This window comes from Candidatus Thorarchaeota archaeon, assembly GCA_021498125.1.
Classification (GTDB): Archaea; Asgardarchaeota; Thorarchaeia; order Thorarchaeales; family Thorarchaeaceae; genus B65-G9.
This window is the reverse complement of the sequence record JAIZWL010000001.1, coordinates 634387-1095759: the sequence shown is the minus strand read 5'-3', so window position 1 is coordinate 1095759 and position 461373 is coordinate 634387. Positions and strand designations below refer to the sequence as shown.

The window sequence follows — 461373 nt, the reverse complement described above, 5'->3', positions numbered from 1 at the left end:
CCGAATCCAAGATAAGAAGGAGAGGATCAAGCATATACTGAATATATTTGACATTGTAATATTATCCATGAGAGATTGCATTCCCGACCATGTTATTGACGAGTGCGCCTTGACCATGAGAACGTCGCTCATGAAGAAGGGGCTTCTGAAAAACCCAGAACGTGAAGAGGAGCGGGCAATCTACCTGACACTTCAATTGGCCCAGCTGTATTCTCTTCATCATGACAGCGATTCGATTGAGACCCTACTCTCTTACGTAGTAAAGACCGCATCCACATATCATACTCTCCCCGATAAGGTGGGAGATGAGGGAATTCCGCAGTTGGAGAGAGGCTCAATGATCAGGAGCGCGATAGAGAGTCTATTACTGATCAGACTGATGCTGGCAAAGGAAGAGAATGAAAATCTAGTAGTATTGGGAGGAATCCCAGAGGATTGGTTCCTCTCGGCAAAGGAATTATCGGCCCTTGGGATTCCCACATCAGTAGGCAAACTGGATATTTCACTTGGCACCTCGGCAAATCAGTATCAGATCGACATTCAGATGGAGGACCTTCCTCAGGAACTACAGATTCATGTCACAAACTATCGTGCGATCAATACATACAAGGTGTATGGAGGAAGCCTCATAGAACGGATCGAGAGCCCTATCTCATCATATTTGCGAATCATTCCTCTCTCAGACAATGTAATTGTCACATATCATAAATGAATCTCGGATGCCACCGATTCATTTTGTTCGGAAGGAGGAACAAATCGTACAGGATAGCCATTATCCTTCCATTTCCACAACTCGATGTGACATTTTATGTCTCGACGGGAACCACGTAGTTTGATCCCCGAGATGACACGGGAACCGTCAATATACGGTCCTTGCTCATCAGTCGGAAAACGATTGATAAAGTCCATAACATCCTCTGCAAAGTCCCTTGCAACGACTACGGCACGCTCAGGAAAGTATGGAAGGAATTTTGCGTCATCATGCTTGATGACACGAATCCCATAATGATCAACACTGTCAAGAAAATCTATGACCTCACCACGACTTGCAATAGCATCAATAGCCTTGATAAAAGTGTAGTCTTGAGCGAGATTCTGAATGGCCAATTCTCCGAAGTCGCGGATATCAGACTCGTCTTTTGAACGAACGTGATTGACCATTATGTCAATGATACCAATCTCACCATTCTGCTTAGTCAGCCGAGCCTTTGTTGAAATCTCTCCACCGTACTCGTTATGGGCAAAACGAGCCACACGCCTCAGGAATGGATCCTTGACACGACGCAACATCTCTTCGATTGTTGGTTGGAAACTTGTGTACTCGTGCGGCTGTGGACGTTCAGGAATATCATAAGTTGACTCAAAGACGGTCCCAATCTCTGAAGCAAATTCGAGTGTTTCCTGAAATTCTTGGCTCTTGGGAGTGATCAGCACAGTGACTGTACGTTTCCCCTGCGACATGAATATGACTTTCTCATCAGTCGCAAAAGAAGAGAGGCCCCCAAGAGAGAGCTCGGTAGAGAAGTGTCTTGCTGCTGTGATAAAACTTGCAAATAGGGAAGGGTCAGTGTTTCCGGGCATCTTGGAGAACAATGGAATCCCTGATTTTGATTCGAATATTACAACGCCTTCGATGTTCAATGCGCTAGTCCCCTTGCGTAATTGATAATCGGCAAAATAACCATTTTAATCTTGCCTAAATCTGCAAAATCATGGTCTTTGCACGATAGTTTCTTGGAATTATTTAGGGAGAGAGTTTCCAGGGGTGGCGTAAAATCGTATTAAATAGTTTTTTGTCGAAAAATTCAGCCTGACGATTCAGACAGACCGCAACCATACATCTCGAACAGATATATTCCAACAGGTCAGCAAGCAACATCTCAGTACCAAACTGCTTGAAAAATTCCTCACGAGAGGGCCGACGAAAGATATTGGGGTTGACCTTGGAGCTGGAGATGATCTGGCTATAGATCTTGGCTGTGGAGACTGGAGCCTCAAGATCTGAGTGATAGAACATGACTGCAATCGTCATCAATCCAGCAAGACTACAGGAGACACGATACCGTTCCTGAGGCCAACGATACTCGATTCCATTCTCGACTACGCCAACCTCCCACATTCGGAACATCTTATAGCCCGGATGCCGTTCACTAAAGGGGACACTCGCCACAATATTGCCATTTGTACGATCCTCTCCTAGTCGGATCGTGACTCCACGAGGTGTATGCAGCAGGTCTCCACAGAAAGGAATCCACCCACCAATGGGCTCACCTCTGAGAAAGCTGCGGGCCTGCTCGGTCTTGGCATCATGCGCCTCAAACTCGTGAGCTGGAACCCAAACTGTATGGCGTTGACAGCGCTCACGTCCACACAACGCACATTTATACATTGTATCTCCTTTTTTAGCAGTACCATAACGCTTACATTCTTCACATGGTGACACGAGAATCCCAACCAATTGAGAGAGAGTACAACAGTATGATTATCTCTTTTGGTATTGATAGCGTCAAGCCAGAACGAATGTTCATGAAGTGCCGAGGGGCAACATATGATCGACGGAATTGAGGAATCAGACTTCCTTGTGTTTGGCAGTGGAATAGCAGGCCTGACCTTTGCTCTCAAAGCGGCCGAGTTTGGAAGTGTCAATATTGTCACTAAACGCAATCTGACAGATTCCGCAACGAGACTTGCACAGGGAGGGATTGCAGCCGTAGTATCAGAAGACGACTCGTTCGATGCACATATTGAGGACACGATGCGAGTTGGCTGTGGCCTCTGCCATAGAAACGTTGTTGAGCAGATCGTCACAGAGGCCCCTGACCGAATAAAGGACCTTGTGGACTTGGGAGTGGAATTTTGTACATCGGACGGCTCCGTATATGATCTGGGTCTAGAGGGAGGACATAGCCACAGGCGTGTGCTCCACGTCAAAGATCATACAGGCAGAAACATCGAGGAGGCACTTGCACAGGCTGTACGCGAGAATGGTAACATTCACATCTTTGAGAATCACCTTGCTGTGAATCTTGTGGCCAAAAACAATGAGGTACTTGGTGCCTATGTACTAGTGAGAGACTCAGGAGAGGTCAAACGCTTTGCAGCCAGAGCAATAGTCCTTGCAACAGGTGGAGTCGGAAAGGTCTTTCTCTATACAAGCAATCCAAAGAATGCTACAGGCGACGGAATTGCAATGGCATATCGCGTCGGAGCGACCATTGCAAATATGGAGTTCATCCAGTTCCATCCGACTCTCCTCTATCATCACAAGCTACACTCGTTTTTGATCTCTGAGGCATTACGAGGCGAAGGAGCCATACTCATAGGGAAAGATGGAGAACGATTCATGCCTCAGTATCATCCAAAGGCAGAGCTCGCCCCGCGTGATATAGTCGCCCGAGCCATTGATGCGGAATTAAAGAGGACCGGAGCAGATAGCGTCTATCTCGATATCTCGTTCAAAGATCCAGAATGGGTAAAGGATCGCTTCCCTGCAATCTACGAGACCTGCAAGAATGTTGGGATAGACATCACAAAAGAGCCCATCCCCGTCGTTCCCGGAGCTCATTATTGCTGCGGCGGAATATACACTGATATTAATGGTCATACAGATGTTAAGGGACTCTTTGCCATCGGCGAGACCGCATGCACAGGATTTCATGGAGCTAACCGATTGGCAAGCAACTCACTTCTGGAAGGTGTAGTTGTCGGACATAATGCTGCAATTGCCGCCATTGAGCGACTCAAGTCACCAATCCGTTCGAACGAGATCAGTCCTTGGGATCCCGGTGCGGCAACCGATCCCGATGAACTTGTGATCATCTCACATACATGGGACGAGATTCGGCGGATTATGACCAACTATGTGGGAATTGTCAGATCACGCAAACGTTTGATTCGCGCACGAAATCGAATTGACTTCATCAGACGAGAGATCGAGCAGTTCTACTGGGACTTCAAGATAACACCAGATTTAGTTGAACTGAGAAACATTGCCACAGTTGCAGAGCTGATCGTACGACATGCTCGAATGAGAAGAGAGAGTAGGGGCGCGCACTACAACCAAGACTATCCAAGTGAGGCAGACCAACTGGTCGATACACTGATCAAGAAGGGATACAACAGCATTTGAGCATACCAAAGCTCAGTGCTTGTCGGGAACATATCGCTGAGGCGGTACGTTCGGAGCACTCCGCCATGGGCCATTGTAGCTGTTCGTAGGACTACGTGGTGCCTTCTTGTCACCCCACCGCCCTGTGTATTCGTAAAAGTTTGTGTCCTTCAAAGGTCTCAGCGAATCCTCGGTACGCCAGACAACACCCCCATCCTCAAAGAGGTCACGCCAGATTTTAAGAAAGGAGAGAGGTTTGCTTCGCGGATTTGGATAGTGCGCGTGAGATCCTAATGCGACCCATGCATGCACATGATAGTTGTCAAGGACTATGTCTTCAGGAATAAACCCTGGCAGGGTATATCCTGCCGGAAAAGACCCCAGCCGCGCGGTCAGATGATTGGACAACAACCAGATGATGACACCATCGAACAGAGTAGGATAGATGCGCACCTCAATGTGTTCCCAATCGCCCAGATGCAGACCCTTGCAGGGGAGAGCATACGGAAACTTGTTATATCTATACCAGAACCAGTACCGGATCTGAATCCAGTCCGAATACTCAAAGGTCTCATAATAGCAAGGCGCGGACGGATCTAGGACATTGGGCCACAAATCTCTCTTGAAGGCACTCCAGTCTTCATGAAACTGCTCGTAGATCTCTTCGGCATCAGAGGGAAAGCAACAGTGGGTACCTTCCCGTGGATGAAAGTGAAGGATTGGAGCAAACTCGCGGACGAGATCACTTGTGTTCTCTGGCAGATTTATCATATTGGTTTCACTCCCGATAATTGATGTATTATTGTTTTTGCCATTTCGGTCTCCGACAAGAGAATAATTAATGAGATAGTGAGGGGATTCATCGCACTTAAATCAGCGTAGGCGTCAATAGCATCAGAACGCTTTGGCCCCCAAACTTGCGGTCAACAGGTATAATAGGAGATTGAATGACTCTGCACGCAATAGTACTTGACGGCACTTTGCCAGCACACGACTTTGCTTCAACAATTCGAAGAGAGGTCCAGACCATATTAGAAACACATGACTGGACCGTTGAGATCGTTCAACTTGCAGACAAAGCGATTGCAGATTGCACGGGATGTTTTCAATGCTGGACCAAGACACCAGGAAGTTGCATCATTAAAAACGATGAGGCCAATGAGATCACATGTAAGCTTGTAAGGTCCGACCTCGCGATATATCTCACTCCCGTAGTCTATGGGGGATATTCGTATCTTTTGAAGAGAGTTCTTGACAGAAGCATTGGCATGGTACTACCGTTCTTTCAAAAAGTCCATGGCGAAATCCATCACAAGCGCCGATACGAAAAATATCCGCGAATGGCCATGATAGGAATCCTCCCAGAGCCAGATCCAGTAGCGGCCGACCTCTTCATACAACTCAGCAGACGAAATGCGATCAATAGTTGGGCGCCAGCTCAAGACGCCGTTGTCATTACGGAAGACATGACAGCGAAGAAGGTAATGGAGAACCTCACGAACATGTTTGCCAATGTGGAGGTGATCTCGTGAGTTCAAAGACTGCCGTACTACTGATCGGGAGCCCTAGAGGAACGCGAAGCACATCGTATTCACTTGGCAAATATCTCATTGACCATCTTGACCAGTTCGAGACCTCAATACTCCATATCCCAAGGACTCTAAGAGATCAGACCAAGACTCAAGAGTTGCTGGAACAAGTGAATTCGGCAGACCTTGTCATTTTGTCAACACCTCTGTATGTGGATCAACTTCCTGCACCTGTCATTCATGCTCTTGAATTGATAGACGAGTATCGAAAGGACTCAACTTCAACTTCTCCAAAGTTCGTTGCGATCATAAACTGTGGTTTCCCTGAGAACCAGCACAATGCGGTTGCACTGCGGATCTGTCAGCACTTCGCTCACAAGACAGGATTCGAGTGGGCGGGCAGCCTGTCGATGGGGATGGGTGAGACCATTTCAGGGCGGCCGTTAGAAGACAGAGGAGGCATGACGAGGAATATTCGATCAGCACTGGAACAGGCTGCAACGGCTCTTTCGGAGAAAGGACGCATTCCTGAAGATGTGAGCGCCAAATTCGCAAGACCTGTGATACCAATTAGACTATACTCGCTGATAGCAAACCGTTACTGGAAACGCCCCGTGAAAAAATATGGCACCAAGGACAGACTGAAAGATCGGCCATGCCTCCAATGATCCAGACTATCTCTCAAATGACTGCATTCATGACGAGTCCAACAGAGTGACGCCACCGGGAACACCAGTGGAGATCCAGCTCGCGGTCATATTGGTCGCAGCCTCGTACTCGCGCACGATCGCCTCAGCTGTTGTAGGGATGGCCTCCTTCTTGACAAGACAGATGATCGAGCCTCCAAATCCCGCTCCTGTGAGCCGCGCACCAAGGACGGCCGGTTGCCTACGGGCAATGTCAACAAGACTGTCAAGAGTGATGTGTGAAACCTCGTAGAGATCCCGTGAACTCTCATGTGACTCGTACATGAGCCGCCCGAATTCGTGAATATCACCAGCCCGAAGAGCATCGATCCCCTGACGCACACGTTCGCTCTCAAGGACTACATGTCGCACACGTTTTGCAAGTGTATCATCCAAAAGCTGTTCGGCTCGCTCGAGCGTGGAGAGTTCTACCTGTCCAAGGGCACTAATGTCCCAGCCGTATTTCTGAAGCTGTATCAATGCCTGATTACACTCGTCAAGACGCTGGTTGAGAGCATCTCCTGCATTTCGTGAGACTCCTGTGTTGATGATGAGAAAGCCAAGATCCTTGCTCAGCGGGATGTCCGCAGTATGCATTGATGCACAATGAATTGCCAGTAACGAGTCAGGTTTGCAGAGCTGCGAAGTGAACTGGTCCATGATCCCACACGACACCCCACAAAAGAGTCGCTCAGCCTCAAAAGCGATCATGGCCAAGGATTGAGGGGGCATTCGCAGTTCGTTTAGCTCTGCGATCAGATTCACCACTGCAACCTCAAGTGCGGCCGAGGAGCTGAGACCTCCACCAATGGGAACATTTCCACTAATTGCAACAGTGAGACCGGTCACCTTCTGCCTTCGACGCTCCAAGGCCCAGAGCACTCCACGAACAAAGTCGTGCCAATTCGCAGACTGTGTGCGAGCCTGATTATGAGGACTGAATGTAACGGTCTCATCGAATTGGACTGAATGTATCGTGCACTGATCAGAGCGAACTCCCGCGGCCCAGACATAACGTTCAATGCTGGCTGCAAGAACGAGACCCCCATTGTAGTCAACATGATTACCTAAGACCTCGACTCTACCGGGGGCTCGTGTAATGACCGCCTCTTCAGGGGAAACCCCAAGATCACTCAATGCATCTAGAACTGTCTGGATATTCTCGTCCACTATATTGCCTCCCTGAGTTCGCGGGCCTTTTCCTCAGGTGTGGAGTCATTTGTATACGTCCACGCACCAGTCTCGATCCCGGCCAGATATTTGAGCCTTGCCGAGTCACGCCAAGGAGGATAAAATTCGATATGGAAGTGCCAATAGGGATGATCGCCATTGGGAGCGGTATGCATGGCCATCACATAAGCGGTCTCTTCGAAGACAGCATTGTATCGGCGTACAACATCCTGAACCATCAGTCCAAGCTCTTGCAGAGATCCTCTCAGTTCGGAGAGCGTACCAACATGCTCCCGGGGATAGATATGAACCTCGTAGGGTAGACGAGCACCGTATGGCACCAGTGAGACAAAATGTTCGGACTCATGGATCACACGGTCTCGGGACTTTAACTCGTTCGCTAATAGTTGACATAGCAGACACTCCTTCTCCGAGACCCATACCTTACGGAACTGGTCCAGCTCGCGTTGGATCCGTGGAGGTATGAAGGGCAATGCATAGACCTGTGCATGTGGATGATCAAGGCTCACACCAATCGAGCGACCCCGATTCTCAAACTCGAACACATATCGTATCCCCTCTTTTGCGCTCAGTTCCTCAAAGACGCGAAGATATTCTTGGAACACGTGTTCTAACTGATTCTCATCCATATGCTCAACTTGCTCAGAATGATCGGGTGACAGAATGATCACTTTGGAATAGCCGTAGGCCGGGGTCTCCATGACAACACCGCCCTGAAGGGGAGAAAGCCCAGAGTCAGGGGTCAGTGATGCGAATTTATTATCAAGGGTGAGGACAGACCAGTCACCGCCCGTCTCGGGTTGCCCCGGGCAAAATGGGCAATGACGATCAGGGTCTTGAAAGGGTCTTGCAGCACGACCCGGTGTCACGATCACCCATTCGCCAAGCAGAAGATTCCATCGTAGAGTGCTCACACGCACGACCTCATCCTAAGGGGAATAGAGAACAATTAGAATCATTCGGCAACGCCACTAGCGATGAGATTAAGATTACGTATGGGTATCGAGAAACTACAATGACCAACTCTGAACTCATTATAGAACTCGAAAAGACCGGATCTCGTGCGTGGCCTGCTCGTGAAGAGGTCGCGCTATATGGGTGGATTCTGAGAGCAGATATGGGAATAACGAGAAGAGCGAATAGCGTTCTCCCAACCCGATTTGAGGGGTCGTCACTTGAGAGAGCAATTGAAGAAGCAGCACGCTTCTATACCAAGCGGGGGTTACCTATCTACTATCAAATGACAGAGGCAAGCCAACCACAGGAACTTGATGATGTGCTAGAGTCGATGGGGTACGAGAGGGAGCTGACTGTTCATGTACAGACCATCGAGACCTCAAAGACCAGATCAGCCAAAACCGAAGCGAAATCATCTGTAACACCCACACCAGATAAAGAATGGATGAGAGGTTATACTCAAGCAACAGGATACTCAGAGCAGTCAATCCATGCACGACTAAAGATCATGGAGCGGGTAAGGGATCATAAGGGGTATGCACTTGCCAAGGTAGATGGTACACCAGCAGCCGTGGGATTTGGAGTTGTGACTGGCGAATGGGTTGGCCTCTTCGGCATAGCGACGCGAAAAGAATTCAGACGAAGGGGTGCTGCCACAGCAGTGAGCAAAGCGTTGATCTCATGGGGTGAGTCTGTCGGGGCAAGACAGGCCTATCTACAGGTTGAGACCGATAACATTCCTGCAATCAAACTGTACGAGCAGATGGGGTTTGCCACAGTCTATACGTATTGGTATAGATTATTAAAAAATAGCGAGGATGGGAGTCTCACCAAGTGAGCCCCCGAATAGTCGTTTACAACTTTGCGGTCCAAGACTCGTAGTCGGTCTTGATCTTCTTGGCATCAGCATTGTCGCCAAACTCAGGAGGGTTAATGCGGAGTTCATCGCCATCAAGAAGTGCCTCAATGACCATTGTGCCCGGCGACTCGATCTTGATTCCCAGTTTACCACCACGGGTGAACCGCTCAGTATAGACAAGGTCAGAGTTCTTCACTACTGCATAGAGAAGATATGCAATCTTGTGTTCAGCCAGACCTCCTGAAGGTGCGGGTGCCGTCCTTGCCTTAGCAGCCGGAGCGGTCTTCGGCGGTGGAGGCGGAGGAGGTGGTCTCGTTGCTGGAGCGGATTTTGTCTTGGCAGGTGGCGGTGATGGTGCGCTACTCACAGCCGTATCGCGGATCTTTACAGGGGCTGCCTCATACTGAGCAGCAAGCGCCTCATCATAAGCAAGAACCTCATCTTCAAACTTCCAAGGTTTGGAGAGGATCTCTTTGAAAGTATTGATGTTAGCAGCCACCTCTGGGTCCCCGGCATCCTTCTCCATCATCTCTACAAACTTGGATGTGGAGCGTCCAATTGTCGTGACACCCACTTGGTGCCCACTCTTCTGAACTGCTCGCGCCATTCGCAATGTATGCATGCGGGTGGGCATATTTACATTCTTACCGACCCAGACCCAACATGTATCGTTATATTCATCGAGCAGAATCACAGCCGTATCACTATTGACCAAGCTGGAATCAAGACGTACCTCAGAGAGTACGCCCGCGTCATCTTGAAGCATAAGTAGAAATGGCTTTCTTGATAATGTCTTGACCGGAATCCCTTACACTCTCCGTATGTGTTGGTCCCAATTCTGATAGAGGCTGTTCGTGCTTTTAACAGAATCGCGGATGAACCAACTACGAGGCAAGACGTGAGGTCATATCAAGTTCTACGTCAACAACCAAGAGTGTCTGTGTGTCTGCAATACCGGGAATCCGTCTGATGCGCTGAGTAATAAACTCGACAAGGGTCTCCATATCGCGCCCACGAATCTCTACGACCAAGTCGAACTCGCCAAAGACCGTATGGGCCTCTTCAGTGACGGGGAGGTCCAGTATCTCGCGTGTGACCTCTTCTTCTTTGCCGCTCTCCATCTTGATCAGAACATATGCTTTGACCATGGGAATATCACCATCACAATCAACAGAGGTTGTTGGTCGTATAACTCTTCCTGAAAATGATACGTCTAATAAAAATAATTCGCGCAGATTATGTGGGAATCTACAAAAGCACTGAATGGGACCGAGCTTGGCGCAGATGCGACAGGCCCAGCCCATTTTATTTTAGTCGATGTAATGTCGCTATTTCATGAAACGAGGGCACTTGTCTTTCGTCATGCCAGGAGTCTCGCAGGGCTTATTCATACCCTCATAAAACTTGAAACCATCGACACCACATTTATTTTCTTCTGCATTAAACTCGGGACAGGTCATTGGTCCAACCTCACATACTGAATTGTCAATCTTGCCTCATTTGATAACGAGGAATTGACAATGATAATTGCTAGATTCGGTGCATATTAAGCTTATTCGGCTAGTATGGAGTAAATAAAAATATTGCGATAAAATTCACCTTTATTTAGAGCAGAGCCTGCGCCTTCATAACTTAACGCAATAAAGATGGAACATAATGACCACCTCAGCGCCAATATGAATCAGATAATTCAGTATCACACAATCATTTATTGTCCATACAAGAATGGCAACAGACCGCTGGTGGAATCTCTGAACGAACCGCTAAGTTACGACTATCAACCGTCCATGAGCAACCGGAACTTAGAATACTCAATAACATACGAAATCAGCCAATCGACCAATTCTGCTCTTTGCCACCAAGATAAATTGCCATTAATGCGACACCTAATACACCACGAAAAACATTGATAGTTGAATATATCATATATATCTATTAAAAAATGCGCGGTGCAGGTGCGGGAATTGGTAAGAACACGATCAGCAGACTATTTATGAACCATATAATAGAGAGTGTGAGTCCGAACAGGACCAATGCGTTAATCAGACGGTTCTGAGTGCTCTTTGCAAGTGCAAGTATTATCGGTGTGTATCCGTCAATAGGATCAACGTTTCGAAAGAGATAACCGTTATACCAGATTTCGAGGACCTGTTGTTCCAGTGTTGGGTCTTTTGGAATAGTTATCCCCTTCATCCTAACCTGACTCCGTATCCATCGTAATGCCCGTGTGCGATCCTTCTCCTGAAATGATGCTGCATCACGACGTAACTCCTCATCGCTCATGGAATCAATCTTTGTCCGGCTATAATTTATCATGTATTCCGATATTACTATTCCATATGTAACGGACCATAGAATATTGATAAATACCATCATACTAAAGAATTCAGAGAAGGTATAGCCATCGTAAAATACAACGATTACTGGTGTCAATATAGAACTAAGGATCGAGAGGACGGATAGAGCCCGCGTCCCATATGCATTTTGAAAAGGACCACTATATGCCCATCTATATATGCGGGGGAATTCTGGGGAATCGATCCCTACTTGATCAATCACAAGTGAAATACCAAGTGAGTGATGTAAACAAATCTGGAGATAAACTACTAAAGTAGCGAATGCGGTAATCATCAGGATAAATAATAATATGACCATAGATGATACAAAGGGTACTGACAATAGACCCGGTATACCTTCAGGCACTCCATCCCCAGGAAAAGGATGGCACTCCAGATGTAATAATAATAGGCTCATTACTATTGACTCGACCAGTGCAAGAGTGACCCATAATGAGAGTGAATACCTTTTCTTTTTCATATTTTTAATACATACTTCTGAAGGACTGGGAATCTGTTTTTGATGGAAGGCATCCTTGACCTCTTGAATGAAGTCCGAAACACTTTGAACACTTGTATCTCCGTCATTTCCGTCCAATGATACCCAGTCCTTACTATTTTATTTTTCCAGTGTTATGTCATAAATGTCCAGTAGGCCGTAAGCAAGACATCCGCAATAGTAACAAGAAAGATCGCCGCGGACGCTGCAAAGGCTGCACGTGACCATGGTGCTGCCCACGACGCGTTTAGTCCAAACAAGGAGGCAATCCACCCCCCAATAAGTAATATGATATATGATGCGCCCGGAAGCGCTCCTTTAAGTATTAATGAGAGTACAACTCCAAAAGCGGCACCAAAAATAAGATACATCACATTACAGAATTCGGGATACGACGTAAAGTATGAATTAAGAACCCAGTATGCAGTATATCCAACGAGTGTCATAATAAAGGCGAGAAATCCACCTAATAGAATAGGATGCGACCGAGTCGCAAGGACTCTCGGGATGTGGGATTCACCTGAAGCGAAATAGACCACTGTGATACTTGCGATCAATAGAGCTTTTAGTACTCCCCACCATGCAGGTATCTCCCCTAACGGTAGTAAATCAAGTGCACCTGAAAATAAACCTACAAGCAAGTCATTAGCAGCTGACAATATTCCGTGAATAGTAGATGATGGCACATTTGGATCTTGAGAGAGAATGAGAAAAGATCCAAGAAAGCCAGCTAATCGCGCGTCTATTACCCCATTAAAACCAACTACTGATGCCGAAGAAACGTATTTATTTACCTCACTCGAGTCACATGCTAATACAATATCTTTCCCTGGAGTCATCTGGATTCGATTGCTGAACGCTTGCCAACTGAGTACCTGCGAACCTGCAAGAATTCCTTGTTTAGATCCATGAGATACCCATACGACTCTTCTGACTGTCCGATGGATGGTCAGTGCATACTCCAGTGACCCATAGTCCACCACCTGCACATGCGGATCATTCGCCACGATTGTCTGAACCGCAGTACTCACCGCACTATCGTGGTGCATGACCACTACAACATCCGAGACCACAGGTGCCGAGAGCGGCATGACCCACAATGGTGATAACACTGCGATCACAAGCAGCGCAGTCCTCAGTTTCAAAAAATCACGTCTATGACGACCGACCGACCGACTGGCATAGCCCACTCGTGTACCAAGTACACGTCCCATTATCCCCATTTCACTCAAGAGAATTCATTCCTCAAACAACCAATAGACCAAATGTAAATAAACCTTACTGATTTGTGGGCGTTGTGTGTAAAAAGACCACAACCATGAATCAGTCAAGGTGAAACAGATTCTGCGGAGTTTCGAGCCCGACAATATCATAGTGCAAGTCACTCGTATACATACGTTTCAATCTCGACTTTTCAGAAACCGTCAGTAAAGAGCCATTAATACAGAATATTTTTTGAGGAAAAAAGAGGGGATAGGAGCAAGAGCTCCAATCCTATGGACTAATCGAGGCCGCACTTCTTACGGAGAAGCTCCCAGTCCTGATAGACCCATTCTTGGATCTCTTTGCGGAAGTCCTCCCATTGTGGAGTGAAGAGATGTTTGAACTGCCCCTGCAACTTGAAGTACTCGTCTACGGGCTTGAGCTCTTTGAGTCGCTTACTCGGGCCAGACATGACGTATTTAGTACCATCAATCACCTCATAGAGAGGATGCAGACCAGTCTCGACAGCAAGCTTGGACAGCTCAATAGACTTGGAAGTATCAGATCTCCAACCACGAGGACACGAAGAGTGTGCGTGTACAAACGCAGGTCCCTCGACCTCTAAGGCCTTCCTGAACTTTGTAATAAAGTCACGATAATAGTATGGAGCCACAGTCGCCACATAGGGGATCCTGTGGGCTGCAACGATCTCTGCCAGAGGCTTCTTTTTCTGTCGCTTACCGGGTTCTACCGTTCCGGCCCATGAGGTCGTGGTCTCCTGCCCGGGCAGTGTTGCACCGGATCTCTGAATGCCAGTGTTCTGGTATGCACCATTGTCATAGACCAAATAGACAAAATCATGACCACGTTCAAGTGCGCCGCTGAGAGAACCAAAACCGATATCGAAGGTACCACCATCTCCACCGATTGCTACAACATCAACATGCTCAAACTTGCTCCGGCCTTTTTCGGCCATCGCCTTGTAAGCCTCGATCACACCCGATGCTACTGCGGAGGCATTCTCAAAGGCCACATGGATCCATGGGACCTTCCATGCAGTATACGGATAGATGGTCGTGGCGACCTCAAGACAACCAGTTGCATTGCAGAATACGGTCGGCCCGCGAAGTGCCATGCCCACAAGCTTGATGATCGTGGGTGCTGCACAACCTGCACACATACGATGCCCCGAAGAGAGGATTTGTGGTTTCTGTAGCATTTCTTTGAGTTTGACTGTCATTATTTTCGCACCCCCAAGGTCTCATACAATGGAGCTTTGCCTTTTGCAAGATACTCCTTTGTCTTGTTGTAACCGTCCACAATCGTAGTAGGCGGTACATCACGGCCACCCAGTCCGATGACAAAGTCAGTGACCATAGGTCGCTCGTCAAGGTCATAGAGTGCGGAACGCAGCTCAAGAGCCAGTGGATTACAGACCGCACCAAAGGAGAGGCACTTCTCAAAGACAGCCACTGCCTTTGCATGCTTGATCTTCTCAACAACCTCTTTGACAGGGAATGGACGGAACATCTTCAGACGAAGAACACCGACCTTCTCACCCTGCTCGCGAAGCGTGTCTGCTACAACCTTAGCAGTCCCAGCAGGGGTACTGTGGGTCAGTAAGATGATATCAGCATCTTCAGTCTTGTAGTCCTCGACCATCCCGTAGGATCGTCCGGTCATCTTCTTGAATGCCTCTTCGACCTCCTTGAAGACGTCTGGGACTGCATGGATAGCACGATCCTGCTGCTCCTTGAACTCGAAGTAATAATCTGTCAGGGCCAGCGGTCCCATCGTGAGCGGATTATCGGGGTCGAGTGGTTGCACGGGTTCTCTGACACCCAAGAATGACTTGACAGCCTCATCAGGGAGCATCTCGACACGCTCTACATTGTGACTCAGAATGAAACCATCAATACATACCATCACGGGCAATAGCACACGATGGTCCTCGGCCAGCTTGAAGGCCATGATCGTCGTGTCATAGGCCTCCTGACTGTTCTGACAATAGAGCTGGATAAAACCAGAATCACGGGCACCATAAGAATCGGACCAATCATTGTGAATATTAATTGGGGCGCTCAGTGCTCTATTAGCGACCGTGAGAACAATTGGCATTCTCATTGAGGCTGCACAGTAAAGGACCTCCCACATCAGAGCCAGACCTGCAGAGGCGGTTGCTGTTGCAACACGTGCTCCAGTCGCAGATGCGCCGATACAGGCAGACATCGCACTGTGCTCGGACTCGACCGTGATCACCTTGGTCTGAACCTCACCGTTTGCAGCGAACTTCTGAAAGTCCTCTACGATGATAGTCTGGGGGGTGATAGGGTATGCGGCCATTACATCGATATCGCACTGCTTGAAAGCATGGGCAATGGCTGCGTCACCTGTCAGTCCTTCAATCTTGATCTTGTCAGCAGGAATCTTTTCAACAGCTGTCATCTGTTTACTCACTCTCCATCTTGATGCTGCTGGTCGGGCACTGATTTGCGCAGATCCCGCAGCCCTTGCAGTAGTCGTAATCATACTCGTAGGTGTACTTACCATCCTTCTCAATGAGCCGAATAGCATCATCAGGACAGAATATCCAGCACAGACCACAAGTACCATTCTTCATCCAAAGGCAGGTCTCGTCATTATGCACTGGGCGCATCGCACGCCAGCCACCTGTCTTGTATTTTGTTGCATTGCCGGGCTCGAGTATATTACCAGCCATCGGGATATCATTGAATTTCTCGCTCATCCGATCTGCGCCTCCTCTGATGCTCGCTCCATTGCGGCCTTGTTCAGCTCACCGACCTTTCCAGGGTAGCGGTTGAGAACTGTCTGGATTACGGTCTCCAACTTCACAATCCCAGTTGCTTTTACCGCAGCTGCCATTGTGGGCATGTTGTAGAATGGGCGACCCAGGATCTCCATCGCAATTGTGCTTGCGTCAACGGTCACTACCGTACCGGTCTTGAACCCGAACTTGTCCCGCACCTCGGCAGGACTCATCGTAGTGTTAAGCACAAGTATACCATCCTCTTTCAGGCCCTCGGTCGGATTTACCACTTCGAGCAGAGTCGGGTCAATACAGACCACGATGTCTGGGTGGTAGACCTGGGCATAGATTTGGATGGGATCTTTGCTGATTCTCAAAAACGCTCTCACTGGAGCGCCTGTCCGCTCAGGGCCGAACTCTGGAAAGGCCTGAATATAACGGCCTTCCTCAAGTGCAGCCTTGCCAAGCATTTGGTTGCTAGTGACCACACCTTGGCCACCGCGCCCATGCCAGCGGAACTCTGTTATTCCCTTTGCGAAATCTAGCGCCATTGTTGATCATCTCGTCAGGTCCAGAGATGCCTCTCGGTGGCTTCGATTGCACGATGCTTATGTATTTTCTGTAATGCCACTTCTTTTGATAGAGAACTCTCGATATGCCAGCATCACGACACGTAAATAGGCATATGCACGCAATTGCCGCTGGACGAGCCTAAATACTGTAGGTACCATCGGAGTCCAAGACTGAGCAGAGGTATGGCTGCAGTCAATCCATTGATGGTGAGATCATGGAATTTACAATAATTATACCAATTGTCTTCTTTCTAATTGCTCTAGTTTTCTCAATGCTGGGAATGGGCGGCTCTCAGCTGTATATCCCAATTCTCTTCTGGTTCGGAATGGACTTCAAGACTCAGGCAATACCACTTGGTATGCTCCTCAATGTGGTCAATAGCTCATCAGCCGCTACAACGTATCACAGAAAGAAACTCATAGAATGGCGAGTCGCACTTCCATTTGCACTCACTATGATCATCTTTGCACCAATCGGCACACTGCTCAATATTGCCGTTCCAACTGGAGCGTTGCTCATTGTCTTTGCGGTCTTTACAGGAGCAGCAGCTCTATTGATGCTGAGTGGTTGGAAGCCATCGCGTGGAGAATTGAACTCCCATGAAAAGACGATCATAGGTATAATCGGAGGTGCAGGACTAGGATTCATTGCAGGGCTCATCGGCCGTGGAGGAGGCAGCTTTGTTGTACCACTTCTATACATCGTCGGTCTCGATCCAAAGATTGCAGCAGCCACATCCGCATTGATAGTCACCTGCTCCGGAACGTCGAGCTTCATCTCGCACTTGGTGTTCGCGGCTCAGCCACAATGGGATATTTGGATTGCCAGTGCGTTAGCTGTGTTTTTGGGAAGCCAAATCGGATCACGAGTCATGGCACATCATGCACGGCCCAAACACGTACGTGCAATATTTGGCACGGTACTTCTTGCAATCTCGATCATTATAATGATCCAAGCACTTGCAGTGTAGCAATAATGACCGCATGATCTTAGTATAACATAAACAGCACCAAAATAGATGACTAATATGTCGACCTGAAGACATATCAACCCGGGAGCGAGTTACAAGTTGAACTTAACGCCAATAATGTTTTTGTTCGCTGATGGCAAAGAGTGAACTATACATTGGATGTGAATACGTGATCAAACTGGTATGTGTGCTCTCGACCGGAGGCGTTCCCGTCTATGTGAAGAGCGTTGGCGGGACAGAGAGTGAGATGCTCCTGGGTGCATTGATTGAGGCATCAAAAAGTCTTAGCGCCTTGATTGGGAGTGGTCAAGTTCGGAACATAGCTTTCAAGGATGACACTCTGCTCATGACAGAATCCGAGAAGGGATATACTATCGTGATGCTCGTGAATAAGGCTGAGAGCTATATGGAACGACTGCTTCAGATCCTTGCAGAGGCGTTAGACTACTCACCCATTCCAAAAGCTGATGGAACCGTCATATCAGACTATCAAGATGATGTAGAAGAGATCATGAACACGTATATCTTGCAAGACATCGAGACCCCCTTCCCGGATGTTATTACCAAAGTGTGGAAACCAATCCTTCGGACAATTCAGGAGGACGAGCATCTTAGCGAAGTATACAATGAGGTTCAGGAACTCTTGAACCGGCCAGAACGTACTGATGAGTGGAACGAGTTCGCTTCAAAGGTGGAAACCTCACTTCCATTGGCATTGGAGTATGCATATCGGGGGGCTTTTGATTATGCATGTGCGGCTTCAATCAAGTTGGAAGGGACAGCAGCCAAACTCTTTGCGATAAAGATGGGGACACTATCACTATCCATGGCAAACACACATGCACCACCTCAGCAATTGTTGCAACGACTTGTTTCTGAACTTCCAAAGGATCACGCACTCTATGATCTTGCAGAAAAATTGGTCTTGAATCTAAACAAGGATGCCATTCCAGCAGACTACACAAGAGCATTTCGTGGAGCCATACAGAAGACAGAACTGAAAGACACGGAAGAGGATATACTCACGGGTTTTCTCTTCTTAGACAACCGTGTTGTGAGATTCCCCAAGTTTACAGAAGAATTGAAAAAACTCTACGCAGACAAGACCGAGATTGTAGATGCATTTGTCAATGGCATACTTGAGAGAGGACGCATTTTTGAAAATCTTTACTCAATTACTAGTTTTGAGGCCTTTCGTGGAAATCTGGCAGTCTACAAGACACGTATGAGAGACGTCTTGAAACGGATTGACGAGATCACTGCGCATTATGGTGAGAGCGACCCGTTGCATAATTTGTACACCAGCGCAGGAATTGCATCATCTTTCCATCTTCAAAACTACATCGCGCTCTTAACAGCCCTCTGCGAATCACCAATACTGGCACTTGGGGACAGAGAGGAGATTCTCAAGGAGGTAATAACACTATACGAGAAACGCTTTCTGAAACTCATAGAAGTGGGAGTTCCACTCTTTGTATTTACAATCGATAGTGTATTTCAGAGTCTGAGTGTTGCACTTGCAGAATATTATCATATTGTCACAGGTCAGAAGAGAAAGAAACATGTTAGGAGAATTATAGATTTCCTTCAACAGATCTTTACAATGATGGATAGCGAATGGCCAAAACCACATCTACAGTTCTCTCTAACAGTCATTGGGAATGCCCTTCTCCCGATATTGACCAAAGCAGAGATGCTACGAGACGAAGAGATCAGACTGATGATCATCGCAATGAAGAGCCTTGATGTTGATACTATTGATGCTATGCAGTACACGAAACCAATTCAGTATGCTACCAATCTCGGAAATGTGATAACATCTCTGACCGCCCTTGCCGATCGTCTTCTAATGGGAGAGGTTCGAGAAAAGGTCCTCGCATATTGCATCCACGTCACTCTTGAAACGCATACGGGATTCTTAGCAAGAGGTGTTGTCTGCCGCGATGATATTAGATCAGCGACCAATCATGCGCTACTGGGAGCCGATACACTGCCAGATGAGAAATTAAAACGGGTCATGGATCAAGTGATTGCCCTCAATTTGATTGCAATTCGAAATATTGATCAGTATGATTATGAAGTTCCAATGCTTGCCAGCCCATTCATTGATATATTGAAGGTCGCAGCAGCTCGATTGGGGGATCATAGATACAAAAAACTGGCTGTGCAGATCTATAGAGCATGTATGGAAGCATGGAACAAGTACGGCTTTGAAACGAAGGCCGAGAACTTCAGAAGAAAGTTCAGCGATGTTGCTGAGTGGTAACCACTATCTGCATTAAGACAATTAGCAACCTGAGAAATCTATGATGTAATACCTCATGATGGATAGATTAGAGCCTACCAGAACATTTTTTGTTTGCCGTTCACAACGTTTCATCAAGTGGAGGTAAATAGATGTCCGAAGAGAAGCTTGTATTTCCTTCAGAAGAGTGGATCGCAAAATACATGGAGGCATTAAATTCCAGTAGTGCATATGAAGAGGCAGCAAAGACATGGGAGGGTGACTTCATCTTCCAGATCGATGCAGACGGGGAGATCATCAAAGAGCCCATCCGGTTCTATCTGGATCTCTGGCACGGGAAGTGTAAAGCGGCAAGAATGGCAGGTCCTGATGATACAGCAGAATTTGTATATGCGGGGGCATATAGCAGCTGGAAAGCACTCTTTGCAGGAAAGGTGCATCCCATCAAGGGCATCATGCAACGTAAATTTGCCCTTACGGGAAATTACGGGAAGGTCATGCGTGCAACCAAAGCGGCAATGGAACTGGTAGCTACTGCGGCATCAATTCCAACAAAGTTTCTTGATGAATAAGCCATGCGCCAAGAATAAGAGCCACCGAGCCCCAATGCTTAGCATATTGTTTCGTGTAAAAAAGGGACAATATAGTTGGGACAGAGAATGGTCTGGTGGTTTGATATTCCAAAGGTCGCCTTTGGTGAGGATGCTCTGGAAGAATTGGCGATGGAATCTGGCAAGAGGGCAGTGATAATTACAGACAAGGTCATCAGTGGATTAGGGCTCATCGATAGTGTAAAGGACATCCTAGAACGTGGAGAGAGAACAGTAACGGTCTGGGACGGCGCAGAACCGGATCCCAGAATCTCAATAGTAAAGGATGCGGCTGCCGCTCTGAAAGAGGCCAATGCCGATATGATAGTTGCAGTAGGTGGGGGGAGCGTGATGGACACTGCAAAGGCTGCATGGATACTCTACGAAAACCCCAACTATGACCTCAAAGCGTTGAACCCATTTGATGCACTCGGCCTGAGAGACAATGCAAGGCTCTATTGCATACCGACAACAGCGGGGACTGGTTCTGAAGCGACAAGAGCTGTGGTCATCCGAGAAGATGAGACCGGTCGCAAGTTCGCATCGATCAATCCGGAATTGATCCCTGACATGGCAATTCTTGACCCAAAGATGGTGGAACGCCTTCCGCGAGACCTCACTGCATACACGGGAATGGATGCGCTCACACATGCTGTTGAGGCGTTTATCTCGATCTGGAAGAACCCCTTCTCGGACGCAGCGTCACTACAGGCGATTCAACTTGTGTTCGAGTGGCTTCCGAAGTCGGTAAACGATCTGGGAAACCTCGAAGCACGTGAGAAGATGCTGGTCGCGGCCAACCTTGCTGGGATGGCATTTAGCAACTCACAAGTCTGTCTTGCACATTCCTTAGGTCATAGCCTTGGTTCAGTCCTCAGAGTTCATCATGGTCTTGCGGTTGGAATGGCACTGCCACTCACAATTGAGTTTGCAATTCATGGTAATCCTGATACTGCCGCACATGTCACAAGTCTTGCATCGCTGGTGGGAATTACAGGCAGTGGAGAGACCGCTGAAAGAGCATTTGCGGAGAGAATACGGGATCTCCAGAGACAGATCGGATTTCCGTTGAGCCTCCGAGAAGCTGGCATCTCGAAAACTGACTTTGAGGAGGGACTTGACAAGCTTGTGGAATTTGCAATGATGGATTCGAGCATCACCATGACACCGCGAGATGTCAACGAGAACGAGATCCGCGAAATCTACAATCGGATGTACGAGGGCACGCGGGTAGACTTTTGAGGTGAGAGAATGAAGGGGTATCATGGTCATATTCTCAAAGTGGATCTCTCGACTGAATCGATCTCCAAGATGCCAATTGATGAGACACTGGCACGTCAGTTCCTTGGGGGCGCCGGACTGGCAAGCAGACTCCTATACACTATGATCGATTCAGACACCGTTCCGCTAAGCCCTGAGAATCCCCTCTTGTTACTGACCGGCCCCTTCGCAGGAACCCCAGTCCCTACAGGAAGTAAGGCCACATTCGCCACACGCTCACCGCTTACTGGTCTGTGGGCGCATAGTACCTTTGGAGGGCATCTTGGGGCGGACCTGAAATTTGCGGGCCATGATGGAATACTCATCATAGGCAATGCGAAAAGACCATCATATCTACTCATCGAGGACGACCATGTGGAAATTCGAGATGCATCTCATCTCTGGGGTCGTGATACAGAGGAGACGTGGGACCTGTTAAAGAAGGAAACAGGCCACGAGAGAGCTGGTATCGCACGAATTGGTATTGCTGGAGAAGGTCTCGTCAAGTATGCAAGTGTAATCATAGACCACCACAGAGCAGCGGGGCGCACAGGAATTGGTGCGGTCATGGGGGCCAAACATCTAAAGGCAATTGTAGTTCATGGTACGAATAGAGAGGTACCTGTGGCAGATCCTGAGGGCCTTGAAGAATACTGTACAAGATTAAATGAGGATAAACAGGGGACCGCAACGTTTCAGATGTATTCTGATGTCGGAACTGCGGGATTCGTTGACATGGCCACAGCGATGTGGGGATCGCTTCCCGCACAGTTCTATACTGAGGGAGAGGTTGATGCATTCAACATCTCAGGCGCAACTGTCAAAGAGACCATTCTCGTAGGAAAGAAGGCCTGCTACAGATGCCCAATAGCCTGTGGGCGCGTCATTGAGATCAATGAGGGAAAATATGCGACTGGACGCTTCGCAGGACCGGAACTGGAAGTCACAGGCACAATGGGAACACTGATCCTCAATAACAACCTTGAGGCACTCGCGTTCATCAACAAGCAGATGAATCTCTATGGCTTTGATACGATCAGTGGGGGAAATACAATTGCCTTTGCATACTATCTCTATAACGAGGGGTATGTAACTGCTGACGACTTGGATGGCATAGAGCCGAAATGGGGGGACCCTGATCCTGCAATTGCATTCATCCACAAGATAGCGCACCGTGAAGGGATAGGTAACGTGATGGCGGATGGAAGCCTTGCTCTAGGTGAGAGATTTGGAGTGCCGCATCTTGCACCACAGGTCAATAGAATGGAGCTACCGCAGCATGATCCGCGAGCCTTCTCGGGAATGACCATTGCTTATGCGACCTCTCCACGTGGTGCCTGTCACATGACCGCAGATATGTACAATGTTCAAATGGGGATAGAGGATGAAGCATGGGACATTGTGAGTATGGATAGGTTCGAGAATGAGGCCGATATCGCTGCGCGACTTCAAGACCTTCGAGCAGTCACCAACTCGATACTAATCTGTAATTTCTATCCGATACAGGCGGACGAATTGGTCAATCTACTCCGTCTTGTCGTGGGATGGGATTACACCTTAGAGGAACTAAAGACCACAGGTGAGAGAATATTCACTATGATGCGCCTGTTCAACCTGAAGATGGGATACGATCCCAAGGACGAGCAACTCCCAGAGATCGTTCTTCATCCATTGGAGGGCCCCACAGAAGGGCATGTTCCAGATGTTGAGGCACATCTCAGCAAATGGTACGACTATCGCGGCTGGGACAGATCAACTGGCCGTCCACCACACGAGCAACTAGAGGCCCTTGGTCTTGTAGATCTCGAATAAAAGAGAGATGACTCCCCCGTCACTTGGTAATCACAGGGGAGCTGACTCAACTATAGAGCAGCACTTGGTAGCTCTCGTAAGAGCACCTTAAGGAAACTATAGAACTGCTGAACTGACTTGATATTCACACGTTCATCAGGGGTGTGGGGATTTTGAATCGTAGGACCTACTGAGACCATCTGCATTCCGATGATCCGCGAACCGATGATCCCACACTCTAGTCCTGCATGGACGGCCTCAACTCGCACCTTCCCTCCAACTACACGCTCGTACTGCTCGCGAACAAATTTCAGAAACGGGCTATTGGGGTTGGGTGTCCAACCGGGATATGCCTGATCAAGTTCGACCTTCCAGCCTCCAAGATAGCCAATGTCAGCAAGCGATCGGCGAAAGGCCTCAAGCTCGGCATCTACATTGCTCCGGGCAGACTCGTGAAGGGTCATCGCCGACTCTGAGGTCTTGATGATGGCAAGATTAGTAGAGGTTTCTACAAGATCAGGAATCTGTGGAGAGAAGTCCTTTGGGCCATGTGGAAGCGCATTGATGGTCCATATGATCGTTCGGGAGATTTCCGGACTCAGATGCTTTTCACGAGCGACCTCACTGAAAGAGATCCTGATCTCTGGTTCCAGTACACCTTCTGTCCCCTCATTGTGATAGTAATCGATGATCGCTTCTCGTTCATGATGGAGAATATCCCGAACCGAGCCGATCTCATTACTCTTCACACCAATGACTGCCGTTGATTCACGGGGAATTGCATTATGCTTGCTCCCACCATTCCAAGAAGAGAGAACAACTTCATGACCATTAGTAACAGCGGATACGAGTCGAGCGATAAGCTTGTGTGCGTTCGCGCGATGTCGATGAATATCACCACCGGAATGGCCACCACGAAGACCGCTCACAGTCACTTTTAGAAAGACGTATTCGTCAGTAGGCTCGATAAAGTCGAGATCACGGGAATACGCTACCTCTCCACCACCCGCCGAACCTATAGTTATCACGCCAAAGTCCTCAGAGTCAAGATTGAGGAGGAGGCGAGATTGAGGATCAAGCCTGTCAACGTCAAGGCCAAAGGCACCAGTGAGTCCGGTCTCCTCATCAATGGTCAAGAGGATCTCAAGGGGCCCGTGTACAGCATCCTCATCAACAAGAAGAGCAAGCGCCATGGCCACACCAATCCCATTGTCAGCACCCAGTGTTGTGCCCTCAGCAGTCACCCACTCCTTGTTCTCTTCAATGTTCACAGGAATGGGGCTATTGTCAAAATCAAATCCTTTCGGGCGATCGGTCTCACAGACCATGTCCAGATGACCCTGTAACATCACTGGCGGACATGACTCAAAACCCGGAGTGGGGGGAATCTTGAGAAGAATATTTCCCACATCATCCTCATGAATTGTAACATTGACATTGTGCGCCTTTGCTTGCTGGGTCACCCAATCCTTAATGACCTCACGAATTCGATCTTCCTTCTTTGACTCACGGGGCGTCGCCGCAAGAACGTGTTCGAAGATGTCCCAGACAATCGTTGGCTCGAGTTTTTCAAGAACCACTGTTCTATCCTCCATGCGGAGGACTACTCCATAGTGTATAAGAGTTGTTAAGTTGACAGAGTTGCACTACCGCAACATCAGACCATACATCAAGAGAAAACGTCGGTCTTAAGATCTGACAATCTGTTTAGAGAGCTCATGACCTCCTGCGTCTTTTCAACCAGATAATACACAGAATGGCCACTACACCGATGCCGATGATGATTGCGCCTCCAAGATAATTAGGAGAACTCTCAGTCTGAGGGAAGTTGGCCTGTACATATATCCCGGGATGCAAAGATCCAGGGATATCCTGTACCTCAATCTCATGTGTTTGATTGAATGAGTCCCATACCGTTATCCCGCGATTGGTAAAAGGGATCACATCGATGTTGGCAGTCGGAGACCATGACCAATTTACTTTGAATAGAAGCGTAGATGGATTGCAGGTATAAAGTGTGGTACCATTCTTGACCGAGATCCCCTCGAGAAGAAGATACATCCCCATGCTCACATAATGACTGAGATTGCCTATATCAACGGTCAGATGATTAGGAAATCCCTCGCCCAAATTTGTGAACCATTGATCATAGGTCAAATCAATATCACTTGCCGAGGAGCCGTCCAAATAACGGTCGTAGATTTTCGTCCCGTCGGTATACAAGAATGGATAGCTGCGTACTCTATCGATCAATACGTGAGAGCCGTCAAGGGCTGGAGCTGAAGAGGTGTTAAGACGATAATCGAAAAACCACGAAGTAATATTGGTCATATTCGAGTCCAATCTCGGAACCTCGAACACGAAACCTAGTGGAGCCACCAACTCGCAAGACCCCCCGATAATATGCAGATCACAAAAATCCTCATACAAATGACCTGACAACACATGAGCATCATTGGTGGTGGTTGACTCATCAGACTCTGGGAGTACATGTATCATGGATGGAGGAATACAATACAGTCCCACTAACATCACGATTCCCAGTAATGCCCAAAGCCGCATCTTTTCTTTAGATGGGATAATACGCATTGACAATCTCTCCTCGATCAATGAACAACTGAAAAGACAAATATTCTTTCGGATGACCACAATGAGCGATTCCCCCCGATTCAGATCCCCATAAGCACAACACTCGTAGTGGTCTTCTCGATTCCATCTATATTGCGGAGCTTGAAGATTACAAACTCATTCAATGCATCAACATCCTTCAGTGCGACTCTCACGAGAAGATCGACCTCGCCTGTGAGGATAGATACCTCTTCCACTTCAGGGAACTGTTTGACAGCCTGAGCAATTTTGTACTGGTCAATCATTTTACCCTTTGTTGATCGATACGAGACCGTACAGAAGATATAAGCAATCAGACCTCTTCCAAGTTTTTTCTTGTCAAGTTCAATTGTGAACCGTTTGATGATCCCACGTCGTCTTAATCGCTTGATACGATTGTGAACGGTCGTCTGAGGAAGATCTAGTAGAGTTGAGAGCTGTGTAGTTGTGAGCCGAGCATTGTCCAGTAGCAACTCTATGATCTTGATGTCTTTTTCATCAAGCTCGTACATAATGGAATAATTTTCCATAATTGCTTAAGAATCATGCTATTATTGCTAACTCTACGACAAAATCACCGCTCTGTTTTTGATTGGTGCAGTTCACACTACTGACGTGATACAAATGGAAGTGACATCTTCTCGAACTACAATTGTAACTGAAGCGGGAATTGAACCGCCGACACATTACGAAGAAATAATTAAAATCCAGACCGAGGCATTATTTGCAACTCATCAGTTCCTGAGAAGAATGGGATTAAAACAATTAATGCCAGTAATCTTGTCCCCAGTGACTGATCCACTAAACCACTCGGTTTATGATGCGTCCATAAACTATCTCGGCCAGAAACTTCAACTCACAAAGAGTATGATTCTGCACAAGCAAGTAGCCATCTCGTCTTTAGACATTAGAGGAATCTACATCATCTCGCCAAACGTGAGATTGGAAAAAGAAGTGGGATCGAACAGACACCTCATCGAATTCTCACAGCTTGATATTGAACTGAAGAGCGCATCTGCCCAGAAGTTTATGAGATTCATGGAAGACTTACTATCCCATATCTTTAAGCGCGTGAGAAGAACATGCCGCAGTGAGCTGGAGATGCTAGGGGCAGAGATCCAAATTCCTAAGCGCCCATTTCAGGTCTATTCAAGCAGAGAACTCCAAGAAAATCTGGGACCTGACTTTGAATCATACATTTCTAAGACCAGCAAAGAACCTGTATGGATAACTGACTATGAGAGAGAGTTTTACGACCGCGAGGACGAGAAGCGCAGAGGTCATTATCTAAACTATGATCTTGTCTATCCTGAAGGATATGGTGAAGCACTCTCTGGAGGAGAACGTGACTACAAATATGATGTCTTGGTCAGAAAACTAAAAGAGAGAGGTCAGAGGCCTCAAGATTTCGCAGCGTATCTTGAACTTGCTAGAAAAGGAGTTCTCGGGCCCAGTGCAGGAGGGGGGATTGGTATTGAGCGACTGGTCCGATTTCTGACCAAACGGTCACACATAAGAGAGGTCACACTATTTCCAAGATCTCCGGGTGAGTCCATAACGTTGTAACAGATTATTGGACAGAAAGTCATATCTTCCATAAATCGATAAATGAGAGGATTGTCAAGCAATCATAAGAGAGAGCCTGTATCAACTGGTGCCTTGCAGAGAGGACACCACAGATTTTTCTATCGCCGAGTCAATAGGGATAAGAGGAGTGATTAAGACATGTTCTTTGATCCCGGAGTCACAGATCTACTGAGAGACCTCATGCCTTGGGCAGGACTATTCTTTCGAGCTATTACAGAACTGGGCTCGGAACTCTTCTTTGTTGGGTTTATATTAACGGGGTTTTGGGTCTACAGAAAACGTGAGTCCATGGTGCTGGCTTATGTGCTACTTGCAGCAGTAGTTTCGAACTACCTCATCAAATTGGCCATCGCCAATCCTCGACCAGATCCGACTAATTGGTATCCCGGTGTAGAGGCCACCAACTATAGTACTCCCAGTGGCCATGCGCAGAACACATCAATGCTCTTTGGGTGGATCTCCCTCAAGTCAAAGAACCTGTGGATCACAATCACCTCGCTTGTCCTGATCGTGTTGATAGGGATCTCAAGGGTGTATCTTGGAGTTCACTATCTGGAAGACATTCTCATTGGATGGGCGATCGGATTTGTACTCTTAGCAGTATTATACAGACTCCAACAACCTCTCACCGAATTCTTTGGGAGATTTCGTTCAGAGTATCTATATCTGACACTCTTCCTCATTGGATTTTTGATCACATTCATAACCACTTATCTGATCCCGCTCCCTCCTGGTGACAACTTTGGTGCTCTGGGAGGCCTGACCATGGGATTGGCGGTGGCATTTCCACTAGAAGAGCGGTATGTTGGGTTTGATACAGAGGCTCCAAATGGTCAGAGGTGGCGACTCGCATTACGTGCAATCATAGGATTTGTACTGGTCCTTGGAATAATGATAGGTCTCAGCCCATTGCTTCCGTCAGCCAAAGTATGGCTAAGAGCTGTCAGATACTTCACAGTCGTGGTCATTGGCGTATTCATCTGGCCTGCAGTATTCAAGAAAATCAATCTCTAAGGGAGGTAAACAATTGAAAGAACAATTTAGTACACCGCTGACAAGTCCCCTGTATCCACCACCACCATATCATTATGATGATGCGAGATTATTCCTTGCCCTCTTCTACGCACCAGAGGAGTCACTCGCAGGTATACTCCCAGCACCACTCAGGCCACCAGATATGCCACTGATGGCTCTGCTCTTTGCGGAACAACCATGTAGAGAAACAGGAACTTTTACTGAAGGATCCGTTCTTGCTCAATGCATCTTTGACAATCCCGAGTCCGGTGAAGAAGAAGTGGGAGTGTACTTCGTGCACGACTGGGTCAATACTGATGTGGCCTTAGCGGCCGGGCGAGAAATCTGGGGATATCCACGTAAAATCGCAGAAACCTCATTAGAACTCGAGGACGACACATTAGTAGCAAAGGTTGTTCGGGATGGTGTGACTCTCCTGAAGGCCACATGCAAACTGGAGGAGGAAGGCGAATGGATCGATAGTGGTCCAAATGTCAATGCTCACCTGATACCAGAGGCAAGCGCGAAAGGCCATTCTGTCGCAGAGATCACAGCAGCATTCCTTGAATACACGATCAAGAACGGTCGCTCAGGAGACGTGGAAATAGAGATCCAGAGCGGACCGCGGGATGATCTGAGTCCGATAATGATCGATGGGACTATGGTAGGTCTCTACTTTGACACGGACATTGTAGTGCCACCAGCAAAGGTCATCTCCAAGATTCAGCTGTGACATGGATGGATTCACAGATACTTTTCAGCATCGATCGTTGCAAGAGCGACCCCTGCACTGTAAGAGTAACTATGCTCGATTCGATAACAGAGGAATGCATAACCAGCCAATACGAAGTAAGCTAGAAGCGGGCTGATGAAAACACCAACTCCAAGCAATACAATCATGCCGCCGAAACCAAAGATGAGCGGTACCAGTTGTGTCTTGATGGCAGACCATCCTTTCATTGGAGGCCGGACCGCTGCCCCTCGCTGCCGAAGAATCATCCGTTGAGCCTTGAAGTCCCCTCCAGTCGCTGCCTGTTTTGCTGCGTAGGCCCCAGATGCAAGGGTCGTAAAGGCCGTGGCAATAATGAGCAAGGGTACATAGATCGCATACATTGGAGCAAGAATGATGACAAACACCGAGGTAATGATCGAGACCCCTAGGATGAAGGGTAGGGCACTATACACCTTACCACGAACATATTCTTCCATATTTGCCGCGGCTAACTGTAGATTCATCAAGTTACTTCCCTCATAGACTGTCTCGTACCCGGCAAAAGCAATCCCATACGATGTGGCAAATTGTATGACAACCAACATCAGGCCAAGATAGGAGAGCGGACCAATCTCTTCGCTGAGAGTGAATATAGGAAAAAGAAAGAATATTGTAAAACGAAGAGGATTGAGCAGATATTGGGCCAGTACCCGTCCCTCACGCCGGATAGACGTGATATTGTACCAGAAAGAAACACTAATGGTCTGCGAGAGATGGATAAACCTGAAAGGCTGTGGATCCCAGCTGGTATGCTTTATTGTAATCTTCCGAGAGGAACTTCGTCGAGTGAAAACATTGAGCCAGCCTTCGTAGTGTGCCTTTTCTGAGACAATCGCATCAATATACAATACCAGACAGGCACCCAACAAGAAGAGACCTCCAAGGAGGATCTCGGTCATGGCAACGGACTGTCCGGTCAGCAGGGAGATAATAATGCGACTTTGGATGTAACCAGGAGTAATACTGGATGAGAGGCCAAAGGAAGCAAGTAATTGGATGAACTGATCGAAAACATGGGAGTCATCACTGCTAAAGTAGATAAAATAGTAATAAAATGCACTGAACAGAATTGCCAAGGATGTCAGCACAAAGTACCCCGCCTCTCTCAGCAATCGACGACCAGCGACGAGCCGTGAGATCCCCAGACCTACTAGACCACCAACTCCTACTCCAAAGACATTCAGTGAAAAAAGAAAGATGACATAGAGAGGAACTGAGATCACGGCCAGCACAAATGGGGAATACCAAGCCAGCATGATGATAATGGGCAATGAGATAGAGAACCAGAACAGAGAGCTCCAGATGACCAGAACAATGCTCTTGGCAAGAAATATCGTGCGAGTACGCAGAGGCATCACAAGAAGGTATTCCATTCGGCCGCTGTTACCAACTGTTGTGGCTGCGAACATAATAGAGCCAATAAACGAGAAGACCAAGAGGACATTTAGAAGCATAGCGAAAAAGTCGGTCCCATTCACGACGAATTGACTGACGGTGGCCCAGTCAAATAAAGAGAGGACTAGGAAGGAGATCACACTGACAACAATCGCGATACTCGGGAAGAGAACGATACTGAAGACCACTCCCCAATTCCGTTTCTTCTTGGACCGTTTTCCGGGCGGAGAGATACGACCATGCTGTGTGAGGTCCAACCGAAGTAGAAACCAGATCTCGGAGAGCGTCACTCGCCACCCACTTCCTCCAAGAACTTTGCGATCTGCTGTACATCAGGGCCGCCAGTCAATGAGAGAAATATCTCCTCAAGGGAACTCAGTCCTTTGGCCTTCTGACGAAGTGAGTCTATTGTCCCCTCAGCAATCAATTTGCCATGATCAATGATTCCAATTCGGTCACACATTCGCTCGGCAATCTCAAGCACATGTGTTGACAAGAGAATAGTGGCCCCGCGGCTACGAAGACCATTGAGTATCTCCTTGATCGTTGCCGCACCTTTTGGGTCAATTCCGGCCTGCACCTCATCGAGAATGAGGACACGAGGCTTGTGAATCAGTGCAGCGACCAGGCTCGTCTTTCGGGACATTCCTTTAGAATACGTTGAGATAAGATCATCACTCGCATCATAAATGTCCAAAAGCTGTAACAGTTCTTCAATCTCCGCATCACGCTCGGGGCCTCGGGGAATACGCCAGATATCTGCAACATAGTTGATGTACTCCCAGCCAGTGAGGCTCTCAGGTAGCACAGGTTCCTCAGGAACATACCCCATGACATGTTTAGCTGCCACACTCTCGGTACGAATATCATGACCAAGGACCCGTGCAGTACCCGATGTGGGCTTGAGAAGGCCAAGGATCATTCTCATAGTTGTAGACTTGCCCGAACCGTTTGGTCCTAGGAGACCATACATCTCACCAGAGTTCACCGTGAAATTAATGGCATCAACAGCTTTCAGTTCACCAAAAATCCTGGTCAGTTCCTGAACCTCAATCATAGAATTTCAAGCCCTGCTGCGTGCGTCATAGATATATGCTTTAGCCCCTCTCCGCAACATTCGTCACGAAGTGCCATTTTGTAAAGAAAATATAGCACAAAAATCCATCCAGAATTTGTTTATATGCCATAATATGCTGGAGAATAGTGACGCAAGTTAGACTCCGAGGGCCAACGGTACTCGAAACATTAGGGACTAATCCATGAAATGGATATTCGACAGATACAATCTGCTATGTAATCACTTACGTAATATGATGCAACAGAAAATAGCACCAGAAATGGTCACGGCCTTCGGATTCTGGAGTAGATTACAATGGTAAAGACAGTAGAAGCACCCCCAGAAATGCATGATCTAATTGAAACGATCGAGCAAAAGTATGAGGAACTCCTCAAGACAGAACTAATCTTCAAACCGGAAACAAGTCGAATTCATCTTCTTGGTAGTGAGGCAATGTTCATAGGTCTCAAGGCAATAGCCATCGACCTGAAAGATGAACTTGATCAAGTACTCGGAGAGGCAGGAAGAAACCTGTTGATCTATAGACTCGGACAGTCTTTCGGTAGATCCGAGGCTGAACGTTTGCTTCCAAAGCTGGGATTAGAAGACCTTCCTGCAAGAATAGCTGCGGGTCCAATCTGGGCGGCCTATTCAGGATTTGTAAGAGTCCGACTATTACCTGGTTCAGTTCTAGAGCCAAACGACAACTACTTTCTCTTCTACGAGCACCCCAATAACTTCGAGGCTGTTCATTGGCTGAAAGAGGGTCGAACATCAACGGAGCCCATTTGCTTCTTTAATGCAGGGTATTCATCAGGCTGGTGTTCGGTAGCATCCGGAGTTGAACTTGAGGCAGAAGAAATCCTCTGTGAGGCGAAAGGCGACAAAGCATGCCGTTTCATTATGTTCCCGCGAAGTAAGAGGATGGAATACATGGAACGAATTGATGAATATATCAACAAGTAGGAGATAATACACAATGAGCGCAAAGATAAAGAAACTCTCAGAAATCCTGAGTCAATTGATAGCAGATAGTGAGGTCGATGGCTGTGCTCTCGTAAGCACTAGAGGCCAACTAATGGCTGCTCAGCTAAGTAAGGAAGTCGATGAGAAGGCTGTTTCGGCCATGGCTGCAGCCCTCCTGTCAATTGGAAATCGTGTTGGAACCGCACTTGCTTCAGGGAATCCAAAGGGAATCCTCATTGAGGGCGAGCAGAAGATGGTCATTGTTCGAAGCATCGAGAAGGCCGTCATCATAGCCACAGCACCTGCGGATGCAAAAGTAGGCCTCATCGATTTTGAGATGGACAAGACAGTACAGGACATCAAGGAAACTCTATGAAACAACTAAGAATAATAGTTGCGACACATACATACATACAATACTTGTTGAGGAGACCCCCCGAAAATGCCCGCAGTTACTCTAAAGCCCTACGACTACAAGGTCTATGTAACAGGACCATTCCAAGCAGGGAAAACTACGCTCATTCATACACTCGATCCGAAAGCAATCTCTATTGAGCGAGAGATGCGGGAGGAATATAGGGGTGAAAAAGGGACTACAACCACGGGGTTCGATCTTGGACGGATCATATGGGTACGAAAGGAGCTATCACATGGTGGCCTCATCGTCCCAAAGGCCGAGTATGAGGCTGAAAAGGCGGAATACGAAGGATGGATAACCAGAGAGATCGAACTCCGAGGAGTTCCAGGACAGTTACACTTCAAGTTTGTGCGAGATACTATGAGAGCAAATACGGATGGCGTATTGATGGTTGTTGATTCCTCAGATTATGGAAAGATCGGAGACGCAAGTGCAATTCTTGCGGAAACTGTGGCAGCATTTGGCGATATCCCAATTGAAGTGATCGCCAATAAACAAGACAGGGATGATGCAGCAACACCAGAGGAAGTAGCATCGTGGTTAGGCGTAGAAAACGCCACAGGAATCAGTGCAAGAGAGCGCGAGGCGACAAAGGATGCATTGATTAAATTACTTCAGAAACTTGAAAAAACTAAATCCGAGACAGGAGAGGGTTCAGAGGGATCTATCGACGCATCTACGATTAGAGAGGCGAATTAAATTGAGTGATGATAGAAATCCAATCCCACCAGTACAAAAGATCCATGATCGACTCATCGATTTTGGTTCACGTGTTTCCGTTTGGGGCGTGATGGTGTTCACTATTGATGGATATGTAATTGCCCATCACAGCTCAGGTCAGATCCCCGAGGGCATTGAGATGGCCATAAGCAGCATGTCTGCGGGTCTGATCACAATATCGGAAGACTTCATCAGAATGATTGATGCTGCAAAGGTCTTCAAGGATGTACTAGTGGATTCTGTTGATGAATCAGGAGGGCCAGGTTTTTCGGTGTTTCTCGGCAATATCGCTGACAATGTTTTGATTGCATGCATATTTCCACGTACTACCCAATTAGGTCTGTTGACATTCGAGGTCGAAAATTTGAGGAAAGAAATCCGAGAGATAATCTCGGAGTGGGATGTAAAACTCCACAGTGAAACATTGACATAGGTGATATAATGTGACAGTATCAAAAGGAACAAGATTGGAAGGTGTCATCCATGAACTAGAGAAACACCTTGGCCATCGCCTGAAAAATTGTCTTATAACAAATGAGAGAGGCCTCATCATGGCAACTCTCAAGAACGAACAGTTTGAGAATGAACGTGCAGCCGCCATGATCTCATTAGCATCAGACTCGGCGCAGCGAATTTCCACACATGTTGAGATTGCGCCGCATGAGGCGATTAAAATTGAGGGACGTGAAGGAACGTTTGTGATCAACGAGTTTTTGGTAAAGAACCGAAGGTACAGGATTGGAGCATTATTGGAACGTGGAATCTTACCAAAAATCGCATCGTTTAGAGGATTGTTCCGAAAGAAAAACAGTGAGGATTACATGAGGGAAGCCGCATTGAAGGCTAAAAAGATTTTAGAAGAATAGAGGGTAACATAAAGAGGTGTTGGGGTATTGGCATTCAAACTAATAGAACTTGAAACAATTCTTAGAGACCTGATTCAAAAGTGTGATCTTGAAGCTCTTGCCATTGTAAGCACGAAAGGGCAAATGGTGTGCTCACTGATTCCTCAGACCATAACCGAAAAGGCTTTTTCAGCTATGGCTGCATCGCTTCAGTCCGTCGCAGATAGGGTGACACGAGAATTAGATGCGGGAACGCCAGAGATCATGATAATTGACGGAGCAGAAAAGACAATTATTATCATGGGTATAGGGAAGGCAGTACTGATCGGAACAGCCCCCATCGACTCGGGAATTGCATTAATCAGATTTGAGTTGTCAAACGCAATTGAGAATATTCGAAAGGTACTTTTTGAATGAGGTTCGTGACCTCATCAAGTTCTTTGGAAAAAAGAACCACTGAATGTGAGTGTGCTCACAACCAAATGACGACATTAAAGCCTTTTACAGTAAGAGCCCCCGGGCGAGTCTGTATTTTTGGGGAACATAGTGATTATCTAGGACTTGATGTGATTCCAGCAGCAATTAATCTCACCATAACTATGCGCGTGGTTCCCACCAAGTCTGAACAGATAACGGTCAGGTATCTTGATCTGAACAAGGAAGATACGTTCCAGACAGATGAGCGGGTGGAGTACAAAGATCATAGAGATTATGTCAGAGCCGCATTCAATGCCATGCGTGCCATTGGAGGCACCCCAACCACTGGCGCGGAGATTGAGGTGACAGGGACAATTCCACTGAGAGCTGGCCTCTCAAGCTCTTCAGCATTAACTGTAGCAGCAGTCCTCACAGCTGCACATCTGGGCAAGAAGAACATTGAGAGAAGGACTGTAGTGAACCTTGCCTATCAAGCAGAGGTGGAGGAGTTTCAAGAGAGAGGCGGAAATCAGGATCATATCGCATCGGTCTATGGAGGTCTCATCCACCTTAATTCGGAACTACAAAAGGTCACTCCACTGCCAGCCAAGATAGAAGGACTGATCATTGGGGATTCCAAGGAACAGAAAAGTGATACAGTAGGAGATTTGAAACGCATCCGGTCGATTGTGGAAGAGGGATACGCTGCTCTAAGAGAGAGCATACCCGGCTTTAATCCACAAACAACATCCATCAGAACCGTGCTCGAACACGCGGAATCGATATCAGACCGATGCAGGAAGATGACCATCGCGACCCTTCAAAATCGAGACCTGACAGCACGTGCTTATGCGCTAATGCGCTCACCGACACCGAGTCCTGAGTCTATAGGTGCGCTGATTGATGAGCATCATACAATTCTTAGAGATGGCCTTGAGAGATCGACTCCGAAGATCGAGAGGCTGATCGAGGCCGCTAAGCAGGCCGGAGCCCTTGGCTGCAAGATAAACGGTAGCGGCGGTGGTGGCTCAATGCTTGCGTATGCGCCCGGAAAAGAAACGGCTGTAATGGATGCCATAAAAGAAGCGGAGGGTGCACCTCTTCCCGTTGCTATTGGGCGAGGCGCAACTCTAATCGAATAGGCTTACTTGCTCTCTGCAAGCTCTTTTAGGCGGGCCTCTACTAGTTCGAGAACCTCTTCCTTGAGCTTGCGCCCGTCAGTGAGAATTTGTTCGATCTCCGCAGAGACCTTCTTCACAAATTGTTCATCCTGAACATTTCCGAGATTGATCCGGACGTTGAGAGCAGCACCCTCAATCGCAGCCATGAGAGCATGTGCTGCCACACCAGCATCGGTCACGGCGTTAATATTGCCCTTTTCAGCAGCGACCTTTGCGTGGGTGAGTGCATCAAGGGACTGACGCATCGTCTTTAACGGGACCTCAGCAGCACCTCTTGCGGCCTTGTCCAGTGCCTCTTCTTTGGCCTTTTTCTCCTCAGAGGTATCATCAGGCATTTTAAAGGCCTTTAGCAGGTGATCGAAGGCAGCAGAGTCCTCTTCGATCAGACCCATGAGAACACCACGATCGTTCTCCGCAGCATGTCTGTGCTTTAGCATCTCCTCTTTGACAGCTGCAAACTTGCGGCCAGAGAGCGAGAGCCCTGTCACCATGCAGACCAGCGCAGCACCATACGAACCGAGGAGTGCGGAAACACTGCCACCTCCAGGAGTGGGACGGGCGCGACGGATCTGATTTCCGAACTCAATAAGTGACATCTCAGTGAACGACTTGTCAGTGGGATCGGCACCTCCACCAAGATAGTACAGGTCGAGGATCATGGACTCGTCCAACTTCTCGGGCTGAACATAATACTTGAACGCATCAAGAATTGCAAAGAGAGGGATCATTCCCACAATCTCGGTCTCCACAACGGTGGCACCAAACCGGCGTGCCTCGTTCCTGACGACTTCAAGTACCTGATGAATCTTTGTTCGGCTTGGGTGTGTGAGATTCATTGAGACCTGCACCATGCCCTTGTCGGGGAGGTCAAGGCCCATTCCCTGAACATAGACAAATCCACCACTTGTCGCGCGAACGGCATCAGCACAGGCCTGAGCAACACGGACATCGGTGGTGTTTAGATTAGCATTGAATGCGATGAGAAAATTACGAGCTCCAGTGGCTGTACACCCAGCAGTCGGATGGATCTTTTTCGGGCCATAGTCAGGATCCTTAGCGGGGTCGGTACCTATCAGCTCACGCAGTCTCTCGAACTCACCAGCACGAATGTTTGGCAGGTCAACGCGGTCAGGGCGTGTGGCTGACTTTGCGTAGAGATAGACAGGAACATTGAATCGTGAAGAGTATTCTTCAGCGAACTCTTTAGAGAGCTCAATGCACTCGCCAATTGTCACACCGTGGAGGGGTATGAAAGGCACAACATCAACAGCACCCATCCGTGGATGGGCACCCTCATGCTTGTTGAGGTCGATCTTCTCGATAGCGACCTCGGCTGCACGCAAGGCAGCCTCTTTTACTTTCTGAGGCTCTCCAATGAATGTGAAGACAGACCGATTATGATCTGGGTCATGTTCAACATCAAGGAGGCGCACTCCCTCAACGCTCTTGACAGCTTCAGTCAGAGCATTGATCACGTCCATTCTTCGGCCTTCGGAAAAGTTCGGCACACATTCGACGATCTTCAACGGGCTCACCATGCGCGCACCGTTCGCCCGCATTGAAAAGGATTTGGGATTGAGAAATAATGAAGTGCCCACTAGTACAGTAGGTGAGCACTTAGCTTACAAACAGTCCATAACCAATTGCATCCGAGGTCAGAATATTAGTTCTGGCCATCTGGAACGAGTATGCTGCAAGGACGTTCTTGAGAAGCATGGCGATCGTCATTGGCCCCACACCTCCCGGGACAGGAGTGATATATGCGGCCTTACATTTGATAGCCTCAAAATCACAATCGCCGAAGGGACTTGCCACATCAATGACTATTGCACCCTCCTTCACCATGTCTGCTGTGATAAAGTAGGGGTCATCAACCGATGTTCTACGGCCCACTGCACTGATGAGAATGTCCGCCTGACGTGTGATCGAGGGGAGATCCTTTGTACGCGAGTGCGCAACTGTCACGGTGATGTTACGATTTAGAAGCAGCATAATGAGCGGTTTGCCCACAATGGTTGACCGATTCACGATCACGGCATGCATCCCTGCAAGGTCGATCCCAAGATGGTCAAGCATCGTGACAATCCCCTGTGGGGTGGCTGCACTGAGAAGCTCACTCCCATAGAACAGACGATAGATGTTTTGTGGCGAGAACCCGTCAACGTCCTTGTCGGGATGAATCGCACTGATGATCGTCTCCTCGTCTATATGCTTGGGGAGAGGAAGCTGGACAAGTATCCCATGAACATTGGGATCGGTATTGAGCCGGCGTATCAGATTGAGAAGCTCGTCTTGAGTAGTATCCTCGGGGAGATTGTGGCCCTCAGAGAGTATGCCCACACGTTTGCACGCTTTGTGCTTCATGCGGACATACATCTGAGATGCGGGATTATCACCCACTATGACCGTGACCAGCTTGGGAGGTATGCTATGAAGCTCTGTGAGGCGCTCTACCTCGATACCTATTTCCTTGCGAATCTTCTTTGACAGAGCCTTACCATTGATAACATGTGCCTCACAATAGTCTTCAGGCCGAAGATCTAGCAATGCCATAGGATTACCCTCTTAGAATACTCCATTGATTGTTCCATCATCATCAAGTGACATTCCAAAGGCTGACGGCTCCTTGGGCAGACCGGGCATGAGGTTCACATCACCCATATAGACAATGACAAACCCTGCACCAGCACTGACATCAACATCTCTCACGAAGACCTTGAAGCCAGAAGGACGACCGATCAGTTTGGGATTGTCTGAGAGGCTGTATTGGGTCTTGGCAATACAGATAGGAAGTGACTTGTACCCGCGTTTCTCTAGAGAGCGAATCTTACGTTTTACACCGTCACCAAAAGTGACACCATCGGCCCCGTAGACCTTGGTTGCAACCTTCTCGATCTTCGTGGCAAGACCATCCTCCAGATCGTATGTGTACTTCATATCTGCCGAGCTGTTCTCGAGAGTCTTGACAACTGCTGAGGCAAGGTCAAGAGCTCCGTCACCGCCTTTGACATAGACCTCGGAAACCTCCATGCTCCAGCCATGCTCAGAACAATATGATCTGAGAATGTCTATCTCCTCGTCGGTATCATCAGGGAATTTGTTTAGAGCCACAACAGCAGGAAGACCAAATGCGGCAATATTCTCCATATGTTTCTCAAGATTGGGAAGACCGGCCTTCAGGTCACCATCCCCATGAAGCTTGAGAGCGCGCATGGTCGTCACGACAACAACACCATCAAGTGAATAGCCTCCGGCACGGGTCACGATATTGATGAACTTCTCAGCACCAAGATCCGCACCAAAACCGGCCTCAATGACCACATAGTCAAAGAGCCTGAGTGCAATGTCTGTAGCGACCACAGAATTAGTACCGTGGGCAATGTTTGCAAATGGTCCTGCATGAATTATTGCAGGAGTGCCCTCGGAGGTCTGTACAAGGTTGGGTTTCATTGCATCTCGGAGTATGACGCTCATGGCACCCTCTGCTCTGAGGTCTCGTGCAAAGACCTCTTTGAGATCATGATTTCGCGCAACAAGGATACGACCCAATCGCTCTTTGAGATCAGGATAGTCCTTGGCGAGTGCTAAAATGGCCATGATCTCAGAGGCGGGCGTGATGACAAACGACTCCTCTCGGGGATACCCGTTCTTCCGACCACCTAGACCGACTATGATGTTACGTAGTGCTCTGTCATTCATGTCCACTGCGCGAGGCCAATAGATACGACGAACATCAATACCGAGTTCGTTTCCGTGATACACGTGATTGTCAATCATCGCCGAGAGAAGACTGTGTGCTGCACTCACTGCCGGAAAGTCCGCAGTGAACAGGAGATTGATTCTCTCAGCAGGAAGCACTTGCGACTTGCCGCCTCCAGCAGCTCCGCCCTTCACGCCAAAGACCGGGCCGAGCGAAGGCTCGCGGAGAGTGACGACTGTATTATGACCCAGTTTATTGAGGGCCATTGAGAGGCCGATCGATGTCGTAGTCTTACCCTCACCTGCCTTGGTAGGGGTGGTTGCAGTCACCAGAATGAGCTTCCCCTTTCGTTCGCCAAGGGTCTTGCGTAGACGGAGATCGATCTTTGCCATGTATTTACCATAAGGCTCGATAAATTCAGCGGGGATTCCAGCCCGCTCTGCTACCTCAGTTATTTGCTTCATGCTAAAGGACACCAGCTGTTCAGACCTCATGGAGGTATTGTGTACAAAAAAAGCACAATTGCTCATAAGCTATGCTCTATCGGCCATCAATTTTTTGAAAAAAGGAAACACTGACGAACCACAAGTCCGTCAGAAGAAGCTGTTAATACGAGCCGGTCTCGACCTTCCACTCTCCATCTTCCTTGATGAGGTGGATAGGAACTGGCTGACCCCTTTGAGAGCCATCACGATTGAAACGTTTAAAGAATAGTTTGCAGTAGTCAGGTTTCTCACGGTCCACGTGATCAAATTTGTAGTATACACCATACTGTTCCCAATAGCGACGACCAGTATCCCACCAGAAGTCCGCGGAGTCACCACGTGTCCTGTTAACAGCGCCTTTTCGTCTACTCTTGCAGATAGTCTCGGCCCACTTCACCTTGTCCTCTTGTTGTAGAAGATCATAGTGACGCTGGGCAACCTTGATTGCGTCTTCAATTGACATAGATATCATCCAAATTAGTTGAACAGATTTAATCATAAATGATACTTTTTAAGACTAATGTGGCTGAATCTCCAATCACGGAGAGGCCATGGTTCAATATAGGTCACCTATTTGATCCGGATAATATCACCAGGTTGTGTTGCCAGTACCTTAACGGCCGACGAGTTCTTCATAGAGATCTCCAAAGTGCCAGCACTGCCTGTGATAAGGAACAGATCATCATCAGGGCCTTCTGCATAGATTGGGTGCCATGAGATATCACGCGTAACATCATTCAGACGAAGAGAGTATGTTGCCTTATTGAGAGGCGGTAGATTAGTGACAATGTTCCCAAATCGGTCGATCCGCACAACTTGACCCTCACGACCATCAAGATGAAACTCCAGTGGGACCTTCAGACCATCAATGTATTCTCCCAGTCTACGACTCGCTCCACCTTTATACAGATAGGCGGCCATCCTTGCAAACACATCTCGCCCGTGAAAGGTCGGTGCATCGGAGTCCAAGACCTTTATTGAGAATACCTGTTCGATACCGTCATCCATCGCAGCAGGGAACAGTAGTCCATTGTCAGGGCCAATAAAGGAGTAATTCTTTGTCTTGACCAAGACCGAACCTCGCCCACTTCCAACACTTGGATCCACCACTGCTACGAAGATCGTTCGTGGCGGGAAAAATTTGTAGCTCCTGAAGAGGACCCATGCACCCTCGATCACAGATTGCGGTGTGATAGAGTGAGTCAGATCAACAATACGGACATCTTCGCAGATGCCATAGATTGCTCCCTTCATCATCCCAACATATTCGGACTCGCCAAAGTCGGACATGAGCACGATCATCCAATCACCTCGAATATGGGATAATTGGAACATCATCCTTATTCTACTTTCACCAGACGAACCTCATTGTAATCAGTGATGACTCGGATGTACCCTCTCAACATCTCATCGACCTCGGGATCGCCTGTATCAACCTTCAGGGTCTTCCCCTCAATCCCCTTCAACTTGCCCGGAGTACTAAGAACGCGAATCCGGTCCTTACCGACCAGCCGGATGATCTTGGGGCTAATCTGCTGGTTACCACGACCAAACAGCATACCCTGATGACCAATTGGCGAGACCACGATCCATGTCGTTTTGGGGTCTTTGACCAACTCAAGCAAGCGCTTCTCGTTCACGTCATTATAGACGGTTCCATCGTGATAGACATCGACTCCAAGGACTGTCTTTTTGATCTCAAGTAGATCAGCAAGTGTCTTGACTGTCGTGCCAGGGCCAAGGATATACATCTCGCCGGATTCCATATTATCAATTATATAACGCGCAATTGATTCCTGCGCCTCATGTTCGTTGACGGTCTCAGGGCTTGCCTGCTTGGCGCCCTGAAAACGAGCAGGGACCGCGGGAGCCTTGAGATAACCATACAATCTGATGACAAATCGATCTTGACGGTAAGCCTCTTCATCAGCGTCCATAATCTCAAAGTCGGCAGGATGGGCGGTTCCCTGAGAGACCAGCCGGACGACCTCAGCTGCATCCTTGGGATTGACGACAAAGATGCCTGAGTACATCTTGACTCCGGAGGGGACACCCAAGACAAGTAGATCATCAAGACCGTTCTCATTTACACTATCAAGAATGTCGCGGGCGGTCCCATCACCGCCAACAAAGATGAGAAGGCGAACTCCTGCTGCATAGAGAGCTGCAACACACGCTCGCGTATCGGCCGAAGAGGTTGGTTGGCCAATGGAGGCATCGACCGTCTCAAAGGGCAGACCGCTCGCTTGTACATGGTCTTCGCCCATTGCGCCGGGACAAGTGATGATATTCAATTGCATATCTTGGATAGAACCTAAGGACTTGAGTGCTTGAAGAAACTCGCTGGCACGAATTGGAGCAACTGGTTCTGCCCCTCGCTTGATCGCCTCATCAAGAACACCATCTGTACCCTTCAGTCCGACTCGGCCGCCCATTCCGGCGATTGGATTTACAAGAAGACCTAGTTTCATTGGTTAGACCTCCACCAAGGAACGTTTGAGTGTCTGCTGAGGCTATATCCATTGTGATGAGCACATACATCACAGTCTACCAAGAATACGAAGGGTCTCCTGTAGCACATGATAACCATGAGCCACGATCTGTCTATAGGCAGTGGTACTCTCAAGACCAGACAAAAATAGATCCCAGCCAGCCTCGTAATATTGACGATAGTGAGAGGCGAGATCATCATACCCTCTCGCCTCAAGCTCTTGCAGAATGCGTGTTCGGTTCCAGCTCCATACCTCAAGCGGATCAGGATGAGATTGTGTGAGCAGACGGAATGGTGCAGGAGACACTCGCCAGCTCAACCGTCGGACAAGGACCCAGTAGTCAGGACCGGACCGATCTACAAGACTGAGAGGAATCCCCTGGACGATTGGCTCGTACTCTTCGATACGCCACCGGTCCACGAATCGGACTTTTTCAGGGGGGACTTGCTTCTCGGGAGGGAGAGTACCAAAGACGGGGCGAATATCCGCGAGCCGAGGTGGTGTGTACCACTCTTCATGCATCATTGTGTTGAGGACTGTGATCTGAGACCGCGGATAATGGAGAGGATGCGGCTCGATTGCCTTGAAACGTCGTTCATGCTCCACAAGGATATCAAGCGACCGTTGAAGTGGATCATCATGGCCTGTGAAAAAATCCGTGTCATCTCGAAAGTAGATGTGGATATCCACGTCGCTCAGCATAGGCACATAGTCAATAGGGGAATCCCACGCCTTGACCGCGGAGCCTTTAGCATACATGTACTCGACCGAGTCACCAAGGATGCCGCGAAATGTCTCAGACCACGCCTGAATACAGACACGAATATCATGACGCGCCTGTTTATGAAGAAGAGAATAGTCAGCCATGGATGAAGTAGCATCGGCATTCCAAAATTACTCTATCGCAAGACCGAGTTCTATTCGTTTAGTGAGCCCATACATCAGCAGCTGCAGCGATCTTGTAAGGGATGTTAGCTTGTTGAAACGAATTGGAGAATTTAGATCATTACAGTGACTGGTGATGACTACTTCAACGCCCCCACTATAGCAGCCGTCTGGAACCAGAACGCAACACGCAAGAGTACCTCTTCCAGAAATTTCTCCTTATCGGCCGGAGTCACATCCTTAGGCCATCGCTTTCTTCGGTAAGCATCAAACTTCTCGAAAGTCTTGCCATATTGGGTCGTCAGGGGAAGCTCCACCCGCTTATCGCAGACCGTATTGAGTGCTCGAATAAACAGGGCAAAGTCAAGATCCATCTTAAGGAGCCATCTGCGGATAGCAGGAAAGAATTTCTGCCCATCTATCTCGTCCCACGGTAAGGACTTGATCCCCTCACGATCTGCACCATTAACACGCTGACTATTGAACTTGCAATCCTTAGTGACCGTACAGCGGGCCCGTGCCCAGATCTGACTGTGCGCGGTCCAGACAGCAATCTCATGAGCCCCCTTCTTTTTCATCATCTCTTTGTGATGCCCCGCTGGAAAGGAGATCTCCAGTATCTTCTGCTCTTTGAAACGCCCCTTATGTTTTAGATAGAGGTCAAGAGCCCAAGCGATAGGGGGGATAGTATTAGCTGCATAGTATTCGTCAGGATTGGCCATGGTAGTCTCTACCTGTAAAATGGCTGGTACGTAATAATCGCTTGCTAATGGGATTTTTGACGGTTATCAACGAGAATCTTCGCAAGCTGCTCAAAGACATCCAAGATGCCCTCACCCGTCTTTGCTGAAGATTCCACATAGGGCATGTTATGGCTCTTTGCGAACTCACGCCCCTCTTCGACCGAGATGACTCTGTCAGGAAGATCGGTCTTGTTAGCAACGAGAACAAGAGGTATGGTCTTTCCCACTGCCTTTTCAAGTTCTGAGAGCCACTCTTCAAGAACAATGAACGTCCTTCGACGAGTCACATCATATACCAGAAGCCCACCACTCGAACCACGATAGTACATGGGTCTAAGGATCTGAAAACGCGACTGCCCCGCTACGTCCCATATCTGTAATTTAACAGTAAGGCGACCCTCTTTTGTGGCAATCTCGAGGTTTTTCACGGCAAATTGGCTTCCAATGGTAGTGCGATAGTCAGTTCTGAAAAAACCGTGTGAGAAACGAGTAACAATTGCCGTCTTTCCAACAGCGCCCTCGCCTAATACAACGACCTTGAAGAGGTAATCATAGGTACTACTCATTCCATATTCACCTATTGGTTGGGACGACTAACTGCTTAGGTCTATTCCCGCGTTAATAATCTTTTGTGGCCAACTACTTTGACAATATTAACAACACTTCGTTGCACATCAATTTATTGCCCGAGAAATTTACGGTCGGCCCATGTTAAAAACTTACCAAGTAATCTATTGAACTCCGTGGGTTGCTGAACCATAGGGCAGTGATCCGAGCCTCGGACAATAGCAATATCCGCACGGGGCAGTTCCTTGACAAGCTGTTCTGCAATCACAGGGGGAATAATGTCGTCATCATCCCCATGAATGACAAAGACTGGAAGGTCAATCTCATGCACCCGGTCGGAGATGTCAAACCGATCACACGCCCGCAGATCCCGCTGAACCATCTCAGGATGCTCCCGTTTACGATCCTCCTCGGCCTTCCAGATCTTGTATGCCATTGACTCTTTGTCGGTCACTCGTTTCTTAATGAGAAACAGGTAGCTCTCTATGGTCTCGATAAAGAGGCCAGGTGCCAGTTTGGAGAGGTCGAGATCAGGAGAAGTATCAACAAGACCTAACGCAACTGGTACACGTTGTGGACGACTCAGAACATAGGCCATAACGGCACCACCGCCCATTGAGTGCCCCACCAACACAAACTTCTCAAGTCCAAGATTGTCAAGAAGGGCGCCAATCTCAAGGCCAAACCCATTAATGATGTCAGCCTCGCCTTGAGCCTTTTCAGACTGGCCATGACCAGAGAGGTCAAGCGCGATGACTCGGCGGTTCTTGCTGAACTCCTCGATTTGAAGAGTCCAGATCGTATGTGATGATCCAGCGCCGTGAACGAGAACTACTGGAAGACCACACTGAGAGTCACAGTTGTTCACATCTATATAATGAAGCTTGAGACCATTGTATTCAAAGAACGGCATAGAAGATCACTGAGTGAGAGACATTTTGGTCTGAATATAGATGTATTCGGGATATTATGAAAAGTCCCTTGAGTTATCTTTTTGACCAGGGGCAACAGTGCATATTACGAGCGACCATGACCGGGAAGCTATTTGGCACCACAGGTATCAGAAAGATCTATGGAAAAGAGTTTGATATCGAGATGGCTCTTGATCTCGGGAAGGCTCTTGGCACATACTTGAAAGATGGAACCGTGCTCTTGGCACATGATGCACGCATGACGGGGAAGATGATCGCGGATGCAATGGCTGCGGGAATCATGTCCACCGGAGTGAATGTTGAGTATGCAGGGCTTCTACCGACGCCCACGCTTGCCTTCGCCACCAGACTCCACGAGTTTGATACAGGTGTGATGATCACAGCATCTCACAATCCTCCTGAATATACCGGGATCAAGTTCTGGAGAGGAGATAGCAGAGGATATGCACCAGAAGAAGAACGAAGACTTGAAGAGATCTACACCAGCAGACAGTTTCAGGTCGCCGAGTGGAACAGCCTTGGGCGAAGGGGCATAATAGAGACCGCTGTAGACGAACATATCGAGCAGTTGCTCGGTCACTGTGATAGTGAGGCAATTGCACAGAGACAATTCAAGGTCGTAGTAGACCCGGGAAATGGTGCGTCCTGCGTTCTGACCCCCTATTTGATCCAGCGACTCGGATGCAAGGTCATCAGTATCAACAGTCAACCGGATGGCCATTTTCCCGGTCGCAAGTCCGAACCCGATGAGTCATCATTGGGCGACCTTGCCAACCTTGTCAAGACAGCAGGTGCCGACTTGGGAATTGCCCACGATGGGGACGCGGATCGTGTTGTCTTTGTGACCGAAGAGGGAGAGGTGATCCGGAGCGACAGGACAATAGCGCTCTTGGCAAAGACCATGCTCAAGGAGTCCAAGAACAAGACCATTGTGACAACCGTAGACAGTTCACTGGCCCTTGATGAGACCGTGACAGAAGCGGGTGGCAAGATCATTCGCACTCCAGTCGGTGATATCCAAGTGGCGATCAAGATGGAGGAGACCAACGCCATCTTTGGAGGCGAGGCCTGTGGAGTGTTCATCTTTCCAGAGTTGCATATGGCTCCAGAACCGTTCCTCGCGGCCTGTAAGATCCTTGAACTGATGGCGCTAACTGGACGCTCTTTTGGAGACCTCATCTCAGAGATACCGGTCTACCCATTGAAAAAGACAAAGATCCCGTGCCCGAATGAGCGCAAGAGCGAGGTCATGAGACAGTTGGCAGAACTATTCCCTCAACAGATGCCCGACCTTGTTGATCTCTTGACAGTTGACGGGCTGGGAATGACTCTGAAAGAGGGATGGGTGCTTGTGAGACCCTCAGGCACAGAACCAGTGATCCGTATCACCTGCGAGGGGCCACGAGCAGAGATAGTCGATGACATTCTAGATCGCGCAAAAAGAGTCGTCGAAGAGGCCGTATCGTGAAAAGAGCATAGCCCTCCCAACAATGTTTATAGCAAGAACGGGAAGATTCAATTTGATAATAGGTTGCAAATAGCAACACACGTGAACATACTTGGACAGAAGGACAGCGGATGCTCAGATACTCCGGTGGGAGATACATTGCAGAGGTCGAACGAAAATGAACACGACCGTTCCTGCCAAGATCTAACACTGTTCTTGGGCGCATCGGGGTCTCGTGTCCAAGGCTGAACACTGCATATGGACGGTCTGCAAAATGGGTGACGACGACTTCATTAAAGAAGAATTTGAATGGGCCTTGCAAGATCCGACCGAAGAGAAACTTCGTAGTCTTGGAGAGGTCGTCAGTACAATTACAAAGAAACTAGTAGAGGCAATTAGCGAACTTCAGGTTCAGGTATACGAGGTCCAGAAACAAATGCAGACCCTCGATTCTCGAATTGATACCTTACAGAACAAGATCGCAAATCTCAGGACCGCACCTGCTACTGCTGCCAGTGGTGGTTCAACACCCAGTGCAGGGGCTGCCGCACCAGTTGCCGCTGCTGCTACACCCAAACCACCTCCGCCAAAGGCACCAAGCGGACCCACGACAATGATGGGCGAATTAAAGATGCTATTGGCTGCCAGAAGACAGAAGGCAACAGAAGAATAGAGTGCCGAACAGTTCTCAGAACAGAGAACGCACATTATTTGATGGATAGAACGGCCCTGCATGAATTGGTACGTGTAATGAAAAGGCCTCGGCCCGTTGACATCCTGCTTGAACTCCACGAAGTCTAGTTCGGGAATCGTAGAGTCGCGGATAGAACCCATCGGCCTTCTGTATCTGTGAGGAATAACATTGCAATGCCTGTAATGCGGTCTCATAATGGAGCGTGATGTCAACCATGACCGTAGGACGATTGAGCAACGAGTTGATCTCCATATGATAGACCTGCTCAACTCGATGAGCGTTCTCGAACATTGTGGTATGTGAGGCCCATTCCACTGCCTCGTTCACGATCTGCGAACACATCACATGCCCACGATTGTAGTCAGAGGGAGAATGCGTGAGTATGATCCGAGGGCGGGATTTGAGAATTGTCTGAGCCACGTCATCAACCAGTGACAGATCGATCTCAAAATCGGCACGAAGACACGCGTACAGGTCGCGCACTCCAAGAACACGGCAAGCCTCTCGTAGCTCCCTGTTTCTCACCTCGGTCCCGGTCAGACAGAGGACATCTACAGAATGACCCTGTGCGGCATGTGCGGCGATAGTGCCTCCGCCCCCTATAGATTCGTCGTCGGGATGTGCGCAGACAACAAGGATCGAGTCATCAGAGGCTGGCATGAGAAGAAGGTAGCGGTCGCGCTTAATCAATGTTGACCATATCATTGTGCTTATTATCGGGAGGGAGTAGAGGGAGTAGACTTCAGTAGGTGAACTATGTGAGAATAGGAGTGAATCTATATCCATCTGTAGGTGGCTCGGGCTATGTGGCCACACGACTTGGACAACACCTTGCTGAGATAGGGTATACGATTCATTTCATCTCGTACCAACGACCATTCTCTCTCATGTGGGAGCAGACCCCACGAGTCTATGTTGATCTTGTGGACAATTTCGACTATCCACTGTTCAAGGATGTGGGATCGCCGTATTCTATGGCACTTGCCTCTAAGATAATCAAGATCGTACGGAGCGCCAATCTGGACCTCATCCACTCCCACTACGCAATTCCACATGCTATGTCTGCATTCATGACTCGTGAGATAACGGGCATTCCCTATGTGGTCACGCTTCATGGGTCGGATGTTCACACACTTGGAGTGGATCCGGCATATAGACCAGTTGTCAAATACGTGATTGAGCAGGCTAATGCAGTTACTGCGGTCTCGGAGTTTCTCAGAGAAAAAGCATACGACGAGCTGGGAATCGAACGAGAGATACATGTCATTCCGAACTTCATTGATGTCTCAAAGTTCACACATCTTGAGGGAATACGACTGACTGTAGAGAGCGGCTGCGTCTCGCTAAGAGATGACACACAGAATATCGACCCGAAAGAAAAGGTCATCCTTCATGCCTCTAACTTTAGACCTGTCAAACGTGTAGTGGACCTGATCGATGTGATGAGAATCGTGGTCGATCATCATCCTCGAACCAGACTAATAATCGCAGGTGATGGCCCAACACGTATCGATGTCGAGAGGAGGATTGAGAAACTCAGCCTCTGTGATAATGTCCACTTGCTTGGCATCAAGAGCAATATGCGAGAGATCATGTGTTCGGCTGATCTGTTCGTTCTCAACTCAACCCTGGAAGGCATGCCACTTGTCCTCCTTGAAGCAATGAGCTGCCGTCTGCCGGTGATCACCACGCCAGCAGGAGGGATCCCTGAGCTGGTCCGCCCGGGAATTGATGGAATAGTCACAAAGACCTTCGAACCAGAAGAGCTTGCAGGAGCAATCATTGAATTACTCGAGAACGATTCCAAACGAGAGGCATTGGGCAAGGCCGGAAGGAGACGTGTCGAAGAGTCGTTTGCAGCCTCCAAGATCGTCCCGATGTATGAACAGGTCTTTCAATCAGTCCTGCAATGAAGAGGAGAGATGCAGATGCAACCCAGCATTGTTTCAGTCTATGATGCATTCATCTGGAAGGGGGAACACGAGCAACTAGCAAGAGAGATCTATGACTTGCCTCCCAAGACGATGCAGGAAACCGTTGAACGAATTCCACCAATTATTGAGCGATATAGACAAATGGACTGGTTCTCTGAAGAGAGAACTCGGCAGATTCAGAGAGGGATCCGAGCGGCCAACAAGAGATTGGGTGTCTTGACTCCCAAGGTCGAGAAGACCATAGTACAATTGACAAATGGAGGGATAGAGGCAGCACATCAGAGTGTGACTCTTGGAGGCCCCGCATTTATTCTCAATAAGGCTGCAACCGCATTCAAAATCGCATCCCTTGCCAACAAGCAGGGGATCTCAGCAGGCGCATACTTTTGTGTAGCAGATTATGATGAAGTGCAACCAGAACTGACACACATGAGGACCCCGCTATATGGACATGAGGGGACTCTTGCCCGCATTCCCGTGCCAGAAGGGTATGAGAACTCACCAGTCTATGCATTGCCATTGCCAGATATAGAATGGTACCGGACTGTAGAGGACAACATTCGTGAGGGATATAGACCACTCTTCAAGCTCTTGGATGGTCATGTGCGAGACCTATTTGAAGAACGACTTGAACAGGCACTCTCCGTGTGTAGATGGGCCTTTGTCAATTCACAGAGCCTTGGTGAGTGGGGTGCAAGAATAATTGGGCATCTCCTCAACATAAATGGAGATCTTGGAATGCCGCTCTTTCCTGCGGCCAATCCGAAGATTCGACCGCTATTGGTCAAGGGCCTAGAATTCATGCTACGAGCAGATGTGAGAGAAAAATTCCTTCGTTCGCAACAGAGGGCCACAGATCTAATTCTCGAGAATGGTTTCAAGACGGGGCTGGGGCGGAGAGAGAAGGATTATGTCCCCTTCTTTTACGAGTGCCCTGAAAAAGAGTGCAATCGTGCAAGAGCCCGGTTACATTACAGAACAGAGGGGGACCGCGCAGTACTGTACGGAAAATGCCCCGTCTGCGACTCTACCATCGAGATTGAGGTCTCAAAGAACGATCCGGATCTGAGCGAATACGCACAGGATCTCTCACTACGAGTTGATTCAAGGCAATTTGTCATTGACACGATCATTCCTGTGGCGGTCCATGTGGGGGGACCCGGTGAGACCGCATACTATGGCCAAGTGATTCCTACTGCAAGAGATATTGGTGTACCGTATCCGGCCTTTGTAAAATACACACGCCTATTCTTCAATACTCCATGGGGCGAGCGGTTGGGAAAGAGCCTCTTAGAGAGGGGGATTCCCACCTTACATGAAGGGGGCCTGTTCAAACTTGTCGGGAAGATCAGTAAATTCAGAAGAAAGAAACGATTCGATGAGATGAACGAGGCAGCCCTCGCACTCCATTCATTCATCTATACGCGGTATGCAGAGATAAATGATTTTGAGAACTCACTGAGAGAGAGGCTTGCTGAGATGAATGGAGAGGAACAAGAAACTCTACTCAAAGACCGAAGGGACGTTCAGCGATACCTCAGCTGGGCCTTTGGACGATGGGCAACAGGGAAGATGTCACAGGAGTCGTCATGGTCATGGATAGAGTGGGCGATCAATTCGGGGTTCCCGGATCTCTTTGGGCCGTATGAGAGAGCATACATTAGTGAACTGAAAAATGGTGGAACCCAATTCATCAATTTCTCGATATAATAAAAGAAAGAAGAAACGGACAGAGAGATGATCTCTATCCGAGTTCCTTTGTCAAGAGTTTACCAAGACGGGGAATACCCATCTCAATGATATCTTCTGTCGCATAGGAGAAACCAATACGCATTGTGTTAGGTTCGGCCTTGCTCTCAACTAAATCGGTACCGTCCTCGGTTATGCTATAGCCTGTAATCGGATAGAAGGGACCTCCTGGCACGAAGAGGACATCATTTGGTATGGCAACGTCCATCATGAACTTCTTGCTGTCAAAGTCCTTCTTTTCACTCTCCCACCAGATAAAGAAGCCACCAGTGGGATCGGTCCTATCACCAGCAGGGAACGATTCGTCCATCGCCTTTGCCATAGCGCGGTACCGACGCTCGTATTCAGGAACGCCTTTCCGCATGGCCTCGTCGATATACTTGGAGTAGTATTCATCCAAGATGCGTTGGACAAGAGTGGATGTACATAGATCGAGATAGCCCTTGTCTTTCAAGACCTGTTCTTTGATGGCTGGAGGTAACACTGAATAGCCAACCCGAAGTACCGCAGCCTCTTTGCTGGTAGTACCCAGATAAGCCACCCGAGAATTCTCCTTGTCAAGGGTCTTGATGGCAGGGGGTGTCTTCTTGAACTGGATCTCCGCATAAGCAGAGTCCTCAACAAGAAGTATGTTATGACTCTCACAGATATCAAAGAGAGCCCGTCGGCGGTCCATAGGCAATGTAGTGCCCTTGGGGTTATCAGAGTCCGAGACAACATAGAGCATGTCTGGAGTCTTGCCGAACTTGATCATTGATAGTTGGATAGCCTTCTCAACAAATTCGGGGATGATACCATCAAGGTCGGTTGGCACCGTGACTAACCTCGCGCCAAGTTTGACTGCTGGAACGAGAAAGCCAAGGTATGAGGGAGAGGGAGTGATGATGACATCGCCGGGATCAATCAACGTGTCCAACAGGGTATAGAGCGCCTGCTGTGACCCATTTGTGATCGACACAGCATCCCATTCGGTCTCGGGATCTATGTGGATGCCACGTACATCATGAAGACGCTTTGCAAGAGTCTTGAGAAACCACGGTTGACCACCAGTCGGCCCATAATTGAGGTCCTCGATGGCAAGAGCGGGATTCTCTTTATACAGCTCGCTGAGATCAGCCAGGATCTGTGAAAAGGCATCAGTGGGAATAACACCGGGCTTCCCACCAGCAAAATAATATTTCACTTTGTACTTTAAGAGAGCACGAATCTGTGATTCTGCAATAAAGCTGGTCCAAGTGGCCAGAGCAAAATTATTTTCACCATTCATTTATCTGTCCGCTCCATAGTGTGAGAAAACACTTGCGCTAAACGGATACATAGTCATGTACAGGTGTGGCGAACGTATGAGTCCTTTATCTGTTTCTGATGGGGATGACAATGGACTGCTACTATCCGAGCGTCGTTGTACAAGAGTGTACATATGAAAAGAGGCACACCAACAAATGAAAGACATCTTACTGGCTCCAAGTCTGAGCTGCGATCTCCTGTGCCTTCGCCCGTGGATCAGGGGCATTGATGATCGAACGTGCAACAATGATGTAACTGGCCCCCGCATTGATGGCATCGGCGGCGCTTCCACCTTGTGCCCCAACACCGGGACTGATGATAGGAACCTCATCACCAAGAATCTGTCGTACCTCACGTATCTTGTCCGGCGCTGTCGCACCAACGATGACCCCATCAGCCTCCCATTGTAGAGCATTCTTGGCAAAGACCCTATAGAAAGCATCATGCTTTTTCTTCTTCTCATCAGTGGCAACCATGAGTCCATATCCTTCACTGGCACCGGGATGCGACATATAGCATAGGAGAATCACACCCTTCTTGCGATCACGGGCGGTCTTGAACACGGGTGCGAGACCCCCATCCCAACCCACAAAAGGGTTCGCTATCACTGCGTCAAAACCCGCATCAAGATAATAGCGAGTGATGACCTCGTTCGTGTTCCCGATATCATTGATCTTACAGTCCATGATTGCGGGAAGACCCTGATCATGAATTGCATCAAGTATTCGTGGAATCCGATCAAACAGCCCCAAGGGGAGAAGAAGATGACGATTGATCTTGAAGGCCACGACAGACTCCGCAGTCTCCGAGATGATCTTCAGTGCATCCTTTTCAATACGCTGCTTCTCTGACTCGACGATTGGCCCGCCCCCAACAGGAAAGGAGACTGTCAGGTCAAGACCCACGATAAGCCGTGTCTTTCGAACATATGCGGCGGCCGAGAGCTTCCTCTTTAGCATTGAGAACCCTCCGTAATGCTATCTAATACAATGTCGAGCATACTTATATGAGATGCGGAGGACTCCTTTAGAACGGTGGTCGGATGAGCCCAGACTGGTTAATGACTCGCGTTATTGTTGTAGCACTGTGGATTGCCACACCGTTCTATTTCTTCCTGCTCATGTTTGTACTCCCCTTTCAGATCACACCATTTGGGGAGCCACTGCTCAATATATTATTCAACAATATTATCGTCCCGACAGTCTTTTCGGTGACATGGGTGGGAATTCTCTATTTCAATCGATACCGTATATCAAATACGATCTATCTGTTGAGAGAGAGCACAACAGCAGTCCCTCTCCGCTGGAGGGTGTTTTACGGACTCAATGCGGCCTTTGTGATGATCTTCTTTGTAATGCCCATCATTAGTGCGCCGATTGCAGTAATAGGTGGGTTGGTCTTTGCAGGAAATATGGGACACGCGATCGCTGTAGGAAAATTCAATCTTGGAAGGTTCGCCGCCATCATCACGGGAATCATCGCAATTGCACTATGCATCCTCCCGGGGTACATCATGCTTGCGTTCATCCCACAGTATCTCCAGATCTGGAATCTCATGTTAACGACGTGGAGCACATCAGGATTTGGAATCGTATACGGGATAGCACAGTGCCTCGTCAACGCCTTAAGTATCGGAGCACCCATCCACTTCATCTATTTCGGGGCTCAGCAGTATGAAAAGGGACTCCTTGGCACCATCTACACTGAACCACCAACAGGGCGTATCAGACTGATGGAGGCACTTCTCTTTATCGTGTTCACCATAGTCTACCTACCACCAATCATTACGCCATTTGGTGTGTTGCCATTCCTTGATATGTCATGGGTCTTTACAACCTACATCAACTGGGTATCCCTCGGAATCGTCGTGATTCTGATAATCGTCAAGCGTGCTCTCGGTGTCGCGGACAGCAGCACCCTAGGCGGGGCCTCGAACCTCACAATAGTCGTGCTGTTCCTGCTCGTCGAGATCTTCTTCAAGACCAATCTACTCATCGTCACATTAGTCGTCTGGCTTGCATTTCTAATCTTTGCAATAATCACACTTGTCAACTTTGCCAGAGCATCACCAAGGGAGATGTATTGATGTATCGTAGTCCCACACCAACAGTCGATGTTGCAATCATAGACGGAGAGAATATCATTCTCGTGAAACGCGGCCACGAACCGCACAAGGGCTCATGGGTATTGCCGGGTGGATTTATCGAATATGGTGAGACCGCCGAGGAGGCCGCAGTCAGGGAGGTCCTTGAGGAGACCGGGGTCTCGGTCAGGCTTGTAGACATCTTGGGAGTCTATAGTGCGCCTGAGAGAGATCCTCGAAAACACATATTGACCGTTGTATTTGTGGCCGAACGGATTGAAGGAGAACCAGTGGGCGGCGACGATGCTGCTGAGGCAAAGTGGTTTAAAATAAAAGAAACGGAGACCATGGATCTTGGTTTCGACCATGGTCTGATTCTTCGAAACCTACGTGAGTGGCTACGGTCAAAAGGGACCTTTTGGTCCACGCGGTCACGCTCTACAGATCAAGGATAGAGAGCTTTTCTGAGAGATTGACCAGCGGAAAATGTAGCACCATAGGCTCTGACTCTATGGTCTCAACAAAACGAATCTCTTCTTTTGGTCGAGACTTGTACGACAGAAAGCTTCCCGCAGGAGCCTCATCGGTCTCAACATAGATCCATAACGGTAGGCCGTACATCTCATAATACCCATGATGAGAGAGAAGGGTGCCATAGATGTGTTTGCCCTCATTCTCGAAATGTATCAGAGATGCAGGGTGGTCGCGCTGGGACCATGTTGCCAGCATTCTCGCAAGATCAACCATCGTTGCAATCTTCAGGTTAACGGGTGGACGAAGGTCACTCATAGTGTACACCAATTTCTCAGGTCAGTATTTTACTTATAAGCAATGACGTGATGACAACTATGTGTGAAAACTCACCTCCCGTTACACTCCAGGAAGTTGAGCCGCTCGATGTTGTGCAGGGGCACCTTCATCAGGTCCATTAAAGTCTGTCTCGACTAGGCTCACAGTGGACTGAACGTTAAGAGTATATCCCTCATAGTGTGACCATATCGCTGGAACAATGGAACACAGGCTTTGACTGAGGGGACTTCGTACTCGGTCGATCGTGGCTTTATCAGAAAGGTGCACAAGACGATCGCTATAGCCTATTCAGGTAAATCGCTCCAGATGCCGCTTTACTTCGTGTACTAATGCGGCCACACAGAGACTCACTACAGTAAGCGACCATAACATACCCTGTGCTTGTGTAAGATAGCCTGTGGTGGTCACTGTAGGATAGACTATGCCGATAAGAGCCGTCCCAGATATACCAGGGAGAGTCGCTACGAACATCAAGATCATTGTAGAGGGCAGGACAAAGACAGACCACATGGTCTCGTAGTGGGTGACTATGAAAATGATGAGAAGCCGCCATGATACGAATACCATCGGTGCTGCAAAATATGCAACGGTTCCCGAGAGCAGTTCAATGAACATGAGGGTCAATGCAACGATCAATACTGTCGGCCCAACAGAACCTGCCCACAGCACGCAGATAGTCAACGGGATCAAGTACATTGTATTACTTGAAGAACAGACTATGACGATTGTCGCATTGAGAATGCCCATCTGGACAAATACACACAGTAGCCCCAAGAGAAAGTCGGTAATGAACTGATCACTTTTTCTGAGTGGTAGTGTTGATAGAAGCGTCAGATCCTCGTTATGCTTGCTCTCGCCACCAAGGATGTCCACAATGAAGATGGAACTGATTGCTGCCTGGAACAATAAACAGGCCATATTCAACTGGAACGATTTTGCGAGAACTCGTAAAAATGGGTCCTCAAGGGCTATCTCGCCCATTTTTGATATCGTCTTGAACACAATCGCAATGATAATGGGCGCAGCCAAATAGCCCGCCAGTATGGAGGGCCTCTTGAGCGATCTCAGCCGTAGTACTAACAGGTATAGTATCCGTGACGCGCTCATTGCACCGTGGTCTGTACGCGCGGATGAGGAGGAGGCCTTCATCGTGTTCCCATCACCACGTTCGGCTCTTATGGTCGAATAGACGCCAGCCAATATAGAGACAAAGACCCACCTGAAGAACCGTCACCACGATCTGGACGAGCAGGAATGCGGGTGTGAACTGAAATCCAAAGTGTCCTTCAACCACCGAGATGGGGATTTGACCGGGATACATCATCTGGACGAACAGGTTCCGCGTCAGGGCGGCCGGGCTTACCGGCGCAAAGATGATCTGTTTATTGTACAGGCCATCAAGCAGACAGATACCAGCAAGACCGTCCCAGGACCATAATAGGAAGAGGTTCAGGACGTAGGCGATACTTGTCTTCTTGAAAAATAGGGGGATGAGCGTCATGACACTGGTAAAGACTATCCCGATTATGACCGATGTGATCATGATCGGGACGAGAAACGAGAAGATGCCAGAGGGCTCAACAGTCCATAATCGCCCACTACCATTCAGGGTCCACCTCTCGATTAGTATTGCAATACCACAGACCGCTTGAAAGACCGCAGTCACAGTGACCACTACGAGTATACGTGACACAAAGAGCATCTTTTTCGAAACTGGATGAGAGGTCAGGGTCGGGACCTGAGCCCTGAAGGCCTTAGACGAGAACAGCATGCCTGTAACTGGGATCACGGTGTATAACACATAGTAGGAGAACTGAGTATATTGCGCCACGAACATGAAAAATACGTCTAAAGTGGTCTGATAATGGGCATAAAACCTTGTAGTGGTAATAGTCATCAACAACAGAATGGTAAACAGGACGACGAGGCGGAGACCATATTTCCTATTGAACACGGACTTGAACGTGAGCCTGAGCGTGAGGAGGAACTGGAGTCGGGTCTCCGAGGAGAGGATCAGCCTCTCGAAGGGCCTGTGTCGTAGTCGGGCCAGTATGGCGCGCATCACTCCGACAACCTCCTTGCAAGTTCTTTAAACGCCCGTTCAAGATCCCCTTCTTCATGTCGGAACTCGATCAAGACCCCGCCACATTCTTGCAAGGCCCGATTGATCGTTCGAGAGACTTCCTGAGTATCGGAATGTAAGATAATGAGTTCATCATCATGCAGCCGGACTGTTCCCTCAGCGTATTGTGACTTGACAAGCTCATAGAGTTGCTCCATTTTGGTGGCCCGGACTATGATGTTCCCGGAGGGCAGGTCTTTGATGATCTCTGAGAGGCGCCCACGGGCCATAATGTGACCCTGAAAGAGAAAGCCCACCTCGGTACTGATCTTCTCAAGTTCATGGAGAATGTGACTGGATATCAAAAATCCTGTATTTTCCTCGTCATGCTGGCGCCTCACAAGATCCAGGACCAGAAATCTTCCGTTCGGGTCGAGATTCGCAGTAGGTTCATCTAAGATGATGAGGTTCGGTGAACCCATGAAACTGGCGGCAATCCCGACAAGTTGGCGCATCCCTTTTGAGAATTTAATGATCCAGCGGTCCTTGTTCTCTGAGAGCCCAAGATATTCAAGCAACTCACAGGCCTGTGATTCGGCCTCTGTTTTAGTCATGCCCCTGATACGACCCACAAAAACAAGATAGTCTTCTGCGGACACTCCTGCGGGGTACTCGGCATTCTCGTGAAGAAATGAGACGTGTCTCTTTATTCTAAATGAATCGCCCCAGCAATCAAGACCGCCAATTGTGAGGCGTCCAGAACTAGGTCTGAGAAGCCCGCATAGCATCCGAATGAGCGTGGTCTTGCCTGCACCATTGGGGCCGATGAGCCCAAAGATCTGGTCCTCGACCTCTAAAGTGACACCGTTCAGTGCTTGAACTCTCTGTTTGCCACGACCGAATACCTTGGAAACATCCTGTATTTCAATGTTCAATCAGATTCCTCCCAATATCCTCAAATGACCTATCAAATAAAAGTGGGGTGGAACAGTCGGTCGTGACCAACCTCCCACCATTTAATTAGCTTACTATCGGGTCTGTAGTCCCTCAATACGACCACGTTATGGAACTCACGATCATCCGTGCAGAACCTGTCAGATCAGATGATGTATGTGCTACGGTGGCACCATAAGCACCGCCTGCAACAAATCGTATACAGATGCATATCTGGCCACTGATTCTATCACCAGTAGTAGCTGAAACAGAGGGTGCAAAACTGGTATATGCCTTGGTATGTGAAGAGCCAATATCCCCACTGGTCCAAGCACAATGATGCCATAGTTCTGTCAGTGACTTGTCGTTATTGATTTGATAGATGTAAATCCAAACATCAACTTGTGCATGACCAAAAATACCTGTAGACAGATATGCAGTAATTTCGACACTTGATGATACTGTCACATAATGCGCAGTTCCAATAGTTGTATTTACTCCAACAGAGCCCCAACCATTTGTTGGTGATCCCCAACAATTCACATGCGCAAGAGTCAGACCTGTTGTTTTGTCCGCATCAGCGGTACAACCCCAACCTGTATCGTGGTTTTCATAATCGTAGGGCTTTGCTACAGTATTCGAATACGCGGCCGCTCCTTGAATATTGGCAATAGTCCATATTAGAGCAACCACTATCAGGAAAAATATTCCCCTTTTTTTCATGTTATTCCCTCGCTAGTATGAATCAAGCGAACCTTGATTCGAGTAGATATGCATCATAATGAGATATATATATATATATACCGATAATTCTCGGATTTTTATTCTTGAAAATAACATATTAGATAACTGCAGATAGTACCACTCTGCATAAAAAAAGTCGGTAAACGAGCGATTAAGGACCGTATAGACGAGAGCGGCCACACACATTCCTGATGAACCGGATGCAAGGAGAGCTGTACTGGAGTGCGAAGCGGATAGAGAGATACGAGAGAAGAAGATAAAAAGGTGTCCCAAAAGTGGTGTTACAAAGGCCTATATCTTCTGTAATTCCCCACTGCTCCGCTTTTCAAGGCTCTGCATGAACAGTCGATAAGCAGATACGTGGTAGGCCAAGGCGAACTACGAGTTTATCGGACTTGAAACTACGTAGTATCTAGTTTACCTACACCAATACAAGGCTGTGAACTTTTCACAGCTTCCGTGATGACGAGTTGTTCAACATTGCTCACTCGTCTAGTTTCTGCATCAGGGAGTTAATCGCCCTTCGTGGGCCGACCATGACTATTGCTACACAGGAGCGCCGTGATGTGTGGGCCACTGTCACTGCAACACGCAGATCGTCATTTGAAGCGAATACAAAGGAAAAGCCATGTTGGTGTATCAGCGAGTCCAACCGCAGCCCAGCACTCACAAACTGTTGAAGGACCTCATTGGCAAGGTTGAATGGATCGGCACCCTCACGGCAGACCGTGAGTTCTTCATGAATCTTCGCACCAAACTCAAATAGAAACTTATGCGAGAATGGTGAGTAGAGTAGTTGCCGTACTATCGCCTTCACCAGCAGGTCCTGTGGCATCGGGCCGAACTCATGAGATTCCAGTGATGAGAGGTCAATAGATGGTGGTTCCGGCAATGAATCAATACTCGCCTCTGGTGGAGTAGAGGATACGATTGGCTCAGGCGGGATCTCTAGAGGCGCAGGGGGTTCTTCAACCACATCATCCGCAACCTCACTCTCTTCTTCCTCATCTTCCTCCTCGAAACCCAAGTCTTCAAGAGTAATGTCCTCATCCAAGACCTCTTCAATACCAGGAGGCGCAGGTTCTGCAAAGAGGAAGGAGAGCCTATCATCGCCACCATGCCGTGATAATCGGGGGCGGACCTGAATCATAAATCCACGTTTATTCTCGGTGGTCTGATCAAAGACGAGAGCAACACCACGTGGAAGGCTACTGATGAAGGACTTGTCACGAAACGCTTCGGGCATGACAGCGGGTGCACGTTTTTGTAAGGCAGTGATATCACTCTCATACGAGAGAGCATGTGCCACAAGCAGATCCGCCTGGGAGATCGCCTCATCCGCAACTGCTGAGGGCTGCTGAGTGGCCAGTACAAGACTACAACCAAAACGACGGCCGAGTTTCGTATAGCTGATGATCGCATCCTTTGCAGGGGTGTTTCCAGAACGAGGTACAAGTGTATGTGCCTCATCAACGACCAACCAAGTCGGTGGCAGAATATCGCGTGCACTAGAACCTTCGGGAGTCCACTCCATACGCGCTCGTAGGATTTGGCGACATAGGAGATTCGTTAGAATGGCCAAGACCCTGTCGGCAGCGTCACCAATTGGAGCAACATCAATAATCGTTATCCGACCGGGAACTGCAAGATCTTCAGCGCTCACCCCACCGGGACTGAAGACACCATAGCGGAGCGCGCTTCTGAGCCGTTGAATTAATGCGATACGAGTGGCCTTCTTGTAAAACTCATCAAGGGCGGGATTCATGCGTATACAGCGCATCATGTCCCCAATACTGTAGTCGGGGTTGGGGGGGACTCGCTCACCATCATCGAGCGTATAACCTTTCGTGAGGCTCTCGATCACCTCACCAAGAAGATTCTCCATTGTTGTCGAGAGACTCCCACTCTTCTCCATGACAAAGGCCCAATCAGATGGGGAGAGATACCGAGGACTAATAGAGAGAGGCGAGAGATGGCCCTGCTTGATGACATCATCCGGAAGACGATCGTACACCTTCTTTGGAATGAAAATATTAGCCGGAAACGGAGTAGGCGAGAGACCCCACTTTTTCAATAGTACACTCTGTTCATTGTTCGGCTCCACCATCTGTCGAAATACGTCAACAGTGTCAACCACTACTACGGCAACTTCGATCTCACTACGATTCATTGCACGTGCAAGCTCTTCCACGACAACGCCCATGGTATAGGACTTTCCAGAACCTCGAATTCCCGCAACGAATAGCACATGAGGATCACTGAGATCGAGGTGCACGGGGGTACGATACAGGGATTCCAAGATATCCTCGTGCGACTCCGTAATAGCACCAATGAAACCAAGACCCCTAGCACCATAGGTCGCATGGTCAGATTTTGCCCTTCCGACAATGACGCCTAATTCGGGATCTACAATGAGCTGTAGAGGGTCAAAGACTGGAGGATGATACGGAAGGACCTCTTCCGAGATGAGAGGAATGAGATCATCAGGTTGATTGCTGGGAACCTTGTCGGGATCACGTTCGCCCATACCACATCGGTTCTCAACTGACCCTTATGGCGATAAGTGTTTTTGCTGTGTTCCCTCATGGCGCGTCAGTCCCAATAAGTAAGACTCAAAACCAATCGGATAACGGTTTGACTATGCCAGATACTATTCAAGATGGCTCGCTTGTCTACATCTTCCTTGACGCAAAACGCAATTGGATACGTAGAGTCAAGGAGGGAGAAGGATTCCATTCGAACAAGGGGATCATTCAATATGACGACCTCATTGGCCGACCGTATGGGATCAGGGTCCGGAGCCATTCGGGTCACGAGTTTCAGATCCACAGACCAAGCCCAACCGATGTCCAGATCGCTATGGGAAGAAACACTCAGATAGTCTATCCCAAGGATGCGGCCACCATTCTTATTCAGACGGGTATTGGTGCAGGCTCACGTGTCGTAGAGTCAGGTACTGGCTCAGGAGCCCTAACAGGAATTCTTGCAAGAGCGGTCGGTCGAGAGGGGCAAGTCTACACATATGAGATCCGTGAAGACATGTATCGCGGCGCAAAGAAGAACCTTGAGAAATACGGACTCACTGATAATGTGACCATGTACAACCAAGATATCCTTGAGGGCATCCACGAGACCGAGGTGGACGCTGTTGTTCTCGATCTTGCAACGCCTTGGCTCCTTGTTGACGAGGCACACAGGGCACTCAAGCCAAGTCATGTGCTTGCCAGCTATAGTCCCACCATCGAACAGGTCATGAAGACCTGCAAGGCAATGGGTGAGAGCGGAAAATGGGGTATGGTCAAGACACTTGAGATCATGGAACGAGAGATCATGGTACGCGAGAATAAGACCCGCCCAACAACGTGGATGGTCGCCCACACAGGATACATGACCTTCGCCCGCAGTCTTGCTGAGGAATGACCTAACAACATTAATCAGGTCACATTTTGAAAGACACGGGAAGAAAATGAACGAAGAAAAGGACCGCTCAAAGATCGATTCAATGGCACGACGCTTGGAGGCGGCCATGCAGTCCGGCTCCGAGAATCTAGCTAATGGCGAACTGAATGAGCTAGAGGCAGATTACCAAGACCAAATAAGACAGGCGCGAACTTCCATTGTGGAATTCTACAGGACCACATGCCCCTACTGCCGACAGATGATGGCCGTACTTGAGGAACTGGCCAAGACATATAGATCGAAGGTGTTCTTTGCCAAAGTGAATATCGACAACGTTGAAGATCCAATCGATCGGTTCAAGATCCTCGGGGTACCCCTCACCATCGCCTTCAAGAAGGGAATGCCGGTTTCGCGCATGGACGGTTTTCAGGACCAAGAGGCCGTCGAACGGTGGGTCAGCGCACTCTATCAGGGAATTAGACCGAGTGATCTGACAAGCGGCCAAGTGACTTCGCTTACGTGAGATCACCACCGACAGTATGTGACAGGTACAAAGGTTTATATCATGAAGTGTGATTGTTGTTGATTGTCGATTGTTGTCGATTGTTGTCGATAATTGTCGGCGGTGGCGCAACACAATGGGATATCATCACAAACACGAGGAGTGTTCGAAAGACACTCGAGAAATATTGCAAAACGTTCTGATGTCAAGACGGACAGAATACGAACTGCTTGCATCAACTGAAACAATACAGGTGACTAGCCCCACAGAGGCAATAGTCAAGTCGCAGATGAGCGGAAATGTTCTAACAAGTGAGGCTGAACAAATTCTGGAGGAGGAGACCGATTCGATTCCAGAAGGAGAACAGATGACTCTTGCCACAGAAGACGGGGCTGGAACAGAATACTACAAGACTTCTCTAGAAGTGACATTCTCGATCGAGGAACTTCCCGAGTCGTACATCAAGAAACGTAAGCACAGTAACAGGGTAATCACAGACATCGATTATTCGGACATGTAGAGGGAGCAGGATGAGTGAGAGTAGCGAGATCAAGCGTCTCAAACAGGAAATCATTGAGCTTCGTAGGACGGTCCAGACCTTAAGAGACACGGTCACTCGACTCACCCAGAAAATTGATGAACCCAAGAGAGGGACACCTCAAGTAAGCACAGGAATCTATGACACATCAGTAGGCTTGAACAAGATCTTGGAAGATGCTAGTTGGGGACGACTGCTCAACCTCTTGACGAGAGCAGACACGGGACTGACTGCGGCCGAGTTGGCCAAGCGATGGGGGAAGTCACGATCTCGAACGAGTGAGGTTCTCAACAAACTCGTCGAGGAAGGGATGCTGGTCAAGTACAGAGACGGTAGAGAGATCAGATTTCGACCGATCAAAGAATAGATACCGGAGGATGATGAGCCGCAGCCATCAATCCACTATTTTTCGTTTTACTCAATCCTAGTTAGTCTTAAGTACAAGAGTAAGTGTTCTAGTTAATCACATCTGAATCCGTTGCCAAGACACGCATGACGATGACATTGATTACGAGCGGGACATACCGTTCTCATACCTTCATGTCTTTAAGTGAATGCCACCAAAGAACCAATAGAATTGGCAAGGATGCCAAATGTGATCAAGCGTCAAGGAGGTTGCGCCATTTGCCAAACACCCTATCCAAAAAAGGTTCCACTCCCAAATCGGACATAACTGTCTACACAAAGAGATTATACACATTAAACAAGGCCGCACAGGAGGCTGTACGAGAATTCTCACAGCATGACATAGACGATGAGGAGGGCCTTGAAAAACGGCGCATCAAGATGCATGATGCTTTCACAAAGCTCTATGACGAACTGGCCAATTTTAGCGAAAATGTCATGGGTGTTGATTTTGACATTGCCTATTTGCGAGAACGTATCAAGCATGCGGAGGGTGAAACAAAAGCACAGCTTGAGAAGGCACTCACAGACTTGGAGACCGAACTTCAGAACAATCTTGCCGATATCTGGATGGCTAGAGTAATGTCGTGGCTTCATCAGGCTGCTGCTGCCTCAGGACCATTTAGCGAGGAAGAACATGAGGACAAGGAAAAGGCGGCATTACAACATCTGGCACAGGTCTACACTATGTTAGAGAAATCGTTCAGCGCGATTCCTGTCAAGACCGATGGCACGCAGCAACTCAGACGAGTGGCCCTTGGAAAGATGATCCATCAACTCATCAAAGAATCAGGGGACAAGGTCGAGACCAAGCTGGACGAAATCTTGGGGAAGAACAACGTCGCTGAGGCAGAGTTCTATGATGAGTTTCTCAACGAGTTAATAGGATATGAGAGCACATTCAGGCAGGCATTCAATCCTTTTGACGAACTCGTATGGCGTGATATTCTCTACGCATTCATCTACGAACAGGCAACCGACCTGTACAATGGAGCAATCCCGACTCTAAAGAAAGCGGGCGCGGAAAAGTCGGAGATTGAGAAGATCAAGTCGTGGAAGGCGAATACATCAGGACTGGCGGAAGTCTATTTTGGCATGACGTACAATGATATTGCAAATGCCCAGATGCGTGCCGGAAATCTTGAGGACGCTGCCAAGTTGTATCAGATGGCATCGGACTCCTTTGGCAGAGCCGAAAAGTGTTTCTCTGAAACTGCAGCACTGGAGATCAATGCTCGTCAGGCACAGGCTGATAAGGACCACAATAAGGCACAGGCATTGTTCTGCAAGGCCGAGGCCACTGTAGGGAATCTAACAGACCTGCTAAAGAGCGAAGATCGTGACAGCGCGATCACCACGCTCAAGGACATCTTCAAGAGCCTCAGAAAGGCCGAGAAACTGTCAAAGAGTAGAGAACTCACGGGAGCGATTCGGGAGAACTTGAGGATTTTTGCGTTTATTGAAGACAAGCTGAAGAAGAACAGCGACTCCATGAGCGGAATCATAGATCAGATCGATTTGGCAAAGAGCATCCGCCGTGAGGGTTTGGTACAGGATATTAACAAGGCAATCGATTCGGCTGTGGCACAGATGGAGAGTGCACCCTCTGATGCACTGGTATCAATCCGTGAAGGACTGACCAGTCTGGGGATCTTACTGAGCCTTCAGGAAGAAGATGATGAGATCAGAGGACTGAGAAACAGAACTATTGCGGTTCTCAAGAACCTCAAGTATGTAATCCAATTCCAGCTCAGCGGACAGCTTCAGCAGGGAATCAAATTCATGGTCTCACGGATTCTCGAAAATCTACACGCCGAAGAGGCTGCGGAGTATTATCAAAAGATCGGGGCAAAAGACAAGGCAACAGAACTGCGTGACTTTGGCAGACTGGCAGTTGCAACATCCTGCGCCTCAGAAGCGCAAGTCTTTGCAAAACAGTCAGAACAATGGGCCTTCAGAACACAGCTAGAGCGAGCAAGCATGTTCAACAGAATGGAAGCGGATATTGCAGACATGGACATTAATGAAGACATGAGCGATGCAATAAAGGCACATGACAACACCATTGAGAGGATCCAACATGCAGTAGCAGCATTTGAGGCATCAATACTGGAACTCCAACATGTAGCAGGTTCGAACATTCGATTAAAGAACAATGTTGATGCGCAGATCAAACAGCTTCAGGGGGTCGTCATGAAATTCAAGGGAGATCTCATGCGCCTTCAGGCGGCAAAGAGCAACTTCCTTGGAGAGTTCGCCTCAAAGAAGGGCGACAAGACAAAGGCCCGAACGTACTTCACTGAAGCAAGTGACAAGCTACGCGAGGCTGTTGGTAATTACACAGTCGCAGCCCAGACGTTCCAAGCAATGGGCAATATGGAGGCCGCCCAATCAGTGGGCATGAAGGCTAAGACCGCTGATCTACTGGCTCGCAGTGTCTGGGATAGCAAACAGAAGATCTCTCGTGACGAGGAACCAACTTACTTTGGCGATACTGAACTAGCGGCACTCTATCTTGGCGCAGCTGGACAATAGTCCGCGTCGGGGGAGCGCCACTAGTTCGTTGTGGCAACTTGAACCGTTGCCACTTCATAGACCGGCCTAGTGAACAGTCGAGTTATCTGATAGGGCCGGAACGGAATCCCACCAGCATGATAGAACTTGCTGAACCACTCAACAAAGTGCAGTCGAAGCGTATGCATGAATGCAGCCAGACCCTCCAGAAAGCCTACTACAAATGTGCCAACAATCGCCCCAAGTAATGGAAGATATGGTTGGACCAAATGCCCGTGCTCCATGATATGCTCAGGAATCAATTCGAAACCAAAGAGAACAACATGAGGCATGGGGATCACAACAAGCGGTGGAAGGAGTTGGAAGAAGAGCCCGCTGAGGATCATGTGAACAGCGTTAAGGGCGAAGATTCGAGCATAGGAAACAGTATGGCTGATCATCCCGATTGCATATTCAAGGAACTCCACAAAGCCGTCCATGCCACCCTTAAGCGAAGATATCCCCAAAATGATGAAGGGAATGACAAAGCAGAGAACACTAAAGATGAGTGGGCTGAGCGGGAGTGTTGGATAGACCCCATTATTTCCGGAACCGTGACCAATCCCTAGTAGTGGAACCCAGAGATTGACATTGCCAGAGGGGTTGAACCATTTTGAGATACTATTACTGCTGACCCCAAAGAGCAGATTGACGAAACCGAGATAGAGCCAGATATAGCTCAAGGCGACTGTGGCCTCTCGATACTCGCGATGTTTCAGACTGTTGTACAGGTTGAGCAGGATGCCCATAGACATCTGAAGGACACCCACCTCAATCGAGAGCTTCAACATGTGAGTTGCACGGAATAGATTAGGTTCTCCGTTTGGCAGAGTATGTGCAAAGATAGGCCAGAGTGGTTCAATCACGGTCTCGGACCCAAAAAAGCTTCCAAACAGGAAACCACCAAACATCGCAAATATCCCTAACATGATCAGGCCGAGTGCACCCTTCTGGACATACCCAAGGGTCGAACCCCAGTCCTGACCCTTCTTGTCAGCACGCCATGCAAAGATACCAATGAGCAGGATAAGAAAGCCTTGGCCCACGTCTGCAAAGATGAGTCCAAAAATCAGAGGGAAGGTCAGCCACATGATCTTTGTCGGGTCAAGGTCATGCTTGGATGGAATACCATAAGAGCCGACAACATCCTCTGTTGCCTTCATGAAAGAGGGATTACGAAGGTAGGTTGGCGAATCGGCCTCCACAAAATCAGGATCCTCAAACGTGACCTCAAGAGGTTTACCAATACGTCGGCGGAGAATCTCCTCCAGCCGTTTTGCATCCTTTGCGGGAACATATCCCCAGAGCTTGAGGGCCTGCTCGGTGAAGAACATGTAGTTCTTTATCTCGATCCTATGCCGTTCGATCTCCATCAGTTCCCAAGCAACAAGAACTCGTGGCCCCCACTCCTTGGCTAGCAGTTTACGGCGCGCCTCTAGCTGAGCAAGTGTGGCCTCGATCTTAGCGATGCTCGTCTCAGCCTCGGCAATAATCGCTTCCGGACGCCCCTCCGATTCTTCAGGTAAGGTGAAGTGTTCAAATCCAAGGGCGGAGAGAATCCTGTCAACTCCCGGCTTGAGATCTATTGGAACTGTCAATGAGATAATAGAACGGCTCTTTCCTCCTGAGACCGAGCGCATGGCAAAAGAGCCCTCAGTGACCTCTTTGATGCTCCATTCGAGCTTGGAGAGGTTCTCCAGAGGTACAACTCCAGCCGTGGTATAAGTAAAGTCAGTAGCCCCAATGAGATCAAGACTGATTCCAAGAGGCTCGAGTGATAATGCGACATCTCGAAGATTCACTTGTTTCTGAAGTTCGAGCTGTGCCACCGCAGTGTCTCGACTAATGTCCAGTACCTCTGCCTCAATCGACTTGAGGACCTCATTGGCCTGCTTGAGTGTAGCGTCCAAGGTCTGATCGTCAACCTCAGCAAATCTGCCTATTCGGCGACTGAGATCCAGACCCAATGACGAGGCAATATGGGTCAGACGATCTAAGAGATTCAATGCCGCCTCCTCGCCTGAAGAGGGAGGAATCTCAAAGACACCAGTCTGCTGACGAATATCAATGAATTCCAGTAGACCAAACTCTTCGAGTGATAGAAGCACCTCACGCTCAAGATCCTTGTGAGTTACGATCTTAGCGATCACCATCTTGGCCGGGGACATGGACAAACCCATTTCTCACATCACCTTAGGTCAAGGGGTCCGACCCCCACGGTCGAAAGTCAGACTCATTGCGGAGTGAGGTGACGCTTCTGGCACCGTTGATAAAGCTTATGACATAGGTCAATCTTTATCAAGAGAGACTCAGGCACACAGCAAGCCCTTCGTGCTCTGAGGTGCTGTAAATGGAAGCTAAAGACGACGCGATGGACAGGATCCACAAAGCAGAGATTGAGGCTCATCAGCAGATTGCAGACGCTGAAAAGAAAGCAAAAGAGATACGTGACGGCGCAGATGCCGAAGTGAAGCGTATCCTGGCCAAGGCGGAACAAGAAGCCAATGAGCGGGCCATCAAGATCCGGGCGGAACTGGAGAACCAACATGACGATGTAGTCACCCAGATCCAGAAGGAAACGGAAAAGACAATCACAAGCCTCAAGGCTCGTACTGATGAGAGGCGGGAACGCGCCACTCAAGAGGCACTCAAGCTATTCTGGGGAGAGGAATGATCGTGAGCGGTATTGACAATATCATCGAGATGATCAACAAGAAGACTCAGGATCGCGTTGATACCATCATCAAGAGGGCCGAGGAGTACAAGGCCAAGAGACTCGAGTCGGCAAAGGAAGAAGCAAAGCAGATCCGGACAAAGATAGAGGCCGAGGCACGTCGTGAGGCTCAGACGGTCATTAAGAGATATGAGGCGAATGCAAAGCTCAAGGCCAAACAACAGATCCTTCGTGCAAAAGATGAATTCATCACTTCGATTATGAACGAGGTTCTTGCACAGGCTACTGATCTCGCAGGGAAGAAGGAGTTTGAGCCAATTCTGAAAAGGCTGATAATCGAAGCGGGAATTGCTCTTGCATCACCGGAACTAGAACTTGTTGTTCCAGAGAGCAGTAAGATGACACTTGATCTCACGGAACTGGTCAAGGAGATCGAGAAGACGACTGGTAAGAAGACCAAACTGAGCATTGCAAAGGAACACACTCAGGCATCTGGTGGAGCCATCATACGCACAACGGATGGGGACATGTGGGTGGACAATACGATTGAGGCACGCTACGAACGCCTTCAGTCAGCCATCAGAGATAAGATCGCCTCGATCTTGTTCACGGAAAGAGAATGAAAATAAAATATGGAGAGAGAGGCAATGCCTCTCCTCTAAGCTCTTTTTGTATGATGTTAACTAGGACATCAGTCCTGGAAGATAACCCATCAACATGTATGCGATCACAAATCCGTAGATGGCAATGACCTCAATGAATACAACATAGAGGATGGATTTACCAAAGGTCTCAGGTTTTTCTGTGATTGCTCCAAGTGCTGCTGCTGATGCAGTGCCCATACCAATGCCTGCGCCAACACCTGCCAGACCAACAGCAAGGCCAGCACCAATGGCGATACCACCGATGGCCCCACCTACATCAGTTCCAGTCTGCAATGGCATGAACCCCTGGCCGGGGACTTCCAAAGCAGAGATTGGCAGTATGAACGTGGCGAATATGAGCGCAAATACGACAACGCCCAAAATGAACATCAACAGGCTGCTTGTCCGTTTGTTCAATTTCATCATTCAATTCCTCCGTTAGAATATGTTGATCATCCGTCTTATTGTTTCGGCTGGTTCGCCTCTCTCAATCCCTACAGCGATGGACCGAATATTTCGAACCTCATAATATTTCAGAGTCAGGAACCCAAAGATCACTCCAAGATGAAATGGATACCCCACCATCTGTTTCCGTATGTCCTGGGCCAGATAGTCCTCGACTGCCAGTTCAACTTCCGAGAGGTCTTCACCCTCTGTGTATATCCTCGATAAGTGTCCAACCAATGTGGCGTACTTCGTACCGTCAAACAGTGCAAAGACATCCTTCCAGTTGGTCTTTGTCTTGATCGAGTCATTCAATCGATTCACGGCCGGTGTGAAGCGAATGAGCGAGACCTCCAGAATATCTTCAGAGAGGCCAAAGTGCAATGCACGAACTGCCGTGAGAAGATTTCTCATAGCGACCCGGGTCTCAAGGGCCAAGATCACCTTGCGGTGTTCAGAGAGCGAGAACTCGCTCAGCACATGATGCATCGTATGCAGATACCATTCCTCCAGAGCCACCTCCAAAGGAGCGGTAGAATTATACTTGTCATATGCCGGGAGACGTGTCAGAAGAGCCAATTTCATGTCGGCAAAGGGGAGCTCGTCAATCATCCGGTCAACAGTACCCATGTCCACAAGACGCTCGAACAGTGCGGCCTCCTCTGGTGTTGTTGGTACTGCAAATCGTAGGATCTCGTCCTTGTCAAGATTGACATGAAGCCCACGAAGTATGGACTTGATACTCTCAGCCAGAAACATATTCATGTAGGTCTCTGAGAACTCACGAATCTTACCAGAGAGAGAACTGGCAATAGCATGACTGACCTCTGCAAAATACTTGGAGAGAATCAGTGATAGCTCATCAGGATAGATCTCACCCGGAATATGTTCTCTACTGATGATTGGCCCGTAGGAAGTCCCCATGAGCAACTTCAGGAACTCCGAATATCCTCCAGCCTGCAGCATCCGTTCATAGTCACCAACAGTCAATAATCGAGACTTCAATCCTCGAATTCGTGCATTTATGAAAGCGTATTCGTTTGCCGATCTGAAGGACATGTCCGCGTAACCTACCATTATCATGGTCCATCGGTGATATCGCACGAGGACTGGTGCCTTGTTATAAGGTTGACGACACGACCTAATGTATGAGTCAGGCAGTGCAGATGCCATCAGGCAGAGCTTTCCAGCAGTCGGGAGCGAGAGAGTATGTGGTCGAAGAATTCAAAAGAGCGCACACCAATCGATTAGTCCGAGTGGATGAATTATGGTTGAAGACGCACGGACTTCTTCGGGAAGACCCGATACTTTTGATCTCGGAAGCATATTTCGCACATCAGCACGAATGACCTTCGTCATTCAGATCATATCAGTCATAGTCATGGTCGGTTCGGTCGCAGCATATCTCATTGGAGGATTCCTTCCAACAATAGACCCCGACATCCAGACCTTACTGATCCTCATCGGCATTGTCGTCACAATTGTTGTATTCTTGGCAGCCTTTGGTCTCTTTGTCAGGTTCTCTAGACGCATCGGTGACGCAGTTGTCGGCCCCGGCCTTCAAGAGGTGCGAATGGACACTCCAAAGGTCAAGACCGTTATCTATACGTACGGAATCCTTGTCACGATGATGGCGATCACTGGCCTCTACTCATGGTACCTCATTGACAAGAACTTCCTTGGCCCTTGGGCGACGTCCCTTAATTCGATCTCGCTACGGATCTTCGGGCTTGCACTAGGTGCATTTGTCATCTGTCTTCTCATTCAGATAATTATTGCAGCAGTTGGCAGAAGCGCCACGAAGGTTGTTGTCGAAGTCCTTGACATGGACGACGAAGAATTCCTCAAGTGAATGAATCGCACTCGTCCGTGTATTCAGTCATGCGGTCGCTCATCAGGATCGTAATCGCGGAGGAACTCCGGTTCCTCCAAGATCTCTTCCAGTGGCGGCATGTATGTCCGGCGAACTGACTCGGCTCGTTCCACCGCCTCAAAGTGCTGAACTGTCAAATATACGCTGTATGTGCCAAAGATCACTCCTGCAATAACACCAATCAGTGCACCAGTAGTCCCTCCCCGAACACCTCCCACTGATGAACCAATCACTTGACCAACCAGCATGAGCGAGATCACTACACAGGGCAATTCCGTAGCAATCGCACACCAACGGCCCGCACCTGAGAGATCTGCACCCGGCCTTGTCACTTCGCCATTGCGACTCATACAGAGTGCGTATGTGGAAATAGCAATATAATTTGTCATTTGTAATTGATAGACGACATCGAAGCTCTAACGACTAATAGAAAAGAGACTCCGAGACCTATCACGAGAGCAGCGATCATACTTACTTGTGCTGCGCATTAGATGCTCATGTGAAATCGTATTCGTGAAGTTCAACACCCATTGAAAATTCGCTAGTGAAATACTAGTTATATGCTGGATCCCACCTAACTTTGATTACCTCCTAGGTATGAGAATTAACCTCTCGGGTAAGAAAGTTTGAAGGTAATAAAACAAGCAAATTAATTTATTTTAACGGGATATTTTTGCATTTCTAACAAACAGCAAGATCAAGTTCATCGTTTTGCTGAAATATCAAGTATAAGGAAGAATAATGTTGACAGTCGCAAGAATCTTCAAAAAGTGCAGAAGGCCGAAGGCTTTTCTAAGGCGGAGAATAATTACATGCGAGGCCTGACAATGCAAGTGAAGATCACGTATGGTGATGGCAAAGTAGAATTGAACATTCCCGACGAGAACTTGGCCGGAGTTGTGACTCCAAAAGCCGTGAAGACCCTTAGCGACACAATGGCAGAACTGGAACGGGTGTTACAGAATCCGCATGGCCCACATCTAGAAGACATGGTCAAGAGCAAGAGCGTCTGTGTGCTAGTAGAGGATCACACCCGTGACGAACCGCATTGGGAACTAATCAGTGCAGTCACACCGTTGCTGCGCCATGCAAACCATGTTCAGTTCATTGTCACTACAGGCTCACATGTTGTGGACCATCCGCTGAACCATGAAATCGTGGATATGATCAAGCGGGCGGCCAAAGACGCAGGCCTACACAATTACCGCGTCAAGATCCACGACTGTTTTGAACCAGACATGGTCGATCTGGGAAAGACGAGCAGGGGTACACCAGTCATCATCAGCAAGGATGCGTATGGGCATGATGTCTATGTGGCACTTGCAGACATGAAGGCGCACTATTTTGCAGGATATTCCAATGTTGTAAAGGACTTTCTCCCGGGAGTCTGTGCCTTTGCGACCATTGAGGCAAATCACTCAATGGCACTGGACCCGAAATCGACATTTGGCGTGCATCCCTATCATCCAGATCCGAAGCGGAGAGATAACCCATTAGCCGATGATATGAGAGAGGCAATGGAGATGATCGCAAAGGATGCTCAGATCTTCACACTCTCTGTCGTGACGGCTGAAAAGAAATTGGTGTGGGCCGATGCAGGAAAACCCGAGCCTGTGACCGCAGGGGGCATCGAGGTACTGGATGAGATTGCAGCCTTCACTGTTGAGACCGTCCCGAGAATCGTAGTATCGCCGGGGGGATATCCACAGGACAAGAGTCTTTATCATGCACAACGCGCACTGGAGCTGACAAAGAATGCTGTCGCCAACGGTGGAGAGGTGCTCTTCCTAGCTAGGTGCAAAGACGGCGTGGCCCCAGAGAATGCAATTGAGAATTTCTATAATAAACTGACTGCACCTATTGAGGAAGTCCTTGAGTCGATCAAAGGCAAGTACCATCTCTATGAACACAAGGCATACAAGTTTGCGGATCTATTAAGACGTGTCCGAGTCAGGATGTTTACAGACCTTGATAGGGAGACCGTTGAACGGGTCCATCTGGAAAAGGTTGAGGACCCACAGAAGGTCATCGATGAGTGGATTCATGAAGACCCAAAGGTCAAGATCATGGTGCTTGACAAGGGGAACAAGATGGCCGTCTACGCCAAGTAGGGACTGCACTCAGTCCCAGTGGATATCAGCAATCCCCGCGTAGACACGTCGGTACCGCTCAAACCCTGTGTCATAAATGGCCCGATTCTTAGGAGTTGGGAGAAGTGGTGGGCGGGTGCGTACCATCTCTTCCGCAGCCTCGTTCATCGACTTGAAGATGCCCACGCCCACGCTGGCGAGGATGGCAGCACCAAGTGCAGTGGCCTCCTCGATCTGTGTCCGGATCACGGGGACACCGAGAACATCGGCCTGAATCTGCATCCAGATTTCGCTCCGTGCAGCTCCGCCAGTCACCCGCATCTCTGAGACCTCAAGACCCAGACTTCGGACAACCTCAAGATTAGTCCGTAACTCATAGGAGACCCCTTCAAGAATTGCACGTATAAGATGCGGACGAGTGTGACCAAGGGCGAGTCCGGCGAACACTCCGCGCGCATGTGGGTTCCAGTAGGGAGCCCCTGCCCCGACAAAGTGTGGAATATGAATGACACCCTCTGAACCGGGAGGAATCGAACCGGCCTCTCTGGCAAGAACCTCATACGGATCTATCCCGTGCTTCTCAGCAGTTGCACGCTCCTCAACGCCGAGATTGTCCCTGAACCAACGCAGGGCTGAACCAGTAGTGAACATACTTGCCTCGACCACGAAGGCACCATCTACGACATGGCGACTGCATAGCAACCGCCTCTTAGGATCCAGCCGCGGACTATTCGAATAGGTCAGCATGAAGGTACCAGTCCCCGTGGTCGCCTTGGTCATTCCCTCACGGACCACACCGACACCAAGGGCTGCACACTGTTGATCGCCCCCACCAGCCACCACAGGTGTTCCAGCAGCCAGTCCTGTGAGTTCCGAGGCCGCTGTCGAGACCTCACCCACCACATTGCCAGACTTGACCAGTTCAGGGAGTTTCTCACGGGGAATCCCAAATTCATCAAGAATTTTGTCAGACCATCGGGCTTGAGTGATATCAAAGAGCATAGTACGACTTGCATTGGAATAGTCTGTGACAGAACGCTCAGTGAGTTTGAAGATTACAAAGTCATGAACGAGTAGAAATTTGTGCGTGGCCTTGAAGAGATCAGGCTCGTGCGTCTTTATCCACAGTATCTTAGGTGCGGTAAAGTACGGGTCGATCGTGAGACCTGTAATGTTATAGATCTCCTCGGGGGGCAGGGCAGTACGAATCCAATCGCACTCGGAGACCGTGCGCCGGTCCTGCCAGACAATGGCTCGACGAAGGGGCTTTCCGGACTCGTCAATGGGAACGACGGTCTCACGTTGATTGGTCACACTAACACCTGCAATGTCCGCAGGATCATACGGCCCGCTCTTGATCACCCTAGTGAGGACCTTACATGTCGTAGTCCACCAGTTCGGAGCCTCCTGTTCCACCCACGACGGGCTCGGAAAGATGCTATCAAATTCCTCGTATGCTTTTGACAGAACTGCGCCTGTCGCATCAAAGAGCATAGCACGCACACCGGAGGTTCCAACATCAATAGCAATGATCAACTGTGTCATCTTGGCCGCACCTGATAGAGAACGTATGGCAATCGATGATATGAGCCTTTGCAGAAGGTCATCCCTCACGAGCCATCATCCGGGGTCTCAATAAACTCCAGAAGATCTCGTCGCGGGCCGATCAGGCTCAACTTTAGACGGCGATTCTTCTGAATCTGACGTTCTCGACGCATTGCCTGCCCACGAGTTTCACACTCTTCGAGATAGACGAGATAACGCGGTTTGTGCATTCTCAGGTATCGTGCGGACTTGGTCGTCCCAGAGAGATGCTCGGTTATACGGCGGGAGAGATCATTTGTCTGACCAGTATAGTAGGTCCCGTCCTCGGTCTCGATTATATAAACGAAGTACATCATTGAGAAATAAGTAGGGCCATTAGAATATAGAAGTTTAGACTACCGTTCACAAAAACAAACAATAGAATCAGAAAACTCAAAGAAGCAGAGGATAATAATTTATGCATTAGAACTTGTACACGCATCGTGATTACCGTCCTCATTAGAGCCACAGGGGGGCCGCGCCAGATACGGTAAACGAATTATACTGACGCTGATTGTAAGTTGGGCTATCTAGGGCAATAGGTCCAGAGTCCGCCCACCTAAGCATCACGAGAAACTGACTGAAGACGATTCCAGCCAGTCTTCCAGAGATAGCCGGAGATAACAAGAGTGACCACTAAAACGAGGACACCAGCTACAACTCCGGACAGGTATAGGGAGTAATCCGCAGATACAGATGTTGCTAACAGGTCAAGCCGCTGGAACAATAATGCAGCCACAGAGATGTAGGCAGCTGTGACCAAAAGGAAAGTGGCTCGCGGACAGCTTCATAAAACTTGGACATTGTGTATAGGCACTTAAATACTCCAGACCACAGTTCACGTATGACCTTCACCTTGACAGTGAGGTAGTTGTTGCCCACTGCCGTTGGTGAGCGGACTCCGGACCTATTGCCCTAGATAGTCCAACTTACAATCAACAATGGCTCCTTGAATCAAAGGTTGTATATGATGAATTGTATTTAGACATCATTGTAGTCACTGATGACTGGCCCGGTACTTTATTATTTCAAGTCCTGTTATCTGTATTCCGCCGGGAAAGTCTTACTTTTGATAATCACACCAATGATTACAACTACTGATATTATAACACAAATACCAACGATCCAATCTGTAGCAGATATGGTTATTGAAGTAGGATTTGATGACCACAGTCGGTTTACACTTTGAAATGTGGTATTAACGCTCCAATGACCTAAACTATCCCGTGCATAAATTTTGACATCCCAAATGACACCACTATTCGTATTGGTTAGTGTATAGTTAAGTGCAACAGCTACATAGACTGGTACGCTGATATCTTCAGCACTCTGTTCTAGGTCTAACTGCATGGTAACGTTGTGCCACACATTCTCGGAGCGATTACAATAGCTTCCGATTACTTCATCAACTCCATCTGGATCGGTTACACTTGCCCTTAGTATTAATGCATAGGTATCGTTCTCGCCTGAACCAATTGCATCAATGAACTCGGGCATCTTGGGGATTATGATTGGCCCCTGAATATCCGATTTCGAGTGCAGCCGAGTGTTGTTAAATGTACTGGCATCTGTGGGAGAGATTCCATAACTTAACACAAAGCAAAATATGACGCATGTTAAGACTAACGTTCTCCGAGAATTTCTCAATTGTAATCATCTCCTATACCGTTCGGTTCTATACAATTACCAATAACTACATACCCATTCAAGTCGATCACGCCAACTGTTTGATGGATAATGTGGAGTGTACCAATCCACATACGTGAACCCATACTGTTTTTCTGTATACACATCAGTCTTGTAGCCTGTAAAGTCTAACATTTTTTCTGTGTGACCAAATTCATGAGTAAGAATCCATACCCGTTTATCCTCCGTAGAAACGGAGCCACTCATAAAATCAATTGATACTTGATCTCCTATGACAAAACGCTGTTCTGAAAATTGTGCCCAGCCCCATGCATCTTTAACAGTATGTCCGTAAAGTCCCCATACCCATCTATCTTGTCCTATGTGATTACAATGTGACCAATATAGACTATTAACCTCATTGTATGTGAGTTCATAATCATAGGGGATATTAGTTTCATCTACATGAAATACTATACGTCTATAGCCATGGGTTCGGTAATATGTTTCGACCCTCTCAAAAACTGTGGACGGTTGTACATGAGTCGCCATTGAATCTACTTCAATTTGCTTGTATTCGTATGTCACACATAGTTGCCTGATTGACTTTGAGTAATACCCCCAAAAGTGATCACCATAGTAAAGCACAAATTTCAAATCGTGTAGTCCCGGTGAAACAAAATTCGCAATTTCAACTTCATATGCACCAGGGGCATACAAGGTCTGCTTGAGAACATCGTCCACATACACGTACAACAATCTCGTGTAAATATCGTGGCAATTCTGTGTTTCTAGGTTCAATATTGTGTGAGGCCCCATTGGAACACAAAATTCGAGCGTGGACGATCGCTCTTTTTGAAACTGCTGATAAGCAGTTCTGGTTGGTTGATAATAACCTTCACTATCACAATAGAATACCTGCCAGTATCGTAGATTCCAGCCACGAAATTTGTAACCGCCATAATTAATCTCCATCATGACAAAATAGATACCCAAAGGAATATTAGTCGTCAGTATTGAGGCCTCATAGTATTGCTCCGATGATGAGATTACATCGTCAAGAAGCAAGTAATTGCCACAATAGAGTCGTATCCTTCTGGCATAAGTATCAGCACCACGTTCGATACGGAACGAGATTTTGGAAATTGGGGATATGACTGCTTGGTACGTAATTCTAGAGTAGGATGACTGGGGGAACCAGTTACCCTCTAGTGGTCGTACTACTTCTGGTGCTTCTACATGGCGGTCATTTGGACCATATTCCCACGACCACGTATGCCCGCTAAAATAGCCAGCAGTCTTACTCTTGGACAATCTTGTGTCCTGAACATTTATGGAAGAGGGGGAATGAGATTCGTTCCAAATGCTTCTAACCTGTCTATAGGAAGGAACCCGGGTCGGAATATTCTGTTGGCTCGCATCGTTCTTTGTTCCGTTTGACATCCATTCTTTAGAATATGTTTCAATTTGTGACTTCCAATCAGTCTGGAGGAAAAGAATTGCGGAATTATCATCCATCATGTTGTAAAATTTTCTTTTGTTCTCGGCATGTGCGTCTACAGAATCAGAAACAGGACATGCCAAGATTTCATTTATTGGAACATAGTTCTCAGAGGGAACAGTTTCCTTACTGCTACGGAAAGCCCGATGTGTAGCACTATTAGTATCCCCTTTTGGCACGTTAAATATCTCTGGTGCTGAGAGCGGCATGACCCACAATGGCGACAACACAGCGATCACAAGCAGTGCAGTCCTCAGTTTCAAGAAATTACGTCTATGACGACCGACCGACCTAGATTTACTCGTGCACTCATTGCACGACCCACTATCCCCATATATCCCATGAGAATTCCTTCCTCAACCAATCAATAGACTAAATGCGTATAAACTTTGCTTACAAGTTAGTCATGATATCTGAAAAACTTTGAAACATACTTTACTAAAATGGGACAATTGTTGTGTCACCATAACAATGTGCTCTTCCGAAGCCGGAGCATGATTATAAATAGAGTGGAAAAAGATGGCTTTATGTGAAAAGTCAATGAGAGAACAAGCATTAGGACGAGTTATCTATTATCTACAGATCTGAAAATCAGAAGCATCTATCCAACTTAAACTGATTCGTGACAGCAGAACATCTCTCACAACAAGTCAAGTAAGAAAAGTAAAATAGAACGAACAAAGAAATGTGTGTATAAAACACAAGAGGGGGAGCAATACCAAATAAATTATAGCAAAACTGATGAACAGAATGGAGCTGGAACATCAAGTTTTAAGTGAATGAAACCATATAATAGAAAAGTCAATGATCATAATCTCACTTGGACTATGTGAATCACACCCTATTTGAATTTAATCGCATCATCATTTAATCGGATTGATTCAAGTCAGAACTGAGAACTGTTTTCATAGACTTATAAAATATAAAACAACGGTTGTAAAACTAGCGTCGGATGAGCGAACAATGAGTGAACATCGATTTTTACCACTTTTTCTTCTGGGCCTTTTATCAATGACTTTTGCAGAGGTCTTCTCAGGTTCATCACCATTGTGGCCATTCGATCTCATAATATGGCTCATCGCATTTCCGCTGTATTGGTCACACATCCTCTTCTTTCTTGGACTGGCCGTGAGATATCACAGGTTCTCGATCCCGCATCTCTACCTGTGGGGAATTCTTTTTGGACTCTATGAGAGTTGGATGACCAAGGTCGTTTGGGGCGGATTCATGGTACAGACTGCACCTCCAGCAATACAAATCCTTGGAATTGCAGTCGTTGAGACCGTCATGATCATCTTCTTCTGGCATCCACTGTTTTCATTCATCATTCCGATTTTGGCATATCAAATGCTGATGCGCACTAATGAGACAGACTCGTCATGCCTGACAGGACATTCGAAATGGCTGACACCCAGTCGCCGGAACAAGACCATTGGGATAGTAATTGCGATCATGGGAGGGGCAGGATTAGCAGGAGGTGCAGGATATGATGTTGTAAGTGTAGTACCAGTAGCGATAGCCTGTACACTCCTTATCTTAATCGTATACAAGCTTGCCAGCAGGGGAGAGAGTTCCCACTCAATCGAGAGCATTATTCTCGGTTCCAAAGGACTCATGCTTGTCGGCCTGTTCATCGCTGCATATTATGCGTTAACGTTTCCAACATGGCTTCCAGAGAGAATTCCGGGGGCTGACGGAATAATTGTCACGCTTCTCTTTTACATTGTCATAGTTCTCATATTACGCGCATCTCCGAAGATCGAGACCGTCTTTGAGACCGCCAATAACAGTACCATAGTCGGGGAGAGTTGGTTCTTCCGCATCATGGGATTGTTCATCATCATGGCGGCGATCATGGCGCTCGTTCCACCATTAGACTTTCTTCTATTTGCCACTGAAGTATATGGGATGCTAATAGTCGGACCAGCACTATTCCTCATCGCACTTGTGAGATTAAGACGACTTGGAAAAGCCTCAATGACAACAGAATAGTCTGTGGCGTATAGGTCGAACGAACATGCTGGGAGAACACTTTAGACTCGCCGAGCACTCATGGCTACGGTGATTCTTGATGAATCTTGCAAAGGAGGTGCTCCCGGTCACGGCCATCTTGGTCGTGCTTGTTTCGATGGCACTTGTAGATATGATCATCATTGCAGATACACTACGTGCTCTCACGATAGTGCCTATGATCGTGGTCTTGTTATTGTGGTCAGTAGCTACCGTCAGAGTGAGGAGGCAAGATGATGTACGCTGAGATCGTGACACTGACGGTCATGCTTGGCTGCCTTCTGTGCATCATTCACAGCTGGCTCTATAGAGACCACTGGGAGACCATCGCGTTCTTTGTAGGCGGCTTTGTGTTTGGCATCGTGCGAGAGAATATTGTTGCATTGATGCCACAGCTCTATGTCTATCCGAACCATCCGCTGTACATTGGTGCGGCCCCATTGATGATGGGCTTTGGTTGGTCGGCGTCATTTTATGCCTGCTGGATCATCTCGGAACGGCTTGTTGCGGCGTTTGCTCCATCACTTGGCGAACGCTGGTGGGGCATTCCCCTCATTGCAGCAATCAATACGGGAATTCTCTCGATTCCTGTAGAGGTTGCTGCCGGAGCACCACAGACTCAGTGGTGGATCTGGCCTGCAAATGCTGTGACCATTCTCTGGGAGATGCCAGTAATCGTCCCCTTTGGTTGGGCAGGGGCAGCGTTCCTGTTCATCATATTCTTCCAGAAGATCATGAGGCGAGAGGACACTCCTGAGAAGAAGACTCTATTCTTCATACTTGCCACACTCCTGATCATCATCATTCATCTGGTCTATGTGCTTGTGGTCAGAACGATCGTGGTACTTCTCACAGGGACCTGACAACATCCCAAGAAAGTTTCCGTTATAGTCGAGCCAGTTAACCAAGCCTGTACAAGACTATGAGGAGTAAAGAACATAGCTTGTGTCTGAAAGAGGAAAAAAAGAGGGAGGGGCGGGACGCCCTCTATTATGGTGTCCCGCTAAGAACGTGTACAAGATCTCCAAAGTGGTACAGAGCATCACCTGCTGCCTGAGCGATGTTAAAGAGTAGTTCGGGATAGATACCGATGACAATCAGAGCAAGAGCAAGAATGCCCATGCCCACCAACATGCTCAGACTTGGACTGTGTGCCGTAGCGGCCTTCTCAGAGGTTTCATGTGACCAGATGGTCGTGAGCATCCTCAGATAGTAGCCGAGAGCCAGCAGCGCATTGAAGATCGCCACGAGGCTGAACAGGAGATAGTACGGACTCGCAGTCAGACCGGCCTGGACACCTGCGGCTAAGACGAGAAACTTGGCCCAGAAGCCTGCAAGGGGCGGCATGCCCATCAGTGAGAGAACACCGATAGCAAAGAAGGCACCAACAACAGGCATCTTCTTACCAATGCCACGAAGGTCGTCCAGATTGCGGGAGCCTATTGCGTGGAGGAATGCCCCTGCGCAGAGGAACAAGAGCCCCTTCGTGAATGCGTGTGTAACTATGTAGAAGGTTCCCGTTTGGTAGCCAAAGAGAGTACCAGTACCAAAGGCGAACAAGATGAACCCAATCTGCGTGATGGAGGAATATGCCAGCATCCGCTTCAGATCCTTCTGTGTGAGCGCCCAGAAGTTGCCAGCCGTCATGGTGACAACTGCAAAGATAGCGATCAACAGAGGCCAGTCAAAGTGGATAGTTGCGATCGGGAACAGAAGTGTGTTCATCCGGATGATACCGTAGATACCCACCTTGATGACTACACCTGAGAGCATTGCACTAATGCCACTTGGCGCAGCAGGATGAGCATCTGCCAACCATGCTGCAAAGGGAACTACTGCGCCCTTCACACCAAACCCGGCAATCATCATCGCTATCAGGATGGGAATCAATGGATTCTCGGGATGCGCCTGCAACAGTGTTGACATGCGTCCGAGGTTCAGTGTCCCAGTCAGACCGTAGAGAAAGCTTGCTGAGTAGAGGATGAGTGTTGAGCCAATAGCCTCCATCATGAGGTACTTGATGGCCGCCTCAATACCCTCCCAATTGCGTCTGAAGGCAACAAGGATGAAGCTACTCAAGCCCATGGTCTCGTAGAAGATGAAGAGAGTGAACAGATCACCAGAGATGACCACACCATTCATCGCTCCAACCATGATGAGCAACAGGGTATAGTAGTGACGGAGGCCCGTGTCCTCTTTCATGTAGCCAATAGAATAGATCGATACCACCAAGCCCATGAATGAGAAGAGGCCCATCAGAAGAACCGATAACTGATCGGCACCCATCACGACACCTTGGGGGGGACCATAGTCGGTACCAGCCCAAGACCAGATGAAGCCCTTGACCCCATTGGTCCACACATCAACACCTAGCAAGTAGGTATAGAAGAGAGAGAGGCTGAAACCGATGATAGCCAGCCCGTCAGGGAGACCCTTTGGCACTCGCTTCTTGATCAGTATTGTGAATTCGGAGAGGACCGCCACCAGCAGTGCGAAGAGGATTGGAAGCACCACTGGCATGACAGCGCCATAAGTGGGTAGATAGAAGATGTCTAGCTGCATCGAGATCAACCTCCTCCAACAATAGCAAGTAGGACCGGCTGCACGTAGCTCCAGAGGAGCGACGGCCAGATACCAAGAACCACCACAAAGAAGGCCATGATACCTACAATTGCGATAATGGCCAGTGGTGGATCATTCACCTGTTCAAGACCCTCAGGGATCGGCCCGTACATCGTTCGACGAATGGCCCAGAGATAATAGGCCGCCGTCAACCCGGTAGCAATGACGCCAACTACAAGCACAGCAACATATGCCCAACCATTACTGGCAAGAGATGCGGCGCCCATGAAGATCATGAACTCACCGACAAAGGCAGACATCGGCGGGGTCCCAGCGAGAGCAATCCCACCAAGAACGAACACTGTAGCAAGAGCGGGCATCTTTGGTGCAAGACCACCAAGCTTGTCGAACTCCATGGTTCCTGCCTTCATCTTGATCGCGCCAGCACAGAAGAACATCAGGCTAGCAAGGATTCCATGATTGATGAGCTGGAAGGCTGCACCATTCACGCCAACGAGGGTCATCGTCGAGTATCCGAACATGAGATACCCCAACTGACTGATGCTCGAATAGGCCAGCATCATCTTCAGGTCCTTTTGAGCGATCGCCAACATCGCACCATAGAACATTGTGACGACCGAGATCACCATGAGCCCAAGAGAGTAGTCTGCAAGGACTGCCCTGAAGATCGGGATAACGATCCGGATCACACCATAGGCTGCGGTCTTGGTCATTGCACCACTGAGAAGTACAAGCACAGGGATAGGTGCCTCACCGTAGACTGGAGGTGCCCAGACATGCAGAGGCACAAGACCAAGCTTGATGCCAAATCCCAGAAGGAACATCACACCAATGAGCTTTGCCACACTTGTTGCAATGGACGCTGAATAGAGCGCTTGGATATCCATAGTTCCGGTGGCTCCAAAGAGGAAGAATGTCGCAAAGAGCGAGATCATACCACCGATCGCAGTCCACACCCAGAACTGGAGGGCGTTCTTTGAGCGCTGCTCGGGATCCTCCGAGACTCCGTAGACGTAGACCAGTACGAAGGCGGGGATGAGCATGAGTTCATAGAAGATAAAGAACTGCATCAGATTGGTAGCATAGACCACACCCACCATTGACGCGACAAACCACACCATCAGCGAGTAGTAGAGGCCCGGATGCTTCAGGTTCTCCATGTAGTAGAACGAGTAGACCACTGAGAAGAGACCCAGTCCCAAGATGAGAAGTGCAACTGGTGCGCTGAGACCATCACCAAGGAACCCAAGGGTCATGATCGGATCGGTCTCGTCGCCGAGCCAGACAATATCGTGGAACACGGTAGTCACGCCCACACGCAGGAGAAGCAGGACATTGAGTACAAGCCCTCCAAGGAGCGAGAGTGCTGCCAGTGCTCGTGCGCCCTTCTCCGACTTGGTGCCTACCAGTAGTGTCAGGAGGCCACCGAAGATGAGGCCGAGGAGTGTCAATATCATGGGATAGTCCGAGAGGAATGGAATGTATAGTGTCTGCATTGTACCATCAGCCTCCTATAGGAAGAGTATCACAAGCAGAAACGCGATGATTCCAATCATCATGCCCAGCACGTTTGTGTTGAGCACACCAGTCATGGTGCGTCTCCAACCCTTCGACACCGAGTCCAGTCCCTTGCTAGTGGTCTCACTGAATGAGAGCAATGCAGACTCAACACGTGTTCGAAGGCCATTACTGAGCCACAGGTAGCCATCAACAAAGATCCGGTTGAAGATCGTGTTGAAGTACCAGCGGTTCTCGAGGAACCTGCCAAGTGGCCCGTTACGCAGATTTGTGAAGTCACCCTTACCCTTGTAATAGATGAAGTAGGCAGGAGTGATACCGACTATCCAGATACCAACGGTGAGAAGAGTGAGCGGACCAAGAGCAAACAGCTGAATATGGGACCACTCGAACGGATGAGCCAGCGCCTCGCCAACAGGTGCAAAGGTGTTGAAGAAGACCAACTCAAAGAGCCCACCACAGAGAGCCAGTGTTGCAAGAATGATCAGTGGTATCCTCATGCTCCATGGCGCCTCGTGGACATGATGACCATGCGATTCGAGCTCGATGACATGGTGCGACTTCTTACCAAAGAACGTCATGAAGACCATTCTGAATGTATAGAATGCCGTCAGGATAGCTGTTACAAAGGCCATCACGAAGAGACCAGTCTGACCACCATGTAGGAGCGCGTCAAAGATCATCTCCTTGGACCAGAAACCGATGGTCGGAAAGACACCAGCCAGTGCTAGTGCACCTACAAGGAACGTGCCCGCGGTCACCTTCATGTCCTTCCAGAGCCCACCCATGTCGCGCATGGACTTGCTCTCAACAGCATGAAGCACAGCTCCTGCTGCAAGGAACAGGAGAGCCTTGAAGAGTGCATGTGCCAATAGATGGAACGTTCCAGCGCTGTAGGCTGTAACACTCTCGGCGATCAGACCAGATGCACCAAGTGCTGTGAACATATAGCCAAGCTGAGAGATGGTCGAGTAGGCAAGCACCTTCTTGATCTCGTCCTGCACGAGGGCCATTGTTGCAGCCATGAAGGCCGTAAAGGCACCGATCCATGCGACGGTCTCAAAGAACACCGTCAGCCCCACGACATTGACCACCATGTCAATGAAGATGGGAGCCATTCGGGCAACCAGAAAGACTCCAGCCTTGACCATTGCAGCCGCATGAATGAGCGCGCTCACAGTGGTCGGACCGGCCATTGCCTCTGGGAGCCAAGTGTGTAGTGGGAATTGAGCACTCTTACCGATCGGTCCGGCAAAGATGAGAAGTGCAACTACCGGAAGAAGGTCGATCATGAGAGTACTGAGGCCAGCAGCCCAAGCTGCATCTCCGGCAATGTGTTGAAGTTGGGTATAGTTGAACGTCCCGGTGATGGTGAACAGAAGGACGATTCCTGCGAGAAGGCCGATGTCACCGACTCGTGTCACCATGAAGGCCTTCATACCACAGGCAGAGTTGTACTCGCCCTCAGTCTTGTATTCGGGAACGGGGCTCGGAGCCTTAGCATTATGCCAGAATCCGATGAGAGCGTATGAACACATCCCTACAACCTCCCAACCGATGAAGGTCATCAAGAGATTGTCCGACATCACCAAGAGGGTCATGCCGCCCACGAACATCTGCATGAAGAAGTAATAGCGTGTGAGACTGGGATCCTTGACAAGATTGCCCTGTTCATCATGGCCAGTCATGTACCCTACACTGAAGAGGATAATGAGTGAACCAATTCCACCAGCTATCACTGCAAGAAGTACGCTGAGCGGATCGACCAAGACTCCAAAGTCAATCGTGTAAGAGCCTGCGATCACCCAAGTGACCAGTGTATAGTCATGTGACTCAGGGGCCAAGACCATACTGAAGACCATATCGATAGCCAGAACGGCTGTCATGAATCCGACAAGGACTGCCATGGCATCACGAAGCTGGCCATTGATCTTTGCGAAGAGAGGTGTCAGAACAGCACCAACAAGCGGTACTGTAAAGACAAGCCAAGCAGCAAGTTCAATCGGAAAGATCATCCCTTCAACCTCCGAAGCTCACGGACATCTAAGGTCCCATAGTGTCGGTATGCATTCACGATCAGGCTCATGGCAATAGCTGCGACCGCCCCACCTATGCATATAGACAAGATCACAAAGTCTTGCACAAGAGGATCAACGGGGCCAAGGATGGATGCACTGCTCGTGAATGCGCCAAGGGCCAAGAAGTTCAAGTTGGCCGCTGCTACGAGAATCTCAATACCAATGACCAGCTTGATCATGTTTCGTGCGCTGGCCAAGGTATAGATGCCAAGCACATAGAGGATCAGCGCAAAGATGAGATAGATATCAAGCATATCAAGCATGCCTATGCCTCCTCCTTCTTCAGCGACCTAAACATGGCCGAGGCCCCAATCACTGCTGCTACAAGCAGTATGGCCTGAATAAGAACATCAATGACCCTGAATGACCAGAGCGTGGACCCCACGGCATTTCCGATCTGTTCCCATAAAGTGGGCGCATACAGTGTACCAGTCGGGGCACCAATGGTGAAGGCCGTGAAATCAACAAGCTTGATGCCAATCAAGGTGATCATTATGAGTGAGAGTAGTCCGGCGACGATCTTGTACTTCATTACGCCATCACCTCTTCACTCGTTTCGCTAGTGGTATTTCCAGACTCTTCCTCTGGTGCCCCCAAATTCATAGCGGCCAGAAAGAGAATAGCTACAGCACCTGAAAAGACGCTGAAGTTAAAGACCGCTGCGTAAGGAGCCCCAAGAGCAAAGAACGCAAGGGAGAGAAAACCATTGCCTGTAGCAAAGGAGATGATCGCAAAAGAGAGTCTGCGATACTCAATTGCCACAATCAGGAATACCACTGTCAGAATGAGAATCATCAATTGGATGAACTCGAATGGTTCTGATATCATCTGTGACTCCTGCCAGTGCTGTGTTCCGCTAAGGGACAGGCCCGAGCCAACGGAGCGACTCTATAAGGTTAACGGCATGGCACTTTACGCACAACCGCTGATAAGAGCACCAAGAGGAACCATTAAGAGGAAGATACATTTCGAAACGTTGAGGAACTCATTATGAGCAAGAGCGCGCTGGTCACTGGGGCGGCAGGTTTTATCGGGAGTCATCTTGTTGATCTGCTCCTCGAGAATGGATACGAGGTCACAGGTATTGACAACCTTGACACCGGAAGAATGGAAAACCTGGAACATGCTGTTGCAAATAATTCGTTCAAGTTCATTAAGGCGGACATCACAGAACCGGGACTCAAAGAAAAGATTACGACTGACATAGACTACATCTTTCATCTCGCTGCAATCTCATCCGTAAAAATCAGTGTCGAGGATCCCGCATATGTCCACAGGGTCAATGCGACGGGGACTGTGAACATTCTCAACCTCGCACGTCAAATAGATGCACAACGTGTGGTCTTTAGTTCCAGTGCTGCCGTCTATGGTGATCCGCACAAACTGCCGGTGACAGAAGACACGCCAGTCCAAGCGCTCAGTCCCTACGGCGCCTCTAAGATCTCAGGCGAACAATACATGCATGCATTCAGAGAGGCATTCGGTCTTGAGACCGTCGTCCTTCGGTACTTTAACGTGTTCGGCCCACGACAGGCGTATTCCGCCTACAGCGGCGTGATCTCCGTCTTTGTCAACAGAGCACTCGCCAACGATAACCTCATTATTGATGGTGATGGTCTCCAGACAAGGTCGCTGATCTATGTGGGTGATGTGGTCGAGTACACAAAGAGAGCCGCAGAGATTGCTAAGGCAAATGGACATACCTTCAATATTGCAGGAAACAAGGACATCCGCGTAGTCGACATTGCTGACAGAGTACTTACCACAGTGAGAGCAGACTGCAAGATCAGACATGGCCCTCCACGAGTCGGCGATGTCAGAAAGAGCCTCGGTTCGATCAAACATGCAAAGTCTATCTTGGGATACTCACCCAAGGTTTCATTTGACAAGGGGCTACAGATGACTATCGACTGGTACAGGAAACATCAGTGATTCATGTGGAGAATATGACGCTCGAGGATCACTTGCCACCTTCCCATTACTTATTATTCAAATTCCTGGCATCGTGGCAAGTTCGAACAATATTGGAGATGCGCCATAGTGAGCAAGACGTACAAGATCGAACTCGGACAGACAGGAGTATCATCAATCCATCAGGCCACAGTTGGACCTTATCACACGGTCACAGTCACGCCTCCCGATATGGTCCCTGAATACCCGGGGACGACAAGCCCTCATCATCTGTTCCTCGCAGCACTGGGGACATGCATCAATCTCGTCTTTGAAGTCGCGCTGGATAGAGGACGTATCGATGTGATCGATCTCACCTCTGAGGTCGAGGGAACGTATGAGACCAATGATACGACACGGAAGAGCTATTTTACAGAAATCCGAGTCAAGACAAGAGTGATCGTGCCTGAAGAGATGAAGGAAGAGCGAATTAGAAAACTGTTCGAGATCGCTCTGAACGGTTGCCCTATAGGAAATACGCTCTTAGGTTCACGGGTCAAGATAGTCCCCGAGCTTGACATTGTGTATGCATAATATGGGAGATGGGAGGAGAGACCGCCCGGACCGTCTACACTAGAGTCCTATAGATCACCTGCTAAGTGACCGTCAGCAGAAGCGTCTGTTGATCCACAATACCGTTCTCAGTTCGAAGCGTCACAACAACCAAGTACGTGGCAAGGACCAGACCGGGATGTAGCAGCGCAGTGACTTGTGGAGAAGTACCATACACATCACCCACACCGACGGTACCTATGTCAAGAACAAAAGTCGTGTTCTGAGCAGTCACGGTCGGGGTAATCGAACTTCCATGCCAGAAGATCGAGAAGTTTCCAGTCGCCACGGTGATATCAACATAGAGATGATGACTGACATTGTCATTGTTTCTCAACATCATATCCAGACTTGAGAACTCGCCAGAGTTGATGGTCACAGGATTGAACTGAAGGCTCTCGATTCCAACCTCACCAGTCTCAACAGTGGTCTGATTGAGCAGCCCGAACATCTTGTAGTAGGCCTCAACCACATTGGCCCCAAGCTGCACGCGCTCGCCAGTCTCAGCATCAACGAGGCCCACACCACCCAGCTTCTCAATGACACGGTTCGCCGAGGTCTCAACCTCAAGAAACACGGGGATGACGTAGAAGAGATCCCCACCAAGATGATAGAGAAGACGGTTACCGTACCGATGAGCACCCCATAACTGAAGCTGAGTACGCACTTCATCATTGGTCTCGAACGCTTGCACCGCTGCGGATGGACCCAGTAGAGTGGACATACCAACATGACCGGATCCATAGAACGCTAACTGTCCGAACTCTTTCGCACCACAGCCCATCACATAGAGACCTGCAAGGTTTCGCCCTGCTGAGTCACGGAACTCTGCATTATGCATCGCAACAAAACGATCCTGTCCCGCTATCCGCATGATGATGTATCGGGTGTCTGAACCAGAGGGGGCCTCATGAAAGTCAACTCCACTCTTGAAGTCAAATCCATCTGTCACGTGATAAGTATATGCAACATCAAGCTGACGCTCATACAGGTCCTCGGGCCATTTCATCTGAGATTTGAGCCACTGTGGGGCCTCCTTCCAAGGATAGTAGCTCATGTAGGTCTGATCTATGAAGAAAGAGGTCTCGTTTTCGCTTGGAGCCTTGTAAAAGCTCAATTCCCCATCCTCGATACCAACGAGGACAACCCCGAGAAAACGAAGATAGCTCTCGTGAGCATAGCCTGTTGCAAGGGGATAATCAATGTATACCGAGACCGCATAGTAGATGCCACCAGTGGTATCAACGACAATATACGGATCCGAGTCGGTCTTAAGCCCCTGAAGGAGTATGGACTGCACACGATCCTGAATATTCCGCGAGACCAACATATCCATGTCGCGCCCCATGAACGACCAAGCCTCCAGCCCCATGGACATGATATAGAAGGTGGACTCGAATCCACGGAGGGTATAATCAGGAACACCAGTGAAAGAGTAATTGCCCACCTCTTCGAACCCGGGGACGTTGACAAAGGCCACATCATCGAATCCGTGACCCTCACCGTAGTAGAAATTGATGGGGGCGCTACGATTGAGAAGCGCCACCAGATCCGTGTGCTCGATAATGTCCCCACTATACGCATCAAGGACTACGAGGCCCTCGGTGTGTGTATAGTAGAGATGCTGGTTGATGAAGTTCGTAGAGATAGTGTCATAGTCGAAAGTCAGAGGGGCCATCCAATATTCATGACCGCCAAGATAGACTATATCCGAGTCGGCCAACTGCATCCAGTTCGTTCCGATCTGATTCTTCATCCGGAGATAACTTGCGGTCTGATCCCATTGTCGCACAGTGGTCAAAAATTCGACTTCGCTCTTTGGTGTTGCATTTGAGGTCAGATCCTCAAGAGTAAGTTCATCCATACCTTGGAGACCAGCAGCCCAGTTTGTGATGGCAATCTCCTTCTTGGTCTCATAGTTGAATTTCCAGTCGATGTATTTATCGCCGGACATCTGAATCCCATAATATGTTGCCTGAATAACTGGTAACAATGTCACCATCACGATAAGAGCAACTACAACAACCGTGTACCGTCGGGGATAACCTCTGAGAGGCATCAACTGTTCCATCTTCAGACGCCGAAGCTCGTCAGCAATGAATCGACGATCCTGCATCAGAAGATTCACTCGATGAGTATAGTCCTCAGCGTCCATCGCGCCGGTTTCATATTCCTGCCGTACCGAGATCAGTTCGCCCTGCAGACGCGCATAGTCCTCCTCCAGACTGGAGATCTTGCTCCGTAGTCGTTGAGCAATCGGTCCCGCACGAACACGCATGGCTGTAAAGAGGATAGAGCCGATGACACAACCAGCCAATGCAATGATCAGAGAGAGATAGGTCATCCACGTTCCAGCGTTAACCGTCCACATGGGCACGGAGAGAATCTCCAAAATGATCAGGAACGCACCTACAATCAGACCCTTTGAAATGACCACGTAAAAGTCACGTCGCGGCTTCATCATCTCAGCCGCAAAGGTGAGAGCAAAGCGACCACCAGTCGTGACGATGAATGTACTAATAAGCCCCAGATAGAGCTGGTAGGCCTCCATAGCAGGAACAAGATCAACAACTGTCTGAGCGGCCACATTTGGAATGAAAGGGAGTGTAAACATCGTAGAGATCTGAGAAGCACTCACCGAGATCGAACCATCACCCATGAGCATCATCAAAAACGCAACGTTCTGACCAGTCAGGGAATATCCCCCAATCGACAGATAAAATCCAAAGAATGCAACAGCCTCGAAGAGCCGCCAGATGACGGCACCGCGAAAATCAAGACGGGTGGTCGAGGACGATGTTGATGAATTGGAGAGGGCGGATATGAATGTGATGAACGTCGATCGCTGAGGAAGTGTGATCATGCTGAGCAATGTCAAAAGAATCGCGGCGGAGAATAGGTTGTTGCGTAGGCTCCAAGTCGCCCAATAATCTACACCCGCCTTATTGGCATATGTGGTCTGATAAATCGTCTGAGAGAGCCACCAGCCATAGACTGTGACCCCAATGGACAGGGCCACCAGACTGACCACGAGTAACACGAATAAAAGTCGGACTGCTTTCACATTGTTCCACCTTAGAGGCAACCAAGCTCCTATCTTGTACTATCTTCTTATGAGAGTTCCGAATCACTCTTATTAATCAATGATGATTTCAGACGCTGAAGTGTCAGCACGTAATTGATTACAACAAGATTGAAAGCTCTGGTTCAAGGAACCAGATCGTTCACAAACGGGGGAAGTCTGTAGGTAGTACTGCTGCTGAGAATACTATTACTCGCCTTCTGCAATCCATCAATAGAGGTCTAGTAGTGGCTGGTGTTACAGCAGGATAATGAATACCGTAATCTCAGTGAACATGGGAAGAGTGATCATGCGAACCACTCTCGTTCTTATAAGCAGCAGCACAATGCACACAACAGAACGCCATCTTCTGACCATCTATCTCCTCATAGTAACCGCCCTCATAGATACGAACACCACAACTGGCGCAGGTCTCAAGACGTGGCTCTATGGCAGAGGCGGTGATCGCTGCGAACCGAGAGAAGAGCCGCTCACAGAATTTTTTCCCCATCTTTGTCAGATTGTAGATAGTCCGGGGCTTTTTGCCGACAGGCTTATCAACCTGCGAAACAAGTCCTTTCTCTTGTAGCTTGTGCAAAAACGGATAGAGCGTACCTGCACTAAGATTCTTACCAGTCCGCTCCTTGAAGGCCTTGATTAGTCCGTAGCCGTGATTTGGTCCCTCACTGAGCATCAATATTATGTAAAACTGAGAGAAATCAGAGAGTATATCAATCATTTCATCGTCTTTACTTTGTTCCTTGTGTTTCGTCATCGGTCGTCCTCCATGAGATTGACACCTCTTCGCATCTCTTACAGAAACGATTAATCAGGCAGTAGCGCGTCAGTACTAAGTAACAGTCAAGACTCTAGAATATTAATATCAAACCCGAATATAGTTCCTTCTAACAATACCGGAGATACGTCACTCGCTACAAGAGCCCCGATCAGATTCTTTTTCGGACATCGCCATCGAATCGTTCAATCATCTATGTCTACCAGAGGTGCCAGGTCATGCTGTGGATTCTTGCAATGATATGTCAGATTGTTACTGTCGTCTGTCACATCAAACTCTATCACACGATCGTCTAAATCTCTGATTTTATGAGATATAGCAAGAACCTCTTTGACAGTCAGGCCCAATTTCGCAGCTACAAGATTCAGATCGGTCGTGGCACGTTTCCACACAATATCCCGCACAAGCTTCTCCCAATGATGCTTGAAAGAGAAACGTAGACTGGAGAGAACAACAAAGTCAAGCAACCATTTGTTGGCAGGTGCGCCCTTTGGAGTGGGCGGTCCCTTTCGATCACCATCAATTGTAGGTGCCACAATACTGCGATGGACCATCAGATCCTTCACAAATGTGGTCGTACCTACTCTCTCCGAATACCAATCAGGATTGCCTGCATGAAGCGTCGTGGCGTCAATATTGGGATAACCAGCATCCTTCCAGCTCGATACAGAAAATTCGTATCTCCGCTCCCATCGATCCCATTTGATGTAATGCGACTCGTCCAGATTCTGCATTATCTCTCGCGCGACTTCTACATCTGAGGCAAAAGTTCCTCCGGCCAGTCGGGCCAGCAGCGACTCAGCCACACCATCTGTCCCGGTCAGAAATTCACGCTCTGCGTCTTCCAAATATTTCTCGGCCAATCTCAAATCATTAAGATAATCCAACGGATTGCCTCCAATCAATTGCTATTATAACTGCACGAAAGCACATAAGAGAGCTGTATGCGTCATCAGCAAGTAATGGAGATGGAAATCACTGCACTAATTTTGCGATTACAATCAAGAGCTGGATGGTTCATCTAAATTAGTTAAAGATTGAATCAAATGGGTGGTAACTGTTTTGAGTGTTTCCACATCGGTCTGGAGGATTTCATAAATCCTATAAAGATCGACTGAAACGTATCCATGGACAATTAAATTTCTGAAACGTGTCATTTGGACAAGCTTGTTTCGCAAAGAGCCGTCAAGCACCCCCAAATCACACAGCCTCTCAAATATCATAGCTCTCGTTGCAGGTATTTCTTGGACGGATCACTTCAATAAATAGTTCGCAATATCAGTTAGTGCCTCAATCGCAATCTGAAAGTTTCGTAAAGCTGCATCACTTGTTCTGAAATCGCTTAAGAATTCCTCTTTAGAATACTGTTGTAATTTCTCAAGACGTGTCAAGGCCTCTGTCAGATGCACTATCCTCGCTTGTAATTCCACATCACTCATTTTGAGCCCCACCTCCAAGAAATTCCTTCGCGCTCTCATACTGTTTATCTAGAAACTCTTGATAGTCATAGAATTCCGAGGCAGCTCTCACGCAGAAGTCCTCGTACTCGCCTTTGTCAACACAGAAAAGAAGAACGCCTCTCTGAATCGCATTGAATTTCACAGGGGGGATCACATCATTTAAAAAAATGACATCCACATCATCGGTCTGAAGTGCCTTGGTCAATAATGAACCAATTGTGAGTTCAACATCAAAATGTCGGGGTCTTTGCGGATCCATATAGACTGCAAGATCCACATCACTAAGTGGGCCACTCTCACCAGCAGCTACGGATCCGAAAAGAAGTATGAACCTTACACCAAATCTCTGATGTAGTTCCTCAGCAACCTGTGCAACCGCTTCCCGGACCGTTTCAACCGTGAACTGTTGTGTAGTCATTGCCCTTCATCTATCAATATGTCTTGTCGGATATAAAAGTGTCATATTTGACCTTAGAGCGCATTTACACGAAACTTCACGTTGTTATTCTCAGCAAGCAACCTCGAGCTGCTGGAAAAAGAGATGCGGAGATCACAGGCACTATGAACACAAATTCATTCGAAAGTGAATGCCACTGGTAATATTGTACATGATCCGTGCCGTTGCTGGGGGACTGCTCGGTCTGGTGACCACGTTTGGCCACCAAACAATCAACGCTACAAGTACTGTTCAAGCCATTTCTGCTTCATAGCCTCATCGCCTCGTACAGTAGCAATGGTCCGAAGGACCTCAGGCAGGTCGGGGCGCAGCCGATATATTATGCGTTCGTTCTGCGCCTCCTTTCGGGTACCATAGACACACAGGAAGGGGAGGAATATTAAGACTACAATTGTTTCAATTGCTTTTAGAAGCGAGGAAAGATCGCCTACACCGTCACTGAACCAAATGATTACAGAGAAGATAATGGCCGTATTTATTATTAAAAATGCGACGAAGACCTTGAGGGCCCATTTTTTCATAAGAGTTCTGGACAGTATGGGGTAAATCGCATAGGTTGCTCGACCCTCTGTATCAAGCGCATCCATTTCAGGCGTGGATAACTCCTCATAAGTAGTGATACTCGGCCCATTGCTCTTGACCAGAGCGTATTCAACCGTGTCGTTAATCCGGCGTGATCTGAACAGTATATCTGAACGACCAGTGTATCGATGAATGATACTATCAATAACGGGATACGACTGGTCATAGACTGTATCTATGTGTCCAAGCGACATCCTCGTACCTCTCACAAATCCTAATCATTATCAGACAAGAATCAAGATTAATCTTTTCTCACAAGATGACGGTCACGATAACCTGAACGCCGAAGTCCAAGACTTTTCGAAGAAGAATCAAGAGTATTAGGATACAAATCATAAGAATTGCCATCCTAAAATTCATTGATTGAGAAAGGAATCGACCAAGGGAGGATACAAGTCTACACATAGTCAATTTAGAACAGATCATAACAGATCTCAAATCGTTCAAGGACTAGTCGGGACAGTTACTACATGTTCATCACAGTGTGTTTAGAAGATCGGTCTAGAGCCGCTTACTACTAACGCTCTCAAACAGATAAGACGAGAGCTGCGGATAGCGCAGGAACACGCTCATGAGTCTGTGACCGATCTTGTACGCTAGCGATTCGTTCTTCGGGAGAATCATATTGGCAAGACTCCCACCTCGGAAGAAGTACTTCTGCCCAGGGATAAATCGTTCTTCCAGAATCGGTCCCGCAAACACTTCGCTCAGTCGAAGTAAGAAAGATCGAACATAACGAGACCGCACTTGCCGGCTCAACTGTCGGGCCTTGATCAGTAATGAGAGAATCTTCTTCGATTTGTAAGTGAGATAACCGGCGTCAACAATACGCTTCAGGAAATCTTGGTCGTCAGGCTCAAGATCAAGTCCAAGTGCCTCCATCTCCTCACGGGTGATATTGACATAGTTGGCCTCATAGTCCTCTGCAAGATCAAGAATATCATCCAGCATTCCAAGTCCCATTCCAAATAGATAGGAGAAGTCATCAATGTATCCACCGAGATCGAACCCTGAGAGGATAAAGTAGAGCTTGAAGAAGCTACGTGCTTTCTTGTAGAGTAGCTCGTTCATCTCTTTTGAGGTCAGGATCACTCCTCTCCGTAAAACATCACCCCATGCGCTCTCGTAGAGATCTTTGACGACCTTTAGCGCCCTACCCTCATAGTACTTCTCTTCATTTGCAAAGAACTGCGCCAGCCACTTGTGACGTGGTGCAGCATCCACTCTGACCGCGTGATCACCCGAAAAGAACCTGTCAACTATGACCTTCTCAGACTCGAGAAGGTTCATCGCTTGAGTCTTATTGATCGCACCAGAATCAAGCATGTCATCAAATCTACGCATATAACCCCAAGCAAGAGACCATGACTCTGAACCTATTGGCTCTGGAACAAGTTGGGTTGCGTATGTCAGAAAATCGCGACGACGAAGATACGATCTGGCTGCATTGACAACAGCCTCATATCTGGGGGTATCACGTTCGAGCGGATAGGGACTCAAAACACTCATACATCTGGTATTACATTGTTTACTGTTTAATCTTCCCCTCTAGGAGATTCATCAAAAAACGTCCAAATGGCACGAACACTGTATATCCAACAGAAGAATGAATATCGTTCATCATGAGAAACTGATGAACAATGAAACATGATAGTACCTATACTTAGTCAGACTCAGCACACTGCACGCATCCATTTTCTATTCAGTCCTAACCTGCTGCTCCAGAAACTGTTTTACCGCTTCATATGATTGAATTTTGCAGTACTTGTGTTATGCACATATTTCTTCCTCAGTGTAGAAAGATAAATGAGTAATAGAAACCTCACCATACATAGAGGTATTTGAGGTTCGGATATGTATAAGGAAATAATTGATCGGATTTCGATATTGTTTGCGTTTAGAACCCCATTTCCATTTAGTTACCAAGCTCTCAAGACAGCTCTGTCCAAAATCGACTTCAGCCCACCAGAAGGAAATGACACCGTTATGGTCATTGATTCAGAGGGCGCCCGTCATATTATTCGGCGATTTGTTAATGCTGAATCAGAAATTTCATTCGATGAGGCCAGAGGCCACATCAAGATTGAATCCCAAGAACTTGCAAAGTTAATTGAAGTCGCAAACAAATTCATGAAGATAATCAAGGACACACCAGACTTCCCAGAAGATCTCAAATGGTTCGAACTGGTTTACAACTCACGCATTTTGACCGACAAACATCCAATGAGCACTTTATGGAAAGAAAAAACGAGTACGAATATCCTTCTTGATGAGATCACAGGTCTCGAAACACGACCATATACAAAGACGATTTGCGCGTATCAAGGCGAACCTCCAACGGTACCATTAAACATCATTCCAGCATGGTTACACATATCAATCGGCCCATTTGTTCCTAATCCACGTTACTCCACCACAAACTTTGTATATCGTCGGGAAAGTCTAGAAAAAGTAATCGAATTCTCCCAACGTATTCCCGAAATAGTTACGACTCTATTAAACGAGATGTGAAGTGAATGGCACTCATCGACACACTCCGCCATGAGGAAAGGTCAGATAATGAAGAAGAAGGTAGTCAAGCAGTCGTAATGATAGAAACCGAGCCATATTTCCAAAACGAAATGAGTTGGTCCTGTGAAGAATCAAGTGGCCAGACAGAAATGCCCCTAGGAATATTACTTGCCCCACTTACGCCCATAACTGAGCAAATTTATGAAAACGACCAAAGGATCAGCTCCCAGCCTGAATCAACAAAAATTACCTCAAGATACAATCTGTGGCAAATAGTGTGGAAACGCTCTATTCAATTTCCAGAGATTTCGCCTCAATTGTTGGAAAAACTTGAGAGAGAGAGAAAAATAGGAGATTGTTTTGAAAGAATCTTGAATGCCATCAAGAGAGAACTCCTCTGGCACCCAGAAACCACAAGTCTTCGAGTCGAAGACTTGAACGATCCAGAGGGAGAGGAACTCAGAATTTATTTTGTTATTACTACAAATATACTATCACGGAAAGGTAGACGAGCCCTAAGAAACCATATAACTAGAACCATCGATGAAGTTGTTCAGGAATTCGTGAAGAGCCGTGATACGAAGTCTCAAGCATTCGTTCAACTCAGGGTCGTCTTCGGAGTAATTATTGAAGGCCCATCAACATGACGGAATTTTCATATCACACACATCTTGACCTGAGTGAGCAACTATTGAAAATGGACTCAGAAGCGGCATTTCGAACGGTAGTTAACCGAAGTTATTTGTCGGCTGCAATGATAGTCTATGAGAGCATTCGCAGTCATGTGGGATCGCTTCCAAAGGATCAATGGGTTTTATAGCGAACTTGAAAAAAAAGTGTTGGTCGTCACAGGTAATAGTGAATTGATGGACGATCTCAAACAGCTGCGATATGAAAGAGTGAAAGCCGATTATACACCAGAAGAGAAATTCACCCGAAAGAGAGCAAGCGATTGTTTAGAAGATGCCAAGTCAATCATTCAAGAAATCCGACGGCGTTAATCAAATGAAATCTGTGATCGGTTAAATTTAAAATTTCGCCTTCATACTGCTACTATAAACAATTGCACCACATCAAAAAAAACTTCGATGCCATGCATAAAGAGTTCATCCACAAATGGACAATGGTTCTTCCAAGTTCATGGAGAATTACCGTTATGGTACGACAATCATTCAACGCTTGATTTCAAATCTGCATATAGTATATTCTGTTCAAGTATACACTTAGTCAGACTCATCACGCCGCACATATCCCTCAGATATTCTCTTTTCGAGCTTCTGCTCCATAAACTGCCTTGCCGCTTCATGTGATCTAAACTCGCGGGATGCGTGATAGCCGCGTGTTCCAATCTTCCCAGAATAGATCGTCAGAAATCTGCCTTTTACTTGCGCGCTCCAGAACTCGCCGTCGTGCTCGTAGCGCCCGGTCTCAATCACATCGTCTTGATCCATCTTTCTTTTGCCTTCCCGATATACAGGATATCAATAACGTCCACATTTATGAAGATGTGGGACACCGTAAAATGAATAGGATAAGAATCGGCTGTGAGTTTCCCTCAAAGGTTCGCTGAGGATCTTGCTAAGTCGGCCCAAGCTCATCTAAAAGAACCGTTATCGTCAACACCATGAATATGAAACTCCGTCCTTCACCAGTTGGTCTTCAAAATACGAATATATCTCGTCATTATGGTGATGGTGGTGTAAGAGGAGTCGGATTCGCACTGATCCCATGAATTACTTCGATATTCATGTCCTTCGCCAATACTACTGCATCATCATTGATATTCAAGGCAACCATGATCACTCGATTGGGATCAATCTTGTACTGCTTTCTTAACAGGCGTGCAACCAAGTTGAGATGGATAATGTCCTCGCGTTTCGCCCGCCCCTTGTACTCAATGATCCAAGTCTGCTTCCCCTCGTAGTAGATGTCAATGTCGGTCGCATAGTCCTTCCCAAAGATCGAGCCATCCACATCTCGGACCTGAATCTGGCTGATTCGTGCAGTCTCGATTCCCTCTGCTTCGAGCACCTTGGTCAGAATCTTTCGAACTGCATCCTCTGCACGTTTACCATATTTTCCAGAGATGTCAGCAATATCCGCTTGCATCGCAACTAATATTGAAGTCACATCCTCAAAACGCCGATCGATCTGTTTTTGCATGGCCTCAAAGCGTTCTCTGCTCTCTTGCATATGCTCATCGATCTGCTTCTGCATGACCTCGAAACGCTCATCGCTCTTCCGCATGTTCGCATCGATCTGTTTTTGCATGGCCTCGAAACGGCGTTCAGATGCCTCGAAACGCTCTCTGCTCTCTTGCATATTCGCATCAATCTGTTTTTGCATGGCCTCAAAGCGGCGATCCATGGCATCGAAGCGTTTATCCATCTGCTTCTGCGCGGCCTCAAAGCGTTCATCCATCTGCTTCTGCACGGCCTCGAAACGTCGATCCATGGCCTCAAAACGCTGGGAATGTTCTACTCGTAACTCCCGAATCTCCTTGATAACCTCAGCCAATTCATCTCGTTTAACAAACTCAAATGGACTAAAGAGCCGAGCCATCTTTGCTCGTAATGAGGGATTTTGCTCTAATGTCTTGATGAGTTGCTCAACAAGACTTTTGTCCACTTGATCGACTGTCATCTAACTTCATCATCAATTGTCAATTATTACTTTTAAGCCTATACATAATCAGACGGCCAGTTTTATTTACATAAATAAAATTGCATGCATCTTGAGCAGGTCCAATACCTGCAAGGTAGTCGATGTGCCAATAGTGATCACCTCAATCAGAGTACGAAATGACACATCACTGGCTCTTAGCAGTTGGAGGGAAAACGATCAATAAATGCATCCGGATCAGCATCTGATTCTGACTCCTCATCAGAAGAGTCGCCGGAGCAGCATACAGTTCTGAAACAATAAAGATATGCGACAACTTCAATGGAGGAAATACCAAGATACATCCAATAATCATCAGAAAAGTATGCCTCCCCAATTCCAGTGACAATGAGTGAGATCAGAAAATAAATGATAATAACTACGATCTTCTTGGCCTTTGATGGTTGCTTATTCATCATACCATCTTGATAGTCATAATTCTGCAATAACCAATCGCCCCAAGGAAAAAAGAAGAGAGTAATATAAAAAACGTATGCCATCTGTAACCTGTTTAAGACCAGTATGTCGTCGATCAGATCAACGGTACTTGCGATTGGACATCAATCGCTTGCATGTTGCATGCTTTCAATGAGTTCAAGCGCAATCGCACCAATCATATCATTTTTCTCCGAAACAAATTCAAGAAAGACCTTGCGCTCCTCTTTTGAGAGTGGTTTTCCCACGGAATCACCAGGTAGAAATTGGTCTAGAAGGTCACGGATAGTTCGCTCTTCTGCCTCTTTACTGTCCGTTTGACTTGAGAGCGTCTTGATTGTCTGATAATAAAACCAGAATTTTTCCGTGCTGTTGCCGTTTATTAAATGAAAAAAGTAGGTCGCCTATATTTTTCCACAATCGGTTCCTAAAAGCAATGAGCAGAAAGATGATCAGAACAATCCCCATCAGGTGATATCCTGAAAAACTCCAGAGAACAAGAGGAATGACCAGCGTGATACATACCACGAGGAGTCGGTAGAATAACTCAAATGCGTGCTTGTCTGATGATATGCCATAGAAATTCCATTTGAAGTATAGGAGCGATCAGTTCTCTGTTTCATTTTCCAGTCAGCCAACAGCGCTCGCTCAATCCAAATGACGACCGCCAAAAAGAACAGCTCTGTTGAGAAGACCACCAGAAATAGTAGAGCATTCATTTTTTGGTCCTCCCAATCATATAGTGCACATCACAGCATTCTTGTCAAACTTTGTCCAAGTTATCAGATCTCTTCTTGCAGAGAGCCTTCACTCTCACTCGGTACGTCGCGGTGTTCTAAAGGGTTCAAGTTCTCATAGAGAGGGCGACCATCAGGCGTAGATCGGTACACGCTCCAAAAGTTCCCCTGCTCATACTCTGCGCGATAAAGAAAACAGATCATCACTATTCCTGAGAGCAATATATGAAGATCTATCGTCAAGCTCACAAGTACGATCTGATTAAGAAGTGCACCAATCATGGTCCCGCAGAGTACCGCATAAATAATGGGACCGCATGCGCTCCCGACTCGTGAGGTAAAGAACCGATATGCTCGAGATTGCAACACCTCATTATATCGAGGGATGTCCGTGAATGAATTATCGACCAGTTCCTCAAGTACTGCTGTCAGGCTCCGTAGTTTCCTGTAGGGGAGTTCAGCAACGCCCACAATAACAACTGCAAGAATAATGTCCATCACGATAAAACTAAACACGTGCAATTCCATGATGCATATCCCCAACCGTCACGATACATTCTCAATCAAAGTATTATAATAATCTATCCTGAAAAGGGGCTCTGAAAAGACAGTAACATTTGTGGTTATGAAAAGTATGGGCACCATATATCTTCGGATTCAAGACTCTTCAAGACCTATGCGGACTTGTTTGACCGATACAAGTGGACTGCCCACACTGATTCATTTCCACGGCAGTTCCCAAATATCACATTATGATTATTAACTGGATTAGAGGGGGCACAAGAAAGAAAAATAATAAGTAAAAAGCCCATCTTTTAGCAAATTCATAACGCGGTCTCGGCAAATCCAAACATCCACAATGAATTCTAATCTCTATTTGCCAATCTTCTCACGTATGGCATCTACAATCTCCAACAGCTGTTGCTTCTCGTCACGGGTTAACTGCTTTGCATCTATAAGATTCTGAATGTATTGCAATGTCTGTTTCAAGCCGGCTTCTCTCAACAAGATGTCAAGCCCCACCTCGTCAATGACAGCCTTTACGCCAACCTCGTCAATGACAGCCTTTACGCCAACCTCGTCAATGACAGCCTTTACGCCAACCTCGTCAATGACAGCCTTTACGCCAACCTCGTCAATGACGGCCTTTACGCCAACCTCGTCAATGACGGCCTTTACGCCAAAATCCTCGATGAGCTCTTTCAGTGTGGCTACTTCGGTCATGGTGATCCCCTTTTTTCTTAACAGGCGTTGAATTGTCTTCCGTCTAATCTTATAGAGTGTATATCCATATAACCTCTTAGTCTCAGGACTTGTAAGGATCATGTCCAGCACCTGTTCGATATCTGCCTCTCGAAAGAGTAGAAACGGCAGGTTTTCAGGGGTCAGCGCGAGACCGTTCACGTCCACGAAATATACTTGAAGACCACCGACCGCTTCCGGAGACAACGGATATCTGCTTATACCCGGAGCCATAGTCTCGGTGTGTGAGGTGATCAGATGCCGGAGAGTATCAGACGCCCCGACATAGACCACCATGGCAGCGATCCCCTGCTCAAAAAAGGAAAGCTGCTTCTCCATGGCGAATAGACCGCAATACCCGATTAATCGCCAGATGTGCGACTCACTTAGTGGATCGGTAGGGCCCTTGAACTCGTAAACGACAAATGGTGGAAGCTGGTTGATGAGCCAGGCAACAACGCCCATGTCCTGATGCAAGGGACAGACACGTTGGGTGATAAAGTCCACTCGAAGTGGAAACTTTGCCACTTCGGATCCGGCAATTGATCGGACACAGTTACGCGATAAAATTAACTCCATAATGCCCTTGAAGGCCGAGTCATGCTGGTCACGTTCGTCAGTCAACTGGGTACCTCTCTTGGTTTAGTCTACAGGACTACTAGGTTCTTATAGCCATATTGCCACCAGTGGAGCTGTGTGAAAAGTCAATAAACAAGATTGTAAGAGATCAGATCACCTCAACATGCTGCCATATTCAAATCACATTTGTCTCCGGTCTTGATTGATTCTGTTCATACCTGTGGACTTTCCACACAGAGCCGCCACCAGTAGTTCCGAAAATAAGATGAGCGTGAATGTATCAGACCAATTTGTAGTTCAGGGTGTGCTCCAATCCAAAACACTGCATACTGTTTTACATAGATTGGTTCATGGCTGTGGGCTTTTCACGCAGAGCCGTGCAGAGCGAAACTGTTTTGTGAGCACTGGCCCCAGTCTTACGAGAGGACTGAATATAATGGATGAGAAACTCCTCAGACTGCGTCATTCATTAGCGCATGTAATGGCACAGGCGGTTCTCGAGATGTTCCCCGATGCCAAACTGGGGATCGGCCCTGCAATAGAAGACGGATTCTATTACGACTTCCTTCTTCCGCGGCCATTGACTCCCGAGGACCTCACGGCAATACAGAAGAGAATGAAGAAGATCATCAAGGGCAACCACGACTTCATCAGAAAAGAGATCACTCGTGAAGAGGCCCTTGAGCTGTTCAAGGACCAGCCGTTCAAGATCGAACTGATCGAGGAACTGCCGGACAATGAACCAATCTCGACATACACACAGAGCACGTTCACTGATCTCTGTCGCGGACCACATGTTGCCAATACAAAGGAGCTTCCCATCAAGGCGTTCAAATTACTTGAGGTGTCGGGAGCCTACTGGCGAGGCGATGAGAAGAACCCCCAGCTTCAGAGGATTTACGGAGCGGCATTCGAGACCCCCAAGCAACTGAAAGAACACCTTGACAGATTAGAGGAAATCCGCCAGCGCGACCATCGCAGGTTGGGTAAGGAACTCGAACTCTATCACATGAGTGATGCAATAGGTACTGGCCTTGTGCTCTGGCTACCAAAGGGTGGTGCGGTCAGAGTGGCCCTCGAGGACTACTGGCGAGAGGCACACTTCAAGGCTGGCTACGATATCGTCTTCAGTCCACACATTGCAAAGATCGACCTGTGGAAGACGAGTGGCCACCTCGATTTCTATTCAGAGAACATGTACTCTCCAATGCTGGTCGATGAACAGGAATACGAACTCAAACCGATGAATTGCCCGTTCCACGTGCAGATGTTCAAGATGCGAAAACGTTCCTATCGAGAGTTCCCACTACGCTGGGCTGAGCTTGGCACTGTCTATCGATACGAGAGATCAGGCGTTCTCCATGGACTCCTCCGTGTGAGAGGATTCACTCAGGACGATGCTCACATCTTCGCACGACCGGACCAATTGAACGAGGAGATCATCAATATCTTGAATCTCAACCTTGAGATACTGCGGACCTGCGGCTTCTCAGAATACGACATCTATCTCAGCACAAAACCGGAGAAGTATGTCGGAACCGATGAGAACTGGGAACGCGCAACGGAGGCTCTGCGGTCAGCCCTTGAACATATGGGTCTCAAGTATGAGATCGACCCCGGCGAGGGAGTCTTCTACGGCCCCAAGATTGACATCAAGATCCGTGATGCACTTGGAAGGTCTTGGCAATGCACAACGGTCCAAGTTGACTTCAATCTGCCTGAGCGGTTCGATATGACCTACATTGCAGAAGATGGAAAGGAACATCGCCCCATCATGATCCATAGGGCCCTGATGGGATCGCTCGAACGGTTCTTTGGTGTACTCATCGAGCATTACAAGGGAGCCTTTCCGGTCTGGTTGAGTCCGGTGCAGGCAGTACTAATCCCAATCACAGACGAGCAGCTTGATTTCTGCTATGAACTGGCAAGGGACTTCAAACAAGCAGGTATCCGTGTTGAGGTCGATGATAGTCCGGACAGAATGCAGAAGAAAATCCGTAATGCACAGATGCAGAAGATTCCGTACCAGCTTGTGGTCGGTCAGAAAGAAACCGAGAACAAGCAGGTCGCTGTCCGATTGCGCACCAATGAGAATCTCGGCCCAATGGATATCGATGCTTTCAAGAGCATGGTACTCCGCATAATTGAGTCGCGATCTCAGGATTTGAAGTAACATAGTCTCATTCAACCGAAACCTCCTGCTGCCCAGTATAGGTAAAGGCCAAAGAATAAATACATACCTAACAAATGGCGCAGGAGGTACCACTATTGGTTAAGTTAGACACTACAATTAGGAGAGTCACACTTCTTCGTAATGGTGCTCGTGTGACGCGAGTCGGTAAGATATCACTCCCTGCTGGTTCTCAGACAATCATTGTCAAAGAGATCACACAATTTGCAGAAACGGACAGTTTTCGGATTAGTGGAAAAGGACCAGCTGTTCTCACGTCCATAGATGTTGAACAAGACAGGGTGATACTTGAACCTGATCCCAAAGTGAATCCATTAAAGAAAAAACTCGAGAGCCTCCAGAAAAAGAAAAAGGAACTTGAGGACGAGATAGATCTCTTGAAGGTCAAGATGGGCGGGATAGAAACAACAGTCGACGAGTTTATTACAACAGTAGGTACCACACTTTCCGCGGGTGATGGATCACACCAACTCGTCGAGTTCTACGACACTTCAGATAATGCATATGCAGTACTCCAAGAGCAGCTGAGAACACATGAAGAGGAACTTGAAGACCTCAACACAGAGATCGAGACTGTCAAACAGAACCTCGAAGAATTGATGGATGAAGATAAATCAATTAGTGTCTATAATGTCAGTATTCAGCTCACGATGAAAGAGCAGGCTGAGGTTGAGATCGCTCTCGAATATCAGGTGTATAATGCTTCATGGGAGCCCACGTACGATATTGACCTCTCAGAAAAACAGGCACACATTAAGCGCCTTGCCATGGTGTCAAACCAGACAATGGAAGACTGGGAAGACATCCAACTCATCATATCTACCGCCTCAACTGCACCGGTGGAAGTCATTCAGCCGAGCCCACTCATTGTAAGTGAGGAGGTCAGCACTCGTGGTGAAGAACGCGATAAAACGTCGGGAGGCCGGATTGGATATTCTGGAGCCTTCGCTCCTGTCGCAATGGAAACTGGAAGAGAAACATACGCAGGAGTCGCAATTTACGAGCTCCCACAAAAGTTTACGATCCCGAGTGATATCCGCGAGCATCCGGTTCTTCTTGTAGAGGAAGACATGGACTCAAAGACATTACACTATTGGTACGCAGATGAGATGCCGGAGGTCGTCGCCCGGAATGAGATAACCAATGGGGACCTTGTTCTCCTAGAGGGGAGAGCAAGAGTCTTTCGAAAGGGCGAGTACATTGGAGAGTCATATATTCCGATGGTTGCCCCACGAGAGACCATGAAGCTCGGTACACGTGCCGCGCATGATGTACGTGCTGAAAAGAAGATGCTCAAGCGCGAGGTCGAAAAAGCAGGAATCACTCGTGGCAAGGCACGCAGAGAGTATCAGTATGAACTGAAGATTGAGAATTTTTCGGACGACGAGATTGAGATAGAGATAGTGGATAGGATTCCTCACAGTACAGCAGGAGAGATCGAGGTCAAGTTAGAGAAGGAAGATGAACTAGGCCTTGAAGAGTTCAGACTGGGAATAATGCGATGGAAGAAGAAGATTGCGCCCAAGCAGAAAAAGATCATCACCTACGAGTTCGAGGTGGTCTGGAAGCGCGACATCACCATAGAGCCGCCGTTGCCATAGGGAGGAGATAAGTATGATAGAAATTCCGACAAAGACCAAAGAAGTGACCGTGTTTACCGATGGCGCAAGAGTCACCCGCGAGGGAGAAGTTGCTCTACAAAAGGGAGAGCAGGAGATTGTCATAAGAGGCCTCAGCAGATTTACCAAGACTGACAGTGTCCGTCTTGCTGGACTCGGAACGGCAGATCTTCTGAATATCACGGTTGAACAGGATGCTCAACTCCGTACAGATCAAAGCGAACTAAAGAAACTACAAGACGAGCTCCGTAAATTAAAACGTAAACGCCAAAGTATCAATGATCGAATTGACCGGACACAAAAGGCCATCGCTCAACTTGTTCGCCTGACTCAAATTATATCAACGGAGAGAGCACACCAGATTGCAATGGGAAAGGTCGAACCCAAATCTATCGAGGGGGATGACGAGCTTTTCGAACTGATTGCCGATAAAAGAAAGTCAATCCGTGAGGATCATAAAAAGATCGAGAAACTGGATCTTGAGATCACCAAAGTGCAAGAGAAGATCTACAGCCTTGACAATTCGAGTTATGACATCCGATTTAAGGTCATTGTGCGGCTCGATGCAAAGCAGGCTGAAAAAATTCCGCTGCAGGTCATATATCAGGTGATGTCAGCCTCGTGGACTCCAAAGTACGATGTGGATCTTCGGACTGATGGCACCAAGATCAAAAGACTTGCAATGATTGCCAACAGAACACTGGAAGACTGGAATGATGTTGAACTCACAGTCTCAACAGCATCCTCTCGCCCCATTGAGGCAACCGAGCCAAACCCGTACTATGTAGGGGTCTGGAGACCACGCCCTCCACCCATGGCAAGATCACCGAAGCGAATGATGAAAAAAGCAGCACCTGCCCCAGAGTCCAGAACAGAGGCATTCGATCTGGTGGCTGAGGCGGCACCACCTGCGCCAGAAGCGGAATTAGAAGAAGAATACGCCGAGGTCGAACAAGCCGTAGGTGGGGTAATCACGTACAAGGTACCGGGCAAGACAACTATCACCTCGGGCGGAGATCCCAAACCAGTGACCCTTACTGAGGAGTCCTTCGAGTCAAGAAGACTCTACTATTGGAATGCCTACGCTATGCCGGGACCGGTCGTCCTCGAAGAAATCACGAACGGAGAGTCTACAATCCTTCCGGGTGAGGCAAAGGTGTATGCCGACGGCGACTATGTTGGCGAGTCGGCTATGGAGAAAGTCGCGCCTAGTGAGAAGTTTAAGATTGGCACACGTGAGGCATTTGATGTTCGGACCGAAAAGAAGCTCCTTCACAAGGACACCGAAAAAGCCGGGATCCGCGGCAAGAACCGCCGGGAGTATTCCTATGCACTCATCATCAAGAACTTTGCAAAGAGCGAGATCGAGATAGAGGTCACGGACCGGATTCCCAGTAGCTCCTCCGAGCGGATCAAGGTCGAGCTGACCGATGTGTCAGTTGAACCCAAGTCGTTCGAGGTAGGTGTGCTGCGATGGGAGATCAAAGTTCCTGCCCAGCAAGAAACACAGATCAAGTATGAGTATACAGTCGAGTGGGAACGTGATGTGAGGATCAGTCCACCTTTGCCCTAGACCTGAAGCGAAGTAGTCTTCGAGACAAAAGCATCAAGGAATAAGGTGAATGTAGATGAGCGGAACCGATTCCATTGTCATGTCGATCTATTCGCACTTGCAGGCAATGAGCAATCCGGTTCGCAAGGAGAAGATCGCCGAGTATATGAAGACATCTTCACTCCGGTTCATCGGTGTCGAATTACCAACAATACACCAGATCGTGAGGGACCACATCAAGCCTCTCAAGATTGAGGAACTGCCCGAGCTAATGTCTGGCCTGTGGTCGGTGAAGACCTTCGAAACTCGCGTTGCAGCCATTGATGTGATGAAAGTATATGCACGAAAAGGCCCTGTGAGTTCCGCATTGGAAATTGCAGACCGATGGATTGACGACTTGGACACATGGGGACTTGCGGATCCGCTCTGTCAACCATGCCTTGGGATTCTTCTCTTGAGAGATCCCAGCGTGGAAACCTCTTTCGAAAGATGGAGAACATCCACAGATTTCTGGAGAAGGAGATGCTCTGTGCTGCCATACCTCTACCTCTGTCTGAAGGCCAACTACAGACCGGACTTTGGCCCGAGAATCATCAGGGCAGTCGAGCCGCATATATCGGATAACGAGTTCTTTGTAGGCAAGGCTGCAGGATGGGTTCTCAGAGAGCTGAGCAAGAGAGACCCCGAACTTGTTAGGTCGTTTATTGAATCCAATACCGACAAGATGACAAGACTTGTCCGCCGAGAGGGATCGCTCAAACTCGGTCACGTGAGATAGCCTCATTTATGAGCCCATAGAGATCAGTAGACCTCGCCTCTTGCGACGGCCTGCAAGAACAGTTCCTTGTCATGTTCAGGCACGCAGTTCAGTACGCATCCGAAATTAGGACAGCGAGAGCAGGCCCAATGCCTAAGCGTCCGGTAGAAGGATGCTGCAATGATGATCTGAATGAGCACGAGATCCCATCTATAGAGCATGTAGAGAATTGGAAAGAAGAGATAGAAACCAACCCAGAGTAGGAACACGGCATGTCCTGCTTTGCTGATCCGCCCGGGTCTGTACTTGAACAGTTTCGGACTTCCCCAATTTCCAAGACAGTAGAACTTCTTCTCATTACCATGTCTCGCTCCTGAGTGTTCGTAGCAAGGACAGTGCCTGCACAGCACCCACCACTCCACTCCGCCAGCAAAGAAGAGCATACTGATCAAAAAGTAAACGGGAATCATCAATATGTTCTCTGTAAGCACCAGCGAACCGAGTCCAAGCAGTGCGCCAATATCGAAGCTCCAATTGAGATAGCTCACTCCTGAGAAGAACATACCAATGGTTCCCACGAACATGGGGGCGAAACCAAAGAACGCAAACCATCGTGCGTCATGCCATGTATAATCTGCAACAATCCCGTAAAAGACCCGCTGTGTTCCTTCCTCTGTAGTACTCATCCATGATCAACCTTCGTTCCCCTGTTGTAGCATCAGGCCTCACAAGACCCTGAGCCTTATATCACACAATTCTACCTGTTGAAGCTTCCGTCGAGAGGAAACGGCGCAACGGTCACTGTAAGTAGTACGATTGCTTCTAGCCACGTCCGTATGTTCGTCGTTTCTCGGGCAGCCTATGATCGAAACGTGGCAACAGTAACCTGTGATCAAAGGGCCCTTACGATAAAAGAGCGGAAGGACACATGTACACAACACCAAGTGACCGCCAAAAGTTAGATTCTATTGAGAATTTGGGGGAGTTTTTTACAATTTGTATAGATAAACTCGTATGAAAATATTTTTGAGGGCACTTGCAAAAAATCGGTTTAGTTCCACCGGGAGGAACGCATTCACAATGGTCAACCCAGCAGCAGAGGACTTTCTCAAAGAACGGTATTTCCAGCCTGGAGAGGACTGGGAGGGACTATGTAGACGAGTCGCCCGTCACCTAGGCACAGATGATACCGAGTCTGAAGAATTCTTTCAGATGATTTACAATTGTGACGCAATTCCGAATAGCCCCACCTTGATGAATAGCGGCACCGATCTTGGCTATCTGTCGGCCTGTAACCTAGTTCCCGTCCCAGATGATCTGGAGGGAATCATGGATGCGGCTAAGTCATCAGCCATGATCCAGAGAAGCGGCGGAGGCGTGGGATTCAACTTCTCACAACTGCGACCGACAAACGATCGGATCCGCGGAACAGGAGGGACATCGAGTGGCGTCATCAGTTTCATGAAACTCTTGGACACAGTGGGTCAGGTGATCAAACAAGGTGGCAAGCGACGCAGTGCGAACTTGGGCCTGCTACGACATGATCACCCCGACATCCTTCGCTGGATCCATGCAAAGGACCAGCAGGGAGAGCTCACTGCGTTCAACATCAGCATTGCAGCAACGGACGAGCTGTTCGAGAAGGCAGCCAAGAATGAGGAGATCACTTTCATCAATCCACGTGATGGCAAGCCATTTCCGGCATATGACCCCCTCATAATGAAGGAGCGCACTTCGATTCCTGCACAGGAGATGCTTGGACGGATAGCCAAGTCCATGTGGAAAGATGGCGAACCTGGTGTCATCTTCTGGTCAACGCTTCAGAAAGGGAACTCCACTCCGTTCCTAGGGGACATTGATGGTCTCAATCCATGCGGCGAGAGCCCCCTCTATAACTGGGAGAGCTGCGTCCTTGGATCCATCAACCTCTATAATCATGTTATACGAGAGAATGGTTCTGGAAGCATGGACTACGACAAGCTTCGCAACACTGCCAAGATCATGGTGCGCCTGCTCAACTCCGTCATCGATAAGAACAGGTATCCACTCCCTCAGATGCGAGAGGCAGCACTGAGGACTCGGAAGATCGGCATAGGTGTTATGGGTCTCGCAGACGTGTTCGGGGCCCTTGGTGTGAGGTACGGAAGCCAAAAGAGCATCGATCTCGCGGAGAAGATCATATCCACTATCGCAGATGCCGCACGTGAAGAGAGCGCACGCTTGGCCGACATCTATGGTCCCTACCCTGCATGGGAGGAGAGCAACGGCACAGCACCGCGACTTCGTAATGGCGCACTCACATCGATCGCTCCAACCGGGTCCATCAGTTTCATTGCCGGAGTCAGCAGCGGTATTGAACCATTCTTCAAGATGGGCTACATGATGAACAGAGAGAATGCCGACCCCATCTTTGTCGTTGCCAAAAGCTTCTTGGAAGACTTGAAAAAATACGACTATGAGGGCGTACTCTCCGAACTGGTCAAGTATGATCTCACACCGCTCCAGCTCATTGAGAAGGGCTTGTTACCGGAACAGTTCTCGCACTATGTGACGGCCGGAGAGGTCTCACCTAAAGAGCATGTCTTGATGCAGGCGGTGTTTCAGAAACATGTCGATCTCGCTATCAGCAAGACCATCAACCTGCCAAACGAGGCAACCGTTGATGATGTCATGGAGATCATAGACCTCGCTCACAAGACAGGATGCAAGGGTCTCACCATCTTTCGTGATGGATGCGATCGAGAGGCGTTCCTCTCAGAGTTCAAGTGCCCGAGCTGCGGCTCTTCGAACGTAGAACATAGTGAGGGCTGTATCAGATGCCTTGACTGTGGAATGTCTCTGTGCGCTGTCGGGTGAACTTGAAGTTAAGTGGATGATCATATTAATTCTGCACTACTTCCGGTTGTGGAAAAAAAAGCAGGCGGCCATAGACGGTCTCGCCAAAGAGCGAGTGCCACCGCCTGCAACTCTACTTATTCGGACTAAGAGCGTGGTCCGTGAATCATGTTTTTGCCAGCTCGTCAATAATGAAAGCGGCCCGCTTCATGGAGTTCAGAAAGTTCTCCAAGATGATACTCTCGTTCGGGGAATGCGCACGCGAATCGAAATCGCCACAGCCAACTGAGACCATCGGCACCAAGTCCTTGAAGAGATAGAGAGGACCGGATCCGGGGTTCGTCGGATGAATAGTCGGTCGATGTCCAAAGGCTCGCTCAGTCGCCCGTGCAACGGCCTCCACAAAGGGATGATCAGGGGGCGTCTTGGCTGCGGGATAACCTTTATACCATGCGATCTTCACATCAGAGAACCCGTGCTTGTCGAGATGTGTACGCAGTTGCTTCACGATCATCTGGTCATTCTGCCCCTCCACTAGACGAAAGTCCACCTTTGCCGAGGCCTTTGCGGGCAACACGGTCATCGATCCCTCCCCTTGATAGCCAGTGGTAATGCCACAGATGTTACACGAGGGCTCACCGTAGAAGGCCTCTTTCAATGCATCCCCTGAGAGTCCATGATAGAACTCGGGAATACCATAGAATTCCCTCATCATTTCCTCGTGAACATCGATCTCCGCGACCAGTCTCCGTTCAGCCTCGCTCAGCGGGCGCGCACCATCATAGAATCCATCAATGAGAATTCGACCCTCAACGTCCTTGAGCGAATCAAGAGCGCGTACCAGTGTGAAAGCAGCAGATGGCAATACACAGGCGAGTGATGAGTGAGCATCGTGACTGAGGGTCTCAACCTCAAGCTGGACATAGAGGATCCCCTTGAGACCTAACCAAGCCTCTTGCACACCTTGCTGATCCGACCCACCAAATTCCCATATCCCTCCATCAGCCTTGAGAAAATCGCGGTTCTTTTTCACAAACTCCGGAAGACTGGGACTGCTGATCTCCTCTTCGCCCTCAACTACAAAACGTACATTGACAGGCGGCGTGTTCCCGGTCTCGTGGTACGCACGAACTGCCCAGATCCGCGTGACGAGATCGCCCTTGTTATCGGAGACCCCACGACCATAGATGCGCCCCTCTCGGATCTCTGGCTCAAAGGGAGGACTGTCCCACAGATCAAACGGCTCCGCGGGCTGCACATCATAGTGATCATAGAAGAGGAGTGTCTTGGCCGCTCCAACATCCCATTCGGCCGTCACCACCGATACCCCCGAAGTGGGATGGATCTCCGCTTTCATCCCCGCGGACTCGAGCATCTTCGCAACAAGCTCCGCCGTTTCTTCCATGTGCTCGCCCTTTGCTGCCACCGAAGGAATTCTCACCAACTGTTTAAGATCCTCAATTGCTTTATCCTTATGACCTTCAAGAAAATCAACTATATTATTTAGGACCATGTTTATCATCAGTTGACTATTTGAACTCCTGAGCCAAATAATCTCTGGTCTGCGTATTTCAAGTGCAATTCTTAGACCACCATGAACCAGTGACACAAAAATATATCAAAATTTCTTTTTTTTTTTGTTTGCGTCTTTCCGTTGTTAGACCAAAGGAATAGCAAATAAACAACAAATATTCTTCCCTGTGTTTCGGACTAGTCAATTATCAACAAGGCTGTGGACTAATACGAGGACATCCCCGGATAAAACACATTGTGTATTTTCAGTTTCGTCGCCAAGATGGGAGTAAAATTTATCAACTTACTTACCACTACGGTAAACAAATGATGGAAAAAAACTACTACTTGACAGGCAGCGAACAGATCGTATACAATTTGATCAGACACGGAGAGATGATAACATCAGCAGAGATCAGGAACCTCTTTCCAGAACTCAGTACAGGAATGCTATACAAGATCTTGTTCTCACTTAATCAAAAGGGATACCTCTACAGGATAAAACGAGATTTGTATCTAGTACAACAGAAACCGGGAGCGAATCCAATAATTGAGAACCCATATAGGATCGCTCTTGCGCTCTACAAGGGGTATATCGGCTTCTCATCCGCGCTTAGACTGTACGAACTCATACAATATGAACCGTTTACTCTTTTTGTGGTCACACCCAAAAAGTCGGATCTCTTGCATATAGGAGATTACATCATCAAGGCAGTTGCCATGGGGAGAAGAGCAACGGGAATGACTGTCTACAAGGAAGTCTATGTCTCGAATATCGAGAAGACATTCTTTGATTGCTTTTTCAAACCCCAATATTGTGGAGGATACGAAACTATCACAAGAGCACTCTACGAAAAGAAGGCGATCAACTGGGACAGGTTTTTAAAATATTTTGTGATGTTCGCATCTCCTTCACTCTGTCAAAGAACAGGGTATGTACTTGACATGATGGTCAGAGAGATCGATTTTGCGATTCCCGAGAATGTGATAGGATTCTTCAAGGATCGAATTAGAAACAAAACAAGACTCAGTCCCACATCACCATCAAGAGGGAAATTCTCTGGGAAATGGAAAGTCCTAGATAATCTTGGTGAGAAAATCTTGAGGTGGCACCATGGATCTTGAGATGCTTAGGTACATTTCTATGAAGACAGGCCTTGGACTGAGTTACATATCAAAGGAAGAAAAAATATCGTATTTACTCATGCAGATAAGGAGTATCTTCGGAGAAGAGATGATACTGAAAGGGGGGACTGCGCTCAACAGAGTATACCTTTCAAAAATCGATGCGAACAGGTTTTCAGAAGATATTGATATAGATTATTTTAGTGAAGAGGCTCTGAAAGATAAAATAGATACTATTAAAGAAAAGATGAGAGGCTTACGGGATTTCGATGTGAGCGGGCCATGGATCCAGCATAGAACGCTACGTTTCGATTGCCATTATGTAAACGAACTCGGAAACAGAGATAGAGTGATGATAGAGATCTATCTAAGTAACCCACCATTCCTCATCCGCGAGGACGTGCTGGTAAAATCGCCTTTTGTAGACGCTTATCCCACGATCTTCTCGGTTTACTCACTAGAGGACATGCTTGCTAGAAAAATAGTAGCGCTTTATGATCGCACAGAAGGCAAGGACATGTATGATATATTTCACATATTACGTTTTGATTTAGATAACACGGCTTTTCAGAAGGCCTTAGCACTGGCGCTGAAGTTCTACAGAGTTCAAGGTGAGTTTCATCAAGACCTGATCAAAAAGCTGACAGAGATTGAGATACGTGCAAAATACATAGGCGACTCGACAAATCATTTTATTCCTGTACGACTCCGACCGAACTGGAAAGAACTGATCAGTACATTAAGAACGGAGATTACTGAACTCTTTGAGATGTAATGGGTAAAATAAATAAAATGGCTCCCAGTATCTTGAACTGCTTCTATTAACAGATATTTTTAATATCGGTGAAACGAATCAAGATATTGCCTTGACTTTATCTTCCATAGTTCTAGGTTTGTCACGACGATCATCAATGCGAAGCAATGTGGAGACCCGCTGAGCACCAGCTTTGAACATGGCCTCATGGGCGGCCTTGGTGACCTCAAGAATTTGGTCTATAGAGTCAGCCTCCACAATAGAGCTCATCGGCGTGTGCTGTACGCGAATCCCCGGAAACTCATCGATCACCCTGACCGACGCACGGACATAGTCGCTAAGGCTCGTTCCCACACCAAAAGGAGCAATGACAAGTTCTGCAACGATCTTGATAGACTTCTCTTCGGACACATTCATCCCTCAGACAGGTTCATCTCGGCACCAAGACAGGCGTAGGAGCTTAGAAACTCATCGATTGGCATCATGGTGAGAAAACAGGCACCACACCAATCGACTAATGAGATGCCACGAGAGCAGAGAGGTCATGGAGATCGCAATACTTGGTGCCGGTTGCTTCTGGTGTGTCGAGGCAGTGTACCGGAGGCTGAGAGGAGTCAAGCGCGTCACACCAGGATATGCCGGAGGCCACATTGACGAGCCGACCTATGAAGAGGTCTCGACTGGCACCACAGGCCACGCAGAGGTCTGCAAGATCGAGTTCGACCCGGAAGAGATCACCTTTGAAGAGATACTCGAAGTGTTCTTTGTCATACACGACCCGACAACACCCAACCGCCAGGGGAACGACATTGGCCCACAGTATAGGTCGGTGATCTTCTATTGCGATGACCGACAGAGGGAGATTGCCAAACGGACCGTGCATAGATTAACAGAGAGCAGGAGATACTCCGAGCCGATCGTGACCGAGATCGAGCCATGCAAAAGATTCTATCCAGCAGAGAAGTATCATCACGACTATTTCACGCGCAATTCCAGACAGCCGTACTGCCGTTTCGTCATCGACCCGAAGGTGACAAAGATCGCGCGAGAGTTTAAACATCTCGTACAAGAATAGAATCGTAAGAGTTCTGTGAGTGAAGAGAAAAAGAGGAGAGATACAGCAAATATTCAGCAGACCGGAAGAGCAACATCAATCTAAAATGGAGGAGTGCGCGTGCGGACACCATAAGCAAAGTGCCATTGGCTTAAAGTTATAACAGATGGGCACATGACCCAGATTTGTATTTAACTAAGGCTAAGGGGACAATATGGAACTAGCAACATTAGGCGCGGGCCGCTTTTGGCTGACTGAGGCGGTCTACCAATTACTCAAGGGAATAAAGAACGTGACTCCGGGATATGCCGGAAGCCATGTCGAGAATCCAACGTTCGAGGAAGTAGAGACCGGAAAGACAGGACATGCAGAGGTTGTCCAGATCGAGTTCGACCCGGAAGAGATCACATACGTGACGATTCTGAAGGTCTTTTTTGCGATCCATGACCCCACGACAGCAAATCGGCAAGGGTCAGTCGTGGGCACGCAATACAGGTCAGTGATCTTTTATCACAACAAGGAACAGAAAATGATGGCCGAGCAGATGAAGTCGCGCATGGATGCAGGAGGAATGTTTCGCCGACTGATCGTGACAGAGATTCTTCCGTACATGGACTTTTATCCTGCTGAAGAAGAGTTCAGAGACTACTATCACAAACATCCTGAAGACCCGTACTGCATGACCGAGATCACGCCCAGCCTCGACAAGGTCAGAGAAACATTTCAAGACCTGCTCAAGGAACAGTAAGGCTGGCGGTGACCACCACTATTATCGTCCAAGAGTTATGCTATTTCACGCGAGGTCCGTTCAAGGCACAGGCCATGCCAGCAGTCACTCATGGAACCGCGACATTCGTGAGAGCGGGGAACCGTAAAAATTCCAAACTCTTTTGAGGGACGAGAGAGATATTATTACTATGCGAAGAAAGATTGTTGTGGCGATCATTGCCATCATAATGATAGTGGCTGGCGGATTCATGTATTACCGCAACAAGAACGACATCGGATTCGATCCCGGGACCAGATACGACTCGACCCGCCTAGACAACATGGACGTGATCTACGCGAACAGGTCGGATATTATCGCATTCAATGAAGGCTATAGTGAGAGCGACAATTGCCCGTGGGGCTTTCCTCATAACGGCATTGACTTCTTTTTCAAGAACGGCTCCGCTGTAATCGCAGCAGCACCGGGACAGGTGGAGAGCATAGAGGTCAGAGATAATGGTGAAAATGTGACAAACAGATTCCACGTTTCCATCGTCATCAGGTTCAATACGTCATTGATCGCGCTCTACAACTTTGAACCATGGACACAGAACAGTACCGAAAAAGACCAGCAGCTGGCGCTCCTGAACGTACAGGTCGGCGACTGGGTCGGCATTGGTGATAGGATTGCAACGTTCCTGAAAGCGGGAAGTGGGGCGCACATCCATTTTGGGGTTGGCAACAATGGTCAGTGGTACTGCCCTAGACCATTCTACTCTGACGAGGCATATACCGAAATCATGACGATGATCCATTCATTCCATGCGGACTGGGATCTTTGTTATCCTTAGCGGAACGCATTCATTATCACAGGTCGTGACGACTGCATCAATCGTAGTCAGCCATATGAGGAGAGTCCACCTTCAGGAAAATAGGGATAGAGCAGTCACAATAACGAAAATGCATTCCATGACTAGTATGAGAGACACCACCGTCATTCGAGATGGTGCCCTCAAGAAGTCAGAGAAGCGATCACGAGCTACTGATTCGTCCCCCGATGTCAGACGCGACAGACTTCGTACAAAGAATTCGTCTCCTGCAATACCTACCTTCCGCATCCAGCGAACCAAGAGCGGCGACAAGACCATCTCCAACACCCCAAGCGCAATGGCGAAGACCTTGCCGAGAGAGATTAACGACAAAACGGCAAGAGGGCCGACCATCAAGAAGAGGATGAGAAGAAGATATGGTATGAAACCATATCGCACAGTGATGCGCGGGTCAGCAAGTGCAGAGGTCCGCCCAAAGTGCGCAATCACCATATCCGTTCCCGAGTCGAGATCCATGTCCACGATTTCCACATCAAGCGTTCCATCGACGACCCCCCACGTACAGTACCGAGCACTCTTGCGACGCACAGGACTGAATGTCACAGTACAAGAACTGGGCGTGTCACCAACGACCGAATCCAAGCCAAGTGCACCGAAAGCGGATAACAATCTTTCACCAGCACCATCTAAATCATAGATCATCCTCACTTTCTAATGACCATGAAACATTTTAACAATTCTCATAAATCCGAAGAATCTTGTTTGCAGTATGAGCCACACATCACTGAAAGCCATCGGTTTCTATGACAAGTTGGGAACCACCAGTATTTCACATGAAGAGATGATTAAGAATCACTCCTCGTAAGCAACAACGAACGGAAATGCATCATCAATCAGATGATCGGCAGCTTGGAACTTGGAGGGCATAGAGAGGCTCGTGGCAAGTGCATCTTCGAACTCTCTCACAAAGGCTTCAGCAAATGAGTCGAGACCCTCACGAAGAATCGGAGTCGATTTAGTCGATAGTAGGGTCAATGCAACATTTTCGAACTGAGTCTTACGAATTAGTAACACGCCTCTCTCGAAGATGATGTCACGCATCGCACCACGACTGAGTGACTCGTTGAGCAGATTTGTGATGCCCGTGAGCGCCCCCGAAAAGAGCGTGCTGTCCACAAGTCCGCGTTGATCCCACGTATAGGTATAGATCGGTATCCCTGACTCCGAATCGAAGACCATCAGCCTAAAGACTTTGAACCTCAACACGTAGCCCAGCTTGGGCTGTCTTGTGAAAGCGTAAGCTGTCAGGAAGGCCCCAATTCCGATCATGAGATAATCGGTCCCCGGAAAGATCCAGACAAAACCTGAGGCAAAGGCGATAATTGAGCCAGGTCCAGCAATGATCGCACCGATCAATGTGGTTCTAGAATACTTCTTGAGCGTCTGAGGCACGGCCCTATCAATCAATGCCATATAGTACAGCCAGAAGGCACCGCTCAAAATGAACACAATAGAACCCGCTGCTGCAAGAGGACCTGTCATTTCTAGACCCACTTCACCAAGAACAGAGGTATGTTGAGTCACATAGACCTCAGAGGCCCCATAGATCACAAGTGCGGTCTGAGCAGCAGTGACTGCAATCAGCTTACGTGAGTCTACGTGATCAAGAGCGACAGAATCTACGAGACCCATGATACCAAACGTGACAAGGCCCTGAATAACAAAACCCATACGATAGATCAATGTGTTAAGGGTCAAATACGCAAGACCGATCAGCAGAGTCCCCATCCACATCACTAACCATGTGAAAGCCATGAATGCATATTGTCGATACCGGGTCCGAAGATAACCGCGTATGCTTATGTATGCGGCCATTATCTGGGGAATTGTTGCTACAAGAAGTATTGCAACGCCTATCGTAATATTAAGGGCCATGCCAAGACCAAGTAAAAGACCGTTAAAAAAATATCATGTACGCATTGTCTCACACAATTGGACAGAGGCAGGTGTGATCAGTGGCTGATAGAGACCTATTTGAACATAAACATGAAAACAGAGGCTATTGGAAGATCCGGATTGTGCCGACTTAATTTAGACAGAGGACAATCTCTGGCCCTTCACGTCGTCGCATCCGTTTCTTGAGAAGAGTCTTGAGAAGAGTAGACCCCAGCGCAATACCCCAAGCCCCGATCAGACCGAGGAACAACAGCGAGATCGGACTGCTTGCCTGATGCTGTATCACCAGAATGGTCTCATGGTATTCAACGCCATTCTCATTCGATGACGACATGATGTAGTCCACAGTCCATCCTGTGGTGGTCTTTGTATAAGACACTTCGAGGCGAATCACACTAGGACCACATAACGAGGCTGGATTATTAGGATAGTAGATAGAGAGATTGACAAACTCGATAGCACACCCAGCATGGGTTATCTGTCTGAAATCGGAATCGGAAAAATGATTCGAGTAGAGTCCAAAGGCCGAATAAGGTGTCCAAACAGGACTGTCGGCTGAGAGCCGGTTCACAGGGGTATGGACAAAACTTTCGACCGTATCGGCAGTATCACCCAGCACCTTTGTATAGTAGTAGTTGCGGATCTCGTCATATCCTAAGCCATGCGCAGAAGAATAGACAGGAGTCTTTGTAATCGTGAGATAGTCTGTTTCGAATCCAAGTGCATACTCACCGGAATCGGGCATCTGGAAAAAGCCCACCTGTACTGTGGCATTTATCAATGAGCCCAGAGGCACATCATGAAGCATCAGAGTGAAAGGGATGGGCGGCGGCACCCCGGAATATTGCGACTCGATCGTCGTATTCGATTCATAATTCGGGAGCAGTACTTCAGTCATTCCGGACGTGACAAAGAACAACATTGTTGTAAGCAAGAGACCAGCGATCAATAACAAGTGTATGTTCTTACGTATACGTCCCCGGTGGCGATATCGGACAATTACAACGGACACGGCAAAACCTTCTGCATCATTATCTATTTGTAATGAAAGGTATATGAATAATTCGATGATGAATGATTAAATGGATCTATGCGGTCTACGGCACGCATACTCGAATAATACAACCAACGAACGCTATAGGAATGCACCAACACCGATAAGACAGATCACACAATGAAGATACCGACCTACAGTAAACCATATAGCCGAGGCGATTACGCCCACACACATCAATACGACAGGCTCGGTGTAAGAAATTGACGGTAAAAGTCGCAATTAATGGATTCGGGCGGATTGGACGCATCTATCTTCGGGCAGCTCTGAAAAAGAGCGAGTTCGAAGTTGTTGCACTCAACGATCTTACGGACGCGCGTACGCTGGCACATCTCTTCAAACATGATACGGTCATGGGAAAATATCCCGGCGAGGTCACTTCGGGTGATGGAGTGATCACGATCGATGGCCACGAGATTAAGGTCCTGTCTGAACGGGATCCTGCAAAGCTTCCATGGAAAGAACTTGGTGTTGACATTGTGGTCGAGTCAACCGGATTCTTCCGCAAACCGGAGGATGCCTCAAAACATCTCACTGCTGGTGCCAAGAAGGTCATCGTCAGCGCACCGGGAAAGGGTGACATGTTCACAGTAGTTCTCGGAGTCAACGATGAGGAATACGATCCTGCAAAGCATCACATCATCTCAAACGCCTCATGCACAACCAACTGCCTCGCACCCATGGTCAAGACCCTTGATGAGGCCTTTGGCATAGTACACGGTCTCATGACAACAGTCCACTCTGTCACTAACGATCAGAGAATCTTGGACATGCAACACAGCGACCTGCGTCGTGCCCGTGCAGCCTGCTGGAACATTGTACCCACGACCACTGGCGCAGCAAAAGCGATCGGTCTGGTCTATCCGAAGATGCAAGGAAAACTCGACGGCATGGCCATTCGTGTTCCCACAATGGACGCATCACTTGTCGATCTTGTCGTCACGCTCCCACGAGAGGTGACGGTCGAGGAGGTCAATGCTGCATTCAAGAAGGCGGCCGAGGGCAAGCTCAAGGGAATTATGGCCTACTCTGAGGAACCATTGGTCTCATCAGATTACATTGGAGACACCCATTCTTGTATCTTTGACTCATTGACCACTGCGGTGACTGGCAATCTTGTGAAGGTTCTTGGCTGGTATGACAACGAGGCCGGGTACTCGAACAGGCTTGCAGATCTGACCGCACTTGTTGCAAAACGGCTCTAAAAAAGATAATTTTACAATATCGAGCCCATGATCCGGGCTCGATAATTTTATTTCTTCTGTCTACACGAACAATGTTGACGAATTCTGCTATGCCTCAAAGCGATCATCGGAAAATTTGCGTGGTGTCTTCTTAAGATACTCTGTTAGCCAGCCGGATGTGGCGTTCTCCCGATTATCAAATTCGGGAACAAAAGGCTTGATGTCGAGAAGCGGAGTCCAGTCCAACATGTCAGCGCCTCGAAAGCGGATGATTGGACCATTGATCTCTACTATTTCAACAGTGGACAGACCAATACAATTTGGTCGTGAAGGAGAACGAGTGGCAAACACCCCATGTGGATTTGAATCCATATACGGAACAACTGTCAACTCCACCGGCTTCACCTTATGGAACCAGTAAACAAGAATAGCATGAGAGAACAAGTCAAGTGTAGCAAGACCATCCACATATTCCGGGTCGAGTTCCACATGGCCCTCAACATCAGTCATAGACGCCTGAATGGGGAGTCCCTTGCTCTTTTCAAATGGAGTACGGATCACACCGATTGGTTTGATGGTAATTGGATTCATCTGCATCAATGTAAGAGCCTCACTGTACAAGGTTTGAGATAAAGGAACTAGTACAAGAGCATTTTCTTAGTTACACTGTGGGACGAATAACATCTTCATCCTCAAAATAGAAATCAAGCGCTTCTTCCAAGTTTGCTAGAGCCTCATCCATCGTTAGACCTTGGCTCGCAATATCCACATCCGGTGCGAGAGCCACAAAGTATTGACGCTCCTTGGTCACTATTACGGGCAGCTGCATTTTCTTCTCATCATAACTCTACTTAATTCGATATTAATATTTGCAATAAATTGCGATAAAAATATTTGCGCGCAAATATTTTCATTTTTTCATTTCGAGAAAAGAGATAGTAAAACAACGTACCTCAAAACACACCGAAGCACTATCACTCTTCACGAACGACCTAGATCCATTACCTGTGAGCGAAGACTCATAATCAAGAAACAACACAATACACTGGGAACAACAATGAAAGCGATCACTGGTGCAACGATTATGTGTCCGGTCCAAGGGACAATTGAAGAAGGAACCATTCTGTTTGATGAGAATGGGATCAAGGCTGTCGGGAAGAATATCGAGATTCCCAAAGACGCGGAGATCATTGATGCGGCTGGTAAGTTCGTCACACCCGGTTACATTGACGCGCACACGCATCAAGGGATATTTGATGGATCGATCGGTTGGGCCGGAGCAGATGGCAACGAATCTGTAAATCCCATTACACCGGAGCTTCGTGGCCTCGACTCATTCAATCCTTTTGAGCCATCCCTAAAAGAGGTCGTTCAGGGAGGTGTCACCTGTTTCAACACTGGTCCGGGTTCTGCAAACGTGATCGGTGGTCAGGCCTTTGTCATAAAACCAACAGGCTCAGGTGTAGTCGATGAAATGGTAGTCCTTGCACCGTCCGGTCTGAAGGTTGCACTGGGTGAGAATCCGAAACGTGTTCATGGGAACGACAAGAGATCACCAGCAACAAGAATGGCAGTGGCTGCACTCCTGCGTAAGACCTTCACTGAAGGCCAGAACTATCTCAACGAGTGGACAGCATACGGAGAGAAGGCCCGCGAGGCCAAGAAAAAGGGAGAGGCCCCACCAACACCCCCGAAAAAGAATATTGCCATGGAGGTCATTGCAAAGGTCCTCAAGCGAGAGATCCCGCTTCATGCACACGCTCATAGAGCAGATGACATCGTGACCATCATTCGAATTGCAAAAGAGTTCAACATCAGAATCGTAATCATTCATTGCACCGAGGGACACAAGATTGCGGACTTTATCGCAGAGGCGGATGTTCCAGCAGTAGTCGGTCCAACCATGTACTGGGTGAGCAAGCCCGAGACCCGGGAGCGATCATTTGAGACCGCAGTCAAACTTGTGAAGGCCGGAGTAAAAGTGGCCTTGCAGACAGACTCGCTGACACCTATGCTACACTTCCAGTTATTGCCAATGTACGTCATCAAACACGGTCTCACACGCGAGGAGGCATTTCGATGTGTGACAATGAATCCGGCTGAGATTCTGGGGATAGAAGATCGAGTCGGCTCGCTTGAAAGAGGAAAAGATGCGGACATCGTTGTCTGGTCAGGCGATCCCTTTGACTTCTATAGTCGCCCCGAACAGGTCTTCATTAATGGGATGCCGGTCAATATTGATGATTAACAAAACGTAACAACACTAACCTTATCTGACTCGCCCATGGAATAATCATTAATGATTAAGATTTTGAGAATCGGACAATCGAGATGCGACCCAACAACTAGGTGTGGTACCACGTGCCAAATGTCAACAGTAACGAAACAGGTCTGCTTGTTTATATGAATACACCAGCAATACTCGTAGACAAGAATCATGTCATTCACGAGGCCAGCCCACCTTTACTCGCATTACTGGGAGTGCCATTGGAGGAGATCAAGGGAAAGAAATGTTGGGATGTGTTCCATGAAGAAAAGACAGCACCAGATTATTGTCCATTCACCTCAGTGCTCTCACACCACAAACGGGCCGCAGTAAAGATAGATGTACCAGTCCTAGACACCGATCAGATTGTCATTCATTTCCCCCTAAAAATCGCAGGCAACCCGCAAGAATTTGTAATTATCGCATTTGATGTTGACACTGATCTCGATTCTTCACTGGTCTCTCCCGCACCGGATAGAATTAGAGAGATGTTATTTGATACGATTAGCGTACCATTGTTGATTCTCGATTCGGACTTGTGCATAATTATTGCAAATAGTTCATTCTATGAAACCTTCAAACTTGTAAAAAACAACACGATTGGAATGCGCTTCGATGAGCTAAAGGAGGGTTGCTTCAAGACAACGGAATTACAGAGTCTTATGGAACAAATATCACGTGGCGACAGCATTCTAGAGAAGGTCGAGTCCACCATTAAGTTTCCAGTCATTGGAATAAGAGATCTTGCCTTCACCAGCAGGCGATTCCATCTAGGTAACGAAAATAATATATTTACTGTTGTTGAAATCCACGACATCACAGAGAAAAAAGAGATTGAGCGTGAACTCCAGAAGAGAGGGCCCAGCTATCAGCTATTGGTTGAAGAAGCATTTGAGGGCATTGCGATTATGCAGAATGGAAGATATGTCTATATCAATGAATCATTTGCTTCACAAATTGGATGTTCACGTCAAGAAGCATTAGAATTAAGTAATGAAGAAATATGGGCCAGAGTTCATCCGGATGATGTGCCCATACTGAGAGCGAGAAATGGCGAACTGAACCAAGGCCTCTTCAAATTACCAAGTCTTCGTTTTCGGTATCTTCACCCAGATGGGACAGTCTGTTGGGTGGATTCATTTGTCAAGAAGATCAAGCTTGCGGGAAAATCCGCGAACTTACTATATCAGAACGATATCACTGATTATGTACATACTATCCGGGAACTAGAACAAAGTGAGAGCCGTCTACGTGCAATATTTGAAACCACCCCAATTGCGATTGTGATCTTTGATTTATCAGGTCATGTAGTAGAAATAACTCAGGCAGGAATAGAACTGGCAGGAATTGACTCACCTGAAGAATTACGGAATTTTAATCTCTTAGAGGCACCCGATCTTCCGGAGGAGATAAAGAGAAAGGTCAAGGAAGGAAAGACCCTAATCTTCGATCTGACTCTAGACTTCAATAGGTTAGCCCAAGCAAATATCTATCCGACTAAACGCAGGGACACTGCATACCTGAAGGTTGGTATTGCTCCGCTGAGAATGGGGGAGGAAGAGCATATTGAAGGATATATCGTACAGATAGTTGACATCACAAGACAGATGCTAGCTGAAAAGAGAGCAGTAACAGCTGCAGAACTTGCCTTTGTCACATCAGACATCATGGCTCACGATCTACGAAACTTTCTCCAGCGGATAGAGTTAGCAGGAGAACTCCTGAAGCGTCAATCCATGACAAAGGAACAAGCAAACTCCATCGAAATGATACTGGATTCTGTCGAGTCTGCGCAACAGATCATATCTGATATGGCCATGACGCAGAATCTTATTTCAACACCTATGGTTGTAGAGTCTCTTCAAAAGGCACTGGACAACGCACTTCAACAACTATCAACAAGATATCAAGATGCCAATATAGAAGTCGAATATCGGACCCTCAATCCGATTGTGATGGCTGACGAACACTTGGAACGCCTCTTTTCAACTATCATTGAGAACGCGATCGTTCATAATGACAAAGACCGTAAGCAAGTGTGGGTCACCATCAAAGAGGAGGACATCTATTATTGTGTGACTATTGAAGATAATGGGCCGGGAATTCCACATGCGATAAAAGAGAGCATCTTGGATCCCAAAAAGCGTTCTGCAGGAGTCGGCCTGATTCAGGCCCAATTAATAGCAAAGAAATACGGTGGAAGCCTGAGCATTCAAGATAGGATACCCAACACTCAAGGGTCGGGTGCCAAGGTCCAAATATTAATTCCAAAATATGTCACACCCCCACTCTAACGGATCTTAGATGTGTATCTCTGACGCTGTGACCTTTGACGATACTCAGACAGACATGATAATTAAAGAAAATGATTAAAACTGCCTCCACAAAGATCCAAGTTCTAGTGACGCGGTAATAGCAAAATCATTTATCCCATTACAGACAGATAGTACGTATGCCATTTGCGCACACTATCACCTCGCGTATGTACTGGATCGCACTGATTGCATTGACCTTACTTGTGCCTACACTTTGCATCATTATTGCATTTCCGGTCCTCTATATGTTAATTCCAAGGTTACGGGAATATCTGCTATCGTTCTCATGGTACGAGCTAGTTGCAATAATTGCATTCATGAGTGTCCTATGGTTCGTATCAGGATATCTTCTTCGAGTGTGGATTTGTATGCTCTCCAAAAATACCATACAAGGTCCGATAGAACTGATCAAAATAAAACGAGTACCGACTGTGTTCTTTGTTGCTAAATGGATCAACATTACAGTAGGTGAAGGCACCTATCGAATGATTGAGCAAGGCAACTTAAGCCAACATCTTCAAGAGGGAATGAAGGTTTCACTAAGAGTTGATGCAAACTCGATGATATCGCGGATTAAATGGTAATAACCATCTGGATGAAAACTCCGCTTAGAGAGTACCATCTCCATCGGGGCCCACCGATTCCGAAGCAACTCGTTTTGCAACGGTCTCAGCCTGAAGCCTCCGGCCCACACCTATTAGACTGATGGAGAGAACAAGTGCAACTATGTTAAACATCAATGTAATCCAAGCAATCGGTTGCGCTCGATGAAAGATCTGGTCTGCAAAGACTCCACCAATAATTGGGCCCAAAGCAGCCCCAGCATTTTGAGCACCACTGACCAAGCCCATCGCGCGGCCACGCTCTTTTTCCCCAGAGATAAGGGATCCAAATGTAAACGAGGCTGTACTCGCCAAGGGATATAATGGAAGTGCATAGAGAATAGTAGCGGAGATAGGATCAGTGACAAGTGCGAATCCAAAGGCGAACATAGCGTATGTTGCATAGCCGATGATGATTACACCAACTGGGCCCTTCCTGTCAATGATTCGACCCACGTAAGCAGTGATCAGTACTGCAAGAGCGGTTGCCGCAGAATTACCCAGACCAACATATGAGATCTGACCACCGAGTTCGTCAGGGATTATAATCGGTACGACTGACGTGATTGCATTAACGCCCAAAGAACTGAGGGCGATTGCTAGAAGTAACTGTGGCATTCCCGGACGACCAAGTAGATGGATGAACCCTAGAGTATCATGCTCAACATGTTCTCTAATGGGAACATCATGAACAATGATTATACACGAGACCGCAGCAAATATGCTCAACAATGCAGCAATACGATAGAGCGTATACATGCCTATGAGATCGTACAGGAACCCACTACTGAGTGCACCCAAGAACCAACCAGCTGATTGTGCGACAAGAAGGAGGCTAAGGCGTTCACCTTTGGTGTGCGTATCAGTGGTCAAAAGTGCCTGACCAGCGGGAATTGCCCCTGCTGAAAAAAAGGTCCCAATGACTGCAATAATGAAATACTCGATCTCATTTGTGACGAACGAGTAAAACAAGTAAGTCGCAAAATAGCCCACAAAACCAAGGATCATGACGGGCTTACGCCGGCCTAGCTTGTCAGAGACAAACCCCCAGAAACCAACTGCACCAATCGTGATTAGTGCGGGGATTGCAAAGAGCGTGGTCATGACCAGATAGGAAGTGACTCCAAGTTCATGTTTGAGAAAGTAGGAGATGAACTGCCAGCCGATAGCCATTGCAATTGCCTGAATCGAGAATGCGACATAGATACCAATCGCACTGGCCTTCTTCGACTCCATGGTTTCCGGCACCAACCAATCCACGGCGACCATAGTAATATTGCTGTCGATGGAGGCTTCGAACGTATGCGTCAGTCGATGACCTTTTGTGATTGAAGATGAATGATAATCCATGCCTTCGTTCATCGACGACCCTGTTCTCAAGGTCGAGCATCTCAGTGCCTACTATACATCCAAGAGAGGTCTCGTGCATGCTGTAGAGGATGTGTCCTTTGACATCAGACGCGGAGAAGTAGTGGGCCTCTTCGGAGAGTCTGGAGCTGGGAAGACTTCGATAGCATTATCGATCATGGGCATCTTTGATCAGGTCTCAAGATTCTACGCTTCATCTTCAGGCAATGAGGAAAACAAACGCCTTTGGCAACTTCGAGATGAGGCTAGGAAGAAGGGACTATCATCAAAGGAGATGGGGATGGCATTACCGGGGCTCGAAGGGCACATCTGGTTCGAAGGAAAGGATCTCCTCACGTTAGACGAAGAGAAATATCGTAAACTCAGAGGCGATCGAATCACATACGTTCCACAAGGAACCAAGCTCTCTCTCAACCCATATATGACAATTGGATATCAGACTGCGGAATCGCTCTGGGCACACGATGAAGACGACATGCTCACTGAACGCCAAGTCCTAAGGCGAGTCCTCAAAGTTCTGGACATCGTTGATCTTGGAGATGCTGACATAAGACGCTACCAGAAACCGGGGCAATTCAGTATGGGTGAGGACCAACGTGTCCTGATTGCCATGGCCATGATCTCCAACCCTGCACTGTTGATTGCCGATGAACCGACCACTGCTGTAGATGCTGGTGTTCGGCGCAAGATCCTTGACGCTCTTGAAGTGGCCCGTCGTGAACTGAATCTCGCAATGCTTCTGATCAGCAACGATCAATCAGTCGCGGCGCAGACATCGGATCGCGTCGCGGTCATGTCAAGTGGAAGAATAATGGAATTTGGAAGCACCAAGAGAGTTCTGACCTCTCCGGGACACCCATTTACTCGCGCGTTCATAATGAGCAATCCTTCCATGGAGATCATACGCCGCATCAGAGAGAAGGGCCTTCGAATTAGGGGGATTCCTGGCAAGCCGCCCGATCTTGTCAATCCACCATCAGGCTGTCCATTCCATCCGCGTTGTGAGTATGCAACGGACATATGCAGAGAGAAAGTACCTGAATACCGTGAGGTCGAAGATGATCATTGGATCTTCTGCCACAGGTATGAAGAACTCCCGGAGTGGTAAAAAAGTTCGCGCTCGATAAATAGAAATAAATTTCCCTCCGTTTTCTCGCCCATGTAGAATTTTTTGGAACACGTGTTCTAATAAAATTGGGGAGAAAGAGATGCGCGGAAAATAAAAAATGGGTAGATGCGATGTCGGCACGACTTATATTGGACTTGATAGTGTGAAAGAGTCGTGATTGCCATGGCAAAGGGAGACCCTCTACTCGAGACTAAGCATCTATCCGCATACTACCCATCAAAGAAAGGCCTTGTTAAGGCCGTTGATGATGTCTCAATAGAGATCCGAAAAGGAGAATGTGTTGGGCTACTCGGAGAGAGTGGATGTGGTAAGAGTTCCTTGGCCCTCGCACTGATGGGACTATTCGATCGCATCGCCAAGTTTCGAGCTGGCGTCCAGAACGAACCGGGTATAATGAAAAAATATTATGGGGACGGCGTAGCTGCCGAAGAGCGCCCGGGAGTACAGGGACAGATCATCTTCAAGGGAATGGACCTCACACAGTTGCCAGAAGAAGAACTGGTAAAGATTCGAGGCGATCAGATATCAATGATCCCTCAGGGACTGCAACGTTCGCTTAACCCACAATATAGCGTTGGCTATCAGACCGGGGAAACAGTGGAAATACACTCGGAGAATGTGCGGCTTATAGAACTGCGTCGTAAGGTGCTTGAGTATTTAGGTCTCGTGAGTCTCGCCGATGCCGATCAACGTTTTGTGCTTGACCCTAACAGCTTCAGTGGTGGAGAAGCACAGCGAATTCTCATTGCAATGTCACTCATTCAGGGGCCAGATCTGGTCATAGCCGACGAGCCCACAACGGCATTAGATGTGACCATCCAGCGGCAGATCCTGAATGTGCTTGCCATGATCAGAGATGAGTTCGAAGTGTCGCTTCTGCTCATCAGCCATGACGCGGGGGTCATCGCAGAGCTTGCCGACAGAGTTGCAGTCATGTATGCAGGCAAGATCATGGAATATGGTGATGCAAAACAGATCTTTCTAGACCCCAGCCATCCATACACAATGGGTCTCATGAGCTCGTTCCCAACCATTGCAATGATGCGAATGCGGGCAGGTGGAAAGCGTCCTGTCCTGAGGGGAATTCCTGGAGATCCTCCAGACCTGACTAATGTACCATCAGGCTGCCCGTTCCATCCGCGTTGCCAATTTGCGACTGACATCTGCAAGCAAGAGATCCCAGAGTATAGAGAGGTCGAGACCGACCACTGGATCAGATGTCATCACTATGGAGAGTTCCCAACAAAATAAGGTGTGAGCGCCCAGTGGCGCCCACGGGGAATTTCTGTCGCCGAACTACGTTTCCAACACCCGCATCAGAAGGACGGATGGAATCAAAGGTTTGCCTCAACTGCAACTTTCCCAATTCCCGCACTTGAAAAGTTCAGTCCTCCCGGCTTGAATAACGTATAATTACGGGGAAAACTAGTATATATTGATTCTAGAAAATGCCTATGCATATTTCATAACGCGCCAAATTTCATTTTTCAGGATATGCCAGATTAAATTCGAGACGATAGAGTGTATGATCCACGATAAACCCGGAAGTTTCAAAGGTCTCACGGATGTCGCGGTCTGCTGGGATCTCAGCAAAAACAGATCGCACACCCTTAGAATAGAGCGCACTGATAATTGTACGCAATTCATCAGCCGTGACTGTAGGAGAGAGAGGCCCAAAGGCCAAAGGGGAGCCTACCAGAATCCACCCAACATTTCGTGAAGTCTTAGAACAGTATCCGATCAGAGAGGCATCCGTGTGTGAAGATAACTTGAGGCCAGCACAGGGATACCAGCGTTGTGAGAGTATGTCGCGTACCTCTGTGACAGAGAGATATCCCTCATGAACTAGAGATCCAAAGGAGGGTAGTTTTGATTTCGAAGAGAGTAGGACCTTGCTCAATCCGGTGACCTTACGGAATCGTCCGTCTCGACGGGAGATGCTCAGTCCAAGATTAATGCGAACCTGTCGCAGCTCGAAGATGAAGCGGCCCAAGACATCGGAAGCACGGGTCTCACCCGAACGTGGCCAGGCAATAACATGATGATACCCTCTCCGACGTGCACATCGTAGAATGGAATATACCAAATTATGACCAGCAGAGTCCCGTCCATGAGAGACAACAAAGTCACCGATACCAAGAGAGTTTCTCACAGGGTCATCGATGATACGCGCGACAGAGGTTGGCACAGGACCATCATATCCTACAAGAAGATGATCACGTCTAATGACTCCCTTCTTTACAAGAGTATGAAGATCATGTTCGGTGAAGGGGAGGGAGTCGTAATCACTTCCCTCATTGAAGACGCGCACCCAGTCTCGGAGGGGGGCTTTTGTAAGATCGTACACACGACCAGATAGAGATGCCACAATTATCCCGATGCCATTGACTTTTTGAAGGTATCTCAATTTTGGCTGTGACCGTAAGACCTATCCGTATTCTGAAAGACCTCAAATTGTGCCAATCGAGCTTGAAATAGATTACGAGTCCATACACAAATGTGAGGAAACATTCAACATCACAATAAATCTCACATCATTTCAGAAACATAATCTAACACGAAACGGAAAGATCACACTTGACCTGAAACAGATTTCCGAGATCACAGATCAGGTCCATACTGATACTCAGGAATGCATTGAATTCGTATTAGAATATGTTGAACGGTTCCAACCACTATTCCTTTCGCTCTATGTTGTCAATCCGTCCACATGGGAAATCATGAAACGGAAGCCTGACCATACAGATAGGATGCTGCCAATGGTCACAATTCCGTGGATCTACGCAAGAAATACCCTGAAGACCAAGAAGAATCCATTGGGTATAACTCACTCTCACAATGATGGAGTCAAAATCAGTTATGATGGCAAACGAGTCTTCTTTGATGGGTCGGGAGGCGATTTCTATGGGCTTCTCGAGGAACGTATAGCCGAGCAAACACAGCGGGCGAGACCGTTGTTCTTCCCCGGGAATCTTATGGGAGCGGAACTGGTACCAGTCTACAAAAAACGGAGAATCAGAGTGATTATCGATCAAGCACAGCCAGAGGTGAAGGTATGTCCACCACCGCGGAAAGAGCTGGATTATCGCTTCTCGGAGAGCCCGAAGTTCATCCACAAGTATGGGCTTGAGGTGAGATCACTTGACCAGACAGTGCAGCTCAAGATCGGATTTGATAAGGAGTCACCTCTGAGGGGAGAGGTACTTTTTCACTTGGGAAAAGTGTTTACAGAGTGGACCCCGAGAGATCTGCAACTGGGATACTATATCTGGCTCAATTCTCTGGCCAAAGTACTTTCGTCCAAGTAGGTGAAAAATCATGGTTCTCGTAGAACTTGCAATTACTTTTTTCGCAATGGGCCTGCTGATCATAGTATATACGGCTCACAACATAATGAAGCTGAGGCAATATTCCGAATTCGAGACCAAATTGGCTGATGCTTTTGACACGACAGACTTGGACCTCACGGGAGAGACCGCATATGTCAGATGCATCTCTCACGAATGGGCAATGGATAACATCTCACGAAGAAAATATGGCAAATTTTCCAAAAAGTTTCACGAACTGATGACGGACAATACGCTCTTCGGCGCAATGCTAGTGGGCATCTTTGCAGGCACCTCTTCAATCTTGATAGGCCTCTCGTTCGTGGAGGGATCAAGTGTACTAGGCGCCTCATTAGGAGTAATCCTCATCGGCATAGTTGTCCTCATAGGACCAGGAGACCCGAAAGTGTCATCGACATTTCTTGATGACCTTATGAAGACCGATATGCAAAATCTCTGCAAAGAAGACTATGTGTATGTCCATTTGGCCGTCAATAGCATCACTGAGTGGTTGAAGATCACCGCTATCATAGGTGCAGTCTTCATCATCATCTCACCGTGGGCGGAGATGGTCCCCACAATTCTGGCAGGATCCCTCACGTTTGTAGTGACAACAATGATCTTCAATCCAGCATTAGCCATCGCAGCCGTGAATTTCCCACTTGCATTTCTGTACATGACCATGATGGCGGTACTCTTGTTCTATTTTATTCCAAGAACTATAATCAGACGCATTCGCCATACTACAAAAGAGAAAACAACATCGGATGCTATGGCTCATTGGTGAACAGTCTCAGATCACTAATGATAGGGCATACGCAACGCCGCCAAACATCAAAATGAAGACACCAGTGAGCAAGGTGTCACGGCCAAGAAGATACATGGCCCATGATTTAGAGGGGGCTCCTGATGAGTCATACCTTTTTGAATCATCAAGTGGCTGACGACTCATTAGACAACTTCCAAGAATGAGAAAGAGAGCGAACTCAAAGACCGTCAGATTTGCTACGGCTGTAAACAAGTTTAGGATAACATCAAACAAGAAAAGAAATGAGGCAACAATGATGTTCACTGTCAATAAAACAGAGGCATAGGCCGCGGGACGAAGAATATACACTTCGAATCGTGTCCGCGTCACAGAAGCACCTCAGAAGAAAATGGAGAGAAAAAGACCCATTGCCAATAAGAAGATCATAAGGATAACAAGAGGGAGAAAGACTGTCTGAACAGCAGCTATGCTGAGAGCAACAACATCTGATCCTGTAAGTGAAACATTGGTATCGTCAATCGGTTCATGGTACATGATATCTTCCCAACTCGGATCGGTACTATCCGAGATAGATTCTGCAGCATCTACTTCAGAAACACCATCAGGATATGCAAAAGAATCATCAGAATCAGGCTCAAAACTCATTTCTATTCCTCATGCTAAAAAGGATGTAAAAGAAAATAAAGGTAATGGAACATGGTGGGGATTACCCAACCATGCTCTCTACTGCATCAGCATATTCTTGCTGAGCACTTCTACCGAAATCGAGATCTCCAGCAAAGTGACAAGCCACAAGGTGTCCATCGCCAGTGTCTTTCAATGGGGGTTCTTCAGTCCTACAAATGTCCTGTGCATAGATACAGCGTGGATGGAACCTGCAACCTTTAGGCGGATTAATTGGACTTGGCACCTCGCCCTTGAGAATCTGAGCTCGCCCGGCATAGCGTGGATCTGGAACTGGTACAGCAGACACTAGTGCAAAGGAATACGGATGGAGCGGCTTTGCAAAAATGTCAATCGGATTAAGCTCGACAAGTTTTCCCAAATACATGACTGCAACTCGATCACTCATGTGCTTTACAACACTGAGATTATGAGAGATGAACATGTACGTGAGCCCGAATTCGTCCTGTAGATCCTTCATCAGATTGAGAGTCTGAGCCTGTACCGACACATCAGTACTGCTCGTAGGCTCGTCCATCACAACAAACTTTGGATTGAGAGCAAGTGCTCGCGCAATACAAATTCTCTGACGCTGCCCGCCACTAAATTCATGGGGGAACCGATTGAGATGATCTTCCGTCAGACCAACTTTTTCCAAGAGGCCGAGGACCATATCTCGCATCTTGGGGCCACGGGCAATACCATTGACCAATAGGGGCTCTCCGACAGAATTCTTGATTGTGATTCGGGGGTCTAGTGAGGCCATCGGGTCCTGAAATACGATCTGCATTTGCCTGCGCAAAAGTCGCAAGTCGCGTCCTTTCAGATGGGTGATATCTTGCCCTTCAAAAAAGATCTTTCCATCAGTCGGCTCAAGGAGCCGAAGAATGGTTCGTCCAAGAGTGGTCTTACCACACCCTGATTCACCAACTACACCAAGTGTTTCACCGCGGTAGATCTCAAATGACACATCGTCAACGGCATGAACCTTTCCCACGACTTTGCGGAATACTCCACCAGTCAGTGGAAAGTACTTTTTCAGATTCTGTACTTCAACAAGTGTTTCGGGCATCATTTATTCCTCCAAAGGATGATGGCAAGCAACCCAGTGGCCAGGGCTGATCTCCCGTAATTCGGGCTTCTTCTGTTTACATTCTTCCGTAGCATAGTCGCATCGTGGATGGAACCTACAGCCAGTAGGTGGGGATATCAGATTTGGCACACTACCTCGAATCTGTGGGAATCTCTCACGACGCTCATGCAGTTTAGGTACCGCGTATAATAATCCTGCCGTGTACGGATGTCTGGGCTTAGCAAACAGCTCAGCAGTTGCACAGCTCTCGACAGAAGTCCCAGCATACATTACAGTGACCCAATCACAGGTTTCTGCGACAACGCCCATATCGTGGGTGATCAGGATAATCGAAGAACCAATCTCGGCCTTGAGATCATTCAAGAGTTTGAGAACTTGAGCCTGCACAGTCACATCCAGTGCAGTCGTCGCCTCATCGGCAATCATAATGACAGGATTACATGCAAGTGCCATTGCTATCAGAGCTCGCTGGCGCATCCCTCCAGACAATTCGTGGGGGTATTGGGTCATAATTTTGTCCGGAGCGGGCATCTTAACAAGACGCAAGGTCCGTTCAGCAATTCGCAAAGCCGCCTTCTTCTTATACTTAGAATCAGGCTCGGGAGGGTTATCAAGAAGTGATTCAAAATGTTTCAGTTGCCTCGTAAGCGATTCTCTGCGGTCATGCGCCTTCTCAGATTGGTCATCTTTTATCTGCTCTAAGGCAGCCTTGATCTCATCAATCTTAGTCTCAACCGCTTCACGGCGAAGATCTTGATGAAGCATGACGACCTCAGCAATCTGATTGCCTATTGTGAAGACAGGGTTTGGAAAGGTCGCAGGATCTTGGAAGACAATGGATATGTACTTCCCTCGAATGTGCAACATTTCCTCATCAGGCAATTGCAGGAGATCTATCGGTTCGACTTCGCCAGTCTCCTCATTCGGCTTGTAGAATATCACTTCTCCGCCCTCAATTCGGCCAGGCGGTTCAACCAATCGAAGGATAGAGCGAGCCGTGACAGATTTCCCACAGCCGGTCTCACCAACAAGACCCATCGTGGATCCCTTACGCAAGAAGAGATTAACACCGTCAAGAGCCTTTACTACTCCCTCGTAGGTATAGAAGTTTGTATAGAGATTCTTAACTTTGAGTACAAGTTCATCATTGGACATCGATCTATCTCCTCCTCAGTTTGGGATCCATAATATCACGGATTCCATCACCAACCAAGTTCAGAGCCAGTGATACAAAGAGAATCGCCATTCCCGGGAAGAACATAGCCCATGGATTGATTCCAAAGACATCTTGACCTTTGGCGATCATGAGGCCCCATTCTGCAACACCAGCAGGCGGTCCAAAGCCAATAAAGGAAAGACCTGCTGCAACCAAGAGGACGGCACCAGTGTCCATGGTTGCCTGAACGATGAGTGGCTGGATAGTGTTGGGAATTATGTGATTCAAGAGAATCCGCCCATCACTAGCACCAACCGATCGTGCGGCCTCAACATAGAGTTTCTCACGCTCGGCCAAGACCTGCCCTCGGACCAATCGGGCATATGCGGGCCACCACGTCACCATCAGGGATAGAGAGATATTATCTAGGCTCCGCGACCCGAGTGCCATGACGATTGCCATTGCAAGAATCAGTCCGGGAAATGCAAAGAACACATCGGTGATGCGCATCATCAGCTCGTCGATTTTACCACCATAGTAGCCAGAAACGGCACCAAGTATAGTTCCCACAGTCACGGCGACGAGTACTACAGTTATAGACACACGGAGATCAATCTGTGCACCGTAGAGGATTCGGCTGTAGGTGTCACCACCGGAATTATCAGTTCCCCAGAAGTGGACAGGGTTACCAGGAACATTGCTTGGAGAACCGGGTGGAAGATTAACATCATCCCAAATTCGCTGCTCAGGCCCATACGGTGCCAAGAAAGGTGCGAAGATGGCCAGCAGTATGAACACGACCATAATGACAATCCCAGTAACAACAAGGGGGCTCTTCCGAATGAGATAGAGACTATAACGAATCTCCTTCAATCGGGGAGTCAGATCCTCACGGAAGGTCGGGTACCAGTAACGTCGAATGTAGGGCATGAATAGCAGAAGAACTGGAACTAGAGTGAACACTGAGAGAATAAGACCCAGTGTGGTAAAGGTCAGTAAGTACAGCAAAGCAATCAAGAGATTGAGATAGAGAAGACCAGAATAGGCCCACATCTCATAGTTCCTCAAGGCGCCCCAGATCTTGAATGCCCCATAGCCCATTCCAAAGATGAGCATTCCCAAGAAGAGCAGATTGGTCAGAGCCATGGCAGCCGGGATATCAGCTGGGATCAGACCAACGAATCGGAGAATGTTGTAGCCAATCCCACCAAGTACGATTACCACACCAGTCCCAATTGCGAGGAATGCAACGATCATCTCGATGTGTTTGAGAATGGCGAACTGTTGCTTTTGGTCCTCATCAAGTTCAATTTCTTCAATTGCAGCACGTGCATCGTCTAATGTCATTTATCGTGGCACCTCCCTATCCAAAGCGAATTCGTGGATCTAACGTCCCGTAGACAAGGTCTACAATGAGATTAGCAGTGACAAATATTATTGCAACAATCAGCGTGAACCCGTTGATCGCAGCCATATCTGCACTGAGAATAGCATGTACCGCCCAGCGACCGAGCCCGGGCCATTGAAAGATCGTCTCTGTGAGCACTGCACCAGTGATGAGTCCTCCAAAGGCCAGACCAATAACCGTCACTGTAGGAATGAGCGCATTACGTAATGCGTGTCTGTAAATGACCACTTTTTCGCTCAGTCCCTTTGACCGGGCCAGTGTGATATAGTCTTCTTTGAGTACTTCCAACATGCTAGAACGCATCATTCGAGTAATAATTGCCATAGTCATATATCCAAGACAAAATCCAGGTAAGGCCAAATGGAATAATGCATCAACGAACAAGGGGAAATTGTGGTCTATTAGTAACGAGTCAATGAGCAAGAACCTGGTAGTATAATTGAATTGCCAGAATACCTTGTCATTATACCTGTAGCCACTTGGAAAATGCCACATCCCCATTATCGCAAGCTGATAGTATAGCACATACTTGAGCATCAATGCAAACCAAAAAATGGGCATCGAAACGCCAGCAAGCGAGAACACTCGTGTGAAATGGTCAATCGGCTGGTTTTTCCTTGTCGCAGAAATTATCCCAAGTGGAATTCCCAAGACGATTGCAAAAATCATCGCAACAATCGAGAGTTCAATTGTTGCTGGGAATTTATCCGCAATCACTTGTGTGACAGGAGTAAAACTCGCGGAAGTGCTAATTCCCCAATCGCCCTTGAAAAGGTTGGAGAGATAAATAAAATATTGAACATAAGCAGGTTGATCAAGCCCGTGTGCTTTGATAATAGCATCAACAGCACTGGCTGGAGTATTTTCATTGATATACATAACCTCAGGATTACCAACCACATGTGAAAGAAACCATGTAATTGTCAGTACACCGAAGATTACAGGAATGGCCAATATAAGGCGTCTTAATATAAAGTCACGTAATCGCATCTGACCACCACAGATTCCGAAATTTGTACTACTACGGCATCGTTGATAAAGCGACAGTAGCGCTCGCTGTGAAATACTTAAGGATTTGGGTCAACGTTACCAAACGTAAAAGAACAATAAAACAACTTCAAAGATCACTAGGTGGAATCATCGAATAACATGTGTCTGCGTGAGCAGAACCTCAAAAATCTAAGTGGAGAAATCAAATAGCCGTCTTTGTTAAACACAAGTTATATTAGAACGTGTTTATCTCTACCCATATCAAGTCGCGATTAGCGGAAATACCGAATTATGTTGAGAAAATGATTCTGAGGAGTCTGAATCTTAACGTATTTCGGTTCCATCCCGACAAAGGAAGGAGAAAAAATGGAAAAGAACCAGCTAATAGCGGTTGTAGTCGTTGTCGTCATAGTAGCGGCAGCAGGCGGATATCTTCTTATGACACCGCCAGCCCCACATGGGCAGACATTGGTCTGGGAAACCATTGGTAACCCCGACTATATGGACCCCCATGTCAACTATGAGTCATTTGGCTCATGGATCGCGTACAACGTCTATGAAACGCTATATACCTATGAGTGGGATAGTCTGAGCACCGAGCCCACGGTACCGTTGCTTGCTTCTGGTCTAACGGTATCAGCAGATGGTCTGAACTATACATTCACACTGAGACAAGGCGTTACATTCCAAGATGGAACCCCATTCAATGCCTCTTGTGTGAAGTACAACTTTGAGCGCATCCTTGCTGTCTTTGATCCTGGTGGTCCGGCATGGATGGTTGCAGAGCCAATCCTTGGCGGTCAGGCCATTGAAGATGCTGTCTTTGGAGACGGTCCCGGCTCCGCATCACATATAGGCAACTACACTGCATGGAAGGCACAGAATGATGCAGGTACTGGCGCAATCATCGTCCTTGATGATTACACTGTCAGAATCCGTTTGGCCTATCCATACACACCATTCCTTGCAGCTATCACATACGAAGTTGCAGCAATGATCAGCCCCACCTTCATTGAGAAGAACGGTGGCATCACTATTGGCGAGCACAATGATGTGCTTGATGTAAAGACCTGTGGTACTGGTCCGTATATGCTCGATTCCTGGAAGAAGGATGAAGCAATCACACTCGTTAGGAATCCACACTACTGGCGTGAAGCCGATGCCAAGAGCAGGTTCGCATACGCTGGCGCTATTGACCGCGTCATCATCAAGACAAACGATGATGTCAACAGCCGTATCATGAACATCAAGGCAGGCGAATCGCAGGCCACATATTGGCCAACAACCCACGCATTCAGTGTCTACAACAACGTATCAGCTCCAGCATTCGATGCGAATGATGGAACTGTTCAGAGCTTGACTCCGGAGACATTGCATGTCTGGGCAAAGTATCCAAGCTACACAATTGCATCAATCCACTTTACCATGAGCCCGACAGTCGATGACAAGGCCAGTGGTAAGACCATAAAGAACATGTTCGCATTGAAGAACGTGCGAAAGGCATTCAGTCACGCCTTCAACTATCAGACGTTCATTGACAAGATCACCAACGGTTTTGGTGTTCAGGGTCAGGGCCCCATTCCAATCGGAATGTTCGGTCACGATGATAGCCTCTATCAGTATAACTACAGCCTGACCAAGGCTCAGGAGTACTGGAACAAGGCAATGGCTGATGATGGCCTTAACACAATTCTTGAGAATGCATCATGGACCATCAACCTCTACTACAACAGTGGTAACACTGTTCGTGAGAACGCAATGCTCCTGCTGAAGGACGGTATCAACAAGATGCTTGCTCTCAGCGGAACGACCCAGCCAGGTCACACTCTCACAATCAACACTCAGCCACTGGAATGGTCTGACTACATCCATGCAGCAATTGCAGGTCAAGTCGGCTGTTGGATGATCGGTTGGGCTCCAGACTACGCAGACCCTGACAACTATGTCGGTCCGTACGTCAAGAGCACTGGCACCTACGGCCACTGGTCACGCCTTGCTGACTCAACTGGTTGGGATGCAGCTTCCATTGATGCAAAGATCACTCAGGCAGCACAGAGCCAAGATGCTACTCAGCGCAAGCAGCTCTACAAGGAGATCCAGGAGGCAATCGTGGATCACGCTGCATACATCTGGGTGTATCAGGCAACCACATTGTTAGTATACAGTGCATCGGTCAACGGTGGGCAATATGCCGCCAACCCAATGCATGGTGCATACTTCTACGACATGTGGTTAACAGAGTAATAGATCAAGTAAAAGGCATTAGCAGAGTCTTCTCTGCTCTTGCCTCCTAATTCTTTTTTTCCCTCCAAATCTGCCATCAAGTTCTTTCTCCTAGCACACTAATTTGCAAGGGGATAGTCGAGGCAATAGAGTGACTCTCACGTGTCCGACAAATGACGGCACAGAAGAGACCTCAGTACAGCGGTCATCCATACGACTGCATAAATCAAGCGGACGTAAAAAATACCGCCTGCACAGAATAGCACGCTCGTCAATCATTAGCCATATTAGGGAATTTCTACTAATATAGCTACACAGATACTTGCGATAAAAATGGTGAGTAGACAAAAGTCAGGAGGATAGAAACCCTAACGCTCGACCATTTTAAATTGAAGACTGATAACAATGTGCGGAGTCTATCAAGAGCCAGAACGAAGTACCGTGCGGACAAGAGACCTATTCACATTATGGTGGAGCGATAGAGGAATCAAAGGGCTGGTATTCATTCTCTCACCGATCGGGATCATTGATGCACTTAGTACCATGATCCTCTTTCAGACACATGGTCATGAATACGAGTTCAACCCGGTGGTCCGCTTAATGCTAAGCATAAATCTATGGCCGATCTGGTTCATCATAGATGCAATATCATTTCCGCTCTTTTTGATGATCGTTGGCACATACTATGTTCACACGAGAAAGGGCATATCTCTCAATGTCATCAGGGTTGCAAGCATATTGGTGGCTATCAGGATCTTTGGTGTCAGTTACAATACGCTTATTTTGCTCAGTCAACCTGATACAGTGATGTGGGCCTCTCTATTGAGCCTGAGCACATATCTAATGCTGAAACGGTTACTTTCAAGAGAGAGTACTATCTCGCTGGATGCGATACGAAGATACGTACAGAATAAGAGAACGAGTCTTCTGATCTTTCTTGCAACAAGAAAGATAGCTGCACCAATCCGAATCATGGAGATGACAATGATGAAGAGCGATTCCGGTGTTGTGTTACAAGAACAATCAACAGAAGCACCTCAAAAACGGAGTAAACAGAGGGTATGGCTGAAACGAATAGCATGGATCATAGGGGCCATATCGATGTTCTTCCTCGCACCGTTCATACTAATCGGAATAGGGATCCTCACCGGGGGTATCTCATGGAATAGCATCTATGGTAACTTCTTCTACTGGAACCAGCTCTCAGGAATAACCTTCGTCATTGGCTTTTTCGTCACGCTGATCATCTTTGGAGTGGTCATGTTATTCCTTATGAATGCCTTTGACGAAACAGAGGGCGCATGGTAAAAGGAGACAGGGTCTCAGGCCCATCCGCAGAACGACCCTCGCGAAGACAACATTGGATATACCGCAGACCAATAAAATAACGAATTAAAACATCTCTATGATCGAAGCAGTAGAATATGGGGAAGCCAATCGCAATCATACAGCGGATTTTTGATAGGGCCTCACTCCATATACCTCTCCAACAACACATAACAATGATAGCATAGAGATATACAAAGTAGCTGTGAGGCCACAAAATGGATCGAAGCGATGTGCAGTCTAATAGAGAACATAGAATCTCGTTCCGTCAATCAGTAGACTTGCCATCAACCACGTACGGTATTTTTGCACTCTACAGATATCCGGCAAAATTCATACCTCACGTTGTCGCTTACATTCTAGACAGATATGCCAATAATGGTGACACAGTCTTTGATCCGTTTGCAGGTTATGGAACAGTAGGCGCTGTCGCACGAATCTATGGATACGATTACGAACTCTGGGACTTGAACCCGATTCTTGACTTCGTTCACAGAATAATGCAATTGAGGCCAAGAGAAATCAATGTATCAGACATCATAACACATCTGAAACGATCGACTAAGACATTTGTTCCGGACTGGTCCAAGTTTGACTATTGGTTTCCAAGTGAATTTCGCCCTCTGCTGATGCGAGCATGGGGGGGTTATTATGCAATTGAATCCGAATACGAACAACTTCTTCTCACAATCCCACTGCTCAAGGTCAGCAGGCAGTATTCATTTGATGATAGGGGACGAATGAAGCTTTCAAGTTCACCACAATCACGTATGAGAATATCCATCCTTCTCGAATCTGATTGGAAAAGAAAGTTCTACATCATGCTTGAAAAAGAGATTAATACAATGATGCGTAGGTTGAGAGAGAATGCAGACCTCTCAACATCTCGTCAGGTGAGAGCAAAGATTCGGGCAGGAGTAGACACACTTCACGAACGCCTTGATAATGAGGTGGATCTACTTATCACGTCGCCACCATACCTCCAATCTCAAGAATATATTCGATACGCAAAAATGGATCTCTTTTGGTTAGGATACTCGGAGAAAGAGATCAGTCGTCTTTCTCGACTGGAAGTGCCCTATAGACGAGTAGATCCCATTACAATATACTCGCCAACCTTCGAGGCATTTCGAGAGGGAATTCATGAGGACCATATGCGTAAGATCTATGACACTTACTTTCATGCTGTACTTGGCACGCTTGAGCGACTGGAATCCCAAGTGAAACGTATGATGTGCATCTTTGTGGGACGCGCAAGCTTGCGAGGGCGACAGGTGCCAATCGATAAAATATTGATAGAACACTTCTCTCAGATCGGCTGGACCCATGAAGCAACACTGATTGATACAATCGTTGCTCGCCGTATGTTCAGATATCAAGTAAATCCGGCTACGGGAAACAAAGATGCGCGTGCTGCATCAGAACGACTAGTGATACTGAAAAAGTAATTTGCAAATAATTGTTATCGGTCGAGAGTTTGATCATGCTTATTGCCAGATGACCTATGAAACTTCACGAAAAAGAGGAGGGGATGTGCAGAACCACTGTTACAGCTCTGGAACGACAAATGTGGTATCTGCACAGTACTGTAACACGAATTATCCGACTTAGATTTTCGCCATGGTCAGTGCCATAATTGCCTTCTGCACATGAAGTCTATTCTCAGCAATGTCATAGACAATTGATCTTGGTCCATCGCAGACCTCATCTGTGACCTCAGAACCACGGTCAACAGGACCACAGTGGATAAAGTAGGCATCATTGGTCTTTGCCATCCATTCCTTTGTTGTGATCCAATCATCATGCTTCATGGCCATCTCAATCTCCTTCTGCTTTGCCTTATCGACTCCATGCTTCTTGGCGTAGGGATAGAATCCGGAGGTCATCCAATTGCGCGAGTAGACAAAGTCTGCACCATCATATGCTTCTTCAAGGTCATGAACGATCTCGAAATTGCCACCTGCAACAGTGGCATTGTCCTCTGCCCACTGAATGACCTCTGGGTCAAGATCATAACCCTCAGGATAGGCAAGTGTGACATCCATCCCGAGCCTCGTGTTAATCAGGATACTCTCCTGAACAGAACTCCAAGAACGGACAAGTCCTCCCTTACCCCAGACCTGCAGCAGCTTCTTTCCCTTGAGATCCTTGCCTGCATGCATCCTCATCCCCATTACATCGGCAAGTCCTTGACAGGGATGGAATCTATCATGTGCCATACTGACAATCGGAACACTGGCATATTTTGCATACTCTCTCAGAAGAGCATCACCCTGACCGTACTCTTCGATAGCGGTCTCAAGAATTCTAATACCAATTCCAACGGCATACCGACTCATGACATTAGCCGCATCTTGAACGGTCTCACCAGCGGTCTTGGCTGATTTGAGCCTCATTGATTTTGGTTCCAAGAACTGAGCATGGCCACCAAGTTCTGTTGCGGCTGCCTCAAAAGATTGCCGTGTACGCACACTGGGATTATAAAAGAACATGAAGAAGGTCCGTCTGTCCAGACAATTCCGTAGTGGATGATCAAATCGATGTTCTTTGAACTCAAAGGCCAGATCAAGTGCCCGTTCGAGTTCTTCAACACTCCACTCTTGCGTTGTGATCAGATCTTTACCGTAGAGAGAATTCATCAGTTCATCACATCAAATAGAGTGGTAGCTGCTAGTTAATAGATGTGACTGATGCCATGCCCAAAGCTATATCTTCAACATCTGTCGGTTACGACAGGCAATTAGAAGGTGTATTAGATGCGTAATGTAAGGATCGGACTTGTTCAGGCAAAATGGGAAGACAATGTCGAAACAGAAGAAGACATAGAGAACGGTATTGAGGCAATGCTTGCAAAACATGAACGCTTCGTGGAAGAGGCTGCTGCCAAAGGGGTACAGATGATCTGTTTTCAGGAGCTATTCTTTGGACCGTATTTTGCAGCCGAGCAGAACAGACGCTGGTTCAAGTTCGCTGAAGAGATCCCCGGACCAATCACTGAACGTTTCTCAGAATTGGCCGCGAAACACAAGATGGTCATCATCCTTCCCATCTTTGAGGAAGAGGCTCCCGGATTCTATTACAATACCACCGTGATCATTGACGCAGATGGCGAGCTTGTGGGGATGTACCGCAAGAGCCACATTCCACATCAGCCCCCTGGCTACTGGGAAAAATTCTACTTTAGACCCGGCAACCTTGGATACCCGGTCTTTGAAACCGCATACGGACTTGTAGGAATCTATACCTGCTATGACAGACACTTTCCAGAGGGCGCAAGAATATTAGGTCTCAACGGTGCAGAGATCGTGTTCAACCCATCAGCAACTACTCGTGGGCATTCAGACCATCTCTGGACCCTTGAGCAGTCAGCACATGCGGTAGCCAATGGATATTTTGTTGCGGCGATCAATCGAGTTGGAGATGAGCCTTGGGGCATTGGATATTTCTATGGTTCCTCCTACATCGTCAATCCAAAGGGAGAGATAGTGGTACAAGGCTCAGACAAGGGCGATGAACTGGTAGTGGCAGATGTTGATCTAGACTTGACGAGAGAGGTCAAGAACTATTGGCCGTTCTTTAGGGATCGTAGACCCGAAACGTACGACGAGATATTAGACCTCTAGACTCGCCCGATTGGTATACTCGATGGCCACAGGACATACAATACGAAACCACAATGAGTCCTGTGGTCACAGAATAGTGCTTATAACACAGGGAGTATAATTAAGACCATAAAAACAGGGAGTATGACAAATGCACAGAGAATTAGCAGATGGCGTATACTATGTTGGGGTCGATGACCACCACACTGAATTTTTTGAGGGCCAATGGGCCTTGCCTTTTGGCGTGAGCTACAACAGCTACCTGATAGTTGATGAAAAGATAGCCCTGATCGAGGGAACAAAAGAACCGTGGACCGATGAACTACTTGACAATATTCGAGAAGTCGTCGAGCCGGAGAAATTAGACTACATCATATTGAATCACATGGAACCCGATCATACAGGGGCGCTCCCACATCTTGCAAAGATAGCAAAGAATGCAACTCTTGTCTATACACAGAAGGCATCAGCCATTCAGAAATCGTTCTATGATGTACCACTAAAAGAGAAGATCGTCGATGACCTCGAAGAGCTGTCACTTGGATCGAAGACGCTAAAATTCGTGCATGCACAGTTCTTGCACTGGCCCGAGACCATGATGACATACCTTGTAGAGGACCAGATCCTCTTCCCGTGTGATGCATTTGGATCCTATGGTGCGCTCAACGGCAAACTCTTCGACGACGAGATCGATATGAGACTCATAGAGTCTGAAAGCCAGCGATACGTGTCAACTATCATTACGAGTTACTTCAAGTTCGTGCAGCGCGGAATCCAGAAGGTCAAGGACTTGGGCATTGGAATCAAGATGATCGCCCCCAGTCACGGCCCAATATACAGAAAAGACCCGATGTGGATCGTTCAGAAATATGCCGAGTGGTCGTCGCCAGAACTTGCAAAATATGCGATCATCATCTATGGGACCATGTACGGCTTCACTAAACGCACGGCCATGCTCCTCAAGAAAGAACTGGAGGCTCTTGGCGTGGAAACGATCGTCCACAATGTTTCGTACTCCGAGACCAGCAGAGTGCTCACAGATGCTGTACGAGCAGGAGTGATTGTTCTTGGCACACCCACCTATGATGCCTATCCCTTCCCCAAGGTCTGGCACTTCATCAATGAGATGCAATGTAAGAGATTCATCAAGCGACCAATTGCCCTCTTTGGAACCTTTGGATGGGGCGGCGGCGGTGTCAAAAAGCTCCAGAAATGGATTGGAGAGATGGGGTTCGAGATCCTCGAGCCTGTCGTTCGTGTTCGTGGCCGTCTAAATGAGGACGAGATCAAAGAAGTGAAGACACTCGCCAAGACAATTGCAGAACACCTAAAATAAAATATACTCAGCCTGAAATGGTATGGCACTTCACAAGAGGCCATACCATCCTTGAGTATCGATTCTTGCAGGCTGCTCGATGAGCCAGCTCAGAAGATGCGCGGTTCTGCTCGTGGTAAATAGTTAGACTGGTCTAGACGAAAGCTTAAGACTGAGGACCATGAATGCTAAACGCATTAAATAAGGAGGTCTAATGATGGAACTCAAAGGAACCAAGACTGAAAAAAACCTGCTAGCATCATTTGCAGGTGAGAGCCAAGCAAGAAACCGCTATACGTACTGGGCAAGTATTGCCAAGAAGGAAGGTTATGTTCAGATATCAAAAGTATTTGAGGAGACCGCAGCCCAAGAAAAAGAACACGCAGAGAGATTCTTCAAACTCTTACGAGAGGGCAACGCCAGTCCAGAAGTCGAGATCACAGCAGCGTTTCCAACTGGTCCTATGGGATCCACTCTCGAAAATCTCCGAGCCGCCGCCGAGGGCGAACGCTACGAGTATGAGGAGATGTATCCCGAATTCGCAAAGATCGCAGAAGAAGAAGGGTTCAAGAAGATAGCGGTCATCTTCCGTTCAATTTCTGTCGCCGAAAAATGGCACAACGAAAGATATACGATTCTCGCAGATAATGTTGAACAAGATCGTGTCTTCAAGCGCAAAAACAAGATCAAGTGGCGCTGTCAAAACTGTGGGTATATCCATGTTGGGGAACAACCACCTGAGAGATGCCCTGCATGTGATCACCCTAAGAGCTACTTTATGGTACATAATGCCAATTTCTAGTCTATAATCAGCATAGGTGTTTATTGCACCTATGCCACTAATAATTTTTAATTCCTGATAAATACTAGACGTACTCCTAATAAAGAACGATTTTTTTTGTATTAGAAACTCATCGGAAATGAAGCTATTTTTTGATATACTCGGGCCAAGTGTGATAGAAAATTTTGGGGACGAAGATGATACTATGTGCCGTATCAATATTCGTGAACTAATATGCACAGTGACAAAGTCATCTCCAGAAACCAAGACCATGATTCCAATTCGGTACAATGGAGAATCTGTCCTACTAATCCACTACAGGAGGTTCGATCTCAGATGCCAGGCCGACCTGAGCCAGACACTCCGTGGTGATCTGAACCGAATCTACCAGTATCTGGTGATAGCCAAACTAATGGTGACCACTGATTTATTCAGAGCCTTCAGTGGTTTGCCAATTTTTTTTTCCACCTTCTCATCATGTTACGAATCAACATTTTGATATAGTATTGACCCCTTCTCTGAAGCGAGAAAGGATGCATTCGGGAATTTCATCAATTTTAACGACAGTGTATATCAAGGGGCTTCCGGTTGTTGATGAAATTCGATGGTCATTAAAAGGACCTATACTACAGAAGACTCGGGAACTATCAGAAGACACGTACTACCTTATGAAAGAAAAGATAGTTCCAGTCCATGGAGGGGAATCACAGAGAATTCCTCTAGATGAACCAGTTCATGTTTACCTGAAACCCGAATTTATAGAATGGAAACCATATGTTAAACAGAGCAATAAACCTGATACGATGTATCCACCGAGTACTGATGGGTGGGCCAGACGCATGGTCGATAGAACCCTGATGGGGGCATATGCAGTTCAGAAAATAAAAGACTCCCATGGGTACTGGCTGACAATTCTTGATAAACAGGCTCGTATTCACGAGTCCCACAAAATCGAGCCTTATGAGATCCCAGTAATAATGCTGAAGGAAGACTGGGAGAGCGCACTACAGTATTGGCAAAGATTACTAGAGACAAACCCGCAACAAGAATATCATAACCTCGCGAAAATCCTTGACAGTTCGCCCCCAAGCTGGAAAGAACTGGGTATGCTATTACGTGGAGCAAATATTGACAATATTGAGATTCGAGAAAATATGCGAGATACACTTGATCAACTCGTACCAAAATCATTCCCCGAGGAAACAAGGGTAGAACTAATGGCATTCCTCGCATGGATCCTGAGAGGAAAAGTACTAGAAAAGGACCCTGTAAAATTCTTTTACGAATTGGCAAGTGCTCAATGGTTTCGAAGTCTAGGGATCATGCATCTAAAATGTCTACTTGAAAACAAACCACCACCGCCATATGTGAAAATATTGCAAGATGCTGAACAGCTCATCTCAACATTTTCGTACCTGACTCGCGACCATTCACTACGTAACAAAATAGAACTGCTGATTCTTGATAAGACCGAACAGTATATTCCGGACTATCGAGAGTACGCATTCAAATACATGCGAAATCAAGGTCGACGCGAGAGAGTCAGAGTAGCACCACCAATTTCCAGTGCTGACGCTAGAACGTCTAGAGCCCTCCGAAGAGATAGACTTGCCCTATTATACAAGGGGTTCAGTCTAAAGACCACAATTAATCCCCAGGCAATAGGACTGACAGCAATAGTATCATTGAGCCCAGCATATCGATGGCCCCACAATCATATGGCGTGGTCCGCTACTGTTGAAGGAAATGTCAGAAATCTTCGGCATATCCAATACATGTTGGTACCTCCGTCAATAGTTGAGACTGTTAATAGGGCAATAGGGAATATTGTAGAAATAGAATGGAATGCAAAGAGAGTCAACAAGAACTTGTTCCGAACTAAAAGTGGCAAGTGGGCTATTAGACATGCACGAATAGAAAAATCACTCCATGAAAGTAGTTCGCTATCACAGCTGCGTCGAGAATTTGGAGGGTGGAATGAACGATCAATCAGTAATTTGACCAGAGAAGAAGCAAAAGTAATCGATATGACTGCATCAAACTTCTTTCAATTTCTGACAGAACTTGACAATTTTCAACATGTAGTAGGGATTACTAAAGAACGGCTTGAAGAAATACTAAATGATCTCCACAAAAGAAACGTAATCGGAATTGTGTATAGATGCATGTTGTGGCAGTTAGCTTCGATAGTGTTTGATATTACAGGGCCCCCTGAAAAGGTATACTCATTGACAAGAGGGATCTTGAAACATACCCCAACTGCTCTAGGAATGACCAAAAAAGATGGCGGACGGGCAATCATCATTGCAAAGATACCAGTAGATGAATTACACTTCTTTCTTCATCAGTTCCCTGATATAACATTAAATGAGGGCTTGACCTTGAGAACGGCACGTGTAATTACATATCGCTCCTATCAGAGCACATTATTGCAGAGACTCTTACTACCAGATGGCTCATGGAATAAAGATGTTTCAATGCTATTGCGGCAAAGCTATCAATATAGACAATCTTAACAAATGTAGAGCCGGATCAAAGGACAGCAACATCAATATTATTTATGGACGCGGTTGGACTGTGATATACTATTAATCGACTCGCTATCTTTAACATAATAGTATTCTAGATAGAGTCACTCACTACTGTATCGCCATTCGGTCGGTAAGAGATCAATTGCACGTGCAATTTTCTTTCGTACAAGCAACCCAATCACAGCAAGTATTGGCAACCCTAGTGCAAGTGAGCTGGCACTGGAGTCGAGCATGATCTGAGAGGGAGCAGCAGATATCCCAACTTGTAGTGTGCTATTTGTTTGGCCAACGACAGGTAGTCCCTTCACCATAAAACGAAGCATATACTGCCCCACATCGGGTGCAATAAATTTCACTACAACAGTATCCGTGGGAGCTATTGTATGACTAGTACGCGACACAATACGGCCAGAGGGGCTGGCAATAGAGATCTCAATTGAACCGATCCATGAGGAATCCACACCAAATACACGAATAGAAACATTCGCAGTAACGTTTGCGCCCTCATATGTATCTGTGGCTCCAAGAAGGTGGAGAGCAAGATTGGGGGTGATTGCTATTACTGAACGGTCCTGCACAGGAACATGAGTACTAGACCCCTGATAAAAAATAATCACAGTATAATTACCGGCCAAGAGATCGACAATACCGAATTTAGCAATACCAGTCCAATCGGTAGTAGAGTTCAACGATAGGACCTGTGTATCACGCAGAAAGAGGTGGCATTCAACGGGGACATTTCGCAAAGGCCCAGAGGAGTCTCGAAGCGTAGCGATCATGAGAATGTCGTCACCATATGGAACGGTATCCGGCAAATCAACATGAAGTGTAGAAGCCTTTCTTGTGAGAACCGTTACTTCGAACGATGCGGACAGCAGATAGCCATTGCCGGTGTAGAACAGATGAAGAGTATAGACGCCAACAATTGCAGGAAGCCAAGAGATAGTAGCGCCCGTGTCAGTAAGGGAGATATCAGAACCACTATGAAAGATCCCCCCAAGAATTTCCTTGCCATTCGGATCATAGACATAGGCCATCACTGAAATACCTGTTAAGTTCGTTTCCAAAGAATCTTGAAGAACAAAAGTCAGTGAATGTTCGATACCGATTATTCCAGACAAGTCTTGAGTAAGATTCACAAAATGTGTCTGTGCTGTGACATTGAACAGGCAATGACCCGTATAACCAATATACTCATTTGTTGCAGGAATGATGATCGTAAGATTATATCGGCCCACGGAGAGACCCTGTAGATCAATACTCAGACGGGTGCCGTTCACGACTGAGCGGTCATCAAGGGAGATATTGCCATTTTCATTATGCAATGTGATGGACATATCAACCGCTGAGAGAGGCAATAATGCATTGACTTCATTGACGACGGACACATTGATAGCGGCCGATTGTGAGATCTCAATAATTGCGGGACAAGAGAACTCTACCTGAGTAGTTCCATAGACAAATGTGGCAAGAGCGATAGAAGCAGGGAAATAATGAGAAGTCCCTTCAAATTCAATGAGAATAGAATAGTGACCGCCTAAGGGTAAGAGAACACTCACATTGACTGGCAATTCGCTCTCTTGAATCACGCTCTCCTGAATTATTAGACCAACGGATTCGTGATAGATCGAATAGAAGATGGTAAACCCTTCGAGGACTGTGTCTCCAGCATCGGCCAATCTAAGAGAGAACGCAACAGGAACTCGCCCGGCAACTGGAGAGTCAGAGGAGATCACCTCAGCAGAGAGCATGACATGAAAACGAACGTCGATTGAAACGGTGGAGCTACTGGCCAGATAGACACCAAGACCCTCAAAAGTCAGAGTTGCCTGCCACACTCCTTCCTGGTCCAGTGTGACATTCCACTCCACATAGCCTGTTGCGTTTGTTGTGAGCGTGATTGGACCTATGACCGTACTTCCTGGCCCATCAAGAACCAGTAGCACATCCCGGCCGCTCATTCCGGCACCGTTGTGATTTTTGAGAAGAGCCATGCCAAGAAAACTCTGACCTACCTCAAGGTCGTTCGTAGCAGACACAACATCGATCACAGTCCGTGAAAAGACAATGTGCTGAGAGGAGTTATCGAAGGCATGAACCCAAGTCGAACCCGAGGACTGGACCTCGATGGTATGAAGACCTGGAACAGTGGTGACCAGTGGTACAATCGCAAGGCCATTAACGGTCTGAACTGTCACCGAGTATGACCACGAACCAAGTTTGATGAGTTCACCGTATGGATCACGAGCAGTAATGACAAGAGACAGACCATCAATAGGCACTCCCAGTTCATCAACGACCATGACCGTGATGTTGATCGCCTCACCAGCACAGGGCGGGTCGGGGGTAAGCGTAGTAGTGGTCTGCGCGTCAGTCATGACAGTCATCTGTGCCTGAACATCGCCACCAAGCATGTATTGGTCCTCAACAGGGCCTACCCGAAGAGTCAGGAGGCCAGTTGCATCCACAGCATTATACTCAACAACCGCAGTGCCGGAACCATTAGTCAGAGCTGTTGTATTCCATATGGGAACCAGATCGACTCCTAAGACTTGGAATAATATTGTGACGCCAGAAGAGTTTGATGAAGAGAGCGTGTAGGTCATGTTCACCCTTCCCTCAAACTCGACCTTTGAACTGGACAGATCCAAGACTCCACTGACAACTTCCATCACTGAAGAAGTAGAAGAGGTCTCATTCGTGTAATAGTGAAGGTCTCCAACATGAAGCATCCGAATAGTCACCAGCCCGCGTTTTTCTGGATGCCATGTCACATTCACTAGAGTTGCCTGTGAGGTCACCTGGGTATCAAAGACCGTACTACCATCCTGTTGAATGGAAATTTGCAGGGTTCTGCCTGATATCAATAGGCCCATTGCATCTCGCACACCAACAAGGATCTCTGCGGTCTCGTTTAGATAGCAGACTGGATCAAATTGCGATATGACATCGGGAATCACATATACTCTCTGCGGGTTGTACTTGGAAGAGGGAGCATTGTGATTCGAACCCAAGTATGATGCGTTGATGAGAAAATCACCGACAAAGTTCATGGGATACGCAAGAAGACAGGTACCATCAGCACCTGTTGTCTTATTCTCAGAATGCAGTATTGTACCATTAGCCCAAGAGATCGTGTAGAGGATTTGAGCGCCGCTCAGAGGAGTACCAGCCCAATCGGTGAGAGAGACAAGTATCCCGATTGCCGTCCCCTGAGACACGGGCTGGCCGGGTGTAGTGAGAGAGAGGGTGGTCACACCTGCAACGGTAGTGGTCAAAGAATCCGATGTGGAGAGAAACCAGCCCTGTTTCGGAAAAGTGGTTGTGATTCTAAGAACACCCGGCTCATTCACGTGGAACTCAAGGACCACCTGACCTGAGGCATCAGTGGTATTTGTGACATCAAGAATGGTAACACCATCTAGGGTGATCGTTGTGTGAACTGCACAGGACGCGACCGCATTAGAGTGACCATCTACAACGTGAATCAGAAGTAATGCAGTTGTAGGAGCAACGGGATCATCGGGGAGACTGATAGAGAGATCAGGGGTTTCATAGACATCGATCATGCGAATAGTAAGCGCGGCCTCATACCAGTTCTGTCGATCACTGCTCACTGTCACATTGTTGAGCCCTCTCTCAGTGGGAGTCCATGAACATGTCCAGACACCATCTGTTCCGGTAGTACCACTTGACTGAAGCGTGACAAGAGAACTTGGAGCGGTCACTATGAGTGATACATCAAGTCCGGATATTGCATCGCCGAGATGATCCTCGGCTGTGATAGAGATCCAACCAGTCACATTGACCTCGGGATCATTATTGACGATAATGGTGAGAGTGACAGGGATCCACATGTCAGTCGTCTGCGAGGCGTCAGAGGCACCGTATGAGACCGTGCCTGCAAATTCCGCATGGATCATGTACGAGCCCGCGGAGGTCGCAGTCCACGAGAAGGTCGCAATTCCACTGGAGTTCGTGGTCAGGTGATAGGTCGCCACAGTTGTTGAGGGGAGATAGGTGATGGTCACGGTGACAGAAACACCAGCAACGGGAGAGTTTGCGGAATCGGTGAGAGATACGAAATAGCTGTTGTCTGTGCCAACATGACCATCGGAGGAGATCCCTCCTAGCGCGAGTGTAGTGGAGGAGAAGGAGAGAAACTGGGAGGAGTTTGTAGCTGATCGGAGATGGTCGGCGGAGTTGAATGTTGCAGTCAGAGTGTACCAACCATTCTCTGAGAGATGGACGGTTATCGAAGCATGACCGGATGAATCAGTGATCACTGTTGTCTGCGTGACCGTGACAGAAGAGGGTGATTTGAGAACAAGGGTCACACTCTGATTTGCCAGTGGACCACCTGCATCGTTATGAAGAGCGATCGAGAGTGTGGCATTGCTATACTGATCGTACTGGGAGGGCGTCAACATGTCTATGATGGTGATCTCATATACGTCAATAGTGCCAGTACGATTTGATGGGACAAGAGCCTTTTCCCCGTCAAAGGTCAAATTGAACGAATAACTCCCTCGCACTGTGGGAGTCCATTCAAACTGGCCGTCATTCTCAGTAGCAGTATATACCACAGCACCATTGCTATCGACGATCTTCAACGTGACCGGCTTCCCAGAGATTGCAGTGTCATTCTCTGAGTACCGTAGCGTCCAATCGATCAAGACAGGGTTGCTAATATTTGTCTCAAGCGCAGTGACCGTGTCAATATAGGTGGAGACTGGTGCATATAGTTGGACCACATCATGCAGGATCAGATTCGGACAATAGGCTCGTGAGAGCGTGATCGTGAGATTGTGTTGGCCAGAATCAAGGCCATCGGTGGGTATAGAGAGATTGAAGGGGGACTCGCTTTGATATTGCCACTCGTGATACGTGGGGGGACCTTCAAGACGAACTGTGACATTTGTCAGGCCTGCTGGCATCCCCGTTGTCAATTGCCAATCGACGACACCAGTAATGGGTTCACCAATTCGAACATCATGATCATCAACGTCCAGAGTGCCATTCATATGACCATCCACTTCAATGATCAGGCGCTGTGCTGCACGAATAGAACCATAGTCAGAGGAGATGAAGTAGAGAGCATTCACCCCAAGAGCATCAGCATCTCGCGGAACAGGAACTGTGAGCGTGTCGTTATCTGACAGACCACTGTAGAGCGTCCATGAACCAAATGAGTAGACCGCAATGGAATGATCAGCAGTACCTGAAGTGACTGACACATCTACTGAGAGGGTACTCCCAAGCTCTGTCGCCACGGCACTCGATACACTGAGTGAACATGAATGCCCCTCGAATATTCTAGGTCGAAGCCCAAGTATTGAGACCATTCGTAGGACACTTGCTGAATAGAGAGGCTGCCAGAGAATGGTCGTGTTCAACCAGCCTGAGGAGAACGGATGAGGACCAAGGGCTGCCAGCACCTGCTCTGCATCAATAAGGTCCGTAGAAGTATTGAACCCATTCGCTTCCAAGAGGGACAGGGTAGCCGCATCAAATGAGAGAGCAAGAAGATCCTGATACTGAATTCGTGCCTGAATTGTTGCAGCGATCTCACTCGCGAGACTATTGTTTAGAATACCCAGTCGAAGTGCTGCACGAGTGCTCAGCCAGTCAATAGCAGAGGGGAGCTTGTTGAACGGACGCAGATCCCAACCAGCAGTTGACCACGTCCCACCGTCATACGCCGAGAGAATTGCGGTCTCAAGTGCTGACCTGTACTTGATTTGATCGAGCTTTCCAAGTTGATAGAGGGTCTCAACTGCCACAGTGCTATGTTGCATTGACGGAGTGCCCATGAACATGGTCGGCCTAAAATGACCACTGGAGTCCTGTGAGTTGACAATAAAAGTCGTGGTCTCGTCAATCTCCGCAGTCGTCAAGACATGGTCGGCAGCTGAGGAGAGCCCAAGCCCAAGATAATGAGTCCAGACGCTCTGAAGTCGATACTGTGTCGGTCCATATTCCAGAGGGATCAGGAACGACATGTTGGAAAAGGAAGGATACTGCTTCCAGCCATCGAGCAGGGACAGAAACGACCCTGCATCCTGATAGACCACATAATTTGAAGAGTGAGAGTAACGTGCCTCTTGCATCAACCAGTTCGTCCACATGAGTGAAGGAACAGGATCCATTCGCTCAAACCCAAGTGGGGTCTCAATGTTATTAATATATTCAATAATTCCTGTTGCGATCTGACCTGAGGACTCGCCAAGTCGGGAGAGGCAATAAGACACGTATGAGGTGTCCAGTGTCTTTCCCACCAGATCATCATCGACATAGCCGAATCCAAACCCGCCACTCGGCACCTGATTATCTGCCAGCCAGGAGAGACCAGTAGTTCGATTCTGCGGACTCAACGTTCCAAGAATTTGCATGGTAGTGAGAGCTGCACCAGTACCGATCGAGACATCCACTCCCGAACTGAGCGTATTGCTATAAGAACCGTCGCCATTTGCTGTATATTGTAGAATCCAATTGGTCAGCTTCTGTGGGTCATTATGTGTTGTTCCCAAGATCTCAAGACTCAGGACATATGCACGAGAGTATGAGTTAGTAGGGCTGGTACTTGATGGATAGCGAGCGATCCCACCCCACAAGGTGGTGTCCGATGTGTCTGAGCCGTCAATCACACACGCACGAAGCCATGATTCGAGAGAGGACTTGTCGATCGTGTTCAATTGCCCCACTGAGGCAAGTGCCTCTGTCACGACATGAGTGACCACGATATCGGAATCAAATCCGCCATCGGTATCTTGACGCGACGAAAGGTAGGCCACGACCTTGCTCGTGTTAAAGAAGGAAGAGAGGTCCATGACGGAGATCAGCCAGAGGCCCTGTGCTGTGTTCACAATAGTATCTGATGAGGAGCTCGCCGCATTCTTGAAGCCGATCGCTGTACCAAGATCCACTACTGTGGAATTGAGCAGGTCACCAATCAATGTCTGATGACCATCACGCCACAAGACCCATGCCGATGTGTTGAGTAGATCGTGGACCGAGTGCACTGCATAATAGGCTGCCTTGAGAGTTGGCTCGTGTGGATAGAAGAAGCCACCATTGGTCGGAGACCCCGTCTGGTCCTGGTGTAAAGCAATTGCATGAGTTGTGGCCGACTCGCGAAGTGAGGTAGAGTATGCAATAATATTGAGCATCAGACCCTTACCATCATCAGTGAGTGCGGTCGGGTCTTCGGGAGCGAAGAGAAACATATCCAAAGGGTACGAGTCATAACGAAGGGGAGAAATCTCAGAAGAGTCGTCCGCAGCAGTGAGATTAATGAGCCGGGAGGTCTCGGTCTGTGTGGCTTCTCGCGGTAAGAAGATCCCGGTCTCGGTGGTGAGAAGACTGGGAATCGTCAGGGGGATGGGAGATGTGAGAAAGACTGCACTCTCAAATCCTGACGCGGTATGAAGATGGGCACTTGCAGGGGCTGTCTGTAGAGGCGACCCGGAACCCCGGAAACGATGACTAATCCATGCAGCCCGCCCAGTAATAATGAGTGGTCTATCCTCTCGGACCAAGAGATCAATCAAATCCTTGGTCACTACGGTCCCATTTCCTGACCCAACACTCGCGTCAAGGATAATAGCAGATGCATTCCTGACGATAGCGGGAGTAGCAAGTACCTGAGAAACAGACACCACACGACTAACGAGTCCCGACTCATTCAAGAGCGTGGACCAATCAAGAGCATGTGAGGAGATATTTGCAGCAGGAAAATCAATTATTAAATAACCCTGAGATGTTGACCGAGTAGGAGAATCAGATGCAAAAGATCCTGGCTGTTTAAGAGGAGAGATATTCTCAACTACTGATGATCGAGCGACATCAGACATGACTTGAGGCTGTGTCGTCAATGTCGATAGTGACAGCATGATAAATACAACAGTAATAATAATAAATCGTGCCTTATGCAAGATCAACACCTCTTTGAATATGGGATGGACCGGGATCCGAGCCGACTCCAAGGGAAAGAGAAAGGACGATAGTTGGGGTGTGGTGTGTGGGGTGGCTCTGTAAGCAACGGATCCCGATCATTTCTAAATCAATTATTTTGGAGTTCAAATTAGCACCCCCACTACTCGAAAGTAAATCACACAGACTATCGTGACAAAGATCACAAGCTCGGCCACTCCGGACCGAGGACTCTGGCGCAGTGATGAACTAAAGAGGACCATATCGCCCCCGCGAATCGCACTATTGCTCAGAATGGCAATCGCCATATACCAACAAAAAATTGCCAGTAGAAGATCTACTGGATAGAGCGCGGGAAGTATGAGAAAGAGCAGACCGATGTATACCGAGAGAAGCATGGTCAAGAAGAGAGAGAGAACAACAACAAACACTCGTGGGGTCCTTCGTGTGACAATATAAGGTGTGAATTCGCCAAATGTCGTATCAACGCCAACTCCATCTAGGTCAACACCAAGTAGCGTCGAGATCATATAGCGAATACCGATCGTGACCATCATTCCAGGGGCGGTCAAGATGGTGAACAGCGAGAGACCTCTATTACGTGTCCATGTTCTCAGGGAGCGTTTCAAGCCAGAGAGCAATAGTATTGAACGGAAGCCAGTGGCCAAAAAGATGACAATAGGGAGCACTCTCAATGTGAGAGAGAAGTTTCCTATTAGTAAAGTCATCATATCGATCTGCATCGTTCCTTGCCTCTGTAGACATCTGTAGCCTGAATATAGTAGGCTGTTAATAGACTGAATACAAAGAAACATAGCATTATTGCCTAATGCGGTTCTCGATTTATAGCGTATAAAAAATGGAATGACCGGATAATAAGAATCTTAATAACGCAAAGGGGTATAATAGGTACAAGTAGTTAATTAGGCGCGATATGACAACGATTTGATGTTGCGATGCGTAGCTTTTTTAGGTTTAGGGGAAGTTAAACGAGAAAATGCCTGCCCCTCTGACGTTCTTCAAATTGACCACGGATCGACTTCGTAAATATGGGATCATAGATGACATCATCGCATTACAAAGCGTTGCCGCAACTCAGATAGATCAATTAGAATTCCGTCTGGACACAGCAGTGTTTGAGAGAGAATATTGCGAGAGAAGCATCGAGAGCAATTCACTGAGTAATGTAGAGATACAAAGAATTCTTCGAGTCAATGAGGTGAGCAAAAGGTTCAGAGGGATCGACCGACCTCTTATGATAACTGGGAATACTGTCAGGGAAAAGCTCGAGTCAATATTACCTCCAACCTTGCAACATTCAATACGCGACTCTCTCGTAGTAGCGCTAGGACATATCTTGCTCAACGACATAAGCCATCGTATCCATCAACATACGGTTCCCAAGGGATTGAATCTTCTTGCAGCAGGGGTTCTGAAAATCAGCCTTACTGCAAAATTGACAGGACAACGGATTCCGTGGCTGGAAAAGATCTGGCAATGGCATACTGAGATGACAAAGAAAAAGATACTACAACACCTTATTGATCAATCGTATAGCGAGATCACAGCAGAGGAATACAAGAGGCATTTTGAAAACGCACGAGAGAGCCTATCGATAGTATCCCCACAGGACCCACTTCTTCAAGAGCGATTTCCGGAATGGCTGGTATCTGTGACGAGCCAAGATACAACTCGATTAATGGAACCGACCATTCTGAATTCTTTACGGAAATCACTACGGAACGAACTTGGAAAATATAGCATCGTATTAGGAGCCCACCCAATCACGTTACACGCAGACAACATCGGGCGGAGAGAACATCTTCCATTGATCCAATCATTCTTGGAACCGATCAATATTCTACAACGCCGAGAGATCTATGACATCTTTGAATATCTGAGCTCAAGACACGGATTTAACGAACCCACTATTGAAAAAGTGAGAGAGATTACGGGGCTTTCAAGTTCCATGGCGGTCCAGTTCCTCAGTCATGGGGTCGCAGATCTCATCATCGAATGCGCATTTCCATCGCTCTCAGTATTGGGTCTGAGATACAGATATCTCAACAGTCCGCTAAAGAGAGGAAGACCCCCGAATAATGGAATAATCACGAGTATGCTTATCGGACAAAAACGCAGCCAAGTAACATTGCATATTGAACCAATTGAATCACGTGGTCCGCCGTCACTCTCTAGCGAGATCGACCAATTCACTGTTGAACTAGAGACGATCTCAGCACGTATTGACCTGTTCGATCGTGGCACTGGCGAGTGGACTGCACCATGGATCGATAGAAGACCACCCCGCATCAGGACACGGGCTATAGCAACAACCCCATCGGCCGAGAGCAGAGAGAGGATCACACCTCGCGGAGTCGACTTGATTAGCGTACTATGGGGCATTATTACAACCAAACGCAATAGACAACGTTTCTTGAAGCAGATCGACCTACAGAGATCGATGCTGAATATTTCGGGAACACTTCTTCAAAAGAGAATACTGAACATGCTTTATCATCCTGCGTTGGAATACATTGGTCTGCCAGAGACACTCTTCCTAGCTGCTGAGGGAATCAAAGCGTCGGCCATTAAGAAATTCATAGACTGGATAACGAAACTCTTTCCAATGGTCCGAGTGCTCTACTCAGATGTAAAACGTAGAGAACTGGGAAATGTGATAGCAGAGATTCGGCTCCCCCGATTCTCAAAGGCGATCGTCAGGGGAATTCTGTCAGAGCATCTTGCAGACATTGCTGAACATCATATAGTCGAACCGATCATCCGGAAAAGATCATTCCATCTCACTGCTCTATTCAATGCCTTTGATTACAAGAAACGGAGATGGATCGATCCGTGGGCCTGATGAGTTCAGAACCACATCTCTAGAGAGGCCTGTTCAATACCAAAATCTTTCCAGCGTCGCCGCGCATCCTCTGAAATCTGCTCAGCCTTCTGGCTACCAAAGATTGGCCGAAGAAACCGTTCAACCCGTGAGGCAATGGGAGGACTCAGACGCGGCATCTGCTCTTCTACTATGATACCTTCTGCCTCATCAAAGGTCTCACGAGCAATAATAAACGGCTCAATTTGAGAACTACTCAGACCTCTCGCCTTGAGGACATGCTCAAGATCATGATGGCGCAATAACAGAGCGATCCCTTTACGCGGACCGATCCCTTTCAGACCCTCCTTATGAAAATCACACCCGCAGATGATGGCAAGGTCACGAAGCTGGCTGAGAGAGAGACCGGTCAACCTAAGGACATCATCCATCGTGACTCTGAGAAGCTCGTTACGTGAGAGGATCAACTGCTTGGTCACATGCTTCGCACCAAACAAGAGAGCGTCAACATCATTCGAGACCACAGTGGTCACTATCGAGTCGCGCGATAAGACCGCAGCATACATCTCGGCCTCGGAGGGCGCGACTACAGTGGGCACGCCAAGAGCTCGGGCAATGTCCGCAACATGGGACTGTGCAAAGTAACTGAGCAGGGCGGGACTTCGAGTAAGACGCTCCGCGATCTCCTCATCATAGGGGTCCTCATCTCGAATAAACCGATCATAGAGGTCTCGTGCCTGATGCAGGAGTTCAGGATTACACGGCCGCTTCAATGCCTCCGGTGAACCATCAAATATGAGGATTGGAAGGAGAGAGGCAGAGAGTGTGGCCTTGATCAGACTCAGTGCCACCGTGACGTGCGCAAAAGGGATGCGCTCCGACTGATGACCACCATGTGTACGCATCACAGCCATTCGACGCGAGAGGTAATTGGGCATGTCAACTGCGATCGCCCCCTCGATCTCTGATGCTGAAGACCAGATCCAAGGTATGAAGTCAAAGTTCCTAACACCCACCCTCAGACCCCTCCACGCTTGACGGACATCACACCTCGATGATTGATACGAATAACAATTCCGCCAAAGTCAGAGGGTGCAGAAGAACGCTCGATAACGAGCCGAAAGATCTCCTTAGTCTCAGGCAGACGAATGACTCGAACAATGGAATCGACTGCGTGCGCCAAGACAAGACCACCAAGTGGTGCCGATTGGGAAGACCATGCAGAAGAGTGATCGGTCATCATCAGATGGGTGTCAGATGAGACGAGCAGCTGGCGTACGGAGTCCATGCTTCGAAAGAGCATCCGCTGGCGCTCGGCTGTTCCGGGAGTACCTGAGAGATTCAGTAACCCTGTGAGACTGTCTACAACAATAAGACGAAGCCCCTCCATAGAGGCTGCTCGCTTGACCAGTCGCTCAAGGTCAGAGAGAGTAAGAGGATGACCAACACCGACCAACTTCAAGACAGCATTGACTTTCTTTTCATCAGCCAACATCGAACGTACCGTCACGGGGGAGAAATTATTGGCTGAGTCAAGATAGGCAACCGGATGCTTTCTAGAAGTGGCATGGATGGAGATCCAATGAGCTAGAAGCGATAGCGGTGCCCTCTCAGGACCATGAAGGAGAGAGATCTCCCCTGGGCGCAACAATCGGCCAAGGAAATTATGAAGCACACGTGGTGGGAGCCTCAGAACAGGGCGGGTCTCAATTGCCAGAGAGTCGAGAGAGAAACGGGTAGTATCAGACATCGTTCATCACCAAGGAGGCAATCATTTGATTTCGGAAAGCGGTTGCAACAATAGACGAGGAAACGGGGACACCAGTCATTCCAATTGCATTCTCACTTGGAACAGCAACAGCAATAGCACCAGAACTACTGGTCACGATCATACCTGGAATTTGTCGTTCTACAAGAGCTGCAATTGTATCGGGATCGGAGGAGAGCATATACTCTGTTGACTCGGACAGGCCTATGAGGGCAGGACCTGCTATGATCGCTCTTGCTAGAAGAGTGGAGGGGGGCGCCAGATCAATACTCCACGAACGCAAGAGCTCATGGGTCTTTGACAGGAGTGTGGGGTCATCGATTCGAAAGACAATTGCAACAAAGTCCCTGTAGACAACAAGAGAGATTGGAAGCAGGGGGCGACTGGCAATCAGACGAAAGAGCAGATCAAAGCTATCAGACGATGTGATCATGATCTCGGTATTAGCGGGGGGATCGGAATTCAGGAGATACGCAAAGAGACCCATGCCGGTGGTCTTCCGTGGGACCATGAATTTCAAGGAGAAGAACGATTGTAGACCTGACCAGTCATTCATCACTGCTGCAAGTATGACAAGCACGAGAGGCGCGGCCACTGCAACTGCATACCCAAATCCCAGACAGATGAAAAATGTCGTCACTGCTGTGAATCCTACAGCGACCAGAGTGATCATACGGACGACTCGATGGATAATCTGATGTAGTCGCACATGCCCCTCAAACCACGATAGAAAGAACATGAGACCTATCACTACAATAGCAGGCAAGGGATTACCCAGCCTAAAGAGAAGCACTATCGACACAATGAGCGACAGCGCGTGTCCTCCAAAGACTAGCAACAAGACACCGATGATGAGGTATCGAATGATCCGTTTGAGCGGCAATAGCAGCAATACTCTTCAGACCTCCTGAAAGTAATCAGTGGACCCATGTACGATCACGTCAGGACCCGTAGACTTGAGCAGGACAAGATCACCAAGAACACTGGGAGTAGGAGTATCATTGCCTATGATGAGTTCAGAGCGGCCACTCAAGATCCCGCGTTGCACAAGAACATCGAAATCGCTCCAACGCCGAATAGTTGAGTGATGCACAGCAATAGTACCTCGATCTATCAACGTCCGGCTCTCACTGATGATGAGTACATCAGTTGAATGATTTAACACAAGACTGGCAAGTACTGGGAGCACGTCCTCGACGAGTTCCCGTCCCCAGAGAATGGGATCTGTGCGTGCCATATCAAGGACCCTTGTGAGAGGGTCAATGACTACCAAAGTGACATCATCATCTAACGATTTAGGAAGATCCAGAATGGTCTGAAGCATATCCTCCCGGTCCGTGAGAAAAGAGACCATGACGTTACTTGGGTCACCCTGCTTTTGTTTTACGACCTGCATCAGTGAATGAACAAAACTTCGTTTGCCATCGCAATTGAACCACTCCACCCGCCCAGTACGAGATGCAGTTGCAGCCGCATTCACCGCAAAAAGGGTCTTCCCCGAGGCAGGTAGCCCCCAGACATGAATGAGGCCGGAGAGGCCTAACTGTGAGAGAATCCCGTTACTATCCGTCATATCACGCATCCTCGGCTTCAATGACAGGCATCTCTTCATCTATGGCGGGCCCGTCCTTCTCTGTGAGACCCGCGCTCACGATCTCACTTGCCACGGCTAACTCCTCATCCCCAGTCGCAGCCTCATCGGTCTCAGAGGGGGATTCTTCAGCGGACCCGGTCTCGGCCTCAAGTTCACGGGTGAGATCCATTGCTGCCATCTTCATGGCCCATGCATTAAGCAGATCATCCACCGACTCCTTGACCTGAGGTCTCAGAATTCCAGCGTCAAAGAGAGAGTTGTTGAGAATCCCAATATGCTCTGCAACCTCTGCCTCAGTAAGAGTGTTCACAGGATACCCAGTAAAAGCCACATAGGCCAATGCGAGCCGTTCTTGTTCTACAGGAGTACCAAGACTCTCAAAGAGCCCCAAGAATTTGGCGAGACCCTCATCTGCACTACTCAGAGCATCATCCGATGAGATGCGAGAGGGAGAACTTCGTACACACTCGTCCAAGATCGAACATGCAGAGGACACAGCTCCATCAAGGTCTGCTGCCCTAAGCTGTTCTGCCGCGGAGGCCATAAGAGGCGAGATCATAAAGTTGAGGTCTCCAACGATGGACAACATCGAACTGTTCTCACGAAGGGCTTGATCTATCCGGTTCTTATCACCAATGACATCCAAGCGCTGACGCTCCACGACGCAGTACCCCTCAAAGCGCTGAATATCTGCCGAGCTCTGCCTGAACAGATACAAAAAGGCTGTGAGGGAGGAGAGAGTCAGGAGGAGAGGAAGAAGTGGTGTACCCACACCGAAACTGATACTGTTCGCCAAGGTCGCCAGTCCGACAAGAACTCCGACCAAGGCTATCACACTATACCAACCCGTCTTCACGGCATGCTCTAGTGCGACCCATTTATCGGGAGTGACCTTCTCTGTCAGGACCGGCAACATAGCACGCGCATCACTGTTCCTCAGAAGAGCAAACTCTGCGGCGGGAACAATTCGCTTTGAGTCCGTCAACCATGAGAGATCAATGGAGGGCCGCACTCCGTCGGTGATCACATAGATATTGCGTGTCTCATGAACATAGGAAGAGCTCCTTCCGTCAGGACTACGAAGAATAGGCATTCGGACCTTACCACGTGGCGTCAAGACAGACTGCTCCTGAAATAGACCGCCAAGTCCCACATCGACCAGTATTTGATCAAGAGTCCGATTCACGGTCTCAAGGACCGCAGCACGCATGGCAAGCCCACTCGCGCCGAAACGAGCGACTCGCAAGTCCAAGCAAATGACAACATCCACATGGACACCGCGAGTTCCATGTAGCCCCTCAAATTTGACACCAAAAGTGAATCCATTTGGAAACGAACACGAATGGTAGCCAGTCTTATTCAGCGCGGTCTCAATATCATTCGGGGTGTCAGGTGCAGTCCCGCGCATCTCAGTAGGTATGATACCCTTTTCGTCAAGTATTGCCATCGATTATTCACTCTCCTTAGATTGAGTAGCTTTTGTCTCCGGGCTCTTTCGCTCAAGAGCCAGTAACAGTGATTGAGCCAGTGTAGCGGTCTCAACAAGACCACCATGATCAGCAACAACAGAAATTGCAGTCGTCAACCAACGAGCAGTATCTACGAGACCGTATGCATCACCCTCGCTCAGCCCCGCATTTGCAGCAAGGACACTGAGAGGCTGATCAGTCGATACCAGACCCGCCAGTAACTCGTCAAACGACTCGTTGACCTCCGAGCCCATCTCAAGTGAGATGAGATGACGCAATAGCCAGAGAAGGTCAGCACTATCATGTACCGAGGGTAACAGTGCACGCATCTCACGAATGGTCGAGATTCGCAGATAGAGGCGATTCACCAATCGGCCTAAAGGAGTAGGTCGTACCTTGCCTTCGAAACCGCCCTCAGCAAGATCGAGGCGTACCAGAACACGGAAAGGACTGGTCTCGCCCAGAGCAAGGGGGATCACATAGTCTGCAAGGGAACCTAGTTCTTTGGAGGCGGCATACCCCAGCGCGACCAAGTGGGAACAGAGAATCCCAGATCCGTCAATGGGAGTCCCGCATGAACACATCGGACCTTCAACCAGTCCGTCTGAAGAGACCCGTGAAGAGAACCTACAGGTATATTGCGCTCCATCCCAATCACGAGCCAACCCCCCAATGGTAGTGTCATTCTTCTCACGAAGGACCACCCGACCGATGACGTTCTCACGCGCTGCACGGATCGTATCGCCTAATGCATGCTTTTCTATCGCAGATGTTGCCGATATCTCACCAAGATTGAGCAGGCGAAGCGGTGATCGTGTGTCACGGATGCCACAAAAGACCAGATAGGACTCACCAAAGACTGTGTCCTCAAGCTCGTCAAGTGAAACCTCATTAAACGCATCAAGCGCGACCAAGAGCTGCTCGGTGAGAGCCTCTGACTCATTAAGCACGCTTCGTACTCGTTCATATTTTGGAATGAGAACCTCTTGATCGGTCTCGGGATCCTGAAAGACATCAAAGTAACGCTGGCGAAGGTGGCTCGCCTCACCATCACTACCTGCAAGAATAATGCCAATACCAAATTTGTCCTTCCCCGGTCTTCCTGCGCGTCCCAACATCTGATGGATCCTATTTGCCGACAAGAGCCGGCGATGGTCCTGAGGTGAACGAGCATTGACCACTATGACCGTTCGTGCAGGAAAATCAATTCCAGCAGAGAGAGTGGCAGTTGCACAGATGACCCGGACAAGCCCTCTCTTGAACAGGCGCTCAACGAGATCACGTGCGGCATATGAGAGGCCAGCATGATGGAAAGCCACCGAGTCGTGCAACAACGCCTTAAGCTCTGGAGGAAGATTGACATCAAAGTTCTCGACTGATCCCAGTTCGGAATCCAGATTGGTCTTTTCAGCATTGGTCATCTGTCGCCCAACATCAATTGCAAGACGTGTCGCATATCTCTCAGCATCTTTGCGGGTACGTCCAAAGACGATCACCTGGCCATCACTTCGGACTGTGGTCATGACAAGATTATGCATGGTCTTGAAACGGTCACTTGTCGGAACAATACTGTAGTGAAGGGGAACCGGACGATCCTCTGAGTGCACCAAGTCACAACCCAGCCACTCAGCCAATTCATCGGGTTCCCCTATTGTTGCAGACAGGGCAACGATCTGCAGGTCAGTAATGAGTCGTCTGAGTCGTATAATGAGCGACTCCAGACGTGCGCCCCTCCCGGGCTCTGAGATCGTCTGAATCTCATCGATGACCACCGTACCCAGCTCGGAAAGCCAAGCAGCATTTCGACGGAGAAGGGAGTCTGCTCGTTCATAGGTGGTCACGACGATATCGCATTGCGCGAGGTGTTCTGCATCAAGATGAAAATCGCCAGTACTGACACCAACTTTGATGTTGTACTTGCTAAAGTGCGTTGTAAGAACATCATGGATCTGACCAGCAAGTGCCCGCAGCGGCACAAGATACATTGCACGCTTCCCTGAGAGAACTGCGCGGAGCGCTCCCATCTCTCCGACAAGGGTCTTCCCCGACCCTGTTGGCGAGCTGATCATGATGCTCTTTCCGTCAAGAAGACCATGTTCTATTGCTCTCTCTTGCACGCCACGTGGTTGCATGTTCAGAGAGCCAACGATGTGTAGCACCTGTGAGGAGATATCTTCAATCATGACGGTCAAGTGTCCTTCGCCTCCTGCTCAGCCTGTTTCAATGCCATTGCGCCCTTCATTGTAAGCCTGAAGTTGATGTACGAGACATTACCATGAACCTCGTGTCCTCGGAGGACCATACTGGCCCGTTCTAGACGAGAGAGCACACCCTCAATGTCTACATCTTCTCCCTGTGTCGAACGCAGGAATCGCTGAATGGCCCCAGTCGTTAAGGGTTCGTACCTCTCAAGCAGGCGCAGTACCTCAAGAGCGAGAGCATGATCCCGACCTGCCACCCTGAAGAGAAGACTATCACGTCGTTCCTCGCTCTCTGGTTCCTTAGGAGAGACAAGAGCAGCAAGACGTGATTCAACAGCATCCATGTCAAGTGGTACTAATTCGGGAGCGGAATCGAGCTTGACCGGAAAACAGGTAGTTGCCGCGATCGGTCTGAAGAGGACGGTTCCCTGTGGCATAGTGCGCAGATATGATGACTCCTGCGGCGATCTACGTGAGGAACTGTAGAGACCATGCTGAATGACACTCAAGCCAAGCAGATCGCTTGCTATTGAGATGTCACTAGTGTTCTGAAGCCTAAACATCATCGCGGCAGAAAACTGTGAGACAATGACCTTGGGAAGACCGTTGAAGTCATCAGTCGCAAAGACAAGACCGCCCCGATGTAGAAGCTGCTTGATCATCACTTCAACCCATGATACACGCCAAGGCTCCTGACTTCGCTCCGGCATCGTGCGTGTCTTGAAATTGGGAGCATTCTCGAAGATGATGACGAGATCGGGATCAGGTCGCAGTCCTGCAAATTTGATGGCAAGTAGATCCAAAGCGAACTTTTCGATCTCGGCGCGGTCAATTCCTGCAAGAATTACTGTGAGACCGTGTTGAGCGATCAGGTCAGTGGGTGCACTCTGAGTCCCATAAAATGCATTGGCACCCTCACCCTTGTAGAGCCTCTGAATTCCAGCAAGGCCATACTCGGACTGGTTCATGGAAGGAGAGGAACGTGAGGGGGCTGTTGCCAGTCCGGAATCGGGATCGTCGTCGATCACATCATCAAGCCGGACATCAGCGAGTGTAGCACTTCCACTTGATATTGCCCTCATTAGAGCAAGTTCTAGTTCCACTGCACCCCTGAGTTTTGTTGATAGTACAACCTCTAGCGCCTTCATCAACTGACTCACATAGGACTTCTGAGGTATCCCCTCAGGGTCCATCGGATTGAGCACAAAATCACGGCCCAAGGTCAGGCATATTCCATCAGGTGCAAGAGCCGCAATATTACGAGCAGTGGGATCAGTAGCGATGTAGACCACACGTTTTCCTTGCGCGAGTAGCCGCTGTACCACCAAGGTCAGAACATGGCGTCGATCATCATTTGTGCCGCCACCAATCAGAAGCCCGTTCAGAAAGTCATTATGATCAAGCCCGGCAGGAGAACCGATCTGAAGGGTCTCGGGATTGATCACTCGCCCGATAGGATAGGTACTGGATGGTGGACGAAGTGGACTAAGAAATTCCCCGGGAACATTCCCTCCGATCTCTGAGGCAAGCTCGCCAGCAAGCTGGACCAACCACTCTGAGAGTTCTTTCCCAGTCGCATAGAAGCCTCGTGACCCACTCACATCAAACTCGTTAATTGATTGGGCCAGAGACCTGCTCTTGATCGGTGTCCAATGGGTCTCTGGAAGTGCACCAACAACAGAACTCTGAAAGATCGGAACGTCGCCGGGAGATGCGACATGCCCGACAATTGCTGTGCGTGTGCTCCAGATAAAGCCTCGACTCAGGAAGAAACTATCAATTTGAGCGTCAGGCATCTCGTCAAAGAAGACCTCCTGAAGATCTTCCACCACCCCGGACTCGCGAACACAATCAGTAGGTTCGGGGTCAAGCTCTACGACAAGCGTGAAACCATGGTCCATAGGAAGTGATCTTAGAAGGGCACTGAGGTCTCCGGCCAACCGACCTGAAGCCTCGGGAAGGACCATTCCTGTGACATAGTGAGTACCATGATGCGACTTGCATAAGAGAACATCATTCTCAACGGCCAGTGTCACCTCAGGAAACTCAACATGGGTCCATGCATTAGATGCAATTGCTGCCTCCTCACGAGCTGGTCTTTGCCCCGGAAGCAACCAGATAATGACCAAGATGATAATGGCCCCCGTGAGCATCACTACAGGTTGATAGAAACCAAGAATAAACACGGTCAGAGAGAGAAGGAATATTCTCCACATCGGGATACGTCGTGCTCGATTCATCCAGAAGACATGGTCCATTGGAACCGATTTGGAGAATTTTGCACCAAGCTCTGCAAGGGGGTCGGTCTCGGGCTTGCCACCCATGATCGTTCGTTTCGTCACTCCAAATCACCCTCAATGACCAGTACTGGTTGCCGTGAGAACAGATCGATCAGACGTTGGAACCGTTCAAGGGAGGAATCAGTAGGATCCTCAAAGATCAGACGGTCCGGACCAACGACTAAGACCTCAGGCATTGGACCGGGTGGAGGTGTGCCATGGGAGAGGAGGAGTGGATGCTTGAAAAGAATCTGCCAAGAATATCCATGGCCCACCTTAAGCATATGCATGATCCGGTCTAGACTTATCCCAGGAGGTATGTGAAGCTCATGCAATTCCGTAGACACCTCCTGAATAGACACCAAGCAATTCCGCAAGACCTGCGCGAACTACTGGAACGTGAGGATAGGCTGCACGAAGAGATCCCTCCAGTACCGCGGCGTACTCCGACACAGCCTTGGCTAAGACATTGGCCTTTGCAACACCATTGTGAAACCGGAAGCCTCGACGGGTGACCATCATTCCAATACGAGTAGTGCCATCACCAAGTGGACGCATCACGAAGAACTTCACGGACGCATTCTGCGCCTCACGAGTGACCCGATGAAGAGCACGTAATGCCTTCACAGCAGAATGCTCCAGATCAATGCCCAAGGGCACACTGGTGATCAAGCGTGCGGCACTGACCTCAACGATCCATGGCCGAAGGATGACCATCACACCCATCGGTTCGTTCCACAGTATCTCCGGTCTACCCGCAAGAGCCCGTGATGAGAGAGCCAAGATGATCACAATACCAACAGCAGCAGTCACAGCCACAGTCGATACGATGTCTTGACTAATAATGATGTAACGAGCAACAAAGGCGATAACAAGCGCTCCCACGATGTACCATTTGTAAAGCATAAGATCACGAAAGTTCACAGTAGACCTGCCTCCCTCAAACTCAGAAATTGTGTTATAGCGTCATGCATCTCGCTACCAGAGGAAAAGGGCCACATGTCCGAGGCAACATCGTCACCCATGATCCGAAGATGTCTCAAGAATCGTCTATCGAGAAGAACTACGACGCCCCAGTCCTTTGGGGACCGACGAAGCCGACCGATAAGCTGGACGACCTTTCGAAGTGTGGGTATGGTGGCGGCGTAGTAGTAGCCCATCCCCTTCCCAAAGTGATTGTCAAGCCAGTCCTGTAGTGCCAGATGATACGTTGTCGGAGGGCTGAAGGGGATTCCTACTCCGATGATAAGATCGATACAGCTTGACCCACCCTCAACAATATCGATCCCTTCACTGAACTTTCCGCCGTACACCGAGAATATCGCATGAGGACCACTCGTGACCGCATCAACAAGCACATCCAGTCGTGAACCCGGAGCCTCAATGAGCGACTCTCTGAATCCAAAATCTATGTCGTAACTCATCACTTCACGCATCATTGCGTAACTGGGAAATGCCACGAGAGCACTCTTATTGGCGGGCATGCTTGTGAGAGCAGTACTTATCCGCTCTGCGATATGTTTCCAGAGAGAAGGACTGCGCTCTGTGTATTTTGTTGAGAGCTGTCGATCGATCAGAATTAGACGTGTGCCACGTGGATACGGGCTCGCAAGTTCTGCGGAGGCGGCACCAGTCACTCCGATCAGGCGTGCATAGTGTTCTGTTGGCCGCAGGGTACCGGACATCAGGATCGCCGAGCGTGCAGACTTGAGAACAGGACCTGCTAATGCGGCAGAGTTGAAAGGTCGCACAGTCAGTGAGGCACGGGCCACATCGGGCTCTTCGAAGCGTGACGGTCTCAGATGAAGTGTCACATGCCAGTCATCACTCTTGACAGCCTGTGTCGCAGCATAGAGGAATTCCAACATACGGTCAAGAGGGGTCTCGCTGGCCGCAAGCATATCAGGGTCATTGGTACTATCACGCGATTTCATCATCATGGTCTTGAGAGAAGCCTCATTGACAAAACGAGGGGCAACATCCCACTTGTTCAGCTGCCGTTCGGACTTTTTCCCAAGACCATCGAGACCTAAGAGGAGGGTCTCCCAGAGAAAATCAATTGCATCTCCAGTCCACTGTGCCCCAGTGGTCTTGACGATATTGTCACGTTTTTCCCGTAGCCAGATCAGATCCGACCCGGTGAGGCGTGCGGTCTCCGAGTCAAGAACATGATCGGTAAGATTGTGCGCCTCATCAACGATAACATCCAGATTGCCAAGTTCAACTCCGATGAAGGCGAGCGTTGCATCACGGACCTTGCTCTGGAATAGATAAGAATAGGGACCTATGATGACTCTGCTATCACGTGCTGCATTCTTGAGAACCTCATACGGACAGAACCCCTCAGAGTGGGAGACATCCTCTGCAACCTTGCGAGTGACAACACCCTGAGAGAGCAGGTCATAGATTATTCCTCTAGCACTATCTCGAAGCTTGACGCGGCCTTCGCTCTTTGAGTACATGCTCCAAAAGTACGAACAGCGACCAGTACGGATCATCATAGAGCAGGCATGCATGAACCCAGAATTGTCCAACGAGTCCATCTGAGACCTTAGAGGACACATTCGTGCACGAGAGACCAGCGAAGTGGCTGTGAGCTGTGGATCAGCTCGACGAAGGACTTCCAGTTCTGACTCAAATACCCGTGTCTGCGAATGGGTACGTGTGACTACAAACAGTCGAGCCGTGGGATCATCTGCGCGTGCTGCAAGGTAACCAGCAAGAACTGCAATCGTCTTTCCAACACCACAATCGGCTGAGAGAAGGCCGACCGAACGATTGTAGAAGACATCAGCAGCAAGCTCCACGGCACTGTCCTGATGCGGCCTAGGAGTATATGGAAAATATCGCATAGGATTCAGTGCCGCTGAAGTCATCATTCTCCCTCCACATGAAGCACGGACTCACTCCGATGGATCCTGAATCGAACGGAGAAGTAGGCCCGCAACAGTTCGTGAAAGTTATGTTCGAGTCCGATGGAATCAAAGTGCCGTTCCTTGCGTGCCATTCGCTCAACAATCTGAGGACTGAACCCTTTCCGTCGTGCCGCTCTCCAGAACCATGACTCGACCTCCTGCATTGTTGAATAGAGATGACTGACCGACTCTTCAACAAGGTCCATCAGCTTCCGTACACTATCCTTCGAGGTCGTGGGAATCTGAGAGAGGTGCGTCCCAGTGGGGAGAAATACTGACACACCATCAAGGCTGTCAAGATAGATCTGACTTGGCACGCCACGAGTTCCTCGCAGGGTCTCCAACAATGAGAGAAGTCGAGGTAATTGAGGCAGCAAGGGGCGGGTCGCATCACGATCACGCCACTGAACAGTAGTAACTACATACACCTCAGGGTCGGGGCCTGCACCCCTCTGTAAGATAGTAATTCGGTGGTCGGTGTCCCTGAGAAGCAGATTCACCAGATTGATCATGGACCGCTGAGAGATCCCGGATGCTTGCCGACCACTCCAGACCTGTTTTATTGCCTCAGTCATTCTCAGTAATCCTCCTTTATCTCAACAACAATACCATCACTCGAAATCCGACCCTCGCTCTCAAGAAGCGTGATGAAGTGGACCGCTCGTGAAACCTCAATACCAGCATCGATGCATTCCTGCAATACACTAGAGAATAAGACAGGACGACCGTGATTCATCTCGACTAACGTAGTGATGATGTCCTGGACCCGCCGTTTGATTCCACGCCCCCGAGAGATGCGTCCCACACGAGATTGCACTTCAATGATCTGAGCAAGCTCTTGGACATTCTCCTCGGCCTCTTGCACTGTGACCGCATAGATCATTCCGGGAGTGTCCACGATGATGTAACCGCACTTGCTACATTTGGAAGGCTCTCCTTCGCCATCTACGCAGACGTAATCGACATTACGACACTTTGGGCAGACGTAGACTCTGAACATACCGCGTTCTCGACTCACTATGCCATTCACTCCTCTTCGCTTTCTGCTGCTGCGCCGGGCACACTCATCACCATGGGCTCGGTCCCAGCAATGACGTAACCCTGACTCGCAAGATACGCCTTCACTTCGGGTTCGACCGCCTTCATGTCCGTCTTTGATGCGTAGAAGCCGCCCCAGCCATTGACCAAGTTAATTGTAAACTCGGGAATTCCGGCATTGTCGTTCAATGTCAAAATACGCTCGCCCGCTCCCTTTCGCCGTGTGTAAAAACGGTAATCGGATCCGTGCGAGAGAATGTGGCCGCCTATGGGTTGGTTGGGATTACCGCCATAGGTGGAGATATGGGCCATGACCTGATTTGTGTACAGAAAGACCGTCTTTGTTGCCGTTGCCGTCCTGCGCATCACATTTAGAAGAGAGTTGATCGCCTGCTGCCTAATTCTAAGAGTGTCAAGTCCAGTATATTCGACACGGAACAGACTGGTCAATGAGTCCACAATGACTAACTTGTAGTCACCCTTTGCACAGAGTTGAGGGATCGTAAGGAATTTCTCTGTGATCTGTGACGACAGAACAATTGGAATGTGCTCAATATTCCCTAATACCACATCAGGGTCCATCTTGTATCTGTATGCTATGCCTCGAATGTGCCATGGTTTGAAACTCGATTCGGTGTCGAGCCAGAGAACCCTACCTTCCAGTCCGCCCTCCTCCCGCGGGAGCTGTGAACGCACGGCAAAGTAGCTACACCACTGGGTCTTCCCACCACGTGCAGCCCCATATATCTCAATTATTGAACCCTCTTCGATCCCGCCCATCAGGTGTTCGTCTAACGACTCGATCCCTGTGGTCAGACGTGTTGCCTCTCGCATAGCACGCTCGACTTCAATACCCGAACGAAAATCGTCCATATTGAGAAGACGACGAGCGTTCTGCACGATCTTCACAGCAGTACCTTCACCAATGCTGGCCTTTGCCTGGAGCTCAACAGGATTCTGAACTGCAAGAAGTTCTGCACTTATGACGAATACGGCTCGTAGCTTCTTTGCTAATGTCGGGCCAACACCCGGAACCTCTTCTAAAGAAATCATGACTCCACCTCCATCAACCGTTTAGCATGTGGCCCCTTCAAGGGAACCAATTTCATAAATCGCTCAATCTCACTTTTGGGAACGATCATCCATTCCTCATCTAAGACCTCAGCCACCCGTACAAGTTCAGTGACCGATTCCTGTAGGGGTGCAGGCACTGGAAACAAGAGGCCTGCTGGATGGATCACTCCGGTGACACTCACATGTCCCCCAAGGACATCATAGGCAGAACTGCATACGCCATCATCGAGATCGTAAGACTCGCCGGGTCTGACAGGCTCGATATTGAGGTCTCGAATATCTCGTTGCAGATATCTTACGTACTCGGCGGGGACGGATACTCTTGCGCCAAGACCATAGGCGGCACCTGCAAGCCAAGGATAGTCATGGTCAGAGATCATTAATGACTGGTGAGCATTCATCGATGTCTGAACATACATTAGGCACGCGCCCCCTCGGACTCATCCATATCATAGGTTATCTGGGATAGTGGCCTGAGATAGGTCATCCATCTGTCAAGATACCGGATCATTGGGTCATCAGCCTGTTCCTCTGAGAGAACTGACGACAGAAGTGCCTTGGATGCTAACACAATGCGCTCAAGCGCAATTGATCGCTCGGTATACGTCAGTGGCGAAAACCAAGGCATTGTCATGAGACCGCTCTCGCCGGCCAAAAACTCCCGCCAGTCAAGCGACCACTCACCAATAACAGGATCATTATTGATGATGGACAGGAGGACCGCTGACCAGTCCATCCAACTCTTGAAGAATCTGTACAGGCTGGTCACTAACGAAGTCATCGGAGAGTCCTTATGACTTGCCTTTCCCTCAAAGACCAAGACAAGTCGAGTCACATCTCCACGTACTACGGCATTTGCAACGATCCCTTTGCCTTGATGATTGATTACCGCTGCAAGTGCTGGGACAATACCCGGGATATCACATGGGAGATATTCTCCGACTGCACGGAAATGCGTCTGAGTGAATGGGATCAGCATCTCGCTTCGAAAGCCGATCACTAACACCAGTACCGGACGTTTACTATCAGCCTGGAGAAGTGCACGAATAATATTACAATCTGCAGAGTTGAATGTGATCTGCAGATGTTTTGTTACATCCGTCATCCCTGCAATGAGTTCTTGAGAACTCACGGCAGCAGTAAATTGTTCCTCAAGTTGCTTTATCATGTGCTCACCAAGAACTATAGGGAAATCAAAAGGAATTCAGTTTACCCCCACATGCCATTTGTCGCTAATGGGGGATATTATCGAAAAATCAAGATTGTAAACAATCGTAATAACGCAAAGGGCAAGAATAGCATTGTATTTCAGACCAATTAGCACCATATCCAATATTGCCTTGTCGTTGAGTAGCTTTTTTTGGATTCTGCGAGGAAGAGATGAACAAACGCACCTTTTTAAAAAAATAACAGCGTCATGCATGTGGCATCCGCACAAGATCCAACTTGCACGACCAAGATCAACAATCAAGCAATTATTTTTTCAAATTATGGGATGTTGCTGCAAAAACCATAAAAAAGCTACTGAATGCATCATCAAATAGTCTTCATAGAAGAATTATGGAGATATACGCCATCATTATTGGCCTTTCCGTTATTAAGATTTTTATACGTTGTGTAAAACAAGAATCAATGCTTTAGACGCTAATTGAACTATTGCCATAACATACAATGGTCTAGATTTCCACTATGGTAAGCATCGGAATGACGCATTCCGGAGGCAAGCAGATGGCAATCATGAGGAAAATAATATCACGGGTTGCTCAGAAGAAAGTCAGAGAGATCGACTATCTTTTGACACACTCATGGGAAGTGACCCAAGATAAATTGATGAAAATCATCAAGAAGAACAAAGAAACACTTTATGGACGCAAGTTCGATTTTGGAAGCATCTCTTCTGCGGAGGAATATATGGATCGGGTGCCCCTTACTGATGCATATAGACTTCGACCGTACCTAGAGATGATCTATCAGGAGCCACGAGGGCAGATCCTCACAAAGGATCCGGTGGTCTGGTATCTTCAGACCTCGGGAACGACGGGGAAACCCAAGAGAATGCCGATCACGAGAAGTGGAGTCAAAGACGTTGCCAAGAGCACAATGATGACATGGATGGCATTCATCGCTGAAGAAGAGGAGAATGCAAGAATCATTGATGGCTCGCTGATCACGTTCGGTGCAGCGGCAGTCCTCGATCATATTAATGGCATTCCAGTAGGTTATGCAACCGGAACATATGGAAGATTCATGAACCCCCTGTTCAAGAAACTCATGAAACCGGGCGAGGATGTCTTCAACATCTCTGATATGGACGAGAAGATGCGAGCATATGCCGAACTCATGGTCAAAGAAGATGTGACAGGGCTTCAGGGAATAACCACATTATCACTGGCACTGGTCAGAAGAATGCAGAACGAATACGGACCATGGCTCCTTGAGAGATTCAGAGGGACACCATACGAAGACAAGCTCAGGCGAGTGATCGATGACGAGGGACGAATAGACGTGTCCCAGCTGTGGCCAAACCTTCGACTCTTCTTAGCAACAGGAATCGATTCAGGCCCCTACAAAAAATGGATCTCTGAGACATTTCCCTTAGTTAAGATAAGAGAGATCTATGGTGCATCGGAGGGGGTATTCGCCGGACAATTACAGGGTGAGGGAAAAGGAATTCAGATATTCCCCAACACCAACTTTATCGAGTTTATCCCTGAGAATGTGATCGACGAAGTAGAACCTGAGACCGTCCCGATCACGGATGTCAAGAAGGGGTATACGTATGAGATCGTTGTCACCAATGCCCAAGGGTACTATCGATATCGAATGGGAGATGTGATCACGGTCATTGACACAGACCCGGTCAGTATCAAAGGGATCTCAAGACGAGGGAATGTGGTCAATCTATCAGGCGAGAAGATAACAGCCGCACATGTAACTACTGCAATAACTGCGGCCTGCCTGAAGACAGACGCAGAAGTCATGGACTATACAGTCTATGGAACTGTTGAGAACGGAATTGGCCATTACGAGATCCTTGCCATGTTCCGCAATAGTGATCAAGTAAAGTCCGATGAATTCGTGGCCGCCTTTGAGGAGACCATGAAGACCATAAACGAGGAGTTTCGCGTCGTACGAGAAACGGGGGCTCTTGCACCTACGACCATCAAGAGCATGGACACCTCAATTTATGATAGGGTCGTGTCTCAACGCCACCACCAGTGCAAGCCCACACCACTCACAAGCAATAGTGACGTGCGCGATCTGCTTGAGCTCTAGGCCAAAAGGAATCGCCCTGATGATCTCAGACCATGACCGCAGATGAGACGGGGGGCGATTCCTCTTGACGATTGGTCGCACGGGAGAGAGAGGGGATGATGAAGGCCAAGGCTGCAATAATAGTACCAATGGCATTCATAATATCAGAGAGAACTGAGATTCCGATTGAATAGAGCGGGACGCGCAACATCTGACTTGCCAAAATAATGAGTAGCGATACAAGCATGAAATCGCTTCTTACTTCTTTCAAGCGTCCCGTTCGCCATGTCACTGCAAAGGTACCAATGAAACCAAGCATGATGCCGATCATCACAGGGATAAGGAGGGCCATCAATATCTGAGCAGTGGGAGCTAAGAGCAAGATCGTGTACCAGTAGACAGCAACCAAGCCAACGACCCGCAGATGATACTGTTTGTATTTGAAGGCCCAAATATTCAGGAGGCCCGGAAGAATTGGAAATACAAGAAAGCCTATGACAACAGCCCGTACTCGTAGAAAGTCAAGAGTGTTTGGAAAGACTCCTGCAAGCACCAAGGTCTGAAGAAGTGTGTTGAGACCCTGAAACGCCAGAGAGACACCAAAGATCAGTGGCAGATCGGTCAAGAGCCGATTAGGGAATGAATACCAGATGTGGATCAGGTAGGCTGCGGAAAGTATACTGATAAGAGCGGCAAGAATTCCAATTGTCAGAGTCAGGTCGGGGGGCATTTGCATAGGGCGATCACCAGAAGTCTATCTGGTCGGGGAGATAAAAGCACCACAATTTTCCGCGGCCAAGAAAATATCACAGACATTCATGGGAAAATAATTCATATATCGCCATCACACTATAAGGATCGTCCAAAGATGAACTGGTGGGTAAATCATCTCGGATTTCGGTCGAGGGCTGGCAATGGTCAAAATAGCACATATCTCTGACTCACATCTTGGTGCAGCAGCATTCCAATTAACAGAGAGAAAAGAGGATATGAGGGCCTGCTTTCAACAAGCGATCGAGAAGGCACTAGAACACAAGCCCGATATTTTGGTGCATACTGGCGATCTCTTTGACAGTCCGGAACCAGCGCCCGAGGACATGCAAATTGCCATAGAGATGTTCAAAAAAGTCAGAGATGCGAGAGTCCACGCATTTATTGTTCAAGGGAATCATGATCTTCCAGGGAAACGCTGGGATGTGAGCCCGGTTGTGGCTCTTGAACGGGCAGGCCTCGCAATAACTACCATTGAGGATCAGCATAGAGAATTCAGACTCCAGATTAATGGAGAACAGATAGAAGTTCATCTTGTCTCGTGGGGATACGAAAGAACGACCAGAGGGATCATTGACAGGATAAGGCCTAAAGGTGACATTAATCTGCTATTCACTCACACGCTCCCCATCAAGTGGGATGAGGCGCCTATTGATTTTGACTATATAGGAGAAGGACATAAACACGATTTCCGACTTGACGAGGATGCAGGCATTGGGAGACCTGGCTCAACGGCAATAGTTGAATGGCGCAGAGAACTGGGCTATGGCAGAACACGAGGGGTCATTGTTGTGGATGTGACAACAAATGGTAACAAGTACGTTACTGAACCACTTGAAGATGTTCGTGAGTTCAATCTCATTTCAGGCGTAGATATAACAGGAAGATCTGGTGAAGATGCGAATCAGTACCTGAGAGATGTAATAAAGAGGATTCGATTTACAAGCAATGGAGGGATTGCAGTTGTGCAGGTCAATGGTATCATTGACTCTGAAACCAGTGCCGCAATAAAACCAGAGGAACTTGTTGAGTATGGAGAGCAAGAACACAATTCACTATTGATTGTCATCGATGCAAAATGGCAAGTACTTGGAACACGGCCAATCAAGATCACAAGACCACTCGATGTGAAGAGGGCAGTAAGAGAATACGTTGAACAATCACAACTTGGAAGCCCTGATGAGTTTCTCGAAATACTTGAGGAGATAATGTAATGGGGGTGCGATTATGCTAGTTAGATTACGACTTCAAAACTTCAGAGTCTTTAAGGATCAGACTATTGATTTTCAAAATGACATCACTGCAATCGTCGGTCCAAACGGTTCAGGGAAGACGACAATTCTTGAGGCTATTGAGTTCGCTCTATTCAAGAAGACAAAGAGAAAAGAGAAGGATCTCAAACTCAGGGAGGTCATTCGCCATGGTACCAATAAGGCAAAGGTCACTCTAACATTTATCGCCCCGGCCAATACAAGAGAATATACCGTAAAACGGACAATCTTTGTGGATAGAACCGAGGCGGAATTGACAGACGAGGGCTCGGGAAAAGTAATCGAATCGACGGTGACTCAAGTCGATAAACAGATCATAAAACTTCTCGGAATGGACCGTGACGCTTTCGCAGCATTGACCTATGTTAGACAGGGGGACATCGATAGACTATCACGACTTCCTCCAAAGAAAAAACGAGAGACAATGCGCGATATGATGGGACTGGGAATCTATGCACACATTGAAGGCAAGACCAGAACAAAGATCCGAAAATATCGAGAACGACTCGAACAGATTCAGAGCGAACAGAATCATTTAGAGGAGATCCGGAAACGACTTCCCTCCAGAGAGGAGATAGCTGCTGCGGACAGAGCGCTCGATGAACTTACAAGATTGACCGGTCGAGAGGATCTGGTCCAGCCAGTAAAAGAGATGGTCACGCAGGTCAGAAGTTCGATTGAGGAAGTTGAACGACAACTCGAATCGCCAGAGATCAGTCGAACCAAAGCAGAACTCGCGCGTCTGCAGGGACTGGCATCAACACTCCAAAACGTGCTGACACAGATACCACTGATTGCTGAGGACAATCTCAAACCTCGAATACGAGAAGAGGCACGCGAGATTTTTCTGAGCATCTTTGGAGACCGCTATAGTAATCTGGAGATTGGCGAGGACTACGATATTAGACTCTGCAACCTTAGAGGACATACAGTGCCTCTACGTGATGCCTCAGGAGGTGAAGATGTCTGCGTCAACTTCGCCCTGCGTGTCGCCGTCAATACTGCATTACAGAAACTTGCAACTGAAGGAAATGAGAGCATAATGAGAGCACCAAGTCTCTTGATCCTTGACGAGCCCGGAGCCGGACTTGATTCTCAGAGACGCCGCTGGCTGCCTGAGGCAATCCGAGGTCTCAGATCAGTAGAGCAGGTCATCCTTGTGACGCACATGGAAGAATTACGCGATGCTGCGGAGATCGTGATCAATCTGGTACCACAAGGAAAGAATAGACCGCCGAGAGTGATCGTAGAGGAGTAGTCTCAGGAGGGTATGAGACCTTCACGGTCTGAAACCGCTTCACCAGAACGCACAAGCCGCTGAATGCGTTGAGAAGCCTTTCTGTCACCAAGAACGATCGCCCCAACGATCACATTGTCCTTCAGGACGATCTTATAGTACCGGTCCTGTTGTGTGTCGGTCTTGTCGCGGATCTCATAGTCATCAGTGGTCGGCGAGGTGATGCCAATTGAAAAGAGGTCGATCCCTGCGACCTTCAACGTGTTGGTGGGAACGGTACCATTGTATCTCCGAGACCCCGGTGTGACCATATTATGCGCAGCCACTTTTGCCGTGTCAATTGCAGAGGGAATGATCCCACTACAGACCCCATTCCACTCGGAACAATCACCTGAAGCATAGATGCCCTTGACCCCGGTCTGCATGTGATCGTCAACGGTCACTCCACGGCCGCAGGGGATGCCGGAGGCCTTCGCCACATCCATATTTGGTCGGACACCAGTGGCTGCAATGACAACATCACCATCAAGGGTCTCACCCTCTGTGGAGATGACACCCGTGACCTTTTCAGAGCCAAGAATCTCAGCACACCTGTAATCGAACACTATTGAGACTCCCATACCGTCAAGACGCTTGACAAGAAGTGCACTGGCGGGCGCATCGAGTTGTGCAGGAAGCAGCACACCACCATTGGAGATCACAGTCGGGGAGGCACCAAGATTGCTGACGGCTGCGGCGATCTCAATCCCCAGAACACCGCCACCAACAATGAGCACGCGACTAGAGGGGCTCACAGCATTCTTTATGGCCGTGGCATCATTCAAAGTACGAAGGGCGAACATACCCATTTTGTCAGTTCCCGGAATGGGTGGGATAAACGGACGAGCACCAGTCGCAAGCAAGATCTTATCAAATTGACCACCGGACCCGTCGGAGGCATGAACTGTGAGGTCGTTGCCTATTTTTTCTACATGAGTGGATGGGTGAAAGGCGACTCCTCGTTGAGCGTACCAGTCATTCCCAAATTGGACAATTGCATCTTTATCGAGACGCCCACCCAGAAACTCTATGAGCTTGGGTCGAAGGTAATATCCATGAGGCTCGTCCGAGAAGATCTCAACCTCTATTGTCGAATCGATCTTGAGCAGTTCTCGGACAGCAGTGACCGCAGAGACTCCATTTCCTATAATTCCAACACGCAACTACATCACCATATTTCTTGACAAGATCGGAGGCGTCCTTTTCCGAACTTGAAGGGATTACTCAGTAAGTGTATTCAAGCCCCTTTATCAATCAGTTCATCCTGGTCTTCTTGAGGGGAGGAAGGGGCATCCTCAGATTCTCCCGTAGATTCCCTATGTGTAAAGCGCGTCACGAGCTTGTCTAATGATTGCAACATTGATTTAATGAACGCAGAAACCAAGCGTACAGGTAGAACCAGTAGGCCCAAGATGATCCTGAGAACCTTACCAGTCATAGTGGCCTTTTCCGGATATCCAATGTAGGCAAGTGTATGTTCCTTGAGTATATCATCAAGAGCAACCACCAATGCCTCACGCGACATTCCGGTGATCCCCAACTTGTCAAAGATCGACTCGGGGGTATAACCCTTCTGCTCTACAACGCTCTTCCACTTCAGGAACTTTGCTTGCTCGATCAAGTCAGTGAGGGACTCTGCCAACTCCGAGAGATATGGACGGACAACATCATCAAGTGAGTAGTGATCACCTTGTTCGAGCCGCTCCTTCAGTTTAGTATACAGAGATACTGCTGGACGGAGCTGGCGGGCCGGGGGCTTAAACCACAGAACATGAAGCAGACCTTCAATCTCCCGAAGGAGTTCAGTATTGTGGCGGATTTCCTGCTGTGAGAGATCACGACTCACCAGTGTCTTGTCTTTCTTTAACCGGGACCAGAGTTTCTCAAGACTGATGACAGCAGAGGCATATCTATAGAAATTGAAGCCAAGACCATTCTCTATGTCTTCTGAGCGGACAACATCAATCGTACGCCATGTGAACTCGGTATTTCCACTTGCCACTAACCAGAGCCGCTGAGTGAGATTCCATTGCGAACTGGTCTCTAAAGGCAGGCATAGACGCAGAGCATGATCGCCGGGCTGAGCAACAAGGTGACAGGTATTGACAATATTCTCAAGAGGGGCATACTCACTAACATCTGTAGGTTGGAGATCCATAGCGCCATGACCTGTTGTTGACCACACGACAACTTTTCCGGTGGACAGGTCGCGCTCAAGAATCACACGCTCCTTGTCCCCTAGATGATCAAACTGGTCTGTGAAACCCTTACTATAAGCCATGACGGCATAGAGGACATACCGTTCCTTATCAGGCTCAAGACCCGGCATCCGTAGAAACAGAGCGATCGCATCAAGGGGAGCACCTTTCGAGAGCCACTCGCCTGTGACTTGATCCCATTCCCACCGATCGCCTAACTCGTAATAGAGCTCTCGTAGTGATCGAAGGTCCTTGGCACGCTTAGCCTTCTCAAGTGTGTGCGCCTCCCAGAGCTTGTATTTGTCCAAGAGCTTCTTCATGCTCTTCTTTTCCAATTCAAGCCAGAGGCGATCGATCTTGAGACGGATCTTCATTGTTTCTCCCTGCTGTAATACTATATGCTTTGCATATTAAGAAGCATGTTTGGTACAATCCGGATCAGACAAGAGAGTTTGTATGACAGTACTAATTTCTGCCGATAGAACATTTACTGTATCAGGAGCTAACAGCGACCTTGAAGGTTCAGACAGATTTAGTGCGAGCCGGGGAATATGAATCTCCAGAACGTTGTCGTGCGAGTGAATAGTCCACTCCTCGGGGATCGCTCGTCGGATACAGTCTAACTGAGCAGACGAAGCAGGCACAAGAACAGAGGCAGGACGATCGGAGCCTATACGAAGCCCAAAGTCCACATAGTCTACAACCATTGCAATATCATAGAGTATGCTCTTTCGAAGTTGTTGAACCCAGCGCGCTACTAGCCGCGGTTCAAATTCGCGGAGATCGTTCAAGAGAGAGGTCATTAGAGTTGAAACTACGAACTCGAGATGTACAAAGGAGTCATCAAGAGACGCACTGACTGTATACTTGTACCCAAGAACCAACAAAAAAAATACGATGACCCCTTGAACAATGACCACACTATAGATCAGTACCACTGACGACCCAAAGAGGAGCATGATCATCATAGACAGTATTGCAAAGACTGTAACAAAAAACCAGCCGAGATCCGTAAAATCATCGACCCTCTGCGGATCATCGCAATCATACCCGATCTGGAACTGCTCGAATATTTTTGGAATGTCACCCTCCGTAATGTCGCATTCCGAGAATAAAGGCTGATGAGGAGTCTCTGTGACCTGAGGAGGCACCTGAAGTTGACGGATTCGCGAACCGAACTGGAATGCTGATCGTGTTGCAAAAAGGCCAAGCAGTATTTGGACTACCAAGAACAAAACACTTCCAACAATGCTCTCACCTACTTGACTTGTGAGCATGAGCAGAAGTACATAGTAAAGAACAAGACCCAAAGCCAGTACAAATATTGCAAAGAGAAACGTGAGCGCTACTCTTTTCTGATCAACAAGTGCCATTCGAACAATATACCAATCAAGGCGATTCTCTTCGGTCACAGAACCATATGCATGAAGAGGAAACCCATAAAGGTTTGCACTAAAAGATGTACTCTGAAAAATCGATGATACACGGGCAGTGAGTGATTTGCACTACTTTCTGGCCGTTCTAAAAATCTTCAAGATATTTAGACCTGAGTCCGTTTCGAGTGCCCTCTCACACTTGCTCCCCCAGTTCCAATCATTGGAGGTCATCTGAGTTCGATCTTGCGATAGCACCCGCGACGGTCGCAAAAGAAGATCCCAGATTGAGAGACAGGAATCCTCTTGGGCGGGCTGTTTGACGTGGAGCCAATAGTACGTATAAGCTCAAATAATACATCAACGATTTATTAAAAAGGCAATTTCTCTCAAAATAATACGTATTATTCAGAGATGAAAGTAATAATACGACAGGGACCAAAGGGGCAATCGTATGTATGAGTCCGCACTATATCTCACAGGAATTGGAGTAATAGTCCTTATCTTAGCACTCGGGCAGTTGCAAAAGGATCGAAACAGAGTATATTTTGCCCTAGCGGGATTCGCCCTTGTGATGATTGCAAGGGGGGTATGTCTCTATGGATATTTCAACACACCCCTCAGCTCTCCAGCCCATCTGGTATTCAGATCGTTAGATTATGCAGCCTTAGGATTCTTTATTCCAACAGGCTTGGAAATGACAAAGGCAAACATCCTTGCACGGCTCAACCGACTTAAGTGGGCAGTAATGACGATTCTCTATGGGGTCTCGTTCCTATTTCCCATGGCCGCCGCGTTGATCGTATACATTATTGGAATTGAGGCCACCAGACTCGCCCTTGTGATCTATGGTTCGGTCATATTTACATTATTATTTGGGGCCTTCTTTAATTTAATTAGAAACAACCCGTACAAGATAGAACGCCCCGAGCTGAGTCAGGGTGCCAAACTAGTCACGTTAGGTTATGGGTTCATGGTATTTGGAGAAGTCATAGGAGCAGGAATCTTTCGATTAATTGATCTGGCTTTCGTAGCCATCGCACTTGGAATCCCCTTTGTGGCAGCGGGCTGTTTTATCATGAGGACTGTGACCTTTGCGGGCATCTATGCACATCTTGATGTTGGTTTTGTCCTCTCGTACGGCGGAACCAAAGTGGAGATGACAAATCTTGGAGGCACGATCGAGGAGGGCTATAAACGCACTCAGGGGGTTGAGATCGCAGAAAAGATACTCCAGACCGTGACCGATCAGATTCAAGAGACCATGAAGACCGGACAGGTCATATCAATACCACAGATCAAGATTCCAGAAATAAAAGAGAACGCCATTTTCAGAATTGATGTGGTGCCACATACCAAGGCAACTGATGGAAAAATATTGTCAGTGATTGTCATAGTAAAGGATGTCACGGCAACGCTACAAAATTACGAGACAGAGCAACTAAAACAGATGATCGCCAAACTTGAGAACGAACGTGATAAAGCGCTGAACCTTGCCGACGTACTCAGACATGACACCGCAAATATTCTGCAAGGAATCCAAGCAGCAGTGGATATTGTGGCCATGTCGATCAAAGAGGACATCAATCTCTTAGAAGACATAGGGATCGCCCAAGAAGGTCTCAAAAGAGCAATAGAGCTTATTGGGGTGGTTCGTGATCTTCGACAGGCAGAAGAAGAGAGAGGGGAAATCCGGCCAATCAATGTATCATATATCATAGATAATGCAGTAGCCAGACTCAAGAGAGAACACGAGAACCAGAACATCAGAGTAGGAGTCATGATAAGACCCAAAAACCTTGAGATTTATGCTGACAAGTATATTGAACAGTCATTGTTTCATTTATTGAGATACTGTGCACCAAAAGAACGAGAACAGGTCAATATCAATGTGCAGGCATATTTGGATGAACAATCAGATAAGGTCTTGATCGAGGTCCTCACTTTTGAGAACGTAGCGGACCCATCACAACGTGAGAGCCTCTTGCATTGGCGATCCGAGGCTGCAAGACCAGGAGAGAGTCTCTCCCTTCCGTTCGTAAAGATGATCGTCGAGAGAAATGGTGGCATCCTGGACATTCGGGATAGAGTCCCATGTAAGCCCCAAGCGGGAACGAAATTCATCATATCCTTTCCCACAAGAAGCGAAGAACTCCATAAGCAGAGCACATTAGACAGAGTCGCTAGCAGTATCTGAAGAATGTGCGCATTCTATGCTGGGACTGTTCATGGACCATATATAGGAAAGTCTTTGGGATATGTCAAGATTCGGACACAAGTTGTCAGACCGTTCACACCTAGACGCAGTGCAATCACTGAAAAGATACCGAACTGCGAATTCAAGACCGCCCACCTTACAGACAACGGTGAGGAGACCACCTAATGAGAGTCACTCTATGAAGAAGATATTTCCATCGCTCTCGTGCGCAGTAATTCTGATCCGCATATCATTCTCTAAGACAAAACAAGCATCAGGCACTTTGACAATACAGAGGATCTCTCGAATGAATGCAATGGAGGCCATACTCCCCACTGATTCACCAGTCTCGGATATGACTGCTGACACATGACTTAGTAGCTCATCAAGATCACCCGGATTGCTTTCAAAATGGGAGACCAGATTGTCATTAATCACGGGAATATCATCAACGGCCCATTCGCGATGAATCTCGTCAGGTGAATTGACAATCACAACACGTCCACTGAACTCACCGCTCACTCCAACAGACTCGCCCTTTAGAATCGGAAATAGTGGGGGTTCGGAGGCATTTGACATTGTCACACTTCCTTAGTCACTACACATTGTAATTCGATATGAAGCAATCACACTTAAGCCTTATTAAGAGAATTCTGAGGAATAGTCGTTCGATGGTAGTCATGACAGTCTACGAGTTCGAAGGACGCGTCCCGAAAATCGGCAAGAATACGTACATCAGTCCAACTGCTTCAGTCATAGGATTGGTCACTCTGGGAGAAGAGTGCTACGTTGCCCCAGGAGCCGTTGTCAAAGGTGATTACGGAGAGATCGTAATTGGAAATGGCACCAGTGTACAGGACAATGTGGTAGTCCATGCCAGACCCGGAGAGAAGACAACTATAGGGAACAATGTCACGTTAGGACATGGCTGTATCGTACACAACGCGATCGTACATGATGAGGCCGTGATCGGGATGGGAGCAATAGTATCGGATTACGCTGTGATTGGCGAATGGGCAGTTGTCGGAGAGGGAGCGGTCGTCCGATCAAAGTTCGAGGTGCCTCCGAGGTCCATCGTCGTGGGAGTTCCTGCAAAGGTCATTGGAGAGATTGGAGAACACCACGTGAAAGAGCTTGGTGATTACAAAGAGATCTACAAGGACCTCGCAAAACGGTATCCGGTTGGTCTCAAAAAGGTCGAATATAAATAAAAAGAGGGGAGCATCCCCTCCACCGATCAGACCATTGAGATCATTCGGTCACGGTTGAACTGTTTCAGAGCAAGCAGCCACGTGACTGCGGCTATAGTGACTGCGATGAGAAACGTGATGATATCGGACATCCAGACATATTCGATATTAATGGTATTATTTTGCATTCCCATCAATGGAAGAAAGAATGGGATAAGCAAGATGAGTGCTGTAATAGAACCAGTCTGATATGCCTCATAGACTCGCGACACGCGACTACTAATCAAGATCATTGTTGCGACAGTTCCCAATACTACAATCGGTCCCACCACAAAGATGAGAAACATCCCGGGAAGATCGGGAAACATGATCAATGGTCGGCCAGCCATTAGCATAATTACGCTGATAGCAATGGATGTCACTAGCGTCCCACCATAGATCAGAATGACACAGGGGATAAAGGCACTCAAGAGCTTCCCGACTATAATCTGCTGGTCTGTCAATGGTGTCAAGAGAAGAGGTTCTAGAGTGCGTTGCTCTTTCTCTCCAACAAACGAATTCGCCGCAATGATGCTGGCAGGAACGACGCTCATCAAAGCAAGCATTGCAGAGGCAAAAGGCATCATGACGCTCATGAGAATCGTATAGTCGGATGAGGCAGGGCTAAGCGTGAGTGCTGGCCCCGCAATCAAAACAACAGTAAACAGTGGGCCCATCATGCCGCAACAGCTACTATGCCATATTTTACATAATTAACCTGAAATGCCCTGTGGATATCTGTCAGTGCAATCACTAGCAATCTATTACGAGCCATTATTTCTCACCCTCCTTTATGATCGAGAGATAGAGGTCTTCAAGAGATGCCTCCTCCTCTGCAAATTCGATGATCTGTATTCCGTTGTCCAATAGCGTTCTCATAAGAACAGAATTGTTTGCATAAGGATTGGTAATCTTGGCAGAGATCGTATCCGCCTCAAGGACCACATCATCTGTGAACGGAGCATTCTCTACAAGTGATACAGCCTTATCCAGATCACTCGCGACACGGATCTTGAAGGTCTGATGGGTCTGGAAGCGTTCTCTTAATTCATTGGTCTTCCCGCTCACCAAGATCTTGCCTTCGTCAATAATGGCAATTCTGTCACAGATACGTTGGACCTCGGCTAAATTATGACTGTTAATGAAAAAGGTCTGACTATATTTCTGAGCAAGACTCAGGATCAGTTCTCGAACCCGTTTGGCCGCAATTGGATCAAGAGATGCGGTGGGTTCATCCAAGAGAATAATCTTTGGTCGATGAAGCATTGCACGGCACAGAGCCAACTTTTGTCGGTTACCAGTACTGAGCTTGCCAGCCAAATCGTCTTTTCGATCCCATAGTCCCATGAACGTGAGCAATTCTTCAATACGTGAGGGGATCTCCTCATCGGGAACACCATAGAGCTTTGCAAAATAGTCAAGATTGTCATAGACGGACAATCGTTGATAGAGGGTATGAGACCCCTCTTCAGGCAAGACCCCAGTCACCTGACGGACTTCTACTGGCGCCTCAAGAATATCATAACCGGCCACTATAGCACTTCCCTCAACAGGCCGTAGTAGCGTACAGAGAAGTCGGATAGTAGTGCTCTTTCCGGCCCCGTTAGGGCCAAGTAGACCAAATATCGAGCCTTCAGGAACTCGAAGATCAATATGGTCAACAGCTGTAATATTTCCAAAAGTCTTTGTTAGTTGTGATGTTATTACTTGGTCATCCAATTTGACCACCTCTGCGCCATCCCAAGATGAACGCACCACAGAGCTGGCAGGGGCGAGATAAAAAGCACGTGTATAGTGCAGTCACCAAATTAGACCGAATACATCTTTTCAACGACTGCTGTGCTGGTCTCTTTAATCCCGGGAATGGTATGGATACGATGGATTGTGATATCATACAACGCCTCAAGATTAGGCACCTGAAGCCGAACGATGATATCAAAGGCCCCAGTAGTCACAGCGATCACCGTGGCCTCGTCTATCTTTTGAAGCTCCTCAAGGACCTCATCAGTCCTACCGATTTCCAGATCCATTAGCACATACGCTTGTACAAGATCGCTCATAGTTTATCACCTGTAATCACGTAACACGACAAGAGTCTCGATCTCTCTGACTCCGGCTATTTGCTGCACCCTTTTTAGAATCAGCTTTCGCGTCTTCGAGAGAGAACGGCTCTTAATAGTGAGAAGATAATCATATTTTCCGGCCAGAGCAGAGGCCGACTCGACACCCTTGATGTCGAAGAGGTCGGGAAGGAGATCGCCTGTCAGCGGACAGACTTTGATGAGAACAATAGACCGCACATCGGAGGCTTCCAGTGCAACAACACCGATCATCACAAGGATGACCCCAAAGATCCGAAGTGTCCACAGAAAGACATCACTTGAGATTGTTCCAAAAGCACCGGGCATAAACAGGTTACCGATGAGCGTGAGAGGGATTCCAAGGACGACCGAGATCGATGAGAGTGAGTTGACAATGGCCATGGTCCCACGTGCAAGAGCGCGAACATAGAGGACCAGTGACAAGAAGGTTGTAATCGATGAGCCGGCCATTGCCCAGAAGAGGGGCGACATAGTAGTCGTCATCACAACAATGGCATCAGCAGGCATCACAAACATGGCATAGATCGAAAAGATGAGATTGAGAAAGAAAAGGGACCAGACTCGCATATTGAGCGTATCAACCCGTAGCCCAGGAGCGACTTCGTAGCGTTTTGCCTGGCGTTGAAAGTAAGTGAATAGAGCAGATGAGATATTGAGTGGCCCAAGAACAAGCAGCAGCATCCAGACATCGAAACCGCCGGGGGTCACACCCACAAGAAGCACGCCCAACAGTATTGAGAGAACACACTGGATCTCCACCATTGTCGGGGTGTCCTTGTCTGCAAAGAGGTCGCCCACAAGAAGATAGATGATCACAAGCTGACCAAATGGGAGAACTGCGGAGGCATCTGCGGCACCAATCATAATGTAATACGAGGTGGTAGAAATCCCTGCAAAGAGACCTGAGAGGATCACATAGATGAGAGGCTTTCGTGGAAGCAGGCCAAGTCGGCCAAAGTCGGGATCCAGAGAGTACCCAAGAGGGCGGGAAATACCATTTATTTTGCGGCGAATGCTGAGAAAGGCAACAATAGCAAAGGTGACAAAAAAGGAGATCCATTGGGACATGAATCCAAAAGTGATAGCATCAATAGAGACCGTATTGATAGCAACAATATCGAAGGCCACAGAAATCGTCTTAAAGACTCCAGCGCCTAGAGCCAGACTATAGAAGATGTACTTGCTCGGACGCTTGCTGACGGGCCTCTGATTTCGACTACTCATTACGCGGCCTCCAATGAAAATAGAAGGAATGTGAGATGATGATTACACATTCCCGGATAGCGTATTTATTCCTCATCGGTCTCTTCAGTTGAGGAATCAGTTTCTTCACTTATAGTACCTGCGTCATCATCCGATTCCGGTACTGATTCAACTTCAGCTTCCGCTTTTTCTTCGGCGTCTTCAGATTCTTCCTCAGAGTCTGTGACCGTAGCTGCTTCTTCTTCAGCGGCCTCTGCGGCTTCCTCTTCAGCCCTTGCTTCAGCAGCAGCCTTTCTCCGTGAGCGACGTGCGTCACTTGAGATCGAGCGTTGAGCGAGAATAAACTCATCGAACGTGAGCCGTTTACCAGCCTGTAGCTTGTCAACAGCCTCAACAATACGTTCGCGCTCCTGCTCCCTCTGAAGCCTGCGATCGGGTCTGCCGGGTCTATCGGCCGACTGCTTGCGGATCTTTCCTTCGATCTCTTCAATCTTGGTCCGAATCTCTTTAAGACGGGACTCGCCGTCTTTGACCTTCTTTAACCACTCTACGAAATTCTTGTGCGCTGTATCTGCGGACTTCTTGTATTCTTCAAGCTGTGGGCGAATACGAACAACCTCTTGATGATGAATCTGGGATTGTTCAGAGAGCTCAAGGACCTGTTTATGTAGTTCCGAGGCATCTTCCTTGAGGCGACGGGCAAGCCTTCGCAGTTCACTAATGCGATCCTGCTTTTCTTTTTCCTGACCGATCTTTACAAGCTTGGCTTCGATCTTTGCAATCTGCTCCACGATAGCACGTTCATCCTCGGAAGTCAGATCAGGATCGGTCTGCTGTCGCCACTCAAGTTCTTCAACACGTCGAATCATACGACGCTGATCATTTGAGGGGCTTCCAACAAGTTTGCTTCGCAGTTCGCGAATCTCATCATACACACTCTTCAATTGTGCATGAATTGCGCTGCGCCGCGCCTTTGCTTCAGATATTTCTTTGTTAATCCGATCACGTTCCTCTCGCTCGGCCTTTACCGATTCAATGAGAGCACGGACCTCTTTATTATGTTCATCCCGAATTGCCTTGTATTCCCGCATCTTGTCGCGGTCACGTCGTAATTGCTCTAGCTCATCACGAGCTTGAGACTTCAGTTCACGTAACTTCGCGCGTAGGAAATCAAGGTCTTCAGTGGGTGTTTCAGCTACTTCTGTCAAGACTTCGAACCTCAGAACTTCGTTTTGCAGCCCGAGTGGTTGGGCGGATTCCGAAACCCCCGATATGAGGGTTACACGATTCTGATACATGACCCCCGCCACGCACGTTACTTTTAAGGTTTCCTCTATGAATGCAAATTTTGACTCTTAGAGAGGATTTCTTCAATGTATGATGCTCAGACTTGTCGCGATTCGAAGAGCGAGATCAAAGTCAGTGACTGCTTGAAGTCCGGCCCAGCCCGGAGTTGCATTGACTTCCAGTACCCATAGATCGCCACTGGCATCAGGAATGATGTCAACACCGACAAGACGACCACGTACGGACTTCGCGGCCTGAATGGCAATATCCGTGACATCAACATCATTTCGTCGTGGAGTACCTCCCGCATGAATATTCGTGACCAGCCCTCCGGGACTCACACGCTGCATCGTTGCAACAACCTCGTTATCAACAACGAGTGCACGGATATCAAAACCATGATTGGAGATATACTCCTGTAACAAAAAGGCCCCTTTCCCGAAGAGCTGACTGTGGAACTTGAGGAAATCAAGCAGATGCTCACGATCAAAATCGCGATGGATCAGTTGGACACCAGTTCCACCGAAACCAGTGATTGGCTTGAGGACGCAGGGAAAATGCTCATGGACAAACTCAGCAGCGTCCTCAATAGACTCGGTGATCAATGTTATAGGGACAGGAAGACCAGCAGTCACTAATTTTCTCATACACTCGGCCTTGTTACGCATCTGCAATATCGAGTTCACAGGATTGATTATCTCTACCCCCAGCTCCTGAAGTGCGCTTAGTACACCGACCCGATTAAAGAAAGTGCCAATATCATTGCCCCCAAGATCTAACACAAGCAGTGCATCAAGTGAGGTGAGGTCGTGGTCATCATGTGTGATCTCGTGCGTTCCAGTGGTGCCAATACGTTTCACCTTCCATGGAAGTATGTGCGTGGCTTTGACACCTACCTTCTGAAAGGCCTGTGCCAATTGATCACAGCGCGGAGACCACGGATCAGATGAATAAAGGCCAATTGTTGAGATTGTACGGCCTGACAAACAAATCGCCTCTCGACAGACGAAAGATACCTATCCGTGCGCTTTTAACCTATCATATCACATATAGAAATGGTCCCGATGACACTATTCTCAGATGACGAAAAGCAGCGAATCCTCAAAGAAGTGAATGGAAAAAAGGGTAGTTTCCTCATCACGTTCAGGAATCGTCATGGCCCCACAAGACTGGAACACCTGTGGGACGATCTACTTCATGAACTTGGTGTGGCATCTCCTCACTGCATTAACTGGTGGTCGAGTTCTGGAACAATTGGCCTGTTGGAATGCGAGACCGATGATGGGCTGACAATATATGGCCAATGGATGCTCCACGATTCGAACGAGCTACTCGGAGTGTTTCACCTTGAAGAGGATGAGGCGATTCACATCAAAGATGGCTTTGACTCAGGTAACGTTTCATCAGCAGCAATGCGAGCCATACGAATTGGCGAGACTGGCGATCAAGACTAATCAACGGTCAGAGTCTTGGAGAGATTACGAGGCAGGTCTGGATTGATCCCCAAGTCAACTGACAGGAAGTAGCTCAACATTTGCAGAGGGATCACATCAAGCAAGGGGTTGAGAAGACTATCTGCCTCTGGAACTTTTAGATAGTCGGTCTTGCGATCCACGTAGTGTGCTACTTTGTCCTCATATTCGCCAACAACGATCGTACGACCTTCGCGTGCACGGACCTCATTTATGTGATTGATGACCATCCACGAGTCTTCCTTCGTTGTCACGAAGATCACGGGATAGTCACGTGTAACAATACTCAATGGCCCATGTTTGAACTCGCTTGAATACATTCCCTCGCAGTGATTGTAGCAGATCTCTTTGATCTTGAGAGACCCCTCACGAGCCACACCATCCGTGAAGCCATAACCCAGACAATAGAGATCTTTCACATCAATGAGTGTCTGAGCAAGGTCTTTTGTGAGGAACCCTGTACGATCAATCGTCTCCTGAGTAAGGCGAGGCAGGTCATCTCTGAGCAGTCCGATAAAGCGTTTGGCCTCAGAGGGATCAATGAACCCGTTTCTCTCACCGAGTCGAGCTGCCAGATACGCAAAGATGACCGTCTGGGAGAAATAGGTCTTCGTGGCGGGAACACTGACCTCGTATCCACAGGCCATTGGAATGTATGAGTTGGCTCGGAACATCAGGGTACTCCCGATCACATTAACAATTCCAAGAGTCTTTCCGCGGCCTGTGTCCTGCACAAGGTTGAGAACATTGATGATGTCTTTTGTCTCACCACTCTGAGAAACAAGAATGGTCAGGCTGTCTTCTTCAAGTGAGTTTCCATACATCGGGATGAATTGACCGCCGATCACAGGAATCAGAGGAATACCAGCTAATCTGTTGAAGTAGTAGGTACCTACAATACCTGCATTATAGGAGGAGCCACAGGCCACCAGAAACTTGCGTGATGACTCTTCGATGAGTGAGAGCCATTCATCAGCCTTGGATCCTTCCAAAATCCCAAGAACGTCCTGTGCCACCTTGGGCTGTTCATTGATCTCTTTGAGCATGAAGTGTGGATAGCCACCCTTTTCGGCCGCGTGTGGATCGACATTGCTGGGTTCGGGTTGACGGTCCATTTTCTTTCCATCTTCGACACGATACACCTCAACCTCTTCGGGTGTAAGAACGACCATCTCTCCGTCACGAAGGTACACGACGTTATTGGTCAATGGGAGGATTGAGGGGAGATCGCTCGATACAATAGTTGCATCACCAGCAACACCGGCCACTAACGAGGAACCCATTTTCACAGCATAGATCTTATCCTCATCAGCACGACCCACAGAGAAAGCAAAGGCACCCTTCAGGTCACGGGTGGAGAGGCGTACTGCCTCAAACATATCACCGGTCTCTTCGTAGTATTTGTCCACGGCATGGACACAGAGTTCGCCGTCATTTTCGGAACGGATGATGTGACCAGTATCTATGAGCTCTTGACGGTATTCGGCGTAATTGTGAATATTGCCATTATGTGCACCATAGAACACGGGAGTGCAACCAAAGTGCGGCTGTGCATTGACCTTTGTGGGAGCTCCATAGGTGGCCCAGCGTAGTTGTGCAATTCCTCGATCGCCCCGCATCATGGAGAGACCGAGCATCTGGTCCACATCGTCAATTGTTCCAACATCCTTACGGAGATCTACAACGCCATCTTTGACCGCAGCAACACCTACAGAATCATATCCGCGATACGTGAGTTTCCTACTACAGCGTACCAAGAGCGATCCTATATCGTCGCGATTCTTTGTGACAATGCCAGTGATTCCACACAAAGTTGCTCCCTCAATAGTACTTTGCAACGCACTGTTAACGTAAATGAACCAAGATAAAGAGTTCGCAATAATCATACATAACTTCGGGGTCGAAGCGCTTTTATCTTGCCAAGTATAGTCATAGCGGGAGGATATGAGAGGATAGTGCCATGGGCCGCCAGAAGAGAATGAGCCTACTTTTACATCCATTTAGACGTGATCTCTATACAGTGCTATGTGAAAACCCAGGCACATATCTTATCGAATTAGTGAATATGCTGGAGTCCCCGCTAGGAACACTGACGTGGCACCTTAGGATCTTAGAACGCGAGGGACTGGTGAAATCAATTAAATTCGCAGGAAAGCGACTCTACTACCCAACAATGTTACGCACTAAACAGGCTGAGATGGCATTTCTGACCTTGCGAAGCGATATCGCCAAAAAGATCTTCCAGTATATTGTCAATCACCCAAGTTGCTATCAAGAGGAGATGGCCGAAAAACTTGATGTCCACCACGACACTGTAAAGTGGCATGTTTCAAGGATGGAAGAGATCGGTCTCGTGCGAGTAGAAAAAGAGGGCCGAACTAAAAAGCACTATTTAGCAAGCCTTGGCGAGGCATTGCTTGCGGGCAGTCTGAATACAATATCTGAGACCTTTGTACTATTTCTCATAGAAAAACTGAAGGACGTATGCCTTAATCCAGAGATTCGCGAGAAGACTCCTGAGCGTGTTACGATCAGAATAGATTGTCCAGATAAGGGCCAAGATTGTTTTATAACAATTAAATTGAACGAGTGGCAGTTTGAGTTTATCAGTGACAACCTAGAGCCTGATGGCGAACATGCTTCCTCAACCAGTGAGATTGAGAAAGAAGAGGTTCACACGCTCTGACGAACAGTATCCACTATGAGTTCGCAAATATCTGGAGAGACACCATCACGATAGACAACTGCCAAGAGCCGGGTCTCATCGACACGGACAATCAGGAGATTTGCATCATCGGACTGCATCAGGATATAGTCGGTGAGAGAAGAGAAGGTCAGACCATTTGCAAACATGGATCCGACTAGCCCAGCCACTTCAATGTCATCCTCGAAACCCACAGAACCCAAGGGAAGTCCATCAAGAGTCAACAGCATTGCACGGGTGACACCGGGAATTGATTGAACGACCCGACCAAGAATATTAGCAGTAGAGAACTCTTGATCGGAAGACATCAACAGCTCGATCTGAGCAGAGAGGGACTTGAACAGTTGAATATGTTCTGAGAGATTGAATGAGGAGGCACCATCGGTCGAGGTCACAATAATGACGTAGTAATTAGCCTGAATGAGAATAATAACATGATTACGTGGAGTGACAAGAGTGACATGTGACGGAGAAGACGTTGTCACCTTTTCTAATGTGGTACGGCCCACCCAAGCAATCGCAGCAGAAACGGTTGCGATTATTCGAGGGTCTATATCTTGACGCTTTGAAGCAGCCGCCACAATGACTCCTTCCTGAGTACATACGACTGCATTAATGACTGCCTCGTGGGATTCTAGAGCCTGACCGAGCAGTTCTGTCACTTTCGTAAGCATAGTGCTTGACAATACAAGTCCACTCTTTTGATTTTGTTTTGTTAGAGCGAGAGGCTTTTTTAACTGCTCGCTCACAAGATACTCCTCTATCCAAAACTCCCATATAAGACTGGTAGTATCACAAAATCATACAGCAATCCAGCAGATCTGACCCGAAATCGTGTAGAGACCGCCTGTTTTTGGTCACTCTTGAGCTGTCCGACATATTTAAATCAACCACAGGACGAAGCTCCATCACTGACTCTGGAGGAAGAAATGTGAGCTCACGATCGAGCATCATCGCATCAGTGATAATTGTTGCCATAGTTTTTGGCTCTGTAGGTGGACTGCTATATCTTACCCGTCCATATGAGCCATCACGAGTCGCCGTAGTGGTCATGTCACCAGGATTCGGCGATTTCAGTTATGCGGACCAGCTGAAGAAGGGGCTTGACAGCCTCGGTAGCTCTATATCCGTACAGTACGAGTATCCTAAGTTTCCAACGACTGCTGCTGAAGCGCAACAGACCTTGGAACAATTGGCTCAATCTGGCAAGTATGTCCTAATTGTCGGAGTAGGCGCGGATATGGTTTCCAGTCTTCAGACCGTTGCTGCAAAATACCCGAATCAGCATTTTGCAATAATCGATGGTCATGTAGATGCCCCTAATGTGGTTTCAGCAACTTTCAAGGTTGAACAAGCTTCGTTCCTTGCCGGAGTTGTTGCCGCGTTTATGGCCAATACAACATACAATGAAAATGGAACTGGCAAGATTGGAATTATTGGATCCTACGAGAACGATCCCGATGTCATAAACATGATAGAGGGATTCACTCAGGGCGTGGAGCATGCAAATCAGACCTATGCTCTTGGCGTCGAGCTTCTAGATCCTCTGTACATTGGAAGCTTTAACAACACAGCTCTGGCCAGCACGTACACAGTACAGCTGTTCGTTCAGCAACACGTGACCATTATCTTCGCACCTGTGCGTGCAAGCATGAAAGGAATACGCGAAGGCATGGAAATAGCGAATCGTACATCGCTCTATCTGACCAAACGCGCACCCCTTGTCATTGCTGCTGGTGGCGACCAAGACTATCTTGGTAACCCCAATCCGAATATCGATGTTGGTCCAAGTTGGATTCCAGTAAGCGTTGTTCCTCACACTGATCTTGCAGCGTACACGATTCTAAATGCCACACTCTGGAATGATTTCCCGGGTGGTAAGCATTTCGAATACAATCTTGCTAATGGTGGAGTCACTCTAACGAACTTTACCTACAGCACTACATACGTACCTGCTACGGTTAGAACCATTGTATGGAACTACTATGATGACATCATCAATGGCGTAATCACTGTTGATGTATAAATAATTTTGAATTTTGTGAGGAGGAGAACACCTCCTCCTCCCTCTTAATGAGGACTGTTTATGTCGCATGATGACATTTACGAAATTTTATCTCTTGGCGAGATCATAAAGAACATCCCAAGAACCGGATGGATTCTGGCAGGAATTGTATCAAGTACGCCCGAGACCGTTGCAGCCCATTCGTGGGGCACAGCATACATCGCGCTCATCATTGCAAACGAGACCATCACTTCACATGAACAGATCAATATTGAACGGGTCTTGGGCATGGCAATCATCCATGACCTACCAGAGGCTGTCACTTCAGACCTTCCTCACAAGGAGAACAATGAGGCGTGGAAAGATCTTCACGATGCCAAAGCCAAATTGGAAGACAAAATAATACATGAAATATTTACTCACCCGTCACGGGAAACGGTAGTCCTTGACTTGTGGGATGAGTTTTGTAAGTGTGAGACCATAGAGGCCAGGATAGTCAGGTCAGCGGATATCCTTGATATGCTCCTTCATGCACGAACCATCGAAGAGCAGGGAGTGGATCCTACGCGACTAGAGGAGTTTTTCAGATCGGGAATTAAACGCCTCCGGGCCCTTAGAATTGAGGCTGCGATCACATTGGCTCAAAGGCTAATGGAATCACATAGCGAACGAGTGAACAAGTACGATTCATAGTAACGGAAGATTCTTCCTGATAGAAGCAGCGATCAGGCGTGCGACTCGTACAGGCTCGCAAATCTTCCCTTCAAGGGTAAACATGTTGAGTAATTGGAGAGCCTCAGAGAGCTGTAAGCCCACATTATTAACAAATATACTGTGGCCAGTATCCAATGTGAGCATGGACCTTGACCCATTCTTTGCAATGATCTGCTCACGCTGCTGCCAATCGTCTGGAAAGTATTCACGCAAGTAGTCGGAGATGCCAGCAGACTCGGAGTACGTCACACTGATCACAGGAATGCCCGTGATCTCATACAATTCGTGCAGGTCAACGATATTAAACCACGAGATGATCGAGCCTCCAAGTATCCATACTCGGATATCTTTTCTGTTGATACGATCGAACATGAATTGTAATTGTTCTGTGGAGTCGAAACCACCAACTAATGGTCTACATAGACCGAAACCGTCTATCTGAAGGTCACCCCGCATCACCACTCCCGTAACAATGCTCTGTGTATCGGTCTTTTGAAAGCTCTCTGCGACCCCGAGCACCCGGACTGCTGCTTTCCATGATCGGCCAGGACGCTCTTCGACACCAAGGGACAAATCCACATATTCGACCATTCTAACACATCCAACATTGTTTTTTACTCAGCCAACTAAAGTTTAATAATGCGCATATACCATCTGCTACTGAGTCAATTGCATGGACGCAGCCACAATGATGAATGCAGATATCGAGGACATCAGAGTAAAGGTTCAAGATATTCTAGAGGAGTCTACAGAGTTAGCAGAAGGCAAAATTAAGGCTTGGATGCTTCTCTCAAAAGAAGGACTACCTATCGCCTCTGCTGTTCCTGAAGTGATGGAGGAGGTTGAAATCGCTGCAATGGCTGCCTCAATTCTGGGGGTTGCGGATCTTGCAGCTGAGAGAATGGACCAAGGACAGTTGGAAGAGGTCTTACTAACTAATGAGAATGGTCAGATAATCCTCAAGAGCGCAGGGGAAAAGGCAATCTTAATTCTCTCAGCCAAAAAGACACTACGTGCTGGGTTGCTTGTCTATGCTGCAAAAAGTGCTGTTGAAAAGATCGCTCCATTGCTGGTCTAGTTGAGAACACCCACGAGCCACATGACTATCTGCCGTGCCAACTTCGCATCGTGAGCGGATTTATAATGGCCTAATATGCCCCAGTTATCAATAAAGAAATTACTTCCACTGACCACCATTCGCCCACCAGCACTGTTCTCTGTAGCAGCGATGAGCGTCCGATTAAACTGTACCTGATTACCAAGACCGTTCATAATAGATACTTGAGTCTGTGCAATCGGTTTGGCAGCACCAAAGATGTTGATAGAACACCCATAATAGTCAAAATCATCAACACCTTGAGTCATCACATGTGGCAAGATATCGGTCACTAGCTCGGTGGAGGGGACACCATTGACAACAATAGAGATCGAGGGAATGTGATCATACTGAAAGGACATATTGAACTGGGTCAAAAGGACATTGATGGCCTCAAGGTGGATGGAACGATTACTCAATCCGGCAATGAATATGTTTCCGCCGGAGTCCCAGAAATCAATTATGGCATTGATCTCGGACCGTGAAAACCTTCGATATAATTCCGAAACATAGGTCCCATTTTGGACCCGCGTAGTACGTGAACAGGCATCAATAATAAAGAGGGCATCGAATTGAGCCAGATACGAAGTGGTAATGTCTGAGGGGTCCCGGATCTCTTCCACAGCAACGCCCAGATCTGTGGTCAGCACATAGAATTCTCGGAATTGCCCATAAATCGAATCAATGGCCCAGTTGGTATGACTGATATCAAAGGCCACTCGCGCAATCGGCGTGTCAACATCAAAATCAATTCGACTATATACATGCCCATAAGGAGAAGCCTCAAGCTCGACCAGCAGACGTAATCCAGTAATAGACTCATTTGACATGATATGAATTCGAACGGTAAATGATGCGGTCTGATTCACATTCACATATTCCGGGATCCCCGCCCAGTGAGAAGCACTCCCGCTAAGTATGCATCTCCACATCCTAGCATCGCTGGAAAAGATGGAGAACGAAACGAGGGAAGTAGTATTGACAAACCAACGCTCAAAATCCCAAGGCCCTGTCTTGGGGGTCATCCATGCAACAAGTGGAAGATTCTCATCACGAGGCACATTTTCTAGCCGCAACTTCGCCTTCTCCAGATCTAATAGACCGGACCCCACTTCGTAGAATTTATGGGACAGATGACTGGCACTTGACAGCAAGAGAGCCTTGACCATGCCCGGGCTCCAACGCCATTTTTTGGTAAGACAATAGGAGATAATTTCCGCAGCTGCTGCACTGACACGAGGAGCTGCAAAACTGGTACCATATACAACACCATTATTGTCAGCATAGAACCCATAGGCGGATATATCCGGTTTAGCAGTCCCATTCCGTAGAGGACCACGCGCAGAGAAATCGTATGGATCGCCTTCCTCATTAACGGCTGCGACAGCTATAGCCTCAAGGAGCATTGCAGGACTCTCAACTGAAGACCCTGCCACACCGCCTGCACCACCATTACCTGCTGCAGCAATGATCACAACACCACGAGCAAAGGCCCATCGTACAGCCTCGGCAACAGGATCATCCAGTGTCGCAATCCCACCAAGACTGAGATTAATCACCGAGCAGTCCTCCTCTTCAACGGTCCAGCGTATTGCGTCGGCAATTGCGGTCTCAGTAGCCTCGTTCTTAGAGGTCACGACTTTTGCATTGACTATGATCGAGCTTGGGGATGAAACTATAATGGTCCGGGCCACATAGGTACCATGTGGTGTACCATGCGGAGAGCTGTCACGTGTGGAATTGTCGGATAACGAGTATCCATAGCCTTCAGAGATGAAACTCTTTTCGGCAATAATGCGTCCGGCAAGCTCACCCTCAGGATTAATACCTGAATCAATGACCGCCACTCGAACCTTGGGACCAAAAATACGACTTGGGCCAACAGCCAATAATGTAATGAAACTGGAGATCACTATGATAGTGAGAACGAGAACTGCCGTACCTCTTTTCGAAGATGGTTCCCATTCAGAATCAACCATAGTGATTCACCAATAATACCAATACGCCATATAAGCATAAAGCATATACGAAAAACGCATACCTGTCGCGTACAGCCAAATGCTTATCATCAATTCATTAAATTTAAACTTGGGTGACATTGATTGGTATTGTGGGATCCGAACTATGATGAACTTGAATATTCTGAAACCATAGACATCTATGTGCCGGGCGAAAATCTAGAATCAATTATCACTACAAGACAGGCGTTCAAGATTGTCGGTTATGTCATGTTAGGGCTCGGCTTAATGGTTGTTGTCACGATTCCTATATTACTGCTAATGATACCATTCGGTCTCGTAGAGATAAATATCTACACAGGTTCGGCCAAAATTGCACCCGTTGCTGCTGCCTTACTGAGTGTGAGTGAACTCTTACTTGTAGTACCACCCATATATTATATTAAGAAACGGAGGTTACCACTCAATTCCATAGGATTCAAGACAAATTTTCCAATGAAAGAGCTTGCAATCGGTCTGATGGCAGGCATATTCATGATCGGCCTGAACTACATCTTGTCTTGGCTACTCTATCAAGTCCCAGGAGTCCCTACTCCTGATGATTCCTCAATGTTCCACCCAGAATCAGTACTGGAAGTTGTTGCCTTAGTCGTGTTGATGATGATCGTTGTGGGCCCCACAGAGGAGATACTCTTTAGAGGGTTCCTCCAACGCCGTCTAGAGATCTATTATCACAACCACAAGAAAGAATATAGAATGTGGGCATTGGTAATGGCCTCGTTCATCTTTGCAGCAATACACCTTGATCTCTCAGGCCTTGCGGTGCGATTTGTCCTCGGATTAATATTAGGCTCTCTTGCACAGAAGCAAAAATACTCGCTATTAGCTCCATCGATTGCTCATGGCATCAATAACTCAATGATTGTTGTCTTGGCATTTTTCGGGTTTTAAAAAAAGATGGGGGAACATCCCCCATTCCAACTATATGATGAAGGGATGTGTCTTAAGCCTCGTATTTGAATGCAAGTTTGATATTCGCCCTGAAGGCCACGATCTTATTGTCAACAACCTTGGCTGTGAAGTGATCCACATCAATTCCGACAATACCGCGGATGCTCTTAGATGCCACTGCGAGGGCGTTCGACACGGCTTCCTCCCAGCTGGTGGGAGACTCTCCAATGAGTTCAACTACTTTTACTACGCTCATGATAGTTCCTCCAAATGGAGTGAATAGTCGTACACATCATTGCTTAAGACCTTTGACCTTGTATAGGGACCTATGCGAGAACACGTCGCCGACTGAAAATAAACCATGAGATGATTAACAATGCTGCAGTAATCTCTAGAATTAATATGATTTGGTTCAGATACAAACCCAGAGCAACACCCTTGAAGGCTGTATCGATAATCATCTTGCGACCAATGTTCAGTGGAAATATATCTTCAATTATTCCAACATCGATAAAACCAGTTCCGAAGATCATCGAGCCAAAGAGCAGGAAGAGAAAAGACTGATTGGCTTGGAGCCTTGTTGTCACCACAGTAGAGATCAGAATACCCAGAGCCGAACCCGAGATGGACATTAACGCCAGTATCACATTCAGGGTCAGATAATCAGTATTAGGTACAATTCCAAAAAGCCCCTCCCAGAGGATCAGAAGAAACTGCGATTGTATGACACCAAGGACCGAATAAGCAAGCCATTTTGAGATGATTGCCTCCATCTTCGTGGCCGGAGTAAGAAGCATCCGGCTCAAAGGAACATCACCTACAATTGCCTGAGCCGCAGTTGCAGCAACCGCGATGAACACTGCGAAGACCAAGAGGAATACACCGAAGGTCGCTGCAGTATAGTCACCAACTGGTTGGAACTCACGCACAATACGATTTTCGACCTCGCCCTTGACCCAGCCATGATCGGCTCGGAACTCTTTTACAACATCCGAGAACGCAGAGAAAATCGTTGATTGTGACTGGAAGTTCGTACTGCTGATATGTATGTCAACAAAGGCGGGAATATCATTTGTGATGTTTCCCTCAAAGCCATACCTGATGACGGCATAGCTGTCTATTTGATCACGGTATAGAGCTTCTAAGGCCTCGTCCTCTGTGGCATATTGGACCACAATTAAGTCGGGACACTGTGAGAGATACCATGTAAAATTAGCAGAGAGATCTTGTCCGGGAAACGTATCAGTAGTATCGAGATCGACAACTCCAAGGACTATTGCGTCCTCACTCTTACCGCTTGCACTGACCGTAGTGGCCTTCCCCTGATTAATAGCGACCCAAGTAGTCCCCATGATCATTCCGGGGAGAACGAAGATCATCAAAAGAGCAAACTTGTCGTTCTGGATCAGACGCAGCTCCTTAAGGAACATGGACCAGATGCGGTAGATTTTCGAGTTTTTTCGGCTCGTTCTGGTCAATGTCTAATCCTCCAAGCAACCTTAGCTCTTATCCTTCCCTTTTATGCGTTTTCTGACTTGCGGTGCCTACTGGCCGGGATTAGGTTCAATACATCAGCACACATAAGAAGGTATAGGACAAGAGGGCCAGCCTCACCCCATTCCTCAGCCTTGCGCTGAACCTCCGCTGTTGCCATTCGCTCACCACTGTTATACAGTCTACCAAGCAGGTTTCTTATTCCAAGATCGGAATAGGGAAAGATCGAAAAGTCACCAAGGCCCGCAATAGCAGTAGCCTGAACGGTCCAATCGCCAATCCCCCTCAACGGCAGCAACACCTCACGGACCTCCGAATATGGTCTTCCCTTGAGACTGTCAATATCGAGAGTCCCAGACTGAATCAGATTACTAATGTCGAGAACATATGAGACCTTGTACCCTAGGCCAAGTGATCGCAGCTGTTCAGGGCCCATAGAGATAATGGTCGCTGCCGGGGGAAAGTGATAGACGGTAACATCATCAAGAGAGGCAGTAATGTTCGCTGCAAGCACAAGTCGTTTCGTAAGATTGTTGGCTGACCGGTAAGAGATCTGCTGTTGCAATATTGACTTGATGAGCGCTTCAAAGGGGGTATCTGAAAGATAAGGACGGACCCCTTGAATGCGCTCCTCGATGGTAGAAAGAGAGGGGTCGTGCTGTATGATATCATGTACGGAAGACATGTCCAATTTCAGGCTTAGTATGGTTTGCACTTTTTCGCGGACTTCTTTTGGCGTGGTGGTTTCAGATGAATAGTCCACCATCAACGCGGCTCCTGACGTGCACTGACTAATGCGCAAAGGGACATACTCGTCCTCAATCGTGACAATCCTAAAAAAGTGAGAGCCATCGGTCATCTCAGGAACAGGCTGGATATCAGGAAAAATCCATGAATGAATTGAGTCGAGGAGGCTATAGTGAGGGGGAGGCTTCAGGCGGATTGTCATTAGAAGTTGAACATCGGTCATTCAATAAAAGCAGTATGGAACTGACTCCAAAAGGCACTGAAATGACTCGACCAATAGGCATCGTATCGTAACATCAGAGTTATATCGTGTACACCTGAGAACCCTATGGTGGTCACACTGAGTGGCATTGAACTCCGAATCCAAAATCCGCATTGGGGTCGATTTATAGGCCTGACCGTCGCGTGTGCATTTCTTAACATTGGCCTCTATTTCATGATGTATTTTCTCACGCCAATACTGGCTGGAACAGTAGTTGGATTTCTACTCGGACATAAAAAACAATCACCGATGAGCGGGGCCTTTGGTGCACTGGGAGCATATATTGCGCTCTTTACGTACGTATCAATGACCACGTCCCTCCAGAGCGGTCTTGTTGAGATCGTTGTGGCCTCGCTTCTTCTCGCAGGAGTAGGATTCATTGGCGGAATCATTGGCATGTTTATTCGCGGCACAAGGCTCCGCTGAGATCTCACGTATCAACATAGATGCGGCCAGGCACATAGTCAGCATGTGGCCCACGTGTAGAGGTCCGTAAAGGATTTCCAAAGAGGTTCCACTCAACAATACTCAATGCCTCATCACTTTGAATCGCAGACTCAATGTCCTCGGCTAGACGCCTGATCTCCGCAACCACCTTGTCTTCCAAGTTGATGAAGAGATTGATATCTACATTCATCTTTACTTCGCCAATCGTATCATACGAGTCAAGAAGATCGAGAAAGCCAAACTTCCAACCGTCTGCCGCTGCACATTCACGCCAGTTACCACAAGGTTTGATGTTATTAACGGTCTCAAATGGGGAACCAATATAGCAAGCCCCTTTGTCAAGAAATGCGCGAAGAAGAGGCCCCGAGTTTGCCGTGCTACATGCCTCCGAGAAGACGACAGGATAGCCTTTGAAGCTGATCTTACGCACGTAGGAATGAGAGAGTACAACAGAATTCTGAGAGAGCCATGCCTCCGGATTACCATGAATTCGACGAGTATAGAGACCATCAGAGAATTGAAGTATGAACTCACTCGATGCAAGAAGGTTAGTATCTTCAGGATGATACTTTTCTAAGACCTCAACATCAAACCCGAGCTTATGCAGAGCCACCACATGACGGCTGCTACGATCCGGTTCAGTATCAAAGATGACTGCAATATTACTGTCAATAATAGGAGGGTCGAGATGATACAACACTACTTCCCGAGAACCGTATACTCGACCTATGGGAACGTCCGGCTGGAGATCGTCATTCATGTCCTGCAGAAACCAATCTGTGTACCCATGCTCTTCTTTGAAGGTCAATTGCCGCGAAGGGAGTTGGTTCCCATCACCAATGAGCAGAACGCCCTTATGCTTGCCAAATTCATAATGCTCGCGAATTACAGAACGGGTCTCCTTCCAAGAACGCGACTTGCAGAAAACAAAATCCGCTTTGATCTCAGAGGCCTTTTTGCGATATGCTGCTACATCATCAGGAGAGACCTGCCCACAGACAATCAGGAGCTTGCTTAGCACATCACGTGGTATACGGCCAGTCTGAAAGTCGAGGTCTCGCTTTTCCCGTTTTGCACGGTCAAACCGTTTTTTTATTTCATTGACCGAACCACTGCGTCTCTGTTTGATGATGACATTCATGATGAATGATAAATAGCAATTGCAGAATATGTTTGTATTGGCTATGAACAGAACAACGACCAACAATAGTAAGGGGGAGCGAAATAGAGCCGTGTCGCTCCCCGTTTGATAGATTATTGGAAAATTGAACGGATCGTCTCAACTACGAACTTAACATCCTCTTCGGATACCTGAGAATGTGATGGGAGCTGGAAGTGACGATCCCCAATATCCTCAGCAATGGGAAAGGACATAGATGAATAATCAGGATATTTGACAAACTTGGCCCATGACCACTCCTGAATATTCGCATATGTTCCCTGCTTGTGACAGGGGACTGCATAGACGCTTCGTGACCCAATATTATGCTGTTTGAGAATCGCAATGATCTCATCTCGACCTACTTTATCCGAATAGAGGCGAGGCGCATAGACGTGATATGCGGATTTTGCGCCAGGATACATGGCTTGAGGTTTGAGAGCATCAATCTCGGCCAGTGCCTCATTGTACAATACACCATTCCGTTGTTGTGCCTTGACGATCCCAGGTAATCTCTTGAGCTGCACTATACCAATCGCAGATACAATATCCAGCATACGAAAGTTGTAACCTATCCGGAAATGACTGTAGCCTCCATGCACGCCCCGCCCATGGTTCTTAATGGACTTGGCACGCTCGATCAGGTCCTCATCATCGGTAACAATCATTCCACCCTCGCCAGTCATCATATTCTTAGTTGCGTAGAAAGAGAATGCAGCAGCATGTCCAAAAGAACCAACCTTCTTACCATCGATCGTAGCGCCATGCGCCTGACAAGCGTCCTCTAACACTGACAAATCGTGGGCCTCTGCAATTTCCATGATACGCTTCATATCAGCGGGATTACCAAAGATATGGACGGGCATAATTGCCTTGGTCTTCTCAGTTATAGCCTGCTCGATGAGATCAGGGTCAATGTTGTAGGTCTCGGGGTCCACATCGACAAAGATCGGAATCGCACCTAGCTGAGTGATCGTATTGGCGGATGCAATAAATGTGAAGGGCGTAGTGATCACTTCATCACCGGGGCGGATACCCATCGCATCTAATGCCGTAAACAGTGCGGTTGTACCGTTGGTAGTCACAGTAGCATACTTTGTACCGATGTATTCTGAAAACTTCGCTTCGAGTTCTCGTGAAACCTTTCCTTCTGCAAGGTATCCGGATTCGAGAACCTTTCGTACTGCCTCGAGCTCTTCATCACCGATGATTGGTTTTGCGACTGGAATCATGGTGGTCACTTGATAGTTCAAATGGTAAGGTGTCTTTAACTGTTTGCCTGCAAAGAAACGAAATGTCAGCTATCATCCTCGACTTCTTCGTCTTCGGCACGGGCGTTACCTTTTCTTGCCTCGAAAAGACTCACTGTACCGATCGAGACCCCCATGATCGCCAAAGTGACGAGCATATAGAACATATTGGAGAGCATAAACACAATGGCCAGACCAATCCCACTCATGAGTCCGCTCACAAATCGCAGATGAAGTGTAGTCTTTCGTGGAGTCATACGTTGTGTCATCCATTCGATCACAGTGGTCAGACCAAGTGCAACAGCCAATAGAAACCAGAGCCATGAAGGCTCTAGAGAGATATGACCAAAGAGAATAGTCAAGATCCCAAGGCCCATTCCGCCATAGATCCCAGTACAACGGCCGCAGAGATAGAGAGAATGCCCATGAAAGGATACACGTAGACAGTGGCCGTACATTGAGGGAGGATGATGCGAGAGCATGACCAATAGTGCCTCTTTGGTCTCATCACTACGGCTCCATGCAAACTGGCTACGATCAAGGGCGTCTGGCGGAAGTTCTTGAGTCTTGACGGTCTCGTCGGGCAAGGCAATCAACGACTCATAAATTTTGTAGCCTTATGTAGCTTGCCTTCCGACTCACTGCTCAAAATCGTGCCAAATTAACATGGTAAAGTAGAAAGCCAATGACAATATTAGTCCCAAAAAGAAATTATATGCCGTAGTAACACATACATTATTGCTATCGGTAACATCCCTTTGTATTTCGGACGGATGCGACATGACAGAATGTGAAAAATTACCAACCTGCGCGTTTCTGAAAAAATACCTTGACAAAGCACCAACAACCATAGGGAAACTAAAGGAACTTTATTGCATGGGACCAAAACTCTCCGAATGCGCAAGACTTGCATATATTGCAAAGACAAACGAGGAGCCCCCTGCTGAGCTCATGCCCAATGGAAAAAATGCGGAGACCGGACAGGATTTCTAAATATTCGCGCAATGTGATGCGCTCTCGGTCAATCCATAAATCAAAACAATATTTTAGGAATATTAGTCAGTTTCATAGTTCCATATCGTGTGAGAGAGAACAGTAGGCATAGTAAGATCACAATAGGTTCAAGGATCCATCAAAAAACACATTCGAATGCACACTGAATGAACACAAAATGCAATTTCAAGAGCCACCGAAAACAAAAAATACCGCATTATCTGTAGGCAATCAATTACGAGATGATAAGATATGCCTGAAGAACTATTGACGTTGATGAAACAGAGAATTGCGGTCGGCCTAGAACGTGAGGACACTAAGAAGGCCCTTGAGGGCTGGAAACGTGTTGCATTGCTCTCATTGAAAGATGGCCGAAAATTCACGATCAGTGTTGATGGGCCAAATATAGAAGTGGTCCCAGGAGAACCTGACCAGTATGATATGAAGATCGAGAGCGACGCAGAAACTGTCAGAAAATTGTTTCTGGAAGAGATGAGCGCTGCTGCTGCGCTACTGAAGCGGAAACTCAAAATTAAGGGGTCAGCATCCGACCTCATGAAGATCCGAAAGATATTCTGAGGTAGAGGGGGAAACACTCTTGGACAAAAAAATCGTAAAAGAGATTGCAGCAATCGTAGGGGAGGAATACGTTTCAACACGACAGGATGTCTTGCTCACCTATTCGCAGTCAGCCTCAACAGGCTTTGATGGGGCCATGCCCGATCTTGTAGTAAAACCGGGTTCGACAGAAGAAGTTGCAGCAATAGTCAAGATTGCAAACAGATACAAGATCCCAGTCACACCCCGCTCTGGGGGTACAAGCCTTCAGGGAGAGGTCATCCCAAAATATGGTGGCATTGTGATCGAGCTTCTCAGACTCAAAGAGATCACCCTCTTTGAGGATCTGCGTTCTGTACGAGTAGGAGCAGGAGTCACGTTCGGCCAACTCGATAAATTCTTGAATCAGCACGGCCTCTGGGTCCCAGTCTATCCCGAGTCATCGTTAGCCTGCACAGTGGCGGGTAATGTCGTTGTAAATGGTGCAGGACCCGGATCATCAAAATACGGAAGCATTGCAGAGATGGTCCTTGGATTGACAGTGGTATTGCCAACTGGTGAGATTATCAAGACAGGCGCAGAGGGTAACCCAAATGCCCCAGGACCATACCTCAGGTACTCGTTTGGCCCCGATATCACAGGACTCTTCATTGGTTCATTGGGAATGTTTGGAATTATCACCACTATCTCCGTCAAGACATACAAACGAATGCAGTTCTTTGATTACAACACGTATGGCTTTGAGACCGCAGAACAGGCCGAACGTTTTATTCACGAACTCAAACAGAATGATGTCAATACGCTCTTCATATCATTATACGAGGGGCAAATCCTTGATTTCTTTATGGAGATGCTTGGAGAAGAGTATGGCATTCCCAAATACGACTGGCCGCCGTATACGGTCTCGCTCATCATTGGTCATGTCCGGAAAGATGTGATGCAGTCCGATGCTGCAATGGCTCGTGAGATTTGCGAGAACCTTGATGGCTTTGTGATTAATATTCCCGAGTTCCCAAGAGGCGAGTGGGAAGATCGACTCAGAACATTTGCTAGAGCGTCGTATGCTCACGGTTGGCATTGGAGAATATTGTATCATCATCATACCCCCATGCATTGGCATTATGTCATAGAAAAAATCTGGGAAGGCCTCGATAAGTTCGGAATACTCGGACAAACAGCGGGCTTTGCAACAGGACATGCGAGCTTTAACTTCTATCCTCACCTCTATTTTGATCCGGCTGATAAAGAGGACGAGGAGAAGGTCCGTGCAATGCATACGTGGTTAGCCGAGCAGGTGTTCAAGGTTGGGGCAGTCCCCTTCAAGATCGCACCGTATTGGTTCAAGGATGTTCCTGAAATGACAGACTATCTCAATCTCGTCAAGCGGATGAAAAAGGAGATGGATCCGAATAATATTCTGAATCCGCATATCCTAGGAGGCGAAGAATAATGGCACAGATTGACATCGATGAACTTCATGAAGAGATGCTCCAGTGTCGCCGCTGTGGTCTCTGCCGAGAGGCGGTCTATGAGGCAAAAGGCTTCAATGGGATTTGCCCCGTCTGGGAGAATACAAGTGGATTTGAGACCGATGCCATGCGTGGCAAGATTATGGTAGCATTGGCGCTCGTAGAAGGACGACTCGAAAAGACAGCCGAGAATGCGGAGGCGTTATTCCAATGCACCCTGTGTGGAAACTGTACACAGATCTGCCCCGCAGAGTTCGAACCTAACAGAGTCATTGAACAAGTTCGAGCGATTCTTGATGTGCCTATCAAAGTGAGGGACTCGTTGGCGGACAATATCTTTGAGAAAGACAATCCGTATGATGAGCCTGCTGACAAAAAACGGGAATGGACCAGAGAACTTGACTTTTCGATCCCGACAACTGGTGAGACCATCTATTTTGCAGGTTGCACAGCAGCCCTTCGGAATCCGCGTGTTGCAAGGAACACTGCACGTATCCTTCACATCGCAGGCATAGACTTCGCCGTGATGGAGAATGAACCATGCTGCGGATCGGTCATGATGAGGACCGGAAAAATGGACAAGGCAGTGGAGAATGCCCAAGAGGCCGCTAAGAGATTCAAAGAGGCCGGAGTACAACGGATCATTGTCTCCTGCGCGGGTTGCTTCAAGACCTTGAAGAAGGACTATGAGGAACTTGGGATAGAGATGCCCGAGGTCGTCCATGTTGTAGATCTCGCCAAAGAACTCATTGAGCAGGGCAGACTTCAACCTACAGACATGGACGAGGAGATGACCATCACCTACCATGACCCCTGCCACCTCGGTCGTGAGATGAACGTTTACGACTCTCCAAGAGATATTCTCACGGCAATTCCAGGTGTCACTTTGGTCGAGATGGAAACACACCACGACAAAGCAAAGTGTTGTGGTGCGGGAGGTGGTCTTCGCTCCTACGACTCTGATCTCTCAAAACGAATTGCTGCAAGCAGAGTCAAAGAGGCTGAAGCAACAGGTGCGGATATTATCGCGACAGCATGCCCATTCTGTGAAACCAACCTTAGTTCGGGAGCCGAACTAGCAGGCATCCAACTTGGAACATTGGATGTGGTCGATATTCTGGTCAAGGCACTTGAGTCCAAGACCAAAAAATAACATGGAATAGAAAAAGGAGGGAGAGTCCCCGGGATCGGAGAAAATATCGATCCCGGCGATTATTTCATAAACTAGTAGCGTCTTCCACGGCCTCTGTCCCTGCCGCCGCGTCGATCTCGACCGCCACGACCGCGATAGTCACCGCCGCGAGAACCGCCACCGTACCCACCGTAGGAATCACGTCTTCCTCCAGAGTAATAGCGGCGTTCAGGACGCTCGTGCTCCTGTTCAGACATATCAAGTTCCGTATTTACGGTCTCAATCGGTTCCTCAGCCTCACTGAGAACACCATATCTGCCAATATTCAATCGGAGGTGTCCTTGGAAGAGGGTAGTATAGCCATTCTCCAACTTGTAGCTCTTTTCGCTCTCAACTTGGTCAATGGTATCATCCCAGAGTGGCATTGTAACAATTGCGGTCCCATCACCGACAACTGCATCAAGCACTCGATGGGTGCTCTGATCCTTACGTGAGACCACCTCGCGGGCTTCACCTTTCTCAATAACTTTGAACGATACTGTGAGATTTTTCATTCTCGGTTTCAGTTCTGAAACAGTAGCCAAAACGGGCTCTCTAACTTCACTCATGGTTGTTCACTGTGGTATGAATCAGCAGAGCTGTTTAGACAAAGAGTCACGCCCAGTAGCCCCCAGAGAGGTAACAGGTAGACAGTTTGAATGGCAGCCTTGCCTACATTTCATACTTATCTCATGTGCTTTAAGGTTATGGATTTTTACGACTCGCGAAAAAAGATTCACGACAGAAATGATGATCGACAAGTATTCATACTCAAGAGTGGAAACTTCGAGCGTTAATAGAAGAAGGTGGACGGGGATAGACTACGAATCGTGCCTTAAGGCTCTTAGACTCGTATTCATACATCTGATGAACGTGACTTTCTCCACACCTCGCGCTTTTAACACCTCTCTCTGAACCACTTGGGTGAGAGCCGAATCTCCTCATTTTACGGACATTCGGATCGGTGCACGAGTCACGGCCAAAGTGGGATATTATTACCACCAAGCGGCATGAAGTCCATCCGCCGTCCAAGAAAGATATGGGCCCCAAAGCAGATAAGCTTTCCGAGACCTACGAATCTGTGTGAAAAGTCTGTAGTCATGAACGGATCAATGCAAACTATGTATGTGGAGTCTTGAATCCGAATGCACCATGTGATACAGGTCGAGAGGATTCATACACATTCATCGACTTTTCACACAGGGCCAAACAGCTCAAAATCTTTTTGAAGGATAACGGTTCAAAGATAGCTAATTACAAAGGAGTTAAGGTTATGACAGAGGGGTATTGGTTTACTACAATTGGATTAAGTCCACATGCGGTTCTTAATACAATATGGGCGGCATACCTTAAATACAACTGGCAACCAAACAAGATTATTTTATTTAGATTGATTCCGGAAAGCGGAAAGCAAAGAATCATCGATCAACTTGACTTGGCGTTCTCCAATTTTGAGAAGTGGCTAGAGAAATTCAATGAAGCATATGATTTGTCAATCCGTCTGAGTGTTGAAGTGTGCAACGAAATAGATTACAGCGGTTTTGCAGAAAAGTTTCAGAAAGAGGTACATGCACATTCAAACAAACCGCGCGTCATTGATATTACTCCCGGACGTAAATTTGCTTCAGCAATAGGTCTCAAAGTCGGAATTTCCGAAAACGTCGAGTCGATATTTTACCTTCACCTTTTAGACGATGCATATACAAATCGAGACTATCCTCTAATCCCCGAAGCATTCGTGAAGCTTGTTGACTTTAAGAGGGGGGTCACAACATGAAGTATGTACAGTTGGCGGCTCCAAAATTAATAGCTATATTGAATTGGATGGCATCTAATGAAGTCATAGAATTCAAGATTGATACTCCGTTTAGTATTGCACCACTTTTTGAAATAAAGATTTCACGCAACAAACCAACTGCGGAAATAATAAAAACAGTATCACCTGAGGACTTTACAAAAAACGCTCAAAAATACGAATTTAAACATGCAAAGGTTACTGAGGCTTTGTTTTCATCAGGAGTAGTCAATCCACAAGGATGGGATAAACTGCTAAAGAAGGTAGAAGAGGCTCTTTCAAGAGATGTCTATAGTGGAGAAAAACCTTGTTGGATTGCCTTTGACACAGTTGCATTGAATCGGCGATACTATAGCATTCTCGAACGATCTATAAAAAGTAAAAAACAATTACTTAGAACTGGTGGAGCCAGATACATTATTACAACAGGGATAATAGATGAGATAAAAAAATACGATAGAAAATATCGAAATAGGGATATTGTAGATTTGCAAAAACTGTTTTCAGTAGATTGGTATAATTTTAGAAATTTCACGAACCAGCTTGCGACAAAGGACAGAATTTTCCGACTCGGGGATGTTGAATCAAAAAAGATGAGAGCAAGTCCAAGGTGTGTAAGGATAACCTCTGCCGTTTCAGATGATAAAATTATCAATGCCCTTGCACGCCATTCACAACAAAATAGAATCGATATTCTTGCAATTAGTGAGGACACAGACTTTGTGAGCAAATGTGTTAACCAAGAGATAATGGCGGTTCGATTGGATCGGCAACAACTTACTAATCAAAGATTCAGTGCACATTGGAACGACCTCTGTGATTTACTATATGTTCTTGCAGTTCAAATGGGAGTCATCAGACTACGGTGGAGTAAATCTCAATGGATTGTTATCGAAGGGATTTGGCAGGGGAAAAAAGGTGAGAGCTGGGATACTGAAAGTCTTCGGCTATCAACTAGAAACAAGGACGATAGTGGATGGTTGAGTCGGATGGCAATTGTGCTCAACCGTTAGTCACCATAGAATTATTGTTATATCCCCCACGGACACATGCTACCCGAATGAACAATTCAACTACCGAGTAATCAATGATTCATCATACCTGTTAAATAAGTACAGATTTTACGTTAGATTAACAAACAACTTAACATATAATATAATTCCGTTCAAATAGTTGGCGGATATTTCTTTTACTCGGTATGAAGTACAATTTTAGCATTTGGAGGACGATCAACACTCAACACCTCTTTGAGTTCCTTCTCTGATTTAATGGCAATGTACAACTTCCCTTTTTTCCGCTCCCATAGTGATAGATGTGGATATTTAGAATCAGTAATTGGCTTGCATATTGAGGGTAGAATTGGTGGAGTAATCTTCCATTGATACGTCACCGCAATGGCATCATTTGTTTCAGGAAAATTAGGTCTGAACGAATAATAATCCGCAAGGTCAGCTAGGGCAATTTCACCAAGATCTACGACACGCTTCTTTTTGATTGTACGTTGTTCAGGTTGGCCATTATGAAAAATCATATACTTTCCTACGCAGTCACGATACCTTCTTGATAGAGCGTAGTCCCAATTCGCATTATCCCACCAATGTTTTATAATCTTCAAGAGTGTAACTGCATGACGTTTCGGCAGGATGAAACCCACCTCATATCCATCCTGCAAACTAATTTTCTCAAGATTAGCGGTCATTATCAGAGCATTCACACCTTTGACCGTATCCGAAACAACTACTTTTGCATGCAACCAGTCTAGGCCTCTGACTTCTGCGCCTTTACGTACGAGCCGTTCTACAATCGGAGTCGTTTTTGCCCTAGGTCGGATAAGAAGATTTACTGATTTACCCGATGCTAGAGCATCTTCAAGCTGTGTATATACTTCATCGTCATCGTCTGAGATTCCGTAGGTTGAAATGTAAATAGTTGTAGCACTCTCTCGAATCAGTCGTATGATTTCTTCACGCAGGGAAGTCTTGCGGTGGGGAAATGTTATCCTAAAGGAACCAATTTGAGAAATCAATCTGTCTACATCATCATCAATAGGGGGCACAATAGGTCGGATGTTATTCAAACGTTTTTTACCAAGTAGTTCATGCTCTGCTAAAGTCCACCAAGCAGAAACAAAAATCTTGTAGAGATGGGATATTTCTGCATTGTTTAGAACCACTCCTAACTCGGGATGTTCAAAGGCCTCAGTTGTAAAATTGGCTGTAGAAAGAACACCCATACGATTGTCGGTCTTTGAATCAGAAATAATGAATTTGGCATGTGTTTCTGCATCTCTAAGCAAGACGGTTCCAGCAAGCAAATCCAACATAGATTCGTGCTCTTTTCTCATTCGTTCCTGTAAGTCATCAGGATCGTTAGACATGGATTGTCGTAGTCTTTGCTCTGATGCAGTCAAAATATATACACGTACATCTCGACCAGCAGCATCCATTAATGCATCAATGATTTCCTTGTCACCCAGAATAAATGAGCAGAGTGCAATGACTTCTTTAGACTTGGTTATAATTTCCAAAACTTTTCGTTTTAGAGATCCACCGCTCTTCCCACCCATAAGTACCCGTGACTGCAAATCAATTTCCCAAGACTTTACTTCACGTCCGAACCATGCTGAGGTTACAGTCTTGTCACTATTGTCAACATGGTATGTAAATTTCTTTTCAAATGGCAGAGTCATTTAATTCACCTCAACAATAGATCAATGGGTGCTTGAAGCAACCATCCTTTAGTGCGGTTAGTTTTCATCAATTTTCTCGCCAGAGTATGACGATCTGGTATTGTAACATCATAACGTGTCGGAAAAGTGTGTTTTACTTTTGTAATGAACTTCGCATAGGTTTGACTACGAAGATATGTTGGTGGCAACTGATCTTCAATATACCAATCAATCCATTCTTGGGCATCCGCTGATGATTGAGGCTCGATATTTAGAGGCGGAGTTAAAACGCTATTAAATGTCCCATAGTCTGGTATAGTAGGCCTTTTGATAGTGAATCTCTTTCTAAACGTTCGTCGTTCTGATGGTTCGAGGCCTTTGAATGGTACTAACACTTTTTCGGTCTTTCTATCCCAGCCATTGATTTGTGAATAAACTATATTACAAATTTCTTTAAATTTTAGCGAGGCCAGTTTCTTGGGTATTGGCATGTTGATACCTTTTGAATCAGATTGAATTAACAATAATTCTGGCGACTTGTCCGGATAATACATCAGCTGAAGGGTTGCATATTCAGTATCGAGTTTAGTTCCTCTTTCTTTAACCTCCATAATTTGGATAGGCTTTGAGGACGCACCCACAATTATTGTCTTCCCGATGGTATCAAACAACAACGTATCTATTTCATCCGTAGTAATTTGTGTTTTATTAATCCGTCGTTTGTCAAAGCGTGGTGGGAATGGTCCTTCGCAGTCCACAATAATTTGAGGGAGAAGGGAATCTCTTGCAAATTTGATAGTATATGTTCCTGTTTGCGGATCCGGGATTCTCTTGGACTCGTACGTTTCGAGTCCTTCTTCCGTTAATTTATATTTGTTGTCCAAGAGCCCTAATTCGACAAGACGTTCAATAAGCAGCTTAGCAGATTTTATGGGAAGCTTTCGTTTCAACAGTTGGGTATGCAAAATAGCCGGAGTAACATGCCGCTTATGTTCATATGCTAATTCGAGAATTGCTAACCAGATCGGATTATCAACATACTCTTTGAGTGTTAAATTGACGCTCCATTTTTCTATAGTGATTTTTCTCTTGAATTGTATTGATTTACTCGCCATCGTTCTAATCAGCCCCATAAGTCAAATCGGATTCCAGTTTAGATAATTCTCTCAGTAGTGCAGATCGCTTTTGTTTCGAAAAGTAAGTCCGATTCCCAATCAGTACGAGTTGATATCTCGCTCTCGTCAATGCAACATTCAATCTGTTGGGATTCTCAATAAATCCAACACCACGTGTTCCGTTACGCACAAAACTAATGAACACAATATCTGCCTCTCTACCTTGAATGCTATCCACAGTCCCCACTAATACATGAACATTTTTTGTTGAAAAAGCAGTGGCACCCTCTTGATTCAGTTTTGAATCATTAATAATACGCTCGAGTATTGCATGTACCTGATTAGAATAAAATGATAGAATCGCCACCTCCCACTTTCGCCCATCATCACGCGGATTGTCTGAGGTCCATCTTACAAACTTGGAAAGTTCAGATAATAATTGCGAGATCTCTTCATTGTTAACGTCGTCACTCCAAATCCCATTGACTTCAACCCATTGTGCCCTTGAACTGTAGCCGGGATAGCTCCACTTTCGCCTCTGAGAAATATCCGGTGAATCACGAAGTTGACTCGAATCATATATTTGTTTACGGGGAAATGCTGATATTTCAGGATGCATACGAAACTGGTACTTTAATTTTATTAATCTCCTTTTTTTAACATCGTTAGGAAATCCCTTATTCAATGTGCTATCATACTCACTTTCAGGACGAAATCCTTCAATCAGTAGTTCCAATACACTAGGATACGCACATATTCTAATTCGATCCAACTTGCGCTCAAACTGTTGACGTGTTTTTTTACTGATGTCGTCATCATCTAAATCTTCATCCGAATTGCCATCAAATTCGGGCAATAGCAATTCTTTCTTTGCTCTATAGTTCTCAAAAGATCCGTCCTTAGTGTTTCTTGTGTAGAATTCAAAACCCATATATCGTGATAATAGAGTGTCCCACGTATCATCAATTTCCCTTGACATTCCGCTTTGCTGCATGTATTCATATCTAGCCATGAATTTCGATCCCAAAAGTTTGGGGTTTCCACGAATGATATCTACAGATCCTGGAAGATATCGACCAAGAATTGGTGCTAAATCTATGCTGCAAATAATAATCTGAGAACCAAGAATCTTTAACCATTCATCATTATTTTTTGGTTCCTCAGTAATGTTAATAATAGATATTATTTGGTTTTCGGCTGAATCATTTTTTGCCTCGACCTGAGTCAGATACCCCGCCTTTACCTCTTCATCATCACTAATTACAACTATTTGCGTTTTCTCATAAGTGATCGCCTTGAAAACGTCATAACAGCATTCACGCTTCCAATCGTCTCTAATCAGAGATTTAATTGACATTTGGATGCTATTATCGTCTACAAACGGAGAAAGCTGACGAGGATCCCCACAAAGAATCCAACGTTTAGCAAAGTGAGCAGGAATGAGGAATTCATGAAATGTGGTCTTGCTAGCTTCATCAATTATCAGTAAATCAAACATTGGTTTGTGTGCAAACCAATCGCCTCTACGAATTTCGGGATGCTGAAGAATCCCAACGGTTGTCCCACAAATGAGATTAGCAGAATCTAGTAGAGTACGTTCCATCCAATAATTTCCATCTTTGGAACCGAGAGCACTTAACCATCTCTCCTGAGAAACTGTTAATGAGGGCTGTTTGCGGAGATCATCCATTATTTCTTGGCGATACTTGGAACTAATTCGTGCAAGTTTATATTCTCTAATGGAATCACTGATTTTTTCAGAATCTCCAATCCGTAGAGGTACAATATATTTCATTGCATCTTTGTTAGCAAGTAAGCGTTCAAGCGCTTGATCAATAGCAACATGAGTAGAGGCGCAGAACAAAACACGCCAACCACGTTTTACAGCCTGAAAAATTAGCTCCATGATGGTGTAGGTCTTACCTGAACCTGGTGGACCCCATAGCAATCCAAAATCTGGCGTACTCAGTGCAAGCCGAACAAATCTCCGTTGATCAGATGTTGACGGATTTCGAGCCTCACTCGTAGAACTCCGTTCATCATGATAGCCATCGTCCAGATAATCCCAATCGTCTTCGTAGTCTTCAAAAGGATTTTCAGATCCAATATCTGGATCTGTGAGAAATAGCCAATCGTTGATTCTGACTAGCTTGAAGTCTGGCCACTGAGCATATGCACGTCGTTCAAATAAGTTAAGAAGTGGACGTAAATTGTTTGTTGGCGAGTGTATTAAATTATTGACCGCATCACGATATCTACGCAATGAATATGCTGAAGGAATATAGCAGACCCAGAATTTTTCATTACGTCTTCGAGTATTAGGTGCAGAAGATAAAAGAAGGGCATTGAATCGGAGATCTAAAACTTCAACAGGGTATCCCAAAAATCCATTTTCATCATTGCCCTGATTTCGGACAATATTAATTACTTCATCAGGTGCAGACGAAGGTAATTTTTCCATATACGGTTCAACGTCAGGCACTTCAGTAGGACTGAGTAAAGTTTTACCTCTACGTAGAACAGATTGAGCCTTCTTTTTTCCTTTTGGAACGGTTTTGATAATTTTACACCAGCGGGCATTGGGATAGTTCTTTAGAATATGATCTCCAACTCTAGTATTCAATTGTTGAACAAGAATGAATAGGCTTGAATACTCATAACTTTTAATCGAGTGTTCAAGGTATCGGGAGATATCCGCGAGACCTACTGATACTCGTTTCATCAAGTGGTAACAGGCTTGATCACTATCGACTTCTGGTAGGTTTCTATAGGCCAAAATAGAGGCTTCAAGTTGGGAAGGGTCTATTTCATAACTGTGATTCCTTTCGGGCTTTGCTGAATCCGAATCACGACGACGTATACGTTTTACTCCTACCATAGTCGATAACTCCTTACCGGGATATAAACTGACCATATCCAACAGATGTCTTTGCACCAATACCGATTGTCTCTAATGCTTCGTGAATTGTAGACTCGACCTTGCCTAAATCGACAGCGCAATTCGGACGAGGCGCTATATGAAACGAAAACCTTGTATTAGGAGCAACAGTCAAGAAGAAAATGGGTACTGGTGAATAATAGTCAGCAGGTGGATTCTTCTCAGGATTTGAGTAATACTTACTATAATGTGGATTCATAATATCCAAATTCAAGATTGACCGTTTCTTTTCGATTCGAGGAATTGCATCAAATATTATGAGACTTCCCGCAGATGATGAATCGTTTCCAGGACTATGTTCAGGTCCAAGCCACTCGAGAATATCTGAATCGTGAGAATAGTCCCTGTACCAAGTCCGTAACACTCCCTTAATCGATGATGAAGGGATAACAGGGATTCCAAGATTATGATCCCACCTAAAACCTGTTTCTGAAGGATGTGTTGCACCCAGACCTGTAACAAATCGGCTTCTTGTCGTCAGTTCAAACGAGTGACCACCTATTGTATGTACCATGGTCGAAATCCGGTTATGGTAAATACGCAACTGGTCATGAATCTCAGCATGTCGTAATGCCCACATAACCTGTTTAAAGAATTTATTAGATAGTGAATCATGTGTCTTTTCTGGTTTATCAGAATCACTAATAGAATCGTTATATGTCCAGAGCAAGGGATATCTTTCAAAGAAAAGACCCGCATTATTTATTATTTTTCCTCCGGGGGATTCTATTAATTCTGAAACTTTTTTTGACTCGTAAATTGCGAAATGTTTCATTCTTATCACTCCTTAGGAAGATACGCATCAGCAAGTCGAGACAACCATGTTGCCAATCTAAGTGCAAGATCTTGTGCTTCAAAATAGGTATACATCTCGGTGCTTACAATGCTCTTGAGAAGATCTTTATCCTCGGGATAGACCTGCCTTGATTTACATAGCCAATGGGTAAAATGGGAATAAATCGCAGCTGCTGCCTTGCTAGAGTCATTCTCTTTTTCTGATGATGCTTTAATGAACGCTAATGTAGGTCCTAGTCCATTATTGAGAATCATAGCTGGAAGACGCTTGGCAAATCGATGATAATCACTGGGGTATGATTTTATTTGTACTCTTTCACTACTTGTAATCTCCAATATATTGTCTTTTACTTTCTCGATACATTCTAACGCAAATTTTGCTTCTTCTTGCTCAAGAGTTAACCGGACTCCGTTCGACAAAATCTATTCCTCCCTAGAAGATTCCCCAAGAAACGTGATCAAATCGTCTTCACTGTTTACAGTAGATAGGCACCATCCCTGACCTAATGTTTCATGACCACCGATCTGGACATATTTACTATCAAACGCTGCCTTAAAGGTGGAAAAGAGGTCCGCTGAACTGTGATTTTCAGCATGCATACTATCTTCAGCACTCACAACAACATAGAACACACTGTCACGCGGAATTAGCTCTACGTACCACAGATTCTTACTGATTTTACTCTCATTCAGCTGATTGCGGGCGACTACCTCTGTCCCATATTGTACAAGATGAACAAAGTCATTCATCGACACAATGACCAGTTTTTCCAAGAGCAGGTCCAGCATTGGTTTGTTGGCCTCCCCTTTCAAACAAAGCGAGCCAACCTTCTTTGCAATATCAGACAGATGATCATCAGTTTTTGTTGTCAACATCATATCCTCAAGAATTATGGAGTCTTTCGAGGCCAATTTCTCGCCGACAATTGCGGTTCCATTTACAACCTCGCTCGTAAAGAACTCAGGTGCATCCAAACCAAGTAGCCGAAGATCACGACTCAGCCGATGCAAGACAAAAGGTGTTGTGACCCAGACGAAACCATACCGAATTGATCTAACTGGAAACAGTAACAGCCTGGCGTCACTCACGGACAATGCTCCAGCAAAGTGCTTAGCGCTGCCAAGTTCAGCACCAAAGAGAATCTCTTTGTAATCCTCCGAATATTCAACATTCCTAAATGCGCCCTTCAGACTCGAGCTTGGTATGAACGGGAACCTCGTATGTTTTTCCCGGCGAACAGGTAGATCGATTGATCCAACATTTTGTCCAGTTCCGGGATGCAGTGATGTTTCCGTATACAACCCAAGAATTCCGTTTGTTCTACTCATTCGTTCCACACTCCTAGTGCAATATGACCATATCCAATGTTTGTATTGCGACCAATCTTCGAGCCGTGCAGTTTGCGTACGATTTGTTCAGCTTGCTCGGGATTGATCTTTAGGTAATAGACACTGCCAGCAGGAACTAGAGCTCTCAAAGCCCTAGGTCGCCCCGCGGCCATGTCCCATCCGCCAGCATAGACAGGTCGGCCTATACTTGCGGTTATTAGATTCATTTCAAAGTCCCCCAATTTCCCCCGCCAAGAAGTTATTCCATCCTCGTCGGTAATTTGCTCAAACTCAGGTAACAGCCACGTACCATCAAAATCTGCGTGTTGAAGCAGCAAAATTTTCAGGTGGCCTGTTTTCGATAGTTCTCCATGGATTTCGGGTTTGAGAAGAGTATGCTCATCTACTGCTTGAGCAAAAGCTCGTTTCCCCTCGCCACCAAACCGCATCAGTATTCCATTATGGGGTGGTTTGTCCAGAGTGACTCCGTCTAATCCAATCCATAGTTCCAGTCCTTCAACAGGACGAGCAAACTTGATAGCATAAAGATGATGTTCCTTTGCTGCTCGACGATCACGTTCGATAGCAATCCCAACTTGAAACTCGTCATAAACTAAAGAAGGCGTGCCCGGCCCCTCTACGGATTCCCAGATAGCCTTTACATCCTCTTTAACGACAGTGTTACCTTCAAGATATCGTTTCAATGCTTCTTCAGAAACGACTGTGTTACTTGAATCAAGAGTATGTTTCACATCAGGATGCATTGACGGAAGTCGTACACTACCCAAGTCACATTCAATTGGTTCACGCGGAACTCTGGTCTCGAAAAGAGGGGCTTTTGCGTCGTGTTGTTCTTTCATTCCAAGATCAACCGGGGCAGGGAAGTACATCTGATTATCCATCCGAATATACGGTCCTATGATATCCATTGCCCCATTCCTTTTACTTGGATGACCGACGATGTCCTTGATTGAACATGTTTCACAATCGGGACAATCGCCACAACCTCGACGAATATAGTCGCTCAGGTGAGTACAATATGCCTCAAGTAGAAATGCCCTTGCTGCACCATAAGCCGTAGAGGGGGTAGGCGGAAAGAGGGATTTGACAGCGCCTCCCTCACCAGCATTGAATGGTGTTCCATCCCTGAAAAATAATACATCTAAAGGTGTAAATTTCAGTGCACGAATCATGATATCAGCCTCCCACTGTTAGCGAAGAATCTAAGCATCAGTATGTGATCAACTACAAGACACGTCTGTTTTCGTGTATCATCTTGTGCTATTTCAAGGAGCGAATGAATCAACTTGGTAGCTTTTTCCAGTCCGTCTGGCGTTTCTTTTAATTTTGAAATACGTTCATCACGGCTTCGAAGATAATCTGCGGTCAGTAGTTTCTCTATGACTTCGGCATCGGTCACATCAACGGCTTGCCGATTGAGTAGATCTGCACACGAATAGAGAAAGCTGTTAGTTAGAGGAACTTCATGATTCTTTGAGAGTCTATCCGCCAGTTCATAGATTTCATCAACCCACGATGAATCTTCATCACGGTCCCACTTTTTCACAAAACGCAGATTAGGACCACCACGATCCCATACCTCGATAGCAAATGCATCTTTTTCTCGCGGATTTTCTGTTGAAGTGGAGTTAGGGACGACGTGGCCTTTGGCAATTTCTTCTAACAGATAATGTGATCTACCGACGACTGTTTGTAGAGGCATCGTTAGAGGTGCTAAGACAATACCTGCACTAATTGTAGGGACACGCTTTAACCCTTGTAGTGACTGCATAATTTCCGTAAACTTATCACGAACACGCTTAGCAATTCTCAATGCATCACTTGGAGGCAACACAGCAAGAACGTCATCACCACCCGCATATACAACACGACCCCATTGTTTTTCAATAATTCCCGGAACACTCTTTGCGAACTCGGCCATGATTGCACTGAGTTCATTTTTCATATCGGGGTTATCTTGCAGAAGCTGACCCATCCCATCACCATCCATTGAAAGAACAGCGAAATAAGAGGGGGGGTCTTCAAATCCTGCGACACGGACAACTTTCATCAAATTAGCAAAACTCGATCGAAGAGCATTTCGTGCAGATTCGGTCAAATCGGGAATCTTATCAGTATCATAGCTCTCTGAGAGAAAGTAGTCCCCTTCATAATTCAGTAATAAAGGAATTTTACCGTTTAATTTTGCACACCACAAATGCGATAGTGGTTGTACACCATTATCTTTCAATGCTTTCAAAAATTCCGCTATGGCTTTCTGCAAGTCTTGGTTATCCGAAGAAAGCAGCATCAATCGCCATATTATCGTGGCAAACGAAGCAGTTGAAGGAAACGGAATATTATCCGCTTTTGATAGTTTACTTAGTATATTCATTACATTCCGCTTTGTAAGACAGACGGCACACAGACGTTCCACGCCGTCCTGTTTCAAAATATGTGGTCCCAGTTTCTTCGAAAGATCTGACCAAAAACTACGGATACCTCGTCTAGAACCATCTTGGAGATGAAGCACTTCACGATTACCACAAAGAGTGCACTTCTCACCAGGCTCTGCAGAATAGTCAAATGAACGAGCCGATTTACGCCGCCGTAATTGCATATATCCTCCTACAGCCCAATATTGCTCCCATAGATTGCTGACCTGTCGATCCCAAATCTCATGAAAAGTTTCGTCAATTTTAACCTTTGATTCTATAAGATCAAGAACATTGGATGTTACGGTTGACCAAAAGTTGTTCCAGCCAGTAAATGCAGCATTGGCCACGGACTGGACTTCAGAATCTTCAACCTCGATCTCGAAATAATTAGGACACAAACCAATCCTCTTTTTGATATCTCCGAACCCTGTTGATGAATTATCCTTTAATGTGGCGACTTGTGGTCGGATAATCGTTGCACCTGTGCTTTCAACTTTACTAAGGGCTTCAAGAGACAGTGTTGATAGCAGAAATGATCCTGCCCACAGATCACGTGTCGTTCGTGCACTCGCTATAAACGGCTGAATAGGTCCAAAATGAATATGCAATGATTTCATGATATCGTCTTCTCCTTGAGACTGTCTGATGTGAACACTTCAAAGAACTCCTCTACTGCTTTACGTTTGATAGCAGAGTCTCTTGTACGTCCATTTTTCTCAATGACGAGCGGTTCACCTTTAGGGAGAACCGGACTGCGAGTCAATGTTACAAGAAGGTAATATTCACCACCAATCCTGATGACATTGACAAGTAGAGGTGAGGCACCACGTACATGTTCCTTTCCTTCAACAGTAAGAGTTTTGCCAGCAATTGGTAGTCCAAAAGACGCCTTTTCTTCAGGACGTAAATCAACACCACGTGTATCTCCACTTCGAAATCGTTTCAGTTCGACCCCAAAAAAGTCTAGTGCGGAATCCCACTGTTTGAAACCACGATTATTTCTACCAACTAATGCAATTTTCGTGCCTGAGCCAATTGTAAGAAAATCATCTGAATGATGTGTGCCTAATGCTTTAAGAATTTTTGATAATGATCGGGTAAATCCTGCCCACCAAGAATTCACTTCTTTCTTCTCCGAGATTGCCGATAGAATCTTTGTTTGCTTCCAAGAACTTTCAGTGTTAGTAATCATAAATGAACCAAAACCACGTCGAGATCGTGCACCGATACCTCCTAATGCTGCGAGCCCCCACCAAGATGTAATTAATGCTAATTTGAGCCCGCCCCACATAGATGACTTTACCGTTCTCTCTGAGAAAATGTGCTCGAAAGTAATTCGCTGCCTCGGAGAGATTGCATTTCGTTTAGAATCTTTCAGTTGATACGGGAAAGTGAGATAATCAATTCCTCGAAACCGGGCCTTGTCTTGGATGCAGGAAGGTGATTGTGTTGCGTCGGGTTGTAATCCAATATAACAAATCCGATACTTGGATGGACTTCGGATCCGCAATCTAAAAGGAGACATACCCTGAATTCCTGCATCGCCAAAGAACATACCTTCCTTCTCACGAAAATCAGGATAGAACGCTCTAAACCAGAAGCGTAGTAGCCCTTTGATTGATGACGGTCTAATCTCAGGCTGCTGATATGCACCACCGAGGTACGTAGGGGCCAGTAGTTCAATTTCGATAATCAACCTTTCAACCACATTGATCCATCTCCTCTTTGTTATTCAAGTTCAAGTTTCATGTCATGAATCCATCTAGGAAGGTAGTATCTCCAAGCAGGATTGCGTGGGGGAAGGGACCCCCCTTGCTACCTTTCCGCCAATGCCCTAGTAGCTCAGTTCAGATCGAATGAAGCTACATTCATAATTTATCATCAGGCAAGAGTTACTATATAATACAACACCATCGATATAACCCGAAAAAACTGCCCCAAAACACGGTTTTGGAGAGGGTCTTTGAGAATATTATTTAATAACCGCCGTTTTTCGGCTTTACGGGAAACAAACAGAAATAACATCAATATTTTTCGACACTAAATGGTTCCCGAGATAAAATCCGACTCCAATTAATTAAATAAACACCCGATATTGGTTAGTAAATAATCCGGATTCGCACGGATTTTCCAATTGTGACCAAACTTTAGAAAATACAAGACTTAAACCAGAAACAAAAAAAAGGGGCCCCGCGGTCTAATAGACCGTGGGCCCGCAGGGGAAACTAGGTGGGCTCAAAGAGCCCTATCGCGTGCCACAGATTATTCCTACCAAGGTGGATCCTGTGGCTCGCCCGGGAACTGATAGTGTGTCTCGAACGCCATTGTTATCAAAAAGTCATTAACATCAAAGACTAACGAAACAATGAGTAGAAAGTTCGAGAATTACGAGGACAGTTTGAGGGTGAATTCGAATTTCGAATTAGAACTGGAAGTGGTCAATTGAGGAAAGTCGTTCATATAGCGAGCATGGGATTTCATCGAACACAGAGAGTGGACTATGTCATTCGGCATTTTGGGGGGAACAAGCTTGTCCTTCTACATAGTGAAGACACAAAAGATAATGCAGAAGCAGTAAAAGAGGAAATTGAGAAGGCGTTCACAGTCGAACTAAGACCAGTTGATCCGTGGGATTACTATGATGTGCTTGCTACTGCATTAGAAATTGTTCTTGAACATCAAGGGTGGGAGATTAGATTTAACCCTTCATTAGGAACAAGAGTGATGACAGCCGCATTGGTCATGGCTGCGGCGTATATCAACGCAAAACTGTATCTGGTTATTGAGATTCAAGGGGAGGAGAAGGGAGTACGAGAGATTGAACCTATCAAAAGAGAAAAACTCCAAACCCCAAAAAGGAAAATTCTTGAAAAATTGATAGAAGCAGGCGGTTGTGTGGAATCTCAGAAAGATCTTGGATCTCGCATGGAGTTGGGAGCTTCATCAATAAGCCGACACGTAAATATGCTTCGTGACTGGGGATATATCACAAAAGATCCAAGAACTGGATCTGAAAAAAAGGGAATATGTATCACCAAGCTTGGCCGAGTTGTCCTTGGGCTGTCCAAACACTGGAAAGAAAATGACTCCTGAAATGGAGATGAGAGTTCAGATTTGAAAATAGGCACAATCGATGAGATCGTTCAACAGTTGTGGACTGAACTATCAGGAGAAATTAAACACAAGTTTGACCTGCACGTATCAACCAACGAATTATCAATCCAAATTATCGACAATGATGATTGCGATATCGACTCACTGATTGCTACCTCAATCGTTGAAGAAAGTATAGCGATTAACAGAAAAGCACATGATCAATATGGAATCCTTAAAGCCGTCATCGCCAGAGAAGTGATGTACAATGCAATCCCCACCGATTTCATCGATACAATTGCAGCCGACGATATTGCTTGGGAATATGGCCGCCAACATATTGATTCGCAGCATGAACAGATCTGGATTGATAAATGGAAAGAAGTCAATCCACCACGCAAGACCTCAAAGGGATATCCCTACAAGCCTCAAGAATCGCTACAAGTCCTTGAAAAATTACGTGGCTCCAAAGGGTTTGCGGATTTACTCGCCTCAGTTAAAAAAATGGCAAAATATAGAATTATTCCGGATTTTGACGATTGGGCATTGTTTCTCTATAGATATATTATGAATACTTCAGCTCACCTCAAGATGATGGAATGTTTTGTGATTGATGCACTGATGAAGTCTTCTAATGAAACTATCGAAGTGATTTCTGATCGATTAAGACACTCTCCTCAATGGACAAGAAAGATTATCAAATCTCTCAAAAAGCGTGATATCCTCACTGAGTTTGAATATGTGGTGCTCTCTAAAATCGGAATTCGGTTGTACAATATTATCATCGAACCACCTAAAGACTCCCAAATCGATGTTTCGTTTTTACTTAGATGGTGTCCTTTTGTATATTCAACGGCACCAATACTGACGGGAAACGGAGGAATTCTAGCCACATTATGTATTCCAAACAACTATGAAAATATCCGATATCTTGGAGTTCTAAAGAATAAAGCGAGAACTTACAATTTAGATGTCCAGATATTTGAGAGATTTAAGGCTGCTACTCTATTGAACTTTGATGATTACAACCATGAAGCAGGCCGATGGGATATCAACTGGGGAGTGCTTCAAATGGAATCTGAAATGATGCAGCGCGATGACCTAGCAATTGTATATCCACAAATACACTACTCATCACCATCAGAAGATTTAGAACTGGATTCACTCGACCTCAAAATTCTTGACCTGTTTCAGAGAGGATACAAAACCATCCGGGAACTTAGAGAACAACTGGAATCGAGAAATGAAACAATCATCCAGCATGTAAGGAAACTAAGAGCGTTAGATGTGATTCGAAAGTTCTGGGATGTCCAACATATAGGTCTCGTTGAAGAGGTCATTATCACGAGCGAAAATCCAGAAATTGTACATTGTGTATCAGCTCTTGGACTCCGACTGCCGAGATGCAACATTGAATACGATCAGAAGGAGAATTTGCTTATGCGTGTGCAGGTTCCTCCCGGGGGCACGTACGGTCTGATTAGGGCCCTTAGTGGACTGCAACCACGTCCAAAACCAATACTTGTGGGTAACCGATTGTGGGGATCATGGAATCTCACAAATTGGTTGGATGACTGGAATCTAGAGACTGGTAAGTGGATGAAGACAAAAAATGATACCTCTAGATGGATCCAGTCAATGGAACAAGGGCCTAAATCCCGAACAGGATAAAAAAATATTCCTTTTGCAATTCATCTAATTCAAACCAAGTTACAGTAAGTGCTAGCAACAGTCAAAATTTCCATTTTGTTAAATAATAGTGCTAAGACGGACAGGGACGAGTTCTAACTATAATATCGTCACGATATTTTTTCTCTAAACTAAATGATATCAGATAGTTCAGCTGTCCACCTCCTGAAATATAAAGAACTGGTTTTTTACTGCTATCTATTACCTTGTCCAGAAGAACATTAGCCATTACAGGCAATAGACCAACATGAAATTGAAATTCTACATTGTTGTGTTTGTTGCATAAAACGTCTATCAAAGTTTCAAGAAGCAGGCGAGTATAGAGGGTCAAGGGAGTATACAGAATCTTGAGAGGAATCCGCTTATCTATGACATGATAGAAATCGAATAGATTCATCTGTTCTGATAGAGCAGCTACTACACTCTGAAAATGGAAACCACCATCATTACGATCAGATTCCATCAAACATGATCTAATTCTTCCGAAGATAACTGAATTCACTTGCTCATATTCAGTCTTCAGACGGAGAAGAAATGAATCAATCGACTTTTCCTTCCAAAGAGAGATTTCATTTGCGATAGCCATAATTTCACTAGGCGATCTATCAGAAATCAGGTCGGTCCATCTTGCAGATGTCAAGTATCGTTGTGTAGGGCTTGTAGTAGCAGATCGTGCCATGTCGATGAGAACACTCGCAACGGCTACAGCCAGATCAACAGCCTCAACCTGACCGGGTTTCATCCTCTCAAGTGCGACTATACTCTGGCAGCATGCAATTCCAAGACTTAGACCAATCCTATTACTCTTCAACAAAGCTGGCAAAATAGCAAGAGGATGTGTCACAGTAACTGCAACATCGGATGGAGGATCAGGAACGATTGATTCACAAATGTATGTGAGTGATGATGGCGCATCACTTCTCGAAATGAGTGATATTGCTGAATCAAAAGGTAGCAACGGATTATCAAATACCTTACGTAATAACGCCAATTCATGTCCTAATTCTTTGTTAATTGCAGGAGAATCCAGTAGCATATTTTTTCTGACTATTAGACCATCGAATGATCCTGTAAAAAATATGCTATTGACTCCACCTATTGTTTTGAACCGATTAGAACCTTGCAACGTTAACGCACTGAGAAGTCGCTGAAACAATTTACGGTGTTTTTTCTGTGGTACAAGTTTGTAGGTAATACTTGTCAATTTCATAATAATCACTCAGCCCCCACATAATCATCTACAGAACCTACCCACTCGAGAAGTGATACTACACGCAATACCTTACTATCAGATGGATGTGAATAAGCTCCAATGGAGTAAATATCAGGTGAAGGTATCCCAACTTTGCAAAAAAATAATAATAATCCCTTGAGCAGATCCTTTGGATACGGGGTAATAACCAATGCCGTTGGAAGTTGAACTTTTTGGATAGATTCAAGCTCTGATTGCAGGAGTGTAGATACTTCCAACTTCCGTTCACGAATAAGCTTCTTTGCCCGAAAAAGGTCACACATCTTCTCTGCGTTCGACTTGCTATATTCTGAATGAATCAAGTAGAGCCTATCCGAAATTTCAAACAGATTCTTTTCTATACTATAAATGATTGTATCGACAGCAGATCCCATTTGAAGAGAATCCATGAAGCCCACAGCAACAAAGACACATTCATACGAAACGGGTGATGGTTGATAAAGCCCAATTAATCTGAAAAACTCGTTAGTATCCTTTGGAAGTTTTACCTTTGGAACAGGAATCGTGGGCTTTTTCGCTAACCACCGAGCTTTATTGCGCATTGTAATAACACTAGCATTCAGGAGGGGACCTAACACAGCCCATGATTTATCATCTACTAGTTCCAGAGAAGAAAATACCTCTTCTGATAATCTCTTAATCTCTTCATAACCAGCACATGCGATCAACTGATTTAGAAACAGTTCAATTTCAGGAAGGACTCCTCGGAGTACAACATCATCACTGGACGATTCTGAAACGCTTTCAAAACGAACACCAAAAGGACGCACCATGTAACGTGAAGCTAATCCAAATAGTTTGAGTCGATCTTTGAACAAATCGGATTTGTCCTTCTTTTTTTCTGTAAAAGTAATATGAAGTTCGGATAAATCAACACCATGAAACAACTCAATATTGTCAATCTCAATTAGATTAGGCAATCGCGTATTGATGTACAAATCGCCAAGCTCGAAGCTCTGTTCATTTAGATTATCGGACATCTCATGAATCCTCCATAACAAGTTGATTCAATGCCTCTGATAGATATTCAATAACAGTAGACAGAGGTAAATTTTCGGGAAATTGAGCACCGCCTATACTCTTGCGACCACCTGCCGTAACACCGGGGATGGAACGCAAATAATCAAACATGGGAGTTAGATCAATATCTTCACGAGTTGTCCCAATACTGATCCGAGAAACAGATCCATCTTCTCCCATCTGTACTGCAACGACAATCGGATGCTCCGTTTCAAGTTGCAACATTGCATCACGCATTGCCGATCGTTCAATTGATCCTTCACCATATGTGAAATATACCGCATTATCTATCACGGGTAAGGCTGCACGCACAAATTCGCTCACATGCTGCTGTACTGTCTGCCATTTGTGCCGTGCGTCATTCGCCCAATCGATTATCTTCGACCACTGATTTCGACGTACCCATTCCGTAACTCGTGCACGCATCTGTGAACTCTCAATCTCTAGCAAGTAAGCATGATGTAGATCAAAATCGAGATCCGATTCATATATTCCCTGATCAATTCGAGAAACAGCTGATAGCACAGATTCTGCTTCTTTTGGTAAAGTCACTCTATCTTTTATCAAAAAAGTAATGACCTCAGTAACTGCCCGTACGTCGAAATCTAACGAGCACGAGGAAACAAGTGTTGCTCCAGAGTACAGCTGAAGATGTGGAGCCTCATTGTGATGATCAATCAACAAATTTGTCCCTCTATAGACAAGTCCCTTCGTGAGAGGCAACTCAATTAGAATCGAATTAGAAACTTCCATCCCACGGATTAGTTTAGGTGCAGGATATTCGTATTGTACGGATTGTCCAATCTGTTCGAAATACTGTAGCAAAAATCCTGTCGCAAATATCCCATCGAGATCCCCATCGCTCACTATCCGATAATTCGTAACCTTCGATAAATATTCATTAAATATATCCGCCACATCTCCCACCAGATACAGCTATTATAATCGTATAGGTTTCCAGTGGTTTATTAATTTTTCCATTATATTAAAATATATACTCGCGGTTTATGTACATTATAAGCGATATTATAAAAAATACGGCCTTCGTAAAGCGGCTATTAAAATAATCTTGAAATTTAGGAGCTGTGTGAAAAGTCCAGACATAGATCATACAAGTCAGAATGAATCCCGAAGAGTTTTGGATCCGAACAGAAAATAGTGTTCATTTGGTTCACACTCACTATGTTACCGACTTTTCACACAGAGCCTGAAATTTATGCAAAACTATTGACAAGCCATTTATTATACATAAATAAGTGGATTAAGAAAGCAGTACTTAATTAATAAAATTCGCCGTTCATGAAATGACATCAACGAAGATAATCCAGAAAGATATATGTAGACAATTCTACAACATCAATATAACTCCGCAAAGGGGAATTAATCGTGGATAGGGCAATTTTCAAACTCACATCAGTTACACCTACATTTATTGCAGGTGCGGATCAACGAATCATCGAGGATAATCCATTAAGACCAACTAGTTTGAAAGGACTAATGAGATGGTGGTTCAGAGCAATAAAAGGAGGGGCAATTTATTCGTCTAGTTCTCAAGAGTTTGAGAACGTAACGAAAGAAGAAAATCGTATATGGGGATCCACCCGAGCAAAAAGTAAGATTATAATTCGAGTCAAATCACCCAAGATTAAAAAAAAGAGGAATATAAAGGAGAAAACAAGGCGTAATAAAGGTATTAAATATCTCACATATGGAATAGAGAATCGACCGTACATTGATATTGATAGCAATTTCGAATTGGAATTGTTATACCCGCATTCATTATCGGCCGAAGAAAAAAATAAAATCGAATCTACAATATGGTTACTTTTTAATTTGGGAAATGTTGGAGCTAAAAGCAGAAAGGGTTTTGGTAGCTTCATGGTTTCAGAAACAGAGAATCTTAACTCAGAACTCGAATTTGAAAATCCGAACGATTGTGAAAGCTTGGTCGAATATTTAGAAACCAATATTCGAGAATGCTTCAAGATCTTTGAAATAAATGAACAAACTACCCACCAAACACTTCCTGCATTTCCAATAATTTCTCCCAACTACTGGAAATTAAAGATTATAGATCAGGTTTTTGAGAGCGCTTTTGATGCAATTGATTTTATTGGTTCTCGTATTCGATCTTTTAGAGAGGATCCGAAAACATTACATACGCGTAGAACTAGAAAAGGTAAAGAATACAGCTATCGGACTACAAAGGATTATACAGCAGTTAGAGCCGTATTTCAGACATCAGGTAAATCAGCATCACATACACATAAAACACCTAAAGGGTCAATTTTCGGTTTACCACACCAGTTTCAATTCCAATCCATTGGTAAAAAGGCCATAGTACAGGGCAAGAATACTCAAAGAAGAGCCTCACCCCTACTTGTGAAGATATGGAAATTAGAACAGAAAAAATATGTGGTAGGTGTGCAGCTGTTCAAGTCCGAATTCATTTCTGAAGGCGAGCTGAAAATTTCTAATCTGTACGATCCTGAACAATCAATTTTTACTGGGGTACCAACCTTTGATTATTTGGAAGACTTCCTTGGAACATTAGATGGAGAAGAGATCAGAGTATAGCTGTTTGATTGTGAGTTGAGTAATTGTGGAATATTGCACCTTCGCAAGACTACTAAAGAACAGATATGTGTATGATAATTGCAGCTTGATGAATTCTATTAATGATGTATTTTATGGAATTAGTCAATGACGTTCAAACTGCAAGTCTATTGCAGGCCTTATCTACGACTTATAGAATCCATTCTAATTAAACGCACATAGTCTAAAAAAACCGGTTCTGTGTGAAAAGTCACCTCCCGTCACACTCTAGGAAGTTGAGCCGCTCGATGTTGTGCAGGAGCACCTTTAGCAGGACCTCGCGACGTTGTTCGCGGAACCCGCGTGAACTCACTGATGTGGTCGGACCCGTCACAATCCTTTGTATTACCTCACCGACTTTTCACACAGAGCCGAGACCTACAACCACCAACTATTCTATGGCCATAGAACTTATAAGGTCACCATAGAGAGAGAGAATAGGCTAATAGAGCCACAGGCAGAGGTGAACCTATTGGATAAGATCAAGGTAGCCCTCATCGGCATTGGAAATTGTGCCAGCGCACTCGTACAGGGTGTGGAATATTACAGGGATGCAAAGATAGATGATGAAGACTTAGTAGGTCTAAGCCATCCTGACTTTGGAGGATATCATGTCAGTGAGATCGAATTTGTTGCAGCATTTGATGTGGCTGCCACGAAGGTTGGCCATGACCTAGCTGAGGCAATATTCGCGCAACCAAATAATGTCATGCATTTTGCAGATGTTCCAAAGACGGGAGTCACAGTACTGAAAGGCCCTCCAATGGATGGTGTAGATGATAATCTCAGAGCGCTCGTCAAAATCTCTGATGCACGTGATGAAGATGTGGTCAAGGCGCTGAAAGAGTCGGGCGCTGAAATTGTGATTAACCTCTTGCCAGGGTCTTCACAGGAGGCAACTGCCTTCTACGCAGATGCTGCTCTCAAAGCAGGATGTGCCTTTGTAAATGCCACCCCGATCCCAGTAGCATCAAATCCCGAGTGGGCGATGAAGTATGAAGAAGCAGGGCTAGCACTTGTGGGAGATGATCTTCAGGACCAGCTCGGCTCAACAATACTGCACAGAAGTATCTTACAGTTACTTGTTGCAAGAGGCGTGAAGGTGGATAAGAGTTACCAGTTGGATGTAGGTGGTGGCGCAGAATCATTAGATTCACATTACAGGGGACGCATGCGTAAACGTGGTGTCAAGACAAATGCCATCAGTCAGGATCTCCCCTATGATGCACCTCTCGTAGCCGGGTCCTCAGACTATGTCCCATTCATGGACAACGCGCGAGAATCATACTTCTATATTCATGGCCGCCAATTCGGTGGTGCGCCGGTCATCATCGACATCCGGATGGAGATTACTGATGGACCTAATGCAGGACCAGTGCTCTTTGATGTGATCCGTGGGACAAAGCTGGCAATCAAAAGAGGAGTGAAAGGCACACTGGAGTCACTATCCGCTTATGGATTCAAGATGCCTCCGGTCACGACAACTATGTACAAGGCTGAACGCTGGGTCGAGGAATTCTTGCTCGGTAAGAGAAGCTCCTGATCACGTGTTGTGCTCTTTGATATATTTGTCAATCAGTTTCTTTAGCTGGGCCTTGTCGCTGAGAATCTTGAACTCAGTGTCTTGGCCCACTTCCTCTAGAATCTCATTATAACTCACAATACCCTGATAGTTACGCATGATGACATCCCGAGCCTCTTGAGTAGTGGCGGCGGGATCATAAATGACTATGAGATTGTCGGGGTCGAAATTGATAACGATGCTCCGGTCAAGATACATGACCTTTTTACACTTCGGACAGACAACGCGATTTATTTTCCCGGACTTCACCTGTTTGATGAGATCTCTGTCTTCGTGGAGATCCACATGATCAATGACCTCAGCCTCAAAGACCTTACCACACTTTTTACATTTGACCTCGATCTTGCTTTTTCCGGGCATTATAATCACCAAGTTAGCATGCCAAGTATTTGACTATCTCTTAAGAGTTGTGCGGTACTTCACTGCCATCATCGTCATCGTCAGCGACCTCGGCTCCCGCGTCATCGTCGTCTGAGTCAAATATCTCTTCTTCGAGAAGATCCTGTAGCATGTCCGACTCCTCGCCTTCGGTCTTGCGTTTGAAGAGGATGCCCGTGATCAATGCAGTAAGAGCGATAGAGGCCAGCACAATGGGCATCGATTCAAAGTAGTTGCTCACTGTGGAACCAATAAGGGCTCCAGCCAAGGTCACTGCAACCTTCCCAACAAAATAGAACCCGACAAACTTGGAAACACTGTATTTTGTGAGACCCACATAGACTATGAGTGGATCATCGGGAACAGGAGAGGCCGCGGCGATAAACAGTGCAAGAGCCCCCCACTTGTCCACGCGCTCACGTTCCGAGTCAAGGGCTGCCAGACGCTTATCAGACATGACAACACGAGACCCACGAATGACAAAATAGTGAAACAGTTTTGCAAGCGTTGCGGCAATGGCTACAATGATGCCTATTGCGATCCAGCTCATGCTCGGGAGAAGGAGGGCTGCGACTCCTGCCAGCACCATGTTGCTTGGTGAGAGAAAGGGGATCATATTAATAATAAAACAGGCGATGAAGAGACCCAGATATCCTTGAAGAATGAGGTCGGTCACTAATTGGAGAAAGTCCTGCACTGTAGATTCACCACTGATGACAAGAGAATGGCATGGGATAATATGTCTCACGGAAGATTCGGTTGAGCAACTGAGAGCAAGATGACAGATATGGCAAGCCATGATGGACTACGTATTCACTGGTTCAATCACCACTTGAACCACACCTTCTAGGCTGGTCAAAGAGTTCTCCAGATCTTTTATTTCAGCGGTCAGTTGATGCGGACTGAAGTAGCATTCATAGAAGCAGCGAGTGCCGCGGAGACACACGCCAGTAGAATATAGAAGATCAACAAGGCCATATTCTTTGAACGTTCGAGACAGTTCTGTAAGAAAGTCATTGGTCAGCTTCCCAATTACAATACTGAGATAATAGACCGACTCACTCTCAAGGGGAAAAATTCTGACTTGCCGGTCTTTATATACAAGAACCATCAGCGCTCGCTCTGTTCCCAATGCGGTCCTAAATGATGATGGAAATACAATTGATTCTCCTGATGCGAAATCAAGTACACGTCCAGCAGTCGCTCCTTCATAGTCAGTCATTTCAGACATAGCAAGAACACCCTACACTTTACACGAAATTTACTTTAAGGCTATAAAGAACATTATGTAGTCCAATATAAATAAAGCTCTTTGCTCTTCTTGGCATCTTACATATCAAATGGTTAGTGATAACTCGATGGAAAAACTCATGAACCGGAAAATGATCATGCTTTGGTCATTATACGATTTTGCCACGACACCAGTTGCCTTCGCAATTAATGCCATGTATCTTCCACTAATGATCATCGAGGCCGGAGGGAGTAATTCTACAGTTGGGATATTACCACTGATCACCGGAGTTGTTGCAAGCCTCTGGACACCAATTATTGGCGCACTTATTGATAGAAGTCAACATCGCTCGGTCACGAGAAAAATAATCGTCACCATCTCGGTCTTGATTGCAGGCGCGAGCATCGTAGCCATGACGATGATGAGTGGGCTGTTGCAAATCGTCTTACTGTTCATCACCATGACCTTAGGCGTTCAGACCGGATGGACCGCCATGAATGCATATCTTGCACAAGAGGGGGCGGACACGCGAATGGGCACGACCTCTGCAACAGGCGTGATGATGGGATATCTTGGTGGGGCAATTGGTGCGGGAGGTGCAGTACTTTTCGAAAAGATATGCAACAGATCAATCGCACTTATCTTCATAGGAGCCTTCCTCATTGTCTTTGGCCTACTATCAGGGGCATTGCTTCGTGAACGAACTGTGGAGAGAGAGCGGCCCAAAGCACTCCGTGAGAGCCTCATGGAGGGAGTACACGTGGTCACATCGGACACCTCGATAAAGGCATATCTCATAGGAGCCGTTCTGTGGGGCGATGGAGTAGCCACAATTGTCACATTTGCATCGCTTTTGGTCTCAGATGTGCTTCAGATTCCTACCGAGCATATCACACTACTATTAGCTATCGCAGTACCATCAGCGCTTATAGGGGCCATCCTTCATGGAAGAATAGGAGATCGTTTTGGCCTTGTACGGGTCCAAGGGGCCAACCTCTGTGTATGGGCGGGAGGAATAGCAACACTCATCGTTCTCGGTCCACTTGTCCCAGACCTCTTGGTCGCGATAGTCGCGGGCTTGGCCCTTGGTGGAAATATGGCGATCTCACGGGCACTATATGCGCGAATCATTCCAGAAGGGGTCGAGGCAAGGCTCTTTGGAATCGCAGCCATCTTCACATTTTTCGGAGGCTCGATTGGACCATTGCTTACAGGACTCATTGCGGATCTCCCGGGGATGTCTTTGCGGACCGCATTGATTGTTCCACTCCTCCTCTTGATCATTGGAATGCCCACGCTCAAGTATATTAAAGTAAATAGTGGCCCTTTTCAGGGGAGAGAACCAACTGATTGATGGATGTCATAAATGCCAGATTATTCCTCGCGCGATATTTCAAAGTACAAGACGGTCTCAGAACTTCGGACACAGTATCAGTGTGAATATCGTCTCGCTCTCAAGAAGAGACTTGGTGATAGGCCCACACAGGCCTCACGACAGGGGTCTCGGTTGCATGCTGGTGTAAAGGTCGCTCCAACGTCGGCGTCTCAGTTCAAGACACGAGCCTTTCTGTTCTTTCTCATTGTGACCGTGTTGGCTGCCCTCCTCTGGTTGTTGTGGTGATGGGCATGGATCCTCTGACAAACACGATTTTCCTCGCAATCTTTCTCCTCGGCCTACTGATGGTCATAGTCCTTGCAAAGGGAGGAATCCCAGGAACACCAAGGGCGATTGTTGCTAACGCACGACCTGCCAAATGGAAACTTCATGATTTTATCAATGCTCGCACCAATGCGATCGCCCATCACAAATACATATTCACGGAACAGGTCGTGACAAATATGACACGCCAGTATCGGGGCCGTTTTGATCATGCAATACTCCGGATGGAAGAGGGACCAGTTCTCGACGCGATCATAGAGTTCAAGTTCCCGCAGAACCACATACCCTACAAGGTAAGAAAGGAAGACATCTTCCAAGCAGGGCTCTACGCCCTAGCATTCAGGGATATGGGAGTGTCAACTCGGAATACCGCACTGCTGGTCGTATATTGCCTACAGGACAATGCAAGACGCTGTGGAAAACCAAGCGTTGAACGATGTATCTCGTGTTCCAAAGGTCGAACATTCAAATCAAGATTCAGAGAACATGAGGTGAGCAAGATCCTTGAGCGAATGGAGCCGTATTGGCTGGGAAAACGAAGACCGATCCCCTCACCCTCACGAGAGAATTGCAGACAATGCCCGTACTCAAAGGGCAAATGTCAGTACTCAGCAGTATGATAATGGGAGCCCAAAGAGTCATTTCCTTGTTTTGTCAAGATGATAACTATGAGAGAATTGAGAGGTTTTCTAACAGTAGTGCTTGACGCCAAACGGCAGCTGAAAGAGATCTACTATACCACACGGAATGCGGAAACCAAGGCTGATGCAAAGGATCTTGTCGCCTCTGTCATAGGTCTCCAGAAGAGCATTGAACGGATCATAGAGATGGCATCCAAGACGAGGTTAGTTGTCAAGACCCTCACCGACAGAAGAGCAGAGGTCAGCCTGCAACAGTGGAAATTAGGTCTGCCAAGGCGTGTCAAAGATTACAAGAGCAAGTACAAGAGCCTGAAGCAAGAACATCTCCACAGATATCAGAAGAGTCTAATGGAGTACATTGAATCGATCGGGCTTGACCTTGCATCATGGATCAACGACATTGAAACCTTGATAGATCTCCCACGACCACCTAAAGAGTGAGCGAGTAAGTAAGGAAACTGACCAGCATTGATTACCAGCGTAGTCTGGCTGCAATTCCACCAAACGACTTTAGTTGGGCGCCGGACTCCGTCTGGGTGGAAAAGACAAGCAGCTTGGTCCCGTAGAGATTGACCTCATCCACGAGCTGGTCAAGGGCCTGATGATCTTCGACAACGAGAATCTCTTCCACGCGGCCCTCTCTGAGTGCAGCCATAACCTCCTTCTCACCATACGTGACTGTGTTCTCACCGCGCATGAGCGATTCCATGAACTTGTCCCATGCCACACGCTCGGCATAGATCTCGGTCTCTTTGAGGATCCGTGCTGCCTCCTTCATGGCCTGAAGAAGACCGGTCTCGTCAACCACACTGACCGGGATGATGGTGTCTACAACCTTTTCACGGATACGATAGTCAAGGTCTCCTTTCTCTAGAAACTCCTGAGCCCTAATCGTATTGCCACCCAACACAATGGCATCTACATTCTCAATATTATCAAGCAACAGATCGGACAGCAATTTTCCAACGTGCTTGAAGAACTCCTGCATCTTCTCGTCACGGATGCGCTGGTATCGTCTTGCACTCTGACCTCCAGCACGTGTCTTTCCAATGATATAGAAGTCCTCATCGCGTATTAGTTCGATGTGCTTGCCACGTAGATACCCAATCGTCACCTTACCACCCTCAATAAGAACAATGACGACAAGGCTCTTTGGCTTGACCATATCCTCAAGTTCGGATGTGTCAAACTCGCGACCACAGATATAGAGAAACTGAGCGACTGGAGCGGGGGGAATGACTATCTCACGAATGGTCTTGAGCGTGCCGCCCTCCTCTTGAATCCCAAAGAAGAAGGCAATCCCGTTCTTGGGAAGCTCTTTGATCTTTGTGAGCTCGCTTAGTATAGCAGTCAGATTATCGGCAACGTTCTTCCTGTTGGTCTTGCTCTTGATGTTATCAGTTCCAGCCAACTCGGTTCTGATGAAGCTGATGACATCAGTCAGATTCTTGGAGGGGGGTATGTACAGTGTAGTGAAGGAGCTATGCCTGCCTTTCAGTGCCTTGAGTTCCTGAATTTTCTTTTTCAACTGTTGACGTTCTACACTCAAGGTTTTCGCCTCGTTTTAGATAATGGTCGACACTGACCGTTTGCGACCCCAGAAAGAGATCCCGGCAACTGCCATCATGAAGGCGGCAAAGCAGTGTATTTTAAGATTATGTAGGAGGACACGTATCGCAGTCACGGCCTGCGTTATTGCCTCATTCGAGCGGCGTTACATTAAAAAGGGGTAGGACACCTGCCTGATGTCAGCAGGTGAAGGACGGATGGATAACCACCAATTTACAGCATCTGTGTAATGGCTCCTTTCTGTACTGAAACCAGTCCAGCAAGGGCACTCCATCCGAATCACCACCAAGGAGTTCTGAATCGCAATGATTGACCACATTCAGTTGACAGAAGGCGAGCGACGAGTTCTCTCCGAGCTGATTCAAATAGCTACGGAAATTCCCGCTCAGGAGCTTGCAGAGAGAATTGGCGAGCAGCCCGAACGGGTGATCTCCATTCTAAATGCGCTTGCCGAGAAAGGGATCATCAATCTGAGAGTGATTGAGCAGGAGACCTATTCCCTGACCGATGAGGGGAAGCAGTACGCAAAAGAGGGTCTCCCAGAGGTACGTGTCTTCGATGCGATTAAGAATCTTGGTGGAGAGGCAGGCCTTGACGAGATAGTTGAGAGAGCGGGGATCTCTCCAAAGGCGAAAGGCATAGCAATCAGCTGGTGCCGGAAAAATGGATGGGTGGATATCAGCAAGAGAGATGGAAAGACTATACTCAAGAACAAGACCAATGAGCCAAGATCGCAGGTTGTTGAAGTTCTCGAACTTCTTGCGTCAGGGGAGCAGAGCGTCCCAGACGATCTTCAACAGGGTCTGAAACAGGGATTAGATCGTACCCTTGTCACATCACACGTCACAAAATCATTTGTAGCCAGCATGAATCCTGAAAAGGTACAGGAGATTCAGCAGGCTCTATCACAAGAGACCAAGGGCATTATCGATCTCACTCCCGAAATACTTGCGACAAGGGCGTGGGAGAACAAGACCTTCAGACCGTTCAATGTGGAGATTCAGCCAGCCTATGCCAATCTTGGTCGCAAACATCCCTATGCGGAATTCTTGGACTGGCTAAAAGAGATTCTCGTAGGACTTGGGTTCACTGAATGGTTCGGCCCATATGTTGAGACCGAGTTCTGGAACAATGATGTCCTATTCGTGCCTCAAGACCATGTGGCCAGAGAGGTACAGGATCAGTATAGGGTCTCACAGCCATATGATCACGGAGACATCCTTGACGAGAAACATTATCGAGCAGTCAAGGCGGTTCACGAGAACGGTGGGAATACTGGATCGATCGGGTGGCAAGCGCCGTTCAGTCGAGAGATCACAACACGGTTGGTCTTGAGGTCTCATACTACACCAGTATCGGTCAGGTATCTCTCGGAACACGACAGCCCGCCTCACAAGATGTTCATAATAGATCGCAACTTTAGAGCGGAGAAACTTAACCCTCATCATGCACAGGAATTCAATCAATGCGAGGGCATCATCTGGGATAAGAAGCTGACACTGCGAGACCTCATGGGCTATATCTCAGAAATCTGCAAACGAGTGGGCATCAAGAAATTGAGATTCAAACCGGGGCAGTTCCCGTTCACAGAACCAAGTGTCGAGGGATTCGCCAAGCACGAGACCCTAGGTTGGATCGAGGTTGCACCGGGAGGTATCTTCCGACCTGAGGTCACATATCCCCTTGGGATCAAAGACACGGTACTGGCATGGGGCCTCGGAGCAGGACGGATGTACATGGCATCAATGGGAATTGCGGACATTAGAGAACTCTATTCTAGAGATCTGACTTGGCTCCGCAGGAAGTACTTTGTAAAATGAGGTGATGGCAATGATCGTGGAATGTAGCGTCAAGAACCTAATGAGCCTAGTTGGAAAGAAGATGACCATGAAAGAATTGGAACACACCCTCTTCATGCTCAAGGCGGAGATCGAAAAAATCGAGGGTGACACGATTGAGATCGAGATAAACCCGGACAGACAGGACATGCTCTCAACCGAAGGGATCGCTTTAGCACTACGGGCATTTCTGGGGATAAGCCCGGGTCTCCCGAAACATCCTGTCAGAAAGTCTGGAAAGGAGATCATCGTCCAGAGAGGCCTGGAGAAGATTCGGAAATACATCGCCTGTGGCATAGTCAAGAACGTAGAAGTATCAGATGAACTCATCAAGGAGTATATGCGTCTTCAAGAAGCACTCACTGCAACACATGGAAGAAATAGACGGAAGGCAAGTATCGGTCTCTATGTCTATGACGAGCTCAAGTTCCCAGTCACGTACAAGACCGAGCGACCTGACAAGATCCATTTTGTGCCACTTGGATATGAGACAGAGATGGATGGGCCAACAATTCTTAGAGAACATGTCAAGGGAATCGAGTATGGGCCGATCATCGCGGAGTTCAAGAAGTGGCCGCTCTTAGTCGATTCGGAAGGAAAGATTCTCAGTCTGCCACCTGTCATCAATAGTAACGATCTTGGGCGCGTGACCGAACACACTCGAAACATCTTTGTCGAGGTGACTGGCACACACTTGCCCACAGTTGAGCAGGCGCTTAACATCATGGTGACCACTCTGGCTGAGCGTCATGGCAAGATAGAATCGGTGACCGTGACGTATCCTGACGGAACTGTGCTTGAGACCCCAAACCTGAGACCAAGGACCATGACCGTAACCATTGATGAGATCAAAACAATGACTGGTCTTGATCTGAAACCTGAGGAGATAGTGGAATCGCTGGAACGGATGAACTACGATGCACGGTTGGTGGGCAAGCATAAGGTAAAGGTCGCAATCCCACCATTTCGAACAGATGTTCTGCATCCTGTAGACATCATTGAGGATGTGGCCATTGGCTATGGGTTTGATCGGATCGAGCCGGTGATTCCTTCAACAATGACAGCAGGCTCACTGAGACCACTGACACGGCTACGGAATAAATGCAGGGATCTGATGATTGGAGCAGGGTATCAAGAGATCATGAGTTACGTCATGACATCACCTGAAATAATGAATGCGCACATGAAGAGAGATCGACCACTCGTTCAAGTGGGCAACCCTAAGAGCAGAGATTTTTCGGTGCTCAGAAACTCGCTTGTGCCAGTATTGCTCGATTTCGCCTCAAAGAACCAACATGCAGACTACCCGCAAAAGGTGTTCGAGGTGGGAGATGTGGTCATCCCTGATGCACAAAAAGAGACACGGGTGGATCAGCGTGCTATGCTCTGTGGTCTGACCACGGACACAAGGGTCAACCTCACCGATCTAATGACCGAGATCGGGTTCTTGTTGAGAGGAATGGGACTTGATGGAAGATTCAAGTTCAAGTCAAGAGAGGACCCATCATTCATTCAAGGTCGAAGCGGCACGATCCTAATTGATGACCAAGAGACTGGTTATTTTGGGGAGGTTGCACCTGAAGTCTTAGAGGCCTTTCAATTAGGGCACCCGGTGGTCACCTTTGAATTAACCCTCCCTTCGAGTGGCAATTGGGAAACACACTAAAATGAGAGAATAACCCGAATGAACTGCGATTACACCTGCGGAGAAAAGATATAAGATGAGAGCTTGATGCTCATACGGACCCAAGTTGGAGGTACAAGTCCCTTGAACCAACAAGATGCTACAGCCACTAAGCCCAGCAGTGAAGAGTTTAGTGGGTACAAGTTCAGGGTCGTTTTGATTGGAGAGGCAGGAGTTGGCAAGACCTCATTACTGAGACGTTTTACTGAGAATGCCTTTGAAGAACAATATAAGAAGACTATTGGGACGACATTTGCTTCTAAGGATGTAAAGGTCCTGTGTGAGGATGGATTGACTCGTGATGCAAGATTGGTCATCTGGGATATGGGTGGTCAGGATACGTACAAGGAGCTCAGACGCAGATTCATGAAGGGCGCAGCGGGCGCAATTATTGTGTATGATGTGACGCGACCAGAAACGTTCATGGCCATGAATAATTGGTACGAGTCATTTAGAGAAACCTGCCCTACTGCCGATGCGATCATCTGCGCTAACAAGGTGGACTTGGACGACCAGAGGATGGTGCCCGAAGAACCGGGGTTCATGCTAAGGGATTGGTTCCAAGCCGATTATTTTGAGACTTCGGCAAAGACGGGGCAGTTGGTCACTGATGTGTTTTCTAGACTCGCGGAGATCATGTTACTAAAGAAATTAAGAGAACTTAAAGAACCAAAGATGTGACGAGGTAAATCACACCGGAGACCGAACAACATGAAAGTAAAAGACTTCATGACAAATATCCTCGTAACAGCAGACGAAGACACACTTGTATCAGAGGCTGCAAAACTTATGGCTGCTGAAGACATTGGCAGCCTGATCATCACCAGACAAGACGAGATGGTGGGGATTGTGACCCAACGTGATATCATCGCTGCGCATCTACTGTCAGCAGACATCTATGAGGGGCTGCAAGTAAAGGATATCATGATGACGCAGATCGTCACTATCGATCCTGATGCGGATCTCTGGCAGGCCCTTGCACTAATGGATCAGACAGGAAAGAAACACATCCCTGTCGTCGCCGGAAACGACACGATAGGAGTTGTTTCGGCAACGGATATTATACGTGTCTTGGCGACCATGAAAATCATTGCAGAGGGTGCAGAGGACCAAGACTAACTAGCTGGGTCTATATTTTGGAAGCTCCTCACGAATCTCTTTCTTCAACTTCAGAATGTCACGTGCTTGAAGCTGGTGACGCTTTGAGTACGAGGCTACGACTCCAACCCATTTGTCAATCTTGACCATGATGGGGTCACTTGGAGTGATCTTCATAATCTCAGACTTTGCGTCGGCCATCACTTCCAAGACATCACCTGCAACACAACCCATCTTCATCGAGGCGATTATCCTGTCAAGCTGATCGGCTACTTTCATGGCTCGGTCTAATGGCAGACTACTTGGAGCGGCAGATGCTGCTGCTGGAGTAGCAGGGGGCGTCGTTGGAGCACTGGCCACGGGTGCTGCTGAAGAGGCTTCCACGGTTGGAGGCGGTGAAACGGGAGCCGGAGGCATACTCTTGATCATCTCCTGTACCTCTTCCTTAAAGGCATCAATCTGCTCGCCCAGGAATTTGCCAAGAAAACCGATCTCGGTCTTAATCATCTCAGCCAACTGGTCGGTGTCAGCGCCACCAGATCCACCACTAGGCTGCACGTCAGAGCGGAGTGAGAGAATCTCATCTTTAGCAGCACGTACTTCGCTTACTACGAGCTGTGCCAGTTCTTCGGACAGACTGGCCTCAGGAACACTTTGAGACTGTATTGCTTTCAAAATCTGTTCGCGACTAACAGTAAGTTCAGTCTTGATCTCAGTAACAGTTGTTAAAATTGTAATCATACGCTTGAGGGTTTCTCCAAGGGCCTCAACTTTTTTCTCGATCTCATTCAAGCGAGAGAGGAATTGCTCTGCCATAAGATGTCACCGTCCTTACAATAATGACAAAACAAACCCATAAAAAAGCCTTTGCAGCCTGTAACACATAGTTTATTCAAGTGTAAACATAGGGAATACCGTTAAATGCAGAAGACTCCAAATCAGAATTAATAGGTCAGGTGTAGAGAGTGTCCTCGGACTCAATAACACATATGTTCAAATTGGTGGCTCTAGGGGATGGAGCTGTAGGAAAGACGAGTTGCATTAAGAGATATACCGAGGGCAGTTTCAGTGAACATTACATCATGACCATTGGAACAACCTTTGCCCTGAAAAATGTCAAAGTAGATGTCCCCGGTAAAGGCCCTATCAATTGCAGGATTGTGCTATGGGATCTTGCAGGCCAGCCCTCATACAACGAACTCCGACGTAGATATATGGCTGGAGCCTCAATGGCAATCATAGTATACGATGTCACCAGACCGCAGACATTCTTGAACATCGGCGAATGGTTCACGAAATTTATCACGGTCTGCCCGAATGCGGTAGTAGCTGTCGTAGCGAACAAAATCGACAGACCAGACAGACTGGTCCCACCTGAGGCTGGAAAGATGATCGAAAAATGGCTTGATGTCATCCACTTTGAGACCTCAGCCAAGACTGGAGACAATATCGATGAGCTCTTTAGCGAACTTGTCCGAAGAGCAAGTCTCAAACAGGAACAGTTATCAAAAATCACACCACAGGCGAGCGGGCCAATGAAAATGGTCTGAGAGTGAGTGAAGCTGGCACGACGAACACAAATTCTCAAGGGCTTTGCAGGTCATTCTGCCCTGTTTATCATCAATTTTTTTGTTCTGGTCGGAGTTGTTGAGAGCTTTCAGTTACTCGGCACTGACTTGCCACTAATCAACATGATAATTCTGGACTACATGCTGGTCCATACCTCAATCATGCTCTCTGTGCAACTAGGAGTGCAGATCCTAGAACTTATCCGCATAAGGATGCCGACTTTCTTGGTCAGCTATTACTTTCAGCTCGAGGACAATGAGATTATTCCTGTACCCCTTCTCGACCCCACAAGAAGCAATCTCGCCCTAATCATACTCTTGCTTGTCATAAGTGGAGGCCCGGTGTTCTATCCGATATTCGCCATCTACGGATTTCTGCTCACCTATGCCCACATCGTCACGATCGTACTAAATCCCTCAGTCATTGTGGCATATTTCGAACTGTTCCTCAATTGGACACCGCCACTAATGCTCCTCATTGTAGGCATTGTGGTCATATCGATCGTCATCATCGAGTTTCGTCATCTGTGAACAAATCACTGACCTCGGGCCGGAAGAGAGTATCTGTACGACTGGGCCCTGTTGATACTATAGCGATCTTAGAGCCTGTATACCTCTCGATCACGGAGAGATATTCTCTCAGAGCTGACGGGAGATCATCATACCCAGCTTTAGCCATTCGTGTCCAGTCTTCCGATGAGAACTCTTTCCACCCAGGCAACTCTTCATATATCGGAGTGACCTGTTGCAGCTTGTGAATGGATACGGGAAAATCAGAGATCTCCACACCTTCTATTTCGTATGCCACTGCAAATTTGAGAGGGTCGATTCCTGAGAGAACATCCACTTTAGTGACTGCAAGAAACTCGGCTCCGTTCAACTGCACTGCATAGCGAAGTGCAACTATATCTAACCAACCACAGCGTCGTGGTCGGCCTGTCACTGTCCCAAACTCACCGCCTTGCTCTTGAATACGTTGACCTACGTCGTCACTCAATTCCGTGGGGAAGGGCCCTGCGCCCACGCGCGTCGTATATGCCTTTGTGACCCCTAGAATGTGATCAAGGGCAGTTGGAGGAACACCCGTACCAGTAGCTGCTGCGCCGGAAACACAGTTAGAACTGGTCACATAGGGATATGTTCCATGATCTATGTCTAAGAGCGTGCCCTGAGCCCCTTCAAAGAGAACATTCTTTCCGGACTGAATAGCGGCCCGTAGATATGCGCCCGAATCAGAGATGTACGGAGCGAGCTTGTGCATTATCTCTGAGAGGGATTCAAAGACCTCAGTGGGCGGCTTTACTGGCTCCGCACCATATTGCTTCTCAATACGCGATAGTGTGGCCTTTTCGAACTGGCCCCATGCATTTCGATCGTCGTTGTGAATATCACCCACTCGAAGACCAATTCGTGAGATCTTGTCCGCGTAGGTCGGACCAATGCCACGCTTAGTCGTTCCCACCCTTGAGGCACCTTTTGCTTCCTCCATCAGTCCATCAATCTGAATCTGAAAAGGTGTGATAACATGAGCTCGCTCGCTAAGCACAAGATCGACTTTGATGCCACCTTGTTCAAGAGCCATGATCTCATCAAGTAGAATCGCAGGGTCAACGACCACCCCATTACCGATCACAACAGTCTTTCCGCGTACTGCACCAGTCGGAATGATCCTGAACTTGTACGTGATACCATCGGTGACTACAGTATGCCCTGCATTACTTCCACCTTGAAATCTTGCAACTATGTCAAAATGTCCTGACAGGGTATCAATGATCTTACCCTTTCCTTCATCGCCCCATTGGAGACCGACTGCAACAAGATTCACCATCAAAAGGACCTCTTGTGTGCGGCAAATACCAGTATAAATAACAATTCCGACAGGGGCGTTTAGGTTGAACTCGAAAAAACAATCGATTCTCACCTGTGCATTTATATCTGAGACTGGGATTATTTAGTTGAATTAAGTTGAAGCGGGTCGATGTCCTTGTAGTTGGTGCTGGCAGCGCAGGGTGCGTGACAGCCAGAAGATGTGCAGAATTAGGTCTCAAGACACTCATCTTAGAGAAGAAGCCACAAGATCTGATTGGCAGAAAAGTATGTGGCGATGAGATCAGCAAATCACATTTTGATGATACAGGCATTAACTATCCCGCGAATGGAGAAGTATCAAGTGTGGTCTCCGGGGCCGATGTATACCCGCCCAGTCTAACCCATGAGCTCAAGGTTCGAGGATGGGATGACTTTAATGGGTGGACCGTTGATCGATTGTCCTTTGGCCAACGGCTGCTATCAGAGGCATTAGCAGCAGGGGTCATGTTGATGACCGAATACAGGGTAGGCGAACCTATCCTACGAGGTGAACAAGTCACGGGCGTGCGATACAAAGATCTCAAATCGAAACAAGAAGATACAATTGCAGCAAAGATAGTAGTTGACGCCAGTGGTTTTGCAGCCACGATCAGAAACAAGCTTGATAGTGAATTTGTTGAGAAACATGTTGACAAGGAAGATGTCGCCCTGTGTTACCGGGAGATTGTAAAACTACGATATCCCATGGCAGAACCTGAAGTTGCGAGTGTGTTCTTGGGTGGCAAATACGCCCCCGGAGGCTATGCCTGGATCTTTCCGAAAGGGCCTCAGTCAGTCAATGTGGGAGTTGGGATCGGCGGTGGTGGCGGTAGAGGCTCTCCTAAGGCGCTCTATGACTCGTTTAAAGAGGAATATCCACTACTCTACGATTGTGAGGTGTTAGATAGTGGAGGAGGCGCAGTACCAGTTCGGAGACCTCTGGCAAGCCTTGTGGGCAATGGAGTAGCCTTTGTTGGAGATGCTGCACTACAGGCTAATCCAATTCATGGTGGTGGACTCGGACCCGGAATGCGTGCGGGTATAATCCTCGGTGAAGTTGCAAAGGAGGCTATTGCAAGACGCGACTACACGGTCAACGGCCTCTGGGACTACAATGTGCGATTCCTTAGGGGATTTGGCCGGAGACTGGCCTCTCTGGAGATCTTCAGACGCCTGTTACAGCAAGTCACTGATGAAGAGATGAATTTTGGTTTTGAGAAGAGGCTCTTAGAAGCTGGCGACCTCATGGCCGCAAACCGAGGAGATGGCATACCGCTCTCTTTGGCGGATAAGATGAGACGTGTTAAGCGCAGTATCACTAAACCCTCACTTCTCAGAAGTCTTCAGAAGGCAGCTAGCCTGATGAAAAAGATGAATCGGATCTATGCAAGATATCCTACGAGCCCAAGTGGCTTCAAGCAGTGGAATGAATCAGTGCTTGCAATAGTCCAATCAGCGGAATTTAGAAAGAAGTAAGCGTGGCCAATAGTGGCCACACTCCATTATATTATTAATCAGATCGCGTACTCACACATCACGTATTCCGTCTTTGGTGACGGTAAATACCGCTTCTCCTTCTGGAAGATTCGGAGAGTCAACAAGACGACAGATCCTGCGTTCGCCTTTCGATTTCCGCAGATAACAACGGGTCTGTGGAACGTGTGCAAGGACATGGCCACCAACAGGTGCAGTGGGATCGCCAAAGAATGCATCAGGTCGCGACATGACCTGGTTCGTAATGAAGACGGCCATATTATTGACCTCTGATCCACGACCAAGATGGTGGAGATGTTTGTTGAGTTTTTGCTGACGGGCGGCTAGAGTACCACGTCCTGTATACTCGGCACGAAAGTGGCTTGTCACAGAGTCAACAACCAATAGTTTAGCATTCTTCTCGGGAGCCATCTCCATGGCCTGATCACAGAGAAGAATCTGGTGGTCCGAGTTGTAGGCTCGTGCCCAGATGACGTTCTTCAACACTTCTTCCGGATCAAGTCCGACTGCGAGAGCCATGTCAACAAGACGTTCCGGTCGAAAAGTTCCCTCAGTGTCAATATAGATGGCAGTAGCACCAAGCCCTCCCTTTTCAGGAGGGAGTTGAACATTTACGGACAATTGATGGGCGAGTTGAGTCTTCCCTGATCTGAATGAACCATAGACTTCAGTGATACTCTGGGTCTCTATTCCACCGCCAAGGATTTCGTCGAGAGCCTTCGAACCTGTAGAGATTCTTCCGGCGACCTTACGACGCTCTAGCAAGAGATCAGCCGTTTCAAATCCGATATCCAACATCTCGCGGGCGGCCTTGATGATTTTAGTTGCAGTGGTCTCACCAATTGAACCTGCTGCGGCCAGCTCGCTTGGAGAAGCGACGGCAATGGCCTCTACGCTCTTAAATCCGGCCTCTGCAAGACGCTTAGCAATTGCTGGACCGACTCCAGGCAAATCCGTTAGTTCCATGCCTGTGAGGGCCTCACCTTCTTCAACAGCGGCATCTGCACCCTCTTCGAATTCGTCATAATCTACATCTTCAAGTTCTTCATCCGGTGAAATCGCAATGACCTCCTATGTGCTCGACCACTTGTTTGCCTTGTCTGATCAAGCACGTGGCCACCTTCACATAGCAAATGTGTGTATAAAAAGGGCACTGGAGGTAACACCGAGTGTTCATATAATATAGCATGACGGGGCCATACAACGAGTCCCCGTCGGAAGTGAGGTTCATTTATTCGGAACGAGTCATTGTCACAAGAATGAACTCTTCCTGAGGCGCGATCTTAATTCCACCTTGGGTGGTCTGTACTTGGATAAAGAGCATATCCGCACCCTCATTGACCTGAGTGATGACTTCCTTCGTCTTTCCGATGAGCGCGCTCAATAAGGCGGAGATCTCCTCTGCCCGTTCCATTGTAACACCCCAACTATTGATAGGAAAGCCCTCTGGGCTGATAAAAAGAGCAGCATAGACATCAGGGAACTTACTTGTAATGTTTTGAATGATACGCTCGAAGATCTCACGCTTTGGCATTGCTGGCATGTTTTTCAACATCCTTCACTGGGCTTGTGTGCCCCTTACTGTCAGTGTTCCCTATTGTAAGAAAAGGTTTTTCCTGCTGGATTGAACACCTGTATCTACGTACAAAACAATCCAATAAATAAGAATTCTGTCAAAAAAAGCCAATTGGTGATAGACCTGAAATTTAATGATGAGATTCTCGACTTGGATGGCAGGCATATCAGACCCGCACGGATTATTTCAAGACTCACACCTGCACCGATCTTCAATATCTACATAGCACTCGTCATAGTTGTGGCATCTCCAAATGATCTCGGGCCAATCCTAAACCCCGTGACTGCGTTTCTCATCTGCCTTTGCTTGATGGTGGTCGCACCAATTTTACCAATTGTCTATAATGCGTGGAAAGGACATGTTGATCTTGACGTGTCGGTCAGAGATCATAGGACCAAGTTCTTCCTATATTCTTTGATCTGCTATGCGCTGGCCTATGGTCTCTATGCATGGTTTTATTGTGATATATTCCGGGTCCTCGCGGCAGCCTACTTAATGGTCACTACCGCAGTCATGCTTCTCACATTCAAAACAAAGGTCTCGGTTCATGCCGCAGGTGTAGGAGGCCCAAGTACGGCACTCATATACATGTATGGCATGGTTGCAATACCAGTGATTGTGATATGGTTTGTCGTAGTCTGGTCGAGATCGGTCCTTAAACAGCACACACTAATTCAAGGTGCACTGGGCATCATGGTAGGATTTGTGGTAACACTTACAACATACATTCTTTTGTGTTCAGGTTAAAATAATTCAAATGAAAGACACATCACCACAACTCTTATGATAATATCATAGGAGTCAAAGTCTGCGCGAGTTGTATACTCGTAGGGGACTATACCAGCAAAGGCCGGAGAGCCTCGTGTACTCTCACTCGAAATATAATGAGACTACAAAATGTATCAACAAAACGTAAACAATAATAGGGACAGGAACAAAATTGCCGGAATATATTATTTGCCCGGAATGTGGTAATAGAGTCGCAAAAGGATCCACACACTGCCTGCATTGTGGCACACGATTGAATGTAGAAGGCACTGAAGAAGCAATAGTCACACATAGGCCGCCCTCAACACCAGCCACCGATGATCGACTCGACACACTTGAGAGTACAATGACCAGTATGCTCGCAGGGGATAGTATGGCCTTAAAGCCTTCTCCAATAGAGAGCACAGATGCAGATAGTCTTCCGCCAATTGATGAAGAATTACTTCCCGAATCTGAACTAGAACCTATCGAAGATGTAATGGCCGAATCTCCTCCTCCAACAACAACGGCCTCACTTGAAGAGAAGACCCGCGAGAAGACAAGGCCCGAAGAGGCATTAGAATGGGAAGTTGATGAGGAGTCCGAGACGGAGAGCACAGCCGCATCGGATTATGGAGAGATCCGAGAGATCGATCCGAGCATGATAAGAGAAGTTGAATCGACCATCACAAGAGAGATCGATACCGATATGGTCAGAGAAGGAGATCCTTTTGTCGAAGTGGAGCCGCCAGTCCCGAAGGACATGGAGGACATGGAACCCGTTCCTGTGAGAGAAGTAGATCCCACATTCGGAGAGTCCCTAGAGCCACTTAGAGAATTTATTCCCGCACCCGAAGATGCAAAGACCCATCTCTTTACAGAAGAAGACCCGTCAAGAACCGCAAAGGCGGTCAGTCACCTATTTCCTGAAGGGAAGGGAACCACGAGCAAGGAGTTCATCGAGATCGTCGTTGGCAAACCAAAGAAGATCGTTGTCGAAGAACCTATGCGGGAACTCGAGACCCCAATGTGTCCAAGTTGTGGAGCAGTCATAACTACTGACGACTTCAAGTATCCGGACTACGTATACGAGGCCATGGCACGAGCCAGAATGGAGGCGGGGCTACAGTTACTCAAGAGAAGCGAACATGAGAAAGCAATAGAGTCCTTCGAAAAAGCAAAATTACTATATGAGAGAGCCAATGATAAGAAAGGGCTAGAGGAGGCAACACGAAAGGTTGACGAGGGCTATGAGGCCATGGCTGAGTCGCACTACATCGAGGGAGAACAGCATCTGAAACAAAAAGAGTTCGAATGGGCGATCGTACAATTTCGGAAAGCCCGTGAACTCTACATGTTCACATCGCTTGCCAAGATGCGTGCAAAATGCTCCGAACGTGTTCAACGGACCTATGAAGAATGGGGAAAGGCCCTTGAGAGCGAGGCGAACAACCTCTCAAAAGTGGGGGACAGTAGACGGGCATTATCACTGTACCAAGAGGCAGCTGAGAAATATCGTCTTGCTGGTGCGACCAAGCGATTGAAGGGCCTTGAGAAAAAGATCCTAAGAGCATAACCTGCGGCATGCATACACAACAATTACACAGGAAGCTCTCAGATGTCTTGATACGATTGTAGGATTTAGAAGGATCTACATTAGAGGCGATTAAATCCAGTCGCCGGTCTCGAGTTTGGTAGGCAGATACTCGTCTGTCAAATACTTGAAACTGTGACTTGCAAATGCCTGGATCTCGGCCTTCTCTTTCAGCTTAAGCATCAGTTTAAGGTCCTCAACCCACTCCTTGTTAGCCTGAACAAAGGGTTCCTTTAACATGTCCTTTACACGTTTGATGTCCGCTGGCTCCATGGGGATTCTCACAGACTTGGGAATATTATACGCATCAAGGTCACGACTCAGTACACCCAACAACTTGAGTTCCGGAGTTGCAATAAAGGGCGACTCGTAACTCAGACGCTTACTGCCTCTCAAGAAGACAGAATAGATGTAATGCCCATATGGATCAGAGTCCACCAGGGCAAAGGCGGGAATCTCGAGTTCTTTGACAAGTCGCTTAAGAAAAGCTCTTGTTGCCATATCTCCAGATCCCTTGCCTGTAAGAACGATACAGGGTTGGCGATTCCAGTATTTTGCCTCTGCAAGCCTCATGACTGCTGCGTCTTTTTCCGAGAGAAGAATGAATTCTGCGTCGCTCTCCACGATCTCGACTTGATCAAGGAAGGGCGTGATTGCCCAACCACCAGTTCCCATTTTTGTCAGGTCGATTAGATCACCGCCGTCGCGAATCAGTACACGACCCATCGCAGAACCACGTGCAGAAGCCACTACGTGAATGCTATCACGTGTCGTCTGTAACATTGAGGATACATCTTCAATGATCTTATCGCTATACTTCTGATCTCTGAAGAGGTTAACATCCGAATAATAGATCTCACGTTTCGTTGCGTGAAGATTGGACTGAAGTAGATTGAAGACGATCTCCATGACACGAGCGGTGCGAGTCGCATCGACCACTGAGGCAAGTGAGTGATAAGGTCTGGAAAAGGTCTTCATGCCCAGCAGGAGAAGATCACGAATCTCATCCCAGACGATATTATCACTGGACCGACTTGGGATCTCGAACGCAGGCCGGCCTGTTGTGATCGCCTCATTAAGAACCTCCATCGCCTCTTCGACAAGTAATTCTATTGTTTCCTCACGTGGAAGTGACACGACTTCAACGATCTCCTGAAACTCCTCGCGTGCAGCCTCACGTGCAGCAGCACCTGCCCACCGGGCTTTCAGCTCAGCCTCAAGGTCTGTGACTGCTTTTGGTACAGGAAGTCCAGACTTTTTACGGATTGGTTTCTTTCGTACAGGAGGTACCTTCTTTGTACGAGCCTTCTTCTTTGTGGTGCGTCTCGTGCTCACTTTCTTTGGCTCCTTCTTTGTTGACTTCTTTGGCGTCTTCTCTTTTGGCTCGGACTTGGATTCGGCCTTCTTTGTCGGTTTCTTTTCAGGTTTTGTTTTTTGTGTGGTAGCCACAATAACTGGCGTGGGTTCTACAATTCGAGCGATCTGAATCTGATTCATCATGTCTTTTGCTGCCGCCACGATCTCAGCTGCCCTAGGAACACTCAGTCCACTAATTGCTGCTGCAACTTTTTGTGGTCGTGAGCGGGATAGTCGTGGAACAGAATCATAACCAGCATCCACCAGACGATCTGCTAACTTCTTTCCGACACCGGGAAGCTCTGTCAATGATGGATAGTCTGACTGCTCCTCGGAATCAGCAGGTTTCTCTTTGCTCTCACGCAATAGTTTCTTTGCACTCTTAATTAGATGATCTGCCCCATCTGTGGACAGGCCTTCGATCTTCTTGGATAAGGCCGAAGCACGAGTCTTTGAGATTTTTTCTATGGACCCGTATCCCGCGGCAATGAGCTTTGCGCGGGTCTTGCTACCGACACCCGGAAGATCATCAAGTGATGGTCCTTCTACAGACGACTCTTTGACTGGCTCTTTGGCTTTGACCTTCTCTTTTGGCTTCGTCTTAGTCTTTTTAGGTGTCGCCTTCTTCTCTTTGGACTTGGTCTTCTTTGTGGTCGTCTTCTTTTCCTTTGGCTTAGACTTGGTCTTCTTTGTGGTCGTCTTCTTTTCCTTTGGCTTAGACTTGGTCTTCTTTGTGGTCGTCTTCTTCGTACTAGTGGTCTTTTTCTTAGGCGCCTTGGTTGTGCTGGCCTTTGAACTTGTCTTTGAAGATGCTTTTGCTGACTTCTTGGTTGTGCGTGATTTAGATGTTGATCGCTTAGCGCTTGTCGTCTTCTTCTTCGTCACTGGTTCTACTAATTCCTCAAGAGTTGCCTGAGTGGCCTCCTTTTTCCCCCGCTTTTTGGGGCTCATCCTAATCACCCTCCGTTAAGTCAACTTCACTTACGTCGCCCAAGGGCACGTCAGAGACCAAATCGTTACCTACACCATCGGACTCGGTCTCTTCAATATCACGCTGGGTCTCAAAGCCGGTAATTGAATCACGTAATTTTCTTGCAACGGTCTCAGGATCAAAGACGGTCTTTCCCTTGGCAGTATTAACGATATATGCCAGACTCTGTGCAAACTGGTCCGCATACATCGCAAGAACTCCCGCGCGTTTTGCCTTACGTTTGGCGGTCTCACGCCGTGTGATAAAACGACGGAAACGACGGCCCGCGTCTTCAAGGGCCAACTTGATCTCGCGTAGGAGAACCTCATCTTCCGCCAGTGCCTGCTTGCTTTGCCCTTTGAACATAACATGGACATAAGCACCACAGACGTGAATGAAGACCATCATGGGGCCTCGAGGAATACCATTATCGAACGTCTGAACTTTGTAATTTCGCCAATTGACCGAGGCACAGGCCTTCCATGTTGCACAGTCACTATTGTCCCGGAGCTTGGGCACACGATTAACAAAACGCCAGAGAACCATGGGCGCAGAGGTCGCATTAGAGATCTTACCACCATAGGCGATACATACCTCAACCGCAAAAGAGAGTCCCTTCCCTGAAGTCGGTCTACGAGTGACCGCAGTCACAAAATCGGGTTCATAAGCAAGTTTGATGGTCTGCTCAAAGACTTCCTCACCAACCGGAACAACTGTATCAGTCGGAGGCGCAATATAGTCTTGACTTGAAAACGCCTTGTAAAGGAGCTCGATCTCGATTTTTGAGAGAGTATCAACAGGGGTCTTCATGCTTATCTTTGGTAGGTGCTTGCGACCAAGTTCTTTGTTCGCTTCTTGAATGATCGTCCGTGCCTTATTCGTGCTGATTCTACAGAATGCTTTTGTCAGAAACCCTCCAAGAGTCTGCTCTGAGGTCTCACGCAAAAGATCCTGAAATTCCCCAATCCGGATACTCGCAGGATGAGGTTGTGCATATTTTGGCTCTTCGGGAAACACATTGACACGACGTGGATAGACACGAATCACACCATAGGGATCAATGAAGATAATCGTGACATGGGAGTTCAGTAATGATGCCATCTCGGCATAGACATCCGCATACCCTCGTCGATATTGAATATTCAAATAATGCAGACGAATGTAGGTACCATGCTCAAACGGGAGATCCATCTCAACCGGACCACCCTCATACTGTTTAGTGTTTGCAGTCGTTGTGAAAAAGTCTGCGACGATTGCCTTATCCTCAGTAAAGCGCTTCGTGACTGAGAATATGGGTTTACCAGTTGTATTTTGGGCATCGCTAAATGCTGATGGCGCACCAAAACCTTGACTCCCACGTGTCTGTCGTAGTTTTTCAGACTTGCTTGATGCTAGATAGATACCATATTTCTCGAAGTCGCGAGGGATCATCCCAACACCGTTATCGAAACAGGTGAATTCATAGACCTTCAGACCTTCCTCGTCATCCAGAGGGACGAGATCAGGCATCTGAATCTCAGTGAGCTGAAGGACAGCAAATGGCTCATTTTTTCGAATGAGACTTCTAAAGGGAATCAGAAACTTTCGGAACGCCTTGACCTTTTCCTCAAGGTTCTCCTTTGGGCGTGTGGGAATCTCAACAGGCTTGCCTTCGCGAACAGCCTTTTCCAGCTTCTTACTCAAGGCGATTGAATCGTAGAGGGTCGGTTGTATCTTCTCTTTGATCTCCTCAATGATAGCGGGATCAAGATGCTCAGGGAGCCGTGGATGCTTCGGTGACTTCCACCACCAGCTCTCAAGTGCATCAACAGCATTGTCAAGAAATTCTATCGCATATTGGGTATGTTTGTTAAGGCCAGTTTCAAATCCGACAAGCTGAGTCCGCTTACGCATAAACTTAGCAATTGTGCCTTGTTTGATATCACCAGCATCCGCTACACTTGGTACTGATCTAGTACGTGAACCTTGTTTTCGTGCTTTTTTGCTCGACGGACTCAATTATTTCACCTGCATAACGTTTGCCTGTGGGTCACATTAGAACGGCCAGCGTCCATGATTTCCCCATTCGCAATACAATAAGATGTAAATGACACTCACGCGCTTTGCATTTATTGTTTTCCCGTGGGGGCTGTTTTGGCCTCTGAGAGGCGACCTGCATGGAAATTTCAAAAAAACACATGGAGGAAGTCTTCAATAGGGAAGGTGTTAAGAGAGGACCAAATGACATCAGGCGAAGTAAAAATAATTGCATTGGACAAGATACCCATCATTACTGAGAAACAAGATATTGCAGAGATCATCCTGCAAGCGCTCAGAAGAGAACAGCAGACCCTCTACCGCAAAGATGTCATACTAATAGCCCATACCATTATTTCTAAGGCCGAAGGACGAGTAGTCCATAGCGACACGGTCCGAGTATCTTCAGAGGCCCAGAGAATCGCAGACGAGAACGAGTTCGACCCAATCCAAGTCGAGCTCGCACTTAGAGAGAGCAAGACGGTCCTAAGAAGATCAAAAGTACTGGTCACTGAGTCGACTCTTGGATTCGTCTGTAATTTTGCAGGTGTGGATCAATCAAACGCGCCAACTGATTCGTACGTTCTTCTTCCCGAGGACCCGGATAGGAGTGCAGAGGCGATACGTGAGAAAATCAGAGAGGCAACGGGTGTAGAAGTAGCGGTCATCATCACAGACACTCAGGGCAGACCTTGGCGGAAGGGTAGCATCAATGTGGCAATAGGATGCGCTGGGATCAATGCGTTCCGGTATAATCGAGGAAAAAGAGACACCTATGGACATGAACTCCATCGATCAACAGTCTGCCAGATCGATGAACTTGCAGCCGCTGCCGAACCAGTTATGGGTCAGGCAAAGGAAGGCCACCCGATCGTCATAATCAGAGGATATCAGTTTGAAGAAGGCGATGAGAGAGCGGCCAATATTGCAATGTCACAACAAGAGAACTTGTTTAAATAATACTAAAAGAATTAAACAAGAGAGAAGGGAACATGTCCCTTCGTCTCTGATAAATCGTGTCTACTAGAGCCGTTGACCACAGTTGTTGCAGAACTTGGCGCCAGCAGGAACTGGACTGCCACAGTTGGGGCAGTATCCGCCACCGCCACCTTCATGAACGTCCACATGATAAGTCCCGTCACCACTCGTCACAGTCGCGCGACGCACGCCACCCTCCTCATGTACACTGATGTGTACAGAATCGCCAGGGGAACCTGCGGGAGCTCCTGTTGCACGTCCGCCGCCACCACCACCAGGATTAATGGAGGCACCACAATTGGGACAGGTCGCCGCATTTCCTGCGGCATGGCCACAGTACGGACATTTGCCTTCGTTCTGTGCCTGAGAAATATTTGCTGTGACAGAGGGGATCACCTTCGACTGCTTGAATTCAAAACGAAGGTTTCCACCCGATTTAAGATCAATGATCAATTCTTTGCCACTCTGCTGTGCATTTGCCACAGCGATCAGGGGGATAGCAAGACTCTCAGTTTCACCATTCGGCCCGCGATTGTAAAAATTGTCAGCGGTCCAAGAATAGACGGCTGCACTGACCGCACCGTAGGCCAGGCCTCGGCCAACACCTCGAAGTGCACGACCACCAATACCACCAATTTGTCCGCCAACGCCCTCGAGGATAGCTGCCCCCGCAAGAGCACCAGCGACAGCACCGATCTTTTTGAGGCCGCCAAACCGGCTCTTTTTGGGTTTCTTGTACCAGACAAGTCTGACGTCTGTCAGTTCGAGGATTCCATCCTCACCATCAAATTTGACATCTTCCTCTCGGACCATCTTCCGCTCATAACTCATAGTGGTAAGTCCTGAACCGGAGTATTGTACAGAAAGGAAAGTCGGTCTCTCTGACATTATTAGCACCAGTAAAACATGCTACATTCTATCCTCTTAACCTTATTGCAGAAGGGAAGAGGCCCCAAGATGAATCATTCGAGCGGGGCCTCGGGTATGACCAATGGCTGTTCCTGCTGTGCGACTGTAGGCACTGGATGTCTCAGACCAGAATAGATCATCACTACACCAATCAGTGAGATCAGACCACAAAGCGCCATGGTCAAAGGAAATCCTGCCACGGGAATCAGCCAACCAAAGAGCGCAATTTGGGGGATGGCCATGATTGTGGCAATCGTGGGAGTGAGAGAATATATGCTGTTACGAATACGATTTGGGACCACATCTAACATGATTCGCTGTGACAGAATTTCCGAAAAGCCTCCAAAAATACCACTCACAGTAAAGATCGTAGCAATGAGTATCACTGGAAACATAGAGGCCTCGGGCAATTGAAGGAGAGTGATATTGGTAAGAGGTAAAGTTAGAGAGATCATCGTTCCCGAGGCCACTGGAGGAAGAAACAACATGATCACTGCAAACGTACTATAGAATAGAAAACCTGATCCCTGTAATAGGCGGAATCGAGGGATCCATTTCTTTGGCTCGAATCTACGAGACCATACTCCTGAACGTTCAGCCTGAAAGACACCCGGAACAAAAAGCACGGTCCGAAATGCTGCGACTGCAACATCGGTGAGCAGGTATGAATAGTACATGGGAAACAAGAGCAGTTCAGACCAGACAATTCCTACACTCATCGTCAGAGTAGTACCAAAAATAAACAACAGGACAAATGAGCTTGAAAAGAGGAATTTGATACCATCAGTGAGAAGACTCTTGTACTCTCCAAATGAGGGACGCTCTTGCCGTGCCTCCTGCACTTCAGGAAAATCCTTGACTGTCTGCATGACGACTATTGCAATCACTACGCAGAGAATCGCTTGGATTTGAAAGACCCAAGGACGCCCAAAGACGGCTGCAAGAATACTCCCGGGAATAAGTGCAAGAGTGGCAACAATCTGAAAGAGCATCATCACCTTACCGAAGAAAACACCGTACTGTTTACGTTCCGAGTCGCCGGGCATGGCCACTCTGTAATTGTTATCAAACCATGCTTGGAATGCCCCACTCATCTGTGATTGCCCGACGCCCATAGCAACGTAAATCGAAACCAGCAGAAGAAAGGGAGTATGACTGGTCACAAGTGATACAAGATAGAAGGCAAACGCAAAGCAGAGGAACGCAGTTGCGAGAATATACCTCTGTCCAATCCAGTCCCCTATCGCACCAGTGGGATAATCCAAAGACACTTGGACAATAAACATGATCACAATAAGAAGACCAATAGTACGCATTCCCTCAATGTAGGAGCCTTGACCAACTGCTTCAGCTATGAAGATCATAAAAAACGTAGTCGATAACTGAATTGTGGCTGCGACCAGAGGGAGCAGTACGGCAAACTTCCGGGCCAAGCTCAGTATTCGATCATTCGCCTCGTCCAGTCCAAAAAAACTTGCAACATAACTCATGAGGATCATCATGCCTTACATCTTTTGGTCACCGGATATCGCCCTGCTGGTCATTAGTGGTCAGGAGTGTGGTCACTCCATGACCATGCACCATACTTTGGTATCCGTTGTGTCTCGTGCACACATACGCATATATAGGTTTGCCTGACAAACTAATACGGTCTATAGAATTTGGTTAATAAACTCTAATCATATACGCGGTGTATATATTAAACCGAAAATTGTTCGTGTATAGATAAAAGTCAGGAAGGAGTAGAGTTTTTACGGGGGAGAACAACACCTACAACAGTCTTCAATGCAAATGGAGGAACATTCCAAGTGGAAATTAAAAAGATCACAGTTCTTGGTGCAGGTCAGATGGGTAATGGCATCGCACATGTCTGCGCTCAGGCTGGCTACGAGGTCAAGATGAGAGACATTGAACAGAGATTCCTTGACAGAGGATTTGAGACCATCAAGAAAAACCTCGGCCGTGGCGTCAAAAAGGGAAAGATGACACAGGAAGAGGCGGATGCAATAGTCGGACGCATCAAAGGAGTCATCGATCTCAAAGAGGCTGTAGAAGATGCGGACCTTGTGATTGAGGCGATTCCGGAGGTCGTCAAGCTCAAACTTGATACATGGAGAGAGGTTGACGAGTACGCACCGGAGAATGCAATACTTGCCTCCAATACCTCAAGCATCAGTATCACGCAGATGGCAGCTGTTACAAAGAAACCAGAGAAGTTCATTGGTATGCACTTTTTCAACCCAGTACCTGTAATGGGGCTTGTTGAGATCATCAAGGGTGCTGCGACGGCTGACAGCACTGTGGATGTCATTCGAACGGTCTCCGAAAAAGTAGGAAAGAAGACCGTGATCGTCAATGAGGCGCCGGGCTTCGCAGTCAATCGAATTCTCATTCCTGCGATCAACGAGGCTGTCTTAGCCATTCAGGAAGGCGTTGCGACAGTAGAGGACATGGATCTTGCCATCAAGCTTGGTCTGAACTGGCCAATGGGGCCGCTCACACTGGCGGACTTTGTGGGTCTTGATACACTACTGTACATCGCGGACTATTTCGTTGACGAGTTCAAGGATAGCAAGTATCGTGCACCAGCTTTATTGAGAAAGATGGTAAGAGCCGGATGGCTTGGTAGAAAGACGGGTAAGGGATTCTACGACTATTCCGGAGAGAAACCAGTTCCACTTCGATTCTAATTGACTTCTGGAGACTCGCAATGGGTCTCCACCTTTTTCTTTTGTGTAGCATCAGCACTACAAAGTAGTAAGAGATTTAGCACACGAGTCAGATAATCCAAGAGAGAGAAAATAAGGTGGTAACCATGATTTTTGAAGAAACCCATTATCTGGGGTATGACGGACTGAGGATGTACATGGCGGCATGGTTACCCGATGATGAGAGACCTCGGGCACTCCTGATAGCAATCCATGGTCTCGGTTCGCATGGCCTCAGTCTTCGCACGATCGGTGAATACATGGCCGAGAAAGGAATTGCCGTCTTTGCGCCGGACATGAGAGGATTTGGCCACTATACGGGAATCAAGGGTCACGTAATGAACTTTAACGAATACATTGAGGATCTTCAGAACATTGTCATGCAGGTGAAAGATAGGTTTCACAACAAATTGACATTCCTCTATGGTCACTCACTCGGGGGCCAACACATCATTCGCTATGCGGCAACGTATCCCCATGAGGTCGATGGCCTGATCATAGCATGTCCCGCAGTGAGCCAGCAACTACCGATCTCACCGCTTAAGAAAATTGGAGCTTGGTTTCTCTCGCTGCTTAACGTGAAGAAACAGTTCTCAGATGACAATGACCTGACCCTTTCAAGTCGAAATCCCGAGGTCGTCCGTGAGCACGAAGAGGATCCATTGACGTGGGACTCGGTCACTCCACGCTTTGGTATTAGCGGTCTCAGAGCTGTCAAAGAGGCCTTCAATGCGGCCCCGTTGATCAAATTGCCTGCGCTGGTACAACAGGCAGGAGATGACAAATTGGTCATTCCTGAAAAGACACGCGATTTTTTTGACAGGTTGGGATCTGAAGACAAGGAATGGATCCTCTACGAGGGACTCTATCACGAGATATTTAGAGAACCGGAGAAAGAGAGGGTGCTTGCCGATATGTACAACTGGCTCGACAAGCGACTCGTCTCATAATTCTCCTGAACGTATCTTCTCATGTTCCTCTTTGTGACGGAAGATCAGATGTGGTGGAATCAGCAGGGCAGGTATACTGGTCAGGATGATGACCGCCCAGTCTTCAGCGTTTAGCGGGACCGTCTGGAACAACGGTTGCATAAATGGAACATAGATCGTTGCGAGTGTGAGGATCACTGAGACCGCTACAGCAATGAGAAGAGCCTTTGACTGGCGGATATGAGTCTCCCAGACCCATCTGTATTCATCACGACAATTCCAGACAAAGATCAGCTCAAAGGTCACGACTGAAGCAAAGACCGTCGTTCGTGAGTGCCGAAGAACACTTGCCCAGGGATCAATGGTCCAGTCAACTGGAGGACCGGTCACTCCCGGAATCCAACCACCGTAGAGGGTCAGGTCGGAGAGAAATATGAAGCTAGAGGCCAGAAAGGCCAAGAATCCAGCAACTAGAACGAATGAGGCCATCCCACGATTCATCATCTTTGAACCGGGTTTTCGCGGACTGCGCTTCATGACTCCCGGCTCTGGAGGATCGACCCCCAGTGCTAAAGCGGGAAAACCATCTGTTGCAAGATTCAACCAGAGGATCTGGATCGGGGTGATTGGTAGTGGAAGCCCCAGCATGATAATCGTGAAAATGAGAAAGATCTCATCGAAGTTTGCCGCAAGAAGGAACCGGACAAATTTGCGGATGTTGGAATAGATCTCTCGACCCTTCTCTATGGCAGTGACAATAGTTGCAAAGTTATCATCGGTGAGAATGACATCAGATGCCTCTTTAGTGACATCCGCCCCTCGAATGCCCATAGCCACACCGACATCGGCAGCCTTGACAGCAGGAGCATCATTCACTCCGTCACCGGTCATTGCAACGACCTGATCGGCGTCTTTTAAAGCACCGACGATCTTCATCTTGTGCTCCGGTGCCACGCGGGCATAGACATCACATTCCTGAACAGCTTCAAAGAATTCAGCATCACTCATCTTGTCAAGAGCAGAACCTGTGTATACGAGACCGTCAGGTTTCATCAGACCAACCTGAATAGCAACGGCCCGAGCGGTTAGCTCATGGTCACCAGTGATCATGATGGGGCGGATTCCAGCAGCCTTACAGAGATCAATGGCATCCTGTACTTCTTCACGTGGTGGGTCCATCATCCCCATGAGACCAACAAAGATCATCTCTTTCTCAACATGTTCTGGCTCCCACTCTGAGCGGACCTCATCAATAGAACGATATGCAAAGGCGAGAACCCTGAGAGCATCGGCTGCAAATTCCGCGTTCACTCGCAAGATCCGCTGACGATCATCATCAGTGATAGGACGAACACTGCCGCCTTCGAATATCTTTGAACACAGAGGAAGAAGGACCTCCGGTGCACCCTTCATGAAGGCATTAAGCACACCAGCATCGTCCTCACAGATAGAGGTCATCCGCTTTCGTGCGGAATCAAATGAGATCTCTGAGACCTCCTTGTATCTGGAGAGGGTATTACTATGGACTATGCCAGCCTTCTCAGCAACTACAAGCAGCGCACCCTCTGTGGGATCACCCACAATATCCCAGTCAGCATTACCACTCGGATCAGGTTGTAAGGTGGAGTTTGTACAGAGCTGCCCGATCTCGAACATACGGACCACATGGGGATCGGTATGGACTTCGACCTCGGTACCATCTTTGAGAAACTGTCCATCTCGATTGTAACCGACACCTGTGACCTCTATGATCTCGCCATTCACAAAGAGCCGTTTCACGGTCATCTCGGATTTCGTAATAGTGCCGGTCTTGTCGGAACAAATGACTGTGATCGAACCAAGCGTCTCTACAGAGGGCAATCTTCGTACTATTGCATTATGCTGGACCATCTGTTTCATGCCTAAAGCCAGAGTAATGGTGACAACAGCGGGGAGACCCTCAGGAATCGCAGACACGGCAAGAGCAATCGCAGCCAGCAATTCGTCTAAGATACTATCAGAAACATCACGAAGGATCTCTGCACCAAAGACAATGACACATAGTGCAATAACGACCAGTCCGAGTTTTAGCCCGAGGTCTCCGAGATCCTGTTGGAGAGGGGTATCTTCTTTCTCGCTCTCCTGAACCAATCCGGCGATCTTTCCAAAGTACGTGTCCATTCCAGTACTGGTAACAACTGCCTGCCCTTTTCCGGATACAATAGTCGTACCTTGAAAGACCATATTTCGCATATCCCCAACGACTGGAGCATCTAACGCGATCGTGTCCTCAATCTTCCGAACGGAAACCGATTCGCCTGTGAGTGCAGACTCATCTGTTGAGAGACCAACAGCATAGATGACACGCGCATCTGCTGGAACTTTATTTCCAGCCTCAAGTGAGATGATATCACCAGGAACAACGTATCTTGAATCGATCTCTTTCCAAAGGCCACCTCGCCGTACTCGTGCACGGGGCGCAGCCATTGATTTTAGAGCCTCCAACGCCTGCTCTGAACGATATTCTTGAACAAAACCGAAAATGGCATTAAAGATGACAATTGCAGAGATGACCATTGCATCGATAAGGCCACCCTCTTCGTGCGAACCGGGAAGATAGGCAGTGATAACTGAAATCAAGATGGCAATCAATAGTATAATGACCATAGGATCTGTGAATTGCTCCAAGAACATCCGAAATGGACCCTTTTTGTCGGTCTCCACGATCTCATTGAAGCCATATTTCTCAATTCGGTCCTGCGCCTCTTTGTCCGTAAGTCCCTCACGACTTGTTCCAAGTTTTTTTAAGATAGACTCGATGTCGTTGCTATACCAATCCGTTTCACTCATTTTGTGGACTCCGGCATTACGTAGCCAATTATGGCATTTGTGTCAGGTCGAGCAAACAAAATTTCACAATCATACTGAATTATACCTTTCGGCTTATTCAATATCAATTTGATTCAATAAACGTTATTTTATTCGCCATTCAATCGTATTCCGAGATTCGTAGGAACAGTAAAAATTTCATAAGAATTTCCGTGGCAACTTCACTACACTTAAGTTTGCTTTACAAAAAAGTGAGATTGACTGAGCATTAGACTAAGAGGTGGTTCGTCATGTCTGAAAAGAAAAAATACAGCTTCAAATGTCTAGAGCAGAACTGTACGGACAGAGTATGTTGCAAGAGACCACATGTCAACGTAACAATAGGGGATCTTGCAAGATGGATGACGCAGGGATATATTGATACAATCTTGCCAGGACTGACCATCACCATCCCCAAGTCTGAGACCGGACAATTTGCAATAGAGACCCTTCGCAAACCTCTCAAGGGAAAGACTGATGACGAACAGGTTGAAGGCGATGCCTGTATCTTCTTTCATGAAGAATCGAATGCATGCACGATCAGATTCAGCAGACCGATTTCATGCAGAACATTTCCACTTGAGTACACCGGTTCAAAGTTCATCGTGACCGACCAGCGATGCCCGGGAATTGGCCAAGGAGAGGTCACAAAGGAGGCACTCAAGGAAGCACGTGATCTTGCCGAGCAGGAATTCCGTGAGCGCGCAGAGACCATTGCTGCTCTTCCATCACTATATGGGATCATCATGGGGTACATGTTACGCCAATCCGCCGAATCGCTAAAGGACCTGTCCGAAGAGGACCGGAAGAAACTGGAAGAGATTATGTCAAAGAAGACACAAGAGGATACGGATGAGTCCAAGTCGGAGTGATCAGTCCTCAATGATATAGAGTTCTTTCGGAGCATACGTGATGACTTCACAACCGTCCTCTTGAATGGCCACTAAGTCCTCCATCCGGATACCGAATTTGCTCTCCAAGTAGATTCCGGGCTCAACACTATGAGTCATACCGGGCTCAAGCGCCATAGAATTGCCTCGTACGATGAATGGAGGCTCATGCACCTCAAGTCCTATACCATGACCAAGACGATGGGTAAAGAACTCACCATAGTTCTCTTCCTCAATCACTCTACGCGCAAATCCGTCTGCTGACCCGCAGGTCACTCCGGGAGCGAGCTTGTCAATAGCGGTCTCCTGAGCCTTGAGAACGATCGAGTAGATCTTCTTTTGCTCGTCAGAGGGTTCTCCAACTACACCTACACGGGTCATGTCAGTATTATATCCATCAACACTACAACCACAGTCCATTAGAACTATGTCGCCCGATTTGAGCTTACGGAAGCTTGGCTCAGCATGCGGAAGCGCACTATTGTCACCGAACTGGACGGCCGCAAAAGTGGGGACACCTCCTAATCGAGTGATCTCTTCGTGAATGACTCGACGGAGCTCTATCTCCGTCACTCCAACATGTGCTTCTGCAAATGCCTTCATAACGGCTGCGTCAATGATATGACCAGCCTTACGCATTAGATCAAGTTCGGCGTCGCTCTTGTGCAGGCGCATCTCACGAAAGAGCGGTGCGAGAGAAACAGTCGTCTGAAGATCATCGATACTTGTGCGTAGAGACCAGAAGATCCCAATGGGCAGGGTCTCATCCAGAGCGACCGCCTGCGCGTGGAGATCACGTATCTGACCAGCAATGAGGTCATAGGGATTTTCGTCCTCGGCCCAAGGCACAAAATCCTTGATCCACGTCATGCGAGAGAGATTCGAAACCTCAAATGAAGGTGCAACAATGAAGGGATCGTTGTCTTGAGATAGAACAAGAGCAATGAGCCGCTCGCGCATCTCATAGTGGATCCCAGTAAGATATTCAAAATTAGGTGAGGGGGTCACCAACGCAAAGGGCGTACCATTTTGGCGGAGTGCCTCACGAACACGCTCGATCCTGGTCTTGTAGACTGCAGCATCTAACATTTTTTCCAACACTCACTACATTTCGAGAAACACACAATGTTATACATAACAACTTCGGTTGGACCATGTTACCGTCAAGCTTACAGTTAATACCTAGAGTGAAGGCCAGCGAGCCACCAGCCGGAGCAAATCAGCCATGTCTGAGAACAAAGAACGGAAGAATGGTAGACTCCCCTCACGAGTGTTCATTGTTGGATCGCTCACGCAATTCGCTCAGGGAATGTATGCGCCATTTCTCTCGACCTATCTCATCGATATGGGTGCCAACTATGCTGAACTCAGTGCCTTTCGTAGTGTTGGGAATTTTGCACCCACAATGCTACAACCTATCTGGGGAACAGGATCGGATAAAGTAGGTCGGACCAAACCATTTGTTGTCTTTGGCATACTCACTGGCCTCTTCACAGTCTTCCTATTCCTCTGGGCCGCAACACCAATCGACATGATCATCCTCTACGGTATCCAGTCAGTGTTGCTCAGCATCCAAATCCCTACGTGGCTCTCTCTAATCGGCGGAATGATGGATGAAGATAACAGAGGAGAGGAACTTGGGAAATTATCCATTGCAACTAACAGTGCCGCTCTCAGTGCAACTCTGATATCAGGGTTTATTGCAGGCGTTCCTGCAATCTTGCCATTCTTGCGAGCATCACTCGGTGACTTGGGGCCCATCTTGTTTCCGCCCGTAGAAACTTGGAGAGAAATATATTATATTCCATTTTATATTACCGCGATAGTAGGCATCATCGCATCTATTCTGGCAGCGACCATTAAAGAAAAACCACGAGACCTCGCAAATCGACGCGAACTGCCACCCATCCACAAACTGCTCTCACAACCGGGTGATTTTAGAAGACTCTGTGCTGTTGCAACATTCTTCTCCTTTGGGATGTCGATGGCATGGCCTTATTTTTCGGTGGTCCAGAGAGTGTGGCTTCATAACACACTCTTCGAGATCGGCTTGGCCTCTGCTATCATGGCCATTACGACTGTCATCTTCACAGGACCTCTGGGAAGACTTAGTGATCGTGTGGGACGAAAACCACTGATTCTGGTGGGGCGAGGAACGCTCTTCATTGTGCCAATCATCTACGCATTTGCTACAACGACCATAATGATCTATATTGCTAATGCGGTCGCAGGATTCGCTATAGCTGGGGCGTTCAATGCGCTGACGGCATATATCTACGATATTGCACCAGAGGAAGAGAGAGGATCATATCTGTCGGTCTATAACACATTTACAGGAATCATCTTTCTGGGAGGCAGTCTGCTTGCAGGGATTCTTGGTCAAGCATTAGTCCCGATAGTGGGAGACCATGATGCAGCATTTGCCATGCTTATACTGAGTGGAGTCCTGAGATTCTTTGCTGCATTCTTATTCATCTTCCTTCACGAGCCTCGCCAGTATGCCTCTACAATGAGAGCTGAAATACTCTCCCGGCTTGGAAGAAGAATTAGAAGCGATAATGTATAATTCGCGTTTTTAGTCAGACTTAAGTTAAAGGTCAACTAGACTGACACTATCGGAGTTGAAGTCTGCCGTGAGAGAGAATATGGCATTCGAGGACAGCTGGAAGATAGAGATTAGAAGAGGTCTCTTACAGTATGCTGTTCTTGCCATAGTTCGACAATACGAGAGGGGGATTCACGGCTATGGTATCGCACGCGAACTTGATAAACGGACAGGTGGACTGCTGGGTGTCAAGGAGGGTACTCTTTATCCGATTCTTCATAGACTAAGAAAGGAACATCTGCTCAACGTGCGGGTTGAGAGATCGGATGCAGGACCAAAGAGAAAAGTGTACGTCCTCACTGGTGAAGGGGATAGAGTGTACCGAGAACTCACCGTGACATTGTCAAGTGTATTTGAGCGACTGGAGGCTTTGATGAAATGATCGAGAAAGAAACTGAGGTTGCCATTGATGAATTTCTGAAAAGGGTTGGAAAGAATCTGCCTGACGACTTTGAGACCGAGGATCTCTTACAGGATTTGAAAGAACACATTATTGAGGCACTCAATGAGAAGATGCAATCGATGCCAGACAGGAACCAGAACGAACTCCTGACGGAAGTCCTGAGGGAGATGGGAACCCCTGAGGAGATCGCAGAAGAAATAGGTCAAGCACAGCCCACAGAGGAACAAGAGAAAGAGAAGAGTAAGATCAGATATTTCACTCTCAGGTCAATTGCTTTCATAATTGTGTCAATTCCTGCTGCGTGGTATATCTCACAGGTTGTTGAGAGCATTGACTTTATGACTGCATTTCTGGTCTTGTTTATATTTGCTATCTTAGAGGGAATCATCAGAAATTGGCAGGCTGAAGAGAGTACCAAATGATTCAGACGGCTCGTAAGGAAGGTATGCTCTATGCGGATAGAAACTCGCTATTTTGATGAGGCATCACCTCAACACACTCAAGAAGTACTGGAAATTGTTGGGGCATTCGTCAAAGCGCATCCTGAGATCGAACATATCGTGGTCGCCACGACTGAGGGCACAACGGGTGTGCTTGCCGCCCAACAATTCACTGACAAACACGTTGTGGTTGTATCACATATGACGGGATTTGCAGCTCCGAACTTTAACGAACTGAAAGAAGAGAATCGTGAAGAGATCAAGAAAGCGGGAGCTGACATCCTCACAGCAACTCATGCATTAGCTGGTATCGCCCGCAGCTTTAGAAAAATGCTGGGCACATGGACACCAACTGAGTTGATGGCTGTCGCCTTTCGTACCTTTGGGCAAGGAACAAAGGTCTGCGCTGAAATTGCAATGATGGCTGCAGATGCAGGACTCATCCCCGTAGATAAAGACGTGATCACAATCGGGGGGACTGGAAGAGGTGCTGATACAGCGTGGCTGATCAGTCCCGCATACACCAGTGAGTTCCCCCTGTTGAAGATGCGTGTGTGCCTCTGCAAACCTAAAGAGTTCTAACGGAAGACCTCTTTGAACTTTGAGAGGTACTCGCGTTGCTTCTTTGTTAATTTCTTCGGGACTTCAATATGGACACGCACGAGTTGATCTCCGCTCCGACCATCTTCTGTATGAACACCCTTTCCTTTCATCCGGAATAGTGACCCATCTCTCGTTCCCTTGGGAATCTTGATCTCACTCGCACCCCACATGGTCGGTACTTCGACCTGACCACCAAGCACTGCAATGTCAAAGGGTATATCTTGCTCCAGATAGACGTGTAGCCCACGACGAACAAACTTCTCGTGAGGCTTGACATGGAACATTAGTATAAGATCGCCAGATGGGCCTCCACGAGGACCAGCATCACCACCACCACGAATACGCTGAGCCATGCCATCCTCGACACCGGGAGGAATGGGTATCTTGATCTTGACCTCTTCGCGCCGAAGACCAGTACCTTTGCATTTCTTGCAGGGAGTATCAATGATCTCACCAAGGCCTTGACAGGTGGGGCAGGTCTGCGAGACCGCCATGAAACCTCCCATTCTGCGCATGACCTGCCCACGCCCTCCACAAGTTGGGCAACGTCGAGGTGACGAACCCGGGGCGGCTCCTGATCCGTGGCATACCTCACAGGGGACCTGACGACGGAATGAAACGGTCTTTTCTGTACCAAAGAAGGCCTCTTCAAATGTCAAGCGGATGTTCAGACGAAGATTGCGACCACGAAGAACGCTACCTCGTTCATCCATGCCAAAGCTTCCGAATCCGCCAAATCCACTAAAGAACTGCTTGAAGAGATCGCTCAGGTCATCCATGTGGATACCCTGAAAGTCCGCAGTCCCATAGCGGTCATAATTCGCCCGTTTCTCAGGGTCACTAAGTACCGAATAGGCCTCATTGATCTGCTTGAACTTCTCTTCAGCGTTCTTGTCCCCCGGGTTGAGGTCGGGGTGGTACTCCTTGGCCAACCGACGGTACGCTCGCTTGATCTCGTCTTGGGTGGCGCTTCTGCTCACACCTAATATTGCGTAGTAGTCCTCTTCATCTGCCAAGGAGCATCACCATCCCTTACTCGTCAAGATCCTCAAAGTCTACATCTACAACATTCTCGTCATCGTCGTTAGATGCGGAAGCAGTGGATGTTGTAGTTGGGCCACCAGCACCGAACTGTGGACCTGCACCTGCGCCAGCACCGGCACCCGCCATAGAGGAGGGATCGAATCCCGCTGCTCCGGGGCCAGCAGCACCATAGACTTTTTCGGACATCTTGAAGATGACCTGCTGAAGCTCTTCGGTTCCCGACTTGATCTTTTCAAAGTCGTCAGCTTCCATAGCCGTCCGGAGATCCTTGGACTTCTGCTCGAATTCTTTCTTGAGATCATCCGGTATCTTATCGCCAAGGTCACGGACCATCTTCTCGCCCTGGTATATCAGGGTCTCAGCATTGTTCTTGACCTCAATCTGAGCCTTACGCTTGGCATCTTCCTCCGCATACTTCTGCGCGTCTTGGACCATACGCTCAATCTCATCCTGAGAAAGATTAGTGGTCGCAGTAATAGTGATCGATTGCTCATTGCCAGTGGCCTTGTCTTTTGCAGAAACCTTGACAATACCATTTGCATCGATATCAAATGTGACTTCAATCTGGGGGGTTCCACGAGGCGCAGGAGGAATACCGACCAGTTGGAACTTGCCGAGAGTCATATTATCTTTAGCAAGAGGCCGCTCTCCTTGGACAACATGAATCTCAACAACTGTCTGATTATCAGCGGCGGTAGTAAAGATCTGGCTCTTACGAGTGGGAATTGTGGAATTGCGTGGAATGATAGGCGTGGACACACCACCAAGGGTCTCGATGCCCAGAGTGAGTGGTGTCACATCCAACAGCAGTATATCCTTGACCTCACCAGAGAGAACTCCTGCTTGGACTGCTGCGCCAAGAGCTACACATTCGTCAGGATTAATGCTCTTCTCGCCATCCTTTCCTAATAGGTTCCGGATCAAGTTTTGAACCATTGGCATTCGTGTGGCCCCACCGACCAGCAAGACCTTGTCAATGTTTTCGGCCTCGAGGTTGGCGTCTTGAAGCGCCTGACGAATTGGTCCCATAGTTGCTTGAACCAAATCATCCGTCATCTGCTCAAACTTAGCACGAGTCAGTTCAAAATTGATATGCTTTGGCCCGGTCTCATCAGCCGTGATATAAGGAAGGTTGATGACTGTCTTCTGAACAGTTGAGAGCTCGATCTTTGCCTGTTCGGCTGCATCACGAATCCGTTGCATCGCTGACCGATCCGCTGTGATGTCAATACCAGTCTCCTTCTTGAATTCCTCGACGACCCAATCGATTACTCGCTGGTCCCAATCATCACCGCCAAGTCGGGTGTTTCCGCTCGTCGCGAGGACTGAATATACATCTTCACCGATATCAAGGATAGAGACATCAAAGGTCCCGCCACCAAGATCATAGACCAAGACTTTGAGTTCTTTTCCTTTGTCGAGGCCGTAGGCTAATGCAGAGGCAGTCGGTTCGTTAATGATTCGAACGACCTCAAGACCAGCGATACGTCCAGCATCTTTAGTCGCCTGACGCTGACTATCATTGAAGTATGCAGGAACTGTAATGACCGCTTTCTCGATCTTCTCACCAAGGAATGCCTCGGCATCCTCTTTGAGCTTTCGAAGAATCATTGCAGAGATCTCCTGCGGCGTGTACTCCTTATCTCCGATCTTCACACGATAGTCCTGACCCATCTTTCTCTTAATCGAACGTACTGTGCGTTCTGGCATTGAGACCGCTTGGCGTTTTGCAAGCTCGCCAACCACAATCTCACCCTGCTGTGTGATGCCTACTACTGATGGGGTCAGTCGTTTCCCTTCGGCATTTGGTATAATGGTGGGTTTGCCACCCTCCATGTATGCAATACCGCTATTTGTTGTTCCAAGGTCAATTCCTACGATTCGTGACATTTTATTCACCATCCTCCTTTTCAGTGGTCGAACTCGACTCACTACTGGGTTCAGTGCCGGACTCCTTAGGTTCAGTTCGATTGACACAGACGAGAGCTGGTCTCAGGACTTTCTCGCGAAACATGTACCCCTTTTGATAGACCTCGACAACCACACCATCCGGTTTGTCGGGATCATTGGTCTTGTGAACAGAGTACTGATAATATGGGTCAAAAGGCTTACCTAATGGATCCATGGGGCGAACGCCCTCTTGAGTAAGGAGGGTGTCCATCTGTTGTTTGATGGCGGCAATCCCCTCTTTGGCAGCCTTCGGGTCGGTCTCGAAGTCGACCTCAAGGGCTCGCTCGAGATTGTCATAGATCTCCAGCACTTTGAGCAGAATCGCCTCACTGGCGTATTTTGCGGTCTCAGCGAACCGAGCATCCATACGCTTACGGTAGTTTTCAAAGTCCGCTTGCACCCGTTGCAATTTATCAAAAAGCTCATCGGCCCTTGAACGCTGGACTTCGAGTTCATCTTCAGGTACCAACTCGAATGCCTCTTCATCATCATTCTCCACCGAGGCCAGCTCAATATCCTGCTCTCTATCTTTCTCGCTCATTCTCGGCACACTCTTGCCTGTAGTGATGTAAAGGGAAACAAGTACAGAAGCCAGCCGAACCAAAGATACGGCCGGGGCGCTGAATATATGGTTTCAGCCTCCCTCGGTGACTCGTCCGGTCTTGAAGCCCATCAAAAGAAAAAGCTTTCGACATAGCTATTTTCGTAAACCGAAACTAAGAAGTGTTACACTGACCATTCAGTTCGTATGACCCTTGATGCAGATATCCAAAGAGCAAGAGTCCTCGTCTCACAGTCACACAAGATAACCGCACTCACAGGGGCCGGCATAAGTGTGGACTCCGGAATCCCCGATTTTCGATCCGAGGGGGGACTCTGGCGCAGATACGACCCTTTCGAGTATGCAACGTATGAACGGTTTCTTGAGGACCCAAGCAAGTTCTGGACGATGGGAAGAGAACTTGCCGAAGTGATCTTAAAGGCCAGACCGAATCCTGCACACTACGCCCTTGCGGAATTAGAACGACAGGGAAAACTAATCGGCCTCATTACACAGAACATCGACAATCTGCACCAATCTGCTGGGAGTAAGCGGGTCATAGAACTTCATGGAAATTACCTGCGAGCAACATGTATGAAATGTGGAAAGGTCTACGTCGGAGAAGACGTTCACAGGAGAGTTGTAGAAGGGGAGATACCACCAAAATGCACAGCGTGTGGGGGAGTTCTCAAGTCAGAGGCGATCCTCTTCGGTGAGCCGTTACCAGAACAGGCAATGGCGGATGCAGTCAAGGTATGCCGAGAAGCAGATCTCATGCTTGTGGTCGGGACCAGTCTTAGTGTCTACCCTGCTGCATATTTGCCTCAGCTTGCAAAGGACTCGGGGGCCAAGATCATCATCGTGACGCTCCAAGGGGATAACAAGGACGGCGTCGGTGACATAGTGCTTAAGGGTCGTGCATCAGTGATCCTACCACAGCTTGTAGGGATCACGTGAGGAACGGAAAATAGACCCAAGAATAGACGCCGAGGGCACCGGGAATAAGGATCACACCGAGAAAGATGAGCAGGATACCAAGGATCGGTTGATTATGATCCATCACCCAGAGACCAAGATAGGAGTAACCATAAGACACGACACATGCAGTAAAGCCCATCACAATAACAGGGATCAGAGGAAAGGCAATACTAAGAAATCCTCCCGCTTGGGTCCATAGAAGACCTATATTGAGAACTACAAAGAATCCTCTGACTGCAAGATATACAATTATAGAAACAAACAGTCCAACCTGTGAGAATGTCAATCGTGCCGAGATACTCACTGTCCTTGCCTCATTTGTTGAAAGAGTGTACTGCTTTTTATCATTTCTGCATCGACTGACAAAGACCATAAGGAAGCCCACACAGATGTGATGTATGTCGCGTGATATACCCTGGATGATCTCACAGTCGAGTCAGCTAGCAGTTCTTCTTGAGGTCAGTGCACCTAAACCGGGAAACGTGAATAGAGGCGCGGGCTTTTCCGATATTGGCTACCGTCACTTTCTGGCCAGTGCCACCTTGATCGGAGAGGGGATCTATCACGCTGCGTCTCAAGGGCTACTGCTCGCGAATGGCGTCATCGACCCGCAGGAGATTCGACTCGGGGAACTTGTACTTGAGACCGCAACAGATGTATTCACAGACATGAATAGGCACAACACAATTCTGGGAACTATACTTCTTCACATCCCACTTGCTATTGCAATGGCCGCGGCAATATCGGAGAACAAGTATCTGGACACTATGCTCATGATAAATTACCTGAGAAGCATCATTAATTCCACAACTGTTGAGGATACGATCGATCTCTACAAGGCCCTTCATCTTGTCAACCCTCGTGGCGACAAGCACAAGACATTAGAAAATTGGACAGACCAACATACACGATACGATCTCGATAATCCTGAGGTCTATGATAACATTCGTGCAGATAATATCACACTTGGGGAACTCTTTCGGATGTCGTCAAAAGTCGATCGTATATGTGAAGAGTGGTCAAACTATTATCATTCGACCATCTTTGAGACCCTCCCTGCACTGCGAAAAACCATGCACGGTCTCGCTGACGCAGAAGAAGCAATTGTTGAAGTGTTTGTCTGGAGATTATCACTTGAACCGGACAACCACATTATCAAGAGAGCTGGAATCACTCCCGCAAAGGATGTACAGAGAGCTGCAAGAGAAACATTGCAGACAGGCCTGAAGGGAATCGAGCAGCTACAGCGACTAGATATGATCCTACGGGCTCAGGGCAACCTTCTCAACCCGGGAACGACAGCGGATCTTCTCTCTGCTGCACTCTTTTGCCGACTCGTTGAGTTACGAGTGCAGGAATAGGAGACCAATCCACGAGCGATTCAACCAATAATCCCTGAAAATATGATCCCTGCAATGATGAACAAGAGAACTCCCGTAGGAATCAACATGATCTTACCCTCTAGCCGCTTGAACTCACGTACTTCATTTCGAGGACCAAAATAATAACCCAGCAAGAGGATGACGCCTAATATGATCAAAAATAGTGAAAGTCCTTCATGTGCCATACATGTCATCTCCTATGTGTTAGTATCAGAGCTACAGGTTTATGTCAAAAACGTTGCGGCTGAGTCCGAATAATGAAAAAGAGAAAAAAAATTCGAACAACAAGAGGTGTATCATCCCATCACATGAGAACTTGGCGAAACACATGTTCGTATTTCATCCGTAGCTCACGAGCTCTCTCCTCTTCAACAAAATAGAGCGGCTGTCGCATATCTGCCAGATTTGGGATCTTGCGACATAGTTTGTGGCGAACAAGTTTTCGAAGAGCAAAGGAAACAGTTCGTGGGGCAAGATCGACTTTGGTTGAGATGTCCTTGGGGGTCATTGGTCCATCATGCTGTAATCGATCCAGAACAATGATTGCACTCCGTGGTAATTCTAAGGACATCGTTGAAACCCAAGTACACTATCTAACTTTGTTATATAAGCAATATTGTCAACGCACATATTGCCATTTGAGAAAAACTACTCAAGGAAGTGAATCATCAAAATCGCACTAAACGTAAAATTCGAATACGAGAGAACAGTCATAGCCAATAGGAGAATACAGAGATGCTGGCCAAAGTGTTTGTCACACGGAAGATCCCAGAAGAAGGGCTGAACATTATCAAAAAAGAGTGCGATGCCATTGTATGGGAAAAGGAAACACCACCAACAGAACAAGAGATCATCGATGTCTCACAGGATTGCGAGGGAATCGTCACACTACTCTCTGATCCGATCAATGCCCATGTGATCGAGAGCCTTCCCAAGCTCCGTGTAATTGCCCAGTATGCTGTAGGTTACGACAATATTGACGTTGAGGCTGCAACAAAGAAGGGGATATTGGTGACTAACACACCCGGAGTACTGACTGAGACGACCGCGGATCTGGCATGGGCACTGCTGATGGCAGCCTCAAGAAGGATTGTCGAGGCGGACAAGTACGTTCGTAACGGCCAATGGAAGGTCGCGTGGGGGCCACAATTACTTCTAGGCCGCGACATCTATGATGCAACTATTGGAATAGTAGGTATGGGACGAATAGGCTTCGCCGTTGCAAGACGCGCTCGTGGATTCGGCATGAAGATCATATACACAAATAGATCGGAATCCACAACAACCAAGAAGGCTGAAGACGAATTAGGGGCGTTACGAGTCGATCTTGATACGCTCTTAGAACAATCAGACTTTGTCTCATTGCATGTGCCTCTAACAAAACACACACGACACCTCATCAATCGAGAACGTCTAAGACGGATGAAACCGACTGCGGTGCTCATCAATACTGCACGGGGACCTGTAGTGCACGAGGAGGCCCTGATCGAGGCCTTGCAAAAAGGATGGATTCGTGCAGCGGGCCTTGATGTCTTCACAAAAGAACCACTCTCCCAAGACAGTCCCTTGATCTCACTTCCAAATGTGATACTCGCGCCTCATATTGGAAGTGCAAGCGTCGAAACCCGATCAAAGATGTCACTCATGTGCGCGGAAAACTTGCTTGCAGGCCTGAAGGGTATAAGACCAAAAAATCTTGTGAATGATACTGCATATAGACACGTATGAGCTCTGCCACTTCAGAACTATCACAATCACTCACCACTTGTGATTACAATCAGCCTTTTAGAATTGCCCCTAACAGAAGACAACATTTCTGAAAAAAAGAAAGGGGTAGGGGACTTACGTCCCCGTTAAGATACTACGTCCTACTTCTTCTTCACTAGGAACAAGATCAGGATGATCACAACACCAACGCCGATACCGCCGATCAGACCGATAATGAGTGGGTCGATCGTAAGTCCCGGACCAGGTGGAGTTGCGGTTGTAGTTGTGGAGGTGGTTGGAGTGGGTGTTGTTGTCACCGCTCCTGCAGAGAATACTGAGGAGTATGCGGTGTCAGTCAGGCCCATCCAGTAGTCACCAGGTCCGACAGTTGGGTTCTGTACCGGATCGTTGTCATAGACATCAACCCTGATCATGTAGGTGTCGAGTGCAAGGAACGACGAGGAGTCCCAGACGTAAGAGTTGCCTGTCTGGTTGACAGCAAGGTACTGCCATGTCAGGCCACTGTCAGGGCTCATCAAAATGTCGAAGTAGAGATCGTCACCTGCGTTCCTGTCTGTTGCGGTCCAAGTGATAGTCACCACGTTACCAGACTTGGAAATCTGCACGTTGGTCACATCTGGACTGAAGAAGTTCTGGAAGGTGAGCTCGGCCAAGTTGACCTCGAAGTTAATGTTGGTCATAGTGGTCGCAAGAATCTGGACCTGGAAGCTACCGTTCTTGAGGAACGAGTAGGAGTCAAAGGTCACAGTTGCACCCAAAGCTTGGTTGGACACACCAACACGGGTGTCAACGGTCACTGTGTACTGACCAGCAGAGAGGTCATAGTCGAAGATACCAATCATGATAGAACCGTCGCGGTCCGCAGTGAACGAACCATGCTCAGGCTTGTTACCAGTAGCCATCTTATCAGCCATCAGGTTGTTGGCGTATGACCAGCTGCTATTGTCGGTATCTGCCCACCACATCATGATGTCACAGTCGCCATTGGTGAAGTCGACCTTGACATCAACATTGTCTCCAGCCTTGATGCCATCAACACGCTCCCACGCGAACTGAGTAAGATCAATAGTACCAGAGAATGGATTGTAGGAGCTACTTGGAATCACAAGATTACCAGTGTGTTGATAGAAGACACCAGACAAGAATGAGATCTTCGTGTAATCGACCTCATACTCAGGCATGTTCGGTAGGTTGAATTTCGGATACGTAGCGTTGACGACCGCATGATCACCAACGATTGTGTCGCCATCATGGATAGCAACAGGAGTCGTGACATCATTGGCCGTGTAGGTCAAGATGACATCGTTTGCTCCACCAGTGAGGCTCTCGTACATGATTGCCTCTAGCGTGTAGTTGACTGGCAGGAATGTAGTTCCGTTCAGTGCTACAGCGTAGACAAAGATGTAGTAGTAGCCGACGGGTGAAGAACCCAAGTTAGCAATCACGGCTGTTGTTGTAGCAGTTGAGGCACCACCAGAAGCTAGGATGCTACCACTGTGGTCAAGGATCTCGACAAACATCTGAGAACCTGGTTCATCCCAGATAGCACGAACGCCCATGTATGAGGCATTGTGTGGGTTGTAGACCAAGTACGATCTGAAGTCTGCCGTGCTCGAATCCGAGGCTAAACAGTAGAGCGGCGCATCGTATGGCGTCAACTCACTTCCGAAGCCATCAACAACGGTTGTTGGCGTGGTGACATCAGCACTAAGGTTAGCAACTACATTGTAGCTGAATGGCAACTTGATAACAGTGCTACCCTTAGTAGCAATGACGTAGCCCGTGTGGATGCCTGCTTCTGCATTGGCCGGTACAGTCAACGTGAAGTTCACTGTGTTGGTCGTTCCACCTGCGGCGGCAGAAAGGACACCAGGATCGGTGACTTTCCAGAACGTCACAGTAGCAACGAAATCGTGCCCAGGTGCGCTGACATTGACATAAGTTGCGTTGACATCAAAGACTGGGTCATGAATGACCATTGTCATGTTACCCGATAGCACTGAAGCCAGATCGCTGGTTGCATCGGCAAACGACATGAAGTTCGTGTTGCTTGGATTACTAGCACTGGTCAGCCTATGGAGCTCGTTACCATCGGTTCCGTTCCAGAGGTTCGGATAACCATCGGTGACATTGGTGTCCTCCCAGTCATAGAGGAACATCCATGGGTATTCACCACCAGTAGCAGCATCTCCTGCGAACGCCACACCAATTGTGACGTACTTGTATGTGGACATGTTGCTGTCATAGGTAGCATGACCAAGCTCCTCGCGGAGGTTGAAATAACCATAGGCATAGTCACCAGACACATTGGCGTCAACATAGGCGAAAGTCGTACCAGTAAACTGGAAGGTCTCCGCCTTAACGAAGTGCTGATAGCTATAGCTCCACCCAGAATTATCAAGGGCGGATGAATTGTCCATTATGGACTGATAGATTGTAGAGGTTGTACCCGGCCAAACATTGCCAAAGAACAACGATCCCTCCATATAACTATCTGGGAAGGCTACAGCGCTCGTGTTCACAGATGTACCAAGAAGGGATGAGGGGAGTATACCTCCAGCCTTCCATGCATCTTGGAGAATCTTTGCAATATTTGCGGCAGAATCAAGGTTGGCTGATACTCTACCAACATTATTGACATAGAAGTCAACTGCACGTGCTGCATCAATACGACCAAAGCCCTGAGTAGCAGGATCATAGCCGAGATCAACAGCCGTCTGCTGCAGGATGATCTTTGCCTGGAATGAGGTCAGTGCGTTGTTGGCAGCATCGAACAACAGAGCTGCAACACCAGCTGCAACAGGTGCGGCCTGACTGGTACCAGCAAAGACTGTGTACTCATCGGTGTGGCTGCCCCAATATGCACCCATGAACTGATTATACCATGGGACTGCTGCGTATCCTGCAAGACCCGGTGCAAGCACATCAGGCTTGGGATATCCGGAGAAATCGGGACCCTTACTGGTGAATGATGCAATACCCTCGTATGGCTGAGTAGGTCCGTAGAGGTACTCGAGCCAGTGGCTTGTTGTAGATGCACCTACAGTTAGGACACCAGATGCACAACCTGGAGCCGCAACGGTCATGTAACCAGCACCCTCATTTCCTGCTGAGAATACGTGCAGGACACCAGGGTAGGTTGAATCAAGTAGGTTTGGTACTGAAAGGATTGTCCAAGTCATGGACATGTAACTGAATTCACTAGTGGCGTCAGCGACCCAACCCCAAGAGTTTGTAACGAGATTGGAGAGGTGATGCCCTGTGTACTCGAATTCACCAGATGTTGCATTCAAGTCAAATCCACAGGCCCAGAGGAAACCGCCAAAGACGGAACCGCTTGTGAGACCGCGGACTGAGTAGATCTTCGCACCAGGTGCAACACCAGTCATCTTGAAGGTTGCGCCTGTATCAGTGTTCTTGTAAGTTAGGACGCCTTGTCCTGCGACCTGAGATGCAGTAGCGGTACCGTGAGTACCAGCATCATAGTAGAGTGCAAATGCATCTCCGTCGGCTCGGAATGCGTCAAAGTAGGGTTCAGTATCGAACCACTCACCGGCGTCGTAGACATAACAGAGCGCACCAAGACTGAAGTCATCAATGCTGTCTCCATCATAGTCGTGTGCGACAATCCGGTTAGCCTTTGAGAATGTTTCTTCTACGAAATCATCGGTGAAGTTCCAGTCGAACTCTTTGATGACATCGTATGCATCAAGAATGTTTGTTAGATCAATAGACTCGTAGTAGAACCCTGCGGTCCAGAGCTTGTTCCAACCCATTGTGTCCTCCCAGTTGATGATGAGATGGTACTGCTTGTCAGCGGTACTGTTGATCACAAGAGCTGGAGCGAAGATCTTGGCGTAGGGAGCCCATCTCTGCTGCATGACGAAGTTAACAGAGTAATTTCCGTATACATTTGATGGGTCTGGCAGACACCAGTCTTTCCAGAGATAGTTATTGATCAGATTACCGGCACCCTCAATGCCCCAGTAGTAAGCGTACAGCCAGATGAAGCCGACCCTCTTGTGGTATGGTGCATTTTCGTCACCATCACCAATCAGGTATCGTCCACCGCCCTCATAATTGAGCAATGGGTCCCAACCGCTGACATCAAGGTAGATGTTACCATCTGAACCCTCATAGGTCAAAAGGTTGTATGGACTGGCAGACCACTCTGTTACATTGACTGGGGTTGAGTTAGCGTGGTAGAATGTAGGTACTAGACCATAACCGGATGGGTCATAGGCTGCACCATAGGCGCCCTGAAGATCAGGGTTACCAAAGTCCGCACCAGTGTCAACTTGACCAACGTATACTCCAGTGCCATTGTAACTTGAGGCAGGAGCGGTCTCAGCACCGACAACTTGGCGGATATGATAGATATCCACGCCTTGCTCAGGAGTGCTTGGAGTAGCGATATGTTTCTGAAGGTCGTCAGCCATGTTCAGCTTGTACTGGTCGGCTTCAATAGAACCGACACCACTAACAGCTGCAACGGCAGAAACTGTGCTGGTGCTTGAGAATGTGACCTGCCATACTTTAAAGTACTTCAGATCAGCCTTCCACTGCACCTCAACTAAGTCAGCAAGCTTTGCTTCATCAGCCCATGGGGCTAAGACAAGCAACGCACTGACTCCGCCGTCTGCGGTCTTGACGACTTTTTCGCTAAGCACTCCGGTTTCAACCCACTCGGCCAATGCTGGATCGACCTTGGCCTGGTAGCCTGGCTGCGCAACGTCTTGATACCATTGCTGCAGCTGCTCCTTGGCCTCTGGGCTGAGCGTTGGAGCGCTAGCGGGTTCTGCCGTATTAACGCGTGTCGCGGGCGTGACAAACATTGTCAGACTCAACGCCGCAATAAACAACAGAACTGCTGCAGTTCGTTTATAGCTCATTTTTTTCGTTCTCCTCACATAATTGAACACCGAGAACTTGCGCGTGGCACGTAGCGTGCACACTACGCCGTAAATGAACCTCCAAAATACCCCGAGAACCCTCCTCAAGGTTCTTCGGGATTTATCTCCTCTGTTCGCGTTCTCTGGTATCCGGTGTGATTAAATATTTTGGCGCGTCGGTGACTATTAAGCATTACGACTCACATCTTGTAAGATAAACTTTTGACAATTGAAGACTAATAATGATTGTTTTAGTAAAAATCGAAAGAAGTTAAGAGAGAGAGGCCATCATTGACCTCTCTCGGATCGTCCATAGAGAAGCAACTATGAGGAAGCACTGCGTGCAAGACGCTTTACAGCATCCACCACTTCATGAACCATCATAACAGCTCCGATGAGCTCTACACGAGGTTCTTCTTCAGGTGGTGCTTCCGAGGGGCGTGATATCTTTCCTACAGCCCGGCCCAAGCCTTCAAGCAGAGATGACAAAGCGATCTTTGCCGAAGGATCAAGACCACTGGAGTCAATATCCGAAATAAGTTCGGCCATATCCGAGATCACACTGTCTATCACCTCAGATGCGGTCTCAGACCTTCGAGCGAGACTCTCCATCCGACCCTGACATGACTTTAGCTGCTCTTCGATCTTAGCTAGCTTGTCAGTGCTTTTTGCAGGGGCCGCAGATTCTGCACGGCGGCGTAGATCCTCAATCTCAGCCTGCAACCGAGTAATAGTCTGATCTTTCTTCGATATAGTTGCAAGAAGTTCCTGTTCCGCATCAGCATCGACAGTGGGAGATTCCTTTGCTGCTGCGAGATCGGCCTGTAATACTGCCTTTTCCTCCTCAATCTGTGCGACCTGCGCTTTCAACGAGGTCAGTTCACTCTCCAGACGGGTGAGGGTCGTCTCCTTATCGGAGAGGAACTCGGTAAGCTGCTTCTTCTCACCCTCTAATTTTTGAACCTCACCAGTCAGAGTCTTGACGTTATCCTCGGCAGCACGCAACTCCGCCTTTATTTTAACAAAGTCAGGGTTGGGTGGGGCGATCACGGATTTGGCGAGAAAGATAAAGAGTACCGTTATGAGGAGGATGTAGCTGACACTTCCAAGCACAGACCCAAAGATAAGATCGGTTGTTGCCTGAAGTAATCCCATGAAGATTGCCCATGAGCCAAACGTGAGTTCCGGTGGGCCCCACCACACAGAGCCAAACCCGGCATACAGAATCAATAAGAACGATAGAATGTAGCAGAGTGCACCAACAAAGACCATGGCATTCCGACTCATTGCTTCGGGGACAAGATGCCGCTGATACAACAAGAGCGTTGCACCAATGAACAGCATAGGAAGCACGTACGGCACTACTGCAATAATATCACTCATTGGAAATTGAAAGTCAATCTTCATCACATAGCCAAGTACATTTTCAAGACCAGCCAATGATAGTCCTCCTCGTATTGCTTCTACTATAGTAAAGCGAGGAATAAATCTGTTGTCACTCCCTATTAGGAGCATCAGGTCTTAAAAAAGAATGGAGGCCTGTGGCGATACTATCGATATGGAAGAACCGCCACACTAGACTCGATCACTCTCGCCATAATCGAGCCATATCAAGCTCATGATCTTCGACTATCATATCAAGCGCCTTTTGCAGGCGAGCAGCCTCGGATATCGATAGAAGAAAAGATCCCTTGATATCGCGGTCCTCACCCAATGTGAGCCTGACCTTTCCCTCATTGACCCAGCCTTCAGGGCTCTTCTCCGGGGGGAGCAACTGAATCTCGAGCCATGTTCGTCGAGTCTGCCCAGTAGTACGGTCATCAAAGAAATGCTTGATCTGCAGCCTGCGTTCGTAATTAGGTGGTTTTGTTCCCAACGTATTAAACTCCTTTTTCACTCAATGTGCATTGCACTCAGATATCTATATACAATCAAATAATAAGACTTCACTGCTCGGAGAGACCGAGTATCAAAACAGCAGTCAAAGGAATGCTTAATTACAGATTGATAAACGCATCAGTAGAAGGGCCCCACGAAATGACGCCGATCAGATATCGAACCAAATTCATTGCAGCTTTGTTGATTACAATTATGTTAATACCAATACCAGCCTTAGTATCAGGTATTTCGGTCAAGACAAACAACAGTGTTCCGTCAATTATTGCGCCATCGCTTCAAAATGCAATAAAAGAGCAATGCACCAGTCAGCGAATACCTGTAGTCTTTCAGTTTCCTGATGGAACACCTTCCTCATACATGGAGCAAGTAGTCGAACAGTATGAGACAAAGGGAGTGGAGATACGACATGTGTTCCATCTCATTCCAATGGTTTCCGCCTATGCAACCAATCAGGCAATCGTACGACTCGCAGTCTCAGGGTATGTGAACGCCATCACTCTCGACATAAAGGTAGGTCTTCTTGCAGAGGATCCAGTAGATGGCATTGCTGCTAAGTCGAACAGTGGATATGTCCATCCGGACAAGATACTCAATATTAATCCACTCTGGGAAAAGGGATATAATGGCTCAGGGACTACCATTGCACTTCTTGATAGTGGGGCGTGGGGCGGTCACCCCGATCTCGCAGGGAAGATTATCGGATTCAAAGATTTTGTGAACAATCACGACGATATGAATCCCGCAGACGGCATCAATTCATACGACGATAATGGTCATGGTACTGGTACTGCATGGCTTGCGGCTGGTACAAATATGGGTACTGGAAATTACAGTGGCATGGCCCCAGGAGCAGATCTACTCATCGTAAAGATCCTTGACTCATCAGGAACAACGGACGACTCGATTATTGCACAAGGCATTGAATTTGCTGTGGACCAGGGCGTTGATGTCATCAGCATGAGCATTGGAGGCCTATGGACCGATAGTATGTTCGCAGATCCCTCAGTCGAGGCCAGTAAGGCCGCGATTAGCAACGGAGTTGCTGTAGTCATAGCAGCAGGTAATTCCGGACCTGCAACAGAAACGATTAATGCACCAGGAATCACTGAAGAGGCCATTACTGTGGGTGCCTCCAACGGAGCAGATGCGATTGCACAGTTTAGCTCGCGTGGGCCAGTAGTGCGAAACGTCCATTATCCGCGTGGGCGGGTAGTCAAACCGGATGTAATTGCCCCAGGCGAAAATGTCGTTTCAGGAAGATGGTCGGGGGCAAATCCTAGTGAATATATAATTTATAATTCAACCCAATTTGGGAACTACTACACCATGTGGTCGGGTACTTCTGTTGCCACACCATTAGTAGCAGGTGTAGTAGCAATATTGGTACAGCAATATCCTGGTTTATCGCCACTGGCGGTCAAAGCATTCTTGATGGCTGGCGCAACAGATCTGGACCTTGATGCAATGGCCCAAGGAATGGGGCTGGTCAATGCAAATCGGTCAGCCACACTGATCAATGAGACCTCTCGAATAATCACACTAATGACACCTCTTAGATATCCTACTCTTCCCGAGGGGTCTTCTGTGCTCATCGTTGGTGATGACAGGCCCAACCAGAAGGTCACGATCATATCGACCGTGAACCGTGGAAAAGTAGACATAGTCATGTCGGGTAATGCAACTAATTATGTTAATGTATCAACGAACATAGTATCTGTTCAGACAGGATATTCGTACTTCAGCATTGGCATGAACATCTCAGGCAATCTTCCGCTCTCTGCCGTGGGCACATATACGGGAAATCTGTCACTAGTTGTAGGAACTGAGATTATCGCGTCGTTAGACATCTCGTACTCGATCACTACTTACGGAGGTCGCCTTCTGGTCGATATGCTCCACCAATCTGATGACGATCCTGATGACCCAAGGTACTACAACTATTTCGGACAGGAATTGAGAGAGGCAGGCATGATCACAGACCGCCTAGAGAAGAGCTGGCTTACATCGCACCTAACACCTGACGATCTATCAAATTCGGAATCGTTCATGATCATGGACACAGAACTTGATTACACCGACTCCGAAATCAATGCAATACATGAGTACGTGAGAGATGGAGGAACGCTACTCATCCTCTCAGAATACTATGACCCCGTCTATCACAATGCATCATACAATATGGCGGACTACAACAAGATCTTAGCACCGTATGGAATTCAGTGTGAGAAGAACAGTATTGGTGTGGGACCTAGTGGAGAGGGCCTTGTCTATGGAGCAGATTATGGCGGGGCTGTAGAAAACGATCCACTCGTTGATGATGTCAGAAACCTCTACATCGTCTATGGAGGAACACTAAGTATTGATCCGTCCGTTGCAGGTGCGAGAGGCCTTCTCTGGACAGATGCTGCAAAGACTCATGCATTGATTGCCGAAGTAAATGTTGGACGCGGAAGAGTCGTTGCCATTGCAGATGGCTCGACGCTGTATGATGACATCATCAATAAGGCTACAGAAATGAATGCCGATAATCTACAATTTGTCCGCAACCTTGCACAGTCCATTATCCCCGTTTCTCCGCGGATCTATGGAGTGGATTTTGAAGCAGGCAGAATCGGCGATACCGCGAACCTTACCGTATATATCTTTGATGAGGACTTACAATCCGTGGCCGTCCACATTGAAAAGCCAGATGGTACAAACGTGACAAGTGATGTCATCGAGTCATTAGGGTATAAATTTGCAACGAGCTTTGTCATTGACATGGGCGGATTCTATCACATCTATGTACAGGCATATGACTCAACTGGTCACCTACGTGTCTACGAAAAGACCATTCTTATCCAAGTTCAAGCAGCGGATGACGTATTTATCACATCAGTGACCACGGGCCTACTGATCATAGTCGTGGTCGGTCTGTGTTATGTGGCATTCATCAAGTATGGAAAAGGAAGAGGTAGACGCCGGATGTCCCAACAAAACGAATGGGAGATCCCAGTCGAGGATAGAGGCAATCCACCAGATATCGTGTGATCAGGGATTGATCGGGCCAAGGGCCTCTTCCAATGCAGCCCTGAATGCCTCATGCCTGAACTTGGTGAGGGGCTGCGCATCCAACGTGGCACCCTCTTCCACCCGTCTGAGAAGCTGGTAGCCTATAGGAGAGGCCATTCTGGCAGATAAGACCTGCCCGCCTATGATCCGATGCTGTTTGTCAGTGATAATGGCCACGTGCGTAAACTCGGCAGGATCATACATGGTCTCGACAAGGGTCTCAAGCCCATAGTCTGAAGCCTGTGTTGTGGAAGATCCGACGGTCACTATCTCAGTAGAGAAGATGTGGTCATACTGAAAACGGAGAGTCACTTCCGGATACACCTTGTCACGACCAATTGCGGCCATTCCAGCCTGACGCCCGGCCCGAGCTGCCGCACTGCCCACGGGAAGGAGAATTGGTTTACCGGTGAGAAAATCACGCGACTCGATACAGTCCCCTACAGCATATACCTCTGGAACTGAGGTCTCCATGAGTTCGTTGACCACGATCCCGCCAAGATCACCGATCTTGAGTCCCAGACTCTCAGCAAGACTGGTCTCAGGGCGAACACCAGTCATGAAGAGAACCATGTCCGCATCGATTTTATCATCCCCGAGAGAAAGACCAGCAACACAAGTGGTGCCAAGCACCCGATCCGGACTCTTGCCAATATGTACATGAAGCCGTGATGGTAATCGTTTAACAAGTTCATCGCTCATACTGGGTTCAAGCAGTCGTCGCAGCAGACGTGATCTGACAATCAGATGGACTTCCTTACCAAGCGCTAAGATTTGTTCTGCAGCTTCTAATCCGCTAAACCCGGCACCGACAATGATAACAGAATTTGCGTCTTCAAGTGCTTTAGCCACATTCTGAGCATCGGCCAAATCTTGAACGGTGAAGACTCCCTTCAAATCGGCCCCTGGAATCTGTGGAATGACAGGGCGGCCACCAGTCGCAAGAATCAATTTATCGTACCTGATCTGGCTCTCACCCTTGGCATCTTTAACAGAGAGAGCCTTTCGGGAAACATCACCTCCAACAACGGTGACGCCTTGCGTGAGATTGATCCCTTTCTTGGATAGAGCCTTGGGAGACCACTCAGATATTGTGAGGTCTCCGGCTGTTATTGATCTAAATGCCATGGTCACGCCAGGTCTTCTATGAGCTGGAAGTGTTTCTTTAGTGAGAATAGTTACCTCAGTCTCAGGGGCGGATATCTTAGCGGCCACTGCTGCAGCCACACCACCGGGCCCATATCCAACAATCACGAGCTTCATGTTCGTTCATTCTCCGAGGATGTTAGGGAGGAGTTCTCATCTTGTACAGCTTGATTATAACTATGACTCCTACCACTACTGCGGTTATGATAATAACCCTTGAATAATCAGTCACTATGTGAAGAGTCCCCATCAGATAGTGGATCGAGCCACCACCCAAGTCCTTTACGACAGCGTAGGCATCGTAGGACCCATCAGCGATGTTATTGGCCGAGACCGAGATCGGATACACACCATCCTTGCCCTCAAGCGTAAAGTTGAGCCAATAACCAACAGAGGAATGAAGTGCCAGACTTACAGAGTCAATGAACATCTCACCTGTGACGTTGATCTCGCCTGTGATCATCCCATTAAGGAATGGACCTGTCGTTATGGTATATGCATCAAGACTGGCATCTTGTACTGCAACCCGTACTGACAGACCTCCCGAGAGGATCACAAGTGGAGCATAGAGCGTGGACAGATCATCGGAAATATTTAGACTCAAACTGGGTGAATCAAGAGTCGGGATAGCTGCTGTGTCTACAGAGAGAGTCAAATGCGTAGTACATGCTCCACTGTCCGACGCCAGAGATTTCAGGTCTCCATCGACCACCTTCCATGAGTAGGAGAGCGAAGTGATTGGAGTGTCAATATCAGATGGTGTAAAATCGAAGGTCCATGTAGACGCTGCGTGATTGATCGTGGCATCTGTAATGAGTGGACGCCAAGTGTTCGTGAGAGAAAACCAGCCTGTGTCATCAATGGCCGCATCAGTCGAGTTGAATGTGGATATACTCAATCTGCAGGGAAGATCTGCACCCACGCCGACATGGACCAACACAGACTTGCCTGAGATATGAGACCCAACAGTCGTACTTGTGGCGACATAAGCAGTACCGCTCCATTGATAGAGTGTACTTGTCCCACCAGATATCTCGATCTTCATCTCTGCACCATTATGACCGGTGGCCACATTATTATCAGTGTCCCACTCAATGGTCAGAGTATTGCCACCAGAGAAATCGGGAGCAGCACGCATTGTGACCTCCACATCTAACTCAGAGACTGTGGGATACACTCGCGTGGTCACGATATCAAGAGTAGCATTGAGCGAGCTGTCCTCACTGGGACCAAAAGCAAGAGGAATCCCAGCCCAATCGTCTTCAGTAGAACCCGAACTGACATTGAGAGAGAGAACATGTCTAACTGATGTCAATGCATCAACCGCCCCAAATCCCCAGTCGGGTAATGGTATGCTCTTATGACCTGCGAGTCCTCCGGCACCCTGTACAAGAGCTGAATATGCGATCCAAGGAGAGTCAACGGAGGAGGCCTGACGGATCAATGCAAGAACACCAGCAACATGAGGCGCAGCCATGCTGGTTCCACTCCTGACAGTCCAAAGACTGGTCAGACTGTTACGAGCAGCATTAATCCCTACACCCGGAGCTACGACCTCTGGTTTGATCCGTCCGTCAATGCGGGGGCCCCTTCCTGATGAGCCGGAAATCGAGGTCAAGGAGTCGTAACAAGAACCGACGGTGATCCCAAGGTCGGCGGTCCCGGGAGAACTGAGTGTATGTAAATTATCAATGTGTGAAGTAAAACGAAGGTGCGTATCAGACCAAGCGCCAGCCCAGACAAAGCAATTGACATCAACGGTCTCACCAGCAGGATTCCGTACTTCGACCCTCCATGTGCCATCAGTCCAGAAGTGATCCGATTGCGAGACCTGCACAAGAATACGGTTCGTCCCCTTTATGCTCGTGTCTGCAAAGACGTACGCACGAAGATCGTCTGCATTGACCTCGAAACTCTTTCCAGTGTATTCACTGAACGGTCCTATCTCGATCGACTCGTCATTGGGGGAGTATAGAGTCACATATTCATCGTCGTCATAGCTGTACCATAGAATATTGAGGAATGAGTAGTCAGGGGGATCCGATACTGTAAAGGACGCATTTACCCTCGCGCCTGATTGAACCTCAAAGCTGGCGTGCTTTTGAGAACCGGCCAGATTTCCTGATGCAAGAGATGCAATAAGCCCATAGTCGCGCATGGCCTCGCTGATTGCAACATCCTCAACATCAGTCCCATCAAGAAAACCGAGAAAGCTGGAAAAAGACATGTTGATAACATCGGCATCGTTTTGAGCCGCGAAAAAGATAGCGTCAAGAATATCAGCGGACATTAATGGGCTCCGAATCGCCAAGATGTCTGCTCCCGGGGCCACACCAACCATATCAGTATAGCCCGGCTGCCCACCCGCGATTATCGAGGCAACATGTGTACCATGCCCGTGATCATCGCCCACATACAATGCACTCGAAGTGAGATTGACACCACGCACATACACATTACCAGAGTGCTGATCGTAAAAGATAGCCACTTTGGGCTCGCCAAGAACAACGACCTGTTCTGTGCTCAGGGTGATCACGCCATCATCATTTGCATCAACACCCGCAAGCCATCGGTCACCATCGGTCAAGTCGAAGTTACCGTTATCCTTAACGTCGATGTACATGTACTCGTTCGAAACCTCGATTGAAGAGGGATTCTGTTGTTGAACGACTACGATCGGTCCCTCATTTGAATCTGGGACCGAGTCATTATCCAGATCAACATAGTAGTCCCCACCACTCTGGATAACATTGAGCGGAGATGTTGTCACTCGCCAAAATGAAGGATGCAACCAGTCAACACCAGTATCCAAGACCGCAACAAGCGTACCGCTACCATCAATGGCCGAACCATCTTTTGTGAGCTTATGTCGAACCTCAGTTGCTTTAGTAGCAGGAACGGATGAAGAGAGTGACGGATAAAATTGTTTAGAGCCGGGAGAGGCACGAACAAGACCGATCGCCGTCAACGTTTGAAGTGATGCCTCATCCGAAACTTCGGCAAGATAGACAGGACCAACATGAATGGGAGTGAAACCTCGTTTCAAGAGCCGTACCCCAAAAGATTCAGCCAGCTCAATCTGCGAGCCGGACAACTCATGGGTGAACTGAAGAATTGCACGGATAGAGGTACAACTCGCCAGACCATTAGAGGAGTGTGCATTCTCAATCTCGTGCGCAAGCATCGAGTCGATGACTTGTAGACCGGGGAGAGGGGTAAACCTCATCGATGCCACAGGAGGCACAACCAGAAGAGGCATGATCATTGGCACAGAGAGTAGTGTGAGTATGACCAGAGAGTAGACGCGCGTCAGTGTTCATCACCGCATTCAAGTACAACAATTCAGCAGCATACTATCACAGATATGCTTTTGCTTGAAAAAGAAAAAGGGGGAGCTGCACGCTTACAGCTCCAGTGAGTCTATTCCTCACGAGCCACAACATTGACATTGGTGAACAGAATTTCCGGGCCGATCATTTCTTGGAGATAGATAGGAGTGTTGGCCACCTCTGCAACTTGCATAAGGAGATCGAAGGCATTCCCTGAGATCATCAGACCATGAACCTGCCCAATCATCCGACCATTCTCAATAAGGATCGCAGGATTTGCAACGATGCTAAAGTCACCCGAATCGGGATTGGAACTATGTGCGCCCTGAACAGATTGGACATAATACCCGTATTCGATCTCGGAGATAATGTCATCAACACTTCTCGTACCGGGATCGATGACCATAGTAGTTGGAGCGATCTCAACCAGACCCTGACGCATATCGCGTCGAGCATTACCTGTGCTGGAGACCCCCATCTTATTGGCCCAGTACGTATCCCAGATGAATGATCGAAGAACACCATTCTCGATTATTGGTGTCTTTTGCCGGGGAACACCTTCATCATCTGAGAGAGAAGTGGTAATCCCTCGCGGATGTGTCCCATCATCGTATATCGTGATCTTTGGTGAGGCTATGGTTTCACCAATCTTGTCACCGATGATAGATTTACCTCGTGCAACATTATCACCCCTGATAGCTTTGGAAACTGTGAAGTTCATTATCGAACCATATGCCATGGGGTGCATCACTACCGGAAGACTACCACCCTTTCCCTTGACAGGAGTCTTGCAGAGGCGTAGAAACTTGACTACTTCGTCAATCACTGCTTCTGAGTCAAAGTCTATCCCCCGACGGATGTCGAAAGAAAAGACCATAGGAGTCATGCCCGACTCGGTCTGCGCAACAGCCCCTAAAACAACATACCCAATCGTCCCACGTTCTGAGGTGTCGACCCCATTGTTATTCATGTAGACATTTCGATAGACAACGGTGCCGACCATGGCCATTGCGGGTACAAGTTGAGGATCCTTCTCAACAGAGCCAGCAACAGCCTTTGTCAAATCTGTCACAACACGTTCCGCTTCGGCTTTTGCAGCTTCGTCATTCCAAAGGCCCTCGATCTCAGGATATGTTGCAGGCTTGGAAAGACCCACAAAGTCCGGATCTTCTGTGGCCACACGCGCAGCGCCCAGAGCCATATCAACAGCCTCACCAATCGCCTCTTCAGAGGGTATGTTCGTGAACGTACTGCCCATCTTCTTACCGATGTACAGACGGATGGCGATCTCTGTACCATCTTTTCGATTGACACTATTGACCTGACCAAGTTCCACACTGCTCTCAAGTTCATTGACAATCTGAGCATGAATCTCGATCTGCGTAGCGCCACCATCGACGCCTCTCTTAATACCAAACTCACAGAGCTCATGCAATTTCTTTTCATCTATCATATCAGTCCCTCCTATTTCCCTCCAAAGGTGATGCCACCTTTCAGAAACCGAATACTCGGACCACCAGATGATACAAAGGCCTCCTGACCTTTGCCGCAACGACCAGTCTCGAATGGAAAGTCCTCGTTCGAGACCGCATCGATCTTGAATAGCGAATCAGTTGCAATACCGGAGATTGAGAGATCTTTGACAGGCCGACCTACAGCACCATTCACTATCTCAAAGGCCTCCTGAATACCAACTTGGAAACTCGCATTCATCTGAGCTTGTCCGCCTCTGAAATCAACACAATAGTATCCAAATTCAATATCTTCGAACAGTTCTTCAAAGGAAAAGTCACCCTTCTCAAAGAACGTGTTCCGCATTCTGACGATGGGAGGATATAGATAGCTCTCCGCACGAGCGTTGCCAGTTGGCCTCATATCCATCTTGGCTGCATATTCGCGGTTGGTCATTAATTCGGTGAGAACAGAGTCCTTGATGATCTCGACCCGACTTGCTGGCACTCCCTCATCATCATATTTAGAGGTCCCAATATTGCCAGGATCGGTTCCATCATCCGTCATGTTCACGCCCTCAGCAGCTACAACCTCACCAAGCTTCCCGGCAAATGCGCTTGTCGCCGTCAGATCAGCCTCAGCTAGGTGGCCAAGTGCCTCATGAGCAAGCACACCAATGACACGTGGACCAAGAATACAGGGGAATGACCCAGCCTTTGCGGCGACTCCCTCGAGCTGCATAATTGCACGTCGAGCTGCGGGAATACCCACGACCTCGGGTGTAGCAACATCTGAAACAAACTCCCATCCGGCAAGAGTAGTAGCCTCTTCATTTCTTGCAGCACTCATCTTGGGACCATCTTTGCCAGTCACCCAAGGATACACCCATACCAGATTGACAGGCATCTGCAGGCGTGTCCCTTCAGAAGTCGCAATGTATTTGGTCCCAGAGGCTGTTCGAACCTTCAATGTGACGGCTGCTATACGCTTGTCATAATCCTGAATCGCCTGTGTGACTTCGCGCATATATCCGACTTTTTCCTCTACTGAAACATGGCGAGGATCGATTCGGGCCTCACTCTTGACAACGTCCTCATACGTCTTTACTTCTGCAATCGTGATCGGTTCTCTTCTTGTGGCTGCCGCTGCTCGTGCCATCTTACAGGCACTCACAACTGCTTCAGGTAATTGCTCCGATTCTCCAGTCGAAACAAAACCCCATGCACCATTGACGAGAGCACGGATAGCAACACCCCGTTCGATTCTCTGGGTCAGGGCATTGATCCGTCCATCATCCATCTGCAGATACTCGATAAAGCCGTCCTCCGCACGCAATTCCACATATGTTGCGCCCAAGTCCTGGCCATGTTCTAGAGCCTTCTCAAGTTTATCAAACACCAGTGTACACTCCAAGTCATTTTGAACTGTATGGTTTGTATAACAAACCTTACCTTAAAACCTTTTTCAGTGAAACAGGAAGATTATAAAAATTAGAGCGTAAAATTCGTCTGAAGGCCATCACCAAAAAAACCAATACTGTATGGTATAAAGAAAGAACGAGAGGAAATAATTGCAGATACCAAAAGAATTTGCACATTATAAAGACGATCCGGCCATTCCTTGGGCGGAGTTCACGAGGGCAGTAGAAAAGAAGATAGAAATGAACAATGACGAATATATTGCCTTCACAGATACTGCTATTGATTTTGCTACAAAGGAGTGCATGAAAGAGAATCAAAACAAGTCCGTACTGAGCCTTGGAGTGGAAGCAGCACTGGCCCGCGGACGCCTTGCAGAGGTGTTATTTCTATCCAGTGATATTGAGGACACGCATATTCTTGCATTAAAGGCCATTGCATTATTTGTATTGTCAGACATCGCAGGTCTCCGAGAGACCAAGCAGATTATAGAGAAGATCATCAGTGAAGAGTCGCCAGTAGATGATCAGGTCCGGTTAAGTACTGTCAAAATACTGTTGGCAGCCGCGGAGCGGGATACGAGTGTCATCATATGCGTCATGGAATTTGACAACCTACTTGAAACATACCCTGAGCAAATAGAAAATCCTCTCACAGAGACCCTGTTCACACTCTATGTTGTAGGAACCATATTGAGAGAGGTCGGAGAGGCAACTAAGGCATCCAGAATTGCAGATACGCTTGAGGACATGGCTAAGAAAAAAGGCCACAGAATGATGTTAGCGCTCACCGAGAATCTTCGTGGCAATATCAGTCATCTGGTAGGGAACATGCGATCCGCAGAGGAACATTACTATCGACTAAAAGATCAGAGCAGGAGACTATCCTTCAAACTTGGAGTAGGAATGGCCCTGAACAACCTTGGCTCAATGATGACATACTCCCTACGCCTCGAAGACGCACTTGAGTGCTTTGAAGATGCGCTCACATACATGAACACGGACTCAGCCCGATTGGTCACTCTCACTAATCTTGGAGAGATCGCCACATTATTGGGTCGCTATGATGAGGCAGAGGGATATTTTAAGGAGGCACTACGACTCGATCTGAAGACACAGCGGGGGCTATTGCAGGTCTATACCCTCTATTGTGATCTTCTGTCTAGGCTGGACAGAATTGACGAGGCAAAAGAGTATTTGAAACAGGCTGAAAAATTAGCCAAGACAACTGAGAACCCACTGGAACAATGTGCATATCTTCACGCTAAAGGAATAATGGATGCAGCTCAGGGAAAGTATATTGAGGCAATTAAGATCTATGAGGAAGAACTTGCGCTGGCTAAGAAAAAGAACGTTTTCGAGATGCTCATACGATCAAAGCTTGAACTTGCTAGAACCTACATTCATATGTATAAGAAATCACATCTGTCAGACCTAATCGATTCAGCAATGTACCACCTAGACGACCTTGCACAGATTGCCAAGGAACAACGAATGAACTCGTTAAGAGGACGAATTTTACTTTTGAAGAGTGACCTGCTAAATCTTGCAGGAAGAGAATTTGAGGCAAGAGGATATCTTGAGCGTGTACTTGGGATTGCAAGATTCACCGAAGATAACGTCATGGAGGCTGAGGCGACTGCCAGACTTCAAAGAATCGAGACGCACGAAGAACTCCCAATCGATACGAGCTTTGGTAAATCATTTGATCGAGTATCTGCATTCAAACATCCGGGTTCACCAAGACAGGTTCACCAACCGATAATTTATGCGCTAATTGCAATTGACAGAAAATCGGGTCTCACAGAGTTTGTTCACTATTTTGACGAACCCCTTGATATGGACAGCTCGATCATCGCAGGGTTCATCGCAGCAGTCGGGTCCTTTAGTGGACAGATGATGGGGTCAAGTGGAAAACTTCGTTCTATAACACATGAGGGGTTCACACTCATGATGGAACATACGAAAATGCGGATCATTGTCCTCATAGCAACGGACGAATCATTTGAATTGCGATACCGACTCAGAGAATTTGCGGCCTTGTTTGATACAAAGTTCCCACCAGTCGCAGATCTTGAGATGGTAGAACCCCGACGATACAAAGAGGCTTCTAAGATCGTCAACCAATTGTTCACAGACGTGATTGCTGCTTAGAAAGGTAGCTGAGCTTATATTGGTCCATAAAGAGTCAAGGACAGTTAGACAAGTCAGGTAAAACACAATGACTGCCCTCGATGAGATACAGTCCATTCTAAGAAATGGCGAAACCAGAAATGCGGAATTCAAGAGAACATTGACGAAAACGGATCTTAGAGCAGAACGGCGTCAGAGGTTGGTTGCGAGAATTCGATACATGACCTGTGAGCCACCCTTCGAAGGCCGTTTTCTAGTGGGAATCGAAGATATCAATGGTACAGAATGGAAGGTATATGGGATATCGGAAAAACAGATCGAAGAGGCTGAAGAGATATTATCTAAAATAACCAAAGAGGCAGAAGTGGACATCATCGAGGCGGAACGAGTTGAGACCCCAAAGGGCTTTGTCGGAGTATACCTTCTCAAACGACTTGCTGCACCAGAGATTAAAGAGACCTGCTCCATCAATGTGGCGGGTCGAGTGAACTCGGGAAAGTCAACCCTGATCGGGGTGCTTGTCACCGGAATGCCGGATAATGGTTCAGGAAGCGCGAGATCGTTTCTCCTGACGCATCCTCAAGAACTTACGAGAGGACAGACAGCGGACATTCACATGGCGTTCATGGGCTTTGCCGAAGATGGCCGTGCACTACATCTCCAGAACCCGCTGAACAAGGAGGAGGCCGCTCGTGTCCTCGATCAATCTTCAAAGATCCTGACATTTGTTGACGCACCCGGACATAAGGAATACAGCAAGACCATGATAAGAAGCATTCTTGGTGCGGATGCTCAATACGGATTAGTGTTAGTGCCGATCCCCGAGGAGGCGTATCTGATCCGTCAAGAGGAGGAAAAGACGGGGATCAGAAGACTGGACGATATCACTCGAGAACATCTCATCTTGATGGCCAGCAAGAACATACCATTCATTCTTGTCGCCTCGAAGATCGACAGGGCGCAGGAGAAAGATCTGAATCTTGTCACGGAGATTGTTCGACTCACACTGAAAGAAATTGGCAAGATACCTGTCACTATCACGAGTACCGAAGACATCGGACCAATAGTCAGGGAGATCACCAATGGAACGATTGTGCCGGTGCTCTATGTCTCAGCAACTGACACGGACTCGGTAATGCTGCTCTCCGAACTACTTAGACAACTACCCGCAGGTCCATCAGAGGACGCTATCACAAAACCAGCGTTGGCATATGTGGATAAGGTCTACAAAGGCATCCGCGGAACAAATGTAGTGATCACAGGAACCGTCAAACAGGGAGTCTTCAAGACTGGTCAGAGCATAGCCATTGGTCCTGATGTAAAGGGGGACATACATCATGGTCGGATCTTTAGTATTGAAGTGTTCAAGAAGAGAGTGACCGGGGTCAAGGTCGGAGACCTCTTCGGGTTTGACATTAAGGACGTTGACAAGCACATGATCAGAAGGGGGCAGGCCATAGCCGATGAAGAGGAATGCATCACGGTCTGTCGCACATTTGAAGCAAATATCGTAGTGACGCGGCATCCAACCAGAATCGCAGTGGGCTATACGCCTGTGCTTCAGTGCCATACTATTCAACATCCAGTAGTTCTTCAGAAGATCTATGACGCCGACTACCTATGTGTCGGAGATTTTGCGCGTGTACGCCTGAAGTTCATGATGCATCCGGAGGCTATTGCCGTCGATGATAGAATTGTCCTGCGAGAGGCAAACACACGAGCCATTGGAACTATCATCGAGATCATCAATTAAGTCCACAGAAGATGGTCAGAATCAGAGGGGAAGACGGTCTCATCACGCAACACTCCTCTCGTGGATTGTGTTTCCAGTATGGGATGAACTCTCAGACCCGCCGTATGACAGGAATTAAGAAAGAGTGATCTCCACGTTGATGGTGCGGAAACAACTCCGTAAGAGGTCTCATCGGTCAGAAATAATGTGTATTCAACTGTACTCTGTGATACAATGGTCTTGACAGCAGAAGGGTTTCCAGACACGAGAAAATCATGGTCAATCCCCATATGATTGAAATTCGGAAGAAGAACAAGATGCCCACTCGTCAGGAGAGAAGTGATTCTTTGGAGCGACCCCACAAGGGAGTCTGACAGTATCTTGAGACCCCCCTGACATAAGCGTTCCAACACAGCCTTCTGATCAGTTGGCAGAACTGCCTTATGAAATTCCAATCTTCGTGAAAAAGTGTTTGTGACTGAAACATCGACCCCCATCATCCGTAAAGCCATGTTGATAAGATCCTTGCCGTGAGAGAGTATTCCTCCGGTCTTGGGAAAGATGTCTTCGAGATTAAGACCATACTCTATGGCACGAAGTGAGGGGCCATCTACTTCACCCACTGTCAACTGCTGAACCTCCGAACTCGAAACATACTTGACACCAGCCCAAATGACAGAAGGATCATCTACCGGATTATGAGTCAACGAGATCGACCGACCAAGTGGAAGAGGGTCACCGATTGCACGTGGAGCAAGATGAATTGAGGTGAGGACATGGCGTTTTGATCCAAGCCTACGCGGGGTGGAGAGAGAATCACAGAATCCCTTAATCACATGATACTCACCAGTACCGAGAGGAACAACAAGACCGTTGTGAATGACATGCAAGGCGTTTCTAAATTGATCCCATTCAAGAGGTGGTGTTGCCTGCTCTAGTAAGGATAACAACCACTGAAATCCTTGACCGGAATATGTTGGAACATGACGAATCAGATGATTCACATATCTGGTCATATCACCACCGTTGCTCTTTTTCAACCAAGCTGCCAACCATCTATCTGCGGGCTCATCACGGAGCAGACTTAGTGCAACTCCATTAGCTACACAAGAGGCGACTTCAGAATCTCGTCGTTCCGAATCAAGATAGAGGAGAAAAGCAAGCCGAAGAGCAATACCATCAATCCATTGAGACCGGACCACTGATTCTTCGAGTACAACCGTTCCATCTTTCTCAAACGCAACGCCAAAGTTCTGTCCGACACTCGTCTTTTCTCTTGTGACATAGAGTTCAGGAAAGGGCGGCTCCGGTCGCGCAACAGAACGAGCAACTCGTTTAATCGACTTCGCCAATAGAGAACGGATTTCTTCTGTGGCCTCCATGCGAAGCTCCTCGGGCGTAGGTTCGTGAGGCTTCTCATATTTTGTGATCAGGCGCGAAGCCTTCCGGATCTTCGTATAGACGGAGTGGTCTAAGTTTTCCCCAAGAAGCATATTTGCAGCCATGTCAAAGAAATAGACACGGACTCGATCTCGGCTGATGACCGCAACAAGATAGGCGATTCCTGCAAGACGTCGAAAATGCTTTCTGATGGTCGAAGCCTTCACGCGGAGCACTTCAACGGCTTGAGGCCCAGTCTCTTTGAACTGTCGTTCTCCAAATTCTGCAATTGCTTTTGGTATCTGCCTTGCACTTCTACTCATTTTGCAGCGCCAACATCCTCAATGACATTCGACCAGATAAGAATGAGGGAAATGCGAAACACAGTTTTAAATAGAAAATGCCGAGTGCAACATGCTTAACTTGGTAACTTGTGCAGAGTGGGTGTGCATTACAATGATCATGTACGATCCAACACTGATTATCTTATGGTGGGTCGTGCCAATGGTAATCCTGTTGGCGCGTGCTGGACTCGCCGCTTACAGGACAAAGAAAAAACGAGATGACCTCCGTAGACTCGAAGAGCAAGCCACACCGTTCACGCGAAGACTCTAGATAGTTCAGGCTGATTCCTCAGCCTCATCATCCTGCCATTACTTGGAGAGAGACTCGTCATACGATGGAAGTATTAGATCGCGTGTGGGAGTTGTATTCATCACAACATCAAGGATTTCATTATTGCGAAGCAGCATGCACCCCAAGAACTCATAGAGATACTTGTCAAGACGAATATTGACACCGCGACGAGGCACTTGTGTTAACAGAAGAACTATGCTAAAATCACCACGAGGAAGTTGATTCAAAATTCCCCGTTTCATGTCCGGCTGAAGCTCGCTCTCGAGACGACGGGTGACAACTCCACGCTCAATAAAATTATAGCGAATACGCTCAAAGTCCCCCGTAGCACTCTTTTTGGGACGCAGGAAAGAGATCGAATAACCCAAGCGTTTCAGGGAATTGTAACCAATGAAGGTTCTATAGAGGGGGGAACATAATTCCTCTAGCTCCACTTTGCGTAGTTCGACTACCTGTCCATTTCTTCGAACCTTCAAGTTCATTCTGTTTTCAAGCCTCCGAGTAGACACACATTGCGGAGAATGGATCCCACGATGTCAAGTCCAGCTGTTTACGTTTGTAAAGCTCCTTCCCTTTTTAGGAGTGTGGTCTTCACATGCAGACCAAGGCCATAACCACCAAGTCCAGTACCAGATATAACTCTGTGGCACGGAATGAGTGGTGCGAATCGATTTGCGGCCATGACGTTCCCAACAAATCGTGCTGCCCCTTGCAGACCAGCGTTTCGGGCCAGTTCACCATAAGTGATCGTTGTACCATATGGGATCTGCATTGTTGTCTCTAAGACCTTGCGCTGTTTCGCGCTCAGTCCAGTAAAGTCAAATCGCAGACCAGAGAGATCGACCGGTCGTCCCTCAAAGACCTGAAAGACAAGTCGTAGTACTTTGAGCGCTTCCGGATCTGTGGTCTCTGGGAGTGATTCCCCACGTACTGCCTGCACGGCCTCCGAGCGGGACGGACGCGGAAGTGAGGTCGCAAAGATGCCAGTAGTAGTCATGACTGCTGCTGCATAGAGGCCATTGACCTCAAGTACTGTAAGCGTCTTGGAACTACCATCCGGCATCCTGATACCTCATGCATATTCCCCGCAGATCGCAACGACCATGGCCAAATAGGCTGAGAGTTCGGGATCACTCTTCTTCATTCCGATACCGCTCCAGCCGCCATCATTCCGCTGAGTTTCAAGAAGCAGGGGAATAGCATCCTTAAAAATTTGGGTCTCGTGCTTATTCTTTGGAGGCGCAATTGCAATAAGATCCACCATGTCAAAGAGATTCTTTTCTTCGATCGCATGCTTTAAGTGCTGATAGAGCGCAGCCCGCGCACCTTCGTAGACCTTGTTACCGGGTCCGACCTCCATGGCCACAAGAGCGGGGAGTATGTTACCCGTCCCTAGTGGATCGGACACATCAAGTTCCTTGTAGTCGGGCCAGTGCCCATCTTCATTTTGAGAATAGATCAAAAAATCACGAGCTCTTCGTAACCGTTCGTCATCTGCATACTTTGCAAGGCATAGAGCCTCAAGTGCCTTTCCTGTGAGCCACGTAATGCTCTTGCCCACGGGATACCACTCGCGCCCCTCTGTCGCACCGTATCGATCTTCAATATACGAGTTGAGATTGAGAGTCTCAGCAAAACCTCCATCACTCTTTTGCCGTGAAACAATGAATTGAACCATCATGTCGATGAGCTCGGGTGTCCCCCAATTCAACTTCAGAAGCAGTGTGAGTACTTCGGCGGTCGTCTTCACAGAGCTGGGTACGCCGGGTTGCACCTCAAAGGGAACCCCACCATCTTCATTAATGATGGCCTTCAGATACTTGAGGATCTCATCCTTCAATTCGGATGGAACATTGTAATCAGCCGCAGCTATTCTCAGTTTATCAATGATATTACCTTGCTTCAACACAAAATTCGTGACATCATACACAAGATTGACCTTCAAAGGGTTTCCTCCTGTCAAATTGATCGCGCATACGATTCCCGTATAGAACTAGGTGGCGAAAGTCCGTACTATAGGTGTAATATATGGGGGCTGCCTACATAATAAAGGTTGTTTGCGAGAACTATTAGTCACCATCTTCGAGTTGTAGGAACTCTAGAATGGCCTTCCGGCGTTCTCTGCGCTCGTCTTCGGTCATCTCCTCAGTGGAACGGTCCTCATCTTCGATGACCACGATCTTTTCCCGAGGAGAATGGTCAATGCGGTACTTGACACGATAGTCCTCAGCAGTCTTGGTCAATGGCTTCTCATGCCCGCATTCGCGACATTTGAGCACTCTACTGCCATCTTCTTTTTTGGTGGGCAACATCATTGCGCCACATTTCTCACAGAACTCCAAGATCATTCCCCGGTGTGCATTATAGGTTTCGCCACCCGTACGGGGTTTGGATTTAAGTTTGACGCTCGGGGTCTTTTTCAAAAATCAATACTGACTTAAAAGAAAGACTCTTATTCAGGCGTCCACGCTCGGCCGACCAGCGACCTACAGGAAGGTCTCCAGAAAGCATAGGAAGAAGAAACACGATGGTGCGCGTTATTCCTTTCAAGGCTTACCGGTATAATGTTGCAAAGGCAGGTGACCTGTCAAACCTTGTGTCCCCGCCTTACGACATCATCAAGGGAGAGAAAATCGATAGACTCCAGTCGATGTCGGAATACAATATTGCTTGGATCATACGGAACAAACCTCAGGATAGCGATACTGAATCCAACAACCAGTACACGCGAGCACGTGACCTACTCAATGAATGGATCAAAGATAACATCCTCGTTCAAGATGACAATGAGAGCTTCTACGTGTACGGTCAAGACTTTGAGGTCTACGGTCAGAGACTCTTCAGGTTTGGTTTCATTGGCCTGATCCGACTTGAGGATTTTGCCAAAGAGGCTCCCAGTTCTGGGAAATTTGCAGGAGTCCTTCAACATGAAGAGACCCTTCCAAAGGACATTCAGGACCGCCTCAATCTCAGTCGCGCATGCATGGCGCAGTTTGGTCAGATCTTTGTGATCTATCCAGACCATGAGGGCAATGTTGACAACATACTACAGAAAGCAATGAAGAACGAGCCCATCGCGGATGTGACCGACTACGAAGGAGTCAGACACAGGATCTGGAAGATTGATGACAAATCGGACACGGCCAAGATCTCAGAGCTGATGGCGGACAAATATGTCATCATTGCAGATGGTCATCACCGTTACAAGACTGCACTTGCACTCTCAAAGGAACATCCCGAACTCGAGAGCGCAAAATACCGAATGATGACCTTCGTCAATATCTCAAATCCCGGATTGGTAGTGCTTCCAACTCACAGACTAGTACAGAACCTTGATGACTTCTCAAGAGAGAAATTACTGGAAGGGATCAAGACACACTTTGACGTTCAGGTCTTCGACAAGCGCGAGGACATGTTCACACTAATGGACAAGCAATTCAAGGAGGGCGCCCATGCATTTGGTCTGTACATGAATGATGGCAAATTCTATGCATTGACCCTCAAGGATGCCAAGATCATGGATGAGATGCTTCCTGATAAGTCAAAAGAACTTCGTCAACTAGATGTATCAATCCTCCATACTCTGATCCTCGACAAGATTCTTGGGATCAACAAAGAGAAACTTGCGCAGGGGACCATGAAGGGGGGAGGCTTTGTCGTATACATCAAGGGCATAGGTGATGCAGTTGACGAGGCAATAAAGTCGGTCAAGAATGGCGCACAGGCCGTCTTCTTTATGAACCCAACTCGGGTGGAAGAGGTTGAAGCGGTGTCCAAGAATTTCGAGGTCATGCCGCAGAAGAGCACCTTTTTCCAACCAAAAATATGGACAGGTTTCACGATCAACAAACTAACTTAATAGGTGAATCAAATGACCCATCGAGTCTACAATTTTTACCCTGGCCCTGCAACTCTACCACTGCCAGCTCTTGAAAAGGCACAAGCAGAGCTGTTGGACTTTCAGGGAACAGGAATGTCAATTCTTGAGATCTCTCACCGATCAAAGGAATATGACAAGGTACATCATGAGGCAATGGATCTCGTCCGAGAATTGATGAGGCTCTCCGATGACTACAAAGTGCTCTGGCTTCAGGGTGGCGCTTCGACACAGTTCTATCAGGTCCCGTTGAACCTGCAAGTTCCGGGCAAACCTATGGAATACGTCAATACAGGAGGCTGGTCCACGAAAGCGATCAAAGAGGCCAAGCTCTACGGGGATGTGAGAGTTGTTGCATCTTCTGAGGATGATAAGTTCTCGTATGTTCCGCAAAATATCGAATTCAGTGATGATATTGCATATGCACACATCACCTCCAACAACACACTGTACGGTACTGAGTGGCATTACATACCCAAAGTCCCAGATGACATCCCCTTAGTGGTTGACTTGAGTTCGGATATCATGGACAAGGTCATCGACTTTAACAAGTTCGCAGTCATGTACGCAGGTGCGCAAAAGAACCTTGGTCCGGCTGGTGTGACACTGCTCATCGTACGGGAAGATCTCTTGGACCGAGTCCCAGAGAACACACCGACCATGCAGAAGTGGAGCACTCACGCGGCAAAGGACTCGCTCTTCAACACACCTCCTGTCTTCTCGATCTACATGGCGAAGCTTGGACTTGAGTATCTGAAGGAGATCGGCGGGGTGGCAGCGATTGAGAAGATCAATCGTGAGAAGGCCAAACTGCTCTATGATGTGATCGACCACTCGGATGGTTTTTACAAGGGCCATGCCCGGAAAGACTCACGGTCTCTGATGAATGTCACATTCCGGCTCGAAACTGAAGAGCTCGAGCTCAAGTGCACAGAAGAGGGGGCAAAGCGTGGACTTGTTGGTCTCAAGGGGCACAGATCAGTTGGAGGAATGCGTGCATCCATCTACAACGCCATGACCCTTGAGGGAGTCAAGCTATTGGCCGAGTTCCTCAAAGAGTTTCAGGAAGAGAATCAGTAAACAGATCTTGACCGGGACAGGCGAGAGCCTTCCCGGCCCTCATTCTTTCAGTCACTAATTCTAATGATGCTTGTGCGTAAATGTGTCCAATGATTGTTCAACGCACTCGCGCAGATCATCAATATGCGACTCTTCGACAACACCCGCATATTCCCTATGCATCGTACCACCAGACACGGAGACCTTGATTTTTTTCAGCTCTTGAGCGTCAAAGAACTTCTTCATACCTGATACTACTGCAATCATTTCGCCCCGGGGGAGCTGGTTCTTTAACAGATCCTTGCACGCTGTACAATCTATCACTACGTGTGTGCTCTCTTTGTCTATCAGGACCTCGACAACGATCTCACGGCTGCCTCTAAAGATTCTTCCGCGATTCCCTGCTATTGTGAGTGAGAATTTGCCGACCTGCTGCACCGAATATTCCCCGGATTAGAGAGAAACGAATCCCCATTTATCATATTTCCTGATGCATGGAGAGGGGCGGCGAGAGGCCGGCCCCAATCATTGCTCACGCCGGGACCACTTGACCGAGAGAATGATCAGAATTAGAATGATCCCGAACATGGCTCCCAGTATCAGCGGATCCGCTTTGTCAGGCAATGTCGAAGAGGTGGGTGTCGTCGTGGTGGGTGCTGTTGTTGTGGTGGTGGTGGTCGTAGTGGTAGTGGTAGTTGTGGTGGTCGTAGTGCCACCGGTGACAGTATATGAGAAGTCGCTGCTCACCGCCCAATTACCCACATTATCACGTGCATGTACACGATAGGTCACTGTTGCCCCTTCGGGGAGTGCAGGGATCGTGGCCTCATAATAATCACCCACATGAGTCATGGTCACATTGATCCATGCAGAGCCATTGTAGTACTCGAGAATTACCATGTCCACTCCAGAACTGTCCGTGACATTCGCAGTCACCGTCACACTCTGTGTACTATCAGGGGTCTCGGGATCACGAGTCACACTATTGATCGAGGGAGGAACACTCTCTGCGGCTACCGTGGTATAGCTGATAATGGTAGATGCATTGAGATTACCTGCTGTGTCATTTGCAATGAAATAATAATAGACAATAGTTCCTTCAGATTGCCCCGATATCGTCGCTGAATAGGTATCTCCAGTAGTGGCAGTCATGGTCGTGATTGTCCAGACTCCAGCTGATGCAGACCAGTTTAGTAGTACTGTATCAACACCAGAGGCACCTGATGGCTCGACAACATCCACGCGGATCTCAACGGGATTCCCGGCACCGGGAGTTGCCGCCGATCTCCAAAAGTTAGCAAAGGAGGGTGCAACGGAATCACCAACAATGAAATTAGCTACTGTGGATTCTGCATCATTGCCCGAGGTGTCGTTGGCATAGATAGTATAGAAGACTGTGGAATTATACACAAAGGGTCCAACTGTGACTGTAAAATTACCAGTTCCCTGTAAGGTCATCTTGGCCCACGTCGGAGAGGTCCATCCATTGGTCTGATACTTCAGATAGACACTATCCACGGAAGAGTCGTCTGTCACATTCGCCTCAAACTCTACTGTCTGGTAGTACTCCACAACAGAGGGGGTAAGCCCTACAGAGTGAATCGTGGGAGAGGCCACATCAATTGCCGCAACTGCAGCTTGGACATCGAGTTTACCATACCCCCAGATCGAATTTGGTACGGTTCCAGTAAACCCGTCCGAGCGAGCGTTATTTTGAATCAGTGCTTTGACACTCGACCCTTTCGAGGAGTCACGTTGTAACATTAGGGCTGCACAACCAGCAACATGAGGACCTGAGGCACTGGTGCCACTGAATAACCTATAACTTCCAAAGGCCGCCCCAAATGGAAGCTGCCCGTTTCCATTGAACCACGCCTGCCAAGCTGAGGCATTACTATAGTCTGAGATGATGTCATACCCTCCAGGGGCTGCAACCCCTAATTTTTGGGTTTCATCAATTCGTGGACCACGTGATGAGAAACTGGCAATATCGCCAACAGAATTTCCAGCGAAAATATTTCGGGTCCTATAACTTGCGACACTGAGTGCGTCATCAGCGGTGGAGGGCCATGTGATCTCGTAATCGTTGGACATATCGCTCTTCCAGATACAGCCTCCCGACCATGAGCTTTGATCGTCGGAGATGTATGCATGGAAGGTCATGTTGGAGGGAGCTGTAATATTGACTTGATGCCAAGGTGGTGAGGAACCAGTCGTAGGCAGCGTCCCATGAATCCAAATCCCCAACATCTGCGTGTTCCGAGATGAACTCGATATGAATGACTCGATAGTGAAAGTATTACCGCCCCATACCACAGCGGGTTCGGCATTAAAGGTCAGATAGCCATTTCCCGGATGAAGATAGGTCGTCAGTGCTGGCGGTCCACCCCAAACTGCGAGATTCATGATCAGACTGAAATTACATGTCCAGAAGTCTGTACTATTAATCGAGAGCACTGTAATGTAGACGTTATTAATATCATATACAACATAGGTCCCATCCGGAGCAGGAATCGTAAAATCAGTCTGGTGCTGCGTGTCCGCAGTAACATTGAACAGCGCATGCTTGTCCTTCCCGCCCAAGTTACCTGCTGGGGAGATGACAGGCACACCATTGGAGACGATCGTATTGATCAGGGTCTCGGCGGAATCGCTGCCATCCAGATATTCGTAAGTCCATGAACCGATCTCCGTGAGAATCACATCGGCACCATGATTGTAAGCCCACGTGAGACCTTCTTCAACAGAGAGAGCAGTACCACTACTTCCCAACACTCGAACCATCATAAGCTCCGAGTCAGGGGCGACACCCACATACTTGCGATAATTGAGCTGCCCACCAAGTAGAATTCCTGCAACGGCCGTTCCGTGACCATCGGTGTCCTGATGTGTACTTGCCGTCAGGTTGACCCCTCTTACCCATACCTGAAGATCGGCCTGGGGAGTGCCGTCTTTCTCAACAATATACTTCGTCTTAGGGGTCGTCAACATTACAAGGGTCTCGCCAACATCAAGAGCATCGTTTCCATTTGTATCGTTGACCACAAAGAAGGGTTCACCAGGGTCTGGTTCGGCATTCTGAGAGATGTTGTCTACCCACAGCCAGTCGGTGGTCGTATTGTATGTCCCATCAGAGTCCAGATCAATATAGTACAGGACCTCGTCCGCAGTCCCACTAAAGTCGCCATTGAGATCCACATAATCACTACCATTGGAGGGCTTTCCGTCAGAAGTGGAATCGATCCATGAATATGCAGTATCCCCGGGAAACCAGAGATCGGGATGCTTCCAGTCCACTCCCGTATCCAAGTCTGCAATGAGGATATCTTGGCCTGTGAGATTGCGTCCAAGTCCATCTAACATATTCCACGCATCATCAGCATTGATCTCAGGAATCGAAACATCGCGTGTGGATTGGAGATAGTTTATCGAAGACTGAACATCGATTGACCGAACCAATCCCGTGTTCATGAGAGTTTCAAGAGCCGAAGCACTTCCTCGCAGCAAATAGAACTCATTCACATGACTGAGTTGAGGAGAACCAAAGCTAAATCTGACTCCTGTCGCCAAAATCCGATCAACTACAGAAGCACTCACATCATCAACGAATGACACCATGACAGGAATGTCAGCACCATAGATCGAAGAAAGAGCCTGAAAGTTCAAAGAAATTGTCTCTGGCGGCGTTTGATAAGTAGATGCAGAGGTGGTCGCATTAGTTTGCTCCGCTATAGGCGCGGGGATCGCAAATAATAATAATATGAACAGTAAAGATACAACATGTCGCATATGGTAGCCTCCTCTAATTGGCTGCCAAGGAGAGGGCGCGGTCCTCTCAAGCATACCATAATAGGGCACATTTCCTGATTAATCTATTCACCGACATCCGCTTCATGTTTCTTGGCCTTGTTCTCAACTCGATTGACAGCATCAGAAGCTTTTGAGGAAAATGGCAACGAGTCGGTCTTGACCATTGCAATAAAACCAGGACCTTCATCCTCACGACTGAGCTTTTGCCCCTCGTAGAGCGATGTACCTCCAGCAACAAGATAGGCCACACAGATGCAGATCACAAGTGGTATCAAGAGATCGAAGGTCTGACTGATTTCAAGTAGCAATACAGTTGAGGCCACGGGAGTATTTGTATTAGCAGCAAGCACAGCACCCATACCAAGAACAATGAATGCAGGAACATAGGCGGGTGCAAAGATCTCACCGAACACAGCACCCAGCATCGCACCGACAAAGATGGAGGAAGAAAGCACTCCACCAGAAACACGACCAGCCACTGCAAAGGATGTGGCAAACAGCTTGCCCATCATTAACATGAGAAGAACAATGATCGGAACCTGTGAAGTAGCAATGTGAGAGATCACATTGAACCCCAGCCCTGCAAGAGTGAGGGAGGGATCAAAGATGACCGCACCAATGAAGAGCACAACACTTGCAAAGAATGATCCGGCGATAGGATCGGCCCAGTCGGGTAGTTCGAGCTTGAAGAAGTTCCGGGTCTGCATCAAAAAGACAGCAAAGAAGATTGCGATTCCGCCAGCAATGAGACCCAGCAAGATAACAGTGGGGACTATTGCCAGTGTGAAATCGAGCGATGCCTCAAAATCAAAGAGGGGGCGAATCCCCAAGATCACTCCGAAGACGAGATAGGAGGTGATCGATGCTAACACCATGGGAACAAAGAAACCAAGTTGGGCGTCTCGTTTGTACGGGGCCTCGGCCGCAAAGAGCGTCCCGCCGAGTGGGGCCTTGTAGATAGCAGCAGTTGCAGCAGCAGAGCCCATCATGAGAAAGACACGTAGATGTGAAGGGTTCTTGTGTCCCAATCGTCTGCCTATGAAATTACCAATAGATGCACCGATCAGAACCGCGGGCCCCTCTTGACCGACAGGATTCCCTGAGCCAATGGATACCGAAGTGGCCAAGAGCTTTGTGACAGCAGTACGAGGATGTATCTCAGCAGGATTGTGAGTGAGTTCTATCGCTTTAGAGATACCACTGCCTTCAACTTCACGGGCACCGAAATAGATCATCGCACCGGAGAAGAGGCCTCCAAGAAGCGGCGCCACAAAGAGGGGAATCCATGACAGAATAGTAATGAGAAAATCAACAAGAAGTGCAAAGAGAACCATAAAGAGACCACAGACGATCCCTGTCAGAATGGCGGCGGGTACATAGATCCGATATAGATGCGTGAAATGTGAGAAGTGGAAGATCTCCTTTAGTGGGCGAGCAGGTGTAGGGTATGATGACTCTTCATTTGCAAGATTCAAGGTCAAACACAAGAAGTTGTGAGACCATTCTCTTTATGAGTCCTACTAGCAGGAAGTATAGCAGACGCGTTAGTATGAACTGGAGTATCGACGATGCCAAAAGCCACTGATGACTCTTCATCTATTGATGAAAAAGAACAGCCATCACTTGAAGTCGTCCAAGCCAGATTAGACGAGATTGCGAGAAGACTGGAGCGCGTCGAGAGATTAATCCAGCGTATCAGTCCTGAACTTGAAGAGGTCAACGAGTCTGCAAAGGTCATCAGGGAGGGCTTCGAGTTCTACGATGGCATCGTCAGACTAATGACAAAGTTCACACGGACTGAACGACTCACGGCACGGTTTGGCGACCTGAAAAAAGATGAAATCTCATGGCTTATCGTGAAGACACTTGATCAGACTCCACCACTCAATATCAGCCAGTTGACTGCTGCCGTCAGGGCTGAACGTGGAACGGCATCACGCCGAATCGTAAGAGAACGTGTGAACCATCTTGTTGCAAAAGGCATTCTCAAGGTGGTCGAAGGGGACGACCAACGTGCACGACTATTCACACTTGCCGAAAAGTGAGAGACCTCACCAGAGCCTTGTCCGTTGTGGAGCAATCCCACGAACCTTCTGATAGAGATCACTCGTGCCATTCAGAAGTTTAACAATTATTGAATGAAAACTGACCATCTCTTCGTCACTCAGTGAAGAGAAGAAAGTCGTTATCTGGCGCGCATGCATCTCCGCACGTGAATCAAAAAAGGTGCGACTAAATTTAGTCGTTGTCAATAACTTTCTCCGTCGATCAGTCGAATCTGCCACGATGTCTACAAAACCCTTCTTCTTCAACTGCAATGCGATCTGTTTAACATTTTGATGAGAGGTACTAAGAGCCTCAGCAACTTCGGAAATTGCAGGTGAATGATCAAATCCACGCTCTATGACAACCAGAGCTAGAAGCTGTTTAGTCGTCAGTCCATCCTCAGATAGTAGAGAGTCCGATATATACTCGAATCTCTGGCTGAGTAGAAATAGCAAACTAAACGACTCAAACATTTTTTGTCGCACTTCTTCGTCCATGAAGCCCACATCCGCATCTTGGAGAAACGGTATTGATCAATGAACCATTTACAAAGTGAGGAGGGCGGCCAATCAAGCCGCCCATCAGGCCCATCGAAAAATACTGGCATCCTCGTGCTACGAACTCCGTCATCCGGGTCATTCCTTATAGTGATTCTGCTGAACTCTTGAACAGTCGGACAATTTTATCCTTTAGCAGATAGAACAGCCCCGCATAGGATAAGATGCCAAGGATCGGAAAGATGACCAGTCCGGCTGCAACAGCCCCTGCCAATTCGGGATCTCCACTTAGTAACTGAACAATCGCCATTGCATTTACAGCAGTACCAAGAGTGATGAAGAATCCAAAGAAGAGAAGAATCATTGGATAGGCCTTCCGCGGTCGAGTAAGTAAGAGATACAATGCAAGAAGACCCAACGGAATAGTGAAACCAAGATCGAGATAGCGAACCACCCAAAACAAAGTTGGAGTACTTGCATAGGTTCCGCTGGCGGTCCCACCAGTCGTCATGACCTCGCTCATCTCAGACATCCACATTGAGGCAAAGAAGAACAAGAAGAGGGTCATAAGGCTCACGTAGATTTTCACGCCTCGACCAGCGAAGTTAGGAGAATCATCTGGTGAGAACATGGAATAACTGCTCATCGCAAGTATCAACCCACTGATCATCATTATCAGAAACAGCCATGCATAGTGTTCAGCATTCCCACCGTAGGATGAGCTGCTCCACTCTTGTCCCACACCATATGAGAGTCCCGTGTAAATCAGGGTTATCGGAGTCAGAATGAGAAAATACTTTCCACCGGAATGCTTCTTCATATGAAGCAAACCTCCAACGATTAGCAATGGTGCCATCAGAAGAAGATTCACCCAGTCTTGCCCCATCATCTGATAAATTCCTGACTGGGATGTTCTGTACTGTATTATCCCAAGAACAGCAGGACCCCAAATCGTAGTCAGTACAAGTGTAATTGCTGTCAGAAGAGCAGTCACACCAGTGGCATAGCGTTCAAAGATCACATGTCGAGGCTCGGTTATCTGTATGTCGTTCACCGTCAACACCTTTCAAATACGTAATGTATTACCTAATTATGTAACATATTACCTAATAAAGGTATGGTTAAGACGGAAATTAAAGAAACCCAAAGAGAATGACCAGAGAGTATCCATAATGTGGTCACAGAACTGGCCACTTTTTCCCATAATCAGCATATGTAGTGACCAGCATACTATACAAGTGGTGACAAACCAATGAGTGAAGAAAAACACATCAAACACAAGGAAGATGCCGAAGAAATTCGGGAAATCTTCTCCGCTCTCAACGAGTCCATTCCGACACTAATCTCAGGTCTCATCAGTAGTGTCTACAGTCCCGAGGCAGCAGCAAGCATGGCAACCGCAATCGGTCGCTTCTACACCAAGCTCAAGGAAGAGGGAATTCCAGATGAGCTGGCACTAGAGATGACCAAGCAATATGTGAGCGGTCTGGACTTTGCAAAGATGCTCGAGATGGCATCTGGTGAGAGCAGAGGCAAGCACAGCGCAATCAAAAAGTCAAGACATGACAAAGACGAGGACGAAGATGTAGAATGACCGCTCGCATCATTGCCTCAACAATAGGGGGCGGCAGCAAACTCCTAGTGAAGGTGTATGCAGCGATGAGACGTGCCAGAAAGAATGTCAAGCAGGGATCTGATGTGTTCTATAATACTCTTGTAGAGCAAGGCGTCCCTAAAAAGGACGCCAAGATCATTGCAAAGACCTACAAGTCAGCAGGCGAAGAGGTCCTCTCAATCAGGAAGATGATTCGCCTGGCTTCGCGGTTGGACGTCGTTTAGTACGGCGTGGTGGTGGACGTTTGATAACGATCACTGTACATTTCGCACCTCGTACAACGCGCTCAGTGGTGCTACCGATGGTGGACGATCGTTCGCCACTAGCACCATGCGAGCCCATGACAATCACTTCTACCTCTTCTTTATCGGCAACGCTTAAAATCATCTTAGAAGGGAGACCCTCCTCCAAGATCAGTTGAGCATCAACATCATGTTCAGCAGCAGATGCCTTATAGCAGTCCAATAGATGTTCGCCATTCTCTCGATATCGTTCAAGAACAGTATCTACATCGGTATCAGACATCCGGGCGATCTGTTGGACCATGCCAAGATTGATGACATGAAGAATGATGAGCTTGCCTTTCGTGATCTCAGCGAGTTCGAAGGCAACCGATGCGGCTCGTGCAGAATCCTTGCTTCCGTCAACTGGAAGTAGAATAACACGGGTTCTACGTATGAGCCGATAGGGTTCCTGATACATCACGTCGTACATCATACGATAAGGTTCGTATATCCGCTAAAATATATTGGGATATCATCTCATTGATGTTCACGAGAGGCAATCAACATTCATCTATGTAGAACAAGAAAAGGCAGAACGGCGGAGAGAATCAGGTCAGATGAGTGCTAGACAACACACATTTGTAAGTTAGTAATAATAATATTTGAGAGATTATCATTAATTATGTTTATCTGTATGGAAGTTTTCCAACGCATAATCTTTGAAAGGAGAGGCAAAAATGCCACCGGCGGATCTATATGATTATCACAGGAAAAACAAGTATCCCAGTCATGGAACAGCTGTAATGGGGATTCTCGTTGTCTTTGGAATCTACATTATTACTGGAATCTATGCAATACTGAAACTGTGGAGTCAATACGGCACAATGATCATGTCGTTTATCCATTCAGTGGGAATACCTGAGATCTTGAACAGTAATCTCATCACCATCTCGGTAATTATTGGAGCATATCTGTTTTTCAGCATTCTTCTCGCCATTGCAGCAGCATCAATTGCAAAGAGATTGGGCGGCACGCTTATTCTGATTGGGGCAGCAATGACAAACATTTTGACATGGGCTCCAGTATTCTTGCTACTCTATGTATCAGGATGGGACTTTTCAATTCTGACAAGCATGTGGATGCTATTGATTCCCGGAGTGGCCACGCTCATCATCACGATACTGATGTTTACTGTGTTCAAGGATAGGGTGATTCGGGCAGGAAGGATTATCAGTCTGACTGGTGAGGTCTGTCTTAAGCATAAGAGCGTCTTTGCACCCCCGTTCGTTTCAATGATCTTCACATTTCTATCATCATTGATATTTGGGGCGATAGTCCTTGAATTTCTATATCCGAATGGGATAGTAAATGATCCTGTCGTGACAGGTGAGGCTACAGCAATCATCGTGATTAACTTCCTCATCTACCTGTTCATCACAATATTCGTCTTCAAATTCGCCTATGCTACGACATCAGCCATTACCTATCTCTATATCCGCGGTCGAAAGCCCAGTCTAAATGATGGGGTCAAGGGAGCACTTGGTACAGTTGCAGGACTAGCAGCATTGGCGGTAATGAGCGTCATTGTAACGATTATCCAGATGATCATAAGGGCAATCAGCCGTAGGTCAGGACCAGCAGGAGGGAGGACTGGGGATACTGCCGCAAGAGCGGTTGGCTGGATTTGGGCACTCATCAATTACTTTACCGTTCCAGCCATGGTCGCTGAAAACTTGGGAGCTACAGCTGGAATCAAGAAGAGCTTCAATCTCGTGAGGAAGAACTTTGTCGATATCGTCATCAAAGAAACTGGAGTCCGTTGGGGATTCTCGGCGCTCATCTTCATGCTCCTACTGGGATTCGGAGCGGGTGGTGCCTTTGTGGGCTGGCTACAGACGCAAGATTTCATGATAGCATTCCTTTACGGGATAATCTTCCTGATCCTTGCAGGTTTGCCGACCACGCTCATACTCCGAACATTCGATATCGTGTACATAACAATTCTCTATGTCTTCATCAGAATGAAGGACGGCTCAATCTCTAAGACGGCCATTCCCGGTCCGGCGAAGAAGACATTTGAAACGGCCTATCGTTCGGCTAGAAGACAATAATATGGAGGCGGCATCGACCGCTTCCCTCACTCCTTTTTTTGCCATAGTTTAATGACTCGACCTCAAAAGTCTAAAGCCACCGAATCATGGAAAAAAATTCGGTGAATACTATGAGACCAGAGATCGCTACTGCAAACGCACTTGAGGCCGTTTTAGAGGCCCGACCCGGTGAATCCGTACTGATCGTCTGTGATGACAGTAGAGAGGAAGTTGGCAGAGCATTCGCAGAAGGAGCTACACGCCTTGGTCTATGGACACGCCTTCTGGTTTTGGAAACCAAACCTGATGTCTTCAGAACCGAGATCCCTCCTGAACTTGTGGAGATGATCAACTCTCCCAACCAGCCCGACATCTTCATCAATGTGCTACGAGGACCAGCACAGGAGACCCCCTTCAGAATTAAGATCATCAAACTGGAGACCCGAAAAGGTCAGGCTCGACTCGGCCACTGCCCCGGGATCACAATGGACATGCTCACCGAGGGAGCACTCTCGTTGACGAGAGAAGAAAATGCTGCAATGCAAGAGAATGCTAGAAATCTGCTCACAATTCTCCAAGATGTGGTAAGCGTTCATGTGACCGCTCCAAGTGGAAGCGATTTCACACTGAACACCAAGGGGCGGACATGGTTCACCGACACGGCAATTGACTGGAAGACGATGAAATGGATGAATCTCCCGACAGGCGAGGTATTGTGTGGACCGGTTGAGACCGCAATGAATGGCACACTTGTCGCAGACCTTGCCGTTGGCGGAGTCGGACCATTGTCAAAACCAATCACGATCAAGGTCAAAGATGGTGAAGTCGTCAGTGTTGAGTCAGACGATAAGAGAGCATTGAAGATCGTGCAAGAAACTCAAGCAACAGATAAGATGGCAAAACACGTCGGTGAGTTTGCCTTTGGTCTGAATCCACGTGCAAGACTGGTCGATGAGTTTCTTGAGTGTGAAAAGGTCAGTGCGATTCATGTGGCCTTTGGGAACAATATGGATTATCCCGGAGTGGTCGCCAACAACTCAGCCACTCATCAGGACTTCCTCGTAGACAAGCCAACCGTAGAAGTCACCTACTCTGACGGACGAACACGTGTTGTCATGAAAGATGGGAAGCTCATGATCTGATAATCTACATGAGCCAATCAAATGCCTTATTCCAAGTAACACTTGATCCCGAAAATGGGTTCAGATAGAGTGCTTTGAAAAAGCGTGGAACTTCATCCTTGGCCACTGCCCGCTTCCATGTCGGAAGAACAAATTGCGTCCGCCCTATAAGATAGGTGAACACGTACGGTGCCCAGAGATTTGGTCTGCCATCAGTAGTAGTCGGTGCAATAAAGTCCAGAGAAGATGCCGCCTGCTCACGAGTCCGTAGACCATTCTCTTCAATGTATGAGGCTGCCTCATCACGGCTCACACCCTCCACATTTAGAAGAAAGGCGGCATTGATGCTGACCGCCCGGCGAAGTGAATAGAGAGCATCAATAATCTTTGTACGTGGACTATCAAGATCCACTCCAAGAAAGTCTCGTGCAGTGTCTGCGGTCCCCTCAGAAATGACACAGCGACCAGTATGAAGTGGGACAATACTGAGTTCGAGAGAACCATAATCCCGATACGATTTCTCACGCCAGAGATTTGATACATGGTGCTCGTACTCGTGGTAAATCACGGTCATCATGCTGTCTTTGTTGAAAGTGCGATCGATATTGAACTGATTGATAGAGTGAAAGTTCCCCTGATAGTAATTGTAACCTGACCATGGTTGCCCACGAACCGCCTCATAAGAGACCCCATTATCAGTCACGGTCTGACCGATCTTTGAAAAGACCCGTCTTGCGAAGAGGTTTCCAACCTCTGAGGCCTTCTCCTGCAGAGGGCCTTGAATCATCTCTTTTAGAGCATCACCACTGACACTCCCTTCTTCTTGAAAGAGCAGAACTTTTTCTCGAAGACTCTTACCTCTATGGTCTTCAAGAAGTGTTTCAAGACTACTGAGAAGCCCGGAGATCACCTTTTCATCAAATGGTGCGACATCTATCTTGAATAGGTCATGGACGAGGTCAGCATAGTCGATATCAGCCCCACCCATCCACCTACACACAACAGACAGTGACTCGGCCTCACCAGCCAGATAGAGCGAGCGCAATGAATCATCGATCTCCGAACGAGCACAGTCAGCAATTGTCATCATTCGAGCTGCCAAATCCTCAGGGTCCGAGTTCTTGCTCTGGCGTTCCGGCGCCAAGTCGGGGGGACCAAAGAACGCATCGACGATGCTGGTTCCAGTCAGCCTTTGAGTCAGATTACCTACTTCACCACAAGTTCGTACAAAGTCCTCAGAAACATACATAAGAATCGAGATGATGACAAAGTATTACTGCTAAGAATCTACCGCCGGAAACAGCTGAACGGTCCTTAGCACATTGAAACAGTTAGGAAATTGGAGATTTGCATGCCAATGGGAAAAGGAAAAAAGATAATCGGACTACTTGTCGTCATCATCGTTGCAGTAGGAATTGCTGCATGGCATGATGGAGTAATAGCCACCACCAGTATCAAATCAATAAATGACGGAGACGTGGACTCAGGCACATCAGTCGCAGTGAAAGGGAAACTCACTCTACGTATAGGAAATGTCCATACTATAACTGCGCTAGACAGCAGTAACACACTTGTGTTCGTCTGGGATGGCGACTCGCCTGCTATCGATTCAATAATCGTAGTCAGAGGCGTAGTGCAATCCGCAGTCTCACTTAAGGATGTCAGTTCGGTTCAGACCGTGTGGATCTTCAAATAAGTGAGAACATAAAATATCTCAGACCAGTGGAGTGATCCCTGGTTCGAGTTGCAACTTCGTGATCGCAACTGTTTTGAAGAGATCACGGAGCTGCTCCATCCTATCCAAGTCCGTACCGACCATCCCGTAAGTCGTGATACCCAGAGTACGTGAGATTGCCTCGGGGGAAAGAGCATTGGAAAGATCCTGATAATTTGCGATGGCAATGACGGTCTTGGGGAGCTTGTGTTTGAGATCGCGTAACAGACTTCTGGCCTGAATCACACCACGCCGAGTACTGCGAAGGATAAGAACACCAACGTCAACCCGCTTGAGATATGCCACCCAGCGTTGCCAGTGATTAGGTGTGCCCGGTAAATCGTAGAGAGTCACAATGCGGTTTGCAACAATGAACCACTCATTAGCCTTTGAGAGATCATCTAACTCAAGAAGTGCTTGGTACAATTCTGCATTAGGCGCAACTGAAGGTTTCAATGTGGGAAAGTATTCCACAACAGCTCGTTCCTGTGTTGCAAGAGCAAAAATCGTCGTCTTTCCTGACCGGGGATACCCGAAAAGAGCAAAACGTACGTAGTCTAGGATTTGCTCATTAAGAAAGACCCGAAGTGCCTTACGAATACGGATATTCAGACGGGTGAGAGATCGCTTTCCAACAATTGCGGGGAACCCTTTGATAATTGTAGAGGCCTTTGCCTTCAGTGGCTCATCATGTTCCAGTTCATCAGCAACAATAAAAACAAAACCACGCCTCGCACGAGCGATTGCAATCTTCAATTTTGCACCATCAGGTGCGACCCAAGTAAGAACGACAAGTGACTTCACGGGGTCTTCACACGGTTCAGATGCAAGATCGAGAGAGGCGTTGACCAGCTCAATTATTGATTCGTCGGGAATATCATAGGAGAAGTATCTGACAGTCAGCACAATGTTCAAGCGTGTTGTCAGAATACCTGCCTCTATAATCATAGCATCACCAGAATTCGTAGGAGAGTTACAATGCAGCGGTTATCGTCCGAAGTAGATTACATTTTACCAATATGAACAATCGTGTTATGAACCTATTCAGTGATTACAAAATAAGAACATGAGCAATACACAGTCGGACCTTGAGAACGGCCATCAGGTCATGTTGCATAATACCGTCCGCGACCCAAATCCACACACGCGGGCATTCACATCAACTTGCGAGAACACCTGCTCAAGGCCATCAGCGCAGAATAGACTGGGCAAACAATCGATGAGTACCATCCTTTTGGCAGAGCGTGAATGAGACACGATCCGCAAAGAGTTCGATACGTGTATACGCCTGAATCGTCGCTCCACGGATTCTTCGGGAGAGGAGAGTCCCACTATTGTACAAGATCATATCATTGAGCCGCCACATCCAAGGCACGTGTCGATGACCATTCAAGACCAATGAACAACCAGTGTCCTCTAGCACTCCAAGTACATCACCAGCATCCTCCACCACATTATATTCACGTCCTGTATGCGGTACCGGAACGAGATGGTGATGTAACGCGAAAATCTTGATTCTATCTCCGGCCTGTTCGAAGAACTCACGGATCTGCGGATAGTGCTCCCGACCAACATGGCCTGCATCGTTATCAGGTTCTGCACTGTCCGCACCATAGAGCGCAATTGACTCGTTTGTGAATGTCTTGAACCGTGAGCCGAATAGACGTTCGAAATGAGCAGCACCATAGTTTCGCTCATCATGATTACCGGGAAGAATCATGAACGGAATCGAGATTCCACTGATAGCATCGTGGAAAGCTTCATACTCCTCTTGAAGACCATCCGTGGTCAGGTCACCCGTGATGAGAAGGAAAGGCGAGGCTATGTCATCGCTCGCCCGCTCCACCTCAGTGATCACTCGTCTCAGATCATCCAGATAGACACCATGCTCTCCAATGTGAATGTCGCTCATATGAAAGATGACCATGAGTGGATCAGACACTACCTATATCCTCCAGACACACAGGCTGAGTGACAGGCTGAATGACAAGCACTATGACAGACACAGGCTGAGTGACAGGCTGAATGACAAGCACTATGACAGGCATCATGTGTGACACAGGCCGAGTGACAGGCATCATGTGTGACACATTTACTTGAGGTATCAATAGGTGATCCCGTTGGCAAGTGAATTATTTGTCCAACACCGTTTAGGACCTGACCAATAGTATCAGCAACATTGGATAAGATCTGACCAGTAGACTTGGCCACATCACCAATAGCATGACCAGTGGCACTGGACAGGTCTTGGAACCAAGAGGGGATAGCACTGGGCACAACATGATCACGGCTTGAAAAGACGTCTCTGACACGAGAGTCATGCTGAGGATGCATGAAGAGCCAATACCAAGTCCAACTATCATGATAGGTCCCATCAAAGTAATACTCCGCCCGAGCAGAGGCGGTAGGACGGGACTCGAACTCGTCCCAAGCTTCATTCATGAGTTCCTCATTGTGTTTTTGTGTCGCCTCAAAGTCGGCATTCCAAGACTTCTCCTGTACCTTGGATGCGATCTCCTCAATCATATCATCGACCTTATCAGAATCAAGATGATTATCAACAACTGCGTCCACAAACAGCTTCTCATAATAGGTAAGTTCGTCGAACTGAAGACCTGTCACTGAGAGTTCCAGCGGTTCGGCCTTGATGATACGAACAGCACCTTTCCGCACGCAGGACATGAGAACCATTGAAACTATCTTTGCACGGGGAATGTTGTTGAAGAATGCAGCCTCCACGGGATCCAGATCGGCTACAGTTCCGGGTGCCCCAAATGTTTGAATGGCAATCTCAGGGGACTCGTAAGCAAAGGTTGTATCATCAGCGGTCCATTTAGCCCCGGGAATCGGTCTGGTTGCCTTATAGCCATACCCAACCACTGCTGCTATCACAAAGATCCCTCCAATAATCATGATGGTAGAAGGTGGAACGAGCGGTGGCTCGACCTCCTGAACATAGATCGACACAGTAAAGGAGAGATAGTCACTGGCATTAACATTTGAAGCGGTGACTAAGAAAGGCAGACTGAGCACTTGACCTTTGTTATCAGGAGTAAATGTATACTTCAGGATGTAAGACTCGCCAGCATTTAATGTGCCAATAAAAGTGCTGAGAGACCCCGAAGTTAGAGTGAGGTTTTCAGGAAGTGAGAACGTTGCTTCAACATCATAGAGCGGCTCATCACCAGAATTGAAGACCGTGACTGACAAGTCAAAATGTGTGTTACCATATGCGTTGATAATGTCAGGAGCAGAATAAGATAACAGCCCCGGTATCATGTGACCTTCAAAGAAACTCCAGTTGGTATAGTGAAAGATAACCAATTGATCATAAGAGGAGGTAAGATAAGCGTCTAGACTCACACTGAAATTACGTGGACTGGCTGCGGCATCTGAAGGGTATGCTAAAAGGTGTAACGCATCAAAAGGCCGCGTACTGCCACCTTGTACGATGCCCTGCCGAGAATCTTGCATATATCCAACATATGATGCACCCTCGGAGGTAATTCCGCCCTCGGAGGTAATCCAGGATGATTGCATAGGGATGGGATAAATCACACGGACATTCTCAGTAGTAATAGACTGATCCCACTGAACCGGAGACCAGTGAAAGACTGCAAGGGAGTTATCATGACTGTCTTTAGTCTCTTCAAGCACTCGATTTGTACTGAAGTATCCAAAGACAATAGTGACGCTTTCACCCTCCTGTGTCCGGGGAGTCCAGTCGAGCGCATATCCATCGGAGAGTTCACGGACGACCAAATCATAATGCGCACCATTCATATCGGCATATGCACGATTCGGGTCGTAGACGGATGACTCTTGAATACCCTTTAGATCAAAACCACCTAATGAACCTGAAACAACTGTGAACGTAATCCAATAGGTTACATTGATTCTTCCGTTGAGCAATATCACAACATCAACATAGACGCTATCAATCGAGACTTCAATATCGTCACTAAGAGTAAATTGTCGATCGTACGCTACATGAGACTGGCGGCCTTTTTCCTGATAGTCAAGCGACGGAACTATATCGTGACCTGTGATAGTTGACCTCGTCCGCGCAGGATGGGCTGAAGTGTTCAAGTTCTCAACGGCTATTTGCAATCCTGTAATGCTGACAGGGACCACAATCAATACGAAAATCAATGCAATGCCAACAACTGCTCGTGCTCTCAAATAGTGTGCCTCCTTCATTTACCTTCCTTGGCGAGTCGATGTGCCGTGTCGCGTAAGAGGTCTTCGGCTGCTCGAAGATGATTTAGAGCGGTTTCTATAGGGTCGTGTGTATCGTACCAATCGATAGTATCAATGACCTTACGAGCAGCACCAATATTGTCGGCCTCGGTCATAAGCATAGTAGAGAATGGTACATGAAGTTGACCAAACCGATCATGCTTCATTAGGTATTCGGTGAGTACCGCATCAACAAGCGATTGGACTGAGTCATGATTTTCAGACTTGCGTACAACACGTTCCAATAGCTCAAAGACGATCTCCGAGACCTCAATCGCGACCATCGCTTCTGTGGCTCCCTAGTCACCCTTCCTTGCACGAATGACCTCTGCCTGAGCAATAGTAAGATTAGAGAGGTCTGCCTTGGCCTCAGCCCACTCGGTCAATGATGGGAAGTTCTGGATCATTCCACTCCAGATGAGATGGTATGCTTGTCTGAGAACTGCGGCGGGTTGCCCACCAGAACCAGTGTACTCGAAAAACGCCTTGAGAACAGCAGGACTTTGCTCAGAGATGTTCGCGGGCACCTCGGTACCAAACCCTGCAAATGCAACACCGATCTCACGCAGAACGTCCATTCGTTCCCTTATTCCCGCAGCAATGACTGGAAGATCCATATCAAACGCGCTGAACTGCATTATCAGTTTCTTGTCTTTTATCGTCCCGTAAGGTAACTTGATTTCATTGGAGCTCATTTTCCTCTCTCCGATATCTCTATGGTTTTTCAGAATCAAAGATTGATAAGCCTTTCACATGTTAGCGGCCATTGGCATATACGAGAATTATGGAAACCGTAAACTGCACAACTCTGAAGAATTGGTCAAGTAATCAATGAAACTTGCAAAAGTGGAGCTGATTGACAAATCAGAGTTACAACAGAGAAACATCTGCCGATATCGTAATGATACCTGCAGCTGAGTAGTCGTTTCAGAACATGTGGCATACGTCCCTAGACTGAGAGATGCACTCTAGTGCGATCTATTTTTGCCCCGTGCAAATTCAAAGATAAAGAAGCCTGTTGCTGCTAATATTAACGAGTCGAGTAATAAAAAGCCTGTAACAAGAGTTCTTGGAAAGAATATATCCACTAGTAAGTTATGAAACATCATAGTGAGAATAAGCCCTACTATCCCCACAACTAGTAATAGAGCAGGCAGTACATTGAGAGTTCGCTCTGCGTCTAAATCGTGGGTCAGTGCATAACCGTTTGCCAAGAAAATTGATGAAAGCATAAGAAGAAGCACTAAAGGAAGATCGGAGAGATTCTGCTGTAATAGAGATAGGCTGGGCTCTGTTTGAGTTAACGACAGCAGTATCTCAAGACTGGCGGATATCACCAACAATAATACCCCAAGTCGGATTTGTTGTTTTGTATCAAACAAGTCATAGCACCTCACAGGAGTTCCTGTACCAATTGTCTGAATTAAAGTGTGGTCGCCAATTCTCAAGTGACCGATCAACATAGATCTGCGCGTGCACCAAATACACGATTCACTATCCCCATATATCCCATGAGAATTCCTTCCTCAATCAACCAATAGGCCAAATGCGTATAAACCATACTAATCATCAAGACCATCTTGTTTGGCGTGGCGAACTCAAATAGAATATCCCGAATTATCCCACAACAAAGGTTGCGGACGGCAGTAAAAGAAAAGGTTATGTGTACGAAAGCATATAATGTACACGAGAATTATGGAAACCGTAACCGCACGACTCTCTGAAGAAATGATCAAACAATTAGAGGTGCTTGCAAAAGAGGAGCAGATTGACCGATCAGAGCTGATAAGACGCGCTCTAGCATATGGAATAAAACGGTTTTTGATTGACAGGGCATTGAAAGCTTATAGAGAGAGAAAGGTAACATTATGGAAAGCAGCAGAAATGGCTGGAGTGTCACTAAGAGAAATGATAGATGAGGCAGATAGGTCTTTAATCCCAATAGCGTATGACATTAAAGACTTGGAGAAGGATTTAGCATTTGCCAAGTAAAAATAGAACTGTAAGTAATGCCAGTCCACTCATACACCTCACAAGGGCTGGAAGAATCGAGTTGCTAAAAGATCTGTTTTCAAATCTTCTCATCCCTCAAACTGTACATATGGAAGTCTGTCGAACAAAAGAAACTCCTGACTCAATTAAAATACAGACCGCGATAGATGCGGGATGGATCCGAGTCGTTGATATGGACAATACACTCGCAAAACGCATTGGTAAGAATACAGGAATCCATCGAGGGGAGGCTACTGCAATAGTTCTCGCAAAGAAAGAATCAGCGCTGTTACTGATTGATGACAAAGTGGGAAGAACGATTGCAGAAATGTTTGGAATAAAATGTTTAGGAACAGTTGGAGTGCTTCTTCAGGCGGTATCATCACAGTTAATGGATAAGAATGATATGATTCATACATTAGATAGAATGATAGATAAAGGCTTCAGATTAGAGGCCAGAGTGTATAGAAGAGTACTTCAAATGGTTAAAGAATTATAGGAAATAATGGTTATAATAAGCCATCGAGATCATATCAAAGATTCGCCGAATATTGAAGATCGACCACCAACAGTAACGGTCGACAACAACCTCAACATCGTGATGAAGGCCCTACTTGAAAAATTAAGAAATATCAATAGACTGACTAGCGGATAGTGGATCGACTTTATCATGGAGAGGGACTAATTCGAGCCTAAATGAATCGAGTTTGCGTCTAATCATGGTAAATTGCAGACGAAGACCCTGTAATGATGCGTGGTGTTTTGCCCTATAGTATTCAATAAGACTAAGAAGAGATGCAACTATACCAAAAGAGGCTACGGGAAGATTGAAGAAAACACTCAACAAGTTACCAGTATTTGGAAGCGGACAAATATAGTCCCATATCGCTTGCAGTCCATGCGAAAAGAACATTACGATGATCGGAACAAATGCTAAGAGCAAGATACGAATTCGCCCGATTTGAATGACGTGCTCACGGAGTGCGGTCATATATAATCTGTGAAGGGGAGGATATACAATTAGACCGACTAGACCACCGATAATGATACAGAGGTACAAGACAGGTTTGACGTATGCCACACCTAAAAATGCAACTAGAGCGTCATCGACCGGATTATGGACAATAAAGACGTAGGGGGAGAGAAGATACGGTAAGGTCATAACGAATGCTAGAACAAAGAGCGTTAAATAGATCCAATTGATATGCACTATCGCCATTGGCTCTGGAACTCTGCGCGCTTCTAGACGTTCATTATCACGTTCCATCTCTCTCACCTATCATGCGAATCTATGATCGAATATAGTGTTCCATCACAGGGCACAGGCCATGCGAAAATATGAATTTAACTCGTGAACAAATCATAGGATGACCACCGAAAATATCCCAGTCGATGAAGATTTGATACCAAGCATACAAATTTGTAGGTGGTAAATCAGTCATTCAGATCCAGAGCCAGATTCGGTTTCTGAACCAGTACGCTCACGATGAATGGCCAGTGCATTCAGAGAAGATGTCAACAGCCCTAGAGCATGAGCTAATTATGAGAGATCGATGGAATGGTTAGACGAAGAATAGGATGCTGCATTAGGGAGAGGCACAAGTTCAAGTCTAACTGAGGACTTTAATCGAAAATAATGCCTAAATGAAATAAGATGGAGCATATATTGGTGCCAGATCACAGTGGGCCGTATCCGGAAACCCCGCCGGGATGCTTGATACTTAGCCCTATAATATTCAATAAGATTGACAAGAGATACTACTATACCAAAAATAAGCCCGGGATACATAATAAATAGAAGCAATAAAGTACCGCTATTTGGATAAGGACAGATAAAATCCCATAAAACCATTAGTCCTGAAGACCAAACTATGCCCCAAAAAGAACCACTTGTCAGAAAGACAATACGCCTGCGCCCAAAGTAAATGACTTGACCACGCAATACTGCATTGTACATGTGATGGACAGGAATGCACAAGAGTAGACCGACTATTCCACCCAGAACAGTACAAAGAGCCAACACTGGTTTAACATTGGTCACTCCTAGAAATGTGACCAACGCAACATCCACAGGATTATGATTGAAATAAACATAAGGTGAAGGGAAATAGGGATAGACAAGGACAACGAATAGTAAGGCGGAGAGCAATAAAGTGATCCAATTTATTTTTGCCATTGTTGAAAATTCTAGGTAATCCCTATCGTTGTCAGCACCAGTATTATGATCTCGTTCCATCCCTATCTCCGCCTCCCACAATAATATCACCGGATATAGTGACCGTTACATGGCTGGAGCAAATATGTAGTAAACGAAACATTTAGAGAGCTATTAATATATTGTTGTACACACACACCCCAAAAAAACTGAATTCTCCAGACTATCATGTTTGTAGTTTCTATGAGCTGATATCTGAAGGAGTTCGCAGAAACCCAACCGTCAACGAAAACACAAACAATATGATCGTTGCCATCAAAAAGTACATTGTCACTTCTTGAAGTGCAGATGCAGCTATCATGTTAAGCAAAATTACCAGTATGATAATCGGAAGTACATAAATTCGAGGCTGAACATAGAATCCTTTCGAAAATCTAAAAGAGCGTCCAACAAGATATGAATAGCCTCCAAGAGAAACAAGACCAAGCACGGTCAGGGGAATCCAAAAAATGCTAAGTTGAAAGATTATCAGTGCAAGCATACCGATTAGACCGGGCAATAACACACAGAACAGTGCGATTTGATGTTTTGAAGAAAAGAAATCTTCGGTCAAAGAGATCACCTACAATCGAATACCATTCAAACCTGCATACAGGGCGATAAATGCGGCTACCGTATCTCCCAATGAGAGTGATAAAGTATCAATTGCGCCAAGCATCAGACATGCTTCAAGACTTTCTGGATTTGCCTGGAAAATTATATTATTGAAGAGCGAAACAACATAGACTGCTATGCTTGGCAATAGTGATTTCAATACCGCCACAACAACAGGAACTAGACCTTGAGCTAATGAGATGGCTCCATGGGCCGCCAGACCTACAGGAATGTAGGTTAACACCGTAGCAATTATACTAATTATAATGAAATCAGTGACCATCTCCTTTAGAAAAACATCTGGATGAGTCAGACCAAAATAGTTGAGACCATTAAAATCAAGTACACCATACACATAGTCAGTTCCGTGGCTGTGAATTGCAATACCCGTATTGAGTATGGGAATTCCTGGCCAGCGTGATACTGTTCCCGTGCCAGAACAATAATAACTAGTATAACTATAGGGAGTCTGCCGCTTGTACATTATTGCTCCACCATAACCATTTAGATCAAAGGAGTGTACACCATACACAATATTAAGAGGAATAAAATTGGCGGGTTCATGTGTCAAATCCGTCATACGAAGAAGCAAAGCAGTTCCTAAGAAACGGGAAGGACGCAATAATAATGTAACAATGAAACCACCCAGAACAGCATCAATAGAATCAGGGAACCCGATAACTTGTGTAACAGGAATATACTTGTTAATCTCTGAAGATTTGCAAGCCAAGATTAGATCATTCCCGGGAGTCATTTTGATTCTACTACTAAATGCATTCCACGAGATGACCCGTGAACCTGCCAGAATTCCATTTTCAGACCCATGTGATACCCAAACGACCCTTCCGGCAGTCCGATGGATGGTCAGTGCATACTCCAACGATTCATACTCCACAATTCGCACATGCGGATCATTTGCTACGATGGTTTGGACAGCAGTATTCACTGCACGGTCATGATGCATGACAACCACCACATCCGAGACCACGGGTGCCGAGAGCGGCATGATCCACAACGGCGACAACACAGCAATCACAAGCAGTAGTGTCCTTAATTTCAAAAGATTACGTCCATGACGACCGACCGACCGACCGACCGACCGACCTAGCTCCACTCGTGTATCACGTACACGATCAACTAGCCCCATATATCCCATGAGAATTCCTTCCTCAATCAATCAATAGGCCAAATGCGTATAAACCTTACTGATCATAAAGACCGTCTTGTTTGGCGTGTCTAACTAACGTATGATGTTAAAGACGTGGAAAGCGATTTAGTATTTGCCAAGAGAAAATAGAACTGTAAGGAATGCCAGTCCACTAACTACTTCATCCGGTTATGGCAAGCGTCAGACATTTTTAAAAAATGCGCGAACAGTGAGGATAGACCACCAATGGTATGGCTGTAATCTATATAACGGTTCGAATAATAATTAAAACGGCCACTTCAAGCAGCAGGGATTTGTATGATACTGCCCAAATACAACTACACTCTGGAGGATCTTCAGTGGATCCCCACATTCATGAGCGAGGTCAAAGACTACTTCTTCGCACGGCCTGAAGACAACCTATTGATTCTCCGGCCCAACAAAGTAATGCACCTCAATCGAACGGGAATGCTCATGCTCAAGATGCTCCTTGAAGGGGCAACACCGGCAGAGATCGTGGATGTGTTTACCAAGCAGGGGGCAGACCAGCAGCAAGTATTGAACGACATGGCTGCCTTTGTTGACGATCTCAGAAACATGGTTGCGGGTAATCAGAACATATACACGTACAAGACCGCTCGCATCGTTCCCTTTGGAACTGGCGAGATCAAGTTCCCTGTCCTCAGTGAGATCGCCCTTACGTACCGATGTAATAATCGGTGCCGCTTTTGTTATGCATACTCTCCCTACCGAGAGTCAGGAGAGATGACAACCGAAGAGGTCAAGCGGGTCATCGATATCATTGCGGATGATGCACATGTTCCCAGCCTCTCTTTCACCGGCGGCGAACCAACTCTTCGAAAAGATCTCTTCGAACTCATACGATACGGTCGAGAGAAAGGACTGAGGATGAACCTGATAACGAACGGCCGGCGCTGCGCGGATCCGGAGTTCGTACAAAAGCTTGTTGACGCGGGTCTCAATAGTGCACAGGTCTCAATTGAGGGTCCTGATGCGGAAACTCATGATTACATAGTTGGTGTTCCGGGAGCCTTTGAACAGACCGTGCAGGGAATCAAGAACCTACGCAAGACTGACATCTACACGCACTGCAACACGACCATCTGCCGCCCGAACATGGACAAGCTCGAACAACTCGTTGACTTTCACAAGGATGTCTTAGGTCTCTCGTACTTCAGTATGAACATGGTAATCTACACGGGTAGCGCTGTGAAGTTCCGGGAAGAACTCCAGGTCAAGTATTCAGAGATAGGAACTATAGTTGAACGTGTGCAACGCCGTGCAAAGAAGAAGGGCATTCAATTTGTCTGGTATGCACCCACACCGATCTGCCTCTTCAATCCCATCGCCCACGGTCTCGGAGCAAAGACCTGTGCCGCATGTGACGGCCTAATCTCTGTAGATGCGGAGGGTGGACTGTTACCGTGCTCGAGTTTCAGCGAGCCGGTTGGAGACCTGTTACATGACGGTTTTGAAAAGGTATGGTATAGTCGGGCCGCCAAGTTCTGGAGAAACAAAGACTATGCACCAGAGGGCTGTAAAAAATGTGACAAGTTCGATTATTGCTGGGGTGGCTGTCCACTCTATTGGGACGTACAAGGATATGATGAGATAAAGCCATTCTGGGGCGAGAGTAGCAAAATGACATCTAAGCTTGACAACATCCGATTAACACTTCGAAGAAGAATAAAAGGGGATCAGCACGGATTGATCCCCGAGTCGGACAAATAGAATTGCACGATGCTCAATAGTGATTGGTTCTGACTGGTCAGTTACCTCCGGTAGTAGTAGATAGCAGATAGAATTGCAACTGCAATCGATGCGACCCAAAATACAACAAACAGCAGAAGCATATTGGTTGGGCTCATAGGTGCTAATGAGAGAAAGATGATGAGAAAGGGAAGAATATAGACTTGAAAGAGAAACCCATTTCTGCCCGAACGTTCTAGGAGATGAGTAGTTCGTTCATCTCGGAATCGTTGATGATAAACTGTAAAGCCAATCATGACAGTAATGAAAATGGCCCCAGATAGAGAAGTCACAATCAGATCCTCTGAAGTAGCGTGGAAGACTACCGCATCAATGAAGATCATTGTGCCCCAAGACGATACTAACACTACTAATAGCACCATGAGCGTCTTGTTTGAAAAATTAATGGTGTCACCGTTCATAACCATATACTCCAGTTATTTCTTGTAATAATATAAAACAGAGAGGTAGAAGATACCAATAGCACCAAACCAAAGTGCAAATATCATCAATACTGCGTGGGCCATTGTCATCTGCCCTGATGCCAATACAGCTGCAACCCAAGGAAGTGCCATTAGCACAAGAAGTGCAACGTTTCGAGAAGAGTATCCAATTAGCTGGGTAAATCGCTCATCTTGATATTTTCGTACTACGTGTGAGGATAACACACCACCGACAACGCCACCGATCACTCCGCCAATTGTTCCGTCTATACTGGTAAATACACCAGGTCCGATAAGCCACAAAGACACAGCAATAATGGTCACAATTATGATGACCAGAACACCACTCATGACATCACGTCTCATGTTCATCATCTCTATACTCAAACACTTCTTCAATACTCAGTCCAAAGACTCTTGCAATTTTGAAAGCCAACTCGAGAGATGGATTGTAGGTTCCTTTCTCCATCGAGATGATCGTCTGTCGGGTGACTCCAAGTCTCTTCGCCAACCCTTCTTGAGACCATTCTTCAGGAGATGCGGACTCCTTTTTCTTCCGCTCACGAATTTCCTTGAGCTTGTTGACAATCATCGGTTACACCTCTCGATGTTGTAAAGTACACTTTACGTAAAGTACACTTTACATATAAATTTGCCGTTTCGCTCCGAGATCGGTCTTTAGTACCGTAAGATGTTCCTTCAACAGAGGCATGCGCACAGTGTATAGACTTTAATTGTGGAATCACAAGTGAAATGTCATGTATGTCGAAGAACTTCTCACACCTGCGCTCATAGTCAACTATGACGCATTATTGAGAAATATAACTCGGATGGCAAGGCGTGCAAAAGAGTTTGGTGTTGATCTCAGGCCGCATATCAAGACCCATAAGTGTATCGAGATCGCGGATCTTCAACAGAAGATGGGGGCCAAGGGTTTCACGGTTGCAACGGTGTATGAGGCGCAAGTTTTTGCAGATGCGGGATTTGAAGACATAACACTTGCAATGCCACTGGCCTTGGACAAATTTCCCATCATATCCGAGTTAGCACGAAAGATCACCCTGAACGTACTTGTTGACCATCCATTGACTGTTGAGAAACTTGCTGAATTCATGGCACAAGAAAAGTTGGACATAGAAGTTCTTGTCAAGGTGGATGTGGGCTATCACAGGTGTGGAGTGGATCCTGACGACCCCGCAGCAATTCATCTTGTCGAGCAGATCTCAAAGGCGCCGCATCTGCACTTCAAAGGACTCCTGACTCATGGTGGGGACACCTATGACGGAAAGTCGGTTGAAGAGGTTCGCAGAGCAGCACAGAAAGAACAGCAGAAGATATTGCTACTGGCCAAACGGCTAGGAGAGCATGATCCGCGACTTGCCCCTGAGACCGTGTCCATAGGCTCGACACCAAGTATGTCACTCACCGAAGAGATGATGGACGGCATCACGGAAATCAGACCGGGGAACTATGTCTTTCATGATTATGAACAGGTCGCACTTGGTTCATGTGGCTTGGAAGACTGTGCTCTCAGAGTGCTTGCAAGTGTCATCGGAGTGTATGATGATCGAATCGTTGTTGACGCCGGAGCTACGGCATTATCAGTAGATCCCGGTCCACGCCATATCGAACCGGACTGTGGCTATGGAAAGATTGTCACAGACGAGGGGAGACTAATAACGGGTCTCAGAATAACAGGTCTCTCACAGGAGCATGGAAAGATCGCGTTCACAAAAGGAATGTCGCACACCTACGAACCGGGTATGAAACTACAAATCGTCCCAAATCATTCTTGCTTGACAGCAAATCTTGACGACGTTTACAATGTGGTCAGTAATGGCGAAGTAATCAAACAGTGGAAGATCCACAGGGGACATATCCAGAGCCCCCTGTGAAAAAATGTCAAACTCACACGTGATTAACAATCATGTGGCCGCAATAGGGACAGACTTCCTCTTCTCCCGGAAGAACCGGAGCCTGAAGCTTGCCACCACAGTTCGGACACTCAGTAATAGCATTCGGTAGTTGTGCAACTGCCTCGGCTGTATACACAACGCGCGAATTGCGGTCGATCGTTCCACGGAATTTTCCACTCTCAGAGAGTTCGCTCAATGCCTCAACAATCTGCTCGTCTGTCGAGTTGGTCACGCGCGCGATCTGATCAAAGGTCATCCGGCGGTGTGCATATAGCAAGTGAAGTAGACTCTCTTGAAGACTGACTGCACCGGGACTGACGATCTCACCCTTTGCAGTATCAAGATAGACAAGAGGAAATCTTCTCCGTGCAAGTTTCTCAGCAGCATCAGCAACGTAGTCTTGGGTCACTCCAAGCTCACGAGCGGCTGCACCAACACCAATACGCCCCTCTTGTTGTACAAGCGCGATCAGCTTACCAGACACATCGCCCACTCGCGCCGCTCTTGTGCCTCGTGCGAGAGCCCATAGCCCAACAATAAGTTCGGGCATAGCAACTATCCCCCATGCAACCATTCCTGAAGCGATCAGAGTGGTCATATTTCCAGAGAGAGCCATAGTAGCCTGAGCTACAATGAGAGTCATTGCTATTGAGACGATCAATAAGACAAGTCCGAAGATCTGAAGAACACGAGCATTCAACCATTCCAGCCTCAAACTGGTAAATTAGCGAACACAGTTATAGATTTCGACCAACAGAGATGAAAAATCCGGTTAGAAAAGCGAAATGCGCAGAGTTTTGCTAGGTTCGAGGGAAGGGTATTTGCGATAGAATGATTTATCTACAGTGAAGCCCACTCAGCATTGTAATTACACCCTGAAGGAAGTAAAGGTAATGGTGATCGATCGAGAGGGAGCCACTTCGGCTATCATCCTACATTTCAAGGCGGGACAATCAGTTAGCCTGCCGGCTGAGTTCGTAGCTGACATCGGGGAGAGCGCTGCACTTACTGTTCTTCATCACAAGGACAGGATTATGAAAATCTATCCAGTGTCATCAGACAACATCTACTTGTTACGAATTGAGATCAGTGACCTCTCAAGGGACTTTCTGAAGCAGCTCAATTTCGCATTTAATGACGCGAAGCTGTCGGACATCATTTTCACCACCGGAGTCTGCCTCAGGGGCGAGAAGTGCTACTATGAATGTTACTTTGTTCCTGACCAACTCATCATATCTCTTGACGAGCTTCAGGACAGCCTAGAGAAGATTCCTGGTGTAACACGAGTAGTCCTGAGAAAGGTCAATGTTTCATGATGCACGCTCGCGAGGCGTGCACCACACCGTTTTCCCCGGTGTCCACAATACGTGGAGACTGGAGAGATGATGATATTATTTTCAGCAAGTTGAGTTCATAGCTCAGAGTCTAAAAGAAAAAAGAGGACACATCCCCGATCTAAAAATCGAGGAAGTGTCGGTGGTTTTCGGGAACATAGCTCTTGAGGAAGGTGCTAAGGATCTCGTCGCAATCCCGCTCTAGATCATACCTCTCAAAATACTCCACGACATTTTCGATGTCCGCACGTAGAATCGCTACTATCTGATTCATGTCCGCCCAGGGATCTACAGACTTGGCCTGCGGAAAATCGATGAACCATGCCTTGCCTCTCCACCAGAGAAGATTAAATGGGCTCAGATCACCATGAGTATAGTGGGCATCACGGTACAACCGCAGATAGTCGTCGAGTATTTGATCAAGGACCGATTCGGGATTCTCAAGTTCAACATCCTTCAATCGAGGCGCAGGTATCAGTCCATCACCGATGAACCTCATGGTCAGATAGTTACCTACACGACCGATCGGCGTGGGCACTGGAACTCCGACTGTAAAGGCAGCAGTGAGCACGTCAAACTCCTTTGCTGCAAGCATCTCCATCTTTCCAAGAGCAAAGAAACCGCGCTTTTTTCTCGTCTGGGAAGATTGCCATAGTCGAAAGGCCTTGAGAGCAATGGGGTATTGCTTCCACATTGCAAGGTACACAGAGGCCTCCTTTCCAGACTTGAGTTCCATATGAATACCTGTGGCCAGTCCAAATTCAAGCGCATCACGCCTGACCTCATCAATTGTGATCTCGCGGATTGCAACCTGGCGTCCGGAACGGCCACCACGCTGACGATCTCTTTTGAAAGAGAGAGCACTCCTCTTATGCGGATTGAACTTTTCGACGGGGGTCACTGGGACCTCCCTCCAAAGTCGTAACTTGTTTTGATGTCGTACATTGTTGGTTCTGTGTTGACGCGCATCAGCTGTCCAGTATTACCAAGAGACCAGAATAGATGCAATGTCGACCGGCGATCGATGCCGTCCCCACATCCTCACGCGTCAAAGGAGCAGGTCAGGAAAAAGAGAGATCATGAGACCTCAACATCGGTGCAGACCGCCATTACATTAACCAAGACCATGTAAACCATCATTAGGCATGCACCTCCGTTAGTCATATGATGTGTTTACAGACCTGTACGAAGATAAATATTACGTCACAGTCTTATGCAAATCGAGCGTGAACAGATCAAGTTTCCAAGAGATATAGGGACTGTGGGATTAGTGGAGTCCAGACACCAACTCATCATTGGCGATGCGCGAGATATGGCATCGATACAAGCAGAGTCGGTCAATCTCGTCGTGACTTCACCGCCGTATCCCATGATTCAGATGTGGGACGAAATATTCACTTCAATAAATCCAACCATTCAACATGCACTGAGTAACGGGGACGGACACGCCGCCTTCGAGATAATGCATCAAGAACTTGATCGTGTATGGAGAGAGGCCTATCGCGTCTTGCGACCGGGAGGGATCATGTGTATCAATATTGGTGATGCAACCCGCAAGATCGGTCCTGACTTTCAGGTCTATGCGAATCACGCGCGGGTCCTTAGAAGTGCAAGGACATTAGGCCTACAAGTGCTTCCATGGATCATCTGGAGAAAACCTACTAACTCACCGAGCAAATTCATGGGCTCGGGAATGATGCCGCCTAGCGCGTATGTGACACTGGAACACGAATACATTCTGATATTCAGAAAGGGTGGACTCAGAAAGTTCAAGACCGAAGATGAGAAGCAGAGACGCCGAGAGAGCGCGTATTTTTGGGAGGAACGAAACCACTGGTTCTCGGACATCTGGAACGATGTAGCAGGAGCATCACAGACTCTCGACTCTGGAGAATCACGCGATCGCAGTGCCGCATTTCCGGTAGAACTCCCCTATCGGTTGATACAGATGTTCTCAGTATTCGGTGATACCGTTCTCGATCCATTTGCTGGAACAGGGACCACACTTCTTGCATCCATACTGACCGCACGAAACAGTATTGGCATAGAGATCGACCCAGCACTGATGACAGTCATTGACAACCGTATCCGGACTGCTCCAAGCCTTGCATCAACGCTTATCCAACAACGCATCCAAGATCATATTGCCTATGTTAATGAGAGAGAACAGTCACGGGATAAGACGCAGATGAAATATATGAATAAAATACTGAATTGCCCAGTCATGACCAAACAAGAGATTGAGATGAGACTCTACAGACCGGTGACCATCTCAAAGACAGGCGACAGTGAATATGCAGTTCAATACGAGACCTACTCGCCAAGCACCTCATCCATAGACCCAGTCCGGTAGCCCTGTGTATCAATGGCAACATACCGAAAACCAATGGCCTTTGCTTCCTCAGTCAGTCGATCAAGCTTTGCAATATCAAACAGTCTTGCTCGCTCTTCACGTCCTACTTCAATACGCGCAACATCATTATGAAACCGAACACGAACGGTCTCCACACCAAAGAGATCTCGAACTGCCTGCTCAAGTGAATCGACCATCTTGACCCGTTCTCTAGTGATCCGAGTCCCGTAGGGAAATCGGCTGGCTAGGCAGGCCATAGAGGGGCGGTCTGCAACTGAGAGACCCCGTTCCCGAGCGAACTGACGGATCTCCTCCTTTGTGATCCCTGCGACTTTGAAGGGCGACAACACACCAGCCTCGTCAATAGCAGCAGCACCAGGACGATGGCCAATCATATCGCTCGCATTTGTTCCCTCGACAACCGTATCGAGTCCCAGACGCTGAGCGGTCTCAAGCCATACCCTTGACAGTTCGACCTTGCAGTAGTAGCAGCGATCCACTGGATTTTTTGCCAATGATTCGTTAGATAACTCATCGACTTCGATTAGCTCTAATGGCAACTCAAGTTCAGCAGCGACCTGTTTCGCCAGCTGGACTTCACGCTCTGGAAATGTGATACTGAGAACTGTCAGCAAGACCGTTCGTCTGGCACTCTCTTTACAAAGGAGCGCAAGCGTCGCGCTATCAACCCCACCACTAAAGGCAACAAGCACCTGACGGCCTCTAAGCAACTCACGAACGCGATCAAACTTGGACTGCGCTGATTGATTCATACTATCATCTCATTTTCAGGTTTCAGCGAGAGCAGTAGTGATCTTCTTTGCTAAGGCCTCTGCATGCTCCTGAGTAGTGATACCACGTAAGAGGATCTTTCCGTCGGGAAACATCGTAATGGAGATATCAGTCTCGCTCTCGAGGATTAGAATCGCAGGCAGACTGACACGGACTCTCATCCCCGTTGCGGAGGCGACCTGTTCCGCCACAACAAGAAGATTGATTGCACCTCGTCGTTTTAACCGAACCTCAAAGGCCGATTTTTCTGAACAGAGGCGTACTGAGAGGGGTTCAGCCACTCGCTCGGACCTCCTTTAAGATAATAATCTCCGCTTCATTGACTTCGGCAGTAATCCATCGCAGATCCATCTTTTCCTCAGCAGGAGCTATCTCTTCAATACGCGCGCGAATACTCGGGTATTTCGGGGGCAGTGTACAACAAGAGGAGGCCTCACTGGCGTACTTGTAAGTCCCAATCACTCTTGAGAAATGCTCGATGTCCACCTTATCATCACCAATGCATGGCCGGATAACAGGAATGTCACAGATCACATTGCTCTCCACGAACAGGTTACGGGTGGTCTGTGAGGCCTGTTCGCCAATGATCTCACCCGTAATGATTGCTTCAGCATTCTCCCGGAGCGCAACCTCACGTGCCAAGCGGTACATGTTGCGCCTACAAAAGATACAGGTCATCTTTCGAGGTGCATGTCGGACTACCTCGGTGAGATCATCACCATGAGGGACTATGTACATCTTGACCTCGACACCATGAATGAACTTGGAGAGAGTCTTAGCCTGCTCAATAGCGATTCGGCGGTTTGATTGATCAGAATAGGGCGAGTTATCAAAGTGGACAAAGACAGGAACACAACCTCGTCGCAGAGTCTTGTAGGCGGCCACGGGTGAATCAAGCCCACTTGAGATCATGATAACGACACGGCCCTCTAGGCCGCTAGGCAGTCCACCAAGGCCCTCGTCACGTTTCTCCTCGATATACGAGACCCCTTCGACCTCGATGGTCCCGCTCTCACCAGGAGCGGACGGTCGCACGGCAGAAATCGTCTTCACTCCAAACACATGGGTCAAGGTCTCACAGGTGAGGTCAATGCGGTCTGTACGGATCAGGAGAAGATTATCATGTTGCTCAATATCGGAGTGGTTCACCTGATTTTCGAGCAGAGCAGAGGCGATGGAATGGACTAACATCTTCATAAATCTCGTTCTGCGTGCCTCTGGAAAAGTTGACAAGTCCGTGGGTCGAACAAGTACTCCGGTATACTGAGCAGTCATCAAGAGACCACCAATCGTTTCTGGGGGCTATTCAGGTATCTGCAGGAACTCGTGCTTTATAGATTAGCGTCAACGGCAAATCTCTACTGCCAAGATCATGTCCAGTCTTTGACGGTCTCTTGTTCTTCCTCTTCTACAACCTGAGGACGTGTTTCATCCACATACAACCAGAGTAGAAGGACACCAATAAGGCCTAGACCAGCAGAGAGCCAAAAGGGAATGACTAGACCTTCTATAACCACAATACCCACCTGAAAGACAAGTAAAGAGAAGATCCCATAGAGCCAACCGCCAACAAGAGGACCTATTGTGGCCCCTGCATTGAAGAATGCTTGGATGGTTCCAAAGAGCTTCCCACGAAGATTCCATGGAACGATATCGGCTTGGATGGCACGCATTGCAGGTTGTGAGGCAGACATAGATGCGTTTTGAATAACCCATACTCCCCCAGTCTGAGCAAGATTATGTGTTAGCGGTAATGCGAACAACGACCCACGAGCTGCTACGGCACCCCAGACGGCAAGCCCCTTTCGACCATATTTATCAGAGTATCGACCCGCAGGAACCGTAAAGAGCATCCCAACAGCTCCTGCGCCGGAGATAATGAGACCTATGATTCCGATATCGGTAGTGATCTTGCTCATCAAGAACAGTTGGAAGAGCGGTTGACCCATTCCCATCGCAATACCGTTCATGAGCGACATGACATATAGTGCATGAATCATTCGCCTGATCTGGGGATTCTTGATCTCTTGCGGAGGCGCTGAGGGAACTGCCGGAGGATCATCAGCAGGGGGATTTTGTTCGGTGGGAGGACTAGTAGTGGAGGAGGCATCATTGACAGGGATGGTCTCACGTAATACAACATAGGTCGAGATGACTGCTGGAAAGGTGATCAGTGCCGCAATAAAATAGGGGACTCGAAAGACATCCGGTACTGGGAGTAACAAGACATCTCGACAGAAATTATACAGGAGACCTCCAACACCGGGTCCGGTAATGAATCCAATATTTGAGACCAGCATATACAGACCAAGACCTTCGCCACGCCGTTCGATCCCGACAATGTCCATAAGGGCCGCCTCGGCAACTGGCCAGACCATGGCTGACACCACACCCTGAAAGGACCGGATCAACAACAGCTGTATCCAATTCTGGGCCAGTCCAAATAGAACGAAGAGAAGCACATAGCCCATGAGACCAATCACAATGATCGGTCTTCGGCCTCGCCGATCAGATACTCCACCCCAATAACGAGCAAGGAGCGTACGAGTGCCCATGAAAGCGGCCATCATCATTCCTAGAATAAAGGAGAACTGAGCAACAACTTCAGGGGGGACTATGTACCCGGGACCGGGAGGCTGTGTCAGTCCGCCCTCTAATGCAATAAGATAGAAAGCCATTGATGGAGCAATGATGCCAAAACCGAGCATGATAAGCATTGCATTTAGAGCCAGTACCATCACTCGGGGATTTGTGTATAGACTCTTCTTTTCAGGCTCAGCTTGGTCCTCGTTCATTAGTGGCCCCGAAATAATCCGATAATTAGCTGCTAATATACATGAGCATACGAACAAGTGTTGAAGGCACGCACACCGCCAATGATGATAACGAAGACTTTATCACTGATAACTGTCCGCGAGCTTTGATTTCCGCATGGCGGCACTCTGCTAGCCAGTGAACTTCAATATATGTGGGGATAGGATATGCCAAACCCAGCAAACCCAGTAATTGTTCAATCCGACAAATCGGTCCTGTTAGAGGTGGACAATCCACTCTATGAGGAGGCGCGTGATGCGCTGGCACGATTTGCAGAGCTCGTGAAGAGCCCCGAGTATGTTCATACCTACCGGATCACACCTCTGAGCCTATGGAATGCAGCAGCAATGGGTATGACTCCGAACGAGGTAGTAAGGACACTAGAGCAATATGCCAAATATCCAATCCCAAGTAATATCATTCGTGAGATCACAGACTACATGGGTCGGTATGGCCAAATCAGCCTCTATAAAGAGGACGACGAGCTTATTCTCGAATGTGAGGATGAGGATCTTGCGGAGGAGATATGGGCCCACAAACAAGTACGCGAACATCTACTGAAGCGTCTGGATGCAACAAGAATTCTTGTTGACCCGGCTAAACGCGGGTTTGTCAAATACGCACTCATTGAGATAGGGCATCCAGTCGAGGATGTTGCTGGGTACATCGAGGGCGAACCGCTCTATTTTGATCTACGGGAGAAGACAAGATCGGGTCATAAATTCGAGTTCAGAAAATATCAAGAGGAGGCCATTGCAACATTTCATGCAGGAGGCGGAGAACGTGGTGGTTCAGGTGTCATCGTATTACCATGTGGCGCAGGAAAGACCATTGTTGGAATCGGGGTCATGCACAAGCTTCAGACATCTACGCTCATCCTATGCCCAAACGTGGTGGCCGTGCGACAGTGGCTTGCGGAACTCTTAGACAAGACCACATTGACACCGGATCAGATAGGGGAATATTCTGGGGACTCAAAGGACATCCTGCCGGTGACAGCAGCAACTTATCAGATCCTCACATGGCGCAAGTCGAGAGAGGACAAATTCGAGCACTTCAAGATCTTCGAGGAGCGCAATTGGGGTCTCATCATCTATGACGAGGTCCATCTACTGCCTGCACCAGTCTTTCGAGTCACTGCACAGATCCAGGCCACTCGCCGACTCGGACTGACGGCAACACTAGTCAGGGAGGACGGCAAGGAAGAGGAGGTCTTCAGTCTCATAGGTCCCAAACGTTACGATGTTCCTTGGAAACAGCTCGAAGAACAGGGCTGGATCGCCACTGCGATCTGCTATGAGATTCGAATCGATCTCCCCGACAGTATACGGAGAAAGTACGCACTTGCGGATGATCGTAAAAAGTACAGGATCGCCGCAGAAAACCCGGTCAAACTGGAAGTCTTGAGGAAGATCGTGGAGCATCATAAGGAGGACAACATCCTCATCATCGGAATGTACATTGACCAGTTGAAATTGATCGCAAAGGATCTCAATGCCCCACTCATCACTGGAAAGACAAACAATGCGGACCGCCAGAAACTCTACGATGCGTTTCGGCGGGGAGAGATCAAGGTCTTGGTCGTGTCCAAGGTCGCAAACTTCGCACTCGATCTGCCTGATGCAAATGTGGCAATTCAAGTATCAGGGACCTTTGGGTCGCGTCAGGAGGAAGCACAGCGTCTGGGCCGGATCCTACGCCCAAAGTCAGATGGCAGCTTTGCAAGGTTCTATTCCATAATCACAAAGGACACGCGCGACATGGACTTTGCTGCAAAACGTCAGCTCTTCCTCACCGAGCAGGGCTACCAGTATGTGATCGCATCTGAGGATGAGGAGATATGGAAGAAGCCCCCTGAGAGCTTTTTCCAGAAATAGTCCATCACGTGGCCACGCGAGTAATATCCTTTGCAAGATCGCGCAGCTCATCAATTGAGAGCCGACGAATACCAGCATTGCCTACATCAAAGGTCACCCACATAGTGTTGTGGGGCGCCCCCTTGATCTTTGTCACACGGAATTGCTTGAGGAGAAAACCCGCCTTTTCAAACGCTGGCTCGTGACGGGTATCGATTATCGCATCACTGGTATATGTGATAAGATCGTCATAGGCTGCAAACTGCTGAAGGCCTAAATGATAGACAGCCCAGAAGGGGATATTCATCTCTTTGCAAAATGTGGCACGCCACGCCTTTACCGAGTTCACGGCCTTGAACGGATGGGACTGGAGAAAGATTTCAGTAATACTGTCGAGAAAGATACCGCCAATCTCAGCGTCCCCGTTTTCCTGAATCGCGCTCTGAATTGCATCTGTGACCTCTTCAGGATTGTCCGGATTCTTGACAAGGTGAGAATGTTCCACCACTCGTGTTGACTTGAGAATCTGTGCAGAGAAGCAATCAATGAGGTCAATCAAATTCTTATCGAGCATCTTCTCATAGTCCCAGCCCAATGAGACAAGATTTTGCAGAACTGAGACCGGTGTGTCCTCGAAACAGACATAGATCACTTTCTTACCGGCCTCTGTCATGCGGCGGACCATTTCACTGAGGATCACCGACTTGCCCCCGCCACCGGGCCCTCGGATCACTCCAAACGCATTTCGTGGAAAACCTTCGGGGACAACTTCGTCGATCGGAGCTATATGTGTCTGATACAAATCGCGCCCCTTTGAGAGTATCTCCTTGATCGACATGCTAAGTCCCACGCATTCCTTATGATGCCCATGGCTAATAACCATATATCGTTACATTCATTCCGTACGAGATGAATCAGTGGGGACATTTAGTTTTTCCGTGTGGTTCTCCAACGATGTTAGAAAAACGGGAGACCTCACCGACTCGGACAATGTACACTGACATTATTGTTGACAGAGAGATGAGAGCAGTCCGAGCTTGGAGCGTATATACTGGACAAGTGCTTGTCGCGTGCCGGACGCTATCAGGCTACGATCAATAACACCTTGGTCCATTTGATTCACACGCAAGATACTCCAGCAGAGGACGGACACGAGTGAGAGACACTGTAGAGTGGTGACCATTGACCGGTCCTCAACCTCAAAGACAGAGTGCGGCCAGGGTATGACACCATGCGCATGTTGGACAGTAAGATATGCAACATCATACAATGGTTCTCCAATACCTATCGAGTCGAGATCAAGAAAGACCACACCATTCTGGGTGAAGACAAGATTCGACTCGGAGAGGTCGCCATGAATTACCTTAGACGACCATGGAAGACCTTTACTCTTCTCTCGAAGCGAGTCAGAGATGCCAATCACTTGTGTTGCATAGTCTTCCAGTTGGATATTTTGAAGCGGATCATCAAACAGCATTCGGAGCGGCTCTAGCAGGTGAGTGAGATAGGATACAGCAGTGGGATACGCAGGAAGCTCTGAAATGTGTAATGCATTCAACTTGGCAAGCCCGGACCTCAACATGAGCATCTCGGCAAGGTTGAGTTCGTCAGGAGCCGAATGAACGGTCCCTTCAATATAGGTCATGACAATAAAGGGCAAGGCCATTTCATCTATGTAGCCGGTTTCGAGCACGCTTGGCGAGAGATCTACGCTGCTAAGAATGCCATGTACCCGTGCCACCCGGTCATAATAAGTGGGACTGTGTTCGATCGATAATGCGGGGAATTTCACCACTAATTGTTGAGACCCTCTTCGAGCCAGCAGATTGATGTTGGACCAACCTCCAAGTCGTGTGCCATCAATTATTGTATCGGAGGTAATAATCGAACTCGAATCGACAAGATATCTTGTCATCTGTGAGAGAGTCATCCCATGCACTACCAAGTCCGCATTGGCCATATCTAGAGATGCGAGAGCCCTCGTAAAAATCCTATTTATCAGGAGGGGCCAAATTTCCATCCGCAATCTCATCAAAGTTATTAAGCTCGATGAGATTTCGATAGAAACATGAATGGACGTGACATGCTCCTGATCCTTGCCCATCTCTTTCAACAGAGAGGCTCACCGATCAGCTTGGATGAGGCTGTCGAATATATCTCCTTCAGATGGAGGTACGGCCGCCCGACCGAGGTCAGACGAATGCTCACCGCTGCAAAAGAGAGAGAACTCATCACACGTGAGGGAGATGAGATCCATGCGCAGTTCTTGTTTGACAAACAGGTTCTATCACCGAATCAGGCAACAGCACTCGAGAACAGGATTTCATTAGACAAAAAATACGAACCTATGAAGTAGAGTCGGGAGTGGTCGTAGTCAGATCCCATATGGATGCAAGTAGTGCGTCTAACTGCATGAAGGGATTTTTTGATTGAGGAAGCCGTGAGTCAATCTCTGCAATCCGGTCGATTAGTTGATTCAGGAGGGGCCTATCAAAGGGGCGACGAAGAATATCACGTTGGATTGCGGAGATCACATCGCTTGGCGAATAACCATCATATGCCTGAAGAGAGCGAAGCATATCCCGAGCCTTGACAAAAGAACCATCGATCGTGAGAGATACTATCGCGCGAATCTGCTTAGAGAGGTAGGTCTCGGAGACCTCATAGACATCATCCTCAGTGACTGTATCTCGGCCAGCAGCGGCCACTTGTAGTAAATTGATAGCCCGTCGAAGATCGCCATCGGCCTCACGTGCTATAGCAGTGAGCGCTTTCTCAGTAATGTCTACAGATTCCGCTTTTGCGATCATACTCAGGTGCTGCATGATAGACTCCTGAGCGATCGTGGAAAACTTTAGGACCACGCAACGGGAGATGATAGCGGGACTCCAGCCAGCTAGGGAGGGGGTCACGAGTATGAACCGTGTCGCATCAGAGTAGAGTTCCATGGTTCGGCGAAGTGCCTGTTGCATATTGTTATCAAGTGCATCTGCCTCATCTAAGACAAGGATTTTGACAAGATCAGTCGCCACAGTGAGTGTAGAGGCAAAGACCCTGATTGCAGCATGGAGGAGCTCACTACGATTTGGATCACCAGTTCGCCCCCTCAATTTACGATTTCCCTTGGCCTCCTTGTAGACAAAGGACATATACTCGTCAAGAGGAGTCCGCTCTTCACGGCCCAGCTTTGCCAATGCCTGGATAGGGCGTTTTGCCTTGGAGATGGGATAGAAGCGAAGATCACGCACATTAAGCCAGAGATAGTTGGCGTCAAAGTCCGCCCCCAGAAATTCATGAGCGAACAGTTCTGCTGCTCGGGTCTTGCCAGTGCCATATGGACCGACAAGGATCATATTTGGACAGGTCTTCGTAGACGCAAAAGACCGTAGCTGTTCAATTGCAGCATCCTGACCTACAAAATCATCCCATTTCTCAGGGCGATATTTGACACTCCAAAGTGGTGACTCCAATACGCTCACTCCAATCCTAAATTGGTAGATGATGCCTCATAAGCATGTTCCTTACTGAAGAGTGGAGCGCGTGTCACAGACCACTAGTCTTCAACAAAATCACATTATGAAAACAAGTCAACGCTCAGACCACAAGTATCTTAAACAAACTAATCGATGCCGCTCGTTCAAACGCATCTGCGTGATACCTAGGGGACATTGACTATGCCCAAAGAGCCGCTGGAAGCCGAACTCAACCACATGTTCAGAGAGGACCTGATAGTTGCATGTCAATATTGGGGAATCGATCTCAGTAGTAGCCAGTCAGGAGAACAACTCACCAATCTGCTGGCTGAAAAAATGCAGGACGAGGATGCACGTGAACAGATGTTTAAGTCATTCACACAAAAAGAGTATGACCTCTTGGGAATGCTGGTCCTCAACGGTGGCGCGATGAGCTATGATCGGCTCAAGCCATTCCGGAAGATCTACTCGTATGGTCAACTCAATCAGACCGAACGGGATCTCAGAAAAAAGGGTATCATAATCCGCAGAATAATGTCCCGGCTCACAGATTTTGGTCGAGAGGTTGCCGAGTTCAAGGTCATTGACTTTTTCATTCCTCACCTGAAAGCGTTCTTCAGTAAAAAGCCCGAACCGAATCCAAGTCCCCTGAAACGAATCAGAACCTATGTTAATGAGCGCGACTCGTTACTCGTTGATATTTTATTATTGACGGCGCATCTTGCCAGAAATACGGTACATATGACAAGTTCATGGGAGTTCCCCAAAAGAGAGGAGGAACAGATCAAGGCCACTCTGTCGAAGAATACGGACGACAGATTTGAGACCGTCCAAAAGATTGCAAGAAAGGCGGGGGCCTTCATCATTGTTGATGAGGACCGAGCAATTCCGGGCCGAGTGAAATCTATCTTTGATGGGAATCAGGCAACCGTATCTCGACGAATCCTGCTCTCCTCCCTTGGACGTACTCGCGCGATCTGGGCGACTCCGGATCAACCGACAGAATTCACACTCAACCTTGTGATCTGCCGACTACGCGAGAGCAAAGAGGGTGAATGGATTCGAATTGAAGAGATGAAGAACTGGATACGTAGTGAGCTATTCATCGAGAACGAACCTCTGAAATGGATCCAAGTAGATGAGAACCGAGTGGCCATAGCCCTTGAAATTCCCATACTCCTTGGATTGGTAGAAGCAGCCTACAAAGGTAAGAAGCTCATGGGTGTGAGCCTGACGCCTATTGGGGAGGCTGTGATCTCAAACAAGGAAACAAAACATCACGAGAAGCATGATACATTCTTTGTTCAACCAAACTTTGAGATCACCTGCTTCACACCAGAGATGAACTATGCCAAATTGTACAAACTCATACTCTTCACAGAGGCGGTCAAGACGGATGTTGTCAGTACATTCAGGATCACTGACAAGTCGGTCTTTCAGGCCATCGAACTAGGAATGCGGGAGAAGGATGTCATCGAGTTCCTGCAGACTGAGAGTAGCAAACCAGTCCCCAATAACGTCATCAGATCAATACGTGACTGGATGGGGCAAACAACCTTCATCACACTCTCAACGATCACATTGTTAGAAACCGAGTCCGAACAAGAACTCGATTATCTTCTAATGCTACCGGATTTTTCAAAGATTGTTGTTCGTCGTGTCGGCCCAATGGCGGTCATCATCACTGGGGAAGACGAGGAGATCTCAGAGATACTCCGCAAACACAAATGCCACATCACAGTTCCGGACAAGCAAAAGGCTGAAGAGGAGGTCTCTGCGGGAACAACTGTGGCTGAACAGTTCCTTCTCTATGAACAGACTCCAACAGACATTCCAGAGTCTTGTGTGGGGTGTCCGGCTCTACAATCATGCACACGAGTGATACGCAGAAAAGCAGAGAAAAAGAGGAGAAAACGAATTGCAAAGACTGCTTGATCAAGAACTTGTAGGCCATTTTTTTGGCGTGGGCAGTGTGGGAGAACAGACTCCAGAGGCTGCCTTGGAGTATGTCAAGAACTTGGTCGTGCCATACTGGTATCAGGTCCCAGCCATACACGAAGAGGACATGGTCCGCCAGTTCGCGTATGAGATCGAGGGATTTGAAGACGATGAACAATTTGTCGTCGATGTGGACATGTATGGATACAGGGAGATCGTCGATGATGATAGTCCTATACTCATTGACGAGGAACATGCGCATGGTCTCTATCTGTTGATGAGAGAGGGGCCATTTAGAGTCTTCAAGACCCAACAGACCGCTCCCTCCACCATGGCATTTACCGTGCGTGGTTCTGACGGACGACAGTTGGTTTCACAATCGATGATCCGATTCTTTTCAGTACTGATGAAGAGATTTGCAAAAGGGCAAGTTGAGATCCTCAGGCCTCATTGTGAGAAGATCATCCTCTGCCAAGACGACCCTGCATTTGGTTTCGTCATTGATATGGTACGACGCGGAGAGGCTGGCGAGATATCAGTAGAGCAGATCGTTCGTGAGACCGAGTCAGTCTATCCCAAGGATGTGATCCCGTCCTATCATTATTGTGAGGACTGGCGAGTACTTGAAGAGAAGGGAAAACATCTTCTCTGGGACACGCTCCCAAAACTTGCACATATTGATGTTGTATCATACCCTCCAGAGATCGACCCTGATCAAGGAGAAAAGATCAACAAATTCATTGAACGCGGTGGCGCTCTCGTTCTAGGAGTGCTACCTAATACTGATGATGTGTACACAGCACCAGTCATTGAAACATTCCAGAACAATCTTCGCTCGACCTTAGACCAACTCGTAAAGAATACGGTCAGTATTGATCTACTTGCAGAGAACGTAATGGTGTCAACGCAGTGCGGTCTGTCACGAGCCTCACCAAATCTCACAAGAGAGATTCACGAGAAGAGCGGAGAATTCGCCAACATCTTCCATACAATGGTCAGGCAAACTACTTAAATGACGAAATCAACGACGGCTATAACTTACTGATAGGTGTGAAGTCATGGCAGACTCAAAAGAACCTGGAAAGATTATGCGATTCATTCAAGATTATCGCATGAAGATGCTCATCCCAGAATTGCTTGTTGTATTTGGCGTTTGGTATATGCAGCCTGATTCAATCAAATTAGGGCCAGAGGGAAATGTGTTTACATTTCTCGGGCCGTTGGGTTTACTCTGTCAACCGCTCTATTTCATTCCAAGCGGTCTTCTCCTTCTTGTGGTTGCATTCACGCTTCATGGAATCTACCCTCTCGATAATTATCACGAGGGAAAAATACCAGAACTCCCACGAGGCGCAGTCCTGATGATCATTGTTTCATTCTTTCTGCTCCCGGTACTCGTCACGTTCCAGATGATTGGATATTTCATGACCGAGGCCACGGAATACATCTCACGTAATGCATTCTGGGAGAGAATCGAGAGTCTTGGAGATCTGTTGTTCTATGCGGGTCCAATGTTCTTCGTCGGTCTCCAGTGGTGGCTGCTAATTCCTGTATTCTTCCTCTCAGAGGGAGTCGATGGAATCCATAAGATCGCTCATCACGAGACTGCAAATGAGAAGATCACGGCACTGTTCTATTTCCTCTGGCCAGTGTCGATGCCGTTCTTCTTTGACCCAGTTGAGATCATGGCGATGGTAGCGCTATCTATTCCTGCCTTTGCGTTCTACACGTACATTCGGCCCTACTACACCTATGTGACTGCCGTGCATACACTGACCTTTGCCATTCTCTTGGTTGTGACACTGCTACTTGCACCCATGTTACCACTGATGAATATGTGGTACCCCGGATTCATTCCGCCACATGTCCCGCCTAAGATGTGGAGCTTTTAGCAAGAGTAGGTAGTAAGTAGATAAAAGTAGAGAGATAAAATGGGGGCTCAGGCCCCCGTTCTCCTTAATTTTCATGACCGCGATTATTCGGTCTTTTGGGTTTCAGCGTATGTAGGCTTACGAGTAGCCACCGTTTCATCTTCTTCACGAAGCTTGTGTTGAAAAGGTCGGCCCTGCCCATAAATTGCAGGATCCATGTCCTTCGTCTTCATCATAATAATTCCGAAGCCAATAATCTGAACAACAATGGAGAATATACTGATCAGAAACACTTCGGGGAAATATGCATGATTAAAGAGCTGTAGAATCCATACAGTAGGATACACAATGACCTGGATAATAAGACCTGCAAGTAACATCAAGACCCATTTGTTTGTCCAATTCGACATTGTTCCTCAGTCCATAGTTTCTGTCAGCAGTAGAGTCATTCAACCGTTTAATTAAGGTTGCCTATGATGAAACCATTCCTCTCAACCGGTCGATGATCTCATTTGCAAGTAACCTGAAATCATCTATTGAGATGTTAGGAACACTAGATGATCTCTTTGGGATATCAAAGCGTCCGATTAAGACCGTGACCTCACCATCCATCTGGTATTCAAGAAGAACAGGGTATCTTGCTCCAATTTTCACCCGTTCTTTATGCTCGTCCACATGAGGGCCTTTGTAATAGGTTGCAACAATGTACGGATAGAGAAAACCAGAATCGGAAGCCTGCAGCTTCAGTTGTACTTCATCTGGAAACCCTTCAAGATTCAATTTTGGCTCCGCATCCATAATTACAAGATTTCCATGACTCTCATTTATGGTGACCTCAACCTCTGGACGGATCCCATCAACTGATGAAAGAGCATCTGCATACTCGAATATCTCTCCCTGAGGAGCCTTTTTAATCTCAATGTTTGGATCCGCTTGGACTGCATCAAAACCAGTTGTGTAAGTTGCCACGGATATAATAATCAGTAGAATAGTATTAGCGTAGAAGAGGTCAAATTGCTCACCAAAAATTGGAAACTCGATAAAATAAAAATTGGCAAATAATATGAAAAAAGGTATGAAAAAGAGTAAAATGCACTGACAACCCGACCCAGTTTTTGAATAGAGATGACCGTATGCGTCGTTGTGCTTCACAACCATCTCATCATATTTGTCGGATGAAACTGTGACCTTTTTTGTAATCGGACTCAACTTTTTGACATCAATACCACGTTTTGCGGCAACACCAAAAAGAAACGATCCAAATGTGACGGCACAATACACAAGTAGGAGCACCATCAAAAATGGCACATAAATATAATTAAACAGCGTCAGCATAAGAAACATAATGTTGCCAACCATGAACAAAAAATAGGCTGTGACCATAAGACGCTGCTTTGCTGTATTAACAAGTGTGTCATTGCTCAATGTATTCACCTACTAACTATTTTTGTGAGGAATTTTTCCTGAGATAAGCTCATCGCCTGATTTGACTCCAAGATCATATAGCACCTCGGCCACTGTATCAAAATCACCCGTCGTCTGCACAAATGATTGAAGTAACTGAAGTACGAGCTGATACAATGCGTCATCAGGATCTGTAGTAATTGGGACTACGAGATGCTCGTCTTGCCAATCTCGTTCCGCCTCGATCGAAACAGGCTGTCTTTTCTCCATATGAACAAGGATAGCAGCATCGCTCTCAAGACCACTAACGCGGCCAACAGGTATTGCATCCTTGAGGACATAGAGGCCTTGGCTCTCACCAATCTTGACTCGAACTCCCCACCAAGAAATCCCCGCGCATCGTGACAGAAGATCAAGGCCTCTCTTGATAGAACCGAGGGGTTTGATCGAAAAGCTCTCAGACGCAGCAGTGGGAATGATCCCATAGAGAAAGCGAGACATTGTAAGAGCGAATAGTATCAGAAGAATTCCGTAGAGATACGGCGCATATTGCATGAATAGAGGCGACAGGGCCAGAAGCAATATGGGTAACATCACAGTCATCATGCCCAAGATCACCAGTGAAAAAAGATAGAATATATTTACATGAGTGACTATATGCACGTATTGCCGTCTATATTCACGTACGATGTGAGCATACTCGCTTGGAGCCAATTCACGAGTCCGCATGTCCCAGAGAGGCTCTGAATACGAGAGGAGCTTGCGCATTTTCCAGACTGCGGGGAAATCAACAAACACCATGACCAGAAAAGAGAACGAGGACAAAAGGAGCCATGCAAAAGGATCCGTACTGATTGTGACCAGTGTGAACCGTGCTGCATCAACAAAGACCACAGCACAGACGATTGTGACTACCACAAGATAGACATTGAACTTCAATGGAGAACGAAAGACAATAGGTTCCTCTTCCATGAGATAGCATCACCTTGTCTTAGGTGGTCCGTTCAGAGCCGCGAATCGATCTCTTCTGGCGGCACGCCCAATGATCCAAGGACCTTTCTCAGTTCCGGATTGTCGCCTGTCAGTTTCAACCATTCAATAATAGTGATGGCTATTGCATTCTCTGTGACGAGCTTGACATCCTTGACACCGATCTCTTTGAACAGTGAAGGAATCGGCCGTCGAACATAATATCCAAAACCTCCAGGTTCGCTCTGCTTCCAAAATTCTCGGTCACGCGCCTCCCACGACCAGAGAATCTCATTAGACCCATCAGGGGGCTGCACCCACATGAGGACCCGTGTGATCGAGCCATTATCGGTGGTGAGAGACTTGATCATCGCCGACTCACCGAGACCCTCAACTCGAATGATGACACGCGGCTGAGTGAATATCTCGTATTGGTCAAACATTGCTCGGTCAACATATATTGACACACGCTCGACACCTGGCACCTTACCCTGCTCGCGTGCTAGCCAGAGTATCTCTCTAAAAAGCGGGACTGTAAAATCAGCAGAGGCAACATTTGACGTTGCACGATACGAACCGATTAATGAAACCAAAAAGATCAGTCCAAGGGCTGGAGCAAATACATGTGGAAGAATCCAGAGATATGACGATCCATATTCAGTAAGATATAGAGGAAACGCAAGCGAGAATATGATGAGAAATGGAGGGATCGTATAATATAAAATATTGCTAACGGCAATAAGACTCGGATATCTCTTCGGGTAGTGATGATAGAGATGCTCACACTCGTCAATTGATAATTCAACGGACTCAAACTTCCAGTCAGGGGCAACATAGGTGACCGCACGCTTTTTCATACCCCAACCTAATAGATAGCCGACCAGACTCGCAAGAGTTGGAATAAAGAGATAAAATAAGAGATCGTGCATCAGGTCGGAAAAGCCAGTCGGTGGATAGGTCAGAGTAATATAATATCCACCCAGTACTGTCAGAGCCATGCCCATGACAAGCGCAATTATCAATGGTGTAAGAGTATGAGGTTCCACTCGTGCTTCGCTCATATTAGAGGCCCATCCTTTTGCAAATGTAAATGCGTCATGCTTTAAGGCTTACCAAAATAGAGGTGTAGGTCATCTCATCCTACGAGGACGACCAACGACGCTGACGTATATCACACTCTCCTCAACACCATCAAGATCAAGCAATGCGTTCATCTCATCATCATAAAATGCACCGATCTGACAGGAACCGAGTCCAAGTGCAACTGACGCAAGTGCTAGTGCGTGGGCAATATGAGCGGCACCAAGAAGAACATAGCGAAATGCACGAGCAAGATATTTCCAAGCGGATCGATTAAAGACTGCACTCCATAGAAAGACCACTGGCGCCTTCTGGGCCATTTGCTGATCAAGACATCCAGAACTTGCCTCAGATGCGAAGTCGCCGAGATTTAAGGTCTCCAACTCGTGTGTCCGAACTGCATAATGGTAGAGACCAGAAGGCATCCCATTCACACGGTTTACAACAAGGTAGGTTTCGATAGGATAGAGGGCTCCAGCCGAGGGGGCTGATCGCAATTGATAATCATGTAGTTCAGCAGTGATGCCTTGTGTTGCCCAAAGAAGTTGCGAGAGTTCATTGAGTGAGAGAGCGTCTTCAGTAAAAGCTCTTACACTTCGACGACGTTGAATCGTACTCCAAATCCCGTCACCATCATTCGTGACCGGGGACGGGAGAGTAACACGCTCAGCTGATGGATATACCTTGTAGGTCTCAGGACGACTTGACCAATCAAGCGTATGATGTGGGAGGGAACCCCGAACGTACTTTGTCATTTTAAAAAAATCGTGAACGGAGAGTGTAGTCATTTTATTCAACTCGCTTTTAATTAGTGGCAGGCATAGATTTTAATCGTGCTATGGACGGGGATAACAATGCAAGACAGAGGTGGAGTGCTCTGTCCTAGTACTGTAGAGAGGCATTGACTATGCCCGAAGAAAAATTAACTGCTGAAGAATTGAAAAAAAAGGCTGAAAAGCCAGGAAAAGATGCTATGGTTCTGCACCCATTCTACAAGGGTAAGATCCAGAGCATCGGTAAGGTTCCAGTGCGAAGTTTCTCTGATTTTGCGATCTGGTACACACCCGGTGTTGCCAAGGCGTGTCTTGCGATTAAAGATGATGAGAAACAAGCATACGAGATGACGAATAAGGGCAATATGGTAGCTGTCGTGAGCGATGGCACACGAGTGCTGGGGCTTGGAGACATCGGGCCATATGGTGCAGGTCCGGTCATGGAGGGCAAGGCAATATTATTCAAGTACCTTGGAGGAGTGGATGCATGGCCCATTTGTCTTGACACAAAAGATCCAGACAAGATCATTGAGACTGTCAAGCTTATCCAACCCACATTTGGAGGCATCAACCTCGAAGACATCTCAAAACCCAAATGTTATCGAGTCCTCGAAGAACTCCGAAAGGATCCTGAAGTCAAGATTCCAGTCTGGCACGATGACGCCCAAGGAACGGCAACAGTCGTCCTTGCTGGTGTTTTAGGTGGACTGAATGTCGTCAAGAAAGATATCGAGAACATCAAGGTTGCAATGCTGGGTGTCGGTGCAGCAAACACACGAACCGCATACCTTCTCATTGCAGCAGGTGTCGATCCAAAGAACATCGTCATGGTTGACAGAAAGGGCGCAATCTACGCAGATCGTGAAGACATCGTTGCAGGCAAGGACCATGATACCTTCAAGTACGATCTGGCCCAGAAGACCAATCCCGAGAGGCATACAGGTGGGATGGGAGAGGTCATCGAGGGTGCTGATGTACTCATTTCAGCTTCGACTCCAGTTCCGGGGACCATCAAGAAGGAATGGATCTCAAAGATGGCACAGGATGCAATCGTCTATGCATGTGCCAATCCGCTTCCTGAGATCTGGCCATGGGACGCCATTGATGCCGGAGCTCGTATTGTCGGTACAGGTCGAAGTGACTTTGATAACCAGATCAACAATTCTCTAGGATTCCCAGGAATCTTCAGAGGTACACTTGATGTCCAAGCATCAACAATCACTGATGAGATGTGCATTGCTGCTGCTCAGGCTCTTGCAAATCTTGGTGCAAAGAGCGCCAGTGACAAGAAGGTCATTCCAACAATGGACCAATGGGAACTCTATCCAGCAGAGGCAACTGCTGTGGGTATGAAGGCCATTGAACAGGGAATTGCAAAGAGAGAGTGGGAAGAAAAAGACCTGTACAAGCATGCTGAAGATGTGATCCGCGTTGCGCGTGCGGCCTCAGAGATGCTGTACGAAAAGGGTTACATTCCCAAGGCTCCAATCTAGACAAAGTAAGACCATGTGGGGAATACCTCCCCACATACTCCTTTTCTTTTTAATTTGAATTGAAGTAAACAACAGCAATCAGACGTTTACAGGCGGGAATCATAACATGTGCTTAGCGAATCTTACGCCACATGACAACAGAACCAACAAATATTGGCACTATCGACAATAGCAAGATGATCAAGATTTGATTGACCTTTGGGTTGGGATCAACTCCATCAGGGATAAAGTCATGATCAAAGTCCGGGTTCAAGGGATCAATGTGATTTCGAACCTCCAGAAAATCATTGAGCTGATCACCATCAGTATCAGGATTGAGTGGATTCATACCTCGTGTAACCTCCTCAACATCGGTAAGGCCATCATGATCACCGTCGATAGATAAAGGATCAGAACCATGCTGATACTCGGCCAAATTAGTTAGTGTATCATTATCTGGGTCATCGAGAGCATCGTTGACAAGTGGATTTGTCTTGAACTTAACCTCCCATCCATCAGGAAGCGAGTCCGAATCAGTGTCATTGGAGATGGGAGAAGTGCCAATATTTATTTCCTGAAGGTTATTCAGTCCATCGCCATCCAGATCTTCAGCTGTGTCATCCCTCAGAGGATCCATTCCGTTAATGATCTCGATATAGTCAGAGATAGAGTCTCGATCGGTGTCCTTTGAAAAACGGTCGGTATGGTTCGAGAGTTCATCGACATCCGACAGACCATCTCCATCCCAATCGAGTGGTGGATCGGGAGGAGGCCAGGAATATTGCTCACTATCAGGGGTAGAGTCACCATCGGTATCCTGTACATACTCCAGATAGAGTGAAAGGGTCACATTAGTAGAACCCGGATTTGTAAGTGTGACGCGAATAATCCCGAGCGGAGCATCCGTATCGCTGGTAATGGACACATTGCCGGGATTAAGGTTCGTCTTTAGTAGAGAAGAACCTGAAACGGTCGCCATCTTCAAGACCGTAGTATTAGACACTGTGCCATGGATCACAGGCTTTTGAACAGAGGTCATAACTGCATAATGAACTGTGGAGTTTCCGGGCTGAAGCGTGGTCTTAATCAGTTCCTGTGTTGGTTGACCATTACCTTGCATTCCAAGAAAGACTGCGACTGACGCGGCAGCCTTAGCGAGATACAGGGCCTGAGTCATATTGTATCCATTACTATGGGGCGTATCAGGAACTGGAAAATCGGGATTGGGTTGATGACCACTCTTAACATTAATAGCAGGAAATCCTTTGGCCCAGAAGGAGGTATGGTCGGTCTGCGTAGTCGAACTCTCGACTACAGACATAATATTGAGTCCTGCCTGTTTCATGAAGGAGTTCAGAAGGTCGCCCAAGTATGTGGTCTTATGATACCCATAAGTCGACTCTATATTGTGCTCTGCAAGAAGACGACTGCTCTCTGGCTGTAGAGGATCCCGTAATAGAAGTTCGTCAAAATTGTAAAATGCAATAACATCAACATCATCTGCGGCCAGTTGAGCTGAAATCTCTTTTGATCCCCACATAGCTCGTACTACTTTTTGCTCATCAAGAAAGACCATGTTCCCTGCAAAGAAGCAATAATAGACATCTATTGGAAGCCGATAGTGACTGAGTATTGTCCCAATGGCCATGACAACCGCCACACCACCAGCGTTTTGTTCAATACCAATACCGGTTTCGCCACTATCTAAGTGGGCACCAAACACAATCGCACGTTTATCGGTACCATATCCTTGCTGATGTGCCACAACAGAGTCGTGATTACCCCAATAGGATGCATCAATTCCAAGACCGTTGAAATAACCCATAACATATTGTGCAGCAGAATAATAGCCAGCGGTCTCGTCAAAGCGATTCCCAATGGTGGCGAACTTCAGCAGGGGCGTCATGATATCCCCAATATCACCTAACTCTGAGGCTATGTCCCACCAAGATAGATCATTGAAGGGGTCATACACAATCTCTGTCGTTTCCTCAGTAGGCCCTTTCGGAGGAGCTGGAGGCAAGATAACATCGTGGAAAATAACCAATGTCGCGGTAGATATGATTGCCACAATGAGGAATACTGAAGCAGCCTTGCGTCGATTCATAGTCAACCAGTCCTAGGGCCAGTTAGGCGACCCGAGTTCCTCGCCATGAAATCTCATATATATGCGCCGAAAAGAGCAGTGAAGTAGTACGATCACACAACAGAGAGAAAAAACGACCGTACCGACATTCCTATTTATATTGCATATTGAATTTCCAAGTTACAAAATAACATGGTGCCCCATATGTCATTTGATAAATGCGTCAGGTGCGGTTCCTGCATCAAATACTGTCCCCTGTTCACTGCACGAGAAGATGAAAAGTTCACACCTCGTGCAAAGACCTACCTCTTACAGGTCTGGGATCTGATCGAGGATGACGAAGAACTCGCCAAAGAGTTTAGGAGATTATTGTTCCAGTGTACCATGTGTGGGCGTTGTGAGGAAGTATGTTCCTCCGATGTTGACCTTCTACACATCTACCACGAACAACGTGCCAAGGCTCTTAAGACGGCCCCGCAAGAGTTTGACTATCTTCAGACTCTCAGGAAATCGCTTGCCGCCTCAAAGAACATCTATGGACTGGACCAAGAAGACAGGGCGGTCTTCTGGATGGACGAACTGATCGATGAGATACCAGATATCGAAGATAGAGTCTACCAGCCGGGGAAGACAGCAGAGGTCATGGTATTCCTTGGTTGCCTGATGTCCTTTAGAGGAAGTCAGATGGATGTTGTCAAGGCGTTGTTTCGTAACCTAGAACGGATAGGAACGGACTATCTTGTGATGGGTGCCGAGGAGTTCTGTTGTGGTCACCCATTATATCTGATGGGCGATGATGAGGGCGCCGAAGTACTCAGATCGCACAATCGGGAAGTCATGCAAGATGCACAGGTCAAGACTGTGATCACTGGCTGCCCGGGATGCTTAATTCAGTTAAGAGAACATCATAATCTTGAGGGGATCGAAGCCCTGCACAATACACAGTATTTTGACAGAATGCTGAAGAACCCTCCAAAGTTGGGTGGTGGCGAAGAGTTTGCGTACCATGACCCATGTGAACTACACAGGATCAGCAAGGTAAAGACCGAACCACGATCCGTCATGAAGAAGGTCGGTGTCAACTTCCGGGAGATGGACCTCTCATGTTGTGGAGGCGGAGGTCTCGTGAGAATGACAGACCCTGACCTGAGCGACAAAATCATCGAGGTACGAAGGAGCAAAGAGCGTCTTGATGGCACACCTGTAGTAACATGTTGCCCATCATGTAGAGAGCAGTTCTTGAGCGCGGGAATCGAAACCAGAGATATCGTAGAGATGATAGACCAGGCGTACCAAGAGGAGGCGGAATAGACAATGAAGATCAGAGATGTTGTCATTGGTGCAAACGCATCAATATTCTATAGATTAGATTTCAAGAAGATCAAGGGAGTCCATTATCCAAAGACCGATGGTGATGTAGATGAGGCTCTTGCGCAGGCTCGAGAACAAAGACTGAATGTCACGGTCAAGGGTGGAGGCTCGGGTCTAAGTGGGGCATGTACTGGGGGCAACACTGAGAGGATCATCGTCAGCACCCTCTTAATGAACAAGATCCTCACAATAAACGAGCAGGAGGGGTATGTGGATGTCCAGCCCGGAGCGAGCCCGGATGACATCAATGAGATTCTTGAGCCTCGCGGATACAAATTCTATGTAGCACCAAGTAGTAGGGACATTGCCACAGTAGGAGGAATCCTCAACACAGATGGTGGTGGCAATGACACATGGGTAAATGGCACCATGCGAGACAACACAATTCGAGTCAGAATGACACTCTATGATGGACGAAAAATCGAGGTCGATCATCAGGGTGTCCGAAGCAATGATGCCGCTCTCGAGAACGAACTCAATCGACTTGGATTCACGCTCAATGACATTGCAAGCTCTCATGGGACACTTGGATTCATCACCGAACTGCGCGTGGCCATCAGACCACTCACGGAACTGGATGTCGTAGGTGCAGTTGCCCACTTTGATGATGCGACCGCACTGGGACAGGCACTCACTAAGATGATCAAAGACAAGAGTCCGATCAAATACGGAGAGGCTCTTGTGGAGGCTCACCCAGATATACGAGAGGACCTACAATTACCCTTACTCATTCTACAGTTCCCCGAGGACTATTCTGATGACCTCAGAGAGATCACCGACTTTACGCTGCTGCCTCCCGATGAGGTCGAACGAATGAAGAACATTCGTATCAAACTGCCAAAGCGAAATCCACAGGAAGGTGTTCAGCTCGCATTGTTCGAGGGCTATGGGATTCATGACCAGAGCCTTCTCAAGATGCAGGAGAGCATTAATCGAATTAACGAACTTCTCGTCAGACATAATTACCAGCCATTTGCAAAGTATGGACATGCACCAAGCAAGTGGTACGTGGGAAATAATGAGCCTGCATATGGTATGATAATGCACTCTCGAGAGATCAAGCCAGAGGGCAAGAGTGGCCATGAGGTCCTACAGGCAATCCTAGACATAGTGGATCTCTGTGATGAGATTGGCATGACTCCGAAACCTGAACACAAGTGGCCATATGGTGACAGAGTCAAGAGAGCCCGTCTAGAGAAGCTTAGAGAGGTCATGGGCAGGGGATTCAACGACTTCATCTTTTGCGAAGACTGTGGAGACATGCTTGGGGCAATGGTATAGGTGGCCGAATACTTTCGGCCCACCCCCTCTCTGGGGGCGTTTATATACCTTCGTCGAGACAGAGTTATGATGAGCGATGGTGCATTCACCGAGCCCGAAGGGGCTATTTGATCCGTACTACGTGCCGAAACGACTTCTCTACCGCGATCGGGAGCTTGACACCATTCACCGAGTCTACAAGGACTCATATGAGGACGAGTATGGTGTGAACACTCTTGTCCACGGGATTTCTGGAGTGGGGATGACCGTTTTCTCACGCTACTTTCTGACACGCCTTGTACCAGACCGTTTTGAGGCGTACACAATCTATGTTGATACAAGACACAAAGAAACGCTTGAGATAGTGGCCGAACTCACCGAGAAGGTCCAGCGACAAGTGCAGGCCCCAGTCACTGTTGCCTTTGACTTGGATGTCATGTGGATGCAATTCAGACGCACAGCGACTCGCGCACCAAAGAGGACTGTCTTCGTGCTCGATAACATAGACGAGAGGAGTGAGGAGATCTACTACAAGCTTGCAACATTGTCCAAAGAGATCAATGCAAGCACAATAGGAGTTCTCAACAGTCATGACTATCGGCTTCTCACAAAGATGCCCGCCACACAGATGGCATATGACTTTGAGATCCCATTGGACACATATACGCGGTCTCAACTCTACCAGATCATCAGGCAACGAGTAGAGGACACGTTTCCATTGGGCCTCTCAGAGGGCATCCTGAGATACATCACCGATCTTGTCTGTGAGTTCGACGCCTCAAAACCGAAGACATCTATTGAAGCGTTGAAAGTATTATGGCCACTTGCGACCAGTGGAAGGGAGATCGACTCTGATACTGTCCGCGACGCCACTTCAAAGATCACGAGCTTTGCGTCTGACCAAGATATGATCACAATTGTAGATATCATTGGAATGAATGACTTCATGACGCTCCTCGTACTCGAGGCCATGACGGAACATCTGATGCGATTCAAGTCTGAGACCTATATCGACAGAAAGACGCTCGAGGATATTGTTGAGATCAAGTGCGAAGAGATGGGAATAGAATACCTCTCAGAAGATGTAGGGAAGAGCCTCCAGAGCTTGATCTTTCAGGGAATCGTCTTTGAGTCTGGATACTCGCCGGACTTGCTCTACGTGATCATGCAACCTGAGATCCTCAATGATGCAGCACGAACGATGAGAAGGGAACTTGCCCGAAGAAAATAAGGAGAGTGTGCTGACCGGAAGGTCCGGCCGCACAAAGGACAGGTCTAGCTGGGCCGTTTCTCTGCAAACTGTGCCTTGATCCAGTCTTCGAGACCATCAGCACCCTGTAGAGCGGCCAGTTCTTCATCAAGGTTAGTTGCCTCAATGACAGCAATCCAACCTTTTCCATAAGGATCCTCATTCAAAAGACCGGGGTTCCCTTTTAGTTCCTCATTGACTTCAACGAGTTTACCTGTGACCGGGGACTTGACAGGTCCAGTCCACTTACCCGACTCCAGCGTACCAATGCTCTTTCCAGCCTTGATATCACGACCAGCAGGGCGTAACCGGACAAACTTGATTTTTCCAGCCAAGTCCATTCCAAAGGTTGTAAAGCCTAGACGGACCTTGCCATTCTCCTTTTTTACCCACACTTGATCATCTGTATAGTAGAGATCTTCTGGGAAATCAAACCCTTCATACGTGACCATGGTGAAATCACCTATCGAAGGATTCTCTTACAGGTGACTTAAGACATTTGCCATTTACGGTCAAGCACTTATTCTTCGGATTTTGCCCGCATTGCATTCTGTAATTGACCGACCTCTTCCGCATCGATCTCCACATAGACCGGACCGGAATAATGACAATCCGCACAATAATAGGAGGACGGCACAAGCCAACCACTTACAGAAGTTCGGACCTCGGAGAGACGTGTACTGCCGCATCGCGGGCAGACTCGTACTTTATGAGACATCAGATAATCGCCAACTTAGTAATGGTCTATTCACTAAATGAACTCATTGGTCGAATATCATGAAATCGAATTAGTGGAGGTTATTACGGTTCAAAAGACACTGGATGGGAGATGACGCCACACAAGTCAGACCCGCTAATTGCACGAGAGTTCATGACTGCAGACCATGCCATTCGCAGGACCATGGAAACAGGGACTCGACCCATTGACTCGCTGTTAGAGGGGGGACTAGAGTTCGGACTTGTACATCTATTCTATGGAGATCGAGTCATGTATGACGATCTTCTCAGGCTGGCAGTCCACGCACAACTCCCCTGTGAGAAGGGGGGCATAGAATCATCAAGTATCATCATAGACAGCGCAAACATGATCCAGATAGACAAGATCACAAACTATGCATTAGAGGATGGCCTTGAACCGGAGGAGACCATGGATCATATCTTTATCACTCGCGCGTTCAATTCGTCACAGGTCTACGATATTGTGATGCAACAACTTGAACAGCTCTTCGAACAGGTCTCGGCAAGGCTACTCTTGGTCACAGGATTACCAGACCTCTTTATTGCAGAGGGGGCCACAGGAGATATGCTTCAACAGATATCACATATGGTGTCCAAGATCAGAGCTTTCACCATGTATCGAGAGATTGCCTCCGTCATCACAACGCACGCCTCAGAGCAGGACCAACGCCTTCCTGCGGGAGGCAGAGCGCTGTCCACAAATACACAGGTCCACATCCATGTGCGCGAGTACCGTGATCGCGTCAGGTACACACTGGCTAAACATCCAGCATATCCTGTCAGACATACTACAAGATCACTAGGAACCGGATTCGCCACCACTCCACCGCTCTCATACTTCCTGAGAGGCATGGATGGCAAAGAGTAAGGCGGAACATCAAGTCCGCCTAGTCTTTGTCACCAGTTAGACTGCGAACCAGCTCGTCAACTAGCTCACGTGGGAGATCCTTGGCCTGCTCAACGATCGTGTCGATCTCCTGTGGCGGTACACCGCGTGCTTCGAGCTGCTTCTTCAGTTCTGATAGTTCAAATGGACTGAGTCGATCGCTCAAAGTGGGTGTGACCTCAGGTTCGACGGGCATTGAGACCTCCGGTTCTGCAGATGGCTGCCTAAAGACCGTTTCAGGCTCTGTGGGGGTTTCGGGTTCTGATCGCAGAATTATCCGTTCACCAGCCGCTTCCTCTTCAGGGGCGGAGATGTAGTCACCACTCTCCATATCGCCAAGCCGCTTCTTTGCTGCCTGCTCGAGCTCCTGAAGAACCTCGTCAACAGACTTGCCATCACGACGAGCTGCACGAATGGCCTCTTGGTGAATGACCTCTTTGACAAAGGCGGCCTGCTCACTGAGCTTCATCTTAGAGATGTCAGCCTTGAACTCGTCAAGCTCCTCAGGTGAGAGATGAGTGAGCATGGTCAACTGCATGAGAAGTTCTCCCATCTCAGGAATCTCGACCGCAACACTCTCTTCAGGAAGCTGCGAGGGATCACGAGTGATGCCAAGATCAAGATACGTGTCGTTGAACAGCTCTGCAAGAAGTGTTGGACGGTCCTTAGCATCGCTAATGGGCTTTGGAAGACGGCCCTTCTTCAGAGCACGTATCTGCCCGTTGATCTGCCTAACACGCTTCGGTACAGACCAGACCTTCACATAGAGCCCTAACAGCAGTATGATCAGAAGGCTAATTGGCAGTCCAATTGTGGTAGCCTGTTGGATGAGAAGATCTGATGAATTCGGGCCCACTTGTACGGCATAGGTGAGCGTCACATTAGAGTAATATTGTCGCCCAAGATTAATGGTGACCAGAGCCGTACCCATACCGTGTGCCGTCAGTGTCACTATGTATTGACCAGTCTCTGGGCCTTGCGTGACAGTGACGCCGACAACACCTTCGTTGTTGGAGATTGCTTCAATAAAGTCCGCCTCCACACCAGTTCCGTGCCATGTGTCATTGAAGAACACGGTCACGACCAACTGATCATCATGAGTGAGAGAGATGGACGGTGAGGATACCGTTGCAGAGTATGAGGTGGGAACATCGACTATGCGAATGCGAACGGTCACTTCCTGAGTCGTACGATTATCAAGTCGCAGACCTACAATAAGCCTGTACGATTGACCACTGACAGGAGTACCGTTTGTGTACTCGTAGAGGGATGCATCAGTCGTGTCGAAGAGGAATGAATAGTAGCCATTACCAAGATCAACAATCGTGATCGCATGACCACCACTAAAGGTATCACCTCTGAGCTCGCTCTCGGGTGTCAGCGTGGCTCCAGGAATACCACCCACGAACATCTCAATATCCCTATAGTAGAACGTGATATTGACCAGGTCACCCATGGGCACGATAAGATTTCGTGAGCTGTCCTCCACCTTATTTTGGTCTGCAACAAGCACATCCATTGAGGTGTCGATCAACTCGAGCGTCAATTGAACTGCGCCGTTGGACTCGACATAGTTGACCTTGGAGAACGATATGGTGATACTCCATTTTATCCCGGGTAACAGAACTGAAGTATCAACAGGAACAACATACGTTCCATTTCCAACAAAGATCGCGTCGACTCCAGTGTATGGGCCCCAACTGAACCGGGCTGTTGCATTGTTTACGGGCAGATCAAAGACCTCATCCCAATAGATGAAGCTGAGATTACCACGCCAGCCCCAAGGCTCGGTCAGTGGGTCGGGTCCAAAGACTTGCGTAGGAATTCGCTTGACGGTCAGGGTCATCGTAGTAATGGCATTAGAGAATTGGGCATCTTCGGGGATAGCTCTGAATGTGATAGCCCAGATACCATAACCTGGAATTGTTGTATCAAGATCTGTGTAATAAAATCCGGGGTGGAGAGAATCTTCAGTCATGTTTCCACCCACTGATAGATCAGAAATGTACCAGACTACTGATGCATTCCTTAAGAGATACGATGTGTTTGCCAATTCGGAGAAGCGCACCGTTAACCGCACGACTTCAGAATAGAAACGGGTCATCTCTTCAGATGTGCCGGATGAGGTATCAACGGCAAGTATAGTCCGCGTCTGTTGTAGTTCAATTGTGAACTGGTAGCTTGCAGGGTTGTAGTTCCTCATCTTCACGGTTATCCGGAAGTAGTAGAATCCTACATCCACCTTGTTGGTATCAGACCCGGGCATCTGCGCCTCATAGTAACCCGGAGTGCCATTATAGACAAAGGTGTAAGAGATGCCATTGCCTTCAAAGACACCAGTCACTTCTGAAACATATGCGTCATTGATAGGACCAGCATTGTAGGTATCATTGAGGAAGATAGTGACATTAGCACCCTCACCACGATAACTACTAAGTACAAGTCCAGCAGGTTCGATCGGCACAATACTTGAAGGCAGTGTCAAGACTATCAGGCTCACTGTTGTGAGAGAAGTAGCAAACTTGGTCTTTGAGGCTGTGATCGAGAGAATTCGAGTCCCTGCATCCTCAAGGCTAGTATCAATGTCAATGTAATAACGCCCCGGAGTGCCAGACTCGATGAAATAGAGTGTGTTACCGCCCCATTCGCAAGACACCACACCACCAGTAGTGAGATTTCCGTGAAGCAAGTCTTCGTATTCCACGGTCACACGAGTGGTGGCGGTCCAGTTGACTTGGATCGATGTACTAAGAGCAGATAATGCTGTATCAATGACCTTGATGGTGAAACTAGGTTGTACAGTGGATGTTGTATAGGGCCATGTGCTTGCAGTAATGTTGAGAGTCTTGCTTCCTGTGGTGGTGATATCAGTGGTACTGAAGCTTATATTATATACACCAGGGGAGAGCATATCCCATGCTAGATTCAATGGGGTAGTCCCAGTATCAAGATACTTGACAGTGAACCCGGCACCGGTGATTCCAACCTGCCCATGATCATAATCACGATAATAGACAATGACATAGACATCCTGACTGATCTGAACAGAAGATGGTGTGGGAAGATCAGAAGTAAGAACACCCCAGATCAGGTCAACCGACCCGATGAGCTCGATGGTACTTCGATTGGCATAATAAGGCATTGTGGAGGGATTCCAATTGACGGCAAGATCAAAATGGAAATCGCCAATGCCTCCTAGTGCGCTTGTGTCGATTTTAATTATATAATCCCCGCCACCAACCCGAGTCAGCCAGTAGGAGGCGTTTTCGATCAAATGTTGTTCAACACAGTCGAAATAGATAATCGTGCCATCAATATGTCGATTGTTCGAGTCATCAGCGACTGTGAAGGTGATGGTCATATTATCGCCCACTGGGGTGGTTTCGATCGGACCGACCTCGACCATCATCGTACGTCCTCGTGTCGAAAGACGCAGAGATGTCACATCATCCGCATAGTAGGGAGATGTCCCTGCATCCCAGTCCACTGCGATTGTGAGGTTATAGTCACTCACAAGATGGGTACTGAGAATGGTAGAATTGATACTGATCTCAAATAGAGAACCCACCTGATTCATGATAAAGTCGCTCTGATCAAGCTGCGTCCCATTCCCATAGAGGATAATGTTACTTGCAGTGATCGAGATCAATTTGCCAGTGACCGTGTCGGTGTATGCAAAAGTGAAAGTCACATTATCGAGATATTTTGTCGAAGATGGGGGTGATACGATCTCGACATTGGTTGTTCGTTCTACAACCGTGACGGTCACATTCCTGGCAGCATCATCATGGAATGGAGCACCTCCGGGCCAACTGGCCTGTACAGTCACTGTGTAACTACCAAGAGCGAGCAATACGCTCGTATTTAGTGAAATCGTGTAGATACCAGAAACTTCGTTATAGAAGTAATAGGACGAAGAGATCGGACCTGAAGATGTACTCAAGGTAATGGTGGCACTAGAGATTCCTTTTCCACCATCGACATCACGGTAATACATCTTGAAGGTACTATACTCTACATAGGATGTCGGTAACGGGGCCTCTGTCACATCCAAGAGAGAAGTGCGATTCCTGATGCTGAAATCAACATAGAGATCGTCCCAGCGATAGTATGGATCGGTATATGCATAGCTCATATTGAGATGAAGTTTGTAGGACTCGCCCACATTGAATGGTTGACCCTCTGTTTGAACGATCAACAAGTAATTTTGTTGTGAAGGTCGCCAACTCAGTGTATAATTCCAAGCGACACCTGTATCATTCAAGATTGCCAGGGTCGTTGACGAACCAATGTTCTCAAGTGTGAGCATATCTTGGAAGTAGAGAACTATTTCCATTGCAGTACCATAACCAACACTTCCAACAGGCTCGGAAGAGAGGATAGTGGTCCTGTACCGGAGCTGTAGATCACGTACCGCCCAAGCATCATCACGATGGTATGTTCCAGTATAAGTGAAACTGGCATTGAGCGAGTAGGTCCCAGGAGCAGAAAACATGCTCGTATTGAAATGAACAGTCACCTTGCCCTGCCCATCATTCTCAGTCGTATAGTATGATGTCGAGATGGGGGAGCCACCATAATAGAGTACAAAGGTGTAATCGGGAATTCCTACTGTGGATGATCCTGCAACATCCAGATATGTGACTGTGAAAGTAACCACATCTCCAAATGGAGTTGGCGCAGGGGCCTGAAAATCGGCCTGTGTCTGACGATTGACCACTGTCAGCTGAATGAGGGTCTGGGTCTGATTTGCATAATACGGAGTACCAGCCCATGTCACATTCAGATGGAACGAGGTGTCGCCAACATTCCCAAACTGAGATGTGTCAAAGGAGATCGTAAAGGTCTTTAATCCGGAATCATACACGATTGCTGGAGTCTCTGAGAGATCTGTCACGATCGAGAGCCGTGCGTCATCGCCAATCGCAGTGCTCGACCCACCAGTCACATCCAGATAGATGAAGGTCAGAGTAGCATTCTCACCGTATGCGGTATTAGCGGGTCGACTCAACGAGAGGAATGTATCACGTCTAATGATAGTGATTCCAACAGATGATGAGTCATCATCATAGTATGGTGCGGCTTCAGGATAATTGACCAGAATTGTCATGTTCTTGCCAGACACCAGCGTACTACTGAGGATGGTCGAGTCAATACTGATCTCATAGTTGGTCGATGTTCCCTGCTGGGTCAATTGGAATTGACTCTGGGTCAAGGGAGTGCCATCATTATAGAGTGTGATCATGCTCTTAGTGATACTGACACCGCTATCTGATGTCAGGTCCACAAACGAGATGACGAAGGTCACGTTCTCCTGGAATCGCGTCTGTCCCGGAAGAGAGACGATCTTAACATTCGTTGGCCTATGAGTCACACCTATGTTGACCAAGGAGGAGGTGTTCCCATAATAGGGGGAGCCACCAGTCCAGTTACCCTTTACGGTGATCTGAGTCGTGCCGATACCATCAAGTGCTGAGGTCAAGACCGACACAATATAGACGCCACCTGAACTAGTTGCAACAAGAAACTCAGTCCCTTGGGTCAAGAGAGAACCACCCTTGTAGACATAGATGCTGCCGCCATCAATTCCCGCATCGAAGTCAGTATCACGATAGAGAATCGTGAAGTTACAATACTCATCATATGGAGTCGGAACTGGGGACTGCTGCATCTCAATGGCCGTATTTCTGGCACGGATTTCGTAGTTAACGTATGCATCATCAGAACTATAGAACGGTGCCTTATTCGCATATGAGAAGTTAAGATGAATTGTATAGACCGTGTCAATGTTCAATCCCGATTGGGCCGATGTGTCAATACGAAGTGTGTATCTACTGAGCGCACTACTCCATGAGACCGAGTACACCCAAGTCCCGGGAGTCAGGATCTCTAAGGTCACATCACCTGTATCGTTACCCAATGCTTCCAGGGTGTAAAGGTCTTGGAAGGAGAGTATGATCTCCAAGGTGCCACCATATGGGACACGAGCAGGAGGCTCAGAGGTCAGCAGAGTGAGCCGATATCGAACCTCGAAGCTACGAGTGGATTCCACACTCAAGTAGTAAAAGTGGGAGGAAGTGATATTGACCGTCACCGAATATGTGCCGGGTGACGAATAGTAGGTGGTATTGAAGATGATCTCATAGTTGCCATCCAACTTGTCTGTCACAGAATAGTAGGTTGTAGGAATTGCTGAAGCACCATCATAGAGCGTCACAACTGCATTGGTGATACTCGAGGTCGAACTGCCAGCAACATCGGACCATGTAATCGTAAAGGTCACGTTATCACGATATTGCGTGGGAGATGGCGATTGATAGTCCAGAAGGGTCTGACGTGCGGTGACCGTCACGTAGATGATACGCCCAGTCCGATTCGCATAGAATGGAGCTCCGACCCAAGTCACATTGAGCGTGAAAGACTTCTGACCAAGTGGCGCTCCAAATTGGTTCGTGTTAAAGGAGACGGTAAATCTCTTGTCTGCATCACCACTGTAGGTAAGCGTGTAATCAGCAAGACTGAGTGTGATCGTCAGCTTTGAGTCGTCACCAATGGGCGAGCTCGAACTTCCCGTGATGTCCTCGTAAGTGAATGAGAACGTGGCATTCTCACCGTAGGCAGTTGCAGACGGAGGCACAACAGAAACTAGAGTGTCCCTTGAGAGAATCCGAATAGTGATCGTATCAGTTCGATTAGTATAGAATGGCGAGACCCCTCTGTCCCACTCAACATGGACCTCCATATAGATCACACCAACTTGTCCGAAGATCGTCGTGTTGAAACGAATCGAATAGTTACCGGGGCTTCCAGAAGGATCGACCTCCCAGATGTCAACCTTGGTCATATCAACAGAAACGCCTTGGAACACAACTCGGACGTGTACATGTCCACCGCCATAACTTGAATTAGTGATGCCAATACCGCTATACAGCTCAGAATAGAAGAAGGTGTAGGACATATTCTCCAAGTACGGGGTAGGCTCGGATGATTCCATCAGAGTATAGGACGAGTCTTCACCAACAATATTTGCACTGACAAATATCGTCTTGTTCTGATACGAATAGATCGGACCAGTCCAATTATAGAAGATCGTAAAGTTCTGAAGGCCGAGAGCATTAAACTGCGAGGCGGGAATCCGAATGATGTAGTAGCCCGAACCTCGTGCACTATCATTCAATGCATAGTAAGTGACCACATGAGTCTCATTCTCCACACGAATACTGACATAGTGCGACCATATACCCTGCTGATCATCAAGATCACCATAGAACAACTGAATTGTGATGTTAGCATTGTAGCTTGTCGGCTCAACAGCTGTGACAAGTCGGAGATCCGTGTTATGGGTTCGAATGGTCACAGAGATATTGAAGATGCCAGACTGATAGTTCTCACCCTTTGAGAAGGTGAAGGTGACGATGAGATTCTGTTGAAGTGTGTCATCAACCTCGGTTGGGAATGTAATCTTATAGCGACCCTCTGAACTGATATACTCCCAGATGATCGGACGAATCCATGTGGTAGTTATTTGGAACGGTGACTCATCTGTGATAGGAAGGTCATGATCAATATCTCGGTACTCGACGTAGAAGACCGGATCATTACCGACAGGAATGTCTAATGCTCCGACCGTCGGAATGGCAGATGTGTAGGCGATTCGAATCACTACTTTGAAGGATAGGGTCTGAGCAGCATAACCCGATTTATCAGCGGTCAGATTATACAGATGTTCACCCTTTGCAAGACCAGTAGTATTGACAGTCACCTGATACTGGCCATTACCTTTGTCTACAATATTGTATATCGTCACTCCGTCAGCAGTGATTGTTGCACCAGTGATTCCTGCGCTACGATCAACATCGGTATAGTTGAGTGTGACAGTAAAGTCGGTCTCATACGGAGTCGTCACAGCGCGATCCGGTGAAGACAGCTCACTCCGAGCAGCGCGATACTTGAATGTGATGACGAGCTGTGAACTCAAGAGGCTGACATTTGTTGGGTTAAACTCGACAGTGATCGTGTATGTACCCTCAGGGAAGTACGAGGCTGCAATTGTGAGGTTGTAGCGTCCCGTTGCGATCTCGGTCAGAGTGAACGGATAGGTATAGGTCGTGTTATGAACCGTGAAGTTAGCATGGACAAGACCTGCGATCATATCGCCGTAGTAAGGACCAGCCTCATCAATGTCTACTCGCAAGATGATCTTGAACGCATCACCATTTGGAAAGATGAGGTCGTTCGGCTCGTGATAGAGATTTGTTGAGAGCCCTGTGATCTCAATGTCGAAATCGTAGTTCGACGGTGAGTCGTAATTACCGGTCATTGTCACGCTAAGAGTAACGGACTCCACACCAACATCCCAACTAGATGTGTCAAGTGTGAATGTGAGATCGCTGTACGGCCCAGATGGAGCATAGGTCCCATATGAGGAGGCGAAGCTGACAGAGTTTACCGTTCCGGCTCCAAGAACCGAATTGGTATCGAGATCGGTAATGACAACGGTCACATCAGTCGTGTTCCCAAGTGGGGAAGTGAGAGAACCTGTGACTGTGGCGGAGGTGTAGTGATTACGAATTTGAACGTCAAAATCATACGTGGAGGGATCATAGTAATCACCTTTCATTGCAACTGCCAGAGTCACACTAACAGTACCCACAGACCATGAATTGGTCGAGAGTGTCGCATCCAGATCTGAGGGGTTCGTTTCATTGTAGTTGGAATATCCTGTGGGGCGGAACTCAAAGGAACTAACAGCAGATGCTGCAAGCGTGCTACCAGTATCAAGGTCAGTGACGACAATTGTCACATCTGTGTTGGAACCGTATGGAGTGACAAGATCGCCAATAACATTGATGGAGGTGCGATGCTTCCGTATTGTAACATCAAATTGTAGATTTGCAGGATTGTCGTATGCTCCAGTCAGAGTCACAGTCAGAGTCACAGTCACAGTACCCACGGACCATGAGTTAGTGGTCAGAGTCACATCAAGGTCTGTGAATGGCCCGGACTTGGTCTCGGTACCATAAGACGACACAAATTGCAATTGAGTGACCGTTGAGGCTGCTACTTGAGTATTGGTGTCAAGATCTGTGATAATGACGGTGAGCGGAGTGTCTTCACCAAATGGCGATACAAGCTCGCCTGACACGGAGGAGGCAGTATAGTGGTTGCGAATCTCAATTGAAAATACGTAGTCATCGGGATTGGCATAGTTGCCTGACATGACAATTCCTAATGTGATCGATTCGGTTCCAACGGACCACGAACTGGTCGTTAGAGTATAATCAAGGTCGGAGGGACTGCTCTCATTATGAGAACCATAGTGCGTTGTGACAAAACCGAATGACGAGACCGCAGAAGCGGCCAGATTCGAACCGGTATCGAGGTCAGTAATGACAATTGTCACATCGGTGTTGAAACCGTGTGGCGTCAATAGATCGCCAGTCACCGATGCAGAGGTGTAGTGTTTACGGATGACAATATCAAACTGGTAATTTGACGGGTTCTCGTAATTGCCGGACATGACCACTGCTAATGTGACGGTCTCAGTCCCCAATGACCATGAGTTCGTGGGCAGTGTCACGTCAAGATCTGATGGAGAACTCTCGCTGTAGGAGGGATAGCTTGAGGTGAAGGTCAGACTGCTGACAGCGGAATGACTCAACTCTACATCGTCATCAAGGTCGGTAATGACAACAGTGACGGTAGTATCGAAGCCGACAGGGGTCACAAGATCGCCTTGAACCGAGGCAGAGGTATAGTGCTTGCGGATGGTGATATCAAATTGATAATTGCTAGGAGCATAGTAATTCGAGTCGGACATGACCACACTTAGGGTGACCGTCTTTGCACCAACGGTCCAGCTATTGGTAGGAAGCGTCACGTCAAAGCTGCTGGCCGGATCTTCTGCATGTGACCCGCCACTCCATGAGAAAGTCATGGACGACACGGAGCCTATTGCAACAGTCCCACCAGTATCGGTATCAATGATAGTGACCGTCACATCAGTATTCCAACCGTATGGAGTAACAAGATCACCTGATACTGAGGCGGTAGTATAGTGCGCACGAAGAGTGAAGGTGACATTAACACTTGCATCCTCAAGATACGCACCAGACTTGGTCGCATTAAAGATATACCAGTGGTCACCCAGTGAGAGTCCACTCGTAGAGAGGGAGATATTATACATCCCATTGGCCTCCGAGTCTACGGTCACAGAGGTACCATTTGCAAAGGTGATGGAGGCACCGGTTATCGGTGTATCATCGTAGATATCACGGAAGACAAGAGTTGCTGTGAAGTCCTGTCCCACTGGAGTAGTATCCACATTGCGATAGGTCAGGGCCGTATCGTGATTCAAATCCAGATAGAAGGAGGTCGTTGCATCATTATAGTAAGGATGACTTGAATAGAATGTCAGAGTCCATCGTTTGTTTGTTCCGAGATCGCTCGTGTTAAGAGCAAGGCCATAGCGCCCAGTCCCATAGTCCTCAAGTGTGACATTTGTAGCAGTGCCTGAAACTGACCAGCTCATCCTGACGGTAGCACCTGAGATAGTGGCAGAGTTGACATCATCGGTCAATTCCACTTCCACATAGAGCATATCACCAGCGACCTTCAAGGAGATCCCATCACCGACTGCATCACCAGGAGCAATAAGAGCGAGCGATGAATCATGTTTGACAATGAATTCTCGTTCATAGAGACCTGTCTTATTATCAACACCGGAGCCTGTGTCATTATAGAACACACTGGCGGTCCAGACACCTGCTGCTGCAGTCGAGTCAATCGTCTTTGTAAAGGTGAGATCGGGTGAAGTTCGCTCACTCTCAGAACCAACAGAGTAGAAGGTGCTTGGGTCGTTCTGGTTATTGTATTCGGTAGTCATCCAACCAGTGGATCGTGAGCCTAGACTCACACGCAGTTCATCAAGGATTCCATTAAAGTATCCAGACCCACTTGGGAACCCACCGTCAACCTCGCCACCACCAATTCCCCAAGTTGCAGAATATGTCAAGTTACACCAAGTTGCAGTTCCCGAGCTTCCGGTGGATGTACGATCAACACCATCTATGTAGATTTTGTTATTGGAGGGGTTTGAGGCATCCATGTAAATAGAGTAGTGATACCAACCAGGATTCCAGAAAGTAGTAGTGGTCCAGATGTATTTTTGTGCGTTTGAGTTCTCCACCTTAAAGACCAGAGTACCATTTGGAACAGATGTTGATTGATAGTCTTGTCCTGCAAGGGCAATGTGCATATCGTTATCATCATCATAATATTTCTCCATGATCAATAGAGAAGTTGTCGATGATGATGAAAAGATACTATCGAGTTTGAACCAACCAGAGAGCGTGACCGAACCGCTTGGATTGAGTCCCTTAGTATCATTAACATAGATCACATCATCGGTGCCATCGAAGTCTTGACCATACCCTGCAAGTCCAGTAGCTCGGGCATTGCCATGCTGTTCGCCATCATATGCTCCAGAAGTGGAATCATAATGGGTTGTACCTGTACCCTCATCTACCGCATTCTCACCCAAGTGCCAGACGGCCTCATAGCTATTCGACCAGACGGCCTTTGGATCCTCTTGCGGACCGACCACAGGATTACCATAGTACATGGTCAAAACCGTATCAGATGAACTTGAGAGGTTCGCCTTGACCCATGCCACAAGATGAGCATTTGATGAGTCGTAGGTCTGATCGAAGAGCTCAAGATCGTGGTCAAGGATCTTACCATTCTGTACAAAGAGAATGTCATCACCATCAGCCTGCACCTTGCTTGTATCATGGAGGTCAGAGTCAAGCAGGTCGATTAGAACAGGGAAATTCGTCAGATCGGCTGAGACTTTTGTATGATCAATGGTAATGGTCTTTCGATACTTGAAGGAGGGAACCTCATGAGTAGGAGTACTGGTCGTAGTGAGTGAACTCCGATACCACTCCGCTCCACTCGGGTCGGTCAACACAAGATTGACAGACGATCCCGTGACCCAAGGAGTAGTAGTCTTTACAGCAAGAATATCATTGATGTCCATAGTTGTCGTAGTAGAATATGGGCCACCATTGGGTCCAACAAGAACGTTGAGCATGTAATTCATTGACACAAAGTTGATCTTCCAGACACCAAAAGTATCGACCGCTGAAGAGCGAATTGTGAGAACACCGCCCTCATAATACCAGTCTGTCGGATAGGTCTTCTCTACGCCCACGGGATTAGTCACGGTTGTTGGACGCCATTCAGTCTGTGGAAACTCTACGGTGACCTCAAGATTTTGTGTGCCTGTTGGAGGTGACACAAGAACATTTGCAGTCCACTCAACTATGGACGCATTGGTCACACTGTAGGTCGTACCCGAATTATAATTGGAGTCAAGAGAACCACCAGAGCCATAGACATCTAGACCTAGAGTCACATCCATTGTGACTGGTTCAGAGGAAGAGGTCGTGAACACAAGCTTGGCGGACTCATCATCGGTCCAAGTACTCTGAACGGTCTCTTCCGAACCGACGGAGAGAAATGAACTTGGATTCTTTTGATTATTATATTCAGTGAGTATCCATGAAACGGGCTTTGCAACGTCTAAGACCCTGCCCTCGTCCAACTGACCATTGAAGTATCTATGACCACTGGAACTGCCTAGGTACGAATTGTCAGCAAGATACACATCTGCATCAATATCATCAATTGTATCTCCAGCATTACTGGTCTGGTTCTGGAGAACACCATCAATGTATACTTTCAACTGATTAGAGGAGAGTGACGAGTCCCAAGTGAAGACAACATAGTGCCAAGTGCCAATTGTAAGACCAGAACTTGTATCGATTGTTGTTGTTGTGCCTGAAGTCCCGTCGCTTGTGAACATGACCGTCAGGCCATGACCATTATGCCCGATGCTCCAAGCATACGGACCAGAACCACTTCCCGACTCTTTAGAGATGAAGCGATCCTCTCCAGCATCATCAATATTGACCCAAACAGCGACTGTAATAGATGTCCAATCTTCACAGTCCATAGGTCCAATACGCACCCGTTCATCAACACCATCAAAGTCGAGTGCACCATTGATTTCCCCCGAGACCGAATCAGCACTCTCCATATTATACGAGGTGCCATCATGGTTGTACTCTGTACTGTCCATGATAAAATCCGTAGAGGGATCATTGTTCATATGCCAGACTGAGGCATACCCAGATTCCCAAACACCAGTTGGATTTTGAAGTGAAGGCGCGTCTGGATTCCCATAGTACATCTCAAGAACTGTATCAGTCGTGCTTGAGAGGCTGGGAACTCGTACCCATGCCACAAGATGCGCGTGCGTTGAATTATAGTCTTGGTCAAAGTATTCGATCTCGTGATCTGTGGGGATACCATTCACCATGAATACGATATCATCACCGTCTGCCTGAACATCTGTATGAAGATCAGAGTCATAGATGTCGACCAGAACAGGAAAGTCCGTCATATCGGCTGAGACCTTTGTATGGTCGATAGTGATGTCCTTTTTGTGCTGAAGAGTGATAATCTGATCCTCGGCCTTGGGAACTATGTATTCAACAAAAATCCGTGCAAGGTTATCATCACCCGCGGTATTATCATAGCTCGAGGATCCCTTAATACTAAGATAGGTGTATGAGCCAGATGAGTAAAGATAGTCCAACATGATTGCAATATAGTTGTCTTGGGACCATCCAGACCTAGTGACCACCTTTTGAAGAAGTGGGGCAATGTCCGGAGACCTATATCTGTGGTTCTTGGTCCAAACACTGGGCGACCAGTCAACACCAGTATCGACCCAAGTATATCTATCTTCAAGATGTGGTGTTCCTGAAGTAAAGGCACTAACATTGTCGGCATCAGCAAGTCGTATTTTCATGGCAGGTATATCACTAGAATTTTCTGGCACTTCGACCTCGATATATGCAGAAACAATCGCGGCACCTTTGGGAATATCTACAGGGAACTGGAGACCAACTTCGAATGTATTGGACTCCGACCACGATCCCCAGATTCCTACATCAAGGTCCCCATTATCACTATAACCATCAAGATCAACTCCATTTGAGGTATCGTCATAACAATCACGGTTGTCGTCATCAGGAAGATATGTGAAGATACTACCCTCAGTCGAACCATCGATGAGAGTCCCATTTGCTTTGAGACCGATCTGTTCCGGGAAGGGGCGGACCTTCATATTGACTTCAACATCGTCAATGTAGAGGTGACTGGTCATATCAGACCCGGGAGTCCCCTGAAGATCTGTAGCAAGTCCAACATCAATGAGAATCGAATTTGGGAGAGTCACGCTTGAAAAGGCGGAGGAGGGAATCGTGACTGTGGCTTGAATCCATGTGTCAGTAGGATCACCAGAATCGAAGACTGAGAGCTTGGTCTCATAGCCGGCAAAGCGGACAATGATGTGAGCTTGACTACCCATCGTGGAGGTGGAGACTACTCGGTAATAGAACTTGATCTCAGCAGAGTCTATGCTTCTATACGGTGCCAAAACGTATTGACGGAGGTATATTTCAGATGAGGGGTCTATTGTGTCGCTGGTGGTCCAGTCAGCAACATACTCCCAACCCATAGTGCCACCATAACCATTACCCGAGGCGGTGAGAAACTGGAAGTTTCCATGATGAGGGTGACTGTCATCACTTCCGGCAGTCACTTTATTGAGGTTCCAATAATCAGGAACAGCCACATCTTCACTTGGATAGGAGGTCTCAAGCCATTTCTCGTTATGGTAATCATCAAAATCGCCGTTCTTTGCCTGATCATTCATCCATACTGTAAGCGAATCGATACTCGACTGTAGGTCGGTACCAGTCCAACCAGTATCTAGTATGACAGAGGCGGTATCGGAAGTTGCCGAGTCAATTGTCAAAGGCCCATCCTGTGTGTTTGTCACGTAACCTGTCATGGTGACTGGGAGGGAGTTGCCAGTACCAGTGAGACCTGTCAAATCGTCCGCCAGGGTGGATTGATCTTTCGATTCGGTCGTATAGGGATCCGAACTCAAATTTGGAGTGGCAGTCGGAATTGCAGGTATCATGAATAATAGTATAAAGAGCACAGTAACTAGACCAGTTCGTTTCATTAATGGGAACCTCCATTTCTCATCTGATAATCGTGCCAAGGAAACCAACCTTGGAGTATGTATGAACTAGAATAATCGTAGGTTATATCTTCTTTTGAGTGATTATTCTGTAAACGAAATCGATAAATCGTCAAATTTGTCGATTTATCGACATATGTACGAGCGCGGATCTCTGAAACAGGATGCAAGAAACAAACAGCATCATCAATCACAAACGAATGCATACTCAGAGACCCCAACACCGCACATACCTCTCACAAGGGACAGACACCAATAAAATCATACTGAATTTATCGATAAGATTAGGTCTTATCCCGACATTAACATGTCAAAGACCTTCAAATATTTACTCGTCGTAAATACGTGCGAATCGACTACGAAGTAGTTCTTGCTATGGATTTGAGATACTCCCAATAGCCCATGAACTTGTAGTCAAGGCGGTCGCGAAGATCGGTCAGGATTTCAAACATAGAGTTATGCCTGTAATCCAAGGGGTGAACTGCGATCTGTACCGACCCTCCCACCTCCAGCTCGACCAGAGAGGAACCCAAAACTAGCTTGTCAGAACCTTGGCTCACGATCTGCTCAACGGTCTCAAAAGGACGTGGGACATTGAAGGGGATTATCCGGTTTTTGATAACACAGTACTGTAGGCCAAGATCTCGACTCAGCGGCACGAGTTTTTGTGGAGCGACCCAGCCGGGGGGAATAACACCCCGAGGCATCCTATGAAAAGCATTGATGAACATGCTGACCGAAGACTTCAACCGGTTTGAGATCTTATCAGCAGGTAGCCGGCGGAACTCGTCAATAGAGCCAGACTTAGAGAGATGAGAATATCCATGAAGTGCAAGTTCTTTGTCGATCGCCAAGAGGTATTCTGCAAAGGTGGGATTCTTCTCAAAAGTATTTATCCGTTTGAGGCCGTAGAAAGGTGTCACTAAGAGGGTGTAACTATCAAATCCTAGCTCATCAAGCAGATCACACGTACGAACCACATCGTCCTCAAATGCAGGAGTGACTTCATGTACTGAGAGCAGAGCAATTCCATCCGGCACACCCTCTACTTTAGTCATTCAATCACCTGCAAGATACGGGTTGAATCCCCCAAACGAGTTAGGGGAACTGATGATTACAGTCGACGACGCCAATGCTTGTAAGCCACATCGATGTCGCGTTCGGTGATTGTTTTGCGGCCGGACACCTCGGTGATCTCAGCGGCACTCTGAGCGAGAAATTCACCGACCTCTTCTAAGATCTGAGCGAGCCGTTCTGCACCTTTATCGCTGACACGGGTTGCACCAGCTTTTCGAATTAACCGGTCAATTGGTGCTACAGGAATGATTCTATCTTTTCGTGAACGTGGCATGAGAAATCACCATGATCTACACATGAGCGTGGATAGTGGCAAATCACGGCTATTGAGTATTAAAAGATTTGCTTTTATCCAAAACTGAACTGATTGGTGTCTAAATTGTTTCATCAATTCGCGCCGTATCTAACTGTTCTTTTGCAGAGGGGAGCCCAAGCTCAGACTCCGTCCTGAGAAGATCACTATACGTAGAATCGATTTGACAATCGGAGCACAAGGGTACACTATCAGACTGGACGCCAATTTGTTGGGCCATGATGCGAAGTGATTCAAAGTCGTCCCCAGCACACGGTTGGAAAATTGGAAACTTGCACTGAACTTCACGGATGTGCTTCAGTGCGGCAATAGTCTGAGCAGGAACTCCAATAACATCACCGGTGACAATTCCATCAGCGTCTTCGATCGACGCAATCTCCGCTGCGACATTGATCATATTACGCCGACAGATGATACAGAGAGATTCGGACGCAGGCCCCTGAAATTCTTTGATCTGCCGGGGGAGAGAGAGAACGTACTTCTTGACAGACTGCCCATGGATATATGAAGCAAGCTTTGCAACAGCAGAATGTATTGCACTTGACTCCTCGAACACAACAAAGACAGGGATCGCACCACGTTTCATGACACGATAAGACGCCACCAATGAGGCAAGGGATCCATCAATCAAACAGACAACAGTTCCTTGAGAACCTGTAGGCATGCCACCAACACCATCCACGGTCTCAGTGAACAGATAGGCCACATCTTCTCGCACTTCTACATAGACACTCTGCTGAGGTGCTGTGAGATTGACCGTGAGATGGAGATTGTCAAGTTGTGAGAGAATGAGTTCGCCCAATTTACGCCGAACATCTTGACTGGTGAAGGTGTGAGATCCCAGACGCCTTGCACCGACAGCAAAGGAGAGCCCTGGACGAAATGATTGACGGGCCAGATCAAGACCGGTCTCCAAGATGGTATCGAACTTGGCCTCAGTGACAACGACCGGTGAAGTAGAGACCACACCAAAGATTCGTGCTGTGACCTCAGCAGCCCGCCTTGCATCATCAGTCATGACGAACAGACGACCGAACTCGGTTCGTACCTTTGAGAAAGAGATAGTATGCTCTTTCAGAGCAGAGGTAATCTGAGAGGCAAGAAGATGAGACATGTATTTTCGTGTCTGACGGGACTTGATACCAATCTCACCATAGCGGACAAGGACAGCCGAATATTCTATAGTCATCAATCAACACGCGATTGGTAAACATAGGAGGCCAATAAAGCATTGTGACATGACAATATATAATATTTAATTGCTTGATGCATTACATCATCATGACTGTTGACAGCATTCTACAGATTGTAAACTCAATGGTGACATGATCAGTTATCTCGCATTAAACCACAAATGGAGATCATCATCCAAATCTAAACTAATACGCATTACGATGGTATGAGTAATACTTTCAACCTTTAAAAATAAATATTGCTTTATTGACATTTCATGACTCTAATTTGCATAAGGCTATCTGGAAGTGGTTGAAAGATGCGATGAGGGGAATGTTTCGTGTTGGCGAAAGAACAGATATTCATGAGGAGTTAAAGAGTAATAGACAATATAGTCTTAAAACGAAAATAGAGGTCTTACCAAAAGAGGACAGGATAATGGAACTGGAATATACTTCTGATGTAGAATTTGTCATGATTCGAGCTAGAACCATTGGAGATTGGTTTAGACATTTAATTGCTGGAGGTAATAATTACAGTGAACACTACCTACTTGAGAGCATGGCAAGAAACTATCTTGCAAGTCATGCAACTGACTGGACTGGGCAAAAACCTCAGATGATTTGGTCAGAGCTTGGCTTGATCACTTATCAGAAGAAAGACTGGAAAAAAATGTTTTGCGATCTCATCTTTCAATACAATGACGACATTTGGATCATAGAGGTCAAGGACCGAGTACAGCCTCATGAGATTTTTCGGAATCCAAAATATCAATCGGCTGTAGATCAATTGAGAAAGTATAAACAAAGGATAAAGAAATTGGGTTGGTGGCCCGATCACAACATCCACTTGGCTGTATTTTGGGCATTCAATGAGAGTGAAATCAAAGAACCAATTCCGATTGATGTGGAGAAGAGCTTACTTTGGCCAAAGGATCGGCAATAAGCGAATAGGGTCGTTGGTGGTCCTGTGTGAAAAGAGGGAAACAAGAAATATATCGACTCAGGGTGACAAAAAGAAATTGAATTCATGATGAATCAAAACAACTATCAATAGGAAGGGTATCGAAAAGATGGCGGTCAAATGAACGTCATCGGAGTCGACGTTGGAGGTACATTCACAGACATCATAATGGTCTGCGATAACCCAAGTCGTTACATGGTCCATAAGGTGCAGTCCACCCCAGATGCACAGGAAAAAGCTGTGGTTCGTGGAATCCAAGAGATCTTAGAGATAAACGGATTTTCTGGTGACGATATTGATCTTGTTGTGCATGGAACAACAGTGGCAACGAATGCAATGCTTCAGCGAAAAGGGGCAAGCGTCACACTGATCACAACAGAAGGGCTTGAGGATGTAATTGAGATCGGGCGTCAGAATAGAGAGGAGATATACTCACCCAATGCATCTCGCCCTCAACCAATTGTTGATCGCGCTCATAGAGTCGGTGTTCATGAGAGGGTGGGTCCGGAAGGGGAGATTATCACCCGCCTCTCGCGTGAAGAGGTTGAGCGGGTCTTCAATTCCGTAAAGGAACAGGATCCAGAGGCGGTAGCTATTGCCTTACTGTTCTCGTTTCGAAATAACGAACATGAACTTGCACTCCTTCAGAGCTTGAGTAGACTAAGCGACAAGTATGTAGTAGCATCATCACAGGTCTTGCCTGAGTTTCGAGAATTCGAGCGAGTGTCCACAACTGTAGTGGAGGCATACTTGGGGCCGGTTGTTCTTGGATATCTGGAACGACTTGATCGAAGACTCAGAGAAGTCTGCCCAAGGGCAAGACTCACCGTGATGCAGTCAAACGGGGGAACTCGACTATGTTCTCGTGCAAGAGGCCATGCAATAGGACTTGCACTGTCTGGGCTGGCCGGAGGAGTGATGGGCGCATGGGAGATAGCCCGGAGATCAGGAATCCAACAGTTGATCTCATTGGACATGGGCGGCACCAGTTGTGACATCAGCGCCATAGATGGTGGAGTAGTTGTCCGTGCAGATAATGATGTGGGAGGAATGCCACTCAGAATACCATCGGTCGATGTGAAGACGATTGGCGCAGGTGGTGGCAGTATCGCATGGATCGACAAGGCAGGCGTTCTCCATGTTGGTCCGCAGAGCGCAGGAGCGGATCCAGGTCCGGCTGCATACAATCTGGGGGGAATGGACGCAACGGTCACAGATGCCAACTTGGTACTTGGAAGACTGAACCCTTACTACTTCTTGGGAGGAAAACTCGAACTGAGTATGAAACATGCAAGGAAGGCAGTTGGGCGTCTTGCCAAAGGACTTGGAATGGACATGGAAGAGGCCGCACTTGGGATTATAAAGATTTCAAGTTTCAATATGATGGAGGCCATCAGAGAAGTCACTGTCGAACGAGGACACGACCCCCGTGATTATGTTCTTGTCCCATTTGGAGGGGCGGGTGCAACTCAGGCCGTGGACATAGCCGAGGCACTGGGAATACGAAGCATCTTGGTACCTCCCTTCCCGGGAATCACCTCGGCCCTAGGTCTTCTCTGCACAGATCTTCGGGTAGACCTCATGAAAACAATCCTGCTCCACGGGGATCAGGGCGATGAGAAGATATTGGTCGAAACCCTTGAGGAACTATCACGTGATGCACAGCAGAGTCTAGAACAACAAGGCGCACCTCCGGAGAGCATCATCATAGAATGGCGTATAGACATGAGGTATCAAGGACAGTCTCACGAACTGATGATCCATGTCCCGTTTAGAGGAGAGAATCTGTTGGAGTTCTCACGAGAACATTTTGAGAGTTCTCATGAGAACATGTATGGATACCAAATGAAGAATCGACCAGTCGAATGGGTGACGGCAAGGGCCGTCGCAGTTTCCAGATGGAGTACACTACCGGACCTGATCCATTCTAATTCGGAACAGGGTGAACCGTACTCGATGCGAGAACTTGTCCTTCCTGATGGTAGCGATGTCGATGCGAGCATCTATAGAAGGGATCAACTGGCAGTGGACCAACGCATTCTGGGGCCAGCCATCGTCGAGCAGGTGGACACGACCATATACATTGGTCCGGATTGGGACGGAACACAGAGAAAAGATGGTACGCTATTTATGAGGAGGCTGCAAGACTGATGGAGGATCCCATTACTTTTGAGGTCATCAAGAACGCACTCATCTCGTGCGCGCGCGAGATGAGCAGCACATTGCGACGAACCGCCTTTAGTCCAAACATTAAGGAACGCCGCGATTGTAGCTGTGCCATTTTTGATGAGAGAGGACGACTGGTGGCACAGTCAAAGGACATCCCAGTACACCTGGGCGCAATGCCTCTGTCGGTCCGGTCATGCATAGAAGAATTGGATGATGAACTCATAGAGGGCACTATGGCACTTGTCAATGATCCGTTTCATGGTGGGTCTCATCTCCCAGATATGACCCTTATCGCTCCAGTCTATCGAGATGGCGAGAGAATAGCATTCACTGCGAACAGGGCACATCATGCAGATGTTGGAGGGATCAGCCCCGGATCAATGCCTGGATTGTCCACCGATATTTCTGAAGAGGGTGTGTTGATCGAGCCGCGAATCATAGTAAAAAATGACACTCTGCAAAGAGAGAGGATTGCAGATCTTCTCAGAGAGACACGCACACCAGATGAGCGACTGGGGGATCTATCTGCACAGATAGCAGCGAACATTGTTGGTGGCAGAAGGCTTCATGAGGCCATGGTAGCGCATGGCGGAAAAACGGTCATTGACACGTTTGAGGAGCTTCGTGACTACTCTGCCGAACGTATGCGAATGGAACTGGAACATCTCGATGGAAAAGTGGCAGAGTTCACAGACTATATGGACAGCGATGGCGCAGGTGAATGGTCAATACCCATATCGGTGGAACTGAAGTTCAAAAAAGGGAAAGTGCGAGCTGACTTTAGCAAGACGGCTGAACAAGTTATTGGAAATATCAATTGTCCCTATGCATCTACCGTGTCTGCTGTCTATTACGTGTTCATCACACTCTTTGGGAATGACATACCCACCAATGAGGGATGCTGGCGAGTGATCGATGTAAAGGCACCCTCAGGTTCTCTATTAAATCCCGAATATCCAGCGGCGGTTTCCGCAGGTAATGTTGAGACCACCCAGAGAATAGTAGACACTGTGTTTGGGGCACTTGCGAAAATCATCCCTGAGAGAGTACCCGCTGCAAGCCAAGGTACAATGAATAATCTCACAATCGGAGGTAGTGATCCGCGAACCGGTCGTCAATTTACTTTCTATGAAACCATTGGAGGAGGGGCTGGTGCAAGTCGTGGAGCCCATGGTGCAAGTGGGATTCATACTCACATGACCAATACTCTGAACACACCAATCGAGGCATTGGAGTCCTCATACCCTTTGAGAGTACTACGATATTCAATCAGGCGTGGCAGTGGAGGTATCGGGGAATGGAATGGAGGCGACGGGATCATTCGAGAGATCAAGGTACTGGCGCCGATGTCGGTAATATCAATCCAGTCTGAACGTAGACATAGCAGTCCATGGGGTCTCAATGGAGGCGCACCGGGGGCTCCAGGAGATAACGTGCTGATCTTTGGAAGTAGAGAATATCGGCTTCAAGCAAAATCAACAGTGGAGGCACCTGCGGGAGCAGTAATCAGAATAGAGACCCCTGGAGGAGGCGGTTGGGGCACTCCTCAAGGGATAGAATAGAACTCGAAATAAAATAATTAGAGCTTGATTGCAACATTCCCATTTACAGCATTAATCCTCATGACACGGGAATTTTCTCCCGCTGACACCTTGACATAGTATGTCGGCACATAGAAGCCAATGAGCTTGGTGAAGGTCAATGTATGTTCGACTACACGTTTGGCCTCTTTAGGAACTTTCCCGGCCATCTTGGCAACACCCTTAACGACCTTTGCGATCGAATTGTATTTGCCAGGGGTCACCTTGGCCTTTTTGATCCAGGCAGGAGATGCACGTTTCTTACCAGGGCCCTTTAACATCTTTTCAAGACTTCGTGCAGGTGCTCCTGTAACACCATCAAGAACAAGAGAGTCGGTACGGTTGATGGTAAAGAGTTCGACCATAGTAATCTTGATAGATTTGCCGGGAATCTCCTTACCCTTAGTGGGCATCTCGACTTCTTTCCCAACCAAGACCCCTGCCACCTCATCATTGACACCAATCTCCTGCATCCGGGGTCGAAGGAACTTGAGTTCGAGTTCAGCAGAGTACGTACTATAGAAGTCATATTTGAGTGCAGGCTTGCCAACAGTCACGTCACTTGGAGAAACACCAAGTATCTCAGCGCCGTCGCTGCGAGCCATCTTAGCAGCCTTTTCAGGCTTAATCTTTGTGGCAAAATAATAGGTGGCTTGCTTTTTATCAATAATCTTTAATTTAGCACGTGCTCCGGTCAGTTTAAACAGAGAAGGCGAGAGAGATGCCTTCTTTTTCTTCTTTTTTGCCATGGTAACTCACAGGTTAACAACGGGCACTGGGGATATTTGTGCTATTCGGCGACATATGAATAAGACCAGCAATTGTATGGGGAGCAGAATTATTTGTGGGCAAAGGCGGCCTTGATAGTATCACCAGTCTCATAGATCCGGGCAAAACCATATCGGACAAACTGGAGAAAGACACCCTCAGATACGTTCTGCATAGAAGGCTCTGCAAGACCGTCTATGACAGTACCATCGACCATCAACAGCTCGACTGGTACAGTACCCTCTTTTGGCACCCACTGGATAATTGAACCTCCGGCGGCTCGTATCTCGCCCACGTCCCTGCTATGAAACTCGGCCAGCCGATCTTTTTGATGAAGAGTAAAGTTAGCGAGGTCCTTCATTCTGAAGAGGCCACCATCACCAATCTTGTTAAAGTCGGTCTCTTGAATTCCAAGGACTACATCACCATTGTCTCTGACAATGGGAATGTGGCGGACGCCTATATCCGGAAAGTCAGGGTGAACGTGAGGTGTCGCCTCATGGATCGAAGAGGGCAGTCCCTTGACATCAAGCCAGACAGGATCGTGAACAAAGAAATAACGCGGTGCATCAGCATCACGTAGTCTCCGATTCTCAGAATAGACGGCCTTCATCGAGAATGAAACATCAACGATACTCAGACCAAGATCCAACATCACCTTACGAATGGCATCAGGATGTATACCCCGTTTCTGAAGTGATTGAAGACTCCACGTGCGTGGGTCGTCCCACCCGCTATAGACACCACTATGGACTTCCACTCGTGATTTACTCTTACTGAGTTTGACATCCTGAAATCTAAGACGCCCATAATACAAGAGCTCGGGATGCTGCCACCCGTAGATGTCCCAGATGTGCTGTTCGATCTTTCCCTCTTTCACAAGATCCTTGCCACGAATAATATGCGTGATACCAAGATCATGATCATCAATCCCCCACGAGAATTCGAGCAGTGGCCAGACACGATACTTGGTTCCGACTCGTGGGTGGTCGGTCTCAGAGATCCGGAGAATGACATGATCACGCATGGCGGGGTCAGGGTTGTCCATGCCAGTCTTCAGTCGCACTGCCGCGGCACGTTCGGGGTAGGTCCCGTCAAGCATCTTTTCCCAACGCGCCAAGTTCTCCTCAACACTGAGACTTCTACATGCACAGGGAATGCCCTTTGCCTTATGCTCAGTCCTCCAGATATTGGGATCACAGTCACATACATAGGCTTCTTGCTGTTTAATGAGATCAACTGCATAATCGTAAAAGATGTCGAGCCGATCCGATTTGTAGACTATCTCATGATATTTGACACCAAGATAATCAAGCCCCTCGGGAATGAGATCATACGCCTCAGGCTCAACCTGTTTTTCCGCGGACCCAATGGTGTCATCAAAGACTAGAATGAGTTTGCCATCATACCGCTTGACATAGTAATCATTGAGAATGACCATCCGAGCATTTCCAACATGTAATGGACCAGATGGAAATGGAGCAAGACGCATCACGACTTTATCCCATTGATCGACATTTGGTAGATCGGGCAATTCACCACTCTTTTTGACAACGACCTCCGGGCGCTCAAGCAACTCAGGTGCAATCCGTTGAAGCTCTGCGCGCTGCTCCTCGAGCGGCATGGCACCAATCTCATCCACCAAGCGTGTCACAATCTCTTTTACTTCCTTGGCGCGCTTCCGTAGTTCCACCCTAGAGCCAAGTAATGCGTTCATCACGGATTTTGCACTGGGGATACCATCATATTTTACAGCATTCTCTAAAACCGTCTTGCGAATCTCATGCTCGAGGTCTGACACGTATACCAGCTCCATGACAACCTTTGTCAGAGGCCATTTAACTTTGACCACAGAGTTGTTCTCTAAAAATAGCTCACTTGGAGAAGCCTTATTTGGAGTTCTTGCGGAGCTATATCACATCATCGCATCGTAGGTGTGTATTCATTGTCGGAGCTCAAGTGTTGTCCACTCTGCCCTGCATTTAGCACTTGCACCCACAAAGGGGAATGTTGTCCTGAATGTCCCTATTTTGATCCTGACGACTCGGTCTGTCTGGCTCCAGAAATAGAGAAAGCACGTGCCCGTGCATCGAAAAAAGCACGCACCAAAATTGAGATCTCAGATGACGTTGATCCCGAAACCTTTCTCTTTGAGGACGATGAGGACGAAGAGGAAGAACCTACTCGAGGCAATGCTATTGATTTTGAAGACGACTTTGAGGAAGAGAGTAGTGACGACTTTGACTGGTAAAGTCACCTCGACTTCATGGAGATGGTGGTAGAGCAAAGAGATTGTAGAAATACAATCCCATGAGGAAGAATGCAATAATTACTAAAATCGAGGCATTCATCACTAACCAGCCTCTTGCAGCATTATTGGAAATTTTGAATGGTCCAAATGAGCGAATACCAGTGGGAGCCTTGCTATGAGGGTCAGACGCACGCCACACGATCTCAAGTGGACTTGAGCTGCTCGGGAAGATATCAAGATACAGATGACTTGCATATCCAAGAAGGAATAACGCTGTGATATAGTACTCGAGTTGCACACCAACTTGGAAGGAAAGATTTGCTGCGATGGTCAGTGTGACATTGACAAGAGTCATGAATGTGATCAGTAGAGGAAGTATTGCCGAATGGAAGACAAGGTTACGATGCCGGGATATGCCCAGTAGAGGAATGTCCCAGTCAGGAACCAAAGCGCCAAGAATCATAATCAGTGCGCCCATTGTTAGGGAGAGGGATCCGACTATGGGGATACCAGCTGTCCACATATAGTATCCCGAACCACCAAGGGATCCAATACTGAAGAAGACGAACGAGAGAGCACTAATAGCACCCTTATTGCTTGTTGTTCGCGTAGCACTATCTTTGTGTGGAGCCTTAACGTAGGCAATTGGAACGGTTATGATCATAAGGATCACACCACCTGCTAAGAAATACGATAGCAGTTGGGTGAGGCGACCAACATCAGATGACCAGACACTATACCCAAAGATCAGGGAATAGAGGAGCACATAGAGAGACAGTGCAAACATCATATGTGATAGGCGATTCATGAGATTCCACCAAATATCTAGGAAATATCCGAATCAGTCTATGTGGTTGTAGGTCTTATCTCTTTTTACGAAGTCCCGGGAACCAGTATTGAGTGCTCTTGGAATAGCTTCTCTGCATCTTGGCCACACCTCGCTCCACCAAGAGATCAAGCACAACTTTTGCTCTACTCTCCGCCCAACCAAGACCAACAACAATGTCCTCAATCGTAAGCTGTCCGTTGTTCTTTGCAGCTAATGTCAGGACATCACGCGGATCATCCGTGAGTGCAACAGGAACAAACCCGACAATCTTGGTCCCACTCTCCAATGTCGATAGGCCTTGAATGATACCCTCTTTAGTCAATGCCTTCAGAACGTCATCGACCTCAGTTGGTGTCGTATGCCAGCCCAACTGATCCAATCTGACAAGGAGCTCTGAGAAGAGCATGATGCCACCACTATCATGAGTGTCCTCGCCTATACGCAGTATTATCCGACGCAGATCATCTGCACGAGCCTCCCCTTTGAGAAAACGCTGCATCATGCCGCTCTCACGTCTTGCCTGATCAATCCACACATCAGGATCATAGCCCATCTCACGGAGAAGATCAGCAAGGGCAGAACGATAAGAGGGGACATTGAGAAATGTATCACCGTGCTTTTCAAAAGCTATACTCAGTCGCTTACGGATATCAGCTATGCGCTCAGCTCGACGTTCTAATGTGTCGATACTTCGAGCAAGTAGTTCTTCGGGATCAAGTGGCTTCATTATGACGGGTACTCTGTACTCTCCAGGGTTTCGAAGGGTAAGCTCTATCGAGCGTTCCTTAAAATCATCAGCCACGATTGAACCGGAATAGCTGCTACGAGGCAAAGAGAGTCGAATAGTACCTTGCGAGTCGGAACGGGCGGTCATCGGACCAAGGGTCAATAATGCATTAGAGATAGGATGCCCCTGCTCATCAGTAATCTGAAATCTGACCTCACAGGTTGAAGTGGATCCTGTCACAATGGTCGCATCGGTCACAGCAAGATGACGCTCTTTAAACTTGGAGAGGAATTCGGTGAGATTCTTGACCGCCGCCTTCGATGCAAGACCATCAGCACGTAACAGATCTGCTCCATCCCGAAGAAGATGACGGGTGAATTTGACAGAGAGGATATTGGATGACTCTGCTGAATCTCGAATAAATTTCATTAATGCAACATCTTTATCAATTCGGGACTCGATTCGATTCATCAGTTCCATGAAGATGCCTTCTGCAGAAGAGAAGGGATCGACAAAATCGCGTCGCCGACCAGCACGTTGAGCAGGATTCACGAATCTGAGAGGGGGAACTACACGAGTCTCAAGAACCCCTTTGCGGCTATATCCAATAATTATGAGGGGGAACATGAGAGTCCGGGTGGTACTATCATCAAGACGAAGTTCGTGACATACTATGGATGATGCCAACCCTTGAAGTACATGAAAAGAATCTAGAACATTTGTTGCGCGTTGCTTGAAGTCTTCCGCAGCCGCCTCAAGGGTCTTGGATAGGTCGTCCGTAGACGTGAGGATATCAGAACGGCGCGTCTTATCCTTGAGAAGTGCTTTTCGTCGTGCCTGAAGTTTGAGTGCAATCTCATCGTACGTTTTACTCGTGGGGGATGTTGCCTGTAATCGTGATTCCAGATACTCTATATCACGCTCAATGTGAGCAATTCGATCTTCCAGTTTGGTGACAGTCCCTTGGATAATAGAAGGGGCTTTTGTGATAATATCCGATACTGTTGTGACAACTTGCACCAGAAGTTTTTCAATGATCGAAATTGCCTCAAATGCCGAGAAACAATCTCGTACTGTTGTAAGAGCTGTTTCCATCGCTTCTGAACCCACAGCCTCTTGCAACATGACCGCATATGGTTCGACATCTTTTCTACTTGGCCATCGGGCCAATTGAGCAACTGCTTTGAGAAGATTACCAGATAAGAGCCCCGGAACTGCTGTATCATTGGATAGATCAAATCGCTCGAGCTGAGAAGTAATATCCTTCAGAAGACGCATTGCGGATTGCGGATCGCGGAGAGTCCCGACCTGTTCAGCAAACTTTGAGATGTCAGAGATCTTAGGAACTGGCACCCTCTCAGAAACAAGCCCAAGGGGCTCGGTCATTACAACTCCTTTAGCGCTTGGCACACTCGTGATGCGAATCGGAAGGTATGCTTTGACTATAAACTGAATATCACGGCCATCTCTTTCAGCCAGCGCCTTGAAAACAATTGATGCCAATGTATAGTCCTCGGGAATGGCCTGCTCAAGAGATGTACTCCCTGCCACATCCAGAGTACGAATTGCAGTCATCGGTACAATCGAGTCAGTTGTCGTTGGGCCCATCATGAATCCCATATTGAAGATGAAGGTAAGCCTTTTCACACTTTCTGAGTTGAGCTAAATAGTGCGTAATGATGTGCCCGACTCAACAAGATATCCTTAATCCGTACTGCAAGTTCTGCGGGCAGTACAAGGGGATCGGGCCTTGCACAAGGGACACCTGTAGAGAACTGTGGGCAGGCAAAGAAGAGCCACCACCATCATCAACTGTACAATTGCCACAGTCACTAGAATGTGAGGCGTGCGGGCAAAAAGCAGTAGTCCAGTGTTCAAGGTGCGGGAGAGCCTATTGCGAAGACCATTTCATCAACACTACACTCTCAAAGATAACCTCCAATGAAGAGCATATTTGTATATGTGGGATCTGCGGAAGTCTGGTCTGCGAATATTGCTGGATACTTGATGAGGAAAAGGGAATTGTATGCATCCAGCATCACAGAGTAACATCGTGATACTATAGACGTAACACGGAATAGTTTTATGGTATAGGGGACATGACTAGATTGGGGCGTTGCATGCCAGCCGCAGTATTCGTAATCCGTTTCGATGACAAACAGGGATTTCTAGTAGCAAAAAGATATCCCTCAACATTCAGTCTAAATGAGAAACTACTGAACCTTGTCTATTACAATCATGTTCAGGGCGGGTCAGTAGAACTACAGCTTCACGAAATAGAAGAAAAACGAATGGTCACGTTCGGAACAAAACAGCATCCGGGGTGGCTTGTCTGCTTTGTTCTTGCAATGGAAGAAGATTTTGGCCCCAATCAGGAAGAATTTTCAGCTATGGGACGGCTCATGCTTGAACTTGCCGTAGAAGATCCCAATCTATTAGATATCGGCGACATCATTCGTAATCGCAGTGGTATAACAGAACCCGCACCAGAACAAATGTGTGCAAGTATCTTTTTGACTCCATCCTCACTCTTGTTACTCGAACGCCTTCAAGAGAAAGGAATTGATCGCTCAGCAGCTCTGTCGGTGTGGTTGAGAAACCAGGTTCAGACAGAAGATATTGACATCCTTAGAGCAATAAGACCATTAATGGCCTCAGACATTGTACGTGTCGAGGCCGTTGAGAAAAAGGAGGTCGTCTTTCTGCTGAGAGATGTTTTTGCATTCCGATCGCCACCGGTCGAGGCGCTCCGGTATACACAAGAGAATTTACCCGAGCTCTATGAGTCGTATAAGCATAGTGTGAAAGAATTCTTCTCACCAGACCCTCCAGCCAAGGGATACAACCCGACTCTCCCGGCAGATGACCCCAACGCACCAATTATTGAAGACAGAGAAAAGTTGGCTGCGCTCCTCTCTAAGAACCTGACGTATGCAGTACTGAACCAACTTCGGACTAGACCAATGCAATTAAAGGAGATCTGCACACAGACGGCACTACCAGAATCGGTGGTAAACAAGATCCTGTGGACTCTTGAGGCCGAACGAGTTGCAATCAGTACTAAGAGCGGCTATTGGCTCTTGGTGTCGGACCCAATAATAGAAACATTCATGCCGGAGTATGCACTGCCAATTATCAAACAAAGGTTCGCCGAAAAGGAAATAGGGCAGGACATAGTAGGAAGATATCTTGAACTCCTCATTGAGACTTGGAGCGAGACATAATGATCAGGGGAATTTACATCCTTAACAGTCTAAGCATGGTGTATTCAAAAGAGTACTCTGAAAACAGCCTTACAGATAGCTTTATCGAGTTCTTTGTGAGTCTCGCCCAGTTTCTCCAAGCAGTACAGATTGGTGAAAGTATCGAACACATGAATATTGGATCATGGAGAATTTTCTATGCGACACGAGAACCTTTCACATTCATCATCTTTGCAGACAAGGCAGATGACATGACTCAAATCGAAGAGCGATTCGGTCAACTTATTGCGGTTTTTATGAAAGACTTTGCAAATCTTGCAGCCGCAAATCAACCGCTCACCGGTTTTGACGAGAAGGTTGACGAGATCGCTGTCACCATGGTCAAGGTGGCCATCCTCGGATATGCGGGGGTCGGTAAGACAACCACATTACACCTGTTGCGTGGTGAAACCTTACCACTCATTCACGACCCAACAATAGGCGTCAGCATCAAAAAATTACCAGAAGAAGTTGAGAATGCCAACATCGTCTTGTGGGATCTCGCAGGACAGGCACGCTTCAGTATCCTATGGGCAAAGATGATCGCAAACGCCCAAGTGGTCATCATCGTCACTGATAGCACCCTTGAGAACGTATTGCGAAGCAAGAAACTGGTGTCCCTTGTGAAAGAAGAGGTCCCAGATGCACGAATCATTGGGATTGCCAATAAACAGGATCTACCGACTGCCCTGACACCTGAGAGAGTAGGTCAAATTTTAGGAATACCCACATATGAGCTGGTGGCAATCGATATATCATACAGGGACCGGCTAATACAGATCATCCGGAAAGCAATCTTAGAAGGAAAGAGCGACAGTAAATAAAATTAATAACCATTTGCAGGTCAAGGTCACATCTATAATGCATATTACTGCCGTGGCATCATCTTTAAAAGATAAACTCGGGAGATTCCGCTGAACCCCAACAGAAGATACTAGGAGAGTCACTAGAAGTGAGCAAAAAGAAATGGGGAAAGAGCGCAGCACGACACGAAAAGATCGTTCGTGATGCTATTCCAAAACCTGAAACTCTTGAAGAGATTGATAATTATATTTCAAAGGCCCGTTCTATTACCGTGTATGATATTGCACATCGGTTTGGGATTCGGCTCAGTACTGCACGTAAACTTCTCCGTGAGAAAGAAGCACAGGGAATGATCGTGCCATATATTCGTGAGAGCGGATTCGTTGTCTATACAACCCCCAGCGAGCTGGAGAACAAAGATTCCAAACCCATTGTCATATCAGATGTTCTTGAAGAAGTTGCAACATTCACACCTTCTGAAACATTCCTTACTGATGAGATGGAAGCAGAATTGGCTCTTGCGGCAGCCGAAGCCATCCGCGCAGTAAAACCATCAAAGATGATGCGACGACGACGCGAGGCTGGTACCAAGAAGGAACGTGCCAAGGATCGTCGGCCAGAAGTCATTGTTGAACCACTTGAGAAAAAGGAGACCGAGGTCAAGGCCGAAGAGAAACCCAAGAAGAAGACCACAAAGAAGAAGACCGAGGTCAAGGCCGAAGAGAAACCCAAGAAGAAGACCACAAAGAAGAAGACCGAGGCCGAGGCTGAAGAGAAGCCTAAGAAGAAGACCACAAAGAAAAAGGCTGAATCGGAAAAGGCCGAAGAGAAACCCAAGAAGAAGACCACAAAGAAGAAGTCTTCAGAATAGACTATGCAATAGTAATCTTTGCACTTCATATTGAAGGTGACTCTCTCTAAAGAAGTGAGTCGGCGTAGATCATAAAGAAGCCGACTCATCACTCTGCTTTAGTGCATTCCCAAGTTTCAAGTTTGGATGTTGCCAGTACCTACCACTACTGACTGAAGATCATCACACATGACCTGAAGAATCCAATGACTCGTAATAACATGACTTCGCAGAGATAAAATCGTACCCCAAAATAAATAAAAATGAGGCGAGATTGATACTCACTAAAAAAGACTCTTGCCCGTCACGATCGCGCGTGACGGACAGTGACCAGCATTACTTGAATGCAGAAGCGGCAACACAGGACAATAAATCATTGACACTTATGCGATGCCTAGTTTCTTCTTGAGATCTGCGATCTGCCGTTCAAGATCTTCAATCTGCTTTGTGAGGTCAGACTCTTTCTGCTTGTATTCCTCTTCGGGAATATATCCGCGCATATAATCAAAGCGCAGATCAGTCAATGCCGCTTTGAGCTTGTCCAACTTTTGCTCTAATACTTCAAGCTCAGGTGAGGTTGCTGTTTCTCCAGCTGCAGCACTGTCAACAGATGCGGCCTCTGGCTCAGGAGGCGGAGCTTGAGGTGCCTCTGTCTTCTTAGGCGGCTCAGGAGGGGGTGTTGGCTCTGGCTTAGGAGGCGGAGCTTGAGGTGTCGCAGGAGCAGATTTTCCTGTGGATGCTGCTTGAACGCTCTCCATTGATTCCATATTACGCCGGAGCTGCTCTATTTGATCTGCAATCTCACCAAATGCTTGATTCATTGCACTGTTGATCGATTCTTTCATGCGTGCGAAGTTCTCAGCAAGCTGATCCGCCAGTTTTTTGGTCTCTGACACTTTACTGGCAAAACTCTCAATTGCCTTCAACTGCTCAAGTATCTCAGTAATGTTTAGGTCCATGAATAGTCACCTAGCGCTTAGGCCCTTACCTTTGTATTCTTCGAGTTATTCTTAACCTTTGTCGTGATGTGCATGGAATAAATGCTAATTATAAGAAGAGCAAAAAAGTCTTCGTCTTACAGTAAATTTCATTTGCGTGTGCCCAATCAGTTGTTTGATGATCAGATGGCATCGCTCGACCAAGTCGGTTTTTTCACGCTTTAGGGACATTGCAGACTGCTGCTATCCCGAATTAACAGAATGGTCGATATCAATTTGTACAGGACGAATTAGAGCCATCGGAGATGCCACGTGGTCAACAGGATCAAAATCGCTCCGAATCAGAATCAATAATGAGGTCATGCGTTGGCCGGATCCTGCAATCATCGGCCTTCTTGCACACGAACTGAGCCATCCAGTTGTAGGAGATACTCAACAGGCCGAATATCGGACCGATTGCGATGTCTTGGAGAGAGGCCTTGCTGTGTATCTTGCCTTCGAACGTGCATACATAGGGAGATATCATGATGACCGACTGAACCATGAAGACCGGTACCTAGGTTTTTTGTCTATACGAGAGAAGATATCCACTAGAGAGTGTGGATGGCTTGATCGCCTACTTGGTGATTTTGGACTAGTACCTAGCAGACGCCCAAGAATCTATGAGATACATGATGTTGTAGGCACCATTGCTGACCGAACAGAGCATTGATGCCGAAACCATACTCGACAAGAGAGAGGAAATATATTATTCTTTACGGTGTTTGATCTTTAGTTTTTGTTCCACCTGCACTAGACTGCTAGGCGGAATATCTTCATTAATAATGCAGCCCGGAGCAATAAGCGAGTTCTCTCCAATTCGAATAGCAGGATAGATAGAGGAGTTAACTCCAATGATAACACCATCCCCCACAATAGATCCAAATTTGCTCATGGGAATCTGGACACGCTGATCATTGTATTGTAGAAAGAGGGACTCGCTCCCTGGACGCCAATTCCACATCTGTGCTCCCGCCTCAATGCAAGTATCAGCCCCAACTATCGAATCCGCAAGATAGGTCATGCGCCCTACATTCACTCGGTCAAAGACCATCGAGTTACGGACTTCTACCGCATACCCAAGATGAACACCTTCACAGAGACTTGCATAATCTCGTACAAGAGAATTATTCCCAACATACACACCCTTGCCAATATACACGGGCCCACGAAGAGTGGTGCCTGGCCGGATAATGCTCTCTTCTCCAATGTACACGGGACCTTCAAGTACTACATTCTTATGGATCTCAGCCGATTCTGCAATGAATGTGCCGCGCCCACGCAGAATCCGATCCATCACAATCCGGTTCGCCTTAAGAATATCCCAAGGCCACGTAAACTCTGCCCACTCACGCTCCCACACTGTTGCTGTAATCTTTTTGCGTTCTGAGATCATTGCTTCGATTGCCAGCTCCATTGTATCATGTTTGAGGAGATAGTCAAAGATCTCAGTCGTGAAGACCGTTACACCACCAACAGCATAATTACTGACATAACGATCGGGACCACCTTTCTCAACCATTCGTTCGACAATACCATTACGTCCAATCTTTACGGTACCAAACTGCTCTGGATTGGGAACCAAAGTCACTAACATTGTGACGTCGGCATCCATATTTTCATGATTCGTAAGAGTGCGCTTCACCATATCGGGCTCGACAAGTACATCACCGTTCACAAGGAGAAACTCAGTATCTGAATCGATCTCCTCACGAGCCAACAACATAGCATCCTCAACGCCCTTCTGCTCATGCTGAACGATATAGCGAATTCGCACATCAAAATCGCCACCCTGCTGAAAGAAGGTCATTATCTCCTCACGACCATGGCCCACAATCATTACTATGTCTTTGATCCCATTCTCCCTGAGACTCTCAATAATATATTCCAACACAGGACGACCTGCGATCATCAACATAGATTTCGAACGGTTTGAAGTAATGGGACGCAGACGATTCCCACGTCCGGCGGTCAAGACAAGCGCTTTCATTTTAGCACACATGTCAAATGCATGCAGTCAGAAGCAATAAACCTTTAGCAAGTTGCGTCATTTTGGAGGCTCCAGACTGAAGTAAAGTCGCTGTTTTTTGGAACCTACATTCTTCGTCTTTCCCAGTCGGATCTTGCCAATCTCCCGAGTGTTGGCAACATGGGTTCCTGCACAGGCGGCCGCATCATAATCATCGACCATGACAACTCGAAACTCCGATACAGTAGCAGGGACCATCTCCAGATAACGCACCTGATACCCCTTTTCCCTCAAGAACGCAATCGCTTCATCACGAGGCATGAACTGAATCGTCACATCAAGATTCTTGGCAAAGATTTCGTTTACACCAGCCTCGACTTCGCGCTTAAGCTCCTCAGTAAAATGATCAATCGGATGATAATCCGCACGGCTCCGTCCCGGCTTGATCATGTTCCCGTAGGTCTCAAGCCCGTGATTGATCTGTAGATATCGTGAAAGAACGTGCTGTGCAGTGTGAAAGCGCATGCACTCATAGCGAAAGTCCCAGTCTAGTTTACCATGAACTGTGGCGCCAACTTCGAACGGTGGATTCGCGTCAAGAAGATGAAAGATCTTTCCTTCGCGTTTCTTTGTGTCAATCACATGGACCTCCGAGGTCCCATCTGACAAGACCCCGCGATCACCACTCTGCCCGCCACCTTCAGGATAGAATGCTGTACGGTCTAAGATGACATACCCATCCCCCAACTCGATAATCTTCGCATCAAATTCTTGAAGATAATTATCATGCATGTGCAACAGTTCGGTCACCATGACCACCTCATAGACCCATGGACTTTTTCTTCCGACGCCATTCATCCACTGCTAGATCTTGGGCCTGCTTCAGTTCATCATCGGTAAGCGAGATACCAGGTGTATCCACACTGGCCTCAATAATGATCCGCACTCCGTCTTCGGTTGTCTCTTCCATAATGCCAGATAAGATTGCTTCAGCAATGACATCACTGATACCACAGTCTCTGAGAAAGCGTGCCAAGGGCGTGTACGATATTGGGACATAACCCGAGTCCATAGAAGGCTCAAGCCCTGCTGCCAGCATGCGTTCCACAAACAATCTTGTGACAATGGCTTGACGAGATTCCACCTCCAAGTCGGGCAGGCGCTTTCCCTTTTCGATAGCCTTTTGCATCTTCTTCACTTGTTTGATCGCAGGGTGTGCACGTTTCTTTTTCCCGAAGAATGGCAAACTCTTTCACCGCCTCAACTATGAGTGCCGCATATGTTTGTTCGCAAGCATTGCGTCAACTTTAAGTTTTGCGTGAAAGGCTGAACGTAGTGGAACCGACTGGTGTAATGCAATAACCTCAAGTTTTACACTGCTAACCACATCTATGAGCAATGGTGCAATAGTCATGAGTACTCGAAAAAAAATACTCCGCGATCTAAAAGAGGGCCGCATTACTATTGATGAGGCCGAAAAAAGACTCAAGATGTGGTCTTTAGGCAAGGTCGAAGAGTTTGCATTGCTCGACTCTCAGCGCGAGGAAAGATCCGGGATACCTGAGGTCGTCTATGGAGCGTCCAAATCAATAGATCAGTTGATACAAATAACGGAATCAATGTTGGAATCAAATGGCTATGCACTTCTGACACGCTTGGATGAGAAAAAAACGGTCGCATTAGAAGCCCAGTTTTCAGACCAAGTTGTAGAGATCATGGGTAGTGGAGAAATTCACACGGCCATTATCAGACAGAGGGACTGGGAACCACCAGTCATAGATGCAAAGATAGCAATCATAACTGCGGGCACCTCAGATATCCCCTATGCTTGTGAGGTCGAGGCTGTTGCTTATGTGATGGGCGTCAAGTCACTGGTCTTCAATGATGTGGGTGTTGCAGGAGTACACAGACTCATCAGACCACTTCAAAAGATAATTGAAGAGGATGTGGTTGCAATTGTTGTTCTTGCGGGGATGGAGGGTGCCCTTCCAACATTCATCGCATCACTGGTAGATATTCCAGTAATAGGGGTACCAATTCCAACGGGATATGGTTTCGGAGGAGAAGGAGAGACCGCCCTGGCTGCTATGTTACAGTCATGTGCACCGGGGATTGCGGTTGTCAATATTGGAAATGGAATTGGTGCTGGGGCCTTTGCCTGCCTGATCGCTAAAAAGAGTGCCTCACGGCGAATAGCATAGGTGTCTATTTCTTCTGTTTTTGCCACATCGTAAAGTGTTCGCCCTTAAGAGAACGCTTGCGCTTAATCAATACCGCGCGTAGCAGATATTTAATGGCATCATCAAGAAGCTGCTCCACCGCACTCTCGGTGAGGTCAACCCATGGTTGTTCGCCCCGCGACCGAAGTGCCATCAATTTCTTCAGTAGTAATTTACGATCCACAGCCTTCGGTGCAGCCCGCACAATGATTCGCGCAACTGGCTGGATGTGTTCGGGTAGCGAAGAAAGAATCTTTGGATCAGCAAGAGAATATTCGCGCTTTGAAGTCGAGTAGAATTTAGCATTATATGGCTGCAGGCCCAACTCAGTTCCACGTTGCCAAAAGACAAGATTTGCATCTTCAAGCTTGGAGAGATGATCGTATATCGTTGGCAATTCCACATTTCGGACCGCCGCTAATTCCTTTGCAGTAATCCCCCTACCGTTATCACGTTCGAACGTCTGTATCGCATTCAAAGTCGCCATCAATACCCTAGAATAAATGAGTGGATCACTGGTCTCTTGAGGTACACTACTATTGACTGCCTGCTCTAGGTTCTCAATTCGATTTGCAAACTCTACAAGTGTCTTTCTAATTTCTAAAAGCTGCTTATTGACACTATCCAGAGCAGAAATTACTTCCAGATCATTTTGTTTCTCACTCAATTGAACTCACTCATACTATTGTAAGGTTTCCTATAAATAACTTCATGTATAATCTCATAAAGTTATCGTGCGGGGACGTATCTTTCTGATCAGCGGATATTCATCATGTACCACTAACAATCGTGTTTTTAGCAATATTGTGTACAGTGTCAAGATAGACATCTACAGCCTGTAGCAACTGATCAACAAGAATGAATTCATTGGGTTGATGTGCCTGTTCTATCGACCCGGGACCAAGAATAACATTGACAATCCCTATTTTTGGTTGTAAGACGGAACAGTCAGTCCCATAGGTCGCTGCTGTGATCTGTGGACGTGAACCAACAACTCGCTCAAGAGCACCAAGGGCCGCATCAACAATAGGAGCATCCGAGGGAGTGATGACTGCGGGCTTACCATGAAGGTATTCGACACTCACGTGATCAGAGAGACCCGCCTCAGTCAATCGACGACGCATCTCAGCAAGAGTACCCTCGATGTCCTGGCCCTTGACAAGACGCATATCTATCTGAGCCTGACAACTATCGGGTACCACATTTATCTTGACCCCACCTTCAATCATGCCAACATTAATGGTGGGAGCACCCATCAGCTCGGTGTCCTCAAAAGGATAAGGAGTGGCAGTAAGAACTCTCAAAGCGTCAGTACAAAGAGTGATTGCATTAAGTCCCTCTTCTGGTCGAGACCCATGAGCTGCTTTCCCACGTGCCACAACACGAGTCCAGAGCATACCTTTTTCCCCAACCAGTACCTTCAGGTCGGTCGGTTCAGCACAGACCCCAAATGGGATTCCTTCAAGCAGACCACTCTTAGCCACGGCCTCCGCCCCTGAACAACCACTCTCCTCATCAGAGGTAGCAAGCATTACAAGAGGAACCTTGGGATGCTCTTCTACATATTGGATCATTGTCTCTGCAAGTGCTGCAACCGGGCCCTTCATGTCACAGGCGCCACGCCCATACAGCCGTCCATTGTGAATCTCACCAGCAAAAGGATCGTAGTCCCAGTCCTTAATGTCACCTACAGGAACCGTGTCCATATGACCATGAATGACCAGAGGCCCAGTTTCACCCTCGTGAGTATAGAAAATCAAATTGGGACGATTCGAAGAGCCTACAGATTTACAGGCAAGTCCATATCCTTCCAGATGCTCGCGCAGTAACTTTGCAACCTCCGCCTCGTGACCCGGAGGATTTTCGGAGTTCGTAGCAATGAGTTCGCGGGCAAAAGCAATGATTCGATCTCTGTCAGCACGCATGAGCGACCACAGTTGTGATAGACTCACAAGTACCTAAGAAGGTATCTTATGGTACGTGAATGAAGTTCATTACGTATAAAAATAATAAATGAGGCCTGTTCACGTACAGACCTCGAATCTGCTTAAAACGAGTTCAATAGTGCGATCAACTTGCCAAAATATGATTACGATTATAGACATTAACGCTCTCATCATCATCTGCTTCTTCGTCGTCACCGTATAACCATGCGTCCACTCGACGCGTGACCCATGCAATAGGATGCATTGCTCGTTTCTTGTTCTCATACTTTATTGATGGCAAAGCCAGAAATTCCTTGATCCAGTCCACGGGAAAACTTAACCAGTCCAAAACATGGGTCGTCGGGTAATCTCCACGAAGCCATTTCCTAAAATCATCAACATATGGTACAAAGGACCATGGTAGTGTTGTTGTCCAAGTGCTGCCATCTTTTAACTCAAAAGACCACATATCCGTCATCAACTTTCACCTCGACATCGTAAAGGGGGACTTCACTGAATCGTAGATCGCGCTGCAATCTCAAGTAACAAATCTGTTGAAAATAATAGTAAATAGAATATGTTCCCCCAATATAATATAGGCAAATTTACTAATAAAATTGCTTGTGCTCCATTATCACAAACCGTCAATCTCATTATGCTGAACAGAATTCATTTGAGATCAAACTCAAACTTGGAGCAGAACCGCCCTTAGATTGTACATATATATCCAAATGCCCTTTGCGATGTTGGTCGATGAAGCAGTTATCCCTGGCCGAGCACTATGCGATGACGATCCAAGAGCAGGCTGAGACCACCTTATTTTCACAGAACGTCTATTAAATTGGGGGGTGCCCCCATGCACTCCCCATCCGACTAAAAAGGAGCCGAGATTGGCAAGACCTGGTGAGAAGACCTAGCTGGGCGACGAAACCAATCGGGAAATCCCCTTCGCCCCTTGAGAATGTCGACAGGTTTCGTTCTCGTGTGTAAAAACTAGTTTGTCCCTCTTCATATCTACCGAATAAGTGCTACCAGCAAGAACTACCAGCACAGGATCTCCTCTAACAAATTTTCGGACTCTGCGACGCAATTTCCATGAGGGTACTCGGAGGTTAAGTGTGCAGGTCTCAGCCATTTGATCTCAGCTCCACAAGTGCGGATGTTGGCGTTGCTCGTAAGAGCGACTAACAACTATGGGTACAGAGGAATACTGAATATATAATAGGAACGAATAGCGTCACTGGCCGAAAACTCGATGGAGAAGCCTATTTGAAGGCATTCTGCATACCCAAAATGGTATGCGATGACACGACCTAAACATATACTCAAAATATAGTCCGGAACTTGGGGGTTTACTTAACAAACGGACATCTCAGTCAGAGGCCTCGTCCAGACCGGATGAGGATTGCATTCCAAGAATGCGAACGGATATGCGTCCATTAATCCTAGAGATAACTATTGATTCATCATCAACGTCCATCACTAGTTCATCTCCATCAGAAAGAATCTGATCGGCACCTGATGCGATGACCGTATCAAGTATATTTTGTAGTCGAGTGCCATAGTCATTATCAGGGTTCATCATTGTCACCAATGCGGAATACTACAACCTCGCGGAAGAGGATGGGGGGTTAGTCCAACAGCAGAACAAAGTACAATATTACTTTTGCTCATACATTTTGAAAAAGTAAAAAGCAAACAAGAGAAAAAAATGAACTTTTTCTTAAAAAAAGGTAAAAGAGCCGTAAAAGGCTCTTCTGACTATTATGGATTGTATGCAAAGGGATGCCTTGCGGACTCCTTTCGTGCCACGATTTCCGTTGTAGAGGGTCGCCCCTCAATAGCGCGACGAAGCGCAAAACGAGTTGCACGGAAATTATTGATGTGGACACGACGAGCATTGACAGCCTTTGGATGAACAAAGACATTCACTGCGATTGCAATGTCCGGGAGCAGTTCCTCAGGAAGGATGCGATCGGTAATGGTCCGTGTGATGGCATCGGCCACTGCTTTTTGAGCAACATCATAGACAAGAGCTTTGTGGCTCTCACTGGTAATAGTCACAGTAGGAGCAAAGACAGTCGTTGGCTCAAGATCCTTGATAATCGTGGAGGGGTGGAAACCATCAATGATCTTACCAGTGTCTGCGAGCGCTGCGGCCAGTGGCCCCTTCTTGAGTCCCATCACAAGATCCACATGTGCAACCTCCAGATTACCTCCGGCAAGAGCCTCACCATGTAGAAGTGTCAGGTCGGGAATCTCATCAGGAACTAGGCCGATGGCCTTTGGGTATGCCTCGGCAACAATTGACCGGTCTGGTGTCTTGAACGTCACAGGACCGCGTTTGATCAATTGCATATCCTCTAGACAGGCACGGATCTCATCTATGTCCTCATAGCTTAGAGAATCACCTTCGAGCAGCGGCATTCGCGCCTGACCAACTGGAACGCCCATCATATTCAGAGCCGCCTTGACAGCCATCCCGCCACCCTTATTGACAATGATACGAACGGCCTTCTGAATACTTCGCTGGAGAAGATATGCCTCTTTGAGATCGCCCTGCGCAAGAGCGTTCTCCATCTTGATATAGCGATTCGGAAAGATATTGGCACTGGCAAGAATAGCACCATCGCAACCAGCAGCAAGGGCAGGTAAGGCAACCTCATCATGGCCCACAACGACTTGGAAATTCTCGGGCTTGCGCACGAGTATCGTCGTGAGATTGACAAGGTTTCCACTAGAGTCCTTCATTCCTTCAATGCCATCAATATCACGAAGACCATCAACAAGAGTCCAGTGAATGGGAACGCCAGTCACCTGGGGAATGTTATAGATGAAGATAGGAATGTCACTATTGTTTGCAACCTTCTGATAGTGCTCAAAGATCTCTTTATTGGTGGGCTTGAGAAAATACGGGGACACTACAAGCGCAGCGGAGGCCCCGAACTCAGCAGCTCGACGGACCAGCTTGATAGCATCATTTGTATATGCAGCACCACACCCTGCGAGGACTGGAACACGACCCCTCGCGGCTTCACAGGCAATTCGGATAGCCTCGACCTTTTCATCAAAGGTCATATTCGTAAATTCACCAGTTGTTCCACATGGCACTATCCCCGTTGCACCAGCACGGATCACATAGTCAATGAGACCCTTAAACTGCTCCTCATTAACACCATTCTCATCAAATGGGGTCACAAGCGCAGGATATACTCCTTTGAAACGATATTTCTCTTCCATGACATTCACCCCCAGACCTCAGCAAGGGCCTTGGTGACTGCGTCCTCTGCAGCAGCAGTGACAGCCCGTCTGTCTCGTGTATTCAAGTCCACATCAAGAGCGATGATCATCAGGCTTGAATGAATCTCTTCTTGTGAAATCTTCCCGGCCTCCAAAAATCCCGCAATCGCCTTGGCCGTACCGGACTGAACAGGACCGTAAAAGAGTGAGGCCTGTCGAAGGGACTTGATCGGGCGGGCAGGAAGCATAATGCTCGAGGGCCTGACCGGAAGATTTGGCTCAAGAATCACGCTTAGCGCTTCATATCCTATTTTGGCCCGAGTCAGAAGACGTACAAAAGCAAGGGCCAACAGGCTATTCTTCGCATCGACTGCGACTGCTGCCGAAACCATATCATTTGCGGCAGTCCCGTATCGCGCAGAATCTTGCGGGCTATGCATCAAGTCAGACGTTTTAAGATCAGTAAGTGATACGCCAAACTCTTTGAACAGATCAGCCATATTGAGATTCTTGGTGATGGGAGGATGGTTCAGTGACTCTATGAGCCCAAGTTTCTCCAGTTCCATACGAATCTCATCCTTGAGCTCGGGCGTGAATGTGCCACCAGAGTCAAGAGGCATCCGGGATTTCCCAGCATTAATGCCCATCATTCGCAGAGCAGCCTTTGCTGGGGGAGCACCACCATGCCGTGTGATCAGTCGTGAGAGCGTCTGGACAGAATGCTGAAGATTCATTGCGCCCTCGAAATCACCCTTTCGAACCTTGTCCATTATCTCGAGCCAGATGTGAGGAATCACATTCCCGGAAGCGAGAATGGCCGCCTGAGCACCTGCTGCAACTGCTGAGAGGAAACATTCGTCATGACCGATCAGAACTGGCAGTTTGCCTTTCAGTTTCTGAATGAGTTCCATTGTTGCGGGGATGTTCCCACTGCTATCCTTGACTGCAACAATGTTATCGATCTGTGCCAAGTCTTCAATGACATTTGCATTCAATGCGCCAAGAGTACATTGCGGAATATTGTACAAAATGATTGGAAAGTCTGTTTTGTACGCCACCGTCGCATAGTGCTCGTAGTAGCCCTTGTCAGCTGGCCGAAGATAGAATGGGGAGATGACCAGTGCGGCATCACAGCCAATATCCGCTGCGTACTTGGTCAGTTCAACAGTGGCCTCCGTACTTGTCTGTCCGGTCCCAGCGACAACAGGTACTCGACCATCAGCATACTCTACGGCAAGACGCAAGAGCTTCTTGCGTTCTTCAGTGCGTAAATACACAAATTCGCCAGTTGTACCTCCGGGTACAATACCAGTGGCACCTTTGTCGATCACGTAGTCAATTATCTGCTTGAACCCGTCCTCAATGATGTCACCATCTTTTGTGAACGGAGTAACGAGAGCAGGCATGACTCCCTCAGGTACAAAACGTCTGCCCATTGGAATTCACCTGTACTACATCCAAGTGACGGGCCACATCTCGTATATAGATTGTGCCATATTGGAAAAATAGTTTCATTACGAAACTATGCTCTTAAGGTGATGAGCAGATACATTCCACCATGAACGACTACATCATCTGCCTTACTACATGTAGACCACAAGACGCGAATCGTATCGCCACGGCACTTGTGGAGCAACGACTGGCGGCATGCGTCAATATCATCAAACATGTATCAAGCATATACCGCTGGAAAGGAAAGATCGAATCGGATACGGAAAGCCTCCTGATAATTAAGACCCGAAAAGAAATGGTCCAACGTATGGAGTCTAGCCTCAAAGAAATCCATCCATATGAGACCCCTGAGTTTGTGGCCATCAACATTGCCAGTGGTGCTGCCGATTACTTATCGTGGATCACGGCCACTCTCGAACCGCAAGGCGACTAAGCAAGATTAGCCCGTCGTGCGGCATAGACGAGAGACTCGTTGAACTGCTTGCCAATGAGCTGTGCGATCTTTGGACCAATGACGTTATTAATCTCGCCGGGGAGTAGCTTGGAGAGATTGGTCTTGGAAGTGATACGTCCCTGTTTCTTGAGCGTACTGATTTCCCGCTGAACCAACGAGCGTGCCTTATCCCATGGGACCGGGGTTGCCTGAGACCCCATGAGGCCCTCTTTGATATCGGAGAGAGCATGCATGACAAAGACTGAGAGATTATCCATGTCATCAGCCACTCCTTGGAAGGCCTTACCGTGATCTGGACAGATGCCATCTTTGGGCGTGGCACCGCATTGCTTACAGATAGGGCGACCTCGGTTCGTCTGAATATAGAAGGCCAAGAGGTTTGCACACTTCATATCATCATTAGGGCCCCACTCGAGACCTTTAGTACCAACACGACCGATCACACGAAACACTGTGTGCGACTTTGTGTAGATGAAGTTGAGGACATCAAGGTTCTTGCGCCGCTTCTGGATGAACTCCTGCTCGCGAATCTTGGCCTCCAATGCATCCTCTTCGCGTTTTGCCTTTGCGATACGTTGCCGGATGAGGAATCTATGCATGACATCGTAAGCAATTGCATAGTTATCAAACTCCAGGTCGGTCAGCTTGAGAGGCACATCAACAATACCCTCAAAGACAGGACTTGGAGTTGCATCGAGTTCATCACGTGCGGCAGTCAGGCTCTTGTTAGACAGACGCGCATGGAGCCATGAACAGACCATAGGAGCATCAAGATCAGGATGCACACATTTCATCTCATATATTCTCATTGAGAGCAGATCGATCAATATCTCTTCACGAAGGAATTGAAGTTCGGTCTCGGTCTCCTCATAGATACTCTTGAGCACAGCACGAATTCGTAGCATATCATGCTTTGATCGAAGATAGGTCTCAACGACCCGGGAAACATTTGTCATGACACCAATCATAAAGTACCAGACAAGATCCAGACGAAGCGAGGCGATCGCCTCTTTGTGTACTCGTTGCTTGACCATCTCAGTACCAGAGGTTGCAGCTACTCCAGAGACCTCCCCACTCTTCACACGATCTCGAAGCTCTAACAAGCGTTTCATCTCGTCAGGTGAAGGAACGCGTACCTTCTTTTTCAGTTCGGAGAGAATCTGTAGTTCCAAAGCCATAAGGGTCGTACGATCCTTTGTGAGAAAATCGAGTTTGACCTTTTCAAGTTCGGAGGCTCTGAGTCCACGAGACCTGAGCATTCCCTTGACGGGGCCTTCGAGCTTTTGCTCGATCTTTTCAAGAGACCGCATGGACCGTTCAATATACTCGAGATCATCAGGCGAGATGGTTTCACCGTCCTCACCCGAGACGGCCTCATCAGTGTCCTCTTCTAACAGACCCTTAGCCAGTTCAAGGGGGTCACGAACCCCTTGAGAACGCAGAGATGCTTGAACATCCTGCTCAGGAATCCCTACAAAGTGGCTTATTATTGCAAAGGCCTGATTGGGACTTTTCTCAATAGCACTTGAGAAGAGCGTGGAAACACGATGCATAAGCATGGTCTCAAGTTCACCCAATGTTGTAGGCAAATCAATATTTTCTTCCAGTAGATCAAGCAGGTTAAGACGGATTTTGTGTGCGGTCTCCATCGCTTGAAGATCCCGGACCGAGATGAAGCGGGACCATGTTGCACTGACAATCGCATCAATAGTATCAGCCGAGAGGTCATCAGGATCAATCGGTTGCGGGAAACATCCGAGATGCCCACGGAGCCTCACAATCGCCCGTTTAAGAGTGGAAATCTCAATGATCTCTTCTTCATGCTCGCGCAAGAGTTCATCACGCAGTGTGAGGGCGGACTCCTTCAGACCTGAGGACTTGGCATAGAGTTCTTTTCGTGCCTCTATACCCCAGCCAGTTATCTCGTTGATGAAATCGATTGATGCGTTCGGAGAATAGTCTGTAGGAACCTTTCGAAGATAGTCCGTGATCTGATCCTTCAATCCATCTGGTGGAGAGGGACTGTTCTTCATCGTATTGAATTTGGCACACAGGTCAATGAAGAATTCACTGACAAGATGAGCAATATCCACCTCCTCCCTGAAACCATTACCAAGCAGTTGCCGAATCTCCAATTCCAGCTGCCTGCGTTCTTCCTTTTCCAGATCGGCCTTTTGATCAATAGAGGTGGTTGTCGATTCGTGTTTGGGACTGAACAGACGAAGCCCATGATAATTGAATACATAAAAACTGGCAAAGAAAGAGAGAAGCCCTTCCAATGGTCTGGCATCACCAGCAATTGATGCGAGGATTTGTCTATCACGTGTACTTCGCATATGTGCAACGAGTGCCTCCCGTAGGAGAATTTCTCTTCCGGCCTCATGCATCTGTGGAGTCTTTAGTAACCAAGCGCTCGACATTATACTCACCTCAAAATAGTATCGCCAATGGTGACCGTTAGCTCGTCACCTTCGCGTTCATACGTTACAAGATAGATCCGTGACGAATCATCCGGATTTCGAAGATAGGTTCGAGTAGGTTGTGGAAATAGACGCCCGAGAGAACGGATCACCGATGCGAGAAGGTAGTCCAGAAATTCGTCACCCAGACTGACATGAATCTGCTCGGTCATAGAAGATGCCTCGGCCTCCATTTGACGTAGCCGCTCTGAGAAGACGCGCTCCATGTCCTCTTGGGACTCGTCCATTGACGTGATACGCTCAGTCAGCAGATCTCGTAGTTCCGTATAGTTCAAGAGTTCTTCTGAAGGCTCAGGTTTGGGCGGTAATGGCTTGACAACGCCCTTAGGATAGTCTTTTGCAATTCGTTCCAATCGTGCCTCAAGCGGCTCAGGGGGCGTTGGTTCGTAGAGCGAATCGGTTGGACTCCCAGATGCTTCAAGTTGACTCTTTTTCTCCTGATACTCATGCATCTTGGCCTTGTATTTCACATAGTCCACAGCATAATCAGAACGCGCTCTTTGGGAGAGTTCCTCACGCATCCTATTTCGCTCGATTATGGGGGCATTCTCAGTCTCAATACGAGCACATTCTTCCTCCCATGCCTTGACCTGTTGATCAAAGTCATTTTGACGCACCTCGGCCTCAAAAGACACACGCACTACAACCGAACCCGCAGATACAACAGTCCCCGCACGCTCATGAACCACTTCCTGAAATGATAGTAATTTCTTGGAGAGAGGAGTTGAGGTATCGGTCCCAACCTCGAATATCTTTAACCAGCGCCTTGCCTCCTCACGCCATTCTTCAGGTTTTTCGGGAGTGTTTTCTACAGCCGAATAGAGCTCGGTCATAAGATTCGAACCTGCAACAACACGGTCGATGACTTGCGTGATAAACCCGCGAGAGAGCAATGTCTGAGCGATATCGGGTACTATCTCGGCCACTAGGGTCTCAAGAGAGTCCAGCATCTCCATGAGAGTCGTTCCATGGGGCGTCAGACTGCCCTCCTGCTCATACTTTCTTTTTATCTCGGACCTTGCAATATTGGCCACATCAGTGAACTCGATAAGATCCCACATGTCAATCTGACCAAAGACCTCGATCATCTCTCGTGCAATAATTGAGACGATCTCTTCGAATGATTCCTGCCCAGACCGCTGATACGCCTTTCTGTCAAAAATAGCATTCAACTGAGCATACAGTTCAGAATAGAACTTCTCAAACAAGACTAAGGAGACTTCATCAGTGTCGGGTGTGATTGATTCCGCCCTGAACTCGTGTAGGGCCGCAAGAAAGGCCTTTCGTGCCGAGTTGACCAAAAGATACTGGCGCAGTTCATCAGCAAAGTAGGAGGCCACACGTTCACAGTATGGAAGGAAATGTGTCACAGAGCTTCGCATCTGCCATGCTCTGAATTCGGTATCAGTGGGGAACCGTCGTTCAAGGGATCTGACAAGATTGTCAATCAGAGATTCTGCAAAAGAGGTTTCGAACTCGTTTAGATCGTTGCCCATAAGGGACCTCTTGAACTCAGCATGGTGACCTGCAAGATCAAGCGTCATCCCCGAACGCAGATGAGAGTCCGTGGCATTACGGATTGCTTGGATCACTCGCCCCATAATCTTAGTGAACTCGGCAGCCTTCCCACGAAGATTCTGAACCTGTGCAGGAGCCACCTCATCTGCACCGATAAACTCGGTCAGAAACTTGATAGCAGTACGGGCGATATCCTCCTCTTCGATTGCATATGCATAGGAATTAAGCTCAGAGAGCACCGCTTGCCCAAGACGTGGTATTTTCATGGCAAGGGTCTCAACTCCAAGCGGTGTGAGAACGCGGTGTTTGAACTTTGCAACTATCTCATCTTCGGAACCGGTTGGAAGGAGAAAGTCTCGGCTTGTCTGCCGGATAATCTTAATCCCAGGAGGCGTTGTTGTAAAATCATCTCGGCACTCTAGTCGAACAACCACTTGAGGCTCGGTATGTTCTTTGCGGATTTGAATGGAGTCCCAAGAGCGCTGGAACCTTCGATCGAGAAGATCCACATATAACACATTATTGAGCCGGTCACAGAACTTGCGCAAAACCTCAAGCCCCTGAGTCTCGTATTCGAGACCATTAGCATTCACAGCCAGCTCGATATCTGCAATCTTCTTTGAGACCCGTTTTACATAGTCATCCATTCGGAAGGGATCAATCATCCCTCGCTCCCAACCTAACACACTCACGTGCGAACCGACTCCGCCAGCAATACCCCCACCTGCAATCAGAAGCTGCTCTGGCACAAGCCCAATCCCTGATGCGTGCTCGAGTTCCCATTCCATGGAGAGGATCTCAAGATCCTCTGAGGTATAGAGTGCATCACGGACAGCAAAGGTCAGGGGAGCAACATTCATCGCCACTTCGTCAGAGTTCTGTTGCATCATGCTTCCAGAGCCTGCAACAGTACCAAGAGGATAACCTCGGCGCGTAGTTAGACCAAGGACAGAGAGAGAGGCCAGACGAATGGCTTCAATTGTACTCGGGGTCGATGGCTGTGATCTTTCGGAACCGCTCAATATTGTGACCTCCAAGGAAAGTACGAATTAAACTAGACATCAAATAGTCAGACTCGTAAATAAAGTAGATTACAATCGATATCTTGAATCTTGTGTGTCTGTTCGCGCTGCCGAGTGAATGTATAGAGATGTGATAATGTGCCCTACGTTTTCCATAGCTGGCTGGTGCAGCCAAGTAGAATATGTATGCACCGAGTCAAGAAGGCCAGCTACTATCATCCAGATGTTGGACTTGATTCAATATAGACTTTGAATAGGAGAGAATAGAATCCATTCTTGTTTCTAAAATATCATAGTCATCGGGAGAAGCTTTTGACTTTAATGGGACACTAAGGATTTTAATGGATTCTCCAGTACGTACATTAGCCCTTCGTGTAAGATCGTAATAAGCAGATTGGACCGAAGTTAAGCTTGAACCCAGTAAGGACTGGAGAGCCTTATGCCGCGTCTTAAATTCTTTTGACCCCAATAATAATGTGTCCGCAAAATAAAATGTGCTAATACCTTCGTGAAGATAGAACGATGCTGCATTGTACGCATTATGGGATGACACCAATAGGGAAGCTTCTTCGAGATTTTCATATGCAGACCATAGTGTTTGTACTGCAAGTTTGTGGTTCAAACGCACATCGATGGGTTCCCCTAAAAGTAACTTACCGTTGTGTATCCTAGACCAGATTTTGAAATGATCTTTGCTGTCCAGCGAGCGTTGAAAATTTTGAGGCGTGTGAACATTGAAATCGAATAGAAGACGACCTTGAATTTGATTGTTTGCCTTTGTGATATTAGATAATAACTTATCTCGGGTTGACGATGCATTAACAAGTACTTCGAGATCAATATCAAAATTCATACTATTCATACTGCGAGAGCCGTTTACAAGTGAACCACAGAGGTAGACGCTGATAGCATAATCACGTACAAGCTTCAGTGTGGGGAAAATAGTTTCTTTCAACCGTTTCGAATAAACATATTGTAATATTTCTGACACAAACTCATCTTCGTTCTGATCAGGCAAATGAAATCCCTCATATGCAAAGAAGCGCCGGGAAAGCAAGTAGATGCTTTATCCCGGCAGACAGCACTTTGATGCGTTTATGATGCTGCACAGGTGACTTTCAAATCATAGACTCCTCCAAGTCCGCCATTGGCAATGTAGACTTTGATGTGATAAGTCCCCGATCCACTGTAGGTGATACGCTCGTATCCACCACCGCCGCGGCTGTTCACTGTGTAAAGCAGCTGATAGGATGAAGAGTACACCTTGAATCCGACATCGAACTCGGATCGTGAAGGAACAACCATTATTGTGATCTCATGTGTTCCGGTGACATCGAATCTGAAGTAGTCATAATCGGTATAAAATGCATTTTCGTCGTCATACTTTAGAGTTGCATCTTCTCTATAAGGAGCACTACCTAGATAATAATTCCAAGACACATCTTTCTTTTCTAGGTGCGCTTGAGCATTTCCATGAACGATTGGATTCGCGCTGGAACTGATTTTTCCGTTGGCATAGTCCCTACATTGTTTAAAAGAAGCACCATTTGCTGCTGCGGACCAGAAGTACTTGTCGAAGGTAGTGGCTTCAGAGTTAGTTGGGGAACCTATCCATCCAAAGAATGCCTCAGCTCCATTGTTAAGTGACGTATTTGATAGATAAAGATGCACAGAGCTTTCCTGAGCCGCATAACAGCCTGATTGACACGCGGATGCATAGACGAGTATTGCTTGATTCATGTTTGAAGGTATATCAGAAGGATAAAACAGATCTCCATTAGGGCCTTGCGGCGCAAGAACGGTATAAGATCCCGAAAACCCACCATGTCCAATATATACGATGACATTTTCCCAAGACCAATAGTAGCTCATCGTGCTCACTGTTGGTTGAGATTGACGATTTGGTAGATAATTGTCAGCATCCAAAGTAAAATCGGCCCAATCAGCACTCTCTTCAAAGTCAGTACCACCATCGCTCACTACAGCAAAACCATAGTATGATCGAGGCCCATCAATGTTTACAACATTACCTGTATAGGCGCTAATAGAGATTGAAAGGAGTTCAACGCCATTATTAATCTCCGAATATTTCCAGACAGGTATTAGACAATGGTCGTTACGAGAGGATACTAATTGTTCATGGGGACCAATAATATCGGCAAGCGCAGAAATACCTGCAATTCGTACCATCTCTTGGTATGAAGGGGCATGACGAATAGGTGCAACCATAGGTACAGGTGACCATGATAAATCGATACTAATGAGGCTGCGTGTGGTCCTATCAAGTTGAACAATAAGATGATCACCAACAATTGGTATAGAATCTATCGCGTGAAACCATACAATTTTCCATAATGCCCCATCATTGCGCACATCTGAAAGTACACGATCTAAGGGGATAGTAAAGTGCCCATTTTCATGTAGTTGTTGAAGATACGACTCTGCAATCATGACAGCAGTATCCGATGTTGTAATTGCTGCCGCTGGACTACAAGTCGAGGTATATGTTCTACCATCGAATAGTGATAAGAGAGTGTAATCTTTTGCTGACAAATGAATTTCAACGAGTTCATTTTCTGGTCCAATCCAGCGAATGTTCCAAATTGGTTCACCCACGCCCAGAAGCTCGCATTGATCAATAATGAATGTTTCATCAACATTCATTAGATTTGTTGCAATACCAAGAACAGTATCCCTCAATTCATTCTCTTGATGGTATATCTGTTGATGAGCAGCTATTTGCCATTCAGCCCCTAGACTAAGGAAGCTGAGACCTATAAATAAAATGAATAAAATGGTATAGTTTCTAGCATTTTGATAAACATACATGACTCATTTCTCCATCCCTTCCTGCAAAAACAGGGAGTGGGATTCATTAGTATAGGAAGTATTTGAATATTTTCGTATTCTGATTAATAGTGCATTGACTGAGAAAAGAACACACATGATCTTCAAGAAAAACCTATCATCTTGATGACGACCCGCGAACAAGGACAAACGTTTCGAACAGAGACGTACCCAGCGCAAAGAAAATAACAATAAGTATGAAGAACGATGTGGCCAATGACAATAGTGGGAACAGGTATAGGACGGACAAAATAAGCAGGGTACCATAGAATATTGAATAGAAGAGGAATCGTGGAATAAGGCGTTGCCGCATATAGATGTAAAATCGAAGTTCACCTACAAGTTTCTCTTTGATTACGCTATATTCACCCAAGTCGGTCTCGTCCACCAACCCTGCATCACATAACTTCTTCAAATGGTACTTTGCAAGGCTTACACTTGAAAATCCGGTGCCTTCCTTAATCTGACGCGCAGTCTGGGGCGCCTTTTGTATTAAGAGCCATCTGTATACTTCAAGAGTACGACCCTGTAATTGGTGCCGCAAGGCATCATCATCATCGGAAATCAAACCCAACACCTCCGTCAAGAGTATCTGTCATTCCAGATTATATTATACATCGGTAACCAATCACTTTTTTCATTAGGACAAATATGATAGAAGCTGATGCAGCAGCCACAGAAACTATCCATAACACCGTAATTGGGTCTTCAGAACGGAGGGGAGGGAGGTTTATCTGTTCACGAAAGAGTTGTGTTTCCAAGACCTCACCAGTGAATGCATCAATAAGGATGTCCTTTCGACCAAGATCCTTGTTAACAACTATCCGCCACACTAGACGTATTGCATCATCATTTTTAGATACCGAGCTCATACCAACATCGCTCACAGTTAAATTGGCGAGGATCACTGGATAATCTGAACTGGAATTCAGAAATGAACGAGCGATTTCGAGAGCACGCTGAGAGGTGATTATCCTCGAGAAAGACATATCACCAATATCACGCCACAAGTAATGAAATGCACATACAACAGCGGAATATGGATCAACCTCAATAAAAATTCCCTCAAGAGAATAAGCATTAAACGGGATCTTAGATACAAAGGGAACTCCACCGATTGTATGTAGGAATGCAAGTACATATGGTCCGGTGAAGAATTGAGATGGTGGGGAGGGGCTAGTATTCAGGAATCCGAGATAGCGAGCATCTTCAGGAATCCTAATGTTATTGACCTTAAGAAAAGAATTGATTGTAGTGATTGCAACTGATGGATCAATGTATTGATGTGTGCCATTATAATCGGGATTATGAATTGGGGTTGAGAGAACACTTAGATGAATTACAGCCCCACTAGAGGCTGAAACCCAGACTTCAAACTCGAGTGAAGAGTAGAAAAGAAACATCCTCCATGCAAAAGCACGATCGAGTAGACCAAGATGTGTTACATTATTAATATCCCCAACCCATGGATAATTGAATTTCACAAAACTCAAAGCAGACGCTACTGCGTCATCTTCAGAAATCAAGGGCTGTAAATTTGAGTAGTTCACAATAAGAGGGTGGACGCTTATCACATAAGATGTCATATTTTGAATTCTTGCGTCATAGCCAATAAAATCAGAATACGGACTTTCTGCAACAGAAATGCCGGGTGACTCCCGAACAACAGGAAGGCCAACGGACAGACTAGTCACAAAAAGAGCTAAAACAAGTGCTAGACTCATCATCGCAACGATAGTCTTACTGCTCACCGCCATAGTATTATCCTCCATACTTTCGACTGTTTATTGTGATAAACAGGGGGCTATATGTATGCATAATTTTGACTTAAGACTAACTTTTTCTAGTTCGAGAGAGAATAAAGAAATTTTATACTACTTTCCACACACCCTCATATTCGTGAAGAAGACCCGCCTCAGTCAAATTCCGGAGAGCCACTGAGATAGTGGTTGGCAAGAGGGCATGATGACCAGTAGGTATCAAGACGCCATGACCCTGAATAATATCAAATGCGATCTGCTGAATGTCCGCCTCTTCGCGAGCTGCGATCACCTGCAACACGGCATCCTGAAATTCTTCAATCCCGGCTAATGCACCTGAAAATTGCAGTGCAATATCATTGAAGAGATAGAACGTGTCATGAGCAGGAAGCAGATATTCAATGGTCAGCTTGGATAACGACTTCAAAGCAATCGAACGTGCGCTTAGACTGCCACTTAGATCAACAAAGAACTTACGTGGGTCATTTGGATAATTATTGACCTCATCACCTGAGAACAACGCGTGCACCCGGGGAGAGTAAAAGGCACAATGACCAGCAGAATGTCCCCGCGTGCTGATGACCCGGAAACTTGTCCCGCCAATATGCAGATCATCCCCGTGCTTGAGAAGACGGTCGGGTTTGATGCCTCGATAGTTCACACGCAATGGGGTCCTATCCACCTTCATTGCAAGACGACCAGCAGCATCGAGCAGCAAGCGCTCCTTAATGAACCGTGATGGGTTCTCAAGAATTGGTGCATCACCCTCATGAATCATGACAGGCGCACCAGTTGCCTTCTTCAAACGGGCAGCTCCACCAACATGGTCCGGATGACCATGTGTGAGAACGATAGCAACCACATTCTGCCGGGGATTATAACCCAAGCGATCGATTGCGTTCAAAATCTCTTCGCCGGGATGACCGGCCGTACCCGGGTCAATGACTGCTATCTCATCATTATGAATGAACAGGTACGATTGGATGAAGCCAAAGTTCTCAACAAACTTTCCCTTGACAACATAGACTCCTTGAGCGATCTGTGTAGCTGGCATTGTTGCATATGAGTGACTCGTCACTTACTTATCATACTATCTGAGAGGGAGCCTTAATCAGGAACTTGGTATAACGTGTTATTGATGATGAATGCTGATGAAGTCACGGTGATCCTGAGAGATATCAGGAGCAGTCTTGGATATAATCGCGGCGTCATGCCAGTAGTTGAGGATGTCTTCACTCATTCAGACGGTTCGCTACATGTGGTACTTCCAGATAGAGCAGAGAAGAGTATGTGTCTTGGCCCAGGTGGGCGCATTGCCTCAGAATTTACCAAGCGTGTCGGGAGCCATACTACATTCTATGGACGCGACGAACTAAGAGTACGACAACATAGACTAGAACTGACTCTTCGTAGATGCGATGAACTGGAACGGACTATCAGTGAAAACCAACGACGAATGATCATGGTACTACGTGACCGCGTCAGAACGGAGTTGGACTATCCTGAGAGAGAACCGAAGGTGATCCAATCATATCAGTGTGATACGGCTGTGGCATTTTCAGGTGGCAGTGATAGCTGCGCAACCGCCCTGCTACTTAAGGAGATGGGGCTATCGCCAGTACTGCTCACAGTACGCCTTGGAGAAGAGTTTCTCAACAGAAGAGACCAGGACCACATTCGCCAGCTTGGAGAAAAGATTGGACTCGCTCATCAATTTGTCGAGCCGGAAGCAGACCATCATCTTATTGCAGAGCGAGCAAAGACCGGAGACCTACATCCCTGCGGACCATGCCACGAGAGCATGTACAAGGCACTCTATCAGTACGTCAGAAAAAGCGGACATGATATCCTAATCACTGGCGAGCTACTACCTACAGGAAGACAGGCAGTTGTCGTAGATCAAGACCTGCTTGTAGTACACCTACCAGCCGCACTTGCCATGTCAAAGTTTAGAACTGGGAGGATCTGCAAACATGCAAAGACCGAGCCATTCGGCGGACGGTATGGCTGCAGGTTACTATCTAAGGTACTGAGACCACAATGGAGCATGCTGGGACCTTCAATATTTAGAATCCTTCGTGAACTCGAGGCGGGAATCCTCACGACCGGCCAAACACTGGAACAAATTAAAAAAATCGTGAAGCCCGTGTTTCATTCGGAGAAGAATAGGCAGAATCAATAGGAAACTTGCTTCGAAGATCGGCCTGATTGTTGAAAGACCAAGGTGAGCTATATTTTTCACCACGCACGTGAGGTCTGATGTATGAGAGGTGTCTATGTTCTCATAGTAGATGTGCCAAAGAAAATAGAGGCCCGCGTGGGGGCAATGGGAGGTCTCTCCTTTGATAGAGGAGAGTGGGCCTATGTTGGTTCCGCAATGGGCACGGGATCCACAAGTATCGAGAATAGATTGAAACGCCACTTTTCAGAAAACAAGACTGTGCACTGGCATATAGACTACCTACTTCAAGCGGGAGGAAGAGCCAGATTTGCCATCTGGTCCCAGAGCGAGATCAACAGAGAATGCGATGTGGCCCACGCGCTGGGAGAACATATCCTATTCGAGCCGGGACCAGCAGGCTTTGGAGCGTCTGATTGCACTCGACACTGTGGCACACATATGTTCCATTTTACAGGAGGGAAGGATCTTGAGCAACAGGTTCGAGGGGTCATGATCGGCCTTGGACTGAAGCCAGAGGTGATGAGACCACGCTGACTGAAATCGTCATTGTTAAAAGTAAAAGTGGAATACAAAACAAAAGCGGAGGAAACAGTGCATGCCGAATTGGGCCAGTGTTTTTCAAGAACTAAAAAATAGTGAAACCGTCTTTACAGTCTATCTGCGCTATATGCAGAAGGATACTCTTGCCAAGATCCCAAATGTCAAAGTGAATGACATTCATGATGATCATGTACGCCTCGAAAATGAGGCCGGATTTGGAATTTTGGGCTATGATGATATACTCTACATATCGATTCCTCGACGCTGATCATATCGAGTAATCTTAGAGTCGAAGACCAATTATGTGGCCCACTGCAAAGAGAGACGGCGAATAGTATCGTCAGTTGGCAGACCTGTCTCCAGATCCCAGCCACGTAGTCGATAATAGTCATCGAGCATTGGATCGAGATGAACCACCTGCCCTTTACCTGGACCCTCGGGCATTGGGTCTTTGAGGAATCGTTCAGGTAATTGATCATCTTTACGGGTTATCCCCTCACGTGCATTGAACAGACGCTTTAGGGTGACCTGTCGCTCTGCAATCTCGGTGAGCCGCTCGGTGCTTCCAAACTCAGCAATCCCAGTAGCAAGTGGAAGCATCTCAGCGAAGTCGTCCATCCAAAAGATAGGAGGCCATGATACGGAATACCAGCAGACAATGAGTGTATCTCGAATGCAATAGGTGTTCTCGGTCTCAACTACTGCTGTCGCCTTGTACTTCTCGGTATACGGATTAATGATCTCGGGTAATTTGTCACGCCCCCACCGTTTTGCCGCAACCTCTTCATACCCCAGTTGGTCAACAGTGACCAGACTGCGAAGATGATCTGCACCACGAGCACCAGTAGCGTGTGAGAGACCTATACTGCGATGTGTACGTCCATCTTGGCCAGAGATCTCAAGACCCTTCACATGCATCGCATATTTTTCTGCACCCTTACCAATTCGCCGTGCTGCCTCTCGACTCCCCTCTGCAAGAAGGTCGCCGAACCCCTCGCGTTTTCCAATCATCTCAAGTAATTGAATGACGAGGGCACTATCATTCCACTGTAGCTTCAGACCTCCCGTATCTGCCTCGGTAATAATCCCCTGTTCAAAGGCCTCAATAGCAAAGCCGATGGTCGTTCCTGCGGAGATCACATCCATACCGTATTTGTTGCAGATCTGATTTGCTCTCAATGTAGTGGGGTAGTCGGCTATTCCAAGCGTGCTGCCAAAGGCCATCAGACCCTCGTACTCCGGACCTTCTTCCAGCGTTCCTGCGAAGGGGCCATCAGGAATGTAGTTCACTTTTTTACAAGCTAGACTACAACCGAAACACGCTCGATCTGAGATTGTGTAGCGGGGTCGAATGTAATCGCCGCTTAATTGTTCCCAACCGGGGAAGACACCCGTCCGGTGATTGTAGGTGGGAAGCTCGCCGATCTCCTGTTTCACGGCAGTGAGTATCCAAGTTCCCCATTGCCCCATCTCTTTGGCCTGGGGATTGACGCGGACACGTTCCTGAGCACGCTTGGCCAAGGCCACAAATTCCTCATGATTTGCAACCCGGACGCCCCCATGCCCGCGGATTGCAATGGCCTTGACATTCTTCGAGCCTAAGATAGCACCCATCCCAGTACGTCCTGCGGCCCGAGCGTGATTGACAATTAATGAGGCGAACTTCACAAGCCGTTCACCAGCAGGACCCACGGCAGCAACCTGCACATCAGGATCGCGTTGTTGTTCCTGAATTTTTACAGTTGCTTCGGAGGTGCTGAGACCCCAGAGCTTGGATGCGTCTACAAGTTCAACATAATCGTCCTCAACCAAAATATACACCGGCCTCTCGGACCGGCCCTCCACGACCAGTAGGTCATATCCGGCATATTTTAGCTCCGGGCCAATAAACCCTCCAACGTGGCTCTCAGCCCATATACCAGTCTGAGCACCCTTTGCTACAAAAACTGAGCGGCCACTCATCGGCCATAATGTTCCGGTAATGGGGCCTGTCGCAAAAATCAGTTTGTTAGCCGGAGAGAGAGGATTGGTACCACTTGGAACTTCTTCATAGAGAATTCGAGCGGCGAATCCATCGCCACCAATAAATTGGCGAATCCAATCTTGTGGAATCTTATCAACCCGTACCGTATCCTGCGAGAGATTGACACGGAGAATTTTACCAGTATAACCACCAATAGACATCTTCACTCCCCCTTACTTGGCCTTCGCAGTTCTTTTGATCTCGGCCACGTATGCTTTTAATTTTCCATGACGCTCGACGACCGCAGTCTGAGCAGGAGTTCCATACGTGATAGCCCCAGTTGGACAGATCTTCACACACTCGGGATCGCCCCCACAATGGTCACATTTGATGATCCTCATAGCAACTGTGTCAAGGCGAATCACTCCATGAACGCAGACTCCAATACACGATTTGCATAGTATACACTTGTCATGATCAATATACACCATCTTTGTAACAGGATCGCGCCGCATCGCATAGACAGGACAGACTTCCACACACGGAGCCTCTTCACAAGGTCCACACACATTCGGAACATCAAGTCCCAGATCATCATACTTGACGATTCTTAGACGAGCAAGACTCGGTTGAAAGACGCCTTCGTGTTTTGCAGAACAGGCTAGTTCGCATAGACGACAGCCAGTACATTTTGTGTAATCAACAGACAGTTGCTTCTGCAGAGTGACCACCTCTGAGGGACTCTCAACAATAGAGCACGCCTCTAAAAGGATTCCGAACCATTGTTTTTAAGCTAGTTGTCGATTCGTGGCCACTTCTTCAGAGAAATGCTCAGGACACTTGTACGGTCCATCCAAACTTGTCAGGGATCTCACCTGACTGAAGTCCCGTGAGGGTCTCATAGAGCCGGCGTGTGAGAGCACCGACCTCACCACCGTCGATCTTGTAGGCGGTCCCTTTGTAATAGAGTTCACCAATAGGAGCGATGATTGCAGCGGTTCCAGTTCCGAATATCTCTTCAACACTACCATCCTTAATTCCCGCAATGACCTCATCGATAGAGATTTTGCGTTCTTTGACGGTCACACCCCAATCACGAGCCAGCTGAATGACAGAATCACGAGTGATTCCCGGGAGTATCGCCCCATCAAGAGGGGTAGTCGCCAGCTCGTCCTTGAACTTGACAAACACGTTCATAGTCCCACATTCTTCGATGTACTTGTATTCCAGTGCATCAAGCCATAGAACCTGCGAATATCCCAGATCATTGGCCTCTTGCGTGGCTAGAAGACTTGCAGCATAATTGCCTATTGTCTTAGCTGCGCCAACTCCGCCTCGCACCGCCCGAGCATATTTGTCACTGACGAAGACCTTGACAGGTCGGAAACCCTCCTTAAAGTATGGTCCCACCGGGCTCAAGATGACGTAAAAGAGAAACTCTTTTGCGGGTTTGACGCCTAGTCGGGCTTCTGTTGCAATCATGGTGGGACGGATGTAGAGCGAAGTGCCCTGCTCTTGGGGAACCCAGTCCCGCTCTAGTCTCACAAGATCTTTAATTGCATGAAGAACAAACTGTGAATCAATCTCGGGCATCACGAGGCGTCTTGCAGAGGCATTAAGTCGTTCAAGGTTCTTTTCCGGGCGAAAGAGAAACACCCTGTCACCTCGTCGATAGGCCTTCATTCCTTCAAAGATCCCTTGGCCATAATGAAGGACCAGCGCAGCGGGATCAAGCGCAAGCGGATGGTAGGGCACTATCTTTGGGTCATGCCAATGACCTTCAGAATATTCCATTGTGAACATGTAATCGGTGAAGAGCGTTCCGAAGGAAATGTTCAGCGGATCGTCAGGCAGACTACCGCGTTTCTCTGGAGGGACTAGGTTGACCTCTATTTCCATTGTTTTCACTCAGAATAGTTCGTTGTTATTCCTACTCTTAGATGTTGCGACATGTCAGTTTTACAGGTAAAATCACGACATAATTTAAGAGCATCAAATGAATTGATAGGAATAACAGCTTCGAGGGTTGCTAACTCATCTGTGGACTTGACAGTCATAATAGATGGTCTGTCTACAGGCGTCAAATATTGTGGTGAAATTGTTATGGCGAGGATAAATGGGAAGCCCCCTGAACTGGTGCATTCCAAGTCCAACACCACATGCAACGAATTCAGATCGAAGAATAAATAATATACAATGGACGGCTGAAATATGAGTCATCGAGAGGGAACATCAGAGCAAGATGCATATGACATGGACCCAAAGGAGATTCTCACACAATATAGTGTTGAATGGGTGGCCCTGAGAAAATCATATGAAGAGCTAAAGACTAGACTACAAGAAGTCAAGGAGGAGCTTTCAGAACTGGACAGACAGCTTCAGGCAGGGGAGATCACCGAAACCGAACATCTTGCGCGGTATAAAGAGAAATGGCTCAAGTCCACAGAATTGGTTCAAGTGAAACGGGAAGTCGAATCGCGCCTCTATGAGATTCAGAAACAAATTCGTGCAGCCAATCGTCAATTACGCCTTCAGGAAGAGGAACTGGCCAGACGCGAGAGAATCGAACAGGAAAAGTCCAATGCCATGATCGAATGGATGTCCTTACGTCAGGGATTCGACCTCATCTCTCAGCGACGAAAAGAGATCAATCAACAGATGGATGAACTGGAGAAGAAACGCCGAGCAGGAACCATAACTGATGAAGAATACAGGAGAGAACGTGTAGAACAGATAGGGCAACTTGCAGAACTCCGAACAGTCGAGAGCGATGTGAAACGACGCCTCGGAGAACTACTTGAGATTATCCGTAGTTAGATTCAACACGGAGAGAATCAAAGAGAAAAGAAGAGAAGGGAGAACCCAGAGGGCTCTCCTAACTTGTTTTAAAAATATTACATCAGGTGACCCTGAGCAATCATTGACTCTGCGACCTTCAGGAAGCCAGCAATGTTTGCACCAAGGACGTAGTCGTGCTTCTTGCCGAAGTCTTCTGCTGTCTTGTAGGCAGTTGCGTGGATGTTGACCATGATCTCGTGGAGCTTCTGATCAACCTGCTCGCGAGTCCAGAAGTGACGCTGCGAGTTCTGAGCCATCTCAAGACCGGATACTGCGACACCACCAGCGTTGGATGCCTTACCGGGTGAGAAGAGGATACCGGCGTTCTTAAAGATATCAATTGCCTCTGGTGTGCATGGCATGTTAGCACCCTCACCAACGGCGATGACACCGTTGTCTACGAGAGCCTGTGCTTCCTTGCCATCAAGCTCGTTCTGAGTTGCGCTTGGCAGAGCAATCTGTGCACCGACGGTCCATGGGTTACTCTCAGGGTTGTACTCTACATTGAAGTGCTCAGCATACTCCTTGATTCGGCCTCTGCGAACGTTCTTCAATTCCATGACCCATGCGAGTTTCTTCTCGTCAATACCATCAGGATCATAGATAGAGCCATTAGAGTCGCTCAGTGTAACGACCTTTGCACCAAGTTGGATACACTTCTGGGCTGCAAACTGTGCCACATTACCAGAACCGGAAATGGCAACCGTCTTACCCTTCAGTGCCTCACCCTTTGTCTTGAGCATCTCTTCAACAAAGTAGACAAGACCATAACCTGTGGCCTCTGGCCTGATGAGGGAACCGCCCCAGCCCCGGCCCTTACCTGTAAGGACACCAGTACCGTGAACGTTCTTGATCTTCCTGTAGGCACCATAGAGATAACCGATCTCGCGGCCACCAACACCAATGTCACCGGCAGGTACGTCGGTGAACTGGCCGATGTGCCTGTTCAACTCAAGCATAAAGCTAGTACAGAATGTTTCAACCTCTGCATCAGTCTTACCATGAGGATCAAAATCAGAACCACCTTTACCACCGCCCATTGGAAGGCCAGTGAGGCTGTTCTTGAAGATTTGCTCAAAACCGAGGAACTTCAAGATGCCGAGATTGACGGTCCTGTGGAATCGAAGACCACCCTTGTATGGGCCAATCGCGGAATTGAACTGCACTCGGAAACCTCGATTTACTTGAATCTTGCCATCTCTGTCCTTCCAGGGCACGCGGAACATGATCACGCGCTCGGGCTCAACAATTCGCTCAAGAATTGAGTACTCCTGAAACTTGGGGTACTTCTTGATGGCAGGCTCCAAGGACTCGAGGACCTCGCGGACTGCCTGATGGAATTCCTTTTGGATAGGATCCTTGGCTACGACCGCGTCGTAGACACTCTCAATGTACTTGTCCATGGGTAACAACTTCCGTCGTGTTGTTCGCACGACCGCGGGATTGTTGGACACAGATAAATGAATCGGATTAGGCCCCCATAATAAAGTAAATTTGGAACACGTGTTCTAACATAAAAAGAGGCTTTAGGGAGGAAACCCAATAGGAATTTGGTCGAACTCTATGCCAACATTCGAACAAGAATGGATCTCGCCAATCTTAGAGGTCTACAAAAAGCGAAAGCTAACAGATCGCTACACAGTCATTCTGGGTTTAAATCCGATAGGACAAGGGCTTTGCAGGGAGTTCTACAATAAGGGACACTACGAGACTGTGTTGGTATTCAATTCACCGTCATTCTCAACATGGAATCGCTACCCGACTGGAGAAAAACCCCCTGTAATTCCGGTTCAGGGAATGGTCGATGATAATCTGATATTGATCTTTGGGGATGTGTTTGTCAAAGATTATGAGTGGGTCACGGACATGCTGTTTTATTTGAGAGGTAATGTTCCAACACGGTTCGTTATTGCATTCTCACTATACGATGATACCACATGTGGTCAAGTTCTAACAGATAAAGGAGAACGTCTTTTGAAGAGAATGAACATTCCACGAGGACGACCGGATTTCTATGATGGTCTTACTGCGCCGTTGCTCAGTCTTGGTAATGTTGTAGATATAGATCCAGTAGTCATACATCTTGAGAGCACACCGGGAGAGATAGTACTTCAAATAGATGACATTCCAGTGACACTAACAGATATCGAGAATGCAAGAGACTTGCTCACCAAGGGGCTATATTAATAAAAAACCGCGCTCATTCGATCTTCTCGCCAAGCTCTGATTGGCCGTAGCCAACACGATGGCGTTCTCTACGAGAGCTAGAACCCGCCACATGAGGGCCATCGCCTGACAGACGAGCATCACATTCAGGACAGAGAAGAGCATGCGTCTTTCGTAGAGCAACGATCTTTCCGCACGAGAGACAGGTCCACATCCCGGCCTGGTAGAGTTTAGTCTTGCGAACTACCACCTTGGCAAGGTCTCGGAGATCTTGAGGACAGTCCTCGGACACACCCTCAATACCAGTCACGGACCACTTACAGATAACCGACACGAGAGAGGTCGTCAGTTCAATGACGAGAGTCGTAGATTCATCAACATGATCAGGAGGGTCAGTATTGTTCCGACTTGCGGTCTCGCTGGTCTCCGTGAGAAACTCGAGAAAGGCAAAGAACGCAGGAGGAGGCAGCCGATTCTTACCTTTCGACTCGACCATTTGGGCGAGTACAGCAGAGATCATCAGCGTCTGGGAATAGTCCTCACGAAGAATCTTCTTGATAGTGGATGCGATTTTTGACGCATCCAATTTGTACTTGGAGGGATTAAGACCACACTCTTTAGCAATATGCTGCACTGAGCCTACAAGGCTCTTGCCAGCCTTCATATCCTTGTTGACCCGCTCGGCAATATCACTGTACTTGCAGCCAGCATCTTTGGCAATCCGTTGCACAAGCTCACGCGCAGTCAGACTCACGAATCACACATACCTTGGTGGCAAGAGTATGGAAACACTTCGGTCATATTAGATTGTCGTAATATACGTCACTAAACATAGCAATGCATTCATTACAAGACACCACAGATAAAATAGAACGGTTAAACGGAGAAGTGACCAGTAATGATGTTATCAGATAGCGGAATATTGACTGCAATAGAAAATAGTGAGATTGCAATCGATCCTTTTGATGAGACAGCACTGGGACCTTGCTCGATCGATCTCACGCTGGATTCAGTATTTCGAATATATCATGAAGGCAAAGCTGTTGATATTAAGTCTAAGACACAGGTAGACGATTCCACAGAACTCGTAGATACAGAGGGACAACCATTTACGATCCAGCCGCGCCAATTCGTTCTTGGTCAGACAAAAGAGACAATCATGGTCTCAGAGAACTATGCGGCACTACTTGAGGGGCGTTCAAGTATAGCACGCCTTGGGATCATTGTTCATGCGGCGGGTCTCGTGAATCCGGGAACCGGAATCAAGAAGAAGACCAAACTGACACTTGAGATCTTTTGTGAAAATGCAAGCCCAGTGCTCCTTTATCCCGGAATGAAGATCGTCCAGATAATGTTCGTACAATTGAGCAGTCCTGCAAGAAGGAAATATGACGCGCGACCGGGAAGTAAATACATCGGGCAAGAGGAACCGCGAATGACAGGTCTATGACAGAAGAACATACAAGAACAACACACCAAAAGCAACGGAAGATGATTTGACACACATAATTATAGAGAGGCTACGGCAGCGTTCTTCATTATTGCAAAGGCAAGCCTCATAAAGGGGTTTACGTCGGCGGGTCTCAGTGGTCATTACATGAAAGACTACGATATTGTCCTGGCCAGTGGAGCAGAGCATCTCCGCACGCGATTTGAGGAACTCGGGTATAGAGTCTTTACCTGCGATCTCAATTATGACAACAAGCGGGTATTCCCTAATGAAGACCTGTATGTGCGTATTGCGGATGTTGCCAAGCTCGCGGATAGACGCGTGGTTGTGATCCAGTCGTGTACGGGAGCAGGACCCGCAGAAGAGGAGCATCTCTCCACCTCAGATAGACTGACAGAACTATTGCTCATTCTAGATGTTCTGAACCGACCCGTTGAGGTTGAAGAGATCGGTCATAAGAAATACAAGGCAACACCTCTTGTTCCGCCCTCACGAGTAGAGGTCGTCCTCTCGTTCCAACCATTTGCTCTACAAGACAAGGCCTTCAAGACCGGGGAAGCGGTCTCAAGCCGCTGGGCCATGGACCTAATCGCCAAGTCGTGCAATAAGATCTGGGTCATCAACCCACATGCATCAGATACTATTCCGTGGATGGCCAACCTCATTAAGCGGGGTCTCATTGAGGTATTAGATATCACTCCGGATCTCATCAAGTTTGGAGCAGAGCAGTTTGGCTTTGACAACTACGTAGTCATCACTCCAGATGAGGGTGGCCAAGAACGTTTCAGTGTTGAAGGGTTCGGAAAGAGTAGATCTGATTCGTTCTCGGTGGAACTGACGGGAAGCCTTGAAGTCGAGAATAAGCAGGTCATCATCGTTGACGATCTTACAAAGAGCGGTGGAACATTGCTCAAGGCTGCTGAACGGCTCAAGTCGCAGGGAGCAGAAGATGTTGGTTTCGCTGTGGCCCATGTTCTCCCGATTAGAGAGAAGGGTGAGTCACTTCTGGAACGGCTTGTTGAAAAGAGTGGGGAGAAGATAGTCACATCAAATACTATCAGGACTCACACTTTTTGCGAACAGAGACCTCATCTGACATACAACATAGTAGATACACTTGTGCGTGTCTTGTGAGAATCCTTCATTCTATGAGAAGAGCTTCTCGGCCTTCGAAGTTGCGATCCATGTCTTGGTAGTGAAACGCTCCACTAGACCTTTCTTCTCGAGCTCGTTTAGCGTATGCACGACTGTATTTTGATCGCACTCAACATGACGCCCCTGCAATATGCGGGTGATGGCTGCTGGGCGGTGACTGTCCTTAAGAATCACCGAGAGAAGACTACGCTCTAGGTCCGTAATTTCATCGCTCATATCTCATCACTTATCGGGCGTGGGCCTGACTTCAGTTTTAAGGCTATCTCTTCGGCATCATTTTAGCGGTGCGTGTAGAAACTCTTTTTACTCCCTGAACTTGAAGCGCGGTGGAGTCACAACCAACATGGGCGAAAATCGAGAATACCACATTGGAATTGCACCGGGCGAGATGCCGAAACTTGTACTTTTACCGGGAGACCCGGATCGTGCGAGAAAGATCGCAGAGACCTTTTTTGACGAGCCTCAGGAAGTCGCAAGACAACGTGAGTATTGGAGTTTTAGAGGAACGTACAAGGGCGTTCCTGTCGGTGTGTGCTCCACAGGGATAGGCTGCCCATCCGCAGCGATCGCAATTGAAGAGCTGGTCCGAGTGGGATGCACGACCTTTGTGCGTGTGGGAACAGCAGGTGCCATTGATAATACATTGCGGGCGGGAGACCTTGCGATCTTCACAGGGTCTGTAAGAGAAGATGGGACCTCAGTCCAGTATGTTCCGGTGGAATTTCCCGCATTAGCAGATTCGGATCTCACCATTGAGCTAAAGAGGGCGGCTGAAAAGAGAGGCGTCCGTCATAGAGTGGGAATAGGACACAGTAAAGATGCATTCTACAGTGAACACCCGGATCTTGTAGCAGACCCCGAAAAGACCCGTCGCAAGTGGGCAGTCCTGAGAAAGGCTGGAGTGATTGCTACAGAGATGGAGTCGGCTGCACTCTTTGTGATTGGATATCTACGGAATGTCAGAGTGGGCACGGTCTGCATGATAATCGGTGAACCAGTTGAAAAAGAGGCAAAGATAGAGAGCAAGCCCCCCATCGATGATCTTATCCTTGTCGCACTCGATGCACTCGTGAACTTTGAACAGAAAAACACTCGTGAACTTTGAACAGAAAAAATAAGGTTCGGGGGATTAGATTCCCTCAAACCACATCTTCTTCTGGACTTGAGCATTCAGGTTTTCTGCTGCTGCAAGACCCATACCAGTGATCTGCGCGATCTGCTCAGGACTTGTGGAAACAAGATCGGTTGTAGTCGCAATGCCCGCATTAATCAGAGAGTCAATCATGGCCGGAGCAACTCCCAACTCGGTCAGAAGCGATTTCAGTTCTTCCACAGAATCGCCACTTATGGCAGCAGGTGCTCCTGTTGCTGCTGGAGCTGCACCCTCTTCACCTTCGGTTGGAGCAGAACCCGATGGGAGAAAGCCACCCAGAGAGAAGGAGATGGACATAGTTCCAGAAGCAAAGGCACTGACAAATGAGGGTCTCAAAACGTAGAGCCCAAGAACAATAAAAATGATCATTGAGGGGATAATAACTATCGGGCCAATGTTAGTTCCCTGAATAGCGCCGCCATAGCCAAATGTGGGGAGTCCATTCTCAATACCATTTATGAGAACATCCACCCAGTAATCACCAGAGATATCTGTCGCAAAGATGAACCAGAACGGCGTAAAGAACAAGAGTCCTCCGAATTCGAAAGCAATGATCTCCCTAAATTCCGTTCGAAATTGGATATAACTGATTATGAGCGGCAGTACAATCAATATGATTGAGACGGCAAACCAGATGAGGTACATATTCCAAATGGTCTGCAAGATCGTTGGGTCGGTAATACCGAAGCCAGCCAACTTGATGAATGCACTTCCTACAAAGATGATTCCGGGGAGCAAAGCACCAAATATGATTCCGTAAGCATATCGCAAGGTATGCCACACCTCTGGGTCCTTCCATGAGATAAGGGGAATTCCATCTTAAAGGTCTTGTTACTGAGTGATGGCAAAACACCACGCTTATCAAGAAGAGCTGATTTGGAACAGTGTGATGCAGGCCATGAAGCCATTCTTTGTGATAGGGACCCGCCCTGAGATCATCAAGACAGCACCAGTCATTCAAGAGTTCGAGGATAAACAGGGAATCCGATGTTTCTTACTTCATACCGGACAGCATTATTCAGATAAGATGAGCCGGGCATTCTTTGAGGATCTCGCGCTCCGAGCTCCTGATGTCAATCTGAATATCGGTTCAGGTTCACATTCGCAGCAGACTGCAAAGGCACTCGTCGGTATAGAGGAGGCATTATTGCGAGAACAGCCTGATGTAGTGCTCGTTCAGGGTGATACAAATGCGGTTCTCTCAGCCGCATTGGCAGCCTCAAAACTACAGATTCCTATAGCGCATATCGAGGCCGGTCTCAGAAGCTATGATCGAAGAATGCCTGAGGAGTTCAACAGGAGACTCACGGATCATGCCTCAGACTTCTTGTTCGCCCCAACAGAACGGTCTGCTGAAATTCTGAGGAAGGAGAATGTTTGGGGCAAAATCTTCGTGACTGGTAACACGGTCATTGACACCTTGGAGCGAAGATTACCTGCGGCCATGAACGCGCCCATACCGGATATCGCAAAAGAACTTGACAACTTTGCAGTACTCACGATGCACAGAGCTGAAAATGTTGATGAGAAAAAGATCCTCTCGGGGATGATTAGAGGTCTTGGTGAGATTGAGACCGACATTGTTTTTCCAGCACACCCACGAACTGTCAATCGGATCAAACAATTTGATCTCATGAAAGAACTGGACCAGTGTGAGAACATTCATCTGGTAGATCCTGTTGGCTACCTCAGCTTCCTACGACTCCTAAAGATGTCCTCCTTTGTAATCACAGATTCGGGAGGCATTCAAGAAGAAGTCACCGCACCATCCATCAATAAACGTGTCTTTGTACTTCGCACGTCCACCGAACGCCCAGAGGCCGTTGAATCTGGCCATGCAACAGTGGTCGGGGTCAATCCTAACGAATTTCCCGAGATAATAAAACGCGAGATCGAAAAAGGACTTGACAGGAAGAGACCTTGCCCGTATGGAGAGGGCGTCGCGTCGGAGCAAATTGTCAAGATTTTGCTAGACAACCTGCTATAAAATGGCATCCCAGACCGCCAAAAACTGCGCCAAATGTGTAATTTCGGAGGACATTCCGACAATCCTTATAAGCAAGAGCCATAGAATCTAAATAGCGTTCCTTTAAAACAAAGGGGTATTAAAATGAGCTTTGTTGTTAAAAGTAAGATACAGGAATTCGCGAAGAAAAACAATCTGATGGTAGGGTCAGACTTCTATGGTGCTATGGATCAGGAGATTGAAAAGCTCCTGAAGGCAGCAATGAAACGCTGCACAGAGAACAAGAGGAAGACCCTCAAAGCATACGATTTGTAGTGCACTTTAGATGGAACAGGAAGTGTGATCAGCACTTCCCGTTTCATATTTCTCGTTTTTTTTTACAGTATCGTCATTCTTATCTGGATAGGATAATTTGAAAATCTATCCCTAATTATGTGAGGACTTCATGAATGCACAAAGTCTGCCTTACGAACGATGATGGACCACAGAGCGAAGGACTACTAGCACTCGCTGAAACATTGAGCGAAGTTGTCGAATTGACAGTGATAGTTCCAGATGGCCAGAGAAGTGCCACTGGTAAAGCTCTGACATTGAACAGACCACTTCGGGCAACCGAGATCAAAAGTGATAGATATAGACTCATCACACATGATGGGACCCCTGCCGATTCAGTAGTACTTGCAGACTGGTTTGCCAAGGACACTCAGCTGTTCATTTCTGGAATCAATGCGGGAGCCAATGTAGGGTATCAGAGTATGCTGACCAGTGGTACTGTTGGCGCAGCAATGGAAGCGGCCTTGAAGGGCTTTCCGGCAATCGCGGTCTCTGTAGAAGCATCGCCCTCTGAATGGTTCAATCATCAGGGTAGTGAATGCGAATATGAGCAAATATGTGCGATAATCAGGGACATCACGCTTAAGGTTCTAGAACATGGAATGCCAAAGAATGTCGACGTTATTAATATTAATTTCCCCGGAGCCATAACCGCGACGACACAGATTGAGATCGCAAGCCCCACACGAGTGAGGATGCGAAATGAAATCGTGGAGCGAATCGATCCTCACGGACGGAAATACTATTGGTTGAAAGGAATTGAGGTGGAACCAGCACCTGGAACTGATGGTTATGCACTGCTCAAGAACAATAACATCGCAATCTCGCCAATTAGAATCTCGGGGGCCGACGAGGAGATCATCGACACGCTCAGGCAGTTTCTTGACCTATGACAATAGCCAATGCATCCCAAAGAGCATCAGTAGTGGGGCGAGAGAGGTCTCGTGGCCCAGCAGCAGTAACGATCTCTCTAATGCGGGAGTCTTTCACGATCTCACCTATGACCGATGCAGAGACGCCTACTTCATCGAGCGCACGAATAATATCATCAGCCGAATCACGATCACAGGTGATAAGCATACTACCGCTACTGATGAGATAGTACTTGTCGATATTAAGCAACTGACAGATTGCAAGTGTGGCAGGGTGCGTGGCAATCTCGTCTTCAAATATACGAAAGCCAACTCCACTGGCATCACATATCTCATGAAGCCCACCAGCCAGCCCACCCTCTGTAGGATCATGCATCGCCGTGACATGCCCGGTCTTGAAGGCGGTGACCCCCTCTTTGACAACATTGACCAGATCTCGAAGTGCATGAGCCTCCTCAAGAAGCGATTGGTCGATCTTGCCAGAGAAATAATCCGCACCCTCTGTTGCAATTATTGCCGTGCCCTCTATTGCAATCTTCTTGGTCATGATAATGGCATCCCCGGGCCTCGCACCGGAGGAGGTCACGTACTCTCCCTCCGAACAGGCACCAAGCATAAACCCGACAACGATTGGTCGATCAAGGCCAACGGTCACTTCAGTATGGCCTCCGGCAACAGTAATTCCGAGCCTTGAACAGGCCTCATGGATCTGCTGCATTATCGTGCCCACATCATCAGGCTGGGATCCCGGTGGCATCATAAGAGTGACAAAGAACCAGCGAGGCTGCACACCAAAGGTCGCAATATCATTTGCATTCACATTGACGGCGATCCAGCCAATGTCTTCAACAGATCCAGTGACCGGATCGGTCGAGGCAATAAGAATCCTATCGCCTATCCGAATCAGAGATGCATCTTGACCCAGCGCAGGACCAAGAAGCACATTTGGATCAGCATGTCCCAAAAAGGGAAACACGAGTCTGCTCAAGACATCGGGTGGAACTTTTCCGGGATGCATTGTATCTGCCTCAGATTGGTGCGCACAGATCCTGTGCCATGGTGTATGAAAAGTGATTTCATCGATATCCCATTGCGGGACTCTCCGCACTCACTATGTCACCAGGCGAATAGCGAATCCGTGCGCGTCCTGACAGCTCAGCCAATGTTAATAACCTAATCGAGATGGCACTCTCAACTCAAGTATGCCTCAGGATTTTCAAGAGCCTCGGGTCTCAACTTGCTCCTTCGTTGACAGGCTGCGAGAAACTCTCCGAGGACCGAGCTTGCCTTGAGAACCTCCTCTGGAAGATAAGACCGGCCATTTGCAATCTTTGCCACAAGAAAGGCACCAAAGGTTTCTCTAAAGGCAGGTACAGCCAGAATGGTCTCGATTTGATCATAATACCCTTCTTTCTTCATTCGCAGAGTGGTGGCCAAGTCAATTGCGTCATGATAGGGGAGCTTCAGTAGTCGCACCCATTGCTTCTGGTCCTGTCTGAAATTGACCGTCACCAGTCGGACCTTTTGGCTACGTGCCATCCGTGCAGCACGGATGAGATCTCGAACAGGAGTGTATTGTTGATGACCGGGCCCTGCAAACTGAGCAAGAGGGATATTCGCCGAGAAGTCAGAGAGCATCACGACCAGTGCCTCAACATTACGAGAACGCATCTGCTCACGCTTCAAGGTCTCAATGGCCTTCATCAGTCCATCCGCAAGCGGAGAGAGACCTGAGATACGAAGACGCGCCAGCGCACGATACAGCTTGTTCCAGTTGCTCGTTGGCGCTTGGACCTCAATAGCACCACTATCCTTGAACGCAATGATCCCAATCCGATCTCGTGAGCCACGGGTCTCCCGCTCGATACGTTCAACGACCTTCCGGACCTGTTTCATACTCCCCTTCATTGAAAGACTGACATCAATTACTAAGATGACCGTAAGAGGAGTCTTTGCAGTAAAGACCTTCTCTCGAAGATCAACAGGCAAGATCTTGATCCGGCCATCTTCACGTCTTCCTCCCGAGCGGGCAATAGCCGCCATGATGGTTGCAGGGACATGGATACTGGAGACCTTACCCAAAGGGACACGCGAACGTAATGGTCTACCCACAGTTGAAGACTCTGATGCCTTCAGGGAACCGGATCCCCGAGTAGCAACCCGTTTTCTGATCCAACCTCCTGAGGACACCCGAGATTTCAACATGGCACGAGCTCTAAGTGCATCCATATCAAAGAGCGGCATCCCACTCTCAATATCAGGGGTCTTCACAAAGAAATCACGTGCAATGTGAGGAGCATCACGAATATCCGACTTGGAGCCAGCAATCTTTGGAGGATTCTTCTCACTATAGGGGCGTGTGGCAGTACCCATCTCATCACCCTCCTCAGGCTCACCGCCACCGGGTTCAACAACATCGATCCCCGCAGCAGGACCGCCTTTTCGTTTCATCATATTTTGAAGCCAGATCCGGATGAGAGTACCTATGATGGGAATGTAGACAACGGTGTCAATGAGAATAATGGGGAGGGGTGGTACTACTCCAAAAACCCCACCAGCCAAGACATTGATCGGGCTATAGAGAAGCCAGAAGAAATAGGGGAAGATTGCAACCATCATTATGGCACATATAGTCCCCTTGATAGGATTCCCCTCAGGATTCCGAACTTTACCCGGAGCTTTTTTTTTCCTTCCTGCTTTCCCCATTCGGCATATTGTTTCTGACGACCAAATCGGCCACCACTGAATCTGCGTCCAGAGGTCCCATCATCGTCATCCTTGGACTTGGGAACCTCAGTGGGGGACTTGCGTCGATCTTTCTTTTTTGCCACCTCAATAGCACGAAGGATAGCCTCATCAATATCGTCAGGGTTTGGAGGCTCCAGAAGACCGCCACGACGGGTACGGTGACTCAGTGTAAGCTTTGCAGCAAGTCGCATGTCATCAACGGTCACCTCAGTGCGGTTCTCAAAGGCCGCATTAGTGATCGCAGTTTTGCTGATGATAATGTCGGGACGGACGCCATCGACCTCAAGTGCATCACAGGCCATTGCAATTGCACGCAGCCCAGACTCGGGTAAAACAACATCATTGAGAAGTTCCTTTGCATGAGCAATACGTTCACGGAGTTCTTCCTGCTGTTTCGCCCACGCCTCACGGAATGCATCAGGGTCCTGTTCAAACTCCAGATTGCGCCTCACAAGTTCCATGCGGTCGTCAATTGAGAGACCACCACCTACGGCAACATGAAGAGGGAATCGATCCAGTAATTGAGGTCGCAATTCGCCTTCTTCGGGATTCATGGTTCCAATAAGAATAAAATCGGAAGGGTGAGTGATCGAAATCCCCTCTCGTTCTATGACATTCATCTTTGTAGCAGCAGCATCTAGAAGGTCGTCGACCAAATGATCAGGTAGCAGATTCACCTCATCCACATAGAGGACATTTTGATTTGCCTCTGCAAGAATTCCCGGCTGGAGAGCACGAATCCCATCCTGCAGAACACGTTCGATGTCAAGTGCTCCAATAAGTCGATCTTCCGTAGTCGACAAGGGGAGATTGATCACGCGCATCTTTCGCTTAGTAACAGGAAGACTTCCGTCGCGTTGAAGACGCTCTTGACATTCGGGACAGAGCTTATCATGACTATGAGGATCACAACCGAATCTGCAACCCTCAACTACATCAACGTCGGGAAGCAGATCAGCAAATGCTCGAACTATCGTCGTCTTTCCAGTACCTTTTGGTCCTGAGATGAGCACACCACCAATACGTGGATTGATCCCATTCAGGATAAGAGCCAACTTCAGCTCCGTCAAATCGACCAGACCAGTAAATGGTAGAATTGGACGCGAATGGCCTTCCAAGCAAATCCCTACCTTGAGTAGTTGACCCAAATTTGGGTACAGCACTAATAAGTATCATTATTCACGTACGTGCAGTAGTGAGATGGCAACTACTCTGATCGTAACATGTTAGAGAAACGGCATACAAATAAGGGAGGGGGTCTATCGAGTGCTTGGGTTGCAAGCAGCAACGCTGAAATTAAGCAATCTTTGGACAAAATGAGGAAGGTGTGCATTAAAAGTACTGCGTGGCAAACATGTCGAAGATGGATGAAAAATGATTCATTCTAAGACAGAGACCACGCACGCCCACAATGTACAAGATTATCTTGTCCAAGGAGAGATAACTTACGAGGGATGATTGCCGATTGTTCTCTGCAATTACTAATTTGGAGTGCCCAAGATGTGGACGACAATATTCGGCAGATATGGAAGCTAGCATATGCGTGTGTGGATCTCCGTTACTGGCACAATACGATCTTAGTGGTGTTGAAGAGGCTGTACAGTTGGACTTGTTCCCCACGAAGATCAATTCCATGTGGCGTTACTCACTCTTACTTCCTGTCAAGTCACCATCCTATGTCTTTACATTGGGAGAGGGCTGGACACCACTACTGACCACCCCACATTTGGGTGCAAAGTTTGGACTCAGGACACTACGGATCAAAGAAGAGACGTTGAACCCCACAGGGTCTTTCAAAGATCGTGGACTCTGCGCCGCCGTGTCAAAACATGTAGAACTTGGTGGCAACAGTTTTGCGCTGCCTACTGCTGGAAATGCAGGAGTCTCTCTGAGCGCATACGCAGCACGTTCGGGAACAAAAGCATCCATCTTTATGCCTGAAGATACACCGGACGTATTTCGTCAAGACTGTTCATTCTATGGGGCTGAGACCATCTTGATCCAAGGGACCATATCAGACTGCCGTACTGAGATGATGAACAGAAAAGAAGAATGGACAGATCTGTCAACCACACGAGAACCATACCGTGTTGAGGGAAAAAAGACATTGGGTTTTGAGATCGCCGAACAACTAGAATGGGAAGCCCCGGATGTCATTGTCTGCCCTACTGGTGGTGGAACCGCGATCATTGGGATATGGAAAGCAATGAAAGAGCTCCAGACCATTGGTCTCATCGGCGAGAGACTGCCACGCCTTATTGCAGCCCAGAGCGAACACTGTGCACCTATTGTCAGAGCAGTCGAGAAAAAGATGACAACTGTTGAACCTTGGAACGAACCAAGAACTGAGGCACTCGGCCTGAGGGTACCACATCCTTTCGCTGGCGAGTTGATAATGAGGGCCATCAGAGAAACTGAGGGAGGTGCTGTGGCTGTTGCCGAGACTGATATTGCAGAGGCTCAGCGAATGGCTGCGACCATGGAAGGAATCAATCTTGGTCCAGAGCCAGCCGTCGGTCTGGCAGGCATTCGAAACCTCATCGAGACCGGAGAGATCGACCCTGACGAAGAGGTCGTATTACTGAACACAGGATCAAACGCACGATATCTCCAGAGATGAGTCCAGCAGAGTTCATTTTGGCACATAGAATTATTAGATGTCAGTACCTGTTCCTGCAAAACCATCAGTTACAACATAGTAGTCTGAGAGGGATGTTGCGTGCATTCTCAAGACCATGATCACCCACCTGAAAGTCGAGAATACAAATCACTCCGTGAATCAATCAATATGACCAAAAAAGAAACAGTCATGGTCGGTCTACTCCTGTGTAGTTACATATACTATCGTTTCATCAGTCACGATGCAACAGTGATGATTGTCTTAGGACTGGTAGCCGGCACGTGGCTGGCATTTAGACCTAGTGAGTGGGCGGTCGAGGGAATCGAGAGTGTTGCGGGCCATGCGGCTATGACCGCATACATGGCCGGGATGCTGTCAAGTCTTGCCAGCAATATGCCCGAGGCAGTAGTGAGCGGTTTCGCAGCATACAGTGGATACACACAAAACAACATGGACATGCTGGACATTTCTGTGCTTTCAGTTCTTGTCTCGGCAGGCTTCAATATGCTATTGCTCGGTATCACGATAATTATTGCGACAAAAGGCAAGGATGACATGACCGTCCCGGAAGAGGCGATCAAGAAAGACTCGGTACTCATCCGATGGACAATTGTTGCGCTCTTGAGTATGTTTGCCCTGGGGATGGTAGACTTTGTATCTCGAACCACTCCTGATCCACGGTTCCCTCCAATAGGAGCCTCTATGCTCTTTCTCTCATACATCATCTATGCATGGGCATTGAAGTCGGGAGAAGTGGCTGAGGATGCGCCTTTAGCAATCCCACACCATGCAAGACGGACAGCCATGATACTAACGCTCATTGGATTCATTGGGATTTTCTTTGCCGGAGAGATTCTCACCTCATCCGTAGAGCTCCTTCTTGAAGAACACCATGCCTTTGTGGGACAACTCGGAGACCCCGTCACAATTGCAGCATTTATCCTCGGTCTTGCAGGCGCACTTCCAGAACATGGTGTAGCAATAATGGCCGCATCACGGGGAAAGACCAATCTTGCCGTAGGAAATCTGATCGGCGGAGTTCTCCAGATCGTCCTTCTTGTGATGGGGGGCATCGGTATATTTGTGCCCATTCCACTGGACAGATACGTCATGTTTCAGATAGTGGCCATTGCAGGTAGCCTCTGGTTCCTCAAGAGAGCAATCACCGATGATCACAAACTCGACCTCTTTGAGGGGGCGATGATCGTACTCCTTCAGGCCTATGTCTTCATCTTACTCATTTGGGGTCCGATGATATGAGAAACGGGAGGATGGCTCGAAGGTCATGCTCCCTCACCACCACATCAGCAGCCTGAGCGACCTCTTCATCCTCTGGCATAAAGGCAATTGCGAACCCGACAACGGACATGACACTGATATCGTTACGGCCGTCACCCACAAATGCGGTCTCCTCAAGCCTCACTCCAAAGTGGTCAACTATTTGACGAATCGCCCGTTTCTTGTCGCCCCATCCGACATGGCTCTCCACGCTACCTGTCAGAACACCATTATGATGATCAAGCCGGTTTGTAAGAACATAGTCGATACCAAGTCGCTTGGCAATATCATTGGCCAAAAAATCAAGTCCACCTGAGAGAATTGCGGTCTCAAAACCAGCCTCCTTCAGCACTGTCACTGCTTCCTTTGCTCCAGTGACCAAATCGGTCTCTCGTACAACTCTCTCGACAGCCTCAACAGGTTGTCCCTTCCAAAGCCCCACATCCAAGTCCGCCCAAGTATCATAGTCGATCTCCCCAGCAAAGAACTTGTCGTAATATTCTCGGCCCTCCTTCGTTGTTCCGAACTCCTGATGGAGCCGCCACCAAATGCTACTATGCGTTGTCAGTGTACCATCTGCATCAAAGACTACCAAACGAATTGTCATAAAGAGACCTCAGCCAGTAAACATACCTATCTGTATCGTATGTAGGCCTCACTAGTTACTTCTCAGCCTCTTTTTTACGTTCTGCTCGCGCCTCTTGTTCTAGTTCGGCCAAGATTTGATCAATCTGTGCATCAGTATCAGAACCGCTACCCGCCTCAGCCGAAGAAGAACTGGTCTCCGTTGTGGATTTGGTCGTCGCCGGGACAGTATCGGCTGTCAGGCTGGCATCGACGGGAGGAAGGACGCCTTCTGTCTCCATAAGCATCTCAGCCTCAAGACTGGCAAGCTCTCGATCAGCAGCCTCCTCCACCTCAAGTGAAGATGACGCCCCGGTGAGATCTTCGGAGAGAATCTCGCCAGCAATAGAAACCTGATCCATGGCATCGGCAAGACCATCCATCTCGGTCTGGATAGCTTCTGGTCGCAACATAGCGGCTTGTTCTTTGAGAGCCTGCCGGGCAACTCGGATAGCTCGAAAGACTTCGGACTGGGTCGTGGCATCTGTGATGTTTGTAATTGCAGCCTGTAATGTCATCACTTGACGATGAAGCTTTGCTCTCCGCATCTGGAGATCCGCCGCAACTTGAAGGTGGGTCTTTGCAAGTGCCCGATCATTCTGCCGAATAGCGGCTTTGGCAGCCCGGCGATGTTCATCGATTTGAGAATCGTACTGCCGTATACTGAGTGAGAGGGAATTGATAACTCCTTTGAGTTCAAGGATACTTTGTTCGGTATTCACTTTTTTCTTGCCGCTTAGAAAGCCCATTGCATCCACCAGTATTGCCCATTCGTTTTATTCTGCACATCTGAGGCTTTTAAACAATTGCGAGACCTTTTGACAAAGGTTAAAGTCAGTCTCGAAATGTGTATTCCGGAGATAAAGATGGATCTACAGAAATTACTTCGGGACGCTGCAAGTGCTGCCAAGACCGTCGTCTTAGAAGGAATTGATAATGCTACAGAACTCACAGGCACCGAGAACCAATTTGGCGACAAGACCCTCCTATTAGACAAATTAGCAGAGGATGCAATCGTTGAGACCATCAGATCATCGTCAGTACCTATGAAGATCATGTCTGAAGAGCTAGGAATCTTAGAGGCGGATGGTCGCCCGGAGTACCTTGCCGTCATCGATCCAATTGATGGCTCTGCAAATCTCGAACGGGGAATTCCTCTCTGCTCGATCGGCATTGCGCTTGTTCCATTTGGAGATGCAATGACCATGGACGATATTGAATTGAGTATAGTAGACTCCATCTTTACAGACGAGACCTACCTTGCTGTCAAGGGGAGAGGTGTGACTAAAAATGGTAAGCGCGTGACCGTTAGAAAGCCTCGTCAGGCACGAGAGGCGATCATCTCGTATGACACAAAACGGCAGTGGGATAGAACATTCGCAGAGGCCACCACACGTACACTCTCAGCAGTCAGGGACATGAGGCGATCAGCCAGCAACCTCTTGGATCTCTGTTGGGTCGCTGGTGGCTCTCTTGATGCAATGATCGACATGAGAGGTAGACTTCCAATTGTTCATGTCATGGGCACCCACATAGTTCAAGAGGCAGGAGGTTATGTCATGGGGCCCGACGGCCAACGATTGAACCTCCCGATTGACACACGATACAGAATGAGCTTTATCGCAGGTTCTTCAAAACAGCTCGCACACGAACTTCTTTCTTATTTTAATGGTGACAGGACGTAGGTCTATAATCTAATTATAGACCAAGACGGTATTAAGAGTTAGTCATATCTAACAGATTAAATAGCAAAAGTGCTCGATTTTACGTGTGAGGAATTAACAATGGCGAAGAAAGTCGTCAAAATGCCAAAAATCGAAAAGGCAAAGACAACAGATAAGGCCTCCACTGGTACAAGGCCAGTATTCGTACCACCAGAGATCAAGAAAGCAATGCAAGATGTCAAGCACAAGATAGTTGTGCTGTCAGGCAAGGGTGGTGTTGGAAAGACAACGGTTGCGACAAATCTTGCAATGTCTTTCGCCAAGAAAGATCTAGCCGTGGGGATCCTTGATGTTGATATCTATGGGCCAAATGTCCCCAAACTCCTCGGACTGGAAGGGGAGCATCCTGAGGCGGGAGAGAATTTCATCTATCCGGTAGAAGGCCCTCTCGGTTCCAAAGTCATGAGCATGGGGTTTCTGCTTCGCAAGTCGGATGATGCTGTTGCATGGCGAGGACCACTTGTTGCAAAGGCAGTCACTCAGTTTCTCGGAGATGTGCGATGGGGTGCTCTTGATGTCTTAGTCGTAGATCTACCGCCTGGAACTGGTGATGAGATACTAAGCATCCTTCAGTCCATTCCTGATGCTGATGGAGTCATTATTGTGTCTACACCTCAAGAGGTTGCAGCACTTGACGCAAGACGGGCAATTCAACTGACCCAGAAAATGGGAGTTGGAGTATTAGGAATTGTTGAGAACATGGCTGAGTTCGTTTGCCCGAAGTGTGGGGAGACCTACCGTATCTTTGGTGAGGGCGCTGCAAAAATTGCCGCCAAAGAATATGGCATCGATCTTCTCGGTTCACTCCCACTCGACCCACAAGTCGTTGCACTCAGTGACATGGGAACACCCTTTGTTGTGGCCGAACCGGACTCACGAGTCGCAAAAGCATTTGAAGAAATTGCTGAAAAGATCAGCAAGAAAATTGGAATTGAATAATTCCCCAATGACCGGGGAATATTTTTCCCGGTCGCTCTCTTTCTCTTTACGCTACCATCAATGCCCAACAGTGCTGTTCATACCTCAATAGGTGTAGACAATTAAAGATGTATTATAAAAAAAGAGGCAGGTAGGCACATGTTGAACATGGCCGTACTGCGATGGTACCATTAATCAGATGTGTCAGTTGAGGACTCCTCAACTACGTCGTCATCGGAGGGTTCTGCTGGTACCTCTTCATCAAGGGCATCTTCAACCGGAGTCTCAGACTCAGCAGGCTCAGGCTCACTGACCTTTTTGGGGCGTGTCTTCTTTACCTCGATCCTATGGCTCATGCCCATGACATATGCGTAACCGATGATCAGACTTACTATCGCAATCAGTGCGGTCACTCCAACCGCACCGAAAAGACCAAACCAAGTGACAGGATTAACCGCAAGATTTGCAATGGTTGTCCCGAATGCAACTTCCTGGAACCACATTGGAATCACGAAAATAAGCGGCAGACTAATTATGACTAGCAGAATGATAGATGCAATGATCTCGGCCATGTGAATTAGAACACGCTTAATGGTGCTATCCACGGCTTGCTTTGCTGACGACAATTTGAGTCACCTTCGACCTCTGACAGCCTTGGCGCACCTTTAAAGATTGCTAAAAAAGAGTCCGCGGGGACCTAGAATGAGAAATGTCAGATGAGAGAGAGGTTGTAGAGTAGCGGTTGGGAGTGGTCCCCGACTATTTCGTAATAGGTTATATTAGCATATAAGCGTATTGGTGGTATTGCCTCGAAACAATAATAGAATGCGCGTAGTGTCGGAGAAGTAGTATACGACCATTTTCAATGAGACATGTAATGTGTCACGATCTGTCCACCATAGTTGCATTCCATGAATGTGTTTTCATTCATTGTGATCCAGGGAATCAAAAAAGAACTCAATTACGTCAGATCATAAAGAAACAAGAGGAGGATACCGGGGCCTAGAGAACGCAGGAAGGAGGAGGAGAGAATAATGGGAACAAGAGAAATGGCCCCGGTTAGTTGTGTATGCATTGTATTATACCCATATAATAAAATCTACGATTGATGTATTTTTGCGAAGTTCGCAAGAACTACGGTAATTTTTGGCGATAATCGCAACCCTTATTAAGAAGTAGCTTCCTAATATTCCTTGAATGTGTCGAGGAGGCGCAAGAACTCGTTGTAAAACGAGAACCCCTCCCACAATCCTGATCGCATTTGAAGTGCACACATCCTCTCCTAAGAGAGTTCCTCTCCTCCTCTCAAGCAACCAAAGCGAACCTTTCTCTTTTTTGCGCCTCCTCACACACTCATGTATTTTTTCGAATCAAATTTGTCAGCCAGAAAAAGTAGCAGGTGAAGACTGCAGACTATAAGCATTACACAAAAACAAAGTCACTCGTTCATGAGTGATCGTATAGGTGTCTCAAGCGCAATAAGATACAGAGGGGTCAGACCAGAAGTAAACACTTCTACAAAGAAGGGATCGTCAGAGGCACCGACATTGGTCCAGCCAGTACTATCTTTTCTAAAATATTTATACTCGACTTCGCCATAGCGTATCTCGATAATAGAACCAACATCGATCTTACTCAGGTTCGATATTTCCAAATGGTCATTATTATTTTGGGGAGTAGAAAGCATGACACGGAACAACTCATTTCCAGTAGGAATCAATAATGCAACATGTGGTCGTTTGACAGGATCCCATGACTGAGGCAATGGAAGAGAGCTGCAGGAGTACGCACCCGGAGCGGCTTTAAGAACCATAAAGGATCCCTCATCCAGTTTCATTTTTCATCAGCTCTATGACCCAATGAATTCAATAAGAGACTATTTGATAGCTGCACAAATCAATTATGAGAACAATATGTTGACAAGGAACAAATAAACCCATATAATAGAACGTTGTACGCATAAAAACGCCCCAAAAGAGGGAATCGAGGCCGTATAATAGCAGTCATCAAATTTTTGCCGTTGCATATAGCTCGAATAAAATGAGTTTACTTAACAAAAGGACATTCTTAATCAAAGAGAACGATGATTTTAGATCAACTGTCGGATGACGGGTAGAATGTCACGCAAATTATCAAACACCCGATCTGCACCAGCCTCCTGAAGCGTTTCCTTTGGGGTCTCTCCGGTGGCCACTGCCCAAAAGGGGATACCAGCCCTACGTGCAGCGGCCGCATCAATCTGCGCGTCACCAATATAGACCGCCTCATCAACAGACACCCCGAGACGCTTGAGAACGTGCAATATCCCATCAGGATATGGTTTAGGGTTCGGAGATTCGTTTCTTGTCTGAATGAGATCAAAATAGTCTTGAAGAGGAAGATGGCTCAGGATGATATCGACTGCCTGTCGCCCATTATTGGTGAGAATAGCAGTCTTGATACCAAGCTTCCTAATCTCCGTCACAACATCAAGCGTACCAGAGATCAGACGAGCGTCCCATGCCGCATCCCCCTCATGACGGGAGAGAAGAGCATCGACCTCATGCTCCATACGTTCCCATTCGGCATCGGTCACACCATGAGTAAAAAAATACTCTCGCGCCTTAACTCGTGTGCTAGAGATCCCATCGGCTGGTTCAATAAGACTAGAGGGCATTCCATGATCAATATAGTACTTCTTGGTGTCAGACCGCATTGCATCAAGAGGCAATGTGAGAACGGTAATTGTTCCATCAAGGTCAAAGAGTGCGGCCCGAAGCATCAAGAGCACCTGCTCTCTGAGGAAGTGAAGAGGGTTCTTAATCATTACTCTTTGGCGGCTCGTCACAAAGAGACGCTACAAAACTCAGAATACCATCAAGTGCCTCACCAAGAGACCTATGATAAAAATGTCCTTCACCAGCCAAGAGAATCTTCTGAACTCTTGTGTTCTCCAACATCATACCAAGACGATGTAGATCACTTGATGGCACGACCAAATCATTTGAACCATGAATCAACAATGTCGGACAGATGATTGATGATAGATGTTCAACAAAAGAAACCACCTCGGCCGCGATATCATAGGAAGCACTTAGAGTGATCAAGAACCCGACATCACGAATTGCAGCAATGTGCAAGGCTACAGAACCACCAAACGAGTATCCAACTACTCCGACCTTGTCCACATGCACTTTGTCGCGTAGAACATCAAGAGCTGCCAATGCGTCATCAATCGCACCCGCCGCTCCTACATAAGAGGTACCAGGTTCTGCGGCTCGAAAATTGAAACGCATCGTGATTAGACCAACATCCAAGAGAGTGCGTTCTACTTCCGAAGTGACAAGATCGTCCATCGTTCCACCATAGAGGGGATGTGGATGCAGAACGAGGACTGCACAGGAAGCAGGCCTGTTAGGAAATGAGATAATACCATGAAGGCGCTGAGGACCCACGGATACTACGATCTTATCCCCATGTTCATTCATTTCCTCGAACCACAAGAGCCTTTGTACAGGTGTGTTCCATGTCGGCTGGCCTCACGACCTCAGTATCAACGGTGGGCGCAATGCCTTTGGCCAAGGCACTGACATAAGGAAGACACACGGAATCACAATACAATTTCCCGTGCTTTACAAATGATTCATGCTGAGGACAGTAGGGATGATCGGTCTCAACGCGAGTTGGTGACAGACGGCGCACTCTCATCGTCGCACCCATCACATTTCCGATGACGATCCATGCATCAGTAGCATCATCAATAGTATCACCAAGTCCAAGTCGCGCCTTTAGAGCCATTGCATCCTCCTCGCCCAATCGACGAAAGATATCCGCGACAACAGAGAGGCCTTCTTCACCATATCTCTCTTCGAGGACCTCGGCCATTGTTGTCATTAGGCTATAGAGATTGTCGCTCACTTCTTTGAGCTTGTTTCGGCATGGAATTAATCCATGAGTTGCAGCCATTCGTGTAAGACCCAAGAGAATACCTCCGGTAATAACAAGAACATGAAGCTACCTTACTGATTAGATTTTCGGAAAATAGTTTCAGACAAGACCAACCAGAGAGATTCATAAGTGGAATAAGAGGCTTCCCGGTAAACAAGCATTCAGAGGGATGTACTTGACTGAGGAAAATGTAATTCATGCCCGTGACATGTCCGAGATGGTCGGGATCTTTCCGGATCTTCTTACCACAATTCAACTCGATCCTCATATAAGACAACGGGCTGCCAGCCTTCACACCAAAGGAATCTCTGGCATCTGCCTGATCGGAATGGGCGGGAGTTCAATCACGGGAGAGATAAGTAAGGGCTTGCTAGCAACAAAGGCATCAGTCACCATAATCACTTCTCGTGACTATCACTTACCAGCAGCCGTCAATAAAGGATGGGTCGTGATAGCAGTAAGCTATTCGGGAAACACTGAGGAAACCCTATCCGCTCTCAAAGAGGCACGACATAGAGAATGCATAATATTTGGCATCACGACAGGAGGCGAATTGGAGCGACTTCTCAAAACGGATGAGCTTCAAAAGATTCCCGCAGGTCTCCAACCAAGAGCCGCCCTTCCATTAATGTTTTCAGTGATCTATCCCTTGCTAACAGAGCTGGTAGACCCACATGAACTCGACATGCCCACACTCTCAAGGGAACTAAGCGCACTCAGAGAGCAATGGTCCAAAGACCCAGTCAATTCGCCGCATAGAATCGCTCGGCTGATCATGAACACGATCCCATTATTTATTGGTGGGCAACACCTTGCGGCTATCGCATATCGTGCAAAATGTCAGATAAATGAGAATGCCAAAGCACCAGCAATGTCAGTGGAACTTCCTGAAATGGACCATAATGAGATAGAGGCGTGCGGAGAATATGCCTCAATGGGGATCAGACCTATCTTTCTCAGAAGTGGATTTGAGGATGAGAGAATAAAAAAGAGAGTTGAGGCCACCCGTGCCGTCTTTCAGGAGGCAGGAGTTGAGCCATTGGAGATTCCACCTATGGGAAGTTCACGGGTGATGGAAGCTCTTGCAACGGCCCTATTTGTAGACGAGATCTCTCTGGAATATGCCAACTTACGTGAGGTCGATTCTGTAGGAGTTTTGAGAATAAAGAAACTCAAGGAGATCTTGAGTAGAGAGTAATACTATCTCTCTACTCGAATACAGCACCTTCCTGAGCAAATAGCATAATACGGTGAGAATCAACAGTTGATTTGAAGACATGATAAGAGATTATCAAACGGATACTGAAGATCCATTGACCACTCTCTGAGGCATTAAAGAATATCGCCTTATCTAGATTGTCATTGATCTCGGAAGATAGGATAAATGATTCATTATATCCGGGATGAAGAGCCCTTTTCTCGGAGGGTACATTCAGTCGGAACGCAGAATAGGTAATTGACTCATTGTTGAGAAAGACCGTCGCCAGCAAGAACGAGAGGGTAGCATCGCCATTGAGAGTCATAGGAGCCTCAAATCGAAAATCGAGTGTGAGCCGAGGATTGAGACTGTGATTTGTAGGATCAAAATTAGATATTCTAACGCTCTCGAGATTGACATCCAAGTATGTGACCATAACGTAGCTTCCACCATAATAGGAAGCACTTGTGTATAGACTGATCCCACTGATAACGCTCACAATAATCATTGAAACAATTATGATATTTTGGGTCTTTGCATCACTAATCATTCTTCCTCACAAGTGGAGCAATCATTGATTCCAATATCTCCCTTCCGTTTAGCGCACTTTAGATAAATTGTAATGAAAACAACATATAGACCAAGAGTGGGAATAGAGAGAGCATCGCTGGTAAAGGAATTGCAGGTAAAGGCTTGTCTTCGCGTACAAGAACAAAGGCATTAACGCCGATACCGATTGTAGCAAGCATCACTGCCATTGCCCACACAAAGGACGGAAAAAAGATCATTGTGTGCGAGGCGATGAGGGAGTATACCACATAATCACCTGCACCCACAGCATTTCCCTTGATCTGGACCCGTGCATAATCGAATGGGTCCGAACCTATCTGATCCCGCATGACCTCCCTATGAACAGAAGGATGATATCGCGTGAGAAAATAGTCCTCAATTATCACGGTGACAATGATGACAAAGATATTTGATGTGACAAGAGTAATTCCAAGAAATGCACCAAATACGCTACCATAGAATGCCACAAACAGATTCCGGATCGTGGGGGGGATAATATCAATGATGATCAGAGCGATTGCCAACATCGAGACCGCAAGTGAGAGCAGAAGAACAATACCAGCAAAGGCATTAGTGGTCCCTTTGAACAGAACAAGAAGAAAGGTCTCACTAATGAAGATGGAGATGAAACCTAAGAGCGGGGAGACAACAAAGGCAACAACCATGCGCCGAGCACCTCTACGCTTGATCATCCAAAACAATGAGGCAACAACTACGGAGCCTAAAAGAATTGAGACGATGGCCTGTACCATTAGCTCAGGTATGGAGTATGTACGTGCCTGTGAGATAATAGTCCCAATTACATCAGAACCAAGAACGGTGACTGCGATAAGAGATCCCGCAATTATCGGTATCACAGCGAGGATGAACAATACAAGACGACCCAAGCTAGTAGCCATCTATTAGCACCAATCAACTTAGCCTGTTGTACGTTAAAGACTAAGACATTAACGCAAAACAAGAACGGCAACTTTGTGATACGAGAAAAGTTGGAAAAAAGAAAGGGGGGAGGGGACAAGAGTCCCCAATATACTCTAGATTACCTCTGACGGAGAAGCACATAACCGCCAACAAGTACCACTACAGCAGCACCGACAGCACCTGCTAGAATAGCAAGAGTGTAGTCAGGAGCACCTGTGGTTGAAGTGGTAGTTGGTGTGGTGGTTGCGGTGCGATCAGGACCGTAGAAGTAGTTCGGGTTGTAGGTCAGCTCAGTGAACTCACCAGCAACATACTCTGAGATGTTGTATGGACCACTGGTCACCATTGCATCAGAGGGTGGATTGGGATTCCACTTGTTCCAGTTATCGTAACCGATATCCTCGAAGATGTGCTTCGGGATGACGGTCTTGTAACCGACAGTGTGCAGGTGCCAGTAAGACTCCGTGTTGAACTCCACAACGAGTGTGTATGGAGTTGGTGCATAAGCCGCAGTAAGGTCCGTCAGGTCAGTACCATATGGGTTACCAGGAGCCAGTTTGTAATAGTTCAATGAGTATGCTACATCATCAGCTGTGATTGGCGTTCCATCGGTCCAAGTAGCATTCTGGATCATGTTGAATGTGAACCGAGTGTGACCCTCAGGAATTGCAGAGTTGTCTGCATGGGTCTCAGCCGTGTAACTCTCAGCAAGCCAGTTGACATCCTTGCCAGTCCAGTCTTGCGTGAGCAGACTGTCATAGAGTTCGCCAAGGACATTTCCGGTGTATGCGGAGCTGCTGACCATGAAGTTGAAGGTATCAATATCAAGTGGGTTGCTCCAGCGGAATGTGCCGCCGAACGGACCACCCTGATCTGCCTTCAAGTGAACCTTCTGGTTGGTCCACCAGCCAGGTACACCACCGCTAACGTCGTTAACGAAGCCTTCGAACTTGTCGGTTCGGTAGGCTGATAGTAGGATGTTCTCGTAACAGATGATCATGGGGCTCTGATAGACCCAGATCTTTTGCATCTCAATAGCTGCCTCATACACGTCATCATAGTCGGTGGAGTGGAGCAGCTGGTCTCTCCAGCTATCGTAGCTAGAGTTACGGAAGTTCGGGAAGTTCCAGTACGGCTCATTTGCGTACTCGCTCCAGTACTCATAGGCAAGCCAGTCAACATCAAAGTTGTTGAAGCTGGAACCAAGGAAGACAATATCGTAGTCTTGGTGGAAGTACAGTCTGTTGAGGTACTCATAGAAGTCAGTAGGCTTAGCCTCTGCATTCAGACCAAGTTTGGTCAGTGCCTCAGCGACTATTGTACCAACCTCAACTGCGATGTTGGAGCTCTGTGCACACTCGACAGTGACCTTATCGAGTTCCACTGTACCTGGACCACCAGGACCGGGACCTTCAAGGTAACCGTCACTGTCAGAGTCAACAAATCCTGCTGCAGCAAGGAGCTGCTTACCCTTGTCAACGTTTGCCTCATAGTAGTGGTAAGTAAGAAGACTCTCAACTGAGAACGGGTTCACCTTAGGAACAACAGAGTCCTGAGGCTCTGAAAGACCGTCCCAGACATCGTCGGAGATCTTCGCCTTGTCAAGAGCAAAAGCAAGTGCTCTTCGGTAGGCAGTGATGTTGAATGGGTATTTTGCAGTGTTAATGGTAACGTAACCGTAACCATTTCGCATTACGTTTGCAACTTCGATATTCTCAGCTGCCGACAATGTCGCCAGGTGAGTTGGATCGACCATATCACCAATGAGGTCGATCTCATTGTTCTGAAGAGCAAGCACTTGCTGGTCGTCACCTTCAATCACATTATACACAAGTTTGTCTACAAACGGTCCAGTCTTTAATGATCCAAGGTCCATTGTTTGTGCCTTGGCAAAAGCTGGAGAAAGTGCCATAATTGTGAATGCGGCAACGAGCGATACTGCAAGTACTTTCTTCGCACGTGCGCTCAGCATATTCTCTCTATCTCCTTCCGAGTCGAAATCGGATTGAGTCTTTTTGCGTGAACCCCTAATAAAAGCCTTATGATGGACTTGGGAGCACATACATACCTCAAAAAACACATGTTTTCATGTATCCTGACTCGGGAAAGATAATATCTTCGTTTCCAAGTAAGAAAGCAAATATGATGATACATCTAATATTGGACATGTTAGAATATGTTTTGCGCTGTACGTAAATACCATAGCTTGCAAAATAATATTAGAGAACAGCAAAGAACTGGTATTGATCATGTTTCTGCCGTTGGAAGACGGACTCTGGATGTGATGCCCAAAATAGTCCAACCTACACTCAACGGCAAAGAAAATGACCACACCGTAGAAGTGGAAACAGTACCAGTTTGCGCTAAGATGCAAGCTCGCAAAAAGCAATCCTAACAATTCTTCAAAGTTCATACTAAACCAAGATCAAAAGTTAGAAAAGAAGCGTTTTAATGCCAAAATCTAAATCAAAAAGCGAACTAGACGGGGAGGGGGAGAGTGTTCCACGTCGGAAACGTGGTGCGCCAATCCCAGTTATAGCACAATTCCCTAAATTACGGGGACTCACGATCACCAGCGTGAAGCAACTTTACGAGCTCATAGATACTGAATTTCCCGATATGAAAAAACGCAAAGACTTTGATCAACTAATACAACGTGCCAGCGATTATTTGCAACTCTTAGATGCACTGGGTGGTCAAAGGGAATTACGTCGTGTCGATCTATATCCATATGCGGACAGCCTTGGAATCAATCGGTCAAAGGCAGTCAGTCTCATGTTCCAGGAGTATGCACCACGCCTGTTTAGCCTAATTAAAGAGGCTGTATCACTATCAGAGTTTAGAGCAATCCAAAGGGCCCATAAGGAACGGCTTGGGGAGATTCGAAGTGTTGAAGATGTCATTAGTCGAATACGAGGCACACCAAAAGAGCGCTATCTTAATTCAAAGATGGCAAAACAATGGATCAAAGAGGCAGAATACTTTTTCAAACTTCTCAACACAGAAACAAGTGGGACGATAAAAGGCATTGCGAAGAGCAAAACAATCAACGAGCACCAAGTCAGACACTTCGTCAACGGTGCTCTGCCAAGACTGGTCGTTCTTGGACTTGCAGAATCGTTGGAAACATTTGAGACCCCAATATACATCATTGAACCATTCGTCAAATTCATTGAGGGTTATGGTGGAGTAAAAGAGTTGGAAAACATATTCTCACCACGACTCGTCGCACTCCTGATGACATTGAAAGCACTCTATGATTCAAAAAGCAATGCCCCGTCCTCCAAAAAGCAGGATACTGACACCGAACGCAAGATGTTTCCAGTCAACATATGGCAGCCCTCTGTTGATGAAGAAACAATCACTTCAGTTCACCAGCTCCGGAACCTCGTAAACGCACGAAGACCAGACTTTTTTGACAAGCCACAGGGAGAACAGATGCTCTATCAAGCAGAGGTTCAACTATTACTTGCTCAGATCTTCGGCAACGTTGAACAGGTCCCTAGAGGTACTTTCGCAGGAATCGCCAGCCTGATGGGGCTCACTAAATATATCATCAATAATTGGCTTCAATATGGGGACAGACCGGAAATCTACGTCAAGGCCTTTGGTGTGGATTCAAGACGGCGCGCCGAAACCGTGAGTGAAATCTTCAAGGCGCTCAACGGGATAGACTCATTGGAAACCATAAAGAAACGGCTCTCTACAGTGTATGCCTTTAGCATCATGAATACTGAACGGGAGAAGCAACAGTGGCAACGTGCTTCACGGTTTTTCGAGACACTAAAGGAGTATCTTCGTGGCGGGCCAATTGAGGCAGTTGAACAGCGAACTGGACTGACTGTCGCCTTGGATCTCTGGAAAAAAGGACGGGGAGCACCATCCCTTGTGAGATTTGCCTCATTGGTTCCACAAGACAGACCACCTATAGGAATGAAATGGCTACCGTTACACAGACCTAACACGAGGTATCCGGA

The 461373-nt window shown here is 47.4% G+C and carries 415 protein-coding genes and 1 pseudogene (2 of these 416 cut by a window edge); 169 read left to right on the top strand and 247 right to left on the bottom strand.

The window, feature by feature from the left end; genetic code table 11:
- Nucleotides 1–712, top strand: the end of a protein-coding gene (locus K9W43_05360) for a hypothetical protein (GenBank protein MCF2136654.1). Its footprint begins 1649 nt before the window's first position; only the last 712 of its 2361 coding nucleotides appear in the window; its start codon lies beyond the left edge, outside the window; its stop codon occupies nucleotides 710–712.
- On the opposite strand, the gene K9W43_05355 is transcribed toward K9W43_05360, so the two are convergent.
- Together K9W43_05355 and K9W43_05350 are read right to left on the bottom strand one after the other, a co-directional pair.
- A complete protein-coding gene (locus K9W43_05355; protein ID MCF2136653.1) occupies nucleotides 703–1641 on the bottom strand; it encodes a hypothetical protein in 939 nt (312 codons plus the stop codon). The two genes, K9W43_05360 and K9W43_05355, sit on opposite strands and share 10 nt — an antisense overlap.
- 103 nt (nucleotides 1642–1744) lie before the next feature.
- Nucleotides 1745–2389 (bottom strand): hypothetical protein, encoded by a 645-nt coding sequence (locus tag K9W43_05350; protein MCF2136652.1) that lies wholly within the window; start codon nucleotides 2387–2389, stop codon nucleotides 1745–1747.
- Nucleotides 2390–2548: 159 nt separating this feature from the next.
- Here K9W43_05350 and nadB point away from each other — a divergent pair, with 159 nt between their 5' ends.
- A complete protein-coding gene (nadB, locus tag K9W43_05345; protein ID MCF2136651.1) occupies nucleotides 2549–4129 on the top strand; it encodes an L-aspartate oxidase in 1581 nt (526 codons plus the stop codon).
- A gap of 12 nt (nucleotides 4130–4141) precedes the next feature.
- On the opposite strand, the gene K9W43_05340 is transcribed toward nadB, so the two are convergent.
- On the bottom strand, nucleotides 4142–4879 hold the full coding sequence (locus K9W43_05340) for a hypothetical protein (protein ID MCF2136650.1): 738 nt from the start codon (nucleotides 4877–4879) through the stop codon (nucleotides 4142–4144).
- 176 nt (nucleotides 4880–5055) lie between these two features.
- Here K9W43_05340 and K9W43_05335 point away from each other — a divergent pair, with 176 nt between their 5' ends.
- Nucleotides 5056–5640, top strand: coding sequence for an NAD(P)H-dependent oxidoreductase (locus tag K9W43_05335; protein MCF2136649.1), 585 nt, complete (start codon nucleotides 5056–5058; stop codon nucleotides 5638–5640).
- Nucleotides 5637–6305, top strand: coding sequence for an NAD(P)H-dependent oxidoreductase (locus tag K9W43_05330; protein MCF2136648.1), 669 nt, complete (start codon nucleotides 5637–5639; stop codon nucleotides 6303–6305). The genes K9W43_05335 and K9W43_05330 overlap by 4 nt, the downstream gene beginning before the upstream one ends.
- Nucleotides 6306–6332: 27 nt before the next feature.
- Here the strand turns inward: K9W43_05330 and galK are convergent, their stop codons facing one another.
- Together galK and galT are read right to left on the bottom strand one after the other, a co-directional pair.
- Nucleotides 6333–7493 carry a galactokinase gene (gene galK / locus K9W43_05325; GenBank protein MCF2136647.1) on the bottom strand — a complete coding sequence of 387 codons (1161 nt, stop codon included), beginning with the start codon at nucleotides 7491–7493 and terminating at the stop codon, nucleotides 6333–6335.
- The gene (gene galT / locus K9W43_05320; protein ID MCF2136646.1) at nucleotides 7493–8428 is read right to left on the bottom strand and encodes a galactose-1-phosphate uridylyltransferase; all 936 of its coding nucleotides are present in this window, start codon (nucleotides 8426–8428) and stop codon (nucleotides 7493–7495) included. Before galT ends, galK begins: the two co-directional genes overlap by 1 nt.
- 101 nt (nucleotides 8429–8529) lie before the next feature.
- Here galT and K9W43_05315 point away from each other — a divergent pair, with 101 nt between their 5' ends.
- A complete protein-coding gene (locus K9W43_05315) occupies nucleotides 8530–9309 on the top strand; it encodes a GNAT family N-acetyltransferase (GenBank protein MCF2136645.1) in 780 nt (259 codons plus the stop codon).
- A gap of 16 nt (nucleotides 9310–9325) precedes the next feature.
- On the opposite strand, the gene K9W43_05310 is transcribed toward K9W43_05315, so the two are convergent.
- The 8 genes from K9W43_05310 to K9W43_05275 all read right to left on the bottom strand — a co-directional run bounded on the left by K9W43_05310 (nucleotide 9326) and on the right by K9W43_05275 (nucleotide 16662).
- Complete coding sequence (locus tag K9W43_05310; protein MCF2136644.1) at nucleotides 9326–10096, bottom strand: hypothetical protein; 771 nt, start codon at nucleotides 10094–10096, stop codon at nucleotides 9326–9328.
- A gap of 118 nt (nucleotides 10097–10214) precedes the next feature.
- Nucleotides 10215–10478, bottom strand: a complete 264-nt coding sequence (locus tag K9W43_05305; protein MCF2136643.1) for an Lrp/AsnC ligand binding domain-containing protein — start codon at nucleotides 10476–10478, stop codon at nucleotides 10215–10217.
- Between the two features lie 787 nt (nucleotides 10479–11265).
- A complete protein-coding gene (locus K9W43_05300; GenBank protein ID MCF2136642.1) occupies nucleotides 11266–12147 on the bottom strand; it encodes a hypothetical protein in 882 nt (293 codons plus the stop codon).
- 152 nt (nucleotides 12148–12299) lie between these two features.
- Nucleotides 12300–13379: a hypothetical protein gene (locus K9W43_05295; GenBank protein ID MCF2136641.1), complete on the bottom strand. Its 1080-nt coding sequence runs from the start codon at nucleotides 13377–13379 to the stop codon at nucleotides 12300–12302.
- 287 nt (nucleotides 13380–13666) lie between these two features.
- Nucleotides 13667–14608 carry a thiamine pyrophosphate-dependent enzyme gene (locus K9W43_05290; protein MCF2136640.1) on the bottom strand — a complete coding sequence of 314 codons (942 nt, stop codon included), beginning with the start codon at nucleotides 14606–14608 and terminating at the stop codon, nucleotides 13667–13669.
- Nucleotides 14608–15813: a pyruvate ferredoxin oxidoreductase gene (gene porA / locus K9W43_05285; GenBank protein MCF2136639.1), complete on the bottom strand. Its 1206-nt coding sequence runs from the start codon at nucleotides 15811–15813 to the stop codon at nucleotides 14608–14610. Before porA ends, K9W43_05290 begins: the two co-directional genes overlap by 1 nt.
- A 4-nt stretch (nucleotides 15814–15817) precedes the next feature.
- On the bottom strand, nucleotides 15818–16114 hold the full coding sequence (locus tag K9W43_05280) for a 4Fe-4S binding protein (protein ID MCF2136638.1): 297 nt from the start codon (nucleotides 16112–16114) through the stop codon (nucleotides 15818–15820).
- Nucleotides 16111–16662 carry a 2-oxoacid:acceptor oxidoreductase family protein gene (locus tag K9W43_05275; GenBank protein ID MCF2136637.1) on the bottom strand — a complete coding sequence of 184 codons (552 nt, stop codon included), beginning with the start codon at nucleotides 16660–16662 and terminating at the stop codon, nucleotides 16111–16113. Before K9W43_05275 ends, K9W43_05280 begins: the two co-directional genes overlap by 4 nt.
- Before the next feature lie 260 nt (nucleotides 16663–16922).
- Between K9W43_05275 and K9W43_05270 the strand changes: the two genes are divergently transcribed.
- From K9W43_05270 to K9W43_05250, 5 genes are all read left to right on the top strand, one after another.
- A complete protein-coding gene (locus tag K9W43_05270) occupies nucleotides 16923–17678 on the top strand; it encodes a sulfite exporter TauE/SafE family protein (protein MCF2136636.1) in 756 nt (251 codons plus the stop codon).
- A gap of 133 nt (nucleotides 17679–17811) precedes the next feature.
- Nucleotides 17812–19944: a hypothetical protein gene (locus K9W43_05265; protein ID MCF2136635.1), complete on the top strand. Its 2133-nt coding sequence runs from the start codon at nucleotides 17812–17814 to the stop codon at nucleotides 19942–19944.
- A 131-nt stretch (nucleotides 19945–20075) separates the two neighbouring features.
- The gene (locus tag K9W43_05260) at nucleotides 20076–20495 is read left to right on the top strand and encodes an SCP2 sterol-binding domain-containing protein (protein MCF2136634.1); all 420 of its coding nucleotides are present in this window, start codon (nucleotides 20076–20078) and stop codon (nucleotides 20493–20495) included.
- Nucleotides 20496–20570: 75 nt separating this feature from the next.
- Nucleotides 20571–21755 carry an iron-containing alcohol dehydrogenase gene (locus K9W43_05255; protein MCF2136633.1) on the top strand — a complete coding sequence of 395 codons (1185 nt, stop codon included), beginning with the start codon at nucleotides 20571–20573 and terminating at the stop codon, nucleotides 21753–21755.
- A 9-nt stretch (nucleotides 21756–21764) separates the two neighbouring features.
- Nucleotides 21765–23585 carry an aldehyde ferredoxin oxidoreductase family protein gene (locus K9W43_05250; protein MCF2136632.1) on the top strand — a complete coding sequence of 607 codons (1821 nt, stop codon included), beginning with the start codon at nucleotides 21765–21767 and terminating at the stop codon, nucleotides 23583–23585.
- A gap of 50 nt (nucleotides 23586–23635) precedes the next feature.
- On the opposite strand, the gene pepD is transcribed toward K9W43_05250, so the two are convergent.
- The 3 genes from pepD to K9W43_05235 all read right to left on the bottom strand — a co-directional run bounded on the left by pepD (nucleotide 23636) and on the right by K9W43_05235 (nucleotide 26683).
- On the bottom strand, nucleotides 23636–25144 hold the full coding sequence (pepD, locus tag K9W43_05245; protein MCF2136631.1) for a beta-Ala-His dipeptidase: 1509 nt from the start codon (nucleotides 25142–25144) through the stop codon (nucleotides 23636–23638).
- Nucleotides 25145–25280: 136 nt separating this feature from the next.
- The gene (locus K9W43_05240) at nucleotides 25281–26159 is read right to left on the bottom strand and encodes a hypothetical protein (protein ID MCF2136630.1); all 879 of its coding nucleotides are present in this window, start codon (nucleotides 26157–26159) and stop codon (nucleotides 25281–25283) included.
- Nucleotides 26160–26233: 74 nt separating this feature from the next.
- Nucleotides 26234–26683 (bottom strand): Lrp/AsnC family transcriptional regulator, encoded by a 450-nt coding sequence (locus K9W43_05235; GenBank protein ID MCF2136629.1) that lies wholly within the window; start codon nucleotides 26681–26683, stop codon nucleotides 26234–26236.
- Nucleotides 26684–26795: 112 nt separating this feature from the next.
- Here K9W43_05235 and K9W43_05230 point away from each other — a divergent pair, with 112 nt between their 5' ends.
- The 3 genes from K9W43_05230 (at nucleotide 26796) to K9W43_05220 (ending at nucleotide 29505) form a co-directional block, all read left to right on the top strand.
- Nucleotides 26796–27737 carry an asparagine synthetase A gene (locus K9W43_05230; GenBank protein ID MCF2136628.1) on the top strand — a complete coding sequence of 314 codons (942 nt, stop codon included), beginning with the start codon at nucleotides 26796–26798 and terminating at the stop codon, nucleotides 27735–27737.
- Between the two features lie 159 nt (nucleotides 27738–27896).
- A complete protein-coding gene (locus tag K9W43_05225; protein ID MCF2136627.1) occupies nucleotides 27897–28772 on the top strand; it encodes a phosphatase PAP2 family protein in 876 nt (291 codons plus the stop codon).
- A gap of 13 nt (nucleotides 28773–28785) precedes the next feature.
- Nucleotides 28786–29505 carry an acetoacetate decarboxylase family protein gene (locus K9W43_05220; GenBank protein ID MCF2136626.1) on the top strand — a complete coding sequence of 240 codons (720 nt, stop codon included), beginning with the start codon at nucleotides 28786–28788 and terminating at the stop codon, nucleotides 29503–29505.
- Nucleotides 29506–29516: 11 nt separating this feature from the next.
- Here the strand turns inward: K9W43_05220 and K9W43_05215 are convergent, their stop codons facing one another.
- A complete protein-coding gene (locus K9W43_05215; protein MCF2136625.1) occupies nucleotides 29517–31229 on the bottom strand; it encodes a hypothetical protein in 1713 nt (570 codons plus the stop codon).
- Nucleotides 31226–31996 carry an ABC transporter ATP-binding protein gene (locus K9W43_05210; protein ID MCF2136624.1) on the bottom strand — a complete coding sequence of 257 codons (771 nt, stop codon included), beginning with the start codon at nucleotides 31994–31996 and terminating at the stop codon, nucleotides 31226–31228. The genes K9W43_05215 and K9W43_05210 overlap by 4 nt, the downstream gene beginning before the upstream one ends.
- Before the next feature lie 315 nt (nucleotides 31997–32311).
- Between K9W43_05210 and K9W43_05205 the strand changes: the two genes are divergently transcribed.
- The 7 genes from K9W43_05205 to K9W43_05175 all read left to right on the top strand — a co-directional run bounded on the left by K9W43_05205 (nucleotide 32312) and on the right by K9W43_05175 (nucleotide 36504).
- The gene (locus tag K9W43_05205) at nucleotides 32312–32962 is read left to right on the top strand and encodes a XylR N-terminal domain-containing protein (GenBank protein ID MCF2136623.1); all 651 of its coding nucleotides are present in this window, start codon (nucleotides 32312–32314) and stop codon (nucleotides 32960–32962) included.
- A 13-nt stretch (nucleotides 32963–32975) separates the two neighbouring features.
- Entirely contained in the window at nucleotides 32976–33338 is a 363-nt protein-coding gene (locus K9W43_05200) for a roadblock/LC7 domain-containing protein (GenBank protein ID MCF2136622.1), read from the top strand.
- A 66-nt stretch (nucleotides 33339–33404) separates the two neighbouring features.
- Entirely contained in the window at nucleotides 33405–34079 is a 675-nt protein-coding gene (locus K9W43_05195; GenBank protein MCF2136621.1) for a hypothetical protein, read from the top strand.
- A 1-nt stretch (nucleotide 34080) separates the two neighbouring features.
- Nucleotides 34081–34533, top strand: a complete 453-nt coding sequence (locus K9W43_05190; GenBank protein MCF2136620.1) for a hypothetical protein — start codon at nucleotides 34081–34083, stop codon at nucleotides 34531–34533.
- A gap of 10 nt (nucleotides 34534–34543) precedes the next feature.
- A complete protein-coding gene (locus K9W43_05185; protein MCF2136619.1) occupies nucleotides 34544–34966 on the top strand; it encodes a hypothetical protein in 423 nt (140 codons plus the stop codon).
- Nucleotides 34967–34993: 27 nt separating this feature from the next.
- Nucleotides 34994–35362, top strand: a complete 369-nt coding sequence (locus K9W43_05180) for a roadblock/LC7 domain-containing protein (GenBank protein MCF2136618.1) — start codon at nucleotides 34994–34996, stop codon at nucleotides 35360–35362.
- 65 nt (nucleotides 35363–35427) lie between these two features.
- Nucleotides 35428–36504, top strand: coding sequence for a GHMP kinase (locus K9W43_05175; GenBank protein MCF2136617.1), 1077 nt, complete (start codon nucleotides 35428–35430; stop codon nucleotides 36502–36504).
- Nucleotides 36505–36506: 2 nt separating this feature from the next.
- Here K9W43_05175 and ftcD read toward each other — a convergent pair whose 3' ends face one another.
- From ftcD to K9W43_05125, 10 genes are all read right to left on the bottom strand, one after another.
- Nucleotides 36507–38069, bottom strand: coding sequence for a glutamate formimidoyltransferase (ftcD, locus tag K9W43_05170; GenBank protein ID MCF2136616.1), 1563 nt, complete (start codon nucleotides 38067–38069; stop codon nucleotides 36507–36509).
- A gap of 91 nt (nucleotides 38070–38160) precedes the next feature.
- Complete coding sequence (locus K9W43_05165) at nucleotides 38161–39096, bottom strand: bifunctional 5,10-methylenetetrahydrofolate dehydrogenase/5,10-methenyltetrahydrofolate cyclohydrolase (protein ID MCF2136615.1); 936 nt, start codon at nucleotides 39094–39096, stop codon at nucleotides 38161–38163.
- 12 nt (nucleotides 39097–39108) lie between these two features.
- Nucleotides 39109–40737 (bottom strand): formate--tetrahydrofolate ligase, encoded by a 1629-nt coding sequence (locus K9W43_05160; protein MCF2136614.1) that lies wholly within the window; start codon nucleotides 40735–40737, stop codon nucleotides 39109–39111.
- A gap of 112 nt (nucleotides 40738–40849) precedes the next feature.
- Nucleotides 40850–41191 carry a hypothetical protein gene (locus tag K9W43_05155; protein ID MCF2136613.1) on the bottom strand — a complete coding sequence of 114 codons (342 nt, stop codon included), beginning with the start codon at nucleotides 41189–41191 and terminating at the stop codon, nucleotides 40850–40852.
- 107 nt (nucleotides 41192–41298) lie between these two features.
- The gene (locus K9W43_05150; protein MCF2136612.1) at nucleotides 41299–42018 is read right to left on the bottom strand and encodes an SAM-dependent chlorinase/fluorinase; all 720 of its coding nucleotides are present in this window, start codon (nucleotides 42016–42018) and stop codon (nucleotides 41299–41301) included.
- 50 nt (nucleotides 42019–42068) lie between these two features.
- A complete protein-coding gene (locus K9W43_05145; GenBank protein ID MCF2136611.1) occupies nucleotides 42069–43199 on the bottom strand; it encodes an ATP-NAD kinase family protein in 1131 nt (376 codons plus the stop codon).
- A gap of 69 nt (nucleotides 43200–43268) precedes the next feature.
- The gene (locus K9W43_05140; GenBank protein MCF2136610.1) at nucleotides 43269–44087 is read right to left on the bottom strand and encodes a hypothetical protein; all 819 of its coding nucleotides are present in this window, start codon (nucleotides 44085–44087) and stop codon (nucleotides 43269–43271) included.
- A gap of 158 nt (nucleotides 44088–44245) precedes the next feature.
- Nucleotides 44246–44827, bottom strand: coding sequence for a hypothetical protein (locus K9W43_05135; GenBank protein ID MCF2136609.1), 582 nt, complete (start codon nucleotides 44825–44827; stop codon nucleotides 44246–44248).
- Between the two features lie 44 nt (nucleotides 44828–44871).
- Nucleotides 44872–45414, bottom strand: a complete 543-nt coding sequence (locus K9W43_05130; GenBank protein ID MCF2136608.1) for a GTP-binding protein — start codon at nucleotides 45412–45414, stop codon at nucleotides 44872–44874.
- A gap of 113 nt (nucleotides 45415–45527) precedes the next feature.
- Nucleotides 45528–46328, bottom strand: coding sequence for an alpha/beta hydrolase (locus K9W43_05125; GenBank protein MCF2136607.1), 801 nt, complete (start codon nucleotides 46326–46328; stop codon nucleotides 45528–45530).
- Nucleotides 46329–46444: 116 nt separating this feature from the next.
- Here K9W43_05125 and glmM point away from each other — a divergent pair, with 116 nt between their 5' ends.
- On the top strand, nucleotides 46445–47815 hold the full coding sequence (glmM, locus tag K9W43_05120; GenBank protein ID MCF2136606.1) for a phosphoglucosamine mutase: 1371 nt from the start codon (nucleotides 46445–46447) through the stop codon (nucleotides 47813–47815).
- A 253-nt stretch (nucleotides 47816–48068) separates the two neighbouring features.
- Nucleotides 48069–48467, top strand: coding sequence for a hypothetical protein (locus K9W43_05115; protein MCF2136605.1), 399 nt, complete (start codon nucleotides 48069–48071; stop codon nucleotides 48465–48467).
- Nucleotides 48468–48482: 15 nt separating this feature from the next.
- Here the strand turns inward: K9W43_05115 and K9W43_05110 are convergent, their stop codons facing one another.
- Nucleotides 48483–49178, bottom strand: a complete 696-nt coding sequence (locus K9W43_05110) for a PIG-L family deacetylase (protein ID MCF2136604.1) — start codon at nucleotides 49176–49178, stop codon at nucleotides 48483–48485.
- A gap of 68 nt (nucleotides 49179–49246) precedes the next feature.
- Between K9W43_05110 and bshA the strand changes: the two genes are divergently transcribed.
- Both bshA and K9W43_05100 read left to right on the top strand, forming a co-directional pair.
- Nucleotides 49247–50401, top strand: a complete 1155-nt coding sequence (gene bshA / locus K9W43_05105) for an N-acetyl-alpha-D-glucosaminyl L-malate synthase BshA (protein MCF2136603.1) — start codon at nucleotides 49247–49249, stop codon at nucleotides 50399–50401.
- Between the two features lie 15 nt (nucleotides 50402–50416).
- Entirely contained in the window at nucleotides 50417–52132 is a 1716-nt protein-coding gene (locus tag K9W43_05100) for a hypothetical protein (protein MCF2136602.1), read from the top strand.
- A gap of 34 nt (nucleotides 52133–52166) precedes the next feature.
- Here the strand turns inward: K9W43_05100 and K9W43_05095 are convergent, their stop codons facing one another.
- Together K9W43_05095 and K9W43_05090 are read right to left on the bottom strand one after the other, a co-directional pair.
- Entirely contained in the window at nucleotides 52167–53438 is a 1272-nt protein-coding gene (locus tag K9W43_05095; protein MCF2136601.1) for a PLP-dependent aminotransferase family protein, read from the bottom strand.
- A gap of 187 nt (nucleotides 53439–53625) precedes the next feature.
- Complete coding sequence (locus K9W43_05090; GenBank protein MCF2136600.1) at nucleotides 53626–54417, bottom strand: orotidine 5'-phosphate decarboxylase; 792 nt, start codon at nucleotides 54415–54417, stop codon at nucleotides 53626–53628.
- A gap of 83 nt (nucleotides 54418–54500) precedes the next feature.
- Here K9W43_05090 and K9W43_05085 point away from each other — a divergent pair, with 83 nt between their 5' ends.
- Complete coding sequence (locus K9W43_05085) at nucleotides 54501–55544, top strand: hypothetical protein (protein MCF2136599.1); 1044 nt, start codon at nucleotides 54501–54503, stop codon at nucleotides 55542–55544.
- Entirely contained in the window at nucleotides 55544–55996 is a 453-nt protein-coding gene (locus tag K9W43_05080) for an NUDIX hydrolase (protein ID MCF2136598.1), read from the top strand. The genes K9W43_05085 and K9W43_05080 overlap by 1 nt, the downstream gene beginning before the upstream one ends.
- Here K9W43_05080 and K9W43_05075 read toward each other — a convergent pair.
- The 6 genes from K9W43_05075 to K9W43_05050 all read right to left on the bottom strand — a co-directional run bounded on the left by K9W43_05075 (nucleotide 55980) and on the right by K9W43_05050 (nucleotide 62617).
- Nucleotides 55980–56330, bottom strand: coding sequence for a hypothetical protein (locus tag K9W43_05075; protein ID MCF2136597.1), 351 nt, complete (start codon nucleotides 56328–56330; stop codon nucleotides 55980–55982). The genes K9W43_05080 and K9W43_05075 overlap by 17 nt on opposite strands.
- Nucleotides 56331–56639: 309 nt before the next feature.
- Nucleotides 56640–57551, bottom strand: a complete 912-nt coding sequence (locus tag K9W43_05070) for a hypothetical protein (GenBank protein MCF2136596.1) — start codon at nucleotides 57549–57551, stop codon at nucleotides 56640–56642.
- Nucleotides 57511–58416: a hypothetical protein gene (locus K9W43_05065; GenBank protein ID MCF2136595.1), complete on the bottom strand. Its 906-nt coding sequence runs from the start codon at nucleotides 58414–58416 to the stop codon at nucleotides 57511–57513. Before K9W43_05065 ends, K9W43_05070 begins: the two co-directional genes overlap by 41 nt.
- Nucleotides 58413–59348: an ABC transporter ATP-binding protein gene (locus tag K9W43_05060; GenBank protein ID MCF2136594.1), complete on the bottom strand. Its 936-nt coding sequence runs from the start codon at nucleotides 59346–59348 to the stop codon at nucleotides 58413–58415. The genes K9W43_05065 and K9W43_05060 overlap by 4 nt, the downstream gene beginning before the upstream one ends.
- Before the next feature lie 112 nt (nucleotides 59349–59460).
- Complete coding sequence (locus tag K9W43_05055) at nucleotides 59461–60069, bottom strand: hypothetical protein (protein ID MCF2136593.1); 609 nt, start codon at nucleotides 60067–60069, stop codon at nucleotides 59461–59463.
- A gap of 505 nt (nucleotides 60070–60574) precedes the next feature.
- Entirely contained in the window at nucleotides 60575–62617 is a 2043-nt protein-coding gene (locus K9W43_05050) for a DUF87 domain-containing protein (GenBank protein ID MCF2136592.1), read from the bottom strand.
- 113 nt (nucleotides 62618–62730) lie between these two features.
- Between K9W43_05050 and K9W43_05045 the strand changes: the two genes are divergently transcribed.
- The 5 genes from K9W43_05045 (at nucleotide 62731) to K9W43_05025 (ending at nucleotide 67469) form a co-directional block, all read left to right on the top strand.
- Nucleotides 62731–63510: a tRNA (adenine-N1)-methyltransferase gene (locus K9W43_05045; GenBank protein MCF2136591.1), complete on the top strand. Its 780-nt coding sequence runs from the start codon at nucleotides 62731–62733 to the stop codon at nucleotides 63508–63510.
- Between the two features lie 46 nt (nucleotides 63511–63556).
- Nucleotides 63557–64012: a thioredoxin family protein gene (locus K9W43_05040; protein MCF2136590.1), complete on the top strand. Its 456-nt coding sequence runs from the start codon at nucleotides 63557–63559 to the stop codon at nucleotides 64010–64012.
- Between the two features lie 181 nt (nucleotides 64013–64193).
- On the top strand, nucleotides 64194–64511 hold the full coding sequence (locus tag K9W43_05035; GenBank protein ID MCF2136589.1) for a hypothetical protein: 318 nt from the start codon (nucleotides 64194–64196) through the stop codon (nucleotides 64509–64511).
- Nucleotides 64512–64521: 10 nt separating this feature from the next.
- Nucleotides 64522–64896, top strand: coding sequence for a MarR family transcriptional regulator (locus K9W43_05030; GenBank protein ID MCF2136588.1), 375 nt, complete (start codon nucleotides 64522–64524; stop codon nucleotides 64894–64896).
- Nucleotides 64897–65153: 257 nt separating this feature from the next.
- A complete protein-coding gene (locus K9W43_05025) occupies nucleotides 65154–67469 on the top strand; it encodes a hypothetical protein (protein ID MCF2136587.1) in 2316 nt (771 codons plus the stop codon).
- Between the two features lie 20 nt (nucleotides 67470–67489).
- Here the strand turns inward: K9W43_05025 and K9W43_05020 are convergent, their stop codons facing one another.
- A complete protein-coding gene (locus tag K9W43_05020; GenBank protein MCF2136586.1) occupies nucleotides 67490–69667 on the bottom strand; it encodes a hypothetical protein in 2178 nt (725 codons plus the stop codon).
- 170 nt (nucleotides 69668–69837) lie between these two features.
- Between K9W43_05020 and K9W43_05015 the strand changes: the two genes are divergently transcribed.
- Nucleotides 69838–70161, top strand: coding sequence for a hypothetical protein (locus K9W43_05015; GenBank protein ID MCF2136585.1), 324 nt, complete (start codon nucleotides 69838–69840; stop codon nucleotides 70159–70161).
- Nucleotides 70162–70163: 2 nt separating this feature from the next.
- The gene (locus tag K9W43_05010) at nucleotides 70164–70784 is read left to right on the top strand and encodes a hypothetical protein (protein ID MCF2136584.1); all 621 of its coding nucleotides are present in this window, start codon (nucleotides 70164–70166) and stop codon (nucleotides 70782–70784) included.
- Between the two features lie 60 nt (nucleotides 70785–70844).
- On the opposite strand, the gene K9W43_05005 is transcribed toward K9W43_05010, so the two are convergent.
- Both K9W43_05005 and K9W43_05000 read right to left on the bottom strand, forming a co-directional pair.
- Nucleotides 70845–71231 carry an ATP synthase subunit C gene (locus K9W43_05005; protein MCF2136583.1) on the bottom strand — a complete coding sequence of 129 codons (387 nt, stop codon included), beginning with the start codon at nucleotides 71229–71231 and terminating at the stop codon, nucleotides 70845–70847.
- Between the two features lie 12 nt (nucleotides 71232–71243).
- Nucleotides 71244–72326, bottom strand: coding sequence for a V-type ATPase subunit (locus K9W43_05000; protein MCF2136582.1), 1083 nt, complete (start codon nucleotides 72324–72326; stop codon nucleotides 71244–71246).
- A gap of 190 nt (nucleotides 72327–72516) precedes the next feature.
- Here K9W43_05000 and K9W43_04995 point away from each other — a divergent pair, with 190 nt between their 5' ends.
- Nucleotides 72517–73101, top strand: a complete 585-nt coding sequence (locus K9W43_04995; GenBank protein MCF2136581.1) for a hypothetical protein — start codon at nucleotides 72517–72519, stop codon at nucleotides 73099–73101.
- Between the two features lie 23 nt (nucleotides 73102–73124).
- Here K9W43_04995 and K9W43_04990 read toward each other — a convergent pair whose 3' ends face one another.
- Nucleotides 73125–73472, bottom strand: a complete 348-nt coding sequence (locus tag K9W43_04990; protein MCF2136580.1) for a hypothetical protein — start codon at nucleotides 73470–73472, stop codon at nucleotides 73125–73127.
- Between the two features lie 462 nt (nucleotides 73473–73934).
- On the opposite strand from K9W43_04990, the gene larA reads away from it, so the two are divergent.
- Nucleotides 73935–75233 carry a nickel-dependent lactate racemase gene (gene larA, locus K9W43_04985; GenBank protein MCF2136579.1) on the top strand — a complete coding sequence of 433 codons (1299 nt, stop codon included), beginning with the start codon at nucleotides 73935–73937 and terminating at the stop codon, nucleotides 75231–75233.
- Nucleotides 75234–75242: 9 nt separating this feature from the next.
- On the opposite strand, the gene xylB is transcribed toward larA, so the two are convergent.
- The 5 genes from xylB to K9W43_04960 form a co-directional block, all read right to left on the bottom strand.
- Complete coding sequence (gene xylB / locus K9W43_04980; protein ID MCF2136578.1) at nucleotides 75243–76757, bottom strand: xylulokinase; 1515 nt, start codon at nucleotides 76755–76757, stop codon at nucleotides 75243–75245.
- Between the two features lie 65 nt (nucleotides 76758–76822).
- On the bottom strand, nucleotides 76823–77113 hold the full coding sequence (locus K9W43_04975; GenBank protein MCF2136577.1) for a GIY-YIG nuclease family protein: 291 nt from the start codon (nucleotides 77111–77113) through the stop codon (nucleotides 76823–76825).
- A gap of 242 nt (nucleotides 77114–77355) precedes the next feature.
- Nucleotides 77356–77559: a hypothetical protein gene (locus tag K9W43_04970; protein ID MCF2136576.1), complete on the bottom strand. Its 204-nt coding sequence runs from the start codon at nucleotides 77557–77559 to the stop codon at nucleotides 77356–77358.
- A gap of 275 nt (nucleotides 77560–77834) precedes the next feature.
- The gene (locus K9W43_04965) at nucleotides 77835–78293 is read right to left on the bottom strand and encodes a hypothetical protein (protein ID MCF2136575.1); all 459 of its coding nucleotides are present in this window, start codon (nucleotides 78291–78293) and stop codon (nucleotides 77835–77837) included.
- 186 nt (nucleotides 78294–78479) lie between these two features.
- The gene (locus tag K9W43_04960) at nucleotides 78480–80186 is read right to left on the bottom strand and encodes a hypothetical protein (GenBank protein ID MCF2136574.1); all 1707 of its coding nucleotides are present in this window, start codon (nucleotides 80184–80186) and stop codon (nucleotides 78480–78482) included.
- A 700-nt stretch (nucleotides 80187–80886) separates the two neighbouring features.
- On the opposite strand from K9W43_04960, the gene K9W43_04955 reads away from it, so the two are divergent.
- The 3 genes from K9W43_04955 to K9W43_04945 all read left to right on the top strand — a co-directional run bounded on the left by K9W43_04955 (nucleotide 80887) and on the right by K9W43_04945 (nucleotide 82796).
- Complete coding sequence (locus K9W43_04955) at nucleotides 80887–81915, top strand: hypothetical protein (protein MCF2136573.1); 1029 nt, start codon at nucleotides 80887–80889, stop codon at nucleotides 81913–81915.
- 79 nt (nucleotides 81916–81994) lie between these two features.
- Nucleotides 81995–82180, top strand: a complete 186-nt coding sequence (locus K9W43_04950; protein MCF2136572.1) for a hypothetical protein — start codon at nucleotides 81995–81997, stop codon at nucleotides 82178–82180.
- Nucleotides 82167–82796 carry a hypothetical protein gene (locus K9W43_04945; GenBank protein MCF2136571.1) on the top strand — a complete coding sequence of 210 codons (630 nt, stop codon included), beginning with the start codon at nucleotides 82167–82169 and terminating at the stop codon, nucleotides 82794–82796. Before K9W43_04950 ends, K9W43_04945 begins: the two co-directional genes overlap by 14 nt.
- Nucleotides 82797–82923: 127 nt before the next feature.
- On the opposite strand, the gene K9W43_04940 is transcribed toward K9W43_04945, so the two are convergent.
- Genes K9W43_04940 through K9W43_04915 form a run of 6 tightly spaced genes read right to left on the bottom strand, consistent with a single transcriptional unit; the run spans nucleotide 82924 to nucleotide 88940 of the window.
- Nucleotides 82924–84495, bottom strand: a complete 1572-nt coding sequence (locus K9W43_04940) for a hypothetical protein (protein MCF2136570.1) — start codon at nucleotides 84493–84495, stop codon at nucleotides 82924–82926.
- 5 nt (nucleotides 84496–84500) lie between these two features.
- Nucleotides 84501–86012, bottom strand: a complete 1512-nt coding sequence (locus tag K9W43_04935) for an NADH-quinone oxidoreductase subunit M (GenBank protein ID MCF2136569.1) — start codon at nucleotides 86010–86012, stop codon at nucleotides 84501–84503.
- A gap of 15 nt (nucleotides 86013–86027) precedes the next feature.
- On the bottom strand, nucleotides 86028–88049 hold the full coding sequence (locus tag K9W43_04930; GenBank protein MCF2136568.1) for an NADH-quinone oxidoreductase subunit L: 2022 nt from the start codon (nucleotides 88047–88049) through the stop codon (nucleotides 86028–86030).
- Nucleotides 88046–88375, bottom strand: coding sequence for an NADH-quinone oxidoreductase subunit K (locus tag K9W43_04925; GenBank protein MCF2136567.1), 330 nt, complete (start codon nucleotides 88373–88375; stop codon nucleotides 88046–88048). Before K9W43_04925 ends, K9W43_04930 begins: the two co-directional genes overlap by 4 nt.
- 2 nt (nucleotides 88376–88377) lie before the next feature.
- The gene (locus K9W43_04920; GenBank protein MCF2136566.1) at nucleotides 88378–88644 is read right to left on the bottom strand and encodes a hypothetical protein; all 267 of its coding nucleotides are present in this window, start codon (nucleotides 88642–88644) and stop codon (nucleotides 88378–88380) included.
- Nucleotides 88644–88940 (bottom strand): hypothetical protein, encoded by a 297-nt coding sequence (locus K9W43_04915; protein ID MCF2136565.1) that lies wholly within the window; start codon nucleotides 88938–88940, stop codon nucleotides 88644–88646. Before K9W43_04915 ends, K9W43_04920 begins: the two co-directional genes overlap by 1 nt.
- Nucleotides 88941–89102: 162 nt before the next feature.
- Between K9W43_04915 and K9W43_04910 the strand changes: the two genes are divergently transcribed.
- Nucleotides 89103–90044 (top strand): SDR family NAD(P)-dependent oxidoreductase, encoded by a 942-nt coding sequence (locus K9W43_04910; GenBank protein ID MCF2136564.1) that lies wholly within the window; start codon nucleotides 89103–89105, stop codon nucleotides 90042–90044.
- Between the two features lie 108 nt (nucleotides 90045–90152).
- A complete protein-coding gene (locus K9W43_04905; protein ID MCF2136563.1) occupies nucleotides 90153–90596 on the top strand; it encodes an OsmC family protein in 444 nt (147 codons plus the stop codon).
- Nucleotides 90597–90657: 61 nt separating this feature from the next.
- On the opposite strand, the gene K9W43_04900 is transcribed toward K9W43_04905, so the two are convergent.
- From K9W43_04900 to K9W43_04870, 7 genes and pseudogenes are all read right to left on the bottom strand, one after another.
- Nucleotides 90658–93678 carry a UPF0182 family protein gene (locus K9W43_04900; protein MCF2136562.1) on the bottom strand — a complete coding sequence of 1007 codons (3021 nt, stop codon included), beginning with the start codon at nucleotides 93676–93678 and terminating at the stop codon, nucleotides 90658–90660.
- Nucleotides 93679–93961: 283 nt separating this feature from the next.
- Entirely contained in the window at nucleotides 93962–94450 is a 489-nt protein-coding gene (locus tag K9W43_04895) for a PadR family transcriptional regulator (protein ID MCF2136561.1), read from the bottom strand.
- Nucleotides 94451–94656: 206 nt separating this feature from the next.
- Entirely contained in the window at nucleotides 94657–95334 is a 678-nt protein-coding gene (locus tag K9W43_04890; protein ID MCF2136560.1) for a hypothetical protein, read from the bottom strand.
- Nucleotides 95335–95472: 138 nt separating this feature from the next.
- Nucleotides 95473–95910, bottom strand: a pseudogene (locus tag K9W43_04885) (DUF86 domain-containing protein).
- Entirely contained in the window at nucleotides 95903–96349 is a 447-nt protein-coding gene (locus tag K9W43_04880) for a nucleotidyltransferase domain-containing protein (GenBank protein MCF2136559.1), read from the bottom strand. Before K9W43_04880 ends, K9W43_04885 begins: the two are co-directional and overlap by 8 nt.
- 257 nt (nucleotides 96350–96606) lie before the next feature.
- Entirely contained in the window at nucleotides 96607–97164 is a 558-nt protein-coding gene (locus K9W43_04875; GenBank protein ID MCF2136558.1) for a hypothetical protein, read from the bottom strand.
- Between the two features lie 307 nt (nucleotides 97165–97471).
- Entirely contained in the window at nucleotides 97472–98470 is a 999-nt protein-coding gene (locus tag K9W43_04870; protein ID MCF2136557.1) for a hypothetical protein, read from the bottom strand.
- A 354-nt stretch (nucleotides 98471–98824) separates the two neighbouring features.
- Between K9W43_04870 and K9W43_04865 the strand changes: the two genes are divergently transcribed.
- The 3 genes from K9W43_04865 (at nucleotide 98825) to K9W43_04855 (ending at nucleotide 100482) form a co-directional block, all read left to right on the top strand.
- Nucleotides 98825–99481, top strand: coding sequence for a hypothetical protein (locus tag K9W43_04865; GenBank protein ID MCF2136556.1), 657 nt, complete (start codon nucleotides 98825–98827; stop codon nucleotides 99479–99481).
- A gap of 5 nt (nucleotides 99482–99486) precedes the next feature.
- The gene (locus tag K9W43_04860; GenBank protein ID MCF2136555.1) at nucleotides 99487–100128 is read left to right on the top strand and encodes a hypothetical protein; all 642 of its coding nucleotides are present in this window, start codon (nucleotides 99487–99489) and stop codon (nucleotides 100126–100128) included.
- A 117-nt stretch (nucleotides 100129–100245) separates the two neighbouring features.
- Complete coding sequence (locus K9W43_04855; protein MCF2136554.1) at nucleotides 100246–100482, top strand: HEPN domain-containing protein; 237 nt, start codon at nucleotides 100246–100248, stop codon at nucleotides 100480–100482.
- Nucleotides 100483–100704: 222 nt separating this feature from the next.
- On the opposite strand, the gene K9W43_04850 is transcribed toward K9W43_04855, so the two are convergent.
- The 6 genes from K9W43_04850 to K9W43_04825 form a co-directional block, all read right to left on the bottom strand.
- Nucleotides 100705–100932, bottom strand: coding sequence for a WGR domain-containing protein (locus tag K9W43_04850; protein ID MCF2136553.1), 228 nt, complete (start codon nucleotides 100930–100932; stop codon nucleotides 100705–100707).
- A 232-nt stretch (nucleotides 100933–101164) separates the two neighbouring features.
- Nucleotides 101165–102124: a hypothetical protein gene (locus K9W43_04845; protein ID MCF2136552.1), complete on the bottom strand. Its 960-nt coding sequence runs from the start codon at nucleotides 102122–102124 to the stop codon at nucleotides 101165–101167.
- A 176-nt stretch (nucleotides 102125–102300) separates the two neighbouring features.
- A complete protein-coding gene (locus K9W43_04840) occupies nucleotides 102301–102561 on the bottom strand; it encodes a hypothetical protein (GenBank protein ID MCF2136551.1) in 261 nt (86 codons plus the stop codon).
- A 483-nt stretch (nucleotides 102562–103044) separates the two neighbouring features.
- Complete coding sequence (locus K9W43_04835) at nucleotides 103045–103296, bottom strand: hypothetical protein (GenBank protein MCF2136550.1); 252 nt, start codon at nucleotides 103294–103296, stop codon at nucleotides 103045–103047.
- Between the two features lie 63 nt (nucleotides 103297–103359).
- Nucleotides 103360–103842 carry a hypothetical protein gene (locus tag K9W43_04830; GenBank protein ID MCF2136549.1) on the bottom strand — a complete coding sequence of 161 codons (483 nt, stop codon included), beginning with the start codon at nucleotides 103840–103842 and terminating at the stop codon, nucleotides 103360–103362.
- A 345-nt stretch (nucleotides 103843–104187) separates the two neighbouring features.
- Entirely contained in the window at nucleotides 104188–105180 is a 993-nt protein-coding gene (locus K9W43_04825; protein MCF2136548.1) for a hypothetical protein, read from the bottom strand.
- A 391-nt stretch (nucleotides 105181–105571) separates the two neighbouring features.
- Here K9W43_04825 and thrS point away from each other — a divergent pair, with 391 nt between their 5' ends.
- The 4 genes from thrS (at nucleotide 105572) to K9W43_04805 (ending at nucleotide 111275) form a co-directional block, all read left to right on the top strand.
- On the top strand, nucleotides 105572–107308 hold the full coding sequence (gene thrS / locus K9W43_04820) for a threonine--tRNA ligase (GenBank protein MCF2136547.1): 1737 nt from the start codon (nucleotides 105572–105574) through the stop codon (nucleotides 107306–107308).
- A 95-nt stretch (nucleotides 107309–107403) separates the two neighbouring features.
- Nucleotides 107404–108927 (top strand): mucoidy inhibitor MuiA family protein, encoded by a 1524-nt coding sequence (locus K9W43_04815; protein MCF2136546.1) that lies wholly within the window; start codon nucleotides 107404–107406, stop codon nucleotides 108925–108927.
- Nucleotides 108928–108940: 13 nt separating this feature from the next.
- Complete coding sequence (locus tag K9W43_04810; GenBank protein MCF2136545.1) at nucleotides 108941–110518, top strand: mucoidy inhibitor MuiA family protein; 1578 nt, start codon at nucleotides 108941–108943, stop codon at nucleotides 110516–110518.
- A gap of 55 nt (nucleotides 110519–110573) precedes the next feature.
- Nucleotides 110574–111275, top strand: a complete 702-nt coding sequence (locus K9W43_04805; protein ID MCF2136544.1) for a DNA alkylation repair protein — start codon at nucleotides 110574–110576, stop codon at nucleotides 111273–111275.
- 23 nt (nucleotides 111276–111298) lie between these two features.
- On the opposite strand, the gene K9W43_04800 is transcribed toward K9W43_04805, so the two are convergent.
- Nucleotides 111299–111940 carry a hypothetical protein gene (locus K9W43_04800; GenBank protein MCF2136543.1) on the bottom strand — a complete coding sequence of 214 codons (642 nt, stop codon included), beginning with the start codon at nucleotides 111938–111940 and terminating at the stop codon, nucleotides 111299–111301.
- Nucleotides 111941–112334: 394 nt separating this feature from the next.
- Here K9W43_04800 and K9W43_04795 point away from each other — a divergent pair, with 394 nt between their 5' ends.
- On the top strand, nucleotides 112335–114110 hold the full coding sequence (locus K9W43_04795) for an adenosylcobalamin-dependent ribonucleoside-diphosphate reductase (protein ID MCF2136542.1): 1776 nt from the start codon (nucleotides 112335–112337) through the stop codon (nucleotides 114108–114110).
- A 145-nt stretch (nucleotides 114111–114255) separates the two neighbouring features.
- Here K9W43_04795 and K9W43_04790 read toward each other — a convergent pair whose 3' ends face one another.
- Entirely contained in the window at nucleotides 114256–115602 is a 1347-nt protein-coding gene (locus K9W43_04790; GenBank protein ID MCF2136541.1) for a M20/M25/M40 family metallo-hydrolase, read from the bottom strand.
- 326 nt (nucleotides 115603–115928) lie between these two features.
- Between K9W43_04790 and K9W43_04785 the strand changes: the two genes are divergently transcribed.
- Complete coding sequence (locus K9W43_04785; GenBank protein ID MCF2136540.1) at nucleotides 115929–116726, top strand: hypothetical protein; 798 nt, start codon at nucleotides 115929–115931, stop codon at nucleotides 116724–116726.
- Complete coding sequence (locus K9W43_04780; protein MCF2136539.1) at nucleotides 116716–117501, top strand: nucleotidyl transferase AbiEii/AbiGii toxin family protein; 786 nt, start codon at nucleotides 116716–116718, stop codon at nucleotides 117499–117501. Before K9W43_04785 ends, K9W43_04780 begins: the two co-directional genes overlap by 11 nt.
- 78 nt (nucleotides 117502–117579) lie before the next feature.
- On the opposite strand, the gene K9W43_04775 is transcribed toward K9W43_04780, so the two are convergent.
- Nucleotides 117580–117891: an MTH1187 family thiamine-binding protein gene (locus K9W43_04775; protein MCF2136538.1), complete on the bottom strand. Its 312-nt coding sequence runs from the start codon at nucleotides 117889–117891 to the stop codon at nucleotides 117580–117582.
- 106 nt (nucleotides 117892–117997) lie between these two features.
- Between K9W43_04775 and msrA (K9W43_04770) the strand changes: the two genes are divergently transcribed.
- From msrA (K9W43_04770) to K9W43_04760, 3 genes are all read left to right on the top strand, one after another.
- Nucleotides 117998–118555 carry a peptide-methionine (S)-S-oxide reductase MsrA gene (msrA, locus tag K9W43_04770; GenBank protein ID MCF2136537.1) on the top strand — a complete coding sequence of 186 codons (558 nt, stop codon included), beginning with the start codon at nucleotides 117998–118000 and terminating at the stop codon, nucleotides 118553–118555.
- Between the two features lie 193 nt (nucleotides 118556–118748).
- Nucleotides 118749–119282 (top strand): peptide-methionine (S)-S-oxide reductase MsrA, encoded by a 534-nt coding sequence (gene msrA, locus K9W43_04765; GenBank protein MCF2136536.1) that lies wholly within the window; start codon nucleotides 118749–118751, stop codon nucleotides 119280–119282.
- 169 nt (nucleotides 119283–119451) lie between these two features.
- Entirely contained in the window at nucleotides 119452–120093 is a 642-nt protein-coding gene (locus K9W43_04760) for a M23 family metallopeptidase (protein MCF2136535.1), read from the top strand.
- Between the two features lie 72 nt (nucleotides 120094–120165).
- On the opposite strand, the gene K9W43_04755 is transcribed toward K9W43_04760, so the two are convergent.
- From K9W43_04755 to K9W43_04745, 3 genes are all read right to left on the bottom strand, one after another.
- Nucleotides 120166–120774, bottom strand: coding sequence for a hypothetical protein (locus tag K9W43_04755; GenBank protein MCF2136534.1), 609 nt, complete (start codon nucleotides 120772–120774; stop codon nucleotides 120166–120168).
- A 150-nt stretch (nucleotides 120775–120924) separates the two neighbouring features.
- Complete coding sequence (locus K9W43_04750; GenBank protein MCF2136533.1) at nucleotides 120925–122007, bottom strand: hypothetical protein; 1083 nt, start codon at nucleotides 122005–122007, stop codon at nucleotides 120925–120927.
- 151 nt (nucleotides 122008–122158) lie between these two features.
- On the bottom strand, nucleotides 122159–123040 hold the full coding sequence (locus K9W43_04745) for a hypothetical protein (protein MCF2136532.1): 882 nt from the start codon (nucleotides 123038–123040) through the stop codon (nucleotides 122159–122161).
- 245 nt (nucleotides 123041–123285) lie between these two features.
- Here K9W43_04745 and gap point away from each other — a divergent pair, with 245 nt between their 5' ends.
- A complete protein-coding gene (gap, locus tag K9W43_04740; protein MCF2136531.1) occupies nucleotides 123286–124287 on the top strand; it encodes a type I glyceraldehyde-3-phosphate dehydrogenase in 1002 nt (333 codons plus the stop codon).
- A gap of 87 nt (nucleotides 124288–124374) precedes the next feature.
- Here the strand turns inward: gap and tsaA are convergent, their stop codons facing one another.
- The gene (gene tsaA, locus K9W43_04735; GenBank protein ID MCF2136530.1) at nucleotides 124375–124863 is read right to left on the bottom strand and encodes a tRNA (N6-threonylcarbamoyladenosine(37)-N6)-methyltransferase TrmO; all 489 of its coding nucleotides are present in this window, start codon (nucleotides 124861–124863) and stop codon (nucleotides 124375–124377) included.
- 64 nt (nucleotides 124864–124927) lie between these two features.
- Nucleotides 124928–125095 (bottom strand): type II toxin-antitoxin system HicB family antitoxin, encoded by a 168-nt coding sequence (locus tag K9W43_04730; protein ID MCF2136529.1) that lies wholly within the window; start codon nucleotides 125093–125095, stop codon nucleotides 124928–124930.
- Nucleotides 125096–125323: 228 nt separating this feature from the next.
- Between K9W43_04730 and K9W43_04725 the strand changes: the two genes are divergently transcribed.
- From K9W43_04725 to K9W43_04715, 3 genes are all read left to right on the top strand, one after another.
- Nucleotides 125324–126514 carry an amidohydrolase gene (locus K9W43_04725; protein MCF2136528.1) on the top strand — a complete coding sequence of 397 codons (1191 nt, stop codon included), beginning with the start codon at nucleotides 125324–125326 and terminating at the stop codon, nucleotides 126512–126514.
- Between the two features lie 113 nt (nucleotides 126515–126627).
- Entirely contained in the window at nucleotides 126628–128826 is a 2199-nt protein-coding gene (locus K9W43_04720; GenBank protein ID MCF2136527.1) for a PAS domain S-box protein, read from the top strand.
- Between the two features lie 158 nt (nucleotides 128827–128984).
- On the top strand, nucleotides 128985–129431 hold the full coding sequence (locus K9W43_04715) for a hypothetical protein (protein MCF2136526.1): 447 nt from the start codon (nucleotides 128985–128987) through the stop codon (nucleotides 129429–129431).
- 24 nt (nucleotides 129432–129455) lie between these two features.
- Here K9W43_04715 and K9W43_04710 read toward each other — a convergent pair whose 3' ends face one another.
- Nucleotides 129456–130811: an MFS transporter gene (locus K9W43_04710; protein MCF2136525.1), complete on the bottom strand. Its 1356-nt coding sequence runs from the start codon at nucleotides 130809–130811 to the stop codon at nucleotides 129456–129458.
- Here K9W43_04710 and K9W43_04705 point away from each other — a divergent pair.
- Together K9W43_04705 and K9W43_04700 are read left to right on the top strand one after the other, a co-directional pair.
- A complete protein-coding gene (locus tag K9W43_04705) occupies nucleotides 130798–131925 on the top strand; it encodes an ABC transporter ATP-binding protein (GenBank protein ID MCF2136524.1) in 1128 nt (375 codons plus the stop codon). The genes K9W43_04710 and K9W43_04705 overlap by 14 nt on opposite strands.
- 183 nt (nucleotides 131926–132108) lie before the next feature.
- Nucleotides 132109–133197, top strand: coding sequence for an ABC transporter ATP-binding protein (locus tag K9W43_04700; protein MCF2136523.1), 1089 nt, complete (start codon nucleotides 132109–132111; stop codon nucleotides 133195–133197).
- A 229-nt stretch (nucleotides 133198–133426) separates the two neighbouring features.
- Here K9W43_04700 and K9W43_04695 read toward each other — a convergent pair whose 3' ends face one another.
- Nucleotides 133427–134353, bottom strand: a complete 927-nt coding sequence (locus K9W43_04695; protein ID MCF2136522.1) for a hypothetical protein — start codon at nucleotides 134351–134353, stop codon at nucleotides 133427–133429.
- Between the two features lie 49 nt (nucleotides 134354–134402).
- Here K9W43_04695 and K9W43_04690 point away from each other — a divergent pair, with 49 nt between their 5' ends.
- Nucleotides 134403–135254: a hypothetical protein gene (locus K9W43_04690; GenBank protein ID MCF2136521.1), complete on the top strand. Its 852-nt coding sequence runs from the start codon at nucleotides 134403–134405 to the stop codon at nucleotides 135252–135254.
- Between the two features lie 10 nt (nucleotides 135255–135264).
- On the top strand, nucleotides 135265–136059 hold the full coding sequence (locus K9W43_04685) for a hypothetical protein (GenBank protein MCF2136520.1): 795 nt from the start codon (nucleotides 135265–135267) through the stop codon (nucleotides 136057–136059).
- A 6-nt stretch (nucleotides 136060–136065) separates the two neighbouring features.
- On the opposite strand, the gene K9W43_04680 is transcribed toward K9W43_04685, so the two are convergent.
- From K9W43_04680 to K9W43_04655, 6 genes are all read right to left on the bottom strand, one after another.
- Entirely contained in the window at nucleotides 136066–136410 is a 345-nt protein-coding gene (locus K9W43_04680; protein ID MCF2136519.1) for a hypothetical protein, read from the bottom strand.
- 9 nt (nucleotides 136411–136419) lie between these two features.
- On the bottom strand, nucleotides 136420–136686 hold the full coding sequence (locus tag K9W43_04675; protein ID MCF2136518.1) for a hypothetical protein: 267 nt from the start codon (nucleotides 136684–136686) through the stop codon (nucleotides 136420–136422).
- Between the two features lie 61 nt (nucleotides 136687–136747).
- Nucleotides 136748–137776, bottom strand: coding sequence for an ABC transporter ATP-binding protein (locus K9W43_04670; GenBank protein ID MCF2136517.1), 1029 nt, complete (start codon nucleotides 137774–137776; stop codon nucleotides 136748–136750).
- A gap of 3 nt (nucleotides 137777–137779) precedes the next feature.
- Nucleotides 137780–138952 (bottom strand): ABC transporter ATP-binding protein, encoded by a 1173-nt coding sequence (locus K9W43_04665; GenBank protein ID MCF2136516.1) that lies wholly within the window; start codon nucleotides 138950–138952, stop codon nucleotides 137780–137782.
- A gap of 4 nt (nucleotides 138953–138956) precedes the next feature.
- Complete coding sequence (locus tag K9W43_04660; GenBank protein MCF2136515.1) at nucleotides 138957–140300, bottom strand: ABC transporter permease; 1344 nt, start codon at nucleotides 140298–140300, stop codon at nucleotides 138957–138959.
- A 16-nt stretch (nucleotides 140301–140316) separates the two neighbouring features.
- A complete protein-coding gene (locus tag K9W43_04655) occupies nucleotides 140317–141351 on the bottom strand; it encodes an ABC transporter permease (protein ID MCF2136514.1) in 1035 nt (344 codons plus the stop codon).
- Nucleotides 141352–141717: 366 nt separating this feature from the next.
- Here K9W43_04655 and K9W43_04650 point away from each other — a divergent pair, with 366 nt between their 5' ends.
- From K9W43_04650 to K9W43_04640, 3 genes are all read left to right on the top strand, one after another.
- Entirely contained in the window at nucleotides 141718–143595 is a 1878-nt protein-coding gene (locus K9W43_04650) for an ABC transporter substrate-binding protein (protein ID MCF2136513.1), read from the top strand.
- Nucleotides 143596–143979: 384 nt separating this feature from the next.
- Nucleotides 143980–144882: a DUF5658 family protein gene (locus tag K9W43_04645; GenBank protein ID MCF2136512.1), complete on the top strand. Its 903-nt coding sequence runs from the start codon at nucleotides 143980–143982 to the stop codon at nucleotides 144880–144882.
- A gap of 236 nt (nucleotides 144883–145118) precedes the next feature.
- Complete coding sequence (locus tag K9W43_04640; GenBank protein MCF2136511.1) at nucleotides 145119–146348, top strand: site-specific DNA-methyltransferase; 1230 nt, start codon at nucleotides 145119–145121, stop codon at nucleotides 146346–146348.
- Nucleotides 146349–146507: 159 nt separating this feature from the next.
- On the opposite strand, the gene K9W43_04635 is transcribed toward K9W43_04640, so the two are convergent.
- Nucleotides 146508–147539, bottom strand: coding sequence for an ornithine carbamoyltransferase (locus tag K9W43_04635; GenBank protein MCF2136510.1), 1032 nt, complete (start codon nucleotides 147537–147539; stop codon nucleotides 146508–146510).
- 117 nt (nucleotides 147540–147656) lie between these two features.
- Between K9W43_04635 and K9W43_04630 the strand changes: the two genes are divergently transcribed.
- From K9W43_04630 to K9W43_04615, 4 genes are all read left to right on the top strand, one after another.
- Nucleotides 147657–148523 (top strand): acyltransferase, encoded by an 867-nt coding sequence (locus tag K9W43_04630; GenBank protein ID MCF2136509.1) that lies wholly within the window; start codon nucleotides 147657–147659, stop codon nucleotides 148521–148523.
- Between the two features lie 130 nt (nucleotides 148524–148653).
- Nucleotides 148654–149838 carry an FprA family A-type flavoprotein gene (locus K9W43_04625; GenBank protein MCF2136508.1) on the top strand — a complete coding sequence of 395 codons (1185 nt, stop codon included), beginning with the start codon at nucleotides 148654–148656 and terminating at the stop codon, nucleotides 149836–149838.
- Between the two features lie 193 nt (nucleotides 149839–150031).
- Nucleotides 150032–150619: a rubrerythrin family protein gene (locus K9W43_04620; GenBank protein MCF2136507.1), complete on the top strand. Its 588-nt coding sequence runs from the start codon at nucleotides 150032–150034 to the stop codon at nucleotides 150617–150619.
- Between the two features lie 512 nt (nucleotides 150620–151131).
- Nucleotides 151132–153114: a hypothetical protein gene (locus K9W43_04615; protein MCF2136506.1), complete on the top strand. Its 1983-nt coding sequence runs from the start codon at nucleotides 151132–151134 to the stop codon at nucleotides 153112–153114.
- A gap of 116 nt (nucleotides 153115–153230) precedes the next feature.
- Here the strand turns inward: K9W43_04615 and K9W43_04610 are convergent, their stop codons facing one another.
- Both K9W43_04610 and K9W43_04605 read right to left on the bottom strand, forming a co-directional pair.
- Nucleotides 153231–161063, bottom strand: coding sequence for a hypothetical protein (locus K9W43_04610; protein ID MCF2136505.1), 7833 nt, complete (start codon nucleotides 161061–161063; stop codon nucleotides 153231–153233).
- A gap of 144 nt (nucleotides 161064–161207) precedes the next feature.
- The gene (locus K9W43_04605; GenBank protein MCF2136504.1) at nucleotides 161208–161804 is read right to left on the bottom strand and encodes a hypothetical protein; all 597 of its coding nucleotides are present in this window, start codon (nucleotides 161802–161804) and stop codon (nucleotides 161208–161210) included.
- Between the two features lie 254 nt (nucleotides 161805–162058).
- Here K9W43_04605 and K9W43_04600 point away from each other — a divergent pair, with 254 nt between their 5' ends.
- Nucleotides 162059–163924 (top strand): hypothetical protein, encoded by a 1866-nt coding sequence (locus K9W43_04600; protein MCF2136503.1) that lies wholly within the window; start codon nucleotides 162059–162061, stop codon nucleotides 163922–163924.
- A 5-nt stretch (nucleotides 163925–163929) separates the two neighbouring features.
- Here K9W43_04600 and K9W43_04595 read toward each other — a convergent pair whose 3' ends face one another.
- The 15 genes from K9W43_04595 to K9W43_04525 are packed head-to-tail and all read right to left on the bottom strand — an operon-like array spanning nucleotide 163930 to nucleotide 179409.
- Nucleotides 163930–164919 carry a hypothetical protein gene (locus K9W43_04595; GenBank protein ID MCF2136502.1) on the bottom strand — a complete coding sequence of 330 codons (990 nt, stop codon included), beginning with the start codon at nucleotides 164917–164919 and terminating at the stop codon, nucleotides 163930–163932.
- A gap of 2 nt (nucleotides 164920–164921) precedes the next feature.
- A complete protein-coding gene (locus K9W43_04590) occupies nucleotides 164922–165653 on the bottom strand; it encodes a hypothetical protein (protein ID MCF2136501.1) in 732 nt (243 codons plus the stop codon).
- Nucleotides 165646–166563 (bottom strand): hypothetical protein, encoded by a 918-nt coding sequence (locus tag K9W43_04585; protein MCF2136500.1) that lies wholly within the window; start codon nucleotides 166561–166563, stop codon nucleotides 165646–165648. The genes K9W43_04590 and K9W43_04585 overlap by 8 nt, the downstream gene beginning before the upstream one ends.
- 6 nt (nucleotides 166564–166569) lie before the next feature.
- Nucleotides 166570–167265 (bottom strand): AAA family ATPase, encoded by a 696-nt coding sequence (locus K9W43_04580; protein ID MCF2136499.1) that lies wholly within the window; start codon nucleotides 167263–167265, stop codon nucleotides 166570–166572.
- The gene (locus tag K9W43_04575; GenBank protein ID MCF2136498.1) at nucleotides 167246–168712 is read right to left on the bottom strand and encodes a hypothetical protein; all 1467 of its coding nucleotides are present in this window, start codon (nucleotides 168710–168712) and stop codon (nucleotides 167246–167248) included. The genes K9W43_04580 and K9W43_04575 overlap by 20 nt, the downstream gene beginning before the upstream one ends.
- Before the next feature lie 3 nt (nucleotides 168713–168715).
- Nucleotides 168716–170917, bottom strand: coding sequence for a DEAD/DEAH box helicase (locus K9W43_04570; protein MCF2136497.1), 2202 nt, complete (start codon nucleotides 170915–170917; stop codon nucleotides 168716–168718).
- A 5-nt stretch (nucleotides 170918–170922) separates the two neighbouring features.
- The gene (locus K9W43_04565; protein MCF2136496.1) at nucleotides 170923–173277 is read right to left on the bottom strand and encodes a hypothetical protein; all 2355 of its coding nucleotides are present in this window, start codon (nucleotides 173275–173277) and stop codon (nucleotides 170923–170925) included.
- Nucleotides 173274–173549 (bottom strand): hypothetical protein, encoded by a 276-nt coding sequence (locus K9W43_04560; protein MCF2136495.1) that lies wholly within the window; start codon nucleotides 173547–173549, stop codon nucleotides 173274–173276. The genes K9W43_04565 and K9W43_04560 overlap by 4 nt, the downstream gene beginning before the upstream one ends.
- Complete coding sequence (locus tag K9W43_04555) at nucleotides 173542–174138, bottom strand: hypothetical protein (protein MCF2136494.1); 597 nt, start codon at nucleotides 174136–174138, stop codon at nucleotides 173542–173544. The genes K9W43_04560 and K9W43_04555 overlap by 8 nt, the downstream gene beginning before the upstream one ends.
- Nucleotides 174135–176093, bottom strand: coding sequence for an ATP-dependent DNA helicase (locus K9W43_04550; GenBank protein ID MCF2136493.1), 1959 nt, complete (start codon nucleotides 176091–176093; stop codon nucleotides 174135–174137). Before K9W43_04550 ends, K9W43_04555 begins: the two co-directional genes overlap by 4 nt.
- Nucleotides 176090–176704: a hypothetical protein gene (locus tag K9W43_04545; protein ID MCF2136492.1), complete on the bottom strand. Its 615-nt coding sequence runs from the start codon at nucleotides 176702–176704 to the stop codon at nucleotides 176090–176092. Before K9W43_04545 ends, K9W43_04550 begins: the two co-directional genes overlap by 4 nt.
- Before the next feature lie 2 nt (nucleotides 176705–176706).
- Nucleotides 176707–177147: a hypothetical protein gene (locus K9W43_04540; protein ID MCF2136491.1), complete on the bottom strand. Its 441-nt coding sequence runs from the start codon at nucleotides 177145–177147 to the stop codon at nucleotides 176707–176709.
- 8 nt (nucleotides 177148–177155) lie between these two features.
- Nucleotides 177156–178220 carry an AAA family ATPase gene (locus tag K9W43_04535; GenBank protein MCF2136490.1) on the bottom strand — a complete coding sequence of 355 codons (1065 nt, stop codon included), beginning with the start codon at nucleotides 178218–178220 and terminating at the stop codon, nucleotides 177156–177158.
- Nucleotides 178217–178660 carry a bacteriophage N4 adsorption protein A gene (locus tag K9W43_04530; GenBank protein MCF2136489.1) on the bottom strand — a complete coding sequence of 148 codons (444 nt, stop codon included), beginning with the start codon at nucleotides 178658–178660 and terminating at the stop codon, nucleotides 178217–178219. Before K9W43_04530 ends, K9W43_04535 begins: the two co-directional genes overlap by 4 nt.
- Complete coding sequence (locus K9W43_04525) at nucleotides 178660–179409, bottom strand: hypothetical protein (protein MCF2136488.1); 750 nt, start codon at nucleotides 179407–179409, stop codon at nucleotides 178660–178662. Before K9W43_04525 ends, K9W43_04530 begins: the two co-directional genes overlap by 1 nt.
- Nucleotides 179410–179969: 560 nt before the next feature.
- Between K9W43_04525 and K9W43_04520 the strand changes: the two genes are divergently transcribed.
- Complete coding sequence (locus tag K9W43_04520) at nucleotides 179970–181517, top strand: GH3 auxin-responsive promoter family protein (GenBank protein ID MCF2136487.1); 1548 nt, start codon at nucleotides 179970–179972, stop codon at nucleotides 181515–181517.
- A gap of 25 nt (nucleotides 181518–181542) precedes the next feature.
- Here the strand turns inward: K9W43_04520 and K9W43_04515 are convergent, their stop codons facing one another.
- Nucleotides 181543–182232: a hypothetical protein gene (locus K9W43_04515; GenBank protein MCF2136486.1), complete on the bottom strand. Its 690-nt coding sequence runs from the start codon at nucleotides 182230–182232 to the stop codon at nucleotides 181543–181545.
- A gap of 178 nt (nucleotides 182233–182410) precedes the next feature.
- Here K9W43_04515 and K9W43_04510 point away from each other — a divergent pair, with 178 nt between their 5' ends.
- Together K9W43_04510 and K9W43_04505 are read left to right on the top strand one after the other, a co-directional pair.
- Entirely contained in the window at nucleotides 182411–183481 is a 1071-nt protein-coding gene (locus tag K9W43_04510; GenBank protein ID MCF2136485.1) for a metallophosphoesterase, read from the top strand.
- A 13-nt stretch (nucleotides 183482–183494) separates the two neighbouring features.
- The gene (locus K9W43_04505) at nucleotides 183495–184796 is read left to right on the top strand and encodes an AAA family ATPase (GenBank protein MCF2136484.1); all 1302 of its coding nucleotides are present in this window, start codon (nucleotides 183495–183497) and stop codon (nucleotides 184794–184796) included.
- A gap of 2 nt (nucleotides 184797–184798) precedes the next feature.
- Here K9W43_04505 and K9W43_04500 read toward each other — a convergent pair whose 3' ends face one another.
- The 3 genes from K9W43_04500 to K9W43_04490 all read right to left on the bottom strand — a co-directional run bounded on the left by K9W43_04500 (nucleotide 184799) and on the right by K9W43_04490 (nucleotide 188424).
- A complete protein-coding gene (locus K9W43_04500) occupies nucleotides 184799–185977 on the bottom strand; it encodes an FAD-dependent oxidoreductase (protein MCF2136483.1) in 1179 nt (392 codons plus the stop codon).
- 74 nt (nucleotides 185978–186051) lie between these two features.
- Nucleotides 186052–187386: a hypothetical protein gene (locus K9W43_04495; GenBank protein MCF2136482.1), complete on the bottom strand. Its 1335-nt coding sequence runs from the start codon at nucleotides 187384–187386 to the stop codon at nucleotides 186052–186054.
- A 36-nt stretch (nucleotides 187387–187422) separates the two neighbouring features.
- On the bottom strand, nucleotides 187423–188424 hold the full coding sequence (locus tag K9W43_04490; protein MCF2136481.1) for a hypothetical protein: 1002 nt from the start codon (nucleotides 188422–188424) through the stop codon (nucleotides 187423–187425).
- 415 nt (nucleotides 188425–188839) lie between these two features.
- Between K9W43_04490 and K9W43_04485 the strand changes: the two genes are divergently transcribed.
- Nucleotides 188840–190582, top strand: a complete 1743-nt coding sequence (locus K9W43_04485; GenBank protein ID MCF2136480.1) for a hypothetical protein — start codon at nucleotides 188840–188842, stop codon at nucleotides 190580–190582.
- Between the two features lie 192 nt (nucleotides 190583–190774).
- Here K9W43_04485 and K9W43_04480 read toward each other — a convergent pair whose 3' ends face one another.
- On the bottom strand, nucleotides 190775–191167 hold the full coding sequence (locus tag K9W43_04480; GenBank protein MCF2136479.1) for a hypothetical protein: 393 nt from the start codon (nucleotides 191165–191167) through the stop codon (nucleotides 190775–190777).
- Nucleotides 191168–191253: 86 nt separating this feature from the next.
- On the opposite strand from K9W43_04480, the gene K9W43_04475 reads away from it, so the two are divergent.
- Nucleotides 191254–191793: a gamma carbonic anhydrase family protein gene (locus K9W43_04475; protein MCF2136478.1), complete on the top strand. Its 540-nt coding sequence runs from the start codon at nucleotides 191254–191256 to the stop codon at nucleotides 191791–191793.
- 26 nt (nucleotides 191794–191819) lie between these two features.
- Here the strand turns inward: K9W43_04475 and K9W43_04470 are convergent, their stop codons facing one another.
- The 6 genes from K9W43_04470 to K9W43_04445 form a co-directional block, all read right to left on the bottom strand.
- Nucleotides 191820–192398 carry an ABC transporter permease subunit gene (locus K9W43_04470; GenBank protein MCF2136477.1) on the bottom strand — a complete coding sequence of 193 codons (579 nt, stop codon included), beginning with the start codon at nucleotides 192396–192398 and terminating at the stop codon, nucleotides 191820–191822.
- A gap of 187 nt (nucleotides 192399–192585) precedes the next feature.
- Nucleotides 192586–193530 carry an ABC transporter ATP-binding protein gene (locus K9W43_04465; GenBank protein ID MCF2136476.1) on the bottom strand — a complete coding sequence of 315 codons (945 nt, stop codon included), beginning with the start codon at nucleotides 193528–193530 and terminating at the stop codon, nucleotides 192586–192588.
- 89 nt (nucleotides 193531–193619) lie between these two features.
- A complete protein-coding gene (locus tag K9W43_04460) occupies nucleotides 193620–193871 on the bottom strand; it encodes an Lrp/AsnC ligand binding domain-containing protein (GenBank protein ID MCF2136475.1) in 252 nt (83 codons plus the stop codon).
- Between the two features lie 6 nt (nucleotides 193872–193877).
- On the bottom strand, nucleotides 193878–195137 hold the full coding sequence (locus K9W43_04455) for an Lrp/AsnC ligand binding domain-containing protein (protein ID MCF2136474.1): 1260 nt from the start codon (nucleotides 195135–195137) through the stop codon (nucleotides 193878–193880).
- 65 nt (nucleotides 195138–195202) lie between these two features.
- A complete protein-coding gene (locus K9W43_04450) occupies nucleotides 195203–196324 on the bottom strand; it encodes a hypothetical protein (GenBank protein MCF2136473.1) in 1122 nt (373 codons plus the stop codon).
- Nucleotides 196325–196486: 162 nt separating this feature from the next.
- Entirely contained in the window at nucleotides 196487–197389 is a 903-nt protein-coding gene (locus K9W43_04445; protein MCF2136472.1) for a RimK family alpha-L-glutamate ligase, read from the bottom strand.
- A gap of 78 nt (nucleotides 197390–197467) precedes the next feature.
- Here K9W43_04445 and K9W43_04440 point away from each other — a divergent pair, with 78 nt between their 5' ends.
- Nucleotides 197468–197857 (top strand): hypothetical protein, encoded by a 390-nt coding sequence (locus K9W43_04440; GenBank protein ID MCF2136471.1) that lies wholly within the window; start codon nucleotides 197468–197470, stop codon nucleotides 197855–197857.
- On the opposite strand, the gene glmS is transcribed toward K9W43_04440, so the two are convergent.
- Entirely contained in the window at nucleotides 197854–199686 is a 1833-nt protein-coding gene (gene glmS, locus K9W43_04435) for a glutamine--fructose-6-phosphate transaminase (isomerizing) (GenBank protein ID MCF2136470.1), read from the bottom strand. The genes K9W43_04440 and glmS overlap by 4 nt on opposite strands.
- Nucleotides 199687–199835: 149 nt before the next feature.
- Here glmS and K9W43_04430 point away from each other — a divergent pair, with 149 nt between their 5' ends.
- Complete coding sequence (locus K9W43_04430; protein ID MCF2136469.1) at nucleotides 199836–200561, top strand: winged helix-turn-helix transcriptional regulator; 726 nt, start codon at nucleotides 199836–199838, stop codon at nucleotides 200559–200561.
- Here the strand turns inward: K9W43_04430 and K9W43_04425 are convergent.
- Nucleotides 200549–201328 carry a roadblock/LC7 domain-containing protein gene (locus K9W43_04425; protein ID MCF2136468.1) on the bottom strand — a complete coding sequence of 260 codons (780 nt, stop codon included), beginning with the start codon at nucleotides 201326–201328 and terminating at the stop codon, nucleotides 200549–200551. The genes K9W43_04430 and K9W43_04425 overlap by 13 nt on opposite strands.
- Nucleotides 201329–201510: 182 nt before the next feature.
- On the opposite strand from K9W43_04425, the gene K9W43_04420 reads away from it, so the two are divergent.
- Together K9W43_04420 and K9W43_04415 are read left to right on the top strand one after the other, a co-directional pair.
- Complete coding sequence (locus K9W43_04420) at nucleotides 201511–202605, top strand: BMP family ABC transporter substrate-binding protein (GenBank protein ID MCF2136467.1); 1095 nt, start codon at nucleotides 201511–201513, stop codon at nucleotides 202603–202605.
- A 60-nt stretch (nucleotides 202606–202665) separates the two neighbouring features.
- Complete coding sequence (locus K9W43_04415) at nucleotides 202666–203277, top strand: HD family hydrolase (GenBank protein ID MCF2136466.1); 612 nt, start codon at nucleotides 202666–202668, stop codon at nucleotides 203275–203277.
- Here K9W43_04415 and K9W43_04410 read toward each other — a convergent pair.
- Nucleotides 203272–203889 (bottom strand): DUF99 family protein, encoded by a 618-nt coding sequence (locus tag K9W43_04410; protein MCF2136465.1) that lies wholly within the window; start codon nucleotides 203887–203889, stop codon nucleotides 203272–203274. The genes K9W43_04415 and K9W43_04410 overlap by 6 nt on opposite strands.
- 82 nt (nucleotides 203890–203971) lie before the next feature.
- Between K9W43_04410 and K9W43_04405 the strand changes: the two genes are divergently transcribed.
- On the top strand, nucleotides 203972–204376 hold the full coding sequence (locus tag K9W43_04405; protein ID MCF2136464.1) for a roadblock/LC7 domain-containing protein: 405 nt from the start codon (nucleotides 203972–203974) through the stop codon (nucleotides 204374–204376).
- Here K9W43_04405 and K9W43_04400 read toward each other — a convergent pair.
- Nucleotides 204373–206373 carry a S8 family peptidase gene (locus K9W43_04400; GenBank protein MCF2136463.1) on the bottom strand — a complete coding sequence of 667 codons (2001 nt, stop codon included), beginning with the start codon at nucleotides 206371–206373 and terminating at the stop codon, nucleotides 204373–204375. The two genes, K9W43_04405 and K9W43_04400, sit on opposite strands and share 4 nt — an antisense overlap.
- 123 nt (nucleotides 206374–206496) lie before the next feature.
- On the opposite strand from K9W43_04400, the gene K9W43_04395 reads away from it, so the two are divergent.
- Nucleotides 206497–207303, top strand: a complete 807-nt coding sequence (locus K9W43_04395; protein ID MCF2136462.1) for a CPBP family intramembrane metalloprotease — start codon at nucleotides 206497–206499, stop codon at nucleotides 207301–207303.
- Between the two features lie 52 nt (nucleotides 207304–207355).
- On the opposite strand, the gene K9W43_04390 is transcribed toward K9W43_04395, so the two are convergent.
- From K9W43_04390 to K9W43_04380, 3 genes are all read right to left on the bottom strand, one after another.
- Nucleotides 207356–207559 (bottom strand): dodecin family protein, encoded by a 204-nt coding sequence (locus tag K9W43_04390; protein MCF2136461.1) that lies wholly within the window; start codon nucleotides 207557–207559, stop codon nucleotides 207356–207358.
- Between the two features lie 70 nt (nucleotides 207560–207629).
- Nucleotides 207630–208781 carry an ABC transporter permease gene (locus K9W43_04385; protein ID MCF2136460.1) on the bottom strand — a complete coding sequence of 384 codons (1152 nt, stop codon included), beginning with the start codon at nucleotides 208779–208781 and terminating at the stop codon, nucleotides 207630–207632.
- Nucleotides 208782–208822: 41 nt separating this feature from the next.
- Nucleotides 208823–209767, bottom strand: coding sequence for a hypothetical protein (locus tag K9W43_04380; GenBank protein ID MCF2136459.1), 945 nt, complete (start codon nucleotides 209765–209767; stop codon nucleotides 208823–208825).
- 105 nt (nucleotides 209768–209872) lie between these two features.
- Here K9W43_04380 and K9W43_04375 point away from each other — a divergent pair, with 105 nt between their 5' ends.
- A complete protein-coding gene (locus K9W43_04375) occupies nucleotides 209873–210232 on the top strand; it encodes a hypothetical protein (GenBank protein MCF2136458.1) in 360 nt (119 codons plus the stop codon).
- Nucleotides 210233–210236: 4 nt separating this feature from the next.
- Here K9W43_04375 and K9W43_04370 read toward each other — a convergent pair whose 3' ends face one another.
- From K9W43_04370 to K9W43_04360, 3 genes are all read right to left on the bottom strand, one after another.
- A complete protein-coding gene (locus tag K9W43_04370) occupies nucleotides 210237–211394 on the bottom strand; it encodes a C25 family cysteine peptidase (GenBank protein ID MCF2136457.1) in 1158 nt (385 codons plus the stop codon).
- Nucleotides 211395–211507: 113 nt separating this feature from the next.
- Entirely contained in the window at nucleotides 211508–212644 is a 1137-nt protein-coding gene (locus K9W43_04365) for a DegT/DnrJ/EryC1/StrS aminotransferase family protein (protein ID MCF2136456.1), read from the bottom strand.
- Between the two features lie 65 nt (nucleotides 212645–212709).
- The gene (locus tag K9W43_04360; protein MCF2136455.1) at nucleotides 212710–213249 is read right to left on the bottom strand and encodes a DUF2085 domain-containing protein; all 540 of its coding nucleotides are present in this window, start codon (nucleotides 213247–213249) and stop codon (nucleotides 212710–212712) included.
- A gap of 193 nt (nucleotides 213250–213442) precedes the next feature.
- Here K9W43_04360 and K9W43_04355 point away from each other — a divergent pair, with 193 nt between their 5' ends.
- From K9W43_04355 to K9W43_04340, 4 genes are all read left to right on the top strand, one after another.
- Nucleotides 213443–213655, top strand: a complete 213-nt coding sequence (locus tag K9W43_04355) for a hypothetical protein (protein MCF2136454.1) — start codon at nucleotides 213443–213445, stop codon at nucleotides 213653–213655.
- Nucleotides 213656–213907: 252 nt separating this feature from the next.
- The gene (locus K9W43_04350) at nucleotides 213908–214234 is read left to right on the top strand and encodes an SCP2 sterol-binding domain-containing protein (protein ID MCF2136453.1); all 327 of its coding nucleotides are present in this window, start codon (nucleotides 213908–213910) and stop codon (nucleotides 214232–214234) included.
- Nucleotides 214235–214253: 19 nt separating this feature from the next.
- Nucleotides 214254–215663, top strand: a complete 1410-nt coding sequence (locus tag K9W43_04345) for an FAD-binding oxidoreductase (GenBank protein MCF2136452.1) — start codon at nucleotides 214254–214256, stop codon at nucleotides 215661–215663.
- Nucleotides 215663–216835: a (Fe-S)-binding protein gene (locus tag K9W43_04340; GenBank protein ID MCF2136451.1), complete on the top strand. Its 1173-nt coding sequence runs from the start codon at nucleotides 215663–215665 to the stop codon at nucleotides 216833–216835. Before K9W43_04345 ends, K9W43_04340 begins: the two co-directional genes overlap by 1 nt.
- Nucleotides 216836–216906: 71 nt before the next feature.
- Here the strand turns inward: K9W43_04340 and K9W43_04335 are convergent, their stop codons facing one another.
- The gene (locus tag K9W43_04335) at nucleotides 216907–217422 is read right to left on the bottom strand and encodes a single-stranded DNA-binding protein (GenBank protein MCF2136450.1); all 516 of its coding nucleotides are present in this window, start codon (nucleotides 217420–217422) and stop codon (nucleotides 216907–216909) included.
- Between the two features lie 566 nt (nucleotides 217423–217988).
- Between K9W43_04335 and K9W43_04330 the strand changes: the two genes are divergently transcribed.
- Nucleotides 217989–218630: a hypothetical protein gene (locus K9W43_04330; GenBank protein ID MCF2136449.1), complete on the top strand. Its 642-nt coding sequence runs from the start codon at nucleotides 217989–217991 to the stop codon at nucleotides 218628–218630.
- Nucleotides 218627–219661 carry a hypothetical protein gene (locus K9W43_04325; GenBank protein ID MCF2136448.1) on the top strand — a complete coding sequence of 345 codons (1035 nt, stop codon included), beginning with the start codon at nucleotides 218627–218629 and terminating at the stop codon, nucleotides 219659–219661. Before K9W43_04330 ends, K9W43_04325 begins: the two co-directional genes overlap by 4 nt.
- Nucleotides 219662–219837: 176 nt before the next feature.
- Here the strand turns inward: K9W43_04325 and K9W43_04320 are convergent, their stop codons facing one another.
- From K9W43_04320 to cmr1 (K9W43_04280), 9 genes are read right to left on the bottom strand one after another with little or no spacing between them, the layout of a single operon-like run.
- Nucleotides 219838–221337, bottom strand: a complete 1500-nt coding sequence (locus tag K9W43_04320; protein MCF2136447.1) for a phospholipase D-like domain-containing protein — start codon at nucleotides 221335–221337, stop codon at nucleotides 219838–219840.
- Between the two features lie 5 nt (nucleotides 221338–221342).
- A complete protein-coding gene (locus tag K9W43_04315) occupies nucleotides 221343–222431 on the bottom strand; it encodes a hypothetical protein (GenBank protein MCF2136446.1) in 1089 nt (362 codons plus the stop codon).
- Nucleotides 222432–222435: 4 nt separating this feature from the next.
- Nucleotides 222436–225309 (bottom strand): AAA domain-containing protein, encoded by a 2874-nt coding sequence (locus K9W43_04310; GenBank protein ID MCF2136445.1) that lies wholly within the window; start codon nucleotides 225307–225309, stop codon nucleotides 222436–222438.
- A gap of 13 nt (nucleotides 225310–225322) precedes the next feature.
- Entirely contained in the window at nucleotides 225323–226144 is an 822-nt protein-coding gene (gene cmr6, locus K9W43_04305) for a type III-B CRISPR module RAMP protein Cmr6 (protein MCF2136444.1), read from the bottom strand.
- A 5-nt stretch (nucleotides 226145–226149) separates the two neighbouring features.
- Nucleotides 226150–226584, bottom strand: coding sequence for a type III-B CRISPR module-associated protein Cmr5 (gene cmr5, locus K9W43_04300; protein MCF2136443.1), 435 nt, complete (start codon nucleotides 226582–226584; stop codon nucleotides 226150–226152).
- Nucleotides 226585–226587: 3 nt separating this feature from the next.
- A complete protein-coding gene (gene cmr4 / locus K9W43_04295) occupies nucleotides 226588–227493 on the bottom strand; it encodes a type III-B CRISPR module RAMP protein Cmr4 (GenBank protein ID MCF2136442.1) in 906 nt (301 codons plus the stop codon).
- Entirely contained in the window at nucleotides 227490–228686 is a 1197-nt protein-coding gene (gene cmr3 / locus K9W43_04290; GenBank protein MCF2136441.1) for a type III-B CRISPR module-associated protein Cmr3, read from the bottom strand. The genes cmr4 and cmr3 overlap by 4 nt, the downstream gene beginning before the upstream one ends.
- Nucleotides 228683–230548 (bottom strand): type III-B CRISPR-associated protein Cas10/Cmr2, encoded by a 1866-nt coding sequence (gene cas10, locus K9W43_04285; protein MCF2136440.1) that lies wholly within the window; start codon nucleotides 230546–230548, stop codon nucleotides 228683–228685. The genes cmr3 and cas10 overlap by 4 nt, the downstream gene beginning before the upstream one ends.
- Nucleotides 230545–231627: a type III-B CRISPR module RAMP protein Cmr1 gene (gene cmr1, locus K9W43_04280; GenBank protein ID MCF2136439.1), complete on the bottom strand. Its 1083-nt coding sequence runs from the start codon at nucleotides 231625–231627 to the stop codon at nucleotides 230545–230547. Before cmr1 (K9W43_04280) ends, cas10 begins: the two co-directional genes overlap by 4 nt.
- 773 nt (nucleotides 231628–232400) lie before the next feature.
- On the opposite strand from cmr1 (K9W43_04280), the gene K9W43_04275 reads away from it, so the two are divergent.
- Both K9W43_04275 and K9W43_04270 read left to right on the top strand, forming a co-directional pair.
- Nucleotides 232401–233024, top strand: a complete 624-nt coding sequence (locus K9W43_04275; GenBank protein ID MCF2136438.1) for a DUF6293 family protein — start codon at nucleotides 232401–232403, stop codon at nucleotides 233022–233024.
- Nucleotides 233025–233045: 21 nt separating this feature from the next.
- On the top strand, nucleotides 233046–234695 hold the full coding sequence (locus K9W43_04270; GenBank protein ID MCF2136437.1) for a winged helix-turn-helix domain-containing protein: 1650 nt from the start codon (nucleotides 233046–233048) through the stop codon (nucleotides 234693–234695).
- A gap of 91 nt (nucleotides 234696–234786) precedes the next feature.
- Here the strand turns inward: K9W43_04270 and K9W43_04265 are convergent, their stop codons facing one another.
- The 3 genes from K9W43_04265 to K9W43_04255 are packed head-to-tail and all read right to left on the bottom strand — an operon-like array spanning nucleotide 234787 to nucleotide 237903.
- Nucleotides 234787–235923: a hypothetical protein gene (locus K9W43_04265; GenBank protein ID MCF2136436.1), complete on the bottom strand. Its 1137-nt coding sequence runs from the start codon at nucleotides 235921–235923 to the stop codon at nucleotides 234787–234789.
- A gap of 5 nt (nucleotides 235924–235928) precedes the next feature.
- Complete coding sequence (locus K9W43_04260; protein ID MCF2136435.1) at nucleotides 235929–236945, bottom strand: hypothetical protein; 1017 nt, start codon at nucleotides 236943–236945, stop codon at nucleotides 235929–235931.
- 1 nt (nucleotide 236946) lies between these two features.
- The gene (locus K9W43_04255) at nucleotides 236947–237903 is read right to left on the bottom strand and encodes a hypothetical protein (GenBank protein MCF2136434.1); all 957 of its coding nucleotides are present in this window, start codon (nucleotides 237901–237903) and stop codon (nucleotides 236947–236949) included.
- A gap of 468 nt (nucleotides 237904–238371) precedes the next feature.
- Between K9W43_04255 and cmr1 (K9W43_04250) the strand changes: the two genes are divergently transcribed.
- Entirely contained in the window at nucleotides 238372–239562 is a 1191-nt protein-coding gene (gene cmr1, locus K9W43_04250) for a type III-B CRISPR module RAMP protein Cmr1 (GenBank protein MCF2136433.1), read from the top strand.
- A 490-nt stretch (nucleotides 239563–240052) separates the two neighbouring features.
- Nucleotides 240053–241123 carry an inositol-3-phosphate synthase gene (locus tag K9W43_04245; protein MCF2136432.1) on the top strand — a complete coding sequence of 357 codons (1071 nt, stop codon included), beginning with the start codon at nucleotides 240053–240055 and terminating at the stop codon, nucleotides 241121–241123.
- Here the strand turns inward: K9W43_04245 and K9W43_04240 are convergent, their stop codons facing one another.
- The 3 genes from K9W43_04240 to K9W43_04230 all read right to left on the bottom strand — a co-directional run bounded on the left by K9W43_04240 (nucleotide 241124) and on the right by K9W43_04230 (nucleotide 242771).
- On the bottom strand, nucleotides 241124–241522 hold the full coding sequence (locus K9W43_04240) for a CpXC domain-containing protein (GenBank protein ID MCF2136431.1): 399 nt from the start codon (nucleotides 241520–241522) through the stop codon (nucleotides 241124–241126). It abuts the gene before it with no gap.
- Between the two features lie 40 nt (nucleotides 241523–241562).
- A complete protein-coding gene (locus tag K9W43_04235) occupies nucleotides 241563–242237 on the bottom strand; it encodes a VTT domain-containing protein (protein ID MCF2136430.1) in 675 nt (224 codons plus the stop codon).
- A 108-nt stretch (nucleotides 242238–242345) separates the two neighbouring features.
- Entirely contained in the window at nucleotides 242346–242771 is a 426-nt protein-coding gene (locus tag K9W43_04230) for a hypothetical protein (protein ID MCF2136429.1), read from the bottom strand.
- A 127-nt stretch (nucleotides 242772–242898) separates the two neighbouring features.
- On the opposite strand from K9W43_04230, the gene K9W43_04225 reads away from it, so the two are divergent.
- From K9W43_04225 to K9W43_04210, 4 genes are read left to right on the top strand one after another with little or no spacing between them, the layout of a single operon-like run.
- Nucleotides 242899–244125 (top strand): MFS transporter, encoded by a 1227-nt coding sequence (locus K9W43_04225; protein ID MCF2136428.1) that lies wholly within the window; start codon nucleotides 242899–242901, stop codon nucleotides 244123–244125.
- 12 nt (nucleotides 244126–244137) lie between these two features.
- Nucleotides 244138–244392, top strand: coding sequence for a hypothetical protein (locus K9W43_04220; GenBank protein ID MCF2136427.1), 255 nt, complete (start codon nucleotides 244138–244140; stop codon nucleotides 244390–244392).
- Nucleotides 244393–244397: 5 nt separating this feature from the next.
- Entirely contained in the window at nucleotides 244398–245051 is a 654-nt protein-coding gene (locus K9W43_04215) for a hypothetical protein (protein ID MCF2136426.1), read from the top strand.
- A gap of 48 nt (nucleotides 245052–245099) precedes the next feature.
- Nucleotides 245100–245513 carry a hypothetical protein gene (locus K9W43_04210; protein MCF2136425.1) on the top strand — a complete coding sequence of 138 codons (414 nt, stop codon included), beginning with the start codon at nucleotides 245100–245102 and terminating at the stop codon, nucleotides 245511–245513.
- A gap of 31 nt (nucleotides 245514–245544) precedes the next feature.
- Here K9W43_04210 and prf1 read toward each other — a convergent pair whose 3' ends face one another.
- Nucleotides 245545–246621, bottom strand: coding sequence for a peptide chain release factor aRF-1 (gene prf1 / locus K9W43_04205; protein MCF2136424.1), 1077 nt, complete (start codon nucleotides 246619–246621; stop codon nucleotides 245545–245547).
- A 325-nt stretch (nucleotides 246622–246946) separates the two neighbouring features.
- Here prf1 and K9W43_04200 point away from each other — a divergent pair, with 325 nt between their 5' ends.
- The 4 genes from K9W43_04200 to K9W43_04185 all read left to right on the top strand — a co-directional run bounded on the left by K9W43_04200 (nucleotide 246947) and on the right by K9W43_04185 (nucleotide 251282).
- Nucleotides 246947–248461, top strand: coding sequence for a phenylalanine--tRNA ligase subunit alpha (locus tag K9W43_04200; GenBank protein MCF2136423.1), 1515 nt, complete (start codon nucleotides 246947–246949; stop codon nucleotides 248459–248461).
- Between the two features lie 10 nt (nucleotides 248462–248471).
- Nucleotides 248472–250145 carry a phenylalanine--tRNA ligase subunit beta gene (gene pheT, locus K9W43_04195; GenBank protein MCF2136422.1) on the top strand — a complete coding sequence of 558 codons (1674 nt, stop codon included), beginning with the start codon at nucleotides 248472–248474 and terminating at the stop codon, nucleotides 250143–250145.
- Nucleotides 250146–250211: 66 nt separating this feature from the next.
- Nucleotides 250212–250844: a GTP-binding protein gene (locus K9W43_04190; GenBank protein ID MCF2136421.1), complete on the top strand. Its 633-nt coding sequence runs from the start codon at nucleotides 250212–250214 to the stop codon at nucleotides 250842–250844.
- A gap of 30 nt (nucleotides 250845–250874) precedes the next feature.
- Nucleotides 250875–251282 (top strand): CBS domain-containing protein, encoded by a 408-nt coding sequence (locus tag K9W43_04185; GenBank protein ID MCF2136420.1) that lies wholly within the window; start codon nucleotides 250875–250877, stop codon nucleotides 251280–251282.
- Here K9W43_04185 and K9W43_04180 read toward each other — a convergent pair whose 3' ends face one another.
- Nucleotides 251283–252077 carry a hypothetical protein gene (locus tag K9W43_04180; GenBank protein MCF2136419.1) on the bottom strand — a complete coding sequence of 265 codons (795 nt, stop codon included), beginning with the start codon at nucleotides 252075–252077 and terminating at the stop codon, nucleotides 251283–251285.
- Between the two features lie 149 nt (nucleotides 252078–252226).
- On the opposite strand from K9W43_04180, the gene K9W43_04175 reads away from it, so the two are divergent.
- A complete protein-coding gene (locus K9W43_04175) occupies nucleotides 252227–252811 on the top strand; it encodes a GTP-binding protein (protein ID MCF2136418.1) in 585 nt (194 codons plus the stop codon).
- 6 nt (nucleotides 252812–252817) lie between these two features.
- Nucleotides 252818–253360, top strand: coding sequence for a hypothetical protein (locus tag K9W43_04170; GenBank protein MCF2136417.1), 543 nt, complete (start codon nucleotides 252818–252820; stop codon nucleotides 253358–253360).
- Here the strand turns inward: K9W43_04170 and K9W43_04165 are convergent.
- Complete coding sequence (locus K9W43_04165) at nucleotides 253338–254657, bottom strand: adenylosuccinate synthase (GenBank protein MCF2136416.1); 1320 nt, start codon at nucleotides 254655–254657, stop codon at nucleotides 253338–253340. The genes K9W43_04170 and K9W43_04165 overlap by 23 nt on opposite strands.
- Nucleotides 254658–254794: 137 nt before the next feature.
- Here K9W43_04165 and K9W43_04160 point away from each other — a divergent pair, with 137 nt between their 5' ends.
- Entirely contained in the window at nucleotides 254795–256153 is a 1359-nt protein-coding gene (locus K9W43_04160) for an NAD(P)/FAD-dependent oxidoreductase (protein ID MCF2136415.1), read from the top strand.
- A gap of 51 nt (nucleotides 256154–256204) precedes the next feature.
- Here the strand turns inward: K9W43_04160 and radA are convergent, their stop codons facing one another.
- Together radA and K9W43_04150 are read right to left on the bottom strand one after the other, a co-directional pair.
- Nucleotides 256205–257137 (bottom strand): DNA repair and recombination protein RadA, encoded by a 933-nt coding sequence (gene radA / locus K9W43_04155; GenBank protein ID MCF2136414.1) that lies wholly within the window; start codon nucleotides 257135–257137, stop codon nucleotides 256205–256207.
- Nucleotides 257138–257402: 265 nt separating this feature from the next.
- Nucleotides 257403–257714 (bottom strand): roadblock/LC7 domain-containing protein, encoded by a 312-nt coding sequence (locus K9W43_04150; GenBank protein ID MCF2136413.1) that lies wholly within the window; start codon nucleotides 257712–257714, stop codon nucleotides 257403–257405.
- Between the two features lie 147 nt (nucleotides 257715–257861).
- Between K9W43_04150 and K9W43_04145 the strand changes: the two genes are divergently transcribed.
- Both K9W43_04145 and K9W43_04140 read left to right on the top strand, forming a co-directional pair.
- On the top strand, nucleotides 257862–258494 hold the full coding sequence (locus K9W43_04145) for a hypothetical protein (protein MCF2136412.1): 633 nt from the start codon (nucleotides 257862–257864) through the stop codon (nucleotides 258492–258494).
- 274 nt (nucleotides 258495–258768) lie between these two features.
- Nucleotides 258769–260070 (top strand): hypothetical protein, encoded by a 1302-nt coding sequence (locus tag K9W43_04140; protein MCF2136411.1) that lies wholly within the window; start codon nucleotides 258769–258771, stop codon nucleotides 260068–260070.
- A 90-nt stretch (nucleotides 260071–260160) separates the two neighbouring features.
- On the opposite strand, the gene K9W43_04135 is transcribed toward K9W43_04140, so the two are convergent.
- Together K9W43_04135 and K9W43_04130 are read right to left on the bottom strand one after the other, a co-directional pair.
- The gene (locus tag K9W43_04135; GenBank protein ID MCF2136410.1) at nucleotides 260161–262395 is read right to left on the bottom strand and encodes a hypothetical protein; all 2235 of its coding nucleotides are present in this window, start codon (nucleotides 262393–262395) and stop codon (nucleotides 260161–260163) included.
- Between the two features lies 1 nt (nucleotide 262396).
- Entirely contained in the window at nucleotides 262397–264412 is a 2016-nt protein-coding gene (locus K9W43_04130; GenBank protein MCF2136409.1) for a DNA topoisomerase VI subunit B, read from the bottom strand.
- A 222-nt stretch (nucleotides 264413–264634) separates the two neighbouring features.
- Between K9W43_04130 and cofE the strand changes: the two genes are divergently transcribed.
- On the top strand, nucleotides 264635–265390 hold the full coding sequence (cofE, locus tag K9W43_04125) for a coenzyme F420-0:L-glutamate ligase (protein ID MCF2136408.1): 756 nt from the start codon (nucleotides 264635–264637) through the stop codon (nucleotides 265388–265390).
- A 63-nt stretch (nucleotides 265391–265453) separates the two neighbouring features.
- Here cofE and K9W43_04120 read toward each other — a convergent pair whose 3' ends face one another.
- On the bottom strand, nucleotides 265454–266296 hold the full coding sequence (locus K9W43_04120) for a zinc ribbon domain-containing protein (GenBank protein ID MCF2136407.1): 843 nt from the start codon (nucleotides 266294–266296) through the stop codon (nucleotides 265454–265456).
- Between the two features lie 74 nt (nucleotides 266297–266370).
- A complete protein-coding gene (locus K9W43_04115; GenBank protein MCF2136406.1) occupies nucleotides 266371–267807 on the bottom strand; it encodes an MFS transporter in 1437 nt (478 codons plus the stop codon).
- A gap of 318 nt (nucleotides 267808–268125) precedes the next feature.
- Between K9W43_04115 and K9W43_04110 the strand changes: the two genes are divergently transcribed.
- Both K9W43_04110 and K9W43_04105 read left to right on the top strand, forming a co-directional pair.
- Nucleotides 268126–269007, top strand: a complete 882-nt coding sequence (locus K9W43_04110) for a 3-hydroxybutyryl-CoA dehydrogenase (protein MCF2136405.1) — start codon at nucleotides 268126–268128, stop codon at nucleotides 269005–269007.
- A gap of 125 nt (nucleotides 269008–269132) precedes the next feature.
- Nucleotides 269133–269975 carry an alpha/beta hydrolase gene (locus K9W43_04105; protein MCF2136404.1) on the top strand — a complete coding sequence of 281 codons (843 nt, stop codon included), beginning with the start codon at nucleotides 269133–269135 and terminating at the stop codon, nucleotides 269973–269975.
- On the opposite strand, the gene K9W43_04100 is transcribed toward K9W43_04105, so the two are convergent.
- Entirely contained in the window at nucleotides 269970–272783 is a 2814-nt protein-coding gene (locus tag K9W43_04100) for a cation-translocating P-type ATPase (protein MCF2136403.1), read from the bottom strand. The genes K9W43_04105 and K9W43_04100 overlap by 6 nt on opposite strands.
- A 269-nt stretch (nucleotides 272784–273052) precedes the next feature.
- Here K9W43_04100 and K9W43_04095 point away from each other — a divergent pair, with 269 nt between their 5' ends.
- The gene (locus K9W43_04095) at nucleotides 273053–273673 is read left to right on the top strand and encodes a YkgJ family cysteine cluster protein (protein ID MCF2136402.1); all 621 of its coding nucleotides are present in this window, start codon (nucleotides 273053–273055) and stop codon (nucleotides 273671–273673) included.
- On the opposite strand, the gene K9W43_04090 is transcribed toward K9W43_04095, so the two are convergent.
- Nucleotides 273674–274780 carry a Xaa-Pro peptidase family protein gene (locus K9W43_04090; GenBank protein ID MCF2136401.1) on the bottom strand — a complete coding sequence of 369 codons (1107 nt, stop codon included), beginning with the start codon at nucleotides 274778–274780 and terminating at the stop codon, nucleotides 273674–273676.
- 136 nt (nucleotides 274781–274916) lie between these two features.
- Between K9W43_04090 and K9W43_04085 the strand changes: the two genes are divergently transcribed.
- From K9W43_04085 to K9W43_04070, 4 genes are all read left to right on the top strand, one after another.
- Nucleotides 274917–276257: an MFS transporter gene (locus tag K9W43_04085; protein ID MCF2136400.1), complete on the top strand. Its 1341-nt coding sequence runs from the start codon at nucleotides 274917–274919 to the stop codon at nucleotides 276255–276257.
- Between the two features lie 79 nt (nucleotides 276258–276336).
- A complete protein-coding gene (locus tag K9W43_04080) occupies nucleotides 276337–276678 on the top strand; it encodes a PadR family transcriptional regulator (GenBank protein MCF2136399.1) in 342 nt (113 codons plus the stop codon).
- Nucleotides 276675–277121 carry a DUF1700 domain-containing protein gene (locus K9W43_04075; GenBank protein MCF2136398.1) on the top strand — a complete coding sequence of 149 codons (447 nt, stop codon included), beginning with the start codon at nucleotides 276675–276677 and terminating at the stop codon, nucleotides 277119–277121. Before K9W43_04080 ends, K9W43_04075 begins: the two co-directional genes overlap by 4 nt.
- Before the next feature lie 30 nt (nucleotides 277122–277151).
- Nucleotides 277152–277721, top strand: a complete 570-nt coding sequence (locus K9W43_04070; GenBank protein ID MCF2136397.1) for a hypothetical protein — start codon at nucleotides 277152–277154, stop codon at nucleotides 277719–277721.
- On the opposite strand, the gene dnaJ is transcribed toward K9W43_04070, so the two are convergent.
- Genes dnaJ through K9W43_04055 form a run of 3 tightly spaced genes read right to left on the bottom strand, consistent with a single transcriptional unit; the run spans nucleotide 277718 to nucleotide 281277 of the window.
- Complete coding sequence (gene dnaJ, locus K9W43_04065) at nucleotides 277718–278758, bottom strand: molecular chaperone DnaJ (protein ID MCF2136396.1); 1041 nt, start codon at nucleotides 278756–278758, stop codon at nucleotides 277718–277720. The genes K9W43_04070 and dnaJ overlap by 4 nt on opposite strands.
- Before the next feature lie 16 nt (nucleotides 278759–278774).
- The gene (dnaK, locus tag K9W43_04060; protein ID MCF2136395.1) at nucleotides 278775–280676 is read right to left on the bottom strand and encodes a molecular chaperone DnaK; all 1902 of its coding nucleotides are present in this window, start codon (nucleotides 280674–280676) and stop codon (nucleotides 278775–278777) included.
- 1 nt (nucleotide 280677) lies between these two features.
- The gene (locus K9W43_04055; protein ID MCF2136394.1) at nucleotides 280678–281277 is read right to left on the bottom strand and encodes a nucleotide exchange factor GrpE; all 600 of its coding nucleotides are present in this window, start codon (nucleotides 281275–281277) and stop codon (nucleotides 280678–280680) included.
- A gap of 207 nt (nucleotides 281278–281484) precedes the next feature.
- On the opposite strand from K9W43_04055, the gene K9W43_04050 reads away from it, so the two are divergent.
- Nucleotides 281485–282234, top strand: a complete 750-nt coding sequence (locus K9W43_04050) for an NAD-dependent deacylase (GenBank protein ID MCF2136393.1) — start codon at nucleotides 281485–281487, stop codon at nucleotides 282232–282234.
- Here the strand turns inward: K9W43_04050 and K9W43_04045 are convergent.
- Complete coding sequence (locus K9W43_04045) at nucleotides 282227–282559, bottom strand: hypothetical protein (GenBank protein ID MCF2136392.1); 333 nt, start codon at nucleotides 282557–282559, stop codon at nucleotides 282227–282229. The two genes, K9W43_04050 and K9W43_04045, sit on opposite strands and share 8 nt — an antisense overlap.
- Before the next feature lie 94 nt (nucleotides 282560–282653).
- On the opposite strand from K9W43_04045, the gene K9W43_04040 reads away from it, so the two are divergent.
- Complete coding sequence (locus K9W43_04040; protein MCF2136391.1) at nucleotides 282654–283616, top strand: triphosphoribosyl-dephospho-CoA synthase; 963 nt, start codon at nucleotides 282654–282656, stop codon at nucleotides 283614–283616.
- Nucleotides 283617–283636: 20 nt separating this feature from the next.
- On the opposite strand, the gene K9W43_04035 is transcribed toward K9W43_04040, so the two are convergent.
- Nucleotides 283637–283822 (bottom strand): hypothetical protein, encoded by a 186-nt coding sequence (locus K9W43_04035; GenBank protein ID MCF2136390.1) that lies wholly within the window; start codon nucleotides 283820–283822, stop codon nucleotides 283637–283639.
- Nucleotides 283823–283941: 119 nt separating this feature from the next.
- Entirely contained in the window at nucleotides 283942–284208 is a 267-nt protein-coding gene (locus K9W43_04030) for a helix-turn-helix domain-containing protein (GenBank protein MCF2136389.1), read from the bottom strand.
- Nucleotides 284209–284372: 164 nt separating this feature from the next.
- Here K9W43_04030 and K9W43_04025 point away from each other — a divergent pair, with 164 nt between their 5' ends.
- Nucleotides 284373–285365, top strand: coding sequence for a D-glycerate dehydrogenase (locus tag K9W43_04025; GenBank protein ID MCF2136388.1), 993 nt, complete (start codon nucleotides 284373–284375; stop codon nucleotides 285363–285365).
- Between the two features lie 140 nt (nucleotides 285366–285505).
- Here the strand turns inward: K9W43_04025 and K9W43_04020 are convergent, their stop codons facing one another.
- The 3 genes from K9W43_04020 to K9W43_04010 all read right to left on the bottom strand — a co-directional run bounded on the left by K9W43_04020 (nucleotide 285506) and on the right by K9W43_04010 (nucleotide 292133).
- A complete protein-coding gene (locus K9W43_04020; protein MCF2136387.1) occupies nucleotides 285506–290257 on the bottom strand; it encodes a S8 family serine peptidase in 4752 nt (1583 codons plus the stop codon).
- A gap of 324 nt (nucleotides 290258–290581) precedes the next feature.
- The gene (locus tag K9W43_04015) at nucleotides 290582–291697 is read right to left on the bottom strand and encodes a hypothetical protein (protein ID MCF2136386.1); all 1116 of its coding nucleotides are present in this window, start codon (nucleotides 291695–291697) and stop codon (nucleotides 290582–290584) included.
- A gap of 145 nt (nucleotides 291698–291842) precedes the next feature.
- On the bottom strand, nucleotides 291843–292133 hold the full coding sequence (locus K9W43_04010; GenBank protein ID MCF2136385.1) for a hypothetical protein: 291 nt from the start codon (nucleotides 292131–292133) through the stop codon (nucleotides 291843–291845).
- A gap of 215 nt (nucleotides 292134–292348) precedes the next feature.
- Here K9W43_04010 and K9W43_04005 point away from each other — a divergent pair, with 215 nt between their 5' ends.
- Complete coding sequence (locus tag K9W43_04005) at nucleotides 292349–295186, top strand: S8 family serine peptidase (protein MCF2136384.1); 2838 nt, start codon at nucleotides 292349–292351, stop codon at nucleotides 295184–295186.
- On the opposite strand, the gene K9W43_04000 is transcribed toward K9W43_04005, so the two are convergent.
- The 4 genes from K9W43_04000 to K9W43_03985 form a co-directional block, all read right to left on the bottom strand.
- A complete protein-coding gene (locus tag K9W43_04000) occupies nucleotides 295187–296470 on the bottom strand; it encodes an FAD-dependent oxidoreductase (GenBank protein ID MCF2136383.1) in 1284 nt (427 codons plus the stop codon).
- Between the two features lie 22 nt (nucleotides 296471–296492).
- Nucleotides 296493–299612 (bottom strand): S8 family serine peptidase, encoded by a 3120-nt coding sequence (locus K9W43_03995; GenBank protein MCF2136382.1) that lies wholly within the window; start codon nucleotides 299610–299612, stop codon nucleotides 296493–296495.
- Nucleotides 299613–299773: 161 nt separating this feature from the next.
- On the bottom strand, nucleotides 299774–301135 hold the full coding sequence (locus tag K9W43_03990) for a TldD/PmbA family protein (protein ID MCF2136381.1): 1362 nt from the start codon (nucleotides 301133–301135) through the stop codon (nucleotides 299774–299776).
- Nucleotides 301136–301146: 11 nt separating this feature from the next.
- The gene (locus K9W43_03985; GenBank protein MCF2136380.1) at nucleotides 301147–302532 is read right to left on the bottom strand and encodes a TldD/PmbA family protein; all 1386 of its coding nucleotides are present in this window, start codon (nucleotides 302530–302532) and stop codon (nucleotides 301147–301149) included.
- 172 nt (nucleotides 302533–302704) lie between these two features.
- On the opposite strand from K9W43_03985, the gene K9W43_03980 reads away from it, so the two are divergent.
- Both K9W43_03980 and K9W43_03975 read left to right on the top strand, forming a co-directional pair.
- Complete coding sequence (locus tag K9W43_03980) at nucleotides 302705–304705, top strand: tetratricopeptide repeat protein (GenBank protein MCF2136379.1); 2001 nt, start codon at nucleotides 302705–302707, stop codon at nucleotides 304703–304705.
- Between the two features lie 67 nt (nucleotides 304706–304772).
- Nucleotides 304773–306437 carry a hypothetical protein gene (locus K9W43_03975; GenBank protein MCF2136378.1) on the top strand — a complete coding sequence of 555 codons (1665 nt, stop codon included), beginning with the start codon at nucleotides 304773–304775 and terminating at the stop codon, nucleotides 306435–306437.
- On the opposite strand, the gene K9W43_03970 is transcribed toward K9W43_03975, so the two are convergent.
- The 5 genes from K9W43_03970 to K9W43_03950 form a co-directional block, all read right to left on the bottom strand.
- Nucleotides 306434–308119 carry a hypothetical protein gene (locus K9W43_03970; GenBank protein ID MCF2136377.1) on the bottom strand — a complete coding sequence of 562 codons (1686 nt, stop codon included), beginning with the start codon at nucleotides 308117–308119 and terminating at the stop codon, nucleotides 306434–306436. The genes K9W43_03975 and K9W43_03970 overlap by 4 nt on opposite strands.
- 330 nt (nucleotides 308120–308449) lie before the next feature.
- A complete protein-coding gene (locus K9W43_03965; GenBank protein MCF2136376.1) occupies nucleotides 308450–308914 on the bottom strand; it encodes a hypothetical protein in 465 nt (154 codons plus the stop codon).
- Between the two features lie 68 nt (nucleotides 308915–308982).
- A complete protein-coding gene (locus K9W43_03960; GenBank protein MCF2136375.1) occupies nucleotides 308983–309495 on the bottom strand; it encodes an MGMT family protein in 513 nt (170 codons plus the stop codon).
- Nucleotides 309496–309504: 9 nt separating this feature from the next.
- Nucleotides 309505–310377 carry a terpene cyclase/mutase family protein gene (locus tag K9W43_03955; GenBank protein ID MCF2136374.1) on the bottom strand — a complete coding sequence of 291 codons (873 nt, stop codon included), beginning with the start codon at nucleotides 310375–310377 and terminating at the stop codon, nucleotides 309505–309507.
- A gap of 124 nt (nucleotides 310378–310501) precedes the next feature.
- The gene (locus tag K9W43_03950) at nucleotides 310502–310780 is read right to left on the bottom strand and encodes a DNA-directed RNA polymerase subunit M (GenBank protein ID MCF2136373.1); all 279 of its coding nucleotides are present in this window, start codon (nucleotides 310778–310780) and stop codon (nucleotides 310502–310504) included.
- A 179-nt stretch (nucleotides 310781–310959) separates the two neighbouring features.
- Between K9W43_03950 and K9W43_03945 the strand changes: the two genes are divergently transcribed.
- Together K9W43_03945 and serC are read left to right on the top strand one after the other, a co-directional pair.
- Nucleotides 310960–312291 (top strand): DUF1015 domain-containing protein, encoded by a 1332-nt coding sequence (locus K9W43_03945; protein MCF2136372.1) that lies wholly within the window; start codon nucleotides 310960–310962, stop codon nucleotides 312289–312291.
- A 12-nt stretch (nucleotides 312292–312303) separates the two neighbouring features.
- Nucleotides 312304–313389, top strand: coding sequence for a 3-phosphoserine/phosphohydroxythreonine transaminase (serC, locus tag K9W43_03940; GenBank protein ID MCF2136371.1), 1086 nt, complete (start codon nucleotides 312304–312306; stop codon nucleotides 313387–313389).
- A 60-nt stretch (nucleotides 313390–313449) separates the two neighbouring features.
- Here serC and K9W43_03935 read toward each other — a convergent pair whose 3' ends face one another.
- The 3 genes from K9W43_03935 to K9W43_03925 all read right to left on the bottom strand — a co-directional run bounded on the left by K9W43_03935 (nucleotide 313450) and on the right by K9W43_03925 (nucleotide 318653).
- Nucleotides 313450–313806: a hypothetical protein gene (locus K9W43_03935; protein MCF2136370.1), complete on the bottom strand. Its 357-nt coding sequence runs from the start codon at nucleotides 313804–313806 to the stop codon at nucleotides 313450–313452.
- 87 nt (nucleotides 313807–313893) lie between these two features.
- Entirely contained in the window at nucleotides 313894–317034 is a 3141-nt protein-coding gene (locus K9W43_03930; protein ID MCF2136369.1) for a S8 family serine peptidase, read from the bottom strand.
- 206 nt (nucleotides 317035–317240) lie between these two features.
- On the bottom strand, nucleotides 317241–318653 hold the full coding sequence (locus tag K9W43_03925) for a chloride channel protein (GenBank protein MCF2136368.1): 1413 nt from the start codon (nucleotides 318651–318653) through the stop codon (nucleotides 317241–317243).
- 93 nt (nucleotides 318654–318746) lie between these two features.
- On the opposite strand from K9W43_03925, the gene K9W43_03920 reads away from it, so the two are divergent.
- Entirely contained in the window at nucleotides 318747–319223 is a 477-nt protein-coding gene (locus K9W43_03920) for a hypothetical protein (GenBank protein ID MCF2136367.1), read from the top strand.
- 6 nt (nucleotides 319224–319229) lie between these two features.
- Here the strand turns inward: K9W43_03920 and K9W43_03915 are convergent, their stop codons facing one another.
- Both K9W43_03915 and K9W43_03910 read right to left on the bottom strand, forming a co-directional pair.
- The gene (locus K9W43_03915; GenBank protein ID MCF2136366.1) at nucleotides 319230–319721 is read right to left on the bottom strand and encodes a MarR family transcriptional regulator; all 492 of its coding nucleotides are present in this window, start codon (nucleotides 319719–319721) and stop codon (nucleotides 319230–319232) included.
- A 145-nt stretch (nucleotides 319722–319866) separates the two neighbouring features.
- Nucleotides 319867–320775, bottom strand: coding sequence for a hypothetical protein (locus K9W43_03910; protein MCF2136365.1), 909 nt, complete (start codon nucleotides 320773–320775; stop codon nucleotides 319867–319869).
- A gap of 198 nt (nucleotides 320776–320973) precedes the next feature.
- Here K9W43_03910 and K9W43_03905 point away from each other — a divergent pair, with 198 nt between their 5' ends.
- Both K9W43_03905 and K9W43_03900 read left to right on the top strand, forming a co-directional pair.
- Nucleotides 320974–321315 carry a hypothetical protein gene (locus K9W43_03905; protein ID MCF2136364.1) on the top strand — a complete coding sequence of 114 codons (342 nt, stop codon included), beginning with the start codon at nucleotides 320974–320976 and terminating at the stop codon, nucleotides 321313–321315.
- Nucleotides 321312–321560: a hypothetical protein gene (locus K9W43_03900; protein MCF2136363.1), complete on the top strand. Its 249-nt coding sequence runs from the start codon at nucleotides 321312–321314 to the stop codon at nucleotides 321558–321560. Before K9W43_03905 ends, K9W43_03900 begins: the two co-directional genes overlap by 4 nt.
- Here the strand turns inward: K9W43_03900 and K9W43_03895 are convergent.
- Nucleotides 321517–322038 (bottom strand): universal stress protein, encoded by a 522-nt coding sequence (locus K9W43_03895; protein ID MCF2136362.1) that lies wholly within the window; start codon nucleotides 322036–322038, stop codon nucleotides 321517–321519. The genes K9W43_03900 and K9W43_03895 overlap by 44 nt on opposite strands.
- 259 nt (nucleotides 322039–322297) lie before the next feature.
- Between K9W43_03895 and K9W43_03890 the strand changes: the two genes are divergently transcribed.
- Together K9W43_03890 and K9W43_03885 are read left to right on the top strand one after the other, a co-directional pair.
- Nucleotides 322298–323671 (top strand): DUF6159 family protein, encoded by a 1374-nt coding sequence (locus tag K9W43_03890; protein MCF2136361.1) that lies wholly within the window; start codon nucleotides 322298–322300, stop codon nucleotides 323669–323671.
- Between the two features lie 110 nt (nucleotides 323672–323781).
- Nucleotides 323782–324792, top strand: a complete 1011-nt coding sequence (locus tag K9W43_03885) for an aminopeptidase (GenBank protein MCF2136360.1) — start codon at nucleotides 323782–323784, stop codon at nucleotides 324790–324792.
- A 4-nt stretch (nucleotides 324793–324796) separates the two neighbouring features.
- Here K9W43_03885 and K9W43_03880 read toward each other — a convergent pair whose 3' ends face one another.
- A complete protein-coding gene (locus K9W43_03880) occupies nucleotides 324797–326020 on the bottom strand; it encodes a hypothetical protein (protein ID MCF2136359.1) in 1224 nt (407 codons plus the stop codon).
- A 108-nt stretch (nucleotides 326021–326128) separates the two neighbouring features.
- Between K9W43_03880 and K9W43_03875 the strand changes: the two genes are divergently transcribed.
- Nucleotides 326129–326467 carry a hypothetical protein gene (locus K9W43_03875; protein ID MCF2136358.1) on the top strand — a complete coding sequence of 113 codons (339 nt, stop codon included), beginning with the start codon at nucleotides 326129–326131 and terminating at the stop codon, nucleotides 326465–326467.
- An 18-nt stretch (nucleotides 326468–326485) separates the two neighbouring features.
- Here K9W43_03875 and K9W43_03870 read toward each other — a convergent pair whose 3' ends face one another.
- From K9W43_03870 to K9W43_03845, 6 genes are all read right to left on the bottom strand, one after another.
- Entirely contained in the window at nucleotides 326486–327433 is a 948-nt protein-coding gene (locus tag K9W43_03870; GenBank protein MCF2136357.1) for a hypothetical protein, read from the bottom strand.
- Nucleotides 327434–327674: 241 nt separating this feature from the next.
- Nucleotides 327675–328427, bottom strand: a complete 753-nt coding sequence (locus tag K9W43_03865) for a metallophosphoesterase (protein MCF2136356.1) — start codon at nucleotides 328425–328427, stop codon at nucleotides 327675–327677.
- Nucleotides 328427–330667: a hypothetical protein gene (locus K9W43_03860; protein ID MCF2136355.1), complete on the bottom strand. Its 2241-nt coding sequence runs from the start codon at nucleotides 330665–330667 to the stop codon at nucleotides 328427–328429. The genes K9W43_03865 and K9W43_03860 overlap by 1 nt, the downstream gene beginning before the upstream one ends.
- A 14-nt stretch (nucleotides 330668–330681) precedes the next feature.
- Nucleotides 330682–331008, bottom strand: coding sequence for a hypothetical protein (locus K9W43_03855; protein ID MCF2136354.1), 327 nt, complete (start codon nucleotides 331006–331008; stop codon nucleotides 330682–330684).
- Between the two features lie 15 nt (nucleotides 331009–331023).
- Nucleotides 331024–331419, bottom strand: coding sequence for a hypothetical protein (locus K9W43_03850; protein ID MCF2136353.1), 396 nt, complete (start codon nucleotides 331417–331419; stop codon nucleotides 331024–331026).
- 273 nt (nucleotides 331420–331692) lie between these two features.
- Nucleotides 331693–332106: a hypothetical protein gene (locus K9W43_03845; protein MCF2136352.1), complete on the bottom strand. Its 414-nt coding sequence runs from the start codon at nucleotides 332104–332106 to the stop codon at nucleotides 331693–331695.
- Nucleotides 332107–332419: 313 nt separating this feature from the next.
- On the opposite strand from K9W43_03845, the gene K9W43_03840 reads away from it, so the two are divergent.
- Nucleotides 332420–332716 carry a UPF0175 family protein gene (locus K9W43_03840; GenBank protein MCF2136351.1) on the top strand — a complete coding sequence of 99 codons (297 nt, stop codon included), beginning with the start codon at nucleotides 332420–332422 and terminating at the stop codon, nucleotides 332714–332716.
- Entirely contained in the window at nucleotides 332706–333215 is a 510-nt protein-coding gene (locus K9W43_03835; GenBank protein MCF2136350.1) for a DUF3368 domain-containing protein, read from the top strand. The genes K9W43_03840 and K9W43_03835 overlap by 11 nt, the downstream gene beginning before the upstream one ends.
- Before the next feature lie 123 nt (nucleotides 333216–333338).
- Here K9W43_03835 and K9W43_03830 read toward each other — a convergent pair whose 3' ends face one another.
- From K9W43_03830 to K9W43_03815, 4 genes are all read right to left on the bottom strand, one after another.
- Nucleotides 333339–333983: a hypothetical protein gene (locus tag K9W43_03830; GenBank protein ID MCF2136349.1), complete on the bottom strand. Its 645-nt coding sequence runs from the start codon at nucleotides 333981–333983 to the stop codon at nucleotides 333339–333341.
- Nucleotides 333984–334256: 273 nt separating this feature from the next.
- Nucleotides 334257–334952: a hypothetical protein gene (locus tag K9W43_03825; protein ID MCF2136348.1), complete on the bottom strand. Its 696-nt coding sequence runs from the start codon at nucleotides 334950–334952 to the stop codon at nucleotides 334257–334259.
- Between the two features lie 160 nt (nucleotides 334953–335112).
- Nucleotides 335113–335484 (bottom strand): hypothetical protein, encoded by a 372-nt coding sequence (locus tag K9W43_03820; protein ID MCF2136347.1) that lies wholly within the window; start codon nucleotides 335482–335484, stop codon nucleotides 335113–335115.
- Nucleotides 335485–335493: 9 nt separating this feature from the next.
- Nucleotides 335494–336702: a hypothetical protein gene (locus K9W43_03815; GenBank protein ID MCF2136346.1), complete on the bottom strand. Its 1209-nt coding sequence runs from the start codon at nucleotides 336700–336702 to the stop codon at nucleotides 335494–335496.
- A gap of 288 nt (nucleotides 336703–336990) precedes the next feature.
- Between K9W43_03815 and K9W43_03810 the strand changes: the two genes are divergently transcribed.
- Complete coding sequence (locus K9W43_03810) at nucleotides 336991–338424, top strand: PqqD family peptide modification chaperone (protein MCF2136345.1); 1434 nt, start codon at nucleotides 336991–336993, stop codon at nucleotides 338422–338424.
- A 41-nt stretch (nucleotides 338425–338465) separates the two neighbouring features.
- Here the strand turns inward: K9W43_03810 and K9W43_03805 are convergent, their stop codons facing one another.
- From K9W43_03805 to K9W43_03795, 3 genes are read right to left on the bottom strand one after another with little or no spacing between them, the layout of a single operon-like run.
- Complete coding sequence (locus K9W43_03805; protein ID MCF2136344.1) at nucleotides 338466–338864, bottom strand: hypothetical protein; 399 nt, start codon at nucleotides 338862–338864, stop codon at nucleotides 338466–338468.
- A gap of 15 nt (nucleotides 338865–338879) precedes the next feature.
- Nucleotides 338880–339251 carry a hypothetical protein gene (locus tag K9W43_03800; GenBank protein ID MCF2136343.1) on the bottom strand — a complete coding sequence of 124 codons (372 nt, stop codon included), beginning with the start codon at nucleotides 339249–339251 and terminating at the stop codon, nucleotides 338880–338882.
- The gene (locus K9W43_03795; protein MCF2136342.1) at nucleotides 339241–339477 is read right to left on the bottom strand and encodes a helix-turn-helix transcriptional regulator; all 237 of its coding nucleotides are present in this window, start codon (nucleotides 339475–339477) and stop codon (nucleotides 339241–339243) included. Before K9W43_03795 ends, K9W43_03800 begins: the two co-directional genes overlap by 11 nt.
- A gap of 166 nt (nucleotides 339478–339643) precedes the next feature.
- On the opposite strand from K9W43_03795, the gene K9W43_03790 reads away from it, so the two are divergent.
- Entirely contained in the window at nucleotides 339644–340780 is a 1137-nt protein-coding gene (locus K9W43_03790) for an alanine racemase (protein ID MCF2136341.1), read from the top strand.
- 13 nt (nucleotides 340781–340793) lie between these two features.
- On the opposite strand, the gene K9W43_03785 is transcribed toward K9W43_03790, so the two are convergent.
- Entirely contained in the window at nucleotides 340794–341501 is a 708-nt protein-coding gene (locus K9W43_03785) for a hypothetical protein (GenBank protein MCF2136340.1), read from the bottom strand.
- 145 nt (nucleotides 341502–341646) lie between these two features.
- Here K9W43_03785 and K9W43_03780 point away from each other — a divergent pair, with 145 nt between their 5' ends.
- Nucleotides 341647–342117, top strand: coding sequence for a hypothetical protein (locus K9W43_03780; protein ID MCF2136339.1), 471 nt, complete (start codon nucleotides 341647–341649; stop codon nucleotides 342115–342117).
- 139 nt (nucleotides 342118–342256) lie between these two features.
- Here the strand turns inward: K9W43_03780 and K9W43_03775 are convergent, their stop codons facing one another.
- Complete coding sequence (locus tag K9W43_03775) at nucleotides 342257–343036, bottom strand: hypothetical protein (protein ID MCF2136338.1); 780 nt, start codon at nucleotides 343034–343036, stop codon at nucleotides 342257–342259.
- A gap of 312 nt (nucleotides 343037–343348) precedes the next feature.
- Between K9W43_03775 and K9W43_03770 the strand changes: the two genes are divergently transcribed.
- On the top strand, nucleotides 343349–344488 hold the full coding sequence (locus K9W43_03770) for a site-specific DNA-methyltransferase (GenBank protein MCF2136337.1): 1140 nt from the start codon (nucleotides 343349–343351) through the stop codon (nucleotides 344486–344488).
- On the opposite strand, the gene larE is transcribed toward K9W43_03770, so the two are convergent.
- From larE to K9W43_03750, 4 genes are all read right to left on the bottom strand, one after another.
- Nucleotides 344449–345261 carry an ATP-dependent sacrificial sulfur transferase LarE gene (gene larE, locus K9W43_03765; GenBank protein MCF2136336.1) on the bottom strand — a complete coding sequence of 271 codons (813 nt, stop codon included), beginning with the start codon at nucleotides 345259–345261 and terminating at the stop codon, nucleotides 344449–344451. The two genes, K9W43_03770 and larE, sit on opposite strands and share 40 nt — an antisense overlap.
- Nucleotides 345262–345276: 15 nt before the next feature.
- A complete protein-coding gene (locus K9W43_03760; GenBank protein MCF2136335.1) occupies nucleotides 345277–345561 on the bottom strand; it encodes a hypothetical protein in 285 nt (94 codons plus the stop codon).
- Nucleotides 345554–346555 (bottom strand): hypothetical protein, encoded by a 1002-nt coding sequence (locus K9W43_03755; GenBank protein ID MCF2136334.1) that lies wholly within the window; start codon nucleotides 346553–346555, stop codon nucleotides 345554–345556. The genes K9W43_03760 and K9W43_03755 overlap by 8 nt, the downstream gene beginning before the upstream one ends.
- A gap of 95 nt (nucleotides 346556–346650) precedes the next feature.
- Nucleotides 346651–348075 carry an MFS transporter gene (locus K9W43_03750; protein ID MCF2136333.1) on the bottom strand — a complete coding sequence of 475 codons (1425 nt, stop codon included), beginning with the start codon at nucleotides 348073–348075 and terminating at the stop codon, nucleotides 346651–346653.
- A 186-nt stretch (nucleotides 348076–348261) separates the two neighbouring features.
- Between K9W43_03750 and K9W43_03745 the strand changes: the two genes are divergently transcribed.
- Nucleotides 348262–349971 (top strand): DEAD/DEAH box helicase, encoded by a 1710-nt coding sequence (locus K9W43_03745; protein MCF2136332.1) that lies wholly within the window; start codon nucleotides 348262–348264, stop codon nucleotides 349969–349971.
- Between the two features lie 4 nt (nucleotides 349972–349975).
- Here the strand turns inward: K9W43_03745 and K9W43_03740 are convergent, their stop codons facing one another.
- Together K9W43_03740 and K9W43_03735 are read right to left on the bottom strand one after the other, a co-directional pair.
- On the bottom strand, nucleotides 349976–350788 hold the full coding sequence (locus K9W43_03740; protein MCF2136331.1) for an AAA family ATPase: 813 nt from the start codon (nucleotides 350786–350788) through the stop codon (nucleotides 349976–349978).
- 165 nt (nucleotides 350789–350953) lie between these two features.
- Nucleotides 350954–351970, bottom strand: coding sequence for an aminoglycoside phosphotransferase family protein (locus tag K9W43_03735; protein ID MCF2136330.1), 1017 nt, complete (start codon nucleotides 351968–351970; stop codon nucleotides 350954–350956).
- 48 nt (nucleotides 351971–352018) lie between these two features.
- On the opposite strand from K9W43_03735, the gene K9W43_03730 reads away from it, so the two are divergent.
- Nucleotides 352019–352306 carry a hypothetical protein gene (locus K9W43_03730; GenBank protein MCF2136329.1) on the top strand — a complete coding sequence of 96 codons (288 nt, stop codon included), beginning with the start codon at nucleotides 352019–352021 and terminating at the stop codon, nucleotides 352304–352306.
- On the opposite strand, the gene K9W43_03725 is transcribed toward K9W43_03730, so the two are convergent.
- Nucleotides 352296–353420, bottom strand: a complete 1125-nt coding sequence (locus K9W43_03725; GenBank protein MCF2136328.1) for an AAA family ATPase — start codon at nucleotides 353418–353420, stop codon at nucleotides 352296–352298. The two genes, K9W43_03730 and K9W43_03725, sit on opposite strands and share 11 nt — an antisense overlap.
- Before the next feature lie 204 nt (nucleotides 353421–353624).
- Between K9W43_03725 and K9W43_03720 the strand changes: the two genes are divergently transcribed.
- Genes K9W43_03720 through K9W43_03710 form a run of 3 tightly spaced genes read left to right on the top strand, consistent with a single transcriptional unit; the run spans nucleotide 353625 to nucleotide 357253 of the window.
- Nucleotides 353625–355358: a helicase-associated domain-containing protein gene (locus K9W43_03720; protein MCF2136327.1), complete on the top strand. Its 1734-nt coding sequence runs from the start codon at nucleotides 353625–353627 to the stop codon at nucleotides 355356–355358.
- A complete protein-coding gene (locus tag K9W43_03715) occupies nucleotides 355342–356373 on the top strand; it encodes a hypothetical protein (protein ID MCF2136326.1) in 1032 nt (343 codons plus the stop codon). The genes K9W43_03720 and K9W43_03715 overlap by 17 nt, the downstream gene beginning before the upstream one ends.
- A gap of 46 nt (nucleotides 356374–356419) precedes the next feature.
- Entirely contained in the window at nucleotides 356420–357253 is an 834-nt protein-coding gene (locus tag K9W43_03710) for a hypothetical protein (protein ID MCF2136325.1), read from the top strand.
- A gap of 83 nt (nucleotides 357254–357336) precedes the next feature.
- Here the strand turns inward: K9W43_03710 and K9W43_03705 are convergent, their stop codons facing one another.
- The 5 genes from K9W43_03705 to K9W43_03685 all read right to left on the bottom strand — a co-directional run bounded on the left by K9W43_03705 (nucleotide 357337) and on the right by K9W43_03685 (nucleotide 361440).
- The gene (locus K9W43_03705; GenBank protein ID MCF2136324.1) at nucleotides 357337–357642 is read right to left on the bottom strand and encodes a hypothetical protein; all 306 of its coding nucleotides are present in this window, start codon (nucleotides 357640–357642) and stop codon (nucleotides 357337–357339) included.
- 61 nt (nucleotides 357643–357703) lie between these two features.
- Entirely contained in the window at nucleotides 357704–358657 is a 954-nt protein-coding gene (locus tag K9W43_03700; GenBank protein MCF2136323.1) for a hypothetical protein, read from the bottom strand.
- Nucleotides 358658–358669: 12 nt separating this feature from the next.
- The gene (locus K9W43_03695; protein MCF2136322.1) at nucleotides 358670–359608 is read right to left on the bottom strand and encodes a hypothetical protein; all 939 of its coding nucleotides are present in this window, start codon (nucleotides 359606–359608) and stop codon (nucleotides 358670–358672) included.
- Between the two features lie 32 nt (nucleotides 359609–359640).
- A complete protein-coding gene (locus tag K9W43_03690; GenBank protein MCF2136321.1) occupies nucleotides 359641–360666 on the bottom strand; it encodes a hypothetical protein in 1026 nt (341 codons plus the stop codon).
- A gap of 69 nt (nucleotides 360667–360735) precedes the next feature.
- Entirely contained in the window at nucleotides 360736–361440 is a 705-nt protein-coding gene (locus tag K9W43_03685; GenBank protein MCF2136320.1) for a SagB family peptide dehydrogenase, read from the bottom strand.
- A gap of 152 nt (nucleotides 361441–361592) precedes the next feature.
- Between K9W43_03685 and K9W43_03680 the strand changes: the two genes are divergently transcribed.
- The gene (locus tag K9W43_03680; protein MCF2136319.1) at nucleotides 361593–362951 is read left to right on the top strand and encodes an NADP-dependent malic enzyme; all 1359 of its coding nucleotides are present in this window, start codon (nucleotides 361593–361595) and stop codon (nucleotides 362949–362951) included.
- Between the two features lie 112 nt (nucleotides 362952–363063).
- Here the strand turns inward: K9W43_03680 and K9W43_03675 are convergent, their stop codons facing one another.
- Complete coding sequence (locus K9W43_03675) at nucleotides 363064–365037, bottom strand: M28 family peptidase (GenBank protein MCF2136318.1); 1974 nt, start codon at nucleotides 365035–365037, stop codon at nucleotides 363064–363066.
- 183 nt (nucleotides 365038–365220) lie between these two features.
- On the opposite strand from K9W43_03675, the gene K9W43_03670 reads away from it, so the two are divergent.
- The 3 genes from K9W43_03670 to K9W43_03660 all read left to right on the top strand — a co-directional run bounded on the left by K9W43_03670 (nucleotide 365221) and on the right by K9W43_03660 (nucleotide 368878).
- Entirely contained in the window at nucleotides 365221–366327 is a 1107-nt protein-coding gene (locus K9W43_03670; GenBank protein ID MCF2136317.1) for a (Fe-S)-binding protein, read from the top strand.
- 3 nt (nucleotides 366328–366330) lie between these two features.
- Entirely contained in the window at nucleotides 366331–367668 is a 1338-nt protein-coding gene (locus K9W43_03665; protein MCF2136316.1) for an FAD-binding oxidoreductase, read from the top strand.
- A 76-nt stretch (nucleotides 367669–367744) separates the two neighbouring features.
- Nucleotides 367745–368878 carry a hypothetical protein gene (locus tag K9W43_03660; GenBank protein MCF2136315.1) on the top strand — a complete coding sequence of 378 codons (1134 nt, stop codon included), beginning with the start codon at nucleotides 367745–367747 and terminating at the stop codon, nucleotides 368876–368878.
- Between the two features lie 44 nt (nucleotides 368879–368922).
- Here K9W43_03660 and K9W43_03655 read toward each other — a convergent pair whose 3' ends face one another.
- Both K9W43_03655 and K9W43_03650 read right to left on the bottom strand, forming a co-directional pair.
- Nucleotides 368923–369348 (bottom strand): glycine cleavage system protein H, encoded by a 426-nt coding sequence (locus K9W43_03655; GenBank protein MCF2136314.1) that lies wholly within the window; start codon nucleotides 369346–369348, stop codon nucleotides 368923–368925.
- Between the two features lie 68 nt (nucleotides 369349–369416).
- On the bottom strand, nucleotides 369417–369614 hold the full coding sequence (locus K9W43_03650) for a hypothetical protein (protein MCF2136313.1): 198 nt from the start codon (nucleotides 369612–369614) through the stop codon (nucleotides 369417–369419).
- Nucleotides 369615–369725: 111 nt separating this feature from the next.
- On the opposite strand from K9W43_03650, the gene K9W43_03645 reads away from it, so the two are divergent.
- Entirely contained in the window at nucleotides 369726–370502 is a 777-nt protein-coding gene (locus K9W43_03645) for a hypothetical protein (protein MCF2136312.1), read from the top strand.
- A 19-nt stretch (nucleotides 370503–370521) separates the two neighbouring features.
- On the opposite strand, the gene K9W43_03640 is transcribed toward K9W43_03645, so the two are convergent.
- The 4 genes from K9W43_03640 to K9W43_03625 all read right to left on the bottom strand — a co-directional run bounded on the left by K9W43_03640 (nucleotide 370522) and on the right by K9W43_03625 (nucleotide 388220).
- The gene (locus K9W43_03640; GenBank protein ID MCF2136311.1) at nucleotides 370522–385623 is read right to left on the bottom strand and encodes a DUF2341 domain-containing protein; all 15102 of its coding nucleotides are present in this window, start codon (nucleotides 385621–385623) and stop codon (nucleotides 370522–370524) included.
- Nucleotides 385624–385997: 374 nt separating this feature from the next.
- Complete coding sequence (locus tag K9W43_03635) at nucleotides 385998–386699, bottom strand: DUF2334 domain-containing protein (protein ID MCF2136310.1); 702 nt, start codon at nucleotides 386697–386699, stop codon at nucleotides 385998–386000.
- A 56-nt stretch (nucleotides 386700–386755) separates the two neighbouring features.
- Nucleotides 386756–386992 (bottom strand): NFYB/HAP3 family transcription factor subunit, encoded by a 237-nt coding sequence (locus K9W43_03630; GenBank protein MCF2136309.1) that lies wholly within the window; start codon nucleotides 386990–386992, stop codon nucleotides 386756–386758.
- A 100-nt stretch (nucleotides 386993–387092) separates the two neighbouring features.
- Entirely contained in the window at nucleotides 387093–388220 is a 1128-nt protein-coding gene (locus K9W43_03625; protein MCF2136308.1) for a THUMP domain-containing protein, read from the bottom strand.
- Between the two features lie 296 nt (nucleotides 388221–388516).
- Here K9W43_03625 and K9W43_03620 point away from each other — a divergent pair, with 296 nt between their 5' ends.
- The 3 genes from K9W43_03620 (at nucleotide 388517) to K9W43_03610 (ending at nucleotide 392898) form a co-directional block, all read left to right on the top strand.
- The gene (locus K9W43_03620; protein ID MCF2136307.1) at nucleotides 388517–389149 is read left to right on the top strand and encodes a hypothetical protein; all 633 of its coding nucleotides are present in this window, start codon (nucleotides 388517–388519) and stop codon (nucleotides 389147–389149) included.
- 138 nt (nucleotides 389150–389287) lie between these two features.
- Complete coding sequence (locus K9W43_03615) at nucleotides 389288–391318, top strand: hydantoinase/oxoprolinase family protein (protein ID MCF2136306.1); 2031 nt, start codon at nucleotides 389288–389290, stop codon at nucleotides 391316–391318.
- Nucleotides 391318–392898 (top strand): hydantoinase B/oxoprolinase family protein, encoded by a 1581-nt coding sequence (locus K9W43_03610; protein ID MCF2136305.1) that lies wholly within the window; start codon nucleotides 391318–391320, stop codon nucleotides 392896–392898. The genes K9W43_03615 and K9W43_03610 overlap by 1 nt, the downstream gene beginning before the upstream one ends.
- Before the next feature lie 17 nt (nucleotides 392899–392915).
- Here K9W43_03610 and K9W43_03605 read toward each other — a convergent pair whose 3' ends face one another.
- Together K9W43_03605 and K9W43_03600 are read right to left on the bottom strand one after the other, a co-directional pair.
- Nucleotides 392916–393665, bottom strand: coding sequence for a hypothetical protein (locus K9W43_03605; protein MCF2136304.1), 750 nt, complete (start codon nucleotides 393663–393665; stop codon nucleotides 392916–392918).
- Nucleotides 393666–393754: 89 nt separating this feature from the next.
- On the bottom strand, nucleotides 393755–395536 hold the full coding sequence (locus tag K9W43_03600) for a glutamate--tRNA ligase (protein MCF2136303.1): 1782 nt from the start codon (nucleotides 395534–395536) through the stop codon (nucleotides 393755–393757).
- A 93-nt stretch (nucleotides 395537–395629) separates the two neighbouring features.
- Here K9W43_03600 and K9W43_03595 point away from each other — a divergent pair, with 93 nt between their 5' ends.
- Entirely contained in the window at nucleotides 395630–395935 is a 306-nt protein-coding gene (locus K9W43_03595) for a hypothetical protein (protein MCF2136302.1), read from the top strand.
- 13 nt (nucleotides 395936–395948) lie between these two features.
- On the opposite strand, the gene K9W43_03590 is transcribed toward K9W43_03595, so the two are convergent.
- Both K9W43_03590 and K9W43_03585 read right to left on the bottom strand, forming a co-directional pair.
- Nucleotides 395949–396743 (bottom strand): hypothetical protein, encoded by a 795-nt coding sequence (locus K9W43_03590; protein ID MCF2136301.1) that lies wholly within the window; start codon nucleotides 396741–396743, stop codon nucleotides 395949–395951.
- A gap of 55 nt (nucleotides 396744–396798) precedes the next feature.
- Complete coding sequence (locus K9W43_03585) at nucleotides 396799–399138, bottom strand: EAP30/Vps36 family vacuolar-sorting protein (protein ID MCF2136300.1); 2340 nt, start codon at nucleotides 399136–399138, stop codon at nucleotides 396799–396801.
- A 473-nt stretch (nucleotides 399139–399611) separates the two neighbouring features.
- On the opposite strand from K9W43_03585, the gene K9W43_03580 reads away from it, so the two are divergent.
- The 3 genes from K9W43_03580 to K9W43_03570 all read left to right on the top strand — a co-directional run bounded on the left by K9W43_03580 (nucleotide 399612) and on the right by K9W43_03570 (nucleotide 402408).
- Nucleotides 399612–400715 carry a hypothetical protein gene (locus K9W43_03580; protein MCF2136299.1) on the top strand — a complete coding sequence of 368 codons (1104 nt, stop codon included), beginning with the start codon at nucleotides 399612–399614 and terminating at the stop codon, nucleotides 400713–400715.
- A complete protein-coding gene (locus K9W43_03575; protein ID MCF2136298.1) occupies nucleotides 400715–401557 on the top strand; it encodes a GTP-binding protein in 843 nt (280 codons plus the stop codon). Before K9W43_03580 ends, K9W43_03575 begins: the two co-directional genes overlap by 1 nt.
- Before the next feature lie 128 nt (nucleotides 401558–401685).
- Nucleotides 401686–402408: a 40S ribosomal protein S25 gene (locus K9W43_03570; protein ID MCF2136297.1), complete on the top strand. Its 723-nt coding sequence runs from the start codon at nucleotides 401686–401688 to the stop codon at nucleotides 402406–402408.
- Nucleotides 402409–402770: 362 nt separating this feature from the next.
- On the opposite strand, the gene K9W43_03565 is transcribed toward K9W43_03570, so the two are convergent.
- A complete protein-coding gene (locus K9W43_03565; protein MCF2136296.1) occupies nucleotides 402771–403346 on the bottom strand; it encodes a hypothetical protein in 576 nt (191 codons plus the stop codon).
- 157 nt (nucleotides 403347–403503) lie between these two features.
- Here K9W43_03565 and K9W43_03560 point away from each other — a divergent pair, with 157 nt between their 5' ends.
- The gene (locus tag K9W43_03560; protein ID MCF2136295.1) at nucleotides 403504–404037 is read left to right on the top strand and encodes a hypothetical protein; all 534 of its coding nucleotides are present in this window, start codon (nucleotides 403504–403506) and stop codon (nucleotides 404035–404037) included.
- Between the two features lie 36 nt (nucleotides 404038–404073).
- On the opposite strand, the gene K9W43_03555 is transcribed toward K9W43_03560, so the two are convergent.
- Genes K9W43_03555 through K9W43_03545 form a run of 3 tightly spaced genes read right to left on the bottom strand, consistent with a single transcriptional unit; the run spans nucleotide 404074 to nucleotide 406579 of the window.
- Nucleotides 404074–405354, bottom strand: a complete 1281-nt coding sequence (locus K9W43_03555; GenBank protein ID MCF2136294.1) for an NDP-sugar synthase — start codon at nucleotides 405352–405354, stop codon at nucleotides 404074–404076.
- Nucleotides 405355–405411: 57 nt separating this feature from the next.
- The gene (locus K9W43_03550) at nucleotides 405412–406146 is read right to left on the bottom strand and encodes an alanyl-tRNA editing protein (GenBank protein MCF2136293.1); all 735 of its coding nucleotides are present in this window, start codon (nucleotides 406144–406146) and stop codon (nucleotides 405412–405414) included.
- Between the two features lie 7 nt (nucleotides 406147–406153).
- Nucleotides 406154–406579: a hypothetical protein gene (locus K9W43_03545; protein MCF2136292.1), complete on the bottom strand. Its 426-nt coding sequence runs from the start codon at nucleotides 406577–406579 to the stop codon at nucleotides 406154–406156.
- Nucleotides 406580–406745: 166 nt separating this feature from the next.
- On the opposite strand from K9W43_03545, the gene larB reads away from it, so the two are divergent.
- The gene (gene larB, locus K9W43_03540) at nucleotides 406746–407534 is read left to right on the top strand and encodes a nickel pincer cofactor biosynthesis protein LarB (protein ID MCF2136291.1); all 789 of its coding nucleotides are present in this window, start codon (nucleotides 406746–406748) and stop codon (nucleotides 407532–407534) included.
- 4 nt (nucleotides 407535–407538) lie between these two features.
- Here the strand turns inward: larB and K9W43_03535 are convergent, their stop codons facing one another.
- The 6 genes from K9W43_03535 to dapA (K9W43_03510) form a co-directional block, all read right to left on the bottom strand.
- On the bottom strand, nucleotides 407539–408219 hold the full coding sequence (locus K9W43_03535) for a helix-turn-helix domain-containing protein (protein MCF2136290.1): 681 nt from the start codon (nucleotides 408217–408219) through the stop codon (nucleotides 407539–407541).
- A gap of 103 nt (nucleotides 408220–408322) precedes the next feature.
- Nucleotides 408323–409477: a M20 family metallopeptidase gene (locus tag K9W43_03530; protein MCF2136289.1), complete on the bottom strand. Its 1155-nt coding sequence runs from the start codon at nucleotides 409475–409477 to the stop codon at nucleotides 408323–408325.
- 145 nt (nucleotides 409478–409622) lie between these two features.
- Nucleotides 409623–409955: a hypothetical protein gene (locus K9W43_03525; protein MCF2136288.1), complete on the bottom strand. Its 333-nt coding sequence runs from the start codon at nucleotides 409953–409955 to the stop codon at nucleotides 409623–409625.
- An 894-nt stretch (nucleotides 409956–410849) separates the two neighbouring features.
- Nucleotides 410850–411062 (bottom strand): hypothetical protein, encoded by a 213-nt coding sequence (locus K9W43_03520; GenBank protein ID MCF2136287.1) that lies wholly within the window; start codon nucleotides 411060–411062, stop codon nucleotides 410850–410852.
- Nucleotides 411063–411241: 179 nt separating this feature from the next.
- On the bottom strand, nucleotides 411242–412717 hold the full coding sequence (gene dapA, locus K9W43_03515) for a 4-hydroxy-tetrahydrodipicolinate synthase (protein ID MCF2136286.1): 1476 nt from the start codon (nucleotides 412715–412717) through the stop codon (nucleotides 411242–411244).
- Nucleotides 412718–412722: 5 nt separating this feature from the next.
- Nucleotides 412723–414153, bottom strand: a complete 1431-nt coding sequence (gene dapA / locus K9W43_03510; GenBank protein MCF2136285.1) for a 4-hydroxy-tetrahydrodipicolinate synthase — start codon at nucleotides 414151–414153, stop codon at nucleotides 412723–412725.
- A 122-nt stretch (nucleotides 414154–414275) separates the two neighbouring features.
- On the opposite strand from dapA (K9W43_03510), the gene K9W43_03505 reads away from it, so the two are divergent.
- The gene (locus K9W43_03505) at nucleotides 414276–414602 is read left to right on the top strand and encodes a divalent-cation tolerance protein CutA (GenBank protein MCF2136284.1); all 327 of its coding nucleotides are present in this window, start codon (nucleotides 414276–414278) and stop codon (nucleotides 414600–414602) included.
- On the opposite strand, the gene K9W43_03500 is transcribed toward K9W43_03505, so the two are convergent.
- From K9W43_03500 to K9W43_03470, 7 genes are all read right to left on the bottom strand, one after another.
- A complete protein-coding gene (locus tag K9W43_03500) occupies nucleotides 414599–417043 on the bottom strand; it encodes a hypothetical protein (GenBank protein MCF2136283.1) in 2445 nt (814 codons plus the stop codon). The genes K9W43_03505 and K9W43_03500 overlap by 4 nt on opposite strands.
- 5 nt (nucleotides 417044–417048) lie before the next feature.
- Nucleotides 417049–419643 carry a hypothetical protein gene (locus K9W43_03495; protein MCF2136282.1) on the bottom strand — a complete coding sequence of 865 codons (2595 nt, stop codon included), beginning with the start codon at nucleotides 419641–419643 and terminating at the stop codon, nucleotides 417049–417051.
- Between the two features lie 196 nt (nucleotides 419644–419839).
- Nucleotides 419840–420661 carry a hypothetical protein gene (locus K9W43_03490; GenBank protein ID MCF2136281.1) on the bottom strand — a complete coding sequence of 274 codons (822 nt, stop codon included), beginning with the start codon at nucleotides 420659–420661 and terminating at the stop codon, nucleotides 419840–419842.
- Between the two features lie 77 nt (nucleotides 420662–420738).
- Nucleotides 420739–422472: a hypothetical protein gene (locus tag K9W43_03485; GenBank protein MCF2136280.1), complete on the bottom strand. Its 1734-nt coding sequence runs from the start codon at nucleotides 422470–422472 to the stop codon at nucleotides 420739–420741.
- Between the two features lie 136 nt (nucleotides 422473–422608).
- Nucleotides 422609–423058 carry a helix-turn-helix domain-containing protein gene (locus K9W43_03480; protein ID MCF2136279.1) on the bottom strand — a complete coding sequence of 150 codons (450 nt, stop codon included), beginning with the start codon at nucleotides 423056–423058 and terminating at the stop codon, nucleotides 422609–422611.
- Nucleotides 423059–423095: 37 nt separating this feature from the next.
- Nucleotides 423096–424247: a PepSY domain-containing protein gene (locus K9W43_03475; GenBank protein MCF2136278.1), complete on the bottom strand. Its 1152-nt coding sequence runs from the start codon at nucleotides 424245–424247 to the stop codon at nucleotides 423096–423098.
- A 112-nt stretch (nucleotides 424248–424359) separates the two neighbouring features.
- A complete protein-coding gene (locus K9W43_03470) occupies nucleotides 424360–425328 on the bottom strand; it encodes an MBL fold metallo-hydrolase (protein ID MCF2136277.1) in 969 nt (322 codons plus the stop codon).
- A 60-nt stretch (nucleotides 425329–425388) separates the two neighbouring features.
- Between K9W43_03470 and K9W43_03465 the strand changes: the two genes are divergently transcribed.
- The 3 genes from K9W43_03465 to K9W43_03455 all read left to right on the top strand — a co-directional run bounded on the left by K9W43_03465 (nucleotide 425389) and on the right by K9W43_03455 (nucleotide 427240).
- Nucleotides 425389–426432: a hypothetical protein gene (locus K9W43_03465; protein MCF2136276.1), complete on the top strand. Its 1044-nt coding sequence runs from the start codon at nucleotides 425389–425391 to the stop codon at nucleotides 426430–426432.
- 81 nt (nucleotides 426433–426513) lie between these two features.
- Nucleotides 426514–426966: a GIY-YIG nuclease family protein gene (locus tag K9W43_03460; GenBank protein ID MCF2136275.1), complete on the top strand. Its 453-nt coding sequence runs from the start codon at nucleotides 426514–426516 to the stop codon at nucleotides 426964–426966.
- A gap of 61 nt (nucleotides 426967–427027) precedes the next feature.
- Entirely contained in the window at nucleotides 427028–427240 is a 213-nt protein-coding gene (locus tag K9W43_03455; protein MCF2136274.1) for a hypothetical protein, read from the top strand.
- Between the two features lie 32 nt (nucleotides 427241–427272).
- Here K9W43_03455 and K9W43_03450 read toward each other — a convergent pair whose 3' ends face one another.
- The 3 genes from K9W43_03450 to K9W43_03440 form a co-directional block, all read right to left on the bottom strand.
- The gene (locus tag K9W43_03450; GenBank protein MCF2136273.1) at nucleotides 427273–429156 is read right to left on the bottom strand and encodes an aldehyde ferredoxin oxidoreductase family protein; all 1884 of its coding nucleotides are present in this window, start codon (nucleotides 429154–429156) and stop codon (nucleotides 427273–427275) included.
- Between the two features lie 12 nt (nucleotides 429157–429168).
- The gene (locus tag K9W43_03445; protein ID MCF2136272.1) at nucleotides 429169–429666 is read right to left on the bottom strand and encodes a 4Fe-4S dicluster domain-containing protein; all 498 of its coding nucleotides are present in this window, start codon (nucleotides 429664–429666) and stop codon (nucleotides 429169–429171) included.
- A gap of 100 nt (nucleotides 429667–429766) precedes the next feature.
- A complete protein-coding gene (locus tag K9W43_03440; protein ID MCF2136271.1) occupies nucleotides 429767–430834 on the bottom strand; it encodes a branched-chain amino acid aminotransferase in 1068 nt (355 codons plus the stop codon).
- Nucleotides 430835–431146: 312 nt separating this feature from the next.
- Here K9W43_03440 and K9W43_03435 point away from each other — a divergent pair, with 312 nt between their 5' ends.
- A complete protein-coding gene (locus K9W43_03435; GenBank protein MCF2136270.1) occupies nucleotides 431147–431752 on the top strand; it encodes a hypothetical protein in 606 nt (201 codons plus the stop codon).
- Between the two features lie 77 nt (nucleotides 431753–431829).
- On the opposite strand, the gene gdhA is transcribed toward K9W43_03435, so the two are convergent.
- Entirely contained in the window at nucleotides 431830–433176 is a 1347-nt protein-coding gene (gdhA, locus tag K9W43_03430; GenBank protein ID MCF2136269.1) for an NADP-specific glutamate dehydrogenase, read from the bottom strand.
- A 160-nt stretch (nucleotides 433177–433336) separates the two neighbouring features.
- Between gdhA and K9W43_03425 the strand changes: the two genes are divergently transcribed.
- Entirely contained in the window at nucleotides 433337–433960 is a 624-nt protein-coding gene (locus K9W43_03425) for a hypothetical protein (GenBank protein MCF2136268.1), read from the top strand.
- Nucleotides 433961–433973: 13 nt separating this feature from the next.
- On the opposite strand, the gene K9W43_03420 is transcribed toward K9W43_03425, so the two are convergent.
- Nucleotides 433974–434693 carry a hypothetical protein gene (locus K9W43_03420; GenBank protein ID MCF2136267.1) on the bottom strand — a complete coding sequence of 240 codons (720 nt, stop codon included), beginning with the start codon at nucleotides 434691–434693 and terminating at the stop codon, nucleotides 433974–433976.
- Between the two features lie 144 nt (nucleotides 434694–434837).
- Between K9W43_03420 and dcd the strand changes: the two genes are divergently transcribed.
- Entirely contained in the window at nucleotides 434838–435389 is a 552-nt protein-coding gene (gene dcd, locus K9W43_03415; GenBank protein MCF2136266.1) for a dCTP deaminase, read from the top strand.
- A gap of 147 nt (nucleotides 435390–435536) precedes the next feature.
- Nucleotides 435537–436523 carry a hypothetical protein gene (locus K9W43_03410; protein MCF2136265.1) on the top strand — a complete coding sequence of 329 codons (987 nt, stop codon included), beginning with the start codon at nucleotides 435537–435539 and terminating at the stop codon, nucleotides 436521–436523.
- A 12-nt stretch (nucleotides 436524–436535) separates the two neighbouring features.
- Here K9W43_03410 and K9W43_03405 read toward each other — a convergent pair whose 3' ends face one another.
- On the bottom strand, nucleotides 436536–436760 hold the full coding sequence (locus K9W43_03405) for a hypothetical protein (protein MCF2136264.1): 225 nt from the start codon (nucleotides 436758–436760) through the stop codon (nucleotides 436536–436538).
- 127 nt (nucleotides 436761–436887) lie between these two features.
- Here K9W43_03405 and K9W43_03400 point away from each other — a divergent pair, with 127 nt between their 5' ends.
- Entirely contained in the window at nucleotides 436888–437649 is a 762-nt protein-coding gene (locus tag K9W43_03400) for a nucleoside phosphorylase (protein ID MCF2136263.1), read from the top strand.
- Nucleotides 437650–437673: 24 nt separating this feature from the next.
- Here K9W43_03400 and K9W43_03395 read toward each other — a convergent pair whose 3' ends face one another.
- The gene (locus K9W43_03395; GenBank protein MCF2136262.1) at nucleotides 437674–438468 is read right to left on the bottom strand and encodes a helix-hairpin-helix domain-containing protein; all 795 of its coding nucleotides are present in this window, start codon (nucleotides 438466–438468) and stop codon (nucleotides 437674–437676) included.
- Between the two features lie 127 nt (nucleotides 438469–438595).
- Here K9W43_03395 and wecB point away from each other — a divergent pair, with 127 nt between their 5' ends.
- From wecB to surE, 3 genes are all read left to right on the top strand, one after another.
- On the top strand, nucleotides 438596–439684 hold the full coding sequence (gene wecB, locus K9W43_03390) for a UDP-N-acetylglucosamine 2-epimerase (non-hydrolyzing) (protein MCF2136261.1): 1089 nt from the start codon (nucleotides 438596–438598) through the stop codon (nucleotides 439682–439684).
- Between the two features lie 123 nt (nucleotides 439685–439807).
- The gene (locus K9W43_03385) at nucleotides 439808–439978 is read left to right on the top strand and encodes a DUF1931 domain-containing protein (protein MCF2136260.1); all 171 of its coding nucleotides are present in this window, start codon (nucleotides 439808–439810) and stop codon (nucleotides 439976–439978) included.
- Nucleotides 439979–440112: 134 nt separating this feature from the next.
- On the top strand, nucleotides 440113–440889 hold the full coding sequence (gene surE / locus K9W43_03380) for a 5'/3'-nucleotidase SurE (protein MCF2136259.1): 777 nt from the start codon (nucleotides 440113–440115) through the stop codon (nucleotides 440887–440889).
- Here surE and K9W43_03375 read toward each other — a convergent pair.
- From K9W43_03375 to K9W43_03365, 3 genes are all read right to left on the bottom strand, one after another.
- The gene (locus tag K9W43_03375) at nucleotides 440867–441886 is read right to left on the bottom strand and encodes an AIR synthase family protein (GenBank protein MCF2136258.1); all 1020 of its coding nucleotides are present in this window, start codon (nucleotides 441884–441886) and stop codon (nucleotides 440867–440869) included. The genes surE and K9W43_03375 overlap by 23 nt on opposite strands.
- Nucleotides 441887–442059: 173 nt before the next feature.
- A complete protein-coding gene (locus K9W43_03370; protein MCF2136257.1) occupies nucleotides 442060–443487 on the bottom strand; it encodes a VWA domain-containing protein in 1428 nt (475 codons plus the stop codon).
- Nucleotides 443487–444686, bottom strand: a complete 1200-nt coding sequence (locus K9W43_03365) for an AAA family ATPase (protein ID MCF2136256.1) — start codon at nucleotides 444684–444686, stop codon at nucleotides 443487–443489. Before K9W43_03365 ends, K9W43_03370 begins: the two co-directional genes overlap by 1 nt.
- A gap of 395 nt (nucleotides 444687–445081) precedes the next feature.
- Here K9W43_03365 and K9W43_03360 point away from each other — a divergent pair, with 395 nt between their 5' ends.
- Both K9W43_03360 and K9W43_03355 read left to right on the top strand, forming a co-directional pair.
- The gene (locus tag K9W43_03360) at nucleotides 445082–446236 is read left to right on the top strand and encodes a threonine synthase (GenBank protein MCF2136255.1); all 1155 of its coding nucleotides are present in this window, start codon (nucleotides 445082–445084) and stop codon (nucleotides 446234–446236) included.
- Between the two features lie 168 nt (nucleotides 446237–446404).
- On the top strand, nucleotides 446405–447496 hold the full coding sequence (locus tag K9W43_03355; GenBank protein ID MCF2136254.1) for a hypothetical protein: 1092 nt from the start codon (nucleotides 446405–446407) through the stop codon (nucleotides 447494–447496).
- On the opposite strand, the gene K9W43_03350 is transcribed toward K9W43_03355, so the two are convergent.
- Complete coding sequence (locus tag K9W43_03350) at nucleotides 447474–448121, bottom strand: HAD family phosphatase (protein ID MCF2136253.1); 648 nt, start codon at nucleotides 448119–448121, stop codon at nucleotides 447474–447476. The two genes, K9W43_03355 and K9W43_03350, sit on opposite strands and share 23 nt — an antisense overlap.
- Before the next feature lie 55 nt (nucleotides 448122–448176).
- Nucleotides 448177–448887: an SNF7 family protein gene (locus tag K9W43_03345; GenBank protein ID MCF2136252.1), complete on the bottom strand. Its 711-nt coding sequence runs from the start codon at nucleotides 448885–448887 to the stop codon at nucleotides 448177–448179.
- Nucleotides 448888–448956: 69 nt separating this feature from the next.
- Here K9W43_03345 and K9W43_03340 point away from each other — a divergent pair, with 69 nt between their 5' ends.
- Nucleotides 448957–449823, top strand: a complete 867-nt coding sequence (locus K9W43_03340; protein MCF2136251.1) for a hypothetical protein — start codon at nucleotides 448957–448959, stop codon at nucleotides 449821–449823.
- Between the two features lie 99 nt (nucleotides 449824–449922).
- Nucleotides 449923–450801: an Mrp/NBP35 family ATP-binding protein gene (locus K9W43_03335; GenBank protein MCF2136250.1), complete on the top strand. Its 879-nt coding sequence runs from the start codon at nucleotides 449923–449925 to the stop codon at nucleotides 450799–450801.
- Between the two features lie 170 nt (nucleotides 450802–450971).
- On the opposite strand, the gene K9W43_03330 is transcribed toward K9W43_03335, so the two are convergent.
- The 5 genes from K9W43_03330 to K9W43_03310 form a co-directional block, all read right to left on the bottom strand.
- The gene (locus K9W43_03330) at nucleotides 450972–451406 is read right to left on the bottom strand and encodes a hypothetical protein (protein MCF2136249.1); all 435 of its coding nucleotides are present in this window, start codon (nucleotides 451404–451406) and stop codon (nucleotides 450972–450974) included.
- Nucleotides 451407–452218: 812 nt separating this feature from the next.
- Nucleotides 452219–452617: a hypothetical protein gene (locus tag K9W43_03325; GenBank protein ID MCF2136248.1), complete on the bottom strand. Its 399-nt coding sequence runs from the start codon at nucleotides 452615–452617 to the stop codon at nucleotides 452219–452221.
- Nucleotides 452618–452869: 252 nt separating this feature from the next.
- The gene (locus tag K9W43_03320) at nucleotides 452870–453541 is read right to left on the bottom strand and encodes an HAD family hydrolase (GenBank protein MCF2136247.1); all 672 of its coding nucleotides are present in this window, start codon (nucleotides 453539–453541) and stop codon (nucleotides 452870–452872) included.
- A gap of 37 nt (nucleotides 453542–453578) precedes the next feature.
- Nucleotides 453579–454247 carry a dienelactone hydrolase family protein gene (locus K9W43_03315; GenBank protein MCF2136246.1) on the bottom strand — a complete coding sequence of 223 codons (669 nt, stop codon included), beginning with the start codon at nucleotides 454245–454247 and terminating at the stop codon, nucleotides 453579–453581.
- Nucleotides 454240–454740, bottom strand: coding sequence for an L-2-amino-thiazoline-4-carboxylic acid hydrolase (locus tag K9W43_03310; protein ID MCF2136245.1), 501 nt, complete (start codon nucleotides 454738–454740; stop codon nucleotides 454240–454242). Before K9W43_03310 ends, K9W43_03315 begins: the two co-directional genes overlap by 8 nt.
- Nucleotides 454741–454882: 142 nt before the next feature.
- On the opposite strand from K9W43_03310, the gene K9W43_03305 reads away from it, so the two are divergent.
- Complete coding sequence (locus K9W43_03305) at nucleotides 454883–455905, top strand: bifunctional phosphoglucose/phosphomannose isomerase (protein MCF2136244.1); 1023 nt, start codon at nucleotides 454883–454885, stop codon at nucleotides 455903–455905.
- A 10-nt stretch (nucleotides 455906–455915) separates the two neighbouring features.
- Here K9W43_03305 and K9W43_03300 read toward each other — a convergent pair whose 3' ends face one another.
- From K9W43_03300 to K9W43_03290, 3 genes are all read right to left on the bottom strand, one after another.
- On the bottom strand, nucleotides 455916–456455 hold the full coding sequence (locus tag K9W43_03300; GenBank protein ID MCF2136243.1) for a hypothetical protein: 540 nt from the start codon (nucleotides 456453–456455) through the stop codon (nucleotides 455916–455918).
- Between the two features lie 58 nt (nucleotides 456456–456513).
- On the bottom strand, nucleotides 456514–457374 hold the full coding sequence (locus tag K9W43_03295; GenBank protein ID MCF2136242.1) for a hypothetical protein: 861 nt from the start codon (nucleotides 457372–457374) through the stop codon (nucleotides 456514–456516).
- A 140-nt stretch (nucleotides 457375–457514) separates the two neighbouring features.
- On the bottom strand, nucleotides 457515–459368 hold the full coding sequence (locus K9W43_03290; protein MCF2136241.1) for an ABC transporter substrate-binding protein: 1854 nt from the start codon (nucleotides 459366–459368) through the stop codon (nucleotides 457515–457517).
- A gap of 479 nt (nucleotides 459369–459847) precedes the next feature.
- Between K9W43_03290 and K9W43_03285 the strand changes: the two genes are divergently transcribed.
- On the top strand, nucleotides 459848–461373 hold the 5' portion of the coding sequence (locus K9W43_03285) for a hypothetical protein (protein ID MCF2136240.1). The gene runs 541 nt beyond the window's last position; only the first 1526 of its 2067 coding nucleotides appear in the window; the start codon lies at nucleotides 459848–459850; its stop codon lies beyond the right edge, outside the window.

What these genes read in the sequence shown, in the direction of transcription:
- K9W43_04315 (MCF2136446.1), bottom strand. Translation starts at nt 222,431, where the DNA reads ATGGCGAGTAAATCAATACAATTCAAGAGAAAAATCACTATAGAAAAA.
- thrS (MCF2136547.1), top strand. Translation starts at nt 105,572, where the DNA reads ATGGATGAGAAACTCCTCAGACTGCGTCATTCATTAGCGCATGTAATG.
- K9W43_04995 (MCF2136581.1), top strand. Translation starts at nt 72,517, where the DNA reads ATGGTTGAAGACGCACGGACTTCTTCGGGAAGACCCGATACTTTTGAT.
- radA (MCF2136414.1), bottom strand. Translation starts at nt 257,137, where the DNA reads ATGGAACTAACGGATTTGCCTGGAGTCGGTCCAGCAATTGCTAAGCGT.
- K9W43_03870 (MCF2136357.1), bottom strand. Translation starts at nt 327,433, where the DNA reads ATGATTATAGAGGCAGGTATTCTGACAACACGCTTGAACATTGTGCTG.
- xylB (MCF2136578.1), bottom strand. Translation starts at nt 76,757, where the DNA reads ATGACACAGTTGATCATTGCTATTGATGTTGGAACCTCCGGTGTGCGT.
- K9W43_03660 (MCF2136315.1), top strand. Translation starts at nt 367,745, where the DNA reads ATGGTGCATTCACCGAGCCCGAAGGGGCTATTTGATCCGTACTACGTG.
- K9W43_04230 (MCF2136429.1), bottom strand. Translation starts at nt 242,771, where the DNA reads ATGTCTGAAATGACTGACTATGAAGGAGCGACTGCTGGACGTGTACTT.
- K9W43_03745 (MCF2136332.1), top strand. Translation starts at nt 348,262, where the DNA reads ATGCCAAACCCAGCAAACCCAGTAATTGTTCAATCCGACAAATCGGTC.
- K9W43_04920 (MCF2136566.1), bottom strand. Translation starts at nt 88,644, where the DNA reads ATGAAGTACAAGATCGTCGCCGGACTACTCTCACTCATAATGATCACC.
- K9W43_04760 (MCF2136535.1), top strand. Translation starts at nt 119,452, where the DNA reads ATGCGAAGAAAGATTGTTGTGGCGATCATTGCCATCATAATGATAGTG.
- K9W43_03945 (MCF2136372.1), top strand. Translation starts at nt 310,960, where the DNA reads ATGGTGCGCGTTATTCCTTTCAAGGCTTACCGGTATAATGTTGCAAAG.
- K9W43_04150 (MCF2136413.1), bottom strand. Translation starts at nt 257,714, where the DNA reads ATGCCAGCAATGCCAAAGCGTGAGATCTTCGAGCGTATCATTCAAAAC.
- K9W43_04390 (MCF2136461.1), bottom strand. Translation starts at nt 207,559, where the DNA reads ATGAGCGTAGTAAAAGTAGTTGAACTCATTGGAGAGTCTCCCACCAGC.
- K9W43_04515 (MCF2136486.1), bottom strand. Translation starts at nt 182,232, where the DNA reads ATGCAAATGCCCCCCGACCTGACTCTGACAATTGGAATTCTTGCCGCT.
- wecB (MCF2136261.1), top strand. Translation starts at nt 438,596, where the DNA reads ATGAAGCCATTCTTTGTGATAGGGACCCGCCCTGAGATCATCAAGACA.
- K9W43_03370 (MCF2136257.1), bottom strand. Translation starts at nt 443,487, where the DNA reads ATGATGGTTGCAATCTTCCCCTATTTCTTCTGGCTTCTCTATAGCCCG.
- K9W43_05200 (MCF2136622.1), top strand. Translation starts at nt 32,976, where the DNA reads ATGAGCGCAAAGATAAAGAAACTCTCAGAAATCCTGAGTCAATTGATA.
- K9W43_03990 (MCF2136381.1), bottom strand. Translation starts at nt 301,135, where the DNA reads ATGATAGATGAAAAGAAATTGCATGAGCTCTGTGAGTTTGGTATTAAG.
- cmr3 (MCF2136441.1), bottom strand. Translation starts at nt 228,686, where the DNA reads ATGATTCGTGCACTGAAATTTACACCTTTAGATGTATTATTTTTCAGG.
- porA (MCF2136639.1), bottom strand. Translation starts at nt 15,813, where the DNA reads ATGACAGCTGTTGAAAAGATTCCTGCTGACAAGATCAAGATTGAAGGA.
- K9W43_03640 (MCF2136311.1), bottom strand. Translation starts at nt 385,623, where the DNA reads ATGAAACGAACTGGTCTAGTTACTGTGCTCTTTATACTATTATTCATG.
- K9W43_03915 (MCF2136366.1), bottom strand. Translation starts at nt 319,721, where the DNA reads ATGGACGAAGAAGTGCGACAAAAAATGTTTGAGTCGTTTAGTTTGCTA.
- K9W43_04365 (MCF2136456.1), bottom strand. Translation starts at nt 212,644, where the DNA reads ATGATTCCAGTCGCAAAACCAATCATCGGTGATGAAGAGCTCGAGGCA.
- K9W43_03315 (MCF2136246.1), bottom strand. Translation starts at nt 454,247, where the DNA reads ATGAATGAACATGGGGATAAGATCGTAGTATCCGTGGGTCCTCAGCGC.
- K9W43_05090 (MCF2136600.1), bottom strand. Translation starts at nt 54,417, where the DNA reads ATGCTAAAGAGGAAGCTCTCGGCCGCCGCATATGTTCGAAAGACACGG.
- K9W43_05225 (MCF2136627.1), top strand. Translation starts at nt 27,897, where the DNA reads ATGTTCTTTGATCCCGGAGTCACAGATCTACTGAGAGACCTCATGCCT.
- K9W43_04600 (MCF2136503.1), top strand. Translation starts at nt 162,059, where the DNA reads ATGCCTGCCCCTCTGACGTTCTTCAAATTGACCACGGATCGACTTCGT.
- K9W43_05310 (MCF2136644.1), bottom strand. Translation starts at nt 10,096, where the DNA reads ATGCTTCAAGATGACGCGGGCGTACTCTCTGAGGTACGTCTTGATTCC.
- K9W43_04615 (MCF2136506.1), top strand. Translation starts at nt 151,132, where the DNA reads ATGCATTCGGGAATTTCATCAATTTTAACGACAGTGTATATCAAGGGG.
- K9W43_05280 (MCF2136638.1), bottom strand. Translation starts at nt 16,114, where the DNA reads ATGAGCGAGAAATTCAATGATATCCCGATGGCTGGTAATATACTCGAG.
- K9W43_04095 (MCF2136402.1), top strand. Translation starts at nt 273,053, where the DNA reads ATGTCTGAAAAGAAAAAATACAGCTTCAAATGTCTAGAGCAGAACTGT.
- K9W43_03670 (MCF2136317.1), top strand. Translation starts at nt 365,221, where the DNA reads ATGTCATTTGATAAATGCGTCAGGTGCGGTTCCTGCATCAAATACTGT.
- K9W43_03650 (MCF2136313.1), bottom strand. Translation starts at nt 369,614, where the DNA reads ATGTCTCATAAAGTACGAGTCTGCCCGCGATGCGGCAGTACACGTCTC.
- K9W43_03625 (MCF2136308.1), bottom strand. Translation starts at nt 388,220, where the DNA reads ATGACTATAGAATATTCGGCTGTCCTTGTCCGCTATGGTGAGATTGGT.
- K9W43_04655 (MCF2136514.1), bottom strand. Translation starts at nt 141,351, where the DNA reads ATGCGATTACGTGACTTTATATTAAGACGCCTTATATTGGCCATTCCT.
- K9W43_03410 (MCF2136265.1), top strand. Translation starts at nt 435,537, where the DNA reads ATGAAAGACTACGATATTGTCCTGGCCAGTGGAGCAGAGCATCTCCGC.
- K9W43_04705 (MCF2136524.1), top strand. Translation starts at nt 130,798, where the DNA reads ATGCCTTCGTTCATCGACGACCCTGTTCTCAAGGTCGAGCATCTCAGT.
- K9W43_04785 (MCF2136540.1), top strand. Translation starts at nt 115,929, where the DNA reads ATGATGGAAAAAAACTACTACTTGACAGGCAGCGAACAGATCGTATAC.
- K9W43_05305 (MCF2136643.1), bottom strand. Translation starts at nt 10,478, where the DNA reads ATGGTCAAAGCATATGTTCTGATCAAGATGGAGAGCGGCAAAGAAGAA.
- K9W43_04525 (MCF2136488.1), bottom strand. Translation starts at nt 179,409, where the DNA reads ATGATAAAGCAACTTGAGGAACAATTTACTGCTGCCGTGAGTTCTCAA.
- K9W43_03890 (MCF2136361.1), top strand. Translation starts at nt 322,298, where the DNA reads ATGCCACCGGCGGATCTATATGATTATCACAGGAAAAACAAGTATCCC.
- K9W43_03900 (MCF2136363.1), top strand. Translation starts at nt 321,312, where the DNA reads ATGACCGCTCGCATCATTGCCTCAACAATAGGGGGCGGCAGCAAACTC.
- K9W43_04805 (MCF2136544.1), top strand. Translation starts at nt 110,574, where the DNA reads ATGAGCGGAACCGATTCCATTGTCATGTCGATCTATTCGCACTTGCAG.
- K9W43_05235 (MCF2136629.1), bottom strand. Translation starts at nt 26,683, where the DNA reads ATGTACGAGCTTGATGAAAAAGACATCAAGATCATAGAGTTGCTACTG.
- K9W43_05195 (MCF2136621.1), top strand. Translation starts at nt 33,405, where the DNA reads ATGCCCGCAGTTACTCTAAAGCCCTACGACTACAAGGTCTATGTAACA.
- K9W43_04670 (MCF2136517.1), bottom strand. Translation starts at nt 137,776, where the DNA reads ATGCCCGAAACACTTGTTGAAGTACAGAATCTGAAAAAGTACTTTCCA.
- K9W43_04630 (MCF2136509.1), top strand. Translation starts at nt 147,657, where the DNA reads ATGCGTAATGTAAGGATCGGACTTGTTCAGGCAAAATGGGAAGACAAT.
- K9W43_04380 (MCF2136459.1), bottom strand. Translation starts at nt 209,767, where the DNA reads ATGACCGATGTTCAACTTCTAATGACAATCCGCCTGAAGCCTCCCCCT.
- K9W43_04440 (MCF2136471.1), top strand. Translation starts at nt 197,468, where the DNA reads ATGACACTATTCTCAGATGACGAAAAGCAGCGAATCCTCAAAGAAGTG.
- K9W43_05045 (MCF2136591.1), top strand. Translation starts at nt 62,731, where the DNA reads ATGCCAGATACTATTCAAGATGGCTCGCTTGTCTACATCTTCCTTGAC.
- K9W43_03455 (MCF2136274.1), top strand. Translation starts at nt 427,028, where the DNA reads ATGCCGAATTGGGCCAGTGTTTTTCAAGAACTAAAAAATAGTGAAACC.
- K9W43_04410 (MCF2136465.1), bottom strand. Translation starts at nt 203,889, where the DNA reads ATGGTCGAATATGTGGATTTGTCCCTTGGTGTCGAAGAGCGTCCTGGC.
- K9W43_04840 (MCF2136551.1), bottom strand. Translation starts at nt 102,561, where the DNA reads ATGATGAATAAGCAACCATCAAAGGCCAAGAAGATCGTAGTTATTATC.
- K9W43_03975 (MCF2136378.1), top strand. Translation starts at nt 304,773, where the DNA reads ATGACTGCCCTCGATGAGATACAGTCCATTCTAAGAAATGGCGAAACC.
- K9W43_03960 (MCF2136375.1), bottom strand. Translation starts at nt 309,495, where the DNA reads ATGCCGGATGGTAGTTCCAAGACGCTTACAGTACTTGAGGTCAATGGC.
- K9W43_03425 (MCF2136268.1), top strand. Translation starts at nt 433,337, where the DNA reads ATGCCAACATTCGAACAAGAATGGATCTCGCCAATCTTAGAGGTCTAC.
- K9W43_04260 (MCF2136435.1), bottom strand. Translation starts at nt 236,945, where the DNA reads ATGTCCGATAATCTAAATGAACAGAGCTTCGAGCTTGGCGATTTGTAC.
- K9W43_04930 (MCF2136568.1), bottom strand. Translation starts at nt 88,049, where the DNA reads ATGATCTTTCCGATTGAACTTGCTGCTTGGCTTGTCTTTACAGTACCG.
- K9W43_03405 (MCF2136264.1), bottom strand. Translation starts at nt 436,760, where the DNA reads ATGAGCGATGAAATTACGGACCTAGAGCGTAGTCTTCTCTCGGTGATT.
- K9W43_05175 (MCF2136617.1), top strand. Translation starts at nt 35,428, where the DNA reads ATGACGACATTAAAGCCTTTTACAGTAAGAGCCCCCGGGCGAGTCTGT.
- K9W43_04925 (MCF2136567.1), bottom strand. Translation starts at nt 88,375, where the DNA reads ATGCTTGATATGCTTGATATCTATCTCATCTTTGCGCTGATCCTCTAT.
- K9W43_04625 (MCF2136508.1), top strand. Translation starts at nt 148,654, where the DNA reads ATGCACAGAGAATTAGCAGATGGCGTATACTATGTTGGGGTCGATGAC.
- K9W43_05000 (MCF2136582.1), bottom strand. Translation starts at nt 72,326, where the DNA reads ATGGTAGGTTACGCGGACATGTCCTTCAGATCGGCAAACGAATACGCT.
- K9W43_03350 (MCF2136253.1), bottom strand. Translation starts at nt 448,121, where the DNA reads ATGACAATTCGTTTGGTAGTCTTTGATGCAGATGGTACACTGACAACG.
- K9W43_04265 (MCF2136436.1), bottom strand. Translation starts at nt 235,923, where the DNA reads ATGAAATTGACAAGTATTACCTACAAACTTGTACCACAGAAAAAACAC.
- K9W43_04000 (MCF2136383.1), bottom strand. Translation starts at nt 296,470, where the DNA reads ATGAAGCTCGTGATTGTTGGATATGGGCCCGGTGGTGTGGCTGCAGCA.
- K9W43_04620 (MCF2136507.1), top strand. Translation starts at nt 150,032, where the DNA reads ATGATGGAACTCAAAGGAACCAAGACTGAAAAAAACCTGCTAGCATCA.
- K9W43_03800 (MCF2136343.1), bottom strand. Translation starts at nt 339,251, where the DNA reads ATGAGACGTGATGTCATGAGTGGTGTTCTGGTCATCATAATTGTGACC.
- K9W43_03505 (MCF2136284.1), top strand. Translation starts at nt 414,276, where the DNA reads ATGAACGACTACATCATCTGCCTTACTACATGTAGACCACAAGACGCG.
- K9W43_03605 (MCF2136304.1), bottom strand. Translation starts at nt 393,665, where the DNA reads ATGGCAAAAAAGAAGAAAAAGAAGGCATCTCTCTCGCCTTCTCTGTTT.
- K9W43_03635 (MCF2136310.1), bottom strand. Translation starts at nt 386,699, where the DNA reads ATGACTAAAGTAGAGGGTGTGCCGGATGGAATTGCTCTGCTCTCAGTA.
- K9W43_04090 (MCF2136401.1), bottom strand. Translation starts at nt 274,780, where the DNA reads ATGTTAGATGCTGCAGTCTACAAGACCAGGATCGAGCGTGTTCGTGAG.
- K9W43_05270 (MCF2136636.1), top strand. Translation starts at nt 16,923, where the DNA reads ATGGAATTTACAATAATTATACCAATTGTCTTCTTTCTAATTGCTCTA.
- K9W43_03895 (MCF2136362.1), bottom strand. Translation starts at nt 322,038, where the DNA reads ATGTATCAGGAACCCTATCGGCTCATACGTAGAACCCGTGTTATTCTA.
- K9W43_04185 (MCF2136420.1), top strand. Translation starts at nt 250,875, where the DNA reads ATGAAAGTAAAAGACTTCATGACAAATATCCTCGTAACAGCAGACGAA.
- K9W43_04340 (MCF2136451.1), top strand. Translation starts at nt 215,663, where the DNA reads ATGGCACAGATTGACATCGATGAACTTCATGAAGAGATGCTCCAGTGT.
- K9W43_03735 (MCF2136330.1), bottom strand. Translation starts at nt 351,970, where the DNA reads ATGGAAATTTGGCCCCTCCTGATAAATAGGATTTTTACGAGGGCTCTC.
- K9W43_05340 (MCF2136650.1), bottom strand. Translation starts at nt 4,879, where the DNA reads ATGATAAATCTGCCAGAGAACACAAGTGATCTCGTCCGCGAGTTTGCT.
- K9W43_03345 (MCF2136252.1), bottom strand. Translation starts at nt 448,887, where the DNA reads ATGGGCTTTCTAAGCGGCAAGAAAAAAGTGAATACCGAACAAAGTATC.
- K9W43_05040 (MCF2136590.1), top strand. Translation starts at nt 63,557, where the DNA reads ATGAACGAAGAAAAGGACCGCTCAAAGATCGATTCAATGGCACGACGC.
- K9W43_04915 (MCF2136565.1), bottom strand. Translation starts at nt 88,940, where the DNA reads ATGATATCAGAACCATTCGAGTTCATCCAATTGATGATTCTCATTCTG.
- K9W43_05205 (MCF2136623.1), top strand. Translation starts at nt 32,312, where the DNA reads ATGGTAAAGACAGTAGAAGCACCCCCAGAAATGCATGATCTAATTGAA.
- K9W43_04800 (MCF2136543.1), bottom strand. Translation starts at nt 111,940, where the DNA reads ATGAGTACTACAGAGGAAGGAACACAGCGGGTCTTTTACGGGATTGTT.
- K9W43_04810 (MCF2136545.1), top strand. Translation starts at nt 108,941, where the DNA reads ATGATAGAAATTCCGACAAAGACCAAAGAAGTGACCGTGTTTACCGAT.
- K9W43_05230 (MCF2136628.1), top strand. Translation starts at nt 26,796, where the DNA reads ATGGAAGTGACATCTTCTCGAACTACAATTGTAACTGAAGCGGGAATT.
- K9W43_04495 (MCF2136482.1), bottom strand. Translation starts at nt 187,386, where the DNA reads ATGAAGATCCGTCTCAAGATCGATCGCCTCTGGCTTGAATTGGAAAAG.
- K9W43_05055 (MCF2136593.1), bottom strand. Translation starts at nt 60,069, where the DNA reads ATGAAAAAAAGGGGAATATTTTTCCTGATAGTGGTTGCTCTAATATGG.
- K9W43_05290 (MCF2136640.1), bottom strand. Translation starts at nt 14,608, where the DNA reads ATGACAGTCAAACTCAAAGAAATGCTACAGAAACCACAAATCCTCTCT.
- K9W43_04190 (MCF2136421.1), top strand. Translation starts at nt 250,212, where the DNA reads ATGCTCATACGGACCCAAGTTGGAGGTACAAGTCCCTTGAACCAACAA.
- K9W43_04035 (MCF2136390.1), bottom strand. Translation starts at nt 283,822, where the DNA reads ATGGCACATGAAGGACTTTCACTATTTTTGATCATATTAGGCGTCATC.
- K9W43_04530 (MCF2136489.1), bottom strand. Translation starts at nt 178,660, where the DNA reads ATGTATGTTCAGACATCGATGAATGCTCACCAGTCATTAATGATCTCT.
- K9W43_03695 (MCF2136322.1), bottom strand. Translation starts at nt 359,608, where the DNA reads ATGGAAGAGGAACCTATTGTCTTTCGTTCTCCATTGAAGTTCAATGTC.
- cmr4 (MCF2136442.1), bottom strand. Translation starts at nt 227,493, where the DNA reads ATGAGTAGAACAAACGGAATTCTTGGGTTGTATACGGAAACATCACTG.
- K9W43_03520 (MCF2136287.1), bottom strand. Translation starts at nt 411,062, where the DNA reads ATGATGAACCCTGATAATGACTATGGCACTCGACTACAAAATATACTT.
- K9W43_03560 (MCF2136295.1), top strand. Translation starts at nt 403,504, where the DNA reads ATGATCAGATGGCATCGCTCGACCAAGTCGGTTTTTTCACGCTTTAGG.
- K9W43_03790 (MCF2136341.1), top strand. Translation starts at nt 339,644, where the DNA reads ATGTATGTCGAAGAACTTCTCACACCTGCGCTCATAGTCAACTATGAC.
- K9W43_03710 (MCF2136325.1), top strand. Translation starts at nt 356,420, where the DNA reads ATGGCAGACTCAAAAGAACCTGGAAAGATTATGCGATTCATTCAAGAT.
- K9W43_04965 (MCF2136575.1), bottom strand. Translation starts at nt 78,293, where the DNA reads ATGCCCGAGTTCATTGATGCAATTGGTTCAGGCGAGAACGATACCTAT.
- K9W43_04860 (MCF2136555.1), top strand. Translation starts at nt 99,487, where the DNA reads ATGGCACTCATCGACACACTCCGCCATGAGGAAAGGTCAGATAATGAA.
- K9W43_03460 (MCF2136275.1), top strand. Translation starts at nt 426,514, where the DNA reads ATGAGAGGTGTCTATGTTCTCATAGTAGATGTGCCAAAGAAAATAGAG.
- K9W43_04020 (MCF2136387.1), bottom strand. Translation starts at nt 290,257, where the DNA reads ATGAGCTATAAACGAACTGCAGCAGTTCTGTTGTTTATTGCGGCGTTG.
- K9W43_04990 (MCF2136580.1), bottom strand. Translation starts at nt 73,472, where the DNA reads ATGAGTCGCAATGGCGAAGTGACAAGGCCGGGTGCAGATCTCTCAGGT.
- K9W43_03920 (MCF2136367.1), top strand. Translation starts at nt 318,747, where the DNA reads ATGCCAAAAGCCACTGATGACTCTTCATCTATTGATGAAAAAGAACAG.
- K9W43_03675 (MCF2136318.1), bottom strand. Translation starts at nt 365,037, where the DNA reads ATGAATCGACGCAAGGCTGCTTCAGTATTCCTCATTGTGGCAATCATA.
- K9W43_05125 (MCF2136607.1), bottom strand. Translation starts at nt 46,328, where the DNA reads ATGCCGTTCTTTGAATACAATGGTCTCAAGCTTCATTATATAGATGTG.
- K9W43_04370 (MCF2136457.1), bottom strand. Translation starts at nt 211,394, where the DNA reads ATGAATGTCATCATCAAACAGAGACGCAGTGGTTCGGTCAATGAAATA.
- K9W43_04855 (MCF2136554.1), top strand. Translation starts at nt 100,246, where the DNA reads ATGAGAGCATTCGCAGTCATGTGGGATCGCTTCCAAAGGATCAATGGG.
- K9W43_04780 (MCF2136539.1), top strand. Translation starts at nt 116,716, where the DNA reads ATGGATCTTGAGATGCTTAGGTACATTTCTATGAAGACAGGCCTTGGA.
- K9W43_03295 (MCF2136242.1), bottom strand. Translation starts at nt 457,374, where the DNA reads ATGGCTACTAGCTTGGGTCGTCTTGTATTGTTCATCCTCGCTGTGATA.
- K9W43_03385 (MCF2136260.1), top strand. Translation starts at nt 439,808, where the DNA reads ATGAGCTTTGTTGTTAAAAGTAAGATACAGGAATTCGCGAAGAAAAAC.
- larA (MCF2136579.1), top strand. Translation starts at nt 73,935, where the DNA reads ATGCGAGGCCTGACAATGCAAGTGAAGATCACGTATGGTGATGGCAAA.
- K9W43_03575 (MCF2136298.1), top strand. Translation starts at nt 400,715, where the DNA reads ATGATCAGGGGAATTTACATCCTTAACAGTCTAAGCATGGTGTATTCA.
- K9W43_03335 (MCF2136250.1), top strand. Translation starts at nt 449,923, where the DNA reads ATGGCGAAGAAAGTCGTCAAAATGCCAAAAATCGAAAAGGCAAAGACA.
- K9W43_04085 (MCF2136400.1), top strand. Translation starts at nt 274,917, where the DNA reads ATGTCTGAGAACAAAGAACGGAAGAATGGTAGACTCCCCTCACGAGTG.
- K9W43_04650 (MCF2136513.1), top strand. Translation starts at nt 141,718, where the DNA reads ATGGAAAAGAACCAGCTAATAGCGGTTGTAGTCGTTGTCGTCATAGTA.
- msrA (MCF2136537.1), top strand. Translation starts at nt 117,998, where the DNA reads ATGAGATGCCACGAGAGCAGAGAGGTCATGGAGATCGCAATACTTGGT.
- K9W43_04575 (MCF2136498.1), bottom strand. Translation starts at nt 168,712, where the DNA reads ATGGCAATACTTGACGAAAAGGGTATCATACCTACTGAGATGCGCGGG.
- K9W43_04505 (MCF2136484.1), top strand. Translation starts at nt 183,495, where the DNA reads ATGCTAGTTAGATTACGACTTCAAAACTTCAGAGTCTTTAAGGATCAG.
- dapA (MCF2136286.1), bottom strand. Translation starts at nt 412,717, where the DNA reads ATGGAAGAGAAATATCGTTTCAAAGGAGTATATCCTGCGCTTGTGACC.
- cofE (MCF2136408.1), top strand. Translation starts at nt 264,635, where the DNA reads ATGACATCAGGCGAAGTAAAAATAATTGCATTGGACAAGATACCCATC.
- K9W43_05050 (MCF2136592.1), bottom strand. Translation starts at nt 62,617, where the DNA reads ATGGGCGAACGTGATCCCGACAAGGTTCCCAGCAATCAACCTGATGAT.
- K9W43_05335 (MCF2136649.1), top strand. Translation starts at nt 5,056, where the DNA reads ATGACTCTGCACGCAATAGTACTTGACGGCACTTTGCCAGCACACGAC.
- K9W43_05295 (MCF2136641.1), bottom strand. Translation starts at nt 13,379, where the DNA reads ATGGGACGTGTACTTGGTACACGAGTGGGCTATGCCAGTCGGTCGGTC.
- K9W43_03645 (MCF2136312.1), top strand. Translation starts at nt 369,726, where the DNA reads ATGACGCCACACAAGTCAGACCCGCTAATTGCACGAGAGTTCATGACT.
- K9W43_04335 (MCF2136450.1), bottom strand. Translation starts at nt 217,422, where the DNA reads ATGAGTGAAGTTAGAGAGCCCGTTTTGGCTACTGTTTCAGAACTGAAA.
- K9W43_04845 (MCF2136552.1), bottom strand. Translation starts at nt 102,124, where the DNA reads ATGACAGTCGATCAAGTGGACAAAAGTCTTGTTGAGCAACTCATCAAG.
- K9W43_04455 (MCF2136474.1), bottom strand. Translation starts at nt 195,137, where the DNA reads ATGAGTAGTCGAAATCAGAGGCCCGTCAGCAAGCGTCCGAGCAAGTAC.
- K9W43_04645 (MCF2136512.1), top strand. Translation starts at nt 143,980, where the DNA reads ATGTGCGGAGTCTATCAAGAGCCAGAACGAAGTACCGTGCGGACAAGA.
- K9W43_04040 (MCF2136391.1), top strand. Translation starts at nt 282,654, where the DNA reads ATGTCGCGTGATATACCCTGGATGATCTCACAGTCGAGTCAGCTAGCA.
- K9W43_04430 (MCF2136469.1), top strand. Translation starts at nt 199,836, where the DNA reads ATGGGCCGCCAGAAGAGAATGAGCCTACTTTTACATCCATTTAGACGT.
- K9W43_04545 (MCF2136492.1), bottom strand. Translation starts at nt 176,704, where the DNA reads ATGACTGAGGCAATAAAACAGGTCTGGAGTGGTCGGCAAGCATCCGGG.
- K9W43_03355 (MCF2136254.1), top strand. Translation starts at nt 446,405, where the DNA reads ATGACCAAAAAAGAAACAGTCATGGTCGGTCTACTCCTGTGTAGTTAC.
- K9W43_04400 (MCF2136463.1), bottom strand. Translation starts at nt 206,373, where the DNA reads ATGGTTGATTCTGAATGGGAACCATCTTCGAAAAGAGGTACGGCAGTT.
- surE (MCF2136259.1), top strand. Translation starts at nt 440,113, where the DNA reads ATGCACAAAGTCTGCCTTACGAACGATGATGGACCACAGAGCGAAGGA.
- K9W43_05095 (MCF2136601.1), bottom strand. Translation starts at nt 53,438, where the DNA reads ATGAATGGTGAAAATAATTTTGCTCTGGCCACTTGGACCAGCTTTATT.
- K9W43_03290 (MCF2136241.1), bottom strand. Translation starts at nt 459,368, where the DNA reads ATGCTGAGCGCACGTGCGAAGAAAGTACTTGCAGTATCGCTCGTTGCC.
- K9W43_04475 (MCF2136478.1), top strand. Translation starts at nt 191,254, where the DNA reads ATGGTAGTCATGACAGTCTACGAGTTCGAAGGACGCGTCCCGAAAATC.
- K9W43_03320 (MCF2136247.1), bottom strand. Translation starts at nt 453,541, where the DNA reads ATGCTTCGGGCCGCACTCTTTGACCTTGATGGAACAATTACCGTTCTC.
- K9W43_03880 (MCF2136359.1), bottom strand. Translation starts at nt 326,020, where the DNA reads ATGTATGTTTCTGAGGACTTTGTACGAACTTGTGGTGAAGTAGGTAAT.
- K9W43_05140 (MCF2136610.1), bottom strand. Translation starts at nt 44,087, where the DNA reads ATGGCTGACTATTCTCTTCTTCATAAACAGGCGCGTCATGATATTCGT.
- K9W43_04710 (MCF2136525.1), bottom strand. Translation starts at nt 130,811, where the DNA reads ATGAACGAAGGCATGGATTATCATTCATCTTCAATCACAAAAGGTCAT.
- K9W43_05085 (MCF2136599.1), top strand. Translation starts at nt 54,501, where the DNA reads ATGAGCCCAGACTGGTTAATGACTCGCGTTATTGTTGTAGCACTGTGG.
- K9W43_03965 (MCF2136376.1), bottom strand. Translation starts at nt 308,914, where the DNA reads ATGAACTTGAAGGTTCGAAGAAATGGACAGGTAGTCGAACTACGCAAA.
- glmM (MCF2136606.1), top strand. Translation starts at nt 46,445, where the DNA reads ATGACCGGGAAGCTATTTGGCACCACAGGTATCAGAAAGATCTATGGA.
- K9W43_03875 (MCF2136358.1), top strand. Translation starts at nt 326,129, where the DNA reads ATGGGAAAAGGAAAAAAGATAATCGGACTACTTGTCGTCATCATCGTT.
- K9W43_04005 (MCF2136384.1), top strand. Translation starts at nt 292,349, where the DNA reads ATGTTAATACCAATACCAGCCTTAGTATCAGGTATTTCGGTCAAGACA.
- K9W43_04320 (MCF2136447.1), bottom strand. Translation starts at nt 221,337, where the DNA reads ATGACTCTGCCATTTGAAAAGAAATTTACATACCATGTTGACAATAGT.
- K9W43_04115 (MCF2136406.1), bottom strand. Translation starts at nt 267,807, where the DNA reads ATGAGTTATGTTGCAAGTTTTTTTGGACTGGACGAGGCGAATGATCGA.
- K9W43_04700 (MCF2136523.1), top strand. Translation starts at nt 132,109, where the DNA reads ATGGCAAAGGGAGACCCTCTACTCGAGACTAAGCATCTATCCGCATAC.
- K9W43_04180 (MCF2136419.1), bottom strand. Translation starts at nt 252,077, where the DNA reads ATGGCAGAGCAATTCCTCTCTCGCTTGAATGAGATCGAGAAAAAAGTT.
- tsaA (MCF2136530.1), bottom strand. Translation starts at nt 124,863, where the DNA reads ATGCAGATGAATCCAATTACCATCAAACCAATCGGTGTGATCCGTACT.
- K9W43_03435 (MCF2136270.1), top strand. Translation starts at nt 431,147, where the DNA reads ATGAGTCATCGAGAGGGAACATCAGAGCAAGATGCATATGACATGGAC.
- K9W43_04975 (MCF2136577.1), bottom strand. Translation starts at nt 77,113, where the DNA reads ATGATGTACTTCGTTTATATAATCGAGACCGAGGACGGGACCTACTAT.
- K9W43_04120 (MCF2136407.1), bottom strand. Translation starts at nt 266,296, where the DNA reads ATGTCAGAGAGACCGACTTTCCTTTCTGTACAATACTCCGGTTCAGGA.
- K9W43_05005 (MCF2136583.1), bottom strand. Translation starts at nt 71,231, where the DNA reads ATGATGAAATTGAACAAACGGACAAGCAGCCTGTTGATGTTCATTTTG.
- K9W43_03630 (MCF2136309.1), bottom strand. Translation starts at nt 386,992, where the DNA reads ATGCCACGTTCACGAAAAGATAGAATCATTCCTGTAGCACCAATTGAC.
- K9W43_04715 (MCF2136526.1), top strand. Translation starts at nt 128,985, where the DNA reads ATGCCATTTGCGCACACTATCACCTCGCGTATGTACTGGATCGCACTG.
- K9W43_03440 (MCF2136271.1), bottom strand. Translation starts at nt 430,834, where the DNA reads ATGGAAATAGAGGTCAACCTAGTCCCTCCAGAGAAACGCGGTAGTCTG.
- K9W43_03830 (MCF2136349.1), bottom strand. Translation starts at nt 333,983, where the DNA reads ATGGAACGTGATAATGAACGTCTAGAAGCGCGCAGAGTTCCAGAGCCA.
- larE (MCF2136336.1), bottom strand. Translation starts at nt 345,261, where the DNA reads ATGAATCAATCAGCGCAGTCCAAGTTTGATCGCGTTCGTGAGTTGCTT.
- K9W43_04725 (MCF2136528.1), top strand. Translation starts at nt 125,324, where the DNA reads ATGAAAGCGATCACTGGTGCAACGATTATGTGTCCGGTCCAAGGGACA.
- K9W43_03555 (MCF2136294.1), bottom strand. Translation starts at nt 405,354, where the DNA reads ATGAAAGCGCTTGTCTTGACCGCCGGACGTGGGAATCGTCTGCGTCCC.
- K9W43_03475 (MCF2136278.1), bottom strand. Translation starts at nt 424,247, where the DNA reads ATGGCGGTGAGCAGTAAGACTATCGTTGCGATGATGAGTCTAGCACTT.
- K9W43_03465 (MCF2136276.1), top strand. Translation starts at nt 425,389, where the DNA reads ATGATGAATGCTGATGAAGTCACGGTGATCCTGAGAGATATCAGGAGC.
- K9W43_04730 (MCF2136529.1), bottom strand. Translation starts at nt 125,095, where the DNA reads ATGCAGCTGCCCGTAATAGTGACCAAGGAGCGTCAATACTTTGTGGCT.
- K9W43_04510 (MCF2136485.1), top strand. Translation starts at nt 182,411, where the DNA reads ATGGTCAAAATAGCACATATCTCTGACTCACATCTTGGTGCAGCAGCA.
- K9W43_04570 (MCF2136497.1), bottom strand. Translation starts at nt 170,917, where the DNA reads ATGATTGAAGATATCTCCTCACAGGTGCTACACATCGTTGGCTCTCTG.
- K9W43_04030 (MCF2136389.1), bottom strand. Translation starts at nt 284,208, where the DNA reads ATGTCCTTAGAATTACCACGGAGTGCAATCATTGTTCTGGATCGATTA.
- K9W43_05315 (MCF2136645.1), top strand. Translation starts at nt 8,530, where the DNA reads ATGACCAACTCTGAACTCATTATAGAACTCGAAAAGACCGGATCTCGT.
- K9W43_04240 (MCF2136431.1), bottom strand. Translation starts at nt 241,522, where the DNA reads ATGCCCGGAAAAAGCAAGATCGAGGTCAAATGTAAAAAGTGTGGTAAG.
- K9W43_05300 (MCF2136642.1), bottom strand. Translation starts at nt 12,147, where the DNA reads ATGAAAAAGAAAAGGTATTCACTCTCATTATGGGTCACTCTTGCACTG.
- K9W43_05020 (MCF2136586.1), bottom strand. Translation starts at nt 69,667, where the DNA reads ATGGGTTTGTCCATGTCCCCGGCCAAGATGGTGATCGCTAAGATCGTA.
- K9W43_03325 (MCF2136248.1), bottom strand. Translation starts at nt 452,617, where the DNA reads ATGAAACTGGATGAGGGATCCTTTATGGTTCTTAAAGCCGCTCCGGGT.
- K9W43_03770 (MCF2136337.1), top strand. Translation starts at nt 343,349, where the DNA reads ATGCAAATCGAGCGTGAACAGATCAAGTTTCCAAGAGATATAGGGACT.
- serC (MCF2136371.1), top strand. Translation starts at nt 312,304, where the DNA reads ATGACCCATCGAGTCTACAATTTTTACCCTGGCCCTGCAACTCTACCA.
- K9W43_03690 (MCF2136321.1), bottom strand. Translation starts at nt 360,666, where the DNA reads ATGAGCGAAGCACGAGTGGAACCTCATACTCTTACACCATTGATAATT.
- K9W43_05130 (MCF2136608.1), bottom strand. Translation starts at nt 45,414, where the DNA reads ATGAGTAGTACCTATGATTACCTCTTCAAGGTCGTTGTATTAGGCGAG.
- K9W43_03485 (MCF2136280.1), bottom strand. Translation starts at nt 422,472, where the DNA reads ATGTATGTTTATCAAAATGCTAGAAACTATACCATTTTATTCATTTTA.
- K9W43_04135 (MCF2136410.1), bottom strand. Translation starts at nt 262,395, where the DNA reads ATGAGCCCCAAAAAGCGGGGGAAAAAGGAGGCCACTCAGGCAACTCTT.
- K9W43_05075 (MCF2136597.1), bottom strand. Translation starts at nt 56,330, where the DNA reads ATGAGTGACCTTCGTCCACCCGTTAACCTGAAGATTGCAACGATGGTT.
- K9W43_03825 (MCF2136348.1), bottom strand. Translation starts at nt 334,952, where the DNA reads ATGGAACGAGATCATAATACTGGTGCTGACAACGATAGGGATTACCTA.
- K9W43_05210 (MCF2136624.1), bottom strand. Translation starts at nt 31,996, where the DNA reads ATGATTGAGGTTCAGGAACTGACCAGGATTTTTGGTGAACTGAAAGCT.
- K9W43_03705 (MCF2136324.1), bottom strand. Translation starts at nt 357,642, where the DNA reads ATGTCGAATTGGACAAACAAATGGGTCTTGATGTTACTTGCAGGTCTT.
- K9W43_03665 (MCF2136316.1), top strand. Translation starts at nt 366,331, where the DNA reads ATGAAGATCAGAGATGTTGTCATTGGTGCAAACGCATCAATATTCTAT.
- K9W43_03795 (MCF2136342.1), bottom strand. Translation starts at nt 339,477, where the DNA reads ATGATTGTCAACAAGCTCAAGGAAATTCGTGAGCGGAAGAAAAAGGAG.
- K9W43_03590 (MCF2136301.1), bottom strand. Translation starts at nt 396,743, where the DNA reads ATGAATCGCCTATCACATATGATGTTTGCACTGTCTCTCTATGTGCTC.
- K9W43_05015 (MCF2136585.1), top strand. Translation starts at nt 69,838, where the DNA reads ATGGAAGCTAAAGACGACGCGATGGACAGGATCCACAAAGCAGAGATT.
- K9W43_05350 (MCF2136652.1), bottom strand. Translation starts at nt 2,389, where the DNA reads ATGTATAAATGTGCGTTGTGTGGACGTGAGCGCTGTCAACGCCATACA.
- K9W43_04750 (MCF2136533.1), bottom strand. Translation starts at nt 122,007, where the DNA reads ATGGCCCTTAATATTACGATAGGCGTTGCAATACTTCTTGTAGCAACA.
- K9W43_04470 (MCF2136477.1), bottom strand. Translation starts at nt 192,398, where the DNA reads ATGATGCCTTTTGCCTCTGCAATGCTTGCTTTGATGAGCGTCGTTCCT.
- K9W43_04325 (MCF2136448.1), top strand. Translation starts at nt 218,627, where the DNA reads ATGAAGTATGTACAGTTGGCGGCTCCAAAATTAATAGCTATATTGAAT.
- dnaK (MCF2136395.1), bottom strand. Translation starts at nt 280,676, where the DNA reads ATGTCACGAATCGTAGGAATTGACCTTGGAACAACAAATAGCGGTATT.
- K9W43_04375 (MCF2136458.1), top strand. Translation starts at nt 209,873, where the DNA reads ATGGTGGTCACACTGAGTGGCATTGAACTCCGAATCCAAAATCCGCAT.
- K9W43_04275 (MCF2136438.1), top strand. Translation starts at nt 232,401, where the DNA reads ATGGGATTTCATCGAACACAGAGAGTGGACTATGTCATTCGGCATTTT.
- K9W43_04635 (MCF2136510.1), bottom strand. Translation starts at nt 147,539, where the DNA reads ATGAATTCTCTCTACGGTAAAGATCTGATCACAACGCAAGAGTGGAGT.
- dcd (MCF2136266.1), top strand. Translation starts at nt 434,838, where the DNA reads ATGATGTTATCAGATAGCGGAATATTGACTGCAATAGAAAATAGTGAG.
- K9W43_05150 (MCF2136612.1), bottom strand. Translation starts at nt 42,018, where the DNA reads ATGTCCGACTTTGGCGAGTCCGAATATGTTGGGATGATGAAGGGAGCA.
- K9W43_05080 (MCF2136598.1), top strand. Translation starts at nt 55,544, where the DNA reads ATGTATCGTAGTCCCACACCAACAGTCGATGTTGCAATCATAGACGGA.
- K9W43_05100 (MCF2136602.1), top strand. Translation starts at nt 50,417, where the DNA reads ATGCAACCCAGCATTGTTTCAGTCTATGATGCATTCATCTGGAAGGGG.
- cas10 (MCF2136440.1), bottom strand. Translation starts at nt 230,548, where the DNA reads ATGAAATCATTGCATATTCATTTTGGACCTATTCAGCCGTTTATAGCG.
- K9W43_04940 (MCF2136570.1), bottom strand. Translation starts at nt 84,495, where the DNA reads ATGCAGCTAGACATCTTCTATCTACCCACTTATGGCGCTGTCATGCCA.
- K9W43_04415 (MCF2136466.1), top strand. Translation starts at nt 202,666, where the DNA reads ATGTCGCATGATGACATTTACGAAATTTTATCTCTTGGCGAGATCATA.
- K9W43_04935 (MCF2136569.1), bottom strand. Translation starts at nt 86,012, where the DNA reads ATGCAGACACTATACATTCCATTCCTCTCGGACTATCCCATGATATTG.
- K9W43_04225 (MCF2136428.1), top strand. Translation starts at nt 242,899, where the DNA reads ATGGAAAAACTCATGAACCGGAAAATGATCATGCTTTGGTCATTATAC.
- K9W43_05165 (MCF2136615.1), bottom strand. Translation starts at nt 39,096, where the DNA reads ATGGCATTGCTAGATCTTCGGCCTGAAGACTATTGTGAGGCACATGTT.
- cmr6 (MCF2136444.1), bottom strand. Translation starts at nt 226,144, where the DNA reads ATGAAACATTTCGCAATTTACGAGTCAAAAAAAGTTTCAGAATTAATA.
- K9W43_04755 (MCF2136534.1), bottom strand. Translation starts at nt 120,774, where the DNA reads ATGATCTATGATTTAGATGGTGCTGGTGAAAGATTGTTATCCGCTTTC.
- K9W43_04795 (MCF2136542.1), top strand. Translation starts at nt 112,335, where the DNA reads ATGGTCAACCCAGCAGCAGAGGACTTTCTCAAAGAACGGTATTTCCAG.
- gdhA (MCF2136269.1), bottom strand. Translation starts at nt 433,176, where the DNA reads ATGGACAAGTACATTGAGAGTGTCTACGACGCGGTCGTAGCCAAGGAT.
- K9W43_04950 (MCF2136572.1), top strand. Translation starts at nt 81,995, where the DNA reads ATGAATCTTGCAAAGGAGGTGCTCCCGGTCACGGCCATCTTGGTCGTG.
- K9W43_03805 (MCF2136344.1), bottom strand. Translation starts at nt 338,864, where the DNA reads ATGAACGGTGACACCATTAATTTTTCAAACAAGACGCTCATGGTGCTA.
- K9W43_04075 (MCF2136398.1), top strand. Translation starts at nt 276,675, where the DNA reads ATGATCGAGAAAGAAACTGAGGTTGCCATTGATGAATTTCTGAAAAGG.
- K9W43_03400 (MCF2136263.1), top strand. Translation starts at nt 436,888, where the DNA reads ATGGGCGAAAATCGAGAATACCACATTGGAATTGCACCGGGCGAGATG.
- K9W43_05160 (MCF2136614.1), bottom strand. Translation starts at nt 40,737, where the DNA reads ATGAGGTCTGAACAGCTGGTGTCCTTTAGCATGAAGCAAATAACTGAG.
- K9W43_04660 (MCF2136515.1), bottom strand. Translation starts at nt 140,300, where the DNA reads ATGACATTAGACGATGCACGTGCTGCAATTGAAGAAATTGAACTTGAT.
- K9W43_03500 (MCF2136283.1), bottom strand. Translation starts at nt 417,043, where the DNA reads ATGTCGAGCGCTTGGTTACTAAAGACTCCACAGATGCATGAGGCCGGA.
- K9W43_04200 (MCF2136423.1), top strand. Translation starts at nt 246,947, where the DNA reads ATGATTGACCACATTCAGTTGACAGAAGGCGAGCGACGAGTTCTCTCC.
- K9W43_04355 (MCF2136454.1), top strand. Translation starts at nt 213,443, where the DNA reads ATGACAGAATGTGAAAAATTACCAACCTGCGCGTTTCTGAAAAAATAC.
- K9W43_04070 (MCF2136397.1), top strand. Translation starts at nt 277,152, where the DNA reads ATGCGGATAGAAACTCGCTATTTTGATGAGGCATCACCTCAACACACT.
- K9W43_04105 (MCF2136404.1), top strand. Translation starts at nt 269,133, where the DNA reads ATGATTTTTGAAGAAACCCATTATCTGGGGTATGACGGACTGAGGATG.
- K9W43_05250 (MCF2136632.1), top strand. Translation starts at nt 21,765, where the DNA reads ATGAAGGGGTATCATGGTCATATTCTCAAAGTGGATCTCTCGACTGAA.
- K9W43_03615 (MCF2136306.1), top strand. Translation starts at nt 389,288, where the DNA reads ATGAACGTCATCGGAGTCGACGTTGGAGGTACATTCACAGACATCATA.
- K9W43_05135 (MCF2136609.1), bottom strand. Translation starts at nt 44,827, where the DNA reads ATGGCCAATCCTGACGAATACTATGCAGCTAATACTATCCCCCCTATC.
- K9W43_04910 (MCF2136564.1), top strand. Translation starts at nt 89,103, where the DNA reads ATGAGCAAGAGCGCGCTGGTCACTGGGGCGGCAGGTTTTATCGGGAGT.
- K9W43_04055 (MCF2136394.1), bottom strand. Translation starts at nt 281,277, where the DNA reads ATGAGCGAGAAAGATAGAGAGCAGGATATTGAGCTGGCCTCGGTGGAG.
- K9W43_03565 (MCF2136296.1), bottom strand. Translation starts at nt 403,346, where the DNA reads ATGGACCTAAACATTACTGAGATACTTGAGCAGTTGAAGGCAATTGAG.
- K9W43_03550 (MCF2136293.1), bottom strand. Translation starts at nt 406,146, where the DNA reads ATGGTGACCGAACTGTTGCACATGCATGATAATTATCTTCAAGAATTT.
- K9W43_04685 (MCF2136520.1), top strand. Translation starts at nt 135,265, where the DNA reads ATGGTTCTCGTAGAACTTGCAATTACTTTTTTCGCAATGGGCCTGCTG.
- K9W43_04025 (MCF2136388.1), top strand. Translation starts at nt 284,373, where the DNA reads ATGCTGGCCAAAGTGTTTGTCACACGGAAGATCCCAGAAGAAGGGCTG.
- K9W43_04100 (MCF2136403.1), bottom strand. Translation starts at nt 272,783, where the DNA reads ATGAGTGAAACGGATTGGTATAGCAACGACATCGAGTCTATCTTAAAA.
- K9W43_04895 (MCF2136561.1), bottom strand. Translation starts at nt 94,450, where the DNA reads ATGACGAAACACAAGGAACAAAGTAAAGACGATGAAATGATTGATATA.
- K9W43_04790 (MCF2136541.1), bottom strand. Translation starts at nt 115,602, where the DNA reads ATGGTCCTAAATAATATAGTTGATTTTCTTGAAGGTCATAAGGATAAA.
- K9W43_04210 (MCF2136425.1), top strand. Translation starts at nt 245,100, where the DNA reads ATGAGAGAATTGAGAGGTTTTCTAACAGTAGTGCTTGACGCCAAACGG.
- K9W43_05030 (MCF2136588.1), top strand. Translation starts at nt 64,522, where the DNA reads ATGAGTGAGAGTAGCGAGATCAAGCGTCTCAAACAGGAAATCATTGAG.
- K9W43_05155 (MCF2136613.1), bottom strand. Translation starts at nt 41,191, where the DNA reads ATGTCAATTGAAGACGCAATCAAGGTTGCCCAGCGTCACTATGATCTT.
- K9W43_04220 (MCF2136427.1), top strand. Translation starts at nt 244,138, where the DNA reads ATGCCAGATTATTCCTCGCGCGATATTTCAAAGTACAAGACGGTCTCA.
- K9W43_04605 (MCF2136504.1), bottom strand. Translation starts at nt 161,804, where the DNA reads ATGCAGATCGATATGATGACTTTACTAATAGGAAACTTCTCTCTCACA.
- K9W43_03610 (MCF2136305.1), top strand. Translation starts at nt 391,318, where the DNA reads ATGGAGGATCCCATTACTTTTGAGGTCATCAAGAACGCACTCATCTCG.
- K9W43_04945 (MCF2136571.1), top strand. Translation starts at nt 82,167, where the DNA reads ATGATGTACGCTGAGATCGTGACACTGACGGTCATGCTTGGCTGCCTT.
- K9W43_04675 (MCF2136518.1), bottom strand. Translation starts at nt 136,686, where the DNA reads ATGAGTTTTGAGCCTGATTCTGATGATTCTTTTGCATATCCTGATGGT.
- K9W43_04875 (MCF2136558.1), bottom strand. Translation starts at nt 97,164, where the DNA reads ATGTCGCTTGGACACATAGATACAGTCTATGACCAGTCGTATCCCGTT.
- K9W43_04665 (MCF2136516.1), bottom strand. Translation starts at nt 138,952, where the DNA reads ATGTCCAATGATGAACTTGTACTCAAAGTTAAGAATCTCTATACAAAC.
- K9W43_03740 (MCF2136331.1), bottom strand. Translation starts at nt 350,788, where the DNA reads ATGTCGATCAAGGAGATACTCTCAAAGGGGCGCGATTTGTATCAGACA.
- K9W43_04550 (MCF2136493.1), bottom strand. Translation starts at nt 176,093, where the DNA reads ATGATGACTTCAGCGGCACTGAATCCTATGCGATATTTTCCATATACT.
- K9W43_05145 (MCF2136611.1), bottom strand. Translation starts at nt 43,199, where the DNA reads ATGAAACTAGGTCTTCTTGTAAATCCAATCGCCGGAATGGGCGGCCGA.
- K9W43_04460 (MCF2136475.1), bottom strand. Translation starts at nt 193,871, where the DNA reads ATGAGCGATCTTGTACAAGCGTATGTGCTAATGGATCTGGAAATCGGT.
- K9W43_04405 (MCF2136464.1), top strand. Translation starts at nt 203,972, where the DNA reads ATGGACGCAGCCACAATGATGAATGCAGATATCGAGGACATCAGAGTA.
- K9W43_03750 (MCF2136333.1), bottom strand. Translation starts at nt 348,075, where the DNA reads ATGAACGAGGACCAAGCTGAGCCTGAAAAGAAGAGTCTATACACAAAT.
- K9W43_03655 (MCF2136314.1), bottom strand. Translation starts at nt 369,348, where the DNA reads ATGGTCACGTATGAAGGGTTTGATTTCCCAGAAGATCTCTACTATACA.
- K9W43_03450 (MCF2136273.1), bottom strand. Translation starts at nt 429,156, where the DNA reads ATGTCTATTGGTGGTTATACTGGTAAAATTCTCCGTGTCAATCTCTCG.
- K9W43_03995 (MCF2136382.1), bottom strand. Translation starts at nt 299,612, where the DNA reads ATGCCTCTTCTGGTTGTGCCTCCTGTGGCATCGATGAGGTTTACCCCT.
- K9W43_03525 (MCF2136288.1), bottom strand. Translation starts at nt 409,955, where the DNA reads ATGACGGATATGTGGTCTTTTGAGTTAAAAGATGGCAGCACTTGGACA.
- K9W43_04955 (MCF2136573.1), top strand. Translation starts at nt 80,887, where the DNA reads ATGAGTGAACATCGATTTTTACCACTTTTTCTTCTGGGCCTTTTATCA.
- K9W43_05265 (MCF2136635.1), top strand. Translation starts at nt 17,812, where the DNA reads ATGGCAAAGAGTGAACTATACATTGGATGTGAATACGTGATCAAACTG.
- K9W43_03970 (MCF2136377.1), bottom strand. Translation starts at nt 308,119, where the DNA reads ATGAGTAGAAGTGCAAGGCAGATACCAAAAGCAATTGCAGAATTTGGA.
- K9W43_05035 (MCF2136589.1), top strand. Translation starts at nt 64,194, where the DNA reads ATGTCAAGACGGACAGAATACGAACTGCTTGCATCAACTGAAACAATA.
- K9W43_04215 (MCF2136426.1), top strand. Translation starts at nt 244,398, where the DNA reads ATGGATCCTCTGACAAACACGATTTTCCTCGCAATCTTTCTCCTCGGC.
- K9W43_03905 (MCF2136364.1), top strand. Translation starts at nt 320,974, where the DNA reads ATGAGTGAAGAAAAACACATCAAACACAAGGAAGATGCCGAAGAAATT.
- K9W43_05115 (MCF2136605.1), top strand. Translation starts at nt 48,069, where the DNA reads ATGGGTGACGACGACTTCATTAAAGAAGAATTTGAATGGGCCTTGCAA.
- K9W43_04535 (MCF2136490.1), bottom strand. Translation starts at nt 178,220, where the DNA reads ATGATTTCTTTAGAAGAGGTTCCGGGTGTTGGCCCGACATTAGCAAAG.
- K9W43_04830 (MCF2136549.1), bottom strand. Translation starts at nt 103,842, where the DNA reads ATGGAATTGCACGTGTTTAGTTTTATCGTGATGGACATTATTCTTGCA.
- larB (MCF2136291.1), top strand. Translation starts at nt 406,746, where the DNA reads ATGAGTACTCGAAAAAAAATACTCCGCGATCTAAAAGAGGGCCGCATT.
- K9W43_04880 (MCF2136559.1), bottom strand. Translation starts at nt 96,349, where the DNA reads ATGACTACACAACAGTTCACGGTTGAAACGGTCCGGGAAGCGGTTGCA.
- K9W43_04310 (MCF2136445.1), bottom strand. Translation starts at nt 225,309, where the DNA reads ATGGTAGGAGTAAAACGTATACGTCGTCGTGATTCGGATTCAGCAAAG.
- K9W43_04165 (MCF2136416.1), bottom strand. Translation starts at nt 254,657, where the DNA reads ATGGTGAATCTTGTTGCAGTCGGTCTCCAATGGGGCGATGAAGGAAAG.
- K9W43_04350 (MCF2136453.1), top strand. Translation starts at nt 213,908, where the DNA reads ATGCCTGAAGAACTATTGACGTTGATGAAACAGAGAATTGCGGTCGGC.
- pheT (MCF2136422.1), top strand. Translation starts at nt 248,472, where the DNA reads ATGATCGTGGAATGTAGCGTCAAGAACCTAATGAGCCTAGTTGGAAAG.
- K9W43_04520 (MCF2136487.1), top strand. Translation starts at nt 179,970, where the DNA reads ATGGCAATCATGAGGAAAATAATATCACGGGTTGCTCAGAAGAAAGTC.
- K9W43_03685 (MCF2136320.1), bottom strand. Translation starts at nt 361,440, where the DNA reads ATGACAAAGTACGTTCGGGGTTCCCTCCCACATCATACGCTTGATTGG.
- K9W43_03375 (MCF2136258.1), bottom strand. Translation starts at nt 441,886, where the DNA reads ATGCATCCCGGAAAAGTTCCACCCGATGTCTTGAGCAGACTCGTGTTT.
- K9W43_03950 (MCF2136373.1), bottom strand. Translation starts at nt 310,780, where the DNA reads ATGATCTTGGAGTTCTGTGAGAAATGTGGCGCAATGATGTTGCCCACC.
- K9W43_03580 (MCF2136299.1), top strand. Translation starts at nt 399,612, where the DNA reads ATGCCAGCCGCAGTATTCGTAATCCGTTTCGATGACAAACAGGGATTT.
- K9W43_04850 (MCF2136553.1), bottom strand. Translation starts at nt 100,932, where the DNA reads ATGGATCAAGACGATGTGATTGAGACCGGGCGCTACGAGCACGACGGC.
- K9W43_04080 (MCF2136399.1), top strand. Translation starts at nt 276,337, where the DNA reads ATGGCATTCGAGGACAGCTGGAAGATAGAGATTAGAAGAGGTCTCTTA.
- msrA (MCF2136536.1), top strand. Translation starts at nt 118,749, where the DNA reads ATGGAACTAGCAACATTAGGCGCGGGCCGCTTTTGGCTGACTGAGGCG.
- K9W43_04050 (MCF2136393.1), top strand. Translation starts at nt 281,485, where the DNA reads ATGACCCTTGATGCAGATATCCAAAGAGCAAGAGTCCTCGTCTCACAG.
- K9W43_03530 (MCF2136289.1), bottom strand. Translation starts at nt 409,477, where the DNA reads ATGCGTGCTGACAGAGATCGAATCATTGCTTTTGCCCGCGAACTCATT.
- K9W43_03300 (MCF2136243.1), bottom strand. Translation starts at nt 456,455, where the DNA reads ATGATTAGTGATGCAAAGACCCAAAATATCATAATTGTTTCAATGATT.
- K9W43_03850 (MCF2136353.1), bottom strand. Translation starts at nt 331,419, where the DNA reads ATGAGCTCCAATGAAATCAAGTTACCTTACGGGACGATAAAAGACAAG.
- nadB (MCF2136651.1), top strand. Translation starts at nt 2,549, where the DNA reads ATGATCGACGGAATTGAGGAATCAGACTTCCTTGTGTTTGGCAGTGGA.
- K9W43_03885 (MCF2136360.1), top strand. Translation starts at nt 323,782, where the DNA reads ATGAGACCAGAGATCGCTACTGCAAACGCACTTGAGGCCGTTTTAGAG.
- K9W43_03755 (MCF2136334.1), bottom strand. Translation starts at nt 346,555, where the DNA reads ATGACTGCTCAGTATACCGGAGTACTTGTTCGACCCACGGACTTGTCA.
- K9W43_03840 (MCF2136351.1), top strand. Translation starts at nt 332,420, where the DNA reads ATGGAAACCGTAACCGCACGACTCTCTGAAGAAATGATCAAACAATTA.
- K9W43_04640 (MCF2136511.1), top strand. Translation starts at nt 145,119, where the DNA reads ATGGATCGAAGCGATGTGCAGTCTAATAGAGAACATAGAATCTCGTTC.
- K9W43_03855 (MCF2136354.1), bottom strand. Translation starts at nt 331,008, where the DNA reads ATGGTCGCGATTGAGGTCTCGGAGATCGTCTTTGAGCTATTGGAACGT.
- K9W43_03810 (MCF2136345.1), top strand. Translation starts at nt 336,991, where the DNA reads ATGATACTGCCCAAATACAACTACACTCTGGAGGATCTTCAGTGGATC.
- K9W43_04865 (MCF2136556.1), top strand. Translation starts at nt 98,825, where the DNA reads ATGTATAAGGAAATAATTGATCGGATTTCGATATTGTTTGCGTTTAGA.
- K9W43_03730 (MCF2136329.1), top strand. Translation starts at nt 352,019, where the DNA reads ATGAATGGACGTGACATGCTCCTGATCCTTGCCCATCTCTTTCAACAG.
- dapA (MCF2136285.1), bottom strand. Translation starts at nt 414,153, where the DNA reads ATGGGCAGACGTTTTGTACCTGAGGGAGTCATGCCTGCTCTCGTTACT.
- K9W43_04835 (MCF2136550.1), bottom strand. Translation starts at nt 103,296, where the DNA reads ATGAATGCTCTACTATTTCTGGTGGTCTTCTCAACAGAGCTGTTCTTT.
- K9W43_03720 (MCF2136327.1), top strand. Translation starts at nt 353,625, where the DNA reads ATGCCCAAAGAGCCGCTGGAAGCCGAACTCAACCACATGTTCAGAGAG.
- K9W43_04485 (MCF2136480.1), top strand. Translation starts at nt 188,840, where the DNA reads ATGTATGAGTCCGCACTATATCTCACAGGAATTGGAGTAATAGTCCTT.
- K9W43_03680 (MCF2136319.1), top strand. Translation starts at nt 361,593, where the DNA reads ATGCCCGAAGAAAAATTAACTGCTGAAGAATTGAAAAAAAAGGCTGAA.
- K9W43_05260 (MCF2136634.1), top strand. Translation starts at nt 20,076, where the DNA reads ATGTCCGAAGAGAAGCTTGTATTTCCTTCAGAAGAGTGGATCGCAAAA.
- K9W43_04590 (MCF2136501.1), bottom strand. Translation starts at nt 165,653, where the DNA reads ATGTCTGATACTACCCGTTTCTCTCTCGACTCTCTGGCAATTGAGACC.